Source organism: Clostridium sp. MD294, from assembly GCF_000364165.2.
GTDB lineage: Bacteria > Bacillota > Clostridia > Lachnospirales > Anaerotignaceae > Coprocola.
Genome location: NZ_CP097810.1, coordinates 1095757 through 1557129, shown reverse-complemented (window position 1 = coordinate 1557129; position 461373 = coordinate 1095757). Strand labels below are relative to the sequence as shown.

The 461373-nt window shown below is 31.2% G+C and carries 440 protein-coding genes, 29 tRNA genes, 11 rRNA genes, 1 other RNA gene, 1 pseudogene, 2 riboswitches and 3 other annotated features (2 of these 487 cut by a window edge); of the genes and pseudogenes, 174 read left to right on the top strand and 308 right to left on the bottom strand.

Features of this window, described 5'->3' with window-relative positions; all coding sequences use genetic code 11:
* The 4 genes from galT (C820_RS07730) to C820_RS07715 form a co-directional block, all read left to right on the top strand.
* On the top strand, window positions 1-886 hold the 3' portion of the coding sequence (galT, locus tag C820_RS07730) for a galactose-1-phosphate uridylyltransferase (RefSeq protein ID WP_083863677.1). Its footprint begins 140 nt before the window's first position; only the last 886 of its 1026 coding nucleotides appear in the window; the start codon falls outside the window, past its left edge; it ends in the stop codon at window positions 884-886.
* A 137-nt stretch (window positions 887-1023) separates the two neighbouring features.
* Window positions 1024-2541 (top strand): putative polysaccharide biosynthesis protein, encoded by a 1518-nt coding sequence (locus C820_RS07725; protein WP_004035127.1) that lies wholly within the window; start codon window positions 1024-1026, stop codon window positions 2539-2541.
* Window positions 2542-2772: 231 nt separating this feature from the next.
* The gene (locus C820_RS07720) at window positions 2773-2979 is read left to right on the top strand and encodes a ribbon-helix-helix domain-containing protein (protein ID WP_004035128.1); all 207 of its coding nucleotides are present in this window, start codon (window positions 2773-2775) and stop codon (window positions 2977-2979) included.
* 16 nt (window positions 2980-2995) lie between these two features.
* Window positions 2996-3271: a DUF6809 family protein gene (locus C820_RS07715; RefSeq protein WP_004035129.1), complete on the top strand. Its 276-nt coding sequence runs from the start codon at window positions 2996-2998 to the stop codon at window positions 3269-3271.
* Window positions 3272-3310: 39 nt separating this feature from the next.
* On the opposite strand, the gene C820_RS07710 is transcribed toward C820_RS07715, so the two are convergent.
* Window positions 3311-4870, bottom strand: coding sequence for a Na+/H+ antiporter NhaC family protein (locus C820_RS07710; protein WP_004035130.1), 1560 nt, complete (start codon window positions 4868-4870; stop codon window positions 3311-3313).
* 352 nt (window positions 4871-5222) lie between these two features.
* On the opposite strand from C820_RS07710, the gene galT (C820_RS07705) reads away from it, so the two are divergent.
* The 3 genes from galT (C820_RS07705) to C820_RS07695 all read left to right on the top strand — a co-directional run bounded on the left by galT (C820_RS07705) (window position 5223) and on the right by C820_RS07695 (window position 8574).
* A complete protein-coding gene (gene galT / locus C820_RS07705) occupies window positions 5223-6725 on the top strand; it encodes a UDP-glucose--hexose-1-phosphate uridylyltransferase (protein ID WP_004035131.1) in 1503 nt (500 codons plus the stop codon).
* A 73-nt stretch (window positions 6726-6798) separates the two neighbouring features.
* Window positions 6799-7497: a hypothetical protein gene (locus C820_RS07700; RefSeq protein WP_004035132.1), complete on the top strand. Its 699-nt coding sequence runs from the start codon at window positions 6799-6801 to the stop codon at window positions 7495-7497.
* Between the two features lie 297 nt (window positions 7498-7794).
* Window positions 7795-8574, top strand: coding sequence for a copper amine oxidase N-terminal domain-containing protein (locus C820_RS07695; protein ID WP_004035133.1), 780 nt, complete (start codon window positions 7795-7797; stop codon window positions 8572-8574).
* A 122-nt stretch (window positions 8575-8696) separates the two neighbouring features.
* Here the strand turns inward: C820_RS07695 and C820_RS07690 are convergent.
* The 27 genes from C820_RS07690 to C820_RS07560 form a co-directional block, all read right to left on the bottom strand.
* Window positions 8697-8769 (bottom strand) — tRNA-Thr (locus C820_RS07690).
* Window positions 8770-8911: 142 nt separating this feature from the next.
* Window positions 8912-9538 carry an RNA polymerase sporulation sigma factor SigH gene (sigH, locus tag C820_RS07685; RefSeq protein ID WP_004035134.1) on the bottom strand — a complete coding sequence of 209 codons (627 nt, stop codon included), beginning with the start codon at window positions 9536-9538 and terminating at the stop codon, window positions 8912-8914.
* 32 nt (window positions 9539-9570) lie between these two features.
* Complete coding sequence (locus C820_RS07680) at window positions 9571-10086, bottom strand: NYN domain-containing protein (RefSeq protein WP_004035135.1); 516 nt, start codon at window positions 10084-10086, stop codon at window positions 9571-9573.
* An 89-nt stretch (window positions 10087-10175) separates the two neighbouring features.
* Complete coding sequence (rlmB, locus tag C820_RS07675) at window positions 10176-10916, bottom strand: 23S rRNA (guanosine(2251)-2'-O)-methyltransferase RlmB (RefSeq protein WP_004035138.1); 741 nt, start codon at window positions 10914-10916, stop codon at window positions 10176-10178.
* Between the two features lie 32 nt (window positions 10917-10948).
* Window positions 10949-11371, bottom strand: coding sequence for a Mini-ribonuclease 3 (locus C820_RS07670; RefSeq protein WP_004035139.1), 423 nt, complete (start codon window positions 11369-11371; stop codon window positions 10949-10951).
* Window positions 11372-11376: 5 nt separating this feature from the next.
* On the bottom strand, window positions 11377-12777 hold the full coding sequence (gene cysS, locus C820_RS07665; protein WP_004035140.1) for a cysteine--tRNA ligase: 1401 nt from the start codon (window positions 12775-12777) through the stop codon (window positions 11377-11379).
* A 90-nt stretch (window positions 12778-12867) separates the two neighbouring features.
* A complete protein-coding gene (epsC, locus tag C820_RS07660; protein WP_004035142.1) occupies window positions 12868-13515 on the bottom strand; it encodes a serine O-acetyltransferase EpsC in 648 nt (215 codons plus the stop codon).
* A gap of 402 nt (window positions 13516-13917) precedes the next feature.
* Window positions 13918-14397 (bottom strand): 2-C-methyl-D-erythritol 2,4-cyclodiphosphate synthase, encoded by a 480-nt coding sequence (ispF, locus tag C820_RS07655; protein WP_004035144.1) that lies wholly within the window; start codon window positions 14395-14397, stop codon window positions 13918-13920.
* Entirely contained in the window at window positions 14394-14669 is a 276-nt protein-coding gene (locus C820_RS07650) for a hypothetical protein (protein WP_004035146.1), read from the bottom strand. Before C820_RS07650 ends, ispF begins: the two co-directional genes overlap by 4 nt.
* An 8-nt stretch (window positions 14670-14677) precedes the next feature.
* Window positions 14678-14896, bottom strand: a complete 219-nt coding sequence (locus tag C820_RS07645) for a hypothetical protein (RefSeq protein ID WP_035295624.1) — start codon at window positions 14894-14896, stop codon at window positions 14678-14680.
* Between the two features lie 134 nt (window positions 14897-15030).
* Window positions 15031-15104, bottom strand: a tRNA-Met gene (locus C820_RS07640).
* Between the two features lie 34 nt (window positions 15105-15138).
* Window positions 15139-15211, bottom strand: a tRNA-Val gene (locus C820_RS07635).
* A 7-nt stretch (window positions 15212-15218) separates the two neighbouring features.
* Window positions 15219-15292 (bottom strand) — tRNA-Asp (locus C820_RS07630).
* 23 nt (window positions 15293-15315) lie between these two features.
* A tRNA-Ile gene (locus C820_RS07625) sits at window positions 15316-15389 on the bottom strand.
* Between the two features lie 33 nt (window positions 15390-15422).
* Window positions 15423-15495 (bottom strand) — tRNA-Thr (locus tag C820_RS07620).
* A 4-nt stretch (window positions 15496-15499) separates the two neighbouring features.
* Window positions 15500-15617, bottom strand: a 5S ribosomal RNA gene (gene rrf / locus C820_RS07615).
* A 12-nt stretch (window positions 15618-15629) separates the two neighbouring features.
* Window positions 15630-15701 (bottom strand) — tRNA-Glu (locus C820_RS07610).
* A 7-nt stretch (window positions 15702-15708) separates the two neighbouring features.
* Window positions 15709-15780: transfer RNA gene (locus C820_RS07605), tRNA-Asn, on the bottom strand.
* Window positions 15781-15785: 5 nt separating this feature from the next.
* A 5S ribosomal RNA gene (gene rrf / locus C820_RS07600) occupies window positions 15786-15903 on the bottom strand.
* Window positions 15904-16030: 127 nt separating this feature from the next.
* Window positions 16031-18930, bottom strand: a 23S ribosomal RNA gene (locus tag C820_RS07595).
* Window positions 18931-19067: 137 nt separating this feature from the next.
* Window positions 19068-19140 (bottom strand) — tRNA-Ala (locus tag C820_RS07590).
* A gap of 40 nt (window positions 19141-19180) precedes the next feature.
* Window positions 19181-19254, bottom strand: a tRNA-Ile gene (locus C820_RS07585).
* Between the two features lie 5 nt (window positions 19255-19259).
* Window positions 19260-19377, bottom strand: a 5S ribosomal RNA gene (rrf, locus tag C820_RS07580).
* Between the two features lie 81 nt (window positions 19378-19458).
* Window positions 19459-20982, bottom strand: a 16S ribosomal RNA gene (locus tag C820_RS07575).
* The 16S, 23S and 5S rRNA genes sit together here with 11 tRNA genes alongside, the layout of an rRNA operon.
* 327 nt (window positions 20983-21309) lie before the next feature.
* Window positions 21310-21398 (bottom strand) — tRNA-Ser (locus C820_RS07570).
* A 23-nt stretch (window positions 21399-21421) separates the two neighbouring features.
* Window positions 21422-21510: transfer RNA gene (locus tag C820_RS07565), tRNA-Ser, on the bottom strand.
* Between the two features lie 256 nt (window positions 21511-21766).
* A complete protein-coding gene (locus C820_RS07560) occupies window positions 21767-22222 on the bottom strand; it encodes a hypothetical protein (RefSeq protein ID WP_004038395.1) in 456 nt (151 codons plus the stop codon).
* 388 nt (window positions 22223-22610) lie between these two features.
* Between C820_RS07560 and pepT the strand changes: the two genes are divergently transcribed.
* Window positions 22611-23831: a peptidase T gene (pepT, locus tag C820_RS07555; RefSeq protein ID WP_004038397.1), complete on the top strand. Its 1221-nt coding sequence runs from the start codon at window positions 22611-22613 to the stop codon at window positions 23829-23831.
* A 120-nt stretch (window positions 23832-23951) separates the two neighbouring features.
* Here the strand turns inward: pepT and C820_RS07550 are convergent, their stop codons facing one another.
* Entirely contained in the window at window positions 23952-24509 is a 558-nt protein-coding gene (locus C820_RS07550; protein ID WP_004038399.1) for a hypothetical protein, read from the bottom strand.
* A gap of 658 nt (window positions 24510-25167) precedes the next feature.
* Here C820_RS07550 and tyrS point away from each other — a divergent pair.
* The gene (tyrS, locus tag C820_RS07545; RefSeq protein WP_004038400.1) at window positions 25168-26403 is read left to right on the top strand and encodes a tyrosine--tRNA ligase; all 1236 of its coding nucleotides are present in this window, start codon (window positions 25168-25170) and stop codon (window positions 26401-26403) included.
* A 43-nt stretch (window positions 26404-26446) separates the two neighbouring features.
* Window positions 26447-27109: an SMI1/KNR4 family protein gene (locus C820_RS07540; RefSeq protein ID WP_004038401.1), complete on the top strand. Its 663-nt coding sequence runs from the start codon at window positions 26447-26449 to the stop codon at window positions 27107-27109.
* 95 nt (window positions 27110-27204) lie between these two features.
* Here the strand turns inward: C820_RS07540 and C820_RS07535 are convergent, their stop codons facing one another.
* From C820_RS07535 to C820_RS07480, 12 genes are all read right to left on the bottom strand, one after another.
* The gene (locus C820_RS07535) at window positions 27205-27381 is read right to left on the bottom strand and encodes a chorion class high-cysteine HCB protein 13 (RefSeq protein WP_156801469.1); all 177 of its coding nucleotides are present in this window, start codon (window positions 27379-27381) and stop codon (window positions 27205-27207) included.
* A 109-nt stretch (window positions 27382-27490) separates the two neighbouring features.
* Window positions 27491-27820 carry a phosphoribosyl-ATP diphosphatase gene (gene hisE / locus C820_RS07530; protein ID WP_004038404.1) on the bottom strand — a complete coding sequence of 110 codons (330 nt, stop codon included), beginning with the start codon at window positions 27818-27820 and terminating at the stop codon, window positions 27491-27493.
* A complete protein-coding gene (hisI, locus tag C820_RS07525) occupies window positions 27820-28155 on the bottom strand; it encodes a phosphoribosyl-AMP cyclohydrolase (protein ID WP_004038406.1) in 336 nt (111 codons plus the stop codon). The genes hisE and hisI overlap by 1 nt, the downstream gene beginning before the upstream one ends.
* Window positions 28156-28165: 10 nt before the next feature.
* The gene (gene hisF, locus C820_RS07520; RefSeq protein ID WP_004038408.1) at window positions 28166-28924 is read right to left on the bottom strand and encodes an imidazole glycerol phosphate synthase subunit HisF; all 759 of its coding nucleotides are present in this window, start codon (window positions 28922-28924) and stop codon (window positions 28166-28168) included.
* Between the two features lie 291 nt (window positions 28925-29215).
* Window positions 29216-29932, bottom strand: coding sequence for a 1-(5-phosphoribosyl)-5-[(5-phosphoribosylamino)methylideneamino]imidazole-4-carboxamide isomerase (gene hisA, locus C820_RS07515; protein WP_004038410.1), 717 nt, complete (start codon window positions 29930-29932; stop codon window positions 29216-29218).
* A 3-nt stretch (window positions 29933-29935) separates the two neighbouring features.
* On the bottom strand, window positions 29936-30532 hold the full coding sequence (gene hisH / locus C820_RS07510; RefSeq protein ID WP_004038412.1) for an imidazole glycerol phosphate synthase subunit HisH: 597 nt from the start codon (window positions 30530-30532) through the stop codon (window positions 29936-29938).
* Between the two features lie 3 nt (window positions 30533-30535).
* The gene (hisB, locus tag C820_RS07505) at window positions 30536-31126 is read right to left on the bottom strand and encodes an imidazoleglycerol-phosphate dehydratase HisB (RefSeq protein WP_004038414.1); all 591 of its coding nucleotides are present in this window, start codon (window positions 31124-31126) and stop codon (window positions 30536-30538) included.
* A complete protein-coding gene (gene hisD, locus C820_RS07500) occupies window positions 31123-32418 on the bottom strand; it encodes a histidinol dehydrogenase (protein ID WP_004038416.1) in 1296 nt (431 codons plus the stop codon). Before hisD ends, hisB begins: the two co-directional genes overlap by 4 nt.
* A gap of 14 nt (window positions 32419-32432) precedes the next feature.
* Window positions 32433-33062, bottom strand: coding sequence for an ATP phosphoribosyltransferase (gene hisG / locus C820_RS07495; protein WP_004038418.1), 630 nt, complete (start codon window positions 33060-33062; stop codon window positions 32433-32435).
* Window positions 33059-34351 (bottom strand): ATP phosphoribosyltransferase regulatory subunit, encoded by a 1293-nt coding sequence (gene hisZ, locus C820_RS07490; RefSeq protein WP_004038430.1) that lies wholly within the window; start codon window positions 34349-34351, stop codon window positions 33059-33061. The genes hisG and hisZ overlap by 4 nt, the downstream gene beginning before the upstream one ends.
* Window positions 34352-34486: 135 nt before the next feature.
* Complete coding sequence (gene nrdR, locus C820_RS07485) at window positions 34487-34951, bottom strand: transcriptional regulator NrdR (RefSeq protein ID WP_004038431.1); 465 nt, start codon at window positions 34949-34951, stop codon at window positions 34487-34489.
* 114 nt (window positions 34952-35065) lie between these two features.
* Window positions 35066-35329, bottom strand: coding sequence for a PRC-barrel domain-containing protein (locus C820_RS07480; protein ID WP_004038433.1), 264 nt, complete (start codon window positions 35327-35329; stop codon window positions 35066-35068).
* Window positions 35330-35624: 295 nt separating this feature from the next.
* Here C820_RS07480 and C820_RS07475 point away from each other — a divergent pair, with 295 nt between their 5' ends.
* The 10 genes from C820_RS07475 to C820_RS07430 all read left to right on the top strand — a co-directional run bounded on the left by C820_RS07475 (window position 35625) and on the right by C820_RS07430 (window position 43841).
* Complete coding sequence (locus C820_RS07475) at window positions 35625-37946, top strand: anaerobic ribonucleoside triphosphate reductase (RefSeq protein WP_004038435.1); 2322 nt, start codon at window positions 35625-35627, stop codon at window positions 37944-37946.
* Window positions 37947-38459: an anaerobic ribonucleoside-triphosphate reductase activating protein gene (gene nrdG / locus C820_RS07470; protein WP_004038438.1), complete on the top strand. Its 513-nt coding sequence runs from the start codon at window positions 37947-37949 to the stop codon at window positions 38457-38459. It abuts the gene before it with no gap.
* 28 nt (window positions 38460-38487) lie between these two features.
* Complete coding sequence (locus tag C820_RS07465; protein ID WP_004038439.1) at window positions 38488-38742, top strand: hypothetical protein; 255 nt, start codon at window positions 38488-38490, stop codon at window positions 38740-38742.
* A 183-nt stretch (window positions 38743-38925) separates the two neighbouring features.
* Window positions 38926-38998 (top strand) — tRNA-Lys (locus C820_RS07460).
* A 147-nt stretch (window positions 38999-39145) separates the two neighbouring features.
* A complete protein-coding gene (locus C820_RS07455) occupies window positions 39146-39697 on the top strand; it encodes a hypothetical protein (RefSeq protein WP_004038441.1) in 552 nt (183 codons plus the stop codon).
* A gap of 476 nt (window positions 39698-40173) precedes the next feature.
* A complete protein-coding gene (locus C820_RS07450; RefSeq protein WP_004038448.1) occupies window positions 40174-40773 on the top strand; it encodes a putative periplasmic lipoprotein in 600 nt (199 codons plus the stop codon).
* A gap of 115 nt (window positions 40774-40888) precedes the next feature.
* A riboswitch (cobalamin riboswitch) is annotated at window positions 40889-41083 on the top strand.
* A gap of 98 nt (window positions 41084-41181) precedes the next feature.
* A complete protein-coding gene (gene cbiQ, locus C820_RS07445) occupies window positions 41182-41946 on the top strand; it encodes a cobalt ECF transporter T component CbiQ (protein WP_004038450.1) in 765 nt (254 codons plus the stop codon).
* Complete coding sequence (locus C820_RS07440) at window positions 41943-42764, top strand: energy-coupling factor ABC transporter ATP-binding protein (RefSeq protein ID WP_004038452.1); 822 nt, start codon at window positions 41943-41945, stop codon at window positions 42762-42764. The genes cbiQ and C820_RS07440 overlap by 4 nt, the downstream gene beginning before the upstream one ends.
* A gap of 25 nt (window positions 42765-42789) precedes the next feature.
* Window positions 42790-43524, top strand: a complete 735-nt coding sequence (locus tag C820_RS07435; RefSeq protein ID WP_004038454.1) for an energy-coupling factor ABC transporter permease — start codon at window positions 42790-42792, stop codon at window positions 43522-43524.
* A 5-nt stretch (window positions 43525-43529) separates the two neighbouring features.
* Window positions 43530-43841, top strand: a complete 312-nt coding sequence (locus C820_RS07430; RefSeq protein ID WP_004038456.1) for an energy-coupling factor ABC transporter substrate-binding protein — start codon at window positions 43530-43532, stop codon at window positions 43839-43841.
* Window positions 43842-43884: 43 nt separating this feature from the next.
* Here C820_RS07430 and C820_RS07425 read toward each other — a convergent pair whose 3' ends face one another.
* Window positions 43885-44784 carry a radical SAM protein gene (locus C820_RS07425; RefSeq protein ID WP_004038457.1) on the bottom strand — a complete coding sequence of 300 codons (900 nt, stop codon included), beginning with the start codon at window positions 44782-44784 and terminating at the stop codon, window positions 43885-43887.
* 173 nt (window positions 44785-44957) lie between these two features.
* On the opposite strand from C820_RS07425, the gene C820_RS07420 reads away from it, so the two are divergent.
* The 5 genes from C820_RS07420 to C820_RS07400 all read left to right on the top strand — a co-directional run bounded on the left by C820_RS07420 (window position 44958) and on the right by C820_RS07400 (window position 48937).
* Window positions 44958-45332: a winged helix-turn-helix transcriptional regulator gene (locus C820_RS07420; RefSeq protein ID WP_004038459.1), complete on the top strand. Its 375-nt coding sequence runs from the start codon at window positions 44958-44960 to the stop codon at window positions 45330-45332.
* A gap of 69 nt (window positions 45333-45401) precedes the next feature.
* A complete protein-coding gene (locus C820_RS07415; protein WP_004038461.1) occupies window positions 45402-46214 on the top strand; it encodes a DNA-3-methyladenine glycosylase family protein in 813 nt (270 codons plus the stop codon).
* Between the two features lie 5 nt (window positions 46215-46219).
* Window positions 46220-46927 carry a LytR/AlgR family response regulator transcription factor gene (locus tag C820_RS07410; RefSeq protein ID WP_004038463.1) on the top strand — a complete coding sequence of 236 codons (708 nt, stop codon included), beginning with the start codon at window positions 46220-46222 and terminating at the stop codon, window positions 46925-46927.
* A complete protein-coding gene (locus C820_RS07405) occupies window positions 46927-48216 on the top strand; it encodes a sensor histidine kinase (RefSeq protein ID WP_004038465.1) in 1290 nt (429 codons plus the stop codon). Before C820_RS07410 ends, C820_RS07405 begins: the two co-directional genes overlap by 1 nt.
* 70 nt (window positions 48217-48286) lie before the next feature.
* Complete coding sequence (locus C820_RS07400; protein WP_004038467.1) at window positions 48287-48937, top strand: hypothetical protein; 651 nt, start codon at window positions 48287-48289, stop codon at window positions 48935-48937.
* A gap of 58 nt (window positions 48938-48995) precedes the next feature.
* Here C820_RS07400 and C820_RS07395 read toward each other — a convergent pair whose 3' ends face one another.
* The gene (locus tag C820_RS07395; RefSeq protein ID WP_035297038.1) at window positions 48996-49187 is read right to left on the bottom strand and encodes a hypothetical protein; all 192 of its coding nucleotides are present in this window, start codon (window positions 49185-49187) and stop codon (window positions 48996-48998) included.
* Between the two features lie 165 nt (window positions 49188-49352).
* Between C820_RS07395 and C820_RS07390 the strand changes: the two genes are divergently transcribed.
* From C820_RS07390 to queA, 7 genes are all read left to right on the top strand, one after another.
* On the top strand, window positions 49353-49811 hold the full coding sequence (locus C820_RS07390; protein ID WP_004038468.1) for a MarR family winged helix-turn-helix transcriptional regulator: 459 nt from the start codon (window positions 49353-49355) through the stop codon (window positions 49809-49811).
* Window positions 49808-51136, top strand: coding sequence for an MATE family efflux transporter (locus C820_RS07385; RefSeq protein WP_004038470.1), 1329 nt, complete (start codon window positions 49808-49810; stop codon window positions 51134-51136). The genes C820_RS07390 and C820_RS07385 overlap by 4 nt, the downstream gene beginning before the upstream one ends.
* Window positions 51137-51316: 180 nt before the next feature.
* Window positions 51317-52291, top strand: a complete 975-nt coding sequence (locus C820_RS07380; RefSeq protein WP_004038472.1) for a Gfo/Idh/MocA family protein — start codon at window positions 51317-51319, stop codon at window positions 52289-52291.
* Between the two features lie 324 nt (window positions 52292-52615).
* Window positions 52616-52990 (top strand): RidA family protein, encoded by a 375-nt coding sequence (locus C820_RS07375; protein ID WP_004038474.1) that lies wholly within the window; start codon window positions 52616-52618, stop codon window positions 52988-52990.
* A 43-nt stretch (window positions 52991-53033) separates the two neighbouring features.
* Window positions 53034-54230: a threonine ammonia-lyase gene (gene ilvA / locus C820_RS07370; RefSeq protein ID WP_004038476.1), complete on the top strand. Its 1197-nt coding sequence runs from the start codon at window positions 53034-53036 to the stop codon at window positions 54228-54230.
* Window positions 54231-54492: 262 nt separating this feature from the next.
* Window positions 54493-56148 carry a SpoIID/LytB domain-containing protein gene (locus C820_RS07365; RefSeq protein ID WP_004038478.1) on the top strand — a complete coding sequence of 552 codons (1656 nt, stop codon included), beginning with the start codon at window positions 54493-54495 and terminating at the stop codon, window positions 56146-56148.
* Window positions 56149-56218: 70 nt separating this feature from the next.
* Window positions 56219-57244, top strand: a complete 1026-nt coding sequence (queA, locus tag C820_RS07360) for a tRNA preQ1(34) S-adenosylmethionine ribosyltransferase-isomerase QueA (RefSeq protein ID WP_004038480.1) — start codon at window positions 56219-56221, stop codon at window positions 57242-57244.
* Window positions 57245-57533: 289 nt separating this feature from the next.
* Here the strand turns inward: queA and pheT are convergent, their stop codons facing one another.
* Window positions 57534-59933, bottom strand: coding sequence for a phenylalanine--tRNA ligase subunit beta (pheT, locus tag C820_RS07355; RefSeq protein ID WP_004038487.1), 2400 nt, complete (start codon window positions 59931-59933; stop codon window positions 57534-57536).
* 77 nt (window positions 59934-60010) lie between these two features.
* Window positions 60011-61030: a phenylalanine--tRNA ligase subunit alpha gene (gene pheS, locus C820_RS07350; RefSeq protein ID WP_004038489.1), complete on the bottom strand. Its 1020-nt coding sequence runs from the start codon at window positions 61028-61030 to the stop codon at window positions 60011-60013.
* A gap of 44 nt (window positions 61031-61074) precedes the next feature.
* Window positions 61075-61313: a binding site (T-box leader), on the bottom strand.
* A 165-nt stretch (window positions 61314-61478) separates the two neighbouring features.
* On the opposite strand from pheS, the gene C820_RS07345 reads away from it, so the two are divergent.
* Window positions 61479-61826, top strand: a complete 348-nt coding sequence (locus C820_RS07345; RefSeq protein ID WP_004038491.1) for a hypothetical protein — start codon at window positions 61479-61481, stop codon at window positions 61824-61826.
* Window positions 61827-61964: 138 nt separating this feature from the next.
* Window positions 61965-62294 (top strand): zinc ribbon domain-containing protein, encoded by a 330-nt coding sequence (locus C820_RS07340; RefSeq protein ID WP_004038500.1) that lies wholly within the window; start codon window positions 61965-61967, stop codon window positions 62292-62294.
* Window positions 62295-62574: 280 nt separating this feature from the next.
* On the opposite strand, the gene C820_RS07335 is transcribed toward C820_RS07340, so the two are convergent.
* Window positions 62575-63867: a S41 family peptidase gene (locus C820_RS07335; RefSeq protein WP_004038502.1), complete on the bottom strand. Its 1293-nt coding sequence runs from the start codon at window positions 63865-63867 to the stop codon at window positions 62575-62577.
* A 224-nt stretch (window positions 63868-64091) separates the two neighbouring features.
* On the opposite strand from C820_RS07335, the gene C820_RS07330 reads away from it, so the two are divergent.
* Entirely contained in the window at window positions 64092-65705 is a 1614-nt protein-coding gene (locus tag C820_RS07330; RefSeq protein WP_004038505.1) for a DEAD/DEAH box helicase, read from the top strand.
* 41 nt (window positions 65706-65746) lie between these two features.
* Here the strand turns inward: C820_RS07330 and C820_RS07325 are convergent, their stop codons facing one another.
* The 6 genes from C820_RS07325 to C820_RS07300 all read right to left on the bottom strand — a co-directional run bounded on the left by C820_RS07325 (window position 65747) and on the right by C820_RS07300 (window position 70532).
* Window positions 65747-66652: an RpnC/YadD family protein gene (locus C820_RS07325; RefSeq protein ID WP_004038508.1), complete on the bottom strand. Its 906-nt coding sequence runs from the start codon at window positions 66650-66652 to the stop codon at window positions 65747-65749.
* A 40-nt stretch (window positions 66653-66692) separates the two neighbouring features.
* Entirely contained in the window at window positions 66693-67235 is a 543-nt protein-coding gene (locus C820_RS07320; RefSeq protein ID WP_004038510.1) for an RNA 2'-phosphotransferase, read from the bottom strand.
* Window positions 67236-67297: 62 nt separating this feature from the next.
* Window positions 67298-67813 carry a QueT transporter family protein gene (locus C820_RS07315; protein ID WP_004038511.1) on the bottom strand — a complete coding sequence of 172 codons (516 nt, stop codon included), beginning with the start codon at window positions 67811-67813 and terminating at the stop codon, window positions 67298-67300.
* A gap of 121 nt (window positions 67814-67934) precedes the next feature.
* A complete protein-coding gene (locus tag C820_RS07310) occupies window positions 67935-68477 on the bottom strand; it encodes a dihydrofolate reductase family protein (RefSeq protein WP_004038512.1) in 543 nt (180 codons plus the stop codon).
* A gap of 20 nt (window positions 68478-68497) precedes the next feature.
* Window positions 68498-69301 (bottom strand): hypothetical protein, encoded by an 804-nt coding sequence (locus C820_RS07305; RefSeq protein ID WP_004038513.1) that lies wholly within the window; start codon window positions 69299-69301, stop codon window positions 68498-68500.
* 34 nt (window positions 69302-69335) lie between these two features.
* Window positions 69336-70532 (bottom strand): RtcB family protein, encoded by a 1197-nt coding sequence (locus C820_RS07300; protein WP_004038520.1) that lies wholly within the window; start codon window positions 70530-70532, stop codon window positions 69336-69338.
* A gap of 244 nt (window positions 70533-70776) precedes the next feature.
* Between C820_RS07300 and C820_RS07295 the strand changes: the two genes are divergently transcribed.
* Window positions 70777-71649, top strand: coding sequence for a TdeIII family type II restriction endonuclease (locus C820_RS07295; protein ID WP_004038522.1), 873 nt, complete (start codon window positions 70777-70779; stop codon window positions 71647-71649).
* Window positions 71650-71677: 28 nt separating this feature from the next.
* Here C820_RS07295 and C820_RS07290 read toward each other — a convergent pair whose 3' ends face one another.
* Both C820_RS07290 and trpS read right to left on the bottom strand, forming a co-directional pair.
* On the bottom strand, window positions 71678-72757 hold the full coding sequence (locus C820_RS07290) for a DNA adenine methylase (protein WP_004038524.1): 1080 nt from the start codon (window positions 72755-72757) through the stop codon (window positions 71678-71680).
* A 143-nt stretch (window positions 72758-72900) separates the two neighbouring features.
* Complete coding sequence (gene trpS / locus C820_RS07285; protein ID WP_004038526.1) at window positions 72901-73911, bottom strand: tryptophan--tRNA ligase; 1011 nt, start codon at window positions 73909-73911, stop codon at window positions 72901-72903.
* A gap of 67 nt (window positions 73912-73978) precedes the next feature.
* Window positions 73979-74223, bottom strand: a binding site (T-box leader).
* A 159-nt stretch (window positions 74224-74382) separates the two neighbouring features.
* Here trpS and C820_RS07280 point away from each other — a divergent pair.
* Entirely contained in the window at window positions 74383-75411 is a 1029-nt protein-coding gene (locus tag C820_RS07280; RefSeq protein WP_004038528.1) for a 3-deoxy-7-phosphoheptulonate synthase, read from the top strand.
* 91 nt (window positions 75412-75502) lie between these two features.
* Here the strand turns inward: C820_RS07280 and C820_RS07275 are convergent, their stop codons facing one another.
* The 3 genes from C820_RS07275 to C820_RS07265 all read right to left on the bottom strand — a co-directional run bounded on the left by C820_RS07275 (window position 75503) and on the right by C820_RS07265 (window position 79123).
* A complete protein-coding gene (locus C820_RS07275) occupies window positions 75503-76003 on the bottom strand; it encodes an SMI1/KNR4 family protein (protein ID WP_004038530.1) in 501 nt (166 codons plus the stop codon).
* Window positions 76004-76067: 64 nt separating this feature from the next.
* Window positions 76068-77315, bottom strand: coding sequence for an AAA family ATPase (locus C820_RS07270; protein ID WP_004038531.1), 1248 nt, complete (start codon window positions 77313-77315; stop codon window positions 76068-76070).
* A gap of 14 nt (window positions 77316-77329) precedes the next feature.
* Window positions 77330-79123: a family 10 glycosylhydrolase gene (locus C820_RS07265; RefSeq protein ID WP_004038533.1), complete on the bottom strand. Its 1794-nt coding sequence runs from the start codon at window positions 79121-79123 to the stop codon at window positions 77330-77332.
* A gap of 155 nt (window positions 79124-79278) precedes the next feature.
* Between C820_RS07265 and C820_RS07260 the strand changes: the two genes are divergently transcribed.
* Window positions 79279-80526, top strand: a complete 1248-nt coding sequence (locus C820_RS07260; protein WP_004038535.1) for a shikimate kinase — start codon at window positions 79279-79281, stop codon at window positions 80524-80526.
* A gap of 114 nt (window positions 80527-80640) precedes the next feature.
* Here the strand turns inward: C820_RS07260 and brnQ are convergent, their stop codons facing one another.
* From brnQ to aspS, 4 genes are all read right to left on the bottom strand, one after another.
* Window positions 80641-81966 carry a branched-chain amino acid transport system II carrier protein gene (gene brnQ, locus C820_RS07255; protein WP_004038537.1) on the bottom strand — a complete coding sequence of 442 codons (1326 nt, stop codon included), beginning with the start codon at window positions 81964-81966 and terminating at the stop codon, window positions 80641-80643.
* Window positions 81967-82512: 546 nt separating this feature from the next.
* Window positions 82513-86049: a pyruvate:ferredoxin (flavodoxin) oxidoreductase gene (nifJ, locus tag C820_RS07250; protein WP_004038539.1), complete on the bottom strand. Its 3537-nt coding sequence runs from the start codon at window positions 86047-86049 to the stop codon at window positions 82513-82515.
* A gap of 418 nt (window positions 86050-86467) precedes the next feature.
* Window positions 86468-87526: a stalk domain-containing protein gene (locus C820_RS07245; protein WP_004038541.1), complete on the bottom strand. Its 1059-nt coding sequence runs from the start codon at window positions 87524-87526 to the stop codon at window positions 86468-86470.
* Between the two features lie 309 nt (window positions 87527-87835).
* Window positions 87836-89623 (bottom strand): aspartate--tRNA ligase, encoded by a 1788-nt coding sequence (aspS, locus tag C820_RS07240; RefSeq protein WP_004038543.1) that lies wholly within the window; start codon window positions 89621-89623, stop codon window positions 87836-87838.
* 280 nt (window positions 89624-89903) lie between these two features.
* Between aspS and C820_RS07235 the strand changes: the two genes are divergently transcribed.
* The 7 genes from C820_RS07235 to C820_RS07205 all read left to right on the top strand — a co-directional run bounded on the left by C820_RS07235 (window position 89904) and on the right by C820_RS07205 (window position 98807).
* On the top strand, window positions 89904-90524 hold the full coding sequence (locus C820_RS07235) for a cytidylate kinase-like family protein (protein ID WP_004038545.1): 621 nt from the start codon (window positions 89904-89906) through the stop codon (window positions 90522-90524).
* Between the two features lie 125 nt (window positions 90525-90649).
* A complete protein-coding gene (trkA, locus tag C820_RS07230; protein ID WP_004038547.1) occupies window positions 90650-92017 on the top strand; it encodes a Trk system potassium transporter TrkA in 1368 nt (455 codons plus the stop codon).
* A gap of 5 nt (window positions 92018-92022) precedes the next feature.
* Window positions 92023-93474: a TrkH family potassium uptake protein gene (locus C820_RS07225; protein WP_004038549.1), complete on the top strand. Its 1452-nt coding sequence runs from the start codon at window positions 92023-92025 to the stop codon at window positions 93472-93474.
* Between the two features lie 171 nt (window positions 93475-93645).
* On the top strand, window positions 93646-95160 hold the full coding sequence (locus tag C820_RS07220; RefSeq protein ID WP_004038552.1) for an efflux RND transporter periplasmic adaptor subunit: 1515 nt from the start codon (window positions 93646-93648) through the stop codon (window positions 95158-95160).
* Between the two features lie 13 nt (window positions 95161-95173).
* The gene (locus C820_RS07215; RefSeq protein ID WP_004038554.1) at window positions 95174-95869 is read left to right on the top strand and encodes an ABC transporter ATP-binding protein; all 696 of its coding nucleotides are present in this window, start codon (window positions 95174-95176) and stop codon (window positions 95867-95869) included.
* Entirely contained in the window at window positions 95869-97098 is a 1230-nt protein-coding gene (locus C820_RS07210) for an ABC transporter permease (RefSeq protein WP_004038556.1), read from the top strand. The genes C820_RS07215 and C820_RS07210 overlap by 1 nt, the downstream gene beginning before the upstream one ends.
* A 329-nt stretch (window positions 97099-97427) precedes the next feature.
* Window positions 97428-98807, top strand: coding sequence for a diguanylate cyclase domain-containing protein (locus C820_RS07205; RefSeq protein ID WP_004038557.1), 1380 nt, complete (start codon window positions 97428-97430; stop codon window positions 98805-98807).
* 278 nt (window positions 98808-99085) lie between these two features.
* Here the strand turns inward: C820_RS07205 and C820_RS07200 are convergent, their stop codons facing one another.
* From C820_RS07200 to C820_RS07140, 13 genes are all read right to left on the bottom strand, one after another.
* A complete protein-coding gene (locus tag C820_RS07200) occupies window positions 99086-99763 on the bottom strand; it encodes a V-type ATP synthase subunit D (protein WP_004038559.1) in 678 nt (225 codons plus the stop codon).
* A 6-nt stretch (window positions 99764-99769) separates the two neighbouring features.
* Window positions 99770-101146, bottom strand: a complete 1377-nt coding sequence (locus tag C820_RS07195) for a V-type ATP synthase subunit B (protein WP_004038561.1) — start codon at window positions 101144-101146, stop codon at window positions 99770-99772.
* Window positions 101143-102918: a V-type ATP synthase subunit A gene (locus tag C820_RS07190; RefSeq protein ID WP_004038566.1), complete on the bottom strand. Its 1776-nt coding sequence runs from the start codon at window positions 102916-102918 to the stop codon at window positions 101143-101145. Before C820_RS07190 ends, C820_RS07195 begins: the two co-directional genes overlap by 4 nt.
* Window positions 102919-102961: 43 nt before the next feature.
* A complete protein-coding gene (locus C820_RS07185; RefSeq protein WP_004038567.1) occupies window positions 102962-103279 on the bottom strand; it encodes a V-type ATP synthase subunit F in 318 nt (105 codons plus the stop codon).
* Window positions 103272-104249 (bottom strand): V-type ATP synthase subunit C, encoded by a 978-nt coding sequence (locus C820_RS07180; protein WP_004038568.1) that lies wholly within the window; start codon window positions 104247-104249, stop codon window positions 103272-103274. Before C820_RS07180 ends, C820_RS07185 begins: the two co-directional genes overlap by 8 nt.
* Before the next feature lie 12 nt (window positions 104250-104261).
* Entirely contained in the window at window positions 104262-104825 is a 564-nt protein-coding gene (locus C820_RS07175; RefSeq protein ID WP_004038569.1) for a V-type ATP synthase subunit E, read from the bottom strand.
* A 39-nt stretch (window positions 104826-104864) separates the two neighbouring features.
* Window positions 104865-105356, bottom strand: a complete 492-nt coding sequence (locus C820_RS07170; RefSeq protein WP_004038571.1) for a V-type ATP synthase subunit K — start codon at window positions 105354-105356, stop codon at window positions 104865-104867.
* Window positions 105357-105400: 44 nt separating this feature from the next.
* A complete protein-coding gene (locus tag C820_RS07165) occupies window positions 105401-107326 on the bottom strand; it encodes a V-type ATP synthase subunit I (protein WP_004038573.1) in 1926 nt (641 codons plus the stop codon).
* A gap of 3 nt (window positions 107327-107329) precedes the next feature.
* A complete protein-coding gene (locus C820_RS07160; protein WP_004038575.1) occupies window positions 107330-107641 on the bottom strand; it encodes a hypothetical protein in 312 nt (103 codons plus the stop codon).
* 568 nt (window positions 107642-108209) lie between these two features.
* Window positions 108210-108635, bottom strand: a complete 426-nt coding sequence (locus C820_RS07155) for an NUDIX domain-containing protein (RefSeq protein WP_004038576.1) — start codon at window positions 108633-108635, stop codon at window positions 108210-108212.
* 26 nt (window positions 108636-108661) lie between these two features.
* Window positions 108662-109540: an Hsp33 family molecular chaperone HslO gene (gene hslO / locus C820_RS07150; RefSeq protein ID WP_004038577.1), complete on the bottom strand. Its 879-nt coding sequence runs from the start codon at window positions 109538-109540 to the stop codon at window positions 108662-108664.
* Window positions 109541-109553: 13 nt separating this feature from the next.
* Window positions 109554-110327 carry a class I SAM-dependent DNA methyltransferase gene (locus tag C820_RS07145; protein ID WP_004038579.1) on the bottom strand — a complete coding sequence of 258 codons (774 nt, stop codon included), beginning with the start codon at window positions 110325-110327 and terminating at the stop codon, window positions 109554-109556.
* Window positions 110328-110504: 177 nt separating this feature from the next.
* Window positions 110505-110708: an alpha/beta-type small acid-soluble spore protein gene (locus C820_RS07140; protein ID WP_004038581.1), complete on the bottom strand. Its 204-nt coding sequence runs from the start codon at window positions 110706-110708 to the stop codon at window positions 110505-110507.
* A 130-nt stretch (window positions 110709-110838) separates the two neighbouring features.
* Window positions 110839-111015, top strand: a riboswitch (Lysine riboswitch).
* 94 nt (window positions 111016-111109) lie between these two features.
* Between C820_RS07140 and C820_RS07135 the strand changes: the two genes are divergently transcribed.
* From C820_RS07135 to dapB, 3 genes are all read left to right on the top strand, one after another.
* Window positions 111110-112105 carry an aspartate-semialdehyde dehydrogenase gene (locus C820_RS07135; protein ID WP_004038583.1) on the top strand — a complete coding sequence of 332 codons (996 nt, stop codon included), beginning with the start codon at window positions 111110-111112 and terminating at the stop codon, window positions 112103-112105.
* Between the two features lie 30 nt (window positions 112106-112135).
* Window positions 112136-113020 (top strand): 4-hydroxy-tetrahydrodipicolinate synthase, encoded by an 885-nt coding sequence (dapA, locus tag C820_RS07130; protein WP_004038585.1) that lies wholly within the window; start codon window positions 112136-112138, stop codon window positions 113018-113020.
* A gap of 73 nt (window positions 113021-113093) precedes the next feature.
* Window positions 113094-113849 (top strand): 4-hydroxy-tetrahydrodipicolinate reductase, encoded by a 756-nt coding sequence (dapB, locus tag C820_RS07125; protein ID WP_004038587.1) that lies wholly within the window; start codon window positions 113094-113096, stop codon window positions 113847-113849.
* Window positions 113850-113882: 33 nt separating this feature from the next.
* On the opposite strand, the gene C820_RS07120 is transcribed toward dapB, so the two are convergent.
* Window positions 113883-114386, bottom strand: coding sequence for a hypothetical protein (locus tag C820_RS07120; RefSeq protein ID WP_004038589.1), 504 nt, complete (start codon window positions 114384-114386; stop codon window positions 113883-113885).
* Window positions 114387-114621: 235 nt separating this feature from the next.
* Between C820_RS07120 and C820_RS07115 the strand changes: the two genes are divergently transcribed.
* Window positions 114622-115032, top strand: a complete 411-nt coding sequence (locus C820_RS07115; RefSeq protein WP_004038591.1) for a BlaI/MecI/CopY family transcriptional regulator — start codon at window positions 114622-114624, stop codon at window positions 115030-115032.
* 45 nt (window positions 115033-115077) lie between these two features.
* On the opposite strand, the gene C820_RS07110 is transcribed toward C820_RS07115, so the two are convergent.
* From C820_RS07110 to C820_RS07070, 9 genes are all read right to left on the bottom strand, one after another.
* Window positions 115078-115881 carry a site-2 protease family protein gene (locus tag C820_RS07110; protein ID WP_004038598.1) on the bottom strand — a complete coding sequence of 268 codons (804 nt, stop codon included), beginning with the start codon at window positions 115879-115881 and terminating at the stop codon, window positions 115078-115080.
* Complete coding sequence (locus C820_RS07105) at window positions 115878-116378, bottom strand: M23 family metallopeptidase (RefSeq protein ID WP_004038601.1); 501 nt, start codon at window positions 116376-116378, stop codon at window positions 115878-115880. The genes C820_RS07110 and C820_RS07105 overlap by 4 nt, the downstream gene beginning before the upstream one ends.
* Complete coding sequence (locus C820_RS07100) at window positions 116362-116820, bottom strand: hypothetical protein (protein ID WP_004038603.1); 459 nt, start codon at window positions 116818-116820, stop codon at window positions 116362-116364. Before C820_RS07100 ends, C820_RS07105 begins: the two co-directional genes overlap by 17 nt.
* A 141-nt stretch (window positions 116821-116961) precedes the next feature.
* Window positions 116962-118071: a TolC family protein gene (locus tag C820_RS07095; protein ID WP_004038605.1), complete on the bottom strand. Its 1110-nt coding sequence runs from the start codon at window positions 118069-118071 to the stop codon at window positions 116962-116964.
* Between the two features lie 6 nt (window positions 118072-118077).
* The gene (locus C820_RS07090) at window positions 118078-119583 is read right to left on the bottom strand and encodes a sensor histidine kinase (RefSeq protein ID WP_004038607.1); all 1506 of its coding nucleotides are present in this window, start codon (window positions 119581-119583) and stop codon (window positions 118078-118080) included.
* Entirely contained in the window at window positions 119567-120256 is a 690-nt protein-coding gene (locus C820_RS07085; protein ID WP_004038608.1) for a response regulator transcription factor, read from the bottom strand. Before C820_RS07085 ends, C820_RS07090 begins: the two co-directional genes overlap by 17 nt.
* A 22-nt stretch (window positions 120257-120278) precedes the next feature.
* Window positions 120279-121496, bottom strand: a complete 1218-nt coding sequence (locus C820_RS07080) for an ABC transporter permease (protein WP_004038609.1) — start codon at window positions 121494-121496, stop codon at window positions 120279-120281.
* Window positions 121493-122206, bottom strand: a complete 714-nt coding sequence (locus tag C820_RS07075; RefSeq protein WP_004038610.1) for an ABC transporter ATP-binding protein — start codon at window positions 122204-122206, stop codon at window positions 121493-121495. Before C820_RS07075 ends, C820_RS07080 begins: the two co-directional genes overlap by 4 nt.
* A 13-nt stretch (window positions 122207-122219) precedes the next feature.
* Window positions 122220-123806, bottom strand: coding sequence for an efflux RND transporter periplasmic adaptor subunit (locus tag C820_RS07070; protein ID WP_004038611.1), 1587 nt, complete (start codon window positions 123804-123806; stop codon window positions 122220-122222).
* 223 nt (window positions 123807-124029) lie between these two features.
* Between C820_RS07070 and C820_RS07065 the strand changes: the two genes are divergently transcribed.
* Both C820_RS07065 and C820_RS07060 read left to right on the top strand, forming a co-directional pair.
* Window positions 124030-125073 carry a TlpA family protein disulfide reductase gene (locus C820_RS07065; protein ID WP_004038613.1) on the top strand — a complete coding sequence of 348 codons (1044 nt, stop codon included), beginning with the start codon at window positions 124030-124032 and terminating at the stop codon, window positions 125071-125073.
* A 39-nt stretch (window positions 125074-125112) separates the two neighbouring features.
* Window positions 125113-125721 (top strand): DUF6891 domain-containing protein, encoded by a 609-nt coding sequence (locus C820_RS07060; protein WP_004038615.1) that lies wholly within the window; start codon window positions 125113-125115, stop codon window positions 125719-125721.
* Window positions 125722-125824: 103 nt separating this feature from the next.
* Here C820_RS07060 and alr read toward each other — a convergent pair whose 3' ends face one another.
* Complete coding sequence (gene alr, locus C820_RS07055; protein WP_004038617.1) at window positions 125825-127018, bottom strand: alanine racemase; 1194 nt, start codon at window positions 127016-127018, stop codon at window positions 125825-125827.
* A 133-nt stretch (window positions 127019-127151) separates the two neighbouring features.
* Window positions 127152-127658 carry a GNAT family N-acetyltransferase gene (locus C820_RS07050; RefSeq protein ID WP_004038619.1) on the bottom strand — a complete coding sequence of 169 codons (507 nt, stop codon included), beginning with the start codon at window positions 127656-127658 and terminating at the stop codon, window positions 127152-127154.
* 131 nt (window positions 127659-127789) lie between these two features.
* Between C820_RS07050 and C820_RS07045 the strand changes: the two genes are divergently transcribed.
* Window positions 127790-128677 (top strand): LysR family transcriptional regulator, encoded by an 888-nt coding sequence (locus C820_RS07045; RefSeq protein ID WP_004038621.1) that lies wholly within the window; start codon window positions 127790-127792, stop codon window positions 128675-128677.
* Here C820_RS07045 and C820_RS07040 read toward each other — a convergent pair whose 3' ends face one another.
* From C820_RS07040 to C820_RS07015, 6 genes are all read right to left on the bottom strand, one after another.
* Window positions 128678-128842, bottom strand: a complete 165-nt coding sequence (locus C820_RS07040; protein ID WP_004038623.1) for a hypothetical protein — start codon at window positions 128840-128842, stop codon at window positions 128678-128680.
* 75 nt (window positions 128843-128917) lie between these two features.
* On the bottom strand, window positions 128918-130480 hold the full coding sequence (locus C820_RS07035) for an acyl CoA:acetate/3-ketoacid CoA transferase (protein ID WP_004038625.1): 1563 nt from the start codon (window positions 130478-130480) through the stop codon (window positions 128918-128920).
* A gap of 70 nt (window positions 130481-130550) precedes the next feature.
* Window positions 130551-131672, bottom strand: coding sequence for a 2-hydroxyacyl-CoA dehydratase subunit D (locus tag C820_RS07030; RefSeq protein WP_004038627.1), 1122 nt, complete (start codon window positions 131670-131672; stop codon window positions 130551-130553).
* Window positions 131673-131686: 14 nt separating this feature from the next.
* Window positions 131687-132958: a 2-hydroxyacyl-CoA dehydratase subunit D gene (locus C820_RS07025; RefSeq protein WP_004038629.1), complete on the bottom strand. Its 1272-nt coding sequence runs from the start codon at window positions 132956-132958 to the stop codon at window positions 131687-131689.
* 16 nt (window positions 132959-132974) lie between these two features.
* A complete protein-coding gene (locus C820_RS07020) occupies window positions 132975-133760 on the bottom strand; it encodes an acyl-CoA dehydratase activase (RefSeq protein WP_004038632.1) in 786 nt (261 codons plus the stop codon).
* Window positions 133761-134336: 576 nt separating this feature from the next.
* Complete coding sequence (locus tag C820_RS07015) at window positions 134337-135206, bottom strand: methionyl aminopeptidase (protein ID WP_004038634.1); 870 nt, start codon at window positions 135204-135206, stop codon at window positions 134337-134339.
* A gap of 171 nt (window positions 135207-135377) precedes the next feature.
* On the opposite strand from C820_RS07015, the gene C820_RS07010 reads away from it, so the two are divergent.
* Window positions 135378-135998, top strand: a complete 621-nt coding sequence (locus C820_RS07010) for a cytidylate kinase-like family protein (RefSeq protein ID WP_004038635.1) — start codon at window positions 135378-135380, stop codon at window positions 135996-135998.
* 109 nt (window positions 135999-136107) lie between these two features.
* Here C820_RS07010 and C820_RS07005 read toward each other — a convergent pair whose 3' ends face one another.
* The 11 genes from C820_RS07005 to C820_RS06955 form a co-directional block, all read right to left on the bottom strand.
* Complete coding sequence (locus tag C820_RS07005; RefSeq protein ID WP_004038636.1) at window positions 136108-137160, bottom strand: electron transfer flavoprotein subunit alpha/FixB family protein; 1053 nt, start codon at window positions 137158-137160, stop codon at window positions 136108-136110.
* A 46-nt stretch (window positions 137161-137206) separates the two neighbouring features.
* Window positions 137207-138001 carry an electron transfer flavoprotein subunit beta/FixA family protein gene (locus C820_RS07000; protein WP_004038637.1) on the bottom strand — a complete coding sequence of 265 codons (795 nt, stop codon included), beginning with the start codon at window positions 137999-138001 and terminating at the stop codon, window positions 137207-137209.
* A 54-nt stretch (window positions 138002-138055) separates the two neighbouring features.
* Complete coding sequence (locus C820_RS06995; RefSeq protein WP_004038638.1) at window positions 138056-139195, bottom strand: acyl-CoA dehydrogenase family protein; 1140 nt, start codon at window positions 139193-139195, stop codon at window positions 138056-138058.
* A 751-nt stretch (window positions 139196-139946) separates the two neighbouring features.
* Window positions 139947-141221 carry an ATP-dependent Clp protease ATP-binding subunit ClpX gene (clpX, locus tag C820_RS06990; protein ID WP_004038639.1) on the bottom strand — a complete coding sequence of 425 codons (1275 nt, stop codon included), beginning with the start codon at window positions 141219-141221 and terminating at the stop codon, window positions 139947-139949.
* 63 nt (window positions 141222-141284) lie between these two features.
* Entirely contained in the window at window positions 141285-141872 is a 588-nt protein-coding gene (gene clpP / locus C820_RS06985) for an ATP-dependent Clp endopeptidase proteolytic subunit ClpP (RefSeq protein ID WP_004038642.1), read from the bottom strand.
* Between the two features lie 189 nt (window positions 141873-142061).
* Window positions 142062-143360 carry a trigger factor gene (gene tig, locus C820_RS06980; RefSeq protein WP_004038644.1) on the bottom strand — a complete coding sequence of 433 codons (1299 nt, stop codon included), beginning with the start codon at window positions 143358-143360 and terminating at the stop codon, window positions 142062-142064.
* Window positions 143361-143558: 198 nt separating this feature from the next.
* A complete protein-coding gene (locus C820_RS06975) occupies window positions 143559-145103 on the bottom strand; it encodes a trypsin-like peptidase domain-containing protein (protein WP_004038647.1) in 1545 nt (514 codons plus the stop codon).
* 300 nt (window positions 145104-145403) lie between these two features.
* A tRNA-Gly gene (locus tag C820_RS06970) sits at window positions 145404-145475 on the bottom strand.
* A gap of 4 nt (window positions 145476-145479) precedes the next feature.
* Window positions 145480-145552: transfer RNA gene (locus tag C820_RS06965), tRNA-Phe, on the bottom strand.
* A 17-nt stretch (window positions 145553-145569) separates the two neighbouring features.
* Window positions 145570-145653, bottom strand: a tRNA-Leu gene (locus tag C820_RS06960).
* A 149-nt stretch (window positions 145654-145802) separates the two neighbouring features.
* Window positions 145803-146726, bottom strand: a complete 924-nt coding sequence (locus C820_RS06955; protein WP_004038649.1) for a CPBP family intramembrane glutamic endopeptidase — start codon at window positions 146724-146726, stop codon at window positions 145803-145805.
* Window positions 146727-146831: 105 nt separating this feature from the next.
* Here C820_RS06955 and C820_RS06950 point away from each other — a divergent pair, with 105 nt between their 5' ends.
* Entirely contained in the window at window positions 146832-147461 is a 630-nt protein-coding gene (locus C820_RS06950; protein ID WP_004038651.1) for a hypothetical protein, read from the top strand.
* 147 nt (window positions 147462-147608) lie between these two features.
* Here the strand turns inward: C820_RS06950 and C820_RS06945 are convergent, their stop codons facing one another.
* The 7 genes from C820_RS06945 to C820_RS06915 form a co-directional block, all read right to left on the bottom strand.
* Window positions 147609-148124, bottom strand: coding sequence for an adenine phosphoribosyltransferase (locus C820_RS06945; RefSeq protein WP_004038653.1), 516 nt, complete (start codon window positions 148122-148124; stop codon window positions 147609-147611).
* 18 nt (window positions 148125-148142) lie between these two features.
* A complete protein-coding gene (gene recJ / locus C820_RS06940; protein ID WP_004038654.1) occupies window positions 148143-149924 on the bottom strand; it encodes a single-stranded-DNA-specific exonuclease RecJ in 1782 nt (593 codons plus the stop codon).
* 232 nt (window positions 149925-150156) lie between these two features.
* Window positions 150157-151032 carry a protein translocase subunit SecF gene (gene secF, locus C820_RS06935; RefSeq protein WP_004038655.1) on the bottom strand — a complete coding sequence of 292 codons (876 nt, stop codon included), beginning with the start codon at window positions 151030-151032 and terminating at the stop codon, window positions 150157-150159.
* Window positions 151033-151047: 15 nt separating this feature from the next.
* On the bottom strand, window positions 151048-152286 hold the full coding sequence (secD, locus tag C820_RS06930) for a protein translocase subunit SecD (RefSeq protein WP_004038657.1): 1239 nt from the start codon (window positions 152284-152286) through the stop codon (window positions 151048-151050).
* A gap of 88 nt (window positions 152287-152374) precedes the next feature.
* On the bottom strand, window positions 152375-153730 hold the full coding sequence (gene scfB / locus C820_RS06925) for a thioether cross-link-forming SCIFF peptide maturase (RefSeq protein ID WP_004038659.1): 1356 nt from the start codon (window positions 153728-153730) through the stop codon (window positions 152375-152377).
* A 92-nt stretch (window positions 153731-153822) separates the two neighbouring features.
* Window positions 153823-153963, bottom strand: a complete 141-nt coding sequence (scfA, locus tag C820_RS06920) for a six-cysteine ranthipeptide SCIFF (RefSeq protein WP_004038662.1) — start codon at window positions 153961-153963, stop codon at window positions 153823-153825.
* A gap of 80 nt (window positions 153964-154043) precedes the next feature.
* Entirely contained in the window at window positions 154044-154481 is a 438-nt protein-coding gene (locus tag C820_RS06915; protein WP_004038663.1) for a TIGR04086 family membrane protein, read from the bottom strand.
* Window positions 154482-154607: 126 nt separating this feature from the next.
* On the opposite strand from C820_RS06915, the gene C820_RS06910 reads away from it, so the two are divergent.
* The 3 genes from C820_RS06910 (at window position 154608) to C820_RS06900 (ending at window position 156573) form a co-directional block, all read left to right on the top strand.
* Entirely contained in the window at window positions 154608-155453 is an 846-nt protein-coding gene (locus C820_RS06910) for a PHP domain-containing protein (RefSeq protein WP_004038666.1), read from the top strand.
* 37 nt (window positions 155454-155490) lie between these two features.
* Window positions 155491-155970, top strand: a complete 480-nt coding sequence (locus C820_RS06905; protein ID WP_004038667.1) for a YbaK/EbsC family protein — start codon at window positions 155491-155493, stop codon at window positions 155968-155970.
* Window positions 155971-156135: 165 nt separating this feature from the next.
* Complete coding sequence (locus C820_RS06900) at window positions 156136-156573, top strand: RrF2 family transcriptional regulator (RefSeq protein ID WP_004038679.1); 438 nt, start codon at window positions 156136-156138, stop codon at window positions 156571-156573.
* Window positions 156574-156617: 44 nt separating this feature from the next.
* Here C820_RS06900 and C820_RS06895 read toward each other — a convergent pair whose 3' ends face one another.
* Window positions 156618-158042, bottom strand: a complete 1425-nt coding sequence (locus tag C820_RS06895) for a sensor histidine kinase (protein WP_004038681.1) — start codon at window positions 158040-158042, stop codon at window positions 156618-156620.
* Between the two features lie 145 nt (window positions 158043-158187).
* Here C820_RS06895 and C820_RS06890 point away from each other — a divergent pair, with 145 nt between their 5' ends.
* Window positions 158188-158448 carry a hypothetical protein gene (locus C820_RS06890; protein ID WP_004038682.1) on the top strand — a complete coding sequence of 87 codons (261 nt, stop codon included), beginning with the start codon at window positions 158188-158190 and terminating at the stop codon, window positions 158446-158448.
* A gap of 40 nt (window positions 158449-158488) precedes the next feature.
* On the opposite strand, the gene C820_RS06885 is transcribed toward C820_RS06890, so the two are convergent.
* The 7 genes from C820_RS06885 to rplS all read right to left on the bottom strand — a co-directional run bounded on the left by C820_RS06885 (window position 158489) and on the right by rplS (window position 167010).
* Window positions 158489-159187: a response regulator gene (locus C820_RS06885; protein ID WP_004038684.1), complete on the bottom strand. Its 699-nt coding sequence runs from the start codon at window positions 159185-159187 to the stop codon at window positions 158489-158491.
* 42 nt (window positions 159188-159229) lie between these two features.
* Window positions 159230-161605 carry an endonuclease MutS2 gene (locus tag C820_RS06880; RefSeq protein ID WP_004038686.1) on the bottom strand — a complete coding sequence of 792 codons (2376 nt, stop codon included), beginning with the start codon at window positions 161603-161605 and terminating at the stop codon, window positions 159230-159232.
* 164 nt (window positions 161606-161769) lie between these two features.
* Window positions 161770-163716 carry a fructose-bisphosphatase class III gene (locus tag C820_RS06875; RefSeq protein WP_051057777.1) on the bottom strand — a complete coding sequence of 649 codons (1947 nt, stop codon included), beginning with the start codon at window positions 163714-163716 and terminating at the stop codon, window positions 161770-161772.
* 193 nt (window positions 163717-163909) lie between these two features.
* Window positions 163910-164974, bottom strand: a complete 1065-nt coding sequence (locus tag C820_RS06870; protein ID WP_004038690.1) for a hypothetical protein — start codon at window positions 164972-164974, stop codon at window positions 163910-163912.
* 171 nt (window positions 164975-165145) lie between these two features.
* Window positions 165146-166012: a ribosome biogenesis GTPase YlqF gene (gene ylqF / locus C820_RS06865; RefSeq protein WP_004038693.1), complete on the bottom strand. Its 867-nt coding sequence runs from the start codon at window positions 166010-166012 to the stop codon at window positions 165146-165148.
* A gap of 7 nt (window positions 166013-166019) precedes the next feature.
* Window positions 166020-166586 (bottom strand): signal peptidase I, encoded by a 567-nt coding sequence (lepB, locus tag C820_RS06860; RefSeq protein ID WP_004038704.1) that lies wholly within the window; start codon window positions 166584-166586, stop codon window positions 166020-166022.
* A 79-nt stretch (window positions 166587-166665) separates the two neighbouring features.
* Window positions 166666-167010, bottom strand: coding sequence for a 50S ribosomal protein L19 (rplS, locus tag C820_RS06855; protein WP_004038706.1), 345 nt, complete (start codon window positions 167008-167010; stop codon window positions 166666-166668).
* A 391-nt stretch (window positions 167011-167401) separates the two neighbouring features.
* Between rplS and C820_RS06850 the strand changes: the two genes are divergently transcribed.
* From C820_RS06850 to ssrA, 3 genes are all read left to right on the top strand, one after another.
* A complete protein-coding gene (locus C820_RS06850; RefSeq protein ID WP_004038709.1) occupies window positions 167402-167629 on the top strand; it encodes a hypothetical protein in 228 nt (75 codons plus the stop codon).
* 180 nt (window positions 167630-167809) lie between these two features.
* Window positions 167810-168283: an SsrA-binding protein SmpB gene (gene smpB / locus C820_RS06845; protein ID WP_004038711.1), complete on the top strand. Its 474-nt coding sequence runs from the start codon at window positions 167810-167812 to the stop codon at window positions 168281-168283.
* 41 nt (window positions 168284-168324) lie between these two features.
* Window positions 168325-168675, top strand: a transfer-messenger RNA (tmRNA) gene (gene ssrA, locus C820_RS06840).
* 386 nt (window positions 168676-169061) lie between these two features.
* Here the strand turns inward: ssrA and C820_RS06835 are convergent.
* The 6 genes from C820_RS06835 to C820_RS06810 all read right to left on the bottom strand — a co-directional run bounded on the left by C820_RS06835 (window position 169062) and on the right by C820_RS06810 (window position 174433).
* Window positions 169062-169856 (bottom strand): nucleotidyltransferase domain-containing protein, encoded by a 795-nt coding sequence (locus tag C820_RS06835; protein ID WP_004038713.1) that lies wholly within the window; start codon window positions 169854-169856, stop codon window positions 169062-169064.
* A 70-nt stretch (window positions 169857-169926) separates the two neighbouring features.
* Entirely contained in the window at window positions 169927-171153 is a 1227-nt protein-coding gene (locus tag C820_RS06830; protein WP_004038716.1) for an aspartate kinase, read from the bottom strand.
* Between the two features lie 16 nt (window positions 171154-171169).
* Window positions 171170-172072 carry a homoserine kinase gene (gene thrB, locus C820_RS06825; protein ID WP_004038718.1) on the bottom strand — a complete coding sequence of 301 codons (903 nt, stop codon included), beginning with the start codon at window positions 172070-172072 and terminating at the stop codon, window positions 171170-171172.
* A 2-nt stretch (window positions 172073-172074) separates the two neighbouring features.
* Entirely contained in the window at window positions 172075-173310 is a 1236-nt protein-coding gene (locus C820_RS06820; protein ID WP_004038719.1) for a homoserine dehydrogenase, read from the bottom strand.
* Between the two features lie 119 nt (window positions 173311-173429).
* Window positions 173430-173870 carry a hypothetical protein gene (locus C820_RS06815; RefSeq protein ID WP_004038720.1) on the bottom strand — a complete coding sequence of 147 codons (441 nt, stop codon included), beginning with the start codon at window positions 173868-173870 and terminating at the stop codon, window positions 173430-173432.
* A gap of 116 nt (window positions 173871-173986) precedes the next feature.
* Window positions 173987-174433 (bottom strand): ACT domain-containing protein, encoded by a 447-nt coding sequence (locus C820_RS06810; RefSeq protein WP_004038722.1) that lies wholly within the window; start codon window positions 174431-174433, stop codon window positions 173987-173989.
* 221 nt (window positions 174434-174654) lie between these two features.
* Between C820_RS06810 and acpS the strand changes: the two genes are divergently transcribed.
* Window positions 174655-175032 carry a holo-ACP synthase gene (gene acpS / locus C820_RS06805; RefSeq protein WP_004038724.1) on the top strand — a complete coding sequence of 126 codons (378 nt, stop codon included), beginning with the start codon at window positions 174655-174657 and terminating at the stop codon, window positions 175030-175032.
* 8 nt (window positions 175033-175040) lie between these two features.
* Here the strand turns inward: acpS and C820_RS06800 are convergent, their stop codons facing one another.
* The 14 genes from C820_RS06800 to C820_RS06735 all read right to left on the bottom strand — a co-directional run bounded on the left by C820_RS06800 (window position 175041) and on the right by C820_RS06735 (window position 191543).
* On the bottom strand, window positions 175041-175895 hold the full coding sequence (locus C820_RS06800; RefSeq protein ID WP_004038726.1) for a YitT family protein: 855 nt from the start codon (window positions 175893-175895) through the stop codon (window positions 175041-175043).
* A 73-nt stretch (window positions 175896-175968) separates the two neighbouring features.
* On the bottom strand, window positions 175969-176694 hold the full coding sequence (locus tag C820_RS06795) for a WecB/TagA/CpsF family glycosyltransferase (RefSeq protein ID WP_004038728.1): 726 nt from the start codon (window positions 176692-176694) through the stop codon (window positions 175969-175971).
* Between the two features lie 7 nt (window positions 176695-176701).
* A complete protein-coding gene (csaB, locus tag C820_RS06790) occupies window positions 176702-178948 on the bottom strand; it encodes a polysaccharide pyruvyl transferase CsaB (RefSeq protein ID WP_004038730.1) in 2247 nt (748 codons plus the stop codon).
* Between the two features lie 16 nt (window positions 178949-178964).
* On the bottom strand, window positions 178965-179459 hold the full coding sequence (locus C820_RS06785) for a DUF4330 domain-containing protein (protein WP_004038732.1): 495 nt from the start codon (window positions 179457-179459) through the stop codon (window positions 178965-178967).
* Window positions 179460-179477: 18 nt separating this feature from the next.
* Window positions 179478-179960: a DUF4330 family protein gene (locus C820_RS06780; RefSeq protein WP_004038734.1), complete on the bottom strand. Its 483-nt coding sequence runs from the start codon at window positions 179958-179960 to the stop codon at window positions 179478-179480.
* A 1-nt stretch (window position 179961) separates the two neighbouring features.
* The gene (locus C820_RS06775; protein WP_004038736.1) at window positions 179962-181086 is read right to left on the bottom strand and encodes a glycosyltransferase family 4 protein; all 1125 of its coding nucleotides are present in this window, start codon (window positions 181084-181086) and stop codon (window positions 179962-179964) included.
* Window positions 181087-181091: 5 nt separating this feature from the next.
* On the bottom strand, window positions 181092-182504 hold the full coding sequence (locus C820_RS06770; RefSeq protein ID WP_004038738.1) for an O-antigen ligase family protein: 1413 nt from the start codon (window positions 182502-182504) through the stop codon (window positions 181092-181094).
* A 35-nt stretch (window positions 182505-182539) separates the two neighbouring features.
* Window positions 182540-184111 (bottom strand): murein biosynthesis integral membrane protein MurJ, encoded by a 1572-nt coding sequence (gene murJ / locus C820_RS06765; protein ID WP_004038740.1) that lies wholly within the window; start codon window positions 184109-184111, stop codon window positions 182540-182542.
* A 120-nt stretch (window positions 184112-184231) separates the two neighbouring features.
* Window positions 184232-186589: a phosphodiester glycosidase family protein gene (locus C820_RS06760; protein WP_004038742.1), complete on the bottom strand. Its 2358-nt coding sequence runs from the start codon at window positions 186587-186589 to the stop codon at window positions 184232-184234.
* Window positions 186590-186753: 164 nt separating this feature from the next.
* The gene (locus C820_RS06755; protein ID WP_004038744.1) at window positions 186754-187296 is read right to left on the bottom strand and encodes a DUF4364 family protein; all 543 of its coding nucleotides are present in this window, start codon (window positions 187294-187296) and stop codon (window positions 186754-186756) included.
* A gap of 109 nt (window positions 187297-187405) precedes the next feature.
* Window positions 187406-188329, bottom strand: a complete 924-nt coding sequence (gene mnmL, locus C820_RS06750) for a tRNA modification radical SAM protein MnmL/YtqA (protein ID WP_004038746.1) — start codon at window positions 188327-188329, stop codon at window positions 187406-187408.
* The gene (locus C820_RS06745; protein WP_004038748.1) at window positions 188326-188754 is read right to left on the bottom strand and encodes a hypothetical protein; all 429 of its coding nucleotides are present in this window, start codon (window positions 188752-188754) and stop codon (window positions 188326-188328) included. The genes mnmL (C820_RS06750) and C820_RS06745 overlap by 4 nt, the downstream gene beginning before the upstream one ends.
* Window positions 188755-188866: 112 nt before the next feature.
* Entirely contained in the window at window positions 188867-189961 is a 1095-nt protein-coding gene (locus tag C820_RS06740) for a pyridoxal phosphate-dependent aminotransferase (RefSeq protein ID WP_004038750.1), read from the bottom strand.
* Between the two features lie 25 nt (window positions 189962-189986).
* Entirely contained in the window at window positions 189987-191543 is a 1557-nt protein-coding gene (locus tag C820_RS06735; RefSeq protein WP_004038752.1) for a hypothetical protein, read from the bottom strand.
* 263 nt (window positions 191544-191806) lie between these two features.
* Here C820_RS06735 and C820_RS06730 point away from each other — a divergent pair, with 263 nt between their 5' ends.
* From C820_RS06730 to C820_RS06685, 10 genes are all read left to right on the top strand, one after another.
* On the top strand, window positions 191807-192442 hold the full coding sequence (locus tag C820_RS06730) for a LolA family protein (protein ID WP_004038754.1): 636 nt from the start codon (window positions 191807-191809) through the stop codon (window positions 192440-192442).
* 174 nt (window positions 192443-192616) lie between these two features.
* The gene (locus C820_RS06725; protein ID WP_004038756.1) at window positions 192617-192961 is read left to right on the top strand and encodes a type II toxin-antitoxin system PemK/MazF family toxin; all 345 of its coding nucleotides are present in this window, start codon (window positions 192617-192619) and stop codon (window positions 192959-192961) included.
* A 221-nt stretch (window positions 192962-193182) separates the two neighbouring features.
* On the top strand, window positions 193183-194343 hold the full coding sequence (locus tag C820_RS06720; RefSeq protein ID WP_004038758.1) for a BMP family lipoprotein: 1161 nt from the start codon (window positions 193183-193185) through the stop codon (window positions 194341-194343).
* A 124-nt stretch (window positions 194344-194467) separates the two neighbouring features.
* Window positions 194468-195997 (top strand): ABC transporter ATP-binding protein, encoded by a 1530-nt coding sequence (locus tag C820_RS06715; RefSeq protein WP_004038760.1) that lies wholly within the window; start codon window positions 194468-194470, stop codon window positions 195995-195997.
* Window positions 195994-197166, top strand: coding sequence for an ABC transporter permease (locus C820_RS06710; protein ID WP_004038762.1), 1173 nt, complete (start codon window positions 195994-195996; stop codon window positions 197164-197166). The genes C820_RS06715 and C820_RS06710 overlap by 4 nt, the downstream gene beginning before the upstream one ends.
* Window positions 197163-198122 carry an ABC transporter permease gene (locus C820_RS06705; protein WP_004038764.1) on the top strand — a complete coding sequence of 320 codons (960 nt, stop codon included), beginning with the start codon at window positions 197163-197165 and terminating at the stop codon, window positions 198120-198122. The genes C820_RS06710 and C820_RS06705 overlap by 4 nt, the downstream gene beginning before the upstream one ends.
* A gap of 177 nt (window positions 198123-198299) precedes the next feature.
* On the top strand, window positions 198300-199865 hold the full coding sequence (locus tag C820_RS06700; protein ID WP_004038766.1) for a stalk domain-containing protein: 1566 nt from the start codon (window positions 198300-198302) through the stop codon (window positions 199863-199865).
* 152 nt (window positions 199866-200017) lie between these two features.
* Window positions 200018-200320: a spore coat associated protein CotJA gene (locus C820_RS06695; protein WP_004038768.1), complete on the top strand. Its 303-nt coding sequence runs from the start codon at window positions 200018-200020 to the stop codon at window positions 200318-200320.
* Window positions 200321-200332: 12 nt separating this feature from the next.
* On the top strand, window positions 200333-200617 hold the full coding sequence (locus tag C820_RS06690; RefSeq protein ID WP_004038770.1) for a spore coat protein CotJB: 285 nt from the start codon (window positions 200333-200335) through the stop codon (window positions 200615-200617).
* Window positions 200618-201226, top strand: coding sequence for a manganese catalase family protein (locus C820_RS06685; RefSeq protein WP_004038772.1), 609 nt, complete (start codon window positions 200618-200620; stop codon window positions 201224-201226).
* A gap of 41 nt (window positions 201227-201267) precedes the next feature.
* Here the strand turns inward: C820_RS06685 and C820_RS06680 are convergent, their stop codons facing one another.
* The 8 genes from C820_RS06680 to trmL form a co-directional block, all read right to left on the bottom strand.
* On the bottom strand, window positions 201268-203658 hold the full coding sequence (locus C820_RS06680) for an N-acetylmuramoyl-L-alanine amidase family protein (protein ID WP_004038774.1): 2391 nt from the start codon (window positions 203656-203658) through the stop codon (window positions 201268-201270).
* A 168-nt stretch (window positions 203659-203826) separates the two neighbouring features.
* Entirely contained in the window at window positions 203827-205851 is a 2025-nt protein-coding gene (locus tag C820_RS06675) for an N-acetylmuramoyl-L-alanine amidase (protein ID WP_004038776.1), read from the bottom strand.
* A 268-nt stretch (window positions 205852-206119) separates the two neighbouring features.
* Window positions 206120-208534 carry a Lon protease family protein gene (locus C820_RS06670; protein WP_004038778.1) on the bottom strand — a complete coding sequence of 805 codons (2415 nt, stop codon included), beginning with the start codon at window positions 208532-208534 and terminating at the stop codon, window positions 206120-206122.
* Window positions 208535-208566: 32 nt separating this feature from the next.
* Window positions 208567-209034, bottom strand: a complete 468-nt coding sequence (gene rimI, locus C820_RS06665; protein WP_004038780.1) for a ribosomal protein S18-alanine N-acetyltransferase — start codon at window positions 209032-209034, stop codon at window positions 208567-208569.
* Window positions 209028-209738 (bottom strand): tRNA (adenosine(37)-N6)-threonylcarbamoyltransferase complex dimerization subunit type 1 TsaB, encoded by a 711-nt coding sequence (gene tsaB / locus C820_RS06660; protein ID WP_004038782.1) that lies wholly within the window; start codon window positions 209736-209738, stop codon window positions 209028-209030. The genes rimI and tsaB overlap by 7 nt, the downstream gene beginning before the upstream one ends.
* Entirely contained in the window at window positions 209735-210169 is a 435-nt protein-coding gene (gene tsaE, locus C820_RS06655) for a tRNA (adenosine(37)-N6)-threonylcarbamoyltransferase complex ATPase subunit type 1 TsaE (RefSeq protein ID WP_004038784.1), read from the bottom strand. The genes tsaB and tsaE overlap by 4 nt, the downstream gene beginning before the upstream one ends.
* 3 nt (window positions 210170-210172) lie before the next feature.
* Window positions 210173-210412, bottom strand: a complete 240-nt coding sequence (locus C820_RS06650; RefSeq protein ID WP_004038786.1) for a hypothetical protein — start codon at window positions 210410-210412, stop codon at window positions 210173-210175.
* Window positions 210413-210484: 72 nt separating this feature from the next.
* Window positions 210485-210973 carry a tRNA (uridine(34)/cytosine(34)/5-carboxymethylaminomethyluridine(34)-2'-O)-methyltransferase TrmL gene (gene trmL / locus C820_RS06645; protein ID WP_004038788.1) on the bottom strand — a complete coding sequence of 163 codons (489 nt, stop codon included), beginning with the start codon at window positions 210971-210973 and terminating at the stop codon, window positions 210485-210487.
* Between the two features lie 136 nt (window positions 210974-211109).
* Between trmL and C820_RS06640 the strand changes: the two genes are divergently transcribed.
* The gene (locus tag C820_RS06640; protein ID WP_004038791.1) at window positions 211110-211517 is read left to right on the top strand and encodes a Fur family transcriptional regulator; all 408 of its coding nucleotides are present in this window, start codon (window positions 211110-211112) and stop codon (window positions 211515-211517) included.
* A 52-nt stretch (window positions 211518-211569) separates the two neighbouring features.
* Here the strand turns inward: C820_RS06640 and C820_RS06635 are convergent, their stop codons facing one another.
* The 3 genes from C820_RS06635 to C820_RS06625 all read right to left on the bottom strand — a co-directional run bounded on the left by C820_RS06635 (window position 211570) and on the right by C820_RS06625 (window position 216265).
* Window positions 211570-212283, bottom strand: a complete 714-nt coding sequence (locus C820_RS06635) for a DUF2161 family putative PD-(D/E)XK-type phosphodiesterase (RefSeq protein ID WP_004038794.1) — start codon at window positions 212281-212283, stop codon at window positions 211570-211572.
* 3 nt (window positions 212284-212286) lie between these two features.
* The gene (locus C820_RS06630; RefSeq protein WP_004038796.1) at window positions 212287-213528 is read right to left on the bottom strand and encodes an aminopeptidase P family protein; all 1242 of its coding nucleotides are present in this window, start codon (window positions 213526-213528) and stop codon (window positions 212287-212289) included.
* Between the two features lie 88 nt (window positions 213529-213616).
* Window positions 213617-216265: a calcium-translocating P-type ATPase, PMCA-type gene (locus C820_RS06625; RefSeq protein WP_004038797.1), complete on the bottom strand. Its 2649-nt coding sequence runs from the start codon at window positions 216263-216265 to the stop codon at window positions 213617-213619.
* A gap of 112 nt (window positions 216266-216377) precedes the next feature.
* Between C820_RS06625 and C820_RS06620 the strand changes: the two genes are divergently transcribed.
* From C820_RS06620 to C820_RS06610, 3 genes are all read left to right on the top strand, one after another.
* Window positions 216378-216962, top strand: coding sequence for a manganese efflux pump (locus C820_RS06620; protein ID WP_004038798.1), 585 nt, complete (start codon window positions 216378-216380; stop codon window positions 216960-216962).
* Window positions 216963-217201: 239 nt separating this feature from the next.
* The gene (locus tag C820_RS06615) at window positions 217202-217432 is read left to right on the top strand and encodes a glycosyltransferase family protein (RefSeq protein WP_004038800.1); all 231 of its coding nucleotides are present in this window, start codon (window positions 217202-217204) and stop codon (window positions 217430-217432) included.
* Window positions 217433-217565: 133 nt separating this feature from the next.
* Window positions 217566-218339, top strand: coding sequence for an SMI1/KNR4 family protein (locus tag C820_RS06610; protein ID WP_004038802.1), 774 nt, complete (start codon window positions 217566-217568; stop codon window positions 218337-218339).
* A 47-nt stretch (window positions 218340-218386) separates the two neighbouring features.
* Here the strand turns inward: C820_RS06610 and C820_RS06605 are convergent, their stop codons facing one another.
* The 27 genes from C820_RS06605 to C820_RS06475 form a co-directional block, all read right to left on the bottom strand.
* The gene (locus tag C820_RS06605; RefSeq protein ID WP_004038804.1) at window positions 218387-218920 is read right to left on the bottom strand and encodes a hypothetical protein; all 534 of its coding nucleotides are present in this window, start codon (window positions 218918-218920) and stop codon (window positions 218387-218389) included.
* A gap of 145 nt (window positions 218921-219065) precedes the next feature.
* A complete protein-coding gene (locus tag C820_RS06600; protein ID WP_004038806.1) occupies window positions 219066-219293 on the bottom strand; it encodes a hypothetical protein in 228 nt (75 codons plus the stop codon).
* Between the two features lie 64 nt (window positions 219294-219357).
* Window positions 219358-219438, bottom strand: a tRNA-Tyr gene (locus C820_RS06595).
* Between the two features lie 63 nt (window positions 219439-219501).
* A 16S ribosomal RNA gene (locus C820_RS06590) occupies window positions 219502-221025 on the bottom strand.
* Window positions 221026-221075: 50 nt separating this feature from the next.
* Window positions 221076-221225 (bottom strand): hypothetical protein, encoded by a 150-nt coding sequence (locus C820_RS06585; RefSeq protein WP_004038807.1) that lies wholly within the window; start codon window positions 221223-221225, stop codon window positions 221076-221078.
* Between the two features lie 211 nt (window positions 221226-221436).
* Entirely contained in the window at window positions 221437-222177 is a 741-nt protein-coding gene (locus tag C820_RS06580; protein WP_004038808.1) for an NAD-dependent protein deacylase, read from the bottom strand.
* A 13-nt stretch (window positions 222178-222190) separates the two neighbouring features.
* Window positions 222191-222679, bottom strand: a complete 489-nt coding sequence (locus tag C820_RS06575; protein ID WP_004038809.1) for a hypothetical protein — start codon at window positions 222677-222679, stop codon at window positions 222191-222193.
* A 3-nt stretch (window positions 222680-222682) separates the two neighbouring features.
* Entirely contained in the window at window positions 222683-223069 is a 387-nt protein-coding gene (locus tag C820_RS06570; protein WP_004038810.1) for a hypothetical protein, read from the bottom strand.
* 239 nt (window positions 223070-223308) lie between these two features.
* A complete protein-coding gene (locus C820_RS06565) occupies window positions 223309-223791 on the bottom strand; it encodes a GNAT family N-acetyltransferase (RefSeq protein ID WP_004038811.1) in 483 nt (160 codons plus the stop codon).
* Window positions 223792-223861: 70 nt separating this feature from the next.
* Window positions 223862-223933, bottom strand: a tRNA-Gln gene (locus tag C820_RS06560).
* A gap of 41 nt (window positions 223934-223974) precedes the next feature.
* Window positions 223975-224046: transfer RNA gene (locus C820_RS06555), tRNA-Gln, on the bottom strand.
* 10 nt (window positions 224047-224056) lie between these two features.
* Window positions 224057-224128: transfer RNA gene (locus C820_RS06550), tRNA-Gly, on the bottom strand.
* A gap of 14 nt (window positions 224129-224142) precedes the next feature.
* Window positions 224143-224226: transfer RNA gene (locus C820_RS06545), tRNA-Leu, on the bottom strand.
* Window positions 224227-224236: 10 nt separating this feature from the next.
* A tRNA-Lys gene (locus C820_RS06540) sits at window positions 224237-224309 on the bottom strand.
* 13 nt (window positions 224310-224322) lie between these two features.
* Window positions 224323-224396: transfer RNA gene (locus C820_RS06535), tRNA-His, on the bottom strand.
* Between the two features lie 34 nt (window positions 224397-224430).
* Window positions 224431-224505 (bottom strand) — tRNA-Pro (locus C820_RS06530).
* Between the two features lie 7 nt (window positions 224506-224512).
* Window positions 224513-224630, bottom strand: a 5S ribosomal RNA gene (gene rrf, locus C820_RS06525).
* A gap of 123 nt (window positions 224631-224753) precedes the next feature.
* Window positions 224754-227653: ribosomal RNA gene (locus tag C820_RS06520) — 23S ribosomal RNA — on the bottom strand.
* A gap of 180 nt (window positions 227654-227833) precedes the next feature.
* Window positions 227834-229357 (bottom strand): 16S ribosomal RNA (locus C820_RS06515).
* A gap of 551 nt (window positions 229358-229908) precedes the next feature.
* Complete coding sequence (locus C820_RS06510; RefSeq protein ID WP_004038968.1) at window positions 229909-230079, bottom strand: hypothetical protein; 171 nt, start codon at window positions 230077-230079, stop codon at window positions 229909-229911.
* Between the two features lie 93 nt (window positions 230080-230172).
* Window positions 230173-230964, bottom strand: coding sequence for an EcsC family protein (locus C820_RS06505; protein ID WP_004038970.1), 792 nt, complete (start codon window positions 230962-230964; stop codon window positions 230173-230175).
* 78 nt (window positions 230965-231042) lie between these two features.
* On the bottom strand, window positions 231043-232035 hold the full coding sequence (gene floA / locus C820_RS06500) for a flotillin-like protein FloA (RefSeq protein ID WP_004038971.1): 993 nt from the start codon (window positions 232033-232035) through the stop codon (window positions 231043-231045).
* A gap of 31 nt (window positions 232036-232066) precedes the next feature.
* Window positions 232067-232558 carry an NfeD family protein gene (locus C820_RS06495; protein ID WP_004038972.1) on the bottom strand — a complete coding sequence of 164 codons (492 nt, stop codon included), beginning with the start codon at window positions 232556-232558 and terminating at the stop codon, window positions 232067-232069.
* Between the two features lie 88 nt (window positions 232559-232646).
* Complete coding sequence (gene hemB / locus C820_RS06490; protein WP_004038973.1) at window positions 232647-233624, bottom strand: porphobilinogen synthase; 978 nt, start codon at window positions 233622-233624, stop codon at window positions 232647-232649.
* Between the two features lie 103 nt (window positions 233625-233727).
* The gene (cobA, locus tag C820_RS06485) at window positions 233728-235215 is read right to left on the bottom strand and encodes a uroporphyrinogen-III C-methyltransferase (RefSeq protein WP_004038974.1); all 1488 of its coding nucleotides are present in this window, start codon (window positions 235213-235215) and stop codon (window positions 233728-233730) included.
* On the bottom strand, window positions 235212-236102 hold the full coding sequence (hemC, locus tag C820_RS06480; RefSeq protein ID WP_004038975.1) for a hydroxymethylbilane synthase: 891 nt from the start codon (window positions 236100-236102) through the stop codon (window positions 235212-235214). The genes cobA and hemC overlap by 4 nt, the downstream gene beginning before the upstream one ends.
* Window positions 236086-236646, bottom strand: a complete 561-nt coding sequence (locus tag C820_RS06475; RefSeq protein WP_004038980.1) for a precorrin-2 dehydrogenase/sirohydrochlorin ferrochelatase family protein — start codon at window positions 236644-236646, stop codon at window positions 236086-236088. Before C820_RS06475 ends, hemC begins: the two co-directional genes overlap by 17 nt.
* Window positions 236647-236803: 157 nt before the next feature.
* Here C820_RS06475 and lexA point away from each other — a divergent pair, with 157 nt between their 5' ends.
* From lexA to C820_RS06460, 3 genes are read left to right on the top strand one after another with little or no spacing between them, the layout of a single operon-like run.
* Window positions 236804-237427, top strand: a complete 624-nt coding sequence (gene lexA, locus C820_RS06470; protein WP_004038982.1) for a transcriptional repressor LexA — start codon at window positions 236804-236806, stop codon at window positions 237425-237427.
* 26 nt (window positions 237428-237453) lie between these two features.
* Window positions 237454-239385, top strand: a complete 1932-nt coding sequence (locus C820_RS06465) for an NAD(+) synthase (protein ID WP_004038989.1) — start codon at window positions 237454-237456, stop codon at window positions 239383-239385.
* A gap of 23 nt (window positions 239386-239408) precedes the next feature.
* Entirely contained in the window at window positions 239409-239666 is a 258-nt protein-coding gene (locus C820_RS06460; protein WP_004038990.1) for a hypothetical protein, read from the top strand.
* A gap of 41 nt (window positions 239667-239707) precedes the next feature.
* Here C820_RS06460 and C820_RS06455 read toward each other — a convergent pair whose 3' ends face one another.
* Entirely contained in the window at window positions 239708-240076 is a 369-nt protein-coding gene (locus tag C820_RS06455; RefSeq protein ID WP_004038991.1) for a MerR family transcriptional regulator, read from the bottom strand.
* A gap of 106 nt (window positions 240077-240182) precedes the next feature.
* Here C820_RS06455 and C820_RS06450 point away from each other — a divergent pair, with 106 nt between their 5' ends.
* On the top strand, window positions 240183-240545 hold the full coding sequence (locus C820_RS06450) for a carboxymuconolactone decarboxylase family protein (protein WP_004038993.1): 363 nt from the start codon (window positions 240183-240185) through the stop codon (window positions 240543-240545).
* Window positions 240546-240586: 41 nt separating this feature from the next.
* Here C820_RS06450 and pyk read toward each other — a convergent pair whose 3' ends face one another.
* The 4 genes from pyk to C820_RS06430 all read right to left on the bottom strand — a co-directional run bounded on the left by pyk (window position 240587) and on the right by C820_RS06430 (window position 247779).
* Window positions 240587-242347: a pyruvate kinase gene (gene pyk / locus C820_RS06445; RefSeq protein WP_162213094.1), complete on the bottom strand. Its 1761-nt coding sequence runs from the start codon at window positions 242345-242347 to the stop codon at window positions 240587-240589.
* 116 nt (window positions 242348-242463) lie between these two features.
* Entirely contained in the window at window positions 242464-243435 is a 972-nt protein-coding gene (gene pfkA, locus C820_RS06440; RefSeq protein WP_353477521.1) for a 6-phosphofructokinase, read from the bottom strand.
* 254 nt (window positions 243436-243689) lie between these two features.
* Window positions 243690-247175: a DNA polymerase III subunit alpha gene (locus tag C820_RS06435; RefSeq protein WP_083863997.1), complete on the bottom strand. Its 3486-nt coding sequence runs from the start codon at window positions 247173-247175 to the stop codon at window positions 243690-243692.
* A gap of 247 nt (window positions 247176-247422) precedes the next feature.
* On the bottom strand, window positions 247423-247779 hold the full coding sequence (locus tag C820_RS06430) for a winged helix-turn-helix transcriptional regulator (RefSeq protein ID WP_004039007.1): 357 nt from the start codon (window positions 247777-247779) through the stop codon (window positions 247423-247425).
* A gap of 132 nt (window positions 247780-247911) precedes the next feature.
* Between C820_RS06430 and C820_RS06425 the strand changes: the two genes are divergently transcribed.
* On the top strand, window positions 247912-248439 hold the full coding sequence (locus tag C820_RS06425; RefSeq protein WP_004039008.1) for a nitroreductase family protein: 528 nt from the start codon (window positions 247912-247914) through the stop codon (window positions 248437-248439).
* Entirely contained in the window at window positions 248436-248723 is a 288-nt protein-coding gene (locus C820_RS06420) for a putative quinol monooxygenase (RefSeq protein ID WP_004039009.1), read from the top strand. Before C820_RS06425 ends, C820_RS06420 begins: the two co-directional genes overlap by 4 nt.
* Window positions 248724-248783: 60 nt before the next feature.
* Here C820_RS06420 and C820_RS06415 read toward each other — a convergent pair whose 3' ends face one another.
* The gene (locus C820_RS06415) at window positions 248784-249197 is read right to left on the bottom strand and encodes a hypothetical protein (protein WP_004039010.1); all 414 of its coding nucleotides are present in this window, start codon (window positions 249195-249197) and stop codon (window positions 248784-248786) included.
* 137 nt (window positions 249198-249334) lie between these two features.
* Between C820_RS06415 and C820_RS06410 the strand changes: the two genes are divergently transcribed.
* Window positions 249335-250099, top strand: coding sequence for an EFR1 family ferrodoxin (locus C820_RS06410; RefSeq protein WP_004039011.1), 765 nt, complete (start codon window positions 249335-249337; stop codon window positions 250097-250099).
* A gap of 50 nt (window positions 250100-250149) precedes the next feature.
* Here the strand turns inward: C820_RS06410 and C820_RS06405 are convergent, their stop codons facing one another.
* From C820_RS06405 to C820_RS06385, 5 genes are all read right to left on the bottom strand, one after another.
* Window positions 250150-250503 (bottom strand): BlaI/MecI/CopY family transcriptional regulator, encoded by a 354-nt coding sequence (locus C820_RS06405; protein WP_004039013.1) that lies wholly within the window; start codon window positions 250501-250503, stop codon window positions 250150-250152.
* A 478-nt stretch (window positions 250504-250981) separates the two neighbouring features.
* A complete protein-coding gene (locus tag C820_RS06400) occupies window positions 250982-251821 on the bottom strand; it encodes a TIGR02452 family protein (protein ID WP_004039014.1) in 840 nt (279 codons plus the stop codon).
* Between the two features lie 82 nt (window positions 251822-251903).
* The gene (locus tag C820_RS06395; protein WP_004039015.1) at window positions 251904-252293 is read right to left on the bottom strand and encodes a hypothetical protein; all 390 of its coding nucleotides are present in this window, start codon (window positions 252291-252293) and stop codon (window positions 251904-251906) included.
* A gap of 58 nt (window positions 252294-252351) precedes the next feature.
* Window positions 252352-252948 (bottom strand): hypothetical protein, encoded by a 597-nt coding sequence (locus tag C820_RS06390; protein ID WP_004039016.1) that lies wholly within the window; start codon window positions 252946-252948, stop codon window positions 252352-252354.
* 36 nt (window positions 252949-252984) lie between these two features.
* Complete coding sequence (locus C820_RS06385) at window positions 252985-253713, bottom strand: hypothetical protein (protein ID WP_004039017.1); 729 nt, start codon at window positions 253711-253713, stop codon at window positions 252985-252987.
* Between the two features lie 236 nt (window positions 253714-253949).
* Here C820_RS06385 and C820_RS06380 point away from each other — a divergent pair, with 236 nt between their 5' ends.
* From C820_RS06380 to C820_RS06360, 5 genes are all read left to right on the top strand, one after another.
* Entirely contained in the window at window positions 253950-254504 is a 555-nt protein-coding gene (locus C820_RS06380; protein ID WP_004039018.1) for a helix-turn-helix domain-containing protein, read from the top strand.
* Window positions 254505-254523: 19 nt separating this feature from the next.
* Window positions 254524-256896 (top strand): glycyl radical protein, encoded by a 2373-nt coding sequence (locus C820_RS06375; RefSeq protein WP_004039019.1) that lies wholly within the window; start codon window positions 254524-254526, stop codon window positions 256894-256896.
* Window positions 256897-256960: 64 nt separating this feature from the next.
* A complete protein-coding gene (locus C820_RS06370) occupies window positions 256961-257857 on the top strand; it encodes a glycyl-radical enzyme activating protein (RefSeq protein WP_004039020.1) in 897 nt (298 codons plus the stop codon).
* A gap of 219 nt (window positions 257858-258076) precedes the next feature.
* Window positions 258077-258445 (top strand): BlaI/MecI/CopY family transcriptional regulator, encoded by a 369-nt coding sequence (locus tag C820_RS06365; protein WP_004039021.1) that lies wholly within the window; start codon window positions 258077-258079, stop codon window positions 258443-258445.
* Window positions 258446-260368 (top strand): M56 family metallopeptidase, encoded by a 1923-nt coding sequence (locus C820_RS06360; protein WP_004039022.1) that lies wholly within the window; start codon window positions 258446-258448, stop codon window positions 260366-260368.
* 697 nt (window positions 260369-261065) lie between these two features.
* Here C820_RS06360 and C820_RS06355 read toward each other — a convergent pair.
* From C820_RS06355 to C820_RS06310, 10 genes are all read right to left on the bottom strand, one after another.
* On the bottom strand, window positions 261066-262853 hold the full coding sequence (locus C820_RS06355) for a methyl-accepting chemotaxis protein (RefSeq protein ID WP_004039023.1): 1788 nt from the start codon (window positions 262851-262853) through the stop codon (window positions 261066-261068).
* 592 nt (window positions 262854-263445) lie between these two features.
* Window positions 263446-263847: a hypothetical protein gene (locus C820_RS06350; protein WP_251855624.1), complete on the bottom strand. Its 402-nt coding sequence runs from the start codon at window positions 263845-263847 to the stop codon at window positions 263446-263448.
* Window positions 263848-263892: 45 nt separating this feature from the next.
* Window positions 263893-264330: a MarR family winged helix-turn-helix transcriptional regulator gene (locus C820_RS06345; RefSeq protein ID WP_004039025.1), complete on the bottom strand. Its 438-nt coding sequence runs from the start codon at window positions 264328-264330 to the stop codon at window positions 263893-263895.
* A 1141-nt stretch (window positions 264331-265471) separates the two neighbouring features.
* Window positions 265472-266299, bottom strand: a complete 828-nt coding sequence (locus C820_RS06340) for a hypothetical protein (protein ID WP_004039026.1) — start codon at window positions 266297-266299, stop codon at window positions 265472-265474.
* A gap of 119 nt (window positions 266300-266418) precedes the next feature.
* Window positions 266419-267831: a sensor histidine kinase gene (locus C820_RS06335; RefSeq protein WP_004039027.1), complete on the bottom strand. Its 1413-nt coding sequence runs from the start codon at window positions 267829-267831 to the stop codon at window positions 266419-266421.
* A gap of 23 nt (window positions 267832-267854) precedes the next feature.
* Window positions 267855-268502, bottom strand: coding sequence for a response regulator transcription factor (locus C820_RS06330; protein WP_004039037.1), 648 nt, complete (start codon window positions 268500-268502; stop codon window positions 267855-267857).
* A gap of 192 nt (window positions 268503-268694) precedes the next feature.
* Entirely contained in the window at window positions 268695-270185 is a 1491-nt protein-coding gene (locus tag C820_RS06325; RefSeq protein WP_004039039.1) for a MobA/MobL family protein, read from the bottom strand.
* A gap of 275 nt (window positions 270186-270460) precedes the next feature.
* Window positions 270461-271774: a DNA primase family protein gene (locus tag C820_RS06320; RefSeq protein WP_004039040.1), complete on the bottom strand. Its 1314-nt coding sequence runs from the start codon at window positions 271772-271774 to the stop codon at window positions 270461-270463.
* Entirely contained in the window at window positions 271767-272405 is a 639-nt protein-coding gene (locus C820_RS06315) for a CHC2 zinc finger domain-containing protein (protein WP_004039041.1), read from the bottom strand. Before C820_RS06315 ends, C820_RS06320 begins: the two co-directional genes overlap by 8 nt.
* 152 nt (window positions 272406-272557) lie before the next feature.
* Window positions 272558-272695 carry a hypothetical protein gene (locus tag C820_RS06310; protein WP_502799867.1) on the bottom strand — a complete coding sequence of 46 codons (138 nt, stop codon included), beginning with the start codon at window positions 272693-272695 and terminating at the stop codon, window positions 272558-272560.
* A gap of 214 nt (window positions 272696-272909) precedes the next feature.
* Between C820_RS06310 and C820_RS06305 the strand changes: the two genes are divergently transcribed.
* From C820_RS06305 to C820_RS06275, 6 genes are all read left to right on the top strand, one after another.
* Window positions 272910-273698, top strand: a complete 789-nt coding sequence (locus C820_RS06305) for a ParA family protein (protein ID WP_004039042.1) — start codon at window positions 272910-272912, stop codon at window positions 273696-273698.
* Window positions 273699-273778: 80 nt separating this feature from the next.
* Complete coding sequence (locus C820_RS06300; protein WP_035297166.1) at window positions 273779-274702, top strand: ParB/RepB/Spo0J family partition protein; 924 nt, start codon at window positions 273779-273781, stop codon at window positions 274700-274702.
* 67 nt (window positions 274703-274769) lie between these two features.
* On the top strand, window positions 274770-276071 hold the full coding sequence (locus C820_RS06295; protein ID WP_004039044.1) for a replication initiator protein A: 1302 nt from the start codon (window positions 274770-274772) through the stop codon (window positions 276069-276071).
* A gap of 71 nt (window positions 276072-276142) precedes the next feature.
* Window positions 276143-277369, top strand: a complete 1227-nt coding sequence (locus C820_RS06290; RefSeq protein ID WP_004039045.1) for a hypothetical protein — start codon at window positions 276143-276145, stop codon at window positions 277367-277369.
* Window positions 277359-278315, top strand: a complete 957-nt coding sequence (locus C820_RS06285) for a class D sortase (protein WP_004039046.1) — start codon at window positions 277359-277361, stop codon at window positions 278313-278315. Before C820_RS06290 ends, C820_RS06285 begins: the two co-directional genes overlap by 11 nt.
* Window positions 278316-278575: 260 nt before the next feature.
* The gene (locus C820_RS06275; protein WP_004039054.1) at window positions 278576-279841 is read left to right on the top strand and encodes a Cys-Gln thioester bond-forming surface protein; all 1266 of its coding nucleotides are present in this window, start codon (window positions 278576-278578) and stop codon (window positions 279839-279841) included.
* 86 nt (window positions 279842-279927) lie between these two features.
* Here C820_RS06275 and C820_RS06270 read toward each other — a convergent pair whose 3' ends face one another.
* Window positions 279928-280131: a helix-turn-helix domain-containing protein gene (locus C820_RS06270; protein ID WP_004039055.1), complete on the bottom strand. Its 204-nt coding sequence runs from the start codon at window positions 280129-280131 to the stop codon at window positions 279928-279930.
* A gap of 244 nt (window positions 280132-280375) precedes the next feature.
* Here C820_RS06270 and C820_RS06265 point away from each other — a divergent pair, with 244 nt between their 5' ends.
* The 23 genes from C820_RS06265 (at window position 280376) to C820_RS14655 (ending at window position 312465) form a co-directional block, all read left to right on the top strand.
* Window positions 280376-280735, top strand: a complete 360-nt coding sequence (locus C820_RS06265) for a hypothetical protein (RefSeq protein ID WP_004039057.1) — start codon at window positions 280376-280378, stop codon at window positions 280733-280735.
* Window positions 280736-280753: 18 nt separating this feature from the next.
* Entirely contained in the window at window positions 280754-285826 is a 5073-nt protein-coding gene (locus C820_RS06260; protein ID WP_353477520.1) for a SpaA isopeptide-forming pilin-related protein, read from the top strand.
* 124 nt (window positions 285827-285950) lie between these two features.
* Window positions 285951-286775: a DNA-methyltransferase gene (locus tag C820_RS06255; protein WP_004039065.1), complete on the top strand. Its 825-nt coding sequence runs from the start codon at window positions 285951-285953 to the stop codon at window positions 286773-286775.
* Window positions 286760-287230, top strand: a complete 471-nt coding sequence (locus tag C820_RS06250; RefSeq protein WP_004039067.1) for a PcfB family protein — start codon at window positions 286760-286762, stop codon at window positions 287228-287230. Before C820_RS06255 ends, C820_RS06250 begins: the two co-directional genes overlap by 16 nt.
* Before the next feature lie 90 nt (window positions 287231-287320).
* Window positions 287321-289072, top strand: a complete 1752-nt coding sequence (locus tag C820_RS06245) for a VirD4-like conjugal transfer protein, CD1115 family (protein WP_180313417.1) — start codon at window positions 287321-287323, stop codon at window positions 289070-289072.
* Between the two features lie 99 nt (window positions 289073-289171).
* Window positions 289172-289390, top strand: coding sequence for a Maff2 family mobile element protein (locus C820_RS06240; protein WP_004039075.1), 219 nt, complete (start codon window positions 289172-289174; stop codon window positions 289388-289390).
* Window positions 289391-289407: 17 nt separating this feature from the next.
* Window positions 289408-290280: a VirB6/TrbL-like conjugal transfer protein, CD1112 family gene (locus tag C820_RS06235; protein WP_004039077.1), complete on the top strand. Its 873-nt coding sequence runs from the start codon at window positions 289408-289410 to the stop codon at window positions 290278-290280.
* 23 nt (window positions 290281-290303) lie between these two features.
* Entirely contained in the window at window positions 290304-291062 is a 759-nt protein-coding gene (locus C820_RS06230) for a DUF1708 domain-containing protein (protein WP_004039079.1), read from the top strand.
* Window positions 291063-291064: 2 nt separating this feature from the next.
* A complete protein-coding gene (locus C820_RS06225; RefSeq protein ID WP_035297146.1) occupies window positions 291065-291508 on the top strand; it encodes a PrgI family protein in 444 nt (147 codons plus the stop codon).
* The gene (locus C820_RS06220; protein ID WP_004039084.1) at window positions 291396-293858 is read left to right on the top strand and encodes a VirB4-like conjugal transfer ATPase, CD1110 family; all 2463 of its coding nucleotides are present in this window, start codon (window positions 291396-291398) and stop codon (window positions 293856-293858) included. The genes C820_RS06225 and C820_RS06220 overlap by 113 nt, the downstream gene beginning before the upstream one ends.
* A gap of 4 nt (window positions 293859-293862) precedes the next feature.
* A complete protein-coding gene (locus C820_RS06215; RefSeq protein ID WP_004039086.1) occupies window positions 293863-296826 on the top strand; it encodes a CD1108 family mobile element protein in 2964 nt (987 codons plus the stop codon).
* 17 nt (window positions 296827-296843) lie between these two features.
* Window positions 296844-297737, top strand: coding sequence for a radical SAM protein (locus C820_RS06210; RefSeq protein ID WP_004039088.1), 894 nt, complete (start codon window positions 296844-296846; stop codon window positions 297735-297737).
* Window positions 297738-297783: 46 nt separating this feature from the next.
* Window positions 297784-298035, top strand: coding sequence for a DUF4315 family protein (locus tag C820_RS06205; RefSeq protein ID WP_004039090.1), 252 nt, complete (start codon window positions 297784-297786; stop codon window positions 298033-298035).
* On the top strand, window positions 298022-298816 hold the full coding sequence (locus C820_RS06200) for a DUF4366 domain-containing protein (RefSeq protein WP_004039092.1): 795 nt from the start codon (window positions 298022-298024) through the stop codon (window positions 298814-298816). The genes C820_RS06205 and C820_RS06200 overlap by 14 nt, the downstream gene beginning before the upstream one ends.
* 17 nt (window positions 298817-298833) lie before the next feature.
* Window positions 298834-300930 (top strand): DNA topoisomerase 3, encoded by a 2097-nt coding sequence (locus C820_RS06195; protein WP_004039093.1) that lies wholly within the window; start codon window positions 298834-298836, stop codon window positions 300928-300930.
* A gap of 48 nt (window positions 300931-300978) precedes the next feature.
* A complete protein-coding gene (locus C820_RS06190) occupies window positions 300979-301293 on the top strand; it encodes a TIGR04076 family protein (protein ID WP_004039094.1) in 315 nt (104 codons plus the stop codon).
* A 112-nt stretch (window positions 301294-301405) separates the two neighbouring features.
* A complete protein-coding gene (locus C820_RS06185) occupies window positions 301406-302128 on the top strand; it encodes a DUF169 domain-containing protein (RefSeq protein ID WP_004039095.1) in 723 nt (240 codons plus the stop codon).
* 102 nt (window positions 302129-302230) lie between these two features.
* Window positions 302231-302503: a hypothetical protein gene (locus C820_RS06180; RefSeq protein ID WP_004039096.1), complete on the top strand. Its 273-nt coding sequence runs from the start codon at window positions 302231-302233 to the stop codon at window positions 302501-302503.
* A 944-nt stretch (window positions 302504-303447) separates the two neighbouring features.
* Entirely contained in the window at window positions 303448-303804 is a 357-nt protein-coding gene (locus C820_RS06175; protein ID WP_083863562.1) for a TnpV protein, read from the top strand.
* Window positions 303732-310130 (top strand): helicase-like domain-containing protein, encoded by a 6399-nt coding sequence (locus tag C820_RS14575; protein ID WP_353477519.1) that lies wholly within the window; start codon window positions 303732-303734, stop codon window positions 310128-310130. Before C820_RS06175 ends, C820_RS14575 begins: the two co-directional genes overlap by 73 nt.
* Window positions 310130-310453 carry a plasmid mobilization protein gene (locus tag C820_RS06165; RefSeq protein ID WP_004037174.1) on the top strand — a complete coding sequence of 108 codons (324 nt, stop codon included), beginning with the start codon at window positions 310130-310132 and terminating at the stop codon, window positions 310451-310453. The genes C820_RS14575 and C820_RS06165 overlap by 1 nt, the downstream gene beginning before the upstream one ends.
* Before the next feature lie 15 nt (window positions 310454-310468).
* The gene (locus C820_RS06160; RefSeq protein WP_004037175.1) at window positions 310469-311851 is read left to right on the top strand and encodes a relaxase/mobilization nuclease domain-containing protein; all 1383 of its coding nucleotides are present in this window, start codon (window positions 310469-310471) and stop codon (window positions 311849-311851) included.
* A gap of 500 nt (window positions 311852-312351) precedes the next feature.
* On the top strand, window positions 312352-312465 hold the full coding sequence (locus C820_RS14655; RefSeq protein WP_502799866.1) for a putative holin-like toxin: 114 nt from the start codon (window positions 312352-312354) through the stop codon (window positions 312463-312465).
* 150 nt (window positions 312466-312615) lie between these two features.
* Here C820_RS14655 and C820_RS06155 read toward each other — a convergent pair whose 3' ends face one another.
* Window positions 312616-312990 carry a helix-turn-helix domain-containing protein gene (locus C820_RS06155; RefSeq protein ID WP_004037180.1) on the bottom strand — a complete coding sequence of 125 codons (375 nt, stop codon included), beginning with the start codon at window positions 312988-312990 and terminating at the stop codon, window positions 312616-312618.
* Between the two features lies 1 nt (window position 312991).
* On the bottom strand, window positions 312992-313333 hold the full coding sequence (locus C820_RS06150) for a helix-turn-helix domain-containing protein (protein ID WP_004037186.1): 342 nt from the start codon (window positions 313331-313333) through the stop codon (window positions 312992-312994).
* 235 nt (window positions 313334-313568) lie between these two features.
* Between C820_RS06150 and C820_RS06145 the strand changes: the two genes are divergently transcribed.
* Window positions 313569-313928: a hypothetical protein gene (locus C820_RS06145; protein ID WP_004037188.1), complete on the top strand. Its 360-nt coding sequence runs from the start codon at window positions 313569-313571 to the stop codon at window positions 313926-313928.
* A gap of 110 nt (window positions 313929-314038) precedes the next feature.
* Here the strand turns inward: C820_RS06145 and C820_RS06140 are convergent, their stop codons facing one another.
* Together C820_RS06140 and C820_RS06135 are read right to left on the bottom strand one after the other, a co-directional pair.
* Window positions 314039-314380 (bottom strand): helix-turn-helix domain-containing protein, encoded by a 342-nt coding sequence (locus C820_RS06140; protein ID WP_004037190.1) that lies wholly within the window; start codon window positions 314378-314380, stop codon window positions 314039-314041.
* A 2-nt stretch (window positions 314381-314382) separates the two neighbouring features.
* Window positions 314383-314715, bottom strand: a complete 333-nt coding sequence (locus C820_RS06135; protein WP_004037193.1) for a helix-turn-helix domain-containing protein — start codon at window positions 314713-314715, stop codon at window positions 314383-314385.
* A 309-nt stretch (window positions 314716-315024) separates the two neighbouring features.
* Here C820_RS06135 and C820_RS06130 point away from each other — a divergent pair, with 309 nt between their 5' ends.
* The 11 genes from C820_RS06130 (at window position 315025) to C820_RS06080 (ending at window position 324961) form a co-directional block, all read left to right on the top strand.
* The gene (locus C820_RS06130; protein WP_004037195.1) at window positions 315025-315531 is read left to right on the top strand and encodes a helix-turn-helix domain-containing protein; all 507 of its coding nucleotides are present in this window, start codon (window positions 315025-315027) and stop codon (window positions 315529-315531) included.
* Entirely contained in the window at window positions 315531-316253 is a 723-nt protein-coding gene (locus C820_RS06125) for a LytR/AlgR family response regulator transcription factor (protein ID WP_004037197.1), read from the top strand. Before C820_RS06130 ends, C820_RS06125 begins: the two co-directional genes overlap by 1 nt.
* Window positions 316232-317479 (top strand): GHKL domain-containing protein, encoded by a 1248-nt coding sequence (locus C820_RS06120; protein WP_004037199.1) that lies wholly within the window; start codon window positions 316232-316234, stop codon window positions 317477-317479. Before C820_RS06125 ends, C820_RS06120 begins: the two co-directional genes overlap by 22 nt.
* Entirely contained in the window at window positions 317460-318059 is a 600-nt protein-coding gene (locus C820_RS06115) for an accessory gene regulator ArgB-like protein (protein ID WP_004037200.1), read from the top strand. Before C820_RS06120 ends, C820_RS06115 begins: the two co-directional genes overlap by 20 nt.
* A complete protein-coding gene (locus C820_RS06110; protein ID WP_004037201.1) occupies window positions 318044-318274 on the top strand; it encodes a hypothetical protein in 231 nt (76 codons plus the stop codon). The genes C820_RS06115 and C820_RS06110 overlap by 16 nt, the downstream gene beginning before the upstream one ends.
* 28 nt (window positions 318275-318302) lie before the next feature.
* Window positions 318303-318518, top strand: a complete 216-nt coding sequence (locus C820_RS06105) for a sporulation initiation factor Spo0A C-terminal domain-containing protein (protein ID WP_004037202.1) — start codon at window positions 318303-318305, stop codon at window positions 318516-318518.
* Window positions 318519-318932: 414 nt separating this feature from the next.
* Entirely contained in the window at window positions 318933-319322 is a 390-nt protein-coding gene (locus C820_RS06100) for a sigma-70 RNA polymerase sigma factor region 4 domain-containing protein (protein ID WP_004037203.1), read from the top strand.
* 552 nt (window positions 319323-319874) lie between these two features.
* The gene (locus C820_RS06095; RefSeq protein ID WP_004037204.1) at window positions 319875-320090 is read left to right on the top strand and encodes a DUF6870 family protein; all 216 of its coding nucleotides are present in this window, start codon (window positions 319875-319877) and stop codon (window positions 320088-320090) included.
* Between the two features lie 135 nt (window positions 320091-320225).
* Window positions 320226-321827, top strand: a complete 1602-nt coding sequence (locus tag C820_RS06090; RefSeq protein WP_004037205.1) for a recombinase family protein — start codon at window positions 320226-320228, stop codon at window positions 321825-321827.
* A gap of 1 nt (window position 321828) precedes the next feature.
* The gene (locus C820_RS06085; RefSeq protein WP_004037206.1) at window positions 321829-323460 is read left to right on the top strand and encodes a recombinase family protein; all 1632 of its coding nucleotides are present in this window, start codon (window positions 321829-321831) and stop codon (window positions 323458-323460) included.
* Window positions 323453-324961 (top strand): recombinase family protein, encoded by a 1509-nt coding sequence (locus C820_RS06080; RefSeq protein ID WP_004037208.1) that lies wholly within the window; start codon window positions 323453-323455, stop codon window positions 324959-324961. The genes C820_RS06085 and C820_RS06080 overlap by 8 nt, the downstream gene beginning before the upstream one ends.
* Here the strand turns inward: C820_RS06080 and C820_RS06075 are convergent.
* Both C820_RS06075 and C820_RS14650 read right to left on the bottom strand, forming a co-directional pair.
* A complete protein-coding gene (locus C820_RS06075; RefSeq protein ID WP_004037212.1) occupies window positions 324947-325729 on the bottom strand; it encodes a tyrosine-type recombinase/integrase in 783 nt (260 codons plus the stop codon). The genes C820_RS06080 and C820_RS06075 overlap by 15 nt on opposite strands.
* A gap of 17 nt (window positions 325730-325746) precedes the next feature.
* A complete protein-coding gene (locus tag C820_RS14650; protein WP_004037214.1) occupies window positions 325747-325887 on the bottom strand; it encodes an Arm DNA-binding domain-containing protein in 141 nt (46 codons plus the stop codon).
* Window positions 325888-326063: 176 nt separating this feature from the next.
* Between C820_RS14650 and C820_RS06070 the strand changes: the two genes are divergently transcribed.
* Window positions 326064-326675, top strand: a complete 612-nt coding sequence (locus tag C820_RS06070) for a helix-turn-helix domain-containing protein (RefSeq protein WP_004037217.1) — start codon at window positions 326064-326066, stop codon at window positions 326673-326675.
* A gap of 392 nt (window positions 326676-327067) precedes the next feature.
* Here the strand turns inward: C820_RS06070 and C820_RS06065 are convergent, their stop codons facing one another.
* The 8 genes from C820_RS06065 to C820_RS06030 form a co-directional block, all read right to left on the bottom strand.
* Window positions 327068-327430, bottom strand: coding sequence for a type II toxin-antitoxin system HicB family antitoxin (locus C820_RS06065; RefSeq protein WP_004037218.1), 363 nt, complete (start codon window positions 327428-327430; stop codon window positions 327068-327070).
* Complete coding sequence (locus C820_RS06060) at window positions 327414-327671, bottom strand: type II toxin-antitoxin system HicA family toxin (RefSeq protein WP_004037219.1); 258 nt, start codon at window positions 327669-327671, stop codon at window positions 327414-327416. The genes C820_RS06065 and C820_RS06060 overlap by 17 nt, the downstream gene beginning before the upstream one ends.
* Before the next feature lie 77 nt (window positions 327672-327748).
* On the bottom strand, window positions 327749-328528 hold the full coding sequence (locus C820_RS06055; RefSeq protein ID WP_004037221.1) for a DUF4393 domain-containing protein: 780 nt from the start codon (window positions 328526-328528) through the stop codon (window positions 327749-327751).
* A 26-nt stretch (window positions 328529-328554) separates the two neighbouring features.
* Window positions 328555-331341, bottom strand: coding sequence for a DNA methyltransferase (locus tag C820_RS06050; protein ID WP_004037223.1), 2787 nt, complete (start codon window positions 331339-331341; stop codon window positions 328555-328557).
* An 875-nt stretch (window positions 331342-332216) separates the two neighbouring features.
* The gene (locus tag C820_RS06045) at window positions 332217-332450 is read right to left on the bottom strand and encodes a hypothetical protein (RefSeq protein WP_004037228.1); all 234 of its coding nucleotides are present in this window, start codon (window positions 332448-332450) and stop codon (window positions 332217-332219) included.
* A gap of 575 nt (window positions 332451-333025) precedes the next feature.
* Entirely contained in the window at window positions 333026-333988 is a 963-nt protein-coding gene (locus C820_RS06040) for an AAA family ATPase (RefSeq protein WP_004037231.1), read from the bottom strand.
* 122 nt (window positions 333989-334110) lie between these two features.
* Window positions 334111-335169 carry a tyrosine-type recombinase/integrase gene (locus C820_RS06035; RefSeq protein ID WP_004037233.1) on the bottom strand — a complete coding sequence of 353 codons (1059 nt, stop codon included), beginning with the start codon at window positions 335167-335169 and terminating at the stop codon, window positions 334111-334113.
* Between the two features lie 15 nt (window positions 335170-335184).
* Window positions 335185-335379: a hypothetical protein gene (locus tag C820_RS06030; RefSeq protein WP_004037236.1), complete on the bottom strand. Its 195-nt coding sequence runs from the start codon at window positions 335377-335379 to the stop codon at window positions 335185-335187.
* Window positions 335380-335623: 244 nt separating this feature from the next.
* Between C820_RS06030 and C820_RS06025 the strand changes: the two genes are divergently transcribed.
* The gene (locus tag C820_RS06025; protein WP_004037239.1) at window positions 335624-336106 is read left to right on the top strand and encodes a helix-turn-helix domain-containing protein; all 483 of its coding nucleotides are present in this window, start codon (window positions 335624-335626) and stop codon (window positions 336104-336106) included.
* 108 nt (window positions 336107-336214) lie between these two features.
* Here the strand turns inward: C820_RS06025 and tuf are convergent, their stop codons facing one another.
* From tuf to C820_RS06000, 5 genes are all read right to left on the bottom strand, one after another.
* The gene (tuf, locus tag C820_RS06020) at window positions 336215-337408 is read right to left on the bottom strand and encodes an elongation factor Tu (RefSeq protein ID WP_004037241.1); all 1194 of its coding nucleotides are present in this window, start codon (window positions 337406-337408) and stop codon (window positions 336215-336217) included.
* 125 nt (window positions 337409-337533) lie between these two features.
* Window positions 337534-339624, bottom strand: coding sequence for an elongation factor G (fusA, locus tag C820_RS06015; protein WP_004037243.1), 2091 nt, complete (start codon window positions 339622-339624; stop codon window positions 337534-337536).
* A gap of 68 nt (window positions 339625-339692) precedes the next feature.
* On the bottom strand, window positions 339693-340163 hold the full coding sequence (gene rpsG, locus C820_RS06010; RefSeq protein WP_004037245.1) for a 30S ribosomal protein S7: 471 nt from the start codon (window positions 340161-340163) through the stop codon (window positions 339693-339695).
* 159 nt (window positions 340164-340322) lie between these two features.
* Window positions 340323-340742, bottom strand: a complete 420-nt coding sequence (rpsL, locus tag C820_RS06005) for a 30S ribosomal protein S12 (RefSeq protein WP_004037248.1) — start codon at window positions 340740-340742, stop codon at window positions 340323-340325.
* Window positions 340743-341155: 413 nt separating this feature from the next.
* The gene (locus C820_RS06000) at window positions 341156-341377 is read right to left on the bottom strand and encodes a sporulation initiation factor Spo0A C-terminal domain-containing protein (RefSeq protein WP_004037250.1); all 222 of its coding nucleotides are present in this window, start codon (window positions 341375-341377) and stop codon (window positions 341156-341158) included.
* A 144-nt stretch (window positions 341378-341521) separates the two neighbouring features.
* Between C820_RS06000 and C820_RS05995 the strand changes: the two genes are divergently transcribed.
* The 3 genes from C820_RS05995 to C820_RS05985 all read left to right on the top strand — a co-directional run bounded on the left by C820_RS05995 (window position 341522) and on the right by C820_RS05985 (window position 342618).
* The gene (locus tag C820_RS05995) at window positions 341522-341872 is read left to right on the top strand and encodes a helix-turn-helix domain-containing protein (protein ID WP_004037252.1); all 351 of its coding nucleotides are present in this window, start codon (window positions 341522-341524) and stop codon (window positions 341870-341872) included.
* Between the two features lie 77 nt (window positions 341873-341949).
* Entirely contained in the window at window positions 341950-342201 is a 252-nt protein-coding gene (locus tag C820_RS05990) for a helix-turn-helix domain-containing protein (protein WP_004037254.1), read from the top strand.
* A gap of 81 nt (window positions 342202-342282) precedes the next feature.
* Window positions 342283-342618, top strand: a complete 336-nt coding sequence (locus C820_RS05985) for a helix-turn-helix domain-containing protein (RefSeq protein ID WP_004037256.1) — start codon at window positions 342283-342285, stop codon at window positions 342616-342618.
* A gap of 60 nt (window positions 342619-342678) precedes the next feature.
* Here the strand turns inward: C820_RS05985 and rpoC are convergent, their stop codons facing one another.
* Window positions 342679-346254 (bottom strand): DNA-directed RNA polymerase subunit beta', encoded by a 3576-nt coding sequence (rpoC, locus tag C820_RS05980; protein ID WP_004037258.1) that lies wholly within the window; start codon window positions 346252-346254, stop codon window positions 342679-342681.
* Window positions 346255-346273: 19 nt separating this feature from the next.
* Window positions 346274-350203 carry a DNA-directed RNA polymerase subunit beta gene (rpoB, locus tag C820_RS05975; RefSeq protein ID WP_004037260.1) on the bottom strand — a complete coding sequence of 1310 codons (3930 nt, stop codon included), beginning with the start codon at window positions 350201-350203 and terminating at the stop codon, window positions 346274-346276.
* A gap of 480 nt (window positions 350204-350683) precedes the next feature.
* Here rpoB and C820_RS05970 point away from each other — a divergent pair, with 480 nt between their 5' ends.
* Together C820_RS05970 and C820_RS05965 are read left to right on the top strand one after the other, a co-directional pair.
* Window positions 350684-351220 carry a hypothetical protein gene (locus C820_RS05970; protein ID WP_035296738.1) on the top strand — a complete coding sequence of 179 codons (537 nt, stop codon included), beginning with the start codon at window positions 350684-350686 and terminating at the stop codon, window positions 351218-351220.
* Window positions 351221-351259: 39 nt separating this feature from the next.
* Complete coding sequence (locus tag C820_RS05965; protein ID WP_004037264.1) at window positions 351260-351667, top strand: hypothetical protein; 408 nt, start codon at window positions 351260-351262, stop codon at window positions 351665-351667.
* A gap of 36 nt (window positions 351668-351703) precedes the next feature.
* On the opposite strand, the gene C820_RS05960 is transcribed toward C820_RS05965, so the two are convergent.
* A complete protein-coding gene (locus C820_RS05960; protein ID WP_004037265.1) occupies window positions 351704-352096 on the bottom strand; it encodes a hypothetical protein in 393 nt (130 codons plus the stop codon).
* 154 nt (window positions 352097-352250) lie between these two features.
* On the opposite strand from C820_RS05960, the gene C820_RS05955 reads away from it, so the two are divergent.
* Window positions 352251-352847 (top strand): GNAT family N-acetyltransferase, encoded by a 597-nt coding sequence (locus C820_RS05955; protein WP_004037266.1) that lies wholly within the window; start codon window positions 352251-352253, stop codon window positions 352845-352847.
* Window positions 352844-353302, top strand: a complete 459-nt coding sequence (locus tag C820_RS05950; RefSeq protein WP_004037267.1) for a hypothetical protein — start codon at window positions 352844-352846, stop codon at window positions 353300-353302. The genes C820_RS05955 and C820_RS05950 overlap by 4 nt, the downstream gene beginning before the upstream one ends.
* A gap of 197 nt (window positions 353303-353499) precedes the next feature.
* Here the strand turns inward: C820_RS05950 and C820_RS05945 are convergent, their stop codons facing one another.
* The 11 genes from C820_RS05945 to rplJ form a co-directional block, all read right to left on the bottom strand.
* Complete coding sequence (locus C820_RS05945) at window positions 353500-354153, bottom strand: hypothetical protein (RefSeq protein WP_004037268.1); 654 nt, start codon at window positions 354151-354153, stop codon at window positions 353500-353502.
* Window positions 354143-354925 (bottom strand): PhzF family phenazine biosynthesis protein, encoded by a 783-nt coding sequence (locus tag C820_RS05940; protein WP_004037269.1) that lies wholly within the window; start codon window positions 354923-354925, stop codon window positions 354143-354145. Before C820_RS05940 ends, C820_RS05945 begins: the two co-directional genes overlap by 11 nt.
* 59 nt (window positions 354926-354984) lie before the next feature.
* Window positions 354985-355443 (bottom strand): deoxycytidylate deaminase, encoded by a 459-nt coding sequence (locus C820_RS05935; RefSeq protein ID WP_004037270.1) that lies wholly within the window; start codon window positions 355441-355443, stop codon window positions 354985-354987.
* Window positions 355444-355521: 78 nt separating this feature from the next.
* Window positions 355522-356835: an acetyl-CoA hydrolase/transferase family protein gene (locus C820_RS05930; RefSeq protein WP_004037271.1), complete on the bottom strand. Its 1314-nt coding sequence runs from the start codon at window positions 356833-356835 to the stop codon at window positions 355522-355524.
* Window positions 356836-356993: 158 nt separating this feature from the next.
* Complete coding sequence (locus C820_RS05925) at window positions 356994-357629, bottom strand: hypothetical protein (RefSeq protein WP_004037274.1); 636 nt, start codon at window positions 357627-357629, stop codon at window positions 356994-356996.
* A gap of 16 nt (window positions 357630-357645) precedes the next feature.
* Window positions 357646-358590: a tRNA modification radical SAM protein MnmL/YtqA gene (gene mnmL / locus C820_RS05920; protein ID WP_004037276.1), complete on the bottom strand. Its 945-nt coding sequence runs from the start codon at window positions 358588-358590 to the stop codon at window positions 357646-357648.
* 4 nt (window positions 358591-358594) lie between these two features.
* Entirely contained in the window at window positions 358595-359011 is a 417-nt protein-coding gene (locus C820_RS05915; RefSeq protein WP_004037277.1) for a hypothetical protein, read from the bottom strand.
* Window positions 359012-359210: 199 nt separating this feature from the next.
* Window positions 359211-359903, bottom strand: coding sequence for a GNAT family N-acetyltransferase (locus C820_RS05910; protein ID WP_004037279.1), 693 nt, complete (start codon window positions 359901-359903; stop codon window positions 359211-359213).
* A 12-nt stretch (window positions 359904-359915) separates the two neighbouring features.
* Window positions 359916-360737 carry a thermonuclease family protein gene (locus tag C820_RS05905; protein WP_004037281.1) on the bottom strand — a complete coding sequence of 274 codons (822 nt, stop codon included), beginning with the start codon at window positions 360735-360737 and terminating at the stop codon, window positions 359916-359918.
* A 67-nt stretch (window positions 360738-360804) separates the two neighbouring features.
* Window positions 360805-361182 carry a 50S ribosomal protein L7/L12 gene (rplL, locus tag C820_RS05900; RefSeq protein WP_004037283.1) on the bottom strand — a complete coding sequence of 126 codons (378 nt, stop codon included), beginning with the start codon at window positions 361180-361182 and terminating at the stop codon, window positions 360805-360807.
* Between the two features lie 51 nt (window positions 361183-361233).
* Entirely contained in the window at window positions 361234-361734 is a 501-nt protein-coding gene (rplJ, locus tag C820_RS05895; RefSeq protein ID WP_004037286.1) for a 50S ribosomal protein L10, read from the bottom strand.
* Between the two features lie 52 nt (window positions 361735-361786).
* Window positions 361787-361900 (bottom strand) — a sequence feature (ribosomal protein L10 leader region).
* Window positions 361901-362392: 492 nt separating this feature from the next.
* Here rplJ and C820_RS05890 point away from each other — a divergent pair.
* Window positions 362393-363568 carry a YkvI family membrane protein gene (locus C820_RS05890; RefSeq protein WP_004037288.1) on the top strand — a complete coding sequence of 392 codons (1176 nt, stop codon included), beginning with the start codon at window positions 362393-362395 and terminating at the stop codon, window positions 363566-363568.
* Window positions 363569-363570: 2 nt separating this feature from the next.
* Window positions 363571-363768, top strand: a complete 198-nt coding sequence (locus tag C820_RS05885; protein ID WP_004037290.1) for a hypothetical protein — start codon at window positions 363571-363573, stop codon at window positions 363766-363768.
* A 420-nt stretch (window positions 363769-364188) separates the two neighbouring features.
* Here the strand turns inward: C820_RS05885 and rplA are convergent, their stop codons facing one another.
* From rplA to C820_RS05855, 6 genes are all read right to left on the bottom strand, one after another.
* Window positions 364189-364884 carry a 50S ribosomal protein L1 gene (gene rplA / locus C820_RS05880; RefSeq protein ID WP_004037292.1) on the bottom strand — a complete coding sequence of 232 codons (696 nt, stop codon included), beginning with the start codon at window positions 364882-364884 and terminating at the stop codon, window positions 364189-364191.
* Between the two features lie 79 nt (window positions 364885-364963).
* Window positions 364964-365389, bottom strand: coding sequence for a 50S ribosomal protein L11 (rplK, locus tag C820_RS05875; protein WP_004037294.1), 426 nt, complete (start codon window positions 365387-365389; stop codon window positions 364964-364966).
* Window positions 365390-365480: 91 nt separating this feature from the next.
* Entirely contained in the window at window positions 365481-366035 is a 555-nt protein-coding gene (gene nusG / locus C820_RS05870; protein ID WP_004037296.1) for a transcription termination/antitermination protein NusG, read from the bottom strand.
* A 34-nt stretch (window positions 366036-366069) separates the two neighbouring features.
* Window positions 366070-366339, bottom strand: coding sequence for a preprotein translocase subunit SecE (gene secE / locus C820_RS05865; protein ID WP_004037298.1), 270 nt, complete (start codon window positions 366337-366339; stop codon window positions 366070-366072).
* A gap of 37 nt (window positions 366340-366376) precedes the next feature.
* Window positions 366377-366541, bottom strand: coding sequence for a 50S ribosomal protein L33 (gene rpmG, locus C820_RS05860; protein WP_279282654.1), 165 nt, complete (start codon window positions 366539-366541; stop codon window positions 366377-366379).
* A gap of 483 nt (window positions 366542-367024) precedes the next feature.
* On the bottom strand, window positions 367025-367237 hold the full coding sequence (locus C820_RS05855; RefSeq protein ID WP_004037300.1) for a helix-turn-helix domain-containing protein: 213 nt from the start codon (window positions 367235-367237) through the stop codon (window positions 367025-367027).
* Between the two features lie 221 nt (window positions 367238-367458).
* Between C820_RS05855 and C820_RS05850 the strand changes: the two genes are divergently transcribed.
* Window positions 367459-367746 (top strand): DUF6809 family protein, encoded by a 288-nt coding sequence (locus C820_RS05850; RefSeq protein ID WP_004037302.1) that lies wholly within the window; start codon window positions 367459-367461, stop codon window positions 367744-367746.
* A gap of 61 nt (window positions 367747-367807) precedes the next feature.
* Here the strand turns inward: C820_RS05850 and C820_RS05845 are convergent, their stop codons facing one another.
* The gene (locus tag C820_RS05845) at window positions 367808-368173 is read right to left on the bottom strand and encodes a metal-dependent transcriptional regulator (RefSeq protein WP_004037304.1); all 366 of its coding nucleotides are present in this window, start codon (window positions 368171-368173) and stop codon (window positions 367808-367810) included.
* 195 nt (window positions 368174-368368) lie between these two features.
* On the opposite strand from C820_RS05845, the gene C820_RS05840 reads away from it, so the two are divergent.
* Window positions 368369-368650 carry a DUF2325 domain-containing protein gene (locus tag C820_RS05840; RefSeq protein ID WP_004037306.1) on the top strand — a complete coding sequence of 94 codons (282 nt, stop codon included), beginning with the start codon at window positions 368369-368371 and terminating at the stop codon, window positions 368648-368650.
* Window positions 368651-368743: 93 nt separating this feature from the next.
* Here C820_RS05840 and C820_RS05835 read toward each other — a convergent pair whose 3' ends face one another.
* The 5 genes from C820_RS05835 to C820_RS05815 form a co-directional block, all read right to left on the bottom strand.
* Window positions 368744-369055 carry a hypothetical protein gene (locus C820_RS05835; RefSeq protein ID WP_004037308.1) on the bottom strand — a complete coding sequence of 104 codons (312 nt, stop codon included), beginning with the start codon at window positions 369053-369055 and terminating at the stop codon, window positions 368744-368746.
* A gap of 19 nt (window positions 369056-369074) precedes the next feature.
* Entirely contained in the window at window positions 369075-369326 is a 252-nt protein-coding gene (locus C820_RS05830; RefSeq protein ID WP_004037310.1) for a TIGR03905 family TSCPD domain-containing protein, read from the bottom strand.
* A 101-nt stretch (window positions 369327-369427) separates the two neighbouring features.
* On the bottom strand, window positions 369428-370258 hold the full coding sequence (locus tag C820_RS05825; protein WP_004037312.1) for a metal ABC transporter permease: 831 nt from the start codon (window positions 370256-370258) through the stop codon (window positions 369428-369430).
* Entirely contained in the window at window positions 370249-371004 is a 756-nt protein-coding gene (locus C820_RS05820; protein WP_004037314.1) for a metal ABC transporter ATP-binding protein, read from the bottom strand. The genes C820_RS05825 and C820_RS05820 overlap by 10 nt, the downstream gene beginning before the upstream one ends.
* On the bottom strand, window positions 371001-371909 hold the full coding sequence (locus C820_RS05815; RefSeq protein ID WP_004037316.1) for a metal ABC transporter substrate-binding protein: 909 nt from the start codon (window positions 371907-371909) through the stop codon (window positions 371001-371003). The genes C820_RS05820 and C820_RS05815 overlap by 4 nt, the downstream gene beginning before the upstream one ends.
* Before the next feature lie 122 nt (window positions 371910-372031).
* Here C820_RS05815 and C820_RS05810 point away from each other — a divergent pair, with 122 nt between their 5' ends.
* The 3 genes from C820_RS05810 to C820_RS05800 are packed head-to-tail and all read left to right on the top strand — an operon-like array spanning window position 372032 to window position 373801.
* Window positions 372032-372658 carry a DUF3879 family protein gene (locus tag C820_RS05810; protein WP_004037318.1) on the top strand — a complete coding sequence of 209 codons (627 nt, stop codon included), beginning with the start codon at window positions 372032-372034 and terminating at the stop codon, window positions 372656-372658.
* A gap of 18 nt (window positions 372659-372676) precedes the next feature.
* Window positions 372677-373276 carry a DNA-3-methyladenine glycosylase gene (locus C820_RS05805; RefSeq protein WP_502799879.1) on the top strand — a complete coding sequence of 200 codons (600 nt, stop codon included), beginning with the start codon at window positions 372677-372679 and terminating at the stop codon, window positions 373274-373276.
* Window positions 373277-373315: 39 nt separating this feature from the next.
* On the top strand, window positions 373316-373801 hold the full coding sequence (locus C820_RS05800) for a pyridoxamine 5'-phosphate oxidase family protein (RefSeq protein WP_004037321.1): 486 nt from the start codon (window positions 373316-373318) through the stop codon (window positions 373799-373801).
* A gap of 50 nt (window positions 373802-373851) precedes the next feature.
* On the opposite strand, the gene glmS is transcribed toward C820_RS05800, so the two are convergent.
* Window positions 373852-375678 (bottom strand): glutamine--fructose-6-phosphate transaminase (isomerizing), encoded by a 1827-nt coding sequence (gene glmS / locus C820_RS05795; protein ID WP_035296822.1) that lies wholly within the window; start codon window positions 375676-375678, stop codon window positions 373852-373854.
* A gap of 434 nt (window positions 375679-376112) precedes the next feature.
* Between glmS and lon the strand changes: the two genes are divergently transcribed.
* The 5 genes from lon (at window position 376113) to C820_RS05775 (ending at window position 379635) form a co-directional block, all read left to right on the top strand.
* The gene (gene lon, locus C820_RS05790; protein WP_004037326.1) at window positions 376113-378347 is read left to right on the top strand and encodes an endopeptidase La; all 2235 of its coding nucleotides are present in this window, start codon (window positions 376113-376115) and stop codon (window positions 378345-378347) included.
* A complete protein-coding gene (locus C820_RS14570) occupies window positions 378265-378465 on the top strand; it encodes a S16 family serine protease (RefSeq protein WP_347562977.1) in 201 nt (66 codons plus the stop codon). The genes lon and C820_RS14570 overlap by 83 nt, the downstream gene beginning before the upstream one ends.
* On the top strand, window positions 378456-379040 hold the full coding sequence (gene yihA / locus C820_RS05785; protein ID WP_004037328.1) for a ribosome biogenesis GTP-binding protein YihA/YsxC: 585 nt from the start codon (window positions 378456-378458) through the stop codon (window positions 379038-379040). The genes C820_RS14570 and yihA overlap by 10 nt, the downstream gene beginning before the upstream one ends.
* A gap of 85 nt (window positions 379041-379125) precedes the next feature.
* Window positions 379126-379311: a PspC domain-containing protein gene (locus C820_RS05780; RefSeq protein ID WP_004037330.1), complete on the top strand. Its 186-nt coding sequence runs from the start codon at window positions 379126-379128 to the stop codon at window positions 379309-379311.
* Window positions 379312-379410: 99 nt separating this feature from the next.
* Window positions 379411-379635: an alpha/beta-type small acid-soluble spore protein gene (locus C820_RS05775; RefSeq protein WP_004037332.1), complete on the top strand. Its 225-nt coding sequence runs from the start codon at window positions 379411-379413 to the stop codon at window positions 379633-379635.
* A 210-nt stretch (window positions 379636-379845) separates the two neighbouring features.
* Here the strand turns inward: C820_RS05775 and fdxA are convergent, their stop codons facing one another.
* Window positions 379846-380016 carry a 4Fe-4S ferredoxin gene (fdxA, locus tag C820_RS05770; RefSeq protein ID WP_004037334.1) on the bottom strand — a complete coding sequence of 57 codons (171 nt, stop codon included), beginning with the start codon at window positions 380014-380016 and terminating at the stop codon, window positions 379846-379848.
* 261 nt (window positions 380017-380277) lie between these two features.
* Between fdxA and fliD the strand changes: the two genes are divergently transcribed.
* Window positions 380278-381588, top strand: a complete 1311-nt coding sequence (fliD, locus tag C820_RS05765; protein ID WP_004037336.1) for a flagellar filament capping protein FliD — start codon at window positions 380278-380280, stop codon at window positions 381586-381588.
* Between the two features lie 79 nt (window positions 381589-381667).
* On the opposite strand, the gene lonB is transcribed toward fliD, so the two are convergent.
* The 15 genes from lonB to glgA form a co-directional block, all read right to left on the bottom strand.
* Window positions 381668-383359 carry an ATP-dependent protease LonB gene (gene lonB / locus C820_RS05760; RefSeq protein WP_004037338.1) on the bottom strand — a complete coding sequence of 564 codons (1692 nt, stop codon included), beginning with the start codon at window positions 383357-383359 and terminating at the stop codon, window positions 381668-381670.
* A 141-nt stretch (window positions 383360-383500) separates the two neighbouring features.
* Complete coding sequence (locus C820_RS05755) at window positions 383501-383854, bottom strand: hypothetical protein (RefSeq protein ID WP_004037340.1); 354 nt, start codon at window positions 383852-383854, stop codon at window positions 383501-383503.
* Between the two features lie 2 nt (window positions 383855-383856).
* Window positions 383857-384366 carry a GNAT family N-acetyltransferase gene (locus C820_RS05750; protein ID WP_004037342.1) on the bottom strand — a complete coding sequence of 170 codons (510 nt, stop codon included), beginning with the start codon at window positions 384364-384366 and terminating at the stop codon, window positions 383857-383859.
* A gap of 2 nt (window positions 384367-384368) precedes the next feature.
* The gene (locus C820_RS05745) at window positions 384369-384647 is read right to left on the bottom strand and encodes a hypothetical protein (RefSeq protein ID WP_004037344.1); all 279 of its coding nucleotides are present in this window, start codon (window positions 384645-384647) and stop codon (window positions 384369-384371) included.
* 331 nt (window positions 384648-384978) lie between these two features.
* Window positions 384979-385617 (bottom strand): hypothetical protein, encoded by a 639-nt coding sequence (locus C820_RS05740; RefSeq protein WP_035296751.1) that lies wholly within the window; start codon window positions 385615-385617, stop codon window positions 384979-384981.
* Window positions 385547-385927: a hypothetical protein gene (locus tag C820_RS05735; protein ID WP_004037346.1), complete on the bottom strand. Its 381-nt coding sequence runs from the start codon at window positions 385925-385927 to the stop codon at window positions 385547-385549. Before C820_RS05735 ends, C820_RS05740 begins: the two co-directional genes overlap by 71 nt.
* Before the next feature lie 145 nt (window positions 385928-386072).
* Window positions 386073-386144: transfer RNA gene (locus C820_RS05730), tRNA-Cys, on the bottom strand.
* A 13-nt stretch (window positions 386145-386157) separates the two neighbouring features.
* A tRNA-Glu gene (locus tag C820_RS05725) sits at window positions 386158-386229 on the bottom strand.
* A 6-nt stretch (window positions 386230-386235) separates the two neighbouring features.
* A tRNA-Asn gene (locus C820_RS05720) sits at window positions 386236-386307 on the bottom strand.
* A 5-nt stretch (window positions 386308-386312) separates the two neighbouring features.
* A 5S ribosomal RNA gene (gene rrf / locus C820_RS05715) occupies window positions 386313-386430 on the bottom strand.
* 127 nt (window positions 386431-386557) lie between these two features.
* A 23S ribosomal RNA gene (locus C820_RS05710) occupies window positions 386558-389457 on the bottom strand.
* 137 nt (window positions 389458-389594) lie between these two features.
* Window positions 389595-389667: transfer RNA gene (locus C820_RS05705), tRNA-Ala, on the bottom strand.
* A gap of 168 nt (window positions 389668-389835) precedes the next feature.
* Entirely contained in the window at window positions 389836-390543 is a 708-nt protein-coding gene (locus C820_RS05700; RefSeq protein ID WP_004037347.1) for a CvpA family protein, read from the bottom strand.
* A gap of 178 nt (window positions 390544-390721) precedes the next feature.
* Complete coding sequence (locus C820_RS05695; protein ID WP_004037348.1) at window positions 390722-392335, bottom strand: DUF5711 family protein; 1614 nt, start codon at window positions 392333-392335, stop codon at window positions 390722-390724.
* 161 nt (window positions 392336-392496) lie between these two features.
* Window positions 392497-393942, bottom strand: coding sequence for a glycogen synthase GlgA (gene glgA / locus C820_RS05690; protein WP_004037350.1), 1446 nt, complete (start codon window positions 393940-393942; stop codon window positions 392497-392499).
* 229 nt (window positions 393943-394171) lie between these two features.
* Between glgA and pepF the strand changes: the two genes are divergently transcribed.
* Entirely contained in the window at window positions 394172-395965 is a 1794-nt protein-coding gene (gene pepF, locus C820_RS05685) for an oligoendopeptidase F (RefSeq protein ID WP_004037352.1), read from the top strand.
* 650 nt (window positions 395966-396615) lie between these two features.
* On the opposite strand, the gene C820_RS05680 is transcribed toward pepF, so the two are convergent.
* From C820_RS05680 to C820_RS05670, 3 genes are read right to left on the bottom strand one after another with little or no spacing between them, the layout of a single operon-like run.
* Window positions 396616-397269 (bottom strand): ABC-2 transporter permease, encoded by a 654-nt coding sequence (locus tag C820_RS05680; RefSeq protein WP_004037354.1) that lies wholly within the window; start codon window positions 397267-397269, stop codon window positions 396616-396618.
* A gap of 11 nt (window positions 397270-397280) precedes the next feature.
* Entirely contained in the window at window positions 397281-398132 is an 852-nt protein-coding gene (locus C820_RS05675) for an ABC transporter ATP-binding protein (protein ID WP_004037357.1), read from the bottom strand.
* Complete coding sequence (locus C820_RS05670) at window positions 398122-398508, bottom strand: GntR family transcriptional regulator (protein WP_004037358.1); 387 nt, start codon at window positions 398506-398508, stop codon at window positions 398122-398124. Before C820_RS05670 ends, C820_RS05675 begins: the two co-directional genes overlap by 11 nt.
* Before the next feature lie 170 nt (window positions 398509-398678).
* Here C820_RS05670 and C820_RS05665 point away from each other — a divergent pair, with 170 nt between their 5' ends.
* A complete protein-coding gene (locus C820_RS05665; RefSeq protein ID WP_004037360.1) occupies window positions 398679-399221 on the top strand; it encodes a biotin transporter BioY in 543 nt (180 codons plus the stop codon).
* A 77-nt stretch (window positions 399222-399298) separates the two neighbouring features.
* Here C820_RS05665 and C820_RS05660 read toward each other — a convergent pair whose 3' ends face one another.
* Window positions 399299-399640: an SLOG family protein gene (locus C820_RS05660; RefSeq protein WP_004037362.1), complete on the bottom strand. Its 342-nt coding sequence runs from the start codon at window positions 399638-399640 to the stop codon at window positions 399299-399301.
* 376 nt (window positions 399641-400016) lie between these two features.
* Between C820_RS05660 and C820_RS05655 the strand changes: the two genes are divergently transcribed.
* Window positions 400017-400367, top strand: a complete 351-nt coding sequence (locus C820_RS05655; RefSeq protein WP_004037364.1) for a hypothetical protein — start codon at window positions 400017-400019, stop codon at window positions 400365-400367.
* A 53-nt stretch (window positions 400368-400420) separates the two neighbouring features.
* Here C820_RS05655 and mgtE read toward each other — a convergent pair whose 3' ends face one another.
* Window positions 400421-401773, bottom strand: coding sequence for a magnesium transporter (gene mgtE / locus C820_RS05650; RefSeq protein WP_004037366.1), 1353 nt, complete (start codon window positions 401771-401773; stop codon window positions 400421-400423).
* A 370-nt stretch (window positions 401774-402143) separates the two neighbouring features.
* Here mgtE and C820_RS05645 point away from each other — a divergent pair, with 370 nt between their 5' ends.
* Window positions 402144-403781: a hypothetical protein gene (locus C820_RS05645; protein ID WP_162213082.1), complete on the top strand. Its 1638-nt coding sequence runs from the start codon at window positions 402144-402146 to the stop codon at window positions 403779-403781.
* 78 nt (window positions 403782-403859) lie between these two features.
* On the opposite strand, the gene C820_RS05640 is transcribed toward C820_RS05645, so the two are convergent.
* From C820_RS05640 to C820_RS05570, 15 genes are all read right to left on the bottom strand, one after another.
* Window positions 403860-404384, bottom strand: a complete 525-nt coding sequence (locus tag C820_RS05640) for a flavodoxin domain-containing protein (RefSeq protein ID WP_004037371.1) — start codon at window positions 404382-404384, stop codon at window positions 403860-403862.
* Between the two features lie 287 nt (window positions 404385-404671).
* Window positions 404672-405034, bottom strand: coding sequence for a C-GCAxxG-C-C family (seleno)protein (locus tag C820_RS05635; protein ID WP_004037373.1), 363 nt, complete (start codon window positions 405032-405034; stop codon window positions 404672-404674).
* A gap of 66 nt (window positions 405035-405100) precedes the next feature.
* The gene (locus C820_RS05630; protein ID WP_004037376.1) at window positions 405101-405526 is read right to left on the bottom strand and encodes a SoxR reducing system RseC family protein; all 426 of its coding nucleotides are present in this window, start codon (window positions 405524-405526) and stop codon (window positions 405101-405103) included.
* An 84-nt stretch (window positions 405527-405610) separates the two neighbouring features.
* The gene (locus tag C820_RS05625) at window positions 405611-406141 is read right to left on the bottom strand and encodes a hypothetical protein (RefSeq protein WP_004037378.1); all 531 of its coding nucleotides are present in this window, start codon (window positions 406139-406141) and stop codon (window positions 405611-405613) included.
* A 17-nt stretch (window positions 406142-406158) separates the two neighbouring features.
* Window positions 406159-407319, bottom strand: coding sequence for an AI-2E family transporter (locus tag C820_RS05620; RefSeq protein WP_004037380.1), 1161 nt, complete (start codon window positions 407317-407319; stop codon window positions 406159-406161).
* A gap of 18 nt (window positions 407320-407337) precedes the next feature.
* Window positions 407338-408789, bottom strand: coding sequence for an aminoacyl-histidine dipeptidase (locus C820_RS05615; RefSeq protein ID WP_004037382.1), 1452 nt, complete (start codon window positions 408787-408789; stop codon window positions 407338-407340).
* Window positions 408790-408885: 96 nt separating this feature from the next.
* Window positions 408886-409119: a hypothetical protein gene (locus tag C820_RS05610; RefSeq protein WP_004037384.1), complete on the bottom strand. Its 234-nt coding sequence runs from the start codon at window positions 409117-409119 to the stop codon at window positions 408886-408888.
* Between the two features lie 122 nt (window positions 409120-409241).
* Window positions 409242-410591, bottom strand: coding sequence for an NADP-specific glutamate dehydrogenase (gdhA, locus tag C820_RS05605; RefSeq protein WP_004037385.1), 1350 nt, complete (start codon window positions 410589-410591; stop codon window positions 409242-409244).
* Window positions 410592-411141: 550 nt separating this feature from the next.
* Complete coding sequence (gene mreB, locus C820_RS05600) at window positions 411142-412167, bottom strand: rod shape-determining protein MreB (RefSeq protein ID WP_035296835.1); 1026 nt, start codon at window positions 412165-412167, stop codon at window positions 411142-411144.
* Between the two features lie 360 nt (window positions 412168-412527).
* A complete protein-coding gene (locus tag C820_RS05595) occupies window positions 412528-413709 on the bottom strand; it encodes a S41 family peptidase (RefSeq protein ID WP_004037387.1) in 1182 nt (393 codons plus the stop codon).
* Between the two features lie 109 nt (window positions 413710-413818).
* Entirely contained in the window at window positions 413819-415069 is a 1251-nt protein-coding gene (locus C820_RS05590; protein ID WP_004037388.1) for a murein hydrolase activator EnvC family protein, read from the bottom strand.
* 23 nt (window positions 415070-415092) lie between these two features.
* On the bottom strand, window positions 415093-416001 hold the full coding sequence (gene ftsX, locus C820_RS05585) for a permease-like cell division protein FtsX (protein WP_004037389.1): 909 nt from the start codon (window positions 415999-416001) through the stop codon (window positions 415093-415095).
* Window positions 415982-416677, bottom strand: a complete 696-nt coding sequence (gene ftsE, locus C820_RS05580) for a cell division ATP-binding protein FtsE (protein WP_004037390.1) — start codon at window positions 416675-416677, stop codon at window positions 415982-415984. The genes ftsX and ftsE overlap by 20 nt, the downstream gene beginning before the upstream one ends.
* A gap of 269 nt (window positions 416678-416946) precedes the next feature.
* On the bottom strand, window positions 416947-418038 hold the full coding sequence (locus C820_RS05575; protein WP_004037391.1) for a PucR family transcriptional regulator: 1092 nt from the start codon (window positions 418036-418038) through the stop codon (window positions 416947-416949).
* A gap of 890 nt (window positions 418039-418928) precedes the next feature.
* Window positions 418929-419255, bottom strand: a complete 327-nt coding sequence (locus tag C820_RS05570; RefSeq protein WP_004037392.1) for a hypothetical protein — start codon at window positions 419253-419255, stop codon at window positions 418929-418931.
* A gap of 150 nt (window positions 419256-419405) precedes the next feature.
* Between C820_RS05570 and C820_RS05565 the strand changes: the two genes are divergently transcribed.
* Window positions 419406-420314 carry a DMT family transporter gene (locus tag C820_RS05565; protein ID WP_004037394.1) on the top strand — a complete coding sequence of 303 codons (909 nt, stop codon included), beginning with the start codon at window positions 419406-419408 and terminating at the stop codon, window positions 420312-420314.
* Window positions 420315-420658: 344 nt separating this feature from the next.
* Here the strand turns inward: C820_RS05565 and C820_RS05560 are convergent, their stop codons facing one another.
* The 4 genes from C820_RS05560 to prpE form a co-directional block, all read right to left on the bottom strand.
* Complete coding sequence (locus C820_RS05560) at window positions 420659-421108, bottom strand: hypothetical protein (RefSeq protein WP_004037396.1); 450 nt, start codon at window positions 421106-421108, stop codon at window positions 420659-420661.
* Window positions 421109-421112: 4 nt separating this feature from the next.
* Window positions 421113-422273, bottom strand: coding sequence for an isocitrate/isopropylmalate family dehydrogenase (locus C820_RS05555; RefSeq protein WP_004037397.1), 1161 nt, complete (start codon window positions 422271-422273; stop codon window positions 421113-421115).
* Complete coding sequence (locus C820_RS05550; RefSeq protein ID WP_004037398.1) at window positions 422270-423691, bottom strand: hydroxymethylglutaryl-CoA lyase-like TIM-barrel protein; 1422 nt, start codon at window positions 423689-423691, stop codon at window positions 422270-422272. The genes C820_RS05555 and C820_RS05550 overlap by 4 nt, the downstream gene beginning before the upstream one ends.
* Window positions 423692-423940: 249 nt before the next feature.
* Window positions 423941-424735 (bottom strand): bis(5'-nucleosyl)-tetraphosphatase PrpE, encoded by a 795-nt coding sequence (prpE, locus tag C820_RS05545; RefSeq protein WP_004037399.1) that lies wholly within the window; start codon window positions 424733-424735, stop codon window positions 423941-423943.
* Between the two features lie 119 nt (window positions 424736-424854).
* Here prpE and C820_RS05540 point away from each other — a divergent pair, with 119 nt between their 5' ends.
* The gene (locus tag C820_RS05540; RefSeq protein ID WP_004037400.1) at window positions 424855-425028 is read left to right on the top strand and encodes a hypothetical protein; all 174 of its coding nucleotides are present in this window, start codon (window positions 424855-424857) and stop codon (window positions 425026-425028) included.
* A gap of 416 nt (window positions 425029-425444) precedes the next feature.
* On the opposite strand, the gene C820_RS05535 is transcribed toward C820_RS05540, so the two are convergent.
* Together C820_RS05535 and C820_RS05530 are read right to left on the bottom strand one after the other, a co-directional pair.
* Window positions 425445-425720: a hypothetical protein gene (locus C820_RS05535; RefSeq protein ID WP_004037401.1), complete on the bottom strand. Its 276-nt coding sequence runs from the start codon at window positions 425718-425720 to the stop codon at window positions 425445-425447.
* Window positions 425717-426235: a hypothetical protein gene (locus C820_RS05530; protein WP_156801447.1), complete on the bottom strand. Its 519-nt coding sequence runs from the start codon at window positions 426233-426235 to the stop codon at window positions 425717-425719. Before C820_RS05530 ends, C820_RS05535 begins: the two co-directional genes overlap by 4 nt.
* 130 nt (window positions 426236-426365) lie before the next feature.
* Between C820_RS05530 and C820_RS05525 the strand changes: the two genes are divergently transcribed.
* Window positions 426366-426644 carry a hypothetical protein gene (locus C820_RS05525; RefSeq protein WP_004037403.1) on the top strand — a complete coding sequence of 93 codons (279 nt, stop codon included), beginning with the start codon at window positions 426366-426368 and terminating at the stop codon, window positions 426642-426644.
* Here the strand turns inward: C820_RS05525 and C820_RS05520 are convergent.
* Window positions 426632-427570, bottom strand: coding sequence for a recombinase family protein (locus tag C820_RS05520; RefSeq protein WP_004037405.1), 939 nt, complete (start codon window positions 427568-427570; stop codon window positions 426632-426634). The two genes, C820_RS05525 and C820_RS05520, sit on opposite strands and share 13 nt — an antisense overlap.
* A 185-nt stretch (window positions 427571-427755) precedes the next feature.
* Between C820_RS05520 and C820_RS05515 the strand changes: the two genes are divergently transcribed.
* From C820_RS05515 to C820_RS05500, 4 genes are all read left to right on the top strand, one after another.
* On the top strand, window positions 427756-428994 hold the full coding sequence (locus tag C820_RS05515; RefSeq protein ID WP_004037406.1) for a hypothetical protein: 1239 nt from the start codon (window positions 427756-427758) through the stop codon (window positions 428992-428994).
* Window positions 428995-429289: 295 nt separating this feature from the next.
* Window positions 429290-429967 (top strand): GntR family transcriptional regulator, encoded by a 678-nt coding sequence (locus C820_RS05510; protein WP_004037408.1) that lies wholly within the window; start codon window positions 429290-429292, stop codon window positions 429965-429967.
* A 31-nt stretch (window positions 429968-429998) separates the two neighbouring features.
* Window positions 429999-430730, top strand: coding sequence for a S8 family serine peptidase (locus C820_RS05505; protein WP_004037415.1), 732 nt, complete (start codon window positions 429999-430001; stop codon window positions 430728-430730).
* Between the two features lie 25 nt (window positions 430731-430755).
* Window positions 430756-431187, top strand: coding sequence for a hypothetical protein (locus C820_RS05500; RefSeq protein WP_004037416.1), 432 nt, complete (start codon window positions 430756-430758; stop codon window positions 431185-431187).
* 50 nt (window positions 431188-431237) lie between these two features.
* Here C820_RS05500 and C820_RS05495 read toward each other — a convergent pair whose 3' ends face one another.
* A complete protein-coding gene (locus C820_RS05495; RefSeq protein WP_004037417.1) occupies window positions 431238-431585 on the bottom strand; it encodes a winged helix-turn-helix transcriptional regulator in 348 nt (115 codons plus the stop codon).
* A gap of 103 nt (window positions 431586-431688) precedes the next feature.
* Between C820_RS05495 and C820_RS05490 the strand changes: the two genes are divergently transcribed.
* The 4 genes from C820_RS05490 to C820_RS05475 all read left to right on the top strand — a co-directional run bounded on the left by C820_RS05490 (window position 431689) and on the right by C820_RS05475 (window position 434436).
* On the top strand, window positions 431689-432249 hold the full coding sequence (locus tag C820_RS05490) for a flavodoxin family protein (protein WP_004037418.1): 561 nt from the start codon (window positions 431689-431691) through the stop codon (window positions 432247-432249).
* A gap of 162 nt (window positions 432250-432411) precedes the next feature.
* The gene (locus tag C820_RS05485) at window positions 432412-433251 is read left to right on the top strand and encodes a 4Fe-4S binding protein (protein ID WP_004037420.1); all 840 of its coding nucleotides are present in this window, start codon (window positions 432412-432414) and stop codon (window positions 433249-433251) included.
* A gap of 312 nt (window positions 433252-433563) precedes the next feature.
* Window positions 433564-434118: a hypothetical protein gene (locus C820_RS05480; RefSeq protein ID WP_004037422.1), complete on the top strand. Its 555-nt coding sequence runs from the start codon at window positions 433564-433566 to the stop codon at window positions 434116-434118.
* 165 nt (window positions 434119-434283) lie between these two features.
* Entirely contained in the window at window positions 434284-434436 is a 153-nt protein-coding gene (locus C820_RS05475; protein ID WP_004037423.1) for a hypothetical protein, read from the top strand.
* A 72-nt stretch (window positions 434437-434508) separates the two neighbouring features.
* Here C820_RS05475 and C820_RS05470 read toward each other — a convergent pair whose 3' ends face one another.
* From C820_RS05470 to C820_RS05450, 6 genes and pseudogenes are all read right to left on the bottom strand, one after another.
* On the bottom strand, window positions 434509-435891 hold the full coding sequence (locus C820_RS05470) for an NAD(P)/FAD-dependent oxidoreductase (protein WP_004037425.1): 1383 nt from the start codon (window positions 435889-435891) through the stop codon (window positions 434509-434511).
* 76 nt (window positions 435892-435967) lie between these two features.
* Entirely contained in the window at window positions 435968-436171 is a 204-nt protein-coding gene (locus C820_RS05465; RefSeq protein WP_004037427.1) for a DUF1858 domain-containing protein, read from the bottom strand.
* Window positions 436172-436411: 240 nt separating this feature from the next.
* Window positions 436412-436951 carry a signal peptidase I gene (lepB, locus tag C820_RS05460; RefSeq protein ID WP_004037428.1) on the bottom strand — a complete coding sequence of 180 codons (540 nt, stop codon included), beginning with the start codon at window positions 436949-436951 and terminating at the stop codon, window positions 436412-436414.
* 28 nt (window positions 436952-436979) lie between these two features.
* Window positions 436980-437795: an SHOCT-like domain-containing protein gene (locus tag C820_RS14645; RefSeq protein ID WP_502799878.1), complete on the bottom strand. Its 816-nt coding sequence runs from the start codon at window positions 437793-437795 to the stop codon at window positions 436980-436982.
* Between the two features lie 39 nt (window positions 437796-437834).
* A pseudogene (gene wecB / locus C820_RS05455) lies at window positions 437835-438989 on the bottom strand (non-hydrolyzing UDP-N-acetylglucosamine 2-epimerase); the annotation flags it as partial.
* Window positions 438990-439000: 11 nt separating this feature from the next.
* On the bottom strand, window positions 439001-439864 hold the full coding sequence (locus tag C820_RS05450) for a fumarylacetoacetate hydrolase family protein (protein ID WP_004037437.1): 864 nt from the start codon (window positions 439862-439864) through the stop codon (window positions 439001-439003).
* Window positions 439865-440193: 329 nt separating this feature from the next.
* Between C820_RS05450 and C820_RS05445 the strand changes: the two genes are divergently transcribed.
* The 3 genes from C820_RS05445 (at window position 440194) to C820_RS05435 (ending at window position 444054) form a co-directional block, all read left to right on the top strand.
* Complete coding sequence (locus C820_RS05445) at window positions 440194-441414, top strand: argininosuccinate synthase (RefSeq protein ID WP_004037439.1); 1221 nt, start codon at window positions 440194-440196, stop codon at window positions 441412-441414.
* Between the two features lie 96 nt (window positions 441415-441510).
* Window positions 441511-442887 carry an argininosuccinate lyase gene (gene argH, locus C820_RS05440; protein WP_004037440.1) on the top strand — a complete coding sequence of 459 codons (1377 nt, stop codon included), beginning with the start codon at window positions 441511-441513 and terminating at the stop codon, window positions 442885-442887.
* Window positions 442888-443079: 192 nt separating this feature from the next.
* Window positions 443080-444054: a hypothetical protein gene (locus tag C820_RS05435; RefSeq protein ID WP_004037441.1), complete on the top strand. Its 975-nt coding sequence runs from the start codon at window positions 443080-443082 to the stop codon at window positions 444052-444054.
* A gap of 66 nt (window positions 444055-444120) precedes the next feature.
* On the opposite strand, the gene C820_RS05430 is transcribed toward C820_RS05435, so the two are convergent.
* From C820_RS05430 to C820_RS05415, 4 genes are all read right to left on the bottom strand, one after another.
* Complete coding sequence (locus C820_RS05430) at window positions 444121-444381, bottom strand: HNH endonuclease (protein ID WP_004037442.1); 261 nt, start codon at window positions 444379-444381, stop codon at window positions 444121-444123.
* A gap of 119 nt (window positions 444382-444500) precedes the next feature.
* Window positions 444501-445490: a YutH/CotS family kinase-like spore coat protein gene (locus C820_RS05425; RefSeq protein ID WP_004037444.1), complete on the bottom strand. Its 990-nt coding sequence runs from the start codon at window positions 445488-445490 to the stop codon at window positions 444501-444503.
* 99 nt (window positions 445491-445589) lie between these two features.
* On the bottom strand, window positions 445590-446786 hold the full coding sequence (locus C820_RS05420) for a CCA tRNA nucleotidyltransferase (RefSeq protein WP_004037446.1): 1197 nt from the start codon (window positions 446784-446786) through the stop codon (window positions 445590-445592).
* A gap of 85 nt (window positions 446787-446871) precedes the next feature.
* Window positions 446872-447276 carry a bacteriohemerythrin gene (locus tag C820_RS05415; protein ID WP_004037447.1) on the bottom strand — a complete coding sequence of 135 codons (405 nt, stop codon included), beginning with the start codon at window positions 447274-447276 and terminating at the stop codon, window positions 446872-446874.
* 198 nt (window positions 447277-447474) lie between these two features.
* On the opposite strand from C820_RS05415, the gene C820_RS05410 reads away from it, so the two are divergent.
* Window positions 447475-447547 (top strand) — tRNA-Lys (locus tag C820_RS05410).
* Between the two features lie 229 nt (window positions 447548-447776).
* Entirely contained in the window at window positions 447777-447929 is a 153-nt protein-coding gene (locus C820_RS05405) for a hypothetical protein (protein ID WP_004037449.1), read from the top strand.
* 93 nt (window positions 447930-448022) lie between these two features.
* Here the strand turns inward: C820_RS05405 and C820_RS05400 are convergent, their stop codons facing one another.
* From C820_RS05400 to C820_RS05365, 8 genes are all read right to left on the bottom strand, one after another.
* On the bottom strand, window positions 448023-448274 hold the full coding sequence (locus C820_RS05400; RefSeq protein ID WP_083863930.1) for a tyrosine-type recombinase/integrase: 252 nt from the start codon (window positions 448272-448274) through the stop codon (window positions 448023-448025).
* Window positions 448204-448446 carry a hypothetical protein gene (locus tag C820_RS05395; protein ID WP_162213084.1) on the bottom strand — a complete coding sequence of 81 codons (243 nt, stop codon included), beginning with the start codon at window positions 448444-448446 and terminating at the stop codon, window positions 448204-448206. The genes C820_RS05400 and C820_RS05395 overlap by 71 nt, the downstream gene beginning before the upstream one ends.
* A 129-nt stretch (window positions 448447-448575) precedes the next feature.
* A complete protein-coding gene (locus tag C820_RS05390; protein WP_004037450.1) occupies window positions 448576-449253 on the bottom strand; it encodes a site-specific integrase in 678 nt (225 codons plus the stop codon).
* A gap of 4 nt (window positions 449254-449257) precedes the next feature.
* Window positions 449258-449440, bottom strand: a complete 183-nt coding sequence (locus tag C820_RS05385; protein WP_004037452.1) for a helix-turn-helix domain-containing protein — start codon at window positions 449438-449440, stop codon at window positions 449258-449260.
* A 196-nt stretch (window positions 449441-449636) separates the two neighbouring features.
* Window positions 449637-450701: an amidoligase family protein gene (locus tag C820_RS05380; RefSeq protein WP_004037455.1), complete on the bottom strand. Its 1065-nt coding sequence runs from the start codon at window positions 450699-450701 to the stop codon at window positions 449637-449639.
* Window positions 450702-450835: 134 nt separating this feature from the next.
* Window positions 450836-451816 carry a class II glutamine amidotransferase gene (locus C820_RS05375; RefSeq protein WP_004037456.1) on the bottom strand — a complete coding sequence of 327 codons (981 nt, stop codon included), beginning with the start codon at window positions 451814-451816 and terminating at the stop codon, window positions 450836-450838.
* A 110-nt stretch (window positions 451817-451926) separates the two neighbouring features.
* Complete coding sequence (locus C820_RS05370; protein ID WP_004037458.1) at window positions 451927-452910, bottom strand: LIM domain-containing protein; 984 nt, start codon at window positions 452908-452910, stop codon at window positions 451927-451929.
* Window positions 452911-453196: 286 nt separating this feature from the next.
* A complete protein-coding gene (locus C820_RS05365) occupies window positions 453197-453535 on the bottom strand; it encodes a helix-turn-helix domain-containing protein (RefSeq protein ID WP_004037461.1) in 339 nt (112 codons plus the stop codon).
* A 650-nt stretch (window positions 453536-454185) separates the two neighbouring features.
* Here C820_RS05365 and C820_RS05360 point away from each other — a divergent pair.
* A complete protein-coding gene (locus tag C820_RS05360; RefSeq protein WP_156801449.1) occupies window positions 454186-456501 on the top strand; it encodes a YeeR family protein in 2316 nt (771 codons plus the stop codon).
* A gap of 533 nt (window positions 456502-457034) precedes the next feature.
* Here the strand turns inward: C820_RS05360 and C820_RS05355 are convergent.
* Window positions 457035-458126, bottom strand: coding sequence for a hypothetical protein (locus C820_RS05355; protein WP_004037467.1), 1092 nt, complete (start codon window positions 458124-458126; stop codon window positions 457035-457037).
* Window positions 458127-458326: 200 nt separating this feature from the next.
* Here C820_RS05355 and C820_RS05350 point away from each other — a divergent pair, with 200 nt between their 5' ends.
* Together C820_RS05350 and C820_RS05345 are read left to right on the top strand one after the other, a co-directional pair.
* A complete protein-coding gene (locus C820_RS05350; protein ID WP_004037469.1) occupies window positions 458327-459979 on the top strand; it encodes a hypothetical protein in 1653 nt (550 codons plus the stop codon).
* 9 nt (window positions 459980-459988) lie between these two features.
* The gene (locus C820_RS05345) at window positions 459989-461023 is read left to right on the top strand and encodes an FtsK/SpoIIIE domain-containing protein (RefSeq protein WP_004037471.1); all 1035 of its coding nucleotides are present in this window, start codon (window positions 459989-459991) and stop codon (window positions 461021-461023) included.
* Window positions 461024-461120: 97 nt separating this feature from the next.
* On the opposite strand, the gene C820_RS05340 is transcribed toward C820_RS05345, so the two are convergent.
* A protein-coding gene (locus tag C820_RS05340; protein WP_083863933.1) for an Rpn family recombination-promoting nuclease/putative transposase crosses the window boundary here: on the bottom strand, window positions 461121-461373 show its final stretch. The gene runs 353 nt beyond the window's last position; the window shows 253 of its 606 coding nt (coding positions 354-606); its start codon lies beyond the right edge, outside the window — the gene reads right to left on this strand; its stop codon occupies window positions 461121-461123.

Genomic DNA, 461373 nt, shown 5'->3' with positions numbered 1-461373 from the left:
AAAAGAAAAAAGAAATACACCTTGTCCTTTTTGTAGAGGAAATGAATGTCAAACAACACCAGCACTTTATCAAGACAGAGAACAAAACTGGAGTATTAGAGTATTTCCTAATCGCTTTCCAGCGGTACAATATGACAAAAATCAGAAAGTAGAAAAAGAAACATTTTATGAAGCAATACCTGCTTTTGGTAGGCATGAGGTTGTTGTGGATACCCCTCACCACGAGCAGACAATAGAACAGTTTTCACTAGAACATTTACAAAATGTAATTTCTGTATTACAAAAACGTTTTATAGACATCAAAAACACCAAAAATATACAACAAGTACAAATATTTAAAAATGCAGGTGTTGATGCAGGTATGTCTATAAAGCACTCTCACTGGCAATTAGTAGGTTTACCTACTGTTTCCAAAAGACAGCAAACTTATCAAACTGCTTCTTTAGACTATTATAAAAAACATAATCACTGTATATTATGTGATATGATTGCATGGGAAAAACAACAAAAAGTTAGAATTTGCGGTGAAACAGAACATTTTATTGCATTTGCTCCTTATGCTTCTCGATTTAGTTATGAAGTGTGGATATTACCCAAAAAACACATTTCTTCTTTTGCTTTACTAGAGCAAAAAGAAATAAATGATTTTGCTTTTATACTTCAAAAAATGTTAAAACGTATTACACAATTAAGGGAGGACATCAGTTATAACATCTGCTTTGTAGAAGGCGGTACAGAACAAACACAAAAACATGATAATTGTTTACATTGGTCAGTGCAAATATTACCTAGAATAGGTGGTTTTGCAGCATTAGAATTTGCTACAGAAAGCTATATCAATTCTGTACTTCCTGAAACTGCTTCAAAATGGTATCGTTCAGAATAAGTATATATTTCATATGTAGATGGGAAAACTTCGTTTTCCCATCTTTATTTATTTTTTATTCGTTTAATGACAGACTGGAATATTCCCCTTTTTTCGAGCATATGTTAAACAAACTATTCAAAAAGAGGGATTTTTTAATGAGCAAAAAAACAGTCATTGCAGGTACGCTAATATTGACTTCAGCCAGTTTAATTACAAAAGTGATAGGTTTTTTTTATAGGGTATATATGGTCAATTTAATTGGCTCTGAAGGAATGGGATTATATCAGTTAATTATGCCTATTTATATGTTGACGTGGAGCATCACATCATCAGGATTTACTACAACCATATCGAAATTAACGGCACAAGAGAAGGCAAAAAATCAAACGGGAAATATGGGGCGTATACTCAAACAATCTCTTTTTATGACAATCACAGCAAGTATCATAATAAGTAGTTTTTTGTTTTTTTGTGCAGATTGGTTTTCAGCGACAATATTAAAAGAGCCCCGTACAGCATTTGCATTTAGAGTGCTTGCATTTGCCATACCATTTATGTCAAGTGGTTCTTGTATTAGAGGGTATTTTTTGGGATTACAGCACGCAATCATACCTGCAATATCTCAAGTATTGGAACAAATTGTTAGAATTGTAGCAATTTATATGACAGCCTCTTTTTTTGTACCAAAAGGATTAAATTATGCTTGTGTATGTGCCGTAATAGGCATTGTAAGCGGTGAAGTGCTTTCTTTTTTATTTGTATTTTGTAATTACATACGATTTAAAAGAAAAAAGAAATATATCAAAAAACCAAGTATTACAGTAACAAAAGCATTTTATATGATATGTAGCATGGCAATACCTTTAACAGCAAGTAGAGTGGTAAGTTCTTTTTTGTCCACAGCAGAAAATATTTTAATTCCTCAAAGATTACAACTATTCGGACAGTCTGCAACGGAAGCAATGAGTACATACGGAGAATTAACAGGTATGGCAATGCCTTTAATACTGTTACCTTCTGCATTTTTGACATCTGTTTCTGTTTCGCTTGTGCCAGAAATATCAGAAGCTTCTGCAATAAATAAAAGAAATAAAATCAGTACAACAGTTTATACAGCATTGCTTTTTTCCTCTATATTGAGTATAGGTGCGGGTGTTGTGTTTGCAGTATTTCCAAAAGAAGTATGCTATATTGTATATGGTCATAGTGAGTTAGGTAATTTGCTATTTTTATTAGCATTTATATGCCCGTTTTTGTATATGCAAATGACAATAAATGGCTTACTAAATGGACTAGGAGAGCATACATTTATATTTCAAACAAATGTCATTTCTTCTATTATTAACATTGCTTTTATTTATTTTTTAATACCTATGTATGGTGTAAATGCGTATTTAGTGGGGTGGTTTGTAAGTTTGATGTTAACAATGTTGCTTTCCCTTTATAAAATTTATTGCTGTACACAGGTAAAGGTGCAGTTTGGAAATTGCTTTTTGAAACCGCTTTTGGCAGGTTTGGCAGCAGGGCTTGTGATAAGATATGTTATACAAATAGGTACACCTTCTAAAATGTTCTTTTTGTTGTGTATTAGTGCTGTGATGTTGTTGTATATACTGTTTTTGATGTTGTTGGGTTGCTTAAAAAAAGAATTGCTTCAAACATTAAAATATTAAAATAAATAGTAAAACGAAGTTTTTTGAAAAAGCGGACAAAGCAAGGGGAGAACTTTTCACTTGTGAAAAGTTCCCCCCTATTTTTATATCTCTTTATCACTATTTTTATATTATATTACAATTTATAATATAATTATATTATAAATTTATTATAAATTATAATGTATAAATGTCAATATTTAACTGATATAATTGTTATAAAAGTATAAATATGGAGGGGGATATACTATTATGTCAAAAGAATTTATTGTAACACCTAAAAATATAGATGACGAAGAAAATACTTATATAAATATGACATTAAGAATGAAAATAAAAACACAAAAAGAGTTTGATGAATTGGCAAAAAGAAGTAAACGCTCCAGAAATGAATTGATGTGTATGGCATTAGAGTATGCTTTAGAAAACTTAAAATTTACTACTAAAATTGAAATATAGAAAACGGGTGATAATTATGGATAAAATATTACAAGATTTATACGAGGGTAGAATATATCCTTCAGAGCAATACAGTCCTACAACAGAGCATTACAAAAAAACACGAGAGGAATACCAAAAGCATTACGATGATTTTAAATCAAAATTAGATGATACTCTTGCTAAAGAATTTGAGAATATACTAAGAGAAAAATGCGATGTTATTGATATAGAACTATCAGAAATGTTTACATATGGTTTTAAAATTGGTGCAAAAATGATGATAGAGATATTACAAGAAAATAATGAGTAACGAAAAAGGAACTTTTCATTTATGAAAAGTTCCTTTTTTTTATTTATTTTCAGCAAGCTGTTCTTTTTTTACAGCGATATTATGAAGTACAAACAATATTATAACAAGGCAAGCAATAGAAATGCCCAATGTCAACAAAAGATTTTTTGTTAATCCCGCTATAATATATCCCACCATACAACAACTTGCTACACAGAGTGCATAAGGTATTTGTGTAGAAACGTGGTCAATGTGGTTACAGCCTGCACCTGTTGAAGAAAGTATAGTAGTGTCTGATATTGGCGAACAGTGGTCACCAAATACAGAACCTGCTAATGTTGCAGAAAGTGATATAATTGTTAAATCTGGTGCAACTTTTGTACATACTGTTGCTATAATTGGTATCAATATACCAAATGTACCCCATGATGTTCCCATAGAAAATGACAAAAATCCTGCTACTATAAATACAATCGCTGGTATAAGCATAGCGGGCATATTAGAATTTGCTACCAAATCTCCTACATATTCCCCTGTGCTCAACAAATCACGGCACACACCGCTAATTGTCCAAGCCAATGTCAATATAATAATTGCTCCTACCATAGATTTTACACCTTGCCCAACGCCGTCCATAAACTCCCTAAAGTTTAATACTTTTCTTGGTACAAAAAGCAAAAATGCTACAATTAAAGAGGCAAAGCTACTGATTGCCAATGCTGGGCCTGCATCTGTATTTCCAAAACCATCTGCAATACTCATGCCACCCTCAAAATATCCCCCTATATAAAGCATAGAAAGTATAGAAAATACTATCAATGCAGCAATAGGAATAAGCAAGTCAAATACACGGCCTTTTTCAGAAATACGAAGCTGATTTAATTCTTCTGCTCCTGTACTACTAGAAGTACCATCTGCATCTAATTTGCCATATTTTTTAGCATCATGTTCGTATTTTTCCATTGTGCCAAAATCTAACTGCAAACAAGATATAATAATAATCATTAAAATAGTTAATATTGCATATAAATTATATGGTATTGACTTTATAAATGACTCCATACCATTCAAACCTGTATCTCCCATTTGAGAAATTACAGATGCTGCCCAAGAAGAAACTGGTGCAATAATACACACTGGTGCTGCTGTGGCATCAATGAGATATGCCAGTTTTGCATGAGATATTCTCTGTTTATCTGTAACTGGTTTCATAACAGTACCTACTGTCAAACAGTTAAAATAGTCATCAATAAATATCAATGCTCCTAATGCACAAGTGGCAAGTGACGCCCCTGTACGAGATGTGATTTTACTGCTTGCCCAATTTCCATAGGCACGTGAGCCTCCTGCTTTTGTAATTACTACTACCAACGCTCCTAGCATGGCAAGAAACAATACAATAGCAGTATTTCCTGCTAATTTGCTCGCCATAAGTGTCATTGTAGTATCCACTGTTTTTACAATAACGCCTAATCCACTGGCAAAATGACAAGCATAAATTAATGTACCTGATAGTATACCAATAATTAAAGATGAAATGACTTCTTTTGTAACAAGTGCCAGACCAATGGCTATAATTGGAGGCAATACAGACAAGAAGCCTACATTGATTGGTTCCAAAATAATCCCCCTTTTCTATCAAAATTTTATTTTTTGGAACAAAATTTAACAGTTATCATAATAACATATATTTTATAAATATTCAATTCTATATTCTGTTTTGTGTTGCTTTTGTTTATATTGTATTTACTACAATATAATTATTTCAGCGTGTCTAACAAGTAATTACAGCATTACAGCACAACTATTGTTACATTTTTTATTTTTTATTACTATTTTTTATTATTTGTATTTCTTTCAAAATAATACAATATAGTATCTTTTTGATATTCATTTTATACAATATGCTTTTTTGCATTGCATACGTCTGTTTTTTGATGTATCATAGTATCAGAAAGGGGCGTTATTTCACATGATTACACAACAAATTTGCAAATTAGTAACATACGCATTACAAAAAAATTTGATACAAAAAGACGACATTATATTCACTACAAATCAATTGATGGCATTATTTGAGCTAGAAGAATTTGACGGCAATATTGATGCACAAAGCACAGAACAAATTTGTTTAGAAGAAGTGCTTCAAAATATGCTTGATTATGCCTGTCAAAAGGGTTTGATAGAAGATAGTATTGTATACAAAGATTTATTTGATACCAAAATTATGGGGCTTTTAGTACCTCGTCCTAGTGAAGTTAGTCAAAAATTTTGGCAGTTATATCAAAATTCTGCTGAAGCTGCTACAGACTGGTATTACGATTTTAGCCAAAATACAGACTACATACGCCGTTATCGTATTATAAAAGACCAAAGGTGGAAAACACATACACAATATGGTGACTTAGACATTACCATCAATTTAAGCAAACCAGAAAAAGACCCTAAAGCAATTGCTGCTGCCAAAAATGCAAAACAAAGCAGTTACCCAAAATGTCAACTTTGTGCCGAAAATGTAGGTTATTCTGGTCGTGTCAATCACCCTGCCAGACAAAATCACAGAATTATCACTATCACTATGGCAGGCGGTGAATGGGGATTTCAATATTCCCCTTATGTATATTACAACGAGCACTGCATTGCCTTTAACAAAAAACACATTCCTATGGCAATTAACAAAGAGGCATTTATAAAATTATTTGATTTTATAAAATTATTCCCTCATTATTTTATAGGCTCTAATGCAGATTTGCCTATTGTAGGGGGTTCTATACTTTCTCATGACCATTTTCAAGGAGGACATTATCAGTTTCCTATGGCAAGTGCTACTATAGAAAAAAATTATACTATAAAAGGTTTTGAAGATGTAGAAGTAGGTCGTGTAAAATGGCCTATGTCTGTTATTCGTATTCGTCATAAAGATACACAAACACTAATAGAATTAGGTGATAGGATACTTCAAAAATGGCGTAATTATACAGATGAGCAAGCATTTATATTCTCTCATACAGATGGTGAGCCTCATTCTACCATTACCCCTATTGCTAGAAAAGTGGGAGATACATTTGAATTAGATTTAGTACTTAGAAACAATATCACAACAGAACAGTATCCTCTTGGTGTATATCACCCTCACCAGGAATTACACCACATTAAAAAAGAAAATATCGGTTTGATTGAAGTAATGGGACTTGCTGTACTTCCTGCTCGTTTAAAAGAAGAATTGGAAGTGCTAAAAGATTTTATTTTGAATAAAAAAGATTTCTATAGTGACAAAAGAACAGCAAAGCATGCTCAATGGGCAGAAGAATTTATTCAGAAATATGATGTCATTACAGCAGAAAATATTACTGAAATTGTACAAAAAGAAGTTGGTATTGTATTTGAAAAAGTACTTCATCACGCTGGTGTTTTTAAAAGAAATGAACAGGGCTATATTTATTTTGATAGATTTATGGACTCACTCAATTTATAATATTTTCCCCAAGAGAGCATACTCTTGGGGTTTTTACTATATCAATTTATTTTTAAAATGATAGGTGATAGTTATGCAAAAAAAACGCTTTTCTATTTCAATGATATTATATACTATTGTTGCAATTTTTATAATGCTAACACTTCCTACTGGTTGGTTATATGATTTAAAAGCTGGTACAGGAACAGAACAAGGACAAAAAACAACACAAAATGTTCAGCAAATTTATACGCAACAAGATATATCGTATTTTTTTGATACAAATACCCCTGTAACAATTACTGGCAATGATTTAGTAGCTTGTCCATTAGCACGACTTCGTGATGTGGAACAAAAAGGAATACACTATCAAAGAGTTCGTCACACAACAAGAACTGTTTATATTTCAGAATATATTACTACACACTACCCTATGAAATACTGGGAAAAAATACTTCAAAATATAATTGCTGGTGGCACATATAATCGCTATTATTTAATACAACTATCAGACAATTATTGGCTTTGTGTATACTTTGACGACTATTTAGCACTTATAAAATCAAAACATTACCCCACTGGATACATTCGCCATACTACCACTACAGAACGTACTATGTTAAACAAAATGGCACAGCACTACAATGTAGATACTGTTTATATATTAGATATGTACCGCTACGGAAAAGTAAATAGCGTATTTGACATTATATTAAGATTTATAGTATTAGTTGTTGTGCTTGTTATTATAATAACTATACAAGATTTATTTAAAAAACAAAAAACATCATAAACTCTAAAATACAAAAATACCCCTTGAAAACACAAGGGGTATTACAATTTATACATTCCCAAAAGTATACGCTGCTATTTGAATATCTGTTAAATCTGTATTATTTCTGTTTTTATTAAAATCATCAAATATTTCTATTGCATTAAGCGTAAATTTTAATTTCATTAGTAAAAGAGTGAAACAAAATATTATAAAAGTTTTTCTACTTTTATTTTTTCACATATCATTGCAAAATATTGCATAATATGTTATATTTGGTTAAGTGTACATTAAAATTGCATTAGAGGAGGAAATTTTATGAACAGGAGAAAAAGAATACTAGCATTTTTATTAACATTTATTATGTGTTTGCAAACAATGGCATTTACTGTTTTTGCAGGCTCTAAAATTTCTATCAATGACATTATGTTATGTATAGAAACAGTAGCAGTAGACGATGTTGCAATGGTTTCACTAAGGGATATTTATGAATGTTTTGGTGCAAATATTACATGGCAAGCAGATACACAGGAAATCGTTGTTGTAAACACAGACAAGACAATTAAATTCAAAGTAAATTCTGCAACAGCTACTGTAAATAATGTTCCTGTAACATTATCTCATGCTGTAATACAACAATATGGTGTTACATACATACCTGTTAATTTTGTTGCTACTTCTTTAGATGCACCAATTAACTGGAATATAACAGACGGTATTATAGAATTTAAAACAAATCCAGAAAAAACACAGTCAATTAAAGAAAGAAATGATGTACTTGCAGCACAAAAGGCAGAACAGCAAAGACAAGCCGAAATCGCTAGACAACAAGAGGAACAACAAAGACAAGCTGAAATCGCTAGACAACAAGAGGAACAGCAAAGACAAGCCGAAATCGCTAGACAGCAAGAAGAACAACAAAGAGCTAGACAGGCATCACAAGCTACATCTGCACCTCAAAGTGATACAATATATATAACAAGAACTGGTAAAAGATACCATTATGATAACTCTTGTAATGGTGGTACTTATTATCCTTCCACATTAGAACAAGCAAAAGCCATAGGATTAACACCTTGCAATAAATGTGCTAAGTAATAACAATAATTTCTTTATTTCATATACTAAAGTTTTTTGTTTCACCCTAGTAGAACTAGGGGATTTTGTTACGCTAAAGCACCAACACAAAAATACCCCTTGAAAACACAAGGGGTATTACAAGCTGCTAACGGGATTTGAACCCGTGACCTCCGCCTTACCAAGGCGACGCTCTACCTACTGAGCCATAGCAGCACAGAAAAGAGAGTACTCTCTTTCCCACATCAACCATTATATGGTATCATATCACAACAGTTACGTCAAGTTTTTTATTGAAAAAACACAGTTACTACAGTTTTAAATGACACAGCAAACACACATTATTCTACAAAAAATATCAATTCTTTTTTTCATTTAGATATTTTTCTACTTTCTTTTTTACTCTTTGCAATGCGTTATCAATTGATTTTTCTGATTTTTCTACTATACACGATATTTCATAATATGTTTTTCCTCTCAAATACAAAAGCAATATTCTTTTTTCAAAATCACTCAGCATTTTTATAATTTGTGTTTCCATGAAATGCTTATCTTCTCTACCTATCAGCAATGCTTCAGGATTGAGTATTTCTCCTCCCATAAGCATATCCATATAAGTTTCTTCTGACTCTTGTTCAAACACAGGCCTATTTAAAGAAACATAAGAATTTAATGGTATATGTTTTTGTCTTGTTGCCATTTTAATGGCTGTAATCATTTGCCTATTGATACAAAGTTCCGCAAATGCTCTAAAAGAAGCATTTTTATTTTTTTGAAAATCTCTCATTGCTTTATACAGTCCTATCATACCCTCTTGTATAATATCCTCTGTATCTGCCCCAATTAAAAAATATGTTCTTGCTCTTGTTTTTACAAGAGGTTTATATTTATTGAATAAGTGTTCTTGTGCCCTTTTATCTCCTTGCTGTACTAATTTTACTAATTCTTCATCTTTTTGCCCACTATAAACGCTTTGTTGTTCCATATATTACACCCTCACACTACATTACATTTTTTTCATTTTTGTCTACGCAATGCTTCAATCCAATCCAAAGCATCTTTATCTATATTATCTGCTAAAAGGTTATTTTTAGGCGGTTTATTTTCTATGTATTTTTTACGTAGTTGTTTTTGCTCTATCAGAACCCTTTGACGCAATTGTTGTGCTGAAATTCTTTCTGCTCCATTTCCCAATATAATAATCTGTTCTAATCTATCTGATGTTGCTACGCTTACTTTATAATGGCGTGGCATATGATTGACTGTTCTTTCAATAAAATGGTCAGCAGTTTCTGCTTCTTTAGTATATACTACAGAAATATTATGATATTGAAATATACTTCCTACATTTCCTTTCACTAAATATGCGTCAAACACTACAATAATATTCATCTTTTGACTTCCCTTATAATTAGAAAGCATATCAAGGAGTTTTTGTCTAGCACTTTCTAGACTAACATTCACCAGCTCTTTTAACTCCTGCCATGCGTGTATCATATTATAGCCATCTACTAGCAAAAATTCTATTGACAATATACAATAATTCCTCCTTTCTTTTTTATAATCATAAAAATTATGATAAAACGCTTTTTATACAAAAAGTTTTTATCACATCATTATAATTAAAATTTTCTTTGTCTTACTACTTCATACAACAAAAGTCCCGCCGCTACAGAAGCATTTAGTGATGCTATTTTTCCATACATAGGTATTGCTACTGTAAAGTCACAATTTTCTTTTACCAATCTACTTACGCCATCGCCTTCACTTCCTATTACAATGCCTATTGCACCCTTCATATCAGTGTCAAAGTAATCCAAGCCTTTCATATCTGCACAGGCAAACCACAATCCTTCTTTTTTTAACTGCTCCATTGTTTTTACAATATTTGTTACTCTTGCTACTGGCATATATTCTATTGCTCCCGCTGATGTTTTGCCTACTGTAGCATTTAATCCTACAGAGCGATGCTTTGGTATAATAACACCATGTGCACCAGCACATTCTGCACTTCTTATTATTGCCCCCAAATTATGAGGGTCTGTAATACCATCTAATACCACAACAAAAGGAGGTTCTGCTTTACTTTTTGCATTTTCAAGTATATCTTCTATTGTAGCATAATTATGTGCTGATACAATGGCAATTACTCCCTGATGGTTTTTTGTTTGAGAAAGCTCGTCCAATTTTTGGCGACTCACTTCTTGTATCACCACGCCTTTTTTAGACGCCTGTGCTATTATTCTTTTTATTGTTCCTTCTGCACTCCCTTTTATTACAAGCAGTTTTTCCATATCTCTACCATTACGCAATGCTTCTAATATGGCATTTCTTCCTTCTAGCTGGTTATCATTTTTTTCCATATTTTCACCTCTTTTCATTTTTTTTATTTTTATTACAATGCACTAACACCTTTTTCAAACAATTCTATTGCTCTTTTCATATCTCCCTTCAAATACAAATAGCCAAACAGTGCCTCTAATCCTGTGGCATGGCGATAATCTGCTATATCCATATTTTTAGGTGTAGTATAAGATTTTGCATTTCTTCCCCTTCTAAATACTGCTTTTTCTTCTTCTGTAAAACATTCTGCTATCACTTTATACATTTCAGCTTGTCCTTTTGCATTGACATATTCTTTTGACTGTTTATGCAATTTATTTACTGGTGCATTTCCTTTTGAAAGCACAAGTGTTCTAACAAATATTTCATATATTGCATCACCTATATAAGCAAGTGCAAGGGAGGAAACCTCATTCGGTTTTATCCCCCCTTGCACACCTTCTATAAGCAATGCTTTGACATTTTGTATCTCCATTGCTTTTATCCCCTAAACCATTGTACCCCTTGACGAGTATCTTTTATTGTTATACCCATTTCTGAAAGCTGTGCTCTTATAGCATCTGCTGTTTCAAAATCTTTATTCTTTTTTGCTTCTGTTCTTTTTGCTATCAATGCCTCAATTTCTTCTGTATCTTGTTGTGTTTGTTGTTGCATTACCGCTATGCCCAGCACATCACACAAATGATTTAACATTTCTTGTGTTTTTTGAGCAAACTCTTTTGACATATTTTCTTTTATTGCTTTATTTGTAAAACGCACCAATTCATATATTGCTGTAATAGCATTTGCTGTATTGAAATCATCGTCCATTGCTATTTCAAACTGTGTTTTGAATTTTTCCAGTTCTTCTATGCTCTCATTTTGTTTTAATGCACTTTGTTCGCAATTTTCTACATAATACGCCAAATCTTTTTTACAGTTTTTAATTCTTTCTAATCCATTTTGTGCATCTTTCATAAGCTCATCACTAAAGTTAATAGGGCCTCTATAATGTCCCCCTAATATGAAAAATCTTATGACTTCATATGGAAAATGGGAAGCAATATCTCTTACTGTAAAAAAGTTTCCCAATGATTTTGACATTTTTTCATTATCTACTGTGATAAAGCCATTGTGTAGCCAATATTTTGAAAATTGTTTCCCATTTGCTGCTTCACTTTGTGCAATTTCATTTTCGTGATGAGGGAATATCAAATCCTCTCCTCCTGCGTGTATATCAATGGTATCTCCTAAATATCTTTTTGCCATAACAGAGCATTCTATATGCCAGCCGGGTCTACCTGCTCCCCATGGTGCTTCCCATTTTGGTTCACCTGGTTTATGTGGTTTCCAAAGCACAAAGTCAGTAGAGTTCTTTTTAGCATCATCTACTGAAACCCTTTCACTTGCTCCTGCTATGAGTTCCTCCAAATTCTTTTTAGAAAGTTTTCCATACTCTGGAAATTTCTTAGTGTCATAATACACTGTGCCTTTGTCTTCATAAGCATAGCCTTTATCCAACAACACCTGTATCATTTCTATAATATGTGGCATTTCTTCTGTTACTCTTGGGTGCACTGTTGCCCTTTTGACATTTAATCCATCTGCATCTTTAAATGCTTCTTCTATATATCTATTTGATATATCCTGCATAGTGCTATTTTCTTTATTTGCTCTATTTATAATTTTATCATCTACATCTGTAAAGTTTTGTACATATGTTACATCGTACCCTTTATATTCCAAATATCTTCTTACAGTATCAAATACGACATAAGGTCTTGCATTTCCTATATGAATATAATCATAAACAGTAGGCCCACAAACATACATTTTTACTTTTCCCTGTTGTTGTGGCACAAATTCCTCTTTTTGTCTTGTCAGTGTATTATATACTTTCATATACTCGTATCTCCCTTTCTATTATTTATTCTATTTCATAATGTAAAAACATTTTATACATACTAAAATAATTGTTTTGTATTTACTTTTCTATTGTACATTGTTTTTGTCACTTTGTAAAAGTATTTTTTCAATTACTTTTATTCTTTCTGAAATATCCCTTAAATCTCTTGACACAGGGTCACTTAATTTCAGTTGGTCAAGAACATCTGATGTTTTTTGCTTTTTTTCTTCTTCTTCTTGTGCTGTACATCTTGCAGGAACGCCCACTGCTGTCATATATTCTGGAACATCTTTTACTACAACAGAGCCCCCTCCTATTTTTGCATTATCTCCTATATTTACAGGGCCAAGCACTTTAGCACCTGCTCCTACCATAACATTATTTCCTAATGTTGGGTGGCGTTTACCGCTTCCTTTTCCTGTTCCTCCCAATGTTACCCCTTGATACAAAAGTACATTATCTCCTATTTCACAGGTTTCTCCTATTACAACTCCCATACCATGGTCTATAAAAAAGCCTTTGCCTATTTTTGCTCCAGGGTGAATTTCAATACCTGTTAAAAAACGAGAAATTTGTGAAATCAATCTTGCTATAAAATAATGTTTCCTTTTATAAAAATGATGTGCTATTCTATGTGATATTGTTGCCCAAAAACTCGGATACAACAGCACCTCCATATTCCCTTTTATTGCTGGGTCTTTCTCTTTTACTACTTTTACTAATTCTTTTAACATTTCTTTTTTCCTCCTGTTTTTATAGTATTGTCCTTTTTTTAATATACTCTATTTTTATACTATTGTTTCCATATTTTATATCATTTTTATACAACCTCCAAACAAAGACAATAAAAAAGCTCCATCTTTACTTTTTTTGTAAAGACGAAGCTATTACTTCGCGGTTCCACTCCACTTAGACGGACTGACACAGCAATCCCTCTCTCTCTTTTACTATAACGTTGTAACCGGCTACAAGCTAATCAAAATACTTTTTTCGCCTGTGCAGTTCAGGAATGCACTTCATTTTTATTTTTTCTGTTCAGGAGTTTCACCCGATTATATGCACCACACATATAACGCTCCTTTTTCTCTGTCAGACGTCCTAAAAATTACTCTTTCCATCAATACTTTTTACTATTTTTATTTTTCTATTTTTTCAATCAGACACACCGCTTTTGCTGCTATGCCTAACCCTTCTCCCGTAAATCCAAGTCCTTCTTCTGTTGTTGCTTTAATATTTATACTATCTTTTGCTATTTCTAATGTATCTGCTATATTTTGTTCCATTGCCTGCATATAATTTGCTAATTTCGGTTTCTGTGCAATTACAGTTGCGTCGATGTTTATTATACTATACTTTTCTTTTTTTAGCAAGCATAAAACTTCATACAACAATTTCATACTAGATACATCTTTATATCTAGCATCGCTATCCGGAAAATGCCTCCCTATATCTCCCATTGCTGCCGCCCCTAAAAGTGCGTCCATAACAGCGTGTGTTAGCACATCTGCATCAGAATGACCCAGCAATCCCTTTTCAAAAGGAATTTCTATACCTCCTAGTATCAGCTTTCTTCCTTCTACCAATTTATGCACATCATACCCTGAACCTATTCTCATTTTCTTTTTCCTTCCGCAGCATTTCCTTTTTTAAATTTATCTGAAAGTATGATTATACTCAAGCATTTTTCTTCACTATAAAATTTATATTCTACAAAATACGGCAATTTTTGCAGTACTAAATTATCTTTTTGATTTACCTCTACAAATGTAATATATTCTTTAGATTTATCTGATATAATTAAATTTTTTTCATCACAAACAAAATCATACTGTTCATTACTTCTATTTTCTATTTGTATTTTCCAATCTTTTAACTGATATGTTCTCATACTATTTTTTACACCACCTCTAACAATATTCTTCTATATTTATGGTCTATTTCACATTGGCAACCTGTACAACACTTTTCTATAATAATATTGTGGTCTTCATCTACACTAAAAAGTACCACAAAATTTCTTTGTTGGTCTAACACTATCATTATATTACCCTGCTGCACTGTTCTATATTGCTTTTCTACGCAAATTGTCCATTTTGATAATTTTAACACATTCATAATTTACACCATTCACCTCCTTATTTTTTATACAAATAAACTATACATTATTTTTTTTACATTCGCAATACTTTATATTTTATTTTTTTACAACAAAAAACACAGCATTTTTAATACTGTGTTTCTTTTTATCATAGCGGAGAAGGGATTTGAACCCCTGACACCGCGGGTATGAACCGCGTGCTCTAGCCAACTGAGCTACTCCGCCATAGTATTTATTTTTTTAACATTTTAAAAAAATATGGGAGTTACAGGGCTCGAACCTGTGACCCTCTGCTTGTAAGGCAGATGCTCTCCCAGCTGAGCTAAACTCCCATAATAACGACTCAGAAGGGGCTCGAACCCTCGACCTCCGGCGTGACAGGCCGGCGCTCTAACCAACTGAGCTACTGAGCCATATGCTATTTTTAAAAATAAAGTGGGTCTTCAGGGACTCGAACCCGGGACCGTCCGGTTATGAGCCGGATGCTCTAACCAACTGAGCTAAAGACCCATATGATATTTTACTTCCTTTTTTTAGGAAATAAGCCGATGAACGGACTCGAACCGTTAACCTGCTGATTACAAGTCAGCTGCTCTGCCAATTGAGCCACATCGGCATAATTCTAGCAATCACTTACTTTCCCAGGCGGTCCCCCACCAAGTATCATCAGCCGTTTATGTCTTAACCGTCGTGTTCGGAATGGGTACGGGTGTTTCCCATAAACGCATCATCACTAGAAATTTTTAAAAATGACCCGACCGGGAATCGAACCCGGGTTACAGCCGTGAAAGGGCCGTGTCTTAACCGCTTGACCATCGGGCCTTATTAACTCCCCGAGTAGGATTCGAACCTACGACCCTCCGGTTAACAGCCGGATGCTCTACCGCTGAGCTATCGAGGATTATTCTCCAGCCACCACTTACTTTCCCAGGCGGTCCCCCACCAAGTATCATCAGCCGTTTGCGTCTTAACCGTCGTGTTCGGAATGGGTACGGGTGTTCCCCACAAACGTATCGTCACTGGAAATATCTTTGGGCTTTACACCCTCAAAACTGAACACAAGATATATTATAGCCTCTCTCTCGCTTTTTGTCAATACCTTTTTTTACTTTCCTTCTATTTTTTATCTCTTCCTTTGCTTTCCCTTTTACTAGGTCAAGCCCTCGGTCTATTAGTATTGGTCAGCTTAATACATTGCTGCACTTACACCTCCAACCTATCTACCTTGTTGTCTTCAAGGGACCTTACTCACTTGCGTTTTGGGATATCTTATCTTGAGGGTGGCTTCACGCTTAGATGCCTTCAGCGTTTATCCAGTCCATACTTAGCTACCCAGCTATGCATTTGGTATGCAACTGGTACACCATTGGTATGTCCATTCCGGTCCTCTCGTACTAAGAACAGCTCCTCTCAAATATCCTTCGCCCACAACGGATAGGGACCGAACTGTCTCACGACGTTCTGAACCCAGCTCGCGTACCGCTTTAATGGGCGAACAGCCCAACCCTTGGGACCTACTTCAGCCCCAGGATGCGATGAGCCGACATCGAGGTGCCAAACCTCCCCGTCGATGTGAACTCTTGGGGGAGATAAGCCTGTTATCCCCAGGGTAGCTTTTATCCGTTGAGCGATGGCATTCCCACTTATTACCACCGGATCACTAAGTCCTACTTTCGTACCTGCTCGAACCGTCGCTCTCGCAGTTAAGCCACCTTTTGCCTTTACACTCTTTGAATGGTTTCCAATCATTCTGAGGTGACCTTCGAGCGCCTCCGTTACTCTTTTGGAGGCGACCGCCCCAGTCAAACTGCCCGCCTGACATTGTCCTTCATCTGGTTCACAGATGCAAGTTAGAAATCCAATGATATAAGAGAGGTATCCCACCAGCGGCTCCACGAATACTAGCGTACTCGCTTCCTAGCCTCCCTCCTATCCTGTACATATATCATCGAATCCCAGTATCAGGCTGCAGTAAAGCTCCATGGGGTCTTTCCGTCCTGTTGCGGGTAACCAGTATCTTCACTGGTTCTTCAATTTCACCGGGCGTGTTGTTGAGACAGTGCTCAAATCGTTACACCTTTCGTGCGGGTCAGAACTTACCTGACAAGGAATTTCGCTACCTTAGGACCGTTATAGTTACGGCCGCCGTTTACTGGGGCTTGAATTCAAAGCTTCAGCTTACGCCTTACCTCTCCTTTTAACCTTCCAGCACCGGGCAGGTGTCAGCCCCTATACTTCACCTCTCGGTTTCGCAGAGACCTGTGTTTTTGCTAAACAGTCGCTTGAGCCTCTTTTCTGCGGCCAGCTCTCACTGGCTCCCCTTCTCCCTAAGTTACGGGGTCTTTTTGCCGAGTTCCTTAACAACACTTCTCCCGTCAGCCTGTGGATTTTCTCCTCATCTACCTGTGTCGGTTTACGGTACGGGTACAAATAATGCTATAGCGGCTTTTCTTGACAGTGTGGATTTAGTAACTTCCTTACTCTTTTTCAGTCCTCATCACATTTCAGCTCAGTCTGACGGTTTTTCCTATCTGACATACCTTTATGCTTGACCGGGTTTTTCCTTTCCCCGGTTTACCTATCCTCCTGCGTCCCCACAGTTCTGATTATTTGTAGTACTGGAATTTCTACCAGTTATCCATCGACTACGACCTTCGTCCTCGCCTTAGGCCCCGACTTACCCTGGGAAGTTTAGCTTTACCCAGGAACCCTTAGATATTCGGCCTAGAAGTTTCTTTCTTCTATCTCGCTACTCATTCCGGCATTCTCTCTACTGCTTCGTCCATCATTGCTCTCGCTTTGACTTCTTCCTTTTGCACTATGCTCCTCTACCACTCCCTACATCCGTAGGAAATCCGTAGCTTCGGTGGTATGTTTTAGCCCCGTTTATTTTCGGCGCAGGTTCTCTCGACTAGTGAGCTGTTACGCACTCTTTTAATGTATGGCTGCTTCTAAGCCAACATCCTAGTTGTCTTTGAAATCCCACATCCTTTCCCACTTAACATACACTTCGGGACCTTAGCTGTCGGTCTGGGCTCTTTCCCTTTTGACCACGAGACTTATCTCACGTAGTCTGACTCCTGAGGATATCTTGACGGCATTCTTAGTTTGATATGAGTTGGTATCCTTTTTGGGACCCGCGTCAGTTCAGTGCTTTACCTCCGTTAGACTTCTCTCAAGGCTAGCCCTAAAGCTATTTCGAGGAGAACCAGCTATCTCCGAGTTCGATTGGAATTTCTCCGCTATCCACACCTCATCACCACCTTTTTCAACAGATGTGTGTTCGGTCCTCCAAAACCTTTTACGGTTCCTTCAACCTGGACATGGATAGGTCACCCGGTTTCGGGTCTACTATCACTAACTATATCGCCCTCTTCAGACTTGGTTTCCCTTCGGCTTCCTGCCTTATTAACAGTTAACCTCGCTAGTAATTGTAACTCGCCGGACCGTTCTACAAAAAGTACGCCATCAGTTTCCCTCTGGCTGTTTGTAAGCACGGGGTTTCAGGTTCTCTTTCACTCCCCTCCCGGGGTCCTTTTCACCTTTCCTTCACAGTACTGCTTCTCTATCGGTCACTGGGGAGTATTTAGGCTTGGGGGGTGGTCCCCCCGGCTTCCTACAGGGTTTCTCGTGTCCCGTAGTACTCTGGATACTGTCGGCTGAATTTCAATTTCGTTTACCGGACTTTCACCTTCTTTGGTGTGCTTTCCCAAAACACTTCAACTATCTCCATTCAATACCTTACACAGTCCTCAACCCCAGAAAACTTTGTCTCCTGGTTTGGCCTCTTTCCCTTTCGCTCGCCGCTACTTAGGAAATCGATTTTTCTTTCTCCTCCTACTGCTACTTAGATGTTTCAGTTCACAGCGTTCCCTTCTGTATGCTATGGATTTACATACAGATACCTAAGGTTTTCTTAGGCAGGTTCCCCCATTCGGATATCTCCGGCTCATTGGCTATGTGCGCCTCCCCGAAGCTTTTCGCAGCTTATCACGTCCTTCATCGGCTCCCAGTGCCAAGGCATTCACCTCGTGCTCTTTCTTGCTTGACCTTTAAATGTAGTAGCGTTACTACTTTTTTACTTTATTTATAGAAGTTTGTTTCAAAAATTTATTATTGCTCGATTTTTGACTCTTTTTTCTTGTATTCAGTTTTCAAGGTGCATACAGACTTCTTTTCGTCTGTTACTGGAGATTGCGAGATTCGAACTCGCGACCCCCTGCTTGCAAGGCAGGTGCTCTCCCAACTGAGCTAAACCCCCATTTATTTCTATATTGTTTTTTTATTTTTACATTAAAAAATGGGCTCAAGTGGACTCGAACCACCGACCTCGCGCTTATCAGGCGCGCGCTCTAACCGGCTGAGCTATGAGCCCATAAATTCTGGCAATCATCTACTTTCCCAGGCGGTCCCCCACCAAGTATCATCAACCGTTTACGTCTTAACCGTCGTGTTCGGAATGGGTACGGGTGTTTCCCATAAACGCATCATCACCAGAAATTTCCATTTTTTTATTTAGAACTTTTATCAGTCCTTCAAAACTGAACAGTTAATCTATTTCACAACTTTGTCTCCTTAGAAAGGAGGTGATCCAGCCGCACCTTCCGATACGGCTACCTTGTTACGACTTCACCCCAGTCACTGGCTTCACCTTCGGCGACTCCTCCCTCGCGGTTAGGTCATCGACTTCGGGCGCTTCCAACTCCCATGGTGTGACGGGCGGTGTGTACAAGGCCCGGGAACGTATTCACCGCAACATTCTGATTTGCGATTACTAGCGATTCCAGCTTCATGTACTCGAGTTGCAGACTACAATCCGAACTGGGACTAGGTTTTTGTGCTTTGCTTAACGTCACCGTCTCGCTTCACTTTGTTTCTAGCCATTGTAGCACGTGTGTTGCCCAAGACATAAGGGGCATGATGATTTGACGTCATCCCCACCTTCCTCCGTGTTATCCACGGCAGTCTCTCCAGAGTGCCCAGCTCTACCTGCTGGCTACTGAAGATAAGGGTTGCGCTCGTTGCGGGACTTAACCCAACATCTCACGACACGAGCTGACGACAACCATGCACCACCTGTCTCCCTTGTTCCGAAGAAAAAATGTATCTCTACATTCGTCAAGAGGATGTCAAGCCTTGGTAAGGTTCTTCGCGTTGCTTCGAATTAAACCACATGCTCCACCGCTTGTGCGGGCCCCCGTCAATTCCTTTGAGTTTCAACCTTGCGGTCGTACTCCCCAGGTGGAGTGCTTATTGCGTTTGCTCCGGCACCGGGAATTCCTCCCCGACACCTAGCACTCATCGTTTACAGCGTGGACTACCAGGGTATCTAATCCTGTTCGCTCCCCACGCTTTCGAGCCTCAGCGTCAGTTTCAGTCCAGAAAGCCGCCTTCGCCACTGGTGTTCTTCCTAATATCTACGCATTTCACCGCTACACTAGGAATTCCGCTTTCCTCTCCTGTACTCTAGCTAGATAGTTCGTTATGCTATCCTTAAGTTAAGCTTAAGGCTTTCACATATCGCTTACCTTGCCGCCTACTCTCCCTTTACACCCAGTAATTCCGGATAACGCTTGCCCCCTACGTATTACCGCGGCTGCTGGCACGTAGTTAGCCGGGGCTTCTTATTTAGGTACCGTCATTTCTTTCTTCCCTATTGATAGAAGTTTACAATCCGAAAACCGTCTTCCTTCACGCGGCGTTGCTGCATCAGGCTTTCGCCCATTGTGCAATATTCCCCACTGCTGCCTCCCGTAGGAGTTTGGGCCGTGTCTCAGTCCCAATGTGGCCGGTCACCCTCTCAGGTCGGCTACTGATCGTTGCCTTGGTGGGCTATTATCTCACCAACTAGCTAATCAGATGCGGGCCCATCTTTTACCGAATAAATCCTTTCTTTCTTAGAAGATGCCTCCTAAGAACCGTATGCGGTATTAGTCACCGTTTCCAGTGATTATTCCACAGTAAAAGGCAGGTTGCCCACACGTTACTCACCCGTCCGCCGCTAAAATAATTAAAAGCAAGCTCTCAATTATTTTCGCTCGACTTGCATGTGTTAAGCACGCCGCCAGCGTTCATCCTGAGCCAGGATCAAACTCTTATATTAAAATCCTTTTACTCAGATTACTCTGACTTTTTATATTAGATTTTTTTAACTAAAAATCTACAAAAACTTTGAATAGACTTGGGTTGTGTTTTATTTCTTAACTGTTCAGTTTTCAAGGACCAATTTGTTTTTTGTTTCGACTTTTTTCGAATTCGGCGTGGTATATATTACCATCACTTTTTTATTTTGTCAAGCACTTTTTTACTTTTTTTAAAATATTTTTTAGTGCTTTTCATTATTGCCTTTTTGGCAGTCACGAATATTTATTATACACTCTTTTTTTCATTTGTCAACAACTTTTTTAAAAAATTTTATTTTTTTTAAAAACGGAGAAGGTGGGATTTGAACCCACGCGCCGCTACTAACGACCTACCCGCTTTCCAGGCGAGCCCCTTCAACCACTTGGGTACTTCTCCAAACGCTCTCAACAAAATTGATATGGCGGAGAGGGTGGGATTCGAACCCACGGCCCCTTGCGGAGTCACTGGTTTTCAAGACCAGCTCCTTAAACCACTCGGACACCTCTCCACATTTTTTAAGCCATTACTTTTCAGTAATGAACTTCTACATATTACATTATTTTTTTTCATTTGTCAACACTTTTTTTACTATTTTTTCTTCTTTTTCCAAATTCTATAGCAACGAAATGTTAACAGCTCAATTACTATACTCTATTTTTATTCCCATGTCAAGTATTTTTTATACAATTATTTTTAAAGAAAAAATATATAATGTAAATAGCTTGTTATCTTCAAAAATAACAGCTATCCACTAAAAATAAAATTTAATTTTGGGAAAACAACGCCTTACGTTTTGTAACTAAACAATGTGCTTGAATTTCAATAGCATCCATATAAATATCAAAAGCACGTTCTCCTTTTTCTTGAAAGCATTGTTTTGCTGGACAACTTAATTTTACTAAATTTGTTTGATTAAAAAAATCTAAGCAAATTGGACATTCCATTAATTTACTAATACCACATACTCTTAAAATGCCATATTCTTGTTTCATTACACTACAATTTGCAAGTACATTTTCACAAGCTATTACTTCTTGTGTCCTTTCTATATATTTTGCCCCTATAACTTCTGCTGTAAAAATTTGCATTGAATTTTCTTGTAAATCTGCTTCAATGATTATTTGAACTATAGCTAGCATAAAATCATACCCATATTTCCAAATGGTATTATATTCAGCCATTGTCCAACCATTATTTTCAATAAGCCCTTTAAAAGTCATTTTTTCTCCCCTATTCTTCATAAATAATATAAAAATTACCATATTTATTATTATTTTATACTGTTTTTTATTATTGTCAATACAATTTAGCTAAAACATACTATTTTATTAGAATATACAATTTTATTTTGAAAATTGTCAAGTAAATCAAATCTTTTTCAAATAAATATATCTTTCTTCCCCTTTTTTCAATATTGCACCTATTATCATTGTAAATTTTTCCCCTTAAAATTACTATTTACAATGACTATTATGCCATATTTTCTATTTTCTACACTAAAATCTATTAAAAATGCTATTTTCCCCTTTTTATTCTGGTTAAAAATAAAATATCGTGTTAAAATAGCATTATTTCAACAATAAAATGTAAATACAAGGAGATGGTTTTTTGAAAACTGTTACAGACAGATTTTTAGAATATGTAACATATCACACTACTTCAGATGAGGCTATAAAAACTTGCCCTAGTACAGAAAAACAGTCTATATTTGCCTCTTTTTTAGCAGAAGAATGTAAACAAATTGGTTTAAGCAACATTACTGTAGACCAAAACAGCTATGTAACTGCCTTTTTACCTTCCAATACGCAAAAGCAAATTCCTACAATAGGATTTATTGCTCATATGGATACTAGTCCTGATGCTTCTGGTGAACACGTTTGCCCTCATATTACTGAAAATTATGACGGAAAAGATATTGTTTTAAAATCAAATACAGTACTTTCTCCTTCAGAATTTCCTTCTTTACTTCAGCACAAAGGACAAACAATTATTACTTCTGATGGTACTACATTACTTGGTGCAGATGACAAAGCTGGTATTGCTGAAATATTAACTGCTATGCAATATCTTAAAGAGCATACAGAAATAGAGCATGGCAATATTGCCATTTGTTTTACTCCTGATGAAGAAATTGGCAGAGGTGCTGACCTTTTTAATGTTTCTGCTTTTGGTGCAGATTTTGCTTATACTGTTGACGGCGGTGCTGTTGGGGAATTAGAATACGAAAATTTTAACGCCGCTCGTGCTAACATTACTATACAAGGTAAAAGCGTTCACACTGGAACAGCCAAAAATACTATGATAAATGCTGCAATAATTGCTGCGGAAATTATATCTTCTTTTCCTCCAGAACAAACACCTTCTCACACAGAAGGCTATGAAGGTTTTTATCATTTATGCTATTGCAACAGTAATGTAGGCTCTGCTACACTTTCTTACATTATAAGAGATTTTGACCAGCAATGTTTTATAAAAAGAAAAGAATTTATTGAAAATATGATTGCAGAAAAAAACGAAAAGTATTATGACAGAATTTACTTAACAATATATGACGAATATCAAAACATGATAACACAAATACAAGACAAGCCTCACATTATAGAACTTGCAAAGTCTTCTATGCAACAATGTGGTATTACTCCTATTATACAGCCTATACGTGGTGGCACAGATGGTGCAAGACTTTCTTTTAAAGGTCTTCCTTGTCCCAATTTATTTACGGGTGGTTACAATTTTCACGGGCCTTATGAATATATTTCTGTTTCTTCTATGGAAAAAGCAGTTTCTGTTATAGTAGCTATTTGCAAAAATGCTGTAACACTTTTATAAAATACAAAAAAGAAGCCATATTTATAATCAATATGGCTTCTTTTTATTATACTGCTTTATTTCTTACTTCATAATAATTGTTTAAAACTGTTTTAGACTACTTAATTTATAACATTATCATTAAAAAGTTGGTGCAATACCACCTGACAAAACAGTAACTAATTCATCTGTTGATTTTACTTTCCATTTGTCTTCTACTTGTGTCAATTCTATATCTACTGTTTTTGTAATGGTATTGTCTTTGTTGTCTTCAATGGCTTGTTTGAGCATTTCCATAGATTTCTCTTCGTCCATTGCTTCAATATCTCCACTTTCTGTCATTGCTGCTGTCATCAAGCTTTGCATTACTGCTGTCATATCTATATTTGTAATATCTGTTGTTACAATTGCTACGCCTTCTGTATCTGTATTTACAGATTTTATTTCATATGTAATATTTCCAAATACAATTTGTGCTTCTGAAATGTCTTCTTCTGTATCTTCTGAATACATCATATCATCTTCTGCTACATATTCATTTATTTTTGCTTGGTCAACTGCTTTAAACGCATCTAAATAACCTGCTACTGCTGCTTCTGGTGTGTTTGTATCTTGTTTTTCTTCACCGCCGCCACCGCCGCAGGCTGCCATACCCAATACCATCATTACTGATGTCAACAACAACAAAATTTTTCTCATAATTTAAAAACTCCCTTCATTATTCATACTATTATTATACAATACTATTATTCGTCAAAAACTTGTTTTAAACATACTTCATTATTATAAAACACTTTTAATAATATTGCTATACTATTTTCTTTAAAAATTCTTTAATATATTTTTACACATACAAAATCAATACAATATTTTACAAGTAGTATTTCAAAAAAATAAATTGAAATATAACTTTATATTCACACTTATCATTTATAAAAATAAATTTTTTATAAATGTTTTGTTTTATTTTTTTTAAAGTGTCAACAATTATTTTAACACACTCTTTTTTTTATTTTACTTGACTTTCACTCTATGGTATGTTACCATCTTAAAAAATAAAATATATTAACGCTATGATTGAGATATGGGCAAAGCTGGTTACAATAACAGAGAGCAGTTTGTTTGCTGAAAAAACTGCAGCACAGTATTTGTAAATTACGCCTCAGGAGCTTTTTGAAAGAGTAACAATATTTGTTACAAAGTCAAAACGGTCGTCGCTCGTTATTGCGGCAATTAAGGTATTTTTATAATATGAATTAAGGTGGTACCACGGGTTTCCTCGTCCTTTTGGACGAAGAAGCCCTTTTTTATTACTTCCTTAAAAAAACAATATTTATAATAAAGGAGTTTTTAAATTATGGAAAAAACAAATGCTTATGACGTATTAAAAGAAAGAGGATTTATTGAACAAATGACTCATGAAGATGAAATCAGAGAACTGTTTTCCAAAAATGAACCTGTTACATTTTACATTGGTTTTGACCCTACAGCCGACAGTCTTCATGTAGGACATTTTTTAACAGTTATGGCTATGGCTCATATGCAAAGATGTGGTCACAGACCTATCTGTCTTATGGGTGGAGGCACTGGCATGATAGGCGACCCTACTGGTAAAACAGACATGCGTCGTATGATGACAACAGAAGAAATTGACTACAATGTAAATTGTTTTAAAAAACAGCTTTCTCATTTTATTGATTTTAATGAAGACAAAGCTATTATTGTAAATAATGCAGACTGGTTAAGACATCTTAATTATATTGAATTTTTAAGAGAAATCGGTGTCAGTTTTTCTGTAAACAAAATGCTTACTGCGGAATGTTTTAAAACTAGAATGGAAAAAGGACTTTCTTTTTTAGAATTTAATTATATGATTATGCAGGCATACGACTTTTTAGAATTAAACAAACGTTACAACTGTGTTATGCAGTTAGGTGGTAATGACCAATGGTCAAATATTATTGCTGGTGTAGATTTAATTAGAAGAAAAGAAAGTAAACCAGCTTATGGTATGACATTCTCACTTTTGACAAACAGCGAAGGCAAAAAAATGGGCAAAACAGAAAACGGTGCTGTTTGGTTAGATGCTTCTAAAACATCACCTTATGAATTTTATCAATACTGGAGAAATATCGATGACAAAGATGTAAAAAAATGTCTTAGTCTTTTGACATTTTTACCTATGGAAGAAGTAAATCGTCTTTCTGCTTTAGAAGGCAGCGAAATCAATAAAGCAAAAGAAGTACTTGCTTTTGAATTGACTAAAATTGTACACAATGAGCAAGAAGCTACAAAAGCACAACAAGCTGCAAAATCTTTATTTGAAAAAGGTGCTGCTGGTGGTTCTGTTCCTACTACAGAAATGTCTACAGCAGAATTTGTTGATGGTATTGATATTATTACACTTTTGACAACTGCTGGCATTGTACCTTCTCGTTCTGAAGCTCGCAGGCTGGTACAGCAGGGCGGCATTAAAGTAGCTGATAAAAAAATCACTTCTATAGAACATAAAGTAACCATTGCTGATTTTACAAACAACGAGGTTTTAGTACAAAAAGGAAAAAAAGGCTTCCATAACATTGTTATTTTTTAATAAAATGCTATATACTATTTTAAAATTTTATCTGGAGGTTATTATGTTTCATAGAAAGAAAGTAAATAATATACTTCGTAAAGCTAGACGTATTGATAAAAAATATGAAATATTTGGTGTTTCACGCCACCATTACAAACTGAATTACCCTGTTAATAAAGAGTTTGTTCATAAAGTAGAAGAAAAATACCATTTTATACTTCCAAAAGATTATGCTCAATTTATTACAGAAGTTGGTGACGGAGGAGCAGGGCCAGAGTATGGAATATATCCCTTCGGAAAAATTTTAACAAAAGGAAAAACTCCCAGAATACAAAAGCACTATGAAGAATATAGATACAGTCTTGGAAGGGAATTTTTACCTCAACCTTTGATATTGAAAGAATATGAGCTAGAATTGCTTGAGCTAAATTTCGAGTTTGACAAACAATGCTATAAACAAAATCCTCAAATCTATTTTATTTATGAAAATGATAGTGATTTGTGTGATACAGATGGATTTCTTGAACTTGGAACAAATAGTATATGGTGGTTTGGTTTAATTACTTGTGGTAAAAGATATGGGCAAATATTTGAAACAGACAAAGGTGGTATCTATAGATTTGTCGCCTATAGTTTTACTGAATTTTATCAAAATTGGCTCAATAGTATTTCAAATACACAAAAATTTCAGAAAACACTAAATTTTTGGAAAAGAACAATTTAATTACCAATACAAAAGACCCTTCAGAATACTCTGAAAGGTCTTTTTGCTTTTTAAATCATATGAAAAACAAATACGACTTCCCTCATTTTTTATTATTAGCAGCCGCAGTTATTTCCCAACTGATTGTTGTTGTTGCCACAGCAGCATAAAAGCAATATTATCCACAGCCAGGAGTTATCTCCAAAACCGCCATTGTTGCCATTACCACAGCAGCACAAAAGTAATATAATCCAAATCCAGCTTTCTCCACAACCACAACCAAATCCATTCATACTATAATACCTCCTTAAATTTAAGAAATGTTTATTGTTACATCTCTATACTATGAGGCATTTTGTAAAATATTGCCTGTCTAACAAAAAATTTTTTTGTCGTACAAGCTCAAATTTGTGTTCTAGTATGAAATTGTTTTAAATTTCCTTGTTTTAATTCTCTTTTTTGGAGTTCTTCAAATACTTCTTGCCATGTAATTCCTTTTTCTGCAAGCAATACAGAAATATGATACAATAAATCAGACAATTCATATATCACTTCTTTATTATCTTCATTTTTTGCTGCAATAATGGTTTCTGTTGCTTCTTCTCCTACTTTTTTTAATATTTTATCTAATCCTTTGTCAAACAAATAATTGGTATAAGAACCTTCTTTTACATTACTTTTTCTATCTAATATAATATCATACAGTTCAAAAAGTACTTCACTGTTTTTCATTATAGTATTTCCTCCCCTTTTTCATTTCTATAAAAACAAGAACGTTTTCCCGTATGACAGGCTGCTCCTATCTGTTCCACTTTTATCAATACAGCATCTGCATCACAGTCATACAATATTTGTTTTACGTGTTGAAAATGTCCAGATGTTTCTCCTTTGTGCCACAGCTGTTTTCTACTTCTGCTGTAATAATGTACTGTTCCTTTTTGTAATGTCAATTCCATAGCCTCTTTATTGGCATAGCCCAACATAAGTACCTGCCCATTTTGATAGTCTTGTGTTATTACAGGTATCAAACCCTTTTCATCAAATTTTAACTGTTTTATAAAACACATTTTTTTCTCCTTATAATCTAACTGCAATTTGTTTTTCATTCAAATATTGTTTTAACTCTTTTATTTCCAATTCTTTAAAATGAAACAATGACGCAGCAAGTGCAGCATCTGCTTCTCCCTGTGTCAGCACATCATAAAAATGCTGTTTTTTTCCTGCTCCTCCTGAAGCAATAACAGGTATATTGACTTTAGAAGCAATGGCTTTTGTCAATGCTATATCATATCCATTTTTAACACCATCACAGTCCATACTTGTCAAAAGTATTTCTCCTGCTCCTAAATCTTCTGCTTCTAATGCCCATTCTACTGCATCTCTACCAGTATTTACTCTCCCCCCATTTAAGTACACATCAAAACCGCCTTCTGGTCTAGCTTTGGCATCTATAGCAACTACAACACATTGATTTCCAAATTTTTCTGCAGCTTGTTTTATCATTTCTGGTCTTTTTAATGCGGCACTGTTTACTGAAATTTTATCTGCTCCTGCACTCAATATTTTTCTAAAATCTTCTATTGTTCTAATGCCTCCCCCTACTGTAAGAGGTATAAATACCTGCTCTGCTGTTCTTTTTACCACATCTAGCATAATCTCTCTTGCATCAGAAGATGCTGTAATATCCAAAAATACTAACTCATCTGCCATAGATTGATTATAATAACGGGCAATTTCTACAGGGTCACCAGCATCTTTTAAATTTACAAAATTGACTCCTTTTACTACTCTGCCATTTTTTACATCTAAACAAGGTATAATTCTTTTTGTATGCACAGTGTTGCCTCCTTTCTTTTTTTCAAAACAGTGGGCGTGTCCAAAAAGAGTAGATTTAAAAATAATTTTTATTTAGAAAAAAATAAAATAAAAGTTTTTAGTCAAGCTTTTTTCAAAAAGCTTGCGGTGTTTGAGTTGCAAAACGTTCAGTGGACATTTGTTCTGCGACGACCGAAGCAAAGCGTAGACAGCGGACTTTGTTCGCTGGAGGGAACTTTTTACAAGTAAAAAAAGTTCTTCCTCTTAAAAAATATTTGTTTGGACACTCCCAAAACAGTTTTATGATTGACATCATTCAAATTTTTTTACAATTTCTGTTAAATCTAATACACCCTGATACAATGCTTTTCCTACGATAACACCTTGCACATTTATATTTTTTACATTTTCCAAATCCTGCATACTAGAAATGCCTCCTGATGCTATAATATCCATACCTGTTTTGTCCACAAGTTCTTTTGTTGCCTCTACATTTCCTCCAGACATCATACCATCTTTTGCAATATCAGTATATATCACTGTTTTTACACCATATTCTTTCATTTGCAAGCACAATTCCAATGCAGAAACATTGCTGACTTCTTCCCAGCCCGCTACTGCAACATTACCATTTTTTGCATCAATGCCTACCACAATGCTATCTGCTCCAAATTTTTCTACCGCTTGTTTTACAAGTAAAGGCTGTTTTACAGCAACTGTTCCCAATATTACACGTGATACGCCTTTTAACAGTTTTCTTTGTATATCCTCTAGAGAGCGTACGCCTCCCCCTGTTTGCACTGGTACATCACTCAATTTTACAATTTCTTCTAATATTTGCTCGTTTTGTGATATACCTTGTTTTGCACCGTCCAAATCTACTATGTGCAAATAGCTTGCCCCTTTTTGTATCCAATTTTGTGCTGCTTTTACAGGATTTTGTTCATATACTGTTACATCATCAAATTTTCCTTGTTTTAATCTGACACATTTGCCATTTTTTATATCTACTGCTGCATAAATTTGCATTTATTATAACCTCCCAAAATTTTGTAATATATTTAAACCCACATCGCCACTTTTTTCAGGGTGAAACTGCAACGCAAATACATTTTCTTTTTGTGCTGCTACTTGTATTTCTTTGCCGTAATATGTTGTTGCACTCACAATATCTGCTTCTGTTTGTAAATGATAAGAATGTACAAAATAAACATATGGTTCCTCTGAAAGTCCTTCAAACAAAGGACTTTTCTTTTTAATATTCAAAGAATTCCAACCCATATGAGGAATTTTAACACTTTCTGGCAATTTTATAATTTCTCCTTGCAATATACCTAATCCTTTTTGTTCTCCATATTCATAGCTTTTTTCAAAAAACATTTGCATACCCAAACAAATACCTAAAAGAGGTTTTTTTTGTTCTACCACTTCATAAAGCACTCTATCAATACCTTTTTGTTTTATTGTTTGCATAGCATCTCTAAAAGCACCTACACCAGGTAGCACCACTTTATCCGCTTTTTGTATTTCACTTGTTTGTTGTGTTATGACTGCTTTATTGCCCAAATATTCAAATGCTTTTTGAACACTTCTCAAATTACCCATACCATAATCAATAATTGCAATCATTTGTTATCCCTCCAACATTCCTTTTGTAGAAAGTACCCCTTCTATTCTTTCGTCATAGCTTGTTGCTATGTCTAGTGCTTTACCAAATGCTTTAAACATTGCCTCTGCAATATGATGGTCATTTTTTCCCGCAAACACTTTGATATGTAAATTTAATCCTGCATGAAGGCACACCGCTCTAAAAAATTCTTCTATCATTTGTGTATCCATAGTGCCTATTTTTTCTGTTTGAAATGTAGCATCATATCCCAAATAGGGCCTTCCAGAAATATCTAATGCGCATAACACAAGTGCTTCTTCCATAGGCAATATAAAACTACCATATCTTTTAATACCCTTTTTATCTCCTAATGCTTGTGCTATTGCTTTCCCCAGTACAATACCTACATCTTCTACAGTATGGTGACAATCTACATATAAATCTCCCTCTGCTTTTAATTGCATATCTATAAAACCATGTTTTGAAATATGTGTTAACATATGGTCAAAAAAACCTACTCCTGTATCAATACTATTTTCTCCTTTGCCATCTATATTAATATTTAATGCAATATTTGTTTCATAAGTATTTCTTTTAATTACTGCTGTTCTCATATATTTTTATACTCCTTTCTTATTGCAACTGCATTTGCGTGTGCTGTCAGACCTTCTCCTTTTGCAAATGTTATAACATCATCAGACAGTTCTAAAAATGCCTCTTTGCTAAATGACAATATACTTGATTTTTTTATAAAATCGTCTATAGAAAGAGGAGAAAAAAATCTTGCTGTACCTGCTGTAGGCAATACATGATTGGGCCCTGCCATATAATCCCCTAAAGGTTCTGGTGTATAGTGTCCCAAAAATATCGCACCTGCATTTTTAATATAAGGCAACAATTCAAAAGGTGCTTTTGTACAAATTTCCATATGTTCTGGTGCGATGTGATTTGACAGTTCACAAGCCTGCCTCATATCTTTTACAACAACTATCAAACCATAATTTTCAAGTGATTTTTGTATGATTTCTTTTCTTTCTAATTTTTCTGTTTGTATATACAATTCCTTTTTTACTTTCTCTGCCAATATTTCACTGTCTGTTACAAGCATTGCTGCTGCCATTTCGTCATGTTCTGCTTGTGAAAGCATATCTGCTGCTACATAAGCTGCATTGGCACTTTCATCTGCTATGACAAGTATTTCGCTAGGCCCTGCTACAGAGTCAATATTGACTTGTCCATAAACGCTTTTTTTTGCCAATGCTACATAAATATTACCTGGCCCACATATTTTATATACTTTTGGTATACAGGTTGTACCATAGGCAAGTGCTGCAATGGCTTGTGCTCCCCCTACTTTATATACTTCATTTACACCTGACTCTTTTGCTGCTACCAATGTTGTAGCTGCTACTCTACCATCTTTTTGTGCAGGTGTTGTCATAATAATATGTGGTACGCCTGCCACAGAAGCCGTTACTGCATTCATAAGCACACTAGAAGGATAAGCAGCTTTTCCACCTGGAACATAAATACCTACTTTTTCAATAGGACGTATCAGTTGCCCCAACATTTCGCCATTTTCAGAAGGTTCTAACCAACTATTTAATTTTTGTTTTTGATGAAAATTTCTAATTCTTTGAGATGCTTTTTGTATGACTTTTATTAATTCTTTTGATACTTGTTTATAAGCATACTCAAATTCCTGTTGTGTCACTTTTATATTTTGCTCTGTTATTTCAACGCCATCAAACTGTTTTGTATATTCAAAAAGTGCTTGATTTCCTTTTGTTTTTACAGTATATAATATTTCATCTACTGCTTTTTGTGCTTCTTTTTTTTCTGTATTATTTCTATATAATATTTGCTGTAATTTTTCATTGTCACTATTTTTTAATACAGTTATCACTTTTTACTCTCTCCTTATCGTACTGCTCTCATATTGTCTATGATATTCATAATTCTTTTGTGTTCCATTTTCATACTACCTCTATTAACAATCACTCTTGCAGAAAGCGGACAAATTTGTTCCAACACTTCCAAACCATTCGCTTTTAATGTTGAGCCTGTTTCTACAATATCCACTATGACATCTGAAAGCCCTACAATAGGTGCTAATTCCACAGAGCCATTTAATTTTATAATTTCTACTGTAATTTGTTGTTTATCAAAATAATCTTTTGCAATATGAGGGTATTTTGATGCTACACGAATATTGTTCATTGTTTTTAATTTTTGTTTCATTTCTGGTTTTCCTGCTACTGCCATAAAGCACTTTCCTAAATACAAATCTAATATTTCATATAAATTTCTTTCTTCTTCTAATATAGTATCTTTTCCTACAATACCTACATCTGCTGCTCCATGTTCTACATAAGTAGGCACATCGCTTGCTTTAGAAAGAAAAAATTTTAATTTTAATGCCTCATTCACAAATATCAATTTTCTTGTTTTTTGTTTCATTTCTTCACAAGGCATATTTATTTCTTCAAACAATTTCATTGTCTGTTCTGCCAGTCTTCCTTTTGCTAATGCAAATGTTAAATATTTCATTGTTGCTCCTCCTTTACATTAGGCAATATTAGCTCTGATACAGCAATTTCTACTGTAAACCCTCCTATTTCGTCCGCCAAACTAATCACTTTAACAATATCACTGTCTACAAAATACAACACATGGCTCATTTGTTTTGACTGTGCATAAGCCATATTTTTAGCAACATCTTCTCCCAAAAGGCTCATTTCTACATACATACCACTTCTACGATAAGTATTTGCTATTTGTATGGCTGTTTGTCTGCCTTGTTCTGAAAATGCTACAAGTGTTTTCGCTTTTTTCTCCTCTATTACAACACATTGTTTTTGCATAGCAAAAAGTATTTCATTTAATTTTAGCACCATACCCACCGCAGGCATATCTGTGCCATACTGTGCTACTAAATTGTCATAGCGACCTCCACTCAATATACTATAGCCACTATTGTCAACATATCCTCTAAATATAATACCTGTATAATAATTTAGTTGTCCTACCATACCTAAATCAAATGTTACATACTCTTCCATATTATAATAACGCAATATATGATACAATTCTTGTAAACGAGATATTGCTCTTTTTGCCATTTTATTTTTAGTAAGTCTTTTGGCATAAGCAAGCACTTCTAGCGTTCCCACCAATTTAGGCAATTCTATAAAAAGTTGTCTGCTATTTTCTGGCATATCATATTTCGTTACAATTTCTTCTACAGAAACATAATCTCTATAAGCTACACGCATTTGTAATTCTTTGCAAATTTGTTCTGATAACAATGTTTCTTGTAATATTCCTTTAAAAAATGCTACATTTCCTACTATAATTCTAAAATCAGAAAGTCCTGCTTCTAACAAGCTGTTTATTGCCACTGCAAGCACTTCTCCATCTGCATCAGCATTATCTATACCTAAAAGTTCTACACCTGCCTGATAAAATTCTCTCTGTTTTCCCTGATACTGCTCATTATAGCGAAATGTGTTTCCAAAATAGCTAAATCGCATTGCTTCCTCTTTTTTATCTGCAAAATTAGTAGAAGCAATACGGGCAATAGGAGGTGTCATATCTGTACGCAATGCCAGTGTAGAGCCATCTCTATCAAAAAAACGAAACATTTCTTTGGGTTTTGTGCCACCTAATTTTTCATCAGAAAATACTTCCATATATTCAAATGTAGGTGTTTCTACTTGCTCATATCCAAAACGTCTAAAAATTTCTCCTATTTTATGTGTAACATTTCTTTTTATATCACATTCTTTGAAAAGCATATCTTTTACACCCACAGGTGTATAAAGTTTATTATCTCTCATAGCTATATTTTCCTTTCTTTTTACTTTATTACTCTACTTAAATAAAGTATATCGGCTATTATAATACTGTTTTTTCCATTTGTCAAATTTATATACAACAAAACCCCGACAACATTTCTGTCGGGGTTTTATTTGTTATTCATTTGATTTTTCTTTTGCCATTTTATCCAGTTCTTCACGGAATTTATCAATATCTGTAAATTGGCGATACACAGATGCAAAACGCACATAAGAAACCTCATCTAAGTCTTTTAATCTTTCTATTACCATATCACCTATTTTTTGGCTTTCGATTTCTCTTTCTCCTGAGCCAACTAATGTCGTTTCAATATCCTCCACCAAAAGCTCCATTTGATGTACTGAAACAGGTCTTTTATAGCAGGATTTCATAATGCCATTTAACAATTTTATTTTATCAAACAATTCTCTCGTGCTATCTTTTTTGATTACTGTAACGGGAATGGCATCAATTCTTTCATATGTTGTAAAACGTTTTCCACATTTGTCACACAGTCTTCTTCGACGTATTACAGAATTTTCTTCTTGACTTCTTGAATCAATTACTTTTGTATCTTCATGATTACAAAATGGACATTTCACAATATACACCCTCCCTTCCATTATTGTTTTTTTATATATTTATACATTGTATAGTATATACAAAAAACCTTTATTGGTCAACATTTTTTGCCATATTTTACTATGGTTTTACTTTTAACATTCTTGAAGCAATTCTTCTAAACTAGACTCTATCAATATAATGTCATCTCCTATTTTTTTAATACATTTCCAAGGAATATAATATTGTCTATTTCCCCCTCCAAATATATTCCACATTTTCCCATTTTCTACTGGTATAATTAGTGCTAGTATTTTTCCATTACAACTATCAAATTCTAAATCTGTCACATATCCTAGTCTACAGCCATCACAAACATTAATAACCTCTTTTTGTTTTAATTCACAAAAACGTTCCATGCTATTTTTCTCCTTACAAAAATTTTTTATTTTTACAGTATATGCTTATATATCGCCTTTCCTACCATTATTACTACCATAATTTCACAAATGTCATATTGACGGATTTCTTTTTCTATACTACAATATATATACGCTTATTATAAATAGATTGCTATATATTGTGTTTATCGACAAATATCGCCACAACACAGCGATGGCTTATTGTACTTTTTTGTAAGAACATATGTTCTTAATTCCCCAAACACTACATATAGTACAGACAATTACAAAAAGAAGGAAGGGAATTTTTTTTATGATTACAACCATTCAAAAAAGAGATGGAAGACTAGCTCATTTTGACATTAACAAAATCGCAAATGCTATACAAAAAGCATTTTCTTCTACAATAGGAAAAAAAGAGGATATTGTTTGTTTACAGTTGGCACAAAAAGTTTGCGAGCATCTACAAATGGAGTCTCCCTCTGTAGAACAAATACAAGATACTGTAGAAAAAGTTTTAATCGAAAATGGTCACATTAACACGGCAAAAGCGTATATACTTTATAGAGCAGAAAGAACTCGTATACGTAATATGAATAGCCGTTTGATGAAAACATTTGAAGATATTACATATAAAGATGTAAATGATAGTGACATAAAAAGAGAAAACGCTAATATTGACGGTAATACTGCTATGGGTTCTATGTTAAAATACGGCTCAGAAGGTGCAAAACATTTTTACGAATGTTATGTATTAAATACTGCTCATTCACAAGCACACCAAAATGGTGACATACATATACATGATTTAGATTTTTATACACTTACTACTACTTGCTGTCAAATTGATTTATTAAAATTATTTCATAATGGTTTTTCTACAGGGCATGGTGTTGTCAGAGAGCCTAATGACATTGCCAGCTATGCCGCACTTGCCTGCATTGCTATACAGTCCAATCAAAACGACCAACATGGCGGACAGGCTATTGTTAATTTAGACTATGGTTTAGCACCAGGTGTCAAAAAAACCTATTTAAAAAGATACCACTCTAATATGGTATCCTCTATTGAATTGATGGCAGATATACAAAAAGCAGAAGAAGTAAAAAATGGCTTAATATCTTTATCAGAACAAGGATATTGTGCTACTATTGATGAAAATGAAATTTATACACAAAAAGAAACGGATTTACTTTGTTCATTAGGTTTGTCAAATGAAATCATACAAAAAGCACAATGTTTTTCTAAAAAGAAATCTCTATCAGAAACAGATAAAGCCACATACCAAGCTATGGAGTCTTTGATACACAATTTAAACACTATGCACTCCAGAGCAGGAGCACAAACACCTTTTTCTTCTGTCAACTATGGTATGGATACCTCCACAGAGGGCAGAATGGTAGTAAAAAATTTATTGCTTGTTACAGAAGTAGGACTTGGCAATGGTGAAACACCTATATTTCCTATACAAATATTTAGAGTAAAAGAAGGCATCAATTTTAATCCGGGAGAACCAAATTACGATTTATTTCGTTTAAGTTGCCGTGTAAGTGCTAAAAGGCTTTTCCCTAATTTTTCATTTCAAGATGCTCCTTTCAATTTACAATATTATAAAGGTACTCCAGAAACAGAAATTGCTTATATGGGCTGTCGTACCAGAGTAATAGGAAATGTCTATGACAAAAATAAAGAAGTTTCTCCAGGTAGAGGAAATTTAAGTTTTACCACTATCAATTTACCTCGTATTGCTATATTATCTAATGGTAATATTGACTGGTTTTACAAAGAATTAGATAGCAAAATTGATTTAGTAATAGAGCAACTTTTAGAACGTTTTGAAATACAAGCAAAGAAAAAAGTACACAACTACCCTTTTCTCATGGGAGAAGGTGTTTGGATTGACAGCGAAAAATTAAATCGTGATGATGAAGTAAGAGAAGTGTTAAAACATGGTACACTTTCTGTAGGTTTTATAGGCTTAGCAGAATGTTTAAAATCTCTTATAGGTATGCACCATGGCGAAAGTGAAGTTGCACAAAATTTAGGTTTAGACATTATAAGCCATATGAGGCGTCGTATGGACGAAGCTTCTGAAAAAATGAAGCTAAATTTTACATTACTTGCTACACCAGCAGAAGGACTTTCTGGCAGATTTTTAAAATTAGACCAAAAACGTTTTGGTATACTAGAAGGCATTACAGATAAACAATATTATACAAATAGTTTTCATGTGCCTGTTTATTATAACACAAGTGCCTTTAAAAAAATACAAATAGAAGCACCTTACCATGCTCTTACCAATGCAGGACACATTACTTATATTGAATTAGATGGTGACCCTACTCAAAATGTAGATGCTTTTGAAAAAATCATTCGTTATATGAAATCTCAAAATATAGGTTATGGTTCTATCAATCACCCCGTTGACAGAGACCCTGTATGTGGTTATAACGGTATTATAGGCGACACCTGCCCAAAATGTGGCAGAAGTGAAAAAGATGGTATTCCTTTTCAAAGAATACGTCGTATTACTGGTTATTTAGTAGGCACACTTGACCGCTTTAACAATGCTAAAAGAGCAGAAGAACATGACAGAGTAAAACATACAATTTCTGAAAACGGAGAACAAAAATAAATGAATATTAGAATTAATGGTGTTGTAAACGACTCTATAGTAGATGGAGAAAGTATTCGTTTTACTATTTTTACACAAGGCTGCCCTCATCATTGTCCTCATTGCCACAACCCCCAAACACACGACCCCAACGGTGGCTATGAAGAAAATACAGAAAATTTAATTGCTATGATAGCACAAAATCCTTTATTAGATGGCATAACACTTTCTGGTGGCGAACCTATGGAGCAACCCCTCCCCTGCTCCATACTCGCCCAAGAAGCGAAAAAAATGGGCTTAACAGTTTGGCTATATACTGGCTACACTTGGGAAGAATTACTTGCTAAAAATGACAAAGCAATACAAAAATTGCTTCATTTTACAGATGTGCTTATTGATGGTACTTTTATATATGAACTGCGTTCTTTAGAATTGTATTTTAAAGGTAGTTCTAACCAAAGAACAATAGATGTGCAAAAAAGTCTTTTACAACATTCCGTTGTGCTTTGGCAAAAAAATATAATAACTTTTTAAACAAATAAAATAGATAGGAGATGATAAAATGAGTTGTTACTCAGAAGGAGAAATTAGACCAGTTGTTTTACAGATTATTAGAAATGAACCTAGTATAAGAACAAATAAAATAATTGATGAAGCAAGACAAATTATGAAACCATCAGGAGATGATTTGGAAATTTTAGATAAGAGAAATGATGATAAGTTTTCTCAAAAAGTACGTAATATTAGAAGTCACAAGTCATTAGATAAATTTGTTACACATACAAATGAAAATAATTGTCAGTGGTTTCCAAAATAATAATTTGAAAAAACTTAAAAAATAAACTATAAAATAGAAATAAATAATCCCTCTATCTATTATAAATAGAGGGATTATTTACAATTTTTTGATATTATTATAATATCCCCCCAAAATTTTTATATTTTTTTGAAAAAAAGTGTTGACATTTTAAATATTATATATTACAATAATATCCGTTGTGGGTCACTAGCTCAGCAGGTAGAGCACTGGACTTTTAATCCAGGTGTCTCGGGTTCGAGCCCCGAGTGACTCATGTCAAGCTATCATTGTATTTTCAATGATGGCTTTTTTTATTTTCACATAAAATTATTTTATTTTTGACATATCATTGCAAAATATGACCTTATATGTTATATTTTAACAAGCATAATAAATTTATGATAATAATAAGGTGAATAAATTGGGAATTTTCAAAAAGATAACACAAGCGTTTCAAAAAGAAGTAAATAATCAAAAAGAAGAAATTAAGGTATCTATACCAGAAGAATTACCTAATGATATTATATTTAGATATGATATAGCTAATATGAAAAATGATAAAGGATATTATATTTTGACAGAAGAAGGAAAAAAAATAGCAGAACAAGATATATTATTGTCATTGAATGATATTTTTAAAAATGGATATTACAAAACATTAAAAGTACAATTTGAAAAAGAACAAATACATTTTGAGCCAATAGGAAATGAAGATATAAGTGACATTTGTAGTATAATATATAATCCATATACAAAAACAGGAAAAGAAGCAAAATATCCTTATTACTTACGCTTTGTAGTAAAAGATATAATTAACAATAAAGGAAGAAATGGAACATTATCTGGAGAAATACATTACTTAAAAAATGGTAATATAGGAAAAGTAGATGTGGCTTTTTATAACGATAGTTTTATTATTAAAATAAATAAAAGTGATAAAAGTGTCGTTATAAGGAAAATTAAAAAAAGCTAGCGTTTTGCTAGTCTCAGCGTGTCTATAAAATCGACTTGTTCAAACGTATAAACAGCTTGTTCCATCAGCTTAAAAAACTTGAAACAATATCAAGCACTTTTCCTTCGGAAAAGTCAGCCAGAGATTGACCGCCTATATTGGCGATGTGATACTGTTTTCCTCAGGCGAGCAAAGCTCGCCTTGTGGATTAGAATGGAGAGTTGCACTCCCTATACCCTTTGCTTTTTATGGCAGAATGAGTTTTTTTGGCAGACTGAGCTATCATTGCATTTTCAATGATAGCTTTTTTTATTTTATAATAAAAAGTAATACTGTTTTTTTATTATATTGTTATATTACAACATATGACTATTTTTAGTATAAAATTGGTCAAATAGTTAAATTTATTTTACTACTCTATATTGCAAAAATATTTTTAAAATGTTACACTATTTCAGTAACGAAATATATTATTTTTATTAGGGAGGATTATTATTATGAAAAAGTATATCACAATGATTTTAGCAGCATCTATGTTATTGGGAACAGCAGGCTGCGGCTCAACACCAGAAGAAACCACTCCACAACAATCACAACAACACAGTGATGACAGTGAAAAAGAACAATCAGACGATACCACAGACAATAAACAGTCAGAAATTGCTGAATTTAATGTATCCAATGATGATTTTACTACTTTATATCATAATTCATTATCAGATGGAGGATTTGATGATTTAAATTCATTTGATTTTGAAATGCAGCAAAATGAAAACGGTATTATTACATATACTGCTACTACAGAACACAATATTGTTTTAAGTTATACTGTAAACGAGAATACAAACAATATTACATCATTTACTTCAAAAATAGATGTTGCTAATCAAAATAAAACAAATAGTTTATATAATACTATTTATTACACTACAGCAACTACTGTTTTCCTTTTGAGAACAAGTATGTCAGATTTTGAACAAAATCTAAATATGAGTGATTATACAACACCATGCGATTTATCTTTTGAAAATGATGGTGCAAAGTACACTAAACAAATTACATCTGAAAGTTATACACTTTGTGTAGAAGCTATTTAATACTACAATATTATTCAAAACTGACATAACAAATGCTATGTCAGTTTTATTTTTTAATGGATATTAAAAAGTATTGCAATATGGAAAATACTGTATTATAATACAGTAAAATAGAATAAAATATCAATAAAAAGGTGCTGAAAGCATTTGCATTTCAGAGAATAGGGAAATGAGTGTAATTCTCATACGGTCCCGCCGCTGTATTGGCTGAGATTGTGTTTTATAATTGTCACTGTATTATTTTGCGGGAAGGCAAAACACAAATCTATGACGCCTAAGTCAGAAGACCTGCCTTTTTATGTATAAAAATATATCAATTACGAGCGATAATTGGCATAGGTATAGTGTTATTTGTGTGTCTTTTTTGCCCTGTGTGAAAAAAGGCACTTTTTTATTTAGGAGGAAATTATGAAAAAACATTTGAAACAAATAGATGATATTGCTTATCATTCTCCTTTCATAAAATATACTGCCATATTAAAATTTATTTTTACAATTACAATAGTATCACTATGTCTATATTATAACAACATAGTAATTTCCTGTTATATCATTATTACTATGCTTTTTATAAATGTGTTAAAAAACAAAATCAATATACATGACTACATCACTATGCTTTCTATTCCTTTTGTATTTATATTTTTAGGCTGTATTGCCATTGCAATAGAAATACATTTTGAACAGCACATTACACTATATGTCACAAAACAAACCATATTCAAAAGTATTTGTATTATGGCAAGAACATTTGCTGCAGTCAGTGCATTATATTTTTTAACATTATCTACACCTATTTATCAAATAGTATCTGTATTTCAAAAACTTCATGTACCTAAAATACTAACAGAGTTAATGTATATCACATATCGCTATTTATTTATACTAGCAGAAATACAACATCAGCTTAAAATTGCCTCTATGGCAAGACTAGGTTATTGTGACTTTAAAACATCAATCAAAACATTTTCAAGCTGCATTACCAATTTATTATTACTATCACTTCAAAAAGCACAACAGCATTATAAAGCTATGGAAGCAAGATGTTATACAGGTGAATTACTTTTTTTACAGCAAGAGCAATGCCATAACAATGCCATAACAATAAAAGGAGTTATTTATATTTTAAGCATAGTATTATTAAATATTGTTTTGAAGGGAAAAGCATTATGAAACAATTACAATTACAACTCAAACAACTATACTACAGCTATGACGGAAAAAATCAAACACTGAAAAATATCAATATAGATATTTTTAAAGGAGAAAAAATAGCGATATTAGGAGCAAATGGTGCAGGAAAATCTACATTATTTATTTGCATGAATGGAGTAATAACACCTGATAGAGGCGAAATATTTCTAGAAGGAAAAAAAATCACCAAAAAAAATAAAATAGAATTGACAAAAAATGTTGCATTTGTATTTCAGCAGCCAGATAATCAAATCATTGCTCCTACTGTATTATCAGAAATTTCATTTGGTGCAATGAATTTAAAGCTTACACAACAGCAGGTATTAAAAAGGACACATCAAGCAATGGAATATATGAATTTAAAATCACTTCAAAACAGAGCCACACATACATTAAGCGGAGGAGAAAAAAAAAGAGTAACCATTGCAGACAGTATTGTAATGCAGCCAAGTATCTATTTATTTGATGAACCTACTACTGCACTAGATGCACTTCATCAAAAAATGTTAGAAGATGTGCTTGAAAAACTTTCTAAACAGCAAAAAACAATATTACTTTCTACTCATGATGTAGATTTTGCCTACCGTTTTGCACAAAGAGTTATTTTATTTTACAAAGGAGAAATTATAGCAGATGATACAGCAGAAAATGTATTTTGCAACAATGATGTGCTTTCAAAATCCCATTTAAAACAGCCTACACTTTTGCAAATACAGCATATGTTGTTACAAAAAGGAATACTAAAAAAATGTGATACATTTGCAAAAAATATACAGCAACTTGAAAAATTGCTATAACTACATACAGAAAGAGAGGAATATTATGAAAAAAATACTGTTTTTTATTATTACATTTTCAGCAATATTTGGTATTTTGTCAACTACCCATGCTATGCACATTATGGAAGGCTATTTAGCACCTTCTCACTGTATTGCATGGGGTATTGTATCACTTCCTTTTTTGTTTTTAGGATTTTATCGCATACAAAAAATACTAGAGCATGACAGAAAAAATGTCACACTACTTGCTATGGCAGCTGCATTTATATTTGTGATTTCTTCTTTAAAAATACCCTCTGTAACAGGAAGCTGTTCTCACATGACAGGCACAGCACTAGGAGCAATACTGTTTGGTGCATCTCCTGTTTCAGTATTAGGCATTATAGTGCTTTTATTTCAAGCGATACTTTTGGCACATGGCGGACTAACTACACTAGGAGCAAATATATTTTCTATGGCAATCGCAGGGCCATTTTTGTCCTATGCAGCATACAAAATAGCCCAAAAGTGTCATTTTAATGTAAAAGTTAGTGTATTTATTGCAGCATTTTTAGGTGACTTTTTTACTTACTGTGTTACAAGTATACAGCTCGGTATTGCTTATCCTTCTGTGGAAGGTGGCATTGCAGCATCTATACTCAAATTTTTAGGTGTTTTTGCCCCTACACAGCTCCCTCTTGCTATAATAGAAGGCATACTTACTGTAATGATTATTATTGTATTACAAACATATGCTTTACCAGAAATGAAATTAATTGGTTTTGAAAAGGAGGTGTAATACTTATGACTTCCAAAAACAAAAAAATGATAGCAATATTATCACTTATTGTAATACTAATGGCATTTTTACCCTTTTTAACATTAAAACAATCAGAATTTGGAGGTTCTGACGACGCAGGCAGTGCTATGATAGAACAAATAGCAGTAGAATATGAGCCTTGGTTTACTCCTGTATTAGAAAAATGGCTTGGAAAAGAAATACCTGGCGAAATAGAAAGTCTTTTATTTTGTTTGCAAACAGCTATAGGCGTAGGTATTATTGCATTTTATATAGGGCGTTTTGTAGAAAGAAAAAAATGGCAAAATAACAAATAGTATTGCATAAAAAGTGTGCCAAATGCTGGCACACTTTATTCTATTACAAATGTTTTAAATTTTTTCTATATTCTTTTAATTCTTTTTCACTTACATTTTTTATAATTTGTTCTAGCAATGTAATGACTTTTTGTTTCTCTTTTGGCAGTGTACTTTGTATAGGTATGGCATTAGAAGCCCCCAAAGCTGCAAAACAAACATCAATATGTATATTTTCTACAAGTGTTTTTAGCTCATTATATTTTTCTATTTCCGTTTGTTCTTTCCAATTTCCTTTTTTTATTTCTTTATAAAGTTCTGAATTACTATAAACAGTAAGCATATTTGCAACAATTATTTTAGGAGAAAGCTGATTACATATTTGAGCAGTTGCTTTTGCATTTTGTTGTCCTTTTCCCTCACCAGCTATGCCTGCCAAATAAAAAAAGTGATAGCTAATATTTGCTTTTTCTAATCTTTTACACTGTTCAACAATATCATTTGAAACATAGCCTTTATTCATAAATGTCAATGCTTCATCATAGCCTGTTTCAATGCCTATTGTAATGCCATCATATCCTACAGAACGCAGTTTTAAAAGTTCTTGTTCTGTTTTTAGAGCAATATCTGTTATTCTTGAAAAACAGCCTATTGTTTCATTTGTAGCAATATGTTTTTTTATACTATTTGCAATTTCTATTAGTTTTGAAGCTTTTAATGCAAAAGGATTTGCTCCTGTTAAAAAAGTCCTTTTTATAGTACTATTTTTGTAAAGTTGCAACTGTTGTTTTACTTCTTCTAAATCCTGTTGTATATTTTCAATAGGCGACATTTTAAATAAAAATGGTAAATCATTATAAAGTGTACAAAATTTGCATTTGTGGTGTGTACAACCTGCTGTTACTTCTAAAAGTAGTGAATTTGCTTCATAAGGTGGTCGCCATATTGTTCCAGTATAGTGCATAACTATCTCTCCTTTACTGATTTTGTTATTACTAAAATAGAACAATATTTTATATTATTCAAGTACTGTCTTTTTTTAGTATTAGTATCTTTTTTCATACCAAATACTATAAAAAACACTATATTGTGTTTTAAAGCAGTTTGGAATATACTTTTAAAAAAGGAGGCTATTTTATGTCAGAAAACAAATTTAGCAATCAAAACGGCACCACAATATGTATCCCTATGAGCAAACTACAATCTGTAATAGGAGGAAAATGGAAAATTTTAATACTATGGTATATTTCTTATTATAAAGTACAACGTTTTGGACAACTACTTCATAGGCTGGAAGGCATTACACAATCTACACTTACAAAACAATTAAGAGAACTAGAACATGACGGATTTATTCACAGAGAAATTTACAAACAAATTCCTCCCAAAGTAGAATATTCTCTTACTCCTTTTGGAGAAAAATTTATACCCGTTTTACAAACAATGTTAAAATGGAGTGAGCAATATTTATGCCCTTATGACAGCAATGTAGAAACAGAACAACTATTTTAACACATTTTTATACTATATTTTAATACTATTTTGTTGTAAAATATATGCTGTTAGGAGGTTAAAAACACTATGATAAAAATGATGTTAGAAAATTTTTCACTAGAAAAAATAAGTCTGTCTGGTCAGTGCTTTCGTTTTAAAAAATTAGCTGAAAACAAATATTGTGTTATAGCATTTGGACACTATTTAGAAATGGAACAATATGGCAATGAAGTAATATTTCATTGTTCTGAAAAACAGTATAAACAAATATGGCATAATTATTTTGACTTAGATAATGACTATTCTAAATATATGTCATCTATACCAGCCACAGACAGCTATTTAACAAAAGCTATGTCATTTGGTAAAGGCATTGTAATATTAAATCAGGATATTTGGGAAACTATACTTTCTTTTGTAATTTCTCAGCAAAACAACATCAAAAGAATACAACACATTATAGAATTGTTATGTCAAAAATATGGTGAGAAAAAAACAGCACAAAACGGTACAATATATTATACATTTCCCACAGTACAGTCTTTACAATATGTCACAGAACAACAATTTAAAAACTGTAATTTAGGGTATAGAAGTAAATTTGTTGTCAAAATTGTAAATGACATATTACAAAAAAAATGTGATATAGCATATTTAAAAAGCTGTGATTATACACAGTGCAAAACAGAATTGATGAAATTATATGGCATAGGAGAAAAAGTAGCAGATTGTATTTGTCTTTTTGGACTACATCATCTCAATGCCTTTCCTATAGATACCCATATTAAAAAAGTGCTTCAAAACCATTATGCACAAGGTTTTCCCTTTTCACAATATAAAGGTTATGAGGGAGTAATACAACAATATTTATTTTATTATGACTTATACAACAAGGACTGAATAATATGATACGTATTGCAATTTGTGATGACGAAAAAATAATGTGTGACACATTACAAAAAAATATAGCAGAAATACTTCAAAATACCTCCACAACATACTCCATTGACTGCTACACAAATGCAGAACAATTTTACGCAGTATGTCAACAATATCATTTGCTTTTTTTAGATATAGATATGCCAAATTGTAATGGTGTCACACTAGCAAAAAATATCAGAAAAAATCAAATACATTGTGAAATTATATTTGTTACAATATTAAAAGAATATGTATTAAATGCTTTTGAAGTAGAAGCACTAGACTATATTTATAAACCCATAGATACGCAAAGGCTTCAAAATGCCCTAAAAAGAGCTATCAAAAAATTACAAAAACAGCAACAAAAATTTCTTTTGATACAAACAAAATACATCACACAAAATATCAATATTTCACAAATATACTATATAGAAGTCATAAATAGAAAAATATATGTACATACACAACACGACACCATAGAATACTATAGCAAACTAGAGCAAGTACAAAAACAACTTGATGAACGTTTTATAAAATGCCACAGAAGTTATATTGTAAATATGGACTATTTTTATCAATATCAAAACAATATGATTACACTTCAAAATGGTCAAACAGTTCCTGTATCTCGCCTTAGACAAAAAGAACTGCTTTATGCTATGCTGCAATATATGAAAGGAGAACAACAATAATGTATGCTTTATTGTCTAATACTTTGTATTATATTGTAACACCTGTATTATTTTATTTCTTTTTTTGTCTGTACTGTGGTATTCGTTTTGATTACAAACATTGCTTTTGTTATGTACTCTGTTGTGCTTTGCTTTTTCACATAGAATTACAATATTACAATTCTTTTTTTACTATGCTACTGGAATTATTGCTTTTAGCACTTTATGGTAATATTGTTTCAAAATGTCCTTTTTACAAATCAATACTCATTTCAGTACTGATACATTCTATACATAGTATATGCAATGGACTAATGCAGATGGCTTTTTTTTGGTTGCTCTCAAAAAATCCTATCACTCAGCTTATGCAATATGGTGATGTGATTTCTATATTAATGACATCATTTTTAGCTGTTTTACTATTGCTAGTATTTTTAAAATACTTTGACCAGAATATGACAGTAAACAGTTTCTCGTTTTTGATTATGATATTGCCTGTATTTTTTATATCTTTTGTAGAAAGAATTATCAGCAACAATATATACGGTAATACTATAGTATGGAATAGCAATAAGGGTATTGTATTTCCTGTAGTCAATCATACCACAATATTATTATTGCAGTTATTTGCATTGGTATGTCTTTTTACATCACTTATTGCTTATCAAAATATCAAAAAATCTATTTATTCACAACAAACAATACAGCTATTAAAACAGCAATATCATTTTCAACAAAATTATATACAAGAGGCTCAAATGCGATATGAAAAAACACGTTCTTTTCGACATGACATCAAAAATCATATCACAGTACTTTCGGAACTGCTCAAACAAAATTTATCTGAACAGGCATATCAATATTTATACCATATGGAAGAACTTTCACAAAATTTATCATTTACAGTACAGACAGGAAATGTTGTAGTAAATGCCCTTTTAAGTAGTAAATTTTCTTTAGCAAAACAACATCATATTACTATAGAATGTGATTTAAAAATACCTGATGACATAAAAGAAATTGATTGTTGTATTGTACTTTCAAATGCTATTGACAATGCCATTACAGAAAGTACCACTATACCACAAACACAACACAGATTTATTACTGTCAAAAGCAATCAAAAAGGGAATATTTATATGTTATCTATTCAAAATAAATGTCATAAAGGTATGACAGCTATACCAGATATGGGTATAGGACTTAAAAATATAAAATCTATTTGCGAAAAATATAATGGAACAATGCAAATAGAATTACACAATGAAATTTATCATATCAGTATGCTTTTTATCATTTCACAACAGTAAAACGACATTACACAGCAAAAATATTGTAATATCAAACAAATACTCTATACTAAATATAGAGGTGATGTTTGTGAATATAAATAATATAAGTCCATCTATGCCTAGTGTAGGCGGAGATAGTAGCGACAAATTAAAATCATTAGAACAAAAATTGCAGCAATTAGAAACAGAAAAACAAAAAGCAATACAATCTAAAGACAAAGAAAAAGAAGAAAAAATCAAAAAACAAATAGAGAAAATACAAAAACAAATACAGGAAATCAAACAAACACAGCAAAAAGGGCAAGAAAGCCGCAATACTTCTTCTGATGACATAAAAAAAAGAGTTGATACCTATGAAGCACAACCGCCGCAACAATCGGCGGGAGTGTATCAAGTTACTCACGATGAAAATGGTCAGAAAATTATTCAAGTAGATAAGAGTTGTGAAACTGCACAGGGACAACCTAAAGCCAAGCCCCAGGACGAGAGCGAAAAACCTAATATTGTAAAGACTACTGTAAACACAGATAAAGTAGATAAGGAGATTGAGAAGTTAAAGCAAACACAAACACAGCTTGAACAGAAAGTTGCGGCGGCAAAGGAACCAAAGGAAAAAGAGAAATTAGAGGCACAGCTTGTACAAGTAAATGCTGAACTCAAAGCGAAAGACAATGACACATACCGTCAGCAACACATGGAAATAACGGAACAAAAAGTGGTTTCAAAAGTTGGCGAATAAATTTCTCATTTATCGGGCTAATTCAAAACTCAAAACAGGGCGGCGGGACAGATATTGACTATCCCGCCGCCCTGTCAGTTATCGCTCCATATCCTGCTTTCTGTGGGTCTGTTGTTTCCGCTGTTCCTGCCGCAATATACTGTAAACGCTCTTTCTGATTTTCTCCGCTTCTTTCACTTCCTCTTTCAATGCAAATATGTATAATATAAAAACAAATAGTATAAAAACTATATTGGAAAAGTATTTTCAATTATGAAAGCGTTTTTCCGAAAATCCCTTTATCCCTTTTATGAAAAACTTATATTGTATTAAGTCGAAAAAAAGTAATTTTTTTTGGCTTTTTTTATTGACAAAAGTCCGATTTCAGACTAAAATAGCAAGTACGAAATCAGACTAATTGTATTGGAGAGATAAAATGATGGAAAATGATACCAGACACAAATTAAAAGAATACAACGACATTCACAGACAAATGAGCGATACTTATCACGAAATTGCAGTAAAACTAAAATTATCAGTAAGTGCATTTACTGTATTTTACACCATTTGTTATATGGGAGGTACTTGTTCTCAAAAAGACATTTGCGATTTATTTTATACTAGCAAACAAACGATTAACTCTTGCATTAAAAAATTAGAAAAAGAAAACTATATTTATTTAAAACAGGGAAAAGGAAAAGACAAAAGCATATATTTGACTCAAAAAGGACAACAACTTGTAACACAAAAAATTGCTCCTATATTAGAAATAGAACAAAATATATTTTTGGATATGACAGAACAAGAATGTGATATGTTATTACAACTATCTAGAAAATATTTACAATGTTTTAAAAACAAAATAAAAACGATTATACAGGAGGAAATTACATGAAAATACAATTATCAGACCACTTTAACTACAACAAATTATTAAAATTTGTATTACCATCTATACTTATGATGATATGTACCTCTATATATGGTGTTGTTGATGGTTTATTTGTTTCCAATTTTGTAGGAAAAACACATTTTGCTGCAGTAAATTTAATTATGCCTTTTTTTATGGGCATTGTAACAGTAGGATTTATGATAGGTACAGGAGGCAGTGCTATTATAGCCAAAACATTAGGAGAAGGCAAAAAAGACAAAGCAAATGAATACTTTACTATGCTTATTTGTTTGACAGTAATATTAGGTATTGTTGTCACATCACTAGGATTATTATTTTTACGCAATATTGTTATAATACTTGGTGCAAAAGGTATACTAGTAGAATATTGTGTAACATATGGCAGAATTATACTAATTTCTATGACAGCATTTATGTTACAAACCACTTTTCAAAGTTTTTTTATTGTTGCCGAAAAACCTACACTTAGTTTAAAAATTTCTATTGCTTCAGGAATTACAAATATGATATTAGATTTTATTTTCATTGCTGTATTTCATTGGGGGCTTGTAGGTGCAGCAGTTGCCACAATGATGGGTCAAATTGTAGGTGGTGTAGTACCTTTATTTTATTTTGCCAAAAAAAACAGCAGTTTACTTCATTTTACAACATTCAAATGGAATTTTAATATCATATTGAAAACTTGTACAAATGGTTCTTCTGAAATGATGACAAATCTTTCTTCTTCTGTAGTAAATATATTATACAATTATCAACTTATGAAATTGGCAGGAGAAAACGGTATTTCTGCTTATGGTGTGATTATGTATGTCAATTTTATATTTGCAGCACTTTTTATAGGTTATTCTATAGGCAGTGCTCCCATTATAGGCTATCACTATGGTGCACAAAATCATACGGAATTACGCAATCTATTTCAAAAAAGTATACTATTAACAGCAATATTTAGCATACTACTAACTGCTTGTGCGGAATTACTTTCTCTACCTCTTGCCCGCATATTTGTGGGATATGACAAAGTATTACTTGATATGACTTGCAATGGTTTCCGATTATATGCCATTTCTTTTATTATAAGTGGATTTAATATATTTAGTTCTGGATTTTTTACGGCATTAAATAATGGTGTGATTTCTGCTGTAATTTCATTTGCTAGAACACTAATATTTCAATTAGGTGCTGTACTAATACTCCCCTTATTTATTGGACTCAATGGCATATGGCTTGCTATTGTAGTAGCAGAATTATTAGCATTGTTTGTTAGTATTTACTTCTTTCTCTCTAAAAGAAAAGTATATCATTATTAAAAAATTATGTTTTATACTGTGGCATAACTATAAACAAATAAAAAAGGGGAAACTTTTTACAATCAAAAAAGCTTCTCCTTTTTCACACTCTTTAATAAAATATTTTATTGCTTATTTTGAAATACAATTATACAATATATAAAAAGGAAGTATTTCAATTACAGTATGGGAGGAAATCACATGAAAGAATATCGTTGGGCATCATTAGGCTGTGGTGTTATTGCAAATCAACTCGCACAAGCATTATCTCAGCAAGGCAGAACATTATATGCAGTAGCAAACAGAACACATCAAAAAGCAGTTGCTTTTGCTCAAAAATACAACATAGAAAAAGTATATTCTGTAATAGAAGATGTTTTTACAGATGACAATGTAGATATTATATACATTTCAACGCCCCACAACACACACATTTCTTACATCATACAGGCACTTAAAAATGGAAAACACGTATTGTGTGAAAAATCTATTACATTAAATGAACAGGAACTCAATCAAGCGGTAGAATTAGCAAAACAAAATAATTTAATATTAGCGGAAGCAATGACTATATATCATATGCCATTATATCAAAAACTCAATGAAATCATAAAAAGCGATGTATTAGGGTCACTTCGTTTTGTACAGGTGAATTTTGGTAGTTACAAAGAATATGACATGAACAACAGATTTTTTAATAAAAATTTAGCAGGTGGGGCATTATTAGATATTGGAGTATATGCTCTTTCTTTTACAAGATGGTTTTTTACACAAAACCCCCACAATATTTTATCACAAGTGAAATTCGCTCCCACTGGTGTAGACGAACAAGCTGGTATATTACTTATGAACCAAAATCAAGAAATGGCTACTATATCACTTTCATTACATGCTAAACAGCCCAAAAGAGGAATTGTAGCATATGAAAAAGGATATATTGAAATTTATGACTACCCTAGAGCACAGCATGCGACTATATATTACACAGAACAGGACAAAAAAGAAGTCATTGAAATAGGAAAAACAGAATATGCTTTATTATATGAAGTAATGGACATGGAAAAAGCAATTTCTGGTGAAAAAGATGTCATGTGTTTACAATATAGTATAGATGTTATGGAGCAAATGACAGCACTTAGAAAACAATGGGGATTGAAATACCCTGAAGAAGAATAAAATTCAAAACAAAATATTATAAATATTACCGAAATTTCTGGGTATATTATAAAAAATATTGTATAATTTGATTTTAAATGATTGCGTTATATAGTGTAATGTATTTGGTATATGGACACAAAAAATATCGTATAAAAAAAATGCTATATTACAACAAAATACTATATAAATTGAGCAAAAAATACAAAAACTGTATATATTGCATAAACAACTATACTATTCTATTCAAAAACAAAACATATTGACGAAATATAAAAGTATTATTATAATAAATTATAGTGATAATTATTATTTTAAAAATTTATAATATTGGAGGAGATAACAATGTTTAAAGTAACAAACACAACAAAAGCACCAGCAGCAATAGGCCCTTATTCTCAGGCAGTAGAATACAATGGATTTTTATTTGCTTCAGGACAAATCCCTATTGACCCAGCAGTAGGCGATGTAGTAGCAACTGATATTGTAGGACAGGCAGAGCAAGTGATGAAAAACGTTTCTGCTATATTAGAAGAAAACGGCATAGGATTTGAAAATGTTGTAAAAACAACTTGCTTTTTAGCAGATATGGCTGATTTCCAAACATTCAATGAAGTATATGCAAAATACTTTGTAAGCAAACCAGCTCGTTCTTGTGTTGCAGTGAAAGAACTTCCTAAAAAAGTATTATGTGAAGTAGAAATTATTGCAGCAAAATAATCATACATTGTAAACTGTTCAGTCAAATTTGGAGGAGAAAAAAATGGTTACATTAGAAATGATTAAACAAGCACAACAAAATTTAAAAGGTGTTGCACGTATGACACCATTGATTTCAGCACCTAAAATTGGTGAAAATGTTTCTATCAAAGCTGAAAATTTACAACTAACAGGCTCTTTTAAATTAAGAGGAGCATATAATAAAATTTCTTCTCTCACACCAGAAGAAAAACAAAAAGGTGTTATTGCTTGTTCCGCAGGAAACCATGCACAAGGTGTTGCATTATCTGCTACAAAAAATGGTATTCATTCCACTATTTGTATTCCAGCGGGAGCTCCTCTTTCTAAAGTAGAAGCTACAAGAAATTTCGGCGGTGATGTGGTACTTGTACCTGGTGTATATGATGATGCTTATGCCAAAGCAGTAGAATTGACAAATGAAAAAGGTTATACATTTGTACACCCTTTTAATGATGAAAAAGTAATTGCAGGACAAGGCACTATAGGACTTGAAATATTAGAGCAAGAGCCTCATGTTGATGCCGTATTTGTTGCTATAGGTGGCGGCGGTTTAGCAAGTGGTGTGGCTTGTGCTATAAAATCTGTGAAGCCAGACTGTAAAGTATATGGCGTACAGGCAGCAGGTGCTCCTAGTATGTATGACTCTATAAACAAAGGTGAAATTATAGAATTACAAAGTGTATCCACTATTGCAGATGGTATTGCAGTAAAAAAACCAGGTGATTTAACATTTGAAATGTGTCAAAAATATTTAGATGGTGTTGTCACAGTATCAGAAGATGAAATTGCCACTGCAATATTAACACTTATGGAAACACAAAAAACAGTAGCAGAAGGTGCAGGAGCAACAAGTGTTGCCGCAGTAATGTTTGATAAAGTACCTGAACTCAAAGGCAAAAATATTGTTTGTGTGATTTCTGGAGGTAACATTGATGTAAGCATACTTTCAAGAGTTATTACAAAAGGTTTAACAAAAACAGGAAGAATTACAGAAATCAAAACAAAAGTAATCGACAAACCAGGCCAGTTAATCAATTTACTTCAGTTAATATCAAATGCTGGTTCAAATATTATTACAATAGACCACCAGAGAGAAGCAAAACAATCAGAAGTAAATTCTTGTATTGTTTCTATGGTATTAGAAACAAGAAATGTAGCACATTCTCAAGAAATTTGCAATACATTACAACAAAATGGCTATGAAATATTTGAGTCTTAATACATATACACAGCAATATAATGGAATATGTTTACATATTCCATTATTTTTTTATGTCCTATTTCTATATCAACAAATACTATAATATGTTATTTCATTTTTTTCAAATTTAATACAAAGCATCATATTAAAGCAGTATTTTTATAATCATTTTTTAATACTTTTATAATATTTTAGTGTAATAATTTTTATTGTTTTTTTCAATTTGTTACTTTATAATAAATATTGTCAAATAATACATATGAGGAGGATATAACAAAATATGAACACGTTTCATAAAAAAATGATAAAGGTATTTACAACAGCATTGTTATGCAGTAGCATATGGAGTATTACAGCATATGCTTACAATGCTGTACAGACAGTACATGTTGGACTTTCTGGTATAGGAAGCAGTATCACACTTTCTAACAAAATTATTACAATAGGGGCAGAAGAAAACGGAAATTTCATCAGTGCAGGCACATTAAAATCTGAAAAAGGATTTACATTTGCTTCTGGAAGTGGTACATATGCCGCAGTATCTCTTTACTATGACAGTTACGACGCTGCAAAACAAAAAGCAGATACTATTTCAAATGCTTTACCTGCGTATACAGGAGGGGGAAAATGGCAATTATATGTTTCTGGTACAACAGGCGACCAACTCAGACAAAAAACAGGACTAGCTTGTGAAAATGTTTCTTCTACAGCAAATATGATACTCATACAGTCAAATGGCAAAACAATTGCTTTGACAAACATCATTACACCTCAATTTGGTGCAGCAGATAATGATGATGAAACAATTACCATAAACAACAAACAATACAGAGGAAAAATACAACCTACTCGTGTAAATGGTGGTAGTATTGTACCTGTCAATGCTGTAAATATAGAACACTATCTCTATGGTGTTTTGCCCGGAGAAATGTCACCTAGTTTTGCTACAGAAGCACTTAAAGCACAAGCAGTAGCTTCTCGAACATATGCCTTAAAAAAAATAGATATGCAAGCACATACCAAAAGTGGTTATGACATTTGTGACGGTACACACTGTCAGTCTTACAAAGGCAAATCTTCAGAATTTGATGCTACAAATGCTGCTGTTGATGCTACAAAAGGTTTAGTAATGTATTATCAAGGAGAGCCTATAGAGTCTGTATTTTTTGCCAGCAGCGGAGGATATACAGAAAACAGTGAAGATATTTGGACTGCTCCCCTTCCCTATTTAAAAGCAGTAGCTGATGTATATGAAGTAGAACCAAACACTTGGACAAAAAAATTTACTGCTTCACAACTTACCAATTTAACAAGCTCAAAAGGAGATAATATTGGACAAGTTACCGATTTAGTATTATCTAAAATTGCACAGGGCGGTCGTGTACAAGAATTAAAAATAGTAGGTACAAGTGGCACAAAAGTACTGACAAAAGACCAAGTTAGAACATACTTTTCTTCTTTAAATGGTACTTTCCCTAGCAAAATGTTTACTATAAACGGCAGAGGAAGTGGCTCTAAAACAAGTATTACTATAAATGCTCCTTCTTCTTCTCCACAAAATTTAGCAAATTCAACTGCATTGCCAAACAATACAAATATATCTGCTGAAGAAAGCATTGCAGACAGCTATGTAATAGGTAGCGACAGTGTTGTTACAACACCAGTACAAACACAAAATTATTCTAATACAACAGTTGATACAACAAATATAATAAGTACCTCACCTACAAATGCACAACAACGTACTGTAACAGTAACGGCTGCATCTTCTGGTGGTATCAGTACAAATAACGGTTCTGGTACATTTGTTATAGAAGGAAAAGGAAACGGTCACGGTGCAGGTATGAGCCAAAAAGGAGCTCAAGGTATGGCATTACAAGGCTATGACTTTTTAGGCATATTGCACCATTATTATACAGATGTTACAATACAATAATACTATAAACATTCAATATCCCCACCTATTAAAGTGGGGTTTTGTTTACAATTATAATAGGAGAAATGATATGGATAAAAAAGATTTTTATTACGAATTACCATCAGAACTCATTGCACAACAGCCTTTAAAAGATAGAACTTCTTCTCGTCTTTTAGTGCTAAACAAAAATACAGGTGAAATAGAACATAAAATATTTAAAGATATATTAAATTATTTAAACAAAGGTGACTGTTTAGTACTCAATGATACCAAAGTGTTGCCTGCTCGACTGATAGGACAAAAAAAACAAACTGGTGCAAATATAGAGCTACTACTTTTACACAGAAAAGATTTGGACAAATGGGAAACACTTGTCAAACCAGGCAAAAAAGCAAAAGTTGGTGACAGTATTATATTTGGCGGTGGCAAATTAGAGGCGAAAATACTAGAAATTGTAGAAGGCGGTAATCGTATTGTACAATTTTATTACAATGGCGTATTTGAGCAAATATTAGACGAATTAGGACAAATGCCTCTCCCTCCTTATATCACACAACAATTACAAGATAAAAACAGATACCAAACTGTTTATGCCAAACAGCAAGGTTCTGCTGCTGCTCCTACTGCTGGGCTACATTTTACACCGGAATTACTGGAACAAATCAAACAAAAAGGTGTTCATATTGCTTTTGTAACACTTCATGTAGGTTTAGGTACTTTTCGCCCTGTAAAAGAACAAAATATATTAGACCATCAAATGCACTCTGAATATTATGTTGTAGAAAAACAACAGGCAGATATTATAAACAATGCTAAAAAAGCAGGAGGCAGAATTATTGCAGTAGGCACAACAAGCACTAGAACACTAGAAACGATAGCAGATGAAAATGGTTTTATAAAACATTGTAGTGGCTGGACAAATATATTTTTATATCCTCCTTATCATTTTAAAGTAATAGATTGCTTAATTACAAACTTTCATCTGCCTGAGTCTACACTAATTATGCTTGTGTCATCACTTGCAGGTAGAGAAAATGTACTAAATGCTTATGCTACTGCTGTAGCTAAAAAATATCGCTTTTTTAGTTTTGGTGATGCTATGTTTATACAATAGATGAAAAAGTAAAAGCCGTAAACAGATATGTTTACGGCTTTTTATAGTGAGTGTTCTAAAAGAGCAAATTTAAAAAATAATTTTTATTACTATAAAAGTTTAGTTTAAGCCTTTTCAAAAGCTTGTGGAGCTTGAGGCAGAAGCTCAATATATTGCTTTTTCATCGCTCCAATGGTATTTTGAAAAGGAAAGCAAATTTTTTTCGCTAGGAAACTTTTCACAAGCGAGAAAAGTTCTCTTATTTAAAAAATACTTGTTTTGTCACTCCCTTTTATATTTTATTACAATATTATTTATCTCTCAGTTGTGCCTGCAACTCACTTGACAAATGTTCTACTATTTGTTTCATTGCTTCTGTGACATCTTGTTCTACTAATGTTTTATCTGACGCTCTAAATGTAATAGAATATGCTACAGATTTTAATCCTTTTTCGATTTGTTTCCCTTGATATACGTCAAAGAGTTTTACACTTTCTAAATACTGCCCTGCATTTTGTTTAATCACTGTTTCAATTTGTTTTACTGTAATATCTTCTGAAACTAGCATAGCAATATCTCTTGTTACTGCTGGGAATTTTGGCAATGCTTTATATTCTTTTACCAAATCTGCATATGTGATTACTTCTGGCATATTGATAACAGCAATATATACTTTTGTACCTATACCATAGTTAGAAGCTATTTGTGGGTGCAATTCTCCTACATAACCAAATGACTTCCCTTCTACACAAATAGAAGCTGTTCTTCCTGTGTGCATATGAGCAATATTTTTTTCTGTAATATATTCTACTTTTTCATTCATGCCCAATGTTTCAAACATTTTTTCTACAATACCTTTTATATCATAAAAATCCATATTGCCATACATACCTATTGTAAGTGTACTAATTTCATCAGGCAATTCTACTATTGGTACTGCTTTTGGTAAATACACTTTTGCAATTTCAAATAAACCAGCACTTTCATTTCTTCTATTATAGTTTGTAGCAAGTGAAGTCAGCATAGCATTGAGTGTTGTAGTTCTCATAATGCTATAATCTTCTCCCAAAGGATTGTATATTGTAACGGTTTTTCTCAAATTACTATCTTTTGCAATATTAAGTTTATCAAACACTTTAGGACTTTCAAAACTAAATGTCATTGCTTCACACAATCCGCTAGAAAGCATGCTTTGTTTTACCATTGCTGTAATAATTTGACTGCGACTTTTCTTTCCTACGGTTGGTGTTCCTGCTGCTAATGTTGGTTCAATTTTATCATAGCCATAAAATCTAGCTACTTCTTCTGCTAAATCTGCTTGTGCTTCTAAATCTGGGCGGAATGTTGGTACAACAACAGTATGATTTTGTGTATCTACTTTTAACTCTATACTTTCAAATATTTCTTTCATATGCTGCTCTGATACATTTGTACCTAACAATTTATTTATTTTTTCTGGAGAATAAGAAAGTGTCCAGCTTTCTCTTTTATTAGGATAACAATCTACTACACCCTTTACAACTTCCCCTGCTCCTAGCATTTCTACTAACTGTGCTGCTCTATTTACTGCTTCTAATGCGATATTAGGGTCAAGTCCTTTTTCATATTTACTAGAAGCATCTGTTCTCAATCCCAATTTTTTGGCTGTTACTCTAATATTAGAGCCATGAAATGTAGCAGACTCAAATAATATCGCTTCTGCATTTTCACTAATTTTAGAATTTTCACCGCCCATAACACCAGCTACTGCTACTGCTTTTTGCGGGTCTGATATTACAAGCATAGAACTATCTAAATTTCTTACATTGCCGTCTAATGTTGTAATTTGTTCTCCATCATGGGCATTTCTTACAATGATTTTTCTTTCTGCAATGCAGTCAATATCAAATGCGTGCATAGGCTGTCCCATTTCTATCATAACATAATTTGTAATATCTACAATGTTGTTGATAGGACGCACACCTGCTGCTCTCAATCTTTTTCTTAGCCATTTTGGAGATGGTTCAATTTTTACATTTTTTACTACTCTTGCGGCATATCTTGGGCAAAGTTCTGGATTTTTAATTTCTACTGAAATATAATCAGAAGCATTCCCTCCTGCTTTTTGTTGCACTTCAATTTTTGGATATTTAAAAGGTATTTTATATGTTGCTGCAGCTTCTCTAGCAATACCCAATATACTAAAGCAATCTGGTCTGTTTGATGTGATTTCAAATTCTACTACATCATCTTTTATATCCAATACTTCTACCACATCTTTACCTAATTCTACTGCTTCTGGAAATACATAAATACCATTTTCACAAGCCTCTGGAAAATCATGCAAATCAAATCCCAATTCTTGTATAGAGCAAAGCATACCCTCTGAAAGTACTCCTCTTAAATCACCTGAATGAATTTCTACACCATTCGCTATTTTAGAATTATCTAATGCTACTGGTACATAATCCCCTTCTTTTAAATTCGTTGCACCTGTTACAATTTGTAATTCTTTTTGTTTACCAATATCTACTGTTGTAATTACTAATTTATCTGCATCTGGGTGTTTTACTATTTTTTTAATCTGTCCTGTTACAACATTTTCAATATCACCGGCTATAGTAGTATAGCCCTCCACTTTTGAACCTGTTAGTGTAATATCTTCTATAAATTGTTTTATGTCTGCTGTGACATTTGTATATTCTTTCAACCATAACATTGGTACGTCCATGTTTTTATCTCCTTTACTTCATACTATTCCAAATTTTATATCAAAAAGATTTATTTACTTTTTTTGAATAAATTAATTTAAAATTGTTTTAAAAATTTTACATCATTTTCAAATAATAATCTTAAATCTGTAATACCATATCTTTGCATAGCTACTCTTTCTAATCCCATACCAAAAGCAAAACCACTATATTCTTCTGGGTCAATACCAGACATTTTCAATACTTTAGGGTGTACCATACCACAGCCTAAAAGCTCTATATAGCCCTCTCCTTTACAAACACGACAACCCTTTCCCCCACAAGCAAAACAAGTTACATCCATTTCTGCACTTGGTTCTGTAAATGGGAAATGATGCGGTCTAAAACGTACTTTTACATTTTCTCCAAACAATTCTTTTGCAAATACTGCCAATGCTCCTTTTAAATCTCCCATAGTAATGCCTTTATCTACTACCAGCCCTTCCAACTGATGGAATACTGGAGAGTGTGTTGCATCTACTTCATCAGAACGGTATACTGTACCTGGACAAATTACTCTAATAGGCAATTTTCCCTTTTCCATTACTCTTACTTGAACAGGTGATGTTTGTGTTCTCAAAAGTATATCTCCATTGATATAAAATGTATCTTGTTCATCTTTTGCTGGGTGGTCTTTTGGTATATTTAATGCTTCAAAATTATAATAGTCTTTTTCTACATCTGGGCCTTCTGCAATTTCATATCCCATACCTATAAAAATATCTGAAATTTCATCAATTACAATGCTCATAGGGTGTTTATGACCACATTCACATTTTCTACCTGGCATAGTAACATCTATTTTTTCCGCTTCCAATTTTAACTGCTGTTCTACTGCTAAAATATATTTTTTGGCTTCTTCTAATTTTTTCTCAATATCCTGTCTTACCTCATTAGCAAGCTGTCCTATTACAGGCCTTTCTTCTTTTGAAAGCTTTCCCATTTCTTTCAATACTGCTGTAAGTTCTCCCTTTTTACCCAGCAGTTTTATTTTTGCTTCTTCCAATTCTTTCATCTGTTTTACTTCTTTTAATGTGGCTAAAGCTTTTTCATGAATTTCTTTTAACTTTTGTTTCATATATTTATACACTCCTTCTAAAAATAAAAAAAACATTCTTCCCCAAAAGGGACGAATGTTATTGTTTTCCGTGGTACCACCCAAATTCCTGCATACAAAATATACAGGCACTTTTTACTGCATAACGCACAGCACACGGATTTTCCTACTGAATTTTACATTGTTCAAAAAATCAGCTCCAGCGGGAACTTCAACAATCTGTTTTATCAAAAATGCTTTCAGCCGGTGACATTTTCTCTCTGTGATAACAGCACTGTTTACTTTTCGCTTTCTTAGCTTTTGTGTTATTGATAATGAAATTATTTTATCACATTTTTAACACTTGTCAATATTGTTTTTCAAAAATATACAATTGTTCAAAATATTTTAGACAATTTTAACAGTTTATGTTATAGTATTATTAATTATTTTATTTAAAGAAATTATTTTTCAGGAGGAATACTATATTATGGCAAAAAGATGTCCCCATTGCAGTTATGCTATTGAAGATGAAGAAAAATTATTTTGTCCCAGCTGTGGAGAACTCGTTGACAGAAAAATAAGTGACAATTTAAAATTACTTAATCAAATTGATAAAACACTTGACGATTATAAACAATCACAATCAGCAAATACTAACAAATCAAAAAATCAGCAAACACAACATATAAATAATGTTTCTCGTAGAAGAAGTGACGATGATGATGATTACATACCTGTCAGAAAATCAGCTCCCCCTAAAAAAAGCAATCATTCTATACTGATATTAATTATTATTATTATTGTTGTTGTAATATTAAAATTTTTACTATTTTAATATTTATTTTTATATTCAAAAAGTTTTGGACAATTTTAACTAATTATGATATAGTATTACTATACAAATGATAGTATAGTATCACTATGATTTGACTTTTTGTAAATACCCATTTTGCTAATTTTTTAGGAGGATACTATGGCAAAAAAATGTTCTCATTGCGGCTGTTCTATAGAAGATAATGAAAAAGTATTTTGTCCCAACTGTGGAGAATTTATCGACAAAGAATTAAATTTAATCAAAAAACTTGACAAAACATTAGACAATTACGAAAAAAATGAAACAAAAACAGTAAAAGAAAAACCGAAACAAACAGAAGTAAAACAAGTAACTCATCACAAATACGATGATGACGATAGTGAAATAACAAAATTGAAAAAGACATCTTCTGGTGGTATCAATAGTATATTCATTATTATTATTGTCATTATTATTATTGCAGTGATACTAAAAATTGCACTATTTTAATTAGTAAAAAGCACCTACTTTTTATATAGGTGCTTCAGCGTGTCGATAAAGTCGACACGCTAAGTCGAAAACAGGTTTTCGACTTATTTAAATAGAAGTATAAACAGCTTGTTCCATCGGCTTAAAAGCCTTGAAACTCGCTGTTTTCCTCAGGCGAGTAAAGCTCGCCTTGCGGATTAGAATGGGGAGTTGCACTCCCCATACCCTTTGCTTTTCACGGCAAAATGAGGTTTTTTAACAGACAAAAGCACCTACTTTTTATATAGGTGCTTTTTTTATATTATTTTTGTTTTTTAATTTCATCTATACAGGTCTGTAAATATGTTTTTCCTTTTTCTACCCAAATATCTGGTTCTGTACCAAATTCTTGGCTATTTGTACCATCTGCTGTGATACCATAAATAGGACTATATCTTACTATAATGCCACTATTAGGAAGTAATATAGGCAAAGGGTCACTTCCTATACCATCTCCTCCTGTTCTCTCTCCTACCAATGTAGCAAAACCTGTTGCTTTTGAAAACATTGCAGCATATTCAGAAGAAGAAAAAACATTTTGATTTACCAATATCCACAATTTCCCTTTTAACATTTTTTGTTTTTGACTTGGCTGTATAAAATAAGCACTTTCTAACATCAAATCTAATTCTTTTATATCATCTTGATTGATTTTAGGTAATTTAGGCAATTTTTCTATACTTTCAAAACCATCTTGTCCAAAAAACTGCATATTATATTTTCCTGACTGCATCAATTCATATACTTTGGTATACAGTATATTATCTATATTTGGTGCTGCAATCAAGTCATTAAAATAAAACATACCCCCTCCACTATTTTCTGTAAAATCAAATATTACATTATCATAATTTTCTATCTGTTTATAAAAATCAAACAGTTTCTTTTTATCCTCTTCATAATATCCCATGTCAAAGCTATCTACATAAATATAAGCAATTTTTCCTTTTTCTATTATTTTTGTTTCTACATTGCTTTTTTTATTTTGATATTGCTGCAAAGCAGTATTTTTTTGAACAAGAGGTAACATTTTATTTTTTAATGCAGTATATGCCTTTTTTGCTTTTTCATCTGCATATACTTTTTTTATTTTTTCCATTTGTCCCCAATAAAATTCTGGCACACCTGTAGTGTCACTATAGCTTTTTACAAACCAGTCATAATCAAAAGGGGAAATTGTAGACAAATGTCCCACCATATTAGATTGATTTGTAAAATGGTTTACTATAGCATAAAATTCAAAATCTGTTTTACTATTTTCAATTTCTTTTATAGCCTTTTGATATTCCTTTTCCAAATCTACGTTATACATTCTTTTTAACATTTTAATATAAGGATAGTTTTGCTGTAATGTTTGATACAAATATTCCATGTCCTGCAATTTTTGCTCTTTTGTCAAACCAAACCAATTATCATAGCTATATTGTGTATAAGCACTTTCTACAGCATATTGTTGTATGTATTGTGTTTGTGTACTATTTGTAAACTGCTGTGCTGATACTGTAGTCGTTGTAAACATCATAGACAATGCTACTATAATAGAAAAAAGTTTCATAATATTTTACTCCTTTATTGTTTTTATAACAGTATAACACTTTTTTTAATCAAATGTTATAAAATTTTATTTTTTGAAACATTGCTTTTTAAGGTATTTCATGCTATATTATTAACTGGTGTTTTTTTAGTATATGCCACTTATAAATAAGCTGAATGGAAATTTTTTGTAGTCATTCCCTTTTCCATTCAGCTTTTTAGAAATATAGAAAGGAAAATTAACACATGGAAAATTTAAAATTTGAAGATATGCAACTATCTTCTGAAATTTGTCGTGCAGTATTGGATATGGGTTTTGAAGAAGCGACTCCTATACAATCTCAGGCAATTTCTATTATTATGCAGGGCAAAGATGTCATAGGACAATCTCAAACAGGTACAGGAAAAACTGCTGCTTTTGGCATACCTTGTTTAGAACAAATTGATGCAGAAGATAAAAGATTACAAGCGGTAATACTTTGCCCTACTCGTGAACTTGCTATACAAGTAAGTGAAGAATTTAGAAAATTACTCAAATATACTGAAAATATTCGTGTATTACCTATTTATGGTGGTCAGCCTATTGACAGACAAATCGCTGCACTCAAAAAAGGGGCTCAGGTGATTATAGGCACACCAGGCCGTGTTATGGACCATATGCGTCGTCGTACGTTAAAAATGGAAACGGTAAAAATGATGATATTAGATGAAGCAGATGAAATGCTAGATATGGGATTTAGAGAAGATATTGAAACCATTTTAATAAAAGTACCTGAACAACATCAAACAATTATGTTTTCTGCTACGCTCTCTCCTGAAATACTTTCTTTAAGCAAACGCTTTTTAAACGAACCAGAATTTATAAAAGTCGTAAGAAAAGAACTCACTGTTCCCAATATTGAACAAATTTATTTTGATGTCAAAGAAAGAACAAAATTAGATGCCCTTTCTCGTATCATTGATGTATATGACCCCAAATTAGCACTTGTATTTTGTAATACAAAAAAACGTGTAGATGAAGTAGTAGAACTTTTGCAAGGTAGAGGTTATTTTGCAGAAGGATTACATGGTGATTTAAAACAATCTCAAAGAGATAAAGTTATGCAAAAATTTAGAAATGGCACAATAGAAATATTAGTTGCTACGGACGTCGCTGCAAGAGGTATTGACATTGACGATATTGATGTAGTATTCAATTATGATGTACCTCAAGATGAAGAATACTATGTTCATCGTATAGGAAGAACAGGTCGTGCTGGTAGAACAGGAAAAGCATTTACATTTTGTGTAGGAAAAGAAATTTATAAACTTCGTGACATTATGAGATATACCAAAACAAAAATTATACAGCAAAAACTTCCTACACTTAGTGATGTAGAAGAAATGAAAACAAATATTTTTATAGAAAAAACAAAATCTATTATAGAAGAAGGACATTTGACAAAATATATTAATTTGGTAGAAAAACTAATTGCAGAAGATTATGCTGCTATAGACATCGCTGCGGCACTTCTCAAACATAATTTAGCAGATGTCAGTGTAGACAGCATTGATGCTATAGATGATATTAATTTAGGTGGTACTGAAATTTATGGTGGTTCTTCTGAAAAAATGGTACGATTGTTTTTAAATGCTGGCAAAAAAAATAAAGTCAGAGTAAAAGATATTGTTGGTGCAATTGCTGGTGAAACAGGCGTTTCTGGTAAAATATTAGGCTCTATTGATTTGTTTGATGATTACGCTTTTATTGATGTTCCTGCGGAATATGCCAAAGATATTATTCATGGTATGAAAAATACTAAAATTAAAAATAAAAAAGTAAATATTGAAATTGCTAAAAAAACAAAAAACAAAAAATAATAATAAGCAGCCATACTATTTATTGTATGGCTGCTTATTTGCTACAATAGTTTTTTTACTTGCTCTACTGACATTCCTGTTTTTTCTGCTATTACTTCTATATCCAATATTCCTATCAGTTTTTTTGCTATTTCTTGCTGTTTTTTTAATTCTCCTCTTTGTTCTCCTATTTTTATTCCTTTTTGTTCTCCTATTTTTATTCCTTTTTGTTCTCCTATTTTTATTCCTCTTTGTTCTCCTTCTTCAAGCCACGCTTCTCTTGCCACATCAATATCAAATTCTGTCATCAACATATTCAGCACCTCGCTTCCATTTACTTGCAAAAACTTTGCCATAATATTTTGTTTCACACAGCTTTTTATTGCACTTTTTACAGCACATTCAAAACTCATACCCTTTTTTTGATTTTGTTTTACTTCAAATATAAAATAGCTATATTCCTGTAGTCTATGACATTGCTGCAAAAAAGGGTGATTTTGTTCATAATTAATATTTATTACTTTTACTTCTAATTCTAGTTTTATGTCATGTGTATTTGTTACAAAAGCCTCTGACAATTTTAATATTTTTTCATTAGGATATTTTCTTACACCATTGTACAATACATAAAATTCTGGTGTTGGTATTTTTATCAATGTTGTTTTATACAATGCTTTGTTATCTATTAATTTCTCATATTCTCTCGCAACATAAATTAAAAACCGCAAAGGCATATTTTCATTTATAGTACTTTGATGCTCCAACAACACTACAAGCTGATTATCAATTTTAAAACAAATATCGTTCTTTCTTCCCATAAAAAGTACATCATCTAATGTTATTACTTCTATTTTTGTATCTGTACCATAATTTGCACCTTTTAAAACATTATAAAGCTGTCTAAGTTGTTCTTCTTCCGAAAATAATCTTGTAAACAAAGAGTCTTTATATTTTTTATTTACTTTCATAAAATCCCCCTCTATTTATTATACAAAATAATGCTCTTGTTTACAACTCTACACTCAAATACTGACAAGGTACTTTTTCACAAAGCCACACACCATTATCAGACAAATAAAACTGATAGCCATGTTTTACCATTTTTTCAGCGTTTACATTTAATACTACAACTTTTCCATGTCTTTGTCCTACTTTTACTGCTGTTTGTATATCTTTTGACAAGTGCACATACTGTCTTGACATTTTTAGCAATCCCTTTTTTTGTATGCTTTCTAAAAATATTGTTGCTGTTCCATGATATAATATTTTAGGAGGTATTTTCGGTTTTAGCTGTAAATCTACAGCAACAGAATGTCCTTGATTTGCTCTAATTTTGGTATGGTCTTTATTAAAAGAATATCTCTTTTTATCATTTTCTGCTACAATTCTTTCTAACATTGCCATATCAATATATTTTCCTTTTTCATTCATTGCTTTGAGCAATTCTTTGACATCTGTATAGCCATATTCATCTAACACAATACCAATACTTTCTGGTTTATGCCTTAACACCATGCTAATAAAACGTCCTAATTTTTCATCGTTTTTCATTGCTTTCACCTTCTTTTATTTCATTATATCAAAAAAGAGCAGAAAATACTGCTCTTTTATCACTATCTATTTATTTTCAGTTGTTCTACTAATTTTTGATTATTCAATATGTATCGGAACAAAGGATAACCTATACAAGTTACTACTGCAAATTCTCCCAGTGCAACCGTTGCCATAGAAAAAAACAAAGGCAATCCCAACACAATATATAATTCTACTCCTATAAATGCGTTACATATTGTTGGCCACAATGTTGCTACAAAAAGATTTTTTGATTTTGTAATGCCTATCAATGCCGCTGTAGTACAAGCTGTACCAAATACCACATCTACTATCCCCATAGGACTAAAAGCATTTGCTATCACACAGCCTAATATGAGTCCAGGTGCAAATCCTGCATCAATAAATGCCAACAACACAAGCACTTCCGAAAATCGAAGCTGTATCGCTCCAAAACTTAAAGGTGCTATAGCTAGTGTTGTAACAGCATATACTGCTGCAACAATACCTGTAAATGCTACTGCTTTTGTGGTGATTTTTCTTTTTGACTGTTTTGTTAAATCTACTGTTTGTTTCATAATAAAAATTCCTCCCTGTTTTTTATTTTCGAGATGGTTATGCAAGGAACATCTCTTTTTTTTATTGTTACAAACAATTTTTAATTATACAGCATTACTACAATATTTTCAATATATATTTTTAATTATTACATTCCCTTTTTTTATAAACCAATTCTGTAATGCCATTATGATATTGTGTTTGTACTAATTTTAATTTTATTTCACATTGTAATTGTCCAAAAAGTCTAATACCTGAACCTAATATAGTTGGTACAATAGAAATAATATATTCATCAATCAATTCATTTTGAATAAGTGGTTGAATGATATTACTACCGCCACAAATCCATATTTTTTCTCCTTTTTGCTGTTTTAACTGCTTCACTAAATCACATGGTGCAGTTTGTGTAAATACAATATTGTCTGTAGAATTTAATGTTCTATGTGTAATGACATAGCTCATCATATCATTATAAACCCATTCATTTGGAGATAGTTCTGTTACAATTTGATAATAAGTATTCCAGCCCATTACAACAGTATCTACCTCTTTTATAAAATTATCATAACTATCTCCATTTTGTTCTGTATCATTTTGCCCTTTTAAAAAATCTACTTTACCATTTTTATCTGCAATATATCCATCAACACTCATAGCAATATACAAAGCAACTTCTCTCATGTGATACCTCCCTATTTATACTATATTTCGCTTTTTAAATCAAATTTTACTACAAAATCTTCTTCACACACAAATTCTTTTGCTCCTATCTGTTTTACAAAATAATACTCATTTTTAGAATAAATTTGTGAAGTAATAGCTTTTAATATAGGTATTCCATATTCCTCTATACCACAGCCATCTTCTTTTAAAAGTTCTAGCTGACAAATGATTTCTTTAAACAATTCATAGCCACAAATTGCTTTATTTTCTGCTAAATACTTTGACAATGTGTTATTTCCTCTTAAAAGACACTCCAATTTATAGTACTGTTTTCTATCTAGCACTACATGATATATTCTTCTATCTTTTCCTATACTTTTTCTACAGTCAATTATTTCTGAAATCACTTCTACATCATTTATAATTTCCAAACCAATTAGCTTATTATTTTGTTCTTTTACTTCTATACAAATAAACAAATCTGGTGATATACTATAGTGGTATCGGAACATATCTGTAAAATCATAATCTATTGCAACAGGAGCACCACATATTTTTTCTATTTCTTTTATATCAATTTTCTCTCCAAATTTTAGCCCTATTCCTATCTCTTTTAATATTACATTTCCTACTCGCCTTTCTTTACTATTTTCTATTTCACTTAAACTCATTGCAGCCACTTCTTTATTGTTCCCTTTTTTAAAACATAAAAATTTATGGCAAAAATAGTTAACAATCATTTCTCCTTGTCCTGGCACTCCACCATATTCAATTTCTTGTTCATATATGTCATAATGCTTAAAAATTTCTTTGAATGTTAACATATTTAATTTTAAATTCAAAATATACTACCTCCTTTTTTTACTTTTATATAAACTATTCTGCTTTAAAATTATACATTGGTTTCATTACTTCTACAACATCTACTGTTTGTTGTACTGCATTTATAATATCTTCCAATTTTTTATAAGCCATAGGGGACTCGTCAAGTGTTTTTTCAGTTACACAAGTAGTATAAATGCCTTCCATTTCTTTTTGATATTGTTCTAATGTAAAACACTCTTTTGCTTGGCTTCTGCTAAACAGCCTTCCTGCACCATGCGGAGCGGAATAATTCCATTCTTCATTTCCTTTTCCTATTGCCAATATACTGCCCTCTTTCATATTGATAGGAATAAGTACTTTTTCTCCTTTTTTTGCAGAAATTGCCCCTTTTCTAACAATATTTTCTTCTACATCAATATAGTTATGTATGGTATGAAATGCTTCTTCTACTTTCCAATTCATACCTTCTATTATTTTTTGTGCAATCAATTCTCTATTTTGTACTGCAAATTGTTGACATATTTCAATATCTTGTAAATATTGCTGCATATATTTCCCATACAAAAAACATAAATCTTCTGGCATTTCCAACTCCTTTGGTATCCATGTAATTTCTTTCAATGCTTTTTGTAATTCTTTTCTTCTGCCTTCTGCTTTATATTGTGCTATCATTTGTTCCTTTTTTTGAAAATATTCTTCTTTTCCTTTTTGCAAGTCTATTGCCATGTCCTGATAATAATTTGCTACTTGTTTTCCTAGATTACGGCTTCCTGTATGTATTACCATATATTTTACATTATCTTTTGTTTTTTCAATTTCAATAAAATGATTGCCTCCTCCTAATGTGCCTATACTTCTCATTATTCTTTTAGTGTCTTTTAAACTTCTATAACAGTTTAACACTGTCAAATCAAATTGCTTTTGTTTGCCTTCCCAAACATTTTTACCAGAAGGAATAGTGTGTACTACAGCATCTAATTTTTCAAAATCAATTTCTATTTTTCCTAGACAAACTGTATACATACCACAGCCTATATCTACTCCCACAATATTAGGTACTACTTTGTCACTTATTGTCATAGTCATACCTATAGTACAGCCTGCCCCTGTATGCACATCTGGCATTATTCTTATTTTACTATGTTTTATAAACACTTGGTCACATAACATCTGTATTTGTTCTATTGCACTATCTTCTATAGTATTGCCATACACAATCGCTTCATTTTGTTTTCCAATAATTTTCATAGTATTTTCCTCCTTTTTGCAAAAAAAAGGGCTTACAGAATAAAAGCACATTTGTACTCTATTCCATAAGCCCGATGTCACACTATTTATTTTTGTTATTACTATTATCGGCTGATATTTTAAAAACTTAATACTAATACAATTAACTATAATATTTATTGAAAAAATTTAAAATATATAATAATATTGATAAAAACAGCATTTGCTTATTTTTATGAAAACTACTGAACATAGGAGGATTTTTATGATGAAAGAAAAAATAAAAGCAATTGTAATTGATGAATTTTCAAAACTAATAAATATTATTGAAGCAGATTTTTCAGCAAATTATGCAAAAAAAGTGAATAATTTTCTACTTAGCCAAATGGACGAACGTATTACTGCAAATATGGTTTTTGTAAGTAGTTTTGAATCCAAAAGTGGATTTGCAATTGAAACGTGTGCAAAAAGAATAGCAAGATTACGTTTTGGTAATAACAATGTTCCAACAATAGTTAATCCACGTAACATTACTATACCTCCAAATGTTAATGCCTCTTCTATTTCTGGCCAGATTGTAATAACAGATGTTGATACTACAAATGGAGATTTAAGAGGTGAAATTGCTGCATTTAGAGCGAATAATGAGGCACAAGGTAAAGGAAAAAGCAGAATAGAAAGCCGTGTCACAATGCCAAATATTAAAAGTACTTTGTTACCATTATCAAATAAATACAAATCAAATACCATACAAACAAAACCTGTAGATTTAGCTTTTTTTGATGGTGAAATGTGGAATATTATGGAATTAAAAGCTGGCGGAGATTTAGACAGCTCTAATGCACCAGCAAATGTTGAAAAACTTCTTACAATATATGTTGATATGGGTATTGAAAATTGTAATGTATATTTTTCAACACTTTATAACAAAGATGGTGAAGGAAATACATGGAAAGGTGCTGTTAAAAAACATTTGCATTATCCTTCTATGTTTCTAATTGGAAAAGACTTTTGGAACAAAATTTTGCCTAATGGAATTACATATGAAGAGTTTACTCAAATTTATCAAAAAGCCCTTGAAGAAATAAATTTGAATAAACGCATCAATAACATGATAAGCGATTGTATAGGAGAATAAATTAAAATAATAGAATACTTTCTCAGTTTCATTCTGAGAAGGTATTCTTTTTATAATTTGTTATGACAAGGTGTTTTACATTTTTTTCATTTCTATTCATAAAACTTACTAAATAAGTTTTATCAAAGCTTGCAATATTAAAATCATTTTTATATAAATTATAGATATATTCTGTATTTTTTATTATAAGCATTATTTTAGCCTGTGTTTTTTTTAAACATTCACATAAACGAATATGGTCTTGTTTGTCAAATTTATTTTGGGCATAGGTAGAAAAATCACTGTCATATGGAGGGTCTAAAAACAGAAAATCATCTTTTGTAAGAAATAAACTGTTTATAAAATCTTCAAAATCCATATTACATATATTTGTTTGACAAAGTTTTTTATATATAGCATCTGATAAAACATAATTTATTTTCTTTTGAAAATCTTTTCTATTATAAGATATACCGCCATATGGTACATTAAATTCTCCTTTGCTATTATATCTAAACATAGAAGAATAACAATACTCTCTTATAAAAAAAAATATCGCTGCCCTTCTTCCTAATGTAAATTTATGTGAAATATTGTGCAAATATCTCATGTACATATAATATGCAGATTTTAAAGCAGACTCTATATTATCAATTCTATCACTATTTGTAATTTCTCCTTTTTGAATTTCTAATTTTTTGCAACGACTAATTTTATTTTTCAAATTTTTATGAAGTTCTTCTATAAATATATCATGATGTTGTTCAGCCATTTCTGAAAACACATTTTTATATTTCATAATAAAATCAGCAACAGAAATTTCACAATGATATAAAAGTATTACATCATTTGGATTTTTATCTACAATACTATCTATACTTCTAAATTCATTATATTCTAACTGAATGTATTTCACAAAATCATCATCTCGTATTTTAATACAATGATATAGATTTATCAAATCAAATGATTTATCATTAATATAACAATGAGATTGATTTATACCAAAAAAAACTGCTCCTCCACCAACAAATGGCTCTATATATCGTCCCGAATATTCAGGCATATTTCTTTTTATAACTGGAAGTTCTTTTTCTTTTCCTCCAGGCCATTTTAATATAGCTTGCATAGTCATTCCTTTCTTCATAATTTTAAAATAGTATTATTCAAAAATAAAAAATCGTCACAACATATAGCAAATCAGTAAAACTTTTTACAAATAAAAAAGTTTTACTGATTTATAAATATTTTTATATACAGTATAAAAAACACTTATAATATTCTTTGAGGAAATCCTATTTTTTTGTGTACTTTTCGCAATGTTTTTTGTGCTAACGCAGAAGCTTTTTCTGCTCCTTGTTTTATAATATCATCAACATAATCTTGATTTTTTTCTAATTCTTTTACTTTTTGCTGTATTGGTTCTAAATTCGCTACAACAGCTTCTCCTACTGCTTTTTTAAATGTACCATATCCCACATTTACAAATTCTTTTTCTGCTTGTGCTATTGTTTGTCCTGTTACAGCACAATAAATATCAAGTAAATTTCTAATACCAGCTTTTTCTTCACTATAACGCACTTCATTTTCAGAGTCTGTCATTGCTCTTTTAATTTTATTCATAATCACAGCAGGCTCATCTAACAATGCTATAGTATTATTTTTATTTTCATCAGATTTTGACATTTTTTTAGTAGGTTCTTGCAATGCCATAATTCTCGCACCCACTTTGCCAATATATGCTTCTGGTATTTTAAATACATCACCATATATACCATTAAAACGCCCTGCTATATCTCTTGTAATTTCCAAATGTTGTCTTTGGTCTTCTCCTACTGGTACTAAATCTGTTTGATATAATAATATATCTGCTGCCATAAGCACAGGATAAGTAAACAATCCTGCATTGATATTATCTGCATGAGAAAGTGATTTTTCTTTGAACTGTGTCATTCTATTGAGTTCTCCCATATAAGTATAGCAATTTAATATCCAACCTAATTCTGCGTGTTGAGGCACGTGGGACTGATAATATAATATACTTTTTTGAGGGTCTAATCCTACAGCCAAATATTGCAAAAGTAATTCTTTTGCTTGTTTTCTTAATTTAGAAGGGTCTTGACGTACTGTAATTGCGTGCATATCTACAATACAATATAAACAGTTATACTCATCTTGTAATTTTCTCCAGTTATTCAGTGCTCCTAAATAATTCCCCAATGTAATCAGCCCAGAAGGCTGCATACCACTAAATATAATTTTTTTTTGTTGTTCTGACATCATTTTTCTCTCCTTTTTTTGCTCAAAATAGTATAAAAATAAAAAAATCCCCTGTATATTTCAAAAATACACAGAGGACATAATATTTTTATGCGGTGCCACCTCTATTGGTTATATCTATAACCCTCTTATTGTTGTACAGAAAATACAACATTCTCTATAACGGGAGAATACCGAGTTACATACTATTCTAATAAGAAATTCTGTTTCTACTCACAAGTCCATTCCAACAATAAAACTGTATTGGTTTGCATCAAACACCAACTTTCTAAAATCAGTTTTTATTGTGTACTTACTCTTGGTCAACGCTTTCACATTATATCACTAATATTATTTTAATCTTTTTTTATTATTTGTCAACAACATTGTTATAAATATTTATCGTGCATTGTGCATTACTATAAAATTACTTGCAAAATACAACAATTTTTACTATGATATAATGTAAATTAAAATCGAAAGGATTTGTATAATATGAGTTTCAAAGTAATACAAAACATTCCCTCTCCTGAGGAAATGCTCGAAAAAGTGGCTATGTCATCAAAATTACAAGCCATAAAAAAACAACGTGATGAAGAAATGAAAGAAATATTAGAGGGAAAAAAAGACAAATTTATTGTTGTAGTTGGCCCTTGCTCTGCCAGTGATGAATATGCTGTATGTGATTACGTTTCTCGTTTAGCAAAACTAAATGACGAAGTAAAACAAAAATTATTTATTATACCTCGCATTTATACAAACAAACCTAGAACAACAGGAGAAGGTTACAAAGGTATGCTTCATCAGCCTGACCCTGAAAAAGGTGCAAATATATTAAAAGGCATTGTAGCACTTAGAAAAATGCACATCAGAGCAATAGAAGAGTCCCATTTGACAGCAGCAGATGAAATGCTTTATCCTGAAAATTTACCCTATGTCAATGATATGCTTTCCTATATTGCTATAGGTGCTCGTTCTGTTGAAAATCAACAGCATAGATTAGTTTCTAGTGGTATTGATGTGCCTGTAGGTATGAAAAATCCTACAAGTGGTGATTATAGTGTTATGCTTAATTCTATACACGCAGCACAATCTGGTCATACATTTATGTATCGTGACCATGAAGTTTCTACTACAGGTAATCCTTATGCTCACGCTATATTACGTGGCTCTATTAACAAACATGGTCAAAACATACCAAATTATCACTATGAAGATATGATATTAGTACATGAACTTTATCAAAAACACGGCCTTGTAAATCCTTGTGTTATGGTAGATGCAAACCATGCCAATTCTAAAAAAATATATTATGAACAGCCAAGAATTGTAGCAGAAGTATTGCACAACAGAAAAATAAACAAAGACATACACAATATGGTAAAAGGCGTCATGATTGAAAGCTTTATTGAAGAAGGTAATCAAAAAACAGATGGTCATGTTTATGGAAAATCTATTACAGATGCTTGTATAGGTTGGGATACTACAAAAGAACTGCTTCTTTATATGGCAGATAATGTTTGATAAAAAAGCACTCACTATAAAAAAGTGAGTGCTTCTTTCATACTAAAACTACTGTTACATTATATTATATGGAAACAAACCTAACATTCACTTATTCTTCCAATTCTTCTAAGTCTACAAAGTCTACAAGTCCTCTAACGAAATCTTCAAAATTATCCGCTAAAAGAGTAATTTCATAATCTAATTCTTGGTCAATATGTACTACTTTAGGTTCTCCTTGCCTACCACACTCACGATAATCTAAAAAAATCATTTCATGTCCAGCAGAAGGCGTATCACAAATTGCTACACCAATATCAGGGTATCCCCACTCATTTTTCCTATATTCACTTTCATCACAAATATCATTGATTTTTATAAAATCAATGATACCTATTATCTTCCAATCGTTTGATACAGTTACTAGAAACTCTGTTTTGTTAACCAAACCTCCATTATGCTGTTTCATTAACCAAATGTAAGAAGCAGGCAATTTGTAACCAAGCTCTTTTTCGATTTCTGCAATTAACTCATCAGATGGAGGCTCTCCAATCAAATCCATATTTTTAACATCATCGTTCCAAAAATTAGTAAAATCAAAGTTCTCAAACATATTTCATTCTCCTTTTCATATTTTAAATTTTTATATGCTCAGTTTGTCAAAGAATTTATTTTTACTATCCTCTTATAAATTCCTGTATTGCTGTATTCAAATCTTCACAAGTCAGAAGCGACAACAGTTGTCTTTCTTCTTTTTCTTTTGCAATTTGAGAAGAAAACACTGCACTTTGTTGCCACTGTACAAATCTTTCTGCTGCTACTGCCATAGTATGCTCCAACAATCTTCTTGCTTCTCTACCATTACCAAAATTTTCATCTTTTACTCTTTTTTCAAAAAATGGTAAAAGTATATCTTCCCAACCTTTTTCTAAATGAAATGTAGCATTATTGGCAAGTGCCTCAAATATATCAAGCATTTCTTTTGCAGTATAAGGTGAAAAATGAACTGTAAATGTTATTCTACTTGATATACCAGGATTTTCGTCTAAAAAACGTTTCATTTTATTATTTTTTTCATGTATATCTCCGCCATATCCTGCAAATATAATCAATTTATCATCACTATGTTCTTCTACTTCTATACAAAGCTGTGCTAATGCTTCTTGTGAAAAATTATCTGTTCTTTCTGTTTCATTATAATTTACTAAAGAATAAGCTTCATCTATTATAATAATATCATTTGTTTCAAATATTTGATGTACTCTGTCAGAAGTTTGCCCCACATATTTCGCTTTTAATTGTGTACCTGTAACATAAGCAATACTCCCTCCTGAAAGCAATTCTTGCTCTGTCATCATTTCTGCAAAATATCTAGCTGATGTTGTTTTTGCTGTGCCAGGAGGGCCTATAAATGCCAACACTTTATGTATAGGCGGTGTTGGCAGATGGTACTCCTCTCTTTTTCTAGCAAACTGATACACTGCACCTAATTTACACAATGTATGTTTCATTTCTTGCTGTCCTATGACATTTTGACAAAGTCTTTGATATGCTGCTGTTTCTTTAGGAGATACGTCCATTACTTTCGTTTTTTGTCTTTCGGGTGTTTGATGCTGCAAGTGATATTTTCCATATTCTATATATGCCTTTAAAAATTCATATTCTTGTACAGAAAGCCTTTTTTCAAATTTATTTCCCACTTCTGATATATCTGCATTTGCTATCAATTCCAAAAATTTCATTCTGTCTTGATTAAATTTCATCACACCACTGTCATTTATAATAGCAAAATCAAAACCTTGATTTTTATATACTGCATATATTTTTTGTATTGTCAAAGCAGCTTCTTCTATTGGTGTTTTAGAAACATAAACTGCATTTTCAAAAGAACGCTGCTCTAATTCTTTTAGCTTCTTTTCTTCCATACTACGGTAACTCCTTATTCTGTATAGCTATTATCGCTTTGTATTGCAATACTTTGTGACTGTTCATTCCATGCTACACCAAAATCAATTTCTTTTGCTAAATCTCTCAATTTAAAATAAGTATTTCCATCTATATTATAGGCAAGCAATGCTTTTTGTACTCCATCAAAATACAATGTGCCATCAGAATAGAATGCTTTTTTATTTTTTGCTTCTCCTTTTTGCAATTCTCCTCCTGCCACACTATAAGCTGTATTTGTTACAACATTGATTGCTTTTTCTTTTTCATTCCAAAGTGTATCAAACTGCTTTTGTGTACCATTTAATGCCATTGCTACATCTCTCAATTTAAAATAAGTAAAATCATTTATAATATAAGCATCAAATGATATTTCTTTGCCATCTACTAATACTTTTGTAGCAGAAGCAATAGCGTATTGGTCTTGTTTTGATACAGTAGGTGTTTCTACTGTTGTTGGTGGTGTTGGCGTTGGTTCTATTGGTTCTGGTATAGGCTCTATTGGGTCAAATACCACTGGTGCATTATTTTCTTTGTCTTGTTCAGGTGGTATTACAACTGATGGTGTTTCTGTTTGTTCTGGCGTTTCTGTTTGCTCTGGTGGTGTAGGTATTTGTTGTGCTGTGCCATCTTTTTTAGCATAATAATTCATCACTGCTACTTTACAATTTTGTCTGTTATCAAGCAAATCTCTCAAACTAAAATAAAAGCTACCTTTTACGCCATATTTTTCATTGAGTAAAAGTTCCTCTCCTATTTCTGCTGCAACATCATCTTTATATATACCCTGTCCTATGTATAAATCTACATTTGTATTTTTGACTTCTTCTGTCCACCATTTTATAAGTGTTTCATAGTCTGCTGCTGCTGTGCCTCTTGCCCAATAAATTTGAGGTACTATATAATCTACATATCCATTTTTTATCCATGTTCTCACATCGCCATAAACAGCATAATATCCTTCTGCTCCTTTTGTATCAGAGCCTGTAGCATCAGAGCCTTTATTTTTCCATATTCCCATAGGACTTACACCAAATGCTACATTTGATTTAATAGATTTTATGGTGTCATGTACCCTTCTAATCATATCATTTACATTTGCTCTTCTTTGATTTGCCTGCTGTCCGTCTTGTGTTTCTCCTTCATTTAAAGGATAACCATTAGGATAAAAATAGTCATCAAAATGTATAGCATCTACATCATAATTTGTTACAATTTCTGCAACAGTATCACAAATATGCTGTTTTACTGCTTCATTTGCAGGGTCATAATATAAACCATTGTTATAACTAATTACCCAATCTGTATGAAGTCTTGCAGGGTGATTTTCTGCTAACACGCTCATATCTGTACCACTTGTTGTAATTCTATAGGGATTGAGCCAAGCGTGAAATTCCATATCTCTTTTATGTGCTTCTTCTATCATAAACGCCATAGGGTCATATCCCGGATTTTTTCCTTGTGTACCTGTCAATATTTCTGACCATGGATTGATATTTGACTGGTAAAAAGCATCTGCTTTAGGACGCATTTGCACTACAACAGTATTTAATCCCATATTTTTGATTTCATCTAATTTTGTAATAAATTCTTGTTTTTGTTTTTGTTCATCATTTTGCACAGAAGGATAATCTGCACTATATACTGTGGAAATCCACACTGCCCTCATATCATTTGTATTACTATTACTTGACTGCTCCAATGCTTCTGCCTCTTGTGGTATCAATGCACAGGCACTCAACAAACAAATGCTCAATAATGCAGATACATATTTTTTTAAACTTTTCATAGTTTCCGTCCTTTCTTTATTCATTGCTTTAAAATACTATTTTTTTATTATAACATTATTTACAACAACTGTCTTTACTATTTTATTACAATATTGTGTTGAAAAATCATTTCTATTCTTGTATGATATACAAAAAACAAACGAGGTGAACAATTATGCAATATGGACTGATAGGAGAAAAATTAGGACACAGTTTTTCTAAAATAATACATGAAAAATTAGCAAACTACACTTATGATTTACACCCTTTATCTAAACAGGAACTTTCTTCTTTTTTAGAAAAAAAAGAATTTCGTGCTATCAATGTCACAATACCCTACAAAATAGATGTCATACCTTATTTATATGAAATCGACCAAAGAGCAAAAGCAGTAGGCTCTGTTAACACTATTGTAAACAGAGAAGGTAATTTATACGGATATAATACAGATTTTGGTGGTTTTTTATATTTGCTCAAACACAACAATATTGATGTCAAAAACAAAAAAGTAATTGTATTAGGCAAAGGTGGTGCTTCCAAAGCGATTATTGCTGTGCTAAATTATTTACAAGCAAAACAAATTATTACTGTTTATTACAAACAAAGCAATGATGCTATTACATATGAACAATGTCAAAAACTACACAGTGATGCAGATGTCATTATTAACACCACTCCTGTAGGTATGTACCCCCATTTAGACGGTTGTCCTATTGATTTACAACATTATACAAAATGTACTGCTGTTGTAGATATTATATACAATCCTATTAAAACAAAATTAGTATTAGAAGCACAAAAGCGTAATATCATTGCGGTAGGCGGTTTGGAAATGCTTATTGCACAGGCAAAATATGCTGTTGAAATATTTTTAAACACTTCTATACCAGAATACAAAATTGATGATATATACAAAGAAATGCTTTTTGAGAAAAAAAATGTTGTATTGATAGGTATGCCTAGCAGCGGTAAAACTACTATAGCTGCACAAATTGCTAAATTACTTCATAAAGATTTTGTGGATATTGATGCTGAAATTGTTTCAAAAATTGGTATGTCTATTTCAGACTATTTTAAACAATATGGTGAAAATGCTTTTAGAGAAATCGAAACAGAAGTAATAAAAGAATTTTCAGGTAAAAACAATATTGTTATCTCTACCGGAGGCGGCTGTATCAAAAAACCTGAAAATATGTTATATTTATATATGAATGGCGTAATACTTTTGATACAAAGAGATTTAAAAAAATTAGTTGTAGGAGAAGGTCGTCCTCTTTCCAGCAGTGTTAACGCATTAGAAAAAATGTATCAAGAGCGTTTGCCTCTTTATATGCGTTACAGTCAAAAAACTATAGAAAACAACACTACTATAGAATATGCTGTAAAACAAACATATCATGCTTATATGGAACTAATGAAATAATATAAATGAAAAAAGCGGCTTATATAAGCCGCTTTTTTCTCTTTCCGATTAAGATGAGATTAAGAAAGAAATACTATTATTGAGAATTAGGGATTTTTCTCTTGTTTTTTATTTTTAAACACTTTCTTTATCATCTGCAACATTTGATGCTGCATTTTTATCTTTTATAAACGCACCAATTACGCCACAGATAATTGTTGGAATAAGCCAGTTAAAGCCATATGTTGCAAATGGCAATGATTTTACAAAATCAACTGCTGTTACACCATAGTTAGATGCTGTTGTTAATACACTCATTATAAATGCACCTAATGCTGCTGCTTTATAAATATTATCATTTTTAATATTATTTGCAAATAATGCCAACACAATAACTGCTAACGCTGCTGGATAAACTAAGTCCAATATAGGAGCGGATATAGAAACGATAGTATCCAAACCTACATTTGCTAATACAGCACTTACTACGCAAGTAATAATAACAACTTGTTTATAACTTACTTTTCCATTTGTTAATTCTTCAAAGAAAGAACCACAAGATGATGCTAAACCTACTGATGTTGTAAGGCAGGCAAATGAAACTACTACACCTAAGAATATAACGCCACCTTGGCCTAACAATGATTGCACAATTTCTACAATTAAATTCGCTCTTGTAATGCTATCTCCTGTATGCAATGTAGACATTGTTGCTCCTAAATATGTTAAACCACCATAAATAATTAAAAGACCTATACCTGCAACGATCGCTGCACCACCTGTTACTAAATTCTTTTCTCCTATAGAAGTATATCCTTTATCTTTTACCGTTTTTAATATAATAACACCAAAACAAAGTGCTGCCAAAACGTCTAATGTTTGGTAACCAGAAAGAACACCTGTCTGTACTACAGACTCAAGCTGTGTTGTATCAGATATTGGGGCAATTGGGGAAATAAAGCCCTTTATAATCATTATCAACAAACCAACAAACAATACTGGTGTTAAAAATTTACCTATAATATCCAAAACAGAAGACTCATTTAATGAAAGTACAATTGTAATTGCAAAGAATACAACACTTGTAATTGCTGTTACTGCTACGTTTCCTGCTTCTAAACCAAATATTGGCATTACACCCATTTCATACGTTGTAGCTGCTGTTCTTGGTATCGCAATACCAGGCCCTATACAAAGTACTGTAGCACAGGATAATATTACAGCGGGTATTTTACCTATATGACTCATCATACCAGCAAAATCTGTATTTGCTCTAAGCATAGCAAATATCGCAACCAATGCTAAACCAATATCTGCTATATAATAACTGACAAATCCCAGCACCCAAGAGTCACCTGCTTGCATACCCAAAAATGGAGGAAAAATAATATTACCAGCACCAAAGAACATTGAAAATAGTGCCAAACCTATAACAAACATATCTACCTTTTGATTTTTCATTCAAATCACATTCCTTTCACTCACTTTCACCCATTACATTATAAACAATTTACAGTTTTTTTGCTTTTTCTATTTTCTTTCTTATTACATTGTCAACACCTCTCATCTTTCCCTTATACATATTTTACTATAAAATTGCTAAATAGTATAGAGAAATTTTGCATTTTTTTAAATTTTTTTTTGGAAATTATTAAAATATTATATGTTGTCTGTCAAATTTATATATTATTGTTATAATTTTGCTTTTTTTTACTACATTTATTACAAAATATTTCCTTTTATAATTGTATTTTTTATTTTATTTTCATACAATAATGTTATATATATACAAAGAAATAGATTTTTTATTTTTATAATAGGCTATATTATATTTTATTATTATTATTTATACACCATATTCAGAAACTTTACTATTCTATTTTCTTTTTTAGTCAAAAATAACACTGTTGTCATACAAATATAATATTTTTTAACGTTTTATTTCTATTATTCATAAACATAAAAAAGTGCAGGCTTTCGCCTACACTTTTCATTTCTATTATAATATTATTTTACTTCTGCTGCTTTTTTCTGATAAGTTTCTAATCTAGCTTTTGCGTCTTCTTCACATCTCTGGAACAATTCCTCTGCAATTTCTGGGAATGTTCTTTGCAATGCACTATAACGTACTTCGCTTAACAAGAAATCTCTGAAACTAGCTGTTGGCTCTTTAGAGTCTAATATAAATGGGTTTTTACCCTCTGCTTTCAATTCTGGATTGAAACGATACATATGCCAGTAGCCTGCTTCTACAGCACGTTTGATTTCATTTTGTGCTCCAGACATACCGCCTTTTAATCCATGATTGATACATGGAGCATATGCAATAATCAATGATGGTCCATGATATTTTTCAGCTTCTACCAATGCTTTTACGAGTTGGTTTTTATCTGCTCCCATTGCAACCTGTGCAACGTATACATAGCCATAGCTCATTGCCATCATACCTAAGTCTTTTTTCTTTATTCTCTTACCAGATGCTGCAAACTGTGCTACTGCTCCAGTTGGTGTCGCTTTAGAAGACTGTCCACCTGTATTAGAGTAAACTTCTGTATCAAATACTAATACATTTACATCTTCTCCAGATGCTAATACGTGGTCAAGTCCGCCGTAACCAATGTCATAAGCCCAACCATCTCCACCAAATATCCATTGTGATTTTTTAACAAGTTGGTCTTTATTTTCTAATACATAAGAAACAATATTTTTTGCTTCTGCATCGCTGCCTGAATAGTTTGTCAATGCTTCTACTACTGCATCAGATGCTGCTCTGGAGTTTTCTCCATCTTCCATTGTTTCTATCCATTTATCAACAACACCTGCAACAGATGCGTCAATTGCTTTTAATGCTTCCAATTTATCTTTTAAGCCATTTCTCATCTGTTTTACAGCGGAGAACATACCAAGACCAAATTCTGCATTATCTTCAAATAATGAGTTTGCCCATGCTGGACCTCTGCCTTTACTATTTACTGTATATGGCATAGATGGTGCAGAACCACCCCAAATAGAAGAACAGCCTGTTGCATTTGCAACATACATTCTATCACCAAATAATTGTGTTACCAATTTTGCATATGGTGTTTCGCCACAGCCTGCACAAGCTCCAGAGAACTCAAGCAATGGTTGTTCAAATTGACTACCTTTTACAGTACCTTTATTTGCAAGGTTTGCTTTAGGTGCAACTTTATCTACTGCATAATCCCAGTTTGCAATTTCTGCTTCTTGTGTTGCAAGTGATTTCATAACCAATGCTTTTCCTGGTGCTGGACATACTTCTGCACAGCTTCCGCAGCCCAAACAGTCAAGTACAGACACCTGCATTCTAAATTTCAAACCATCTGCACCTTTTAATCCTTTTGGTGCTACTGTTGTAAATGCTTCTGGTGCTGCTTTTACTTCTTCTTCTGTCAACAAGAATGGACGGATAGAAGCATGAGGACATACATAAGAACATTGATTACATTGTATACATTTATCTGCTTGCCATTCTGGCACATCTACTGCAACACCACGTTTTTCATATGCTGCTGTACCACATGGGAATGTACCATCTTCTCTACCATTAAATGCACTTACTGGTAATTTATCTCCTTCTTGTGCATTCATTGGGTCTACAATGTTTTTAACAAATTCTGTTTTTGGTCTTTCTGTTTTTACTTCTGTATCAACAGCATTTGCCCATGCTGCTGGAATATCAATTTTAACAGCTCCATCTACACCTTTATCTACAGCGGCATAGTTCATATTTAATATAGTATCGCCTTTTTTGCCATAGGATTTTGTGATAGCTGCTTTCATATATTCTACTGCTTTTTCAATAGGAATGATATTTGCTAATTTAAAGAAAGCTGCTTGTAATACTGTGTTAATTCTATTTCCTAAGCCGATTTCTTTAGCAATGTCTGTACCATTGATAGTATAGAAATTGATTTTCTTTTCTGCTAATTGTTTTTTAATGCTTGCTGGCAACTGTTTATCCAATTCTTCAGGTGTCCAAACTGTATTTAATAAGAATGTACCACCTGGCTGTAAATCAGAAACCATATCATACAAATGTACATATTCTTGTTTATGGCAAGCTACAAAGTTTGCTGTTTTTACAAGGTATGTTGAACGAATTGGTTTTTTACCAAAACGTAAATGAGATTGTGTAATACCACCGGATTTTTTGGAGTCATAGCTAAAATAAGCTTGTGCATACATATCTGTATGGTCACCAATAATTTTAATGGAGTTTTTATTCGCACCTACTGTACCATCTGCACCTAATCCCCAGAATTTACAGCTGATTGTACCATCATTTCCAGTAACATCAACTTCTTCTCCTACTGTCAAAGAATGATTTGTTACATCGTCCACAATACCCATTGTAAAGTGATTTTGTGGTTTATCTAATTTTAAGTTTTCATATACTGCTATAAATTGAGCAGGTGTAACATCTTTAGAACCTAAGCCATAACGTCCTGCTACTATAACAGGATTGTTGCCTGCTTCATATACTGCTGTACATACATCTTGATACAATGGTTCACCCAATGCACCTGGTTCTTTTGTTCTATCCAATACTGCAATTTTATTTGCTGTTTTTGGAATAGCAGCTAACAATTTTTCAGCTACAAATGGTCTAAACAAATGTACTTTTACAAGACCAACTTTTTCGCCTTTTGCTGTTAAATAATCAATTGTTTCTTCTATTGCTTCACAAGCAGAACCCATTGCAATAATAACACGTTCTGCATCAGCAGCACCATAGTAGTTAAACAAATCATAATTTCTGCCCGTAATTCTACTGATTTCTTTCATATATTGTTCTACTACTGCTGGCAAAGCATCATAGAATTTATTGGATGCTTCTCTTGCTTGGAAATAAATGTCAGGATTTTGTGCTGTACCTCTAATAACAGGGTGTTCTGGATTTAAAGCATTTCTTTTGAATGTATTTAATGCATCCCAATCAAGTACTTTTGCTAATTCATCATAATCAATACATTCTATTTTTTGAATTTCGTGGCTTGTTCTAAAACCATCAAAGAAATGTACAAATGGCACTCTACCTTTAATTGCAGAAAGATGTGCTACAGATGCTAAATCCATTACTTCTTGTACACTATTTGAAACAAGCATAGCAAAACCTGTTTGACGACAAGCCATAACGTCAGAATGGTCACCAAAAATAGATAATGCCTGTGCTGTTAATGCACGAGCACTCACGTGAAATACACCCGGCAACAATTCACCAGCAATTTTATACATATTAGGTATCATTAACAACAAACCTTGTGATGCTGTATATGTTGTTGTTAATGCCCCAGCGGCAAGAGAACCGTGCACTGTTCCTGCTGCACCTGCTTCAGACTGCATTTCTACTACTTTTACTGTTTGACCAAAAAGATTTTTCTTTCCATTTGCAGCCCAGTCATCTGTTTTTTCAGCCATTGGGGAAGATGGAGTGATTGGAAAAATACCTGCTACTTCTGTAAAAGCATAGGAAGCGTAAGCAGCAGCTTCATTTCCGTCCATAGTTTTCATTACTTTAGACATAAATTGTTTCCTCCTTAAATAAATAAATTACATTAACAGCTTACTTTTTTATTCATATTTATTGCATAAAAGTAGTATAACCATAAACCAATTTTTAAACAATAGTAACAATATGAAAACAATTCAATAAAATATTTTACTTTATATTATATTGTTTTTATATTACTTGATATTTATTCAAAAATTTTATCATTTTATATATTTTTTCTAATAGATTAATATACAAAATTTTGACATTGATAGTATCGTTATACTGCTAATAATTGAATTATACATTCTTTTTTACAATATTTCAATGGTAAAGCTGTAAAAATATACTAAGTTCTTTATTTTGTACAGTACAAATACAACAATATCATTATTATCAAAAATACTTTTCTTTTTTTTGTGTATATTATACAGATACTATATACTATTATTAGGGCTGATTTTGTACTAATAAATACTCATAATTATCTTTGAGCATTTTTTTCATCTCTGAAAAAGGTATTGCATACTCCTGTTTTACACCATATTCATTCTCCCAAAATACAATCAAGCCTCTATCTTTATCAAAATAAAATTGTTGTTCTGTTTGCTCTGGCAATTCTTTCAACTGAATATGAAGTTGTTTTGCTAATTTTTGTTTATAGTCTTTTTTACGAAACAAATCACCTAATGTTATAATTTTTTGTGTTTGAAAATCTATATTGATTGTTTGTTGTATTTGTCTTTTTTGTTGTTCATTTTCTATTTCTGCTAAAAATACAATACTAAGCATTTCTTTACTTCTATAAGGTACTGTATAATCTGCTTTTAAATTTGATTTTAAATGTTGTTTTTGATTTTTTGTTATAAAATACTGTACTTTATCTGTAATATCATTAGACAATTTATGATTTAAATTTTTTTCATAATTATTATCATTCAAACCTACAATTACAGGCACTGCTACACTATAATAACGATTTTCTCTTTTATAAACCATTTCATTTTTATATACAATAGGTCTTTGTATTGCTTCTGTTCTTAATGTAATTTGTTTCTGTTTTCCGTCCCATATAATATTTGTATCAAAATTTTCTCCCATAAAATCTGCTGTAACATAAGTACAACCATTTTTCATTATTGGCGGGTCTTTTAATACTACACTATAACCATTTACAGCTGCTTTTTGTTTATCTGTTTCTATTCTAATATTTTTTCCTTGATATTGTATTACTGTTGCATTATTTTGTTTTTCCCACACAATATTTCCTTTTAATTCCTCTATTACCCACCTAAGCGGTATTAAAAGTTTTTGGCTTTTTTCATCAATAATAGGCAAATTTTTTACATTTTCATCAAATATTTTTGTACTTCCATTTATAGTATATTCTTCTTTTCCTATAGCAAATTCCATTTCATCATCTGTATTCAAATACATTCCTACATAAACAGAAGAACATATCATAACACCTGCGGCAACAGCAATCACCGTCAACTTTTTCAGTGTCATTGTATTTCCGCCTTTCCTTTTATTGTCTAGCATTACTATAATACAGTAACGCTAAGTCAAAAGCAGTTTTTGGACTTGTGAAAGCATAAGAAGAAACAGCTTTAAAAATTGCTGTTTTTATTCGTTCGTCAAAGCCCTACTTACTAAATTAAAATGGAGTGCTGAACATATAGCATATGTTCAGCTAGCACCAAACAAAGCAAATAAAATTGCACTTCTTTATTACATTACATACTACAATATCATTATTTGACAGCTTATTTTTATAGTTGTCATTTTAAATAAAAATACAATAAGAGTTATTTATTCTTATTGCTTTATAATAGCAATTCCTAATTCCTCTAACTGTTTTTTTTCTACTACATTTGGTGCGTCTGTCATAGGACAGGAAGCATCTTTTACTTTTGGAAATGCTATGACATCTCTTATACTTGTTGCTCCAGACATCAACATAATAATTCTATCTAATCCAAATGCAAGACCACCATGAGGAGGTACACCATATTTAAAAGCATCTAACAAAAATCCAAATCTTTCTTGTGCATCTTCTGGTGCAAATCCTAACAATTCAAACATTTTTTGTTGTATTTCTCTACGATGTATTCTAATACTACCTCCACCTAATTCATAACCATTTAGCACAATATCATATGCTTTTGCTCTTACTGCACCAGGGTCTTTTTCTAGCAATTCTAAATCTTGCTCCATAGGTGCCGTAAATGGATGATGTACTGCAACATATCTCTTTTCTTCTTCGTCCCATTCTAACATAGGGAATTCTGTTATCCACAAAAATGCAAAATCATCTGCTTTAGTCAATTCTAATCTTTTAGAAAGTTCTAATCTCAATGCTCCCAATGCGTCAAACACAACTTTATTCTTATCTGCACATATCAATATCAAATCTCCTGCTTTTGCTTCCATAGCATCTACAATTTCTTGTAATTTTTCAGGTGAAAAGAATTTTGCAATTTGAGATTTTAATGTGCCATCTGCATTTACTACTATCCAAGCCAATCCTTTTGCTTGATATGTTTTTACAAATTCTACAAGGCTATCAATTTGTTTTCTTGGAAAATTGCCACAGCCCTTAGCATTGATTGCTCTTACACTTCCGCCATTTTCTAAAGCATTTTTAAATACAACAAATTCTGTTCCTTTTACAATATCTGAAATATTTTTTAATTCCATACCAAAACGCACATCTGGTTTATCAGAGCCATATCTTTCCATAGCTTCTTGATATGTCATTCTTTGCAAAGGTAATTTGATTTCTACATCAAGTAATTCTTTAAATACTTTTTGCATCATTCTTTCATTGATGTCTATAATATCATTTTCATCTACAAATGAAAGTTCCATATCTACCTGTGTAAACTCTGGCTGTCTATCTGCCCTCAAATCCTCATCTCTAAAACATTTTGCAATTTGATAATATCTATCCATACCAGATACCATAAGCAACTGTTTATATAGCTGTGGTGACTGTGGCAAACCATAAAAATTACCAGTGTGTACACGGCTTGGTACTAAATAATCTCTTGCTCCCTCTGGTGTACTTTTTCCTAATATAGGTGTTTCAATTTCCAAAAATCCCTCTTCATCCAAAAAAGAATGTATCACTTGCACTACTTTATGTCTTAACATAATATTTTTTAACTGGCTTGGTCTTCTTAAATCAAGGTATCTGTGTTTTAATCGCAAATCATCTTTTACTGTGATACTATCTTCTATTTGAAATGGCAATGTATCACTTTCAGATAATATTCTAAATTCTTCTGCAATGATTTCAATTTTGCCTGTTTTCATATTTTCATTGATATTTTGTTCTGTTCTTGCACTTACTTTTCCCTTTACTGCTAATACAAATTCACTACGCACGGTTTCTGCTTTTTCAAACAGTGTTTTCTCTGCTGTATTGCCATCTACCACAATTTGTACAATACCTGTTCTATCTCTTAATGTAATAAAAAGAAGTTGTCCAAAATCTCGGCGTCTTTGTACCCACCCCATTACTGTTACATTTTCGCCAATCATTTTTTCATTTACTTCTGTACACATATGGCTTCTTTTTAAGCCTGTCATATATTCTCCCATAATATTCTAATCTCCTTACACTATAATAATGAACTACATCTTACTATACTCATTTTTGTTTAAAATGTAAATATCAGAAATCAAAAATACTTCAAAAACTTATATTTATTTTATATATTATTTACTGTATTGACAGATACTTTATTAACATTACTATTTACATCTAAATTCTACAAATGATATTTATTACAATAGAATTTTTGACTTTACTATTAAAATACGCTATACTAATACAAAACAATTATTACAAATATTTCTTCAAAAGGGGGAACATTACTTTATGGAAAAATCAATTATTACCATCAGTCGAGAATACGGCAGCGGTGGACGTTTAGTAGGTAAAACACTTTCAAAAATATTAGACATTCCTTTTTATGACAACGAACTGATTACATTATCTGCTCAAAAAACTGGACTTTCACAACATTATTTCAAAGAAGCAGAGTCTGCTTCTGTAGGAAATATTCTTTTTTCATTGTCCAATCTTTTGCCCAATAATTCCCCTCATGAAGTGTATGGCTTACCTTTAACAGAAAAAATATTTCTGGCACAATCACAAGTTATTCGTGATTTAGCTGAAAAAGGTTCTTGTGTTATTATAGGTAGATGTGCTGACTATATTTTAAAGGGAAATGAATGTTGTACGAATGTTTTTATACACGCGAATATCAAAGATAGAATACGTCGTGTAGTGGATACCTATGGTTTGCCCGAAAAACATATTGAACATACTATTGTGAAAACAGATAAACGTCGTTCTAATTATTATAGCTATTTCAGTAACCAAAAATGGGGACAAGCTGACAATTATGATTTAGTACTCAACACTTCAAAAATTAGCATAGAAAATGCTGCTGAAGTCATTAAAACATACATTTTATTAAAACAACTAAATAAATAGTTGTTATATTACAAAAAAGCAGATGAAAATGCTGCTTTTTTATTTTGCAGCTATTTTCTTTTTTTGTAGTTATTTTTACAGTTTGTGTTATAATAAATTTATTTAAGTAAGGTGGTGTATAATAAATGAGAGTTATTGTAGTAGGTGAAGGGAAAGTTGGCAGTACCATTGTAAAACAGCTATCTATGGAAGGACATGATGTTGTAATTATTGACAATGACCCTGTTATATTAAAAAATGCAAGTAACACTATGGATGTATTTTGTGTAGAGGGAAACGGAGCAAGCTATGCCGTACAGCAAAGGGCAGAAGTAGGACGTGCCGATTTACTCATTGCAGCAACTTCTGCTGACGAAGTAAATATGTTATGTTGTTTAATAGGCAAAAAGCAAGGTGTAAAGCATACTATTGCACGTGTAAGAAATCCAGAATATTTTTTTCAAATGGACGTTATAAAAGAAGAATTAGGTCTTAGCATGACTGTAAATCCAGAATTATTAGCAGCAGACGAGATTGCTCGTCTTTTAAAATTTCCTTCTGCCCTAAAAATAGAAACATTTGCAAAAGGTCGTGTGGAACTGATTGAATACAAAATAGCAGAAAACAGCCCTCTTGCAGGTATGCCCCTTTTTGCACTTTACAAAGAATATCAAGTAAAAGTTTTAATTTGTGCAGTACAAAGAGGTAACGAAGTACACATTCCAGCAGGTGATTTTGTATTACAATCTGGTGATAAAATCAATTTGACTGCTTCCAGAGAGGAAATTGTCAGATTTTTTAAAGCAATAGGTGTTTTCAGCAACAAAATCAAAAGAGTACTTTTAATTGGTGGAGGACGCATTGCTTATTATTTAGCGAACCATTTAATTTCTACAGCTCACATGAAAATTAAAATTATTGAAAAAGATTTAAAAAGATGTGAGTATCTTTGTGAACACATACCAGAAGCTGTCATTATACACGGTGACGGCACAGACAGAGAACTTTTGACAGAAGAAGGACTTGAAAAAACAGATGCTGTTGTAATGTTAACAGGCATGGACGAAGAAAACATTGTTGTTTCTATGCTTGCAAAAGCCTGCAAAGTATCCAAAGTTATCGCAAAAGTAAACAGAATTTCTTTTCCAGAAATATTAAATTCATTAGAAGTAGACAGTTTTATTTCACCAAAAAGCATCGCCGCTAACAGCATTGTACGCTATGTCAGAGCAATGCAAAATTCTATGGGCAGTAATGTAGAAACACTACATATGCTTATAAATGACCAAGTTGAAGCACTAGAATTTCGTGCCAGAAAAGGCGGAGAGTTTATAGGTATTCCTCTCAAAGATTTAAAAACAAAAAAAGGCATACTCATTGCCACTATTGTTAGACAGGGAAAAATTATTATTCCAGGAGGAAATGACACCATAGAAGTAGGTGACGGTGTCATTGTTGTTACAACAAATCAACATCTATCTGATTTAAAAGATATATTACAACATACGAGGTAACTATTATGAATTATAACATGATTATATATATATTAGGAAATCTTATGAAAGTAGAAGGCTGTCTTATGATTGTACCTTTGTTTATTGCTATTGCAAAAACAGAAAATGCCCCTATGAAAGCATTTATTATTACCATAGTAATACTTTTAGGACTTGGCACAATACTAACAAGTATCAAATTCAAAAACAAAGATATTTATGCCAGAGAAGGCTTTGTTATTACAGCACTTTCTTGGATTGTATTATCTTTTTTTGGTGCAATGCCTTTTTATTTTTCTAAAACAATACCCTCTTTTATAGACAGCTTTTTTGAAACAGTATCCGGTTTTACTACCACTGGTGCAAGTATACTCACTGTAATAGAAGGCTTGCCCCTTTCTATACTATTTTGGAGAAGTTTTACACACTGGATAGGAGGCATGGGTGTATTAGTATTTTTACTTGCTATTATTCCTATGGGGGGCGACCGTTCTATGTATATCATGAAAGCAGAAGCTCCTGGCCCTTTAGTAGGAAAATTAGTCCCTAAAGTAAAATCTACTGCAAAATTACTATATTTAATATATATTTTTTTAACCATTGCTGAAATGATATTTCTAATTGCTGGAGGTATGCCCCTTTTTGACAGCATTGTTTCTGCTTTTTCTACAGCAGGCACAGGAGGTTACAGCATTAAAAATGCAAGTATTGCCGCTTACAACAGTGCTTATATAGAATACATTATCGCTATATTTATGATGATATTTGGCATCAATTTTAATTTATTTTATTTATTACTTATGAAAGACTTTATCAATATTTTGAAAAATGAAGAATTAAAATATTATTTAGGTATTATCATTACTGCAACAGTGTTAATTACACTAAACATTGCCTCTATGTATGACAGCATAGAACAAGCATTTCGCAATGCTCTTTTTCAAGTAATTTCACTGATTACTACAACTGGTTTTATTACAGCTAATTTTGAATTATGGCCCGAATTTTCAAAAACAATTTTAATTGTTATTGTTATGATAGGTGCTTGTGGCGGTTCTACAGGAGGCGGTTTAAAAGTTTCCCGTCTTGTTATTGTATTAAAAATGATTACACAAGAACTCAAAAGAATGGTACACCCTCGTTCTATCAACATTATAAAATTAGACGGTATGAAAATAGAACAGGAAACTGTAGACAGTGTTACCAGTTTTTTCGTTATATATGTTTTTTTAATATTTGGTAGTTTTATAATTATTTCTATAGACAATTTTGATTTTACAACTTCTTTAACTGCTGTTATGACTTGTGTTGGAAATGTTGGACCAGGTTTAGGCGGTGTTGGTCCAGTAGAAAATTTTTCTATATTTTCGCCTTTTGTAAAAATGGTATTATGTATGGATATGCTTCTAGGTAGACTAGAAATATTTCCTCTTGTTATGTTATTTTCTCCTGCTGTTTGGAAAAAAGGCTTCATGTAATTTTTTAAAACATAATTTGTTTAGAAAATGTAAGATTTTTCTTTTAAAAAATTAATATTTTTATTGTATACTATATAATATATAAAAAATATGATTTTTTTGAAGTGATTTTTAAAATCATATCGTATTAATTTCAGCGTTATAACATACTAGAAAGGTGAGGAATGTAACATGAAACAAAAAATAACAGCACACAAAAAAGGAATTGCTATTGCAATCGTAATTTGTTTAATTGCAGGAATTGTATATTATAAAAAATCAAATACCAATCATACAGAAATGCCCACTATAGTAAATACTGCCTCTGTACTAAAAGGCGATATAAAAGAAAGTATTTCATTAAGGGCAGCATTAGAAGGCACAGAAAGTGCAGAAATTGTTTCCAGATTACACTATGAAGTATTACAACTCAATGTCAAAGAAGGCGACAGAGTAAAAAGAGGGCAAGTACTTGCTGTATTAGAGTCTGACACATTAAAAGAAGAAATCAAAAGAGCAGAAGACCAATTAGCACTAGCAAAAGTGGAAAGCAGTGAAGCAAGTTCTCGCAGTGCCCAAAATGTAGAATTAGCTAAGGCACAATTAGAAGACAAACTCAAAGACCAACAAACAGCATATGAAAAAGCAGTATTAGACAGAGATGAAATCAAAAGAAAATATGACAACATAAAAACATTAGTAGATGCAGGCATAGAAACAGAAGAAGCACTCAAAGAAATACAAAATACATATGACGCTGCACAACAAGCTGTAGACAGTTATACTGTAGAAGATGGCAAAGTTGTTGCAACTGCAGCAGATTTAAAAAGTATAGAAAATTCTGCAGACAATTCCGCCGGCTCTCGTGCAAAAAACATTGCTATGCTCCAAACAGAATTAAATAACAAAAGAAAGGATTTGGAAGAATGTCAAATTGTAAGCCCTATTGATGGCACAATTACAAGAGTAAATATTAAACTAGGCAGATTTGCAGATGATACAGATGACGACAAACCTATGTTTGTAGTAGAAAATATTGACCAATTAGAAATGGATATTCTTGTAAGCGAATATGACATAGGCAAAATTGAAATAGGACAAACTGCTACTATTACAGCAGATATATTAAAAGGTGAAACAGTAGAGGGTATTGTAGACAGAATTTCCCCTACTGGAGAAGAAAAAGCTGGTTCTACAGAAAGAGTAATCCCTACTACTGTACGCATCACTGGAGATACCAAAGGACTTATTGCAGGTATCAATGCCAAAGCAGAAATATTAATTTCACAAAGCAATGACACACTCATACTACCTTTAGAATGTTTACAACAAAATGAAGATGGTACTATATCCGTATTACGTGTAAACAGCGAAAATAAAATTGAAGTAATACCCATTACAACAGGTGTAGAAAACGATTTGAATGTAGAAGTATTTAGCGATATGCTTCAAGAAGGTGACAACATTGTTGTAACACCAACACCTGACTTAGTAGAAGGAACACTTGTTACAACTCCAGAAATGATGCAACAAATGGATACAAAAGCCGATGTTGAAAATCCTCAAGGCAATATTGAAAGTACTGACGAAAATACAGAAAATGATACAGAAAACAATCAAGAACAAAATACACAAGACGACACAGAAAACAACGAACAAGACAATGCCGAAAATGCAGACAATACCCCATCAGACAGCATAGAATAGGCAGGTGTATGATATGAATGAAATTATCAAAATACAGGATTTAGATAAAATTTACGATACAGGTTCTATACAAGTACACGCACTTAAAAAAATCAATTTATCTATTACACAGGGAGAATATGTTGCCATTATGGGACAATCAGGTTCTGGAAAATCTACACTAATGAATATATTAGGCTGTTTAGACAGGCCTACAGATGGGCATTATTATTTAGACGGCATTGAAGTAGGAAAATTATCCGAAAATAAATTATCACTTGTCAGAAACAAAAAAATCGGTTTTGTGTTTCAATCTTTCCATTTAATTCCTAGAACTTCTGCTATGAAAAATGTAGAATTACCTATGATATATGGCAAAGTAGCAAACAGAAAAAGACATCAAAGAGCCAAAGAACTTTTATGCAAAGTAGGACTTGAAAAAAGACTAAACCATTTACCACAAGAACTTTCTGGAGGACAAAGACAAAGAGTTGCGATTGCAAGAGCACTCGCCAATGACCCCCCTATTATACTCGCTGACGAACCTACAGGAAATTTAGACACTGCTTCCTCTGTTGAAATTATGGAATTATTTACAGAATTAAACAAAGAAGGTGTCACTGTAATTATTGTTACACATGAAGATGACATTGCAGAATTTACAAACAGAGTCATACGTTTTAAAGACGGACAAATTATGAGTGATGTCAGAAAGGGGGAAAATACATAATGCTTTTATGGGAAAATATGAAACTTGCTTTAACCGCAATTAGAGTAAACAAAATGCGTTCTTTTTTGACTATGTTAGGCATGATTATAGGTATCAGTTCCGTTATAGCTATTGTTTCTATTGGTGATACTATGAGAAGTATGTTCGCTAAAGAATATGAAGAAATTGGACTAAACAGAGTACGCTGTTATGTTATGAAATTTGACGGCTATTATTATTACAGTGAAAATTTTACTGCTGACCAATTCAATGAAATTACTTCTGTATTTGCTGACAGTATTGAATATATTTCAGCAGGAGAAGGCGGAACAGCTACAGCTATCAATGGTAGAAAAAACTATGATATGGTATGCACAGGTGTAAGAGGCGGTTATGAAAAAGTGCAAAAAGTAGATATTATAGCAGGAAGAATGTTAAATGACAAAGATTATGAAGGCAAAAAAAATAATATTGTATTAGAAGAAGCTACTGCTATAGAATTATTTGGTACGGCAGATGTTGTTGGCAAAACAATGAAAGTAAAATACACACAAGGCGGTAATGGTACATTTGTAGATGATTTTAATATTGTAGGCATTTACAGAAACAGTCAGTCTGTACTTATGAAATTATTGGGAGGTACAGACAACACCAGAGGTCTTGCCTATGTGCCTGAAAGCATTATATTTGATATTAATATCAATGGTGTTTGGGTGATTGATATGTTTGTATCTGAAAATGCCCCTGCTACATTTCAAAGCACATTTACAAATTATGTAGCAAGAATGACAAATGCTCAACCAGAAGATGTCAGATATTCTTCTGCTAGGGAAGCTATGGGAGAAGCAGATAGTATACTAGGAACACTTTCTATAGCAGTAGGAGCCATTGCAGCAATTTCACTTGTAGTAGGTGGTATAGGTATTATGAATATTATGCTTGTTTCTGTTACAGAAAGAACAAGAGAAATCGGTATCAGAAAAGCACTCGGTGCCAGAACAGGAGATGTTTTAACACAATTTTTAATTGAGTCCGCTGTAATATCTTTAGTAGGCGGCATTATAGGTGCGAGTTTAGGTGCTGGTATTGTCATTGCAGGCGGCACTGCACTAGGCGTTGATGTTGTTGTAAAACCTTCTGTTATGCTTATGGCTTTTGCATTTTCTGCATTGGTGGGTATTTTCTTTGGATTATATCCTGCTAGAAAAGCTGCAAAATCTGACCCCATTACTGCATTACGTTATGAATAACACAATATGAACAATAACGATATGCTATAAGCATATCGTTTTTATTTTGTGCCTTGAAATGATTTTTTACAGATGTATTATTTTATTTCAAAATATTGACTTTTTGTTTAAAATAAACTATAATTATTCAGTTATATTTTGTAATTATTCAAAATAATGTCAAAAAAATTGTAATATTATGTCATAAAATGATATAACTTGATAAATGATTGCCAAATTTTATAACAGTTTAGCTGTTATTTTTCATAGAGTTATTTTTTTGTTATAATTTCTATGAATACAAATACAATAACATAAAACCATAATTGATATTTGGAAAGAGGTATATTATGAACACAATAAAAAAGTCATGGAGTATTTCTTATTTTGACCGTTATTTTTTTTACTTTCTAATTGCGATGGAACTTCTCATGTCATTTACTTTTTTAGGATATATTCATATAGCACCCATTTCTATTACAATAGCATATCTTCCTATTTTGATAACAGGCTGTCTTTTAGGTACTACACAATCTATCATTATGGGATTTTTATTCGGACTTTCTAGTATGTACAAAGCATCAGCTTCTTATGTTATGCCTTCTGATGCAATATTTTCTCCTTTTTTAAGTAATTCTCCTATTAGTAGCTTTTTTTTAAGTATTGGAACAAGGGTACTTTTTGGACTTTTCGTAGGAATTGCTTTTGCATTTGCAAGAAAAAGAAAACATTATTGTATATGGATAGGTGTGATTTCTGCTATTGCACCTAAAGTACACTCTTTATTTGTCTACACCACAATGGGAATATTATTTCCAGAATTTGGTTATGATTACAGTTCTACATTTCATTTGAATTTAAACACTATAATTTTTATAATCATTTGTATTGTTGTGGTTGAATTATTTTGGGCAATTTATCAAAGTGATACCATACAAAGTATTAAATCATATATCAATCAATCTGTTCAAAATCCTTACGCCTCTAAAAAAATGAATTTACTTTTTGTGTTATTTGAATTTTCTATGTTATGTATGGCAATTTTTTCAGCAATCTATTTTTCTCAAAGAGAATACTATATGCTGAAATGGCATGGTATAGAAGTATCTGATGTTATTTCTGCTGATTTATTGCTTTTGCAAATACAGTTTTTAATTTCTTTGTTTTCATTAAACATTATTTCAGTTGTTTTATTGATTTCTATTTACAAATATATGTCATACAAAGAATATAAGGGAGAAATAGATGAATTGACTGGTATAATGGGAAGAAGAATGTTTCTTTATCATTGTGAAAAAGCACAAAAAACAAATCATACAGATTTAAAAAAAATGGGTTGGTTTTTGTTTGTAGATGCCGATTATTTTAAATCAATTAACGACACTTTTGGACATTCTACAGGTGACAAAGTTTTAAAAACAATCGCAACAAATTTACAAAATACATTTAGTGAATATGGAAAAGTAGGCAGAATTGGCGGTGACGAATTTGCTGTTATTATTGAAAGTCCACTTTCAGAACAACAACTAAAACAGCAATTAGATCAATTTCTTTATGCTATTTCTGATACACTACCTAATAGAAAAATTAGTTGCAGTATAGGTGCATATCAATTTGTTTTTCCTCAAGATGTCAAATATTTATTATCACAAACAGATGATGTTTTATACAAAGCAAAAGAAAACGGTAGAGCCTGTTATGTAACAAAACCTTATACTCCTAACGAATAATCAACAGTATATTCTATTGAATAAATTGATATAATCATTTTAATTATATTAGTAAATGGAGAAATAAATAAAAAACAAGTAATTAAAGTACTTATAATAGACTATTTAGAATAGGGTTATTCTAAATAAAAAATTTTACAAAAACTACAAAAAAGATTTAATTTAACACAACAACAATCAGAACAATATTTTCAAAAATTTAAAAACGAATAAATATAAAAACAGCAATACTGTTTTCAATTACATCAGTATTGCTGTTTTTTTTCATGTATTATTTATTATGCTTGCTGCAAAACTTTATCTTTCTGTCTTCTTTCTTCAATAGCCTTTTTCGCAATCATATCTTTTACTTTCATCAATCTTGTAGTACTTGCTCTGTCATTTTCTTCTAATTTCATAGAAATATATTTTATGGTTTCTTCATAATTTGGTATCATGACATTTTCAAGTGCATTTACTCTTCTTCTTGTTTTTTCAATTTCTTGTGCCAAAAGCTGTGCTGTTTTTTCACTTTCTGCCAGACGCAGCAATGGTTGCATAGCATCAGAGAATGACTCCATAGCACTATCTAATTCACCAGAAGTAAAAGCAAGACCATAAGGGTATATATCTGATTGATTATCCTCTGTTTTAAAATCAAACACAGGTACATTGACACTCATAATATTTTTTACAGAAACATCCACAGCAACAGACTGTTTTGGCATCATCAAAGCCTCTCCCAAAAATTCCTGACTGAGCACTGCTCTTGCGATAATAAAGTTTTTATAAGCACTATCTAATGCTTTTTCAGCTTCTTCTCTCAATCGTTTATTTTCTTTGACAATATCCAAAAACTGCTTCATCAGTTCGTCCAATTTGTCTTTTAACAATTTATGACCTCTTATAGCTGTTTTTAACTGCTTTTTTAATCGTGTCATTTCCATACGGGTTGGATTTACATTTAATTTTGCCACAGTTTATCACTCTCCCTCTGGCAAATATTTCTCCAAGTATTCATCACGAATACGTTTTAATTCACTCTTAGGAAGCATACGCAACAATTTCCAGCCTACTTCTAATGTCTGCTCTATTGTTCTATCTGTTTTAAATCCTTGTGAAACATATTCATTTTCAAATTCTGTAGCAAATTTTGCATAAATCAAATCGATTTCTGAAAGTGCAGACTCACCAAGTATCGCCATCAATTCTTTGGCATCTTTTCCTCTAGAATATGCTGCAAACAACTGGTTCATAGTATCTGCATGGTCTTCTCTTGTTTTACCTTTACCAATACCTTTATCTTTCAAACGGGAAAGTGATGGCATAACATCAACAGGAGGTTCTACACCTTTTTTATACAAATCTCTTGTCAGTATTATCTGACCTTCTGTAATATATCCTGTTAAGTCAGGTATAGGGTGTGTTTTATCTTCTTCTGGCATTGTTAGTATAGGTATCATTGTAATAGAGCCTTCTTTTCCTTTCATTCTTCCAGCTCTTTCATACATTGTTGCCAAGTCTGTATACAAATATCCAGGATAACCTCTACGACCAGGAACTTCTTTTTTCGCCGCAGAAATTTCACGCAATGCCTCTGCATAGTTTGTAATATCTGTAATAATAACCAATACGTGCATACCTTGTTCAAATGCTAAATATTCTGCTGCTGTCAATGCCATTTTTGGCGTAGAAATACGTTCAACAGCAGGGTCATTTGCCAAATTTACAAACACTACAGAACGGTCAATGGCACCTGTTGCTTTAAAGTCATTGATAAAGAATTCTGCGTCTTCAAATGTAATACCTACAGCCGCAAATACAACGGCGAATTTTGAGTCTGTACCTCTAACTTTTGCTTGTCTTGCTATCTGTACTGCTAAATTTGCATGAGGCAAACCAGCTGCAGAGAATATAGGCAATTTTTGACCTCTAACCAATGTATTCAAACCATCAATAGCAGATACACCTGTTTGTATAAATTCTGCTGGATACTCTCTAGCCGCAGGGTTAATAGGTGCACCATTTACATCAAGACGTTTTTCTGGAATAATTTCAGGGCCACCATCAATAGGTTTTCCCATACCACTAAATACACGTCCTAATATGTCAGGAGAAACACCAAAGTCAAGGCTTTTTCCCAAAAAGCGTACTTTACTTTCAGAAAGGTTAATACCTGTAGATGCCTCAAAAAGCTGCACCAGAGCATTATCTCCATTGACTTCCAACACTTTACATCTTCTGATTTCACCATTAGAAAGTTCTATTTCGCCAAGCTCATCATATTTTACATTTTCAACGCCAGTAACTACCATAAGAGGGCCTGCTACTTCTTGAATACTTTTATATTCTTTTATCATAATTCTTCAGCCCCTTTCTTAATTAAGTCGTCTACTTCTGTTTGTATATCTTTTTCTATTTCATCATATGCTTTATCAACATTTTCTTCTTCAACATATTTTGCACGGCCTATTCTTTCTATTACTGACATTTTTGAAATTTTTATAATAGAAACGCCCTGTGCAATAGCTTCTCCTGCAATTCTATAAAATTCCAATATCAATCTTAACATTCTATATTGTTTATGCAGTGAAGTATATGTGTCTACTTCATGGAAAGAGTTTTGATGCAAAAAGTCCTCACGAATAGAACGTGATGTTTCCAATATCAATCTATCACTATGAGAAAGTGAGTCTACACCAACCAATTGCACGATTTCTTGCAATTCTGCCTCTGTTTGCAAAAGTTTCATAGCTTCCTGTCTTTGTTTTGCAAAGTTTTCATCAACATTTCTTTCTGACCAATCATCTACTTTATCTTGATACAATGAATAACTTGTCAGCCAGTTAATTGCAGGGAAATGACGTTTATATGCTAATGAAGCGTCCAATCCCCAGAATACTTTTACAATTCTCAGTGTTGCCTGTGAAACAGGTTCAGATGTGTCACCACCAGGAGGGGATACCGCACCAATGGCTGTCAATGTTCCCATTCTGCCCTCATTTCCCAAACAGATTACTCTGCCGGCTCTTTCATAGAACTGTGCTAAACGGCTTCCCAAATAAGCTGGGTAACCTTCTTCACCAGGCATTTCTTCCAAACGTCCAGACATTTCACGCAATGCCTCTGCCCAACGTGATGTGGAGTCTGCCATAAGTGCTACACTATAGCCCATATCTCTAAAGAACTCTGCTATTGTAATACCTGTATAAATAGATGCTTCACGAGCCGCAACAGGCATATCTGATGTATTTGCAATCAGCACTGTTCTCTGCATCAATGACTCCCCAGTACGAGGGTCTTTCAATTCTGGAAACTCATTCAAAACGTCTGTCATTTCATTTCCACGTTCTCCACAACCAATATATACAACAATATCTGCATCTGCCCATTTTGCAAGCTGATGCTGTGTTACTGTTTTACCACTTCCGAATGGTCCTGGAATAGCTGCAACACCGCCCTTTGTAATAGGGAAAAATGTGTCAATAACTCTCTGTCCTGTTACAAGTAAAGAGTCTGGTGATTGTTTTTCTTTGTATGGTCTTTCTTTACGTACAGGCCATTTTTGCATCATTGTCAAAGGCACATCTTCACCTTTTTCATTTGTAATAATACAAACAGTTTCCTCTACTGTAAAATCTCCCATAAATATCTCTTTGATTTTACCTGAAACACCATAAGGTACCATGATTTTACAACTTACTACTGCTGTTTCTTGTACTGCACCAATAATATCGCCTGCAACAACTTCATCGCCAATATTTTTTACTGGCTCAAATTTCCATTTCTTTTCTCTATTTAAAGAGTCTACTTCTACACCTCTTTGTATATTTGTTCCAGATACTTCATACAATTTTTCTAATGGTCTTTGTATACCATCATAAATCGTTGAAATCAAACCAGGTCCAAGTTCAACGCTCATTGGCATACCCAGTGACACAACTTCTTCTCCTGGTCCAAGTCCTGATGTTTCTTCATATACCTGTATAGAAGCATTCTCTCCGTGCATTTCAATAATTTCGCCAATCAAATGTTTTTCAGAAACACGAACAACGTCAAACATATTGGCTTCTCTCATGCCCTCTGCTACAACAAGAGGACCTGACACTTTTATGACTGTGCCTGTTTTCATATTTATACTCACCCACATTCTATTTTTTTCATATACTGTCCCTTTATTCACTGAACAATATATCTGCACCTATGGCACGTTTTGCTGACTCTCTTACTTCATTCATACCTATTCCCATACTTCCTCCTATACCAGGAATGATTATTATGGCTGGTAATCTATTGTCTTTATATCGTGCAATATATTCCTGTACCAAAAGACTCGCTTGCTCTGTGATGTATATAATAGCATATTCTTTTTCTACCAAATTTCTTATATTTTTTTTAATATCATCTGCTTCATAAGCTGGAAAAATATCAATGCCAAGTGCAAGAAAGCCCATAATACTATCTTTGTCGCCTATGATACCTACTTTATACATACGCCTCTCGCACCCTTTCTTTAATAATTTCACTGCTAATTTGGTTGAGTTTACTTGTTAATATAATACGCACTGTTTTTATTTCTGACTCTTTTGCATACAAATACGCAATCAATGGCTCTAATGTTAAAGCAATATATTTTGCTGATTTTACATAATCCATAATAAAGTCATCACACATTTTTTCAAATTCTGTAAATCCTTTCTCTACACCAATTTCAAATATTTGGTCATATCTTGTACCTTTAAACTGGTCTACTGGATTATCTGTACCATATGCATTAAAAAATACAGATGATGAAATATCTCCACCCTCTACAAATACATTCATAAATGCACCAAAGTCTTTATTCATATGCCTCATTCTTAAAAAACTTTTCAGATTTGTCAAATCGCACACTCTTGCTGTATAGCCCATTACAAAAGTATTTTCAGACTCTTTTGCTGACTGTGCCATCTGGCGGAATGCACCTCTATCTAATGCAATATCTATCATTTGTCCACTTTGTGTTTTACTATAAAGCTCTAATGCTTCCTCTATAGCTTCCCCCATTATTTTAGGCAAATCTGTATAGTTTCTATCCAGTATGGACTGTTTTAATTTTTCTACGGGTTCTGTGCCACCCTTTACAATATATTGTGCTCCATCAATACCAGAAACTTCCTGTTTTAAAAGAACTTTCAAGTTTTGATAGTCATTTTTATATAGAAAAATATTTATAAATTTTTCCTCTGGCACCAACTCACGTATTACTGCATATGTTTTACTCAATTCAGCAGAAAGCACTTGCTCAAACTCTCTCGCATTGCCTTCTGGCACACTATCATAGCCATATTCTGTTAATGTTCTCAAACAGCTCTCTATCTCTCTCTCATCTGCCATTTGATTTAACGTCTGTTTGCTCAGAAGGTTTTTTTCCAGCACACGTATTCGTGCTACAGCATAAGGATATATTTTTTCTTCTGCCATTTTACACCCTCCTTACGCAAATAATATTTCTGCTGCAATTTGTTCAATATTCTCTTTTTCTACTGTCAATATTGCTTCAAAAGAATAGTTATATTCAATTTCGCCTTTTTTTACAATAAAACCACCTTCTAAAGGTCTTGTTTCATCAGCTACTACAATATTCTTTTCTGCCATTTTTGACATCAATGCCTCATTTTGTTTATCTTTTTGAGAAAGTATAATTTCCTCTCCCTTTTCTGCTGTTTCTATCATAGCACCAATCATTGCAACATATTCTTGCTCTGAAAGCTCTGAAAGTTTTTGTTTTACTCTATCTAATGCCATTTTTACACATTGCTGTTTTGTGGCAAGCACCATTTTCTTTGCTTCCATTTCTGCACCAGAAATTTCTTTTCCTCTTGCCTTTTCTGCTTCGGCATCAGAAAGAACATCTTCATTTTCCATTATTTTAGCAGACTGTTCTTGTGCTTTACTGATTACAGCATCTGCCTCTTTTTTTGATTTTTCTAATATTTTCGCTTTTTCTGCTACAGCATCTGCTACAATTTTATCTATTATCTTTTTTTCACTACTCATAGGAGTGCTTCCTCCTTCTACAATTTTTATTTTCTCTCATTAGCCTATTGTAATACCATTGTATGCCAAGAAAGATACCAGCAAGCCCAAAAGTGCATATGTTTCAACGATAGCTGCAAATGTAATTGCTTTACCAAGTTCTTCTGGTTTTTTTGCTACAATGCCTACACCTGCTGCTGCTGCTTTTCCTTGATAAATACCAGAAACATATCCAACCAAACCAATAGGTAAACCTGCTGCTAAAAGTTGGAAGCCTTGTGCTGCTGTTGGTACTGCTGCTCCACCTATAATACCTGCTTTTGAAAGTATCAAGAATGCAATAATAAATCCATACAAACCTTGTGTACCTGGAAGCAACTGTAATACTAACAACTGTCCAAATTTACCTGGGTCTTCTGTTACAACACCTGCTGCTGCCTGACCTGCGATTGATGTTCCTTTTGCTGAACCCATACCTGCAAATAATGCTGCAATAGCTGCACCTGCGATTGCTAAAAATTGTCCATCAGAAATAGCACTTAAAAATTCCATAACTTACATCTCCTTTTTTGTTTTTTTGTATCATTAAAATTATTTTAATTTTGTTCTGTACGAATTGCAGTATATTTTGTTTTTCTTTTAAATGGTGTAAACGGAATACCGCCACCTTCAAAGAATTTTCCAAAAAATTCAACATACTGCAATCTACTTGTATGCACATACGCACCCAAAGCATTGATTAACAAGTTTGCTGTATGACCTATTACACCTATAAATATTGCTGGTATAGGCCCCGCTATATCTCCCAACAAATTGATAACCTGACCAATAACTCCTGTTGATAAACAAAGTGCCATCAAACGAGAATAAGAAAGTATATCTGCAAAATAGCTTGTAATGCCATATAAACTAGCTACGCCTTTATATCCTTTCATGACAATGCCTTTGAAGCTTCTTCCCTGTGTTAATACCAATCCTACTGCACCTATTATTGCAAGGTATTTTCCTATTTCTCCAAATATACCTATAGGTCCAGCCACAACAGGTATTACAAGAAGACAAATTCCAGTAATAAATAAATACCAAAGTCCTACATCAAAAAGAGCATCTAATGCCTTGCCATCTCTTATTAACATATATCCTTTTATACCAAGACCCACATAAATATGCACAATACCAAATGCTAATGACATTCCCATAAGTATCATAACATCATCTAAAGGACTTATCAGAGCTGGAATTTTAATTAAATCTCCAAACACACCACCAAATATTAATCCCCAAACTACAGTAGAAATGCCACACCAACCAAGCAATTTAAATAAATTGCCCTCGCCTTTTCCCATCTTCCCTTTTTTTACAATGAGGAAACATACAAGTGCAATAATAATACCATAGCCTGCGTCACTGAGCATCATACCAAAAAATATAATATAGAATATAGACATAATACTATTGGGGTCAATATCTTTTGTACTTGGACAGCTATACATATTTGTAACACTTTCAAATGGTGTTACAATACTATTATTTTCCAACAATATTGGGTATCCTTCTTCTGCATTTCCTTTTTCTGTTTCTACACAACAATGAAATTTACCCTCTAATTCTTGTTTTAAGCCTTGTGCTTTTTCATATGGAAGCCAGCCACTTAAACAAAATGTGTTTTGTGTTGTTACTAGTTTTTCGTGTACCTTTCTTTCTTCTCTTTGTATTGTGTAATAGTCGTAAAGATTTTCCAATTCTGGTATGGTATTTGCATAACGCTTAATGCTTTCTGCAAGCTGTGCCTGTTCTTTTTTACGCTGTTCAATTTGATTTTCAAGTTCTTTAATACCTTGTTGTGGTGTTCCTTCCACTTTTGGCAGCGTTGCTGGCACAAATCCAAATTCTTTGAGTAATTCCATTGTTTTCTCATAAGCTTCCTTATGTGCAACAACATAACAATAGTCAAACTGCTTATCGGATTTTACTACATTCACAATGCTTTCTAGTGCTACCTCTTCCAATTTTGGTAGAACTTGCACTAATTTCATTGTTGTTGGAAATGTTCCTAATATCATTTTGCTATACTTTGTTTCCATTTGATGCAGAGGAACATCTAATGAAGCCCATGGTAAAAGTATTTCTTTTTTCATCATTGCTACATTTTCTTCATTTTTAGCAGCTTCCAAATCTCTATGAAGCATATTGATTTTTACTGCTGTTTCAAATATTTTGTCCTCTTCTATTTCACTTTGTATTGCATGATATTCTGTTTTTGGTGCAAACATTGGCTTTTTTATTGTGACATACTTTTTAATGCTTTCTAAGCACTGTGTCAAAAGTGATATTTTTTGGTCAAGCTGTATCACCTCAGACTCTGCACTATCTCTTTGCAATGTTTCACCATATTCTTCTTCCAACAGGTAAGAACTATCATCAATCTGCACCAAACCATTTTCTATCAGCAAACGCAATATAGCACGCTTGTCTGCATTTAGACCAATAATGGAAAGCTTACTCATTTCTACGATTGCCATATCTTACCCCACTACCTTTCTAATCACTGCATCTGCGGCTTGTTCTAGCCTCGTTTGTGCAGTTTGTTTAATTTCTTCGCAATGCTGCGTTGCTTCTGCCAAAATTTTCTCTTTTTTTGGCTGGCTGTCTGTAATGGCTTTTTCAATTTTTTGCTGACTTGCTTGTTTTGCCATTTTTTTGGCTTCCGCAATCATATTACTACTTTTTTCTATTGCTTCTGCCTTCATTGTTTCCTTTTCTACAGAGGCCTGTTTTAATATTTCTTCTGCTTGCTTTTCTGCTTGTAGAATTTCTTTCATAACTTCAAATGCCATACGTTTTCCCCCCTTAATTTTCATTTTTTTATATAATAAACTAAACAATAAAAATGTTCAGATATTTTTATTACCATAAAATACCTGATAGAAATTTAGTATATTTTAATAACAATTCTTAACATTTTACATATAATATAATAAAATACCACTAAACATTTGTCAATATCTACTTGTTTCTAATATAGAGCATTCCATATACCCCCTTTTTATTTTTTTTATTGTGAAATATTCGTCAAATTATGTTTTATTTTACTCTTGAACTACTTTATCTTTTGTAAAATGATATTGCTTTTTTCTATTTTCTTTATTGAAAACTACTATTTTTTTATAAAAAAGTTTATGCAATATATATGCAATATCAAAAAAGTTATTCTTAAATTTTTGTATAAAAATAATCACTTTTTTATATTCTATACTTTTGTATAGTATAGTATAATCACAAATGTAATAAATTATATCTTTTTTCTGTATTCACTTTATATATACTATAAATTACTTTCATTATAGTAATTATAAAAAAGCAGATAACAAAAAATTATCTGCCAAATCTCACAATATCATAGTATTATTTTCTTTCTATTTCTGTAAGCACATTTACAAAGTCCCTTTTTAACCATTTTGGCAAATCCCATTGTTGTACTTGTTTCAATGTTAACCAAAAATAACTATCATGTTCTGCACTTAATACTACTTCTCCATACTCATAATCACAAACATATGTAAATATACAAAGATGTATATGCGGTTTTATAATATCAAACAACTTAAACGGTTTTTTAATTTTTACTGATAAGCTTGTTTCTTCTTTTATTTCTCTTAAAAGTCCCTCCTCAGAACGTTCAAAATAATGTATGCCTCCTCCAGGCAAATCCCATTTTTCTTTTCTATCTACATAACTACGTTTTACTTCTTCTTCAGAACGACGAAGAACAAGCACTTTATTTTCTCTTACAATAATTGCTTTTACTGCTACTACAAAATCCCTTTTCATAACCTCCTCCTTTTTATAATATCACTTTACTTTGCACTTTCTAAAAGTTTTATCAATTCCTGTTGTTCAAAATGATACTCTTTTGCACAAAAATGACAATGCAATGTTGCCTGTTTATCTTCTGTAATAATTTTTTCTAATTCTTGTTTACCTATACTAATCAACACTCTTTCAACTCTTTCTTTTGTACAATTACAATAAAAACTAGGCTGTATACTATCTGTTATTTTAGGTTCTAATCCTTCTAACAATATTTGCAATATTTCCTCTGGTGTTTTTCCCATATCATACAAATCTGTGATATATGGCATTTTTGATATATTTTTTTCTAATTGTGCAATTACTTCTTCTTCTGTATCTGGCATAAGCTGCACAATAAATCCTCCTGCCTGTTTTACAGAAGTATCTTTATCTATCAACACACCTAATCCCACTGCAGAAGGTGTTTGTTCTGACTGTGCAAAATAATATGTCAAATCTTCTGCAATTTCTCCTATCACAAGTTCTATTTCTCCAGAATAAGGCTCTTTCATGCCTATATCTTTTATCACTCTCAATACGCCATTACCAATAGCACCACTTACATTTAATTTTCCTTTATATTTATCTGCAATTTCTACATTTGGTTGAAAAACATATCCTTTTGCTCTTGCTTTACTATCCGCTGTCACTACAATGCCCTGTAATGCTCCATCGCCTTTTATTTGCAATGTAATAACATCTTTTTCTCCTTTTAATGTAGAACCCATTATTGCCCCTGCTGTCAACAATCTTCCTAATGCTGCTGTTGCAACAGGCGATGTATTATGCAATACTCTTGCTTGTTGTATCATATCTTTTGTATAGGCAACAAATGCTCTTACTGCACCATCTGCACCTATAGCTCTAATTAATTTATCTTCCATTATTTCATTCCTCCTATAATACATCACATTGCTCTTTTTTTTGTACTTCTTTTGCTACAAAATATACTCTTTGACTATCTGGCTTAGGTGGCTCAAATGTAAACGCATCGTATACTGCACACAGTTTTAAACCACTTTGTTCCAAAAGTTTTTTTACAGTAGCAATATCATATGCTTTTTCATAATGATATTCTTGTTTTCTTTCATAACTTCCATTTTTTTGTTTTATAAAAAAATTCATATAAAATTCATTTATTTTTTCTTGTTCATCATAATAGTTTTCCCATATGTATGCCGAATTTTGTTTTGTTTCTCCAAAAGAATTTTGTGCTAATATTTCTTTGAATTTATATTCTGTATTCATATCAAATATAAACAGCCCTTTAGGGTGCAGATAATTATTCACTAAACGAAATACTTTTAAAAGTTCCTGCTCCTCTAATATATAATTTAAACTGTCATACAGACTAATAATACAATTTACTGTGCCATATAATTCAAATTCTCTCATATCCTGCAAAATATACAATATGTCTAAATTTTCTATTTCTGCCTTTTTTTTTGCTTCTGACAACATATCCTCTGACACATCAATGCCTATCACATCATATCCCTGTTTTGCTAATATTTGTGTGATATTTCCTGTGCCACAGCCTAAATCTGCTATCAATTTTGGCTGGCAATTTTCTTTTTGCCAAATTTGATGCAAATAATTCACCCACATAGTATAGTCTGTTTCTTCCATAAATGTATCATATACTGACGCAAATCCTTCATATGCCTCCATATTTCTACTCCTTTATACATTGCCTTTTTAAATTTCATATGATATATATTATCACTTTATATAATTGAATTGCAATATATATTATTTTTAGAGCAGTATAGAAACAAATATTTTTAATAACGAGGGGAATTTTTCACAAATGAAAGTGCTTCCCCTCATACTTCTCACAGCACAACATCAATTTTTACATTGTTGTTTTTGGTCTTTTTGTTTTTCTCTTTTTCTCTTTCCCATAATCCCCCCTATTTTTCCACTTTCTTTACTACTTAATCCTTTCCAACCTACTTTTTTGACTTTTTCTAAAAGTCCTAACTCCCCTGCAATTTCATATTTCATTTCTATAGCCTGTTTTTGTTCTTCTGTTATTTTTTTATTATTCATATTTTCACTCCTTAAACTACTTTATATTCATTATTGTTTTCTTGTTTTTATTTTCTATACTGTAAATTTATTTTTTTGTCAAAAACATTTGACATAACATTCTTTTCATGCTAAAATGTTTAATAATTCCACATGAGGTAGAGGTGCATATTTCAATAGTACACAGACAAATGCTATAAGGAGCAAAAGAAGTTTGTGAAAAGGGAAATTTGCCGAAGAAAGAGCTAGCCTTATATTTCTCTTTCTGGTTGTGCAGTTAATAGCTGTACGACTGTCATCTTTTTAAAGATGGAGCGCTACAAATTATCAGTTTTACAAATGTATTGCTGATTTTTTCCGGCGTAAGTCGGCTTTTTTTTTACAAAAATACGTATTATTAATAATCAGGAGTGAATAACAATATGAAAAAAGTAAATTTAGCAGTAGTTGGTGCAACAGGCATGGTTGGCAGAACGTTTTTAAAAGTATTAGAAGAAAGACAACTTCCTATAGATAATTTTTATGTTATGGCTTCTAGTCGTTCCGCTGGTTCTACACTAACATTTAATGGAAAAGACTATATTGTAGAAGAATTAAATGAACATTCTTTTGATAAACCTATTGACATTGCTCTTTTTTCTGCTGGAGGCAGTATAAGTGCAAAATATGCTCCTATTGCAGCAGAACATGGTTGTATTGTAATAGACAACAGTTCTCAGTGGAGAATGGATCCTAATGTACCTTTGATTGTTCCAGAAGTAAATCCAGAAGACATTAGTTGGCACAAAAATATTATTGCTAATCCAAACTGCTCCACTATTCAAGCAATGGTAGCATTAAAACCTTTGGACGATAAATTTAAAATCAAACGTGTGGTATATTCTACATATCAAGCAGTATCTGGTGCAGGTGTTGCTGGCTGGAAAGACTTGGAAAATGGTTTAAAGGGAGAAGCTCCTCAAAAATTCCCTCACCCTATTGCAAACAACTGTTTACCTCATATTGATGTTTTCTTAGAAAATGGATATACCAAAGAAGAAGAAAAAATGATTAACGAAACCAGAAAAATATTACATCACCCTGACTTAAAAGTAACAGCAACTACAGTGCGTGTTCCTGTTTTTGATAGCCACAGTGAGTCTATTAACATTGAATTTGAAAATGCTTTTGATATGAAAGAAGTATTTGAAACATTAAAAAATGCACCTGGTATTATATTAGAAGATGACCCACAAAACAATGTATATCCTCTTGCTATCAATGCTGCTGGTCACGATGAAGTTTATATTGGAAGAATTCGTCGTGATGAAAGCGTTGATAATGGTATTAATATTTGGGTTGTTGCAGACAACATTAGAAAAGGTGCTGCAACAAATGCAGTTCAAATTGCTCAAGTAATTATTGAAAATATGCAATAAACTTTTTTAATTATTTTTGGAGGTGTTTTTATGTCTTTATTTACAGGTTCTGGTGTTGCCATTATAACACCTATGCAACAAGATGGTAGTGTAAACTTTCCCGTATTAAAAGAATTACTCGAATTTCAAATTGAAAATGGTACAGATGCTATTATCATTTGTGGTACTACTGGTGAAGCATCTACTATGACAGATGAAGAACAAATCGAAACTGTTCGCTTTACTGTTGAAACAGTAAATAAACGTATTCCTGTTATTGCAGGTGCAGGCAGTAACGACACCGCTCACGCTATTGAATTAGCAAAAGGCTGTGAAGCTGCTGGTGCAGATGGACTTCTTCTTGTAACACCATATTACAACAAAACAACTCAAAAAGGCTTAATTCAACATTATACAGCTATTGCAAACAGTGTAAATGTACCTATTATTCTTTACAATGTACCTAGTCGTACTGGTTTAAACATTGCACCACAAACTTGCTATGAACTTTCTAAAGTAAAAAATATTGTAGGTATCAAAGAAGCAAGTAGTAATTTTGGAAATATTACACAAATTGCGGCACTTTGTGGTACAGATTTTGATTTATATTCTGGAAATGATGACCAAAACATTCCTATTATGTCATTAGGCGGAAAAGGCATTATTTCTGTACTTGCTAACGTTGCTCCAAAAGATGCTCACGATATGGCAGCAAAATTCCTTGCTGGTGACACAAAAGGTGCAGCTGAATTACAATTAAAATCTATAGAACTCATTAATGCTTTATTCTGTGAAGTAAATCCTATACCAGTTAAAAAAGCACTCAATTTAATGGGCTTCAATGTAGGTTCTTGTAAAGCTCCTCTTTGCGAAATGGAAGAGGCAAATGTAGAAAGATTAAAAAATGCTATGAAAAATTATGGTTTAATTCAATAATTTTTAGCAGTAACAGTTTAAAGGTGCAGTTTTTACTGCACCTTTTTACAAAAAGAAAGGAGTTTCATATATTATGGTAAACATTATTATGCACGGTTGTGGCGGTCATATGGGGCAAGTAGTTGCTTCTGTAGTAGAAAAAGACCCCTCTTGTCAAATAGTTGCTGGTATAGACCCTAGACAAGTGCAATCAAATTTCAAAACATTTCAAAATATTTTTGACTGTGATGTTGCAGCAGATGTTATAATTGACTTTTCTACTGCTTCCGCTATTCCATCACTTTTAGAATTTGCTAAACAAAAACAAATACCTGCTGTAATATGTACAACAGGCATTTCTGAAGAAGTGTTAAAACAAATTGACCAAACAAGCAAATCTGTTGCGATATTAAAATCAGCTAATATGTCTGTTGGTGTCAATCTTTTAATCAACATTGTAGAAAAAGTTGCTCAAACATTATCAGAAGCTGGTTTTGACATTGAAATATTAGAAAAACACCACAATCAAAAAATTGATGCTCCAAGTGGTACAGCACTTGCTATTGCTGATGCTATCAAATCATCTCTTTCAGAACAACATCACTATATTTTTGACCGTTCTCAAAAAAGAGAAAAAAGAGAAAAAACAGAAATCGGTATTCATGCTGTAAGAGGTGGCACGATTGTAGGAGAACATGACATTATATTTGCTGGACGTGACGAAGTAATAGAATTCAACCACAAAGCAATGTCAAAAGATATTTTTGCAGTAGGTGCAGTAAAAGCAGCAAAATTTTTAGCTGGTCAAAAAGCTGGTTTATACACTATGAAAAATGTTATGGACGAGTAATAAAAAAACAGTAGGTTTTACCTACTGTCTTTTTTATTCTAACAAATTTTGTTTTCTTCTTTCTATAATACTAATTACTATTTTAACAATAGCCAAAAACGGTATACACCACTTATTTAGCAAATCAGTTAAGCTCATACTTCCCCTAAATGTTGCAGGATTGATTGCAATTTTACCATATTTATCTATTTCACACTCAAATTCTTCAAATCTATTTCTTATCAAAATTATTCTGTCATCTACATTCTCAAAGACATTACAATGATAGCGTAATGTAAAATATCCTCTTTCGAAATGATATAATTTTGTCGTATTATTTTTCATTTTTGCCAAAAGCATTACAGAGCCCTTTGTTATCTGTTTATCTTTTATTTCAACAATATTTTCATCTATATTTTTTTGTACATCTGAAGCAATTTTTGAATAGGGAATAGTATAATAATTCTTTGTAGTATAATATTCTAGCACACCATTTATCAAAGCAACAACAAATATTGTAATAAAAAAAGCATATATTTTTTCTTTGGCTATTGTCATATTATAATGTTCCCCCTTTAGTATGTCACTTGTCTACTGAATTCGTTATACTAATACTATATACTATTTTTTTTCAAAATGCAAGTTGTTTTTCCATTTTTTTCATAGTATTTTAAAATATACTATTTACTTCTAGTATACATTATGATATGATATTACTAACATAAAAATATACTCTTTCATAATTTTTGATTTTATAAAAAGTATTTTACAATAACTAAGAGGTGATAACAATATGTCAAATAAAAGCAAAAGTAAATATAATTTATCTGCTACAGAAATAGAAATTATGGAATATATCTGGAGTACAGATAAAAAACTAATTGCGGCAGAAATATTAAACTATTTTAACGAAAACAAATCAAAAAATTGGAAAAAGCAAACATTAAACACTTTTTTAGTAAAACTAATTGAAAAAGGTACATTACAATATGATGTATCCAAAAACAAAAAATATTACTATCCAACTCCTCAATCCCAAACAAAAACCGAACACATTAAACACTGGACACAAAATTTTATACAAAATACATTTGATGGTTCTTTATATCATTTTTTATATGCTTTTACAGGAGGCAGTACTTTAAGTAAAAATCATGCTGATGAATTAAAAAAATATTTAGAAGAAGAAAACAATATCTCATAATATTGTATACAAAAAACCCAACCTATTTTTAGTAGGTTGAGTTTTTTATTGCCAGACATATCCTTCTACTCCTTTTTTTAAAAGCAATTCCATAATTTCTTTTTGACTTTTCCATTCTATTTTTCCATTTACCATACAACAATAAAAAAAGTATTTATCAAAGTGCATTGCTGCAACCAGCTCTCCTAATTTTATATCTTTTTTTGTATAAATTTGCTGTACTTGTTTTATTGTAGCACTATCTGAAAGCAATGCCTGATAAGTTTGATATGTAATTTGTAAATATTCTCTTTGATTACTATAAACAATATAACAACCTATTAGCAATATAGAAATATTAAAAGGATACAATATCACTTGCAACGTGCCTATTATCATTAAAAAATATCCAAATCCTTTACTTATTTTTACCATAACACTTGCAGTTTTTAATATACCATACTTTCTACCCGCAATATGCAGCATGGCATTTCCTCCATCTAATGGCAAAAAAGGCATAATATTAAATATTGCCAAAATAACATTAAATACTGCCAATATTGTACTATGACATAACAAGCACACTATTGCCATAATAATACTTACTAAAGGCCCTGAAAAAAATACAATTTGTCTTTTCATAAAAGAAAGTTTTTCCAATCCCTTTATAATTGCCCTTTCTCCTATTGGTGTAAACCAAATTTGTTTTATTTTTGCTCCAAAACAATATGCTGTGATACAATGCCCCATTTCATGAAGTGTTACAAAAAAAAGCATAGCTAAAAACAGCATAATATTGCCCTGAAATAAATAAAACAACAACAACGGTAAAATCAAAATATGTATTTTAATTTTAAACTTTTTTTTCACGGTAAATTCACACCTCTCGCCAAATATTCTGCTTTGACATCTTCTGTATATTTTAAATTCACAAACTGCATAGGGTTAATAAGCATATCCCCTCTCCAAACACTATAATGAATATGAGGACCTGTAGACAAACCTGTATTTCCTGTCATTGCCACGATTTGGCCTTGTTTTATATTTTCTCCCTTTTTTACTAAAACATCATTTAAATGAGCATACATTACAGTATAGCCGTCTTCTGTTTGATATTTTAACACTTTTCCTAATGTTTCTGAATTTCTTACTTCTGTTACAACACCACTTTTTACTGCAACTGCTTGTGTATTTTCTGCTACAGCAATATCTAATCCATTGTGATATTCCATTTTTTGCAGTATAGGATTTTCTCTTTCTCCACAAGAAGAAGTAATAATGCCATTTACAGGTTCTATCCATTGCTCTGTTTGATATTGCTTTGTAATATCATTTTTTGTTACCAATTCTCTAGGGTATTTTTCCACTATTTTCGCTCAAATCTGGCTGAAATGTATTGGTATTACTTTTTTGTGTTGTTTGTTGTTGTGTTTGAGCATTATTTTGTGTCTGTTGTTGTATTTGCGTATTATCCTGTATCTGCATATTGTCCTGTATCTGTGTATTATCTTGTATCTGTGTTGTTTTTTGTTCAAATACAGTCATTGCTTTTTGTTTCCACTCTTGTATTGTTCCTAAAGGCATTTCATAGGCAATAGCTTCTTTTAAACTTTCTGTAATGGTTTTTGCTGTATTTGTATCAAAAAAAGAAAGCACAACCGCTGCTGCTACAAGCATCATAGTAACATAAATACGAAATAAAAAAAATTGTTTGTTTGCTGTTGGAGGATTTTTTTTTCTATTGATTGCCCTTCCCTGTTTTGCTTTTTGTATCAGTTCTCTCCTCATACGAATTTTTTCTTCTTCCATAGTTCGTCCTCCTTTCTTACAATAATATATGCTCAAAATAAATATATAGAACAAAAAAAGTGCCGAATAAATCGACACTTTATATTTATATTTATTTGTAATAAGTGAGAGTTTAAAATAAAATGATTAACACATTTCGTATTATAACAAATAAGAATTTTCAAATTGTTCTATCAAAAGCATATGTTCATACACTTGTGCTATTATTTCACTTTCTTTTTCTGCTATACTTTGTTCTGCTTTTAGCACATCTAATTCTGTATTTTGTTGTAACTCATATTTTTTTTGTGCAATGGTCAACTGTTGTTTTAATGTTTCCAATTCTAATAAATTATTTTGATAGCTTGTTTCTAATTTTACAATACTATCATAGCAATTTTCTATTTTTGTTTTCAAATTTGCTTTTTCATCAGATAGTGATAGTTCTGCTTTTGCCACACTATTATCTGCTTCTTCGTCTGCTGTTACAGTTTCTGGCACACTACTATGTGTAAATTTTGCCTCTGCTGTTACAGTTTCTAAACTAATTTGTTTTTGTTTAATATTAGGGTCTGTATTGATTTTACTTTTGATATAAGTTTCTAAAGATAACTCCATTTCTAAAGGCTCATATACTGGCTCTAATGTAATTTGATAATTTTTATCAATATCTACATCTATCAATTTCGCTAATGATTGATAGGCAGTTTGTACATTCATTTGCTGTTGTTGCACATTTTCTAGTGCTTTTTGATAATTTAACAATTGATTTTGCAATTCCTGTTCTGAAATCAATCCTAATTTTGATTTTGTTTTTGTAATAAGCAACTCTTTTTCTGTATTTTTAATACTTTTTTCTAATAATATAATTTCTCTTTCTTTATTTATAATATCAATATAAACTTGTTTTAATGAAAATTTTACATTTTCTTCTGTGACTTCTCTATTAAGTTTAGAAGAAGCATATTCTGCATTTTGTCTGATATACTGCAAAAGTTGCTGAAATGTATGGCCATTTGCAATATCATTTTGTTCATCTTCTAATTTTTGCTCACTGATATTCAAATCCATATTACTATTTTTTAATGTTGTACTACGTGTCAATGCTTTTTGTGTTGCCTCCTCTAATGTTAATACTACAGCATTTTGTTTTTCAGGTATTTCCAACACAGTTACAAAATCTAATGTATTTATTTGCTGTGCAAAAGCAGTTAGTGTATTTATTGTTAAAGCAAAAATCAATGTCATAGCAATATACTTTTTATGTATCATATTTTTTCATTCCTTTCCTTTTTCACATTTCTTTTTTTGCAAAGGAAAAGCATTATAAAATATAGTACCTTTTCCTAATTCACTTTTTACTGAAATTTTACCATCATTTCTTTCTGCTATCCATTTCGCTATAGAAAGTCCTAGACCTGTTCCAGGTATTTCTTTATTTCTGGATTTATCTGCTCTATAAAAACGGTCAAATATTCTTGTTACGTCTTCTTCTGCCATACCTACGCCATTATCCTCTACGTCTATACAGCCATAATCACCTTTTTTATAAATATGAAATATAATGGTATTATTTTGTTTTGTATATTTTAAAGCATTTTCACAATGTATCCACAACAGTTGCTTTATCATACTACTATCTGCATAAATTTCGACTATTTCTTTTTCTTCTATTACAACATTTCTTTTTTCTTCTGTTGTAATAGCAATCTCTTTTACAATCTCTTTTGCCAATTCATTTAAACTAAATGCTTCTTTTTGCACTGTAATTTTATTTTGTTCACTTTTTGCTAAAAAAAGTAATTTTTTAATAAGCTGACTCATATGTTCTGTTTCTGCTAATATAGATTGTATAGACTCCTCCAATACTGTAGGGTCACTTTTTCCCCAACGGTTAATTAAATTGGCATAGCCTTGTATTACTGAAATAGGTGTTCTTAATTCATGAGAAGCATCTGATATAAACTGATTTTGTTTTTGAAAAGAATTTTCCAGTCGTGAAATCATAGAATTAAATGTTTCTGCCAACTCTTTCATTTCATCTTCTGGCCCACTGGTATCTATTCTTTGGCTTAAATCTTCTATACTAATAAGCTCTGCTGTTTTTTGTATTTCCTCTACTGGTTTTAACATTCTTCTACTAATATATCTTCCTATCAAAAAAGATAAAAATATACCTAATATATCTATCAAAAGCAATCTTAATTCAAATGTATGAAAATAATAATTATCATTAGAAAGCATTTTAAATGCTTGCACTAAATAGTTATTTTCTCCAAATTTGATTTCTTTTTCTACTAATACAAATTCTTTACCATCTCTATCTGTAATAAAATACTCTTTACCTCCTACATGAAATCCTTTTGTAATACTTACTTTAAATCCTTTTTGTTCCCATTCCTTTGGCCGAGAATACTGTGGTTTTTCCCATTCTCCCATTTGTTGTGACGGTATTTGTCTTATAAAAAGAGGGGCTTCTCCTACAGAATTTTTATATACTTTATGATTTTTTATATCAATAACATTCACTTCTACATATTTATTTTTTAATATACTATCTAGTGACTGTTGCGATAAAGCACCATTTTTTTCAACATAATCATTTATATTTTGCACTATTTTTACAATTTCTTCTCTTGCATTGTTTTGTTCAATAACATTAACATTTAATAATACAAAAAAACTAATAATTAACAATGACAACGAAAATATTCCTCCATACATCATTGTTATTTTATGTGTTATAGTTAAACTAGAAAAAAAAGCTTTACTCCTCTTTGACATAGTATCCTACTCCTCGTATGGTGTGTATAAACTTTTCTCCAAATGCTTCATCTATTTTAGAACGCAAATAACGAATATACACATCAACAACATTCGTTTCTCCTATATAGCTATATCCCCACACTTGATTTAATATTTGTTCTCTTGTTAATACAATGTTTTTGTTTTGCACCAAATACAACAGTAAATCAAATTCTTTTTTTGTCAATTCTACTTCTACATCTTGTATTGTAACCATACGTTTCTCTACATTAATACAGAGGTGATTGACTACTAATATTTTATTTGACATATCATTTTGATTGTGATTACAATGTTTAAATGCCACTCTCATTCTTGCCAGTAGTTCCTCTATAGCAAAAGGTTTTGTCAAATAATCATCTGCTCCACTATCCAATCCTGCCACTTTATCCATTACTTCATCTTTTGCCGTAAGCATAATAATAGGAACAGAAGATGTTTTTCTTATTCTTCTGCAAATTTCAATGCCACTCAATCCTGGAAGCATTAAATCCAGCAATATCATATCATATTCGCCATTTGTAAATATCTCCAATCCTTCTCTGCCATCATGCACTACTGTAATATCGTAGCCTTCATATTTTAATTCTAATTCTACAAATCTTGCTAGTTTTACCTCATCTTCTATTAACAATATACGTTTCCCTTCCATATACTAATACACCCCTTTATTATTATTCAAATCTTAGTGCCTCTATTGGGTCTAATTTTGCAGCTTTATTTGCTGGTGTAACACCAAATATAATACCTATTGCCATAGAAATACCTACAGCCATAACAACTGCACTTACAGACAACACTGGTGTAATACCTGCAAAATGTCCTATTACAAATGCAAATGCAACACCTAGCACCAATCCTGCTATACCACCCATACCAGTCAATATTACAGCCTCTGTAATAAACTGTATTTTAATATCTTTATTTTTTGCTCCTATTGATTTTCGAATACCAATTTCTTTTGTTCTTTCTGTTACAGTTACCATCATAATATTCATAACACCTATTCCTCCTACCAAAAGAGAAATTCCTGCCACAAAACTAATAAACAATGTAACATATGACAATATAGAATTGATAGACTCCACCATTTCAGAAGCATCTTGTATATAATATTTATCTTCATTATTGTGGAATTGTTCCAATGCTGTCATAATTTTTTGTTTCATCATTTCTGTTTGTTCTAAATCTTCTATTAAAACGGAAAAACCATTTAGATTTTTATTGTTGTACAATCTCATTGCTGTAGAAATAGGTAATATTACTGTTTCTGGAAACTCATCACTATATGCGTTCTCTGTAGAGGCATTTGTATTTTCCATAATGCCTATTACAGTATATTTTCCTGTACCTTTCCAAGTTTTTAATTTAATTTTTTCTCCTAAGACACTCTCATCACAATGTCCAAACACTTTTAATGCTGTAGTATCATTTATTACTGCAACATTTGTTCTCATATCTACGTCATTTTTTGAAATATATCTTCCATACAGCATTGTAGGATTATCAATATACAAAGCGTCCGCTGTAACACCTGTTACAGAAGCGGATTTTGTTTCCTGAGGGTCTAGCAATTTAATATAGGTATTTCTTCCGCTATATGTTGTATTGACATAACTAACGCCCTCTACTTCTTTCAGCATATCATAATCGTCCATAGTAAGCAAATCTCTTGTTTCAATATCATTAGAACCGCTTAAACTAATTGTTAAACTACCTGTACCGAAAGACTCAAATTCTTTTTCTATTGCTGCCTGACTTCCATTTCCTATAGAAACAATAGCAATTACTGAGCTGATACCTATAATAATGCCCAGCATTGTCAAAAGCGTTCTCATTTTATTCGAAAAAACATTTCGGAAAGCTGATTTTGCACATTCTCCAAAATTCACATTTTTACACCTCCTGCTAATGTTCTATTTTCTACTAATTCATCTTTTATAATACAACCATCTTTAAAAAGTGCTATTCTTTTTGTATACTGTGCTACATCTGGTTCATGTGTTACCATAACAATAGTTGTACCATCATCATTTAACCCCTGAAATATTTCCATAATTTCTACAGTAGAACGGCTATCTAAATTTCCTGTAGGCTCATCTGCCATTAGTATCGTTGGCTCATTTACTAATGCTCTTGCTATAGCAACTCTTTGTCTTTGTCCTCCTGATAATTCATTTGGTTTATGTTTGACACGTTTTTCAAGTCCTACCTTTTCTAATGCTATCATTGCTTTTTCATATCTTACTTTTTTAGATACTCCTGCATATACCATAGGCAGCTCTACATTTTCCAAAGAAGAAAGTTTTGGAAGCAAATTAAATGACTGAAATACAAACCCTATTTTTTTATTTCTAATTTCTGCTAATTTTTCATCTTTAAATTTCGCTACATCTTCTCCATCTAAATAATAACTACCACTTGTAGGACTATCCAAGCACCCTAATATATTTAACATAGTAGATTTACCAGAACCGCTAGTTCCCATAATAGAAAGAAATTCTCCTTCCTTTACACTCAAATTAATGTCATTTAATGCAGTAACTGACAATTCATTTTGATTATATTTTTTTACTAAATGTTCTAATTTCAATATCTCCATAGTTTTGTCCTCCTTATTTTGGAGTAGTGCCGCCACGATTACCACTGCCACGATTACCGCCACCGCTTGGAGGCATACCACCACCGCTTGGAGGCATACCGCTGCCACCATTTGGCATATTTCCACCCATATTATTCAATATAGAACTATCTTGTTCTATTTTTTTCTGTTCTACTGTTGTAGCAAAATCTGACAAATTTGCACCATCTGTCATATCTTCTGTAGGACTTGTTACAATTCTTTCTCCTATCGTTACACCACTTTCTATTACTGCACTCGTATCATTTGTACTACCTAATACTACATCTGTTTTTTGCAGTACATCATTTTCATCTACTTTATATATATAATAACTATCATCTTTATTCTTTCCTACTGCAGAAAGTGGTACATAAACCACTTCAGACAAATCTTGCACTATAATTTCTAAATCCAATGAAAAACCAGGTTTCATTAATTCATCTGGATTATCCATATGTACTACAATAGGCACTACAGTTTCACTTCCGCTCATAGTAGACTGTGTAGATGCTATAGGTTCAATTTTTGTTACTGTACCTGTATACACTTTTCCTTCTATACCATCACTTGTCATTTCTACTTTTTGTCCTATTTCAATTTGTGCAATGTCATATTCTGAAACATATGCTTCTACATCTAAATTACTTAAATCTGCTATTTTCATCATTACGGTACTATCTGTAAGCATTTGCCCCTCTACTGCATTAGACTCTATTACAGTACCACTAATAGGGCTATATGTTGCTGCAGTTAATTTATTAATATCATATTGTATACTAGATACATTTCTTTGTGCAGTTTCTAATGTATTCTGTTGCTTTTTTATAGAATTTTGTGTTGCAGTACTATTTGTTTTATTTTGGCTTTCTTCTAAATTTAATTGTGCTTTTTGCAATGACAATTCTGCTGTCTGCAATGACAACTCTGTTGTTTGTTTATCATTTTGTGTCTGTGTTAATGTATCCAATGCTTTTTGATATGTCTGTTCCGCAGTATCATATTCTTGTTGACTAATGCCTCCTACTGTAAGCAATTCTGCATTATATTCCATTGTCTTTTTTGCATTATCTACTTCTGTTTGTGCCTGTGCAATTTTAATATCATAGCTATCTATTTGACTTTGTGTATCTTTTATATTTTTTTCTGCATTTACTACTTGATTTTGCAATTCCAATAATTCCGCTCCTTCTACTGGTGCAGACAATTCACTCAATGATATTTTAGCATTTTCTACTGTAGCATTTGCTTCTGCCAATTTATCTTTTAATTCCCTTTGTGTATCTTCTATATCATACGTTACCAATAAATCCCCTTCATTTACTTTATCTCCTACTTCTGCAAATACTTCTTCTACTTCTTGAGAAAGTTCAATAAATATAGAAACTGGGTCAGCTGCTATCGTTGTACCAGAAGCAGTTACTCTTTTAGACAAATCTCCTTTTTCTACTATAGAAATATCGGGTAATTTTGTTTGTGTTTTATTTGTTGTATGAAAAAGTCCTTTAGCATACACACCACTTGCTCCTGCTATCAAAACTACTGCTATACCTAATGCAATTACTTTTTTTGTTGCAGTCATATATTCTCCCTCCATTATATTGCCGTTTTCTCTCTACTTTAAAATATAGTATAAAAAATACCAATTAAAAGGAAATTTACACCCCATTAGAAAAACATTAAAATTAGATAAAGTAAAAAATATTCAAAATACTATTGTTATCTATTAAAAATATATTGTAGTATATTTTCTTTTTCGCTATAATAATATTTGCAATATTATCAATTAGAACAGGAGGTATTTTATGAAAAAATTATTATTCCCTTTATCTATTGCTGTATTACTAGTAATGTCAATTACTCTTTCCGCCTGCAATACAGAAAAAACACAGCAGCAATCTATCTCACAAAATGAAATATCTGACCGCACTGTACAGTTAGACAAATGTGGTTTACAATATGAAGCACCTCAGCAATGGATTGCTTACGAACAAACAAATATGCTCCCTATTACAAACACCACAACAGAAGGAGATATTTATACACAAATACAATACAACTATGTAACAGACAAAGAAATGGAAGCTCTTTCTACACTTTCTAATGAAACATCAGTACAACAGCTTTTACACCCTTTTGGAGAAATACTTGTTTTTAAACAAAATAAATTAGAAAGTGAAGCTGTTCAAAAAGAATTTGCATTGTATCAAAAACAGCAAAAAGTCGCCTCTCAAAAAGATTATGTATATTATATGCTTTCAGAATATACAGGAGATATTTCTTCATTACAGGGACAAGACTTAAAAGCATATCAAACACTTTCTGAAAGTATGCAAACATTAAAACAAACAATTACAGTTTATCCTTTTGACGAAACCATAGTTGCAGAAACAATAAACCAAATCAGAAGAACAATTTCATTTGTTTCTACTACATTAGAAGGAGAAGCAATAGATAGTTCTATATTTGCTAATGCTGATATTACAGTTGTCAATTTTTGGGCTTCTTATTGTTATCCTAATATTAACGAAACAGCTACACTACAGCAATTAAAAACAGAATTAGAAAAAAAATATAACAATGTGCAGTTTATACAAGTAGTCATTGATACACCTCAGCCAGAAGCAGAACAAATTGCAAAACAAGCAAAACAAGAAGCAAATGCAGATTTTATAAGCATTATGACAGACGATACATTAGCAAACTGGATTGTACAAAATTTAGAAGGACTTCCTACTACTATTTTAGTAAATAATCAAGCACAAGTGATAGGAGAGCAAATACAAGGCATACAGTCACTTGAAAAATATATCAATATCATAGAAAATGCTTTAGCAGAACAGAAGTAATCACAATATACTATGTTTATGGAAGGAGTAAAAACTTTTATGGAATGGAAAAGTAAAATAAAAAATAAATGTTGTGCAGATGAATTAGAAGAAATGATAGTCAACTATATTAAAGCTGGTTTTTTGTCAAATGATAACATTTTAAAAGAATGTGAATACTACATTAAAGATTTTTATCGCAATGAATGTGATAATATAACAAAAGATGATTTAATTGAAATCATAGAAGCATTTTGCAAAGAATTTCAAAATACAGGTAATCAAGAAAATTTTCTAAAATTAGATTTCACTTTTCATTCCCTCATGAAACACGGAATTGTTGCATTACATTATGCTGGATATACACAATCAGATGGATTTACAGACTGTAACGAAGTAGCGAATTGGTTAGAGGAAAAAGGAGAAAATATTGTTGGTTGCTGTTTTTATACACAACAAGATTTAGAACATATATTACATGAAGATACTACTTCACTTTATATTTCTTTTGGCAATTACTTTGAAAATCCAACTGCAGAACAAATTGGGCAAATAATTGTTGATGAATTAAGTACTATTGGATTTTGTATTCAATGGGACAAAACTGCTAATACAAAAATTGCAATTAAAAATTTTAAATGGGATAAATATTATACTGACAACAAATAAATTACATATATTTTAATTTTTATACAATGAAAGCATTTTTATAAAAAGAAATAAAAAATCCGCTTATTTTATTATTATAAGCGGATTTTTATATTACAATATATTATTCATATCTGTGCATTACATGATTTACTACACCAATTAATTTACCATTTTCATAATATACTCTTGGCACTCTTTTAGTAATTACACAAGGTATTTCATAGTTAATTGTATTTAACATATTTGCCAATTCTTCTATAGGTAATACAGCATTTCCTTGTTTACCAAATACCACTACCTCATCACCCATTTTTACATCTGGAATATCTGTAACATCTATCATTGTTTGGTCCATACAAACACGTCCTACAACAGGAGCTTTTTTTCCATTTACAAGCATATACGCCTTATTAGAAAGATTTCTGTTATATCCATCTGCATATCCTATAGGTACTGTAGCTATTATTCTTTCTTTGTCTGCTGTGTATGTTCTTCCATAGCTAATTTGTGCACCAGCTTCTACTTTTTTTACCAATGCAATAGATGTTTTTAATGTCATAAGTGGTTTTAAATCAATTCTACCTTCACATTCATCAGATGGAAGCATACCATATGTAATAATACCAGAACGTACCATATCAAGCTGTTTTTCTGGATAACTAATTGTTGTAGCACTATTTGCACAATGGCAAATGCCCATATTCAAACCCTTTTGCTGGCAAGCTTTTATCATTTTTTGGAAACGGTCAAACTGCATTTCTGTAAATTGTGGGCAATCTCCGCTATAAGTATCTGCTACTGCATGATGTGTAAATGTTCCTGCAATATGAATGTTTTTGAGTGAAAACACTTCTATAATATTATCTAATGATTTTTGGAAATTATCATCATCGCACTGGAAGCCCACTCTCGTCATACCTGTATCCAATTTGATATGGCCTTCTACTACAACACCTGCTTTTTCTGCTTCTGCATTGAGTGCTTTTGCATAATCCAATGATATAATTGCTTGTGTTATTTTTTCATCAGAAAGCATTTTTGCACATTCTACAGGAGTATAACCTAATATCAATATAGGTTGTGTAATATTTTGTTTTCGCAGACTGATGCCTTCTTCTACATTAGATACACCAAACCAATCAAATCCATTTTCTGCTAATTTTTTGGCAATGATACCATCGCCATGTCCATAGGCATCTGCCTTTACAATACCCATTAACAAATGTTTTCCTTTTAAAGAAGCTTTTATGTTATCAATGTTATACTTTAATGCGTTTAAATCAATTTCTGCCCACGTTCTTTTTACAAATTCCATATTTGCCGCTTCCTTTCTTATCTATATTGCACAATATTTTATATTTTTTCCACTTTTTTTAGTATACCACGACTAAAAACACATTGCAATATTTCATTAAAATAAATATTGTACATTATAAAATAAATTTATATTATGTTAATATTTTTTCAAAGGCAATTTTATCACTATCCACAAACCAAACAGTACCACAATATACAAAACCATTTTTTTGAAGTACGTGCTGCATAATTTTATTTTTATTATCTGTATCTACTTTAATACTATTGATACCTTTTTGTTTACACAGTTTTTCTACCAATTGAATAATAATATCTGATAATCCCTTTCCTACTTTTTGTTTTGAAGCAACTAAACGATGAATTACTGCATAATCTTCATTACTTTTCCATTGTCCTTTTATATTTTTATAAGCAGGTTCTCCTTCAAAATCAACACACATATAAGCTAACTCATTTACACCATCTGTTACAAAATATCCTCTATTACACATAATATCTTCTTTTACAATTTCTATATCAGGATAGCCTGTTTGCCACTGGTCAATGCCTTGTTGTCTTAAATATTTCTTTCCATCATCAATCATATTCATTGCTATTTCAATATCTTCTATATTAGCTTGTTTTAAAAAATATTCCATAACTTATTCTCCTTTTTTTATATTATTGTGTTATCTCTTTCTATCTGATAGAATAACACTATAAAATACTTTTGTAAAATGAAAATATTAAAAGTAATACTTCAATATTTTTAAAGTAAGGAGAGTTATTTATGGAAATAAAATATTTAAAAACATTTCTCACAATTATAGAACAAGGTAGTTTTTCAAAAGCTGCACAAAAATTAAACTACACACAATCTACTATTACATTTCAAATCAATCAGCTAGAACAAGAATTTTCTATTACTCTTTTTGAAAAAATAGGTAGAAATATGTTATTAACAAAAGCTGGAAAACAGTTTATTCCTTATGTCAAAAATGTTTTAAATGAAATGGATAAATTATATTATTTCGAAAAGGATTTAGCAGAATACCAAGGAGATTTACATATTGGTATAGGTGAAACATTACTATGTTACAAACTTCCCAATGTCATAAAGCAGTTTCGTGCTATTGCTCCAAAAACAAAATTATTTCTTCGTTCCATGAATTGTTATGACATACGAAACAGTATTTTAAATGGTACACTTGATTTAGGTGTTCTTTATGAAGACATAGGTGGATTAAATTCTAATATTATATCTCATATGATTGGTCATTATGATGTTACTTTAGTTGCTTCTCCAGATATGAAAAAAAAATATTATGACTTTATTACTCCAAATCAAAATATACCTGTAGCATTTATTATAAATGAAAAAAATTGTATATTTAGACAAATATTTGAGAGATATTTACAACAAAAATCAATTACATTAAGTCATACTATAGAATTATGGAGTATACCTACTATTAAAAATTTAGTAAAAAGTAATACAGGATTATCTTATCTTCCAAAATTTACTGTACAATCCGAATTAAAAAATGGAGAATTAGTAGAAATTCCCACAGATATTACACATTCAAATATTACTGCTATATGTGCTTATCATAAAAATAAATGGCTAAGTCCTGCAATGAAACTATTTATAGACACTCTAAAAAAAGCAGAATTATAACTACTTTTTAATTTTTTTATAATATGTAATACTTATCAATGCAAACAACATCGGTATTACAGCATATCCCGCATTTACAGCACCATTATAATAAAGCACATACCCAGCACCTAAAAATGTTAATATCACAAATACTACGCTCAATAACCATACTAATTTTTTCATATTTTTGTCACTCTCTTTCAAACACTAATTTATAATAAAAAAGAGGCCAACAAAAGCCAGCCTCTTTATTATATATTAGTCTTGTTTTAATCCCATGAGAGCATCTGCAAACAAACGTGCGTCCATTAATTTTGGTTCGCCCTCTATAACTGGTTTAAATTCCATTTGGTCGAGTATATCTTTTTGAAGGTCAATACCAGGTGCAATTTCTGTTAAATGCAATCCATCAGCTTTCAATTCAAATACACATCTTTCTGTAATATACATTACTTGTTGTTTATTTTGTAATGCAATATCGCCATTAAATGTTACTTGACCAACTTGTTTAATGAATTTTTTCTGTTTTCCTTCTTGTTCAATAACAACTTTGCCATCTACTACTTTTACTTTTAATCCACCTGCTGTAAATGTTCCACAGAAGAATACTTTTGGTGAATTTTGAGTAATATTGATGAAACCACCACAACCTGCAATTTTAGGGCCAAATCTAGAAACGTTAATATTTCCTTTTTCATCACATTCAGCCAATCCTAAATATGCACAGTCAAGTCCACCACCATCATAGAAGTCAAATTGATAAGCATGTTCAATCAATGCGTCTGCATTTCTTGTAGAACCAAATTGTGGACCACCTTGAGGAACACCACCAATAGCACCACTTTCTGCTGTCAATGTCATATAGTCGCCTATACCTTCTTCACTTGCTACAGATGCTACATATTCAGGAGCACCTACACCTAAGTTTACAACAACATCTTTTTCTAATTCTAATACACCACGTCTACCTATAATTTTCTTTGCACTTAATGGCAATGGAGCAGGTGCAACATCTGGTGCTTTCTTTTCGCCAGAAAGAGTTGGGTCATATTCACAACCAATAGATTGTTCATGGTCTGCTGGGTCTGCTACTACTACATAGTCAACATAAATTCCAGGTATTCTTACATTACGTGGGTCTAATGTTCCGGATTTTACTACTCTTTCTACTTGAACAACTACAATACCTTTTCCTTCGGAATTTTTTGTAGCTTGTGCAACAGAAGTAGCTTCCAATGGAGCAACTTCTTTTTCTAATGTAATATTTCCATTTTCATCAGCATAAGTACCTCTAATAAATGCTACATTGATTGGGAATGATGGATAGAAAAGATAATCTTCTCCTTCAAAATTTACTAATTTTACAATATCTTCTTTTGTAATATCATTTACTTTACCGCCACCATTTCTTGGGTCGATAAATGTTCCCATACCAATTTTTGTTAATATACCAGGTCTATGTCCAGCAATTTCTCTAAATAATTGCACTAATGCACCTTGAGAAACATTATATGCTTCCATTTCATTATTTAAAGCCATTTTTCCAAGTGCAGGAACTGTTGCCCAATGTCCAGCGATAAATCTTTTTAAAAGACCTTTATGAGCATAACGTTCACCGCCACAGCCATCTCTATTTCCTTGAGAACCTGCATAAATATATGTAATATTACTTGGGTGTCCTGTTTCAAGAAATCTCTTTTCTACTGCTTTATTTAATGCTTCTGGTATAGAACTGCCGACAAAACCACTAGTGGTTAATGTATCGCCATCTTCAATTAAATTTGCTGCTTCTGCTGCTGTGATAATTTTCACTTTTCTCATAATACAAAAAGCCTCCTATATTTTTTAATAGTAAAGGGACAACTCCAAGAGCTGTCCCCTATATAAAATATTACATATTTTCTACAAAGCTCTGTACTCTTGTTCTAACTTGTTCAAATGCAGTCGCTTCTTGGTCAACTTCAATCATGAGGCTCTTAATGCCTTTTTCTTCAAATTGTCTGTAGTATACTGGGTAATCCCATTCTTCTGGGTCACAGAATTTCATCATGCAAACGATAACTGCATCTGCTCCTGTTTGAGCAACCATATCCATAAGCATTTTGCCACGGATTTTCTTTGTATCTGTTGCTACTGAACAGCCATAAAATTGCTGCCATTGTTTTGCCAATCTATAAAGAGGACCTTCTTCTCCATCAATAACATCTGTACGAATTTGTCTGGACTCTTGTGCCAAGTCATCAGCTACTACTGCAACACCAAATTCTTTGAATATATCAAGTAATTCATTTGGTTCTGCCATAATACCTGTAAGAATAACTTTTTTGCCGTCCCAAGGTTTTACTTCAGATGCTTTGATTTCATCAATCAATTCTCTTACTAATGCTGTATGTTTGGATTTTTCCATAAACATTCTGGATTTGAATACAGCATGACGTGCAACTGGGTCAATTACTTGTGGGTAATCTGCTGCTACTTTTACAAATTCTCTCATAACTGCTCTATTTTCATTATAAACTTTAATAGATGCTTCGATAGCAGAGTTTGTAATTGTTTCACCAACAATTTTTTCTAATTTTGTTTTGATTAATTTGTATTCTTCTACCAAGAATTTATTTGCAGCTTCAAGAGGTCTATTCTGTGGGTGTGTGAATACGATTGTTGGTGATGTGCCTTTCCATTTCTGGCTTAAGCATTTTAATGTATCACATGGTACAGAAATTAATACTGCTGCTAAATCATCATATGCACCTTCACATTGTAATTCCATAATTTGTTGCATAATGGAACAAGCAAATGGTGGCAAATATGTACGTGCTTTTGCTATTTGTTTTTGTCCGCCCCAAATACCCATTGGAAGGTATCCTGTTGCATGAACTAATTCTTCTGGTGCATACAATGGCATAATACCAATCGCACCTTTTCCTGTTTCTGCTTTATAGTCGTCCATTGCTTTTTTTGGATTTGCTGCAACGTCTGCTAATTGTTTTAATATAGCTTCTACTTTACTCATTATTCTTCTCCCCCTTATTCTGCTGCTGCTAAATTAGCTTCCATCATTTCAGCCAGAGCTTGAACACGTGTATCGAACTGTGCTGGTGCAAAGTTACGAGGGTCTGTCTGGTCGCCGTCAAAGCTTACATATGGCAGACCTGTTCTCTCTTTAATAATCTCTGCTGTTTCTACATTCAAAAAGCTCATTAATTTACAGCTTCTATTTAAGTGGTAAACAATACCATCACATTTTCCGCCATTTACGATATTAAGCAGAACATTAACTTTGTTTTCAAGGCAAGTATTGATATAAATTCTTGTATATGCTTCTGCCATAGAATGAAGAGAATCATCATGTGCATCATAATGCAAATCCCAAAGTCCTGGATATGCAGAACCTGTCATAATGCTGCCAAGGGATTTCAATGATTTGAATGTGTGTCCCAAATATGGCCATACAGCAATACCTTCCCATGTTACACGTGTTTTTTCTGCACCTTTAAATGCGTAAATGCCAGCTGCAAGATTTGCTTCTAATTCATCAGCAAATTTCTTAAATGTGATTTCAGCATAATCCAAACTTCTACAAGCAACAATCAATGCCATGTAGTTGAACAAGTCAAAGCAGTTCAATGGAGATGGTTTATAAGAAGACATTTTCGCAATTCTGTTCCATTGATATACAGAACGTTGTGTTTGGTCTTTTACTTCTTGGAATTTTTTGTAATCAAATGGTCTACCACAAATTACTTCCAACTGAGAAATTGCATTTCTAAACTGGTCAGCAATATATGCTTTTGCATATTCTGGAATTGGCATTGTATGGTTAAATGGTACGTCGATTACAATACATGGAATATCTAATTCTACTGCAAGGTTTTCATACCATTTCAAAAGTGTATTACAGATATTATTACATGTGATTACTAAGTCAGGCAGTGGCACTTTTGCTGCTGGAGAATTAGCGAGTACCTCAGGTGTTTTGCCTGTCATTGCTTGTTCTTTCAACAGTTCCATATAGCCCATATTTACACGACCATAAGAACAGCAGTCTATAGAGTAACCTTTTCTATCTGCAACTTCTAACATATCCAATGCACCTTTTTTTGCACCGATACCAGCTGCGTGTGTTTCAGGATAAATCATAGCAATACCCATTGTTACACAGAATTCTGGTGGAGCTACAGAAGCAGACCAACAAACTAAGTCGCCCCTTGCTTTTGCATCTCTTGCATCCTGATCAGCTTTTGCCTGATAGTATGCCAACAATTCTTTTGCTTTCATGCCTTCTGTTGTTATACTCATTCTAATCCCTCTTTCTTTAATTTTTTTGCTTTTTTGCTTCTTCGTATGCGAACAATGCCGCACCGAGAGCTCCCGTTGTTTGTGGATTTGGTGCCACAATAACTTCTTTTTTTAATTCTCTCGCAACTGCACGTACTACACCAGCGTTTTTGGCAACACCGCCAGTCATTACTACTGCATCTTCTAATCCTCCTCTGTATGCAAGACCACACGCCTTACTTGCTACAGATTGATGCACACCTTTAATAATACTATTTTTATCAACGCCTTTTGATAACTGAGAAATTACCTCAGATTCTGCAAATACTGTGCAGGTGCTACTGATAGAAGCTGCTTGCTCTGCTTTTGCATCACATTCAGCCATATCGTCTATTGTTGTTTCCAGAACTCTTGCCATAACGTCAAGAAATCTGCCTGTGCCTGCTGCACATTTATCATTCATAAAAAACTGCTTTACACCACCCCTATTATCTAAGCGAATTGCTTTGGCATCTTGTCCGCCAATGTCAATAATGGTGCGTGCAGTAGGTACCAAATGAAATATTCCTTTTGCATGGCAACTGATTTCACTAATTTGTTTATCAGCATCTTCAAATGCAAAACGTCCATAGCCTGTTGCTACTAATTTTGTAATATCTGCTCTTGTCAAGCCACTTTTTTCATAAGCTTGTTCCAAAGCTCTTTGTGGGCCAGAAGAGCCTGTTCCTACTTGAACTACTTCTGCGGCAACAATGCGTTCTCCATCTTCCAATATAACAACTTTTGAAGAGGCAGAACCAACATCAACTCCCATTGTATACATGAAATAACCTCCTTAAAAACTGTTGTGTTTTCAGTTTTTATTACTTATCTGTTTTTTTGCTTTTGTAAGAATTGTTTTATTATATTTTAGCAAAATGCAATAGAAAATACTTATATTTTTCAATATAAGCACTACAAAATAGTCAATGATAAAATCACAATTTGTATTTCTTTTATCATTTTTGTCTATTATACCATCTTTATTTATTGATTGCAACTAATATTGTTAAAAATTTATTTTATTTTTATTAATTCTTTTCTAGTTCAAATCATATTATACTACTCTACATTGTTTTTTATACTTAATTTCTTTTAAAAATATAACTTCCTTTTTTTGCTATTTTATTTATTATTTGTTCATATTGTATTTTTATAAAAAAAATTATGCGTTTTTTTTAGCCATTATGTAGTTTCCTTTTTTTTGAAATTGCTTGTTTTGTTTTCTATTTTAACAAATATCTTTTTTTACTTCCACAAAACATTTTTTCACTCCCTTTGTTAATAAATTTTCAATAATACAAAAAGACAAAATCAATATTATGACTTTGCCCTTTATTACTTTTTCTATTAATTCATTTTATTTTGTCAATATTTCAACACCATCTTCTGTAATTGCAACAGTATATTCCCACTGTGCTGACAATGTACCATCTTGTGTATATATTGTCCAACCATTATCTGCATCTTGATACACTTCTCTTTTTCCTGCATTTATCATAGGTTCTATTGTGAATACCATTCCTGGCACTAACACCATTCCTGTATTTTTTCTCCCTACATGGCATACATATGGTTCTTCATGAAATCCTAATCCTACTCCATGCCCTCCAATTTCTTCTACTACTGCATAGCCATTCTTTTTGGCAATGTTATTTACTGCATATCCTACATCTCCCAAATATCCCCATGCTTTTACTGCTTCCAACCCTGCATCTAAACATTGTTTTGTGACTTCTACTAATCTTTTCGCTTCCTCAGACACTTCTCCTATACAAAACATTCTTGAAGCATCTGCATAATATCCGTTTAATATTGTTGTTACATCTACGTTAACAATATCACCATTTTTTAATATTCTATTTTTATCTGGAATACCATGACACACCTCATTATTCACAGATGTACATACGCTCTTTGGAAATCCTTTATAATTTAGTGGTGCAGGTATTCCTCCATTTTTTACAGTATATTCATGCACCAATGTATTGATTTCTTCCGTTGTCATACCTTCTTTAATATGCTGCTCTACCAAATCTAATACTTTTGTATTTAATTTTCCACTTTCTCTTATTCCTTCTATTTGTTCAGCTGTTTTTATAATTTTATGTGGTGGTACTAATATACCTTCTTTTTTCATCGCCTCTAATTTTTCATCAAATGCCAAATGACAAGATTTATATTTTTTATGACTTCCACACCAGCATGGGTCATTTCTTCCTAATTTCATTATGATTTCTCCCTTCTTTTCCATTTCACTTTATCATACCACAAGCATACAAAACTTGCTAATAAAATCAAAAAATTTTTTACAAAAATACGAAAAATATGTTATACTATATATATCAAATATCATTGTGCATTTTTGATAAATCTTTCCCCAATAAAGGAGTGAACATATATGGATAAAAAATTTATTATTACTATAGGAAGACAATACGGAAGTGGCGGAAGAATAATAGGACAAAAAATTGCCAAAGATTTAAACATACCTTGTTATGACAAAGAATTATTAACTATTGCAGCAAAAGAAAGCGGTTTTTCAGAAGAAATATTCAAAACTATGGACGAAAAACCTACAGGCAGTTTTTTATATTCTCTTGTTGCTGGTACTTACGGAACTAACTATGTCAATAATCATTTACCACTTAATCACAAGCTTTTTTTAGCTCAATTTGATGCCATTCGCAGCATCGCTGACAAGGGTTCTTGTGTCATTGTGGGTCGTTGTGCTGATTATGCCTTAGCTGATTACAATGTAAATTGCATTAATGTATTTATTCATGCTGACCTACAACATAGAGTAGAACGTGCCATAAATGAATATGGTATTTCTTCAGAAAAAGCTGAGGAAACTGTACAAAAAAATGATAAGCAACGTGCTAGTTATTACAATTTCTATTCTGACAAAAAATGGGGTGCTGTAGACCATTATGACATCACACTTGACAGTGGCAAATTAGGCATAGACAACACTGTAGAAATGATAAAACACTTTATCTCTTTATATCAAAATAATTAACTTTTTTATTACATCAATTATAAAACCCCCTTGCAATTACTGCAAGGGGGTATATTTGTTACACCGCGTGGACACAATTTCTATTTTTTATATATTTATCAGTATCAGATTACTGAGCAGCTTTTTCAGCTTTTGCTTTTCTGATAGCTTCAGCTAATTTAGGAAGAATAACTTTTACGTCACCAACAATACCTAAATCGGAAACATCAAATATTGCTGCTGTGTCATTCTTGTTAATGGAGATAACAAGTTCAGAACCTTCCATACCAGCAACGTGCTGAATTGCTCCAGAAATACCACAAGCAAGATACAAGTCAGGTCTAACTGTTTTACCTGTTTGACCAACTTGACGGTCTTTTTCAATCCAACCAGCGTCAACACAAGCTCTAGAAGAGCCAACTTCTGCACCAAGTGCATCTGCTACATCTCTTACTAAATTGAAGCCTTCTGGACCGCCAATACCACGACCACCAGATACAATCAATTTTGCTTCTGTTAAGTCGATAGATTTCTTTTCTGCTTTTACAACTTCCATGATTTCAACATTCATGTCAGCATCTGTAAATGCAACATCTAATTTAATTACTTCGCCTTTTCTACTTTCATCTTTTGCTATTCTTTTCATAACGCCAGGACGTACAGTAGCCATTTGTGGTTTTGTTCTTGGGCACATCAATGTTGCCATCAAGTTACCGCCAAATGCAGGACGTGTCATGAGCAATGCTCTTGTACCATCTGTACAACCCATAGACTCTTCTTTAGCAATTTCTTCTTCAGTTTTAGCCATTCTTAAACCTGTACAGTCAGCAACAAGACCTGTTTTTACACGGCTTGCTAATCTAGGAGCAACGTCACGACCTATAGAAGAAGCACCAAAAAGCATAATTTCTGGGTCATATTCTTTTACAACTTGTGTTAATGCTTTTGTATATGGTTCTGTAACATATTCTTTCAAATATGGGTGTTGAATTAACACAACTTTATCTGCACCATAGTGGAATAATTTATCAACTTCGCCTTCTACGCCATCGCCAAGTAATACAGCAACTACGTCATCTTTTAAATCTTCTTTTAATCTTGTAGCCTCACCAATCAGCTCAAGTCCAACGTTTTGTACTTTACCGCTTCTTTGTTCAACTACTACATATATACCTTTACTCATTGTAGGGTTCTCCTCCTTTAATAATTCTAACGTTTTCGTTTGTTAATTAGATAATGAATTTTTCTTCCAATTTGTCAACAATAGCTTTAACAGCTTGTTCAGCAGACAAATCTTTGAGGATTGTACCAGCACCTTTTACTTCTTTTGTGAAGGACTGATATACGTTTGTTGGTGAACCCTTCAAGCCAATCATATCAAGCTCAAGGTTATCTTTTAAATCTTCGAAACCAAGTACTTTGATTTCTTTTTCATATGCTTCCACAACGCCTCTAACATTCATGTATCTTGGTTGTGCTAATTCAGCAATTGCTGTCAAAAGGCAAGGTGTTTTGATTTTGATGATGTGGTATCCATCTTCAAATTGTCTTCTTACAACAAGGTGGTCAGCTGCTACTTCTTGAATATCTTCTACATAAGAAACTTGTGGTAAAGAAAGTTTTTCACCAATCTGTGGTCCAACCTGTGCTGTGTCACCATCGATAGCTTGACGGCCTGTAATAATTACATCATATTCTAATGTTTTTAATGCAGCTGCCAAAATACCAGATGTCGCATATGTGTCAGAACCACCAAATTCTCTAGCAGAAACAAGTATTGCTTCGTCACAACCCATAGCCAACGCTTCTCTTAATGCAACGTCTGCCTGTGGAGGTCCCATTGATACTACTGTAACTGTGCTACCAGCCATTTTTTCTTTTAACTGTAATGCAGCTTCAATACCTGTTTTATCATCTGGGTTGATGATACTAGGAACGCCATCTCTTATCAGAGTGCCTGTTTTTGGGTCAATTTTAACTTCAACTGTATCTGGTACTTGTTTAATACATACAACGATTTTCATTATAGTTCTCCTTCCGAAATTTTCATATTTAGTTTTCTGGCTAACGATTGTTTATCAAACCTTCATAGAACCGGAGATGATCATCTTCATAGCTTCAGAAGTACCTTCATAGATTTCTGTAATTTTCGCATCTCTCATTGCTCTTTCAACTGGATATTCACGGCAATAGCCATAACCACCAAGAAGTTGTACGCAAATTCTTGTTACTTCATTTGCTACGTCAGAAGCAAACAATTTACACATAGCTGCTAATGGAGCATAGTTTTCATGGTTATCTTTTGCTGTTGCTGCTCTCCAAACCATCAATCTAGCTGCATCTACTTTTGTTTGACATTCAGCTAATTTGAATTGTGTGTTCTGATATTTATTAATTGTTCTTCCGCCTTGTTTTCTTTCTTTTACATATTTCATAGCTTCATCAATAGCACCCTGTGCAATACCTACAGATTGTGCACCAATACCAATACGTCCGCCACCCAATGCTGTCATAGCAATTTTGTAGCCCTGTCCTTCTTTGCCAAGCATTCTGCTTGCAGGTACTCTTACGTTTTCATATGTAACAGCACAGTTAGAAGCTGCTCTAATACCCATACGTTCTATGTTTTCACTTACAGAAATACCAGGCATTGTTCTATCAAGTACGAATGCAGACATTCCTCTAGGTCCTTTGGATTTATCTGTTAATGCAAATACTACAAATGTATCAGCAAATCCAGAGTTTGTTGTAAACATTTTAGAACCATTGATGATATAGTCATCTCCATCTTTATCAGCTGTTGTTTGTACACCAGCAGCATCTGTACCAGCATTTGGCTCTGTTAAACCATAGCAACCAACTTTATGTCCATCTACTAATGGTCTTAAAAATTCTTGTTTTTGTTCCTCTGTACCAAATTCATTGATACATGCACAGCAAAGAGATGTGTGTACAGAAAGTGTAATACCTGTAGAAGCATCTACTTTAGACATCTCTTCCATAGCTAATGTATATGTTAATACATCAGCACCCTGTCCGCCATACTCTCTGGAGTAAGGAATACCGAAAGCACCGATTTTCTGAAGCTTAGCAACTAATTCTTGAGAATATTCCTCAGCTTCGTCCATATCTTTTGCGATTGGTTTAATTTCTGTTTCAGCGAAGTTTCTAAATAATTCTTGCTGTAACAACTGTGCTTTTGTTAATTTGAAATCCATTTAATATTCCTCCTATATGTTTAATAAATTTTAAACAACTGATTTCCTGTCCACCAGCCATTTAACTAAAACCGACCTTATTACTTTAGCTTATGCCTAAAAAGAGGTCATTGACAGCCGCTTTCTATACAAAAAAAAGAAATACAGTGTCCTTACAAGAACTACTATACCATGTTTGTCTAAATTTTGTCAAGATGTTTATAGTAAAATGTTCTATAAAAAGTCACAAATTTTTATTAATATAGAGACATATTGCTAATATTTTCTATAAACAGTTTTTGTTTGCACTTTTTACAGTAAAATCCCTTTTTTTAGACTTTGTATTGCCTCTGTTCACAAATTCATTTTGAAAAATACATTTTTTTTCATCTGTTTTCACAAAAAAATTTGTCGTGTTGTTATAAAAATAATTTTGTGTTGTATCTCATTACTATATTTTTAAAATACAAAACACCTTCTATAACAAACACTAAAATACAAAAACAATACATAATTTATATTATTTTTATATCTATATGTTGTTTTTTCTTACACTCATACTTTACACCATTGTCTTTTATATGTCAATATATTTATCAAAAATTCCTAAATTTTGTGTGATTTCTATTTCTCATTGTGTCAATTTGTATACCTTTTTTATCCAATTATACTACTCTTTCTATGAAATAATTGTTTTTTATATTCTTTACTTATATACAACAAAAAACAGCAATATATCACTATCGCTGTTTTTTATTTCTTTCACTATATTTTAAATACTCCTTTGCTTTCTTTGGCGTATTCTTTGTATAGGTTGTCTATCATAATTATATATATACTCTGGTTGTTTATGGTGCAATACTACGTCCTCTGTAATAATACATTTCTCTACATTCTTTTCTGTTGGAATTTCATACATAATACTATTTATAAATTCCTCCATAATAGAACGCAATCCTCTTGCACCCGTTTCTCTTTCTACCGCTTGTTTCGCTACCGCTTTTAATGCTTCTTCTTTAAATTCTAAATAAACATTATCCAATTCAAACAAATATTCATACTGCTTTGTTAATGCGTTTTTTGGTTCTGTCAATATTTTTATCAATGCTTGTTCGTCCAAATTATCTAATGTTACTACAACAGGTAATCTTCCTATAAATTCTGGTATCAATCCATATTTTAGTAAATCTTGTGGCATTAAATGTTTTAGTAATTCCCCTGTCTTTTTCTCTGTTTTACTTTGTATATTTGCCCCAAATCCAATCGTTTTTTCATTTAATCTACTTTGTAATATTTTCTCAATACCTCCAAAAGCACCTCCACATATAAACAATATATTTGTGGTATCTATTTGTATAAATTCTTGATGTGGGTGCTTTCTTCCTCCCTGAGGTGGAACACTTGCTACTGTTCCTTCTAATATTTTCAGCAATGCCTGCTGAACACCTTCTCCACTAACATCTCTTGTAATAGAAGGATTTTCAGATTTTCTTGTGATTTTATCAATTTCGTCAATATAAATAATGCCTCTTTCGGCTCTCTCTATATCATAATCTGCTGCTTGTATTAATTTTAAAAGTATATTTTCAACATCTTCTCCTACATAACCTGCTTCTGTTAAAGAAGTTGCATCTGCTATTGCAAATGGTACATTAAGCAATTTCGCCAACGTTTGTGCTAACAATGTTTTTCCTGTTCCTGTAGGCCCTACCATGAGAACATTACTTTTTTGTAATTCTACATCATCTGCTTTTTCATCTACCAATATCCTTTTATAATGATTATATACTGCTACAGAAAGCACCCTTTTGGCATCTTCCTGTCCTATTACATATTGGTCCAGTATTTCTTTTATTTCTTTTGGTTTTGGCATATCCATTCGTTCTTCATGATTTGCAAGAACATCATATTCTTCCTCTACTATATCTGTACATAAACCTACACATTCATCACAAATATATACATTTGGCCCTGCAATCAGTTTACGCACCTGTTCCTGTGATTTTCCACAGAAGGAGCATCTCAGTTGTTTCTTTTCGTCTGACATTGCTTCATCTCCCTTATTTCTGAGGCTTATTATTTATTGATACTGAATTGTTATATATCTCATTTATTTTTGTGGTTTTGTAATGACTTCATCTATCAATCCATAAGCCTTTGCTTCTTCAGCAGACATGAAATTATCACGTTCTGTATCTCGTTCAATTTCTTCTACGCTTTTTCCTGTATTCGCTGCCAATATTTCATTCAGTTTTCTTTTTGTTTTTAATATATTTTCCGCATGAATACGGATTTCTGTTGCCTGTCCCCTTGCTCCACCAGAAGGCTGATGTATCATAACCTCTGCATTTGGTAATGCAAATCTTTTTCCTTTTGTTCCTCCTGCTAAAAGAAACGCTCCCATACTTGCTGCCATACCTATACAGATTGTAGAAACATCTGCATGAATATACTGCATTGTATCATAAATAGCCATACCTGCCGTAATTACACCGCCCGGACTGTTTATGTAAAGATTAATATCTTTATCTGGGTCCTCTGCATCTAAAAATAAAAGCTGTGCCACAACTAAACTCGCTGTTGTATCATTTACTTCTTCTCCCAAAAATATAATTCTGTCTTTTAACAATCTAGAATAAATATCATAAGAACGTTCTCCTCTACTAGACTGTTCTATTACCATTGGAACTAAACTCATTTTCAAGACCTCCAATAATTAAATTTTATACAAAAATATCAAAGGCATGGAGTGCTAAATTCTCACCCCACACCCTCAATTATTTTTATAGCTATCCTTTTTTCGTACAAAAACAGAAATAAAATGTGATAAATCAACAAGCTTATGTCCAATTAATTGATATTAAATACAAGTTTGTTCCATTTTTTATTATTCTGCTTTTTCTACTTCATTTGCACTATCTTCAATCAATTTTAATGCTGCTCTTACCAGCATATCTTCCTCTAATGCTTTTTTATCTCCTTCTTGGAACATTTCAATCATTTTTTCTGCTGCAACACCATAGCTTTCTCCAAATCTTCCGATTTCTTCTTTTAATTCTTCTTCAGAAATTTTCAGATTTTCTTCTTTTGCTATTTTTTCCAACATCAATCTTGCTCTAACACTCTTTTCAGATGTTTCTCTAAAGTTTTCTCTCAAATCTTCTTTTGTTGTTCCCATGTATTTGCAATAAATATCCAATGTTAAGCCTTGTCTACTTACATTTTCCTCAAATTCTCTCATCATTTGATTGATTTTATTATCATACATTACTTGAGGTACTTCCATAGTACAATTTGCAATCGCTGCATCAAGAAGTTTATCACTTTGTATTTGTTTTGCTCTTTGTTCTTTCTCTTTTTTCAGTTTATCCTGAATACTTGCCTTATATTCACTCAATGTAGAAAATTCTGAAACATCTTCTGCAAATTCATCATTCAATTCTGGTAATTCTTTTTTACTTAATCCTTTTAACTCTACTGCAAATACTGCGTCTTTACCAGAAAGTTCTGGAGCATGATATGCTTCTGGGAATGTTACATTTACATCAAATTTATCCCCTACATTATGTCCTACTATTTGCTCTTCAAATCCTTCTATAAAAGCATGAGAACCTAATGTCAAATCATGGCTATCTGCTTGTCCTCCATCAAATGCAACACCATCTACTGTACCCAAATAACTTATTTTTGCAACATCGCCATCTTCTGCTGCTCTATCTGTAACCTCTATCAGTCTGGCATTTTTTCCTTGTATGGATTTTAATTCTGCTTCCACTTCTTCTTCTGTTATTTCTACTTTTTCTTTTTCTACTTCAAGACCTTTATATTGTCCTAATGTAATTTCTGGTTTTACTGTTACATTTACAATAAATTTTATACCTGTTTCTTTATCAATTTTTTCTACATCTATTGTAGGCTGACTTACAACATCTAATTTTAATTCTTCAATTGCTTCTTCATATACATCTGGGAAAATATGGTTAATTGCTTCTTCATAAAAGAAGTTTGCTCCATACTGTGCCTCTATCAATTTTCTTGGTGCTTTTCCTTTTCGAAATCCTGGTAATGTAATTTTATTTTTGTTTTGATTATAAGCATAAGCAAGTCCTTTTTCAAATGTTGCACCGTCTACCTCTACTGTAAATTTTACTACATTATTTGCTTTTTCCACAAATGTTGCATTCATGTTGCTCTTTCCTCCTTAAAATTTTCAAGTATGTCGTGAAAAGCTCTTTTTATACTTCTCATACATTCCATATATTGCTATGCAAAAACATTTTCTGCACAATTACCGATTATTATACCATACTAAAATTATAAAATCTACTATAAATTACACAGAATTTACAGTTTTTTCTTTCTTTTACAATATATAAGGAATTTTTTACCATTCTGCTCCTTCTGGAGTAAATTGATAATAAAATAAATAATCCATTTTTGTATCCTCTGGTACAATTTCTTGTAATCCTAGCATAAAATGATAATATCCAGGTTCTAATATTGGCATGAGCAAATAAATACCTGTTTTTCCGTCTTCCATTTCTGCAAATTCTCCTAGCATTTCTATTTCTCCATACATATCTTCTGCCAAAAGTGCTACTTTATCAAAGTCTTCTGCATCAGAATAACAATATATTTCTAAAACACCTGAAGAACCACAAAATACAGCATAATTATCTAAATCTGTAGGACTTGATATTTCTCCCATTATACTATCTCCACTCTCTATTATTTGAGAAAATTCAAGCAAATCATTTGGTTCTTCTTCTAAAACTATTTTCTCTAATGGTTTACTTCTTTCATTATACTGTTTTATTGTATATTCTTCTACCAATTCCGCAAATGTATAAAGTGAATTAGTATCTAATGTAAACACTGCATTGATAGGTATGGCAAAATTAAGATTTTGTCCTGTTGCAATTTCTGCTGAAGTAACTCCTATTACTTGCCCTTTTTCATTCAATAATGCTCCTCCACTACTACCATGAGATATTGCTGCTGTAATTTGTATATATGGTATATTTTTTATTGTTCTATTTATTCCAGACACAATACCCTCTGATATTGTATTTGACAATCCCAAAGGACTTCCTATAGCATATATTTTTTCGCCACTTGTCACTTCATCAGAGTCTCCTGCTGACAAAAAAGGAAAATTATTACCATCTACTTGCAGTATTGCCAAATCTCCCTGCATATCATACCCCAATACGCCTTTTACATTATATTCTATACCATCTGCCATAGTAATAACAGCAGTATACGCATTTTCTAATACATGAAAGTTTGTTACTGCCTTTCCATTTTTATCTATAAAGAAACCACTTCCACTACTCAGTGCATCTCCATCTATGTCATATGTTTTAATATAAAATATTGCACTATTACATCTATTATAAATTTCTTTTGCTGTTAAATTTCTTTCATTTGCTTTTCTTTGTCCTGTTTCTATATTGATGGTATTATTTTTATCATTCCATATCACTGAAATACCAAAAATATTCGTAATATCTCTCAATTTAAAATATACACTATTGTCAATATTATATCCTTGCACATTTATTGTTTGTCCATCTACTATAATATTAGAAGATGTAATATTAGCTGAACGAATTTCATTTTTAACTGCTTCCATTTCTCCCCCAACAGGCTGGTATCTTTGTCCTGATGTCAGTATAACAACGTGTCTTTGTTCGTCCCATTCTACAGAAAATTCTTGTGATGTACCATTTAAAGCATACGCCAAATCCCTTAATTTAAAATAATTATTGCCATTGATATAATAGGCTGCACATGATTGTTGTTCTCCATTTACATATATTTTAGAAGTAGTTGGTTTTGCATCTACCGCTGCCTGTACAAACGAAATATTAGAAACTATAAAAGCAAAAGCGATTGCAAAAGCGATACATTTATTTTTAATTTTCACTATTTTTTCCTCCTCGAAAAATAGTTTATCAGATATTTTACTAACAATATTTTATACAAAATACTATTTCTTTTTAATTAGCAAAATATTATCAAACACATTTCATATAAGTAAATTGATATTACCAAATAACTTATATTTTTTATATGTATTTTTTCTGATTTTCACTATCTTTTTATTTTTATTGTACCTTGTTTCTAAAACAAAATCAAATTTTTTAGCAATTCTTAATGAAATTTTCAAAATTTATTTTTTTCATATGCAAAAAAACCATGTGTTTTTTACACATGGTTTTTTTAAAGCGCGAAACGAGATTCGAACTCGCGGCCCTCGCCTTGGCAAGGCGATGCTCTACCACTGAGCCATTCGCGCAGAGTGCCCAGAACCGGAATCGAACCAGTGACACGAGGATTTTCAGTCCTCTGCTCTACCAACTGAGCTATCTGGGCAAGGAAATAATATAAAGTGCCCGAGACCGGAATCGAACCGGTACGGGTGTTACCCCGCAGGATTTTAAGTCCTGTGCGTCTGCCAGTTCCGCCACTCGGGCTTACACTTTATTTCCTTATTTTTTTTGCAATCAACCGACTGCTTGTTTATAATAACAAAACTTTAATAGAATGTCAACACTTTTTTTCAAATTTTTTTATTTTTTTTTAAAAATCTCTTTTATTATTGTTATTACAAGCTTTTCACGCTTTAAAATGGCGTTACACTTGCTATTGTAAATAGAATAAAATAAAAAATTACCACTAACATCAATGGTGTTGTAAAAAACCATTTCACAACAGGCTTATCACTTTTTTCTTCTTTAAAAAATGCAGAAATACTTTTTCTTTTTTTCCACAATATTACAACACTTTCTAATGTACAAAAAACTAAAAATGCTGTATTCAATGTCCACACAATATCATACTTTTCTGCTAACATTCCCACTAATTCCACAGAAAGATTATTTAACACATGAAGCACTATTGCTGCCATAAGAGAATATTTTTGTGCCAAATATCCAAACAATATACCTATCATTGTTGTAATAAAAAATTGTACAATATTTTGATGCAGCAGTCCAAAAAGCATTGCTGTAATTAATACTGCAAAAGCTTTTCCATATTTTTCTAAGTATTTCATTATGATGCCCCTGCAAAGTATTTCTTCTGCTACAGGTGCTATTATCACACTATATACAAATGCAGAAAAAAGCACAGAACTGTCACTTGCTACACTAATTGCTTCATCAAAATTATATCCCATTTGATATGCTATAAAATTTACAGGCAACAATATATAATTTCCCAATAACTGCAATCCTTGCATTAATATATAAAAAATTACCATCGTTTTCATAGTACATTTTTGTTTTTTATCAAAACAAGGTTTTTGTCTTAATATTAATCCTGTTACAATTGTTGCCACTACAGAACTAATAGACAAAGCTATACCACTATAATATACAATCTCTGTTGCTTGCTCCCATTGCACGTCATTAAATAAAAAAAGTAATGCTCCTATTTCTATCATATCTATGCCAAATACTACAAATTGAAATACTAATTCATACACTATAAGAGCAATTGCCAATATAAAAAATGCCTTTTTTGCTTGCTTCTTTTCTATACACAATATTTTCACCTTCTTTATTTTATTAAAATATTTAAAAAAAAATGTATCTTATACGAGCCCTTTTGCATACATATAACTAAACAAATTTAATAGGAGTTTTTTTATATGTATTATAACAATAAATCAAGCAAAATTTCTGCTAATGAAATGTCAAACCATACAAACCATATTATGACAGGTACAACAGGTTGTTCTTGTGGAAATGTTGAAATCATTACACCTTCTACACCTTCAACACCATCTACTCCAACTTCTCGCTTTTTAGGACTGCAAGGTACTGTTACAAATATTTCTAATTTAAACGATGATGGCTGTACGAAACTTTTTGAAGTACGTGACCAAAATGGTCGCATTACAAATTTCGTCATTACTCCTTGTACCTATTTTATCAATCAAGCCAATATTACAAGAGGTATGTCTATTACTGTATTTTATGATGCAGATGCTCCTGCTGTATTAATTTATCCTCCTCGTTTACAGGCTAGTGTCGTTGCTTCAAATAACCTAAACAAAAATGTAAAAGTAGATTATTTTGACTCTAATCTGCTCAGTCAAGACAAAGCACTTCAACTCAATATTACAGACAATACAGAAATATTATTAGAAAATGGTCAAACATTTACAGGAAATTTAGGAAATCATTATCTTGTTGTTATTTATACTACATCTACAAGAAGCATACCTGCTCAAACCACTCCAGAAAAAATTATTGTACTTTGTCAAAGCATATCTTAATTCTTTTTTTGAAACAAAGGACAATATCAGTCTATTTTACAATCAGATATAGAAAATAACATTAATAAGTGCCCTTCATATAAAAATATGAGGGGCTTATTAATATCTGATAAACTGGTATTGTCCCTTTATTATATTTTTAATATTTTAATATTTTAACACAGACTCTACACGATACCCTTTTAATACTTCTCTACCTTTTAAACCTTCTAATTCTATCAAAAAGTCCAACGCTACAACTTCTGCTCCTATTTCTTCTATCATTTCTACAATCGCTTTTGCTGTTCCCCCTGTTGCTAGTAAGTCATCTACTATTACTACTTTTTGTCCTTTTTTCAAAGCATCTGCGTGCATTTCTATTATTGCTGTACCATATTCTAATTCATACTCTTTACTGATTGTTTTTGCAGGTAATTTTCCTTTTTTTCTCACAGGAACAAATCCTTTTTCTGCATTATATGCAATAGGCATACCAAACAAAAAGCCTCTAGACTCTGCCCCTAATATCACATCGTATTCCAAATCTATTATTTTTTGGTGCATTTGTGCAATCGCTTGCTGCAAACCTTCTGCATCTTTGAGCAATGTTGTAATATCTCTAAATATAACCCCTTTTTGTGGAAAATCTGGTATAGAACGTATTTTACTTTTTAAATCTACCACTTCAATAACCTCCTCATTTTATTGCTGACTTACTCTAAAATCTTTTATTTGCAGTTGTACACTGTTTTCCCCTCTAAACGTATTGATATTAACACTATATACAAAATCCATATTTTGCTCAATATATCCATTCGCTAACATTTTATCACAATTTTCTTGTCCATACAATTGTTTTATCATTTCTAAAAATTTATCGTATCCATCAAATGATATTCCATTTAATTGTATTCCTGTTTTTTGTTCCTCCAATATCATTTTTATAATATTTTTTTCTTTCCCTATCAAAAAATATTTTACAATTTTAATATTTTTGCTACCAAATAAAGGTACATGATTACCTTTTCCAAAAGGTGCTAAATTTCTTAATTCCTCTGCTAGTGTTATATCAATTTCTTCAAAATTCAATTGTTTTTCAATTTTTAATACAGGCAAAAGCTGTTGTTGTGTCAATTTACAATTACATTCTAATCTTTTTTGAAGTTGTTGTATATTTTCATAAGGTAGTGAAAGTCCTGCCGCCATAGTGTGACCTCCAAATTTTACAAATAATTCTTTACAAGCATACAATTCTTCAAACATATTATAGCCTTCAATACTTCTACCTGAACCCTTTGCCATATTTTCTGATTGTGTAATCAATATAGTAGGTCTGTAAAACTTCTCTTTTATTCTACCTGCTACAATACCTGCAATACTTTCATGTACATTTTTCTGATATATTACAAGTACTTTTTCATTTTGTCTATTTTTTTGTTCTATTTCTTTTATCACTTGTTCTGTTGCTTTTTGTGTCATATCTTTTCTACTATTGTTTTGCTCTATTAAATACTGTGCATATTCTTTTGCTTTTTTTTCATCATTTTCACAAAACAATGCTACTGCCGTTTTTGCTGTTTCTAGTCTTCCTGCTGCATTGACACAAGGCCCTATCATAAAACCAATGTGATATTCTGTTAATTCTTTACCATACAAATTCGTCTGTTCCAAAAGTGATTTTAATCCTATATTTGTTGTTTGTGGCATTGTTTTTAACCCTTTTTTTACTATTATTCTATTTTCTTCCATTAAATCTACAATATCACAAACTGTTGCTAATGTTGCCAAATGAAGACATTCTCTTTCTAGTATTTCATTACTGATTTGCAATCTTTTTAAAAAAAGCAATGCCAATTTATAGCAAAGTCCTCCAGCACAGAGCATTTTAAAAGGATATTGACATTGTTTTTGTTTTGGGTCAACTATAGCGTCTGCTTTAGGTAATATATCATTTCCACATTCATCAAATGCCGCTTCATGGTGGTCTATTATCACAACAGTCATATCAAATTCTTTTGCCTTTTCAATTTCTTCTATTGCTGCAATACCATTGTCACAAGTTAACAACAACTGTATTCCTTTTTTATGTAATTCTTCTATTGCTTCTAAATTTAAACCATATCCTTCTTTTTGTCTATGAGGAATATAATATATCACATCTGCTCCACAATAGCATAATACTTTATACCATATTGCTGTACTTGTTACACCATCTACATCATAATCACCATATATTGCAATTTTATAGTGTTGTGTTACTGCCTCTTCTAGCAACTCCATTGCCTTTTGAGCATCTTTCATAGCATTTTGTTCTAAAACATCATAGAGTGCTGCATTTTCTGCTTTTAAAAATGCTACCGCCTGTCTTTTTGTTTTAATTTCTCTATTTGCCAATACACAAGCTGTTGCTTGTCTAATATCAAGTACTTCTGACATTTTATTTATATCTGCTTTTGTTCTTTTTAGTATCCATCTATTTTCCAAAAAAGTTCCCCCCTCACCCAAAACATTATTACAGTATTTTAATCTGTTTTGTCATGTATATTAAAAAAAATATCACACATTTCAAATAATAAGTTAAAACATTTTTGTTTTGCTTTACATACACTCTTTATATATCCAATTAGTTTTTTATATTTATATCCATATTTTTGTTTCTTTTTTATTTTTATGCTAAATGAAATAAACAGACGCTATAAAACGTCTGTTTTTACACTTATTTTTCATTTTTTGGTAAAAGAATATACCAAACACTAGCAGAAATAAATATAGAAGAATACGCTCCTGCTATAATACCCACTATCATAGGCAAAGAAAAATCTTTAATCGTTTGTACGCCCAAAATATATATTGCACCAATAGTAAACAACGTAGTCAATGTAGTATTTATAGAACGGCCTAATGTTTGGCTAATGCTTTTATTGATTTTTTCTGTTGTTTGATTTTTTCTATATTTTGGTGTATTTTCTCTAATTCTATCAAATATAACAATAGTAGAGTTTATAGAATATCCTAGTATTGTCAAAAGCACTGCTATAAAAGCATTATCTACTGGTATGCGAAATATTGCATAACAAGTCATAACAATCAAAACGTCATGCACCAATGCCACAATAGCACTACCTCCTGCACGTACATCTTTAAATCGAATAGAAATATATATCAACATACAAATACAGGCAATTAAAACCGCCTTTATTGCTGTCATCTGCATTTCTTTGCTCACTGTTGCAGAAACATCTACTATAGAGTCTATTACTGCATTTTGATATTTTTGTTTGATACTATCTGAAAGTTTTGTTCTAGTATCTCCATCTATAGACTGCATTTTAATAGAAACGCTATCTGTACCAATTACTTTTTGCACTTGAGGACTTTTTTGCCCTGTAACATCTTCTATTATTTTTGTAATATCATCATTTGAAAATTCTTCTCCTACTGTTACACTCATAGAAGTACCACCAGTAAATTCAATGCCAAAATTAAATATACCTTTTCCTGCACTTCCATTTACTATCATTGCAACGATGCCGGCTAAAATAATTACTATCGACACCGCAAAAAATTTTAATCTGTTTTCTACGATTTTCATTATTTTTCGCCTCCCTTATTTCATACGTAATCCATAATATTTTGGATTATTTACACCAATATATATCATACCTTGTAATATCATTCTTGTAATAAATATTGCTGTAAACATAGAAAGTATAATACCAATCATCAATGTTTGAGCAAATCCTTTTACTGTACCTGTTCCCAGCCAAAACAATACCCCTGCTGCTATTAATGTTGTTACATTACCATCAATAATAGCAGGTAATGCTCTTGAAAAACCATTGTGTACTGCCACTCTCAAAGAATGTCCTGCTATGAGTTCTTCTTTCATTCTTTCAAATATTACAACATTAGCATCTACTGCCATACCTACAGAAAGCACAATACCTGCAATACCAGGCAATGTCAATGTTACGTGCAGCATACTTAATGCTACCAATTCTAATCCTACATAAATAATCAATGCCCAATCTGCTGCAAATCCTAATGCCCTATATATTATCAGCATAAACAATAATACAATACAAATGCCTATTGCTCCTGCTTTTAATCCTGTAGAAAGTGCATCTGTGCCTAATCTAGCACCTACATTTTCCATTTTTAATATATTCAAATTAAAAGGCAATGAACCTGCCCTTATCAAAGAAGCGGTTTTTTCTGCTTCTTCTGGTGTAAAATGTCCTGTAATCATAGCATTTCCATCTGTAATTTCTGTATTTACCACTGGTGCACTTACAATTTCATCATCTAATACTATAGCAATCTGTTTACCTATATTATTTTTAGTAGCCTCTGCAAAAAGCTGTTTTCCTTCTTCTGTAAATTCTAATGAAACATAAGGCTCAGAAACGCCTTGCTGTGATACTTGTCCCACTTGTTTTCTAGCATCTGCTACCATATCCCCCGTTAAAAGTACCTTTCCTGTTTCATCTGTAAATGACAACTGTGCTGTTTGACCAATTTCCTTGATTGCTTCTTCTGCATTTTCTACACCTGGTATATCTACCCTTAGACGCTTTTCTCCCTCTCTTGCGACTTCTGCCTCTGTCCAGTTGTTCCAATCTAATCTTCCTTGTATCAATGAAATTGTTGCTGCCATTTCTTCCTCTGTTACTTCTTGTTTATCTGCTTCATACAATATTTGCACACCACCGCTTAAATCTAAGCCTTGTTTAATATTCCAAATACTGCCTTGCTTGTTCTCTCCTATGCCTTGATAAGACAAAAATGCCAAAGCACCCGCTAATATCAACATTACAAAGAGCATCAAGCCACCTTTTCCTTTCATTCCAAAACCTCCTTGGTTCATATGAAATTTTTATGATAATGCCTTTTGACAAATAATTATATTACTACTCATTATTTCCGTCAATATTTTATTCCTCAAGTAATTCTTTTGCTTTTATCATAATAGCACATTCTATTCTCTTTTTTTGCATTTTACAGCCAATTTCATAAGGTTTTAATATATCTCCATTTTGCTGATAAGCATTTGCTGCACAACCTCCACTACAATAAAATTTTGCCCAGCATTTTTTACAATCTTCTTTAGCATATACATTACATTTTGAAAAAATTTCTCTTTTTTCTATATTTGTAACACCTTCATACACTGTACCTATTTTAAATTCTGGCATACCCACAAACTGATGACAAGGATACAATTCACCCGTTGGTGTTACTGCTAAATATTCTGTACCAGAGCCACAGCCTACTAATCTTTTCATAACACAAGGGCCACCACTTAAGTCAATATTAAAGTGAAAGAAATTAAAATCATTTCCTTTTTTTCTTCTTTCATATATTTCTTTTGCCAGTTTTTCATATTCTTCATATATCATAGGCAATTCTTTTTCTGTAATAGCATATGGCATACCTTCTTCTGCTACTACAGGTTCTACTGAAATTTGTTGAAATCCTAAATCTGCCATATGTATTACATCTTTACAAAAATCAATATTATATTTTGTAAATGTTCCTCTAATATAATAATCTGTTTGATTTCTACTTTCTGCTATTTTTTGGAATTTAGGCACAATGACATCATAGCTACCTTGTCCTCCTGCCCTTGGACGCATTCTATCATTGACTTCTTTTCTACCATCTAAGCTTAACACTAAATTATACATATTTTCATTTATAAATTGCTGTTTTTCTTCATCTAGCAAAACACCATTTGTTGTAAGAGTAAAACGAAATTTTTTATTATATTTATTTTCTATTTCTCTACCATATTTTACAATTTCTTTTACTACTTCAAAATTCATTAATGGCTCTCCTCCAAAAAAGTCTATTTCCAAATTTTTACGAGAACCAGAATTTTCTATTAAAAAATCAAGTGCTTTTTTCCCTATTTCTGCACTCATCAATTCCCTTTTCCCATGATATTCTCCCTCCTCTGCAAAACAATATTCACATTTTAAATTGCAGTCATGTGCTACATGGAGGCAAAGTGCTTTTATTACAGCATTTCTATTTTCCATCATTGGCAATACTTGCTCATAGTCATCTTCTGTGTAAAGCATACCTTCTTTTTCTAATATAGATAATTCTTCTACTGCTTCCTCTATTTGTTCCATATCATACTGCGGAAATTTCAACTGTAATGCGTTTTTTGGTACTTCTTTCCACATATCTGCTAAATCATACACCACATCGTCTACTACATGTATTGCTCCACTATTTACGTCCATTACAATATTGACACCATTTTGACAAAATTTATGTATCATATTTTTTTCCTCCTACTATATTCATAACACAAAAAGAAAGGCTATTTTCTATCATGGAAAACAGCCTTCTTGTGTCCTTTTTTTACTCTTACTTATTTTTGCTCACAGGACTGATTTGCTATGGTACAAGATGTTTTACAAGCGGACTGACAAGATGTTTGACATTCTCCACAGCCTCCAGTTGCTACTGTCTTTTTTAACATTTTTGTATTTAATGTCTTTATATGTTTCATTCTGTATAAACCCTCCTTAAAAACAAAATTTGTAAACACTATGCTATTATAGCATGAAATATTATTTTTGAAAATAGTTTTTAACCCTTTTTCATATTAATTCCTAAAATACCTCCTACGCCTCCTCCTGCTGCTGCCAAAAGTATCATAAGCCCTTTTGACCCTACTACACTAAATCCACTTCCTGCAATGCCATCTAACACAAACAATATTATTCCATAAGTAAGTCCTGCCAATATGCCCCATAATATTCCTCTCGCTTTAGCACATCTTGCCCAATCAAATCCCGCAATACCTGCTGACACTACAGTACAACATAGTGCTATCAAAGGCAATTTTTCCTCCGTTACATCTGTATAAGTTAAAACAATACCATATGTAATAAATATAATACAGGTAACTGCATATGCTATTACAATACCCTTCAGCATACATAAAATTTGACTATTTCCCATTTCTTTTTTTGTTTTTACATTTTCCCTCTTTTTTATACTCTGTTTTTTTTCTTTTTTCTCCACAGCTTTTCCTCCCGTTTTTATTTTATTTTATGATATACAAAAATATATTATGCTATGTTGAAAAAGTAATTAAAAAATGTTACACTATTTTGAATTGATACGAAATATTAGAAAGAAGTGTTTTTTATGATAGACCTCCATTGCCATTCTTATTTTTCTGATGGTACTTTTTCTCCAGAAGAAATTGTAATAAAAGCAAAAAAAAGAGGACTTCGTGCTATCGCTTTAACTGACCACGATACTATAGATGGTTTAGAAGCATTTCAGAATTCTGGACAAAAGTATCACATAGAAACGATTACTGGTATTGAATTTGCAACACAATACAACCATTTTAGCGAACAAGAAATTCACATTGTAGGATTAGGTTTTTCTCCTACAGCAAAAGTATTGATAAAACGAATGAAAGATATTGTAGAAGCTCGTCAAATTCGCAATGAAAAAATGATTTATGCTCTTAATCAACTAGGATTTGACATATCTTATGAACAAATACAGCAAAATGCAGCAGGAAATATTATTACTAGAGCACATTTTGCCAATGTTTTAGTACAAAAAAATATTGTTAAAAATACAAAAGAAGCATTTGAAAAATATCTTTCTACAAACAGACCTGCTTATGTACAAAGACAAACGCTTTCTCCTGCACTTTGTATACAAACAATACAAAATTCTGGTGGTGTAGCAGTATTAGCTCACCCCACTTTATATCATATGGATTATAATGAAATAGAATTTCTTGTAAAAGAATTAAAAAGTTATGGCTTAAACGCTATAGAAACACAATATTCTTCTTATTCTTTAGAGCAAAGCCAAAAAATAACTGCATTAGCAGACAAGCTTGGTTTACTTTATAGTGGTGGTAGCGACTTTCATGGCAAAAACAGACCTAATATACACATTGGTGTAGGAAAAAATAATTTACACATTCCCTATTCTTATTGGGAAGCACTCAAAAAACATTGTATTTAAAAAATTTTTTATATATGACGAAAGGAGCATTTTTATTATGTCTATTGAAAAAGTAAAATCATATTTTAAACAATTTGGAAGGGAAAACGATATACTAGAATTTGAAACTTCTTCTGCTACAGTGGAATTAGCTGCAGAAGCAGCTCATGTAATACCTGCTCGTATTACAAAAACACTTGCTTTTCAGTCTGGTGATAGTTGTATACTTATTGCTGCTGCTGGAGATGCTAAAATTGATAACAAAAAATTTAAAGCAGAATTTTCTATGAAAGCAAAAATGCTTTCTCCAGAAGAAACATTTTCTCTTACTGGTCATGCTATAGGTGGTGTTTGTCCCTTTGCTGTACCTGATACTGTAAAAACTTATACAGACATTTCTCTAAAGCGTTTTGATACAGTATTTCCTGCTGCAGGAAGCAGTAATTCTGCCATTGAACTAACTTGTGATGAACTATTTCAATATGGAAACTGTCAAAAATGGATTGATGTTTGCAAAGGTTGGGAAGAAACTATATAAATTGTTTAATATATTGTTTCTATACTAATGCTATGTTATTTTTCAGAATTCCCATATTTTTAGCATGATTTTTATTGCAATATGGAAAAATATGTGATATACTGTAGTAGTCAATTATATCTCATCTACAAAATTGATACTATTAATATGAAATGGAGAAACAGTATGAAAATATCTACAAAAGGACGTTATGGTATTCGTCTTATGCTTTGTTTAGCACTGCAATATGAAAAATCAGGGCATATGCCTCTAAAAATGATTGCTCAACAGCAAGAAGTATCTGAAAAATATTTAGAACAAATTATTAATCCTCTTACAAAAGCTGGCTTAGTACAAAGTTTTAGAGGAGCACAGGGAGGATATGCTTTAATACAAAATCCTTCTGAAATTACTGTAGGTACTATTCTTCGTATATTAGAAGGCTCTCTTTCTCCTGTGGACTGTTTAGAACACTCAAATTGTAAACGTGCTGATTTTTGTGCCTCTCTTTTATTATGGCAAAAAATGAAAACAGCAATTGATGATATTGTAGACAATACTACACTAGCAGATTTAGTAGCTGAATATCATTCCAAAAATGATAACTCTAATATCATATCATAATATAAAAAAGACATTGAACACAAAAATTTCAATGTCTTTTTTAATTATTTATTTTCTTTCTCTGCTAATTTTAAGGTAAACAAAAATGTAGTGCCTTTTCCTTCTTCACTTTTTACAGCTATATTTTCTCCATGTGCTAACAAAAATTCTCTTACAATAGAAAGCCCTAAACCACTCCCTGTTTTATCTTTTCCTCGTGAACTATCTACTTTATAAAATCGGTCGAAAACATATTTTACATCTTCTTTATTAATTCCTTTTCCATAGTCTTTTACACTCACCAACAATTTTTTATTTTCTTTTAATGCTGTTTCTATTTCTATTTGTTCCCCTTCATTTGAAAATTTAATTGCATTATCTACCAAATTATAAATTACTCTTGCTATTTTATCTCTATCTGCACATACAAATGTTTCTTTCTCTGCAAACATAGCACTGATTTTAATATCTTTTTGTTTTAGTCTTGGCTCCAAACGTTCTATATCTTCTCTTATCAAATCATTAATATTAAAACGCTTTTTTTCTAATGTAATTGTACTTGTTTGTGCTCTACTTAATTCTACAATATCATTTGTTAATTTTGTCAGCCTTTTTGTTTCTTCTAACACAATATTCAAATAATGTTCTTGTTTTTCTTTTGGTATTGTTCCATCTAATATCGCTCCCAAAAATCCCTGTATAGATGTCAGAGGAGAACGCAAATCATGTGAAACATTTGCTATAAAATCTCTTCTCACTTTTTCATATTTATCCAGACTTTCTGCCATATGATTAAAACTTTCCGCTAGTTGTCCAACTTCATCTTCACTACTAATTTCTACTCTTTGCTCAAAATTTCCTCCTGCAATCACTTTTGCAGCTTCATTCATTTGCAAAAGAGGACTTGTTATTTTTTTGCTTGACACATATACCAATATCATACCTATTCCCATAACAGCCGCCAATATATAAAATCCCATTTTATACATTCCTTGCAATGAACGCTCTATTTCTGGCATAGATGTACACATAAATATTCCTGCAATTTGTTCTGTCTGCAAAGGATAGCCTACTGTTAATACTGCTTCATCAAACATACCGTTAATTTTTCCTTCTAATGTTACAATATTTCCCTCTAATACACTCTCAATTACTTTTTGATTTGTAATTGCTTGCCCTATCCATTCATCATTAATACCAGGAGAAGTCAGTACAACAACACCTTTTTTATCTATAAAAAATATACTTGCTGCCATATATCCCTCTAACACTTGCAATTCATAGTCTAATTTACTTAAATCTCCCGTAAAAAATGCTTTTTTATATTCTTTTGATATTTTCATTCCCTGATGAATTAACTCTTCTTTTCTTTCGTCCATATAATGCTGTGTATATACCAATGAAAGTATAATTCCCACTAGCATAAACGTCGCAATCAATGTTCCGACATAAAGTAAAAGCTGTTTTGTAAATATCGACTTTATTTTCATATTTAAAATGCCTCCAAAAAAAACTACATTTGCTTTTATGCAAAAAAATAGTATACTAAAATTAGTTTATCCATAAACAAAGCAAACCATTATTTTTTAAGAAAGGAGAAAAGAAACAATATTATCAGTTTCTTTATAAAATGTTATGAAAAAAATAGAAAGGAAAAATTTTATTGATGTCATATTATTTGCCTTTGCTGTCTATTTAGCTTTTACTACAAATTGGTCAAACATAGACAAATTTTCACAGCTTCTTTTATTGATGTATGCCCTCTGCATTACACTTCGCATAGGCAATATCATGAAAATAAAACAAAATGAAATGATACAAAGACAAAAACAAAACGAACAAAATCAACAAAATCAAAATGAAAACACTATTACAGAAAATAAGCCAAAACAATAATAATACTGCCCTATGATTTTTCCATAGGGCAAATTTTTGACTATTTTACTTCAAATTTATATCCTACTCCCCAAACTGTTTTGACACTCCAATTTTGTTCTTTTTTATTTAACTTCTCACGTATCCTTTTAATGTGCACATCTACTGTTCGAGTATCTCCAATATACTCATATCCCCATATTCTATCAAGTAATTGCTCTCTTGTAAATACTTGGTTACGATGTTGTGCCAAATAATGTAGTAATTCAAACTCTTTTGGAGGAAAATCTACATTTTCACCATAATACTCTACAGTATAATTTGAAATGTTAATTTCCAAATTAGGAAATACTAACTTTTTGTTGTTTTCTTCTTTTTTTTCACTACCTTGTTCATATCTTCTCAATACCGCTTTTACACGTGCTACTAATTCTTTAGAGTCAAATGGTTTTACAATATAATCATCTGCACCTAATTCTAATCCCAACACCTTATCAAATGTTTCTCCCTTTGCAGTTAACATAATAATAGGAATATCGCTCTTTTTTCGTATTTCTGTACAAACTTTATAGCCGTCCATACTTGGTAGCATTAAATCTAAAAGCATCATATCAGGCTGAAAATTATCCACTTTTTCTAATGCTTCTCGACCATCATATATCTCCATTGTTTCATATCCTTCTTTTATTAAATACAATGAAATTAATTCTGCTATATGCTGGTCATCATCTACTACCATTATTTTTTTCTTTTCTGCCATACTTCCTACCTCCCTATTATTCTTTTTCACCCAAAAAACTTTTTATTTTAATTCTACTACTGTAACACCCATTTCCCCTTCTCCATAAACGCCAGCTCTATAACTTTTGACATGAGTGTTTGTTTTTAAATATACTTGTACTGCACTTCTTAATGCTCCTGTACCTTTGCCATGTATTATCATCACTTGTTTTAATCCAGATAAATACGCATCATCTAAATATTTATCTATATTTCCAAGTGCTTCTTCCACCAGCTGTCCACGACAATCAATTTCTGCTGAAATATACTGACTTTTTCCTGCCTTTACTTTTGTAGAAATATTTTTTTGTTTTGTTTGTGTTTTTGGTTTTGGTGTATCATCAAGCATTAATTCTGACAAAGGCACTTTTATTTTCATACTTCCCATTTGTACCATAACCTCTTTATTTTTATCTGGTGCAGTTAATGCTGTACCATTTTGGTCAAATGATATAACATAAACACTATCCCCCATTTCCAAATGTTCTGGTGCTTTATGGGTATTTTTCTTTTTAGGCGATTTTAAAAACGCTTCTTGCATACTAGACAATTTTGCTTTTAATTGTGAACGTTGTTCTGTAAGTTTTTGCCTATTAGAAGCATTTTTAGCTTCTTTATTCATTTCTTTTATAATATGGTCTGCTTCTTCTTTTGCTTGCTGATAAATTTGTTTTGCTTCTTCTCTTGCTTTCATTATAATTTTTTCTTTTTGTTCTCTTGTTTTATTTTTTTGATACTCCACTTCCTCTTTTAATCTTTCTGCTTCTTTTCTATACTGTTCTGCTCTTTCTTGTTCATACACTACTGTTTTTTTACTAATTTCCAAATCTGTAATCACATCTTCAAATCTTGCTTCGTCATGGCTAATAAATTCTTTTGCTCCTTCAATAATTTCGTCAGAAAGTCCCAAACGTTTTGATATTGCAAAAGCATTACTTTTACCAGGTATTCCTATTAATAAACGATAAGTTGGTCTTAAAGTTTCAATGTCAAATTCACAACAAGCATTTTCTATGCCCTCTGTAGACAAAGCATACACTTTCAATTCACTATAATGTGTTGTTACTGCTGTTCTGATTTTTCTTTTATGAAGTGACTCTATTATAGCCATAGCAAGAGCCGCCCCCTCTGTAGGGTCAGTACCTGCCCCTAATTCATCAAACAATACTAGAGAATAATGTGTTACCTCTTTTAATATTGTAACAATATTACTCATATGTGCTGAAAATGTACTTAAACTTTGCTCTATACTTTGTTCATCTCCAATATCTGCAAATACATTATCAAATACAGCTAACTGAGAATGGTCAAATGCAGGTATATGCAATCCAGACTGTCCCATAAGTGTAAACAATCCCAATGTTTTCAATGCAACTGTTTTTCCTCCTGTATTTGGCCCTGTAATGAGCAATGTACTAAAATCTTTTCCCAAATAAATACTAATTGGTACTACTGTTTTACTATCCAACAAAGGGTGCCTTGCCTTTTGTATATTGATATATCCTTTTAAATTAAACAATGGTTGTGTACCATTCATAGAAAGAGATAAATTTGCTTTTGCAAATACAAAATCTAAATGTATCATAATTTCCATATTGGCTTCCAGTAATTCTTTTTGTTCTGTCACCATTGTAGAAAGTTCTGCTAATATTTTGTCTATTTCCTTTTTTTCTTCTATTTGTAGTTGTTTTATTTTATTATTGATTTGTACAACACTTAAAGGCTCTATAAATACTGTAGAACCTGTATTTGACTGGTCATGTACCATACCTTGAAATGTAGTACGATATTCACTTTTTACAGGAACACAATATCTATCATTTCGTATAGTAATTACAGGGTCTTGCAACATATTTCTATAAGCAGAAGATGAAATGATAGTATTTAACTGGTCTTTTACTTTTTCATTTGACAGTTTAATTTCTCTTCTGATTTTATTCAAATCACTACTTGCTGTATCTGACATTTCATTTTCAGACAATATACATCTTGTAATTTCATTCTCCAAATGTGGTATTGTAACAATCAATTCAAACAAAGCATCTAATTTTTCATAACTTTCTGCTTTATTTTCATTTTTAGCATAGTCTTTTGCCCTCCTACAAACATACAAAAAACTTGCTACATTCATCAATTCCTCCATAGACAATATGCCACCCATTGCTGCTCTTTTCATTTGTGGCCTGATTTCTCGAAATCCTCCTAATGTCAATGTTCCCTTTCTCAATATCATAGAAACTGCTTCTGTTGTTTCCTGTTGTGCTGCTGTAATATCTATCATTGCAGTATAAGGACGCATATTTTCTATTCTTTCTTTTGCCATAGGTGACACAGCAAAAGAAGCTAATTTTTTTATTATTTTATCATATTCTAATTTTTTTAATGCTTTCTCATTCATAATTTACTACCTCATTTTTTTATAGTACTTAATTCTTTTGAAGTGTATGATAACAAATTTGTTTTTATAGTATACCATAAATATCCTATTTCTAATTTTAAATTTTTGTAACACTGTAAAAAAGACATTGAAGCAATAAATTACTTCAATGTCTTTTGATTTTATTACATTTCTCTTTCTTTTATCATACCACTTCTATAAGCAAAAAGCAATTTTTGCAAATCGCCAATTCTTTTTTGTATATTCTTTCCATTATCTGTATCTCTTACACGTATCCTTTCTTTAGAATATTGTAATGCTACTTTTGATGAAAAAATATCTCTTTCCTGCAATATAGCATTTTCTGTAGACTCAAATGGTTCATGTGAAACAAGTAAAAGCCCATGTGAATTATATATTAAAGTATATCCTGCAATACCTGTTTCTTTTTGATATGCTTTTGCAAAACCTCCATCAATCACTATCAGTCTTCCATTTGCTTTGATAGGACTTTCTCCTTTTTTTACTTTTACAGGTACGTGTCCATTTATAATATGGGAGTCTTTTGGCACTAATCCAAAATCAGCTAATATTGTTTCACAAACACTTTCATCATTTCTTAAATTATAATAAGGATTTTTTACTTCTGTATGTGCTTGTTTATCATCTATAAAATAGCGTTCAAATGTTGTCATTTTCTTCTTGCCAAAAAGAGGAGAGTCTTCTCCACACCACAAATACCACGTCAAATCAATACAAGCTCTTTTTGACTCTGTATGTGCTTCATTAAAATAGCCTTCTCTTACAGAACGTTCTACTGCATCTAAATAACTTTTTCCTACATAACGCCTTCCTTGAAATGTTACCTTTTTCAAAGAACCATCTTCATTCATAGGAATACAGCCATGAAACAAAAGATTAGAATTAAATACTTTATACATACTTCCTTTTGAAAATAAAAATCTAGTATGTTTTTGTAATTTTTCACTATTTACAAATGAAGATTTTATTTTTGCCATTACTTCCTCTTCCTCTTTTGTAAAAGCATAAGGGTCTTGAGGGTCTATTGTAGGAAAGTTAGTATCATTCATTTTATATACTACACCATCTATTTCAACAGTTCCTTTTTCAAAGTCAATTTTATCTAACAAAAGTCTATTTTCCATATGAAACTCTGGGTGTCTTTTTATTATTTTTGCTTCTGATTTAAACTGCATTATAGCAATAGCTTTGTGCATTTTTGCAATCATATTAAAATCTTTATCAGAAAGAACACCTTCTATACTTTTGGGTTCAAAATGGGTACAAGGGTCATTTGCATACTGTTCCATAGCAAACGTTGCTAGTGGTATCAAGTTAATACCATAGTCTTCTTCTATCGTATCTAAATTAGCATATCTTGCCTGTATACGCAATACATTACAAATCAATGCTTGACAGCCTGCTGCTGCTCCCATCCATGATATATCATGATTTCCCCACTGTATATCTACAGAATGATACCCTGACAATATATCCATTATTTTAGCTGCATTAGGTCCTCTGTCATAAATATCTCCTATAACATGAAGCTGGTCAATAGACAATCTTTGTATTAAATGTGCCATAGCTATGATAAATCTATCTGCTTGATACAATTCTATAATTGTATTAATAATTTCTGAATAATACATTTGTTTATCACTACCAATACTATCCTCATGAAGCAATTCTTCTATAATATAAGCAAAATCTTGAGGTAGTGCTTTTCTTACTTTAGAACGGGTATATTTAGAAGACACTACTTTACATATATGTATTAATCTATGTAATGTAATTTTATACCAATCTTTCATATCTGTTTCTACTTTTGCTACTTGTTCCAATTTTTGCTCAGGATAATATATTAATGTTGCCAATGATTTTTTTTCTGCTTCTCTCAATGTTGCCCCAAAAATATCTTCAATATGATTTTTTATAACGCCTGAAGCATTTTTTAACACATGACGAAATGACTCCAATTCTCCATGAATATCAGAAACAAAATGTTCTGTACCTTTTGGCAAATTTAATATTGCTTTTAAATTTACAATTTCAGAACTTGCTCTATTAATATTACTATAACTTTGAGAAAGAAGTTGTAAATACTTCATTTCATCATTTGTAAATGTTTTTCCATTAGAATACAATACGGTTTCCCCCTTAAACTGTTATCTATACAAATATTATACAAAAAAGCAGAGTGATATTTATTTATTATATCAAAATCTGCTCTTTTTTAATAGTATGTTTTTGCACAAAATTTAGTAAATATTTTTGAAAAAACCATTCTTTTTGATTTTATTTTTAGTGCTTTTCTATATTACTTTTTTCATCTTGTTGTTGTTCTGATTTTTGTTCTGACGTTTTTTCTAAATCAATGGTATGTTGTTGTTCCATTTTTGGTATTTTTTCCAAATCACTCTTATTTTGTTGTTCTGTTACTATTTCTTTTTTTAAATCAACTGTATTTTTTTGTTCTATTTGTGACAACATTTCTTTTTTTACTTCATTGATATAAGTTGTATTTTCTGTATTGTACCAAATGCGATTTAAAAATAACACTACCAAAATCATTATAAAAAATCCATCAAGCAATATATATTTTAAAAAGCTCCAAATCATACAACATAGCATATAAACACTATCAGACATAAATGTTGATACCTTTTCTAAAATTCCTGTTGTATACAATTCTAAAAAAAATATTGTCATACTGCATATTATAACATACAAAAGTGTTTCTAAAAAACGGATTTGAGATGCTCTTTTACTTGCTGCTAATGCTCTTAAACCACTTATATTTTGTATCATAACAACACAATCCGAAAATATCCAAATTGTACTAAAATAAGCAATTACTAAAACACAAGCAGCAATAAAGATAATAAATAATATTTTGCTGAAAATACTACTTAATGCAATAATTAAAAAAGGAAATATTATCAAAAATAAAAAAATAACCTGCAAAAAAGTTGTCCAAATAGCTGCTGGTGCTTTTGAAAAACTATATAAAAAATTGTTTTTTGCACTGCTTTTTTGTTCTTTTACAACATTAACTGCTCCCCATATTATAGTAACACTTGCCAAAGGTTGTACTACCATTTGCACCAATGATATTACCATATTATAAAGTGATACACTTTTTATAACATTTACTTGTGCTGCCATATCTATATCCATTACATTATCATACAAATAACTTAAATTAACGATTGTTTTAGACACTATCCACTGATTGAATAAAAACAATGGTACAATAATGAAAAAGCCAACAAATGTAATTGTTTTTATATTTTTTTTATAAATATTTGCTGCAATAGATAATACTTCAGCTATTGTCAATTGTTTTGATTTGATATGTTCCAACATAATACATCTTCTCCTCATTTATAATTTTTATTATACTTTTTTATAGCTTGCAATGAAATATTTTTTTACAGCATAAATTATTAATATTCTATTGCTTTTTTTACAATAAGTATTTTTTTGATACCAACAAGCATTTCTAATAATTTCATAAACATTTCTATACTATTCCTATTATGAAATTGCTTCTAAATCTTCTGGTAATTCTAATGTAATATTACCTAATTTTCCTCCTCTATATTCATCTAAAAGTATTTTAGAAGCTCTATCAATATCAGGCTCTCCTCCCTTTTGTTTAAAACCTCTTGCAATGGCTATTTTTTCTAATATGATATGGGGTTCTTCTATAGTATCAAATAAAATTTGATAACGATTTTGAAGCAATTCACTATGTCTTATCAAAAGATGATTGATTAATTCTGTTGCTAATGTTATCAAATCTAATATGTCATCATTTACTGCTCCTGTAAAAGCTAATTTTAATCCAACTTCTTTATCATCAAATTTAGGCCATAATATTCCTGGTGTATCTAAAAGTTCAAAGTCTTTTTTCAATTTTATCCACTGTTTTCCTCTTGTAACACCAGGCTTATCTCCTGTTTTTGCTGTAGTTTTTCCTACATATTTATTGATAAATGTAGATTTTCCTACATTAGGTATTCCTACTATCATACTACGTATAGGTACAAAAAGTCTACCTCTTGCTTTTTGTCTTTCTATTTTTTCTCTCATTAATGCTCTTGCTGCATTTGTAACTTCTGTCATTCCTATTCCTTTTATAGAATTGACTTGTATTACTTCAAATCCTTTTTGTTTATAATATTGCTCCCATAGTGCTGTAGCTTTTTGTTCTGCTAAATCACATTTATTTAACAATATTATTCTATATTTATTTTTTGCTAAATCGTCTATATCTGGATTTTTACTACTATATGGAATTCTTGCATCTACCAATTCTATTACAATATCCACTAATGATATATTTTCCATCATCATTCTTTTTGTTTTTGTCATATGTCCTGGATACCATTGTATATTCATATTATTATCACCTTTCTTTCATTTCTTTTATTGTTCCTACATTATCAAAAGGATATATTCTAAAAATAACTTTACCTTTTATATTTTCTTTTGGAATTGCTCCAACTGTTGCTTCTCTACTATCTGTACTTGCATTTCTATTATCTCCCATAACAAAATAACAGCCTTCCTCTACTACAAAAGGATACTTTATTGTACCTGCCTGCTGCATTGCTTCTGCTATATACTTCTCTTTTTGTTCTTCTCCATTGATATACAAAACATACTCCCACTCCCAACCTTTTTCTCTTATTTGCATATCTATTTCATCTCCTGGTACTCCTATCACTCTTTTTATAATATTTTCTCTCCTATTGCCAGAATCCAACCAGCATATTGCAATATCTCCTTTTTGCGGTTCTCCTACATGATATGCCAATTTATTCACTATTACAAAATCTCCATGATGAAAATTAGGTTCCATAGAAGAACCTTTCACTGTAATTGTTCCAAATATAAATGTTCTCAATATAAAAACAAACACAACAACCATTATTAATTGTATTGTCCAATGAATTTCTTTTTTCTCTGTCATACTATTTTTTTCTCCTTACACATACAATAGATACGAAAAAAAGCCTTGATGTTTTCCCCATCAAGGCTCTTATTTTTGATTATCTCAATACTTCTTTTACTTTTGCAGCTTTTCCAACTTTATCTCTCAAGTAGAACAGTTTTGCACGTCTTACAATACCACGTCTTACTACTTCAATACGGTCAATTCTTGGGGAGTGTAAAGGCCATGTTCTTTCTACACCTACACCAGAAGCAATCCTTCTTACTGTAAATGTTTCTCTAATACCGCCGTTTTGTCTTTTAATCACAACGCCTTCGAACATCTGCAATCTTTCTCTTGTACCTTCTACAACTTTCGCATAAACACGAATAGTATCTCCTACATTAAAAGGTGTAATATTACTTTTAAGTTGTTCTTTTTCTAATTCTTTTATCATATCCATTTTTGTTTCCTCCCTTCCTCATAGACATTCTTATGATACCCCTTGTATCACAGCGGACTGCCTGTACTCACGGTAATATATTATATCACCTCATTTTAAAAAAAGCAATCCCTTTTTTATTTTTCTATAATTTTTTATTTCTATATTTATTTTATTTAATATATATTTCTATAGTTAAATTACTACATATACATAAAGCAATAGCAAACTTTACTATTCTATCTTTTCATTTTAATTATTTTATGATATACTTTCTATATAAATTTTATTTTCTATTCATAAAATTTTCTCGTTTCGTATTGGTACATTTTATCTTTTTGTAAATTTATATTTTTCTAAATTTATATCTTAATTTACAAAAACAATAAAATTATTTTTAAAGGAGGTTTTTATGACGTCAAACAAAGAAAGCATTATACATCAAGATACCCACGTCGATGAAGAAACAATGGAAAAAGTACGTCAACTATGGAGTGTAGCACAGTCTATACAAAATATCAAAATAAATCTATATCAAGAAGAGTTCAACGAAGTAGAACATACTCCAGAAGAAGCACAAATCTCTTATGAAAAAATAAATACTATTCCGATTGTTAATCGTGTCGATGTAAACGCTTAATACCTTAATATAAAACATTATTAAGATTTAAAAAAGCACTTTTTTATTTTTACAAAGTGCTTTTTTATTTTTTGCAAAATATTATACTTTTTGTAATATTTTTGTTACTTGCTTTTTTTTATAACTATGATATAATAAAAAACGATTATAATTGATTTGTATGCAGAAAAAGGTGTTATTATGGCAAAAGAAAAAACAAAAAGGCTTATCGCTCAAAATAAAAAAGCATACCATGATTATTTTATTGAAGAAACTTTTCAGGCTGGTATTGCCCTCACTGGAACAGAAGTGAAATCCCTTCGTCAAGGCAAATGCAGTTTAAAAGAAAGTTTTATTCGTATTGAAAATATGGAAGCTCTTCTTTATAGTATGCACATAAGTCCTTACGAACAAGGTAATGTTTTTAATAAAAATCCTTTGCGTACCAGAAAGTTGCTTTTGCACAAAAGCCAAATCAGAAAAATTTTTAGTGCTATACAGGCTACAGGATATACTGTTGTACCTTTAAAAGTATATTTTGATAGAGGTCTTGTAAAAGTAGATATTGGTGTCGCAAAAGGTAAAAAACTTTATGACAAAAGGCAAACTATAGCCAAAAATGACCAACGCCGCCAAGCAGAAAAAGATTTTAAAATTAGAAATTTAACTCTATAATTTTTTAACATCAAATTGATTATAATATATTTTTAGTATAAGGGGATGTAATGGTTTCGACGGGAATTTTGAAAGTAGGGATAGCCATCTGCAGTCTCGGTAACTGCATATCAAACCGAAAACTTTAAAAAGAAAAGACAAAGATTATACTTTAATGGCAGCCTAAGTGCTGCTCGTCAGCCTCTAGTCTATCACCGCTAGAGGGTCTGGCGTCGACAGGTGATGCACTTTCTGTTGTAAGCTTTGCCAACAGAAAAGATTTATGAAGCTACTGAAGAATATAGCCTGCTCTTCGGCGATATTCTGAAGGAATGTCAAAAGAAAAGCTGTGATGGGAGAAGTCCTTATGGAGAGGTTTTCGGACAGGGGTTCAATTCCCCTCATCTCCATAAATTGGTAATATTGTATAATATTGTAAACCTTCAATTTTAAAACATTTTAACGTTATAACAGCAATAGAAAGTAACAAAAGAGCCTTTTCATTTTTTTGAAAAAAGGCTCTTTTTATATATCATTTTACTAAAATACAAAGTAAATGCTCTTAAATTATTCCTTTTTATTCAATAATATCTTATTATTAAAAAATTTTTTAAAATATGTATTAAATATTATTTTAGTTTTTTTGATGTAATTATTACAAAAAAAGAATTATTTCTTCTACTAATTTATAGAAACAAACAACCAATTAATATCATCAACAGCATTGTAAAAACATGATTTTATAAAGTTTTAGAAAAAATAAAAGAACATATTACAAAATATGCTCTTTTTTATATTATTATTTTTCTATTTCAACATCAATTACTTTTTTAATACATTCTATTATTCTATTGACATCATCTATTACAATATTTTCATTTTCACAATACATACTGTGAAACAATCTATTTATATTTTTTTCAAAGTCCTCTGGCAGTATCATGCAATTATTTTTACACCATTCTACAAGACGTTTTTCTCCTATATGTGTTTTTTCATTTAATGCAAATAGTACATCAAAATAGGAAGCTAAAAATTCTGTTACTCTATGATTTATACTTACAAAATCTTTTCTTTTTACCGCTTTTGCTATTTGTACTTTATATGCTGGCATAGCACTATCCATTAATTGTATTTGTCTTTTTATAATTGCTTTTTTGAGTTTTTTAGGATATGGTACATTAAATCTTTTCTTTGCTGCTTCTAGTCTGCTATTTTTATCATACAATATCACACAATTTATTAAATTATGCCACATACAAGTAGTATAAGCATTTGCAGCTTGACAATGTACTACTACATTTTCTATTTTTTCACAAAAATCATCTAAATTACGATACAAAATATCAATATCAATTCCATTATTTAATACACAATTATCTTCATATTCCCAAAAATGATTTCCAATTTCAATATAACTACAATATTTAGACAATACTTCTTTTCGTATTGTTTCATCAATATTATCTGTTATATAAACATATACATCATAATCAGAATTTTCATCATACACTTCTGATGCTCTTGAGCCTCCTAATGCAATAGCTTCTACACAATCTAGTTTTTTTAATTCTTCAAATATACCATTTGGCATAAAAATCCCCCTTCTCTTTATAAAAATACAAAAAACGGAACAAAGCAGTTCCGTCTTTTATAATGTATTATTAATGTTTTCTCATACTTGCTGTTGCTGTTTTAAATTTATCATGTACAGAATTCATAGCAACATCTACTTCACTCTCATCAATCAATACAGATATTTTAATCTCAGAAGTAGAAATCATACTAATATTTACATCAGCATCATACAATGCCTCAAAAAACAATGAAGCTACGCCTGGATTTGTTGCCATACCTGCACCAACTACAGACAGTTTTGCAATTTTATCATCATGCACAATTTTTTGTGCTGTTAATCTTTGCTGATTTTGTTCTAATACTTTTAATGTCTGTTCCAAATCGCTTTTTGCTACTGTAAATGATATATCTTTTGTATCATCACGTCCTATAGACTGCAATATAATATCTACACTAATTTTTTCTCTTGCCATTAATGAAAATACTTCAAAAGCTATTCCAGGTTTATCTTTTACACCAACCAGTGAAATCCTTGATACATCTTTATCTGCCGCCACACCGCTGATAAGCATTTTTTCCACTTTACATTCCTCCTTAACTACTGTACCTTCTGCATCTGACATACTAGAGCGTACTACTAATTTGACATTATATTTCTTTGCCATTTCTACAGAACGATTATGCAGTACTTTTGCTCCCAGTGATGCCAACTCCAGCATTTCATCATAGCTAATTTCATTCAGCTTTTTTGCATCTTTTACCACTCTTGGGTCTGCTGTATATACACCATCTACATCTGTGTAAATTTCACATAAATCCGCATGCAGTCTTGCTGCTAACGCAACTGCTGATGTATCAGAGCCACCTCTACCCAATGTTGTTATATCTTCATATTTATTTACTCCCTGAAATCCTGTGATAATTACAATATTTTTTCTATCCAGTTCATGCTCAATTCTTCCTCTACTAATGGTTTTAATACGAGCATTTCCATATGTAGAGGTTGTATCAATACCTACCTGCATAGCATTTAATGAAATTGCTCTTGCTCCTAAGCTATTAATTGCCATTGCCATCAATGCTACAGATTGTTGTTCTCCTGTAGAAAGAAGCATATCCATTTCTCTTTTAGAAGCCTTTGGATTGATTTCATGTGCTTTTTCAATCAATTCATCTGTAGTATCTCCCTGTGCAGAAAGTACTACAACAACATCATTTCCTGCGTTATGAGTATCAATAATTCTTTTTGCTACATTAAATATACGCTCTTTATTGGCAACAGAGCTGCCACCGAATTTTTGTACAATTAACAATTTATTTAACCTCCTGTCATTCTGCAACAAGCTGAGCACCTTTTTCATCTGGCTTCAGCAATGTCAGTTGCCATTCATTTGGAATTGCTTTTAAATATGCTGCCATTTTATACTGAAATGTTTCTGCTTGTTTGTCTGTCAATACTGCCATAAGTGTAGAACCTGCTCCACTTAAATAAGCACCTAATGCACCATAATTTTTTGCTGCTTTAAATATTCTTTCCATATCTGGTATGAGTTGGCTTCTATAAGGCTGATGAATACTATCTTGCATTGCCATAGACAAATTTTCATAATTTCCAGAATATATAGACGCTACTAAAAGTGCTGCCCTTGAAGCATTAAATACTGCATCACTTCTATCATAAGTAGAAGGTAAAACACGCCTTGCATCGTGTGTAGAAACAGGGAAATTTGGTACCATAATAGCAAATACCAAATCACTTGGTAAATCTAATCTTACATGACGCATTTCATTATAATCTGTTGCTCCTACTACCATTCCTCCAAATAATGCAGGATTAGAATTATCTGGGTGTCCTTCTATTTTTGCTGCAATCTGTGACAGTTCCTCTTTACTATAGTGACAACCTGACAAATGATTTGCTGCCAAAAGTCCTGCCACTATACAAGCTGCACTACTTCCCAGTCCTCTTACCATAGGAATATAGTCTTCTTGTATCAGTCTTACTGGTGGCATTACATTTCCTGTTTCTGCAAAAAAGTCTACCATTGTTTTATATATCAAATTGTTTTTATCAGTAGGAATTTCAATTTCGTGTTTTCTTTTCACAATAATTTCTAATCCTTCCTCAATTTGTTCAAACCACAAATGATTATACAACTGTAATGCAACGCCTATACTATCAAAGCCAGGACCCATATTTGCAGATGTCGCTGGTACTTTTATGTGTATCATTTTTACATCTCCATTCTAATTCTATTTCGTACTTGCATCTCTTTAGAAAGTCGTTCTATTTTTTCTGCTAAAGATTTCTCAGTTTCAATACCTGTAATGACTGCAAATTCGTCTTTTGCTTCTTCTATTGTAACAATACTACAGCCTCTGCCTCCTTCAAAAAAAACATCAAGTGCTTTTTTCTGTTCTGCTTCTCCTCCTGCAATTCTCACCAATGCTTTTACTTTCATATGGTCATTAGACAATATTTCCATTTTTTCTGTTGTCCAATCTACATCAACGTGCAAATGTTTATGTCTTACTGCTGCTACAACATCAGATACTACTGCACTCGCTGTAGGCAAACTTCCTGCTCCTCTACCATAAAACATTACATCTCCTACCATATTTCCTTTTACAAATATGGCATTAAATGAACCATTTACATTAGAAAGTGGGTGTTCTTTTGGTAAAAGCATAGGAGCAACAAATGCAGAAATACCTTCTGGAGTATTTTTACTGACACCTACTAATTTTATCACAGATTTGCACTTTTTGGCATAAGAAATATCTATTTTAGTAATTTTAGTAATACCTTCTGTTAATATTTCTTCAAAATTCGCTGTTTTGCCATAAGCTAATGAAGAAAGTATTGCTATTTTTCGACAAGCATCATAACCTTCTACATCTGCTGTAGGGTCTTTTTCGGCATATCCTAATTCCTGTGCTGTCTTTAATACATCATCAAATGCTAAACCATTTTCTGTCATCTCTGTTAATATATAATTTGTTGTACCATTTAATATACCCATTACTTCCAATATAACATCTGCTGTCAGAGAGCGGTTCATAGAACGCAATATTGGTATACCTCCGCCAACACTTGCCTCAAAAAGGAAATTTACATTTTTTTCTTTCGCAATGTGAAGCAATTCAGGACCTTTTGCTGCAACCAATGCCTTATTTGATGTTACTACGTGTTTTCCTTTCTCCAATGCTCCTTTTACAAATTTATATGGCACATCAACGCCGCCCATTACTTCTACAACTACCTGAACACTTTCATCATTCAATATATCATTTATATCATGTGTTAATACTTTATTCACTTCATGGTCTGGAAATTCTCTCAAATCTAATACATATTTTATATTGATTTCCATGCCTGCTTTTCTTGTAATGACTTCTCTATTTTTTGTTGCTACTTCATATACTCCTGAGCCTACTGTTCCAAAACCTAATATTGCTATATTCACCATTTTTTTCACCTTATTACCACATTTATGTGGTTTTATCCTTTCTTTTATTTTTTATTATTTTTTATATCCCAATTCGACTTTGTGTTCCCAAAGTCCCCAGGCTTAAAACAAATGAGTATTTATAAATTACTTTCAACTATAATAATAGATGTATGCTTAAGTGCCTTTTTTATCCATGCAATAAAATCTGTGAGTAATCCTTTTTTATCGTTACTAACGCAGTTCAAATCTCGCTCTATTTCATCAATAATGCTATGCCAATCACTTTTTCCAATCCAATTACAAAAACACACATCAAAAACCGCTTCTAATGTTCCATCAAAGGCATCTTTGATAGGATATATTTTATTGAAGTAGTTAAGCAAAAGCTCATAATCCTGTTTATAAATTCTTAACGGAGAAATATAACAGTGCCATTCTTCCCACATTGGATTCCAGTCAGGCTCACAAGACATTTTTAGAGGATGAAATTCCAGACATATTTTTTCGCTTTTTGGTGCATTTAACCTTAATTCCACATATTCTTGATTTTTGTAATCATCTGTATTCAGCCATACCATATTTCTGATATTTACCTCCACTATACTAAACAGTAATTTACATAATCTAACAGTAATATTTATTCATTACATTCATCTGGAAGCATAAAACCGAATTGGGAGCTTTTTATTACTATTTAAGACTCTCTTGCTACAATTTTAAGAGATTGTATTCCTTCTGTTGTTTCTATTGTTTTCATTAACCCTGCCAAATCCCCTATCAAAGCATTTGTTTCAATGGTTAATGTTACATTTGCTATACCATTGATAGGGATTGTTTGATTTATTGTTAATATATTTGCTCCATATGTTGCTGCTTTATTTAGCACAGAAGAAAGTAATCCTGGTGTGTGGTCTAAATTCATAGATATTGTTACTGTTTTCCCTCTTGTGTTTTCATAAAGCGGAAAAACAGCATCTCTATATTTATAAAAAGCACTTCTACTAATGCCTATTTTTGCTGTTGCATCTTGTACTGTACGCTCTTTTCCACTCTCCAGCAATTTTTTGACTTCCATTACTTTTAAAAATACTTCAGGTAGAACACTTTTATCTATAATATAAAAATTTTGTTCTTCCTTCATAAAAGTCCCCCTTTGTTTTTCTAACAAACACATTTGTCTATGCAACAAAGAATATACCACATATTTGCTCTCATTTCAAGTATTTATTTGACAAATTTTTCACTTTTATATGTTTGTACTATATCTTTTACAAAATATAAAATATTTTTATGGAAAAACGCTTTTTTTATTGATAAAATGAATATAATTTTATATTTTTTAACATAGAAAGGAATACTATTATGATATACGGTATAGGCACAGATATTATAGAAATACAACGTATACAAAAAGCAATACAAAAAAATTCCTTTTTACAGAAAATATTCACTCAGCAAGAAATACAATATTTTCATAAAAAAGGAAATCATTCCGAAACACTTGCAGGCATTTTTTCAGCAAAAGAAGCCGTTGCCAAAGCTATAGGTATTGGTTTTAGAGGTTTTTCTCCTATTGACATTGAAATTTATCACAACGAGCAGAACAAACCTTTTATTAAATTATCTCCAAAATTGCAATTAATACTACATCAAATGGACATTCAAAACGAACAATTTTTTGTTTCTATTTCTCATTGTCATCAGTATGCTACTGCATTTGTATTATTAAATACATTATAAAAAGGCTTTCAAATTTCATGAAAGCCTTCTCCTAATACTTCTGCCATATCTGTAACAAGCACAAAAGCACTTCTATCAATTTCTGAAACAATTTCTTTTATTTTTACTAATTCATTTGCTGTAAAAACACAAAGTAATATTTCTTTTTCCTCATTTGTATATAGTCCTCTACCATAAAAGGCAGTTACTCCTCTATCCGCTTGCTCCAGAAGTACATTAGCAATTTCTTTCCACTTTTTAGAAATAATAAATGCTCCTTTTGAAAAAGAACCTCCTTGCAATATGGTATTTACCCACCTGCTTGTTAAATACACTGATGCTATAGCATACATACCTTGCTCTATACCAAAAACAGCCATACCCAGCAATATAATGATACTATCCAATAAAAATATACATTGTGATACCGATATTTTAGGCATCACTTCATGAATTAATGCCGCTGCCAAGTCTGTACCACCTGTTGCTCCCATACTACGAAGCACAAGCCCTGCACCAATACCTACAAATGTTCCTCCAAAAAGACACACTAATATCAAATCACCTTTATACTCTGGCAAATATTCTGCTATAAAAAGTGCTACAGAAAAACCTATACACCCTAGTAATGTACGTCTAAAAAATACTTTACCTATTTTTTTACGTCCCAATACAAGCAATGGCAAATCCCAAAGTATATTAACAAGCCACAAAGGTACAGAAAAACCAAAATTTTGATTTGCAATTTCATTTAATACAATACCTAATCCCGTTGCTCCTCCTGCTACAAATCCTGAAGGTGCAAAAAACATTTCTACTCCTGCCGCCATAATCATAACACCTAACAATATATAAACAATCGCTGTGTCATACTGCTTTTGCAATATTACACTCCCTTTCAAATGTTTTTTATTTGTTTCATCTATTTTTTGTGTAAAAGCTTATGGCTAAAAATTATCATTTTCTATTTTTTAATACTGTAAATGCAAATTTTGGTAATTTCATCATTCTTACAATACGGGAAGGCTGTGTTATAAGGCGGTAAAACCATTCCAATCCCATTTTACAAAATATATCTGGTGCTCTTTTTATTTTACCAGACATTACATCAAAACTACCTCCTACTCCTATGGCGACTTTTACATTTGTCAAACGAATATTTTCATATATCCATTTTTCTTGCTTGGGTGAGCCAAGCCCTACCAATAGTATTGACGGAGATAATTTTTTTATGTCATTCAATATTCTTTTTTCTTCTTTTTCATCAAAATAGCCGTTATGTCCTCCTACAATTTTTAAATTAGCATATTTTTGTTCCATTTTTTTAGCGGCTGCCAATGAAACACCTGGTGCTCCTCCAAAAAAATATACAGTATGTTCTGTATCTTTTATTTCATCAAACAATTTCTGCACTAAGTCATATCCTGCTACTCTTTCTGTTAATTTCTTTTCGCTATATTTAGACGCCCATACTACACCAATACCATCAGGCACTACCAAATCCGCTGCTTTTAATATATTCATCAATTTATCATCATTTTGTGCTTCCATAACAATCTCTGGATTAGGTGTACAAACAATATGCTGTCCTTTTTCACACAAAAATCCTTTTATTTTTTCTGCTGCTTGCTCCATTGTTACAACATCAAAAGGCACTCCTAATATATTTATAATTTCTCTCATATCACACCTACTTTCTATTTTTTTCTAAAAGTTTTATTAAATATTTTTCATTGTAATGTGCTTTTTTTTCTAACTGCTCTGCTTCTCTATTTAATATATCAACATATTTTTGTCTATTTTGTACCATATCCTCTACCATATGCAACGTTTTTTCTATATCAAATTTACCTATTGCTCCTCCAGAAGGCATATTTAATTTTTCAAGATAATATTCAATTTTAGGGTCATACACAAAGCCAATCAAAGGTACTCTTTGCCTTGCAGCAAATATCAATGTATGCAAACGCATACTTAATATAAAATCCATACATTTTATAATGCCCATAATTTCATATGGAGAATAGTTATTTTTTAGCAAATAAGATTTTGTTTTCATACGTTTTTGCACTTTTTGGCTTATTTTAATATCATGAGGTACTTGCATTACTATAAACACAATCGTTTTATTATATTTTTGCTGTATGGTATCGCAAAGCTGTGCAAATTCGTCTACAAATCCGTCCATATCTTTCCAATTTCTTACGGATACTCCTACAAAATTTTTGTCTGTAGCAACACCTGCTTTTTTTAGCAATTCCATTCCTTGTTGTTTTGTAATACTATCCATTGTAAATACAGGGTCGGCTGTTACAAAACATTTTTTTTCATCTACACCCATCGCTTTCAATTCTGCATAAGAATTTGCTTCTCTTAATGTAATCAAATCTGCTTTGTTCACAACCATTTTTACAATGCGTCTGTTTTTTTCTCTGGACACTGGGCCAATGCCATTAGCATAAAGCATTACTTTTTTACCCATAATACGTGCCGCCAATATTATAGACAAATAATACATAAGTGAACGTGTGCTTGTACTATCTTGCAAAAGAGAACCTCCTCCACTTAAAAGCACATCACATTTTTTAATTGCTTTTAATACTTCTTTTATACTAAAGCGATATACTACGTCCATATGATATTTTGCTTTTGTTTCTTCTGGCTTATTTGACAACACTGTAATATGGTAATTTTCTCCTAATGCTTGTATATTTTTATGCATAGACAAAAGTATAGCTTCATCTCCTGCATTATTAAAGCCATAATAGCCTGAAAGTATTACATTATACTGTTTTTGATGATTTGCCTTCCAAGCTGCATTATATGCTTCTATACAGTGCATTGCCATAGTTGTAACAGAATAATAATCAAATATTACATTTCTTCCATAAAGTCCTATCTGTTGCCTTTGTTCTGATGTCATTTGATTAAAAGTATATACTACATCTTTGTAAAGTCTTTCTTCTGTAGAATATTCACAGCCTCTACAACAGAAATTATTTTCTCTTGCTACTTCTAATTTATTTTGTTCAAATATGCCAATATAGCCTTCATTTCCTGCTACAATAACCGTTTTTCCTCCAGCCATTGCCTCCAATGCTGCACGACTTACCCCTACAAACACTGTTGCTACAGAAATCAATTCATTAATGTCTGTTCTTGCCCCTGTCATTATAATACATTTTCTATTGCCGCCTATTTTATTATTTTGCTCTTGTGCCTTTTGATTTAATTCCTCAAAAACATCTCCACCACCCACAATCAATATTCTTATGCCTTTTACAGCCTGTGCAATACGTGGTGCAATTTCAATAAGCTGCCTTGCAACCAATGCCCTACTTTCGTCCATTCTGCTAACATATACTAATGTAGGTTCATTTTCTGCTATGTCAAATTCTTTTCTGATATTTTTTCCATCTGTTTCTGGTGAAAATTTATTTGTATCAATGCCATTGATTGTAACAAATATATTTTCATAAGGTACTTTATAATTTTGAATGAGATACTGTCTAATATCATCACTAACTGCTATTACTTTTTGTCCCCAATTAGTAAGATATTTTAATCCCATACCTGTATAAAATACCCAATGAGCTGATGTTACAAATGTAGTTTTATATTTTTTATGCAAAAAACCACATATAAATCCAGGTATTCTAGCATGAGAATGTATAATATCCACTTGTTCCTTTTTTATAATGCGGCGAAGCAAAAAATAAGATTTTATCATTTTATATACATTTCTTTGGTTCATAGGTACTCTATAATGTACTATGCCATATTCTTTTAATTCTTTTTCATATACACCACCATTTGATGCTACTATAATTTTATAACCTAATTTTTTTAACTCTTTTGAAAGTTCTACTACATGGGTTTCTGCACCGCCTATTTCCAGCCCCATCAGTGTCATCAGTATTGTATATTTCTTTGCCATAGTTTTCCCTACCCTTTTATACTAAAAAGTCTTTTATTCTGCCCTCTGCTTCAAAATATTTTGTCATAAATTTTCTGTCAGACTCTCTCACTAATTCATACGTTTTATTGATAAAACAACCTTTTTCTGTTACTGTACCTTCTCCCATTACAGTTATAATTAAATTAATTCTATTTTGTACTGTACCTGTTCTATATACACCATCATTACATAATATAGGTTCTGTTGCTTGTTCACTCTCTACTTTTACAATTTTGCCTATACTATTGCCTGATGTTTTATCATACAGTTCATCGCCTTCTTTTACATTTTGTAAAGCATATTCTCTCACTCTTTTGATTTCTACTGTATAAGTCACTGGTTGTAATTCTGCTGTCCCGCTTGCTTTATTTAATACACCAAATTTATAATATGCACCTGCTGCTATCACTAACACAATAATAATGACACAAAAATCAATAAAATTAATTTTATGAAATACTTTTGATTTCTTATTTTTATTTTCTTTCAAAAAAATACCTCCTTTACATTATCTACCTATTGTCAATATATATCCCCTACCAGCATATCCATTTCCTTTTACAGAAACATCTTTACCTGCTTTAACAATATAGCCACCATCTACTTTAAAATTTGCACCATCTTCTACTACATTGGCTTCTACTACGAGTATTACTGTTTCTTTTCCTTCTAATGTACTCTCTATAATACTGCCATTTATTTTATCTTCTCCCAATCTAATACTTGGTCTTGTTTCTACTGATGTAATCACTCCCATATTATAATTTTTTACATTATCTGTAATACTATCTCCTACTTTAATATGTTGTGAAAATCCCTCTGGACATTCATTTAATTCCAAAGAATATCGTAATAGCTGTGTTTCCATTGCTTTTGCTCTATGTGTAAAAGCGTATATTCCTCCTGCTATTGCTATTACTACAACTACAATCACAATATCAAAAACATTAAATTTTCTCTTTTTTTCCGTTCTTTCTGTTCTTTCTGCCATATCAATTACACCCTTTCTTTTCAAAAAGTCCTTCATACACTTTTTCTATATTTCTGGCATATGTTTTTGCTGTAAATTTTTGCTGAAATATTTCTTTTGATTTTTTTTGCATATATTTGTATGTTTCTTTCTCATCTATTATCTTTTTTAAATATTTTACAAAATCATTTGTGTTTTGGCTTTCAAACAAATAACCATTTTCACCTTGTATAATTACACCAGGATTTCCTCCATAATTACTTACTACAGCAGGAATACCCAAACTCATACCCTCCAAAAGTGCTAGGCTAGTCGCTTCTGTACCATAAGAAGCATTTACTTGCAAATCTAATACACTCAAAAATGGTTTAACATCTGTTATAAATCCTACAAATATTACAACATCTTCTAATTTTTTTTGTTGTACACTCTTTTTTAATTCTTGCAACATATCTCCTGTACCAGCAATCAGTACTTTAATATTTCTACCTTCCTTTTTCAGTTGTTCTGCTGCTTCTATCAAATATTTATGTCCTTTTACAGCATCTAATCTTGCTAATATCCCTATTACAAAATCATTTTCTAATATACCATATTCTTTTTTAGTTTGTGTAATTTGTTCTGATGATGCTTTTTCTACTTGCTCTACTCCATTTAATATGACCTTTATTTTATGAGGAGAAATGCCTCCATCTGTTAAATTTTGTTTTGCAGCTTCTGCTACTGCAATAATATCATCTGCTAAAAATTCATTGATATATTTATTTGCTATTCTACCTATACCTTTTTTTATACGAGGGCTAACTGGAAATACAGAATGTCTTGTATACACTACTTTTTTTCCACACATTCTACCACATATTCTACCTGTAATTGTACCATGTGTGTGTACAACATCTGGCTTTTCTCTTTTTACAATTTTATTTAATTTCTTAATTGCTTTATAATCAAATGACTTATCTGCAATACCATCTACTTCTATCACTTTTGTTTTTAATTTTTCAATTTCTGCTTTTAAAAGGCTTCCTTTTGGTACTACTACTTTTACTGCAAATTTTTTTCTGTCATAATATTTCAAAAAATTTAAAAGACATCTGCCTGCACCGCCTATGTTACTATCACTAATGATATTTAATATTTTTATCATAGACATTATTCCTCCTTCAATCTTGTCATTTTTGTTAATATCATGCCAAATGCTATACATATCCAAAATAACAACATTACTCTATAATTATAAAATGTATAATCTGACATACTTTGTACTAAAAATCCTGTTACTGCGGATATTGCTGCAATCAAAAGTATTTTATTTTCTTTTTTTGTTTCTCGTGACAATGCACCGCAAGTCATTCTATAATACTGTACTATCAATATCACAAATATTATCAATTCTACAATACCTGCATCACATACTATTTGCAAAAATAAATTATGAGAATGAGGAGCACTAATGCTATTATAAGCATAAAGAGGATACACTTGATTAAATGCTTCTGTTCCTGGTCCTATACCACAAAGCCAATAATCTTTTAACATAGCAATACTACCCAGCCATATATACACTCTATAACTTGTAGAGGAGTCTGCCATGTTACCTATACTCAAAAATCTATTGATTATTGTTTCTGGCAGCACAAAAGGCAGCATCAAAAGTACCACAATGCCTAAAAATATAAATCTTCTATCCCAAAGCACCAAAAACACTGCTATCGCTGCCATAATACCTATATAACAGCCTCTGGAATATGTCAATACAAGACAAAGCATCATAATACCTGCACACACTGCAAAAAATACTCTATTAAACCAAGATTTACTATTGATGCAAAAAGCAGCCGCAAATGGCAACACTATCAAAAAATATTCTCCTAATACATTTGGATTTTCTAATGTAGAATATACACGAAAACTAATGCTTTCAAACATATCTACATCATGCCAAACACCACTAAATTTACTTGGAAACAGATATTGATAAAATCCATAAAATGAAACCAACACCCCTACACAAATAAAAAAGAATAATATCACATTTAATTGCTTTTTCGTTTCAATGGCATTAGAAAACACTATTGAAAACAGTATAAAACAAACTGTCAATATTCCTCCTAAAAGGCTCGCTCGTCTTGCCAAAGATGTCATTGTTGCAAATAAATACACAAAAGCATAATAATAAATATAGCGATTTACTGCAAAATATTCCATTTTTCTCTTTCTTTCATACAAAAAAGATAAAAACAATGAGCCATATCCTGCTAATACAAATGCAAGTACAATCATAGTAGGCAATATTGGTGCAAGCAGCACCACTGCACCACACCACAAATATGACATTTTAAATATGCTGTTTACAAATAGCTTATTCAAATGTAGTTTATAAAATATTTTGCTTAATGCTCTACGTATCCCCCAAAATATTCTAAAAAGAATACTATTTCTTACTACAATTTTTTTATCATCTTTTTTTAAAAACCATTGCACAATATAGCTATTCTGAAACTGCTTAGAACACCAATTTGATATAATCCATATTGCATTTAAAAAATGACTTCCTTCTATCATTTCACTTCTCCTTTCTTTTTTTACATTGAAATTATTTAATGTACTATTCTTTTTTTCAGCATTTCTGCTGCTTGTCTACTTTCTGTAACACCTAAAATATAACAAATACCAGCATATACTACAACACCTGCTATTACAGGCACAGCAACAATAATAATATTTGCTATCAATCCTTTTATAGGTAAGTATATGATACCATTTTTACACAATATTGTAACAACTGTCATAATAACAGCAGCACAACCCATTTTTAACAAATCTACTATCATTTCTTTTGATATTAAATTTTGATATTCTTTTTGTAATGGCACAAACAAAAATATTGCAGAAACAGTAGAAGAAATTGCTGATGCTAACGCCAATCCCCCTACATTCATTTTTTCAACAAGCAATATACAAAATATAATATTGACTATAATAGACACTAATCCAGAATAAAAAGGTGTTTTTCCATCTTGTCTTGCATAAAATACTCTACTTAATATATTTTGTATGCCAAAACCTAACATACCTAATGAAAAGAAAAATAATGCTTGTGCTGTTTTTTGTGTTGCAAAGCTATCAAAATTTCCTCTCTCATACATCAATTTTACAATAGGTTCGCTTAATGCCATAAGTCCCATCATCATAGGTATTAGCAAAAAAAGCATACTTCTCAATGTAACACAAATAGTTTCTCCTAAATCTTTTTGAGCATTATTTGTTGTCAGTCTTGCCATTTTAGGAAATATTACATTTGATATAGAAAGCACAAAAACACCTACAATAATAGTATATAATGTATTTGCATACTCTATAGTAGTAATTGCTGCATCTTCATATCCTTCAAAATGAATATGTGATGCAAATTTTGTATTTATTACTATGTTAATAGGCTGTATCCATGTACTTACCATAACCGGCAGCATAAGAAGCATTATTTTTTTCATACCCTCTTTTTTAAAATGAATATCAAATTGATAGCGATATCCTTTTCGATACAAAGCAGGTATTTGTATTACTGCCTGCATTGCCCAACCTATTAAAAAAGCAATTGTTAAACCTTCTATACCAAATTTATCATTTAAAAATAAATAATACAATATAATTACCGCATTAGAAACAATACTCATTGCAGCAGGTATTGTAAATTCTTCTAGCGATTGCAATATTCCTACAAATGAAAATGCTACTCCTGTAAATATTACTGTAGGAAACAATATTCTTAAAAAATGTACACAAATTTGTGCTGTCTGTGTTGACATACCATCTGCAAAAAGCCATGTAATAGGCTCTGCAAATACAATTCCTAATACTGTCATAATACAAGTTACTAATACTATCATTGTAATAAAAGTATTTGACAAATAAAATGCTTGTTGTTTTCCCTTTTTTTCCAAATATTCATTAAATATTGGTATAAAGCTGGCAGAAATAGCTGAGGCAAACACAGCATCAAAAAATGTTCTAGGTATTCTACTTGCTGTCATAAATGCTGCTGCTTGTGCTGTAACAGAATAATTTGCTGCTAAAAGCTGTTCTCTTACCAGTCCTAGCACTTTCCCCACCAATGTAATTATCATCATATAACTGACAGCTTTTACGGTACTATTTTCTGTTTGCTCCATTTTTTTCTCCTTATTCTTTTTGTTTATAACGTACAATATGGGCTGAGAATATCTCCGCCCATATTATACTACCCCAAAAATATCCATATTACAACAGAAATCATAAACTTTACTGCTTGTTTATGCTATTTTTGACATTTCGTATGTAATTTCTTCTCCTACAATACGCAATTTTAATATACTAAAATCTGTATTTACACTACCATCTTCTAAAAACAAATCTGGTAAATTAATATAATGAATACCATCTTTTATACTAGACCAACATTTTTGACCTGAAGCAGATACAACAAATATTGTTTTTGACTGTTGTTCTAACTCTGACAAAACACTACTAAATAACATTGTTTCCAGAGCGTCCTCAAATACAGAAGGTGTTTTGTCCATTACTATCACAACCGCTTGATTTCCAGCTTGTACAATATCATTTTGGAATGAAATCCATTGTGCTGGGTTTGTTACTCGAAATCCTCCTTGTGCTGCTGTCATCATTACAACACTTACACCATTTTTATTTTGGAACTGATATTCTCCATTCCACTGTATTGTGTCAATACTTGGTGTAATATCTGTTTTGCCTCCATAAACAGCAAAATTAGCATTACTTTCTACTGCATTTTTTACTTTTGATTGTTCTGCTGTATAAATTTCTGGTTCTGCTGTGGCTGATGTTACTTTCCCTACAATATTAACATAAATTGCACCATCTTCTGCATATTGTATCTGTTGCTGGTGACTATCATATAATTTTGTTGGTTCTGGTGTCCAAGGTAGTTCTATATTTTCTTCTGGTTGCTGCCATACTATTACAGGCACAGCACAGCTTATATTTTCTCCAACACTTGCTGTAATATATCCTTTTGATGGTACAGCACTTGCTGTAAAAATACCATTTTCATCTACATTACCTATTTCACCAGAAACTGTATATTGCACATCATTCGAAACATCTGCTGTATATCCATTTGTGCTTATTCCTTTTATTTGTAATGGTGTATTTTCATTTGGCAATAAATAAATTTCATTTGGTGTTATTTCAATAGAAGCTATTTTCATTGCTTTGATTGTTGCTGTAGCGGTTTTATCTTGATATGCCATATTTATTTGTATATCACCCTCTACTGTTGGTATAAAACTATTTCCATGAAATACGCCTTCTCCTTGCTCTAAAGAATACATAATTTGACTTTCATCTAATGCAATCTCATGAAAATATTCATCATATCCTTTAGGAGATAATGTTATACTATTATTTATAAACGCTCTATCATTTTCTACTTTTAATTCAATCTGTGATAATTCACTTATAGGTGCATTATTAAATACTCCCAAACCATTTATAATTTTTCTCTGTGTTCCTTCAGAAACAGTATTTTTGACTTCTGTTGCTTGTTGTTCTATTGTTTTTGCTACCATAGTAGAAGAACCACCACCATCAAAGTGCATAGCATTATAAGCACCATATTCTCTCATAAGCCAAACCATTTCTTCATTTGTTGCACCGATACTATCTCCTCTACCATCTACTACCATCAATATCAATGTAGAACTATCTTGTGTAATACCCAATGCTGTTCTTGGTTGTCTACCTTTTATAAGCAGTCCTGCATCTTCTGGTTTTTCTCCATCAACCAATATTCTCCCTATGCCACTTATTGCTGTCTGTATTGTATTTAAGTCCAATGTTGCTCTAATATCTAATCTTGTAGTTTGTCCTTCTACAAAATATTCCCACAAATCATTATAGTATTCTCCACTTATAATAATTAAATAACCATCTTCTGGTGTATTAACAGTTTCTCCTTTTTGAGAAATTGCAGTAATGGTATCATTTTGTACTGTAAATTTTACTAAATCTGCAAAACGTGCATCTAAATCTGCTGTAGATGCTGCTGCATTTTTATCAAAATAGATAGGATATTTCATTTCTGTAATTTTATTAAAAGAAGCAAGTTCTAAATGACCATATTCTCCTGCATAAAAATCAGCTTGTATTCTAAAAAAATCTATAAAAGGATTGCCTTCTTTATCTATAAAAAAAGTAGAATATTCATTTTTATCTAAATTTCTATCCGTTCCTGCTGAAATGATATTTCCATCTCTTACTACTGGGCCAAATGATGCAGAATATTCTCCTTTCATACCAAAAAAGTCCCCATTTACTGCTGCTACTGCTCCTGTATCTTCTACCATTTTTAAAAGTGTTTCTTTTAAACCATATTCTGTTTGGGACTCCAATGGTTGAAATACTAAATTAGGGTCATTCAAATCTATTTTTAATACATGAATATCTTGCCAGCCTTCTGTTGTAAATCTATGATTTTTTTCATATGTAACCCCTTTTGTAACGATTTCTGTACTTATTTGGTCATGCAATATTTCTGCTGCAAATGCTTGTACATTCCATGCAGAACATAACATACTACCTGCTAACACAAGCCCTATTATTTTTTTCATGAAAAAATGCCTTTTTCTCATGTGATTATTCCTCCTCGTTGTCATTTCTTTCTACAAAATTTATCTGGCAGTCATTGTAACATAATTTTTACATTTTTTCATCTATATTCATAAAACTTTAATAAAATTGTAATAATTACCAATCAAAAAAGCATTCAGAATAAGTATTCTCAATGCTTTTACATTTATTTTTCATCGCCTATTAATATATTTAATATACTGCCATATAAACGACCTGCATTTTCTTTCCAATTATTACAAATAATTTTTGCTTGTTGTTGTGTCGCTACAGGTACACTAATTTCCATAATATTGGTACCATCGCTATCACTTAAACCACATTTTACAACATAATCATAATCGCTATTATGTTCTGTATAATATTTTGCTGTTACTTCTGACTCTGTATGTATTCTTTTTTTATTTTGTTGTACATAAGTATCTATTTCATTTTTCACTTTTTCTGGAATGTGAGATACAAAATAGTTTATCATTCCTTTTCCTTCTTTTGTTAAAGTATAACGGGTATGATTTTTATTTTTATTTTTTTCCAACAAATGTGCTTCTACTAATTCTGAAAGATACTGTTGCACAGAAAAGTAATCCATATAATTTTTTTCTAATGAAAATTGACAAATTTCACTATTAGAAAGAGGAAAACCTATTTTTTCAATCAAATACAACAATATTAATTTACTTTCAGCTAAGCGACTGATAGAATAATCCATTTGTTGCCACCACCTTTTAATATTAAAATCATACCATTAGTATATACTAAAAAGCAAATAGAAACAACTATTTTATCATCTCACTACCTACATGAAAGATATTTTTTTATTATTTTATATATTTCTTACCTTGAAAAGCATTTCTTTGTTTGAGTGTTTTATGTATAGTATTGAGTACAAGTCTTTTATTTTTACTCCATAAAGGAGCAATTAAATTTTTTCCATTTCCATCTCCTGTCAATCTATGTATTACAATATCAGGACGTATATGCTCTATACAATCACAAACAATATCTACATAACTCTCCATACAAAGCGTTTCAAAATTCCCCTCTCTATAATATTGTGCTAAATCACTATCACACAGCACATGAAGCAACTGCAATTTTATTCCCTTTATAGGAAACTGGTTAATATATTGTATAGTATCCATAATATCTTTTTTTGTTTCATGAGGTAATCCTAATATAATATGTACTACAATTTCTATATTTCTTTTACTCAGTTCTAATACTGCCCTTTCAAAAACATCATTTTGATATCCTCTTCTTATCAATTCTATAGAACTTTTTTTTATTGTCTGCAATCCTAATTCTACACAAACATCTGTTTTTTCATTTATTTCACTTAAAACACACAATACATCTTCTTCTAAACAATCTGGACGTGTTGCAATAGAAATTCCTACTACATCATCACAATAAATTGCTTGCTCATAAAGCTGTTTTAGTACTGTGGCAGGTGCATAAGTATTTGTAAATGCTTGAAAATAAGCAATATAGCAGGGAGATTGTCCCTGCCATTTTTTTTGCTTTTTACCATATGCTATTTGTTCTGCTATACTACTACCTTTTGCTGCAAAATCTCCAGAACCTTTTTCACTACAAAATATACAGCCTCTTGTATCTAATGTTCCATCTCTATTAGGACAGGTAAAACCTGCATTTAGTGAAATTTTAACTGCTTTTTTACCAAATTTTTGCCTATAAGCATTATTTAAACTATAATACGGTTTTCCATCATTATAAATCATAATTGCTCCATTCTTTTCTCTTCCATAATAGTATAATTTTTTCTGCGAAGCATTTCACAATTTTCTACAATATTATCCCATTGCTCTTTATCTGATATGGTATATAATAATAGCAAAAAATCATTTTTACAGCTTTTTATAAAATCTTTTCTGAAATTTTCCATTTTTTCAGCATCTTCTGAATGACATGAAGACATAAAAAGTGAAAAACTTTCCTCTGTTAATGCAAAAGGAATACAATGTTCTAATTTATTTAATACTTCAGAAACAGTTTCGTTATTAGTACAATGTAATTCATTTAAAAAACCAAAAAATGCTTCATTATTTATAAAAACAATATTTTTTATTGTTTGTTTTACTTCATCTAATGTTTTTTTTATAATACAAAGATTTTGTATCATTTCCGCTTCTGTAATAATACACACTGTTTTGACTCCTTTCATAGTATAAGTCAAAAGGTACTTTGTAATTTCATTTCATGATGATTAATATGTGACATTTTTAAAAAATTATGAAAAAAATTTTTTCCAAATAAATTTATTTTTTCTGTTCTACTAATTCCCTCAACTGCTCAAGCAATGCAGTATTATGTTCTGGCATACGAATACAAAAACGTAAAAATGTATCATCTAAAAATGTAAATGAAGACGCATCTCTTACCAATAATTTTTTTTGTATCAGTTTTTCAAACAATTCATGAGAATTAATTACATTTGTTTTCAATTTCAGTAATATAAAATTAGAACTAGAATGATAAACAGTAATATTTTGAAACTGTTTTAACTGTTCTATACAACGTTTTCTTTCTGCAGAAATCAACATTTTTGTTTGTTGTATAAACTCTTTATCTGAAAAAAGCAATTCTCCTGCAAAAGCAGCAATACTATTTACACTCCAAGGGTCCTGATTTTTTTTGAGTGTTTCCAGAAATACAGCATTACTTGAAATGCCATAGCCTAAGCGAATGCCAGGAGAAGCAAAAAATTTTGATGTTCCTCTAATCACAAACAAATTATCAAATTTCTCAACAAGTGGAATAGCACAACATTCTTCTAAATTCTCACAAAATTCCATATATGTTTCATCTATCATTACAGAAATATGATTTTGTTTACAATGTTGCAATATTTGTTCTAATTGTATTTTTGTAGCAACTGTTCCTGTTGGGTTATTTGGATTACACAATATCAAAAGACCAATTTCTGATGTCAATTCTGAAATTAATCTTGATACATTTAAACAAAATGCTTCTTCCTCTTTCAATGCAAAATAGCAATAACTACTACCACAGAGTGTTACTTCTCTTTCATATTCTGAATAAGCAGGTGCTACTATTAATGTTTGTTTTGCCTGTGCAATTTTAATAAATGTAGAAATCAATTCTGTAGAACCATTTCCTACTACAATATGTCCTATATCTGCTCCTGTATAATTACTGATTGCCTTGCGAAGTGCTGTATAATTTTTATCAGGATAAACACAAATAATATCTAAGTTATTTACCAATTGTTGCTTTACACTTTTTGGAAATCCCAAAGGATTGATATTTCCACTAAAGTCTATAATTTCATTTTTAGGTATATGATATTTATTTTGTATGGCGTCTAAATCTCCACCGTGTTGGTGCATCATATTCTATCACTTCTTTCTAATAAAATTAATCAATGTCAAATGGATTTACTTTCATAACACTACTCTGTTTTCTTAAACGAGGATATAGTATAAAAGGAATTTGTTTCTGTTTTGGTAAAAACTCTAATTTTAATTGTTTGCTTTTATCTTTGTCTGGTGTAAAATAGAGGACATCTCCTGCAGAAAATGAAACAGGCAAAAAAGGAGAAGGTTCTTGACTTTTATGTTTTAAAGGGCTGCCCTGAAAGAGAGGAAAGCTATTTTTATGCTGTGCTGTAATACTGTAAGTAAAAACATCTACTAAATCAAATATAGAACAAATTTCACTACATATTTCATACAAAGAAGTAGTATCTAACACCTCCATTATTTTCCAATAATCTGGATGTTTTACAATAGTAATTTTAATTGGACATACAAGTGTACTAATATTGATACCTTGCTGTTGTATTGTTCTTTCAAATAAATTTAATTCTGAATGTTGAATAATGGCATCTACTATTTGATAAAAATCTATATGAACTGGCAAAGGTTGTTTCTTCCCTTTTTTTCCTAGAATTGCCTCTCCTATTGGTGTCAAGTCATATACAGAGCAAGGAGAATATAGCTCTGATTGTAAAGGACATTTTGCTATTGTTAAATTTGAGATGCGATTAAATGCAGGAATAAAATAAAAAGGTAAATAATAAGTTGGTTGTATTATTTGTAAATAATTTCCTAAAGGAGTCAAAAACCATTTATCCAATAAAATACCTATGTAGAAAAAAGAAGAAGCAATTGCAGACTGTTCCTCTGAAAATTCCTCTAAAGAAGGCACTTCCCATATTTGAGAAATATCAATATCAATACACTCATAAAGTTTTATAAAAATATCCTCTGTATCCATATTATTTTGCAAAAAATTATAAAACATATCATAGTGGAAACAGCCCTGCTCTGCACCTACAGCTTCTGTTATTTCATAACATGCCATTCTAATTACAAAATGAACAATATAATCTAATATTTGGTCTGTTGTTTTTTTAAATACCCACTTTGCCCTCTCATCAGTTTGCACACGTATGGTATGTATAGATGGTAAAGGTTTTAAAAATTCCATAGTATGCAAAAGTTTTGTTAAATAATGTAAATATTCTGTTTCCTTTTTTGAAATTTTTTGTAATAAATTGATTTCATCTTTTTCTAAAAAATTGCCGTCTTCTGTCATTTCACAATCAGGTTCACAATAGTTTAATATAATTTTTAAATCCTCAATAAAAGGGTGTTTTTGTAAAGAATACTCTAATAGTTTATATTCAAACTTAGGCATATCTTTTTGTGTTTTATCTAAAATTATTGTGTAAGTATATATATTGTCTTTTGAAAATTCTTTTGAAAAATCTATACGAAAAGCCACAGAAGGAGATAAATTTGTTTCTGGAATAAGTGCAGAAACATACCATCTATGGAAGAAGTTTGGTGCAAATTCTAATAAAGTTGACTGCACTTCTTTATCCATTCGATTATATACTTCAAAAAAACTCTTACTAAAAAATTCTAAAAGCTTTTTATGCTTTTTTTCAAAATCTGAACAATTTGTCATAATAATTCTCCTGTTCTGTTAATGAAGCGTGACAATTATAATTTATAATTCCTTATTTGTAGTATTATAACAAAAAAATAGTCTTTTTAAAAGAAAAGAGTGAAAAAAATATAAATTTGTGAAATTTTGTAAATTATTATACAAAAACCATACTACTTTTGACATCACACAATAACGTAATAAAGCATATAAGTCTTTTTTGTTCTATATTGTTATATCCTTCCATATAAGTAATAAAGAATGAACAAAAAGGAGAGAGGACAATGAAAAAAGCAATTTGTGCTTTATGTATCGCTTGTTTGTCTATTACATTTGCAGGCTGCAATAAACTGACACAACAATCTCAAATGACAGAAATGGAAAAAATACAAAAGCAACTCAATGAAATGCAAAACTATCAATGTACTGCTACAATGGAGCGTTATTCTAACAAAGGCAACAATACATATGAAACAACTCAATATTTTAAATCAACAGGGCAATATCGTCTAGAAATTACTGCACCAGAAACAGTAGCAGGAAATTATACCATATTTGATGGCGAAAAAATATGTCAGTTTAATCCAAGGGTATCTTCCAAAATTATAAAAGAAATACCACAAAATCAACAAAGAAATGAATTATTTTTAGGACAGTTTTTAAAAAACTATATGCAGTCTGAAGGAGTAAGTGTAGAAGCAGCTGCATTAGACGAAAGTCGTTGCACTGTTTTAGAAGCCGTTATTCCTGGAGGAAATAAATATACTGCAACAGAAAAATTATGGGTAGACAATGAAACACTAAAGCCTATACAGTTTATAATATATGATGACGAAGGAAATGAAACATATCATTTAAGTTATCATACATTTGAATATGATGTTGCATTAGATGACAATTTATTTAAAATTACAGAATAATATGTCATACTATAAAAAGCCTTTTTTACACAAAAGGTATAATATCATCGTCTGCTGGAAATACTTCTATTAAACCGAAAAGCAGGCGGTGAAGTACATATTAAAAAAGTAAATATTGTGAGAACGCCTGACGGCTCGGTAATCCAAGCCAGAAATAGCGGAGAGTGAGCCAAATTGATTGTAAGAAGAGGAGATATTTATTATGCAGATTTAAGCCCAGTAGTAGGCAGCGAACAAGGGGGTATCAGACCTGTATTGATTGTACAAAATGATACAGGCAACAAATACAGTCCTACTGTAATCTGTTCTGCTATTACATCGCAAATTAATAAGGCAAAATTGCCTACACACATAGAATTATCAGCTCAAGATTATGCTTTAGCAAAAGACTCTGTTATACTTTTAGAGCAAATTAGAACGATTGACAAAAAAAGATTACGTGAGAAAGTTTGTCATTTAGATGGTATGGTTATGCAGAGAATAAACAGAGCATTATTAATCAGCTTAGGATTGTGCTAATTATTTTTAACAAAATAAAAAAGACTGTTCTAGTAAAATATCACATTTCTAGTACAGTCTTTTTTATTATACATATTCTCTATCAAAGTTTATTTTTATTACAATACTTTCATTTACAGCACAAAATATTTGTGGTATATTTTATTTATAGTGTGATTACCAATATTAACACACAAAATAGTTACTAAATTTTATCATTTTTTTAAGGGAGGAATTTAAAAATGAAAAAAAGAGTGCTTGGCTTACTGCTTTGCAGTGTTATGGCCTTTTCTATGTTTGCCGCAGGTTGTGGAGGTAGCAATAATGCTCCTGCTCCAGAACAAACTGAAAATGGTCAAAACACTTCTACATCAGAAGGTGGTTTAAAAATTGCTATTGTAAGTAGTCCATCTGGTGTAGATGATGGTTCTTTCAATCAAAACAATTACGAAGGCATACAGAGTTTTATTGCAAACCACCCAGATGCTAGTGTTACACCTGTAAAAGAAGAGTCTGGTGACACAGCAGCCGCAGTACAAGCTGTTGCAGACATTGTTGCAGACTATAATGTTATTGTTTGTTGTGGTTTCCAATTTGCAGGAATTGGTGCAATTACACAGGACAACCCTAATGTTAACTTTATATTAGTAGACAGCAATCCAACAGATGCACAAGGACAAGAAATTAATACTGAAAATATATATGCTATGACATTCGCAGAGCAAGAAAGCGGTTTTTATGCAGGCGTTGCTGCTGCACTAGAAACACAATCTAACAAAGTAGCTGTTGTAAATGGCATTGCATATCCTTCTAATGTAAATTATCAATATGGTTTTGAGTCTGGTGTAAACTATGCAAATAAAAATTTAGGCACAAGTGCAGAAGTAGTAGAAATTGCTTCTTATGCAGGTACAGACGTAACAGGTGCTAATGTAGGTGGTAATTATGTTGGTACATTTGCTGATGAAGCAACAGGAAAAGTAGTAGGTAATGCTCTTATTAATGAAGGCTGTGATATATTATTTGTAGCTGCAGGTGGTTCTGGAAATGGTGTTTTCACAGCTGCAAAAGAAGCAAGTAATGTAAAAGTAATAGGCTGTGATGTTGACCAATATGATGATGGTGCAAACGGTGATAGCAATATTGTATTGACATCTGTATTAAAAGTAATGGACAAAAATGTAGAAAAACAACTGAATGCAGTAATAGACGGTACATTCACAGGTAAAAATGATTTACTTGGTGCTGACACAGACTCAACAGGCTATGTTAAACAAGAAGGCAGAAATCAACTTTCTGCTGACACAATTACAAAATTAGATGAAGTTTATGAATTGGTAAAAAATGGTACAGTTGTTCCAGCAGCTAATTTTAACGGCATATTGCCAGAAGATTTAGGCTGATACATTTTTGAAATAGCTACCGCAAAAAATTTGCCGTCTGCCCAAACAGCGGACGGCTTTTTTCGTTTGATAAAACAATTTTGTACTACTAATATGTTTTGTTGTTTTTGGAGGAGGGGAGAAAATGTCAGATTATATTGTAGAAATGAAACACATTACAAAACGTTTTCCGGGTATTATTGCAAATGACGATGTGACATTACAAATCAAAAAAGGGGAAATATTTGCATTACTTGGAGAAAATGGTGCAGGAAAATCAACATTAATGAGTATGCTTTTTGGTATGTATGAGCCAGATGAAGGAGAAATTTATATTCGTGGCAAAAAAGAACGCATTACTTCTCCTAATTATGCTACAAAATTAAACATCGGCATGGTGCATCAACATTTTAAATTAGTTGAAAATTATACTATTACAGAAAATATTATTATGGGTATAGAGCCTATAAAAAAAGCACTTGGTATTTTTCCTTATGTAGATTTAAAAACAGCTAACAAAAATATTGCAGAAATTTCAAAACATTATGGTTTAGAAGTAGACCCTACACAAAAAATAGAAGATATTAACGTTTCTATACAACAGCGTGTAGAAATACTTAAAATGCTTTATAGAGAGGCTGAAATACTGATATTCGACGAACCTACTGCCGTTTTAACACCTCAAGAAATTGAGTTTTTACTTGAAATTATAAAAAGTTTAAGAGATAGTGGAAAAACAATTATACTTATTACACACAAATTAGAAGAAATCAAAAAAGTAGCTGACAGATGTGCTATACTTTGTAGAGGAAAATTAATTGATATATTAGATGTAGCAACTGCTTCTACCAAACAAATGGCTAATCTTATGGTAGGACGTGAAGTATCTTTTCAAACAGAAAAAAAAGAACCTGTATTTCAACAGGAAATATTAAAAGTTGAAAACATGACAGTAAAAAACAGCAATGGATTTGATGTTGTTAAAAATGTTTCTTTTTCTATTAGAGGAGGAGAAATATTTGCTATTGCAGGTGTTTCAGGAAATGGTCAAGTAGAAGTTGCTGATGCTATTGCAGGACTTGCTAAAATACATAGTGGAAAAGTGATACTAAATGGAAAAGATATTACAAATTTATCTATTAGAAAAAGAACATTAGAAGGTATCTCTTATATACCAGAAGACAGACACCATTATGGTTTGGTTATGGATTTTACACTAGATAATAATATTGCTTTAAAAGATTATTTTAGACAACCTTTTTCTAAAAAAGGAATATTACAACAAAAAGAATTTGAAAATTATGGTCAAAAACTGATTTCAAAATATGATGTCAGAAGTGGACAAGGCGGCAAAACAATTGTGCGTTCTATGAGTGGAGGTAATCAGCAAAAAGCTATTATAGCTCGAGAAATTGAATTACAGTCCTCTCTTATGATATTTGTGCAACCTACACGCGGTTTAGACATTGGTGCAATAGAAAACATACACAAACAAATTATAGGTGAGCGTGATAAAGGACACGCTATACTACTTATATCATTAGAACTAGAAGAAATTATGAATTGTGCAGATACTATAGGTGTTATTTATAATGGTCAAATGCAAAAAATTGCACCTGCAAAAGAATTAACTACAAATGAAGTTGGTCAGTTTATGATGGGGGTGAAATCATGAAAAATAAAAAAGGTGGTATAAAACAACTCTTTGTAAACTGTTTTGGTAATGAAAAATATCAATCTATTACCATACCTCTTTTTGCTATATTTATTAGTTTAATTGTGGGGGCAGCGATTATAGCATCATTAGGAAAAAACCCTTTTATGGCTTATCAAAATCTTTTGCAAGGTTCTGGAATTTTACCGAAACCTTCTTATGCAGGCTATAAAAGTATTTTAACAGATTTTACAAGTTTTTTAAACGCTTGGACACCTATGCTTTTTGCTTCTCTTGCTGTAGCAGTTGCATTAAAAGCAGGATTATTCAATATTGGTGTTTCAGGACAGATGTTAACTGCTGGTTTTTTTGCTAGCATATTAGTAGGATATAGTGAACTTCCCTCTCCTGTCGCAAAACCCCTTGTCATTATAGTGGGTATTATAGCAGGTGCTTGCATAGGCGGTTTAATAGGTTTTTTAAAATATCGTTTTAATATCAATGAAGTAGTTTCTTCTATTATGCTCAATTACATAGCACAATATGTTTTCAGCTTTTTTATAAATACCTATTTTGTAGACCCTGTTTCTCGTCAATCAGCTTCTGTAAGTGCAGCCTCTCGTTTGACACTTATGGATACATTAGTAGGTAATTTAAAAATGGATATTCCTCTTGGTATTGTTTTAGCTATTATTACTGCATTTTTTATGAAATTTTTAATTGATAGAACGACATTGGGCTATGAATTGAAAGCAGCAGGAGCAAGTCCTACCGCAGCAGAATATGCTGGTATACATGTAGGTAAAAATATGGTATTAACAATGGTAATTTCTGGTGCTTTGGCTGGTCTTGCAGGTGTAACATATTATTTAGGTTATTTTGGTTCTATACAACCTAAAGTATTGGTTAGTACAGGTTTTGATGCAATTGCAGTTTCTCTTTTGGGTAATAGCAATCCTATAGGTATATTGTTTTCTTCTTTTCTCATTACTGTAATAAGCAAGGGTAGCACATATATGAGCTCTGCCTCTGGCATACAAGCAGAAATCGCTTCTGTTATTACAGGTATACTACTTTTATTTAGTGCTTGTGGTGCTTATATGAAATATAAAATTAAAACATTAGAATATGACATTACTTCACAACAAAAAACCACAGTTCAAAAGCAAAGAGAGGAGGCAGAAAAATGAATACAGTAATTATAGATGGTTTATCTTTTACATTGCCACTTTTTATTATGGCAATAGGTGGTATCTACAGTGAAAAAAGCGGCATTACTAATTTAGCATTAGAAGGTCTACAAGGCTTTGGTGCTTTTGTAGGAGCATTAGCAGCGGTACTATTAGCAAGTCATTTTTCTGCAAACTCTCAAATTCCTTACTATATTGCTATTGTTTTTGCAGTGTTAGGTGGTATGGCTTATGCTTGTATACATGCACTACTTTGTATTAAATTTAAAGCAAATCAAGTTATTAGTGGTGTAGTAATAAACATTTTAGCTATGGCACTTACTGCATTTTTGACAAAACAAGTCAATAAAGTTGTATTTGGTGCACCTTCTGATAAATTTGTACTAGGGGTTTCTTCTCGCTGGACAATTCCTGTATTATCTGACATACCTTTATTAGGTGCTGTATTTACAAATATATATCCTTTTGAAATTATTATTGTTATTATTGCAGTAATTGCTTGGTATTTACTTTACCAAACAAAATATGGTTTATATTTAAGGGCCTGTGGTGATAATCCTCATGCAGTAGATGCCGCTGGTATTGATGTGGCTAAAATACGTTTTATAGCTGTACTTGCTTCAGGGGCATTATCTGGGCTTGCAGGCATTAGTTTTGCTTATTCTATATCCGCTAATTTTTCTTCTGCTATTTATGTAGGATATGGCTATTTGGCTATTGCTGCATTGATATTTGGAAACTGGAAAATATTTCCTACATTAGGAGCGTGTTTGCTTTTTGGCTTTGCTCGTTCTGGAGGTTATCGTATTGTACAAATATTACAAATGCCAAGTAGTTATTCTGATTTGGTTATGATATTGCCTTATGCTCTTACATTACTTTTGTTGATATTCTTTTCTAAACATAATCGTTCTCCTCGTGCTTTGGGAGAAATTTATGATAAGGGAAAAAGATAAATAATACTTGACAAGCGTTCTCAATATGGGAACGCTTTATTACATTCCATTTTTTTCTTAAAATTATATTAAAAAATATTACAATATTACTAAAATTAAACTATTATAATATTGTTAATGCTATAATAAAATATATTCCAATAGTATTATTATTAAAAAGTTAGGGGAGTGTTAATTATGAATAAAAAAACATTGTTATTGACTTTTGTATTACTTTTATCAAACACTGTAAATTGTTTTGCTAGTAGAGATGGTTGGGACACTGTACTGAATAGGCTCAGCGATAGTATGTATGGTGGGGCATATGTCAAAGAGGACGTATTGCATATAAAACCTATTGACACAAAACAAGTACAAGATATTATTTTAGATGTCGCACCTAATGCAGATATTGTATTAGACTCTCCTGCAAAATATACCATGGCACAGCTGATAGATGGACAAAATAAAGCAGACAAAATATGGGACGAGTTAAAACTAGATTATGTAGCAATTAGTGAACAAAATAACGGTTTAAGTGCAGGCAGTACATCAGTATGGACAGAGCAAAACAAAGCACTTTTTATTAAAACGACAGGTATTGAAAATGTAACATTTGAAACAACACCACATTCTCAAACGCAACAAAATATAGCACAACAAATCTATAGAAAGATATTACCTTATAGCTTTTATATTGCAACATTACAAAAAGATGGTAGTATTTCCTTAAAACAGACAATTCGCATTTATGGTTCTACTCCTTTAGATGATACTGCTTATGGAGGAGAGGAAGATATTGATATTACATTTGAACATATGCCTTATGCTAAAAATGATTACATTATGATACCTTTTAGGGAAGCAGTTGGCAGAGAAATAGAATACAGAGAATTTATAAAAAATAACTACAGTGATATTTCAGAGGAAACAATGAAAAAATTGATGCAAAATGAATTTAAACAAATTGCACAGCACGATTATTCTAATTATACCGAAAAAGTACTCTTTCTAAAAGATGAAGAAGCAAACAATGTAACGATTTCATTTGAAGGAAATAATTTTACATTCTATCAAGATAGCAGAGATTTTTATATTAATGGTGTCAATGGTATCAAAAGAGGACTTTATATGCCCCCAGATATTACAGACGATGAAATATATTTATGCGACAAAGATTTTGCTATGCTATTTAATAGCAGTTCCAAATATCTAGAAAATGGAGAAAAAGAATTATTTTGGTATTTTCGTAGTGTAATGGGTTTTCCCCTTGAAATAGAAGACAAACTTTTTGTCAATGTATTCACTGCTGCCAAAAATCAAGAAACATTCAGGGTATCTACACAATATGACGGCACTGTATTTTATCGCAACAGCCATAACGACAAAGAAAACGAAAAAAGTATTGCTGTTTATGAAAAAAATGGTCATATGATGATAGCATTACAATCTATACCACGTTTTAGAGGTACATCAGAATTTTTAGAAACTGCTTGGGATAATCAAGCTTCTACTGCAACACTCAAATTTTGGGGAGAAACTGCAAAAGATATTTCATTTACAAATGGTAGCAACAAAATGTTTATAAATGGTACAGTGCAAGAAATGGAAGAAGCTGCTGAAATAAAAGACAACAGAATGTACATTACTATCAATACATTGTTTGAAATATTAGAAATTCCAGAACAAAATATTGAATGGATAGAACCAGGTAAAAATGTAAAAATAACCTGTGGTCGCTATACAAAATGGGCAAATATATAATAAATAAAAATATTTTTTTAAAGCGTGTCATAGTATTGACACGTTTTTTATTTATTTTGTTTTTCATTTCTTTGTCATAGTAGATAAGCACACATTTTTTATTAACGCATATTTTAGTTAATGTAAAAACAATAAAAAAAGGAGGGCTTATTGTGAAAGAAATGTGTGACGATTTTATAATGGAACAAAATGCTGTTTCTGCTATGGAAGCAAGAAGATGCCCTTGCCAGAACATACCAGGTAATATAACAGGAACTACAACAGGCTCTGACACAATAATACAAATGGATTGTAATGCTTGGCTTATAAACAAAATTGGTTTAGCACAGGCTTATGTTGCTCCTCAGCCTAATGCAAATACTATGACACAAGAACAAAGTTTAGTTTGTGGTACTGCTTTTGGCGATTTAGTACAGCCTTATATTCAGGGCAGTAATTTAACAAAATTTTTGTAAAGGAGGGTTATTATGAACAGAGAAGAACTTTTAAATAGTTTAACTCAATTGGATTTTATGGCAGTTGATTTAGGATTATATTTGAATACACACCCTGAAGATACAGAAGCAATAGAAGCTTATAATCAAGTAATTGTAGCAGCTGATACTGTAAGAGCAAAATATGAAGATGCTTTTGGTCCTTTGTGTTCTTTTAGAAGCTATGCCTCAGATGTTCAAAATTGGCAGTGGAAAAATAATCCTTGGCCTTGGCAGTCCCAATTTAATTATTCCCTTGCAGGAAAGGAGTGTAAATAAATGTGGATTTATGAGAAAAAATTAGAATTTCCTATTAAAATTACAACACCAGATGCAAGATTAGCAAAAATTATGATAGAACAATATGGCGGCCCCGATGGTGAACTTGGTGCATCATTACGCTATCTTAGTCAAAAATTTACTATGGTAACTCCAGAAGCAAAAGCTACATTAAATGATATTGCTACAGAAGAATTTGCTCATGTAGAAATGATGGGAACAATTGTAGCACAACTTACAAGGGGACTTACAAAACAACAAATTATAGACAGTGGTTTAGACAGTTATTATGTTAATCATGGCTTAGGAGTATATCCTTCTGCTGCATCTGGAGTACCTTTTTCTGCACTCGCTTTACAATCCAAAGGTGACCCTATTACAGATTTATACGAAGATATGGCAGCAGAACAAAAAGCAAGAAGCACTTATGAATATTTAATTGATTTAACAGACGACCCAGAAGTATTAGCACCTTTACGCTTTTTAAGAGAAAGAGAAATTGTACATTTTCAAAGATTTGGCGAAGCATTAGATATTGCAAGAGATTATTTAAAACAAGAAAAAGTATTTGATATGGGAAACACAAGTAACATCATGTGGAAAGCATAAAAGTAAAGCGTTCCGAATTTTATCGGAACGCTTTTTTAATGTTATCTCCATGTATATTTATCAGCCAATTCTATAATACTGTCATATATTGCTTGTGCCATTTTATCATGGTTTGCAGTATTTGAAATTTTCAGAGCATCTCCAGGATTAGATAAAAACAGCGTTTCTACTATAACAGCAGGTACTGTTGTAGAATTTAATAATATCAAATTCTTTTGATGTTGTGTATCATATTTTAATCCTCTATTATTGGTAGAAAGAGCATTGACTGTTCTTTGAAGCAATGTTGTAGCTACAATTTGGCTTGTTAGCCTTCCTTGCACATCATTGGTATGTGTTACAAAAAGTACTTCTGTTCCATTTGGTGATGGATTGGGACTTGCAGAATTCATATGTATTGAAATCAGAACATCAGCAATATCATTTGCTGTATTTGCTCTATGTCTATTTTCTGGTCTACTATCATCATTTCTTGTTAAATACACTTTTACTTTATCTGTATTTTGAAGCAAGGCATATGCCTTATTCACAATAGACAATGTAATATCTTTTTCATTCATTCCATTTCCGCTTGTTCCTGGGTCATTCCCTCCATGTCCTGCATCTAACAGCACTACTTTAGAATAAACTTCTTTAGGATTTTTAATATTGATATAATAATTATTACTATCTTCTGTTATAGTATAGGCTCTAATATTGCTTTCTGAAAATGAAAATGTTGTTCTTCCGCCTTCATTCGCTACAGTTACACTTGATACACCTTCATAAGGCAATTTCATTGTACCATAGCCGTATACACTTGTAAAATCAGAAGGTAATGTTACTTTATATTGATTTTTTAAATAATTGTCTGTATGTATTACACCATTCACATCAAAAGGCATTACTTTTTTCAATACCAACGCTTTTTTAGAAGCATCATAAGAAATATTTTCTAATGTAGATTTCTTTACTGTTACAATAATATGATTTCCATTTTGTGACATATCATATTCTGCTGTATCTTTTATTTCCAATACCACACGAGCAACTTTTTCTTCATACATACTTGTACGGATTGCCAAAATTTGACTTAATCCCTCTACAGATGGATTTGGCTCTAAATTTGATGTTGCATAAGGTATATCAATAATTACTCTATTTGGACTAGAAAGTGTACTAACATTTGCTGTAAGTGGTGCACTTCCTGTAATTTGTATGGTATCTATTGTACCATTACTTGTTTTTGTCAAACTTTGTACAACACTTTCTTGAAATGAAACAATCAAGTTCTTTTTATCTTCACTTTGTGTTAATTGATATTTTATAGGTGCTTTTAAATCCAATACCACTCTTGTTACTGTAACACCTTCCATATCATGTTGTGCAGAACGTATTGCTGACACAAATGGGCTTGTTGTAACAGTAATATTATCACTTGGTAAATTTTTTTCAGCATAATAAATATCTAACACTATTCTAGTATCATCTACATACACATTTTGATATTTTGCAATTTGTGCTGATGTTGTAATAGTAAATATTTGTGGTGCACTAGCAGAAGCAGGCACAATCACATTTGTTACTTTACTATTTTGTGTTGGCACATTTGTTGCATTATTTTCTGTGTTTGTATTTGTATTGTTGTTTGTATTTGTATTGTTGTTTGTGTTTGTATTGTTGTTTGTATTTGTATTGTTGTTTGTGTTTGTATTATTGTTTGTATTTGTATTGTTGTTTGTATTATCGTTTGTATTTGTATTATCGTTTGTATTTGTATTATTGTTTGTGTTTGTATTATTGTTTGTGTTTGTATTGTTATTTGTGTTTGTATTGTTATTTGTATTTGTATTGTTATTTGTGTTTGTGTTATTATTTACATCTGTATTTGCATCTAAACTAATATCTATATTTTCATTTATATCTACGTCAACAATTTCATCTTCAACGGTATTTTCTATTTCTTGTTGTTTTTGTTCTATTGTTACTATTCTTTTTTTTGCGTCCCAGCCTACTTCACAACCCAATGCTTCCGAAACTACTCTTACTGGTATTACTGTTCTATCATTTATAATTTTTGCTGGAACGTCCATTGTAAAAGCAATACCATTTTTTGTACCAATTTCATCATCAATTTTTAATATTACAACATCACTTTCTTTTTTTACATAAACTTCTTTTGTCTGTGCATTCCAAGCCACTTCTGCCCCCATTGTTTCAAAAACATCTCTTGCTGGTACAAGTGTTCTATCTTCCAATATTACAGGTGGCATATCTGTTACAATCATTTCTTCTCCATTAATTACAATATTTACTTCTTCTGCTTTATAATGATGTGTTTTTCCATCATAATACAAATTCATATCCAGCTCAGCAGCATACGCACATACATTACTTAAAAGCATAGAACATATTGCTGTTATAGCAAAAAAACGTTTTCTTTTTTGATACATTTTTTAATTCCTCCTATTTTTTGCTGTCTTTATTAGTATATCAAAAAAGTCGAAATTTGTAAAAAAATATATCAAAAGCAATTCTTAAAATTCTCTTAAAATATAAACAGAATGTTATTCCATAAACTAAGAAATAACATTCCGTTGCAATAAATTTACAAAATTATTTTATCTCCATTTATAATTATCAGCCAATTCTATAATACTATCATAAATTGCTTGTGCTACTTCTTCTTGATATAATTCATTTGAAATTTTTAAAGCATCTCCTGGATTAGACAAAAATAATGTTTCTACTATAACAGCAGGCACTACTGTTCTATTTAATACAATAAGATTTTTTTGCTCTGCTGTATCATATTTTAATCCTCTATTATTTGTCCCCAAAGCATTTACCACATTTTTTAGCAATGTTGTTGCTACTGCTTTACTTGTCAATTTTCCATCTTTATCTGTTTCATGTGTAATAAATAGTACTTCTGTTCCATTTGGTGTTGGATTTGGACTTGCAGAATTCATATGTATTGAAACAAAAACATCTCCTATATCATTTGCCATAGTTGCCCTAGAAATATTTTCAGGATAAGTATCTCCAATACGTGTGACATACGTTTTTACTTTATCTGTTTTTTGTAGCCTACTATATGTTTTTTGTAATATTGCTAATGTAATATCTTTTTCTTTTAAATTGTTTCCGCTTGTTCCTGGGTCTTGTCCTCCATGCCCTGCGTCTAATACTAATATTTTATTATAAACCTCTTTAGGGTTTTTAATATTAATATAATAATAATTCGCATCTTCTGTTATAGTATAGGCATATATTCCATTTTGTTCAAATGTAATTGCTGTTTTACCACCTTCTTGACTTATTGTAGCAGAAACTAACTCTGTAGTGTTTAATGCCATTGTTCCGCTTCCATAAATACTACTATAATCTCCTGGAAGTATAATTTGATACTTCTTATTTAAATAGTCATCTATATGTTCTGCATTGTTTATTGCAAATAATTCCGTTTTTGACAATGCAATCGCTTTTCTTGTTGTTTCATAATGAACATTTTTTAACTGATTTGGTTTGTTTGTACTTGTATCAATGGTTGGTATATTCACATCTGTATTTGTATCTGGTATTACACTCTCATCTGGTATTACGCTTGCATCTGGCATTGTATTTATATCTGTATCTGCTTCGTCATTGCTTCCTTCTCCAAATGATACTATGATACTATCTTCATATTCCTCTTCTAACGCAATATCATATTTACATTGTTTTGTCAATTCAAATACTACTTTTGTTACTGTAACATCATCATCTGTATGTTGTGATGAAATAATACCACTCACTGCATTACTTGTTTCTACTTTAATGTGGTCTGTCAATATCTCTTTTTGTGCATAATAAATATTGATTACAATTTCATTTTCTTTTCCTTCTATTTGTTCAAATTTCGCAATTTCATCAGACGCTTTTATAATAAATGTTTGCTGTTGCTGTTTTGTTTCTGGTATTACAATATCTATTACTCCAATATCTTGTTTAGGAATATCTCCTGTACCACCTTTTATATACTCTTTTTTTTCTACTGTATCCACTTTTACGTCATCATCATCATTGTTATTATTATTGTTGTTATTATCATTATTGTCATCATCACTATTATTTTCAATGCTATCATCATTACTTTCTGGAGGGATTTGTTCTTGTTTTATTTCCTCTTGTATACTTACCATTCTTGTATTTTCGTCCCAATCTACTGTACAACCTAATGCTTCTGAAACTGCTCTTACTGGTATCATTGTTCTTTCATTTATAACTTTTGCTGGCACATCCATAGTAAACACAACGCCATTTTTTGTTGCTGATTTATCATCTGCTTTTAATATCACTACATCATTTTCTCTCCTAACATACACTTCTTGTGTTGCTTCATTCCATACTACTTCTGCTCCTAATGCCTCAAAAACTGCTCTTGCTGGTACTAATGTTCTATCGTAAAGTACAATAGGAGGCATATCACCCTCTGGTAGTTCTGTACCATTGACAGAAATATGAATACTTTCTGCTTCATAATTGTGCATTTTTTGGTCATATAGCAATCGCATTTTTATAACACTTCCATAAACCTGCATATTACCCAAAAATAAAACACTTGCCACAGTAGTGCAAAGCAGTCTGTTCCATTTTTTATTCATTGGTGTTTTTCATTACTGAAAATTTATAAAAAACATTATATCTTTTATAATATTGCACATTTTACAGTAATTTTCTCCTTTCCTAATTTCTTCTTTTTTTGCGCTGCAATCTGCGTTTTATAGTCATATATTACTTCCATTATTTTATACCAAATTAGTATACCAAAAAACTGTACTATTGTCGAAAGTTCTTGTATTAATTTTTGTTTAAAAATAGAAAAAGAATGTTACTCTCTTACGATTTCACATTCTTTTTTTTAAATATTTATTATTTTTCTATTTTTTCCCCTGATGCTCCTTTATAATAAGCTTTCAATTTTTTCATTACTTTACCATGTACACTATTAGCAGGATATTTTCCATTTTTATTTTTTTGTCCTGCTTCCATATCCATAAGCAACGCAATGCCTTCTTCCAATGTAGATATCGCATAAATATGAAATGCACCCTGTTTTACTGCTTCTATTACTTCATCTTTCAACACAAGGTCTTTAATATTAGTTTCTGGTATAATTACCCCTTGTGTACCTGTCAATCCTCTTTTTTTACACAAGTCAAAAAAACCTTCAATTTTATATGTTACGCCACCTATTGCTTGTATCTCTCCTCTTTGGTTGATAGAACCTGTTACTGCCAAGTCCTGTCTAATAGGCACTTCTGCCAAGCTAGATAGTATACAATACAATTCTGTACTAGAAGCACTATCTCCATCTATACCATTATAATTTTGTTCAAAACACACTCTACAAGAAAGAGAAAGCGGAAACTCTTGTGCATAAGTCTGCCCCAAAAATCCAGTTAATATCTGTATTCCTTTATCATGTGTTTGGCCACTGAGCTGTGCTTCTTTTTCAATATTAATAATACCAGACTCTCCCATATATGTCGTTGCTGTAATACGACAAGGATTTCCAAAAGCATAGCTTCCCATATCCAAAACAGCAAGGCCATTTATCTGTCCTATTTTACTGCCTTCTGTATCTATCATAATGACCTTTTCATCAAGCATTTCTCCAAGTTTTTCTTCATACATTTTCAATCTTTGCTCTTTTTGTTCTATTGCTTTTTTAATATGTTTTGCTGTAATAAGAGTATCTCCTGACAATTTCGCCCATGCTGCTGCTTCTCCCATTACTTCCGTTAAGCGATTAAATCGTGTGCTTAATTTATCTTGTCTTTCCGCTGTTCTTGAAGAATATTCTATTACAGCACAAACTGCATCTGCTGTAAAATGTGCGGTATGTTCTTTTTCTGAAAATTTTTTTATAAATTGTGCCAATTTAACAATATTTTCATCATTTCTTTTCATTTCATAATCAAATTCTGCTTTTATTTTGAAAAATTTGTCAAATTCATCATCAAATTCACTTAGCACATCATAATAATATTCACTGCCTATCAATATAATTTTAAAATCTGCTGGAACAGGTTCAGGCTTTAACACTGGTGCAACAATTGCTCCCATTTGTTCTCTTAAATTATCCATAGCAATCTCTTTTGTTTTAATTACTCTACGTATTGCCTCCCAAGACTGTGGATTTGACAATATATCTTGTGCCTGCAATATCAAATAGCCTCCATTTGCTTTATGAAACAATCCTGCTTTTATTTTCATAAAATCTGTAGTTAAATTACCAAATTCACTATCATATTCTACTTCTCCTACTAAATTATAATAAGTTGGATTAAAATGTACTACAACTGGTGCTCCTTCTGTTTCAGAATGGTCTACTATTAAATTTACTTTATATTTTTGTGTAATATCTTCTGAACTTTTTTTTGAAAACAAAGGCAATAATGATGCAATACTTTCATCAACTTCTTCTTCTTCTTCAAAAAATTGGCTGATATTTTCTAATACATCTTCTTTGACATCATTGATATAGGAAATAACTCTCGTATATTCTTTGTATTTTTCTTGAACAGAATTGACATGATGCCCTATTGCAAACATACCTACTTTATAATCTAAATCATCTGTTTGCTTTTTACATTCTTTTTCCAGCTCTCTTAAATCTCTCATAATTGTGCCTGCTTTTTCCTGCACTACATTAGAAGCTTTATCTATTGCTTCTTGTTGTTCTTCTTCCAATTTATCATATTCTTCTTCATTGATTGTTTTACCATCTATAATAGGCATAAAATAAATACCAGAATTAGAGGAACGAAGCTGAAAACCATTCTCTTTTGCCATATCAGACATTTCTTTCATATAAATGTCCTTTTTTTCATCAAATTTTTTTAATATAACACTTTTTTCTTTTTCATAATCTTCAGAACGAAATACTTTTTGTATCTCTGTTTTAAATATTTGTACTAATTCACTCATATCCTCTTTAAACTGTTTTCCCATGCCTGCTTTAAAACGCAATGCCAAAGGTGTTCTAGGATTTTGAAAATGATATACATAACACCAATCATAAGGTACAGGTTCTGTTGCCGCAATTTTTTTAGTACTGATTTTTGCATAAGTTGTTTTTCCTGTACCTGAAGGTCCTGTCATAAATATGTTATATCCCTGCATTTTTACTGTTAATCCAAAATCGAAGGCTTTCACTGCCCTTTCTTGACCAATTACTCCACCATCTAATGATGAAATTTCTTCTGTCGTCTGAAATGAAAAATCAGAAGGAGAACAGATATTTTTTAATTGTTTATAGTTCAATTCTTTTGTCTGTGGCATAAAAACAAGCCTCCTTTTCTATTTCAATCAATCTATTCTGGTTGATAGTTTTCATAATTAGGAAAATATTTCCACATAATTACAGCATCTTCTTTAGTATCTTCATAATAGTTTTTACGAAATCCTTCTGGACGAAATCCATATTTTATATATAATTTTTGTGCTGCTATATTACTGATACGAACTTCTAATGTAATTCCTATCATTTCATATTCTTCTGCTATACGAATAATTTGTTCTATTAAAGCATTACCTATGCCTTGTTTACGGTATTCTGGTAACACAGCAACATTTGTAATATGTCCTTCTGTCACAACGTGCCACATTCCTGCATATCCTACTATTTTACCATCTAATACTGCAATAATATACATAGCTAATTTATTTTCTTTTATTTCTCTTTCAAAAGCTTGCTTTGTCCATGGAATTGCAAAACACGCTTCTTCTATTTGAAGTACGTCTTGAATATGCTCTTGTGTCATTTGCTGTATTTCTAGCACAACGCTTCCCCCTTCAGTTTTTGCTCTCTTTCTCTTTCTGCCTGAGGTTTTCTTAAATAAATTAATTCTAATTCATTCCCTTTTATGATTTCTCCTTTTTCTATCAGTTTTACTGCCAGTGCTGCAACACTTGCCCCTCTTTGCAAATTGCAATGAGAAGGAGCAAAACAAAAATTCTTTTCTTTTAAAAGTAATTGTTTATGCACAGCAACACCATCTCCCAAAAATATTATTTTATTTTGATAGTTTTTTGCTTGTTGCATTACTTCCTCTATAGGTAATGCACTATATTCTGTTAATCTACAAAATTCATTCTCTCTCCATTGATAAAATGCAGTATACACTTGTTGTCTTCTTGCGTCCATAATAGGACAAATTATTGCATCTGTATCAAATATATTATATGCTAAAGCATCTAATGTCGGAACGGCAACAACTTTAATATTACCGCCTAACGCAAGTCCTTTTACTGTTGCTGCACCAATACGCAAACCTGTAAAAGAACCAGGTCCACAAGAACAAGCTATATAATCTACTGTAGACAAATCTAGTTCTATTTTTTGACTAATTTCATCTATCATAGGTAGTATCGTTTGAGAATGTGTCATTTTATAGTTAATACTATATTCTGCTATTATTACATCATTTTCTAATATTGCTGCTGATGCTGTTTGTCCTGTGGTATCAATTGCCAATACTTTCAAGCTTGTCCCTCCTCTATTACAATTTTACGATAACATTCGCTTTTGGTATAATCTTTTTGTATAGTGATATGAAAAACCTCTTTAGGAAGCAATTCTTTTATCATTTCTGCCCATTCTACCATACAAACCCCTTTTCCAAAAAAGTATTCTTCATATCCTGTATATTCCATTTCTTCTAATGAACCTATACGATATACATCAAAATGATAAAAAGGTAATTTTCCCTCATATTCATTCACAATAGTAAAAGTAGGACTTGTAACATCTTCTTCTTTTATACCAAGTCCTTTTGCAAATCCTTTTGTAAATATTGTCTTTCCTACTCCCAAATCGCCATTTAAACAATAGATTTCTCCTGCTTTAGACTGTTCTCCTAATAAAAAACCTATTTTTTTTGTTTCTTCCTCTGAAAAAGTTTCATATATTTTCATTATTTATCTCTCTTTCAATATCACAAATATTCTTTTCATATAGTAACAATACTCTTTTATTATACTAAATCCTTTTTTAATATTACGAAAAATAGCTTTTATATTACTTTTTTTCACTTTTTTGATTTTCTTTTTCTTTTTAGGCAGAAATCGTTTTGTTATGCTGAATATACTTTTTGCTTTTGGAACATATGCGATGCCCATTTGTCCCCATTTTAAAAATTTTGTTGCTTTTTGCAGCATATTACAATCACCTTCCTTTTTATGATACCATACACTGTTTATTTCCAAAAGACTTTTTTATTTTTTAGTATATTACCATGTGTGTCTATGAAGTTGTCCTTCTTTTAGCAATCCTTTAAAATTTTGCTGTCGTAATGCCTCATACAATACAACTGCTACTGCATTTGACAAATTTAAACTTCTTGCTTGCTCAAACATAGGAATTCTTATTGCTGTTTGCTGATACTGAAGTAATATTTCCTCTGGTATTCCTGCACTCTCTTTTCCAAACATAATATAATCATTTTCACTGTATGTTACATCAGTATATAACTTTTTCGATTTTGTTGTTGCCATAAATATTTTAGCATTTCCATTTTTTTGTAAAAAATCGTCAAAATTATCATAATAATATATATCAAGCAAATTCCAATAGTCCAAACCTGCTCTTTTTAAATATTTATCTTCTGTAGAAAATCCTAATGGTTTTATGAAATGTAATGCAGTATGTGTTGCTGCACAGCTTCTAGCTATATTTCCTGCGTTCTGTGGAATTTCTGGTTCTAATAATACAATATTCATATTTTTTCCTCTATTCTAACATTATTTTACTTTTTTCAACATTATATACTTTTCTTTTCCATAAAATTCTATTGACATAATACTTATCATGTATTATTATTAAATAACAATAATTATTATTTAAGGAGCATTTTTTATGAAAGACATTACTAAAATTTTAAGAGCAAAAGGATTAAAGGTTACCCCTCAAAGGATTGCCATATATGCCATGCTTTCCCATACAAAAGAGCATCCAAATGCTGAAATGATTTATCAAGCACTAGAACCTACTAATCCTACATTAAGTTTAGCCACTGTTTACAAAACATTATGTCTTTTTAAATCCTGCGGATTAGTACAGGAGTTAAGTGTGGGTGAGCCTAGTGCTAGATATGATGCTATTATACAATCTCATCCTCATGCAGTTTGTACTTGTTGCGGAAAAGTAACTGACATTGCTTATGACATTCTGGAACAGCTTCATCAGCAGGCCTGTCATTATACAGATTTTTCATTAGAGTCAGAGCAGCTTATATTTTATGGTAAATGCCCTAGCTGTAAATAGTGACACACTGTACTTACAAAAAAGGCAGGAATTCCCCAGCCTTTTTTGATTTTTATTTCACTGATTTCCATTTTTTTTGGTAATATGTTATCACTTCTTTATATTCTTTTTGCTCTAGTATCTCTTTTCCCTTCTCTGACAAACGATATACTCCTCTACTTACTCTTTCATACCATTGATATACATTTGTATTAAGCATTTTAATATGATTTTCTTTTATATTATTTTTACGCAAAAAAGCACAAGACACTTCTTCTTTTTGCTGCAATATACAGCATAATTCTAGTGCCTTTTCTTTATATGCTGTTATAATTTTTTTTCGTGTCATTCCTCCTACATTATAATCTCCTGTACGCTGCTGCATTTCCAAAAGTAATTTTTTACTTTTTTTATTATTTTTAGAAATGTTATTATCATTTGGCTGCAATAGCACATCTACTGTTTTTATAGGACTATCTACTGCTACTGTTAAAAGCCCTATTCCTAAACGTTTGAGCAATTTTAGCATATTTTGAAACTGTTTTGTATTTTGGGACTTTATTGGTCTTGGTATTGCTACAAAAACATTTTCACACATTGTTTGTCTATCTATTGCTTGATACACCAATTTTAGCTGAAATGTTTTTTTAAGCTCCACAATGACAATATCATTTTCTTTTTGTGCTACAACATCACAACCATTTACTTCACTTTTTACACTATAATTTTGTTTTGTAAAAAATTCGCATACAGGAGCATATAAATCCATTTCTCTATACGATTTCATTTATTACTCCTTTGACATAAATGCCTCTATTTCTTCTACTGTTTTTATCATTTTTTCAGAAAGTACTTTACAACCATTTTCTGTTACTACAACATCATCTTCTATTCTAATGCCTATTTCCCACTGCTCTATATAAAGTCCAGGCTCTACTGTAAGTACCATATTAGGTTTTAAAAGTTTTTCTTGATACCTACCTATATCATGTGTTTCTGCTCCCAAATAATGGCTTACACCATGATAATAATAGTTTGAAACATCTTCCATTGTTTTTACAATACCTAATTTTTTTAATTCTTCAAAATAATGTTCTTTCAATATTTCATTTAAACGATAAAAAGGCACATTAGGTTTGATTGCTTCTATTACCTTTTTTTGTCCTTCTAATACAATATTATAAACTACTTTCTGTCTTTCTGTAAATTTTCCGTTTACTGGAAATGTTCTTGTAATATCTCCATTATACCAATTTTTTTGAGCTCCTACATCAAATAATATTAAATCTCCTTCTTTTGTTTTACTATTGTTTTCCATATAGTGCAATATTGTGCCATTTTTTCCTGCTGCTGCAATACTTTGAAATGCTTTTTGTTTTACACCATTCTGCTTTAACACAAAATCAAAATAAGCTTCCATTTCATATTCCATCATACCTACTTTGGCATTTTTCATAATACTTTCTATACCTTTTATGGTAATATCTATTGCTTTTTGTATCAAATCAATTTCATATTGTTCTTTAATTTCTCTCATTTCTGCAAACACTGTATAACTATTTTTTTGTGTTATTGCTGGAAAATATTCTCTTACTTTTTTAGCAAATGCTAATGCAGGTGTTATATTATTTTCAAATTCTCTACACTCCATATCAATATAACATATCTCTACATTATTTTTAAAAATATATTCTGCAAAATCTTTCTCAAACTGGTCTATATAGCTTATATTTTCAATTCCAGAACATTCCTTTGCCTCTTCTACTGTCATATTTGCTCCTACCCATTTCGCCATATCTCCATTATCTCTTTGTATATACAATGTAACTTGTTTTTGTTTTTTAGCAAAAAACAATATACAATTTTGTTCTGCTACGCCACTCACGTAATAAAAATTTCTGTCTGGTGAAAAAGGGTATTTTTCATCTCCTCTTTTTGTAGGAGCATTTCCTGCAAAAAGTACTGCTACACTATTATCTTCTAATTTTGAAAATAATTTTTCTCTATTTTTTATAAAAAATGGTTCTGCCATAATTTTATTCCTCCTTTTTTGCTTATTATAATACAAAACAATGAAAAAGCAATCCTATTTTTATCAATAGAATTGCCTTTATTACATATTAATCTATTTCTTTTTGATTTTTTATACTTATTCTATCTTTCCATTTTTCCAATTCTACCACAACGATAGGTACAAATGCCAATAACGCTACAATTCCCCACTGCACTGCTTCTAACTGTTTTACTTTAAATATAGTAGACAATACTGGAACCATTATTACACCTACTTGCAATATTGTTCCTATCAAAAAAGCTCCTACTAAATAAACATTACTAAAAAGCGAAATAGTAAATATAGAATGTTCTGTTCTCATATTAAATGCGTGTATTAACTGTGAAATACTTAGCACAGCAAATGCCATTGTTCTACCTATAATATGCTGTTCTGCTTCATCAAAATAAATATGACCGATAGCAAAAGCCAAAAGTGCCAACATACCAATCATACAGCCTTCCAATGCAATTCTTACTCCCATACCATCAGAAAACATACTTTTACTACTATTTTCTGGCTTCCTTTCCATAATATCTTTGTCGCTAGGGTCTAATCCCAATGCTATAGCTGGAAGAGAGTCTGTCACTAAATTTACCCACAAAAGCTGTATAGGTAAAAGAGGTGTTGACCAACCAAAACACATCGCAACAAATATAGTAATAATTTCTCCTATATTACTAGAAAGCAAAAAATGTACTGCCTTTTTAATATTATCATAAATGCCTCGCCCTTGTTTTACTGCTTCTACTATTGTGGCAAAATTGTCATCTGTCAATATCATATCTGCCGCACCTTTTGCTACTTCTGTACCATTTTTTCCCATAGCACAGCCTATATCTGCTGTTTTAAGTGCAGGAGCATCATTTACACCATCTCCTGTCATAGCAACTACATTGCCTTGACTTTGAAATGCTTTTACAATTCTAACTTTATGTTCTGGCGAAACTCTTGCAAATACAGAATATTGACTGATTTGTTCTGACAATATTTCATCTGATATTTTTTGTAATTCTTCTCCTGTCATACATTTATCATTTTTTTCATAAATGCCCAATTCTTTAGCAATTGCTTTTGCCGTTAAAACATGGTCACCTGTAATCATAACTGCTTTAATACCTGCTTTTTTACAGATTTCTACTGCTTTTTTGGCTTCTGGTCTTGGTGGGTCTATCATTCCTATCATTCCCACAAATGTCAAATTATTTTCTAATTTTTTTTGTTCTGATATATTTGGTTTTTTCTCCCACTTTTTATAAGCAACTGCAATGACTCTCAATGCCTGCTCTGCAAGTTGTCCATTCATTTTTTTTGCTTGTCCTTTTTTTGTGTTTGAAAATGTTACAACAGTACTATGCTCTATACAATGACTGCATCTATCTAAAAGCACATCAGGTGCTCCTTTTGTAATAGACAAAAAGCTACCATCTTCCATTTTATGTACTGTTGTCATTAATTTCCTTTCTGATGAAAATGGTATTTCTCCTACTCTTTTATGTTCTTTTTTCAAACGTATAAAATTTTCTCCAGACTGCTCTAATGCCTCTACTAATGCACTTTCTGTAGGCTCTCCTACAATAATACTGCCTTCTTTTCTACAATCATTACACAGACATGCTAATGACAATACATTGATATTATATTCCCCTTGCTGTTCTGTTCTAAAATCACTGACTTTTACCACTTTCATTTTATTTTGTGTTAATGTACCTGTTTTATCAGAACATATTACACTTGCTCCCCCTAACGTTTCTACTGCGGGCAGCCTTCTTATAATAGTATTCTTTTTAGACATTCTTTGCATACCTATTGCAAGTACTATTGTTACAATAGCAGGCAGTCCCTCTGGTATTGCCGCTACAGCTAGACTCACTGATGTCATAAACATTTCAAACGGGTCTGCTTTTGTAAGTAATCCCATACAAAATATCACAAGACAAATTACTAAAGCTCCTATACCTAATATTTTTCCTGTTTGTCCCAATTTTTTTTGAAGTGGTGTTTGATTTTCTTTTTCTTGTGCTATCATTTTAGCAATATGTCCTACTTCTGTTTCTAGTGCTGTTGCTGTTACAATGGCTTTTGCTCTACCATATGTAATATAAGAAGAACACAATACCATATTACTTCTATCTCCTAGCAAAGTGTGTTCTTTACAAATCATATTCGCATTTTTTTCTACTGCTACAGACTCTCCTGTAATAGCACTCTCTTCTGCTTTTAAACTTTCTGTTTCTATTAGTCTACCATCTGCACAAACATAATCCCCTGCTTCTAATACAAGTATATCTCCAACAACAACATCTTCTCCTTCTATTTCTTTTACAACACCCTCTCTTAACACTTTCGCTTTTGGTGCAGACAGTTTTTTCAATGCTTCTAATGCTTTTTCTGCTCTACTTTGTTGCACCATTCCCAACACTGCATTTACTCCTACTATTAACAATATAATAGCTGAGTCCACAAAATCTTTTTCTCCATTGATATAAGATACTGCAAAAGATACTACAGAGGCAGAAATTAACACAATTACCATAAAATCATTTAGCTGCTCTAAAAAACGATAAAAAAGCCCTTTTTTATTTCCTTCATAATGTAATGTATTTTTTCCTTGTTCTTGTAATCTCTTTTGTGCTGTTTCTGTAGAAAGTCCTTTTTTTATGCTTGTCCCTAACAGTTTTTCTATTTCCTGAGGACTTTTTTCCCAGCAATTCATAATAACCACCCTTTCTTTTGTTTCTTTGTTATCTTATGTTTTTCTTTTACTATATGAAACAACTTTCCAAAATATGCTAACTGCATATTATGAACAATAGGAGGTGTATAATATGTTGTTAGTAACATTACTGGCAATTTCTTTGAGTATAGATGCACTTGGTATAGGACTATCTTATGGTATCAGAAATATTTCTATACCATTTTTTACAAAATTAATATTGCTTTTAGAAAATATTTTTTTTATGGCTATTTTTATATTATTAGGAAATCACATAAAACTATTTTTTAATGTAGAAATTGCAAACACATTAGGCATTATATTATTGTTTTTTATGGGAATATGGTTCTGTTATCAAAGTGTTCAAAAAAAACAATGTCAAAATTCTATAGAAATGCTTCGCAATCCTTCTCACTGTGATAAAGATAATTCTTCTCACATTGACGCAAAAGAAGGACTTTGTTTAGGATTTATACTTTCTATTGACTCTATGGGTGCTGGTATTGCAGCGGGTGCTGCAGAAATTTGTATTGTACTTCTTCCTTTTTTTACAGCAATATTTCAAATAGTATTTTTGAGTACAGGTATTTACTGCGGAAAACATTTAAAAAATTGTTATACTATAAAAGAAACACTATGGACAGCTTTTTCTGGTTGTATACTAATTATTATTGCTTTGATACGTATTTTATTTTGACAGAATCAATATTTAATTTGTACATCACGCACATATATTTACAGATATACGCAATTTGTACAATAACAACACTGTTATTTCTACATTATTATAAAATAGTGCTATCGTTTTTTTTACAAAGGTAATCTCGCACAAAAACCTTTCTTAATTTTTTCTATTATTTTTGGAAAATAATGATATTGTTTTTCCTATTAACATGATATACTAAAAACAAAAAGAGCTCTCAGAGGAGGGATAGTATGCTAACAATATTGAACCGAAAAGAACTCTGCATTACGTTTTCATTACAACAACAGTCAAATATAAGAGCATCTCTTACAAAAAATCATATCCCTTATACTGTAAATGAGATTACTCCATCTGCTCCTGGTTTAGGAGTGGTTGACTTAGAAAAAGAATGTATTAGTCAATACATTATTTATGTACACAAAGATGACTTTGAAAAGGCAAAATTTTTAACGGATTTATAATTTTATTGATTTAGTAAGTAACTTTTTTTATATAATAAAGAGTTGCTTACTTTATTTTTATAAACAGCACTACTTTATACATCATCATACTAAAATTTTGTCTTTTGCATATTAAATTTAAGGAGTGGTATTTATGCCTAATAAGAAATATCATATTAGTGCTGAAGACTTAATTACTATATTATACCGTAATTCGCCAAGCTGTTTAGGATTTTCAGAAAATGCTATTAGAAATTCTGAACAATACTTAGGTATCAAAATACCCGAAGTTTATAGAAATTTTTTACTTCATAGTGGTAATGCTGAAATAAATGATTTTTTAAACCATATTTTATTTCCAGATGAAATTTCTTTCTCTTATGACATTATTGCAGAAAATATACAATATAAAAAGCAATACTGGAAAAAATACGATTTATCAGAAAAAGAGAAAAAAAATCCTTATTACATTCTTTCTCAATTACCAGAAGATACTTGGCACACTATTACTAAAAATTATTTAGTAATATGGTATGAAAATCAAGGAGTTTTTCATGCTGGTATATTATATGATGATTTAAAATTACCAGATCCACCTGTATACATAACAGTTGATGACGACTTTTTTCAATGGTGCTGTTGCTCGAATTCTACTAATTCTTTTTTACTTTCTATGATTATAGAAGCTTTATTAAATGGTGGAAAAAATATTATAAAATATAACACTTTCACTACTTACGAAACAAAACAAGACATCAATGAGTGTTTATATACTCATCATATTGATTTAGAAGCATTTTTTCCTCAAAACTATTTTCCTTATTTTTGCAAAAATATTCGCACTTGCTGGGACGAAAAAAATAAGGAACTTTTTATATGTCTTTTAAAAGAAAATATTCCCAACACACTTTTATTTTTAAAACTATAAAAAAAGTCCCTTGTAGTATTTTCTACAAGGGACTTTTCATTTTAATTTTATTCTTTTTGTTCTTTTATAAAAATACCTTTTACAGTTTCACCATCTTCAGCATAATCAATCATAATTATATCATCTGGTTGAATGTCTTCTATACTTCCTTGTTCTCCACCTTCTATATGAATTTCAATATCTTCATTTAATGTAATTTCTATCTCCTCTTCACTAAAATTCAACTCTTTTTCTAATTTATCATGTCTTGGTCTTTCTTCTTCGCCTTCTGGTACTGGTGGTCTTTCTGGTCTTTCTCCTTCTTCTCCTTCTTGCATTGGTGGCCTTTCTGGTCTTTCTCCCTCTTCACCCTCTGGCAGTTCTGGTTTTTCTGCTAATGTTACTACTATTGCATTTTCATTTACTGTTACCACTTTTGCTATGTTAAATTGTTTTTCTGATTTTTCTTTTCTTACTTCTATCCTTCTATCATATTCTTGTTTTGCCTCTTCTGTACCATTTTCTGCACCAAATACAGTACAACCTATTGTTAAGCTCAATGTTATACACGTTGCAAATATCATAGCCAATTTCTTTTTCATATTAATTCCTTCTTTCTATTTTTTTATTTATTTTCTATGACATATATCATACAAAATAAAAATGAGAAAAAAAGGAAAAGAGTATTAAAAATATCGAAAAAATTATTAAGAAATAATCAAAAACAGATGAAATATTTTTGATGTTTTATACTATTCCATATTGTTTTAATACTTCTTTTACTATTTTTGCATATTCCTCTTTTACTAAAATTTTATAATAATTTTTTGACTTTCTATTTTGAAAACGATTAAATGATATTGGAATTCTAAGTGTATTATTTATTGTTTTTATTTGATAAGGAATACCTCTTTCATATAATTTTTGTTTAATTGTTATTATTTTACATTCATCAGCCATTACAAAAAATTCCATTAAAACACCTCTTTTTCACAATAAAAAAACTGTCGACATTATCGACAGTTAAAAATGCTAAAAATGGATGGGGAAGGATTCGAACCTTCGAAGCTATCGCAACAGATTTACAGTCTGCCCCCTTTGGCCACTCGGGAACCCATCCAAAACACTGTATATTACTGAAAACAAAATAACGTTTTTATAAATCACAACTTTGTCTCCTTAGAAAGGAGGTGATCCAGCCGCACCTTCCGATACGGCTACCTTGTTACGACTTCACCCCAGTCACTGGCTTCACCTTCGGCGACTCCTCCCTCGCGGTTAGGTCATCGACTTCGGGCGCTTCCAACTCCCATGGTGTGACGGGCGGTGTGTACAAGGCCCGGGAACGTATTCACCGCAACATTCTGATTTGCGATTACTAGCGATTCCAGCTTCATGTACTCGAGTTGCAGACTACAATCCGAACTGGGACTAGGTTTTTGTGCTTTGCTTAACGTCACCGTCTCGCTTCACTTTGTTTCTAGCCATTGTAGCACGTGTGTTGCCCAAGACATAAGGGGCATGATGATTTGACGTCATCCCCACCTTCCTCCGTGTTATCCACGGCAGTCTCTCCAGAGTGCCCAGCTCTACCTGCTGGCTACTGAAGATAAGGGTTGCGCTCGTTGCGGGACTTAACCCAACATCTCACGACACGAGCTGACGACAACCATGCACCACCTGTCTCCCTTGTTCCGAAGAAAAAATGTATCTCTACATTCGTCAAGAGGATGTCAAGCCTTGGTAAGGTTCTTCGCGTTGCTTCGAATTAAACCACATGCTCCACCGCTTGTGCGGGCCCCCGTCAATTCCTTTGAGTTTCAACCTTGCGGTCGTACTCCCCAGGTGGAGTGCTTATTGCGTTTGCTCCGGCACCGGGAATTCCTCCCCGACACCTAGCACTCATCGTTTACAGCGTGGACTACCAGGGTATCTAATCCTGTTCGCTCCCCACGCTTTCGAGCCTCAGCGTCAGTTTCAGTCCAGAAAGCCGCCTTCGCCACTGGTGTTCTTCCTAATATCTACGCATTTCACCGCTACACTAGGAATTCCGCTTTCCTCTCCTGTACTCTAGCTAGATAGTTCGTTATGCTATCCTTAAGTTAAGCTTAAGGCTTTCACATATCGCTTACCTTGCCGCCTACTCTCCCTTTACACCCAGTAATTCCGGATAACGCTTGCCCCCTACGTATTACCGCGGCTGCTGGCACGTAGTTAGCCGGGGCTTCTTATTTAGGTACCGTCATTTCTTTCTTCCCTATTGATAGAAGTTTACAATCCGAAAACCGTCTTCCTTCACGCGGCGTTGCTGCATCAGGCTTTCGCCCATTGTGCAATATTCCCCACTGCTGCCTCCCGTAGGAGTTTGGGCCGTGTCTCAGTCCCAATGTGGCCGGTCACCCTCTCAGGTCGGCTACTGATCGTTGCCTTGGTGGGCTATTATCTCACCAACTAGCTAATCAGATGCGGGCCCATCTTTTACCGAATAAATCCTTTCTTTCTTAGAAGATGCCTCCTAAGAACCGTATGCGGTATTAGTCACCGTTTCCAGTGATTATTCCACAGTAAAAGGCAGGTTGCCCACACGTTACTCACCCGTCCGCCGCTAAAATAATTAAAAGCAAGCTCCTAATTATTTTCGCTCGACTTGCATGTGTTAAGCACGCCGCCAGCGTTCATCCTGAGCCAGGATCAAACTCTTATATTAAAATCCTACCTCATCAGATTATACTGACTTTTGGTTTTGACCTACAAATATTATAGGTCTTTTATACTGATATGAGGCTTATTAACCTCTGTCAAAGCATCTGGCACAAGTTCTTTCACTTGTGATTGTAAATACTCTTGGTCTACATCAAATAAATCCACAAGTATTTCCTTTACTTCATCTTTAATATCAGCAAACATTTTAAAACCTTCTTTTCTTTTTTTATTTCATAATAAAATCTTTTTATTAAATTTTATAGATTATTATTAACCTATAAAAACATTGAATAGACTTGGGTTGTGTTTTATTTCTACGTTATTTTATTTTCAAAGTTCACAGTGCAGTATTTATTTTAACAAACATAAACTGTTTTGTCAACACTATTTTTTCTTTTTTTTCAAAATTTTTATATTATTCTGATATTCCTATTATAGTTCCCAAAACGTTCCCTATTGCATCAGAAATAATCAAATCTGCACTTTTATCATACTGTGTTGCTGATTTATTTATCAAAACCAATTTATTCCCATTATAATATCTTATCAATCCTGCTGCAGGATATACATTTAATGATGTGCCTCCTACTATAAGCATATCTGCTTTTGCAATTTCATCAACTGCTTCCATAATTGTATTGTCGTCTAATCCTTCCTCATAAAGCACTACGTCAGGACGTACTATTCCACCACAAGCATCGCATTTTGTAATGCCTTCCTGATTTGTTACATATTCTAAATCAAATTTTTTATGACATTTTGTACAATAATTTTGATACAATGTTCCATGTAATTCTAAAACTTTTTTACTTCCTGCTCTTTGATGCAAATCATCTATATTTTGTGTGATTACACAGCGAAGTTTTCCCTCTTTTTCCAGTTTAGCTAGTGCTTTATGTGCTTTATTTGGTTTTGCATCTGGATAAAGCAAATTTTTTTTATAATACTGAAAAAATATTTCTGGATTTGACAAAAAAAAGGAGTGGCTCAATATTCTTTCTGGTGAAAAACCATATTCATTCATTGTCATAAAAATACCGTTTTCACTTCTAAAATCAGGAATACCGCTTTCTGTAGAAACGCCTGCTCCTCCAAAAAATACTATTCTATTACTTTGTTCTATCCATTGTTTTAGCTTCTGCCACTTTTCGTCCATATCAGCACCCCTTTTATTCTCTTACAATCCTCAAACACATTGGTTCTTTAAAACCATTTCCAAATATTTTTTTTATTTTTTTATTATCTAATTCACACAATTTACAACATTCTATATTAGGCTTTTCTTTTTCTCCTAGCCAAATTTTCCAAAGTTCTATTTCTTTTGTTTTTTCTAAATGATGTGTAATATAATTTATCAACTCTTTTGCTCTTTGTTCTGTATAGTCCCAACTTAGGTTACAACGATATTTTTTATTTGTATAATCATCAGAATATATTTTCATATCTTCCATTTCTAATGATATACTAATTTCTCCCAAGTCTTCCTTTTTTTTAAAATACATTATTACATCTTTTTTATTTTCATCTATATTCGCAATTAGTTTTTTATTTAATGTAATACCTTTTTCGAGTGCCTCTTTTACAGAAAAGAACATTATTTTCTCATTTTTTACATTTTCTAATAATACATCACTTGCCAAAAACTCATATACGCTCATATATTACACCTTTCTTTTTTCTGCCTCTAATACTTCTATACCTCTACAATAAAAAGAAATGGCATTACTTTCATAATCTATTATCATAAACTTTTTTTCTATGTCAAATTCATAATCTGGATTTTTATCAATATCAAATCCTCCTACAGGGTCTAGCCCTGCCATATAAAACAATGAAACTCCTTCAAACAAAATTTTTGCTCTCATAGTATGGTCCATATTCTCTAATTCTAATATAACAGTCTTTTCTAATTTTCCAGTATTTTCATCTGATTTTACCTTTGCCTCCAAAAAAATAATATGATAAAATATTCCCCAAAACGAAAATTCTGGTTCTGCTGCGTACATCTTTTCCATTCCTTTTATTTCTGTATATCTCTCTTTTTCCATAAAATCACATTTCCCTCTCTTTAATATAAAAAATGCAAAAAATTTTTATCATTATTTAAAGTGGTTTTTATGTTTTTTATTACTAAAATCTAGTTTACGCCCTCTGCCGTATTCTGTCAATTTGCTTGCAAAAATTATATATTAAATTTATATTTCATCTTTTTTCCCTCTACTAAAGATTATATCATAATTTTGTTTTTCTTTATACACAAAATTTATAGTATATTATGTACTCTTTTTTATACAAGAAACAACTCCACTTCATCACTTAAACCATATATTTCTTCTTCATCATAAGCATAAGAATCTTCAAAGCCTAATTTATGAAGTCGTTCACGATTGTTCTTCACATAAGTTTTTATTACAATACAATTTCTTTTTCTCGCTTCTTCTACAACCTTATCAAACAAATGTTGAAATATACCATTTCCCCTAAATTCAGGCAGAATATAAACATCAGACAATGTAGCTTCTCCCTTTGCAATATCTTCTCTCCAAATATATATTTTTGCCATTCCTACAAACATGCCCTTTTGATAAGCAATATACGATATTAATGTTTCCTCTTTCATTAATCTAGGAATAGCCTCTTTATAATGTTCTTCAAACTTTTTTTGCATAGCAATATCACAATGAAAATCTTCAAGCAATTCTTTCATACTTATTTCTACTAATGTAGGTATATCTGACAATTCTGATTTTTTATACCAAAATGCTTCCATACAAATTAAACTCTCCTTTATACAAAAAAAGAACAATGAATTAGCTTCATTGCTCCTCTCTTAATTAAAACTAGGGTAGCAGGATTTGAACCTGCGAATGACGGAATCAGAATCCGTTGCCTTACCGCTTGGCGATACCCCAATAATATTTAAACATTTTTAAATAATTTTCAAATAAAAAAACTGGGCTAGCTGGATTCGAACCAGCGAATGCAGGAGTCAAAGTCCTGTGCCTTACCGCTTGGCGATAGCCCATTAAATAAAAAGCGCGAAACGAGATTCGAACTCGCGGCCCTCGCCTTGGCAAGGCGATGCTCTACCACTGAGCCATTCGCGCATATGTAATATGTATGCAGTCGAGGGGACTTGAACCCCTACCCAGAAACCCGGACTAGATCCTTAGTCTAGCGCGTATGCCAATTCCGCCACGACTGCTTAAATAAAATGAGTCACTCGGGGCTCGAACCCGAGACACCTGGATTAAAAGTCCAGTGCTCTACCTACTGAGCTAGTGACCCATATTATAATAAGGGTGGATAGTGGGATTCGAACCCACGGCCTCCAGAGCCACAATCTGGCGCGCTAACCAACTGCGCCATACCCACCATAGGTTTCCTCAACCACATTTTTTTAAAAAAGTCGGGGTGACAGGATTTGAACCTGCGACCTCCTGATCCCAAATCAGGCGCGCTAGCCAAACTACGCTACACCCCGTTACATTCTCCAGCCACCACTTACTTTCCCAAGCGGTCCCCCACCAAGTATCATCAGCCGTTTGCGTCTTAACCGTCGTGTTCGGAATGGGTACGGGTGTTCCCCACAAACGTATCGTCACTGGAATTCTTTTCTTCGGGCTTCTTACACCCTCAAAACTGAACACAAGATGTATTATAGTCTTTTTCTCTCGCTTTGTCAATACCTTTTTTTCACTTTTTTCTACTTTCTTTGCTTTCCCTCTTTATTAGGTCAAGCCCTCGGTCTATTAGTATTGGTCAGCTCAATACATTGCTGCACTTACACCTCCAACCTATCTACCTTGTTGTCTTCAAGGGACCTTACTCACTTGCGTTTTGGGATATCTTATCTTGAGGGTGGCTTCACGCTTAGATGCCTTCAGCGTTTATCCAGTCCATACTTAGCTACCCAGCTATGCATTTGGTATGCAACTGGTACACCATTGGTATGTCCATTCCGGTCCTCTCGTACTAAGAACAGCTCCTCTCAAATATCCTTCGCCCACAACGGATAGGGACCGAACTGTCTCACGACGTTCTGAACCCAGCTCGCGTACCGCTTTAATGGGCGAACAGCCCAACCCTTGGGACCTACTTCAGCCCCAGGATGCGATGAGCCGACATCGAGGTGCCAAACCTCCCCGTCGATGTGAACTCTTGGGGGAGATAAGCCTGTTATCCCCAGGGTAGCTTTTATCCGTTGAGCGATGGCATTCCCACTTATTACCACCGGATCACTAAGTCCTACTTTCGTACCTGCTCGAACCGTCGCTCTCGCAGTTAAGCCACCTTTTGCCTTTACACTCTTTGAATGGTTTCCAATCATTCTGAGGTGACCTTCGAGCGCCTCCGTTACTCTTTTGGAGGCGACCGCCCCAGTCAAACTGCCCGCCTGACATTGTCCTTCATCTGGTTCACAGATGCAAGTTAGAAATCCAATGATATAAGAGAGGTATCCCACCAGCGGCTCCACGAATACTAGCGTACTCGCTTCCTAGCCTCCCTCCTATCCTGTACATATATCATCGAATCCCAGTATCAGGCTGCAGTAAAGCTCCATGGGGTCTTTCCGTCCTGTTGCGGGTAACCAGTATCTTCACTGGTTCTTCAATTTCACCGGGCGTGTTGTTGAGACAGTGCTCAAATCGTTACACCTTTCGTGCGGGTCAGAACTTACCTGACAAGGAATTTCGCTACCTTAGGACCGTTATAGTTACGGCCGCCGTTTACTGGGGCTTGAATTCAAAGCTTCAGCTTACGCCTTACCTCTCCTTTTAACCTTCCAGCACCGGGCAGGTGTCAGCCCCTATACTTCACCTCTCGGTTTCGCAGAGACCTGTGTTTTTGCTAAACAGTCGCTTGAGCCTCTTTTCTGCGGCCAGCTCTCACTGGCTCCCCTTCTCCCTAAGTTACGGGGTCTTTTTGCCGAGTTCCTTAACAACACTTCTCCCGTCAGCCTGTGGATTTTCTCCTCATCTACCTGTGTCGGTTTACGGTACGGGTACAAATAATGCTATAGCGGCTTTTCTTGACAGTGTGGATTTAGTAACTTCCTTACTCTTTTTCAGTCCTCATCACATTTCAGCTCAGTCTGACGGTTTTTCCTATCTGACATACCTTTATGCTTGACCGGGTTTTTCCTTTCCCCGGTTTACCTATCCTCCTGCGTCCCCACAGTTCTGATTATTTGTAGTACTGGAATTTCTACCAGTTATCCATCGACTACGACCTTCGTCCTCGCCTTAGGCCCCGACTTACCCTGGGAAGTTTAGCTTTACCCAGGAACCCTTAGATATTCGGCCTAGAAGTTTCTTTCTTCTATCTCGCTACTCATTCCGGCATTCTCTCTACTGCTTCGTCCATCATTGCTCTCGCTTTGACTTCTTCCTTTTGCACTATGCTCCTCTACCACTCCCTACATCCGTAGGAAATCCGTAGCTTCGGTGGTATGTTTTAGCCCCGTTTATTTTCGGCGCAGGTTCTCTCGACTAGTGAGCTGTTACGCACTCTTTTAATGTATGGCTGCTTCTAAGCCAACATCCTAGTTGTCTTTGAAATCCCACATCCTTTCCCACTTAACATACACTTCGGGACCTTAGCTGTCGGTCTGGGCTCTTTCCCTTTTGACCACGAGACTTATCTCACGTAGTCTGACTCCTGAGGATATCTTGACGGCATTCTTAGTTTGATATGAGTTGGTATCCTTTTTGGGACCCGCGTCAGTTCAGTGCTTTACCTCCGTTAGACTTCTCTCAAGGCTAGCCCTAAAGCTATTTCGAGGAGAACCAGCTATCTCCGAGTTCGATTGGAATTTCTCCGCTATCCACACCTCATCACCACCTTTTTCAACAGATGTGTGTTCGGTCCTCCAAAACCTTTTACGGTTCCTTCAACCTGGACATGGATAGGTCACCCGGTTTCGGGTCTACTATCACTAACTATATCGCCCTCTTCAGACTTGGTTTCCCTTCGGCTTCCTGCCTTATTAACAGTTAACCTCGCTAGTAATTGTAACTCGCCGGACCGTTCTACAAAAAGTACGCCATCAGTTTCCCTCTGGCTGTTTGTAAGCACGGGGTTTCAGGTTCTCTTTCACTCCCCTCCCGGGGTCCTTTTCACCTTTCCTTCACAGTACTGCTTCTCTATCGGTCACTGGGGAGTATTTAGGCTTGGGGGGTGGTCCCCCCGGCTTCCTACAGGGTTTCTCGTGTCCCGTAGTACTCTGGATACTGTCGGCTGAATTTCAATTTCGTTTACCGGACTTTCACCTTCTTTGGTGTGCTTTCCCAAAACACTTCAACTATCTCTATTCAATACCTTACACAGTCCTCAACCCCAGAAAACTATGTCTTCTGGTTTGGCCTCTTTCCCTTTCGCTCGCCGCTACTTAGGAAATCGATTTTTCTTTCTCCTCCTACTGCTACTTAGATGTTTCAGTTCGCAGCGTTCCCTTCTGTATGCTATGGATTTACATACAGATACCTAAGGTTTTCTTAGGCAGGTTCCCCCATTCGGACATCTTCGGCTCAATGGCTATGTGCGCCTCCCCGAAGCTTTTCGCAGCTTATCACGTCCTTCATCGGCTCCCAGTGCCAAGGCATTCACCTCGTGCTCTTTCTTGCTTGACCTTAAATGTAATAGCGTTATTACTTTATTTCTTTAAATAGAAGTTTGTTTCAAAAATTTATTATTGCTCGATTTTTGACTCTTTTTTCTTGTATTCAGTTTTCAAGGTGCATTATTTTGAAAGATTTTATCAATCCTTCAAAACTGAACAGTTAATCTATTTCACAACTTTGTCTCCTTAGAAAGGAGGTGATCCAGCCGCACCTTCCGATACGGCTACCTTGTTACGACTTCACCCCAGTCACTGGCTTCACCTTCGGCGACTCCTCCCTCGCGGTTAGGTCATCGACTTCGGGCGCTTCCAACTCCCATGGTGTGACGGGCGGTGTGTACAAGGCCCGGGAACGTATTCACCGCAACATTCTGATTTGCGATTACTAGCGATTCCAGCTTCATGTACTCGAGTTGCAGACTACAATCCGAACTGGGACTAGGTTTTTGTGCTTTGCTTAACGTCACCGTCTCGCTTCACTTTGTTTCTAGCCATTGTAGCACGTGTGTTGCCCAAGACATAAGGGGCATGATGATTTGACGTCATCCCCACCTTCCTCCGTGTTATCCACGGCAGTCTCTCCAGAGTGCCCAGCTCTACCTGCTGGCTACTGAAGATAAGGGTTGCGCTCGTTGCGGGACTTAACCCAACATCTCACGACACGAGCTGACGACAACCATGCACCACCTGTCTCCCTTGTTCCGAAGAAAAAATGTATCTCTACATTCGTCAAGAGGATGTCAAGCCTTGGTAAGGTTCTTCGCGTTGCTTCGAATTAAACCACATGCTCCACCGCTTGTGCGGGCCCCCGTCAATTCCTTTGAGTTTCAACCTTGCGGTCGTACTCCCCAGGTGGAGTGCTTATTGCGTTTGCTCCGGCACCGGGAATTCCTCCCCGACACCTAGCACTCATCGTTTACAGCGTGGACTACCAGGGTATCTAATCCTGTTCGCTCCCCACGCTTTCGAGCCTCAGCGTCAGTTTCAGTCCAGAAAGCCGCCTTCGCCACTGGTGTTCTTCCTAATATCTACGCATTTCACCGCTACACTAGGAATTCCGCTTTCCTCTCCTGTACTCTAGCTAGATAGTTCGTTATGCTATCCTTAAGTTAAGCTTAAGGCTTTCACATATCGCTTACCTTGCCGCCTACTCTCCCTTTACACCCAGTAATTCCGGATAACGCTTGCCCCCTACGTATTACCGCGGCTGCTGGCACGTAGTTAGCCGGGGCTTCTTATTTAGGTACCGTCATTTCTTTCTTCCCTATTGATAGAAGTTTACAATCCGAAAACCGTCTTCCTTCACGCGGCGTTGCTGCATCAGGCTTTCGCCCATTGTGCAATATTCCCCACTGCTGCCTCCCGTAGGAGTTTGGGCCGTGTCTCAGTCCCAATGTGGCCGGTCACCCTCTCAGGTCGGCTACTGATCGTTGCCTTGGTGGGCTATTATCTCACCAACTAGCTAATCAGATGCGGGCCCATCTTTTACCGAATAAATCCTTTCTTTCTTAGAAGATGCCTCCTAAGAACCGTATGCGGTATTAGTCACCGTTTCCAGTGATTATTCCACAGTAAAAGGCAGGTTGCCCACACGTTACTCACCCGTCCGCCGCTAAAATAATTAAAAGCAAGCTCCTAATTATTTTCGCTCGACTTGCATGTGTTAAGCACGCCGCCAGCGTTCATCCTGAGCCAGGATCAAACTCTTATATTAAAATCCTTTTACTCAGATTACTCTGACTTTTTATATTAGATTTTTTTAACTAAAAATCTACAAAAACTTTGAATAGACTTGGGTTGTGTTTATTTCTTAACTGTTCAGTTTTCAAGGATCAATTCTTTCCTTTTTTTTACTTTGTTTTTTATTTCCTTTTTTCGACTTCTTTCGAAATCGACATTAAACATTTTATCATTGATGTTTTGTTTTGTCAAGCACTTTTTTTATTTTTTTTAAATATTTTTCAGTGCTTTTTTACTGCTTTTGTGGCAGTCACGAGTATTTATTATACACTCTTTTTCTTACTTGTCAAGCATTTTTTTACTTTATTTTTAAAATATTTTTTTACTCTCTCAGCAAGAACATTTTATACTATACCATATCTTTTTTTATTTTGCAACACTTTTTTTCATTTTTTTTATTTTTTTTAAATTTCTTACTATTTTCTACATTATCAGTAAAACAAAAGTAACTTCTTTTTGAATAATTTCAAAAAGAAGTTACCTTATAATGTGTTAAAATATTACTTCGTAATATTTATAATACTATTAGTTACTGCTGCTTCCACTACTGCTACCGCTTTTGTTACAATTTTTTTCTGTTTTATTTGTTTTATTTGTTCTCTTACTTGTGTCAATGCTGTATTCCTGTGCAAATTCTGTTCTGTTCATATTTTTTTGTGTGTCTTTCTGAGCATTTTTATTTGTGTTTTTTTCCATTTTGTTTTTCCTCCTTCATAAGTTAAACAATAAAAATGAATATCGATATGCAAATCACTTTTGCAATACTTAATATAACCCTTTTTCTTTTTTTTATTCTTTGTTTTTTTTCTGTAAATATCTTTTTTTATATTTTATATTACAATATTTCAATATCGTATGATACACTACTGCATTATATCCACTTCCTGCAACACCTATTACAGGTACACCTTGTATCATTTTAGCTGTAAGCATAGCATGAGAAAGTAGTTGAGAAGTTTGTTTTACTTCTTCCTCAAAGTTATATGGTACAGCAATTTCTTTTTCAATACACATTGCGGTTTCTTCTACTAATATATTTAATGCTACTTTTTGTTTTTGTTCTATCATAGCAGCACGAATAAGTCTTAATATATAAATTTGTTCTCTTTTATCGTTATAATCAAAGCCATATTGTAATGCTGTTTGATAAATTCCTTTTAATATGATTGCCAAAAATAACGGAATATCTGGTAAGCCAATACCCAATACACCCAATACGCCACCCTCTACTGCTGTTATTGCAATGTTTATTCTATTACATTGATTAGCATTTTTTACTATTTTTTGAAATTGTCTGTTTTTTCTATTTTGTTCAAAACGATTTTCATAAAATTGATGTTGCCACAATATTTTTTCTTTATCATATGTTTTTTCAATGACAGAAGTGCCCTTTTCCAAAAGCACTAAAAATCCCTTAAAAAACGCTTTTTCTATTGCCTGTTTTACTTTCTCAGGTACTTTTTGTTCTATCATTTCTTCTACTGCTTTCTTTTTACAGTATAATCTATTTTCTTTTTTACTTAAGTATTTTTTTTCTTTTTTTTCTATTTTTTCTAATTGTTTTTTTACTACATCATTCATATATTTTCCCCTTTCTTTTTCATTTTATTTTAAAAAAAGATACTGAAACAACATTGTTTTCAGTATCTTTTTTCCATTTTATCTTTTTTCTTTATTTAATACTTTTGTCAAATCTGTTTTCCCTATATTATCCCTCATAGTAGTATCTGCCTGCACATTTTGCAGTTTATAATAATCCATTACACCCAGATTTCCACTTCTTAAAGCTTCTGCCAATGCCATAGGCACTTCTGCCTCTGCTTCTATTACTTTCGCTTTCATTCTTTCTACTTCTGCTTTCATTTCTTCTGCTTTTGCTACTGCCGCTGCACGTCTTTCTTCTGCTTTTGCCTGTGCAATCTGTTTATCTGCTTCTGCCTGTTGTATTTGCAAATTTGCTCCTATATTTCTTCCAATATCCACATCTGCTATATCAATAGACAATATTTCAAATGCTGTACCATTATCAAGACCTTTTCCCAATACTGTTCTAGATATAGAATCTGGATTTTCCAACACACTACTATGATGCTGTGAAGAACCTACTGTTGTAACAATACCCTCTCCTACTCTAGCGATAATTGTTTCCTCTCCTGCACCACCTACTAATCTACCCAAATTTGCTCTTACTGTTACTTTTGCAATAACTTTTACTTCTATACCATCTATTGCAACTGCTGAAATCCAAGGAGTTTCTATGATTTTAGGTGTAACACTCATTCTTACTGCTTCAAAAACATCTCTACCTGCCAAGTCAATCGCTGCTGCTCTTTCAAATGACAAATCCAAATTTGCTCTATGTGCTGCTATCAGTGCATCTACTACATTATCTACATGACCACCAGAAAGTAAATGACTTTCTAACTGATTAGCATTGACGTCCATACCTGCTTTTTGTGCTTTGATTAAAGGACGTATAATCCTTGCTGCACTGACTCTTCTCATTCTCATACCTATCAATGATGCAATACTTACTTTTACGCCTGCGGATATTGCAGAAATCCAAAGTCCTAAGGGTACAAAACTTAAAAAAATACTAATGATAATAATAATTGCAAATATGGTAACTCCTAAACCAATTCCAACAAACATAATTAAAACCTCCTTTTTAAAACACAATTTTCTACGACACAACTTCTTTTACAATTACTGTTTTTCCTTTTACTTGTACGATTTCAACAGATTTATTTTTCTCAATATACCCTCCCTCAGAACACACATCAATTTGCTTTCCTTCTATTTCTATTTTACCATAAGGCTGTATTGTTGTAACAGTAATCCCTTTTTTTCCTTCCATGCCTTGTAATATACTTTCATCAAAATCTTTCGTATCTAAAACTTCATTTAACACAAATTTATCATATACTCCTTTTGTTTGAGCAACACGTACAAATATTAAAGCCAATATTATCAAAGCTGCTACTAATATTAAAAATACACCAAAACCATATTTCATACCAGCCATTACTGTAGAACCCAATACACATACCGTTCCTAATATACCAAATATTCCAAATCCTGGCATCAATGCCTCTGCTATCAAAAGTATCAATCCTATAATACCTACTATTATAATCCACAGCAACATATTATCTATTACAATTCCTGATAACATACATTTCTCTCCTTTCTGTATAGTATTCTATCACAATTTTTTTGTTTCATACTGCAAAGGCTTTTTTGTATTGTATATTTATACTATATTATGTAATACTATCACTATCTTTTAAAAGTCCTTTTGCAAAATCTTTTGCAAAATAAGTAATTATCATATCTGCTCCTGCTCTTTTCAATGCTATCAAACTTTCCATAGCTACCTTTTTGCCATCTATCCAATTCATTTTTTCTGCTGCTTTTATCATGGCATATTCTCCACTAACTTGATAACTACACACTGGCACATTGACCTGCTGTTTTACTTGCCACAATATATCTAAATAAGGCAAAGCTGGTTTTACAATAACTATGTCTGCACCTTCTTGTATATCTTGTTGCACTTCTTTGAGTGCTTCTTTTCTATTTGCAGGGTCCATTTGATAACTTTTTCTATCTCCAAACTGTGGTGCAGAATGAGCTGCTTCTCTAAAAGGTCCATAAAAAGCGGAGCAATATTTTGCACTATATGCCATAATCGCAACATCATTACAATTATTTTCATTCAATGCTTTTCTAATATATGCTACTCTATTGTCCATCATATCAGAAGGTGCAATGCAATCTGCTCCCGCTTTGGCATAAGATACTGCTGCTTTTGCCAAAAGTGGAAGCGTTTTTTCATTATCCACTTTCTCATCACATATTACACCACAATGGCCATGACTAGTATATTCACAAAGACATACATCTGCAATAATATATAATTCTGGTACTGCTTGTTTTAATGCTTTAATTGCTTTTTGTATTATATTTCCTTCACAGTATGCTGTTGTACCAAATTCATCTTTATTGTCAGGAATACCAAAAAGTAATATTCCTTGTATACCCAATTTTGAAATTTCTTTTGCTTCTTCCACCAATTTATCTACTGAAAACCTATAATTTTGAGGCATAGCACTAATTTCTTGTTTTTTATTTTCTCCTTCTACTACAAACAAAGGATATATTAAATCCTCCAAACAAACTCTTGTTTCTTTTACATAATTTCGAATAGCTTTATTTTTCCTCAGTCTTCTATAATCCACACTATCACCTTCATATTATCATTGTATCACTTTTATTATTCTCACTCAATGTATTTTACGTATTTGTAAGAAATATTTAACTTATTCATTTCGGAAAACAGTTTCATACATTTTTTAATACTTCTATTATTTTTTTTGCTACTCCTTTTCCTGTAGAAATTTCTGCTGTTGCTGTTACTTCTGCCCCCATTTGTAGTATAGTTTGCTGTGTTTGTTGCCCTATAGCAAAAAGCTGACATTTTTTTATATCCTCTCCCAAAAGTAAATACAAATTTTTAAATTGAGAAGAACTAAAAAATGCCATTGCATCAATATTTCCTTTTTTTAAATCACTTTTTATTCTTTCTATACCATTTGTATTAACATGATTTTGATATGCTGTTACCCTTACCATAGTAACGCCTAATTCTTGAGCTTTTTGTTCTAATACTGTGGAAGCTAATTCTGATGCTGGAAATAATATACTATCTCCTTTTTTTAAAAATTGTTCCATATCTTTCGAAGCACTTTCACTATTATACTGTTGTGGCACTCTATCCACAAATATGCCTCTTTTTTCTACTGCTTGCTTTGTCTTCTCTCCTATACAAAATATACCTATTCCCTGCAATTGTCTAATATCTTTTTTTTGTTTTTGCATTGCGTCAAAAAAACATTCCACACTGTTTACACTTGTAAAAAATATCCATGTATACTTCTTCAAATGTTGTATTTCTTTTGAGAGTTCCTTTACATTTTCTTTGATTTCAATACCAGAATATACTGTTATTTCTGCACCTTCTTCTTGTAACATTTTTTTTGCTTCACAAGCAGTTTCTCCGCTTGCTGCTAATACAATATGTTTTCCGAAAAGTGGTCTATATTTTTGCCAATCCATTCTTTGTTTTACCACATCTCCCATTATTACAACGGAAGGGTGTCCAATATTTTTCTGCTTTGCCTTTTTTGCTATGTCTTTTAATATTGCTGTAACACTTTTTTGTTTACTTGTTGTACCCCATTGTATAACACATACAGGTGTATTTTCATCTTTTCCTTGTTGTATCAATTTCTCACTTATAATATGCAGATTTTTCATACTCATCAAAAATACAAGTGTTCCTTCCATATGTGCTATACTACTATAATCTAATTCTCCGTTATTCACTCTATGTCCTGTAAAAACATGAAAAGAAGAGGAACATTCTCTATGTGTCACTGGAATACCTGCATAGGCACATACAGAATAAAAAGAAGATATTCCTGGCACTACTTCAAATGGAATACCTGCTTTTTCCAATTCTTCACATTCTTCTCCTCCTCTACCAAATACAAAAGGGTCGCCTCCTTTTAATCTTACTATACTTTTACCTTCTTTTGCCTTTTGTATTAATATTTCATTGATTTGTGATTGATTTAATCTATGATTTTGAGGTTGTTTTCCCGCATTAATTTTTTCACACTCTTTTTTACTATATATCAAAAATCTTTCTGCACTTAATCTATCATATACTATCACATCTGCTTGTTTTATCAATTCCAATGCTCTAACACTTATCAATTTCTCCTCTCCAGGCCCTGCCCCTGTAATATAAACTCGTCCTATTTTCATATAATATGCTCCTTTCTTTTTATTTCCATCGCTAGCATTTTTCCTAAATGTTCTGCATTTTCAATACTATCGTATCCTTCCGACTGCAATATTCTATCTGTATAAAACATTGCTTTCATATACAATTTTCCATTTTGTATTTTTGCCAAAGCTCCTGCAGGTGCATGACAATCTGCACCAATTTGTTCTAAAAAAGCCCTTTCTGCTTTTTGACATACAAAAGCATTCTCATTATTTATTTTTTGCATAGCCTGTTTTAAGTACAAATCATTTTCTCTTATTTGCAATGCCAATATTCCTTGACAAGCTGCAGGTATCATTTCTTGCAATGTAAACACATGAGAAATTTTTTGATGCTGTTCTGTTCTTACCAGTCCTGCTACTGCCAACACAACAGCATCAAATCCTTGTTCCAATTTTTGAAGTCTTGTAACAATATTTCCTCTTATAGGTACTACATTAAAATCACTTCTCAATGCTAAAAGTTGTGTTTTTCTTCTTAAACTTCCTGTACCTATTGTTGCTCCTTTGGGCAATTTTTCCCATGTCATATTATTTGCACATACAACTGCGTCCATAGCATTTTCTCTTTTCAGTACAGCTCCTAATGTCAATCCTTTTGGCATTTCGTCAGGCATATCTTTCATACTGTGTACTGCTACATCAATATCTCTTTGCAATAATGCTCTTTCTATTTCTTTTACAAAAAGCCCTTTTCCTCCTATTTTATCTAGGGTTTTATGTAATATTTTATCCCCTTTTGTTTTAATTTTTACTATTTCAATATCTACTTGTTTTAATATACTTTTTATTTCTTTTGCAGCTAGTTCTGCCTGTTTTATAGCTAATAAGCTATCCCTTGTTCCAATTTTAATACTTTTTTTCATTTGTCTGATACTCCTTCAGCAACTGTTCTAATGCCTTTTTTCTTTCCTTTTTATCATGAATACACTCTATTATTTTTTTTCTTTTTTCTCCTAAATAATATAATTCTTTTCCTATAGACAAATCTATTGTTTCACATATTTTTTTTCCTAATAAAGGAAATAACCCGTCTGTACTTACTGCAACAGTTAATTTTCCTTCTCTTTTATGATAAGGTAGTATAAAATCTCCTTTACCATCTGCTTTACAACACAATACGTTTAATTCTTTTGCCCACTTTGCAACACTATCATTTACATTTTTTTCTGCCGCTGCAAACACTATAAATACATCTTTTATATCCTCTTTTTTAATTTCTTTTTTTTGATAGTTTACAACATTTTCTTTTAATATTTTTTCTGTTTGTTGAGCATACTCTTTTGAAATTACTTTAAAATCTGATTGTATGTCTAACAATGTTTTTATTTTTATCAATGCTGCTGTACCGCCACCTACTACCAATACTTTTCTTCCTTCTAGAGAAAGAAATACAGCAAGCTTTTCCATATTTTACTCTCCTTTCTATATTCGTTTTAGTATACTATTTTTGCACTTTTATGGCAATATACTATACAAACTTAGCGAACATATATTTGATTTTAAATACAATTTATGTTATAGTTACTATGTTATAGCATACTAATTTTATGTATCTACAAATGAGGTGATTTTTATACGTGAAACAGCATTAAAACAAAAACAAAAGCAAAAACAAATACTACAATATTTAAAATCAGAAGTACAAAAAAAGGGCTATCCTCCTTCTGTTCGTGAAATCAGTATCGCACTTGGCATAAAATCTACTTCTACAGTACATTTTCATCTTTCTAAATTAGAACAGCAAGGCTATATTCGCCGTGACCCATCTAAACCAAGAGCTATAGAAATTTTAGATAGCCAAGAGCAAAAAGAAAACATTGAAATTCCTATTGTAGGCACAATTACTGCAGGTACACCTATATTAGCAGTAGAAAATATAGAAGACACATTCCCTTTACCTACAAGCTTTTTTAATGACAATGACGATTTATTTATGTTAAGAGTAAAAGGAGAAAGCATGATTGAGGCTGGTATTTTTCATAGAGATTTAATATTAGTTCGTCAGCAGTCTTATGCTGAAAATGGTGACATTGTCGTAGCATTATTAGGTGAACTGGCTACTGTAAAAACTTATTACAAAGGAAAGTCAAAAATACGACTTCAACCTGAAAATTCTTCTATGGCACCTATTTTTGTAACAGATGTCAAAATATTAGGAAAAGTAGTAGGACTATTTCGCAAATTTTAAATATACAAAAGGAGTGATGATTATTTATGTATGGTTTTATAAGAGTTGGTTCCGCAATACCAGAATGCAAATTAGCAGACTGTATTTATAATAAAGAGAAAATAATAAATATACTACAGCAGGCTTGCGAAAAACAAATACAAGTACTTGTTTTTCCAGAATTATCTATTACCACATACACCTGTGGAGATTTATTTTTTCAGTCTTCTTTATTACATTCTGCCAAAAGTAGCCTTTATGACATTGTAAAGGCTTCACAAAACATTGATATTTTTGCAGTAGTAGGTTTACCTCTTTCTATAGACAACCAGTTATTTAACTGTGCTGTAGCTATTTACAAAGGTACAATATTAGGTGTTGTACCCAAAAGTTGTCTACCAAATTACGGAGAATTTTATGAAAAGCGTTGGTTTTCTCCTGCGAAACAGCTTCTATCAAAAGAAATATTACTTTTTGATCAAAAAGTACCTGTTGGAACAGATTTAATATTCTCAGCAGAGCAAATTCCTTATTGTAAAATTGGTATTGAAATTTGTGAAGATTTATGGAGTGCTATTCCTCCTAGTTCTTATCAATCACTTTATGGTGCTACAATATTATTAAATCCTTCTGCAAGCAATGAATTAGCTACAAAATACGATTACAGAAAACAATTGATTTCTCAGCAATCCTCTCGTTGTATTGCCTCTTATGTATATTCTTCTTCTGGTATAGGAGAATCTACGCAAGATATGGTATTTAGTGGTCATGGCCTAATATACGAAAATGGTACACTTTTAAAGCAATCTCAACGTTTTATAAGAGAAACACAGTTAATTTATGCAGACATTGATTTAGAACTTTTAGCAAATGACAGAAGAAAAAATGTTACATTTATGGATACACAATGTGAAATGCCTTCTTTTAGAGAAATTACTTTTTCTATGAAACCACAAAATATTAATAAATTAGAACGTATTATAAAACCACAGCCTTTTATACCAGAAAATAATGAATTTTTAGATAAAAGATGTCGTGACATATTTAACATACAAGTGGTAGGACTTGCTAGAAGAATAGAGCATACTCATGCGAAAACGGTTGTAGTGGGTATTTCTGGAGGATTAGACTCTACTCTTGCACTTTTAGTCTGTGCAAAAGCCTGCGACTATTTAGGCATTTCCAGAAATCACATTATTGGTATTACTATGCCCGGTTTTGGTACAACAGACAGAACTTACCAAAATGCACTTGCTCTCATGGCTGCATTAGGTACACAAATACGTGAAATTTCTATACAAAAAGCAGCACTACAACATTTTGAAGACATTGGACATGATATTTCTATACATGATGTCACATACGAAAACACCCAGGCAAGAGAGCGTACTCAAATTTTAATGGACATTGCAAACAAAGAAAGCGGTTTTGTTGTAGGTACAGGCGACCTTTCTGAATTGGCACTTGGCTGGGCAACTTACAACGGTGACCATATGTCTATGTATGGCGTAAATGCTGGTGTCCCTAAAACACTCATTCGTGTACTTGTTCGCTGGATAGCAGAATATGGTTCTCTTTCTCAAAAAGCAAATGAAATACTATTTGATGTTTTAGATACTCCTGTCAGTCCTGAATTATTACCTCCAGATGAAGCTGGTAATATCAATCAAAAAACAGAGGAAATTGTTGGCCCTTATGAATTACACGACTTTTTCCTTTATTATGTAGTACGTTTTGGGTTCTCTCCTGCTAAAATATTATTTTTAGCAGAACAGGCATTTAACGGAGAATATGAAAAAGCAACATTATTAAAATGGCTCAAAAACTTTTATCATCGTTTCTTTACGCAGCAGTTTAAACGCTCTTGTTTACCAGACGGGCCAAAAGTAGGTACAATATCTCTTTCTCCTCGAGGCGACTGGAGAATGCCTTCTGACGCTTTTAATACTATATGGTTAGAAGAAGTTGAAAAATTATAAATATATTTAAGGGGGAGTTGATTATGATTAATTTATATTTTAAAGATAAATGTCCTTACTGTAGTGAATTTATTTCAGAACACTGTGAGGATTATGTCATTGATACTTCTTACTACGACAGAGAAATGGGAACTGAAATAGAATATACTATTGAATGTGACGAATATATTTGTCCAAATTGTGAAAAAAAATTCTCATTTCATGGGTCAATCTGGGAATATCCAGAAGGAGCATTAAATCTAAATGATATAGTTATTGAACCTATTGATAGCATTGAATAGAAATAAAAAGTTCTTTTTTATAAATATTGAGGGCATTGCCCTCAATATTTCTTTTCACCCTTTTTAATTTCTTTTTCATACCACAATATTTTTTGTCCTAAATTTTGTAAATACATTTCCCATTTTTTTTGCTGCTCTACTACAGTATCATAATGCCTTTTGAGTAATTTTAATCTTTGTGGCATTGTTTTTTCTCCTTCATAGCGGAGAGAGGCATATTTTTGTATCTCTTGTAATTTCATTCCTGTATCTTTCAGTCTTTTTATAAATTGTACCCATTCTATTTCTTTTTCTGTATAAATCCTCCTTCCTTTTTCATCTCTTGCTACAATAATCAATTTTTTATCTTCATAATATCTCAATGTATAAACACTCATGCCTGTTTTTTTTGAAAATTCTCCTATTGTCATAAAATTATCTCCTTTTTTTATTTTTTCTATTGACCTCTAGTATACTCTAGCTTGTACACTATCATTGTAAAACAATATAACTATTATATAAGGAGGTTTTTTATATATGACACGCTATGAAAAAGGATTACAGCAATTAAAAATGATAGACGGAAAAGCAGGTGAAGATGTAATTGCTTGTTTAGAAAACATTGCACCAGATTTAGCAAAATATATTATAGAATTTGCTTTTGGTGACATATATACTCGCAAACAACTTTCTTTAGCAGAAAGAGAAATCATTACACTTTCTAGTTTACTAACTGCTGGTAGCTGTGAAGCACAACTAAAAGTACACATACAAGCTGCACTTCATATAGGTATTTCTCCTCAAAAAATAATAGAAATTTTTATACAGTGTATTCCTTATACTGGTTTTGCTAAAGTATTAAATGCTGTATTTACAGCACAACAACTATTTTATAATTAATTAAAAAATCCTCTATCTGAAAAACAGACAGAGGATTTTTTTTATTCTTGTTCTGGAATACCTGTATAAATATAACCTCTTTTTGGGTCTACTGTAATCAAGCCATCATTTGGCATAAAGTCAATTACTTTCATATTGCAGGCAATCATAGGAATATTTAGTGCTCTACATACGTGTTCTGCATGGCAACTACCAATATGGTCTGGGTCTATTGGGCCAACAATTACAGCAGATGCCTTTTTAATATATGGAAGCCAATCACTATCTGTTGTTGTAGTAACTAATATATCTCCTTTTCTGAAATGAATTTCTGCTTCATTGAGTACTTTTATTACTCTTGCTGTTCCAGAAACTCTTTCTTTACCAAATCCTACTCCCTTTGCTAATACATCGCCTATAACATCTACTCTTAATGTATTTGTAGAACCTGTTACACCAAGTGGCACGCCTACTGCAATTACAATAGTATCTCCATTTTTAGCTAATCCACTTTTTACTGCTGCTTCTATAGCAACATCAAATATTTCATTATCTTTTGGTCTTTCATGATATAATGATTTACAACCCCAAACTAAATTCATTTGACGCCATGCTCTTTCGTCCATAGTACAGCCTACAATAGGGCAGGTTGGTCTATGTTTTGCTATCATTCTTGCTGTAAATCCAGATGTTGTTACAGTACAAATACAAGCTGTTTTTAATTCTGCTGCGGTTGTACATGCTGCATAACTAATTGCATTTGTAATATTTTTAGCAGTACCAAATGTTCTTGTTAAATTATGAGAATAGTTAATACTATGTTCTGTTTTTTCTGCAATTTTTGCCATCATCGCAACTGCTTCTACAGGATAATCTCCTTTTGCAGTTTCTCCTGAAAGCATAATAGCATCAGAACCATCAAATATAGTATTTGCTACGTCATTTGCTTCTGCTCTTGTTGGTCTTGGATTAGCTATCATACTTTCTAACATCTGTGTTGCTGTAATAACTGGTTTACTTGCAGCATTTGCTTTTTCTATCAATGATTTTTGTACAAGAGGCACTTCTTCAGATGGTATTTCAACACCCAAGTCACCACGTGCAACCATAATACTATCTGCTACTTCTAATATTTCATCAATATTGATAACGCCTTCTCTAGACTCTATTTTAGCAATAATATGAATATCATTTCCGCCATTTTCTTCCAATACTTTTCTAATATTGATAACATCTTTTGCAGAGCGTATAAATGATGCAGCAATATAGTCAAATCCCATTTCAATACCAAATTTAATATCTTCTATATCTCTCTCTGTTAAAGAAGGCAAATGCACATAAACATCAGGTAAATTCATACCTTTATTAGAACTTACCAAACCGCCATTTATAACAGTACAATTAATATCATTTCCTTTTATACTATCTACACGAAGCTCTATCAAGCCATCATCAATAAGCACTCTAGAACCAACTTCTAAATCATTTGGCAAATCTTGATATGTTACAGCAACCCTTTCTTTATTTCCCACAATATCCTCTGTTGTTAATGTGAATTTCTCATTTTTTTCTAAACGATACTCTGGTGCATCAAATGTCTTTAATCGAATTTCTGGCCCTTTTGTATCCAATATCAAAGGAATAGGAGCGTTTAACTCTTCTCTTGCCTGTTTTAATTTGTTTATAATTTCTGTATGAGACTCATATGTACCATGTGAAAAATTAATACGTGCACCGTCTAAGCCACTTCGTATTAAATCTTTCATGATTTCTACATCATCTGTTGCTGGTCCTAATGTACAAACAATTTTCGTTCTTCTCAAAACTATATTCCTCCTTTAATATTATTATTTCATACTATAGCACAAAAAGAACCGTAACAGGCAAACTACTTTATTAGAGTATTTGCCTTTTATTTACGGTACTTTTTACTTCTTTTTTATTTTGAAATTGCCAATGTTTTTACAATATCATAAAGTTCAGCGTCATATCTCTTTTCCATAGTTAATGCTTCTTCTATATCCATTGTTCCATATTTTCCTTGATTATATACTACTACTCTTGTTCTTTCTCCTGCCATAAGTGCTTGTACTGCTTTATATCCCATTATAGATGCGTGCATACGGTCAAGTGCTGTTGGATTACCTCCTCTTTGCAAATGTCCCAATATTGTAGCTCTCGTTTGTATTCCTGTTATTTCTTGAATTTCTTTTGCTAATTTTTGAGAACCTCCAACGCCTTCTGCTACTACAATTAAATTGTGGCGTTTTCCTAAACTTCTGTTCTCTAAAATTTGTTTAATTACTGTTTCTGGACTAATCATATCTTTTTCTTCTGGAAGTAATACTTCCTCTGCTCCACCTGCCATAGCACACCATAAAGCAATATAACCAGCATCTCTACCCATTACTTCTACCACAGAACATCTTTCATGAGAACTTGATGTATCTCTTAATTTATTAATTGCATCTGCTCCTGTATTTACAGCAGTATCAAATCCTATAGTATATTCTGTACAATTCATATCTAAATCAATTGTTGCAGGAACACCAATACAATTTACACCATGTTTTGCTAATGCTTGACATCCTCTAAAAGAACCATCTCCACCAATTACAATTAAACCATCTAATCCTAAAACTTTATAAATTTTGGCTGCTTTTTCTTGTCCTTCTTCTGTTAACATTTCTAGGCAGCGTGCTGTATGCAATATTGTACCGCCTCTATTGATAATGTCAGAAACATTTTTTCCCTCCAATGTCTTAATGTCAGCATTGAGCAAACCATCATATCCTTTACGAATACCTACTACTTCAATACCATTATTAATACCTGTTCTAACAACAGCTCTTATCGCTGCATTCATACCTGGAGCATCTCCTCCACTTGTTAAGACACCGATTTTTTTCAGATTATGTTCCATGCTTCCATTCCTCCCAATCTTCATCATTTCTCTTTTTGATTTATAACTATAAGCAGTGCGGAACAAAAATGGTAAAGCAATCTATTTACTTTTTATTTCTATTCCCCAAATCCCTAAAAATAAAACATTTTTAAGACTTTCACTGCAATTTACCATTTTTATCAATTTATACTTTTGTTAATATTGTAAACGTTATAACCTACATTGTAAATAATAAATTTGTTTCTTTTTTATTGATTATGCTATATATTTTTATTTTTTATAATTACATTACCATTACCTAAAAGTAGCTCCAATTCCTGTATTGCTAAAGCACTTTGTTCAAACCAATAACGACTATCTGCCTTCAACATTTGTCCTGTTTTTCTATTGTCAATATATACAGGCATACTACCATGATATTTTAAAAGTACTTTTATAATATCTTGTAAATTTATTTTACTTTCCTTTTCAAGCACCAAACCTAACACAGAATATTGCTCTCCTTCTGTATTCAAAAAATCTATTTGTGAAGCAATTAATTTTGTTTCTCCTTCTGCTGAAATACTTGCTCTACCTTTTACTATCACAACAGCATCTTCTTGTATTTTATGAGATACTTTTTCATACACATTTGAAAACACAACTACTTCTATTGTACCGCTTAAATCCTCCAATGTCAAAAACGCCATTTTAGTGCCTGTTCTTGTATGTTTTACACTTTTATGTATTATCATACCACCTATTATTACTCTTTGCCCATCAAATATTTTTGTATTTTGTTCTTCATCTGGTAAAAAATTTTTACTAACACAATTTATTTTTTGTTTTAATACTGCTTCATATTCTGCCAGAGGGTGGCCACTTACATAAATTCCCAGAACTTCTTTTTCTAATGCAAGTTTTTCTTTTATAGGATATTCTTCTTTGATAGGCAATTCTTCTATAACATATGTTTGTTTTTGTTCTTCCATATCAAATAAAGACATTTGTCCTTCTAAATTATTTTTACGAGATTGTCCAATACCATCTAATATACTTTTATATATTGTCATATACTGAGAACGAAATCCTCCCAAAGAGTCAAAAGCACCTGCTTTTACAAGACTTTCTAAACTTCTTCTGTTAAGTTCTCCCGTTTCCATACGATTACAAAAATCTGTAAGAGAAGTATATGCTCCATTTTTTTCTCTTTCTGATACCAATGCCTTTATAGTATTTTTTCCTACATTCTTTATTGCCGACAAACTAAATCGTATTTTACCATCAGATACTGAAAAATGTCCAAATCCTTCATTAATATCTGGAGGTAATAATGCAATATTCATTTTTTTACATTCATCTATATATCCAGACAATTTATCGGAATTATCCATAACACTAGTCATTAATGCTGCCATAAATTCTACAGGGTAATGCGTTTTCAGCCATGCTGTCTGGTAGCCTACTACAGCATAACAAACGGCATGACTTTTATTAAAAGCATATTTTGCAAAGTCTGTCATTTCATCAAATATTTTTGCTGCAGTATCTTCATCAATGCCATTTTTAATACAGCCTGCTACTTCTTCCCCTATACCATATATAAAGTTTTTTCTTTCCTGTGCCATAACATCTGCTTTTTTCTTGCTCATTGCTCTACGTACTAAATCGCTTCGCCCTAAGCTATATCCAGCCAAATCACGCACTATTTGCATAACTTGCTCTTGATACACAATACAGCCATATGTTGTTTTTAATATTGGCTCTAGTGAAATATGTGTATATTGTATATTATCTTTTTCCCTTTTTCCTTTGATATATTTAGGTATAAAATCCATAGGGCCAGGGCGATAAAGAGAAATGCCTGCAATCAAATCTTCTAAATTACTTGGTTGTAATTCTCTTAAAAATTGTTTCATACCGCCGCTTTCTAACTGAAATATTCCTTCTGTTTTTCCTTGTGCTATCAGTTGATATACTTCTGGTTCTTTTTGGTCAATATGGTCAATATCTATTTTAATATCATGTATTCTTTCAATTTCTTTTACTGCATTTTGTATTACTGTCAATGTTCTTAATCCTAAAAAGTCCATTTTTAGTATGCCTAATTCTTCCAATGTATTCATAGTATACTGTGTGGTAATTGCTCCATCATTAGAATTTAAAGGCACATATTCCATTACAGCATCTCTACATATTACCACCCCTGCGGCATGAGTAGATGCGTGTCTTGGTAATCCTTCCAATCTCATTGACATATCTATTAAATAACGTGTACTTTCTTCTGTATCATATGCTCGTTTTAATTCTAAATTCGTTTTCAATGCCTTTTCTATTGTTATACCCAATTCTGTAGGTATCATTTTTGAAACTCTATCTACATCTGCATAAGGCATTGCCAAAGCACGTCCTACATCTTTTATTGCTGCTCTTGCTGCCATTGTTCCAAATGTAATAATTTGTGCAACGTGGTCTTCTCCATATTTTTGAATTACATAGTCAATCACTTCTTGTCTTCTTTCATAACAAAAATCAACATCTATATCTGGCATACTAATTCTTTCTGGATTTAAAAATCTTTCAAATATTAAATCGTATGCGATAGGGTCTATTGTTGTAATGGACAGACAATAAGATACAATACTTCCTGCTGCTGAGCCTCTACCTGGCCCTACAATAATACCATTATCTTTTGAAAATTTAATAAAATCCCAAACAATCAAAAAATAATCTACATATCCCATTGTTTCAATGGTATTTAATTCATAATCTAATCTTTTTTTTAACTGCTCTGATGCGTTAGGATATTTTTGAGCAAAACCTGTATAACACAATTCTCTCAAATACTGCTTTGCTGTTTTTCCTTCTGGAACATCAAAACGAGGTAATTTTAAATCATGAAATACAAATTCTACATTACACCTATCTGCTATAGCTTGTGTATTTTCCAGTGCTTCTACATCTTCTGTAAAAAGTGAATACATTTCTTCTACGCTTTTTACATAAAACTGACCACCTTCATATCTCATTCTATTTTCATCATTGACTGTTTTTCCTGTTTGTATACATAATAATATATCATGTGATACATTATCCTCTTTATAAATATAATGGCTGTCATTTGAGCAAATCATAGGAATACCTGTTTCATTATGTATTTTTCTCAATGCTTCATTCACTATTTTTTGTTCTCTCATGCCATGGTCTTGCAATTCTAAAAAATAATTCCCTTTTCCAAATATTTGTTCATATTCTAAAGCTGTTTGTTTTGCTTTTTCATACGAAACTGTTAATATATCTCTTGCTACTGCACCTGCAAGGCAAGCACTGGAAGCAATAATTCCTTTATGATATTTTTTCAATAATTGTTTATCTACTCTTGGCTTATAATAAAATCCATCAATAAAGCCATATGACACCAATTTAATTAAGTTTTGATAGCCTTCATTATTTTCTGCCAAAAGTACTAAATGCGTATATTGATAACCATTTTTATTTTCTTTTTCCAGTCGAGAGCCATTTGCAACATAAACTTCACAGCCTATAATTGGTTTTATTCCTTTTTCTTTTGCAGCTTTATAAAATTCAACAGCTCCATACATTGCACCATGATCTGTTATAGCAATGCTATTCATGCCTAATTCTTTTGTTCTTTCCACTAATTCCTTTATTTTTGCAGAGCCGTCTAAAAGACTATATTCTGTATGAACGTGTAAATGAGTAAAAGGTCTTTTTTCTATATTATATTGTTGTTTTTCTAATTCCATATATTCACCGACCTTTACACACTTTTTATTTTTTTTCTGTAACATTGTATCATAAAAAAGCTCAAAATAATTCAAATTTGAAATAATTCCCCAAAAACTGCCATTTTTTTATAATTTAAAATTATACTATAATTTTTTATGACAATATTTTAAATTTTTATATTTTATTTTTTGCAAAATTTATACAATATATACAAGCAACTTTTATTGATTTCTTTTATAAATTGTATTCTTTTTTTAAACAAATTTATAATGCCTCTTTTTGGCACTTTATTACAATATTATTTTTTTCTATATACTCATTACCCCAATTACACATAACATCTAATATTGGTATCAAACTTTTTCCAAACTCTGTAAGAGAATATTCTACTTTTGGTGGTACTACTGGATATACTTTTCTTTCTATCAGACCATCTTTTTCTAAATCTCTAAGCTGTTGTGTAAGCATTTTAGGTGTTACTTGAGGCACTAATGCCCTTAATTCATGAAAGCGAAGTGTTCCTCCCATTAAATGCCACAAAAGCAATGCCTTCCACTTTCCCCCAATCAATTCTAGCGTAACTTCCATAGGGCAATGATAGCCTTGTTTACATTGTTTCATACTATCCTCCTTTATAGTATCTTTTTGTATACTATTGCACTTTAAAGTGCGTACTTGTGTTTTATAAAATAACTGATACAATTATATCACAAATAAAATTTTATTTGCAACATACAGAAAGGAGATTTTAATATGGATTTTTTAGAACTTGCTAAAAAAAGATACAGCACAAGACAATTTCAGTCTAAACCAGTAGAAAAACAAAAAATAGAAGCTATTATAAATGCTGCTCATGTGGCACCTACTGCTGCAAATTTACAGCCTCAAAAACTTCTGATGTTAGATGACTCTGGACAACTATCAAAACTTGCTCCCTTTGCTAACTTTTACAATGCACCTGTTGTCATGATTGTTTTAGCAGATACTTCTTGCTCTTGGAAAAGACATTATGACAAAAAATATTTTGCTGATATTGACTGTGCTATTGTAACAGACCATATGATGTTAGAAGCAACTTCTCTCGGTTTAGGCAGTGTATGGATAGGAAATTTTTCACCTGAAGATGTCAAAAAAGCATTTTCAATTCCTCAAGATTTAGATGTAGTTACTATGCTTGCTATAGGCTATGCAGAAGAAAACACTGCACTTTCTCCACAAAGGCACAACCAAACCAGAAAACCAATTTCGGAACTTATTTACAACACGGAGGATTTTTTATGATTAACATTATTGCAGAGGGTACACTTCCTCAAAAAAACAAAAATGCTTTTTTAGAATTAGCAAAACCACTTATAGAAGCTTCTCAAAAAGAAACAGGAAATATATTTTATCATTTACATGAATGTTTAGACAATACAGAAAAAATTGCTTTTATAGAATGTTGGGCTGACCAATCTGCTATAGATAGCCACAATGCCAGCAAACATTTTACAACAATATGCCCTCAATTAAATGAATTACTTTCACAGCCTTTAAAAATTACATTATACAAAACATTGTTATAATCCCTCACTATAACATATAAAAAAGTATTCAGTACATTTACAACAATGTACTGAATACTTTTACTTTTCCAACATTTCTTTTGCTTTTTTATATTTTTCTACTCTTTGTATATCCTTTTGTGTTACATTTTGTATTCTTTTTAAATTCATATTATCCTCTAAATCAGCCAATTTTACTACACGTGCTACATCATTTTGTTTTACTCTTTGTATATAATTGAAATAACATTCTCCTTCTTTTTTCGTTAGACAGACTACAGCTTCTATTATTTGCTGAGAAAAACCAGCTTTTTTTAAATCCTGTTCTGTCATTTCGCTATCCTCCAGAACATCATGAAGTACTGCTACAATTTGTTGTTGTTCTTTTTCAAAGCAGAGCATTACTCTTAATGTATGTAATATATAATTTTTTCCTGCTTTGTCTTTTTGCCCACTATGTGCTTTTAACGCAAATAGTATTGCTTTTTCTAACATTATTATTCTTCCTTTCAATATCACAATACTTTTTAAAATACTATATCATTCTTTTTTAAAAAAGTGTATAATAAAAAATAACAAATTTACAATATTTTTATACATAAACACATTATAATCAAAGAAAGGATAGTATTATGATATTTTATTTTTCAGGAACTGGAAATTCTTTCTATACGGCACAGCAACTTTCTGCTTCTTTACAAGAACCTATTTGTAACATAACAGATATTATACACAGCAATAATTACAGTTACATTATTTCACAAGGAGAACATTTAGGATTTGTTTTTCCTGTATATGCTTGGGGACTTCCTAAACCTGTTATTACTTTTATTGAAAATTTAGATATTTCTTCTATTGCTCCCTATTACACTTTTGCTATTATTACCTGTGGTGAAAGTATAGGCAATACTATGGAAGAATTAAAAAAAATATTAAAAAAGAAAAATATTTATTTAAACAGTGGTTTTTCTATTGCTATGCCTGATAACTACGTTGTTTTATTTGATGTTCTAAGCAAAGAACAACAAACAGAAAAATTAAATAAAGCTGAAAAAACAATTTATAAAATTGCTAAAATGATAGCACTACAAAAAGATAATTTTTTCCGTATAGAAAAAGGAAAATTTCCTTTATTAAAAAGCACATTATTTCATTATTTATTCCATCGCTTTTACACTAATACAAAACATTTTTATACCACTGGTGACTGTATTGGTTGTGGCAAATGTGAAACTCTTTGTCCTGCTCGCATGATACACATGAAATCAGAAAAGCCTCATTGGGACAAGGGACATTGTTATATGTGTCTTGCTTGTCTTAATCATTGTCCCAAAGAAGCAATACAATATACCAAAAAAACAGAAAAACATGGTCGTTATCACAATACTCGCTTATAACATTTTATTATAAAAAAACTCCTTAAAATATAAGGAGTTTTTTTGATTACTTAATTCCATTCATTTATCATTTTCTTTAATTCATCTTTTTCTTGTTGTGTAAATGTTTGTTTTTCTAAAAATGTTTTCATAAATTCAGACTTTGAACCATCAAAAAATTTCTCTACCAAATTTGATACACTTTGTTTTTGTACTTCCTCTTTAGAAAGTAATATTTTACAAATAAAGTGTGGTTCTGTTCTTTCTATATATCCCTTTTCTATACATTTTTTAATCACTGTATAAGTTGTATTTCTATTCCAACCTATTTTTTCCTCTAATATTTTGCAAACTTGACTCGCTCTAATCTCCTGTTCTTCCCATAATACATTTAACACTCTTAATTCTGAATCAAATATCTTCATAGATGTCATCTCCTTCTAAATATTAATTATGATTGAACTACCAAAAAAGCCTATTTTTAACATTATGTTTATTATTCTTTAATACATCAAGAACTATCTTGATAGTTTTTAATTTATTATAATTTATAATGAGTATATTAGTCAATATATTTTTTTTGTTTTTTCTATCAAATTTATACTGTGTTTACTAAAATATTTTCTTTTATTACCTTTTTTTACAAAAATATTCTATTTTGTACAAATAATACTTTTTTATATCTACATTCACAACTTTTAATTTAAAAAAACAGTTTTTTTTAATGCTTTATGATATAAATTTTATTAAAAAAAGTGCTATGACTTACATAGCACTAAAATACAAAACTATTTTCGTAAAAATATTGTTTTAAAATGAACTCCAATTTATTCCATATACTCTTTTTAACACACTTATATATTCTTTCTTACTTTTACTAGTTATTTTACCATAATATAGCAATCATTCCAAAAATGCCTTTATACAGCGTTGCTCTTTCGATTGGTCTAAAACGGCATGAAATACAGAAACAAAATACTGCCCCATTTCTTCTTCTAGAAGCTCTTTCCACCAAGCTGCTACTTCTTTTGGGTCATTTCGAAATACACCACACCCATAAGCACCAAGCACTATATGCTTTGCTTTCTGTTCTGCAAATATACTCAATGCTAACTTCATTCTTCTACGCATAACTCTTTTGGCTTGTTGTACATTTTCTCCCTTTAAAATCACTTGTCCCATATTGACTGCTGGTAATGTTAACACAGAAGCTTTTACAGGTACTTCTGCTAATTGAAATCGTTCATCACGGAAAAATACTACTTCTGGAGAATAAATTGCATAATCCAAATACATCATTGATTTATTGGCTCTATTTTGTTTGTAATATTGTTCATGTAATGTTAATGTAGTATAGAGTGTACTAGATACTGTTATGCTCTCCTCTTGAGCTTTAGCCCCATTTAAAAAGCCACCTCCAGGATTTTTCGCACTTGCAAAGTTCAATACAGCAATATCTTTTTTTCCTTCTTTTGTCAGTACACGCACAGCCTCTACTGTAGAAATATTTTCCACTCTTATCTCTGGTTTACTACAGCTTTTACATACATGATATTTTTCGATAATTTTCTCTGCCTCCATAGGAGAAATCAATTTACTTTTTTCAATAGATTGTTTTATATCATCTTTTATACTAATCTGTTGTTTTTCTAATTCTTGATTAGCTTCATTTTTAACTATTCGTTCATAGTATCCCTGTTCTAAAATTTCCAATGTTTCTTTCGCCATTGCTTTTCTATTCATATTTTCCCTCCTGACAAATTTTAGAAATATGATACAATACTATTTTAATTTATATTTATTTTATACCACACAATAATCAAACTCATATTTCAAATTTTTGACCTTCTATTTCTATCGCTTCTATTTTTTTTAAAGGAATTGTTTCAGCAAACAATATATATGTAACTGCCTCATCTGTCTGCTCATTATAAGAAACTGTTTTATCTTCACAGTCATACCATAAATTATAAACTTTTCCATTTTTCATATGAATAGAAATTTCTTTTACTCCTGAAAAAGTAACATTTTCTGACCGATGGTATCTTTGGAAAATGGCAATTGCTCCAGAAGAAAGAAAGGCTTTTTCAACATAAACTCCTATAAGTACATTATCTCCAGTATACATAGACTGTCCTGACAATATATAGCCTTTTTTTACTGTCACTTCAATAGATAGTTCATATTCTTGTACATTCATTTTATTTTTTTGCATAATTACTATAGAACATACTAATGCTACAACTATTAAAGTAACAGTTAGTACTTTTTTCTCATTTTATTCTCTCCTTATTATCAGAATGTGAAACTATTTTTCTTTGCTCGGCTATTTTATCAAATATATCTGCTATTTTTAAATATACATCTCTTATATTTTCTATACCTTGTGCTCTATTAACATCTTGCAAATTATCTAATAATTCATCACAATATTCTGCAATGGCATCATATTTTTCCAGCCAATTTTTTTGGTCGAAATTCCATTTTTTATCTTCTCCTATTACAATACGATTTACAGAACATTTTTCTACAGGTATAAATACAAATTTTGTTATTCGATATTCCTGCTCATTTATGACACCTTTGTCTTTTAATTCTGTAAGTAATTCTTTTCTTTGTTCCTTATCTAAATTTTCTACATCATATTTACTTGCCAATTCTTCCCACTCTTTTTCACTCAGTCCATAATACATCTCTTTTTCTGTTTCTTTTGTTTGTTCCATCTGATTATTTTTTGCAATCACATCAGAAGCAACATATACATCTGATTTATATTGTGGATTATATTGCTTTTCTGACACATCTGTATTTTGTTTTATTATAGGTTTTGTAATATATTTTTGTTGTGTTCTATTAATTGCATTTACCATATTATTCCCTTTCCTTTCATTACTTTAAATATATATCTATTTTATTTTAAAATGAGAAAGTATACTTTCCACATTTATATTTTTTTCAGCATTTTCTAGTATAGAAATATCAAAAAGTTCTTTTCCATTTATAAAAATATAATGGTTTTTACTCCATTTTTTTTCTTTTCCTTCTCTTATCCAAATAGCAATATCACAATGTACCCCACTACTTGCCATATATTCTATTTCTCTTTGCTTTTCATCAATATATCCTAATGTATTGAAACAAATATCAACTACTTTTCCAAAATCTCCATTTTTTAGTTCTTCATATAAATTAACATCATCATAAATGGTATAACACTTTATTTCTCCTATATAATTACCATCATAATAAAGTTCTACATCATTGCCATTTATTTTATATGTCATATTATCAAGTAATGCAACAGTATATTTTTCTGTAGCAATATTATTTTTTTGTATTGCCGATTGACTTTCTGTATTATCTGAAATTTCTTTTTCTATAATTCCATTTTCTTGTTGTTGTAATTGTTCTTTTGTTTTAACATATATTTTTGCTCCCACAGCACCTTTTGGAATACTTCCTGTATTTTCATACACTTGTTTTAATACCTCATATACTTCTTCATCACTCTGTTCTGAAAGCTGAATATCAGCAGTATTATATGTAATATCTCCTATTGTTTTTGTAGTATTTTCTCCAGCATCTAAAGAATTAGATAACATAAACGTACTCAATAATAAAAATAATCCTTTCAAAAAAACCTCTCCTTTCACATAAAAAACAGTATAGAACCAACATATACTATTTTAATAATACAAATATACTATAGTTATACAACAACAGACAATATTTGTCAACTACTTTCATCTGCTAAAAACACAATACAATACTTTTTGAACGTAAAAACGGTCAAAATAATTGACAACTTCTTATTAAAATGCTATATTAAAATTATAAATACGTTATAACGTACTATATTAAGGAGAATATAATGGATATTATGAGCAGCAGAATTTCTGCAAATTTAAAACAAATTCGCAATGAAAAAAAATTGAGTTTAGACAGTGTTGCTAATATGACAGGTGTAAGTAAAAGTATGTTAGGACAAATTGAAAGAGGAGAATCTAGTCCTACTGTGGCAACACTTTGGAAAATTGCCACAGGTCTTCACATTTCTTTTACCGCTTTATTAGAAGGCGATACTATGGAAACAGAAATTATACATAAAAAAGACATTCGTGCTCTTTTAAGTGATGAAGGACAGTTTCGATTGTTTCCATTTTTTCCTTATGACGATAACAGACGTTTTGAAATACTTCAAATTGAAATGGACAAAGACAGTTGTTCTTCTTCTTCTCCTCATGAATATGGCACAGAAGAACTTATCATTGTTTCACAAGGTACAGTTCTCATTACAGTAGGTGAAAAACAATACACAGTAGAAGCTGAAAACGGTATTCATTATATGGCAAATCAAAATCATATTTATAAAAATATAGGTGATTGTACTGCAATAATGTATATGGTTATATTTTATAGAAAATAACAGAAAGGTGGTAAATCATATGAGTATTACTCCTAGAGTAGAAAAAATCCGTCAAAATTATATCAACACAAAACCTTCTATATCCTATGAAAGAGCAAATATTTGGACACAATCATTCCAACGCACAGAAGGATTACCTATGGCTATTCGTACTGCACAAGCATTTTATGATACTTGTAATGAACTTTGCGTCAACATTTTTGAAGGAGAATTGATTGTTGGAGCAAGCGGCGAATTTCGCAAATGTGGTATATTAACACCTGAATTTGCTTGGAAATGGGTAGATGATGAAATGGACAATTTTCCTCAACGTCCTCAAGACCCCTATGAAATGACAGAAGAGCAGAGAAAATTTGTACGCGAAAACATTTTTCCTTATTGGAAAGGAAAATCTGTAGAAGATGCTTTTTTAGCACGCACTTCTGAAGAAACTAAAAAAATTGGTGTGGACACAGGTTTTTTAGACACTGACTCCAAATGGCGTAATGGAATTGGCGAGATTTCTCCAGACTATATTGACCAATTATTTCCAAAAGGCTTTTCTGGCATCAAAAAAGAAGCTCAAGAACATATTTCACAACTGAATGAAGCTATTGCTGAAGAAAAAGACAAAATTACATTTTATCATTCTATCATATTAGTTTGTGATGGTATCATTCGTTTAGCAAACCGCTATGCTGAAAAAGCAGTAGAAATGGCACAAGAAGAAAAAGACACTATCAGAAAATTAGAACTATTAGAAATTGCAGAAGTTTGCGAAAGAGTTCCAGAAAATCCTCCTACATCTTTTCGTGAAGCATTGCAATTTGTATGGTTTGTTCAATTAGGTGGTATTATTTCTGAAAATCCTTTAGCACTCAATCCAGGACGTTTTGACCAATATATGTATCCTTATTACAAAGCAGATGAAGAAGCTGGTAAAATTGATTATAATACAGCACTAGAATTAGTAGAATGTTTATGGTTAAAATATAGTGAATGGGCATGGACAATTTCAGCAAATACAGCTGACTTTTTTGCAGGTTATACTAATTTTGAAAATTTAACAGTAGGTGGTACTACAGTAGACGGAAAAGATGGTACAAACACTATTTCTTACATGGCAATACAAGCTACAAAAGAAACAAAATGTCATCAGCCTACATTAAGCTGTCGTATTCATCCTGATTGTCCCTCTGAATTTATGGAAGCTGTTACAGAATTAGTATCTACTGGCTGCGGTTTTCCTGCTATTCACAGTGACCGCACTGGTTACCAAATGTTGAGCAATTTAGGTTATTCTCCTGAAGATGCCAAAGACTGGAACAACTGCGGCTGTGTTGTACCTCACTCCAGAAAAACATTTGAATGGACTTCTTCCTGTAACATCAGTTTTGCTGCTGCACTTGAATTTGCATTAAATGAAGGTAAAAGTCGTTTGAGCGGAGAACTAGTTGCATTATCTGAAAAAGACCCTAAAACATTTCAGAATTATGAAGAAGTAGAACAAGCAGTATTACGTCAATTTTCATTTATGGTAAAACATGGTGTTATTAGTTTACTTACTGCTCAAAAAATACATAAAGAACAAGCTCCTAGACCTTTTCTTTCTGCCTGCAATGAATATTGTTTAAAAAATGGCAAAGATTTAGTTGATGGTGGTGCAAAATATAATATAGGTCCTGTATTTACAGGCGTTGGTCTATCTGTTACAGCTAATTCTTTGGCAGTTATCAAAAAATTAGTATTTGAAGACAATATTGCTACTATGTCTGATATTATTGATGCTCTTAATCACAACTGGGAAGGCTATGAAACATTGCGTGCCAAAGCACAAGCTGTACCTAAATATGGTAACGATGACGATTATGTAGACAGCATTGCCAAAAAATTAGCAGATTATTTTTATAAAGATGTTACATCTTACAATGATATTTATGGACATCATTTTGTAACGGCATTTATGGGTATTTCAAATTATTTGCCTACAGGAAAAGTATTAGGTGCAACACCTGACGGCAGAAAAGCAAAAGACCCTATTAATGAAGGAGTATCTCCTTATACTGGAACAGACACTTCTACTTGTTTGGCAGCTTTACGTTCTTCTGCAAAATTGAGCCATGATATTCATAGTGGAGGCACATTATTGAATTTACGTTTAAATCATGATTTAGTTGCAACAAAGCGTGGTCGTGCAAATCTTGGTGCGATGCTTCAGTCTTATTTTGCATTAGGTGCATTTCATGTGCAATTTAACACAATTTCTAATGAAGTACTAAAAGATGCTCAAGCACATCCTGAAAATTATAAAGATTTGCTTGTACGTGTAGCTGGATACAGCACACAGTTCGTCAATCTCTCAAAATCTATGCAAGACTCTATTATGGCAAGAAATGCACATGAAAGCTTTTAATACAAATCACAGTAAGAACTTATTTTTACAGTTCTTACTGTATTTTATATATAGGAGGCAATTTATGAAAGGATATTTTATGCAGCTTCAACCTTTTTCTGTAAATGATGGTGATGGTATACGTACCACAATTTTTTTTGCAGGCTGTCCTTTGCACTGCAAATGGTGTTCTAATCCAGAGGGTATTACACAGCAATACAAAATAGGATTTTATGAAAAACTTTGTATTGTTTGTGGCGAATGTAAAAGAGTTTGCCCTCAAGACATCAATATAGCACTTAATCAGCCAGAAAATAGAAAAAAATGCACAGCCTGCGGTTATTGTGCTACTGTTTGTCCAAAACAAGCACGTAAAAATATGGTAGTACAAAAAAGTGTAGAGGAAATTATTGAAGAGGTAGAAAAACATAGTTTGTTTTATAGAAAAAGTGGTGGAGGAATTACATTTTCTGGTGGTGAGGCTACTCTACAAAAGCAATTTCTTGATGAACTTTCTTCAAAATTATATGACTTAGGTTATAGCTTAGATATAGAAACCAGTGGATATTTTGATTTTGATGAAATGTTGCCTATATTAAAACGCATGGATTTAATTTTTATGGATTTAAAACATATGAATTCTACACAGCATAAAAAGTTTACTGGTGTATCTAATGAAAAAATACTAAAAAATATGAAACGATTAGGGGAAACAGGTGCAGAAATTGTAATACGTATTCCTGTAATTGAAGGAGTGAATGCTTATCAAGAAAATATTTTTGAAAGTGGAAAATTTGTAAAAAAGTATTTACCACATGCACGCATAGAATTACTTCCTTATCATCAATTAGGTTTTGCAAAATATCAAGCACTTGCTTTAGAACTGCCATCATCAGATTTTCAAACACCAACAAAGCAAAAAATGGATTATTTCAAAAATATTTTAACAAAAATAGGTATAGAATTAGCAGATTTTACATAATAAGTCCCTTGAAAGTATAAAGCTTTCAAGGGCTTTTCTATTTTTACACAAATTATCTATTTATAATATAAATATTATTCAACAGACATTTTTATTTTAGTAGGTATTTTTATTATTCATATTCATTTGAAAATCATTTCATTTTTTTATTGACAATTAAAACTACATATTGTAGAATAAAATAAAACTACATATTGTAGAATAAAAGGAGAATGATTTATGCCAAAAATATCAGATGCAGAAATGGAAATTATGAAAATTATTTGGAACAACAATAATCCTTTAACAAGCAAACAAATTATAGAATTAATTCCAAATAATCAATGGAAAACAACAACTGTTTTAACATTGCTCTCTAGACTTGTTGACAAAGGATTTTTAAAAGCAGAAAGGAAGGGAAGAAACCACTTATATAGCTATATACTTTCTTATAAAGAATATAGTAAATTATGTTCTAAAAAACTTATTAACAAGTTTTATCAAGGCTCTTTTAAAAATTTTTTTGCTGCTCTTTATGCAGATAATGAAATTAGTCAGGAGGATTTATATGAGTTAAGAGAAATGCTCAACAAAAGGGAGGATAAATAAGTGACAAATTTATTTTATTTGACAATATTAGGAAGCTTATTTACAGTATGTCTTATTATGTTAAAAAATATATTTATTAAAAAATATGGTGGTGTTTGGTATTACTATATTTGGACATTTGTATTATTTTGTTATTGCTTTCCCTATAAAATTGATATATTTCAATACTTCCATAAAACAATACAATATCAACAACAAAATATAAATCATGAAACAATATTAAATGATATTCCATTACATTTAGAAAATACTACTTTATTAGAATTAAAACAAAATAGTGAATACTCTATATATCATGTAATTTCAGCAAAACAAATCATTTATTGTATTTATATCATAGGTTTTTTCGCTTGTTTTTCATATTATATATGTCACTATATTCGTTTCCAAAGAGTATTAAAAAATACAACAGAAGTGACAAGTCAACAATATATTCATTGTATTAAAACTGTTTGTTCCAAAATGAATATAAATAAAACTGTTATATTGAAAAAAAGCACATTACCTATTTCTCCTATCTCTGTTGGAATATGGAAACCCATTATAATACTACCTGATATAGATTTTACTATGGAAGACTTTACTATGATACTAAAACACGAACTAACTCACTATAAAAGAAAAGATATATTATATAGATGGTTTGCATTATTTATTCATATCATACATTGGTTTAATCCTATATCCTATTTCGCACTCTGTACCATACAAGAAGCTTGTGAATATTCTTGTGATGAAACAGTAACAAAAAATATGGATATAGATAGTAAAATAAAATATGGAAATATGCTTTTAAATCAAATTCAACACAGTAAAAAAAGAAGTTTATTTTTTTCTAGTTTTTCAGAAAACTGCAAAAATAAAAATATATTAAGGAGGAGAATTGATGTGATTAAAAACGAAAAAAAATATAAAAGAGTTATGATTACATTATTTTGTATGTTTGCAGTTATTTTGTGTTCTAATTTTTTTGATTTTTACACTATTAACGCAAATCAAAAAAATAATACTACAAATGAAAACAAACAACAATATCAAAATAACTCAATACATACCATTAACCAGCATTTTGCTAAAACATTAACAGAGCATCAATTAAAAGTAATTTACAAATTTGTAGACGATTTCAATACAAATGTTGATATTACAACAAGAGATTTGACAGATTTTGAACAGCAAAGACTAAAATTGCTTAGAGAGCAATATATATATTATGGAATAAGACCACAAAAGGAATTACCTCTTGAAGAAGGAACACAAGAATTTTATATTGATTTTAATAATAAAATATATCATTATCCAGAACGTGAATTGACAGAGGAAGAATTATTACAATTAGTTGAGTGGAGATTAAAAGTAAATTATGCTTTGTCATTACGTTATAAAGAGTCTATACCAGCATTCGCTATTACTAGCAGCAATGATATAACACAACAAAAAGCAATTGATATAGCAAAACAAAATATTGAAAATTTATTTGATATAGATACATCAGAATTGCAAATTAACGCAACTTTTTATCAAAATAGTGATATACAGCCTGATGGTTGGTTTATCAGACTGTACCCAAAAGGAGATATGCCACATGAATTAAATTGGAATTATGCTGTTTGGATATCCCAAACAGATAATATAGAAATAAGTCGTTCCAGTCAAAATTATCAATTACAACAAACAAAAATTATAAATACTGAAAATAAACAACAGATATTGCAAGATAAAATTTGGATAAATAAAGCAAAATCTATTGTAGAACAAAAGCAAGATAAAATAAATATAGTATCGGCCAATTTTATAAATATTGATGATAGTAAAAAAACAACAGTTGATATTAAAGTTGCTATAGCTGATGGCTCTTATTATATCGTTTCTCTCTATTATCCTGACCAATCATTGAAAGGAATTACATATATTGTTTCATGATTTTACTGTTAATACTATGAGAAAAGTAATTAATGTTTTGATGATAATAAATTATTTAGCAAAACATTAAAGTTTAGAAAGATACTCATTTGCTAAACTTAAAAAAAATCACAATTAAAAAATATATATACTAAAAAGTTACCAAAAAATTGGTAGCTTTTTTTATATGAAATAATAATCTTTTATATTATACATCATACTTTTTATTATTTAGTATAATGTTTTATATATTTTTCTTTTTTATGTTTCTTTCATATGTCCATATAATTTTAGTTTAAAACTATTTTATTTTTCATTATAATAGTGCTAAATGTTCAGTGAACATTCACTTAACACTGACCAAAGTATAAATTATACAAACAAGCATACAATAATATATTTCAATTTTCTACTTGTAATCAATACAAAACCATACTTATATACTAATTTTTTGTGATATCTATTTATTTGTTAATCACTTGCTTCACTCAAAAAAATGCTTTAAAAATTTTTGTTATATTGCTAAAAATATATATTAAAATGACAAAAAAATTGAATGTCTATAATATTTTTTGAAAAAAAATTTTTTAATAGACACTCAAAATTTAAAAATAAAAAGTTACAAAATAAAAGAACAAGAAATACAAAATAATAGCATTTCTTGTTCCAATATCTCATTTAAAATTTCTTTCTATTTAAACAATTTCGATTTATTTTTTTAGTATTTATCTGTACTTATATCATCAGTAACAACATCTTTACTATAAGCAACGGACTCTGTTGAATGGATATTACCATCTGTACGACGAAGATTAAAACGTCTAACCAGACTTTTCATAGCAGTAGCTTGACTAGCAAGTTCCTCACTTGCCGCCGCAGACTCTTCACTTGTAGCAGAGTTTGTTTGAACCACAGAAGCAAGCTGGTCAATACTTTGTGTCACTTGTTTAATAGAACTTGTTTGAACTTCAACACCATCAGTAACCACATCTACACGACTTACAACATCGTCAGTCAATCTCTTACATTCAATTAAAGCCTGTGTAACCTGCTCAACAATATCACTTCCATCTTGAACTGAGCTAATAGCACTATCAATCAAATCCTTAGTTGCTTTGGCTGATTCGTCTGATTTTGCTGCCAAGTTACGTACCTCATCTGCTACTACTGCAAAACCCTTTCCAGCATCACCAGCACGAGCAGCTTCAACTGCGGCATTCAGTGCCAAGATATTCGTCTGGAACGCAATATCTTCTATAGTCTTGATAATTTTGCCCATTTCCTGAGAAGAAAGTGCAATTTTGTTCATTGCCTGATTTAAAACATCTACCTGTTCATTCATTTTTTGTACCTGTGTACCTGCTGCTTGAACACTAGTTTTTGCATCTTTAGCAGCAATATCAGTCTGCTGTGATGCTTCTGAAATTTCTGTAATAGTTGCTGTCAATTCCTGAAGTGTGCTGGCCTGCTCGGTAGCCCCCTGAGCTAATGACTGAGCACCAGTTGACACTTGATCTGCACCAGCAGAAACTTGGTCTGTACCTTGAGCAATTTGTAAAAGTGTATCACTGAGTTGATGATTAATGCCTCTAATAGATTTGATGACGGTTTCCAGTGCACCAACATACATAGATCTGTCCTTGCTATACACATCAAAATTTCCTTCTGCCATCTCTTCTAGCAGATATGCTTCATCCTGAATAACATCAGAGAGAATTACTTGGCTACGGCGTAGGGCATTACACATTATTCCTAATTCGTTCTTACTTTGATAGTCAACAGTAATATCTAGATTACCCTGTGAAAATCCAACTAGAGCATTTTGAACTTGAGCAACAGGAATAGTGATTGTCTTAATAATACTAAGTGCTAGTGCAATCACTGCAATAGCGGCGACAACTGCAGCTACAGCTACAATAGCAATAATAACGGTGATTTCAAATTCAATACGTTCTCGTTTGTCAGCCATAGCCTGAACTAAATAATTGTCTAGTTCTGTTGCAGCTGCAGCCATTTTCTCTTGATCAAATGTATCTGTTTCATAGATAAACTGAATACCCTTCTGGAGATACGATTCATCTCCAGTTCTATCATACTGACGATGCCATTCAATAAGTTGCGGATTTGTACTAGCCCAATTAGTTGCTATCTCAACATAGTTATCCAATATACTACGTTCCAGCTCAGATGGAAAATGCTCCTTCAGCAATTCTATATTAGTAAATAGGTTATCATGTGCTTTTTCTGCAGATTGAAGCAATCCTTCATTTGCATCAGAGTCTGGGACAAGATAGGAATCACGAATGTTTCGTCCAGTCAACAGTGCATTGACACGACAGTATAAAATATATTGATTTGCCTGAGCATCTTCATCAAGCAACACATCATAGTTGTTTTTAATATTGAGCATCATAAATAGGCTAGTAACAATCAGTAGCACAGAAACTCCAATAGTAATACCATAGCCAAGCAACAAACTTTTTTTCACTTTTATGTTTTTTAACATGATATTCTTCCTCCATATATTCACGAATTAAATATTTAATTTTGTTGTTATAATTAATTGTCGAACAATAGCTACTCATCAATTAAAGAGTCAGCTACTGTATAAATCCTACCTTTTCAAACAGAGGTATACATTTATCAGTCTGAATAAAACCTATGTTTGCATATTTCTAATGCACCAATGCTTCAGTATTGACAATCTTGCCAGTAGAAATATCTACTTTTGACTGTAAAGCAATCACCTGCAACCAATTCAAGAATTATCAGTGTTCTTTGAAATCTTCCTTGAAAGATGTTGTATGTATATAATTGGGGGTAATTTAGAGATATAATAGTTTATGTTGAATTTGATGGTTTGGTGTATCTCACATAACAATATAGTGTTAGTGCTAATTATAACACAAGTTACTACTATCAAAATAAAATAGACTACTCTAATAAAAATTTTCTGATATTAGTATGATACATGGATTTTTATTCCTTATTATGTTTGCCATTGTAGTATCCCTATAAAGTTATAATGAAATAATTTTTTATAGAAAGATAAAAAGACATATCTTTCCCATCATAATATAATGTGGGAGGTATGTCTTTTATTTTTGGGCAGCACAAATGGACAGACTTTGTCTGTTTGTCTGTTTGTCTGTTTGTCTGTTTGTCTGTTTGTCTGTTTGTCTGTTTGTCTGTTTGTCTGTTTGTCTGTTTGTCTGTTTGTCTGTTTGTCTGTTTGTCTGTTTGTCTGTTTGTCTGTTTGTCTGTTTGTCTGTTTGTCTGTTTGTCTGTTTGTCTGTTTGTCTGTTTGTCTGTTTGTCTGTTTGTCTGTTTGTCTGTTTGTCTGTTTGTCTGTTTGTCTGTTTGTCTGTTTGTCTGTTTGTCTGTTTGTCTGTTTGTCTGTTTGTCTGTTTGTCTGTTTGTCTGTTTGTCTGTTTGTCTGTTTGTCTGTTTGTCTGTTTGTCTGTTTGTCTGTTTGTCTTGAGTATATCGTGCTGAATCATTTTTGTCAAGTCCTCCTTGTACTTTAACTGCGTAATTATATCATACTAGTGATTCGGCTTATTTTTTCTAATTTCAAGTTTTAATTGTAACATTTCTAAACTTTCATATATCAAGTTATATTGTTCATCTGTCCATTCATTTGTTAACTGTTGATTATATTTTCCTAACGCTTCGGATAAAGAAATATATACCTTTTTTGCTTTTTCAGTAAAGTATAGCTTTTTATTTCTCCTATCAAAAGGATCTATTTCACGTTCAATATACCCTTTGGCTTCTAATGACTTTACTGCACGAGCTGTTGCAGATTTGTCTACATTAACTCGACTGCTTAACTCATCTTGAGTCAAACCATCTTCATGTGCAAGTGCTATAAAATAAGACTCCTCACCAACTGTTAAACCAAAAGGTTCTATAACATACCTTACATCATTACAAATGCTTCTTGATAATAGCATTACAATTCTACCAATACTTTTTTTCATTTTGAAATCCCCTTTAAACTTAACAGTTTATACAATATGATGTATGGCAAATCAAAGAAAATTTTTTGCAATTTTTGTACCTGCTACTCCAGCCGAAAATACTAAAGAGGTTATACGGCTATACTTACAACAATAGCCTATAATAACATCATAAAAGGAATTATAGTAAAGATAATCTTTTCTATATTTACCAATGACATAATATTGCTTATTGTTGCACCCATCAATATAGGAAAAATGTAGCATTTGTACTTTATTTCATTTACTTCATGTTTTAACAATTAAATAGTATAGCAGAAAACAGTTTATGCGTCAACTGTTTTTTGCTTCACTGATTGGTCAATATTTACTCATATCCACTTTCTATCAGAAATTATATTACATTTTTAATAAAAATAGATTTCTGATAAATCTCAAGCAATACCAGTGTTAATATACACCAGCCATAAAACAGAAAATTCTTATTAGTACTTTGTGGAGATGCTTATTTTCAAATATCACTTAATAAAAAAAGTGTATCCAAAACTAGATTCTATGACTAGAACAAAATTAAGAAATGAATATTTAGAAAAACAGTTTAAAAATAATAAAAAATAGAGCTAAATTAGAGCCATACTCCATTTTTTGTGACAATATTTTTCTATTTCATTCTTTACTTTTTTTACTATTACCATAAATTATAAAAAATAAAACCCCTGAAAGCCTCATACTTTCAAGGGTTTTTCCGTTTTTACATAAACTATCTATTGACTAGATAAATATTACTCAATGATTTCAGTAACAGAACCAGCACCTACTGTTCTATCACCTTCACGTTTTCTTTTTTACAAAATTATTTCTATTTTTGTTGATTTTTCGTCATTTTTATAACCTAAAATGCTTTATTTTATACATATTATACCATATCTCCAAAATTTTTAGAGCCAAATTAAAGCCAATAACTATAAATAGTATAGTAATCTTTTTAATTATCTTTATAATATATCAGCTTATATCTTAAACTTTAACTATCTTTTAACATCACACTAAATTACTTTGCAAATTGTAGTGTATAAAACTATAAAAAGCTATCACAATTTTATATAACAGCTTTTTACAATATTTTTAATTTGTTTTCATACAGGATTTGAATTAATGTTGTTTATTGAACACGAAACTCTACTTTTTCTTCATTTGTATTAGAAGACTCATCTTCATTATTCATTTTTTCTTCCAAAAGATAAACATTTTTTACCCAATTATCATAGCAAACCTGAAGTAGTTTTTTATCATATCTTGAAAATGAGAGCTGCGTTTCATTGCCATCAATGTCTTTAGCTTTAATCTGAATGTCAGGATTATCATTCGCATAACCTTGTCCCTCATATTCAATTGATTTTATGTCACTAGAAAGAATTTTATACTGTTTTATTACTTTTTCTGCAAGTTCCTTATATTCTTCACAATTATTAGGCAAACTTCCATCAAATCCCTTATTGACATTTTTATTTAATAGAATATCTCTGCATGTAGCACTGATTTTGCCAGTAACAGCATCAACAGTAAAGTAATATGCTACATTATTGTCAAAATCAATATTGCCTATCCATTCAGAGCTAACACAAGTTTCTCCTACAGGGCAATACCACATATTTACAGTTTTGTCTTTAGCATCAAAATTGAATATCCTAATTAAATCTTTGACACCTACTTTTGCAGCTTCTTCCATTGAGATAACATTTTTATCTGGCAAGGGAGAGCCTTCTTCCATAACAGTTTTATAGTTGACTTCAAAATTGTCATTAAAATTTTCATTGGCTGTATACTGAGCATTTTGAGCAAATGAATATTGCGTATCAACATACTCAACTTTTGAAAGCTCGGCAGCTTTAACAGATGGAACTGCTACACAAAATACTGCTAAAAATGACATGATAGTAGCGGCAGCTCCAAAAACTTCTTTTTTAAAATCAGAAACATTAAATTTCATACTCATTACCTCCATTATTTATTGACCTAATCATTTTACAGTTAAAATTTCTCCGGATATATTTTTAACTTAAAATGATAATAATACCATTTTATAATAAAGTTATAATCATTTTGTTATCATTTTGTAAAAATTAGTTTGACTGTTGTACCTGTGCTATCTGAACTAAAATGAAGCATAGCATTATGTTTTAATACGATTTCGTTGCATAATGTCAAACCAATTCCAGCACCACCATCCTCTCTGTTCCTGCTTTTGTCTACTCTGTAAAACGCTTCTGTTAAGTGCTTAATAGCATCTTTTGGTATTTCCTTTCCGTTATCATAAATTGTCACATTTATATATTCATTATTGTCTTTAAATGATTTAATGATTATCTTTCCGTTTTTATCACAGGCTTTTACTGCATTATCAATAATATTTGAAAATAAACATTCTATAAGTGCTTCATCACCTTTTATAATAAAATTCTCTGATTCCAATATAACCTGAATATTTTTTTCATTCAGCCTTATTTTAAAAGAGGTTAAAATTTTTTTAATTATATCAATTAAATTGATACAATTAAATTCCATATCTTGCTCTCTATATAGAGCTAATTTCAATAATCTTTGAGAAATATCCTGTAATCTTTTACTTTCTGACATTATAATATTTGTTGACTCAAACTTATCTTCTTCTGTTAATTTTGCTTTCTGTATATATTCTGCATATCCATAAATATTCGTAAGAGGAGTACGAAGTTCATGAGCCAGATTATCAATAAAGTTTTGTTTTTGTTTTGCAATTTCTATATATTTGTTGATATTCTTTTTAATCTCATCAGCCATATAATTAAAGCTGACGGCAACCTTTTTTATTTCTCCCTTCCCTTTTACACTTATACTACTATAATCTCCTTTTGCTATTTTTTCGGCAGCAGCAGTTATTTCAGTTAATGGTTTAAATATATAATAAATAACAATATACAATACTATTGCTAAAATTACAGACAAAATGAAAGAAAATGAAAAAAATAATTTGCACATATCATTCCAATTTTCAATTTCTGCACTTAAATCATAACAGTATATAACTGTTAAATAATGAAATGGTTTTGGTAAATTACCTAAAATAAATAAATAGTTCTTATTATTTTCTGTGTTATAAAAAACTCTTCTTTTATTCATATCCAAATTTGTATTAAAATCACTGCTTATATTGGGAAGTGTGGATTTTATTACAATATCATTTTCTAAAAGACCCAGATAAACTGGCTGTTTTTGATAATAAATAAAATAGGAATCAAATAAAAGTTTTTCTTCAATATCTATCCCTTTATTTGTTTTATCATCTATTTCACTTTTTTTTCGATATTCTACATGACTTAAGTCATTATAGTAGGAAGATATAATAAAATAATGTTCTCCCAAAGCTCTTTCTTTTATGTTTGAAATATTATCTCTTAAACTGAAAGTTAATATAAATAATATTCCTCCATATAAAAATATTAAAAAGATTAAAAGTGTTACTAAATAAGTTTTTAGCCTCATAAATGATACGAAACCTTTCTATTTTATATTTCTAATCTGTATCCCAGTTTATATACTGTTTTAATTTGCTCGGTTAAATCAAACTTTTTTCTTAATTTTTGAATGTGAACATCAACTGTTCTTGTATCACCCTCAAAATCAAACCCCCATGCAAGTTCTAATAACTTTTCTCTTGACATAGCAATATTTCTATTTTTCACAAGCACCTCAAATAATTCAAATTCTTTTGGGGTACATTCAATGATGTTACCATTTTTATAAATTAAATGTTTGCTAAAATCAATTTTTATATTTTTAAATTCAAAAAAATTATCATCTTTTTTGACTCTCCTTAACACAGCTTCAACTCTTGCTATCAATTCAACCATTTCAAAAGGTTTTACGATATAGTCATCAGCCCCTAATGTCAATCCTTTTACTTTATCTTGAAGGCTATCCTTTGCAGTCAAAAAAATTACAGGAATAAAATTTATATTTTCATATACATGATAACCATCAATTTTAGGAAGCATTATATCTAATATCACTAAATCAATGTTTTTTTCTCGTACAATTTTATCTGCATCTATGCCATCAAACATAGAATAACACTGATGTCCAACAAGATGTAAATTTTTTTGAATTAAATTGTTTATTGATTTTTCATCTTCAATAATCAGTATATTAGCCATATTACCACCCTTAAATTACCTAAAAAATATTTTCATATATTATCCTAAAATATAATATCATAATAATGTTATCAAGTTGTAAAAAATTAATTATTTTTTACAATATATCATTTTTTCGATTAATTTTGCAATTAATAGAGTCATTAAAAATACAAAATTCATCAATAATTGCTTCAATTTATTTATCAAAAATTATCTTTCTCTACTTTTATATTGTTTTATATTTTGTTTATATAAACTTGCTTCTTTTTTTAATTCCTTCAATTTTTCTATAATACTTTCTTTTTCAGTATGTTTTTCTTTTTTCCATTGTTCTACAATCTTTTTACTTTTAGAATATGCTTTTAAAAATGTTTGTACATCTTTATAACCTTGTTGGTGAACCATTTCTTGTAAATTTTCTTTGCTAACATTAATATTCTCTTTGCAATCTTCTATTTTCTGCTGAAGTATTCTTTTTTGTTTTCCTTTAAAAAATCCTCTTATATTTTTCAGTTCTTTTTCTAATTTTGGTAATTCTACATTTTCTAATTTTTGTATTTCTTCCACTTGTCTATGTAATTTTAAACTTAAAGCTTCCATTTTCTTAAATTGTTCAATGTCAACATTTAAAGTAGGTTTTAACTGCATTTTATGTTTTTGAATGACATCTTTTAAAATACCATTTGCATTTACCATAATCTGATAAAATAGTTCAGGTTTCCAGCCTTCCATTTTCATAGACCGTTGTATTTTTTCGGTTATTTCATTTCTCTTTATCATCTTTATTCTTTTATCGCTAATACCAACTACAAGAGCCATATCAGCTATTTTATTCCATTCTTGCCTTATATTATTATCCTTTTTTATTTGTTCTGCTTTGGGATTATTTTTACCTATTTTTTTCGTTGCAATATAAACGCTATCTCTGTCAAACACAGTTAATTTTTCAGTAGGATTTTTGACATAGTAATTTATCATATTCGTATAATACTTCTTTATTTCTGGTAAAAATTCTACATCTTTAAAACACACTCTTTTATTTCCAAAAGAGTGCTTTTCATATATTTCTCCTTTGGGAATGATGGTGCAGCCCTTTCTTATTTCTCCAAGTTCATTTTGAATTTCTTTTTTTGTTCTTACTCTTTTTCCATTTTCATTATAAAATAAATTTCTTGATGCAGTTTTAAATTCTTCTTTTTCAAGCAATTCTCTTTCGCTAAAAATCAAATGAATGTGGTAGTTTGTTTTCTTTTTATTGTGATGGAGTGCTGACACACATTCCACACCATATTTTTGTTTAAATTTTTCTGTAAATATTTTCAATAATTTTTCAGGTTGATATTTTATGAAACTTTCAGGCAAGGCTATTATCAACTCTCTTGCTTCAATACACTTTCCAGCAGAACCACTTTTTTGAAAGTCCTGTTGATTTTCTATAGCAAGAGATTTCCAAAAATTTCTTTGTACGGTTTCATAAGTTGCATATAAATTTTCTTGTCTTTCTGGATTGGTAATATAATCTATTCTACCTTTTACGTTGCTTAATTTCGATAATTGTATAAATGAATTTCTTGCTATACTTTTTTCTTCCTCTCTAAAATAATTGACAAAATCTCTCTTTTGTACTATTCTAATGTTAGTGATAAAAAGCTCAACGCAGTTGCGAAATAGACCAAGTGTATAAACCAAGGGTTTGTGCAATGGGTGTATTTCGCTCTCAATCGCCGAGAGCTTATTTTTGTTTTATCAGTTTTCATATTAAATTATATAAAAAAGAATAAACTTCAAATTTATGCGTATATGCGTATACTTTATTATTTCATTGTTAAAAAACATTGATTTTATCAGCTTTTCAAGAAATACGCATTACTACTGATATGCGTATCAAATACGTATGTAAATACGCTTTGTCACACGCTTTTTATGCTTTGAAAATGTTGATTTTACAGCATTGATACGCATATACGCTTCTTTTGCTACATTCTTATTTTTATATAAATCCCTCTAAAACCTCTTGACTTTTTACCTGTTTCTGAAAGAATATTTGTAGAATATTGTATGTTATATTCTTTTTCAGACTGTTTTAAATAACTAATAAAGCTTTTTGCAGATATAGGTTTTTCTACATTTTCATCACACCAATGACAATAGCAACCATACAATTTTTTAGATGTTGTCATAGTAGCTGACTCCAATTTTACAAAATCATCAGCTTTCATAAAACTGATAATATTGTTACCATCTTCCATAGCGTGATACAGATTTTGACTTGCCTTTTCACTTATAGTAAATTCATAATCATTTTTTAAAAGCCTTTTCAATCCCTCCAAACACCATAAAAAAATACCCTCTTTTTCTGCTCTTAATTTTTCAATCAAAAATGGATTATCTTTTCTATTCTTATCTTTTTCCTTTGTCGTCAATACAATCTGTCTCCTAAAAAATCCATAGGAGCGGTCATATAATGAGTTTAAATTGCCATTTCCAAAGCATAAAAATCTGACATACAATGTACCTTGTATACTCTGCTTTGATTTTCTTTCTAAATCAATTTTATCCTCCAAAGTGACGATAGACTTGATGTAATTTGTCTGAGGAAGTGCCTCCATTTTCATATCATCATCTACCATAAGTAGTTTGTACTCTAAATCTGCTCTAGCAAATTTATTTGTTTCCACTTTTTGTATACTGCTTGTGTTCATATTATTTCCTAATATACTCCTTAAAACCAATCCCACTCTTGATTTTCCTTCTCCACCTTTACCAATTAGCAACATCATTTTTTGTCCTTTTGTAGAAGGGATTAAACAGTAACCCATATATTCCTGCAATGTTATAATGTCCTCTTTTTCCAACAATTCCTCTAAAAAAGCAAGCCATACTTTTGGCTGTTCTGATTGTGGATTGTACTTGATGGGCAAGCGATTTAAGCAAAATTCTTTTTTGCCCGAAAACATTCCATTTAAAAATATTGTCCCATTTTTTACATGAATTCTATCATTTTGTATGGGTAATTCCTCTGAATAGCTCTCAAACCTCAACACTTCCAAAAGCTGTTTTACTTTTTTAGAAACATTTCTTGCAACATGATTTTTGATGATGTTGTAAATATTTTTTTCAATCTCTCCATCAGATACAAAGCCATCTATGCTAAAAAAAGAGCCATTGATACATTTTAAATCATATTCCTGTAAGTATGATTCACAAAATTTCACTTCATCAATGTGATTTTCTTCATCTAGCCAAGTAATACCTTGATTTTCATAATCTATATTATTTAATTCAGTCATTACCTTGTCCAATTCCTGCAATGAATTCTCGTTGATATTCTCCCATTCTTTTTTCAATCTGTATCACCTCTTTTCCATGTTGTACTAAGAAGTAAATTTTTTCCTCTAATATGCTATTTTCCAAAATGTCCTGATACCATTTTATTTTTTCGATATTATTTACTGCCTCTAAAAATTCCTCATAAATCATATCATTTGGAGCTTTTGGTGCATAAAACTCTTTCCAAAATGTTAACCAACTGCTGTAATCAGACAATATTTTCTGACATCTTTGTTCCCATTTTTCAAAATTCTTTTGTATTTGATACTTATTTCTAATGTCTTTTTCTTTTGGAACTACTTTTTTATTTTTATTCTGATAAGTGTTTTTCTCTATCTGCAAACCAAAATCCAAAGCCAATTTTTTTGCTGCTTCATACTGTGACAAATTATGTAACTTTGCTACAAAATTAATTACATCTCCTTTTTCACCACAACCAAAACAATAATATCTTTCTGCTACTTTCATACTTGGGTGTCTGTCATTATGAAATGGACAACATACCATATCATTTTGATTTACATTTATACCATAATATATCGCTGCTTGTTTCGTTGTAATACTTTCTTTTACCTGTTCAAAAATATTCATAAAGTACATCCTTTCTTTAATAAAAGTCCCTGAACAGATGTTAATTAAAAAAGATTCTTAAAAAATTTGTCTTTTTTATCATTTTATGATATACTGAATTTGCGGATTCGGTATATCAGAACATCTGATTATCAGGGACTTGTCCAAGTAATTTAACTTGGGCATTTTTCATTTGTCTTTTTTTGATTTAACAGTTCTGCAACCGCTTTTTGTTGGCTAGGATACAAATGTCCATATGTATTTAATGTGATTTTAATATCTCTATGTCCCAGCCTTTCTTTTATAATCAATGGTTGTACCCCTTGATAAATAAGATATGCAGTGTGACTGTGTCCATACGATATAATTAAGACAAATCAGAAAACCCAGTAAAATCAAGGGTTTGAACGGTTTGTCTTTTCTTTTTATACCCTTTTTCCAATAGATTTTATGTTCAAAAAATGCACTAAAAAGTGAAATTGTCATAAACACGACAAAAATAAACAAGTGAAAGGAATGGTAAGTATGGCAAAAATAATTGCAGTTTGTAATCAAAAAGGTGGTGTTGGAAAAACAGTGACCACTGTAAATTTAGGAATTGGTTTAGCACAATCAGAAAAAAAGGTATTGCTAGTAGATATGGACGCACAGGCGTCATTAACATTAAGTTTAGGATACCAACCAGAACAAATAGAAATGACTATTGCTAATATTATGGGGCAATACATGAGTGATAATGACATCAAAAGTAATGTATCAAAAAGCATTTTACATCACAAAGAAAAAGTAGATTTATTACCTTCTAATATCGAATTATCTGGATTAGAAGCAGCACTTGTTAACACTATGAGCAGAGAAACTGTATTGAGAAATTCTTTAAAAGTATTAAGAGATAAATATGATTATATTATAGTGGATTGTTCTCCATCACTGGGAATGTTGACAATTAACTCTCTTGCTTTTGCAGATACTGTATTGATACCAGTACAAGCACAATATTTATCTATAAAAGGTTTGGAGCAGTTAATCAAAACGATTTCCAGAGTGAAAATACACATCAACAGAAAATTAGACATTAGCGGAATACTTATAACAATGGCGAATATGAGAACGAATTATTCTAAAGAACTGGTAACTCTTTTACATCAAAATTACGATGGAAAACTACATATATTTAAAGAATATATTCCTATGTCTATTAAAGCAGCAGAAATCAGTGCAGAAGGGACAAGTATTTATATTCATGATAAAAATGGAAAAGTAGCAAAAGCATATGAATCGTTAGTACAGGAGGTATTGACATGGCAAAAATGAAAGAAAATGCAGAAAAAGTGAATTTTAATGCAGAAGAAACAGATTTTGATGAAACTGAAACAGAGGAAAAGAAAACAAATTTGAAAAGCAGTGCCAAAAATGTGACATTAACATCTTATGATGAATTATTGCTTGGTTCAGATACTATGGAATTTGTACAAAAAATACAAATTGACAAATTAATTCACTTTCAAAACCACCCATTTAAAATAAACGATGATGAGGAAATGGAAAAGTTAGTACAAAGTATAGCAGAAAAAGGTGTTGTAGTGCCTGCTATTGCCCGTGCTACAGATGGTGGATATTATGAGTTAATTTCAGGACATCGCAGAAAATATGCGTGTATAAAATTAGGAATAAATACTATGCCTGTTATTGTTAGACAATTAGATGATGATGAAGCGGTAATAGCAATGGTTGACTCCAATGTCCAAAGAGAACATATATTGCCTAGTGAAAGAGCATTTTCTTATAAAATGAAGTTAGAAGCTATGAAAAGACAAGCAGGTAGACCATCTAAAAATAGTTCCCAAGTTGGGAACCATTTTGAAAACAAAAAATCTATTGAAATTATTGCAGAAGAAAATGATGTAAGTAAAAATCAAATTCATAGATATATCCGTTTAACAAAACTCATACCCAAACTACTACAAATGGTAGACAACAACAGATTAAAACTTAACACTGGTGTAGAATTATCCTATTTAGAACCAGAAGAACAGATAAATTTGCACAAATTTATGGAAACATTAAATGTCATTCCCTCTTTAGAACAGGCAAGTAAACTAAAAAAATACAGTCAAGAGAAAAATTTTAACGATGCTATAATAAAAATTATATTAACAGAAGAAAAAGAAAAAAGTAATAACAACATTACACTCAAAAAAAAGGATTTAAAACAATATTTTCCAAAGTCCTATAACAAAAAAGATATGGAAAATGTAATATTTGAGCTTTTAAAACTGTGGCAGCAACAGCAAAGTTTTAAAGAAAAAGAAGAATAAAATGATTGAAATGTGATTTTCACAAATTTGTATTTTTGAAAGTAAAACAGCGAAAGGAGCGTTAAAAATGAGTACATTATCATTCGATTATTATTATGGGCAAGAATCAGAGCAATTTATATTTTACAGAATACCAAAATTGCTTTTTACAGATGATAAATTTTCAGAATTATCCATAGAAGCAAAGGTTTTGTATGGTATTATGTTGGATAGAATGGGATTATCACTTAAAAACAAATGGCTTGATGAACAAAAAAGAGTTTATATTGTGTTTACCATTGATAAAATTATGAATTTTTTGCATTGCAGAGAGCAAAAAGCAAACAAAATACTCAAAGATTTAGAAGAAATCGGCTTAATTGAGAGAAAAAGAAACGGTTTAGGCAAGCCAAACTTTATTTATGTCAAAAATTTTTTAGGTTTTCATAAAAATGAGAACGATGGAGCAAAAAAGGCAGAAGAAATAGAAGAAAAAATGCAAAAATCTGATGATTTTTCAGTACAAAAACCGCCAAATGAGGAAAGTTTATGGCAATCACAACACCAAAATAATGAAAAAGACAATTCCAGAAATGTGATTTCTGCAACACAGGATTTTCCAAAATCACAAAGTATTAATACTCCTTTGATTAATGATACTGATTTTAGTGATACTGGTTTTAATGATACTAAAAAAACAAATGAAACTGTTTTTATAAATAATAATAAACATAATCCATCTTATCCATCTTATCTATCTAGTAAAGAGAAGCAGTCAGAACAACAAACAGATAAGATAGATGAGATAGATAATATTTTTTATTTTAATACAGAGAAAAAAGAAGAAGAAAAAGAAAAACAGGAATGTAATATTGACAAAGAAGAAGAAAAAGAAAAACAGGAATGTAATATTGACAAAGAATTAGAGGAAATACCCTATTCTTATCCAAAATGCTTACTCAATTTAGAAAGGGAGTTAGCACAAGAGAAACAGAAAGAACAACAAAATCATTTTACTGACAAAGGCTTAGAGGAACAAATGTGCAGAGCTACTATACTCAGAAATATTGAATATGATTTCTTAAAACAAAAACCAAGTATAAGATTTCGTATGAATTTAGTTAACAACATTGTAGACATTATGGTGAGTGTGATTACCAGTCATAAAAGCACAATACGAATTGGCGGAGAGGAAATTCCGCAGCAAATGGTAAAAGAGAGATTTTTAAAATTAGATTCAGAACACATAGAGTATATAGTGAACTGTTTAGAAAATACCAAAAGCAAAATACATAACATAAGAGCATATTATATTTCCACACTATACAACGCTTATGAAACGATGGAAGCCTATTCTTTTGCAGAAGTCAATCATAAGATGTATGGATAAAATAAAAAGGACAGCAACATTGTTTGCTGTCTTTTTTTGTTGAAAAAAAGGAAAGAAAGGAGTGTGACAACATGAAAAAGAAACTATTTTTGTTACTGTTGCTTTTGACAATGAGTTGTCCTATAAAAACAACATTTGCAGAGCAAACAGAAAGTATTCCCTTTTTGATTTCTTCAGACCAAAAACAAATAGAGGGCAGTATTTTTTTAACAAAGGTTTATGAAGTTGCGGAAGATTTCGACCCATCTGCATTAGTAGAAAATGGTTATAAAAAAGATGGCTATTTGTTTGCTTATCATAAAACAGATAAAAAAGTGAATGAAAACAAACAGACAAAAGAATTATCAGAAAGTATTGCCATAGAAACCGCAACAGATAACAAACAAGGCATATTAAACCGACTACCCCAAACAATAGAGTACAACAAAGAAGATTTTACAGGTGTTTTGTCATTGAAACAGGACAGCATTGCAACAGAAGTAGCAGCATACAAAACCCAAAATACAACACTATCTACAGTAAAAGAATATACAGAGCTTATGGCGACAGATAATTCTTATATTCCTCAAACAGCGGAAAAAGAGGGACAAACATTGCAATTAACTGATGTCAACTGGGCTGTGATGGGAACGGGATTATCAGGAGATACCCTTGTACCCACAGAGTACAAAGCAACTGCAACTTATTCCAAAACCATAAGCGATAAAGTACCTTCTAGCTATGTCACAACAGCGATATATACAGGAACAGTGTCAAAACCAGAACCAACCACAATTACATATACATTGACCTATGTTGGTACACCTATCAAAGAAAACAGCACCATTATGGAAAGAGCAGAAAAACAAGCAGAGGAGGAAATCAAAAAGCAAAAACAGGAAGAAAAACCAGAAGTCAAAGAAATCAAACAAAACAATTCCATTTTGATAAAAATAATACTTGGTGCTTTCATAGGTGTTTTGTTTTCTAGTGGTATGGTTTTGTTATTTTATAAAAAATCACAGAGAGGAGTGAAAATATATAACTTACAAGACGAAGAATATATTTGTATTGGATACCAGAAAATGAATAAAAGTGATTTTATAATAGACCTCAATCCATTACATGAACGAATACAAAGCCCCTTTTTCTATTTTGTCATAGATAAATATACAGCAAAAAAACTCTATGATAAAACAATATCCATTACATTGCATGATGAAACAAAAGAACAAATGATAATTCCAAACAGTATTAGCGAATATGGACAGCCGTATTGCTTTATGCTGGAGATAGGAGGGACAGAACATGAGGAATAGATACATCAAAATTCCTTTGTTGTTTTTGATGACAGTAAACTTTTGTACTTGTTGCAATATCAATGCTTTTGCAGTAACAAGTGATTTAGATTATCAATTCAAAACAGAAAACAAAGAAGAATTTTATATTACTGGAGAAAGTCACATTCATTTTGATGGAGCTGTACCAGACTATTTACTGGACATATACGATTTAGCACCACAAAAAAGACATGACTCTGAATATGGTGCAACAATTATTACACCATCAGAACAAAAACCGAATGTAACAACATATGCACCAGCAAATGCACCATCGGGAAAATTTACACAAAGTCCGAATGTTTTTTTAACAGGTGCAACACAAGGTACACAGCAAGCAGGCAGTACAACAAATTTAGCGAATACAGCAAAAACACAAGGAGTAACACAGCAAAACAATCAAAATAATATAACAGGTAATTTTTACCCTTCCACATCAACAAATTTGCCAAATGGAAATACAAACAATGTTGTATATTATGCCAATAATGAAGAACAAAAACTGCAATACCCCCTTACCACAATAGAACAAGTCAGAAAGTCAGACGGTAGTATAGGAGTTTTAAAAATACCATCGGTTAAATTGACTGTAACAGCATATGATGGTGATACTTATGCAGCAATGAAAAAAGGTATTGGACATATTTCTTCTACTTCTACATGGAATGGCAATGCTGGCTTTGTGGGACACAACAGAGGTTCAAGCGGTTATTTTCAGAAATTGAAAAATGTTTCTGAAGGCGATGAAATCACATACACTACCATACTTGGCACAAGAAACTATGTAGTGCAGTCTATCAGTAGAATATCTGAAACGGATTGGTCAAAATTAGAATACACCAATGACAACCGTTTGTCACTAATAACTTGTGTGGAAGATGTACCAAATCAAAGACTTTGTGTACAGGCAGTAGAAAAAAGATAACCTGAAATAAAAAAAGATAGGAGTGAAATATATGGAGAAATTAAAAATAATACAGCAACAACAAATATTAGGAAAAATGATAAAGGATACATTCATTCTGAAACATTTTGTTTTGAATAGTCTAATGGCAAAAAAGATAGCAAAATGCTCACGAAATGGACACAAAAAGGCAGATTGTTTTTATATGACTTGTTAAAACAACAAGAAATATTGCCTTTGATAGAACAACAAGAAAATATATTATGAGAGGAGATAGGAGTATGAATGAAAAATTCAATAACAGTATCATAAAAAGGCTATTGTCATTATGCTTAGCATTATTGTTTTTGCTGTCCTCATTTGTAGAAGCATTTGCAGGTACTTCACTAGAAAATGCTTTAAACAAAGTCCATCTTTATGTTAAAGAAGGCAAAGGACAGCAATTATTGACTTGGAAAGGTGTGATTGACGCAGATAACTTTGCACCAGCAATAATTGTATATCGTTCGGAAGATGGAAACGAATATCCAGCGTATTGTGCCAATCCCAACAGACCAGGTGTAGAAGATTTAATAGCAAAAAGCTATGACGTAGATGTGGATAAACTGGACACCGACCCTCATGTATGGGGCGTCATTACAAACGGTTATCCTTATAAAACACCTCAAGAGTTAGGACTTTCCACAGAATATCAGGCTTATTACGCTACAAAAATGGCAGTTTGGGCAACAGTTCATGCCAATTACAGCAACTTAAATGACTGGAAAGCAAACGGCTCACACAATCAGCCTGTAGAAGCAGCCATGAAAAATTTAGTAGCAAAAGGCAAAGCAAATGATGTTGTATATGCTACATGGCTTGCAGTCAATCCCAAAACACAAAAAGCAGAAGTGGATAGTATTGATAGCAGTTACTATTCACAGGAATTTGAAATCAAATCCAATGTAAAAATAGACAGTTTTAAAATTGTATTTGATGGAAATGTGCCAGAAGGTGTAAAAGCAACAAATTTGCAAAATGAAGAACAAGAAACATTCAGCGGTGACACAAATGCAATAAAAGTGTTAATTCCTAAAAAAGATGATGGAGAACAAAAAGGTACATTCAATGTCATTGCAAAAGGGAAATTAGAAAATAAAGCTGTTATGTTTGGAATATCTCACAGTGGTAAAAAACAAGATTATTATGTTGCACCCATACCATTTTATAATGGGGATTCCATTGGAAAAGTGACTTATTATGCAGATGGCACAACTCCCCCACCAGATGAACCCAAAGAGCCAGATAATCCAGACCAACCTGACACACCAAACACACCCGATATACCAGAACCAGGAAAAGGCTTACAGATAGTAAAAGTCAAAGCAGGTACAACACAAGGACTTTCTGGTGCAGTATTTCGATTGACAGACGCTGATGGTGGTATTATTGGGGATTATGTAACAAATGAACAAGGAGAAATTTCTATACCAGATTTAGTGGTTGGTGCTTATTATGTAGAAAAAATAATTTCCAATAATATAGATTTTATAGCTATAAGTATGTGACCCACTCTGATATGTCAGAGTGGGTACTACTATAGGATTTTAAACTAAAACAAAATACTATTTTATAGTTATCTTTTTTCTATTTATTAATTATCCGCCCTACCAATTAAATAATCAACGGATACTTCAAAATAATCTGCAAGTTTTATTACAGTATCTAAACTAGGCTTTCCACCATATTCTAATCTTTGTATTGTAGTTTCTTCAATACTACAAATATTAGCTAATTCTTTTTGCGTAAGTTGTTTTTCTTTTCGTAAATACTTTAATTTATCCGCAATATTCACCATAAAAATAATTCCTCCTTAATTTTTTTAAAAAAGTGTTGACACCGCATACAATAGGTGTTAATATAATCACATAGCACCGCATATATTAGGTGTTAATGTAATTATGCTTTGCACATACTATAAGAAATTTTATTTTCGTTTAAAAATAGGTATACATAATTAATTATATCTATATACGCTTTATGTGTCAAAGACATGTAATGAAGTTTTTTTATTATGCAAAGAAAGGTGTTGATATTTTCTGATGAAATTTTCACAAAAAAGAAAAAAAGATTGTATGAGGCTTCAACTATGGGCTGAAACTAATATGACTGATTGGCTTACAATTTGTGGTGTATACAAAAAAATTGATAAAGCAGAATATTATCGACTGGAACAACTTTTATACGAAAATAAATTTGACTATATCGTTTTAGTTTTATTTACTATACATGGTTATGCACTTAACGAAGAATATGGCGATTTCCGTATGGTTATGATGGATATGCTTATACAAATTTGTAAAAATAGGGGTATAAAATTAAGTAAATATCCATCATTTGAGGAAATAATCCAAAAAATGAAAATGTCAGAGGAAACAAAAGACAAAGTTTTAGAGGAATGAACTCTTTAGCACCAAAAGATAAAAATAAAAAAAGTTAAAATATATCGGGTAGGTGCAAAATTTAAAGTCACAAGCACAAAAGGCAATACTACATCAGAATATATTACAGATGACACTGGTAAAATATTGATTGAAAACCTCAATGCTGAAATCTATACCATAGAAGAAATCGTTGCTCCTGATGGTTATTTGCTGGAAGAACAGCACAAAGATGTAGAATTAGAATGGGGCAAAACAAAACAAGTGGTATTTACAAACAAAAAACGTCCTGTTCTTACTATCAAAAAAATAGACAGTAAAACAAAAGAACCATTAGCAGGGGCAAAATTCAAAGTCACAAAAACAGAAGATAAAACAGTAAGTGAATATATAACAGACAAAACTGGTACAGTAACAATAGAAAAGTTAGATGAAAGTATCTATACAGTAGAAGAAATCACTGCACCAGAAGGTTATATTTTAGAACCACAACATAAGGAAATTGCTTTAGAATGGGGCAAAAACAAAACACTTGTGTATGAAGATACCAGAAAACCAACACTCATTATTACTAAAACAAATGCTTTAACATATAAACCAATCCCAAACACAACATATAAAATTGAGTATGAAGGGCAAAACGGCGGTATTACAACACTTGGTACATACAGAACAGACAAAAATGGTCAAATTATATTGCCTAAAGTAGAACCAGGTTGGTATATCATTACAGAAATTCGCCCAGCACAAGGATTTAGTAAGCCATCTAACATTATAACAAGAAAATATCTTGCACCAGGTGAAAATGCTTACACTGTAATAAATAAGGAAGAAAATACACAACAAAATGAGAATACTATTACTCCCCCACCAACAAATGCAAACAATTCAAATAATGCTACTCCCCCACCAGTAAATAAAGATGATGTAGCAAATAAAGATGTCAAAATCACATCAGGAAGTGATTACAACTTAGGTGAGGAAATTATCAATTATCCTTTAAACAGCATTGTCATTAAAAAAGTAGACGCAAATACTTCTGAATTGCTTGATGGTGCAGCATTTGAAGTGCGAAAAGTGACAGAAGATATTTCTGGAAATTCTGGCACAATTATAGGCAGATATACTACAGATAATTCAGGTGTTATTGTGATTACTGGTTTAGAACCTGGAGGCTATATCATTAAAGAAGTAAAACCACCTACAAACTATCTACTTTCTGAAAATAGCCAGCAACAGGCATGGTTAAAAGCAGATGGTACTTCTATTGTGGAAGTCACCTTTGCCAATTATCCTTATGGCAGTTTATTGGTATCCAAAACAGACGCACTCACAGTAAAACCACTTGCAAATGCTCGATTTAAAGTGACAACTGGTGCAGGAACAGCAGCAGGTAGTAGCAATGGGGAATTTTTGACAAATGAAAACGGAGAGTTTTTAGTATCCAATTTAAAACCGGGAAGTTATATTGTAACAGAGCTGGAAGCCCCTCAAAATTATGTATTAGACACTACACCACAAACCGTTGATATTGGTACAGATGGTAAAGTATACAAGCTCAGTTTTAAAAACCAGCCAGTTAGCACTTTGGTAATATTAAAAATGGATTACAACAGCAAAAAGCCATTAGCAAATGCAGAATTTAAAGTCACTACAAGTAAAGGCGATGTAGTGGGCAAAGGTAACGGCATATTTAAAACAGATGAAACAGGTACAATTACTATACCTAACTTACCAAAAGGTAGCTATATTGTAGAAGAAATCAAATCACCTGATGGTTATTTATTAGAAAATCAATCTAAAACCATTTCTATAGACTATGGTAAAACGTATACACTTGAATTTTTCAATAAGCCTTTAGCCTCTGTCATCATCAAGAAATTTGATTCAGAAAATAAAGAGCCTTTAATTGGTGCAAAATTTAAAATTTCTAAAAAAAGCGGTAACGTCATAGGAGAATATATCACTGATAAAAATGGTATGATACAAATAGATGAATTACAGCCAGGATGGTACTCTGCTGTAGAAGTGAAAGCACCAGACGGTTATTTATTAAATGATACTGTAAAAGATTTTGAAATCAAAACAGGTAAAACAGTCACTGTAGAGTTTTCTAATCAAAAATTAACATCGCTTATCATCAAAAAGACAGATGAAAAATCAGGACAACCTTTGAGTGGTGCGAAATTTTATGTAGAAAAGCAAAATGGAGAACACGTAGGAGAATATACTACTGACCAAGATGGCACAATCAATATTGCAACACTTTCCCCTGATTGGTACGTAATTAGAGAAAAACTGTCACCAGACGGTTATTTGCTAGATGAAACACCTAAAACAGTGGAAGTAAAAACAAATGTACCTACTGTTGTTACTTTTACCAATAAAAAATTAACTGCTCTACAAATTAAAAAGATGGATGAAAATTCTGGAGAACCTTTGAGCGGTGCGAAATTTATTATAGAAAGACAAAACGGTGAAAAAATGGGAGAATATACTACTGATAAAGCTGGTAGTATTAATATTCCGGAACTTTCTCCAGATTGGTACATGGTAAAAGAGATAAAATCACCAAATGGTTACTTGTTAGATGAAACTCCTAAAACAGTGGAAGTAAAAACAAATGTTCCTACTGTTGTTACTTTTACAAACAAAAAATTAACTGCTTTACAAATTAAAAAAGTGGATGAAAATTCTGGAAAACCTTTGAGCGGTGCTAAATTTATTGTAGAAAGACAAAACGGTGAAAAAATGGGAGAATATACTACGGATAAAGCTGGTAGTATTAATATTCCAGAGCTTTCTCCAGATTGGTACGTGGTAAAAGAGATAAAATCACCAAACGGTTACTTGTTAGATGAAACGCCTAAAACGGTGGAAGTAAAAACAAATACACCTACTGTTGTTACTTTTACAAACAAAAAATTAACTGCATTAGAAATCAAAAAAGTAAGTGACACCACAGGTGAGCCATTAAGCGGTGCAAAATTTGTAGTAGAAAAACAAAATGGAGAACAAATAGGAGAATATACCACTGATAAATCTGGTAGTATCAGTATTTCTGAACTTTCTCCAGATTGGTACGTGGTAAAAGAGATAAAATCACCAAACGGTTACTTGTTAGATGAAACGCCTAAAACGGTGGAAGTGAAAACAAATACACCTACTGTTGTAACATTTGTAAATAAACCATTAGCAGCATTACAAATCAAAAAAGTGGATGCACAAAACAATGCTCCATTAGCAGGTGCAGTATTTAAAATAACAAAACACAATGGAGAATTGATAGGAGAATACAAAACAGAAACAGACGGTTTTATAAACATTCCAACATTGCAACCTGGTTATTACACCATATCAGAAATGAAATCACCAGATGGTTACCTATTAGACGAAACGCCAAAAACGGTTGAAATAAAAACAAATACACCTACACTTGTAACATTTACAAACAAACCACTTTCTGGTTTAAAAATTATAAAATTGGATTCTGTAACAAGAGAGCCATTAAAAGGTGTAGAATTTACCATTGCTAAAATGAATGGTGAAAAAGTAGGCAGTTACAAAACAGACGCAACAGGTATGATTGCTGTCACAAATTTAGAAGATGGTTATTATACTGTAACAGAAACAAAAGCATTAGAAGGTTATATTTCTGATAAAGAGCCTAAAACAGTTGAAATCAAATCTGGAAAACCTACTATATTAGAAGTAATGAATGAGCCTTATCCATCATTAGTAATATATAAAAAGGCAGGAAATACAGGAAAACCATTAGCAGGTGTCAGCTTTTTAGTAACAAAATTCAATGGAGAACAGATAGACACTTACAAAACAGACAAAAGTGGTATGATTGTTATAGAAGGATTGGAGGAAGGAAAATATTTAGTCAAAGAAACAGAAACAGTAAAAGGCTATGAGTTGGATACAGAAGCAAAAGAAGTGAATATAAAATATGGAAAAAGAACCACATTAGAAGTGATAAACAATCCATTATCTTCTGTTATCATAAGAAAAATTGATTCTGTCACAAAAGAAGGTATTTATGGTGTTACATTTTTACTTTATGATGAACATGATAATCCACTTGGACAGTTTGTAAGTGATAATGAAGGTTATGTTTGGTTAGATAGAGAACTGGAAGAAGGCAAATATAAATTAAGAGAACTCCAACCAGCAGATGGTTATTTACCTGATGATGTGCCAAGAACAATTTATGTCAAAGCAGGACAAACCACAGAAATCACTTGGGAAAATACACCACAAAAAGGACAAATCGTCATTACAAAACGTTCTGCTGATTATAATGCCTTAACAGGATTGCCAGCAGGCAGCCCATTAGCAGGAGCAAGTTTTGAAGTCTACAACATGACAGGTAATTTAATGGACAAAATGGTATCTGCTGAAAACGGTGTTGCAGCCTCCAAACCATTACCTACAGGTGTTTATATGGTTAAAGAAGTATCTGCACCAAGATATTATGCTGTCAATACCAAAGAATTGTATGCAGAAATCAGACACAATGGCGATATTGTAAAATTTGAGTTTTTAGACAGTAGCATTGACCTAAATCTAACTATAGATAAAAAAGGTGCTAATCAAATTTCACCGGGACAAACCATTGCTTACGAGTTATACAATATCAAAAATCAATCTTCTGCTGTACTGGAAAATTTCTATATTCATGACAGAATACCAACAGATGCAGCAAGAGTAACTAAAATTGTAACAGGTACTTATTCTGAAAGATTGTATTACAACATTACATACAAAACAAACTACAAGGATTACAGAACATTAGCTGAAAACTTACTTACTAAAAACAGTTATGAATATAGTCTACACACTAATGCACTTGGTTTAGCAGCAGGAGAATATGTTACAGATGTACGATTAGAGTTTACAAAAGCAAGTCCAGGATTTCAGTCATTAGAAAATATGACAGTATTTTGTGAAGTTATGCCAACCATACCAAAAGACTACAAAGTCGTAAACAGAGCAGATTGCGGAGGAAGATATGGTAATGAGTGGGAGTCTGCTAATACAAGCTGGACAACAATCGTATGGAAACAAGATACTCCAAAAACACCATTACCAAAAACAGGTTGGTAATTTATAAAGTAGTTTAAAAGTGATTTAAAACAAGTTTTATATTATTTGACGACTTTACGCCCAAGTGATACTTGGGCGTTTTTCTATTTAAAAGAGAAATTCAAATAAAACAAGGAGTGAAACTATGAATAAAAATATCATTATTAATGGAAATTGCCTTGATGAAATGAAAGCAATACCATCAAACAGTATTGATTTGATATTTGCCGACCCACCTTATTATATGAGAACAACAGGAAAGCTACTTCGCCCAAATGGAACAGTATTTCAAGGCTGTAATGACGATTGGGACAAATTTGAAACATTAGAAGAATATAAGAAATTTACTTTTGATTGGTTAAATGATTGTTATCGTATATTAAAACCAAATGGCTCTATGTGGGTCATAGGCGGAATGCAATGTATTTATACCATAGGCTATATCATGCAGAAAGTTGGCTTTTATTTGATTAATAATATTGTGTGGCACAAAAACAATCCTACTCCTAATTTTATGGGAACACGACTTTGCAACAGTCATGAAACTTTATTATGGGCAGTAAAAGACAAAAATACTAAATTTACATTTCATTATCATGTAGCAAAAGAATTGAATACAGATACCGTAAAAGAACAAGATTATAAAAATGGTGTTCGTAAACAAATGGGAACTGTATGGCATTTTTCAGTCTGTTCTGGAAAAGAAAGACTCAAAGAGGAAAATGGAAAAAAGTTGCACAATACACAGAAACCACAAAAACTTTTAGAAAGAATTATTTTAATTTCTTCTTGTGTAGGAGATACCATACTTGACCCTTTTGCTGGAACAATGACTACGGCGGCAGCTGCAAAAAAGTTAGGACGAAACTATATTATGATAGAACAGAATAAAAAATATTGTCAGTTTGGTGAAAAAAGACTTTCTCAAATTTCTTATAAGGAGGATATAGATAGATGCAGGAGGAAGTAAGAGAGAAATCGATTGCTTTTGTTATCAACATGAGTAAAAAAGGAGAAAAAATAACTGCTGATATGCTGAAATGGGCAATACAACAATATTTTAAAAAATCAACTGTAAAACATGGCAAACAAAGTATCAAAGATATTGTAAAACAAAATGCAAGTATACAAAATATTGAAATTACAGACAAAAACATCAAACCATTTGAATCTGTAGCAAGGAAATATGGTGTAGATTATGCACTCAAAAAAGATACTTTTTCTCAGCCTCCCAAATATATTATATTTTTTAAGGCAAGGGACGCTGATGTATTAATGTGTGCATTAAAAGAGTTTTCTAATAAAACACTGACAAAAGAGAAAAAACCTTCTATATTAAAACAGATGGTACAATATCAACAAAAAATTAAAACTATGGCAAAAGATAAAGTGAAAAACAGAAACAAAGGAGGACATGAGCTGTAATGAGCAAAAGTAAAAATGTTGAAGAAAAAGAAACAAAACAAAAATGAAAATAGAAAACAAAATAAAAAGAGAAAAAGATTGAAATTTAATATTAAAACAATAGATTTCAAAAAACAATTACAAAAAAATTTTCCTTATGCTTTTGTTTTTTGGATTTCAAACAGATTAGGAGAATATTTTAGGCTTTCCTATCAAACAGATATTTTTTTAAAAGTGATTGATTCTCTAAATGGTTTAGCAAACTTAGGAAGTGAGCCTTTTCCTAGCCTGCACCCTTTTGATATACTCATTGGTATTTGTGGTGCAATTAGTATAAAAGGTATTGTCTATTTCAAAGGGAAAAATGCAAAAAAATATAGAAAAGGTGTAGAATATGGTTCTGCAAGATGGGGAACTTCTGAGGACATCAAACCTTTTATTGACCCAAAATTTCAAAACAACATTTTATTAACACAAACAGAAAGAATTATGATGGGTAGAAACAAAATACCCAAATATAATATCAATAAAAATGTACTTGTAATAGGTGGTTCAGGAAGTGGCAAAACTAGATTTCACGTTAAGCCAAATTTAATGCAAATGAACTCATCATATGTAATAACAGACCCAAAAGGTACAGTAGTAATAGAGTGTGGTAAAATGTTAGAAGAAAACGGATACAAAATAAAAATATTAAACACTATTGATTTTAAACAATCTATGAAATATAACTCTTTTCAATATATTCGCTGTGAAAATGATATATTAAAATTAGTGAATTGTATTATGGAAAACACCAAAGGGGAGGATACCAAAGGTGGTGAGGATTTTTGGCAGAAGGCTGAAGCATTATATTATCAAGCGTTGATTGCTTACATATGGTATGAAGCACCAGAAGAAGAAAAAAACATGACAACACTTTTAGAAATGTTAAATGCGTCAGAAGTAAGAGAAGATGACGAAAACTTTCAAAATGCTGTAGATATGTTATTTTTAGCATTAGAACAGAAAAATCCTCACCATTTTGCAGTAAGACAATACAAAAAATATAAACTTGCAGCAGGAAAAACAGCAAAATCAATATTGATTTCATGCGGTGCTAGACTTTCTTGTTTTGATATGGAAGAAGTTAGAAATTTAATGACAACAGATGAATTGGAAATTGATAAATTAGGAGAAGAAAAAACAGCACTGTTTGTTATTGTTTCTGATACAGATGTCACATTCAATTTTATAGCAGCTATGATGTACACACAAATGTTTAATACATTATGTGATAAAGCACTAGAGCATGGTGGTGCATTGCCTATTCATGTAACTTGTTTGTTGGACGAGTTCGCAAACCAAAAAATCCCTAACTTTCAACATCTAATATCTGTGATAAGAAGTAGAGAAATTTCAGCACATATTATTGTGCAGACACAAAGCCAGCTCAAAGCAATCTACAAAGACCATGCTGAAACTATTATAGGAAACTGTTCTTGTGTACTGTTTTTAGGAGGAAAAGAAAGAAGTACATTAAAAGAAATTTCTGAAACACTAGGAAAAGAAACCATTGATATATGCAATGAAAGTGAAACAAGGAGCAATCAAAAAAGCTATGGTTTAAACTATCAAAAATTAGGAAAAGAATTGATGACTACAGATGAACTTGCAGTCATGGACGGCGGAAAATGTATTTTACAAGTACAAGGTGTTCGCCCTTTCTTTTCCAATAAATATGATATTACAAAACACCCACAGTATAAAAAACTGTCTGACTATGACGAAAAAAATAAATTTTATGTACAAAAGTATCTCAAGCATCAATTAAAAGTAAAATCAGATGATGTATTTGAAGTGTATGAAACAAATATCGTGTAGTATAGAAAAGACTACTGTCAAATGACAGTGGTCTTTTTATATATACAAAACTTTTTAATATGTAATAGTCGCATAAGCGACAGAAAGCGAGGTAGTAGTATGGAATTTTTTACACAGGCAATCGAAACATTGAAAGTATTAGTAATGGCGTTAGGTGCAGGGCTTGGCGTATGGGGAATTATTAACTTACTGGAAGGATATGGTAATGACAATCCTGGAGCAAAATCACAGGGTATGAAACAGTTAATGGCAGGTGGAGGGGTTGTGTTAATTGGTATGAATTTAATCCCTTTACTTGCGAATTTATTTAATGTATGACAGAAAGGAGTTAATTTATGCAGAACATTCTGGAACAGATTGAACAATGGATAAAAGAGTTTTTAATCGACTGTATTACAGGAAATCTGACTGGAATGTTTGACGAAGTCAATTCAAAAGTAGGAGAGATAGCAGCAGAAGTCGGTAAGACACCACAGTCATGGAACAGTGGTGTCTTTTCCATGATACAAAATTTATCAGAAGCGGTTATCATTCCTATTGCTGGATTGATAGTAACATTCGTTTTGTGTTATGAGTTAATCAGCATGATAATTGAAAAAAACAATCTACATGGTGACTTTGACACATTCCAGTTATTCAAATGGATATTCAAAACATTTGTTGCAACATACATTGTTACTCATACATTTGATATTGTCATAGCAATATTTGAATTATCACAAAATATAGTTAATCAAAGTGCTGGTGTTATCAATGGTAATACAGCAATAGATTTTAATACCATCATAGGCGATTTAACAGAACAGTTAGAAAGTATGGAAGTGGGAGAACTATTTTTACTTTTGATTGAAACATCATTAGTAGGACTGACAATGAATGCTGTTTCTATTTGTGTTACACTTGTACTATTAGGAAGAATGATAGAAATTTATGTTTATTGTTCTATTGGAGCAATTCCCTTTTCTACTATGACAAACAGAGAATGGGGAAGTATGGGAAACAACTATTTAAAAGGTCTTGTAGCATTGGGATTACAAGGCTTTTTTATTATGGTATGTGTTGCAATATACACTGTTTTGGTGCAAAGCATAGCAACAGCGGAAAACCTACATATAGCTATATGGACTTGTGCAGGCTATACGGTTTTGTTATGTTATTCTCTTTTCAAAACAGGAAGTGTATCCAAATCAATACTCAATGCTCATTAAAAAAAGAAAGGGATTGAAAATAGATGAGTCATTTTTATTTACAAGGATTTCATGACGTAGATATTATGAAATCTTTACAGGAAATTGCAGAAAAAAATACTGCTTTTTATCAAACAGATTTTTTAGTAGATAAAGAAATATTAAAACAAGCAGAGGAAAGTACATCACTTGACGACAAAAATTTGATATGGATTTCAAGAGAAAAAGGAACGCATTGTTTTAATGAAAGAAATTCTTTCATTGCAGATACTCCTGAATACAACAAATTTATGTTTTACAAAAATAACACAGATGTACTTGCTTTTTCAGTAGAAATAAAAGAAATGCAAGACAATGTAATAAAAGGAAATATTTATGAAATAAATTATCTGCCACAAAGCCTATTCAGACAAAAAAACTGCTCTTTATTAGAAAGTGTTGCAGTTACATTTGAAAATGGGAATAAAGAAGTGTTTTCAAGTGAGGAATATTTTCAAAATATAGCACAGTTACAACAGAAATATGGACAAATCAAGGAGGTACACTATGAAGCAACAAAAAGAGTATTGGAAACATTACAAAAACAAAAAGAAGCTACTCAAAGAGGGGACATCAAACAATACATACAAAAATTGGAAAATAAAAGCGTTAGTTTTGAAAAAGAAACAGTATCGCCCTCGTTCCAGAACATAAAAAAACCTTCTATTCAACAACAGTTACAAAAAAACAGACAACAAAAACAAAAAAATGTAGAACAAAAAACACAATATAAAAATAATATCAAAAGAGAGGAAGCGAGATAACTATGCCTTTTGTATCTGTACCAAAAGATTTAGACAAAGTAAAAACAAAAGTAGCATTCAATTTAACCAAAAGACAATTAGCGTGTTTTAGTATTGCCGCAGTAATTGGTATACCGTTATATTTTTGTTCCAAAAAAGCAATAGGCAATGAAACAGCAGTATTGTGTATGGTAGCGGTAATGTTACCATTTTTCTTTATTGCCATGTATGAAAAAGATGGTTTGCCTATGGAAAAAATACTATGGAATATCATTCGCTCGCAAATACTTTACCCTCGAACCCGTCCATACAGTACAAATAATCTGTATTCTGTTCTTTCAAAGGAGGGAATTTATGAGAACAAAAAAACAAATACGACAAGAAATGAAATTACAAAATATAAAACAAAAACAAAAAAGAATAAAAAGAGAACTAAAAAACGAAAAAAGCAAAACACACAAGAATAGTGCTTTTTCTTTTTTAGATATATTCCGTAAAAAACCAGTACCAACAACTGCTCAGCAAACAATTCCCTATCAAGAATTATTTTCTGATGGTATATGTAAGTTGGAAAATGGAAGATACAGCAAAACAATACAGTTTTATGACATTAACTATCAGTTAGCACAGAATGAGGACAAAACGCTGATATTTGAAAACTACTGTGATTTTTTAAATTATTTTGATTCTTCTATACAGTTTCAGCTTTCTTTTTTAAATCAAAGTATTGATATTTCAGAATATCAAAAATCCATTGAAATACCTGAACAACAAGACGATTTTAATAACATACGAAAAGAATATGTTGCTATGTTAAAAAATCAGCTTTCCAAAGGCAACAATGGTTTGATAAAAACAAAATATATCACATTCAGCATTGAAGCAGAAACATTAAAAGCAGCAAAGCCACGACTGGAAAGAATAGAAGCAGATATTCTTTCTAATTTTAAAGTATTAGGCGTAAAAGCACAACCATTAAATGGCAAAGAAAGACTTCATGTATTACATAGCTTGTTTCATGCCCAAGATGAGCAAAAATTTATATTCAGTTGGAAAGATATTGTAGAAACAGGTATGACTACAAAAGATTTTATTGCACCAGACAGTTTTAACTTTCAATACAAAAATAAATTTCAAATTGGTAAAAACTATGGTACAGTATCTTTTTTTCACATCACTGCTTCAGAACTGACAGACAGAATGTTAGCGGATTTTTTAGATTTGGACAGTAACATTGTGGTGAGTATTCATATACAATCCGTTGACCAAGCCGTAGCGATTAAAAGAATAAAAAGAAAACTTTCTGACATCAACAAAATGAAATTGGAAGAACAGAAAAAAGCAGTAATGAGCGGTTACGACATGGATATATTATCACCAGATATTGTGACATATGGTGAACAGGCTCAATCATTATTAGAAGATTTACAAAACAGAAATGAAAGAATGTTTCTTGTGACAGTACTTGTAATGAACACGGCAGAAACCAAACAAAAACTGTCTACAGATTTATTGCAAGCACAAGGGATTGCACAAAAATATAACTGTTCTTTGCGTCCACTTGATTATCAGCAGGAACGAGCGTTAATGAGTAGTTTACCACTTGCACAAAATCAAATTGAAATACAAAGAGTGTTGACAACGAGCAGTACAGCAATATTTGTGCCATTCACTACACAAGAATTGTTTCAAGAAGGTGAAGCATTATATTATGGCTTAAATGCTTTATCAAACAATCTGATTATGGCTGACAGAAAACGTTTAAAAAATCCGAATGGCTTGATATTGGGAACACCAGGAAGTGGTAAAAGTTTTTCAGCAAAAAGAGAAATTACAAATGCTTTTTTATTGACAAATGATGATATTGCTATAGTTGACCCAGAAAGCGAATATTTTCCTCTTGTATCAAGATTAGGTGGACAAGTGGTAAAAATATCTCCTTCCAGTAACCATTACATCAATCCTATGGATATTAACTTGAATTATAGTGAAGATGATAACCCTTTATCATTGAAATCTGATTTTATACTTTCTCTTTGTGAGCTGATAGTAGGAGGAAAAGAAGGGCTACAACCTGTAGAAAAAACAATTATTGATAGATGTGTGAGAATGATTTATCAAAATTATATGATTGAACCAATACAATCTAATATGCCTATATTGGGAGATTTGTATAACAGTATGAGAGAGCAGAAAGAACCAGAAGCACAACATTTGGCAACAGCTCTCGAAATTTATGTCAATGGTTCACTGAACATATTTAATCATAGAACAAATGTAGATATTCGCAACAGATTGGTTTGTTATGACATAAAAGAATTAGGAAAACAGTTGAAAAAAATAGGAATGTTAGTAGTGCAAGACCAAGTTTGGGGACGTGTAACAGAAAATAGAGCCTTACACAAATCTACACGCTTTTACATTGATGAAATGCACCTTCTTTTGAAAGAAGAACAAACTTCTGCTTATACTGTTGAGATATGGAAAAGATTTAGAAAATGGGGCGGTATACCGACAGGTTTAACGCAAAATGTTAAGGATTTATTAGCGTCAAGGGAAATTGCTAATATATTTGAAAATTCAGATTTCATTTATATGCTCAATCAAGCACAAGGCGATAGACAAATACTTGCAAAACAGCTCAATATCAGTCCTCACCAACTTTCTTATGTGACAAATACCAATGCTGGAGAAGGGCTTATTTTTTATGGAAATGTTATCATACCTTTTGTTGACCATTTCCCAAAAGATACTGAACTTTACAGTATTATGACCACAAAATTAGAAGATTTGGCACAACAAGACAGAAAGGTGTGAAGTTATGGCAAGGCAAAAGCTAAAAGCAAAAGACAAAAAGACACAGAAAATAACCAAAAATGGTTTAGTAGAAAACAATCAAGAAACGGGAAAACAGAACAATATCAGCAATAAAGTTTCTGATTTTTCATTAGATAAAAAACAAAGTAAAAAACAAAATACAGAAAAAATAAAAGAAGAAAAACAAGGCGGGCGTACAGCTCGCCTTACTTCACTAAAAAAGAAACAACAAAGAAAAATGATTCAAAAAGCACAGTTAGAGAATGAAATCAAAAACGATATTCCACTTTATGAGCAACATTTTTCAGAATTAGAAAATAATGATTCATTGTATATGTCGTTATCAAATGAAGAAAAGCAACAGGAACAACAATGTCAACCAGCAAAGAGCAATGTAAAATCAGATTATAAAAAAAGAATTGTAAAAAAAATAATTGCAAAAAATAAAAATGAAAAGTTGCATGATGTTCCCATAAAAGAATTAGAAACACCAGAAAATAAAAATTTTCATACTGAAAAAAAGAATGGTATGAAAAAGCAAAAACAGAAAGTACAACAAAGAAAATCAGCAGAAAGAATAAAAAAGAATGATTTTTCATTGCAACAGGCAAAACAGGAAAATAGCTATTCTGAATTTCAAACTGTTAAAAAGGAACAAAACAAAAACCATTTAGAGTTTGAGCATAAAAAGCAACAACAAAAAACACAAAAGAATACAAAAATTCAGTTTTCTACAAAAGAACAACAAAATTTGAATGAAGTATCAGAAAATGATTTTAGCAAAAATAAAAAAATACAATATCAATCTTTTTATAAAAACTCTAATGAAGAACAAAAAGCAAAAAAATTACAATATTATGCTACTGAAAAACAAGAACAAAATCAATATACTAATGAAAAACAAATTTTACTGAATAAAGAAACAAAAAAAGAAATTTCTACAAATGATAAATTAAAATTAGAAAAATTGGAGAACAAAGTACAAAATGCACAACAGAAATTAGAAAAGGTAGAAAAAAAGCTACCTAAAAAAACAAAAATCAAATTTGAAAAAAGTTTTGATGAAAAAACAAACACAAATAAAAAAGCGACAAAAGCAACAAAAATGAAATTTCACATAGAAAAAGAGGCAAAACCACAATATGAACAAAAACCATTTAGAAGTGCTGTCAAAAAGGCTGTTGTTACTCCCCCACTCTCTTTATGGTACAAGGGACATCAAAAAATATCAGAAACAGAAAAAGAAAATACTGCTGTAGAAGCAGCTCACAAAAATGAGCAAAGAGCAGAGTTTTTATTAAAAAATGGCTACAGAAAGTGGAGTTATAATAGAAAAAACAAACCTTATCGTATTGTAACAAAAATGGAAAAACGATTACAAAAGACAAATACAAAATATCATATGACAAAATTTTCTGTTGAAAACCAAAAATCAAAACCAGATAAAACAAATAAAAAATGGCTTCAAAAACACAATATCAAAAAGAAATATGCTCAAATGGTAAGACAAAAACAAAATCAAGAAACCATTAGAACGGCAAAAGATGTTTTTGTACAGGTAGTTAGAGCAATTTCTCATGTTGCAGGCACACACAAAACAGTTATCGGTATTGTTGCTGTGATGGGTGTGCTTTTTATATTGTCAAGTTCTGTACTTGGTTCTTGTTCTGCTATGTTTTCAGGTGCAGTAACATCTACATTTGCAGCAGCTTATACAGCAAATGATGAAGAAATCAATGCAGCAGATTTATATTATACAGAATTAGAAACCAATTTACAATATACCATAAATCATATAGAACAAACTTATACAGGTTATGACGAATATCGCTACAACATTGGTGAAATTGGACACAATCCTTATAAACTTATGGCGTATTTGTCAGCGATGTATGACTTTTTTACATTTGAGGAAATCAAAACAGATATAGAAAATTTATTTCATAAACAATACAATTTACAGATTGTTTCCAAAACAGAAATTCGCTATGATAGTGATGGCAATGCTTATGACTGGCACGTTTTAGAAGTAACACTTTCTGTAAAACCTATGGAACAGACCACAATACCACTTATGAACCAATGTAATTGCAAATATAAATATGATGTTTATATGGAAACATACGGAAATCGTCAAAATTTTGGAAATCCCTTTTCTTTTTCTTGGTTAAGTTATGTTTCAGGACAATATGGCTATCGTTTGAATGAACAAGGGGAAAAAGAATTACATAGAGGAATTGACTTGGATATACCACAAAACACAAGCATTTTAGCAATACAAGATGGTGTAATTTCAGAAATCAGTAGTGATAGGATGTTAGGAAATTATATTGTGATGGAAGATAGTAAGGCATATCAAAGTAAATACGCTGGCTGGGCAATGTGTAATGTTTCTGTAGGGCAAGAAGTAAAAAAAGGAGAAGAAATTGCTTTTACAAGTGATAAAACTTTTCATTTAGAAGTCACTCATAATGGGCAATACCTAAATCCTATGTATTTTGTAGAGAATGGCGATGATGGCAAAGGTGCATTACCTGGAACAGAAGGCGGTATTGTGATACCAGAATATCCAGGAAGTGCTATGGGCGATGGCAGTTTTGGAGCACTGATTACAGAAGCAGAAAAATATCTTGGTTATCCTTATGTTTGGGGAGGCAGTAATCCCAATACTTCATTTGATTGTAGTGGTTTTATATGTTGGGTATATACACAATCGGGAGTTCACAACTTACCACGAACAACCGCACAAGGCATTTATAATCAATGTACCCCTGTTTCTACAGAAAACGCAAAACCTGGCGATTTAATATTTTTTACAGGTACTTATGATAGTGCAAACCCCGTAAGTCATATTGGAATTTATGTAGGTAACGGACAAATGTTGCACGCCGGAGATCCGATTTCCTATGCAAATATCAACAGTAATTATTGGCAAAAACATCTATATGGTTTTGGTAGACTTTCATGATAAGGAGATATAAAAAAATGAAAATTGGATTGATAGATGTAGATAGTCACCACTTTCCTAATTTATGTTTGATGAAATTATCGACATATCACAAGACAAAAGGAGATATTGTAGAATGGTATCATCATTCAAAACAGTATGACATTGTATATAAAAGTAAAGTATTTACGGAAGAATATACTACAGAAGAAAATACAGTTGTCCATGCTGATAAAGTGATAGAAGGTGGTACAGGTTATGATTTAGAAAACAAATTGCCTTATGAAATAGAACATTGTTATCCAGATTATAGCTTGTATCCAGAACGAACTAAAAATATAGCATATGGATTTTTAACAAGGGGCTGTCCAAGAGATTGCCCTTTTTGTATTGTTTCTCAAAAAGAAGAAAAACAATCTATAAAAGTAGCTGATTTATCGGAATTTTGGAGAGGACAAAAGACAATCAAACTGTTAGACCCTAATTTATTAGCTTGCAAAGACCATGTAGAACTTCTACAGCAGTTAATAGACAGTAAATCGTATGTAGATTTTACACAGGGACTTGACGCTAGATGTATCAATGAGGAAAATGCAGAGCTATTAGCAAAAATAAAAGTAAAAATAATACATTTTGCTTTTGACGACATCAAACAAGAAAAAAGCATTATAGAAGGTTTAAAACTTTATAAAAAAATATCAAATATTCCAGAATATAAAACAGGTATTTATCTATTAACGAACTTCAGTACCACTCATGAACAAGATTTATATAGAGTGAAAGTAGTGCAGGAACTAGGTTATCGCCCTTACATTATGATATACAATAAAAAGTCTGCACCTAAAATCACAAAAGATTTACAGAGATGGGCAAACAACAGAATGATTTATTATGCCAGCGGTCAGAAATGGGAAAATTATAATTCAAATTGAGGAACAAAATAGGCACAATAATTGAAATATAAGGAGGAAAAATTCCATGATGAAATCAGAAAAATTGAAAAAAAGTATTGAAAAATTAAAAGAAAAAATGCTCGAATTACAAATACAGCTTGAAGATTTAGAAAAGCAAAAAACACAAGCTGAAAATGATGAAATCGTGCAGGCAGTCAGAAGTATAAAAGTGCAGCCGGAAGAATTGAAATATGTTTTAAAAGCAATTCAAGACATGAATATAAAGGCAATCATTGAGAAAATGAAAAAGGAGGTCATTAGCGATGAAAAAGAATAGCATAAAATATTTTACGGTAATGTTTTTGTATATTTTTATAATGCTTTTACCTATACAGGCGATTGCTATGGTACAGACACAAACAACAACTCCTGCATCAGCAAGTATGGACAGCGAAAACAAGCCGGATACTACTCCCAGAGGATTTACACCCAAAGGAAATGCGACTGTAGTAGATGATGTCAAAACAGAAAATGAAAAAGAGTTTTTTACAATATCCACACCCAATGAAAATATATTTTATTTGATTGTAGATAGAGCAAGAGAAAGTGAAAATGTTTACTTTTTAAATGAGGTAACAGAACAAGATTTGTTTTCATTGACAAGTGCAGAAAAACCAAAAGAAACAGCACTTCCAGAACAAAAAGAAACTATTTGTAATTGTACACAAAAGTGTGCTGTAGGTATGGTAAATACACAGTGTGAATTATGTAGTGTCAATTTAAAAAAGTGTATTGGAATAGATGTTAATGAACAAAATGCAGAAGAAACAGCTAAAAAAGAACAGTCAAATACACAAAATGAAAAAGGAACAGTGATATTTTCAATAGTAGGCATTGTAATTGCAGTCACCACTGGTTACTATTTTAAAGTTTACAGACCAAAACAGGAATATATTGATGATGATGACGAAGAAACAGAAGAAAATATTGTCAATGAATATGAGCAGGAAAACAAAGAAGAAATTTTTGTAAATGAAGATGATATTGAAGAAGAAAAAAATAAAACTTCTGGTGTGGAATATTATGATGATGTTCCAGATGAATACATAGATAATTAGAAAAAAGGAGGGATAATATGAGATTGATTATTGCAGAAAAACCAAGTGTTGCAGAAAGTATTGCAAAAGTGTTAGGCGTTACAAACAATAAAAACGGTTATATCATAGCAAAGGATTACATTGTATCATGGTGTGTAGGACATTTGGTGTCGCTTGCGTCAGCAGATACCTACCATGCAAAATATTCTAAATGGAATTATCAGGATTTACCCATCATTCCACAAGAGTGGCAATATATTGTAAATGTTAGTACAAAAAAACAGTTTGAAATATTAAAAGAGCTTATGGCAAAAAAAGAAGTCACAGAATTGATTTGTGCTACAGACGCAGGTAGAGAAGGAGAATTGATATTTAGATTAGTATATCAAAAATGCAACTGTAAAAAGCCTGTCAAAAGACTTTGGATTTCATCACTAGAGGACAGTGCCATAGTAAAAGGTATGGCAGAATTAGAAAATAGTCAAAAATATGATAGTTTATATCATGCTGCATTGTGCAGAGCAAAAGCCGACTGGTTAATTGGTATTAACGCAAGTCGACTTTTTTCATGTCTTTATCACAAAACTTTAAATGTTGGTAGAGTCATGACCCCTACTCTCGCCTTTTTAACAGAAAGAGAAAAAGAAATCAGTAGCTTTCAAAAACAAAAATTTTATCAAGTAGAAATTGACTGTGTTGATTTTTGTGCTATCAGCGAAAAAATAGAAAGTAAAACAGACGCTGAAAAAGTAAAACAAAAGTGTCTGGGAAAAACTGCTGTTGTACAGTCTATAGAACAAAAACAAAAAACAGAAAACCCGCCTAAATTATATGATTTGACAACATTGCAAAGAGAAGCAAATAAAATTTATGGTTATACCGCACAGCAAACACTCGAATATTTGCAAGCATTATATGAAAAAAAATTAGCAACATACCCTCGTACAGACAGCAATTACATCACAGAGGACATGAAGGAAAGTATTACAGAATTAATTACTGTAATTTCTCAAAAAATAGGTATTGAAATAACAGCACAAAATATAGAAAATATTGTTGATAGTAGTAAAGTAAGTGACCATCATGCTTTATTGCCTACAAAATCAATAGAAACAGCCAATTTATCAGAATTGCCTGCTGGTGAGAGAAATATAGTAAAACTTTTGCTATATCGTTTGTTGATTGCTGTAGGAGAAACATATTGTTATGCGGAAACAAGTATTTTATTGGAATGTGAAAAAACAATTTTTAAAGCAAATGCAAAAAATATTTTACAAAAAGGCTGGAAAGAGATTTTAGAGGTATTTCAAAAAACATTAAGAGAAAAAAACAAAAAAGAAAGTGAAATCCTATTGCCAAATTTGGAAAAAGGACAGCAAATAAAAGGTGTAAAATCCAGCATTAAAGAAGGTATGACTGCACCACCTAAACATTTTACAGAAGATACGCTTTTACTTGCTATGGAAAATGCAAGTGCAGAGGAGTTCAAACAAATAGAAAATGCAAAGAAAAAAGGCTTAGGCACACCTGCTACTCGTGCTGGTATTATTGAAAAGCTGATAAAATGTGGATTTGCAGAAAGAAATCAAAAACAAATATTGCCTACTCAAAAAGGATTTGATTTGATAGAAGTCGTTCCACAAACCATAAAATCAGCAAAATTAACAGCAGAGTGGGAAAGTAAATTAAAAGAAATTGAAAAGAACAATATTTTGTCACAAAACTTTATGCAAGAAATTGAAACAATGCTTGCAGAATTAGTAAAAAGTTATGAGAATAGTGATTTACTTAAAAGCATTTCTACAGAAAAAGAAATCATAGGAAAATGTCCTCGTTGTGGCAGAGCTGTATACGAAGGACAAAAAAATTATTATTGTTCAGGTTACAAAGACAATCCCCCTTGTCATTTTACATTATGGAAAGACAATTTATTTTTCACTTCAAAAAGAAAAACATTTACAAAACAGCTTGCAGTAGAATTTTTAAATAAAGGCAGAGTAAAAATGACAGAATTGTATTCAGAGAAAAAAGACAGATATTATAATGCAACTGTGGTCATGCAATATACTGGAGAAAAGTGTGTTGTCTTTAAATTGGAGTTTCCAGCTAAAAATGTAATAGAAAAAGAAACATAATTGTAGTATGATATTGGCAATAGAAATTTGATTTATGGAGGGAATAAATTGAAAAAGGTAAAAATCACCGTTATGAAAATAGCACATTATACAGATTTGATAGAAAAGTATGAAAATCCAATTTCTCATGCTTGTGATATGAAAGAGGGACAAGTATTTATTGCAAATGGCTGGCAAAAACCAGAAGGATTTTGTGAAAGTGCATGGGAGAGTATGTCAGCATTTGTAATGACACTTGCTCATGGCGGTGAAAATCTGTATAATGGTTGGATGAAAAATAAAAAATCTGCTATGATTTCTTGCAATGATGGATTTCGTCCTGTAAGTTTTTTAATCGAAACATTGAATGTTGATGCAGAATAAAAATCGTTATTTCTTAGTTTGTTTAGATGATGTAATAAAAATAGAGCTGAAAAAGAAACGTAATTGTGAATGCTATTAGCAATATAAATCAAAAGTTTTGGGGGAAATATCAATGACTAGCAAAATTGCAGAATTATTAAAATGTAGTAGAATGCCTGTTGCTTTGATTAGAACAAATCAAAAACCAGAACAAGCATTGATGTTTAAAGAAGGAAATAAAGGTTGTGTTATAGCTCTTTTAAATGTAGCATCTCAAGGAAAAATATCTGCTTTATCAGAAGAAACAATTGGATGCCCAGGTGGCAAATCTGGAACTGGATTTAAACCATTTCAACTTGGAAAAATAGAATACTTTCTTTCGACTGGTGGAAAAGAAAATAAAGAAGGAGAATATTATAAGGAATCTCCAGAACTTGCTCGTACATTTATAAATGGGCTACCTTCTATTGAATCTAAAAAGTTTATTGTATTAAAACCTTACAATCTGCTGAATGAATATGAAATTCCTCATGCTGTTATCTTTCTTGTAAACGCAGATGAATTATCAGCACTTGTTACATTAGCAAATTATGATAAACCAACACAAGATAATGTTGAAATAAAATTTGGTGCAGGATGTGCTCAAACATTTTTATATTCCTTAGCAAATCAAGACAATGGAAAAGATATTTGTACCATAGGATTAACTGACCCATCAGCCAGAAAATGTATTGATAAAGATTTACTATCTTTTAGTATTCCATATAGAAGATTTTGTATTATGGAGGAAAAAGCAAAAAGCAGTTTTCTAACACATGATACATGGAAAACACTTTTAAAAAGGAAAGGTGACTAAAAGTTAATTTATTAGGATAATTAAAAAATAGTGATAGAGCATATAGAAAATCAATCTATATGTTCTATTTTTTTGTAAAAATAAAGAAAGGTAGGTATGCTTATGGCAAAATTAAGCCTTTTGGAGCAAGAAACGATATTTATTATGAATGAAAAAGAAAAAAATGCAACAATATTTACTTATAATAGAGCTTATCAAAAAAAATTGGAGGAACTTTGTAAAAATTATCCGAACAAAGTAATATATGAAAAAGAAAACAATGATGGTGCTGTTACCTACACACTTCCTAAAAAGTGGCTGAAAATTACTCCACCAAGACAACCATCGGAAAAAAGAAAACAAATATTAGAAAAAATGAGAGAAAGAAAAAATTAAAACAGTAAGCGAATGAATTCACTATATTTATTTATTGAAGTAATTCATTCGCTTTTTTTATTGTATGTAGATTTAAGAAAGGAGCATAACTATGTGGGAAAAATTCAACAAAACCAAAAAAATGATAGAGCTGTCGCAAGAAACAAGTGACACTGTAACAAGTAATATTGAAAATTGGAAAAGCTATTTAAACACAGCAAGTCAATTTTATAAATACTCTTTTGACGACCAGATTATGATACACGCTCAAAGACCAGACTGCACTGCTTGTGCTACCATACCGATATGGAACAAAAAAATGTTAAGATGGGTAAAATCTGGTTCAAAAGGCATTGCACTCATTCGAGAAAAAAATCAAAAACCTTATTTAACTTACGTTTTTGCATTAGAAGATACGATAACCACTAAAATCAGTAAAACACCTTATTTATGGAAAATGGAGCAAAGACATCATGAAAATGTACTTGCTATGTTGGAACAATATGAAGGCAATACAGAACAAAAAGACATAGCAAAAAGGCTTATGGAAATAGCAGTTTCTATGGTAGACACTCATGATAACCAATATTTTAAAAATATGCTACCAAATTTAGAAGATACCTATTTAGGAGAATTAGGCGAACAGCAGGCACAAAATATTTTTAGAGAGGTTTGTATAGCAAGTGTGCAATATATATTGTTGCATAGATGTGGCATTGATACAAGCAAATATATTTCTGATAAAGATTTGCAAAATATTATGATGTTTACCACACCTGAAATGTTGCACCATTTGGGAACGGCTGTGAATGAAATTTCAAATGATGTATTAAGAAATATAGAAAAAACAATCAAAACAGTCGAAAAATCTATTGCAATATCTCAAAAAAAAGAATATAATCAATATAAAGAACAATTTAACACTTTAAAGCGTGAAACTGAAATAAAAGAAGGGAGTTTTGAAAATGGCAGAACTGAATTATATCAAAGTGGGAGATTACCTCATACCAGATTTGGAGATGGACAACGAGGAGGACGACAGGGAGCTGGGCAAATACGGCTTGATGAGGGGAGAATATCTCAAAAAGACAAACAGGGGCAAATACAACTCCATGCTTCTAATGGACAAACTTTGGAATTACCTTCTGGAAGTAGACGAAACAGCACAACAGTACGAGGACAATCTGATAGAAGAAATGATGAAAACAGAGGGCGTAACAGAGAAATTGAAAGCCGAAAATCAAATGGAATGGGTACAGAAAATGAACAACATTCGTCAGAGAGCAGAGGAAATCGTCAGACAGGAAATGATATACATTTAGAGCAAACGAATAAAATTAAAAAACTTCCCCAATTTGTACATAGTTATACCAAAGAATTTGTATTAGGCTGTTTAGAACAGAGTGTGTTTTTAAAAAAGGATTGGCAAGAAATTGTAGATTATTTTCAATATCATATAGACGAAAGCGAAAGAGCGGAATTTTTAAAAACAGCATACAAAAATGAAACATTACAAACAGACATCAATGGTGTACAGATTGGTTTTGAATATCATCAAAATGGGCTATTCTATTGGAGTGAAAACAAAAACAATAAAATTTCTCAATCTCTTTTGCCATGGGATTTTATACAAAGAGCAGTTGCACTACTATTAAAAATACAGAAAAAAGTTCATAATATTCCTACTATAAAACAACAAACGGAAAATATAGAAAAAGCAGAACAACAACAAAGTTCTGCTTTTTTTGTTGCAGAAAAAAATGTAGAACAACTTTCACTTGATTTACAGCAATCACAAGAACATAAAATACCTCATGAAGAAACAGAACAATCACAAACATTGTATATACAACCGCAGGAAGAAAAAAACGAGCCTTTACAACAATCTAATACAGAAGAAAACAATAAAAATAATGATATTTTACAACCACAACAATCACAAGAGTATAAAATATCCACTGAAGAAAATGAACAATCGCAAGCATTATATATACAGCAGCAGAAAGAAGAAAACGAGCCTTTACAACAGTCTAATACAGAAGAAAACAATAAAAATAATGATATTTTAGAGCCACAACAATCACAACAATCACAAGAGTATAACATATCCACTGAAGAAACAGAGCAATCGCAAGAGTATAACATATCCATTGAAGAAACAGAGCAATCACAAACGTTGTATATACAACCTCTACAGCAAAAGTCGGAGGAGTTATTGCGATATGATGACTTAAAGCAAAAATATACTGATTATTTCATTGGTGTGGATATAGAAGGATTTTATCAATTTTATGGAAAAGATGCTGAAAGTATTGCTGAACAGCTAGGCAGAGAAACCATTCAAAATATGGAAGAAAGTATTGCTTTAAAAACACCTTTATCATTAGATGAAATAAAAATAATATTACAAAAACAAAAAATACTTTTGACAGATAAAAAAGAATATATTCCTTTGATAAATGAAATTGAAATTGATAATCAATTATTCAAATTGGATAGCATTGATTTTAAAAGCGGAACAATTAGTTTGCTTGATACACAAGTAAAAGGCTGGTTTCCTCTATTCAGAAATGAGAAAATTTCTTTTGTTAGGGAGCACATAGAAAAACAACAAAAAGAAATTGAAATAAAACAAATTCAAAAAATGGCAGAAAAACAAACTGTTAATAGTACAGAAACACAACAAAAACAAAAAACAGAAAAGATAAATTTTCATATTACTGATGATTTTAGCATTTCAGGAGGTAAAAAAACAAAATATCAGCAAAATGTAGCAGCAATTCGTTTATTGAAAGAATTAGAAACAGAAAATAAACTTGCAAATACAGAACAGCAACAAATTCTCTCTAAGTATGTTGGCTGGGGAGGACTTGTTGAAGCATTTGACAGTCAAAATGGAAAATGGGCAAAAGAATATGCAGAATTAAAAGAGTTACTTTCACCAGAAGAATATAAACTAGCAAAAGCAAGTACATTAAATGCCCATTATACCAATACTGTTGTAATAAAAGCAATGTATCAAGCCATTGAAAATATGGATTTACCATTCAAAAATGTGTTAGAGCCTTCTTGTGGTATTGGTAACTTTTTTGGGCTTGCTCCTCAAAGTTTGAAAGATGTTTCTATGTATGGTGTAGAGTTGGACAGTATAACAGGCAGAATTGCAAAACAACTTTATCAAAAGGCAAATATTACAATAAATGGTTTTGAAAAAACAAATTTTGAAGATAACTTTTTTGATATAGCAATAGGTAATGTACCTTTTGGCAGTTATAAAGTCATGGATAAAAAGTATGATAAACACAACTTTTTGATACATGACTATTTTTTTGCCAAAACATTAGATAAGGTAAAAACAGGTGGTATTATTGCATTTATCACAAGTAAAGGAACATTAGACAAAGAAAATGATAGTGTACGAAAGTATTTATCAGAAAGAGCAGATTTGTTAGGGGCAATTAGATTGCCTAACAATGCTTTTTTTGAAAATGCAGGTACAGAAGTGACAACAGACATATTATTTTTGCAAAAAAGAGAAACACCGCTAGAAAAACAACCAAGTTGGGTACAGATAGGAACATTGGAAAATGGTATTACAGTAAACAATTATTTTGTAGAAAATCCACATATGATATTGGGGCAAATGGTTTATTGGAATAATATGTATGGCAATGAAAAAGAAACTGCTTGTATTCCTATTGATGGTGCAATATTAGAACAACAATTAAAACAAGCAATGACACATATTTCTTTGCCTAACAAAACATTATTTCAAACAGTTGAAATAGAAGAATTAGAAGAAGAAATTGAAACATTACCTGCTGATGAAAGTGTTAGAAATTTTAGTTATACAATCGTGGAAGGAAAAGAAGATATTTTTTTCAGAGAAAATCACTTGATGTATGCTGTTCCATTAAAAGATACTGAAAAAGAAAGAGTAAAAGGGCTTTTAGAAATCAGAGATAGTACAAGAAAATTGATTGACTTGCAATTAAATGGAGAAAATGAGCAAGAAATTCAATCAGAACAACAGCATTTAAACCATATTTACGATATTTTTTATAAAAAATATGGTGTTATCAATGGCAAGGTAAATAAAAAATTATTTCAAAAAGACTCCTCTTATCCCCTACTCTGTTCTTTGGAAATCATTGACGAATATGGAAAACTGGAAAGAAAAGCAGATATGTTTACCAAAAGAACTATACAAAAATATGAGCCAATTACTCATGTAGATACTGCCATAGACGCACTTGCAGTATCTATATCAGAAAAGGCTTGTATAGATATTGGTTTCATGGCGAGTTTGATGGGTGGAAGTGAAAAAATAGAACAAGTAATAAACGATTTAAAGGGAATTATATTTAAAACACCTCAAAGTGGTACAATATCAGAAAATAAATATGTTGGCTGGCAAACAGCAGATGAATATTTGTCTGGCAATGTCAGAAGGAAATTAAAGCAGGCACAAAAAATGGCTGAATTATATCCCGAATTTGAAAGCAATGTGACAGCATTGGAAAAAGTACAACCAAAAGATTTAGAAGTGTCAGAAATTGAAGTGCGTATTGCTACATCATGGATAGAGCCAGAATATTATAAACAGTTCTTATTTGAATTGCTTGAAACACCCATGTACAAAACGTTTGATATTGATGTAATGTATTCCAGTGTTACAAATACGTGGAATATCAAAGGAAAAAGCGTAGATTCTAACAATACTCATGCTACTGTAACATATGGTACAACTAGAATAAGTGCCTATACCATATTTGAAAAAACACTCAATCAACAAGACATTAAAATATATGACACAATAAGAGAGAATGATGGAGAGAAAAAAGTATTAAATACCAAAGAAACTACCATTGCCCAACAAAAACAGGAAGCAATGGAGCAGGCATTTCAAGAATGGATATGGAATGACCCTGAAAGACGAAGAACACTTTGCGAAAAATATAATAGAATATTCAATTCTACTGTACCACGAGAATATGATGGCAGTCATATTACTTTTGTAGGAATGAACCCTGAAATTACATTGCAGCCACACCAAAAAAATGGTGTGGCTCGTGTACTTTATGGACAAAATACACTACTCGCCTACTGTGTAGGAGCAGGGAAAACGTACACGATGGCAGCGGCAGCAATGGAAAGCAAAAGATTGGGGCTTTGTCAAAAAAGTATGTTTGTTGTACCTAATCATTTAACAGAACAATGGGGCAGAGAATTTTTACAACTCTATACAGGTGCAAATATATTAGTTGCAACAAAAAAAGATTTTGAACCGCTCAACAGAAAAAAGTTTTGTTCTCGTATTGCTACCGGAGAATATGACGCTGTTATTATAGGACATACACAGTTTGAAAAAATTCCTCTATCAAAACAAAGGCAAAAGCAAAATATACAACAGCAATTAGACGATATAGAAAACGGTATAAAAGAATTAACAGCTGAAAGAGCAGAACGCTTTCAAATAAAACAGTTAGAAAAAACCAAAAAAAATTTAGAAGCAAAATTAGAAAAATTAAATGATGATACTAAAAAAGATGATGTGATTACATTTGAAGAATTGGGCATTGACAGGTTATTTGTTGATGAAAGTCATAACTATAAGAACCTTTTTTTATATACAAAAATGAGAAATGTAGCAGGAATTTCTCAAACAGAGGCACAAAAATCAAGTGATATGTATGCGAAATGTCACTATTTAGATGAAATAACAGAAGGCAAAGGCATTACATTTGCAACAGGAACGCCTATATCGAATTCCATAACGGAATTATACACTATGATGAAATATTTGCAATATGATATGTTAGAACAGAATAACATGACATTTTTTGATTGCTGGGCAGCAGACTTTGGAGAAAAAGTAACTGCACTGGAAATTGCTCCAGAAGGAACAGGATTTCGTTTCAAAACCCGTTTTGCAAGATTTTATAACCTTCCTGAATTGATGAATTTGTGGAAAGAAGCGACAGACATACAAACAGCGGATATGCTAAAACTTCCTGTTCCAGAAGTGGAATATATTACAGTGCAGACAGAGCCAAGTCAAATACAAAAAGATATGGTAAAAAAGTTGGGAGAAAGGGCAGACAAAGTTAGAAAGCGACAAGTAGATGTCAAAATAGATAATTTACTTTCTATAACAAATGATGGTAGAAAATTAGCACTTGACCAAAGACTCATGAACACCCTTTTACCTGATGACCCCAACAGTAAAGTAAATGCTTGTGTCAAAAATGTATTTGAAGTATGGCAGAAAAGTAATGAAGTAAAAGGAACACAAATCGTGTTTTGTGACCAGTCCACGCCTCACTATGATGGTAATTTTAATGTATATGATGATATGAAAAAGAAATTGATAGCAAAAGGCATACCAGAAAAAGAGATTGCTTTTATTCATGATGCGAAAACAGAAATACAAAAAGAAGAACTCTTTTCAAAAGTAAGAAAGGGAAAAGTACGTGTGTTATTTGGTAGCACTTCTAAATTAGGTGTAGGTACAAATATACAAAAAAAGTTGATTGCTTCGCACGATTTAGATTGTCCGTGGCGACCCGCTGACCTGGAGCAACGCATGGGTAGAATTTCTAGAAAAGGAAATGAAAACCAAAAAGTAAATATATTTCGATATGTAACAAAAGATACATTTGATTCGTACAACTGGACACTAATTGAAAACAAACAGCGTTTTATAGGACAGGTTATGACTTCTAAAAATCCTGCTCGTTCCGCAGAAGATATTGACAGTACCACTCTTTCGTATGCAGAAATTAAATCTCTTACAACTGGTGATAAACGAATCAAAGAGAAAATGGACTTAGATGTACAGGTCAATAAGCTAAAACTTTTAAAAGCAAACCATACTTCACAACTATATTATTTACAAGATAAAATTGCAATACATTATCCTGAAATGATAAAAAATACTGAACAAACAATAGAACGATTAGAACAAGCTACTACAATATTGCAACAATATCCCAGACAGGAAAATGATTTTTCTATGACATTGCAACAAAGAAATTTTATAGAAAAAAAAGAAGCTGGAGAAAAAATTCTTTCTCTTTGTAAAACAATTACAACTACAGAGCAATCACTTTCTATAGGGAATTACAAAGGTTTTGACATGAAATTAAGTTTTCAGGGAAAGCATTTTGAAATCACTCTGGAACAAGCAAACAACTACAGAATAGAGTTAGGCGAAGACGCTCTTGGAAATATTACAAGGATAAACAATGCTATAGATAATATTCCTCGTTTGTTAGAAAAGCAAAAAGAAAAGCTACAACAAATACATTCCGAAGTGGAAAAAACAAAAATAGAAATAGAAAAGCCTTTTTTACAGGAGGAAGAATTAAAACAAAAAAGTAAAAGATTAGCAGAGTTAAATGCAGAATTGGATATGGAACAGCCAAGAAATTCTACATCACAAAGTCAACAAAATGCAGAAAAAGCAGAAAGCAAAGCAGAAGAAAAACAAGAAAATCAGAAAAATTTTGACACAATAGCAGAACCAAAACAGCAAAATGAAATACAGTCAGAAGTAAAAAAGCCATCTATATTAACTGCACTAAACAGTTTTAAACCAAAAGAAAATACAACAGAAATCAAAAAACAAAAAGAGGTGATGTTATAATGCAAAAAAGAACTATAGGACTTTATACTAAAGTTTCTGAACAAGAAAAAAATATCATTCATGAAAAAATGAAATCAGCTAACACAAACAATATGAGAGGATATTTAAGAAAAATGGCAACAGAAGGCTATATCATTTCTGTAGATATGAATAGCATACAAGAACTTGTCATTTTGCTTCGTTCCATATCCAACAATATCAATCAGATTGCAAAAAGAACAAATGAAACAGGCAATTTTTATGCAGAAGAAATGAAAGAATTACAACAACACTATCAAAAAATTTGGTGTTCTGTAGAACAAATATTAAATCAATTTTCATAAAAAAGAGGTGAACATATGGCAGTAGTTCACTTTAGCAACAGACATATTTCTAAAAATCAAACATTGAAAGAATGTATTCAATTTCATATTGATTATGCTAAAAATCCAGAAAAAACACAAAATGGATTGCTTGTGAGTGCTTACGAGTGCAACCCAGAAACAGCAACAGAAGAATTTTTAATCAGCAAAAAAATGTATGAAATGATAACAAAAAGAAGTCAGCCAAAAGATAAAGACAATATCAGTTATATGCTTATGCAGTCATTTAAACCAGAAGAAATTACACCACAAAAAGCACATGAAATTGGTTATCAATTTGCCTATGAATTTACAAAAGGAGAACATCAATTTGTGATTTCTACACACACAAATAAAAATCATATTCATAATCATATAGAAATTAATAGCACTTCATTGGATTGTACACATAAGTTTAATGCTTATAAGCGATGGGGAATATCAGCACAAAAATTAAGTGATAAAATTTGTAAGAAACATTGTCTATCTACTATAAAAGAACCGCAACAAAAAGGCAAACAATATGCAGAATGGAAAGCAAAAAAAGAAAATAAAAGTTGGAAACAAACATTAAAAAGTACCATAGATGAAATGATTCCACAAAGCAAAAATTTTGAAGATTTTATTGAAAATATAAGGAAACAAGGTTATGAAGTGAAACAAGGAAAACAAATTTCATTCAGAGCAGTCGGACAAAATCGCTTTACAAGAATGAAAACTTTGGGTGCAGAATATACTGAAACTGCCATTGCAGAAAAAATAAAATTACAGCAGTCAAAAGAAAAAACTGAAAAAACAAATAAAAAAAGTATCACTTCCTTTATTGATATAGAGCAAAAAAAGAAAGATGGAAAAGGTGCAGCTTATGAACAATGGGCAAAAATATTTAATGTAAAACAAGCAGCAAATACCGTAAATTTTTTAACAGAAAATAATGTAGATTATCAAAAATTAGAGCAACAAGTACAGAATAGCACAAAGCAATTTAATGAAATATCTAATCAATTAAAACAAAAAGAAAAGCAAATAAAAGAGGTTTTGGAGTTAAAGACAAATATCATTTATTACGCTAGAACCATTGATATTTATAAGCAATATCAGAAAACAAAAGACAAACAAAATTTCAAAAAAGAGCATAACGAGGACATCATAAAGCACGAAAAAGCAAAAGCATTTTTTGAAAAAACCAATCAAAAAAAGCTGCCAAAAGCAAAGGAATTACAGCAACAATATCAAAATTTATTAGCAGAAAAACAACAGCTTTATCAACAATATACAACAGCAAAAAAGGAAATGCTGGAGTATCAAACAGCAAAGCAAAACATGGATAAACTGCTCCAAACCAAACAAAAAAGCTCAGAAAAAGACCAAGAAATATAAAAAGAGGGAAAACAATTTGATGTTGTTTTCCCTCTTTTTTTATTTGCGTTTTTTGTTCTTAGCCACGCCGAAGGCGTTCTACAAATTTTAAAAAAATTTGTACTAGGGGTTTGGGGCATTCCCCAACAAGCGTGGAAAGGGATATCCCTTTCCCCTGCTTGCAATCGGTGCAGAACTATATTTGTATGCAGATTTTTAGTGATACCAATTATTACTAGTTTATTTTATTGTCTTGAAAAATAGATAAAAAAATTTTAATTATCTTTTTAAAAAATAGATTCTGATTATTTCAAAAAAATGATATATTTATATTATTTTTTAAAAATAAAATTTGTGAATAACAACATAATATGAAAAATAAAAAATGAAAAAAATGTTGAAAGAAAGAAGTGAAAATGATATAGTATTAACATGGCGAAAGCCATAGAAAAGTACCCATGACAGGGTGGCTGCCTCCTACTTCTTTGTTTTACAATTACATAGGAGAGGGGGTGACGTGTATGACTGCTTTTGAAATTATTTCAACGTTTATAGGTATATTAACTTTGTTATTTACCTTTGGCGGTTTTGTCATTGCGTTTCTTGCCTTTCTCGACAAGAGAAATAAGCATTAAAAATGCCTATCCTGTCTGCAAACAGGATAGGCGGTGTCCGTAAGGACAGTTATTCTATCTAGAGGCATCCACTTTTGGAGTGGGTGCTTTTCTTTTTTTATTGTAGCATATATTTTTTTAAAAAGCAATTAAAAATTTTTTCTATATTTCTTATTGAGGTGGTTCTTGTTCTTGAGAATTAAATTGTGGAGAATCATAAATTTTTTGTATTAATTTTCTTGTCATCTTTAAATCTTCAAATTTCATTACACTTAAATTACTTTTAAGTGTAGTATGAAATAAATCATCTGCTTCTGAGTTTTGCAGAGCAATTAAAACATCTTTAAATAAATAGTCGAATGAAATATTAAAAACTTCTAATATTTTATAAACCTTATCCATACTTATAAATTTTCGACCTTTTTCTATTGTTGCAACATTACTTTGTTTCATACCAATTTTCAAACCTAAATCTTCTTGTGTCCAACCCTTGCTTTCTCTTAAAAGTCGTATTTTATTTCCAATTAATTTTTTATCTATTTCCATTTTAATACCTACCTTCATTAATAATATCAATAATATCCAGTAAAAAATTTTTTTGATATTCAGTTAAATTAAGAGAGTCAACATAGGAAAGTATTTTTTGTATTTCTATATTTTTAGAAATAGTTTCATTTTTCAAATCTCTGCTTAGATATTCTTCTAATGTTAAATGAAAACCATTTAATATATTAATTACAGTTGAAACAGAAGGTTTTGAAATACCTCTTTCAATTTCACTTAAATATTTGTATGCAATTCCAATTTTTTCAGCAAACATTTCTTGAGAATAACCTAATTCTTGTCTATAGAATTTAATATTTTTTGAAAAATTTGCATAATCAAACATAAAAAACACCTCATCAAAAAAATTTTCAAAAATTCCCTTGTAAGAATTTTAATTTAGGTTTATAATGGTTAAAACTTGTTTTTGTATATATAAATTCAAGTTAAAATATATATTAAATTTAGATTTGCCTTTTTGAGAGAAATTAATACAAAATAAATTATGTAAAAAAGTTTTAAAAATATTAAATAAGAAATTGAACATTTTTTAAAATATATTACAAAATAAGGAGAATAAAGTGTTTAAAGAAAAGACAAAAGAGAAGATTAAAGAGAAGATTGAAGATAGAAAAAAAAAGGCACGAATCAGAAAAAGAGCTGAAGAACTATGGGAATGGGTTTTCTCTCCAGAATTTGATGAAGATGTGAAAACTGCTTCCGAAGAATTTACTCAAGATGAATTGAAAAAAATAGAAGAACGCAAATATTTGACAAAAGACGAAGTATCCGATAATTATAAAACAGTATTATGGGAAGAATTTAAAAAGTATTATTTGCCAATAGCAGAAGATTATAAAAAGAAAATTTCTAAAGAACAACAAAAGAAATTAAAGAAATTTCAAAAACAAATTAAAAAACTACAGAAAAGAAAATACTAGAAAAAATTTTTGAAATAATATTCATTAAAAAATATAAAAAAATAAAAAATACTTATACTTATTTTTATGGTTTTACAAATAAGTACAAGTATTTTATATTAAAAAATTTCTTATTTAACAATAATAGAAATGAGCTTATCATATAATTCTAATTGTCCTGGCGTTAAAGATGGTAGTTCATTTAAAATAGCATTTGCTATAGGAAATTTACTACCTGGATATTCTATATTTGTATCAGCTAACACATCAAGAGGAACTTCCAACACTTTAGCAATATTACAAATGTTTTTCATACTAATAGAACTATTTTCAGACCCACTACCACACTCTATTTCACTTAAATAGCTAACAGACATTCCTACAGCCTCTGCTAGTTGTTTTTGTGTCAAATGTTTTTGTTGGCGATAAAATGCAATTTGTCTTCCTACTACAACTTTGTTATAATCAATCATAATTATTGCACATCCTTATTTTTTATTAAAACTAATATTTCATAACATATATTTGCTAAATATAAATTGTCTATTTTTTTAATATTTGATGTGATATTTAACAGACTAATATCTTCATTATAGTCTTTTGTATTTGAAAGTAATTCACTTAAATTAACATGAAGTGCATTAGCAATATAAATCACAGATTTAAAATTAGGAATTGCTTTTCCTTTTTCAATTCTACAATAATACTCATACTGAATATTTGCTTGAATAGACATTTGCAATCTATTATATCCTTTTAATTTTCTTATAGTTTTCACTTTTTTACAAAATAATTCATAGTCAAACATTGTAAATTTCTCCTTTGTCATAAATATTACTTTTATGCTTAAAAAAAGTGTGATTTATGGCTGTATAAAAACGAACTATTTCCGTAAAAAATACTATATTATACATTACATAGAAAAGATATTTGAATAAATCTATTAGTTAATATGCTTATATATAATTATTTTTACACTAACTATAAAAATATTTTAATAATTTGCTTATAACCATATTTAATTGATATATAACAGTTGACAAATGAATTTTATCCAATATAATAATATATATATTGTGACAAAATAATTGATTTTTATAAATGGAGGTAGCTTTTATTGAAGTTTAAAACAAGATTGAAGGAACTAAGAAAAGAGAGAAAAATCACACAAGCAAAATTGGCTTCTAAGCTAAATTATGGATATACTGCCATCGCAAATTATGAAAGTGGAAAAAATCAGCCTAATATAAGTGATTTAATGAAATTAGCAAACTTTTTACAAGTATCAGTTGATTATTTAATCGGAAATTCTAATGTACGATATAAAGCAGAAAAAAACATATGGAAAGAAGCAATCAAAGAAAATCTAAAACAATATGATATTTTTTTAGATTATTCTGATATGATATTTTTGGAAATGCTATATTATAAAACAAATGAATTTATGATTTGTAAAAAGCTAACAGTAGACAGTATAACAGCAGACAATATGGATGAAGTTCTTAAAAAAATATTAGAAAATTGTCTACAGTCTTTTTCTACTTCACTTTTTCTTTTGATAAACAATAAGCCATATTATGAAATCAGTAAAAAAATTATAGCAAAGGAACTTAGCATAATGTAATGAATATCGTTATATTTGAGGATAATCACAAAATGCAAATGCTTTGTAAAAGGCTAATTGATGAATTTAACAAAATTTATGCTACGGATTTTTTTATAAAATTGGTATCAGATGACCCATTTTTAATAAAAAATTTTATATTGCAAAAAAGCAGTTCCGCTATTTTTCTGTTAGACATTTTAATTGATAATGAAACAGAGGGTATTTCATTAGCAAAGACAATTCATGAAAAAAACCCAAGAGATAAAATCATATTTATGACAATGTATACTGAATATATAAAGTACAACACAGAATTGAAACTTATCGCATATAACGTTATTTATAAATCTAAAAAACATTTTAAAACAGAATTGTTTCAAACATTACAATCTATTATGATGGATTTTTCTAAAAATTCTTTTTATTGCTACAATCATATGTTAGGGCATAATCGCATTTTATATCAAGACATTTACTTTTTTGAAAGATTAAAGAATAGTAAAAAGATATGTTTAGAGTATAGTAATGGCATGATTACATTTATGGGTAGTTTAGTTAAAGTGATGAAAACATTAGATGATAGATTTTTACGTTGTCATGCAAGTTATATTGTAAACAAGCATAAAATCAAACGAATTGATATTCAAACAAAACAGATATTTTTAGAAAATAACAGAGTTTGCTACTATTCCTACTTACACAAAAAGGAGTTAGAACAATGGATAAAACCACAGCAATAAATTGTTTCGTGCAAGCGGTTGTTCTAAGTATATTTTTTTCTCATTATGACATTAAAAAAAGAGCTGTTTTTATTTCCTGTTTTGGCATAGACCTATTTCTTAATTTCTTTTTCTATCATTATGCCTTTTTATCATTATACTGCATGATACCTATTATGGTTTTATTGATGTATCAAAAAAGAAAGGAACTTCAAAAAAGTATTTTATCTGTATTATTTATTTTCAATTTATTTGTTATAGATATATTATTTTTTGGTAGCATATTATTTTTGTGCTTTCATAAAGTAACAGAATATTATCATTCTATTGCTTATAATACATACTACATATGTGTACTATTACTATCAAGTGTATTCCTGATAAAACATCAAAATGGTCGTATTTTACAGACAGAATTAAAAAGTAGAAAAGGAATTATTATAATCAATATTTTTCTAATGTGTTTTTTCATTTTTACTACATTGTTATTGCCTATATTACTATATGATATAAAACAAGAAAACTATGCTGTTATTTGCATTTTCTTTGTTATTTGTATTGTTGGCTTATATATTGCAGTATGTTATATTAAAAAACTAGAAACGATATGCTATGACTATGAACTAAAAAATCAATTTTATAAAATAGAAAAAAATCGTTTTGATGAAATTATAAGATTAAAACATTATTTTGTTAGACTGTTAAAATATTGTAATAAATATTTAGAAACAAATGATATAGAAAGTTTTAAATCAGCATTAGAAAAAAATATACTTCCTGTTCAAAAATCTCTTTCAGAACAAAAAACAAAAGAAATGATTCGTTTTGTTAGCAACCCCTTATTAAAAGATTTACTTTTGCAATGTGCTTCTGATGCAGAACAATATCACATTGATTTTAAATTAGAGTTAGACCAACCTATATTAAATATAGGTATGAATGAGATAGATTTATTTAAAATATTAAATATTTATATAGAAAATGCTTTAGAAGAAACCGCAAATCAAAAAAATGGATTGATTCATATACTCATTACAAAAATGCAGGACAAATTGATTTTTAAAATTAGTAATTCGCTTCATTCAAATCATGTAAAGATACAAAAACAATCTTTTGGGAAAGGATTACACATTGCTAAAGAAATCGTAGGGAAATATCCCAATGTAAATATTGCAACAAATATAATTGATGAAGTGTATATTCAAATGGTAGAAATTGGAGGTGTTTATGATAAAAATAATCATTGATAAAATATCTAATTTTTTTATAGAAGGATTAGAAAATAAAACACCTCAGCAATGTATTGCAGTGAAAAATGGTGTAGAAATATTGCTTTTGAATTTACCTAAAACAGTTTTATTATTTTTAATTGCTTATTGGATGAATATGTTATTTCCAGTTATTGTTTGTATGTGTGCTTATGGTGCACTAAGAATGTATTCTTTTGGTATTCACCTTTCTCATGATATAAGTTGTGCAGCATGGGGTTTTCTAATTTATATAGGAGGTACTTATTTCGCATTACATATCAATATATATCATGTTGTAAGAATAGCCACATATATAATATGTTTTTTGTTGTTATTGAAATATGCACCAGCAGGTATGAAGCCAAGACCAATTGGAGCAAAACAATATATTCCATTAAAAGCAATGACTATATTGATATTGATGATATTAATTGCTGTTTCTACTGTATTACAAATATTTCATAAAACAGTATATGCTAATATTATTTTAATTGCAATCATATCTCAAACAATCAATATATTACCATTTACTTATAAAATTTTTGAAAAGGAGTGGTTAGAATGTTTAAAAGATTAAAAGAAAAAATGCAGCAAAAAAACATTATGCTGCACATAAAAACCGCAGTACAAATATATGGCGTTATGTTCTTAATATATTTGTCTACTAATTTAGCTATAACAAGAAGTGTTCGCCCTTTTTGGCATAGGGATTGTGATGAAATATCAGATATTGCACTGGAAAAAATTAAATCAAATAATGGGACTTTTTTATTTCGATTTTTAAACAAATGATAAAAATAAAAGGAGATATGATATAAATATGTCAAAAAGAAAATTTGATATTGTTTGTAAAGAACTAGCATTAGAGTACAACACTTCTGATAGAAAAGTAAAACAAGAAATGAAAATAGCTATTGAAACCGCTTTTAAAAATCCTACAACAGAACAAAAAGCGTTTCAAGATACTATTCCAAGAAAAGGAGAAATGCCAACTTATGAAGAAGTTATAGATTTTATCATTCAAAATATAAAATAATTTAAGTAAAGTAAAAAATAATATTATGAAAAAATTAAGTAGAATAGTATAAATTACTATTCTATTTTTTTGTATTTTATTGTCACAAATTATAAAAAAATTATATTCTTTCACAATATATGGTATATTATATAAAATAAATCGAAATTATTAAAAATAATTGTTTTTTTATATTAAAAATAAATTGTTTTTTATAATATTAACGCAATTTTATGGATTATAAAATATATATTATATCAAAATGTGTCAAATAAAAAGAATAAACTATATTTACTTTAATAAAAACAGAAGTAAAAACAAAAGACAAGTAAATTTTATGCTTTACCTGTCTTTTTTTTTATTAAAAAAACACTGTCGTTCTCCACCTATACAAATTTGAGTTCAGAAAAAATTCAAAATTTGGAGGGTACGAGAATGAAAATTGAAATCAAAGATGGTAATGGAAAAATAATTACTGTTGAAGTATCAGAAGAAGTGTATGCAGTTTTGCAGGAAGAAAGCAAAGAACAAGAACACCAAAGATACGAAAGAAGAAAACATATTGATGATAGAGAATTGAGTGATTACATAGTACATCAGAAAAGAGTAGCTGAAAATTTGGAGGACTACTGCGTCAATAGAGAACGATTAAAAGAAATCCAAAAAATTGTAAGCACTTGCACACAAACACAACAAAGAAGATTTTACTTAAACCGCATTTGTGGTTACAGCTATACGGAAATTGCAAAAATGGAAAAGTGCGGAGTTAGCCGTGTTATCAATTCCGTTGTAAGTGTTGAAAAAAAGTTAAAAAAATTTTTTTAAAATGGGGGTAAAAAAAGGCAAGAAGTTACCTATATAGTAAGAGGGTTTCAAGTGATACCTTTTTACTGTACCTTGAAAAACAATAGAGAACTATTCATATCAGTATACAAATGATTTCTAGTATGAATGCAAACTTGCCATGATAATACAATAAAAAGGAAAGGATAAAAAGTATTGGAGCGATTTCATAAATTTTAGAAAGTCACTGTTATGTACCTTACATCGTAAATGAGGGATACTGCGAATATCGTGTGCAGACTTGTCAACTGTGTTATATACGTATCGGTGGTATTTGTGACAGCTTTTAGAAGCAATTTGTATATTCCGTACTGGGGAGTGGGCAAGCAATATAATCCTGTTATATTAGAATACAGTACAAAAGAAAAAATTTTTAAAATACATTAAAGCATATTTCTGTCAGACTGTAGTGTTGCAGTCTGACAGAAATTTTAATAGAAAGGATAGGACATTTTTTAATTTAAGTGGGCATTTTTTAAGTGTTTTATCTTTTCTATTAAAAAAATATAAAAATAATGGAGGAGCGATTTAATTATGAAAAGTAAGCAAAAAATAATTGACAGAGATAAATTAGTAGATATTAGAGATGTTGTTATCAACAAAAATTTACCTAAAGAGGAAAGAATAAAAGATTATGTACGACAAATTAAAAATCCTTATTGTTTTAAATGTGGGAAATATGTTGTCATATCTAAATTTTCAGAGAATGGCTTATCATTGGAGGATTGTTTGAAAGGAATATTATTGTAATCAATTTTGTAGTAGACTTCTTTTAAAAAGTGTGATATACTAGCATTGGAAAAAGGTATAAACTGAATAAAGAGAAATGGTATCACTCTTGAATTTACGGGAGAAGTCTGTAAATTTTTAAGGAGTGATTTTTTTATGTCAAAATATAAAGCAATCAGCTATACAAGACTTTCCTACACCAATGAAAAAGACAACGAAAGCAACAGCATTTCTAATCAAAAGGCTCTCATTAGAGATTTTGTAAAAAGACATTCGGATATTGAAATTGTTTCTGAGAAAGTGGACGATGGTTATACAGGTGTTTTGTTCGACAGACCAGCATTTCAGGAAATGATGGAGGACATCAGAGCGGAAAAAGTAAATTGCATTATTGTAAAAGATTTATCAAGATTTGGCAGAGATTACATACAAACAGGAAAATATTTGCGACAAATATTACCCTCACTTGGTGTCAGATTTATTGCCATCAATGACAATATTGATACTTTAAAAGAAAACTGTACTGGTTTAGATGTTTCATTAAAAACGATTATCAATGACGCTTACAGTCAAGATATTTCTAAAAAAATCAGAAGTGTTTTGGAGCAAAAAAGAAAAGAAGGGCTGTATGTAGCTTCTTTTACGCCTTATGGCTATCAAAAGTCAAAAGAAAATAAAAATCAACTTGTAGTTGATGAACAAACAGCACCAATTATCAAAGATATTTTTAAAATGAAATTAGATGGCATGAGTGCAGCAAAAATCGCCGATATTCTCAATGAAAAAGGTGTCCTTTCTCCTGTGATGTATAAAAAACAAAACGGATATGCTTATGCAAAAGGCGGATATGCTGCAACAGAAAATGCAAAATGGTCGGCAAAAGCGGTATTAAGAATATTAAAAAATGAAATTTATACAGGAACAATGGTACAAGGCAAAAAAACAACATACAATTACAAATTAAAAAACATTATTCAAAAGCCAAAAGAAGAATGGATTTATGTAAAAAATACCCACGAAGCAATCATTTCAAAACAGGAGTTTGATTTAGTACAAAGTATTCTTCTTTTGGATACCAAAACAGCACCTCATAAAGAAAGCGTATATTTGTTTTCAGGTTTACTGATTTGTGCCGATTGTGGAAATCGCATGACAAGAAAAAGTGTTACTTACAAAGATAAAAAATATTTTTATTATTATTGTCCAACGGGTAAAAAAGGCTGCACTTCTTCTCATATGATAAAAGAGGACAACTTGATTGCTTGTGTTTTAGAAAGTGTCAAAAAGCATATCAGTAGTGTGATTTCATTGGAGAAATTACTCAACAACATAGAAAAAGAAAGAATGAACCAAAAAATTGCACAAAAATATGGAAATGAAATTGTACAAAAAGAGCAAGTAGCAGAAGAATTAAAAACGTTTCAGTCTTCCTTATATGAAAACTACATTAAGGGAATTTTACCAAAACAAGATTACAGAATGTTAAAGGAGGAATATACAACAAAGTTAGAAACAGTAAAAAAAGAAATTTCTGCTTTAAATGAAAAATTAGAAAAGGAGCTGTGGCACAACCGAAAAGAATGGATAGAACATTTTAAGAAATTTTCAAATATTACAGAATTAGATAGAAATGCAGTGATTCAGCTCATACAATCTGTAAAAATTTTTGAAAAAAAACAAATTGAAATTACGTTCCGTTATCAATCGGAATATGAAGAAACAATAAAAATGTTCCATTCTCAAAAGGAGGTTATTTGACATGGCTAGAAAAAGCAGAAAAAATGATACTTTAAATAAAATTACTGTTTCAAAATCAAATTTTACAATTAATACTGCTTTTTATATTCGATTGTCTGTTGAGGATAACAAAAATAGAGGAAATTCCATTGAACATCAACAAATGCTGCTAAGAAATTTTGTAGCAGTCAATCCAGAATTTCAAGTAGTAAAGACATATATTGACAACGGAAAAACAGGTACAAACTTTGAACGTCCTGCATTTCAAGAAATGCTACAAAATATAGAAGCAGGTAAAATAAAATGTGTCATTGTAAAAGACCTTTCCCGTTTGGGAAGAAATTATATTGATACAGGCTATTACATACAAAGTTATTTTCCAGCTTATCATGTACGTTTTATCGCATTAAATGAAAATTTTGATACAGAAAAAGAAGACAGTGGTAATATATTACTTCCAGTGCTGAATATGATAAATGAGTCTTATGCACTAGATACCAGCAAAAAAATAAGAGAACAAGCTGCAAGAGATATGAGAGCAGGCAAATTTATAGGAGATAAAGCACCTTATGGTTATAAAAAATCTCCTAATGATTGTCACAAACTAATTGTTGATGAAGAAGCAGCAAATGTTGTAAAACAAATTTTTCAGTGGGTATTGGAAGGAATTTCTTATGATAAGATAGCTATTTTATTAAATGAAGCAAATATTTTAACACCTGGTTTTTATGGTAAAGAGAAAGGGTTGATTTCAAGCAAAAAGTTAATTGGGCAAGGTTACTGGAATACATTTACGATTGCTAAAATTATAAAAAGTGAAATTTATACAGGCGATATGGTACAGGGAAAATCAACTAAAATTGGAAATAAACAAGTAAGAACAGATAAAAAAGATTGGATTGTTGTAAAAAATACGCATGAAGCAATTATATCAAAAGAAACTTTTGAAAAAGCACAGCAATGTCGTGCTGAAATAGCGAAAAAAAGTAAATTTCAAAATAAAGTTCCTTATGAAGAAAATATTTTAAAAGGAAAGGTTTTTTGTCAATGCTGCGAAAGAAACTTACATTATTATAGAAATTCCAAAAAAGAATATCTTTTTCGTTGTATTACAAATTATCGTATTAAAAAAGGTAGTTGTGAGGGTGTTTTCATAAAACAAAAAGATTTGTTTGAAAAAATCATTTTTCTATTTCATAAAAAAAGAAATTGGTTTTTAGAACAAGAACATTCCTTACAACAGCAAATACAATTTATGCAGAAAAAAATAAATTTATGGAAACAACAACAAGCTGAATTAGAAATGCAAATGAATGAAAAAAGATTGTATTTACAAACATTATATGAAAGTCTTGTTGATGGAGTAATCACACAATCAGAATATAAGGAGATGAGAGAAAATTATCAAAGTGAAATTGAAAATTTGTTGTCTGAAACCACTTGTTTAGAAGAAATACAACAATATAACAACCAAAAAATAGAAAATATTTTGAAATTAAAAGAAGTCTTTCAATCAGAACAAATTTCAGAAATCACAAAACAGTTTGCCGATAAATTCATTAAAAGAGTGGAAGTTTCTCCAAATGGTGCTGTAGATGTCATATTTTATTTTGATGAATTATTAAATGAAATAGAGGTGAATAACATTGAGTGATTATACAATTGCCCTTTATATTCGCCTTTCTGTAAATGACAAAAGGGTAGAAAGTAACAGCATTGAACATCAAAGGCTGTTACTGACAAAATATGCAGAAAATATGGAAATACAAAACAGCGAAATATTGGAGTTTGTAGATAATGGTTATAGTGGTACAAATTTTGAACGTCCTGCAATGCAAGAACTTTTGGAACTTGTTAGAGCATATCAAATAAATTGTATTATCGTAAAAGATTTCTCAAGATTTGGCAGAAATCTCATTCAAACAGGTTATTTTTTAGAACAAGTTTTTCCTTTGTATCATGTTCGATTTATTTCCATCAACGAAAATTACGACAGTGATAAAACAAAAAATAGCACCGGAGGCATACCAGTTACTATACAATTTTTAAAAAATGAATATTACAGCAGAGATTTATCACAAAAATCAAAAAGTGCAAAATATTCTAAAATGCAGAAAGGAGAATATATTCAAAAAAACTGCTGTTATGGCTATAAAAAAGAAGATAATACATTGAAAATTGATGAACCAGCAGCAAATACCGTAAAATTGATATTTCAATTAGCATTACAAGGTTATAACTATACACAAATCATAAAAGAATTATATAACAGAAAAATAGTAACACCTGAAAGATACAAAAAGGAAAAAAGAAGGCAGAAAATAGCATTGTATAGTCATTATATTTGGTCTGCAACAACAATAAAAAACATACTTTCAAATGAACAATATATTGGAACATATGTCATGAGAAAAACTGTTATAAAAGAATTAGGCGAAAAAAGCACTAAAAGAGAAGAAAAAGATTGGATAAAAATTCCGAATCATCATGAAGCAATTATCGAAAAAGAAGTTTTTAAACAAATACAAAAACAGTTATTTCATTTTAAAATAAAAGATACAAAACAAAGAGAATATTTTCTAAAAGGAAAGATATATTGTGGGTATTGTTCTCATGCTATGCAAAGAAGCAGACATAAATATCCTATTCTTTTTTGTAGACATTCTGAAGTAGATACTTCTTTTCCTTGTTATCATCTAAAAATAGAAGAAAAAGAAGTAGAAGAAATTGTGTTTCAAATGATTTTAAAACAAATTGAAATTATAAAAGATACAAAGCAAATAAATAATATTGATATACAAACAACTCAAAAATTAGAACTGCAAAAACAAATAAGTCTGCATCACAAAAAAAAGAAAATTCTTTATGAACAATATATAGAAGGAAAACTAACAGAAGAACAGTTTATAAATACAAACTTTGAATTTACAAAAGAAATAGAACCAATGCAAAACAAATTGAAAGAAATAGATTTTCAATTGCAACATTCTCAAAATAGAAATACTTTGAAAAATCAAATAGAAGAAATAACAAAAAATGTACCATTTCTTTTAACCAAAGAGCTAGTGGACTTCTTCATTGATACAATATATGTTTTTCAAGATAATCGTATAGAAGTGAAATGGAAAATAGAAGATTTCTTACAAAAAAAATAGTAAAATTTTTGCCTTGCTATTGACTTTTTGTTGCCTTAAACTATGCAATCTAATTCTTTTCACGCCTGCTTTTACACAATGTCTTTTTAATTTATGTTGTATTGCTTCTGCTACAATAGGGAACATCCTTTCATTTTCTGGAAGTTTATAAAATTTATCTGCATAACTTTTTATTTCTTCTGCCAAAAATGCTGGAATATCTATTGTTCTGATGGACTGTTCTGTTTTTGGTGTTGTAATAACATCTTTTCTATTGATTCTGTAATAAGTCTTTCTAATATTTATTTGATTGCTTTTAAAATCAATATCTTGTAATGTTAAAGCAAGTAGTTCTCCTATTCTGCAACCTGTCCAGAACAAAATTTCAAATATAACATAATATCTGCTGTCTTTTTCGATTGTAGCAATAAATTTGTCATATTCTTCTTTTGTCCAAAAATCCAATCTATCTGCATCAGACTTTCCCATTTTCTTTACTTTTTTGCAAGGATTGCTTACTAAATTGTAAATATTACACGCATGGGTAAATAATGCTGTCATCTGATTTTGAATCATTCTCAAATAAGTTTGAGAATATCCTTTTTCTCTCATCGTATTTTGCCATTGTATCAAATCTGCTGGAGTAATACTATTCATTGCCTTATTTCCGAAGTATGGAACAATATGTGCTTTTATCATGTACTTTTTATTTCTGATGCTTCTTTCTTTTAGCTCACTCTTTTTATCTTCAAAATAAATATCTATAAAATCAGATACTTTCATATTCATATCAGTATGAGCTTTATTTAAAAATCTCCTTTCCCATTCCTGCCCCTCTTTTTTTGTGGCAAATCCTCTTTTTTTTTATGCTTTTTTTCTCCCGTCCAATCAGTGTAATAAAACTGTACTGTCCAAGTATGTGTTTTGTTATCTTTCGTTATCGACATTCACATCTCTCCTTTTACAATTATTATTTTTATAACAATTATTTATTTGTTATATCAATATAATAGCAAACAAAATTGTCTTTGTCAATGATTATACTAATATTTTCTATATTATTATTTATATTGTCAATAATTATTTAAAATGTTATACTATATTATAGTAAAGGAGGGCTATTATGGACATTGCAATCATGGGACAACGTATTAAATTATTACGTAGTGGTTTAAAACTCAATCAAACTACATTCGCTGAATCCATTGGTATCACACAGTCGACATTATCCAGTTATGAGAATGGAAATGTTGCACCTTCAACCGATGTGCTATTAACAATAGCAACAAAATATCACATTTCTTTAGATTGGCTTTTTGGTTTGTCTACAGAAAAAAGTAACATCTCTACAATGGGAGATGTTGCTACAATATTATTCCAATTAGATGAAATCAAAGAATTACGCTTTGAATTAGAAATCAATGACCATTTACCAAATGATATGGAAGATGATAAAAATCGTTGGTATACTGCTATTAAATTTTATGGTAATGATAAAGAACATACAGGAAATGCTGATATGTGTGAACTTCTTAGTTCATTTGAAGAAAATCGTAATGGCTTTGAATCTTATTTTACAAGTAAGGAAATGTATGATATATGGAAAAGAGAAAAAATAGATACTTATTCTCAAATTTCTCTTAATAAAAAAGTGTATCCAAAGTTAGATTCTATGACTAGAACAAAATTGAGAAATGAATATTTAGAAAAACAATTTAAAAATAATAAAAAATAGAGCCAAATTAGAGCCACACACCATTTTTCGTGATAATCATTTTACATCTTATTTTCTGTCTTTATTGCAATATTTAAAAATCACAAAAAAATAAAAACCCTGAAAGCCTAAACTTTCAAGGGTTTTTCCGTTTTTACACAAATTATCTATTGACTACTCAATTACTTCTGTAACAGAACCAGCACCTACTGTTCTACCACCTTCACGATATCCGAATAACGTTTTTTATGATATTTTCAATGTTTTCTATTATCAAAAACATTGAAAAATCGTTATTTTAGCATAGCATATTTTCATTTGCAATATTTTTTGGCACCGTTTTGGCACCACTAAAATCAACTCTCCTTTTTATTGTTAATCTCCCTTATTACTTAAAAATCAAATACAATCATTTATTTCATATGCATAGCATCATTGCGAGAAAGCAAATATACACAATATTGATTCATGCTAATTCCCTCTTTTTTAGAATGTTCTGCAAGGGATTTATGCAGGCTGCGAGGAATACGCAGTTTAAATTGTCCTGAGTATTCCTTTAAATTATCTGGTTGTTGTATTTCAATGCCTTGTTCTAATGCTGCCTCTAGCCATGCTTTTTTTGCATCCATTGCATTTGCTATAGCAGATTCTATTGTTTCACCACAAGTAATACAGCCTGGAAGTTCTGGAAAAGAAACTACAAAACCACCTTCTTGTTTATCTTCTACTATCTCCATACGATAAGATATTTGCATATAATCATCTAGTGTTTTCATGATTTCTCTCCTCACTTTCTACAACTTGTTTTACCATTTCTACATAAACTTTTTTAATTGGTTCATGTTTTGGTATAGTAATCGGCTGACAACCTGCTTTTCTAAATGTGTAATGACTGCTGCCACCTTTTGGAGCATTCATTTGATATCCATAACTTTCTAACACTTTACACAATTCTTCAAAGCGAAAATCTTTTGATAACGAATAAATTCGTTTTAAAAGTTTATCCCATTTTGACATCTCAAACACTCCTTGTTTCTATTATATATGGTATTTTATTTGGTGTCAACATATTTTTATATCAATTCAAATAATTTTTATCCCAAACAAACAGCACAAAATTTTTCTCCAAATTCACTTAAACCATACATTCCCTTTTTTTCAATAAGAATATCTTCTTCATCAAATAAAAAATGTGGAAAAGCTTTATGTTCTTTTAATTTTATATAAAATTCTTCATTTATAAGAAATCTATCATAAAATACTTCAACCAATCCAAGTCTATGTAAATTATCTAAATATACTGGAAATTTTTTAGGATATTGACAACCAGTAATATAGCATATATCACTGAAATAGGGCATAAGGTCTACCCCTCCATCATTTATTTTCTGTCTAATTTTTAACATAGGTACATACTGTCTTGGAATAGAGGAAATTTCATGTAGATATTTTATCATTTTACATTCATCAGAAGACAGTTGCTTAATAATTTCAACAAAAGCAGGATGTTCATCCACAACGTCACTATTCATTGAGGCACCAAGTAAATTCGTAAACATTTCTCTTAATTCTTCTTTATGAGAAGTATATCTCATAGCTTCAATTAAAGGAACTGCAATTGCTGGATCTGGTGATTTTATTTTTTCTTTTGCAATTTTTCTTTCCTCAAAATATTGTGGAAGGGCAACACTTAAATATCCTGCAATTTTATCATGTGCCCAAACCATTGCAAAAATTGGTGATAGTGCAACTCTGGTTGCTCCTTGCAATGCTTGTCCTACTGTACTTAATGCTGGATGAGCTAAATCATCATAAATATCTTCAATTGGTAATTGTTTTGCAATTTCTGCAACAAAAATTTCCTTTTCGTCCATATACATTTTTCTCCTTTTCTTTGTATTTATAACTTATTTTGTTGAACAAGTGACTGATATAATTTCATCAATTCAGCAACACATTTGCTTTCTGTCATATCCTTTACGGAAAACCCATATGCTTGCATAACTGCCCTATCGTTTTGCTGGTGAGCCTTACGAAGCTCGGGAGGCATAGTTAATTCATCATATAAATCTGCTAAACTGCTATCAGGATATAATGCACGTGCGTTAAGTATTGCTTGTGCAGTTTTTTCAATTTTTGCTTTTTGTTCTGGTGTTGGATTGCACCAAGGGAAATTATTGTATACAATAGTGTTAGAATAACTATAATCACTTTTTAATCTTCCACATACTGTCCTCATCCAAGCCATATGAACATTAGAAATTAATACTCCAAAATGATATATTTTAGCTCTAGGAATGAACAAAGATTTATTATTTACTATAACATCAGGATTACAGAAACCAATAGGTATATACTTTCGATTTTCTGATGATACCATAGGCATAAAAATACTTATTGATGGTACATATCTATCTTCTGCAAATCTTGTGGGAATTTCTGCTCTTTTTCGTGTTTGTTCTTTTTTACTTTTTAGCCTAAATTCTCTTACAGCTTGAACTCTTTTTAAAACCATAGGCATATTTGATAATTCATTAGGTGGACAATCTTTCAACCATAAACAATATCTTACTTTATTATTGATAAATTCATCTGAACCAATATATTTTTTTATATACTTTTCTGATTTTGGTTCACATTTAATAAATTCTTTATATTCTTCAGATGTTAAAATAAAACCTCCTCCATCTGTTGGACAAGAACCTACTATCATTTCTGGTACATCATTAAGAGGTTTTAATCTATTCTCAATTATAATGTTAGACGAATCTAACAAATAAGCATTGATATTTTTTGCTTGTATAGTCTGAGAGTTATTTAAAAATATTACCTTTTCAGTTTTTTCAAAATGACTAAATCCAATAATTATGCAATGTACAGCTGCCTTTTCACTTGATTCACTACTCCATTTAAAAGTACGATAAGCAAAATTTATTTTTATGCCTTGTTCAAAAAGATATTTCCAAAGTGGCGGAACAGCTATACCTTGGCAAATTGAATTTGTTGAAACAAAAGCACATTCAATATTTGTATTTTTCATGAAATCGCAAGCCCTTTTATACCAACAAGTAACAAAATCTAAATTTCCATAACCTTTTATTTTATCAAAAACAATAGACATATCATCTTTCTGAGTTTTTGACTGATAACTTTTCCCTACAAATGGTGGATTACCCATAATATAATTTAATTCCTTTTTAGGTACAACACTTTCCCAGTCAATTCGCAATGCGTTGCCCTCTGTGATATTAGCATAGCTTTTTAAGGGCAGAAAATCAAGCGACATATGAACAATATCTTCCGTTTCTTTCATCATTTGGCTTTCTGCTATCCACAATGCAGTTTTTGCAACTGTCACCGCAAAATCATTTATTTCTATGCCATAAAACTGGCTAATAGATACTTTAATTGGGTTTGTACTACCTAATATAATCTGCCCCTCTGCAATTCCTTTTTGGCAGTCTATCAAAAGGCTTATTGTTTCATTTTCAAGTCGCCTCATTGAAATATAGGTTTCTGTCAAAAAGTTTCCACTTCCACAAGCAGGGTCAAGAAATTTCAACTCTGACAGCTTTGTTTGAAACTCTCTTAGCTTTTTCTCTCTTGTTTTGATAGTCTGAATTTCTTTGATTTTTTGTAGTTCTTCTTTTAGTTCGTCCAAAAAAAGTGGGTCTATTACTTTGTGTATATTTTCTATGGAGGTGTAGTGCATACCGCCTTTTCGCCTTGTTTCAGGATTTAATGTACTTTCAAATACTGCACCAAAAATAGTAGGGCTGATTGCTGACCAGTCAAAGTTTTCACTTGCTTTATGTAAAATCAAATCAATAATGGTTTCATTTAATCTTGGTATAACAATATTTTCGTCTGCAAACAATCCACCATTTACATAAGGAAAGGCAAGCAAATCTTCATCTAAATAAGGGTCTCTGTTATCTGTTTCTGTATCTAAAATTTTAAATAAATTGATAAGAGATTGTCGTGCTTCTTTTTCATGAGCCTGTAAATAATTGTGAAACATTTTATGACTGCCAAAAATTCCAGCGTCTTCTGCATACAAACAAAATACCAACCTAACACAAAGGGCATTTAAATTTTTAAGCGTTTCAGGGTCGTCAGGGTCTTTATATTCTTTCAATAAAGCATCATAAAGTGCTCCAACAATTTCTCCAGCCTGTAATGAAATTTCCATTTCTTTTTTAATATTTTCATCACCTGTATCTACTAAAAATTGCAGTCTATAATATTCTGTACCCAAATTTTCCAAAAGTACAATTTCTGGCTCTCCTGTCGGACGCTCCATATCATAGATATAAAATTCCTTAAAATTACAAGTCACAATCCAACGAGGACGTTCAGAATAAGGCAGCTCAGCAGAATATCTCTTTGCTTGTTGAAATGGTGTCAAAGATGTTCCATCTGATTGTTTGATAGGTTTGTTCAAATTTTTTCCTAAGCCTTTTTGCTCAATTAAAACATGAGTTGCTGAAATAAAGCCATCAATAAAACTGGTATGGTCAAGATGTACTTGTTCTTCAAAAGTAATGAACTTTTCAGGCTGCTCTACACCATATACATTTCTTAATAAAGCAATCCAAAACGGTTGGCTTTCTCCTTTTTCATAACCTTTGCCACTCCAATCTTTGACAAATTGTTTTGCCGCTGCTCTCTGTTCTGCATCTGTCATATGCAATTCCCTCCATTAAAAATTACTAAATAATAGTATATCATATTTTGTCATTAATCAGAATATTTTTATACAAAAATTATTAACTGAAATACTTTTAAAAACAAAAAATAAAAATAATTTTTTTAATGTTAATTTCAAAATTAGAAATAATTGTAAATCTCAAAAATCTGTACAAAAAAGGGAGACTGTACCGAGTGCAAGCAGGGGAAAGGGATATCCCTTTCCACGCTTGTTGGTGTTCCCCCAAACCCCAAATGTAAATTTTTTTGAAATTTACAAAACGCCTTCGGTGTGGCTTTTCCTTTTTTTAGAATGTTGCTTTTATTGTACTACATATAACTTTTACTATCAAAAATAAAACCAGTTTTGATAAAATTTTTGACTGAAAAATTTCTTACATTCTTAAAATTCTACAAAAAAAATTCCTTATATTAGTAGCTTAAAATAGAAAATTTTTTTGAAATCTTTTTTGTACTATAAAATAATAGTGATATTAAAAAATAAAATTATTTTCGTATAAATTTTGTAAAAAAATTCTTTCTCAATAGCTGAAAAGAAAAAACTTCTGTTTCTTTTTTTGCCATCAAGAAAGAAAATTATTGATAAAAAATACTATATATCCCCTATATTAATAATATATACAACTATATCCCCCTATAATTTATAAAATAATCTGAATACCCTTATTTGCTTTCAGAGCATTGTACATACAACATTTCTAAAAGCTATTTTTATTTTGTTGACATTTGATACCTCTTTTTAGGTCTAGCTTTAGAATGACTGCTTTTTGTACTTAAAAAGGCAATTTCTCCTTGTTAACCAAAAAACAGAAACGTGTCACGTTTCTGTCATTGGTTATCAAAGGAAAGGCATTACCAGCGAAAACTGGAGTATATTCCCTTTTTATTCAAATATTCCTGTCTTGCTTTTTCTTTTTCTTCTTCAGTAGGTGCTGTTTTATATTTTGTGTACAATTCTCTTGCTACTAAAGTATCCAACTTTTGTTCTAATTCTCTTTGTATTTCCGAAAATAAATTTTCTCGTTCAAAAAAGAAATATTTTATAAGTGTCATAAAAAGTTCATGTGAAATCTGTACGTTTTTCATATTAATTTATTCCTTTCTTTCATCAAGTCCGCAATGCAAGACTGTAAAATTTTATAGTAATTTTGCGGTCTTCCCCTTATAGTAATTTTTTAATAATTTGTGAAATACTAATAAAAAATATTTGTAAAATATATATACTTTTGACATCTATCTATCAAATTTATTATCAATAATAATTAAAAACACTTATAAAATATGTACATTCTTGACATTTGTTTATCCGTCTTTTTATCAAGACCGCAAGCCTGCAATATTTTTATATTTGCAATCTTACATTTTTCATCTCTGCAATTTCAAGACCGCAAAATCCTATATCTTGCAATTTTGCGGTCTTCCTTTTTGGAACATAATACTTTATAAATATTAGTAAAAAAATTTTATATAATCTGTATATTTTTTATATCAACAATTCTAAACTCTTGTTAATAACAATAAAAAATATTTTAAAAATATACAATTTTTATACCTATTTACTATTTTCTTGTTAAAATAGCAAGACCGCAAAATTCTTATATTTTTTGCAATTTTGCAATATTCAACACCGCAAAATCTTATATTTTGCAATGCTATGGTCTTCATTTACTAAATTCCCAATACCACAAATTATTAATTTTTTTTGCCTTTATTTTTAATTCTTTTTTTGCAGTTTCCAATGTCCTCTTAGAAATACCTTTTTCATCAGCCATACTAAAAATTTCATTGCTTTGTATCATGTTTGAACTTTCTGAAAGTTTTCGTAACATTTGTTTTGCCTGTTCTAGCTTATTTATTTTAGGGACAATGCCACCTAATACTTCATCAGCAGTAATTTCATAATCCCCTAGCCATTCAAATCCTTTTTCAGATAATCGAAATGCTTTGGAATGTCCAAAAGCTGCAATATTATTTTTTATTTGAACCACAGCTCTAATATCAGGTTCTCCTTTTACCCTGCCAACTAATAACACACTTCTCGCTACTGCAAAAAAGTCAATAGAACCCATGCCTCTATATACCGCTTTATTTCCTGCTGCTTTATTCATATGCCCAATTAAAAGAATAGCACATTGATACTTTTCTGCTAACATTCCCAACTGTTTTGTTATATTTCTTGCCTCATTTGCTCTATTCATATCCATCCCACCGCCTAAATAGGCTTGTATTGGGTCTAATATAAGCACTTTTGCGTTTGTTTGTATCAAAGCCTTTTCCAGTCTTTCATCTGTCATAGATAACAATTTGCTGCTTTCATCAATCACCAATATTTTACTGCAATCTGCTTCTGCATTTTCTAGTCTTGGTTTTACTGTATCTGCAAGACCATCTTCTGCCGTTTGATATATAATTGTTATAGGTTCTTGTGTCATTGTTTCATTTTCTAATACTTCCCCTTTTGACAGCTTTGCTGCTATGTTTAACGCAAGCGTCGTTTTGCCATCACCAGGGTCACCTTGAATAATAGTCAATTTTCCATAAGGGATAAAAGGATACCAAAGCCATTCTATAGGCTGTGTTTGAACATCTGACATTTTAATCATTTTCACATCTGCTTCTTTCATAAAAAGTCCTCCATTTTTTTATAAAATTCTATTGATACAATGAAGAACCTCTGTTATACTTATATTATATTGGTAGATAACAGAAGTCCTTCAGTTATCACAAGTCTTAGCAGGTGGTGCTGTTAAGGCTTATTTTTTTCACTGTCAATTAAATCTGCTATCTTTCTTTGTTGATTTGGATATAAATGTCCATAAGTATTTAATGTAATTCGTATATCTTTGTGTCCTACTCTTTCTTTTATCAAAATAGGGTCAACCCCTTTATTAATCAAGTACGCAACGTGTGAATGACGGGTATCATGGACACGTATATACTTTACACCAGACTTTTCAATATGACGTTTCATTTTGTGTTGTACTGCTTCCTGCACGATTGGAAAAAGTCTTTCATTATCGGGCATACCATAATGTCTATCAATAAAGCATTTGATTTCCTGTTTCAAAAATTCTGGTATTTCCACTATTCTGATGGATTGTTTTGTTTTTGGTTCTGTAATAATATCCTGTCTATTTGTTCGATAATATGTTTTGTTAATATTGATTTGATTTTTTTCAAAATCAATGTCTTTTTTTGTTAGTGCTAATAGCTCCCCTATTCTACAACCTGTCCAAAAAAGAATTTCAAAAATAATATAATATTTTGTTCCTTGCTCTATTGTTTGAATAAATTTCTGATATTCTTCTAATGTCCAAAAGTTTAAACTTCTAACATCAAAGCTGCCCATGCGTTTTACTTTTTTACATGGATTTGTAGTTAAATCATATATGCGAGAAGCATGAGAAAACAAACAAGTTAATTGATTTTGAATCATTCTCAAATATGCCTCTGAAAATCCTTTTGTCTGCATTTCATTCTGCCATTGTATAATTTGGGAAGCTGTAATTTCATTTATTTTTTGACTTCCAAAATAAGGAATAATATGTTGTTCCATCATATATCTTTTATTTTTTATGGTGCGGTCTTTTAATTCATTTTGTTTGTCATCAAAATAGATATCTACAAAATCACTCAATTTCATATTCATATTTCTGTTGTTGTTTAACTTCTTTTGTCGCTCATATTCTAAAGCCTCTCGTTTTGTTTCAAAACCCCTTTTTCTTCTTTTTTTCTTTTCCCCCTTTACATTTGTTTCAAACCATTGAGCTGTCCATTTTTTGGTGTCTTTTTCTTTGTAAGCCATAGTAATCTCCTTTGTTTAACTTTTTAATAACTCATATCCATACATCTTTTTTGCCAAATATGTTTTTGGAATTTTACCTGCTATTGTGATATACCCTTGTGTAGCAAGCTCTTGATTTAATTTTTTTACCAGCTTGTAGGCATAAGATTTGGAGCAACTTAATTCTCGTGCTACATCATCAGCACTCATCATATATTGATAATTTGCCATATATTCGACCTCCTTTTTTCAATCAAAATTTATTACAATATTTATATTTATTTGTTATACGAATTTCGTATATCCATAGTAGCACTTTATTTTTATTGTGTCAATATTTCATAAAAATATTTTTTATGTTTTTCGTATATTATTTATAAAAAGTTTATCTTTTTTATTTCTATAATATATGATATGATAAAAATTAGATTTATGGAATTCGTAATAAATTTTTATATGAAAGTAGGAGATTTTTATGGGAGATGGAAAAAAACTAAAAACAATACTTGATAGCAAAGGTACTAATGTCCGCAAAATTGCAAAAGCCACAGGAATCAGTGCCACGACACTTTATTCTATTATTCAAAAAGATTCCAATATTCGTTTTGATTTTGCATTGCGTTTAGCAAATGAATTAGAAATTGATGTAAATGAAATATGCTCTGCCAGTCCATTTTCTGGTGCCATCACAGAAGAAGAAATATATCCAACACTACCAGATGGCTTACATGGTGCTTTAGACGGAAGTCGAGTAAAAACTTATTTAAAAAATTCTATGTATCCTCTTATGTATCTATTTGGAAAAAATAGTATGCCTGACGTAGATAATCTTTTGACTTCATTTTATCAGTTAGATGATGAAGCAAGGCAAGAAATCGTACAAACAATACAATTTAAACTGCAATATCACAAAGACCCACAAAGAGCAGAACAAGTAAAACAAATAAAAGGCTGGTAAGTATTTTGGCACCGATTTGGCACCATTTTCAAAAAAATATTATATTATACATTAAAAAAGGACTTTCCGAAATACTCGGAAAGCCCTTAAAATCACCGTTTTTACAAATTACTCAATGATTTCAGTAACAGAACCAGCACCTACTGTTCTACCACCTTCACGGATAGCAAAACGGAGACCAGGAGCCATAGCTACTTTTGTAATCAATTCGATTGTCATTTCAACGTTATCGCCAGGCATACACATTTCTGTGCCATCTGGAAGAGAGATAATACCTGTAACGTCTGTTGTTCTAAAATAGAACTGTGGTCTATAGTTATTGAAGAAAGGAGTATGACGTCCACCTTCTTCTTTACTTAATACATAAACCTGTGCTTTAAATTTGTGGTGAGGTGTAATAGAACCTGGTTTTGCAAGAACTTGTCCTCTTTCGATTTCATTTCTTTGCACACCACGAAGAAGAACACCAATATTATCGCCAGCTTCTGCTTGGTCAAGAAGTTTTCTAAACATTTCAACGCCTGTTACAACAACTTTTCTAATTTCTTCTGTTAAACCAACGATTTCAACTTCATCTTGTACTTTAACAACACCACTTTCAACTCTACCTGTAGCAACTGTACCACGTCCTGTAATGGAGAATACGTCTTCTACTGGCATCAAGAAAGGTTTATCTGTATCACGTTCTGGTTCAGGAATATATCCTTCAATTTCGTTCATTAATTCAACGATTTTGTCGCCCCATTCACCTGTAGAATCTTGCAATGCTTGATAAGCAGAACCTCTAATGATAGGAATATCATCACCAGGGAATTCATACTCGGAAAGAAGTTCTCTAATTTCCATTTCAACTAAATCAAGAAGTTCTTCATCATCTACCATATCACATTTGTTCATAAATACAACAATATAAGGAACGCCTACCTGACGAGAAAGCAAAATGTGCTCTCTTGTTTGAGCCATAGGACCATCTGTTGCAGCAACAACAAGTATAGCACCGTCCATTTGAGCAGCACCTGTAATCATATTTTTAACATAGTCAGCATGTCCTGGGCAGTCAACGTGTGCATAGTGTCTTGTTGGTGTTTCATATTCAACGTGTGCTGTAGAAATTGTGATACCACGTTCTCTTTCTTCTGGAGCTTTATCAATGTTTTCAAATGCAACTGCTTCACCGATTTGATATCTTTCATGAAGTGTTTTTGTAATAGCAGCTGTTAAAGTTGTTTTACCATGGTCAACGTGACCAATAGTACCAATATTCATATGTGGTTTGGTTCTTTCAAATTTTTGTTTAGCCATTTTTAAATATCCTCCTTTAAATTGTTTAAGAGTACAATTCATTTACTGTATTGTTTTCATTATATAGAATATTGCCAGTATTTGCAAGCAATTATTCCATTTTTATAGTACTTTATACAAAAAACTTATGCGTTAGCTTTTTTACCTTCTAAAACTTTTTCTTGTACTGATTTTGGACATGGTTCATAATGGTCAACTTCCATTACATAAGTTCCACGTCCCTGTGATTTTGAACGAAGGTCTGTGGAATATCCAAACATTTCAGCCAATGGTACATAAGAATGAATTACTTGTACACCACTTCTTGCTTCCATACCTTCAATTCTACCACGACGAGAGTTAATATCTCCTATAACATCGCCCATATAGTCCTCTGGTACGGATACTGTTACTTTCATAATAGGCTCAAGCAATACTGCATCGCCTTTTCTCATAGCTTCTTTAAAAGCCATAGCACCTGCTATCTGATAAGCCATTTCAGAGGAGTCTACATCGTGGTAAGAACCATCATATACTTCTGCTTTTACGCCAAGTACTGGGTATCCACCCAATATACCACTCTGCATTGCCTCTTGTATACCTTTATCAATCGCTGGTATATATTCTTTTGGTATAGAACCACCAACAGTACTATTGACAAATTCATAATTGTGTTCTGCATCTGTACCAATAGGATAGAATTTTACTTTACAGTGTCCATACTGTCCTCTACCACCAGACTGACGAACAAATTTTCCTTCTACATCAACAGCTTTTCTAAATGTTTCTTTATAAGAAACCTGTGGTGCTCCAACATTTGCTTCTACTTTAAACTCTCTCAACAGACGGTCAACTATGATTTCTAAGTGAAGTTCACCCATACCTGCTATAATGGTATCACCTGTATCTTGATTTGTATATGTTTTAAATGTTGGGTCTTCTTCTGCTAATTTTGCCAAAGCAATACCCATTTTATCTCTACCTGCTTTTGTTTTTGGTTCAATAGCAACTTCAATAACTGGTTCTGGGAATACCATAGACTCTAATATTACTTCATGGTCTTCATCACAAATAGTATCTCCAGTTGTTGTTAATTTAAAACCTACTGCTGCTGCAATATCTCCAGAGTATACTTTATCAATTTCTTCTCTATGATTTGCGTGCATCTGTAATATACGTCCAACACGTTCTTTTTTACCTTTTGTGGAATTATAAACATATGTGCCAGAATTTAATGTACCAGAGTACACACGGAAAAATGCTAATTTTCCTACAAATGGGTCATTCATAATTTTAAATGCCAATGCAGAAAATGGTTCTTCATCAGAAGAGTGTCTTTCAATTTCTTCTCCAGTATCTGGGTCAATACCTTTAATAGCTGCAATATCAATAGGTGCTGGCATATATTCAATAACACCATCTAATAATTTTTGAACACCTTTATTTCTATATGCAGAACCACAGAATACAGGAATTAATTCACAGTTAATACAAGCTTTTCTCATAGCTGTTTTTAATTCTTGTTCTGTAATTTCTTCCTCTGCAAGATATTTATCCATCAAATCTTCATCTGTTTCTGCAATTGCTTCTACCATAAGCTGACGATATTCTTCTGCTTTTTCTTTCATATCATCAGGAATTTCTTCTTCATCTACTTCTTTGCCTAAGTCGTCCTCATAAATAAATGCTTTCATTTTTACTAAGTCGATAACTCCTACAAAGTCGCTTTCTGCTCCTATTGGTAAAAACATTGCAACGGGATTACAGCCTAATCTATCTTTCATCATTTGAAGCACATTATAAAAATCTGCTCCCATAATGTCCATTTTATTGACAAATGCCATTCTTGGTACATTATAATTATCTGCTTGACGCCATACTGTTTCAGACTGTGGTTCTACACCACCCTTTGCACAGAATACGCACACTGCACCATCTAATACACGCAATGAACGCTCAACTTCTACTGTAAAGTCAACATGTCCTGGTGTATCAATGATATTTACTCTATTTTCATTCCACTGACAAGTTGTTGCAGCAGATGTGATTGTAATACCTCTTTCTTGTTCTTGTTCCATCCAGTCCATAGTAGCAGTACCTTCATGGGTATCACCAATTTTATAATTACGTCCTGTATAAAACAAAATACGCTCTGTAAGAGTTGTTTTACCAGCATCAATATGTGCCATGATACCGATATTTCTAGTCTTAGCAAGTGGAAACGCTCTGTTTGCCACGCTGAACTCCTCCTTTATCGTATATACGAATAAACTCTTTTATTATTTTTTTTGCCAACTTTACATACTTACCATTTGTAATGGGAGAATGCTTTATTTGCTTCTGCCATTTTATGGGTTTCGTCTTTTTTCTTTACAGCTCCGCCTGCATTATTTAATGCGTCCATGATTTCTCCCGCTAAACGGTCAATCATTGTTTTTTCTCCACGTTTTCTGCTGTAAAGTGTTAACCAACGAAGTCCCAATGTTCTTCTTCTTTCTGGTCTAATGTCCATTGGTACTTGGTAAGTTGCACCACCTACACGACGTGCTTTTACCTCTAATACTGGCATAATATTGTTGAGAGCTTCTTCAAAAGCTTCTAATGGTTCTTTCCCTGTTTTTTCTGCTACTTTTTCGAATGCACCATAAACAATTTTTTCAGCAACGCCTTTTTTGCCGTCTAACATAACACTATTTATTAATTTTGTTACCAGCTTACTATTATACAAAGGGTCTGCTAAAACTTCTCTCTTTGCAACATGTCCTTTTCTTGGCACGATTCTTCCCTCCTTAATGAATAATGATATTCTCGGTACTTCACGAGCTTTTTTCTCGTGTTGTCATGCCTTCATACGTAAATCTTTTATCTCTAAGCAATTTGCAGATGGTATTGATTTTGTATAAGGCATTTCCTTTTCATACGATTTATAATTTGATTACTTTTTCGCTTTTGGACGTTTTGCACCATATTTAGAACGAGCCTGCATTCTATTTGCAACGCCTGCTGTATCCAATGTTCCTCTAACAATATGATAACGCACACCAGGTAAGTCTTTTACCCTTCCGCCTCTAATAAGAACAACGCTATGCTCCTGAAGATTATGACCTTCACCTGGAATGTAAGCTGTTACTTCAATACCATTAGAAAGACGAACTCTGGCAATTTTTCTAAGTGCTGAGTTAGGTTTCTTTGGTGTAGAAGTTTTTACTGCTGTACAAACGCCACGTCTTTGAGGAGAAGAAATGTCTGTTGTTTTCTTCTTTAAAGAGTTCAAACCTTTTTGCAAAGCTGGAGCAGTAGATTTCTTTTCTACTGTCTTTCTTCCTTTTCTTACTAACTGATTAAATGTTGGCATTTATTGCACCTCCTTACAAAATAAATACGTTCTGCCATTGCATTAACATCTTCTGTCATATGAAAACAAGCATGAAAAAAAGTCTTATTTTCAAGACACTGCAATATTTTATCATTTCATATTATAAAAGTCAATAATTTTATTTTAATTTTTCCCAATTTTTCAAAACAAAAATATTATTTTATATTTATTCTGTTAATAGATTTCTGTTTGTAGTTGGGAAAACAAAGTTTTCCATAAAAGTTTTGTCCAACTTTTTCAAAAGTTGGTGGAATTTGAGGTAACACTTCAAAGTTTTAAGGTTTTTTATGCTTTCAAGCATGTTTTTGAGGAGAAAATGTCTGAAAGGCGTTTGGGGAACTTTTCACAAGTGAAAAAAGTTTCCCTTAATCGCCTTTTTGATAAATTCAATATTATTTTATATTTTTACAAACAAAATTTAACAGTTCTTCAGGAGTTGGTATTTCTCCTTTTTTCGTAATGTTACTTTGAAATAATTTTTGTTCTTGTGTAACATTTTCAAAAGCATAGTTAATTGCTGACTGCATTTCCTTTTTGACTTCCTTCATAGAAACACCATTTTTTAATACGATTGCTTTGCAAATTTTATCAAATTTTTTATTTTTTTTATTCACAATAAATCATAACCTTTCTTGCTTTATTTGTTGTTTTAACACAAATATAACATAAAAAATTAAAATACACAATATAAATGCAATCATTATAAATGAATTGTTGTTTTTATTAATTCAATTATTATAATGTTGGGGGTGAAAATATTGAAGAAATCTTATTTATATAATAGTATGATAGAAAGAATTAAACAAAAACGAAAAGAAAAAGGATATACACAAGAAAAAATGGCAGAATTATTGAATATTTCTTATAGCAATTATTCTAAAATAGAAAATGCTATTGTCACTCCAACATTAGAAAGATTAATCGATATTTCCCAAATTTTAGAAGTATCTCTTGATTATTTAGTTTATGGACAACAAAATAATGATGAAGTTAAATATTATTCTAGTAATAGACAAAAAGAGGCTATAGTATCATTAATAAAAAATTGTGACAAAGAAAATTTACAATACATAATACATTTTCTTGAAAAAATATATTCTTTATTATAACAAAACAATTAATAAAACAAGGTGTTTTGATCGCAGGCAGAAGTTAATTATAAACAATTAGGAATAAAAATAAAAAAATGCGTCAGTCTGAAGGATTAACACAATATAAACTTGCAGAAATTGTTGGTTGTAATACTTCTCATATTTCTAATATTGAAAATAATTATACAACAGTTAGTTTAAATTTATTACTTGCTATTGCAAATGCTCTCAACACCTCAATAGATTATCTTTTATCTGAACAATATGATAATTCAGCTTTTGCATTAGACCATGAAATATTAAGAGCTATAGAAAATTTAGATATTGAAAAAAAGAAAAAATACTAAAAATCATTAAAATTTTATAAATTCATTTGATAGCTCCAATATAAAAATATTTTTATATTTTACTTTTATAAGGTGATATTATTGACAAAAAAACAACTAAAAAATATAGGCGATAGAATGAAATCAAAAAGGTTACAATTAGGATATACTCAAGAAAGAATTGCAGAATTAACAAATATTTCTTTTAGTACTTACTCCAAAATAGAAAATGCAATACAAAGTCCTTCTTTAGATACTCTGATACGTATTTCTATTGTACTGGATATTTCAATGGATTATCTAATATTCGGAAATGAAAATACCAAAAAAAATACTGATAATTTTTCCGACATGATAACACTTTTGCAAAATGCTGATTTCAAACAAGTGCAATACGTTTATGAATTATTATCTCAACTACTCTCAAAAGCCAAATAAGCACAAAAAAACAGAGATACTATAAAAGTATCTCTGTTTTCTATTTTTACTATTTTCTAATTACATATCATATCCACTATAATAATAAATATCTTCTTCTTCCTCTTCCTCTTTTACTATTTCAATATCTATATTACGGTATCTTTGCATACCAGTACCTGCTGGTATCAGTTTACCTATAATTACATTTTCTTTTAATCCAATCAATGGGTCAATTTTTCCTTTGATTGCTGCTTCTGTCAGCACTCTTGTCGTTTCTTGGAAAGATGCCGCAGACAGGAATGAGTCTGTTGCAAGTGATGCTTTTGTAATACCCAAAAGCACTCTATACCCTTTTGCTGGTTCTTTTCCTTCTTCTTCCATTTGTGCATTTCTATTTTCAAATGCAAGCCAATCTACAAGACTTCCAGGCAAAAATTCTGTATCGCCGTTTTCTTCAATTTTTACACGTTTGAGCATCTGTCTAACAATAACTTCAATATGTTTATCATTGATTTCAACACCTTGCAAACGATACACTCTTTGAACTTCTTGTATCATATAGTCTTGCACGCCTCTAATGCCTTTAATTTTTAAAATGTCATGTGGATTTACACTACCTTCTGTGATTTCATCACCTGCTTCTATAGTGTCACCATCATACACTTTAATACGTGAACCATATGGTATCAAATAGTCTTTTGTTTCTCCTGTATCTGCATTTGTAATAATGACTTCTCTTTTCTTCTTTGTATCACTGATAGTTACTTTTCCACCAAATTCTGCTATAATTGCAAGTCCTTTTGGTTTTCTTGCTTCAAAAAGTTCCTCAACACGTGGAAGACCTTGTGTAATGTCATCTCCTGCAATACCGCCTGTATGGAATGTTCTCATTGTCAACTGTGTACCAGGTTCTCCTATAGACTGTGCTGCAATAATACCAACAGACTCACCTATTCTTACAAAACGACCACTCGCCATATTTGCACCATAACATTTTGAGCAAATACCTATTTCAGAACGACAAGTTAGTACTGTTCTAATCAATACTTTTTTTACACCTGCTTTTTCTACTTTTTCTGCTTGGTCGTGTGTTATCATAGTGTCTTTTGGTACTAATATTTCTCTGGTTTCTGGGTGCACAATATCTAATATAGACCAACGACCTCTAATTCTATCTTGCAAGCTTTCAATCACTTCGTTGCCGTCCATAAATGCAGATACCCACAATCCTGGTGTATCTTCTCCTTGGTCTTCACAACATTGCCATTCTCTTATAATAATGTCTTGTGAAACGTCAACTAATCTTCTTGTCAAATATCCAGAGTCTGCTGTTCTTAATGCTGTATCTGTCAAACCTTTTCTTGCACCATGTGCAGAAATAAAGTATTCCAAAACAGAAAGACCTTCACGGAAATTTGATTTAATAGGCAATTCTATAATACCACCTGATGGATTTGCCATAAGTCCCCTCATACCTGCAAGCTGTTTAATCTGGCTATTAGAACCACGGGCTCCAGAGTCTGCCATCATAAATATATTATTATATTTTCCTAATCCTGCAAGCAAAGCATCTGTTATTTTATCATTGGCAATATTCCATGCTTCTATTACTTTGTTATGTCTTTCTTCATCTGTCATTAAGCCACGTCTGAATTTTTTTGTAATATCTTCTACTTTACCTTCTGCTTCTTCTAAATAGCTCTTTTTCTTTTCTGGTATTACCATATCTGATACAGATACTGTCAATGCTGCTCTTGTTGAAAATTTATAACCTAACGCTTTTATTTGGTCTAACACGATTGCTGTTTGTGTAGAACCACAACGACTAATACATCTATTTATTATTTTTCCTATATCTTTCTTTTTCACCAAAGAATGAATTTCATACTGGAATTTTTCTTTTTCATTTGTTCTATCTACATAGCCCAAATTTTGAGGAATGGCTTCATTAAATATAATACGCCCTACTGTCGTATCTACCATTCTTGACTCCTCTACACCATTAAATTCCAATGTTCTTCTTACTCTAATTTTAGCATGAAGTGTTATGACATGATTGTCATAGGCAAGTATAGCTTCTTTTTCATCTTTAAATGCTTTTCCTTCTCCCTTTTCGCCCTCTTTTTCTAATGTTAAATAATACATACCTAATATCATATCCTGAGAAGGTACTGTAACAGGGCCACCATCAGATGGTTTCAGCAAGTTATTAGGAGAAAGCAACAAAAAGCGACATTCTGCTTGTGCTTCTACAGAAAGAGGCACGTGCACAGCCATTTGGTCACCGTCAAAGTCTGCATTATATGCTGTACATACCAATGGGTGCAATTTAATTGCTCTACCTTCTACTAATACAGGCTCAAATGCTTGTATACCCAATCTATGAAGTGTTGGGGCTCTATTAAGCATAACAGGGTGTTCTTTTATGACATCTTCCAGTATATCCCAAACCTCTGTTTGCATACGCTCTACCATTCTTTTAGCAGATTTGATATTATGTGCTAATCCGTCTTCTACTAATTTTTTCATAACAAATGGCTTAAATAATTCAATAGCCATTTCTTTTGGCAAACCGCACTGATATATTTTTAATTCAGGGCCTACTACAATAACAGAACGTCCAGAATAGTCAACACGCTTTCCTAATAGATTTTGACGGAAACGTCCTTGTTTTCCTTTAAGCATATCAGAAAGAGATTTTAATGGTCTATTTCCGGGACCTGTAACAGGTCTTCCTCTTCTTCCATTATCTATTAAAGCGTCTACTGCTTCCTGCAACATTCTTTTTTCATTTCTTACTATAATATCTGGTGCTCCTAAATCAAGTAATCTTTTTAAACGATTATTTCTATTAATTACCCTTCTATAAAGGTCATTCAAATCGCTTGTTGCAAAACGACCACCATCTAGCTGTACCATAGGTCTAATTTCTGGAGGAATAACAGGAATAGCATCTAATATCATCCACTCTGGCTTATTATTAGAAAGTCTAAAAGACTCCAGCACTTCTAATCTTTTTATAATTCTAATTCTTTTTTGCCCTGTAGTATCTACAAGCTGCTTTTTCAATTCTTCTGCATCTTTTTCTAGGTCAATGTCCATAAGAAGCTGTTTAATTGCTTCTGCTCCCATTGCTGCTTTAAAAGCATTGCCATATCTATCATATGCTTCTCTAAAATCTTTTTCAGTTAAAAGCTGTTTATACTGTAATTCTGTATCACCTGGGTCTAATACTACATAAGATGCAAAATACAGCACTTTTTCTAAAGCCCTTGGTGACATAGAAAGTATCAATCCCATACGGGAAGGTATTCCTTTAAAATACCATATGTGAGATACTGGGGCAGCCAGTTCAATATGCCCCATTCTCTCTCTTCTTACTTTTGCCTTTGTAACTTCTACGCCACACCTATCACATACTACGCCTTTATATCTTATTCTTTTATACTTTCCACAATGACATTCCCAGTCTTTTGTTGGTCCAAATATTCTTTCACAAAAAAGACCATCTCTTTCTGGTTTTAATGTCCTATAATTAATGGTTTCTGGTTTTTTTACTTCCCCTCTTGACCATTCGTGTATTTTTTCAGGAGATGCTAAACCGATTTTGATAGAATCAAAAACGATACCTTGTTCCGCATTTTGTGCTGTCATGAACTATCATGCTCCTTTCTTATTCCTCGTCTTCCTCATCTAAATCTATATCGTCTAAATCGTCATCTAATTCTTCCTCATCTATTAAATCATCATCTATATAATCATCTAATAGGTCATCATCGTCTGTTTCTGTACTTTCATCATCGTCATCATCAAATAAAAAGTCAATTAAGTTTTCTTCTTCTGTCATAGCTTCATTTGGTTGTCCCATATAAACATTTTTACTGCTGTCATCATCTCTTTCATATCCATCTATATTTACATTCAAATCATCTACATCATCAATAGACTCTTTAATTTCTACTTCTGTTTGGTCTTCTCTCAATACTCTAATATCCAAAGCCAATGACTGCAATTCTTTTAAAAGTACTTTGAAAGACTCTGGCACACCAGGTTCTGGTATATTTTCTCCTTTTACAATTGCTTCATATGTCTTTACACGTCCAACAATATCATCAGATTTTACTGTCAATATTTCTTGCAAAGTATATGCTGCACCATAAGCCTCTAATGCCCAAACTTCCATCTCTCCAAATCTTTGACCACCAAACTGTGCCTTTCCTCCTAATGGTTGCTGTGTTACAAGAGAATAAGGGCCCGTGGAACGTGCATGAATTTTGTCATCTACCAAGTGATGCAATTTCAAATAGTGCATAAAGCCTATTGTAACCCTATTATCAAATACTTCTCCTGTTCTACCATCACGAAGTTCCACTTTACCATCTCTGCTAAGCTTAACACCTTTCCATTCTTCTCTATGCTCTCTATTAGCATAAAGTTCATCATAAATATCTCCTTGTAGCAAGTCTTTCCATTTTTCAGAAAATTCTTCCCAACTTGTATTTACATAATCATTTGCCATTTCTAATGTATCCATAATGCTAACTTCATCAGCACCATCAAATACAGGCGTTGCTACTTTCCAGCCTAATGCTTTCGCTGCAAGGCTCAAATGTGTTTCTAATACCTGACCAATATTCATACGGGAAGGTATACCCAAAGGATTTAATACAATATCCAAAGACCTACCATTTGGCAAAAATGGCATATCTTCCACTGGCAATACTCTAGACACAACACCTTTATTACCATGTCTACCTGCCATTTTATCGCCTACAGAAATTTTTCTTTTCTGTGCAATATATACTCTAACAAGTTGATTAACTCCAGGCCCTATATCATCGCCATTTTCTCTTGTAAATATTTTGACATCTACAATAATACCTGTTTCGCCATGAGGTACTCTCAATGATGTATCTCTTACTTCTCTTGCTTTTTCACCAAATATTGCTCTCAGTAATCTTTCCTCTGCTGTCAGTTCTGTTTCTCCCTTTGGTGTTACTTTTCCAACCAATATATCATTAGGACGCACTTCTGCACCAATACGCACAATACCTCTTGCGTCCAAATCTCTTAAAGCGTCCTCTCCCACATTAGGAATATCTCTTGTAATTTCTTCTGGCCCTAATTTGGTATCTCTTGCTTCAGACTCAAATTCATTTACGTGTACAGAAGTATATACATCTTCTTGTACCAATTTTTCACTCAGCAAAACAGCATCTTCATAATTATAGCCCTCCCATGTCATAAAGCCTATGAGAGGATTTTTGCCAAGTGCTAATTCTCCATTTGATGTGGAAGCACCATCTGCTATAATTTGTCCTTGTCTTATTTTATCTCCTTGATTAATAATAGGTCTTTGATTTAAACAAGTACTTTGATTGCTTCTTTGATATTTTATCAAATGATAAGTATCACGTTTTCCTTCCTCTGTTTTTATTACAATTTCATTTGCTGCAACTTTTTCTGCTACACCGGTATGTTTTGCAATAACACAAATACCAGAGTCTTTTGCTGTTTTATACTCCATACCTGTCCCAACAATAGGAGAGTCTGTTACTAACAAAGGTACTGCCTGACGCTGCATATTAGAACCCATCAATGCCCTATTTGCGTCATCATTTTCCAAAAATGGTATTAATGCTGTTGCCACAGAAACCATTTGTTTAGGAGAAACGTCCATCAAATGAATTTCTTTTCTATCTACTTCTATAATTTCCTCTCTATGTCGGCCCGAAACTTTTCTATTCATAAAATGTCCTTGTTCGTCCAAAGGTTCATTTGCTTGTGCTACATTATAATTTTCTTCTTCATCTGCTGTAACATACACAAATTCATCTGTAACTCTTGGTTCTTCTCCACTTTGGTCTACTTTTCTATAAGGTGCTTCTATAAACCCATACTCATTAATTCTTGCAAATGTTGCTAAAGAGTTTATCAAACCAATATTAGGTCCTTCAGGTGTTTCAATAGGACACATTCTACCATAATGTGAGTGGTGAACGTCACGCACTTCAAATCCTGCTCTCTCTCTAGATAAACCACCAGGACCTAATGCAGACAAACGGCGTTTATGTGTCAATTCAGAAAGAGGATTATTTTGGTCCATAAACTGCGATAACTGTGAACTTCCAAAAAATTCTTTTATTGCTGCTGTAACAGGACGCACATTGATAAGTGCTTGAGGTGTCACAACTGCTATATCTTGTGTTGTCATTCTTTCTCTAACTACTCTTTCCATTCTGGAAAGACCAATACGAAATTGATTTTGAAGCAATTCTCCCACAGAACGAATACGTCTATTACCTAAATGGTCAATGTCATCTACATTGCCATATCCATAATCTAACTGCATAACATAATTAATAGAAGCCATAATATCTTCTAATGTAATATGTTTTGGCAATAGTTCATGTATATTTTCTTTAATTGCTGCTTTGATTTCTTCTGCTGTGTCATAGCTTTCTAATATTTTCATTAAAACAGGATAATATACTTTTTCTTTAATACCTAATTCTATACCTGTTAAATCAAACTCTGCTAAATAAGTATCAATGTCAACTACCTGATTTGTTAATATTTTTACTTTTCTATCTTCTTGTTCTTCTGCTTCAATATAAATAAAAGGAACTCCTGTATTTTGTATTTCATCACAAAGTTCTAATGTTAATTTCATACCTGCTTCTGCAACAACTTCACCTGTCATAGCATCTACAACCGTTTCTGCTAATTTTGCTCCTTTTATTCTATTACGAAGTGCAAGTTTTTTATTGAATTTATATCTTCCTACTTTTGCTAAGTCATATCTTTTTGCATCAAAAAACATTCCTCTAAGCAATGTTTCTGAGCTTTCTACTGTAGGAGGTTCGCCTGGACGCAATTTTTTATACAATTCCACTAAACCCTCTTCATATGATTTTGAAACGTCTTTTTCTATAGTAGCCAGTATTTTTGGCTCTTCACCAAATAGTTCTAATATTTCTGCATCACTACCAATACCCAACGCTCTAATCAATACTGTTACAGGTACTTTTCTAGTACGATCTACTCTAACATAAAAAACATCATTAGAGTCTGTTTCATATTCCAGCCAAGCACCCCTATTTGGTATTACAGTAGCAGAAAGTAATTTTTTTCCCAATTTATCAAAATCAGAAGCATAATAAATACCTGGAGAACGCACAAGCTGACTTACAATAACACGCTCTGCACCATTGATAATAAATGTGCCTGTTTCTGTCATCAAAGGAAAATCTCCCATAAAAATTTCCTGTTCTTTAATTTCATCTAATTCTTTATTATACAATCTAGCTTTTACTTTCAATGCCGCTGCATATGTTGCATCTCTTTCTTTACATTCTTCAATGGAATATTTAGGTTCAGAATCTAAAGTAAAATCTGTCAGTTTCAATTCTAAATTGCCGCTGAAATCCATAATGGGAGAAATATCCTCAAAAACTTCTTTCAAACCTTCTTTCAAAAACCAGTCATAGCTGTCTTTTTGAACTTCAATTAAATTCGGCATTTCAAGAACTTCATTGATTCTTGAGTAACTCATTCTTACACTGTCACCTAAAGGGAGTGCGTGAATTCTGTTCTTTTCCATCTATGTCACCTCTCGAAAATATTTATTACGCTGCGGAAATAAATTTTTTACACAAAAAATTTAGAACCAAACAAAGCTAGACCTTTGCTTGTACCACCTTTTCATAGCAGTTGTCACAAAAGTCTTTCCATGAAGATTCTAATGTTATAAAATTAGGGTGTTTCTGCATATTCACAAACCCCCTTTGCGTAAAATTGCACAACACTTACATACTCTATACTTCTTTTCGACAAGTTCTATAATAATATAATATGGATTTCCTACAAATTTTCATAAAAATTTGTTGAAATTTATTTGCTAATATGCTATACTATTTTAAAGAAAACATATTTAGCGTTAACTTAGTCGATATACCCAATATATTACCATATCATGGTCTTGTTGTCAAGGTCTTTTTTTTATGCTTCTTTTTATTTCAGTATTATAAAATGTATCCTAATTTATGAAGTGATTTCATATTATCAAGGAAGTGTAGTCATTATGAAAAAACTATTACCAGTATCTTTTATTATACTTTTTCCTTATTCTATTGTATTATTAATATATAGTCTTTTTCATACAACACTAATGAAATATCTTTTTCATAACAACATTTATACAGGCTTTTTTTATATTTGTATTTTTTGGCTTATCTCATTTATAAATGCTATTTGCATTTTCATCAAAAACATCACACACAAAAGGAACGCATTACAATTAGCAAAAATAAATATGATAATAAAACTTATTCAAATACCAGCTTATATAGTTCTTTTTATAGTAGGCATTGCTTGTATGTTTACTATATTTACATTTGGAATTTCTTTTGTATTATTAGCTTTAGATTGTGCTTCTATATTTTTAAGTGGATTAATAGGGCTATCTGCTGTAAAACAAAATTATACAGAAGGTATTTTTTCTATAAAAGAACTATTTCTTCATAGTATATTACAATTTATTTTTTGTGCTGATGTTATCAGTGCCATTATATTATTTAGAAAGTCCAAATCAGTAGCTATTTCAAAAAATACTTTATAAATAAATACAAAAAAATTACATACAGGAGAAAAACATAATATGGAAATCAAACGTATTTTTTTAACAAAACCTAATACAAACAATGAGTATTGTTCTTTTGAAAATCAGCTTCAAACAAGAGTAATATTTGGCAACAACAAATTTAAAATGTTATTTGAAGCAAACAAAAAAAATATTATGGAAACAGTAGAAAGAGAAATAAAATATTATGTGAATTGCGATAATCTATGTAATGAAAATTACTTCCCTAGACCTTCTATGCTTACTGGTGAATGGTATCTCAGTGAAATAAATTTTGAAGATATTGATTTTTTAAGTATTCGTACTGCTTTTATTGGTATTGATTTAGGATATAAAGATGACTATTTAGGCTTAGAAGTTACTTTTTGTTATGACAAAAATCTAAAATTATTTTTATTAACTGGTGTAAATAGTGAAAGTATTTAATAATAAAAGCAGTTACTTCTCTTTTAAAGTAACTGCTTATTTTTTATTACTACATCGATAATACAATCCATTTATAAAACCTACTGTTCCAAAAAGTATATGTACAAAAAATTTTAACAATGATGAATAATGAATGAAATTACTTGTTACTGCTATATAAAATAATATATACACCAATAACAATATCATATTTAACTTTTTTAGCATTTCACTCCTTTTTATACAAACTTTTTTTTGAAACATACTTCCTAATGGTTTCACAACACAAAACCAAAATAAAGGAAATGCTATAAATTGATAAATTATCATAAATAAATCTACAAAATAGTATTTATAATACAAAAATTTTTCATACCACATAATATAGCATTGACAAATAATTGCTGTATATAAACAAAAAGTATCTGATAAAACATACTTTTTCATCATATCATTCCCCTATTTATTGACTATTTTCATAATATTATATCTACATTTTACAACATTTTTTTATTATAGTCAACAATATACTACTATTTATAATTGATTTACTTTTCATTTTATGCTATATTTCTACTATCAAAATACAGAGGAATGATATTTTATGGAAATTACAATTCGTACTGCAACATCACAAGACGCAAAAGCATTACTTGACATTTATGCCCCTTATATACAAAACACTGCTATCACATTTGAGTACGAAGTACCTTCTTTACAAGAGTTTACAGACAGAATTACTCAAACATTGCAAAAATATCCTTATATTGTAGCAGTATCAGATAATAAAATAGTAGGTTATGCCTATGCAGGTGCTTTTGGCAAAAGAACTGCATACACTTGGACAGCAGAAGTATCTATTTACATAGCACAAAATTTTAGAAAAATGGGTATAGGAAAAAAACTTTATGAAACATTAGAAAGGTTACTAAAAGCTCAAAACATTATAAATATTATTGCTTGTGTTGCTTATACTGAGCAACAAGACGAACACCTTAATAAAAACAGTTTACAATTTCACAAACATATGGGTTATGAAGTAGTCGGAAAATTAAATCAATGTGGCTATAAATTTCATAAATGGTATGACATTATACATCTTGAAAAATACATCGGTTCTCACAGTATAGAACCTTTCCCTTTAAAAAATTTTGATGATGTCAAATTTATGCTTTACAGTAAAGGAAACAATACATTATGAATAAAATAGAAGCTATATACCAAAAAGCATTATATACTATATTTCAAAGTCAATTTCGTATCATACATAACACCGATAATACTACTAGTATTATATTAGACGGTGAACAACAAGAATTTTATTTTACTCTTTATGGAAATAATTGTGTTTATTTATATTGGTGCAATGAATGTTTTATATTTGACTATTACAGAAATAATTTAGTATCTTCTGATACATATGGAGAAATTGTATTTGAAGGTAATATTGATATAGAACAACTTCCTAAAATAATAATAGAGATTATTTTACAATTAAAAGACTGCATATTTTTAAATAAACAAGAAATTATAAAAGCAAAAACTCCTTCAGGTTACGACAATATAAAAGATTATATCATTAAAGCAAAAACGTCTAAACTTTCTCAAAAAACATATAGGCTAAATAATATCATTATTGAATATTTATTATTTTAAATACTGCTGTTTTTTGTTTAACATACTACAAATACAATATAAACAATAATATAATATTACTTTGTATTTCTTTTCATTTAGCAATTTCAAAAATAGTATATTTCACTTTATACCATTTGACTTCTTTAGTATAACCATGAAATATACCATTTTTAAATAAAAAAATCTATTCTCATATACAACAATAGATTACTACTCTATTTTAAATGCCATTTTTCTCCATTTGGCATAACAAAAATATACCCTGAAAATCTCTCTACTATATTTCCTTCAGGAAGCAATCTAACAACCGTTTCCTCTCTATATTCTGGCTGTTCATACCACACATTAAAATATAATTTATTTTCTTCTCTAAAACAAAAGCTTTCTCTGTTCTCTATAGAAAATTTTACTTTTTCAGGCCATACAATTTCAAAATAATTATCACTTGACTGTATTGTTAACATTAAAGGACTTTTATGTAAACATAAATTATAACAATCTTTTATAGCACAAAGAGGCAATTCTATTATTTTTACTGCTTTATTATATACTGCTTCAAAGCGAAAAAGAAATATCATTTTTTTTATAAAATCTACTTGCAATATTATTACAAAGCCATTATTATAAATCGGTTTTCCAAAATAACACCCTTTTGCTGTCAATGCTTCATTATTGTATACTTTACCATCAGGATAATGTATCAAATACAAATGATTACATAATATTTCTCCTTTTTGAAACAACTGTTGTGCTTCATATAAATCTCCTCCTGTAATGTCTATACTCCAATACCATTCTTGTGTACCACCTGCTACTATTTCTAAATTTGTCAATCCATTTAATTCAATTTCTTTTATATTAGTATTCAATATTGATTTCTCCCATCATATACAACACAGCAGTGCCACTTACTTTTACTCTCTGCCCTTTATTTTTACAATACAATATTCCTCCTCTTTCAGAAATCTGTTTTGCTACCATATCATTTTTTTGAAGTCTTTTCGCCCAAAAAGGTATTAAACTACTATGAGAAGAACCAGTTACAGCATCTTCTTTATTTTCTAATTCTGGTGTAAAATAGCGTGAAACAAAATCTACTTCTTTTCCTTTTGCTGTTACTACAACGCCTAAACCTATATTTAATTTTTCCATTTTATCAAAATCTGGTTTTATATTTTTTACTTGATTTTCATTTTCCAAAAGTATTATCAAATCTCTTGAAATATAAGTTTCTACAGGTTTTATACCTATTACATCTGTCACTTTTTCTATAACATCTATTTTTTCAGGCATATAACAAGGTAAATCCATTTCAAACAAATTTCCCTTTTTTTCTACTATCAATATTCCACTTTTGGTATGAAATGTTACAACAGAAGTCATTTTTTCTATGAAATTCATAATAACATAAGCAGCAGCCATAGTTGCGTGACCACATAAATCAATTTCTGATATTGGTGTAAACCATTTTAAAAAGTATTGTTCTTTTTCTTTATAAACAAAAGCAGTTTCTGACAAATTATTCTCTTTTGCGATATTTTGCATTATTCTTTGTTTTAACGGCTTTTCTAATATACAGACACCTGCTGGATTTCCTTGAAATACTTTTTCTGCAAAAGCATCTATTACAAAATATTTCATTATGTTATTTTCTCCTTTTTGTTTTTTACTAATTCTATGTAATATAAAATGAAACAGTTTTATACTTCATTTATATTTTCCATTTTTACCAGTTCAATATTTGCCTCTTCCAACATTGCTTTTGACATTTCATCAGGATAATCTCCTTTATAAACCACTTTTATAATACCTGCGTTAATTAGCATTTTAGCACAAATGACACAAGGTTGTACATTAACATATAATGTTGCACCTTCTGTAGTATTTCCTAATTTTGCTGCCTGTATAATTGCATTTTGCTCTGCGTGCAATGCTCTACAAAGTTCGTGACGCTGTCCTGATGGTATACCCATTTTTTCCCTTTCACAGCCTCCCAATTCTGTACAATGTTTTAAATGAGAAGGAGCTCCATTATATCCTGTAGTAATAATTCTATTATCTTTTACAATGACTGCTCCTACCTGTCTTCTTAAACAAGTAGACCTCGTTTTTACTACCTCTACAATCTGCATGAAATATTCGTCCCAACTTGAACGCATTACTCTCCATCTCCTTTTTTTATTTTTTAAAATAATATGGGAAATCTTCTATAAACAAAGAAGATTTCCCATTATTGATTATACCATCAAATACATTTTTTTTGCTTCAAATGTCAATTCTTCTCTAAACTGTGGTGCAGCCAATGAAATTAAAAGTTTTGCTCTTTCTCCTGCTGTCAATCCTTTTAATCTTGCTACGCCATTTTCTGTTACAATATAATCTACATCATTTTTACCTGTTGTTACAATAGAACCAGGTGTTAATACAGGTTTGATTTTTGAAATTGTACCATCTTTTGCTGTAGACTGCATTGCAATAAAGCCTTTTCCACCTCTGGACAGATTAGCACCTCTTACATAATCCAACTGTCCGCCACTTCCGCTATAATGTTTTGTACCTATACTTTCTGCACAAACTTGTCCAAATAAGTCAATTTCTACTGCAGCATTTACAGAAATAAAATTATCATGCTGTCCTATAATATAAGGGTCATTTGTATAGCTTACTGGGTGCATTTCAAATGAAGGATTATCATCTACATAATCATACATTTTTTGTGTTCCCCATGCCAATGTTGCAATCGTTTTGCCTTTATTAAGTGGTTTCTTTTTATTTGTAACAGCACCACATTCCAGCAAATCTACCATACTATCTGTAAACATTTCTGTATGAATACCTAAATCTTGTTTATCTTTTAATAATATTCCTACTGCATTAGGTATACCACCTATACCTAACTGTAATGTTGCTCCATCTGGTACTAGCTCTGCTATCATACCACCTATTTTTTTATCATTTTCTGACAATGGTGGATTTTGCAATTCTGAAAGTGGTCTATCACTTTCACATACTGCTGTTACTTGTGAAATGTGTATTAAATTATTACCAAATGTTCTTGGCATTTTTTTGTTTACTTCCAAAAGTATAATGCTTGCTCTTTCTGGCATAGCTGGTATTTCTGCTCCTGACATTCCAAAAGAAAAATATCCATGTTTATCCATAGGAGAAACTTCAGCATAAAATACATCTAATCTTGGCATTACTTCTGTCCAATATAGTGGCATTGTACTATAGTGGTTAGGTATATAATCATATAATCCTTGCTGTATTCCTTTTCTTCCTGGGCCACTTGTAAACCAAGAAACATAATCATATCTTCCTCTTAATTCTGGGTCTAAAAAAGCAGAACCAGGTTTTACTGACAATATAGCATGATGATATACATTTTCAATTTCACCTTTTTTTGCTCTTTCTCCTACTGCTTTTATAATAGATGATGGTTCACCTAATGCTGTAGGGCAAGCACAAATATTACCTGACTTTACATATGTTGCTACTTCTTCTGGGCTTGCTAATTTTTGTTTATACATTTCTTCAAAACGATTTCCCATTGGTAACGCCTCCTTTAAAATATTTCATTTACAGTTTTTTTCTATTAAAATAAATTACTAAAAGCCTTAACATTTGGGGAAATATAAAAAGGCTTTTACTATTCATTTTCTTTATTTTATCAAATTTTACATTAAAATTCCAGTATTTAAAAAAATACTCAACACTCCAAATCAAATATTTCTTGTAATACTTGTTTTACATCGCATTTTGGATTGAATGCAACAATGTCATTTATTGTTATTTGTTCATTTCTATATACTTTTTCTACCACTTCACAATTTATATCCATATCAAAATAATACTTTGCCCATTCTATCCATTGTTGTGCATTTATACAAATATAAGAAAGCAAAAAATCTTTTCCATTATCATATTCTTTTAAACTTTCTAAAATATTTTGTTTCCAACATTGCATTTTATTATCATACCACATACAGAATGTCATATAATATAATTCTTCTTTATTTTCATAGATATAAAAAAAACTATGTGGTATATTTGCATAAGTATCTCTAAAAAAATTTTCATTCCATTCATCAGCACCAAACTGATTTAATTTGCTTTCATGGTCAAATCCCTTTATCAACACACCTATATCTTCAAATAAAATATCAACTGTATCACCAGCACCATTATTAATAAAATAGGCTTTTTTGGATGGATATTTCTTTACTACACGTAAAAAAGACTTTTGTTGTGGTATTAGTATAATTTCTAATATTGCCATAGCTTTTAAACTACAATATAATTGTTGTGGTGATAAATAATTAGGAGTAATTAAAATAATATTCATAAAAAACCTTCTTTCATTAAAAAAATTCTTTTACTCCTTTTCCACCTAAATAATGAAATTTCTTACTTTGGTATCTGTTTTCTGCTATCATCTCTTGTTCAATTTCATCTCTTATTTTCCACCAACTTTGCCCCCAATTTGCAAAAAAGGTATCTTGCTCTGGTGCTCTACCTAACAATCTTTGTATCCATATATTGGGTGAAATATATTCTAAAAACAGTTTTACTCTTTCTTTATATTCTTCTATACTACAAATTTCAAACATTCCTTTTGCATATTCTTCTGCCATTTTTGTGCCTTTTTCAATATACAAACTATGCAGCTTTACATAGTCATTTTTCATTACAGAAACCAGTTTTGCACTTTCTATTACATCAATTTTTTCATCATAAGGCAAATTCAATATTACATGAGTGCATAAATGAAATCCATATTGTTTTATTAGCATACAAGCCTCAATATATTCTGCTAATGTATGTCCCCTATTTATTTTTTCAAGACTATGATAATTTGCTGTCTGTAGTCCTAATTCTACTGTGATTTCTATATCATTTTTTTCAGCTAGTTGTTTTAATACTTTTAAGTACTCCTCTCTAATGCAGTCTGGTCTTGTGGAAACAGCAATTTCTACTATATTTTTTTGCACTGCTTGTTCCATATATTTTTGAAATTCCTCTAAAATCAAATAGGTATTTGTAAAGCTTTGAAAATAAGCTATAAATTTTTCTGCCTTATACCTCTTTGAAATATATGCCATATTTCCTTTTAACTGTTCTTCAACAGAAAAAGCGTCGGATTTCTGTTCCAATCCGCCGCCCTTTTGACCGCAATAGGTACAACCACATCTGCCATTTTTTCGATTTGGACACGAAACAGGAATATGCACAGGCAATTTATAAATTTTCTGTCCATAATGCTCTTTTAAATAAACAGCATATCGGTTATAAATATATTGTTCCATATTTTTAAGAAATCAGATAACTTTTTAATGCTTCTGGTATTGTTTCTTTATCACGACTAATTGTCATAATAAAATCAACATTTGCTTTTTCAGATACTTTTTCTAATTCATTAATAAAAGCAAACAAATCATCATCTGTCATATATTTTACAATATTATTTAATCCATCAATATAAATTTTTTCAATATCTCCATCTTGAGATAATATACCACATATAAATCCAAAGAATATCCTTTGATCTTCCATTCTAAATCCTGTTGTATCTACAAAACGAATATTGTAATGTAAATCATACATATGTCTATTATCATCATCAATAAATACTATATGTCCATCAGACAATTTTCCTGCTTCATTTGACATATCTATTAAACGTTTTGTTTTTCCTTCGCCTTTTTCACCTATTAAAATTTGTATCATTGCAATCTCCCCCTTAACGTGGTTTATTTTATATATTCGTTGTGTACATCGACTTTTTCATAGTATTTTCATTATAATTTTAAATATTCTATAAAAAATAAAAAATTCCTTCTTTTTTTATGACTTTTTTTTCAAATACCATTATTTTATACTTTCTATACAAAATACTACTAAAATTATTGTATACTTTTATAAAATATTATTCTACAAAAGAATGACTATAAATATAAAATTCTTCTTGGCTTTTCTGATATTTTTTTTCCATTTTTTCTAAATTTTCATCAAATTTTTGTGCTTCTTTTTCATCAACATTCATAATATCACTATAATAGTATGTCCATTTTTTCCCTTCTAAGGCATTTTGTTTTAATTCCTTTATCATCATTGCTGTTGGATATTTTCCATTTTCATCACAAATATGATATTTTTTACAGCTTTGAAATCCTAAGCTAACATAATTACTTGGACTTCCGAATATTACAATGGTATCATATCCCATTTCTATAGCCTTATCAAAAGAATGTTCTATCAGCATTTTTCCGTAACCCATTCTTTGATACTCTGGCAATATACAAACAGGGCCAAATGTCAATATTTGTTTTTCTTCTCCACTTTTATCTATCAATTTTGATTTTGTATACATGATGTTTCCAATAATTTCATTTTCTTTTTCTAATACAAAATCTAATTCTGGTACAAAGTCATTATGGTTTCTCATAATATGCACTAAATAATGTTCTACACAACCTGGAACATACAAATTATAAAATGCTTTTCTTGTAATTTCTTCTACTTTAGCATAATCTGTTTCTTTTTCATTTCTAATTGTAACCATTTTTATCTCCTTTTTATAATCGTTTTCCAAAATAAAAATAAACTTTTCAAATTCCATACAAAACTTCCTTTATTTTATACATCTACTATCTACTTCATAGCCTTGTTCTATTGCTTCCTCTTTACTATCAAAATAAATTCTATTTTTTTCTTGTGGTAAATCAGTACAATAAGAACTATGCAGTTTTTTGCTATTTTTATTTCCTATAAAAATATCCTCTTCTGCTTCTTTTTGTGCCTCTGCTCTCTCTATATTTTCTGTATTTAGTCCATTTTCTGCCCAAAGCCCTCTATTATTTTGTTCTGCTTCTGCCTCAAATGACAAAAACAAATCATACAATGTATTATTTGGTGCATATTCATATACATTTGCATAACCATCTAATACTACTTTTGCATTATACATTTTTTCTCTAATTTCATTTTCATCATTAACATCAACTGGTTTTTCCAGCCAAACATATCGCAATAATCTATCATATTTATCTCTATCTGAAACATCTTTACTTAAATATACTATTTGTCCTTTTTCAATAGTTTGTTTTGCGTAATCACTTGCTTTTTGTCCATATATTGTATTTTTTGTTTCATCAGGGTGTACACTTTCAGGAGTATCTATTCCTATCATTCGAATAGTATATCTTTCTCCTTCTAAATAAACTTTTATAGTATCCCCATCTACTACACTCGCTACTTCTACTGTTTCTATCTCCTCATTATTTGCATCAGCATACTCTATTGTTTCATCTTCTACTATTATATCTTGTGTTTCTACATCTTCTATAGCAATATCTTCTATATTAATATCATTTATATCATCACAGCCTGTTAAAATACCAAAACAAAACAATACTGTACTCAACAATACAGCTATTGTATTTTTCCATTTCATAATATTATCCTCCTTATAATACCAAAAAACGGTATGCCATACAGCATACCGTTTTATTTTTTATACATTATTTCAATGTTACTGTTGCACCAACTTCAGAAAGTTTTGTTTTGATTTCTTCAGCTTCTTCTTTAGAAACTTGTTCTTTCAATATTTTAGGAGCACCATCAACTACTTCTTTTGCTTCTTTTAATCCAAGTCCTGTTACTTCTCTAACAGCTTTGATTACTTTAATTTTTTCAGAACCAACTTCTGTCAATTCTACATCAAATTCTGTTTTTTCATCTGCTGCTGCACCACCTGCTGCTGGGCCTGCTGCTACCATAACACCTGCTGCTGCGGATACACCAAATTTTTCTTCTGCTGCTTTTACTAAGTCATTAAGTTCCAATACAGTCAATTCTTCTACTGCTGCAATGATTTCTTCAATTGATAATTTTGCCATTTTAAAGCACCTCCATAATTTTTTATACGATATTTTCAAATGATTTTTGTATTATTCTGCTGCCTTTTCTCCATCTTTTTCTGCAATTTGTTTGATAACACGTGCAAAGGAAGATATTGGAGATTTGAAGCTGCCCAAAAGTTTGGAAAGTAATACTTCTCTGGAAGGGATTTCAGCAATTGCTTTCATACCTTCTGCATCATATGTGATACCTTCTATTACACCAGCTTTAAATTCTAATACTTTGACATCTTTTGCTGTTTTGCTCAATATAGCTGCTGCTGCTGTAGCATCTTCATAGCTAAACGCAAATGTACTTGGGCCTTCCAAGTATGGCTCTAAACCTTCAAACTGTGTATCTTTAATTGCAAAACGTACCATTGTATTTTTATATACCTTATAGTCAACGCCAGCTTCTCTCAAACTTTTTCTTAATATTGTATCTTGTTCTACTGTCAAGCCTCTTGCATTTACTACAACAACAGAAGACGCTTTTTCCAGTTTTTGTTTGATTTCATCAACGATAACCTTTTTTTGTTCTACTTTTGCCATTTCTTTACACCTCCTTAAATCATATAGAAAAGAAAACTTTTTTTACAAATAAAAAACATAAAAAAAATCTCTTTGACGCAGACAAAGAGAGAATGATTTTAACAATTTTCCTCGGCAGGATTTCCGCTTATGCACCTGCTGTCTACGGCAATATTTTTTTCAACTGTTACACTATATCATGTCCTATACTAAATGTCAATATTTTTCTGTATTTCTTTTTATTATTTTTTATATATCATTCTCATTATAAATAAATCGTCACAATATTATAGTGCATATTTATACAAATTAAACAAAAAATATATTATTTTTAATCAAATTCTATACAATCATACAATATTTCATACAAAACACTATAAAACATTAAAATTACTGCACTTTTTTATTCATAATATGACTTAATATCAAACAACAGAACTATTTTTTCTATTAAAATCAATAAAAATAGTAGAATTTTTTACAATAATATTGTTCTGTTACTGCTAAAAATTTCGGAAATTATACTATTGACAAACAATATGAAATACAGTAACATTTCATATCATTTTGAGAAAATTGACAATCATATTAATTATATTATTATTGTTATTTTTATTTCTCTAATAATGAAAATTTGGTGTAATATTGTTTTCTTTATAAATGAAAGTGGGGAATGATTATGGAAAACAAAAAAAACTTTTTTGATGGTGCTTTTGGTAAATTGATACTGCCAGGTATTGTCTTACAATCTGTTTTAATTGGTGGTGGCTATGCTACTGGACGTGAAATTGTAGAATATGGTGCAAAATTTGGTGCTATGGGTTGGTTAGCTGGTGTAGGCACTTTTTTAGGATTTGCTATTATTGCAGCACTGTCATTTGAACTTATTCGTTTATACAAAGTTTATGACTACAAATCTTTTATAAAAGAAATCGGAGGCCCTCTTTGGATTGTTTTCGATATAGTCTATTTTTTATTTATGATTGTTATTATTGCTGTTATGGCTTCTGCAACAGGCTCTATTGTAGAACAGACACTTGGTCTTAATTATTGGGTAGGCGTTGCTGCTATTACAATTATTGTAGGTATATTAAATTTCTTTGGTGAACGTCTAATTGAACGTTTTGAAACTTATGGTACTATTGCACTTTATGTAGGATACATTATTTTTGCAGTAATTGTTATTAGTAATAATCATGAAAATATGTCACAGGTTTTTGCAACAAATGATACAAGCTTTGTACCTAATGCAACAGCTCCTGCTATATTATGGAGTGGCATATTATATTGTGCTTACAATTTAGTTGTAGTACCTTCTTCTTTCTTTACTATCAAAAGACAGACCAAAACAAGCGAGTCCATTATCAGCGGTATTATAGGTGGTATTTTAATGACAATTCCTTGGTTTTTAACTTATTTCGCTGTAATGTGTTTTTATCCTAATGAAGATGTATTAGCTGCTTCTGTACCTTGGTTATCTATGATGCAAGGTGTTGCTGGCCCTGTTGTGATAGGTATATTTGGTATTGTTATGGGTTGGACACTTATTGAAACATCTACAGGTATTATTCACGCTTGTATTGAACGTGTAAACAATGGCTTAGGAGAATTGCATAAAAATAAAATGACACGCCCTCAGCAAGCTATACTCACATTAGTAATACTTATTGGTGCTATGATACTTTCCAGAATTGGTATTATTGATTTAATTGCTACTGTTTACAATGGTCTTGCTTACGCATTTTTAATTATATATGTTGTTCCATTATTAACAGTAGGTGTCTATAAAATTATAAAAAAACATAAAGAACAAAATGGAAAGCAATATCAATATCAAGTAAAAAGAGAGGGATAACAATGAAAGTCGAACAATTTGTTATGGCGTATGAAGTGGGGCAGGACAGGCTTCGTGCACTTTTACCCAATGACTTTCATTCTCTCAGGCCTGTTTTACGAATTAACGCAGAAATTAGGGCAGACAACACAACATATATGGAATTAAACACAGCTGTAGAAGGTTATGGAAAACGCGGTTGGCTAAATATAGCACATTAGGATAGTACAGTTTTTAATATTTCTTACCAAAAAAGGAAATACAATAACATTTATTGCTTCATTCTTAACAATTACTTTTACCTGAAAGAATTATTGCAAATAAAGAATTTTGTAATTGTGAATTTGCGTGGAATTTTTCTGAAGCCGATGCTAACGGCATCAGCACTGACAAAACATTGCCTGCATTTTCTACAGAACCTAAAATTCAGTACCAAAAACAAAAATTTTCTGTACAAAATGCTGCTGCTATACCCTGTGAACAGGTTTTAGACTGTTATGTTGTGGTATTTGAACGTTAATAAAAACTCCCTTTCGTATAATGTGAAAGGGAGTTTTTTTAAAGTTATCTAGTAAAAAGGCTTATAAGTTTACATATAAGCCTTTTTTTGATGTTCAATAGAAAAACTATTTTCTATTTTATTATTCTGTTATTTTAGCAGGGTTAATTTTTACACCAGGTCCCATTGTTGTTGAAATAACAACACTCTTCATATACTGACCTTTTGCTGCTGCTGGTTTTGCTTTTATCAATGCACTCATAAGAGTTTGGAAGTTCTCACTTAATTTTTCAGAACCAAAAGATACCTTACCTACAGGAACATGAACAATATTTGTTTTATCCAAACGATACTCAATTTTACCTGCTTTAATGTCTTTTACAGCTTTTGTTACGTCCATTGTAACAGTACCAGCTTTTGGATTAGGCATCAAGCCTTTAGGGCCTAACACACGTCCTAAACGACCTACAACACCCATCATATCAGGCGTTGCAACTGCAACATCAAATCCAAACCAGTTATCATTTTGTATTTTTGGAATTAAGTCCTCTGCTCCTACAAAGTCTGCTCCAGCTGCTAAAGCTTCCTCTGCTTTATCACCTTTTGCAAATACTAATACACGAACTGTTTTACCTGTACCGTGTGGAAGAACAACGGCACCACGTACTTGTTGGTCAGCATGTCTGCTGTCAACACCCAAACGAATATGTGCTTCTACAGTTTCATCAAATTTTGCAGATGCTGTTTTTTGTACCAAATCAATCGCTTCTGCTGTATCATAAAGCATTGTTTTATCTACTAACTTTGCTTTTTCAATATATTTTTTTCCTCTTTTCACTCTTGTGACCTCCTTATGTGGTAATATCGGGAGAATTCCCTCCCACTATTTGGGCATTTTTTACCCTTTTTATTATTTATTATTCTTCTACTGTAATGCCCATGCTTCTTGCTGTACCGCAAATCATGCTATATGCAGCTTCAATAGATGCAGCATTCAAATCTGGCATTTTTGTTTCTGCAATTTTCATTACTTCTGCTTTTGAAATTTTTGCAACTTTTGTTTTGTTTGGCACACCAGAGCCAGACTCAATACCGCAAGCCTTTTTCAACAATACTGCTGCTGGTGGAGTTTTTGTAATAAAAGTGAAACTTCTGTCTTGATATACTGTGATAACAACAGGAATAATAAGTCCTGCTTGAGAAGCTGTTTTCTCATTAAATTCTTTACAGAAGCCCATAATATTTACACCATGCTGACCTAATGCAGGACCAACAGGTGGGGCTGGTGTTGCTTTTGCTGCTGGAATTTGTAATTTGATATAACCTGTAACTTTTTTTGCCATTTCGGCACCTCCTATATATGTGGTAATTAACGGGGATTTTTTCCCTCCCACGCACAAGCCCTATTTTTATTTGCCTGTGCAGAAACGAATATCATACTTTTTCAATTTGTCCAAAATCAAGTTCAACAGGTGTTTCTCTGCCAAATATAGACAGTTTTACAACCACTATTCTTTTATTGGTATTAATCTCTTTTATAATGCCTACAGAATTTGCAAAAGGTCCTGCTATCACTTTTACAGCATCGCCCAGTTCTACATCTATATTTTCTACAGAGCTACCTATGCCCATAGCAAATACTTCTTCATCTGTCAGCGGAACAGGCTTTGAACCAGGGCCGACAAAACTTGTCACTCCTCTTGTATTTCTTACAACATACCATGTATCATCATTCATAATCATTTTTAACAACACATAGCCAGGAAATACTTTTCTCTGCACTGTCTTTTTTTGACCATTTTTGATTTCAACAACATCTTGCAAAGGCACACTAACCTCTAATATTTGGTCTTGCATACCTCTATTTTCAATGATTTTTTCAATGTTGGCTTTTACTTTATTTTCATATCCAGAATAAGTATGCACAACATACCATCTCATTTCATTTGATGCTTTTACTTCCTCTGGTCTTATTGTTTCATCAGACATAATACCATATCATTCCTTTTTCTACTTGATTTTATTATCCTAACAAATTCAGTATACAATCATATCCTGCTGAATACACCATATCCATACAGGAAACAATAACTCCGACTAATAAAGAAGTAAGAATTACTGTCACTGTTTTTTTTGCCAATTCTTGTCTTGTAGGCCACACAATTTTTTTAAACTCTGCTTTATAATCTGCTACTGTTTCAGAAAATGTAGGCTTACTGTTTTTATTTGGCTGTTTTTTTTGCTTTTTTAATTCGTCTTTTCCGCTTGGGTTTGTGGTGTTATTTTCTGCCATACTGTTCACTTCCTTAAAAACAAGTAATTTTCCCTCATTACTTTGTTTCTTTGTGTAATGTATGGGATTTACAGAACTTACAATACTTTTTCAGTTCCATTCTGTCAGGCATTGTTTTTTTGTCCTTTGTTGTGCTGTAGTTTCTTTGTTTGCATTCTGTGCAAGCTAAGGTAATCCTTGTTCTCAAGACTTCCACCTCCATTAGTCAATTTTCTGCATAAAAAAAAGACTTGCGTCTTTCTGCCTAAAAGAATATCATAACTCCTTTTTGTTGTCAATACTGTTCCAAAATATTTTTTAATTTTGTAACTTTTTTGTGTAAAAAAATAAAAATTTGGGCTCAAGCCCTTTAAAAAGAGCTTGAGGGTGTGTTGAGGGTAGAGCCCTCAAGGTCTTTCCTGCTATAAGCGTGTTTTTGAAGGGGAGTGTCCGACGGACATGGGGGAACTTTTCACAAGTGAAAAAAGTTTCTCCTCTTTAATTTTGTTTTTTATTTCGTTTGAAATAGAGAAAACGAAGTTTTCTCATTAAAGTTTTTGTCAAACTTTTTTCAAAAAGTTTGTGGGTTGTAGGGCAACGCCCTACGGTCTTCTACGCTTTCAAGCGTGTTTTTGAAGGGGAGTGTCCAACGGACACGGGGAAACTTTTCACAAGTGAAAAAAGTTTCCCCCTCTAAAAAATTCTATTAAATTTGTTTTCCTGTATCTCTAAAAGTAAAAACTCCATCATAATCACAATCCAAAACATCAGCAATTCTGTGTAATTCTTTTTCAGTCAAATTATCCTTTTTTAATTTATTATAAAAATTTGCTCCTTTGTAACCTAATCTATCACTTAACTCTTTAATCGTCATATTTCTTTCTAATAGAATTGTTCGTATTTTCAACGACATTCCCATATTTTGCACCTCTTTCTTTTTTAGTAATAATACACTTTTTTGTACAAAAAATCAAATATACGTGTAAACTTATACTTTAAATAACAAATTTATATATTGACTTATTATATTTATTAATATAGAATATATACTATAAAATATAATATTATATTTATTAGTATATTAAAAAGTCAAAAAAATTTTTCATGTAAAAAATAAAAATACCAGAAAGGAAGAAGTTTATGGGAAAAATTTTACAAGCATTTGCAGACGGCGAACTCTATGTAACAGAAATTGTTCAAAAAAGAACTCCTGAGCGTCAAAAACTAATAGAAAAAAATTTACAACTTTACAATGAATTAAACGAAAAATTAAATGATGATGAACAAAAACTACTTCAAAATTTATTAGACGTTATTTCTGATGAAAATTATTACGATACACAAAACAATTTTATCAGAGGTTATTGTCTAGGTGCATTGATGACAATGGAAATACTTTCAGAACAAAGTTCCTTTTTACAACCTTAAAGCCTAAAAAACAAAAGTCCATACCTACATTTTATTTAATATTTTGCAGGTATGGACAATATTATTTTTTATCCATATGTTTTAATATACATTTCAGTGTTTGCTCACTAATTACGTGTTCCATACGGCAGGCATCTTTTGCTGCTATTTCTTCTTCTACTCCTATCTGCATTAAAAATTCTTTTAGCACACAATGTTTTTGATATACTTTTTCAGCTACTTCTTTTCCTTTTTCTGTTAAAAGAAGCTGATTGATTTGTCCAACTTTTACATACCCCGCTTCTTTCAACACAGACATTGCTCTACTTACACTAGGCTTTGAAAATCCCAATTCATTCGCTACATCAACAGAACGTGCAATACCATTTCTTTTTTCTAAAATCAATATTGTTTCTAAATAATTCTCTCCAGACTCTTGTAATTTCATTACTTTTCACACCACACTTTTTTTCAAAAAAATATTATTTCTATAGATATTATCATACCATATTCCACATTAATAAGCAATAAAACCATTGTCATTACTAAAATAGCATATTGACAAAATCAACAGTTAGTGATACTATAATAACAAAAGTTAGCTTTAACTAATAACTACTTTAAGAAAGGAGTTACTATATTTATGAGTGTTGTTATTATAGGAGGCCATGACCGCATGGTTTGTCAATATAAAGAAATTTGTAAAAATTATAAGTGTAAAGCAAAAGTATTTACTCATTTACCTAGCAATTTTAAGTCAAAAATTGGTAACCCCGATTTATTAGTACTTTTTACAAGTACCGTTTCTCATAGTATGGTAAGTGGTGCTTTACAAGAAGCAAATAAAAATAACATAGCAATAGCACGTTCTCACAGCAGCAGTTGCTGTGCTTTAAAAAAAATATTAGACTGTCACTGTTGTTAATATTATTTTTTATAATGTAGTTAGCTTTAACTAACCAATTACACCTCCCAAATAAAAAAGGCATATTGTCTAAAAATAACAATATGCCTTTTTTTACTTATTCATATGATATTGCAATACAAAAAAAAGCATTACCAATATCATCATTTCCATTCTAATCAATGAACGTTTTTGTTTCATATACTGCTCATAAAATTTATCTTTTTGAAAATATTTCCCTAAACGCTTTTTCTCTGCTTCTCTTTCTTCTAAATAGCAATAATATCTATTAAATATTAAAAATATGCCATACATTACCGCTACAACAGAAAAAGTATATGGTCTATTCCAACAATAAATAATTGTGGCAATCAACACCCACAACACAAATGTTCTAAATCTTTTATAATGTGTTTTTTCTTTCATAAAAAAACTTCTTTATTTTTTATTTTTTTAAATATTGTTCCAGTGCTTGTGCCAACTGGTCAGGGCAGCTTGATGTTCTAGGGCCACAAGTAACGCCTTTTAATCTTTTTGCTACTTCTTCTGCTGGCATACCTTCCACCAATTTCGCCAATCCTTTATGATTGCCATCACAACCATTGTGAAATTTTAAGTTATATACCTTTCCATCATCTAAGTCAAAATCAATTTTTACAGCACAGATGCCTTTTGTATCATATGTGATATGTTGCATAGTATTTCCCTCCTATATTTATTTTGTTATATATTATAATAAAACTATATTTATTATAATACAAAATTTTTTAAAATACCAGTTTATAATACTTTTATTTATTATTTTTTTCTAAAAAAAAGTGTTATAAAAAATATTACTGCTGCTACCAACACTATAGATGCTCCTGCCGATGTGCCCCATTCATAAGAAAGTACCAATCCTACTGTAGCAGATATACAACCTATTATTGTTGTAACACAATGATACTGTTTTACATTAACAGAAATATTTCTTGCTGCTGCTGCTGGCAATATCAAAAGAGAATTGATTGTCAATATTCCTATCCATTTTATTGAAATCATAACAGTTATTGCTACCAATATCACAAAAGCATTTTCTGTAAATGCTACATTCACTCCTCTACTTACTGCAAAAGAACGATTGATACTTACAAGAAGCAAATCATTATACAATACTATCCACACAACATAACAAACTATCAATGTTACTATTATCAATATCAAATCACTTTGTGTAATAGTCAATATATCTCCTATCAAATAATAAGAATATTTTGCAAATCCTCCTTCTTGTGACAATATTACAATACCCAATGCCATAGCAGCAGAAGAAAATACACTAATAATACTATCTGAAGAAAGTATGTCAGCTCCTTTTACTTTTGTAATGGCAATACTAAGCAATATTCCAAATGCAATCATACACAAAAGAGGCTGTTTTAATCCTAATACCATTCCTATACCTATTCCTGTTAAAGCACTATGTCCTAGTGCATCAGAAAAAAATGCCATATTATTATTTACTGCCATAGTGCCCAGCAGTGCAAACAGTGGTGCTAAAAAAAGTACTGCTAAAAATGCGTTTTTCATAAAATCATACTGCAAAAATGCAAAAGGAAGCCTTTCCAATATTTCATATATCAATTCCATATTTTTTCCTCCCCTGCAAAATATCCAAATGTTTGCTGAAATGCTTTTGTTTGAAAAACGTCTTTTGCTTCTCCTTGTTCTGTCACCGTTTTATCCAAAAGTACTACTTTATCTGCATAATGTCTTATCAATGCCAAATCATGAGAAACTAAAAGTACTGCTATATGATACGTATTTCTCAAATAAGTTACTTTTTTATAAAACAAATCTAATCCAGTCGCATCTACTCCCGAAACAGGTTCATCTAATATTAGCAAATCTGGCATGGGGTCTATTGCCATTGTTAAAAGTACTCTTTGTAATTCTCCCCCAGAAAGCGACCCCAATTTTTTATTTAAAACATCAGCACAATCCATTTCTTGCAATCTTTTGAACAAATTTTGTTTTTGTTGTTTTTTATACCCAGACCACACAGGTCTTTTTGTAGTCGTTGTCATCATAAAATCTGCTACACTTACAGGCATACTTTTATCAAATATTAATTGTTGTGGCACATATCCTATTACAGGATTTTTCATTTCTTCACCATTATGTTTTTCATAATAAATTTTACCTGTATAATTTCTCTCTCCTAATATTGCTTTTAATAATGTAGTTTTGCCTGCACCATTTCTTCCTATGAGTGCTGTAAGCTGCCCACAATGAAATTCTAAATTGACATCGTCTAATAGTACATCTTGTCCGCTTTTAACAGAAACATTTTCTATTTCTACACGGCACAAACCACAATTATTATGAACACTCATAAACCTATAGCCTCCTGTATGACATTTTTATTTTGTTCCATTGCCTTCAAATAAGCATCTTTTTGCAATTCTCCTGTTGTAATGGGATTTAATAGATACACTTTTGCTCCTGTTTCTTTTGCAATGAGTTGTGCATATTTTTTTCCTTCATCTTCTGCTGCAAAAAACACTGTAATATTTTGCTGTTTTACCAAATCTATTACTTGTGTTAATTCTTTTGCAGAAGGTGTTTTTTCTTCTTCTACTAATACCTCTGCACAAATTGTAAAGCCATATTCTTCTGCTACATAATCAAATGCTTCATGAAATGATATGATTTTTATTTGTGTTTTTTGTGATTTTTGTTGTTTTTGAAAATTTTGTATTTTTTGTTGAAACACTTCTAAATTTTTAACATACTGCTGTTTATGCTTACTGTCTTTTTGACACAGTACATTACAAATATTTTCTGCTTGTTTTAAAGCATTTTCACTATATAGCCATATATGTCCATTATACACTTCTTCTTCCTCGCCATGTTCCTGTTTATTATCATGGTGGTGATGATGGTGTGTATCAAGCAGTTTTACACCTATAGAAGTATCTAAAACAGGCAATTGTATATATTGTTTTTTTACACCTTCTAAAAAAGCCTCCATTCCTGCACCATTTATCAAAAATAAATCTGCTTTTTCCAGTGCTTTTCTATCTTTTGTTGTAAGTTGGTAGTCATGTAAACAACCTGTTTTAGGTTGTGCCATATTTTCTAATGTTACCCCTTCTACACCATCTGTTATATTTTTTGCTAAAACATAAACAGGATAAAAAGAAGCTACAACAGTAACTGTTTGTTGTTCTATTTTTTGACTGCTGCACCCTGAAAATAGCATCAAAATGCAAAGCAATACTATACTACACTTTTTCATAACTTCCTCCATAGCAAATCAAAATATTTTGCGTTTTATTTTATACTTTCGCTATTTTATTGTCAATGCCATTATGATATAATGTATATAAATTTACTATATAATGCAAGGAGGTATTCGTTATGTCACTAAACATTACAGGAAATTTTTTCGGACAAATAAAAAATAGCAAACAATATCAAGCAGCAGCAAAAGATTTTCTTTCTCTTCATCGTCAAGAAGTAGCTGCAATGTCACCAGAGCAAAAAATGATGTACGAATTGCTTGGCGGAGAAAAGGGATATATGAATAATGTAATGAAAAACTATAATTCAGACGGAGATTTTACCGCAGGTGGCATTGTTGTACCTGGAATGCTTGCAACAGGTATCCCCGAGTCTGAAAGACATCAAATTATCAATATCTCAGAAGATGCACGTCAAATGATGTTTGATAACGTCAAAAGAGAATTTATAAAAGAAAATGGTATTTCTAACGGAAATACTACAAAAAGGTCAGAGGTTTTTAGAAAATTTCAGCTTAGTATTCCCAAAGAGGACAGACTAAAAGGAACATGGACATTACAACAATATGAAGGAAACTACCGCTCTGCATTATATCACGCTGTAAAAGCAGCAGACCCAAATTGGGAAGCTGGTCAGCCTTTTGACCCTGCAATATTAGACAATATTACAAGAGAAGATATTGAAAAAAATCTAGTACAAAGTGGAAACAGGCTAGTGAAAAAAAGCATTAATTGCTATGCTTAATAACATAATAAGGAGAGAATTTTTCTGAAAAAATTAACACAATATTTTTACATGAGAGATACTGTCACTGTTGCAAGGGATTTAATAGGAAAATATATTTGTCATACTGTAAATGAACAACAACTTATATGTCGTATTACAGAAACAGAAGCTTACACTGGCGTATTAGACAAAGCGTGTCACGCTTATGGAAATCGTCGTACTAATCGCACAGAGGCACTTTATTTATCTGGTGGTCATGCCTATGTATTTTTAATTTATGGTATGTATTATTGCATGAATATTGTAACAGAACCACAAAATACGCCTTGTGCTGTGTTATTAAGGGGTTGTGAGCCTATTTCTCCATTAGAAACACTTTCCCAAAATAGATATAAAAAGTCCTACAATGAATTAAATTCTTATCAAAAAAAGAATTTTTCCAATGGACCTGGAAAATTAGCAAAAGCACTTGCCATTACCAAAAATCAAAATAAAATGAGTTTACTTCAAAATGATTTCTTTTTATTTGAAAAAGAAAATGACACTCCCCCTCACATTTGTGTGAGTGCTCGCATCAATATTGATTATGCTGAAGAATATGCCCTAAAACCTTGGCGCTTTTTTGAAGCACAATAAATATACAAATAATTTACTTTTATTAAGGAGGCAATAATTATGTTTAGAGAAATGCGTCGTAAAAACCAAATATTATCACAAGAAGAAAGTATTGCAATATTACAAAATGGTACTACTGGCACTCTCGCAGTATTAGGTGATGATGACTACCCTTATGCTATACCTATCAACTACTTCTATCAAGACAACAAAATTTATTTTCACGGTGCTAAAGCAGGTCATAAAATAGACGCTATTAAAAAACACAACAAAGTATCTTTTAGCGTCATTGCACAAGATGACATCGTTTCAGAAAAACTTACAACTTATTTTAAAAGTGTTGTTGCTTTTGGAACCGCTCGCATGATAGAAGATGATGCAGAAAAAAGAAGTGTTATGGAAAAATTAACAGCAAAATTTGCACCAGACCAACCAGAACAAAAACGTTCTGAAGAAATTACAACACAATTTGCTGCACTTGGTATCATAGAAATGACCATTGAACATATCACAGGAAAACAAGCATTAGAACTCACAAAAAAATAATTGTATTTATCAAAAAAGGCTGTCATTTCGACAGCCCTTTTTTTGTTTTTTTATTCTACTGTAACAGATTTTGCTAAATTTCTTGGTTTATCTACATCACAGCCTCTTTCTACTGCAATATAATATGATAATAACTGCAAAGGCACTACTGTAGCAGAAGCAGTAAACATTTCATTTGTTTTTGGTATATAAAATACTTCATCTGCTACTTTTTCTATGCTTGTGCTACCTTCTGTTGCAATGGCAATAACATCTGCACCTCTTGCTTTTACTTCTTTAATATTACTAATCAGTTTTTCAAATAATGCCTCTTGTGTTGCAACTGCAATTACAAGTGTACCATCTTCTACTAATGATATTGTACCATGTTTTAACTCTCCAGCAGCATAAGCTTCACTATGAATATAAGAAATTTCTTTTAATTTTAAAGAGCCTTCTAATGCCGCCGCATAGTCAATTCCTCTACCTATTACAAAAACATCTTTTGAATGAGCATACTGTTTTGCTAATTCTTTCATTCTTTGTTCTACTTTTAAAAGTTGTTCTACATCATCAGGTACTTTTTTCAGTTTTTCAATATATTCCATCATATCTTTTGATGTAATATTTTCTTTTGCTGCTCCAAAATACAATGCCAACAAATACATTACTGACAACTGTGTACTATAGCCTTTTGTAGTAGCAACAGCAATTTCTGGTCCTGCCCAAGTATATATCACATCGTCACTTTCTCTTGCTATAGAGCTTCCTACTACATTTACTATAGATAGCACTCTAACACCATGTTTTTTCGCTTCTCTTAATGCCGCTAATGTATCTGCTGTTTCTCCAGACTGGCTTACTATAATACACAAGTCATTTTTTTGAAGTATAGGCTGGCGGTATCTAAATTCAGAAGCTAAATCTACTTCCACAGGTATTCTTGATATTCTTTCTATAACATATTTACCTACAATAGAAGCGTGCCAAGCACTTCCACAAGCTACTATGTGTATTCTATTGATATTTTTTACTTGCTCTGCTGTCAATGCAATTTGGTCTAGCTGTATTGTATTATCTTTTATTCTTGGCAATATTGTTTTTCTTAATCCTTCTGGCTGTTCCATGATTTCTTTCATCATAAAATAGTCATAGCCATCTTTTTCTGCTGCTGAAACGTCCCATGTTACAGGGAATATTTCTTTTTTGATTTCTTTTTTATTCAAATCAAATATTTGTACACCATCTTTTTTAAGTAATACAATTTCGTTATCTTCTAATAAATAATACTCTCTAGTATATTCCAAAAGTGCTGGAATATCAGAAGCAATATAATTTTCATTTTTTCCTAATCCTACCAACAATGGGCTATCTTTTCTGACTGCAACAATTTCATCAGGGTGTTCACTACAAAGTACTCCTAAAGCATAAGCACCTCTAATTTTTTCAATGACTTTTATCATAGTATCTACTAAATCACCTTGATAATAATAGTCAAACAGTTGTGCTACAATTTCTGTATCTGTTTCAGAAACAAATTTTTTGCCTTGTTGTTGTAAAAACGCTTTTAATTCCATATAGTTCTCAATAATACCATTATGTACTACTGAAATTCTGCCGTTTTCACTGTTGTGAGGGTGACTGTTTACATCGCTTGGAGCTCCATGTGTTGCCCATCTTGTATGACCGATGCCTACTGTTCCCTGCACATTACTGCCTGTTTTTTCTATTTTTTCTTTTAAATCAGACAGTCTTCCTTTTGTTTTAATTGTAAAAATATTGTTTTGATACACAGCAATGCCTGCAGAGTCATATCCTCTATATTCCAGTTTTTCAAGTCCCTGCAAAAGCACAGGTGCTGCCTGTTCTGTTCCAACATATCCTACGATACCACACATATTTTTTTCCTCCAGTTTTTTTATTTGTACGTTGCTTTCTTTTTGTATAAAAAGTTTCCCTTTTATTTTTGTAGAAAACCTGCGTCCCTGTACAAATGGGCGAGAAGTATCCGCCGAATATTTTCGATACGCTTCTTCCTCGTCAACTACCCCTACATGAGTTCTGGCGCTTATATTCTTTCCTCCTTTTATTTGCAAAGCACTTTGTAGGAAGTGCATAGTAAATGTTATTTACTATTTATTCGCAATATTGTACCATACTTTATCATAATGGTAAAGATAAAATTATTTTTTTATTATTATATTCTTTATAAAAGTTATCCTATTACACAAATATAACAATATGAGAATAAAATTGACCATAAGGCCGTTTTTCGTTATAATCTATTATAAAACTGGAGTAAAAACTTAAATTACAAAAGGAGTATAAACACATGGAAGAAAAAATTACAATAAAATTGCCTTTAATTCCATTAAGAGGTTTAACTGTATTTCCAGATATGACTACAAGTTTACCTATAGGTCGTGAAAAATCTTTAGAAGCTTTAGACTATGCCACAGAACACAAACTTCCTGTATTTTTAGTATCTCAAAAAGATGCTTCTATACAAGACCCTCAAAGACAAGATTTATGTGATATAGGTACTATTGCAAAAATAAAACAAGTATTAAAATTACCTGGAAATTTAAACCACGTTATTGTAGAAGGAAAAAAAAGAGCAAAGTTAATACAATGTCTACCATATGAACAATGTGAATATGGCGATGTCATTGAAATTGAACAAGATTTTGAAGGAGAACTTTCTTCTGAAGAAGATGCCCTTATGCGTATTGCTATAGACTGTTTTGGAGAATATACTACCATTATCAAAAACAGAAATTCTGCTGAAATGCTTTTTGCTGCTACGGAAGCTGCTTCTGCAAAATATCCCGGAAAATTAGCTGACATTATTGCAGGAGTATTAGAAGCAAGTGAAGAAAAAAAACAATCTTTATTAGAATTAGTTACTCCAATACAAAGATTACAAATGGTAATAAAAATTATAAATCATGAAATTGAAGTATTAAAAATTAAAAAGCAAATTGAAAAAGATGTTCGCAAAAAAATGGACAAAGCACAAAGAGATTATTTTTTAAGAGAAGAAATGAAAATATTACAAAAAGAATTAGGAGATAAAGATGGTGTCAGTGCAGATGCTGAAAACTTTCGTCAAGTATTACAACAAAAAAATCCTCCTGAAGAAGTCAAACAAAATATTGAAAAAGAAATTGAACGTATGACAAAAATTCCTATTTCTTCTCCAGAATACAATGTATCCAGAACTTACATTGAAACAGTGCTTTCACTGCCTTGGAAAGAAAAAACTAAAGCAAAGTTTGACTTTAACAGAGCAGAAAAAATACTAGAACAAGACCATTATGGTCTAAAAAAAGTAAAACAAAGAATATTAGAACACTTAGCAGTACGAAAATTAGCCCCAAAAGGCAACAGTACTATACTTTGTTTAGTAGGCCCTCCAGGTGTGGGAAAAACTTCTATTGCTAAATCTATCGCAAGAGCTTTAAATTTAAAATATGTCAGAATGTCATTAGGCGGTATCAGAGATGAAGCGGAAATCAGAGGACACCGCAAAACATATGTGGGTGCTATGCCAGGACGCATACTCTATAGTATGAAACAAGCAGGTACAACAAATCCTCTTATGCTTTTAGATGAAGTGGACAAACTCAACAAATCCTACAATGGTGACCCTGCTGCTGCACTTTTAGAAGTATTAGATAGCGAACAAAATAATACCTTTCGTGACCATTATTTAGAACTACCTTATGATTTATCACAAGTATTTTTTATATGCACAGCAAACACTACTGACACAATACCTTCTGCTTTACTTGACAGAATGGAAATTATACAGCTTTCTAGTTACACAGCACAAGAAAAAAAGCATATTGCAGAAGAACATTTAGTACAAAAACAAATGAAAAAACATGGCTTAAAACCATATCAGTTTAATATTTCTGATGGTGTAATAGATGAAATTATAGACAATTACACCAAAGAAGCTGGTGTTCGTCAATTAGAGCGTACCATTGGAAGCCTTTGCAGAAAAGCTGTTAAAATGATAGTATCCAAACAACAAAAATATGTTACAATATTGCCAGAACAATTAGAAGATTACATTGGTACTAAAAAATATCATACCGATAAAATATATACACAACCTCAAATTGGTATTGTAAGAGGACTTGCTTGGACAAAATTTGGAGGAGAAACACTTTCTATTGAAGTGAACACTATGGAAGGCACTGGAAAATTTGAACTTACTGGCAACATGGGAAAAGTCATGCAAGAGTCCGCAAAAGCTGCTATGAGTTATATTCGTTCTCAATGCAGCCGTATTAATGCAGAAGATACTTTTTACAAAGACAAAGACATTCACATACACATACCAGAAGGTGCTATTCCAAAAGATGGCCCTTCTGCGGGTATTACTATGGCTCTGGCTATGCTTTCTGCACTCACAAATGCCAATATTAGAAATGACGTCGCTATGACTGGTAGAAATTACACTTCGAGGCAGAGTATTGCCTATAGGAGGACTAAAAGAAAAAATACTTGCTGGAAAAAAAGCAGGCATTGTCAAAATTATATTACCGAAACAAAATGAAAGAGATTTAAAAGAAATTGAAGAAGAAATCAAACAAGATTTAGAATTTGTATTAGCGGAAACAATGGAAGATGTTATCACAAATGCTTTAGCAGAAGGAGAAAAAATATGGAAGTAAAAAAATCCTCTTTAGAGGCAGTTGGTGTAAAATTTGAACAATATCCTACTGACAACAAAACTGAAATTGCTTTTGCTGGAAAATCAAATGTTGGAAAATCTACACTTATTAATGCTATGTTAAATAGAAAAGCATTGGCTAGAACAAGCTCACAGCCTGGAAAAACAAGAACAATAAATTTTTATAATGTCAATGACGAAATTTATGTTGTAGATTTACCTGGTTATGGTTATGCCAAAGCATCTAAAACAGAAATACAAAAATGGGGAGCTATGATTGAAAGCTATTTACAAAAAAGGCAATGTCTTGCTGGTATTATATTACTTATAGACATTCGTCACGAACCTGGCAAAAACGACATTATGATGTACAACTGGCTAAAACACTATGGTTATGATATTATTATTGCTGCTACAAAATCAGACAAATTAAACAGAAGTCAAATACCAAAACATTTAAGTATTATCAGAAAAACATTAGGCTTATCTGAACAAGATAAATTGATTGCTTTTTCTGGTACGGCTAAAACAGGTATTTCAGAACTTTGGCAAGAAATTGACAAATTATTACTATAAACAGACTAAAACAGACAAACAAATACCATAAAACGTATATTAATATATTAGTCTGTGCATTTCAAATGATTTAAGGGGTGTTTTTATGAAATTTCATATTTGTTTGTCTGAAACAAATAAAAAATTAGGTGGTGTCTGTGGGGGTATTGCACAATGTTTTCATTTTGAGCCTTCTATTGTCAGAATAGTATTTGTGCTTTTGGTATTGCTTTTTAGACTCTATCCTATTGCGATTTATATGGTGCTTTGGGCAATACTTCCTAAAGAATGATTACTATTATTGGTAATATGTTCCTACATAAAATAATATGATATTGCCATACTAAAAATGTACTACAAATAAATTGCATTTGAAGGAGGACATTATATTATGTCAGGAACAAATAATTCATCTAGTAATAAAATTAATGTGCCAGAAGCAAAGGCAGCTTTAGAACAATATAAGTTTGAAATAGCAAATGAAATTGGTGTACCTTTAAAAAAAGGCTACAATGGTGATTTGACTTCTGCTCAAAATGGTTATGTAGGTGGTTACATGGTCAAAAAAATGATTGAAGCACAAGAGAAAGAAATGGCAAATAAAACACAAAGTTAATTGATAAATTTTATTTATAAAATATTTGTGTTTGATATTTCACTTTATAAAACAAAATTTTATTTTTTATAGCTTATATATAAGCTTTTTCAAAAAATGGCTGAACTTTTACAATAAAAGACATCAGCCATTTTTTAATATACTATGAAAAAGGCTGTCGAAATACTCGACAGCCTCTAACAGACAACTTGTCTGCTTTTTTCTCCAGAATTATTCAGGTTTTGGAGCATTTACTGGACAAACACCAGCGCAAGAACCACAGTCAATACATTCTGCTTCTTTGATAGCATAAACACCACCATCTTCATAAATGCAGTTTGTTGGACATTCGCTCATGCAAGCACCACAACCGATACATTCAGAACCAATTTTATGAGCCATTGGAAATACACCTCCTATCAAAATATACAATGCTATTTTATATCAAAAATAAATAATTAGCAAGTTATTTTTTAAATTTATACATAGATTTTGTCAAAAATATCATATTTGACTTTTTTAGATACAATTATCACACAAATATCGTAACAATTATCAAAATATGCTATTAATCATTTTATAAATAAGACGATATTAATTAATGAAACAGTGTATGCTGTTTTCCATACTGTAATAAAAATATATAGGAAAGGAGACGATTGTATGATGAACGGAATTAGTAACTATTACGGCAATTACAACAATTTTAGTAATTCTTATTTCAATTCTACAAATGCACTCAATCAGTTAAAATTACAGCAAGCATTAGATAAATTAGACAAAAAGACAAATAGCAGTTCCAGCAATACTGCTACTGGTTCTTTGAGCAGCAATGCTTCTACATTTTTACGTAACTATGACAGTGCTATGTCAGATTTAATGTCCGCAGCAAATTCTCTGCGTGATGTAAATTCTTCTGGAGTAAGCAATTCTTTAACTGTAAATAGTTCTGACAGTGATGTTTTAACAGCTACCAAAAATTATACTCTTAGAAAACCAGAAAGTTTTGATGTTTCTGTACAACAATTAGCAGCAGCACAACAAAATGTTTCTACTGCTGTAACAAGTAATGCAAAAGCAACAGAAGATGCTGATTTTTCTATTGTAACAAATAAAGGTACTGCAAACATTAATGTAAGTTCTGTAAATGAATACGGTGTACAAAAAACAAACCGTCAAATGCTCAATGATGTAGCCAAAGAAATTAACCGTCAAAATATTGGCGTAAAAGCATCTGTTGAAACATCAAAAGACGGCAAAAGCGTATTAAAATTAACATCAAAAGAAACTGGCACCGACAATTCTTTCATTGTAAATGGAGAGTTTGCTGAAAATAACGGTCTTAGTGAAGCAGCTACTGCTGCACAAAATGCACAATACTCTGTTACTGACAGCAATGGTTTTACAGAGGAATTTACATCTAGTTCTAACAATGTTAGTCTGGATTATGGTAAAGCTAGTATGACATTAAAAAGCGTTGGCGATGCAACAGTAAAAGTTGGTGTAGATAACAAAAATATTGCAGATGCTGTAGAAAATCTTGTTGATAAATATAACAAGGCTTTATCTGTTGTTTCTTCTAATGCAGATAGAGGTTCTGGTGTAAAAAATCAATTATCTCAAATGTTAAATGGCCCTGCTCCAGAAAAATCTTTGAAATTAATTGGTATTACTAAAAATGCAAATGGTTCTCTATCTTTAGACAAAGATACACTTCTTAAAAAATTAGATGAAGATCCAGAATTAATCAAAGATATTATCAGTGGTAGTCACGGACTTGCACAAGGTGCTTATAGGTCTGCTGAGAGTGGTATGTCCCGTTCTGCTAATTCTTTAATTAGCAGAGATTTAAAACAAATGCAGCAAGACACTAGTACAGATGCACTGAATTTAATGAGCCGTTTTGCAAATTCAGGTGCTTATAACTTAAGCAACTACTATACTGCAGGTCTTCTAATGAATATGTTAGTATAATTGTTTTATAACTTTTATATCAAAGCTATTACGTTAAATGTTTTACCCCTGCAAAAACAATTTTTGCAGGGGGTTTTATTTATGCTTTTTCCGCTGTCAATATACCATTTGCTGCAACATACTCTCTTTGAGGCAATTCGTTTTTTTGTTCTTTTAACACATCAAATAATTCCTCTAACACTTCATTCACTGTATGCACTGGTTTTACTATAATATCCATATCTGCATATTTTTCCTGCCAATTATCAGCAGGTATCAATACTTTTTTTGCTCCTGCTTCTTTTGCTCCTTCTATTTTAGCACAAACACCTCCTACTGGTAATACATCTCCGTAAATACTGATTTCTCCTGTCATAGCAACAGTATTATCTACTTTTATACGAAACAATGCAGAATACACAGCACAAAATATTGCAATACCTGCAGAAGGGCCATCTACTGGCATACCTCCTGCAAAATTGATATGCACATCATATTCTTTTCTACTAATTCCTGTAAACTGTTCTAATGCCGTAATCACATTTTCAACAGATGCTTTTGCATTGCTTTTTCTTTTGACTTCTCCCTGTCTACTTTTGAGCAGTTCTTGTTCTACAATACCCGTTACAGTGAGCATACCTTTTTCACTTTTTGACTTCTGTACATATGCCTCTAGTGTCAAAAGCATTCCCCTGTTATCATTTCCATATACTGCCAAACCATTTACTACACCAACTCTTTGCTTTTTAGGAATTGTTTTTATAGGTAATGCTTGGTATCTTCCTGCTTCTAATACCCAATCTAAATCTTTTTGTTGAATATAATGTCTACCTTCTAATATTGCTAATGACACTGCAGATTGTATAATATTTACAGTTTGTCTACCATTTGAAGCATATTTTGATATTTTTTTACATAATGCAGGTGCTTTTTCAAATCCTGCATTTTGTATTGTATTTTCTGCAATTTTTACAATAGAATTTTCTTTCAGTCCATCAAAATAAATTTCCATACATCTAGAACGCAATGCTGGAGGTATTTCTTCTGGAGTTCTTGTAGTTGCCCCTACAAGCCTAAAATCTGCTGGTATACCATTACAAAATATATCATGTATATGAGGAGGTATATTTTTATTGTTTTCACTATAATAAGCACTTTGAAAACGTGCTATTCTATCTTCTAATACTTTTAGTAGCTTATTCATTTGCATAGGGTGTAGCTCTCCTATTTCATCTATAAACAGTATTCCTCCATGTGCCTCTGAAACAGCACCTGCTTTTGGTTGAGGTATACCTGCTGCACCATATGCTCCTGCCCCTTGATAAATTGGGTCATGTACAGAACCTATAAGAGGGTCAGCAATACTTCTTTCATCAAAACGTAATGTTGTAGCATCTAATTCTACAAATTTTGATTTACTTCCAAAAGGAGAAAGTATATTTTTTTTTGCTTCCTCCAATATCAATCTTGCAGCCGCAGTTTTACCTACTCCTGGAGGGCCATATATTAAAACGTGTTGGGGATTAGGGCCACAAAGTGCTGTTCTTAATGCTTTTATGCCTTCTTTTTGCCCTACAATATCATTTAATGTCTTTGGTCTTGTCTGTTCTGATAAAGGTGTTGTTAAATGAATTGTTCTCATTTTTTTGAGCTGTTCTTGTTCTTTTCTAAATTCTAATTGATGAAATGATTTTGTGCCACTTTTTTCTTTTAAGCTTCTATAAAAATAAATTGCTGCAATACAAGAAAAAAGTATCTGTATAATAGTAAGTAATAAATAAAGATGGTTCATGTGTTTTTCTCTCCTCCATAAATATTTACTATTTTTATTGTATTTTTCTCCATTTCAGCAATTTTATACCACAAAAAAAATCTCTTATATAAAATATAAGAGATTTTTTAAATTTAATTTAGTATATATTTTTTTATTTTCTCACCAAATTTTTATAGTCTGTGTAAATCTTGTTTTACCTGTTACCGCAATATGTAATGCACTTGGCACAAAGCTTTTTCCCTTATATTCTGGTGTACAAATATATCTCGTACCGCTTTCTAAAAGCATTTTTTCTGCTACAATATCATATCTTTGCTTTAATTCTACTACTTCAGGTGGGACATACAATATATTATTACTTTCCTCCTCTCCTCCAAAACGTAATGGCACAATATATAACATTGCCAGTTCTTTTTTCTCACACAATTCTTTTGCCATTTCATTCGTTTTTACAGCAGAAAAGTCAATCCCTTCTACTTCTTTTTTTCCTAGCAGTTTTTTTAAAAATCCCACTTTTACACCCCTTTTTTATTTTCCATTTCTATGCAATTCCAAATTTCCCCCATACATTCATAACTTTCTATTACATCTGTTTTTATTTCTTGAAATCCACAGCTTTTATAACATTTTATGGCATTACTATTATTTTCAAAAACACCTAATGATATTTTATTTACTCCAATATTATCAAAAGCATACTTTACAGCTAAATCAACCATTTGTTTGCCATAACCTTTTTTACGCTTTTTATGGTCTATTATGACAAAACCTAATCGAACTGTTTTTGTATCATATCCAACAAAACGCAATGTAAAATGTCCTATGATATCGCTTTTATCATATGCTGTCATAATATACATTTGATAATTGTTTTTCTCTTTATTATAATAATCATTTATGTCACTTGCTGTAATAGGATATTTTTCATATCTATCTGCACTCCACTGTCTAAAAATATATTCATTCTCTATCCATTTTGTAATTATTTCTGCATCAAACACATTATATTCTCTCAGTTTTAACATCATTATACTCCTTTAATATATTCACATACTACATCATGCAATTCTATATACGGATTTTGTTTTAATGTTTGTTTTGTATCACAACATATTACATCAAATTTTTCCATATCACCATACCCATCTATATTTTCTAATATCGCAATAATTACATCAGCAGTTACATCATAAAGTACCGCTTCTAGACGCTGTTGTTTTTGACATAATGCCTTTTGTACACAGCAATTTTGAATATTCGCTAAACTTTCCATAAATTTTTTTTGAAACGGATTTAATTCTTTCATATCACAAAACCTCTCTATTATTTCTGTATTTTTTTTATTACTTATACTAAAAAATACAATAAACAATCTTACAACATTTTTTCTACCACAAAATTCCAAAATTATTCTATATATTTCGATTTTTTCAAATCTCTATACTTTACAATGCTTTTACATCAATATTATCAAAAAATCGACATTTTAGCAATTTTATATTTCTACATAAAAAAGTCTTGCTATTTAGTATTCATCTAAATAGCAAGACTTTTTTTAAAATATGATATTTTATTTGTTTTCTATAAAACTTGCTATAATTTTGCCTCATAAATAATTATTATAACTATTGCTATTTTTATCTAGGACAATCCTCTCTAATACAACCATTAGAACACATTTCTATTTCATATATCTTATTTATAGTATTATAATAATCTATATAAATTTTTTTCTCATTACTTACTTTTAATTGATATATACAATATAAAATAAATATATATATAATGGTATATACTATAAGCAAAGCAAACCCATTTATTGTAAATAATGCTTTTTCTTGAAAACACTTTTCATACAAATTAGATATTAACAGTGTTAAACATAAATATATTATATATGGAATAAAACTTTTTATTTCCCAAAAATTTTTTTTGTCTTTCATACTTTTTATAAATTCTTTAGAAATATCAATCATTTTTATTTGTGTATAAAATATAATAAAATTTATAACAGCTAAATAGCCTGCAAATACCACTGAAAAAACAAAAATCAAGTCATTAAATTGACTTATATCAATACAATTTATATCAATTTTAAATAACACATTATAACAAAATATTACACCAACAAAAAACAATACATTAACAATAGCATCTAACATAATAGTATAATTTCCAAGTACTTCTCCTTTTGAGCGTTCCCAATCATGTTTTAATAAACAAGATAAATATTCTATTAGTATTTTTTTTGCCTTTTTTATTTTCTCTTTCAGCAATGTTTGAACCTTGAGGATCTTCTAAAGTCCCAATTATTTTCCATATATGTGCATCTTGAAAAACATTATCTTGATTTGCAATACCATATGTATTAATTTTTACTTTTAATTCACATAGTATTTTATCAATTTCATATTCTCCTGCACTTTGAAGTCTTTGAGCAATTTCTCTAATTTCTTCTCTCCATTTAGCACGTTCACTTGTAATATATTGTAGTTTGTTATCTGCCTTATTTTTAAGCACTCCTATAATTGCTGTCAAAATCCCTAATATCAGTGAACCTTCTAATAAAGTTTTCCAGGTTTCCATAAAATTCCCTTCCTTATTTTTATTACAACAATATTTACACTTCTTATTTAATATTCTACACATCTTGCCAAAATTTGCAACATTTTTTTTATAAAACAAAAAAGCCCTAATATTTAGATAAACTAAACATCAAGACTTTTTATAAAGGCGCTGATCGGATTTGAACCGATGCATAGAGGTGTTGCAGACCTTTGCCTTACCGCTTGGCTACAGCGCCATATAAAATTTAATGACCCGACCGGGAATCGAACCCGGGTTACAGCCGTGAAAGGGCCGTGTCTTAACCGCTTGACCATCGGGCCTTATTACTCCCCGAGTAGGATTCGAACCTACGACCCTCCGGTTAACAGCCGGATGCTCTACCGCTGAGCTATCGAGGATTATTCTCCAGCCACCACTTACTTTCCCAGGCGGTCCCCCACCAAGTATCATCAGCCGTTTGCGTCTTAACCGTCGTGTTCGGAATGGGTACGGGTGTTCCCCACAAACGTATCGTCACTGGAAATATCTTTGGGCTTTACACCCTCAAAACTGAACACAAGATATATTATAGCCTCTCTCTCGCTTTTTGTCAATACCTTTTTTTACTTTCCTTCTATTTTTTATCTCTTCCTTTGCTTTCCCTTTTACTAGGTCAAGCCCTCGGTCTATTAGTATTGGTCAGCTTAATACATTACTGCACTTACACCTCCAACCTATCTACCTTGTTGTCTTCAAGGGACCTTACTCACTTGCGTTTTGGGATATCTTATCTTGAGGGTGGCTTCACGCTTAGATGCCTTCAGCGTTTATCCAGTCCATACTTAGCTACCCAGCTATGCATTTGGTATGCAACTGGTACACCATTGGTATGTCCATTCCGGTCCTCTCGTACTAAGAACAGCTCCTCTCAAATATCCTTCGCCCACAACGGATAGGGACCGAACTGTCTCACGACGTTCTGAACCCAGCTCGCGTACCGCTTTAATGGGCGAACAGCCCAACCCTTGGGACCTACTTCAGCCCCAGGATGCGATGAGCCGACATCGAGGTGCCAAACCTCCCCGTCGATGTGAACTCTTGGGGGAGATAAGCCTGTTATCCCCAGGGTAGCTTTTATCCGTTGAGCGATGGCATTCCCACTTATTACCACCGGATCACTAAGTCCTACTTTCGTACCTGCTCGAACCGTCGCTCTCGCAGTTAAGCCACCTTTTGCCTTTACACTCTTTGAATGGTTTCCAATCATTCTGAGGTGACCTTCGAGCGCCTCCGTTACTCTTTTGGAGGCGACCGCCCCAGTCAAACTGCCCGCCTGACATTGTCCTTCATCTGGTTCACAGATGCAAGTTAGAAATCCAATGATATAAGAGAGGTATCCCACCAGCGGCTCCACGAATACTAGCGTACTCGCTTCCTAGCCTCCCTCCTATCCTGTACATATATCATCGAATCCCAGTATCAGGCTGCAGTAAAGCTCCATGGGGTCTTTCCGTCCTGTTGCGGGTAACCAGTATCTTCACTGGTTCTTCAATTTCACCGGGCGTGTTGTTGAGACAGTGCTCAAATCGTTACACCTTTCGTGCGGGTCAGAACTTACCTGACAAGGAATTTCGCTACCTTAGGACCGTTATAGTTACGGCCGCCGTTTACTGGGGCTTGAATTCAAAGCTTCAGCTTACGCCTTACCTCTCCTTTTAACCTTCCAGCACCGGGCAGGTGTCAGCCCCTATACTTCACCTCTCGGTTTCGCAGAGACCTGTGTTTTTGCTAAACAGTCGCTTGAGCCTCTTTTCTGCGGCCAGCTCTCACTGGCTCCCCTTCTCCCTAAGTTACGGGGTCTTTTTGCCGAGTTCCTTAACAACACTTCTCCCGTCAGCCTGTGGATTTTCTCCTCATCTACCTGTGTCGGTTTACGGTACGGGTACAAATAATGCTATAGCGGCTTTTCTTGACAGTGTGGATTTAGTAACTTCCTTACTCTTTTTCAGTCCTCATCACATTTCAGCTCAGTCTGACGGTTTTTCCTATCTGACATACCTTTATGCTTGACCGGGTTTTTCCTTTCCCCGGTTTACCTATCCTCCTGCGTCCCCACAGTTCTGATTATTTGTAGTACTGGAATTTCTACCAGTTATCCATCGACTACGACCTTCGTCCTCGCCTTAGGCCCCGACTTACCCTGGGAAGTTTAGCTTTACCCAGGAACCCTTAGATATTCGGCCTAGAAGTTTCTTTCTTCTATCTCGCTACTCATTCCGGCATTCTCTCTACTGCTTCGTCCATCATTGCTCTCGCTTTGACTTCTTCCTTTTGCACTATGCTCCTCTACCACTCCCTACATCCGTAGGAAATCCGTAGCTTCGGTGGTATGTTTTAGCCCCGTTTATTTTCGGCGCAGGTTCTCTCGACTAGTGAGCTGTTACGCACTCTTTTAATGTATGGCTGCTTCTAAGCCAACATCCTAGTTGTCTTTGAAATCCCACATCCTTTCCCACTTAACATACACTTCGGGACCTTAGCTGTCGGTCTGGGCTCTTTCCCTTTTGACCACGAGACTTATCTCACGTAGTCTGACTCCTGAGGATATCTTGACGGCATTCTTAGTTTGATATGAGTTGGTATCCTTTTTGGGACCCGCGTCAGTTCAGTGCTTTACCTCCGTTAGACTTCTCTCAAGGCTAGCCCTAAAGCTATTTCGAGGAGAACCAGCTATCTCCGAGTTCGATTGGAATTTCTCCGCTATCCACACCTCATCACCACCTTTTTCAACAGATGTGTGTTCGGTCCTCCAAAACCTTTTACGGTTCCTTCAACCTGGACATGGATAGGTCACCCGGTTTCGGGTCTACTATCACTAACTATATCGCCCTCTTCAGACTTGGTTTCCCTTCGGCTTCCTGCCTTATTAACAGTTAACCTCGCTAGTAATTGTAACTCGCCGGACCGTTCTACAAAAAGTACGCCATCAGTTTCCCTCTGGCTGTTTGTAAGCACGGGGTTTCAGGTTCTCTTTCACTCCCCTCCCGGGGTCCTTTTCACCTTTCCTTCACAGTACTGCTTCTCTATCGGTCACTGGGGAGTATTTAGGCTTGGGGGGTGGTCCCCCCGGCTTCCTACAGGGTTTCTCGTGTCCCGTAGTACTCTGGATACTGTCGGCTGAATTTCAATTTCGTTTACCGGACTTTCACCTTCTTTGGTGTGCTTTCCCAAAACACTTCAACTATCTCCATTCAATACCTTACACAGTCCTCAACCCCAGAAAACTTTGTCTCCTGGTTTGGCCTCTTTCCCTTTCGCTCGCCGCTACTTAGGAAATCGATTTTTCTTTCTCCTCCTACTGCTACTTAGATGTTTCAGTTCACAGCGTTCCCTTCTGTATGCTATGGATTTACATACAGATACCTAAGGTTTTCTTAGGCAGGTTCCCCCATTCGGATATCTCCGGCTCATTGGCTATGTGCGCCTCCCCGAAGCTTTTCGCAGCTTATCACGTCCTTCATCGGCTCCCAGTGCCAAGGCATTCACCTCGTGCTCTTTCTTGCTTGACCTTTAAATGTAGTAGCGTTACTACTTTTTTACTTTATTTATAGAAGTTTGTTTCAAAAATTTATCATTGCTCGATTTTTGACTCTTTTTTCTTGTATTCAGTTTTCAAGGTGCATACAGACTTCTTTTCGTCTGTTACTGGAGATTGCGAGATTCGAACTCGCGACCCCCTGCTTGCAAGGCAGGTGCTCTCCCAACTGAGCTAAACCCCCATTTACATTACATAAACAATATGCAATGATATATTTCGATATTATATCAGAAAATATTATAAAAATCAACTATTTTCCAACTTATTATTTTGCTTTATTCTGTCTTTTCAGACACTGCTTGAATATATTAACACGCAACAAATATTTTGTCAACACTTTTTTTATTTTTTATGCAAATATTTTTAATACCATAAACAAAAGCAAATTATTATGATACAAAAATGCTGTAATATAACTCTTTTCTAATAATATAAAAAACGCTTGCAGTACCTCATGATAATAAAAAAATGTCAGTATAATGCCAATAAACCACACTAAAAATATTCCTTTTGCTCCACCAATCGCAAAACCACACAATCTATTAATAGTACTAATTACAGGTAATTTTGAAACAATATTTAATGCACCTAAAAACAATTTCATTATAATGTATAAAGCTACTGCCACCAAAACAACACTAATAACATTTAAACAAATATTTGCGAAATAACTTGCTACATAATCTTGTAATTTTTCTGTTTCAAAAAGAGAATGTACTACAGAATTATTATTTTCAAGTAAAGCACTTTTTAAAAATTCTGGTATATTCATATCATTTATTATAATCGTTTGAGATTGCTCTGCTTTTTCTTCTAATAGATTGCCTAAATTTAATCCTTCATATACATTTTTTTTAAAAAAATCAAATAAAGCTGTTGTTCTAAGAAATTTACTACAAACAGGAGATAGTATTTTACAACCAAAAAATGAAACAATAACAGGTAAAAAACCTAAGCAAGCATATAAAAAGCCTTTATAATAACCTATTAGTGCAGGTACTAAAATTATCAATAATACAATAATATCCAACAACCATACTATATTACTGTTTTCCATATTATTTCTCACTCCTTCATTATAGTATGCTCTATTGTATGAAATGGTGCAAAATATTGTTTTATTTTGCACCATAACACTATTATCTTTGCGTACTATATTATCTTATTTCACTTTGCTGATTTATTAACTTTTGTTATTTTCATTACTTTATATTATTTTGTTATGTAGTATTATTTTATTGTTGTTTTACATTTTGTTTTATATCATTTTTCTGCTCTATATTTGTGTTTTCTTCTTCTGTATTATTTTCTTCTGTATCTTCTTTTTTATTTTTTTCTTCCTCTCCTTGTTGTTTATCTTCTTTCTCTTTTTTATCATCTTCTTTATTTTCTTGTTGTTTATTTTCTTCCTCTTTGTTATCTTCTTTTTCATTTCCTTGTTCTTCTTTGTTATCTTCTTCTTCATTTCCTTGTTGTTTATCTTCTTCTTTGTTATCTTCTTCTTTATTTTCTTCGTCATCTTGCTGTTTTTTAATGACTTTTTCTGTACTTTGTACATTTTCTTTTTGTTCTTTTACAGTAGTATCTTGACTTACTGTATCCATATTCAATATCATTGCACTATCATTTGTAACAAAAAGCACATTATTGACATTTTCCATAAGTAAAACATCTATCATATCCTTTGTTGCAGTGTATTCCCAAAAAGCTCTGCCTCCTATTTTAAAACCATAATATGTTTTATTACACCCTATTATTGTACCTGTATTATCACAGTTTAAATAAGTTACAGCATCTTTTGCTTGAAAAGAAGCAATTTCTTTACCATCGCCATTAATCCAACTAACATAGCCTTGTTTTTTACTATCTCTACCTGATATTGCTCCACCATATGCTGCTACAATATATTTCTTTTTTTCTATTCCTATGTAACTAATATGATTTGTCAGTTCTATTGCCCAGCATTCTTCTCCATTACTTGCTATGCCATATAACGCTCTATCAGACACCATAGCAAGGCTTCCATTATCCAAATAAAACACTTTTGCTATCAGTTCATTATTTTTAATGACTCCTGAAAACATACTTTCTGTAAAATTTTTTCCTTCTGACTCATTTACAAAGAAAAAATTTACTTTTCCTACAGGCTCTACATCTGTTGTATCCAAATAGCTTATTGCAAATACTCTATTATCATCTGATATATCCATAGAAAGAGGATAAACACCTTTTTCTCCTTCTTGTCTTCCTGTGAGTTGTGTACCTTCTTTATCATAAACCATTACTGTATAAATTTCTTTTTCTTTTGTAATTACTCCCAAATATCCATTGCGATTTAATGCAAAATACAAAACATTTCCTGTACTTTGTGCTGTATAAAGTAAACCTGTTTCATCATAAACTTTTACACTTTTTCCTGATAAATCCCCTATAGCATAATAATCGCCTTCTTCTATTAGTTCTGGTGCTGTCATAGTAAAAGTATCATTCCATTTTTGGTCACCCATACCATTCATATATCTCGCACCATCTTTTGTACACATCAAAAATTTTTTACCTTTTGTAGCAAACAAAGCTCCTCCTGAAGACAAACGAATAGTATTTTTTTCATCAACTTGTTCCATAATATCTATTTGTTCTGTTTCTTCTGTTTCTTCTGTTTCTGTCGAATTTGTTGTTTTTTTCTGCTGTAAAGAAGAAAGTATTGTATTGATTTTTCCTTGTCCATAGAAAGTATCTATATAATACAGTCCACAACTTCCTCCTACTATCAAAGCAAATAAAAACAATACTACAATATATTTTTTACTTCCTTTTTTTCTTTTTTCTATTTTGTTTGTTTCTTCCAAATAATACTTCCCCTTTCTGAGTATTCCCCCTCAATCTAAATTATTATACTCCTCAGCATAACTTTCGTACAGATATTTTTTTGCAAAAAAAGAAAAGGGCGAACAATTTGTTCTGCCCCTTTTTTTATTTATCGTTCTAAACCCCAATTCTTATTTTTTTATCAGCCTTTTATCAGTTTATCATACAAAGCAATATATTTTCCTGCAGAATTTGCCCAAGAATAATTACAATCCATAGCGTTTCTTACTACATTTGCCCATTCTTCTGCTCCCATATGATATACTTTTAAAGCTTCACGGAATGCCCAAAGCAATCCATTGCCATCATAGCTTTCAAATACAAAGCCATTCCCTTGTTTTGTCTCTGTATCATAATGTGCAATGGTATCTGCTAAACCGCCCGTTTTTCTTACAATAGGTACTGTACCATATCTCAAACTAAACATTTGTCCCAATCCACATGGCTCAAAGAAAGATGGCATCATAAATAAATCACTTGAAGCATATATTCTTTGTGCTAATGTATCATCAAACAAAATATTTGCACTCATTTTTCCAGGATATTGCTGTGCCATGCTTTTGAAAATATACTCATATCTATTTTCTCCTGTACCTAATAGCACAAATTGTATATCTTCTCTCATCATTTCACTAAACACTTGTGTCAAAATGTCTAATCCTTTTTGGTCTGCTAATCTTGTAATCATACCAATCATTGGTACATCTTTTTGTTCTAATCCTAGATACTTTTGCAATTCCCTTTTATTTTCTTTCTTTAATTCAATACTATTTCTGTCAAAATTCCTTACTAAGCGTTTATCTGTTGCTGGGTCATTTGCTTGATAATCAATACCATTTATAATACCACTTAAATGCTCTTTTCTACTTCTCAATACACCATCCATACCATAGCCATACTGTGGTGTTTGTATTTCTTCTGCATAGGTATTACTTACAGTACTAATATGGTCAGCATACATCAAGCCCATTTTCATATAGCTGACATTACCATAAAATTCTGCATTTCCATTATCAAAACACCAATTTGGTACACCTAATAAATCCATTGTTTCACGACCGAAAACGCCTTGATACTGTAGATTATGTATGGTGTAAAGTGTCTTAATTCTGGAATAAAATATCATTTTACTATAAGACTCTTTTAACAACATACAAATAGGCCCTGTTTGCCAGTCATTGCAATGTATAATGTCTGGATAGTAGTCTATTGTAGACAACATATGCAACACTGCCTTACAGAAAAATGCAAAACGCTCGTTGTCGTCCCCATAACCATAAAGTCCTTCTCTGCCAAAATAAAAATCGTTTTCTATAAAGTACACAGGAAATGTGTCAGTATTTTTTCTTAATATTTTTGCTTCCTGTGTTCTCCAGGCAAGATTTATAAAGAAAGAACCTAAGTATTCGACATCTTGCATATGCTCTTCTTTTATCGTTGCATATTTAGGAAGTACCACTCTCACGTCAACATCTGCTTCTTTTAATGCCTTTGGCAATGACCCTACAACGTCCCCCAATCCACCACTTTTTGCATAAGGTGCTGCTTCAGAAGAAACTAGCAATATTTTACGTCTTTCACTTGCCACCAATAACCACCCTTTCTTCATGATTGACACATTTGTTTGTATTAATTTTACTACAAACTATTGCTTGTTATCAAGTCATAATATTAACAAAATTTTATAATTTCACACAAAATTTCTTTTTTTGGCTTATACTATGTAAAATTAGTGATATAATAACTGTTATAATATGGCTGAAATACAGCTTATAATACAATATATTATACTATTTTTTTAAGAAAGGACGATTTTTATGGACAAATTACCCAAAAGAACGGAAATAAACACAAATTATGCGTGGCGTTTAGAACATATTTACAGTGATATTGAAAAATGGGAAAAAGATTTTGATACTTCTCAAAAATCTATTGCATATTTAAGCGATTTTTCTGGAAAAATTAGCACATCTGCACAAACATTATTAGACTGTCTTAATCAAAGCAATACTATTTCTCTTATGATAGAACAGTTATATGTTTATGCCTTTATGCACTTCCATGAAGACAGCACAAATGCCACATATCAAACACTTTCTTCTAGAGCAGAAAATCTTATTATACAATATTCTTCTGCTACTGCCTTTATTGTGCCTGAAATACTTACGATACCAGAACAAACACTTACAAGCTTTAGAAAACAATTACCCGAATTTGAAGTATACAATCACTTTTTTGAAAATATACTTCGTCAAAAAGAACATACATTATCTGCGGAACAAGAACAATTTCTTGCTCAAACAGCAGAAATTGCCAACGCTCCCCAAAACATATTTACTATGTTAAATGATGCAGACATGAAATTTGCTACTATTCACGATGAAAAAGGCAATGAAGTAGAATTGACAAAAGGTCGTTATACTTCTTTTTTAGAAAATAGTTCTCGTGCTGTTCGTAAAGAAGCATTTTTTGCACTCTATGACAGTTACATGAAACAAAAAAATACCATTGCTGCTACTTACAGTGCTAGTGTAAAAAGTGATGTCTTTTTTGCCAAAGCAAGAAAATATACTTCTTCTATTTGTGCTGCACTAGAAGACGACAACATACCTATTTGTGTATACGACAATCTTATACAAACTGTACACAAATTTTTGCCTCTTATGCACCGCTATGTTTCATTACGCAAAAAAATGTTAGCACTTGATGAAATTCATATGTATGATTTATATGCTCCTCTTGTTGCAGAAGCAGACAAAAAAATATCTTATCATGAAGCAAAACAAACTGTATTAAAAGCACTTTCTATACTAGGCGAAAACTACATCAATGCACTTCAAAAAGGTTTTGATGGTGGTTGGATAGATGTATATGAAAATGAAGGCAAAAGAAGCGGTGCATACTCTTGGGGCGTATATGGTGTACACCCTTATGTACTTTTAAACCACAATGACAACATAAACAGTATGTTTACACTTGCTCACGAAATGGGGCACGCTTTACACAGTTATTTTACTTGGCAAAAACAGCCTTATTTATACAGCGGACACAAAATATTTGTGGCAGAAGTCGCTTCTACTTGCAATGAAGCACTTCTTATGCACTACCTTCTGGAAAACACACAAGATATTACTATGAAAAAATATCTTATCAACTATTTTATGGAGCAATTTAGAGGCACACTTTTCAGACAGACAATGTTTGCTGAATTTGAAAAAATCACTCACAACATGACAGAAAAAGGAGAACCTCTTACTTGCGAAAATATGAGCCAAATTTATTATGATTTAAACAAAAAATATTTTGGCAATGACATTGTTATTGATGAGCAAATTGCTATAGAATGGGCAAGAATACCTCATTTTTACAATGCCTTTTATGTTTATCAATATGCTACTGGTTACAGTGCTGCTATCGCTTTATCTCAAAATATTATAAAACAAGGTCAGCCTGCTATTGACCGCTATATTGATTTTCTTTCCAAAGGCAACAGTGAATACTCTATTGATTTGCTCAAGGGGGCAGGTGTAGATATGACAACTGCTGAACCTATTGAAAATGCTATGAAAGTATTCGAAAGTTTATTAAATCAAATGGAAAGTTTGTTATAACACTTTCTTTATTACACGAGGGGACTTTTACAGTTCCCTCTTTTTATATAAACAAAATCTAACAAATACACTCTCTTTTCACACCATATTATTTTAGAGTGTTTTAGATTTTATTTTTTTCAAAAAAGCACTAACACTCTTTTGTCAAAAAAGAGCATATTTATTTACTTTACTTTTCTTTTCTTTACTTTACTTTGTAACTTTCTGTATACATTTTTTGCATTTCTGTATACATTTTTTGTTTACAAATATTATTTACCACGTCTAATCAATATTATCCTTGTAACACGGATTAGAAATAGCCTTTGTTACAACCACGTCTAATCAATATTACCCTTGTAACACGGATTAGAAATAGCCTTTGTTACAACCACGTCTAACCAATATTACTCTTGCAACACGGATTAGAAATAGCCTTTGTTACAACCACGTCTAATCAATATTACTCTTGTAACACGGATTAGAAATAGTTTTTGTTACAACCACGTCTAACCAATATTACTCTTGTAACACGGATTAGAAATAGTTTTTATTACAACCACGTCTAATCAATATTACCCTTGTAACACGGATTAGAAATAGTTTTTGTTTTTAAAATATATATTTTATATAGTATATATAATACATAAAAAGTATCAAAAAGTATCAAATCACAATGATTGCATTTTTTTCTGTTCTATAAAAATAGACAGCAACATAGAAAACACATACATCACCGCTGCTACACCTACCAAAATTATCAAAACATTGCTATATGTTCTATAAGAGCTAATTTCTCCTCTCCATATTTTCAGCATGGACATCACTATTGCTATAATTACAGCAATCGCACAAATGACATACAATCTGCCTTTTTCTGCTCCAAAGCGGTACATAATAGGAAAAGAAATCGCTTGCATAATAGGTATAAAAAATGCTGGCAATATTTCAGCACTAATAGTCTGCACATCAAACGTTATATAAGGTACTATAGTAAAAAGCAGTATTATTCTTATCAGTAAAAATCCCACAATATTCAAAAGCAAACAACTGCCAAACAACAGCAATCCAAACAAATATCTACTACACACTACTGTTTTTTTACTCACAGGAAAAGCATATTGATATTCATTCCATTTACTATAGTTATCATAGCTAAAAGGTAACATTGAAAAGTTTCCTCCTATCATAATGGATATAAACGACATAGCTGAAATGGTACTTGACTGCACACAACTAAACACTATAAAAAATACCGCAAACAATAACACTGTTTTCCACATCTTTTTCATATAAATTACATCTTTATACAATAATCCTATCATTATTTTCTCTCCTATCTCTCGTGATAAAACACCATAATATCTTCCAAACTTGCATTATCCATTACTGCACCATCATATTTTCTCAAAAACATCTTTTTATTTTTTACAAGCACTTTACAACCAAAAGCATACTGTTTTACGCTGACATAATCTTTTACATCTATTTCTTTCAAATCCTCTTTCGAAAAGTTAGCAACTCCATAATTTTCTAATAATTCATCTTTATTTTCACTCAATATTACATTTCCTTTTTCTATCAATGTAATATAATCTGCTATTTTTTCTAAATCTTCTGTAATATGAGAGGAAAGCAACACAGAATGACTTTCTATTTCCACAAACTCCTGCAATATATCTCTCATTTGCTGTCTTGCCACAGGGTCAAGCCCATTCATAGGCTCATCTAAAAGCAACAATTCCGCTTTATGGCTCAATGCACAAGCGATTGCCAATTTCTTTTTCATTCCCATAGAAAAACTTTTTATATTTTTAGCAAAAGGAATTTCAAATTTTTGCAAATATTCAAAAAACGCTTTTTCATTCCAATTTACATACAATTTTGATGTAATTTTATTTACTTCTTTTGGTGTGAACATTTCATAAAATATATTTTCATCTGGCACAAATGCAATTTTTTGTTTAATTTCATATTCTTGTGAAACGCTATCCATTCCCAACACTTCAATACTTCCTCCACTCAGAGAAATCAAATTCAATACCAATTTCATTAATGTTGTTTTTCCTGAACCATTTTCCCCTATCAATCCCATAATACTACCCTGTTCTAAATTCATTGTAACAGGCTGCAAATGAAACAAATCAAATTTTTTTTCTGCATTATTCCATACAATACTATTTTTCATTATTATCCTCTCCATACAGTATTTTTACTATCTCTATCAGTTCCTCTAATGCTATATCATTCATTTGTGCCTGCTCTACTGCACATTTGATATATTGTTCTATTTGTTTTAGCTGCTCCTCTTTTATCAATTCCAAATTCTTTTTTGCTACAAAGCTTCCCTTTCCCATTACTGTTACAATAAATCCAGCATTTTCTAATTCTTCATATGCTCTTTTTGTTGTAATAACGCTAATTTTGAGTTCTTTGGCGAGTGTTCTCATAGAAGGCAGTGCTTCTCCCTCTTTCAAATTACCATTGATAATATTTTTTTTAATCTGTGCTATAATCTGCTCATATATAGGAACAGATGATGTATTACTTATAATAATATCCACATTTTCCCTCCTGTTATAAGTGTATATATTGTATATATACACTATATCACTACATATACAATCTGTCAATATATTATTCTATTGTAAACTAATATAAAATATATAGTTGACAATTGACTCTCATTTCTTTATACTGTTATCATATTATTTTTTATATTAGGAGGTTATTTATGAAAACAAAATCAATTACATTTATAGGTTTATTTACAGCACTACTTTGTATTGCTGCACCGCTTTCTATTCCCATACCAGTAAGTCCTGTTCCTCTTTCACTAGCTACATTTATTATTTATTTATTTTCTAATTTATTAGGCTATAAAAAAGCATTACTTTGTTGTTTGATTTATTTTTTAATTGGTTTAGCTGGTATACCTGTTTTTTCTGGTTTTTCTTCTGGTGTTTCAAAATTGTTAGGCCCTACAGGAGGCTATTTAATAGGTTATTTTTTTCTTGCTTTTTTTACGGGATTTTTTGCAGACAAATTTCCCCACAGTATAAAATTACAATTATTAGGTATGATAATAGGTAGTGCTTTTTTACAATGTTTAGGTACTTTATGGCTCTCTATACTTACACACACTACTTTTTTACAAGCTTCACTTTCTGGTGTTATTCCCTTTTTACCAAATGATATATTAAAAATTGTTATTGTGATTATTATTGCTCCTCTCATTAAAAAATATATGGCAAAAGCACAGCTTTCTTTTGAATAATAAAAAAATAAAAAGTATGACAATACTATATTTCGTATGCTCATACTTTTTTTAATGCTCTAAAATATTTTATCATTCTATTCATTATATTGAGAACAATCTATTACAATAACAGGAATTTGCTTTTTTAATGCAAATACAAGCGTCATATTTGTACCACTACGAACTCTTATTTTTCTTTTATCAAACACTGCAAGCAAACAATCTGCCTTATCTACCATATATTGATTTCTTTTTCTGTATGCCTGCTGTTTTGCCTCTCCACTATCGCTTACAATAACAACTTCTTCACTATGTTTTATAATTGTTTTCAGTCTTTCTGAACTTCTATTTGTCCAGCTTTCATTATGTCCTTCAAACGGTATTGCAAGCATTATTTTAACATCACAATACGCTCCATAGCTTTTTAGTTGTATCAATAGCTCTGCTGCTCACATATCAACGCCTTATGCCCCACCAATCCAAAATGTATGCACTCCTCTTTTATATAAATCTTTTAATTCTTTTTTTATTTTCTTTTTTAATCTCTTGCACATTATATCATGTTCATTGTTTTTAAATGAAAACCTTTATGGCCTATGTCCTGTAATTGCACACACTTCCATAAGTAATTTCCTCCTTGTTTATATGGCTTATTTTCTTGTATTGATGATATCAAAATTAGTTTTAAGTATTTAATCCTTATATTTAAGTATTATATCATTTATTTTTAAAACATTAACAAATAAATCAAGTAAATAATATTTAATACTCCTTTTTAAATAAGGATAAAATAATTTAAAAGGAGATAGAGAAATGAATAATACTTTAAAAGATGATGACTTAGAATTACTATTACAATATGAAACGTTCTTACGACAACGCATTATAAAATTAAGTATAGAAAAAAATATAACAGAACACGCTTTAAGTTTACAGCTTGGTAAAAATGGTTCTTATATTAGAGCAATTACAAATAAAATCGCATTGCCTTCTGTAAGAGAACTATTTAATATTATGATATTTTTTGAAATTACACCATTTGAATTTTTTATAAATTTAGGTAGTGAAAATGAACTGCGTACAAAACTATATGAAAAAATAAGAAAATTACCTAATGAAGATTTAGAAAAGTTATCTCTTTTTTTATCTTGGATTGAAAAATAAAACAACAAAAAAGAGAACTTTTATAAATGAAAAAGTTCTCTTTTTTTTTTACATTATAGTACAAACATTTTTGCAATATTAAAAAACACCATCAATGCAATACTATCCACCAATGTAGAAATCAAAGGCCCTGCCATAATTGCGGGGTCAAATTTCATTATTTTAGCAAATATAGGCAGCAAACAGCCTACACATTTTGCTACCACAACTACTAAGCACATACTTACAGAAACTGTCAAATCTACCCAAAATGTAGTGCCTCTACTAAACAATGTCAATCTCAGCATATTGATACTGCCTAGCAATATACCACAAATTACACCAACTCTCAATTCTTTCCATATGACACGAAGTATATCTTTTGTTTCTATTTCTCCTACTGCCATACCCCTTATAATAATGGTAGAAGCCTGTGAACCTGCATTTCCTCCTGTTCCTGTCAATGTGGGTATAAAACTAGAAAGCACTACTGCTGCACTCAAAAGTCCCTCATATCCATTTATAATTACTGCTGAAATTGTTCCCGAAAGCATAAGCACACACAGCCACACAATTCTATTTTTTGCTAACTCAAACACACTCGTTTTTAAATATTCTTCATCAGAAGGCAACAACGCTGCCATTTTTTCAAAGTCTTCTGTAGTTTCTTGTTCTATAACATCCACAATATCGTCTACTGTAATAATACCTACCATACGGTTCTCTTTATCTACTACTGGCAATGAAATCCAATTATATTTTTTAAATATATTTGCGATATCTTCTTGGTCATCTAATGTATGCACTGAAACAACATCATCTTCCATTAAATCTTTTATCAAAACATCATCTTCTGCTAATATCAATCTTCTTAAAGGCACTACTCCTAAAAGCACCTTTCTATCATCTAATACATAGCAAGTATATATCGTTTCTTTATCTAATCCTGTTTTTCTCAAATATCGCATTGCTCTATCTACTGTCATGCTCTCTCTCAACTGTACAAATTCTATTGTCATAATACTTCCAGCAGAATTATCTGGATAGTTTAAAAATTGATTGATGAGTTTTCTTGTTGCTGTATCTGTATTACGCAACACCTTATTTACCAAATTAGCAGGTGCTTCTGACAAAAAGTCTACAGTATCATCTAAAAACATTTCATCTACTATATTACGTACTTCATTATCTGTAATAGACTGTACAATATGTTCCTGCATATCTGAGTCCATATAAGAAAATGCTTCTGCTGCTGCATCTTTTGTAAGTAGTCGAAACAAAAATAGCTGCTTTTCTCCAGAAAGTTCTTCAAACAATTCTGCTATATTTGCAGGATTTTCTTCATTTAATTCCTCTTTTAATGTAACATAATCTCCCATTTCCATAAATTCTATCAGTCTTTGCTGATTTTCTTTTAATTCTTCCATAATTATCCCCTACCTTTTACTGTTTTTTGCACAAAAACAAACCTTTGTCACAACGCCAAAGGCATTAGGGTTTTGGAAATGAAATTTTTAATATGATATTTCTGTGACCAAATACCCGACAGTATTGTTTTGTGTGCTTTTGTTATATTTTTGTTGTATTGTACTAACATAGTTACACTTCGGACTACTGCCGCTATCTTCCATATTTAGTCACTCCTTTATTACTTTTTTATATTTAGTATATGCCTTCAAAAAAATTCCGTCAAGTTTTTTTTATTTCCTTATTTTCTCTACAAAATGATTTACTATATTGTCTGTTCTTTTTTTTACTCTTACTGCATAAACTAGCTAAAAACACAGGAGGATACTTATGCAGATACCATATGTTAAATATCTAAAAACTAAAAATCAAGACACATTACTTGTGTATTTTGAAAGAAATACACTATTTTTTAAAATTGGTACACAGTCTGGTTGGTCACACCCTCAAATTATAGCAGACCAAGTCAATCCTTCTTTTGCTCTTAATCAATATCAACAGGAAATTTTTGTACTCTATAGCACTCATTTAGGAGAACTTTACATTATTAGAACAAAAGATTTTATAAAATGGGACAGAAAACAAATTTCTATAGAAAAAAGAGATTTAAGTCAAACAAAATTTTTTATGATACCAGAGCAAAATGCTTTACATCTTTTTTATCATATCCCTACAGAAACAACAAATGTACACGCACTAATTTATACTGTATTTCGTAATGGAAAATGGGAAAAGCCTTGTCAAATTGACCGTTTTTTGCCCTTTGGACAAACACCCTTTTTTACAGGAAAAAGACATCAAAAACATATTTTACTTTACTATCGCACTGCAAAAAACATTATTACTGCCAGAGAAATGCTCCTTTCTCCTTCTACCATAGGCAGTATGTATCCTGTGATACAAACGCCTTACACTTGTTCGGATTTATCTATTATACAAGACAGAGAAAGAATACATTTACTTTACATTATAAAAGGTCTTTTTCGCAGTCAAGTAATTTATCAATACAGACAATCTGCTTCTATCAGTGCCCCTCGCATACTATGGGAAAGCAGTTACTGTGAACAGTGCCTTATATTTCAGCAAAACAACAAATTAAATGCTATATGGATTTCAAACGGTCAGGCTTACTGTTGTCAATCTATTAACAACGGAAACAGTTTTAGTCCTATAGAGCAATACACTGCTAGATTTCCTTATCACTGCATAAAAGGAGAATTTTTAGCAGACGAAAATAGTACTCTTAATGCTTCTGAAGCATTTGGAGATGCTCAAAATGGTTTTCAGTTAGCTATATTTCATTCATCAGCTCCTGCCATAACACTTTTAACAAACGATATTATAGCAGCTTCTCGTACATCATTAGAAAATATTTCTGATTTTACTTCAGAACAAAATACTAAAAGTCATCAGATAGAGGAGCTAACAAAATTACTTGTACATAGAGGGGAAGAAATTGCAAAATTAAATATGCGTTGGAGAGAAAAACACAATCAAACAGAAACAGAAAAACAAAATCTTTCATTACAAGTTGCTTCATTAGAATTAGAAAATCAAGCACTCAAACAACGTATTATAGATTTAGAAGCTTTACAATCACAAATAGAAATACATACTCAAAAAACTACACAACAAAACAGTTCTTTTACAGAACAAGATACTTCACAGCAAAACAGTTCTTTTATGGAACAAGATACTTCACAACAAAACAGTTCTTTTATGGAACAAGATATTTCACAGCAAAACAGTTCTTTTATGGAACAAGATGTTTCACAACAAAACAGTTCTTTTACAGAACAAGATACTTCACAACAAAACAATTTCTTTATGGAACAAGATATTTCACAACAAAACAGTTCTTTTATGGAACAAGATGTTTCACAACAAAACAGTTCTTTTATGGAACAAGATGTTTCACAGCAAAATGCTTCCCCCTTTACTCAAAAACAACAACAATCACTTGAATGACAAAAAATACATAAAAAAACGCCAAGAAAATAAAGTTCTTGGTGTTTTTCTATTGCAGTAAATGCTTTACAAAACACATTACAATATACTATTCATTTTATTCGCAAATGCTTGTATTTTATATTCTTCTATAGTAGAAAAATTTGTTTTTCCATCTAGCTGTATCAATTCTCCTTTTTTATAAGCTTGGTTTTTTGTTGCTATTTTTAACAGTTTTCTTTCCATAGCTGTCATTTTATCATATTGAAAATATCCTCCTATTGATGCAATACAAGCAGCATGATTTACTAAATCTCTTGAAAAACTATTTAGAGCATATCCTTTTATTTGATTATAAATTTCTGTCATACAGCAAAAACAAATGCCAAAATGTCTTTGAAGTAATTCCATATGATATTTTTTACCAAACTTCTTTACGTATTTCGGCACATCTCCTGCATAAATTGCACTAAATAATATTACTTTATGATATTGTGAAAAGTCTATTTGTTTTATTTCTTTTAAATCTACAATATCAATTTCTCCCTCTAACATATCTGCTAAAACAGGGGCATACTGTTTTGTTGCACCATATTTTGAAGCATATCCCAACAATGTTTTCAACTCTACACTCTCCTTTTGTTTTTTAAATAGAAATAGAGAAATCATTTCGATTTCTCACAGTATGTCAAAAAACCTCATTTTGCCGTAAAAAGCAAGGGGTATAGGGAGTGCAACTCCCCATTCTAATCCGCAAGGCGAGCTTTGCCCGCCTGAGGAAAACAGCGAGTTTCAAGGCTTTTAAGCCTATGAAACAAGCTGTTTAGACTTCTATTTAAACAAGTCGAAAACCTGTTTTCGACTTAGCGTGTCGACTTTATCGACACGCTGAGAGAAATTATTTCGATTTCTCATTTTTCCTGTTCAATCAAATTTTCAGTTATTTCTGCAATATCTGCAATGACTTCTACACAATCTTGTCTTTGTGCAGAAATAGCACAACAATTTAATGTTTCATATTTATCATGAAAAAGCACAAACAACTGCATACGCAATAATTTTGCTTTTTCTTCTGAAAACAAAAGCCCAAACAACAGCACTGCTCCTACCAAAGCACAACAAATACTACCCACACCAAAGCCACTACTTACTGCACAACAACCTTGTTCTACTTCTTCTGGCAATGTTACACCATATTTTTCTGCTCCTGCTTTTAATATCACAAAAGAACAATTATACCCTTTTTCGTGATAATACAATGCCTTTTCTTTCATAAAAATTCCCTCCTGTATTTGTCCTTTATTTATCATATGGACAAATACCACTAGAGGTTACATTTTTTATTTTTCTGTTGTTACTTTTGCTGCTACAGGGCGTATTTTCTTTTTATCCCATGTGCTTTCTTTGCTACGTATCCACAAAAATGCCAATGCTGTAAAAATCAGTCCCACACCAAACGACAGCACTTCTCTATTTATAGCAATATATGGATACAACACATAATATCCCAGCACAATGCCTATTACAAGTGCTATCAAAGGAATACCATACATTATAAGCACTGCCTTCATAAAGCTATTATTACGCAATTCCATAATCACCCAATCCCCTATTTTAGCATTACATTCATTATCTGCTTCTATTATCATCTCTTCTTTTTTCATTCCAGCAAGACAAGCTCGACACTGTCCACAAGCTTCTGTTCTTGTCATCTGTATTACAGCTAAATTCCCTTTTGTATTGATTACTAAACCCTTTTCTTCCATTTTTTCGCCTTCCTACCTTTCTATCAAAAAAGCAATTTACATTGTATACTATTTTAACATAAATCCTAGTAAAAAAAAAGGATTTTATCTATATAAAAAGGCAAGTATCACAGCAAATACTGTCAACGCTTCTAACCATATTTTGTATATTGTTTTTTTTCTTTTTTTTATATTACTAGAAGTATACCACACCATTGCTAAACACAATAACAGCAATATACAAATATTTTCTTTAAAAAAAGGCAAATATACCGTTAAACCAAATATGCCAAAAGAAATACCAAAACACCCCCCTGTGACATAACTTTCCCAATCTGTTTTGGCATACTGATACAATAAAAAACACCCTCCCAGCAATACAAGCACTGTTCCAAAAATATGTTTATTAATAAAAGGCAATGTGGTATGTACTCCCCAATAGAAAAGCAGCACAAAACAACACCAAAATGCCCACCATTTCCTTTTTTTATAAAAAAGCAAAAACAATGCTCCTTCTAATATTACTATGGCAATCATATCTTTTTGTATATATTTCATGTAATGTAATATTACAAAACAAATTAAAAAAAGCAGTATAGCACATATTAAAAAATATTTATTTGTTCTTTTTATCATATTTCTCCCCGCTTTTATTACTCTATTTCAGAAATTTTATTCTTTTTCCATTTATAAAGTCTTATCATAAATATTTTTATTAACGCTCCAAATGGTACTGCTACTATCATACCTAATATGCCAAAAAGTCCCCCAAATATTGCCAAAGAAATAATTACAAATGCTGGGTGCATTTCTACACTTTTTCCTACTACCTTTGGTACTATCAATATACTATCTACTTGTTGAAGTACCAGCACTATTATCACTGCATACAATGCTCTAATAGGTTCGCCACTTAAAAGTCCCATAGCTACAGAAAGCAAAAAAGCAATTACTGCCCCTACATATGGTATCAAATTAGAAAATCCTGATATAATGCCTATCATAACAGCATAAGGTATTTTTGCTATAAAAAAACTAACACTTATCAACACTGCCATAATAAAAGCATCTGTTACTTGCCCTGTAATATAATTGGAAAATGTACTTGTTACTAAACGACAAAACTCTTTTATAGCATTTGCTGCTCTTTTATGAAAAAACACATCTACTATGTTTTTACAATAATACAATATTTTATTTTTTTCTACCAATATATAAAATGCGATTGTCAGACCTAGCACAATATTAATTGCCCAGCCTCCTGCTTTTGAAATAGAATTTGCTACACTCATAATACTTGCCTGAAGCAATTCTGATATATTTGTTGTCCAGCCTGCTAATATACCCTCTACATTTTGAAACATACCATATTCTGCTAATTTCACACTTATCAATACAAATACATCACTAAAATCTTGTATATACGCATTTATTTTATCTGCTAATGCTGTAATATCTGTTGTACCTATTTTTATTACAATATACTGCACAATAGCATAAAACAGCAACAGCCAAAGCACATAAACTGTTGCTGTTCCTTTTTTTCTTGTGGGAAATGTTTGCTCTTTTTTATTTGGAATATACTTTTCCCATTTTTTTTGAAAAAAGTTTACTGCAGGGTTCATCAAAAAAGAAAACAACAGTGCTATAATAACTGGTGCAAATACTGAAATTGTTTTTGCTGTTACAGAAAATAAAAATAGCTTTATATTTCCTATATTTCCTATAACATATGCTAGCAAATAAATCAGCAATACTGTAAATATAACATGAAATGATATTTTTAAATATTGTTTATCCCAAGGTAATTTCATACATTTTCCCTTTCTTATTTACATTTTATAGCCTATTACAGCTAACAAAAATTCCCATACTCTTTTAACAGAAGCAATATCTACTTCTTCATCTGGAGAATGTGCTCCACTAATATTAGGGCCAAATGAAATCATATCAATTTCTTCTCCCATTCTTTTACTAAATATACCACATTCTAATCCTGCATGAATTGCTTTGATTTCTGCTTGTTTTCCATACATTGTATAATATATTTGTTTACATATTTTTTCTATATCAGAGTTTCTTTTAATAGGCCATTCTGGATATTCTCCTTTTACATTGATTTCTGCTTCTGTTAATTTCGCAATCATTTTTATTTTTTGAAGTATCAATTCTTTTCTACTTTCTACAGAACTCCTTATTGCATTACAAAATACAACACATTCTTTTTCTGTTTTTACTGTACCAATATTACTAGAGCTTTCTACCAAATTATTATGGTACAAATCCATTGTTTCTACACCATAAGGCAACAAAACCAATATTGCAATTATCTTTTCCGTTGTCTGTTTTGAAAAGCACTGTCCAACATTTTCCTTCATAGGCAACAATGAAAATACAATATTATCTTCTATTTCTTTATATTCTTTTACACAAATTTCATTGAAATAGTTTATATTTTCTTTTATCTGTTGCACTTGTTCCTCTTTTAGCAAAAGCACTGCTTCTGCTTCTCTTGTGATAGCGTTATCTTTTTCTCCTCCCATAACACTAGCTACACTAATATCATATACGTTAAAAATTTCAAAAAGTATTCTTCCAATTAGTTTATTTGCATTTGCTCTTTGCAAATGTATATCTGAACCAGAGTGTCCTCCCTTTAATCCTGTAATTTTTAACAAATATGGTACGCTATTTTGTAGAGTATCCTCCCATATAACAGGCAGCAAAACATCTGTTTTATTTCCTCCACAGCAGCCTATCACAAACTCTCCTTCTTCTTCTGAGTCCAAATTAATAAATACCTTTCCCTCTAATTTACTGACATCAAATACTTTTGCACCGCCCATACCAATTTCTTCTTCTGTTGTAAAAACAGCCTCCAATGCAGGGTGGTCAATATATTGTGCATCTAACACTGCCAACATATAAGCTACTCCAATGCCATTATCAGCTCCTAATGTCGTGTCTTTTGCTTTTATCTTTCCCTGCTCTATACTGAGTTTTAAGCCATCTGTTTCAAAATCATGTGAAACATTTCCATTTTTTTCACACACCATATCAATATGAGATTGTAATATTATTGTTGGTTGTGTTTCATATCCCTTTGTTGCCGCCTTTTTCACAAGCACATTATTTGCCTTATCTTGTTTACAATAAAGTCCCCTCTTTTCTGCAAAATGTACAATATAATCACTGATTTTTTTTTCATTTTTACTTCCATGAGGAATATTACATATCTCCTCAAAAAATTGAAATACTGATTTTGGTTCTAACTGTTCTAACAATATTTTCACCTTCCTACTTTTTTTAGTATAACCTTTTCCATTTTATCACATACCTATCTATTTTACTGCAATTTTTTTACAAAAAAATACTATCTATTACATCAAATCTTTTTTTGTTACTGCTATAGAAGGATAATGCTCTAATGTTGCTAAATCTGTATCTAATGGAACACAATACAACATATAAATACTTTCTGTATCATTTTTTATATATTCTTGCAATTTTTGTTTTGATATATCAGCATCGTAACTAATAAATACTACAGACACTACACCTACCTTTTCATTTTCCATACTTTCTATACTTCCCTTACATATTAAATTTATCAAAATATATTCTCCTTTTATCACAATGAAATTATTTTATTATTATATTACAAAAACCTCTATGGATTTTTCCATAGAGGTTTTTTGAAGTCTGTGAACGCTGTACTTCCTTTTTGAATAATAAATTATACTAATCCTTGAGCCATCATAGCAGCTGCAACTTTTTTGAAGCCTGCAATGTTAGCACCTGCAACTAAGTCATAGCCTAAGCCATATTCTTCAGCTGCTTCTGCAGATACTTTGTGGATATTTTTCATAATGCCTTTTAATTTTTCGTCAACTTCTTCAGCTTCCCAGCTATATCTCATAGAGTTTTGGCACATTTCAAGTGCAGAAACTGCAACACCACCAGCATTAACTGCTTTAGAAGGTGCAACAATTACGCCAGGTTGATTTTGTGCATATTCAAGAGCTTCATTTGTTGTAGGCATATTAGCAACTTCAATATAGTATTTTGTACCATTACCAAGGATTTTTTTGATTTCTTCCATAGTAATTTCGTTTTGTGTTGCACAAGGCATAGCAATGTCAACTTTTTCGCCCCAAGGTTTTGTTTTTGCAACAAATTTGCAGCCAAATTTATCAGCATAATCTTGTGCTCTATCACGTCCAGAAGTTCTCATTTCTACCAAATAATCAATTTTTTCTTTTGTTACAACACCATCTGGGTCATAAACATATCCGTCTGGGCCAGAAATTGTAACAACTTTACCACCCAATTCAGCAACTTTTTGGCAAACACCCCAAGCAACGTTACCAAATCCAGAAACAGCAACTGTTTTGCCTTCGAATGTATCGCCTTCATGTTTTAATACTTCATTTACATAGTATGTTGCACCAAATCCTGTAGCTTCTGGTCTGATTAAAGAACCACCAAATTCGAAGTTTTTACCTGTTAACACACCATTTTCCCAGCAGCCTTTAATTCTTTTGTATTGTCCATACAAATAACCAATTTCTCTACCGCCAACACCAATATCACCAGCAGGAACGTCTACATCTGGTCCAATATGTCTATAAAGTTCTGTCATGAATGCTTGGCAAAATCTCATGATTTCTGCATCGCTCTTTCCACGTGGGTCAAAGTCAGAACCACCTTTACCACCACCGATAGGTAAACCTGTTAAGCTGTTTTTGAAAATTTGTTCAAATCCAAGGAATTTTATAATACCTATGTATACAGATGGGTGGAAACGAAGACCACCTTTGTAAGGTCCTATTGCACTACTAAATTGTACTCTAAATCCACGGTTTACATTTACTTTACCTGCATCATCTACCCATGTTACTCTGAAGGAAACTGCTCTTTCTGGTTCAACTAATCTTTCTAACAAACCACTTTTTTCATATTCTGGGTGTTTGTCAATTACTTGTTCCAAAGATTTAAAAACTTCTTCTACTGTCTGAATAAATTCAGGCTCTCCATTATTTCTTACTTTTACTTGTTCAATAACTCTTTCCATATAAGCGTTCATGTAATATCTGACCTCCTAAGTCTAAATGAATGTTAAAAAATTTGGGGTTAATTGTTTTAACGAACTACCTATAGCATAAAAATAGGCTTCCTGTTTTTACAGGCATAAACTCGGACTGTTCTTTTATCCTACTTTTTTCCAAAAAGGAAGGGGGTTTTGTCGTTCCTTCAGGCAAATGATGAACAGAAAATACAATAGCTAATTACTACATTGTTGTGCATAGCATACGATTTCCTGTTTTCTGTTTTTTATTATATCACATATTTTAGGAAAGTGCATTATTTTTTTGCAGATTTTCATTTATTTTTGTACAATAATTCAAGCTATTTTTTATACAAAATGACGTTTTATATTTTTTTTGTTTGTATTTTTTATTTTTTACACTTTTCTTTTTTTAAATAGTATATTTAATTTCCATTATTTTACATATTAGTGCTTATTTGTGCCTAAAAAAGAAAAAAAAGAGGAAACTTCTTTCCTCTCTTTGTATGTATTGCTTATACAATTGTAACAGCAATATCTTGTCATACAAGTTTAGTATTGTATTATTTTATTCAAATACCTTTTTAGAAGCCAATTCTGCACCTCTTTTGCCTTCTGTCAAAAATTCAATATACTGTCCTGTACCAATTGCTACACAAGAAACGGAGTCCTCTGCTACTATAGTGTTAATTCCTGTTGTACTTGTAATAAGCTTGTCCAATCCATACAAAAGACTTCCTCCTCCTGTCATTACAATTCCTCTATCTGCAATATCAGAAGCTAACTCTGGAGGCGTTTTTTCTAAAACAGTATGCACAGACTCACAAATTGCTGTTACAGACTCTTTTAGAGCATCGTGCATTTCATCTGATGTTACTGTAATATTTTTTGGTAGTCCTGTAATTAAATTCCTTCCTCTTACGTCAAGACTTACTGGCACACTTCTTTCATATGCTGTACCAATTTTAATTTTTAAATCTTCTGCTGTTCTTTCTCCTATAAGCACATTATGTTTTTTTCTCATATACTTTATAATGGCATCATCAAAATTATCTCCTGCTATTTTTAATGATTTACTAATCACAGTGCCTCCCAATGATATTACAGCAATATCTGTCGTTCCTCCTCCAATATCTACCACCATACTACCATGTGCTTTTGAAATATCTATTCCTGAACCTATTGCAGCAGCAATAGGTTCTTCAATAATATGCACTCGTCTTGCTCCTGCTTGTCTTGTAGCATCTTCTACTGCTCTCTTTTCTACTTCTGTCACACTACTTGGCACACACACTGCAATAGTTGGTTTTACAAAAGAACGTTTTCCTATCGCCTTTTGTATAAAATATTTTAGCATTTTTTCTGTAATTTCATAGTTCGATATTACACCCTCTCTTAAAGGGCGTATTGCAACAATATTTCCCGGTGTTCTACCTAGCATACGCCTTGCTTCTTCTCCTACAGATAATATTGTATTGGTATCTCTATCAATTGCCACAACTGAAGGTTCTCTAATGACAATACCTTGTCCCTTAATATACACAAGAACAGTAGCTGTTCCTAAATCAATTCCTATATTTTCACCAAACCCCATAAAATTTAGCACGGTCATTCTCCTTTTAATATTCTCTTTTTTTCCTTTCTTTTATTATTATAACCAATGCACTAACAGAATGAAAGTAATTTCTGATTTTTTCTTTTTCTTTTTATTGACAAATTCAGATAGTACTATACTAAAAATAATAATATATTTATCAAATTTATATCATAATAATCAATTTGTTTATTCAGCACAAACACCAAAAATATTATATATATTGACATAGTCATTATATTATAATATTTAGTATACTTTTTATATTAGAAATCAAAATTATCTATTCAAAATATCATTTTACTAATGAAAAAACAAAAAGTAATTTCACAAATTAGGAAATTACTTTTTATATTTCTATTATTTTATTTGTTGCTTTACAACATCAAGTGCTTTTTGAAGTTGTGTATCTTGTTCTTCTGGTACTGTATTAACATACAAATATTGCTCTGGAAGCTCTATTTCATAATCTGGTGTAATACCTGTTCCCTGTATACATACTCCTTTTGGTGTATAATATTTTTGTATTGTAATTTTAAGTGCAGAGCCATCTTTCAAAAAATACAGTCCTTGCACAAGACCCTTTCCAAATGTCTGTGTACCTACCAATTTTCCTACTCCCATATCTTGCACTGCTCCTGCCAATATTTCAGAAGAACTTGCACTATATTCATTTACAAGTAACACCAATGGTACCTCAATACAATTTGCATCTGAAACAGTATCTTCTCTATTACCCTGTTTATCCACTGTATACACAAGTGTACCTTCAGGCACTAATTCATCTGCAATTTCAGAAACTACATTAACAAGGCCACCTAAATTATTCCTTAAATCAATTACAAGCCCTTTTATATTTTGTTTTTTCATATCCTTATATACTTTCATAAATTGGTCATATGTTTTTTCTTTAAAACTTGTAATTTTAATATAGCCAATATTATTCTCAAACATTTTACTTTTTACTGTAATTGTTTCAATTTCTGCTCTCACTAATGACATTTCTAATGTTTCTGATGTACTTTGTCTAAATACGGTAACATTTACTGTAGTCCCTTTTTCTCCTTTGATTTTATTTTGTATTTCCTGTGTATCCATAGGAGATACACTTTCTCCTTCTATTTTTACAATTTTATCATTTGGCCTCATTCCCGCTTTTTCAGCAGGAGAACCCTCCATAACAGTTGCTACAAGTACATTACCATCTGAAATATCTTTAGTATACTCAATACCAATTCCTACAAATTCTCCTTTTGTATCATCTATAAAATTTTGCAAATCATCTGCTGGTATATAAGAAGTATACGGGTCACCCAATCCTGTTACCAATCCTGTATACATCATTTCTTCCATATCTTTTTTATTATAGTCCTCTACATAATGCTTATCTATATATTTTTGAATGGTTTTTATTTTTGTTTCTGTTGACATATTTGAGCTAAATATTCCCTGTACTACAGAAAGGCTTTTTCCCCCTGTTACAAGCAACACAACAGCCAATGCACCAGATAAAAACCCCTTCGCAAAGTCTTTTTTCTCCACACAGTTCGCCTCACTTTTATACTTCATTTACTCCCTTTTGTATATTATGGTCAAACACAGTATATTATGCTATAAATATTTACAAAAAAGAAATGATATACCCTTATTTTTATACACCAAGATAAGGTGCTGGGCTAGTATGTTTGCCATTTTTTCTTACTTCAAAATGGCAATGAGGTCCTGTAGAATTTCCTGTGCTACCACATTTTGCTATAGCTTGCCCTTTTGAAACTTGGTCACCTACAGAAACTAATAATTTAGAATTATGACCATACAATGTAACAAGTCCTCCACCATGATTTATCATTACAGTATATCCAAATCCATTTACATAGCCTGCTGTGATAACAGTACCACCCGCTGCTGCAACGATATTTGTACCTGTAGGTCCTGGTATATCATATCCTGTATGGAACTCTCTACCACTTCCAATAGGTCTATTTCTATAGCCATATCCGCTACTTATGTAAGAACGTCCAGGCACTGGCCATGCAAACTGCCCTCCTGTATATGTTACATTACCCATAGCTGCACCGCCTCCAGAGCTACTACTAGCACTTGCATTGCTTCTGCTGCTTTGTTGTGCAGCAGCTGCAGCGGCAGCTGCTTTTCTTTTGGCTTCTTCTGCTGCTTTTTTATTTGCTTCATTTATCAATCTTTCTACTTCTGCACTTGCTTGTTCCCAAGATTTTAATTCTTCTTCATATTTTTGAGCGTCCTGGCGATACTGTTCTGACACTTTTTGTTTTTCTGCTAATTTCTGTTCCAATTCATCGCTTTTTTGTTTTTGCTGTGCTACCAAAACAGAAATTTCATCACGTTCTATTGTAATCTCTTTTTCTTTTGCCTCTATAATACTCTGATTTCTTTTTAATTCTTCTAATGTATTTTTATCATAATCCATAATTTGATGGATATATTCTGCTCTACTAATCATATCTGTAATACTATCTGCCTGCATAATTGCTTTTAAATATCCTACAGAACCATTTTCATGTATAAATTTTACTCTTTCTCGAAATGTTGCCATTTGACTTTCTTTTTTCTGTGTTGCTTCTTCTAAATCTTTTTGTGCTTGTTCTAAATTTTTTTGTGTTTGTTCCAGTTGTGTATTTACTCTTTCTAATTCTTCTCTTGCTGCTGTTGCACTTTTATCTAATTGTGAAATTTCTTCTGTAATTGTTTTTTGTTTTTGTTGTGTTTGTTGCAAGGCGTCCTGTGCATTTTTTTTATTTTGTTGATATTGATTTTTTTCTTGTTGAAGCTGATTGATTGTCTTTGCTCCAAGCACATGATATTGTGGCTGTAAAAGACAAACAACAAGCATACAACTCATAATACCTTTTATTCTTTTTTTCATAAAAACGCCATCCTTTTATACTGTTATACCTTTAAATGTTTTCTTATTGATGTAACACTTCCTATTACGCCTAGCAATATACCAAATATTAATGAAAATGGTAATAATATAGAAAAAATTTCACTACTTTCTCGAAATGTTACCATATTTTTAATAACTGGGAAAAAGTCATATATCATACTAATGGACTTCGCATAGGCTGGCCATGCAATTAGCATAGGTATTAATGCACCTAACAATCCTATTAGTACTCCTTCAATGATAAATGGCCAACGTATAAACCAATCTGTTGCCCCTACATACTTCATAATGTTAATTTCTGTTTTTCTTGTGAATACTGAAATTTTAATTGTATTCACTATAATCACTACTGATATAGTAACTAATATAGCAATCACTACAATGCCAATTACTGTAATAATGGTATTGATTTTAATTAGCACTTCTGTTTCAGAATGAGCATCTTTAATATTTTCTAAATCGCCCCTCTGTTTGATTTCATTTAAATTTTGAAGAACAATTTCCTGATTTTTAATGTCATCAATAGAAATATTAAAAGAATTAGAAAGAGGGTTATTTTCTCCTTCTAAACCTGCTAATATATCATCAGCATCTAATTCTTTTTTTAAATCTTCTAATGCTGCATCGGGTGAAACATATTCTACTTCTGCAACATGTTCTATACCTTCAATTTCTTTTTTTACATTCTCTACTTGTTCTGCTGTAGCATTACTTGGCATAAATGCTGCAATACCAATATCATCTTCTAACTGTGTCAGCATATACTGCAAATTATTTACCATACAATACGAAAAAGACATGATTAATATACAAGCTGCTACAGTCGCCATTGACGCAACTGTCATTAGTCTGTTTTTTAATAAACCTGTAAAACTTTCTTTAAAGTAATATTTAATTGAACTCGGTTTCATCTCCATAACCACCTTTTTGAATATCTCTTATGACTTGCCCTCGTCTTAATGTTACAACCCTTTTCTGCATCATGTCCACAATATCTTTTGCATGAGTTGCCATAACAACGGTTGTTCCTCTTCTATTGATGTCTTCCAGCAAATCCATAATGTCCCATGCTGTACTTGGGTCTAAATTTCCTGTTGGTTCGTCACAGATTAATATAGGTGGATTATTTACAATCGCTCTTGCCAATGCTGTTCTTTGCTGTTCTCCTCCAGAAAGCTGATTAGGGTAGCTTCTTGATTTCTTTGCTAACCCTACAAGAGAAAGTACTGCTGGTACATTACGCCTAATTTGTTTAGAAGGTGCTTCTATAACCTGCATAGCGAATGCTACATTCTCATACACTGTCTTATTAGGCAGCAAGCGGAAGTCTTGAAACACTACTCCCAAACTTCTTCTTAAATAAGGCACTTTTTCTCTTGGTAAATCATTTGTTACAACATTATTAATTGTAATTTTTCCTTCTGTTGGGTCTAATTCCTTCAAAAGTAACTTTATTAGTGTAGATTTGCCAGAACCACTAGAACCAACAAAAAATACAAACTCACCTTTTTCGATGTGTATTGAAATATCTCTTACACCTGCCGAACCATTTGGATATACTTTTGATACGTGTTCTATATTGATCAAAAAAATCTTCCTCTCTTGTTTCTTAGGCAAAAACAAACTATAAATGTTAAACCAAACTGCTTTTATATTACTTTATACACCAGCTTGTCCTTTGATTTTCTTTTAAAGGAGTGTGATTACTGATTTTCGCCATTTTTTATTTCTTTGCATTTCTCGCTTAAAAATTATAGCATAGATAAAGGGTAGGTTGCAATCCCTACCCTCAGTATTTTTTAAAGTTTTTCAAAATAACCAAAAATTTCAAATTCTTTTTTTATTTTTTATTATAATTAATAAGACATTTTGTCCATATAAATCATGTATTTACTTACCATTAGTGTAATTTTAAATATAATAGCATCATCAAAATTACGCAAATCCAGCCCTGTCATTTTTTGCAGTTTATCTAAACGATATACTAATGTATTTCTATGGATATAAAGCTGTCTGGAAGTTTCTGAAACATTCAAATTATTTTCAAAAAATTTATTCACTGTTGCTAATGTTTCATCATCAAAGTCATCTATTGTTAAACCATGAAGCACTTCTTTTATAAACATTCTACACAACGGCAAAGGCAGCTGATAAATCAAACGTCCTATTCCTAATTTTTCATAATTGACAATATGTTTTTCTGTTTCAAAAATCTTTCCTACTTCCAGAGCCATTTTTGCCTCTTTATAAGAACGAGAAACATCTTTTAAATCGCTCACAACAGTACCAATAGAAATAAATACTTTACTATTCATTTCTATATTTAACATATCTGCTATTGTTTTCGCTATTTTTTCTATGTCTTCCATATTTTCTTTTTCTCTCAGCTCTTTTACCAGTATAATGCTTTTTTCATCTACTGCTGTTACAAAATCTTTCGTTTTTGCTGGAAAAATGCTTCTTACAATTTCTACTACATTCATTTCTTTGTCAATATTTGTTTCTACCAAATAAACAATTCTACGAATGTTATTTTCAATATGAAGTTTTTTAGCTCTACTATATATGTCTACTAAAAGGAGATTATCCAAAAGAAGATTTTTAATAAAATTATCTTTATCATATCTTTCTTTATACGCTACTAAAAGGCTTTGTATTTGAAAAGCTGCTATTTTTCCAATTTTATAGCCTTCTTCATCTTCTCCTTTTACTTGAATAACATATTCTGGCACACCATTGTCATAAATTTTAAAATATTGGTATCCCAATATCAACTGACTTTCTGCTTGAGAACTAACAAAATTTTCTACTGTTTCAATTTGTCTGCCAATCATATTTTCTTCCGTTGTTGCAATTACTTTGCCTTCTTTTTCTACAACACTTAGTTCTTTTCTTGTAATGTTCTTTAACCCGTCAATGGTATTCTGCAAAATCTGATTTGAAATCATTATCCTCACCTCGAAATTGTATGTGTTCTGTCCTTTACGTGTCATTTTGTTTTTGTTTATGAAACGTACGCCGAATCCTTTTAATACGAGTCTCTTTTGTTCATTTCATTCAATAACAAAAATACTATTCTTTTCTTTATTCTATACTAAAATACCAAAAAAATAAAGAGAAAATTAAAAAAATATACAAATTTTTTCTATTGCAATATATTTGCAAAGTATTGCTTATTTTATCTATTCTTTTTTGCAAAAACTTCTATAAATCAAATAAAAAAATACTTTTTTTCATAAAAAAATAGCACTTTTTTATAAATAATAAAATTCCATTATTATTTTTATTGATTTATTACAATTTTTCATTTTAAAATACAGTATTATTTTTGTAGAATAACTATAAAATTATTTTTATAAAAATCTATTGCAATGTATTACAATAGTATATTTTCTCTTTTTTACTCCTATTATTTGTTTTGACACATTTCTAAAATTTTAATAACATAACACAAATGATATATTTTATTTATTACTTTCCGTTTTTACTCCTTTATTGTTTAAAATGCTACTACTTATTTTGCAAATTTTACATCATTTTCACATAAATATAATAACAAATTTTGTCATTTTGTCAATATTTTTTATCGTAATTTATGAATAATATTATGTTTTTTGTAATAATAAAAAAAATATCTCTACTATTTTTGTCATTTTTTATATTTATTAGTGATAAATTATAATAGTATAATATTAGCATATTAAAAGATTATTTTAATTTTTATACAAAAAAATAGCGTTATAATAAATAACGCTATTATATTATGAAATATTTTTTACATTATTTTTTAGTAAAAACTAATTTACTTTTACTATCTATTTTACTATCATCAAATTTTTTACCATGTTTTTTCCATATCTTCCATTTTTTTTAAACAAAATTCAAATGTTTTTATTTTTTCATTTAATGTTATTTTTTGTTCTTCTGTTGCACTATTATCTTGTTTTACCATTTTTGTCAAATCTAAAGAACGTTTTAACCATTTTTTATATGTTTCCCAGTTTTCTTTACCATCATCTACAATAGTTACATTTACAAAGCCCTTTTTATTCATTTCTTCTGTTATCATTTCTGCTTCTTCCATTGATTTTACATTTTGGTATACATAATAATTACCTTGTTCATCTTTATTGCCATTTTTATCTAAATATCTTATTTCTATCACAGTTTTTTCCTCCTTTACTCTATTATCATAGCTAATCAAAACCAATTTTGCAACAGTGAAATAAATATTTTTTTAATCTATTGCTTTTTTACAGTCGTTATTGTATCATAAGCAAAATATAGATGCTTTTTTCACAAGGGGAACGATACTATGAAATTAAAAGGAATTATTTTTACAATAATATCCGCTACATTATTTGGCTGTGCACCTGCTATTATACAAAAAATATATTACTATGGTGCAACTCCAGAAACAACAACTTTTTTTCGTAATCTTTTTGCTATACCTATTACTTTTATTATTATTCTTTTTCAAAAAGGACATTTAAAACAATTTTATGTAACTAAAAAACAACTTTTTTCTATTGCTATAATTTCTTGTGGAGGTCTTGCCTGTGCAACACTAACATTAGTTTCTGCTTATCCTTTTATTGGCACAAGCATGGCAACAACATTACATTTTTTATATCCTGTTTTTGTAGCACTCATTTGTTTCTTATTCTTTAAAGAAAAACTTGGTAAGTTTAAAGTAATTGCATTAATACTATCTTTTATAGGCATACTATTTTTCTTTGAAAAAGGCGACAATAGTAATCATATTTATTTAGGTATTTTCTTAAGTGTAATATCAGGTTTAGCAAATGCTTTTTATATAGTAGGTTTAGATAAATTTAATTTAAGAGAAATTCCTTCTATGGTATTGACATTTTTTATATCATTGTTTGCAGCAATCGGTTCACTACTTTTTGGCCTCTGTACAAATCGCATTCATATCGCTTTGCCTCATCAAGCATACTTCTTTATGTTTTTAAACAGTGTTCTAATTGCCTTTGTAGCTATTGCTTTACTTCAAATTGGTATAAAATACCTTAATGCTACTATGGCAGCAATGTTGAGCCTTTTTGAACCTGTTACAAGTAATGTTATAGGTGTACTTTTTATGAACGAAGATATGACATTCAAAAAAATGATAGGCAGCATTATTATATTAGCTTCTGCTATGGTAATTATATTGCTTGACCATTCCAAAGCAGAAACACAAAATAAACAAATATGTTAATACAAATTCCCCTTATTTTTTGTAAATAAGGGGAAAACTTTTGTTAATCATTTATATTCTTTTGTCAATATCCAATTATCATCTATTTTTGTAAATTCTAACGTTGTTGTATATTCTAATTCATCAAAAAGTCTACTGTTACATAATATTTTCCATATTTCTCTCCAGTAAATTTCATACTATGAGCTTCACAAATTAATGCTCCATATCCTCTAGCACCCCCTTTTATTTCAAAAAAACAGAAGGGAACTTTTCACAAGTGAAAAAAGTTCCCTCTTTTTAAATATCTACTCTCAATTTTTTATAGAAATATAGTGTGCTGCATCACAACACTTTTTCCATTATTATTTTATATCATTTTTATATTCTGTTACTTGATAATAGTTTAGCACACTTTCATAAATAGAACGACTTTGTTCTATATCTCCCCATGATAATGGGTCATCTGCATAACTGAGCATATAAAATGGCTGTTTATGCTGTATAGTAGTAGGAAGGGCTTTCCATAGCGAATACATTTTCTTTGCAAATTGTTTTATATCAGTACAATATTCATAATATCTTTTTAATAATTTTACAATAGATTTTCCAAACTTTTCATAATTTATATTTTGATATTTTATATGTGTGCGAATATATAATATTGCTTCATCAATATCTGTTTCCCATTCTAATTTTAAAAGTATTTCATTCTCTGAATTTTTTAAAAATAATTCATTTAATTTTTTTTGATACATTTCTTCTGTTACAATATTTTCATAAAGTAATATAGCATAAGCAAATAATTCTTCCACAATATTACAACTTTTCTATTGTTTCCATAATATAATTTGCAACTTCTTCAGAAGTAGCACCATTAGAACGACCTGTTGTATATACTTTTCTTTCTGTCTGTGTACAAATATCAAGTGCTTTATCTAATTTATCTGCTTCTGTCTGATAACCAATATGAGATAGCAGCATTACAACTGCTCTAATAACGCTACAAGGGTCAGCATAAATATCTCTACCTTCTGCTACCATTCTTGGAGCAGAACCGTGTATTGCTTCAAACATAGCATATTTTTTACCTATGTTAGCACTTCCTGCTGTACCAACGCCTCCCTGAAATTCTGCAGCTTCATCTGTAATAATATCGCCATACAAATTAGGTAATACCACCACTTGGAACTGTTGACGGCGTTTTTCATCTACTAATTTCGCAGTCATAATATCCACATACCAATCATCTACTTGTATATTAGGATATTCTTTTGCTATATTATAAAATACTTCCAAAAATTTACCATCTGTTGCTTTTATAATGTTTGCCTTTGTTACAGCAGTCACTTTTGTTTTATTATTTTTTTTAGCATATTCAAATGCTGCTCTGATAATTCTCTCTGTACCGTCTTGTGTTGCTACAGTAAAGTCAATATTAATATCTTCATTTACTGCAAAGCCTTTGCTGCCTAATGTATATGCTCCTTCTGTATTTTCTCTGTAAAATACCCAGTCAATACCCTGCTCTGGTACTTTTACAGGTCTTACATTGGCAAATAAGTCCAATTCTTTTCTCATCGCTACATTAGCACTTTCAATATTAGGCCATGGGTCACCTGCTCTTGGTGTAGTAGTAGGCCCTTTTAATATGACATCACATTGTTTTAATTCTTCTACTACATTATCTGGAATAGCTTTCATTGCTTCTACTCTTTTTTCTATTGTCAAATCATTTATCATTTTAAAAACGACTTTACCGCTTTGTATCGCATCTTTTAACAAAAATTCCATAATTCTTTTTGCTTGTGCTGTAATGGCTGGGCCAATACCATCTCCTCCTGCAATACCAATCACAATCTGTTCTTTTGCTTGATAATCCACAAAATCTTTTTGTTGTTTCATTTTTTCCACTCTTGTCATTTGTTCTTCCAAAAGTTGTCCAAAACGTTGTTTTGCCTTTTCAATTTGTTCATTCATTTCTTTTTTTCCTCCTCAGCGTTTTTATTTTGTCTATCAGCATTTTCTTCCATAATACTCAGTGTAACACGTTCTAATTCTTCGTCAGTAATTACAGTTACTCTACCTTCATTATATTGTTCATTTACCCACTGATATACTAAATTTACTATATCATCTGTTTTAGAAACAGCATCTTCTCCTCTTAAATGGAAATATGTATTTATCCAATGGGCAATACCACTTGTACCTGATGTATTTGAAATTGCAATTCTAACCGGTCTATCTAACAATTTATCTGTATCAAATATATTATAAATTTCTTCATTTTTCAATAAACCATCTGCATGAATACCTGCTCTTGTCACATTAAAATTTTTACCTACAAAAGGCGTCATAGGTGGTATGACATAGCCTAATTCTTTCTCATAATATTCTGCAATTTCTGTAATCACTCTTGTATCCATACCGTTTAATGTTCCTCTAATTTGAGCATATTCCATTACCATAGCTTCTAAAGGAGTATTACCTGTTCTTTCACCTATCCCTAGCAAAGAACAATTTACTGTACTTGCTCCATAAAGCCAAGCATAAGAGGCATTATTTACTGCTCTATAAAAATCATTATGACCATGCCACTCTAACAGTTCTGCAGGTACGCCTGCGTGGTGTCTTAAACCATATATAATACCTGGTACACTTCTTGGCAATACTGCACCTGGATAAGTAATACCATATCCCATAGTATCACAAGCTCTAATTTTGACAGGTACTCCTGTTTCTTCCATCAAATTCATAAGCTCCATAGCAAAAGGAACAACAAATCCATAAAAATCTGCTCTTGTAATGTCTTCAAAATGACATCTTGGACGTACACCTGTTTCAATACATTCTCTCACAATACCAATATAATGTCCCACTGCCTGATGACGTGTCATGTGCATTTTATGAAAAATATGATAGTCCGAACAGCTTACCAACACTCCCGTTTCTTTTAATCCTAACTCTTTTACTAATTGGAAATCTTTTTTGGAAGCTCTTATCCAGCTTGTAATCTCTGGAAATTCATATCCCTTTTCCAAACATTTATATACTGCTTCTTGGTCTTTTCTAGTATATAAAAAAAATTCGCTCATACGAATAACACCATTTTCGCCTGACAATTTATGTATCATATCAAAGAGTTCTATAATCTGTTTTACAGTATAAGGTTCTCTTGATTGCTGACCATCTCGAAATGTCGTATCTGTAATCCAAAGTTCATTTGGAACGTCCATAGGAACAATTCTATAGTTAAATACTACTTTAGGTACTTCTGTATAAGGAAAATATTCTCGAAATAAATTAGGGTCTTTTACGTCCTGAAGGGGATAGGACTGAAAAGCACTCTCTAATAAATTTGTTTTATCACTGTATTTAAAATTATTAAATTTAATCATACTTACCTCCTATATTTTTGCTGTTATTGTTTTTTATTACGTATAAATATTCATTATTTATACCACACTAATAACAAACAAAACCACATTTTTTTATTTTACACTACATTATATATTTCGTCAACACAGCCAATCAAAAAATTTTAACTGTATACAGCATCATTATCATAATAAAAAAAACTATTACATTACCTTTTTTATTATTACAACAAATCATTTTTTTGCATATTTTTTAAAATATTCAAATAATTATTCAAATACTATATTCCCTTGTCCTGTATATTTAGTATAAATTTTACGGCTTTTTACTTGCACAAATTCCATCTCTGGATACCTTAATGCTGTTAAAAATCCTCCATAAACACAGCCTTGGTCAATATCAACAGTATTATTTATAATTTCAGGTTTTTTAGTAACAGTATGTCCATACACAACAAACATATTTCCCTTATATTGTAATGCCCAATCTAGTCTTTCTGGTTTTCCATTATCAAATGTACGACCTGTAGTTTCTCCATACAAACATACTTTTTTTACACCATTACTACATTTTCCTAAAAATTCCTCTCTCCAGCCTCCATGCGTTACAAGCAATTTCCTTTTATCTAATATCAAATAATAACATTGACTTTCATAACACTCCAAATACTCTCTTTTTAAACATTCTCTTTCTTCTGAAGAAAGCATAGTCAACTCTTTTACTGTATTTTCTAATCCATGAGAAATATGCACTTTATTTCCTAAAAAATAACGATAAAGTTTATTACAATGATTACCATGTATCCAATATCCGCCCCCATATTTCACTTGATTTATCCAAAATTTTAAACATTCTACATTATAGTATCCTTTATCTGCTACATCTCCTACAGAAATTAGTTTCCTTCCATTAGGGTGGATATAAGCATTTTTTCTCTTTTCATATCCTAATTTTTTTAAAAGTATCATTAACTCTTTATAGCAACCATGAACATCTCCCACAATGTCAAATTGATTATTTTTAAATTCTAATATTTTAAAACTTCTTTGCTCTTTTTGTTTCATATTTTACATTGTACACTCCTATCTTTTTTGTCAATTAGAAAAGGAATTGAATATCATATCTCTTTTGTGCATATATTGAAATATATCCAAAATCTTTCACCAAATTAAGGAGGAATATTATGTATTCTATATATAACCGTTCTATTCCTATCTCTTTTCAAAATGCACTGTACTGTGGAACAGAAGCAAAACAAAACGATACAAAACAATCAGAACAAACTCCTGTTTGCCAAAATCACAGCAATTTTTATACTGCAATTATTTTACTACTTTTATTAGAGTACAATGCTTGATACTGCTAAATACATTAAAGTGGAAAAATATTTTTGAAATTAGTATGTACTATATTTATCAGTTATTCGTAATGCCCTTCTTTTTATTTACGGGTGATTACGAATACTGTTTTCATATAAAGTACAAGTTCCCACAATACAACAAAATATTTTTAAATATACTTGATTGGATACTAAAATTTTGTAAAATAAAAAGGCACTTATATTGGTGTAAACAATATCCATACCACATAGTGTCTTTGATTGATGTGACAATAATTTATACTAATATGAAATGAATTACTTATACATTACTATAGAAATAAAAATACTCTAATATTTTGTTATTATATCATTATTCTATCTTTTTGAAAAGCAAAAAAGGGGGAAATTCCCCCTTAATTTTTAAAAAATCAAAAATAATATGCTACATCTTTTTATAATTTTCCCATTATTTTTAGCATTTGTACTGCTTTTTGAAATTGTGCCTTTTCTTCACATTCTAAGCTCTCCTCCATTGCGGCAAGCAATGCACTTCTTTCTGCTGGTGCAATAGCATTTCCTCCTGTTAATTTTGCACTATATGTCTTTAAAAGTTCCAAAAGTTCTGCTGGTTCTTTTCCTTTTGCTTTTTCTGACAGTTCTTTCAATACTGCAATTTTTTGTTCTCCTAATTTTTGAAATTCTGCTCTTTGTAATAATGTTTCATTCATAGCATTTCTTCCTTCCATTCCATAATGTTTTTCATATCAATTGCTTTTACTACAAAATCTATATTTTGTTTTTCTTCTTTTGTTAAATAAGGTCTAAGGGCTTGTAACAAATTTCTTCTCCTTACTTTTATATTATCTTTTGTACGACTTCTTATTTCTAATGTTTCTCCCCATTGCTCCTGAAGCACTCTTTTCATCTCCAACAGTCTAACAACAACATACAAATATTTTTGATATTCTCTGTCCAAAAAAGGAATAGAAGCATATATTATACTTTCTTCTTTTGTTCTTGCAAAAATCATACCTTCTTCTTTTTGTGTTAATGTCGTTTTCGCTTTTGCAAAATTTTCTTTTTTGTCTGTATTATGTACTATTTCCTCTGTACCCAAAAACTGCTGCATTTTTTTTGCCATTTCCATCATCTTTAACACTTCTGCTTCTTTAGGCATTTCTTGCCCCATAAGCTGAGAAATCAATTTAATCTTCTCCATGTTTTCCTCTTCTTTTTTTTCCATAGTATCCCCCTTTTCTCCTACTCCCTTTTTCATACTATGCCATCTCTTTTAAAAAAATAACTCAAAAACAATTCCCAAAAAAACTTATATTTCATATTCTATATAGAAAGAAAGAAAAGGAGTTTTTTATATGCACTCTCTTACAGATAAACAAGCTATTAATGATAAAGAAACTATCGCTCTTTCTGCGTGTATGGATACAGCCAAACATAACATTCATAAAAAAGACAACATAGCATATAAAGGAAAAAATATAGGCATTGCTATATTAGATACTGGTATTTCTCCTGTAGAAGATTTTATTTTGCCTTATAACAGAATTGTCGCTTTTCGTGATTTTGTGGGAAATAAAATGACTCCCTATGACGACAATGGTCACGGAACACACCCTTCGTATTATTTATTATGACTTCTATTATCTAATATTTTTTGTACTTTATAAAATATATCTTTTTGTATAATTGCTTTATGGCTTCCTTCTATTACAACACATTCTTTTTTAGGTACAAGTACTCTTTTTTTCTGTTTATAATTTATTTTTCTTTCTTTTCCTTGTATCAAATTACCAATATAACATTCATTTCTCAATATCTTTTTTACAGTATTATAAGACCATTTTGCATCATTTTCACATGACTTTACATTTGGATTTTGAAATGCAATACCCTTCTGTCTTTTATACATTGTTGGTGTCACAATACCTTGTTCTGTCAAATTTTCTGCTATTTTTCTACAGCTATACCCTTTTATACACAGCTCAAATATTTGTTTTACTACTTCTGCTGCTTTTTCATCTACTATCAATTTATGTTTATCTTTTGTTGATTTTTGATAACCATAACAAGCAAATGCTCCTACAAATTGCCCCTCTGCCATTTTTCTTTTCAGTACCATTTTGATATTTTCTGACAAGTCTTCACAATACCATTCATTTATCAGTGCATTTATTTGTCTTGCTTTTTTATTTCCTTTTTGGCTAGTATCTATATTATCAACTACGCTAATAAATCGAATACCCCACAAAGGAAAAAGTTCATGCACATATTTTTCAAAAACTTCTATATCTCTTGTAAATCGTGACTGTGTTTTACACAGCACAATATCAAATGCTTTCTTTTGTGCACATTGTATCATTTCACAAAAAGCAGGTCTATTTTTATACAATCCTGAATAATTTTCATCAATATATATTTTATAAATTTCATAATTATGTTTTGCAGCATAATCTGTCAAAAGCAATTTTTGATTTTGTATACTTTCACTTTCTTCATAATAATATATTTTATTACTATCTTCTTCAGACAATCTACAATAAATTGCTACTTTTTCATTCATATCCATTCCCCATTTTTTTCATTATATCAATAGATATATCTACAACATTTTTATTTATGACAATTTGACAGCTTTTTATATTTTATTGCTATATTTTTGTATTGTTTTTGAAACTATTTTGACAAACAAAAAAAAATTATGTATGATATTTATATTAAAATTGAAAAATATTAAGGGGGATTATTATGAAATATTATTTCAAAAAAGCCATTACTGCTTTTGTATTAGCTGGTGCAATGTTATTCAATTCTATACCTGCCTTTGCTGCACCTGCATCTACTTCTGTAGCAGAAAATATGCAGTATCTCAATTCTTATTTCCAAATAGGAAGTATTTCTGATACTGTTACAGTAGATGAATTTTGTTCTTTACTTAAAAAAATAAGCAATACAGAATTGACTTACAGTACAGATTACACAGGTATGGTACAGCTTTTACAGCCTATATTGCAGGCTTCTGGTATGGAAGAATTAGCACTTACTTTCCCAGAAGAAAAATATTCTAAAATATTATCTCAATACAATGTAAAACTTTCTTTAGATGACACTACAGCAAAATATGCTGCCTGTGCTCTCACTACTGGCATTGTACAATCAAATGATTTAACAAGTACAAGCATATCCAGAGCACAAGCATTACGTGTATTATCTGCTGTTGCTGATGCTACAGGACAAGGCAGAAACTTTTTGGGTTATTCTAATGATGCTGACATTTACGGTAAATTAAATAATACTTGGAATTCTTTTGAAATTTTCAGTGATGAAGTATTAGATGAAATAGGCAGTCAAGCTGTACAAAATAAAATTACTACTGGCTACAATCTTAAAAAAGAAAGCTATGATGCTCGTTTTATACCAGAACTGACATTACGTTATGGTCATGATGACATCAAACACGCTAATCAAATTATTGGTTTGCTTCAAAGCGAAGGCATTGTTGCAAAAGTACAATTAGAACCAAAAATATCAATATACGAATATCTCCTTGACTGGGGTCCTGTGCCTGAACCAGAACCAAGATATGAAGTAAAACAATTCAGTGATGATTTATATTTAGTTTATGCTGTGGAATATGATTTAGCATTAGAATTTAACTCTACAGCAGACAAATCAAAATTTGATGGATTGATATTGAAATATGCTAAAAAGAATGGGGAAAATGCAGATGCTGAAGGCCTACTTTATGGTTCTTGGTGGCAACCTCTTTATACCTCTACCACACCTATGACAGGCAATTACAGAAAAATTATAGACAACGTTATAACAAATGGCGAATACAGTATTCACCCTTTCTGTTTAGATACAGATGCAGCAAATGTAAAACAACAATTAAATGCTTTAAATACTTCTATTACTGTGACACAAAAAGCATTATGGTGTGATGAACCATTCTATCGCTATTTAGCTGGAAATGATTATCAATAAAATAAATTTTATTCTCTTAATTATTAGTAAAGTGCTTTTTCTAAAAGAAGAAGCACTTTATTATTATTATAAAAGTTTTATCATACCATCATAATACATCATTTTGTACAAATTTTTTTTTAAATTCTAAAAAATTCTGTTGATTTTTTATTCAAGATATTGACAACTCTTCATTGACGTGTTACGCTTTTAACAGAAATATAATTTTCTATTTTTTTAAAATAGAAAATTACAAAAAAATTTTACATAAAATTCCTGTTTTGCCACCAAAGAACAACAGTTAAGGAGCGTTTATATGAGTAAAAAAATTACACTTGTGGATCAAATTTATTTAAACATTAAAGAAGATATTGGCAATAAGGTACTTTTCCCAGGACAAAAGATTAACGTAAAAGAATTAAGCAGAAAATATGAAGTAAGTGATACCCCAGTCAAACAAGCTTTAAATCGCTTAATTTCTGACCACATGGTAATCAGTGTACCTAACAAAGGCATGAGTGTACGTCATGTTTCTATTGAAGAATTAGACGAAGTTTTTGATATGCGTTTAATGATGGATTTATACTTTATGAAAGATATTCTCTCCACGTTTAGCTATAACAAAATACTGCAAGAACAAATGCATAAGAATATACAGCAACATAGTGCCTTTGTTGAAAAAATCACAACAGACAATCATCAAAGCAGCACTTTTTACAACTATGACAGTGCTTTTCATGAATTATATTTAACCGGTAGTGGTAATCAAAAAGTCATTGAAACATTTCGTAATCTTAATCCATTCATGTATTCCAGCTATGCTTATATGCAACAGCCTCAGCTACGCAATATAGAGTGTATACAAGAACATCAAGCCATATTTGATGCGATATTAAGACAAAATCAAGAGGAATTAAAAACAGCTATAGAAAACCATATATTAAATACCAAAAAAACAATGCACTTAATATTTAAAGTTAATCAAATATTATAATATTATTTTTTAGTATACAATATACTACTTTATGCCCGTGACACACGTCACGGGCATTGTTTGTGGCAATGGTTATGCTTCTAATGGAAAATATAAAGGTATTGCTCCTGAAAGTAATATCATAGCAATTAAAATATTAGACAAATATGGTCAAGGAAATTCTGCTCAAGCAATCGCTGGTTTAAGATGGATAATGGACAATGCAGTGAAATATAATATAAGAGTGGTAAATCTTTCCATAGGTACAAATGACAGAAAAATCAATATCCCCCTTATGGAAGCTGTCAATAAACTATGGTTTCAAGGTATCACTGTTGTAGCAGCCGCTGGCAATCCAGATAGCAGAAGACATTTTCAGCCTTCTCCTGCTATAAGTCCTCGTATTATTACAGTGGGTGCTTGGGAAGACCGTCGTTTTTTTTATCAGGCACAATCTCAAGTGATTTCTCCCTTTTTTCGCCGTAATACTGTGCCTTTGCCAGATATTTGGGCACCTGGAGAAAATATTGTTTCTACATTATCTCCTAACTACGATTTTGATTTACAAAATAGAGATACTACAAAAATCGTAGAAAAATATTACATTAAAATGAGCGGCACTTCTATGGCAACCCCTATGGTCAGCGGTACTGCTGCATTACTTTTAGAAAAATACCCTCATATCACTCCCGACCAAATTAAACGCCGTATTATACTGTCAGCACAGTATGGTAATGTATCATTGGAAAAAGGCTTACTCAATGTCACAGCCTGCCTTGTATAATATTTTACAGAAAAGAGGTTATGCTATGGAAAATAACGATATTTATGAATTAAGTCAGCTTTTAGGAAATCAAAACGGTTTAGAAAATGATTTTTCTCAAATTTTTACAACATTGCGTGAAACACTTCAAAAAAAATATATTCAAAAATTACACGCTACTGCTTCCGCTAGACACAATGATGTCATAGAACACCCTTCAAGAGAAGTAACATTATTACGTGCCATGAAAGCTTTTACAAACGACAACGGCAAACAGCAAATGGACAATATGATACAAGCTTTACTCTTTTTACAGTCTATACAAAATGTAGGGCAAGATGTTTCCTCTCTTTTGGCAAACAAAGAACAAACACTTCAAGCTATGGGAGCAGACCAAGCTACTGCTCCTATACAGTTCGACAGTACTACACGCATGACAGGGCTACTGATTACATTGGCACTTGCTAATGTGATTTAATATCATCATAAAATAAAAAGTATGGAAAATTTATCCATACTTTTTTGTTTTTATTCTATTGACAAATTATTTTTATTTTTTTCTCCCCAAATACACAGTTGGTCTAATATTTTCATAAGAGAAACACCTTTTTCTGACAAACTATACTCTACTTTAGGTGGTATTTGAGGATATTCTTTTCTTATAATGAGTTTATCTTTTTCTAATTCCTTTAAACAATGACTTAATGTTTTATGCGAAATTGTGCCAATATATCGCTTTAATTCATTATATCTTACAACTTGAAATTCCATTAAACAATACAATATTACCATTTTATATTTACCACTAATAAGTGATAATGTATAGCTAAATCCAGTATCTTCAAAATTTGAATTTTCAATATAATTTTTAAACATTTTAACTCTCCTTTAGGTTAGTATCTAACAAAAATGTGCGTACTTTATTTTTATATAATAGAATGATATTATTATATCATAATTATTTGGAGGTGTATTACATATGGCAAAGAAAATTATAATATTAAATGGAAGCCCCAGAGAAAACGGAAATACCAAACAATTAATTAAAAGTTTTACAAAAGGTGCTCGAATAGCAGGAAATGAAGTTACTTGTTTTGATTTACAAAAAATGGATATTCACGCTTGTCTAGGCTGTTGTAAAGGCGGAAAAAATCCAGAAAATCCTTGTGTACAAAAAGATGATATGTTGCAAATTTATCCCATATATCAAAAAGCAGATGTTGTTGTACTTGCTTCTCCTATGTATTACTGGGGAATTTCAGGACAATTAAAATGTGCTTTTGATCGTTTATTTGCAGTAGCAGAATTAGACCCTAACTATGCAAATCCTAAAAAAGACTGTATATTACTTATGGCAGCAGAAGGAAATACAGAAAGTAATTTTGCTCCTGTCAGAGCATTTTATGAAGGGCTTACAGCTCATTTAGGTTGGAAAAACTTAGGCATTGTGTATGCAGGCGGAAATATGGAAATAGGTGATATTTTAAATAAACCAGAACAACTTCAGCAAGCAGAAGATTTAGCAAAATCTATTTCATAATTAAAATATTTTAAAAAGTAAAGTATAGAAAAATTCTGTACTTTACTTTTTATATTTATAGATATACTATGAAAATCAAATAACAATTTTTGACATTTATTTTATTGTTGTGCTATAATTTATAAAAATTATTGTTTTTAGTGTTTACGAGGAAATATTATTATGACAAAATTAAGAGAAATAAAAAATTTTATGTTATCTGCTTTTATATGGCTAATTTTTGAAACCATAGCAATTACACTTTATATTACAAAGCAAAATATATTTTATTTATTTAATTTCAGTTATATTGGCACATCTATTGCAATAGGATTTATTTTATTTCAGCTTCAATATCAATATGCACGTAGAGTAACACAGTTTTTAGTGGGAAGCTATATGTTTATCTATTTGGGACTACTTTGTAACGAAAATATGCAAATAGAAGGATTTTGGTATTATCTTTTTACAGGTGTATTTGAAGCTGCAACCATTCATTACGCAGTGGCAAAAATATTCGGCCCTATTCTATTTGGACGAGGTTGGTGTGGTTTTGCCTGCTGGACAGCAATGATATTGGATTTGCTTCCCTATAAAGCACCTCAACAGCCCAGAAAAAAATGGGGCTACATAAAGTATATTACTTTTTTGCTGTCTTTTGTATTTGTGTCTACACTATTTGCTTTCAAAATAAAAAATATGGAAACTATTTTGTTTTGGGCATTTTTGATGGGAAATGCCCTGTATTATATCATTGGAATAATATTAGCTTTTAAACTAAAGGACAATCGTGCTTTTTGTAAATATATTTGTCCTATTACAGTATTTTTAAAACCTATGTCCTATTTTTCTTTAATCCGTATCAAATGTGATAAAAGTAAATGTGTTTCCTGTGGTAAATGTAAAAATGTTTGTCCTATGAATGTTGATATGACTGACAATTCCAGAAAACGTAAAAATGGTACAGAATGTATATTGTGTATGGAATGTACAAAAATATGCCCTAAAAGTGCCTTATACTAATAAATATTTGTATTTTGGGGAAGATTGTATGAAACTATGAAAAATATATATTTTTATTCATTATATCGTTCCTTTTCTTACATTTTTTGCTTTGATATTGCCAAGAAATGACACTTATTTAAAACTTTTACTTGCTATTATTGTAATAGATACAGTGCTTAAACCAAAATAAAAAAGTATGGAAAATTTATACATACTTTTTTTATTTATATTATTAGTTGTTGATATATTTGTCATAATTTGTTATAATATGTTGCAATACATTACATTTTGTAATTATTATACTATTTGTCAAAGGAGGCGATACAATATATGTCAAATTATCTTTACCAGTTTTTCCCAAATGGTTGTTATGATGCTTTATTGTTATATTGGTACAACATTATAGAAAGAGTCATAATGAAAAGAGAAAGATTTTCAACATTTGATATTTCCTCTATTGAAGAAGAATATCATAGCTATTTACCTCAAGAAAAATTTCAATACTATTTAAAAACAGGATTTGAAATGATAAAAGAAGGTTTATCTTCTCCAGAATATGTTAAAGCCGTTTTTGCAGTTTTTTATGCAGAAGTGATAAGAGATTATAATGATAAACTCTGTATTGGTGAACTTATGGTATTGAGGAATTTACTCATTGCTTTAATTCACTTACAATTAGATGCTTATTCATATATTGTTTGCGATTTTTCTTCTTTTGAAACAAACCAAATTATCAGTACTCGTATTATGAATTATAAAAAAAAATCCTCAAAAATAAATTCAACCACTGTTTCTACAAATGATATATATGCTCCCTCTACTCCTGAGGAAAGAGCAAATTTGTCAGATACAGTTGAATTTACAATAGAAATTCCTGTTAAATAAAGAGCAGCAAATGGAGTAACAATTGTACCAGTAAAATGTACTACTCAATTTATTAGTAATTCACTTATATTCGTTACTGTTTTAAACGAGTCACCTACAGTTTCATTGTAAGATATTAAATTAACTGTATGGACATGGGGTCAATATGGAAAGGAAACTGGTGCATTGGACCATAAACCTTTAGATCCTTTAGGCTGCTTATTATCATTTGTGCAACCAGTTCAGGTAGATCCAAGTACTTTTGAAGCTCTTATAAGACTTGATGCTACAACTGTAGATGGTGCTAAGGGTTATGTTCTTGATAAAATTATAAGATAATAGTATTTAAAATATTACATTTTTGAATTTATATAAAAATCCTCTTTTTATTCAAAAAGAGGATTTTATTTATTACTTTTTCAATAACTTATCTGCTACATACAATCCATTTGCTGCTGCTTGTGACAATGAGCGTGTAAATCCTGCTCCATCTCCCACAGCATAAATATCTTTACAACCTTCTAACTCAAAATCATTTGAGTTTGGTCTTGCAGAATAGTATTTACATTCAATACCATAAAGCAATGTATCAAAATTTGCTGTACCTGGTGCTATAGCATCTAATGCATGAAGTGTTTCTATAATATTATCTAACTGTCTTTTTGGTATACAAAGGCTTAAATCTCCTGCTACTGCATTCATAGTAGGGCGTGTAGTAGATTGTGCTATTCTTTTAGCATCAGAACGGCGTCCTCTTTCCAAATCTCCTAGTCTTTGTACTAACACACTACCTCCACTAATCAAATTAGCAAGGCTTGCTACATATCTTGCATATTCTATAGGATTTTTAAAAGGTTCTGTAAATTTAATGGTAGAAAGCAATGCAAAATTAGAATTTTCTGTTTTTCTTTCTAAATCTCTATAAGAATGTCCATTTACTGTCAAAACACCATCTGTATTTTCTGTAACAACATTTCCTCTTTCATTAAAGCAAAACATTCTTGTAATGTCACCATATCTTTTACTTCTATACCAAATTTTAGGCTCATATATTTTTTTAGAAAAGTGTTCCCATATCATAGAGGGCAGTTCTACACGCACGCCAATATCTACCTGATTATTTTTTAATGGTATATTATTTTCTACACACCAGTTAGAAAAGAAACGACTTCCTGCCCTTCCTACTGCAAATACAATCACATTTGCTGTAATTACCGTTTCTTTTCCTTCACATACTGTTGTAATTTTTTTTGTATTTTTATCTATTTTTGATGCAAATGTATCTGTTGCAATATCGCATTTTTGTTTTAATGCTTCTATCATTTTTTTCATAGTATCGAAATTACTATCTGTTCCCAAATGTTTTAGTTGTGCTTGACTCATATGCAAATCGTGTTGCAAACAAATTTTCTTTAATTCATTATCAGGTTGAAAACGTTCTGTTGTTGCACCAAACTCCACAAGCATACTATCTGCTTGCTCAATATAATCAATTACTACAGAAGGTTCTAAAAATTCTGTTAGCCAACCGCCATATTCTGTTGAAATAACATATTTTCCATCAGAAAACGCTCCTGCCCCTGCCATACCTTCCATAATAGCACAAGATTTACATTTAATACATTTATCTGTTTTTTTTGCTACAATAGGACAAATTCTTTTTTCAATAGCATGACCTTTTTCTAATATTACTACATTCAATTCTGGTTTCTTTTCTGTTAATCGGTATGCTGTCATAATGCCACCAATACCGCCACCAATGATTGCTACATCATATTGTTTTTTTAATTCCATATGCACAACCTCCTTTATACTATTACAACAAAAAAGACATAACATTTTACTGCTATGCCCTTTTTTATTTTATTGATTATTTATCTTTTAAATAAGTATTGATGTCTGAAATTAATTTATCTGCATTCATACCATGCACCATACTTGCTTCTGCTAATGACTCTCCTGCAGAAGAAGGGCAGCCTACACAGTGCATACCATTTTGCATTAATATTGCTGCAATTCCCTTATCCATCATCAACGCTTCGCCTATCAATGTATCTTTTGTTACTTCTGCCATTTTTTATTTCCTCCTTAAAACTATCACATTATAAATATTTACAAAACTATTCTTTCTATTTATTATATATCATATACCACAAAAAAGAAAGATATTTTATTCTATAGAAATATCTAAATAAGTATTTTGAAAATGAAACTTTTTTTCACTTACGAAAAGTTTTTCAGTGCTTCAATAGTTGTTAAATAGATATATACTAAACATCAATAAAAATCATTTTTAAATCTACTTTTTTGTATACTATTCTATCAATTTAAAACCTTTATAATAGCGAAATATCACTTTACCTAATATTTCACTTTTTTCTACATAAGTATTCTGCCAAAATCTTGCATCTTGTGAGTCATTTCTATTATCACCCATCATAAAATAGCAGCCTTCTGGCACTTCATAAGGGCCAAAATCACCTATCGCTTTCTCTTTTAAATAAGGCTCTGCCAAAGGTTGTCTGTTACCATTGATATAAACACGACCTTTTTTAATTTCTAATTTTTCTCCTGGCAATCCTATAATTCTCTTAACATACAATGTTTTACCTGTAGGGTCATCTGGAAAATGAAACACTATAACATCTCCTCTATCAGGTTCCCCAAAGAGATAAGACAGGCGAAATGCTACAATACGGTCATTTGTCATAATAGTATTTTCCATAGAACCAGAAGGCACTTCTGCATTGACAATAATAAATGTATTGATACCCGCCGCTAAAAGCAATGCTAATATAATTGTTTTTACCCAGCTAACAATCTCTTTTCCTATTTCTGTTTTATCTATTTTCATATTTTCTCCTTACAGAAAAGATAGACCATTATTCTTCTTTCTTTTCTCCTTCCTGTGTTTCTTCTTCTTCCCAATCTTCATATTCTCCAAAAGCATTTTTTAAAAATGCTTCCATATCATCAAGCTGTTGTAACTGTGATTGCACATTTTCTATACCTTTATCCGCTTTTTTCAAATAATTACTTGCTTCAATTTCTTGTTGTGTTTGTTGTGTATTTTCTTCTGTTACAACTTGTTCTTTTTCTATTTGTTGTGTTTGTTCTGATTGTGTTTCTTCCATTTTTTCTTTTTTCATGTCTTGTCGCAATTCTTTTACTTTTTCTATAAATTCTTTTGTTTCTGATGCTTTTTCTTTGACATGACCTTGTATTTGTCCTGCAGTATCTGTCAAATTTGTAAACAATTTTGTTACAACACCTTTTTTATTTTCTTTTTGTTCTTCTTCTTTTTCTTCTTCTAATTTGATTACTTCTATTTCTTCTTCAAAATCAGCATCGTCTATGTTATCTATATCCTCTATATCTTGCTGTTTTTCTTCTTTTGCTTTTACCCTTTTTTCACGTAGTTTTTCTGCATATGTTTTTGCATCATCTGCAATGACAGATGCTTTTTCAGATACTTTTTCTGCAACATCTTTTACTTTTGGTTCTAATTTTTCAGCCTGCTTTCCTAGTGCTTTGGCAAAAGTATTTATTGCTCCTCCTGCTTTATTAATTGCCTGATTAACCACATCGCTAACGCCTTCTCTTTCTGTCATTTTAGGCGTACCATTTAATGCCAAAAGCAACCTTTCTGCTTCTTCTGCTGTAATAATTCCTTTTTCTAGCATATTTAATATAGACATTCTTTCTTTTTTCACTTCATAACCTCCTACTTCTGGCTCTTTTTCTATACTATAATCCTGTGGTCTATTTTGTGTTTTTCCAAAATAGTATAATATACTTTTTACAATTCTATCAGAAGCATTACCATCTCCAAAAGGATTTTTTGCTTTTGCCATTTTTTCATATTCCTGTTTATTATGCAGCAATGTATAAGCCATGTCATATATTGTCTGTTCCTGTGTGCCTGCTAGTTTTAATGTACCTGCATCAATTCCTTCTGGGCGTTCTGTCACATTTCTTAATACTAAAACGGGTTTACCCATAGAAGGTACTTCTTCTTGCAATCCTCCACTATCTGTCATAACAAAATAACTACGACTCATTAAATTATGCATATCTTTTAAATCTAAAGGCTCTAGCAAATGAATACGAGAATGACCGCCTAATATAGTATGCACTGTTTCGGAAACAGCTGGATTTTTATGCACTGCATAAACTACTTCTACATCTTCATGTTCTTCTACTATTCTTTTTACTGCTCTACAAATATTTTGAAGTGGTTGTCCTATGTTTTCCCTTCTATGTGCTGTAATAGCAATCACTCTTTTATTTTCAAAATCAATTTGATTTAATTTTTCTACTGTAAAATGGTAATTTTGTTCTATAGTTGTTTGAAGTACATCTATTACAGTATTGCCTGTTATAAATATAGCACTTTGTTTTATATTTTCTTTTAAAAGATGCTGTTTTGCCAAAGCAGTAGGAGCAAAATGTAAATCTGTTAACTGGCTAGTTAAACAGCGGTTAATTTCTTCTGGAAATGGCTGATATTTGTCATACGTTCTCAATCCTGCCTCTACATGACCTACTTTAATTTGATTATAATATGCTCCCAAAGCACCCGAAAATGTTGTTGTAGTATCTCCATGTACTAACACTAAATCAGGTTTTACCTGCTGCATTACTTCACTTAAACCATTTAATGCCTTTGTAGTAATGGTTGCTAATGTTTGTCTTGGCTGCATAATATTCAAGTCATATTGTGGGTGTAAATCAAATATTTCAAGCACTTGGTCAAGCATTTCTCTATGCTGTGCTGTAACACACACAATACTTTCTATTCCTTGTGTTTGCTCTAATTTTTTAATAAGAGGTGCCATTTTAATCGCTTCTGGACGTGTACCAAAAACACTCATTACTTTTATATTATCCATAGCATTTCTCCTTATTTTACTACATTTGTTAATGTGCCTATTCCTTCAATTTCACATTTTACTTCATCGCCTATTTTTAAGAAATTAGGAGGGACAAATCCCATACCTACTCCTGCTGGTGTACCCATAGCAATAATAGTGCCCGCTTGTAATGTCATACCTTGAGAAAGTTCACTTACTACATGGGCAATACCAAATATTAATAAATCTGTTGTACTATTTTGTCTTAATTCTCCATTGACATAAGATTTTATGGAAAGTGCTGGAGGGTTTTGAAATTCTTCTTTTGTAACAATACATGGGCCTATTGGTGTAAATCCATCAAGGCTTTTACCAAAATACCATTGTTTATGAGAAGTTTGCAAATTTCTTGCACTGACATCATTTAATATAGTATATCCAAACACATAATCAAAAACATCTTTTTTTGCTACATTTTTTGCATCTTTACCTATTACAACAGCTAGCTCTACTTCATAATCCAGACTTTCTACAATATCAAAATGCCCTTGTATAGGCTCTTTATCTGCTACAGCTTCATTTACTCTTTTTGAAAAATAAATTGCTTTAGGACGTTCTCCTCCAAATGCTTCCTCTTTATATCTGGCAGACTCTTCTGCGTGTGCCATGTAATTTATGCCAAGACAAATAACATCTTGTTTTGGGTGAGGAATAGGTGCCTTTAACTGCACTTGTTCCAAAGCAACACCTTTTTCTGTTTTTAAAAGTACTTCGATTTCTTTTCGTTTTTGTTCTGACCAATTTTCTATTAATGTTTGCATATCTTTTTCAGCTAATGGTATGATATTTTTTCCTTGTTTATCCATCACGCCTACTTTTTGTTGTCCTTCATATACATATGTAAAAAGTTTCACTAACAGAACCTCCTTCTTTTTTGATGCAAAATTGTTCTTTCACTATATTAGCACAAAAATAGAAATTAGAAAAGCTTTTCCTAAAATGAAAGGCATTTTTTGGCATAAAACATTTTTTTAAATTTATTTATAAATATAACAAATAACGCACAAAAATAGTAATATTTTTATTATTATTTTTATAATTATGCACAAATTACGAATAAATACAAATAAATTAATAAAAAGCATTGATTATTTCAAAAGACTTGTGTATAATAACCAAAGTAATCTATTAATTTGTTAAATGTTTACAGTCAAAACTGTAATATAGAGGAGGAACTATTATTATGAAAGAAAAAATTGTACTGGCTTATTCTGGCGGTCTTGATACCACTGTTATCATTCCTTGGTTAAAAGAAAATTACAACGATGCAGAAGTCATTGCTGTTTGCGGTAATGTAGGACAAGGTAAAGAAACAGAAGGTCTTGAAGAAAGAGCATTGAAAACAGGTGCTAGCAAACTTTATATTGAAGATATTACAGAAGAATTTATTACAGATGCTATTTACCCTTGTGTAAAAGCAAATGCAATTTATGAAGGCAAATATCTTTTAGGTACTTCTATGGCACGTCCTATTATTGCCAAAAGATTAGTAGAAATTGCAAAAAAAGAAGGTGCTACTGCTATTTGTCATGGTGCAACAGGAAAAGGCAATGACCAAGTACGTTTTGAGCTTACTGTAAAAGCACTTGCCCCAGAATTAAAAATTATTGCTCCTTGGAGATTAGATACATGGAAAATGAGCAGTCGTGAAGACGAAATTGCTTATTTAGAGCAGAGAGGTATGGAAGTTCCTGTAAAAAAAGATGACAGTTACAGTCGTGATAGAAATATATGGCATTTAAGTCATGAAGGTTTAGAATTAGAAGACCCTGCAAATGAACCAAATTACAAACATATTTTACAATTAGGCGTTTCTCCTGAAGATGCACCAGACCAGCCAGAATATGTTACACTTGATTTTGAAAAAGGTATTTGTACAGCAGTAAATGGTGAAAAACTTTCTCCTGTAGCTCTTTTAACAAAATTAAATGAAATTGGCGGTAAAAATGGTATTGGTATCTCTGATATTTGTGAAAACCGTGTTGTTGGTATGAAATCCCGTGGTGTATATGAAACACCAGGTGGTACAATATTATACTATGCTCACAGAGAATTAGAATATCTTTGCACAGACAAAAAAACACAAGCATTTAATGAAATTGCCAGCAACAAATTTGCAGAATTAGTATATAGTGGAGAATGGTTTACTCCTTTACGTGAAGCACTTTCTGCATATTTTGATAGTGTAAATGAAACTGTAACAGGACAAGTAAAATTAAAATTGTACAAAGGCAATATTATGCCTGCTGGTTCTACTTCTCCTTATTCTCTTTATAACGAGTCTATGGCTAGCTTTACTACAGGAGAATTATATAATCACAAAGATGCTGACGGATTTATCAATCTGTTTGGTTTGCCTTTAAAAGTACGTGCTATGATGATGCAGTCAAACAAAAATAAATAATGAATTGTAAAATAATATAAAGTGTCATAAAAACCTTGAGGTTGTTTTGCTAATATCCTTAAGGTTTTTATTTTAGAAAAAGAAAGGAGTTTTTTTATGAAGCTTTGGGGTGGTAGATTTACAAAATCTACAGACAGTTTTACAGACCATTTTCATTCTTCTATTTCTTTTGACCAACGTCTTTACAAAGAAGATATTACAGGTAGCATTGCCCACGCTGCTATGTTAGGAAAACAAAGCATTATATCAAATGAAGATGCTAATTTAATACAAAAAACATTAAAAGAAATATTAAATGATATTGAAGCTGGTACTATTACATTTGATGAAAAAGCTGAAGATATTCATATGAATATTGAAACAATATTGATTGAACGTATTGGTGATGTAGGAAAACGTCTTCATACAGGCAGAAGCCGTAATGACCAAGTTGCTTTAGATATTCGTATGTATGCCAAAACAGAAATCAAACAAATACAATCTCTTTTAAAAAATACTATGATGGTATTAAATCGCATTGCTTCAGACCATGTTGATACCATTATGCCAGGATATACCCATTTACAAAGAGCACAGCCTATTACATTCGCTCATCATATACTTGCCTATGTGGAAATGTTCAAAAGAGATTATGACCGTCTAACAGACACATACAAACGTACCAACAGTATGCCTCTTGGTTCTGGTGCTTTAGCTTCTACAACATACCCTCTTGACAGAAATTTTGTAGCAGAACAATTAGATTTTGATAGTATTACATTAAATAGTATGGACGGTGTAAGTGATAGAGATTTTTGCATAGAGTTGGCTTCTGCACTTTCTATTATTATGATGCACTTGAGCCGTTTTTGTGAGGAAGTGATACTTTGGAGCAGTCACGAATTTCGCTTTATTGAATTAGACGATGCCTATTCTACAGGCTCTAGCATTATGCCTCAGAAAAAAAATCCTGATATGGCAGAATTGATTAGAGGTAAAACTGGGCGTGTTTATGGCAATTTAATAGGACTTTTGACTACAATGAAGGGACTTCCTCTTGCCTACAACAAAGATATGCAAGAAGACAAAGAAGCTGTATTTTCTGCTGTAGATACTATTAAAATGTGTCTACCTGTATTTACTGCTATGATAGATACTATGACAGTAAATAAACAAAATATGTATGCTGCTACAAAAGGTGGTTTTACAAATGCTACAGATGCTGCAGACTGGCTTGTTAAAAATGGTGTTCCTTTTAGAGATGCTCATGCTATTATTGGTCAGCTTGTACTCTATTGCATCAATCACAACACCAATTTAGACGATTTATCATTACAAGAATACCAAAATATTTCTCCTGTATTTAATGAAACAGTATACGATGCCATTAAAGTAGAAAAATGTGTTGCTGCTAGAAATGTAGAAGGTGGCCCTTCTAAAGAATATATTCAAAAACTAATTTCTATCAATGACAACTACTTCAAAACAATATAATATAAAAAACCTTATTCCTTAAAAAGGTATAAGGTTTTTTTATTTTTTGTGTAGAAATAACTTTTATATTTTCTGTAAACTGCATATTTTTTTATTACATTATTACAAATTTAAAATTAGTATTGTTTACCATTTTATGTTACAATTGATACACACAAATTAAATAACAATATGTCATAGGAGGAAAATAAAATGTGTTCTACTAAAGCAGAAAATGAAATGTGGTTAGCAAGCTTTACAGAATTAGGTATGCTTCATATAGAAAATAAAATAGACCCCAAAAAATCATTTGAAATCAATTTATTTAAAAGTCCACAACATTATCAATATTTGCGTGCAGAATGGTTGCTAGTACCACAAGTGTTTTTAACTCCTAACTCAAAATATATTATTGCAACATATGGTATAGGCTATGTTTATTTTATACTTCTTTCAGAAAAAAGAATTGAAAAATTTTTTCGACTGTTTTCATGTGTTAACTATGAAGATAATTCATTTAAAGAAATAGATACCTTTTGCTACTATGATGAACTAACACAAGTGGATTTTAGCAATACGGGACGTTATGTAGCTATTCGTGTTAGAGGGAATTATGACCCTCAGTCTGCTGGCGGACTAGAAGTAATATTTACTCCAGTGTATTTTAGAAGTATTTTTATCATTGACCTTTTAAATTTGGAACTATGTTTTTATGAAGACTACAACAATGTACAATCAAAGTATAAAAATTTAGCATCTATCGCTTTTAGCCCTAATGACGACTCCATTGCAATGGGAGCATTAGGTACAATCGTAAAAGTATTCTGTATTGCAAGCGGAGAATGTCTTGGAGAATTTTCTTCTCTTGTATGGATTAGTGATTCTTGTGGAATAAGAGATTGTCCTCTCATTTCCTTTTTAGATGAAAATAATTTTGTATATGTCAATAAAGATAGTGACATTATAAAAGTTAGTTTACAACAAAACGGACAATTTATACAATCAGGAATAATAAAAACTGCTGTGCCTTATTCTCATGCAGTTGATGAAGAGCTATATGATAAATGGAAATATATTAAAAAAATAGAAATAAAAGAAAATAAAATACTATGCTATTTTGTTGGCTTTATGAATTATCAACAACAAAAAACATTTAAACTATATTTTGACGACATCAATCAAAACTAAAAAACACTCTAATATAAAAAAGCCATAAAAGCACTACACAAAAGTTACTTTTTGGCTTTTCTTTTTTTATTTTTTTCGAAATATATTTCTAACAATATTTTTTCCTAAGTCTTTTACTGTATCTAATCCCATACTGTTCTGTTTAGAACGATTACACGTTTTACACATACATTGCAAATTTAAAATATTATCACTTCCTCCTCTACTTTGAGGAATAATATGGTCAATATCTACATCAGATTTACGAAGTTTTTTGCCACATCTAACACAAGTATACCAACCATGATTGGATTTATTTTTATCAAAATAAATTTCTCTATATCCCATGTAAATGCCTCTTTTCTCAATATATTTATAAGAAACATTATACTCCATAGGAAATCATCATACAACAAAATTCGCCAATTTTTAATATAAAATCGACGAATTATTACAATACCTATTTATTATGAAATTGTTTGAAGCCATTTTATCATTTTTTCATTTTTTTCTATACCTGCAATACATACTTCCATTCTTTCTAACATAGCAGGTGAAACACAAACACGCCTTTTATTATAATATTCATTACACAATGAAAGAAATTTTTCAGGATATATAAACAATGCTAAAAGCATTTTTTTATCTTGTAATGATAAAGGATTTTCGCTATGATATTCAGAAAACATTTTTTCTACTGTTTCTATATCCCACTGTTGTTTTTTTAAAAAACGTTTAAAATACATCGCTAAATCTACCATATTATTATCATAAGTACATTTTGAAAATCCTGTTATAAACACATTCCCTTTTCCATCTTTTCTAATATTTTCTCCTTTAAAAGCATTATGACATATTGTTTTCTGTTGTTCTACTTTTTTTACTTCTTTTTCATATTCTGCTTCTAAAAATAGTTTATTTGCCTGTTCTATTTTTTCCATATAGTAATCATAATTTTGTTTTACAAGCAAATCTAATGCACTATATCCTCCCTGTTTTTCTATTCTCTTTTTTATCTTTAGTAATTCAATTCTTCTTTTTTCATATATTTTTAAACGATTTTTTATTGTAAAATATCCTGATGTACTATTTAATCCCTTTGCTGCATTATGTAATTTTGCTAGTATTCTTGCTCCTATTATAAATGTTTGTTTTTCTTCTTCTTCAAAAGCTTCTGTTTCTATTGCTTTCTCCACTATATAATCATTTTCTTCCCATGTATAGTAGGGCAATCCTTGTTGACTGATTTCAAATCGATTGATATTGTGAAAACCTTTTTGATATAAATGTTCTTTTATATCATATTCAAACAATATTTGTTTTTTATGAGAAATGTTTTTACGTATCTCCAGCAATCCTTTATCTGTTTTGCAGAGGTAACCTGTACGAACTCTATTTCCGCCATAAAAACGTAATCCATATCCTTCCCATAATATTTTATCATAGTTATATTCCATTTTTCTCCCCCCGCAACAGTGCTATTATTCCTTATTATAAAAATAGTATCCATATCTCTTTTTATAATATGAAGCAAGCTTTTAGAATATAACTTATTTTTATTTTTCTTTTGCACAATATAACAATATTTCTTTTGTATTTTTTTCTGGATTTCTATGCACTATATCTAACAAAAAATACAACATCTCTCCTATTTCTTTTCCCTTCTTCATTCCTTCTTTTATCAAATCTTCTCCTGTAACAGCCAATGTTTTTAATGTAATACAATCTCCTCTTTGTAATATTTTATCAAAATATTGTTGCAACTGTTCTATATTTTGTTTTTGTTGTATGTTATGTATCAAAAGAAGTCTTTTTAATTGTTCTACTGTCATTTCATTTGCCTTTTTTCTTAATTCATACTCTTCTAGTGCAATATCATCTTTCAAATGTTTTAAAAGCATTACAACTGTTTTTATAGTATAATTATCAAATTTTAAATATTTTAAAAAAGTTTCTCCTTGCTTTATTTCTACATATTGTAAAAATATTGTCCATCTTATTATTCTATCAAAAGGAGCTTTTTTCATTTGTTTTATTATTTCTTCTCCATATTGTTCCATATTATTTGATACTATAGGTGATATTTCATTCAAAAGTCCAGACTTCCATAAAAGATTTATTTTTTCTAAATATTCAGACAACAACATTTTTTCTAATTCATCATGTATTCTTTCTACACTAATTTTTTTTATTAATTCCTTTTTCTGCTGTAATGCTTGATAGGTTGATTGTTCTATTTCAAATCCTAGTTGTGCAGAAAAACGTAATGCCCTTAACATTCTTAAAGCATCTTCTTGAAAACGTTCTTCCGCATTTCCCACTCCTTTTATTATTTTTTGTTCTATATGCTTTTGTCCTAAAAAATAATCTTTTATTCCTTGTTGTGGGTGATAAGCAATTGCATTGATTGTAAAATCCCTTCTTTGTAAATCTTCTTTTAAATTTTTTGTAAATATTACAGTATTAGGGTGTCTACAGTCATCATATTTTCCTTCTATACGATATGTTGTTACTTCATAATGTTCTCCCTCCCATGATACTGTTACTGTACCATGCTGTAATCCAGTATCATATGTTCTATTAAAAATTTTTTTAATTTGTTCTGGTTCTGCTGACGTTGTAATGTCCCAATCTTGTGGTTGTCTTTTTAAAAAACAATCTCTTACACACCCTCCTACAATATAAGCCTCATATCCAGCAGAATTGATTTTTTGTAACATTTTTTCTATTTTTTTAGGTATATTCAAATTCATATTTTCATTCCTTTTTTTATGATTTATTCTATATAGTACCATTCATTAAAAAAAGGGCCTGCTATAGACCCTCTTTATGTATTCTTTATTGTTGTGACTTAATATGAGTAGCTACTTTTACATCTTCTCTTTTGATATGATTTAAAAGCCAATCCCCTATACTTGTATTCACTTTTCCTACCAATGCAATGCTAGAACCTTCTCTTTGTAATTGTATAGACAACTCTTTTACTACTTTTTTAAATTCTTCATGATATCTTTTATGATTTGTATAGTCTGGATAACGATATTGTAGTTGTAATTTTTCTTCATCTGAAAAATGTTTTGCGGTATAATCATATAAAAACTTCATTGTTTTTGCAATCTCATCTCTTCCTCTACCTGATGAACAAGCCTGCAATAAATCATTAATTGCTGTAATTAATTGCTTATGCTGTTGGTCTATCATTTCATTCCCTGTTTCTAAATTTTTATCCCACAAAAAAGCCATGATATATCCTCCTTTATCTTTCTATAAGCCTTCTATTTCCTTACTCATTTTATACTTATTTTTATAATAATGCAATATGATTACTTATAAATTGAAAACATAGCATCAAAAAATTATTTCTTTTATCATTTTTTTGTAAATTTTTATTGACAAATATTCCTTTTTACTGTATGATATCTCTTACAGTTAATTGTTCTTGCACCTTTAGCTCAGTTGGTAGAGCAACTGACTCTTAATCAGTGGGTCTAGGGTTCGAGCCCCTAAAGGTGCACTTTAAAAAGCGGAGTTTTGTGATTTATGTCATGGGGTTCCGTTTTTTTATTTTTGGGCTAAAATATGGCGGATTGATAAGATTTTTGGAATTGCTACTAAAAAATAAAGCCATTTCACTAGTATAAGTATATTTTATTACTTTTTGAAATAACACTTAATAAAAATGATTTTTTTACTATATACTGCAATTTTACTGCAATAATATTCTATAAAAGGAGGGGTGTTTTATGTATGATAATCATATTTATTGTAAAGAATATAGACAATTAAAAAACTATATTGTAGATATTCTAAATGGAGATATTGAAGATTATGATGTAGAAGTATTATCTAACCATGTACAACAATTATACGATAATGGCGAAATGCAATCTAGTTAATATGATGACCTTATGAGTTATATTCAAGATATGTAAAATAAAAAAGAAAAAAGATGCTGTATCATTACAACATCTTTTTTCTTTACTTTCCCATTAATTACAAAATACTCTATTCAAACATTCAATTTCATCTTTCTTAACTTGTGGCAAAACATGAGAATAGGTATTTGCAGTCAAATTATAGCTTTTATGTCCTAAATATTCCTGTACTATTTTCATAGAAACTCCTTCTTCCAGTAATCTTGTGGAGAACGTATGTCTTAAACTATGGAAGTTAATAGTATCTATATTTGCTTTTTTTAGATATTGATGAAATTTTCGTATCACAAAACGATAATCCAACATACCACCATATCTTGTAGCAAATACGTAATCTTCTATTTTTGTAACATGAAATATTTTTCATTCTTTCTAATTTTTGTGCATAAGCGTGTGCTTTCATAATAGTAACTAATTCTGAACACATAGGAATTGTACGAGTACTAGAAGCTGTTTTTGTTGCCTTTACAATTCTCATTGTTTTGTCTGTATAATTTATTAAAGAAATATTGTCATAAGTTTTATTTTTTAATTCTTTTAATCTCTTTTTTACTACAGAAACAGAACAATCAATTGTTATTTCATTTTTATTAAAATCAATCTGACTCTATTTTAACGCAAGAATTTCTCCTTCTCTACAACCTGTTAACATAGCAAACACAAACAAAGGAAACAACTTTTCTTGTCTACATTTTTCAAAAAACTGTAATTGTTCTTCTCTTGTCAGCACCTTTCTCTTTAATGTATCATCATTTACTGATTTAGGCAATTTTACTGCATCAGCAGGATTGACAGTTAAATATCCTTCTCTTTTTTCCTGTTCTAAAACTGCCCTTAATACAACATGAATATATCGTATAGAACATCTGGATAATCCTCCTTCTCTACCATCTACTCTTCCAGACACCGCTTTTTCATTATAAAGTTTCTGTATCATCAATGGTTTTAATTCACATAATTCTATTTCTCCTAGTGCTGGTAGGATATGTAGATAAATTTTACTTTCATAATCATCATAAGTAGAAAAAGCTACATTTTGATTATATGTATTTAACCATAATGGAAACCATTCCTTTAATTTCATATGCTTTCCATTTGTCAAAAAGTTCTCTTTTTGACTCAAAAATGTTGTTAGTTTTTCTGCAACTTCTCTTCTTTGTTTTCCATAAAATGTTTTTCGAATCACTTTTCCAGTTATTTCATCAATATCAACTGTAATTTGAGCAGTCCATTTTCCATCTTTTCTTTTGTATATCGTTCCCTCTCCATTTCCTCGTCTTCCCATATTATCACTTCTTTCTTAAATCTATTTTTCCTAATACTATTTGCTCTATCGTTTCAGCTTTAATCAGTTTTCTATTTTCTATTTCTAAAATTGAAATTTTTTCTTGCTTCACTAATTTGTATACAAGAGATTTACTAACTCCTAAAATTGTTGCTACCTCTTTGATAGAATACAATAATTTTTCCATATTTCATTTCTCCTTTACAAAATTATTTAAACATTTTCTTTTTAGTATTTTGTCCTGTTCAAAATAATTTTTTAATGAGAAATACTACTTCTTCTTTCTTCTCTTTCTATTTATAATTATTCTTATAGTTAATTTTTATATAATATAAATATTTATTTTTATAATAGAAGAAGAAATAAGAAGTATATAAAAATATTTATTCTATTTCTAAGAAATTTTTTTCTTTCAAGTAGTCATACAATTCTTTTTTACAACTAAAATCTATCCCTTTTAAAAAACAACTCCATGTTATAATTTTAAACATTTCATTAGACATAGAAATAGCAGCATTACAAATTGTATCTACTAATTGTATTGCTGCTATAACATGTTGATAATTTAAACTTCCTCTAAATATTCTAAATTCTATACTTTCTTCATTTTGTAAGTTCAAACACATATATCGCTTGTTAATATTTTTTGCACACTCTAATATTTTTGATAAGTTTTCTTTATAGTCATATCTTGCTGCCCATCTATTAATTTGCGTTTCTGTTCTTCGGCTAAATTGTAATAAATTATTCCAATGACTTTCCAAAAAGAATAGTATTTCTTCTATCACTTTTTCTTGTTGTCCTAAATCTTTTCCTAATTCTTTTTTTCCTACATGAATATGTAATCCACAAGTATCTGTATCATAAGAAGAATATCCCATATCTATACACTTTTGTAAAATCTCTTTCCAATTCATTTCTCTCATATGATATTGTAATGTCATTGGATATGTAACCAATTCAAATCCACATTTTAAGCTGCTATCCGATTTACAATATAAATGTTTTGCTTTTTCATTTGCGATTTTAAGTAATTGTCTTGCAGTTTCATTCTCATCATATTTTCCATCAATTTCCAATTCCACACCATAGAATATACCTTTTCCATAAAAAATAGGTTTTGGCTTATAAGAATAATCATGAATATACTTTGACGCCAAAGAATTACTATAAGCATTATAATGCAATTTCATTTTATCTTTTTTATTCAAATAACAATTTTCACATAATATAATATTTCCATCATCAAATGCATTTTTTACCCAATGTGTTTGACCGCAAAAACTGCAAATAAAAGTGTGTTCATTATAGCATTCTTCACATAAACAAACTTTATCAAAATATACAGCATTGTATTTATCACATATTTCTCCACAATTTTGACAAACAACAGTTTCTATCTTTTCTGTTTCATTAAATTTTAACTGTTTTTTCACTTTACCATTCATGTCTCTTTTCCTCCTTAATTGAACTTAAAGAAATACATTATTGTATTGAGACATATTAAATTTGTCCCAATAGACTTCTTTTCCTCCTTTATGAAACAGTTCAGAAGGAAATAGAATTCTATTGAGACACTTTTTTATCTTTCTATGTAATACTGCTTTTCTAAAATCTCTGTGATACAACATTGCAACTGTATAGGATTTTCCAATAGCTGCTCTATTTCAAATTCATCAAATCCGTATTCAAACAGCAACAGTACTTCTTCCTCTGAAACTCCTACATTTTCAGCAAAATCAATCAATTCTTCTAAATAAGTTCTGCAATATTCTTTTTCAAAAGGTTCATACATCTTATTTTTAGAAAGATTTTCATAATTGCCATAGTGAAAATAATAAGGAAAAGCATAATCAAAATTTGATTTTGTACGATTTCCTTGTTTATCAAAACAAACAATCTCCTCAGTAGATATATCAATTTTTGTATACTCTTGTTTAAAATTTATTTTCTGTATGGTATTTTTTAATAACTTTTCTGTAGAAGCATACAAATACAAACCAATTTCTTTAAAATGAAATATTGTTATAGGATTATCACCTTTGACAATGTACAGGTTATTTTTTTCATCTAATAATGTAAAACAAAAAGAGCCTTCTACTGTTTCTGCCATATCTTTTATGGTTTTTACAGTAAAGGCTCTTTGTTTTTCTATGAGTTGTACTGCTATGTAGCTATCTGTTTCAATATCTGTTTTAGCAATACCATATTTTTGTCTTAATACTTTGTCATTGTATATCATACCGTTATGTACTAATGCAAAAGTGCTGTTCTCACAATAGCCTAAAAATGGGTGATTATTGTAATTATAACAAGCATTTCCTTGCGTGGTTAATCTGGTATGCCCCATTACAACACTTGTATTTCTAGGCAGTTTAAAACGAAATTTACGTGCAGGAACAGCTTTCTTTTTGATTTGTATTCCATTTTCTGTTACAAAAGCAATGCCTGTTGCATCTGTTCCTCTTTCTTCACAGCAAATAGATAATGTTTTAATGAGTTTTATTTTTTGTGTTTCACTGATTGCTTTTCCATAATCTATCATACCAAACAAACTACACATTACATCTCCTCCTCACATAACACAGGCTCATTACAATACAATCTTCTTTCTTTCAAATATTGTATTAACTCTGGTACTTTTTCATTATCTAGTTGAGAAACAAAGCCATTCTATGACAGCTTATCTAATTCTTCATCAGAAAAAGAAATTGCTACATCACAGATTTCATTTACCATCTGTAATGTAGCAATCAATGTATTGTACTTTAATGTACCTCTAAATAATCGAAATTCTATTGTTTCATAATTGTTTAAATTCACGCAAGTATAACGACCATTTCGGCTGCCCTTTGCATGGTAGAGCGTTTCTTTTGGGGAGTTTTTTCTGCCGTATCTGTTTGCCCACTGTTTCATTTGATTTTCTGTTCTTCTGCTAAAACACAACATTTCATTCCAAAACATTTCTACAAAATATAGCACTCTGGAAATAGGATTTTCTTGTTCTTCTGCATACTCTCCAAAACAATTTCTATTGACATGAATATGTAATCCTGCTGTGCCTGATTGATGGCTGTAATATCCCATACGAAGTGCTTTTTTCATCACTTCCCACCAATTCATATTGTTTTTATGATAATCCAATGTCATAGGATAGCTGACAATTTCAAATCCATCTGATAGACTACCATCTTCTTTGATATAAATATGTTCTTCTACTTCATTCGCTAATTCTAAAATTTTCTTTGCATTATTGTAAATTTTTCCACCATCATCAATCTCCAATTCCACACCAAAGAAGCGATTTCCTTTTCCATAGAAAACGGGATAAGGTTTATAACTATAATCATGAATTGATTTTCTTTCTTGATAACATTCGTTGCAGTAATATGTACCTTGTTCATAATAAGCATTGTCTAACATAATAAGTTCGTCACAATGATTACATCTTGTGTAATAGTGATAATAACACTGAGAACATAGAGGAGTGTCCTCTGTACCTTCGTTTTCACTGATGTAAATTCTTTCTCCACACTCTGCACAAGTATCTGTTAATTCTTCAAAACAATCCAAGCAGTATACTTCATCCTCCATAAAATAAACATTTTCTTCTGTTAACTCTTCTCCACATTGACTGCAATAAAATACTTCTCTCATATGATTTCACTCTCCCTTTTTGTTTTCTTTGTTGTTGATGTGTTCTTGTACTGCTTTTGCCAAAATAGTCATTGCAATTAATACTTTTTCGAGTACTTCTTTAGAAATTTTCATATTGTATTTCCTCCTTTTGCTGTTTTCATAAAATAGTTTTTTGTATTACATTAGTATAATATATCATCGAAATACTTGAAAATACGATTTTTTATACAAAACTATACTATTAAAAAAAGCCTTAAAAACATCATGTTTTTAAGGCTTTTGAAATATAACTATTAAAACAATATTATAGATTTTGTTGCTTATAAATTTGTATCAGTTTTGCAATTTCTAACAATAATTTTTTGTCTATTACATCAAATTCTTTTACAATATCACCTAATTCCTCTAATAAGAAGTTTTCAGACTGTTCCATTGTTCCAGCTATAAAATAAGTAATAGGAACTTCTAATATTGCTGCAATTCTTGAAATCATTTCCAAACTAATTTTTGTAGCTCCTCTTTCCATTCTGCTTTCAAAACTAGAGGATATATCTAACTTTTCTGCTAATTCCTCTTGTGTCATTTTTAGTTGCTTTCTACTACTTTTAATTCTCTTTCCAATCATCTTATAATCCACAGACATATTTAAGTCACCTCTAATTTAAATTAACATTGAAAAATATATAGAAAAAGAAAGTATTAAGTTCTTTTGAACTTATATATGTCAATTTTTATTGTTATTTTGTTCTGTTAATGATATAATAAATATATAAAATTTAGGGAGAGTGAAAAATTATGGCGAAAAAGAATAAAAATATGAAAAAAATAGCAATATTACAAATCTAAATTAGCTCCTCATTTTCATGTTTCAGAAAAAAGTATACAAAGATCTTTGCTTAGTAGGTTTTATTCAAGATATTGATAAAGAAAAATGTTTCAAAAATTCTGATGATATATTTCCTACGATTTATAGAGTTGACAGAATAACAATTACACTATAACAAAAGAAAAATTTATATCAATCTACAAAAATCATTTTGAAGAAAGAGAATTTCGTAAAAAAATAAAGTTTATGTATGGGGGAAAACCTTGCCTTATTAAATTTAAATATACTGGTCCTTAATAGAAGCAATACAAGATAGACTTCTACAGCAGAAATTATACAGTAATGTAAAGATAGTCATATTATTAAAGCGGAAGTACTTGGAAATGGAGTAGACATGCGGTTAAGGAGTCAAGGAAAAATAATAAAAGTTATAAAGTAATACACTAAATAAAAAGGGGGATATTGTGTTGAGTACAATTGGAACATTAATGGTATTATTTTTTATATGGATTCTTAAACCATTAGGATTATTTTTATTCTTTATTTTAAAAATTGCTTTCGTTCTTATGGTTTTAGGAATTATTGGATATATTATTGGATATATCTTAGCTAGATTGCGACTAACTTTTCCAATATTATGTTTATTTTGTTTTTATTTTTATTCACTATTTTTTCACACCAGAAAAGATACAGTTTTAGGTATAATACCATTTTTACCTGAAAAATTGAAAGAAAGTGTTATGCTTTTAAAAATAGTAGATTTCATATCTGTGAATACAGCAGAAACAAAATTTTTTAAAATTATTGCTTTAATTTCACTAATTTGTACTTTGATAGGTATTATTCATTGGTTCCATATTTTATTTATTAAAGCAGTTAAAAAATCAGTTATTTATCAAGAAGCTAAAGTTTTTACAATAACATTTTTAATTGTGCAATTTTTATTAACTATTTTATATCCTTTTGAAATATATCCTAGTTTCAAATCTGCTTGTTATGTTTTAATTGTATTAATAGGGTTTGGACCTGCATATATGTATAATCCTATCTCATATTACAATAAAATAAAAAATATATTATCAAAAAAAGGTACCATTTCTAAACATGACTTAGAGGATATAATAAGACAAGAAGAACAGGAAAAAAATCAAAAAAATGATAGAGAAGAAAGAGAGAAAAAAATAAAGAATTTAAATCAACTATTAAATTGCATCATAAAATATGATAATTCTATATTTATATTTGAAGGAAAAAAAGAAATTTATTACTTAAGTTATCAAAAAGTACAAGATATGATTGACTATATTAACATAAAAATAAATGAAAAATCATGGGTTTTTATAGAAACTTTAGTAAAAGATCCTTCTCTTTTATTTGATAAAATAGATTTAAAAATATTTATTATGGATATGATGCCAAAACTATCTATTGCACATAAAAATAATAAAGAGATTATAGCATTTAACGATTTAGATTCTATTTCTGGGTTATGTGATTGTTGTCACGTTTATAGTGAAATTTTAATACAAGACGAAAATGGTAGATATTGTAGTTATGAATGTCAAAATTTTATGGAAACACTATATGATTCTATGACACCTAACATAAATGCTGTAGCTAGAACGATTGAGCTTAGTGCTATTGTTGCAACTAATCCACATCTCAAAGCTATGCTTAAAGAACAACAATATTACACAAATAAGCCATTAAATACACGTCATGGACAAATGGCAGAAGTCTTAAATACTAAAAAGGATTTAAGTAAAAGCATAAAATCTGAAATTCTTGGTAAAGATAACGCTAAAAATGGTCTAGATAGAATATCTGGTGAAGTCTTTATACAAGATAAATATTATAATGATTATAGAGCCGCAATAAGAAGTACTCTTGATAATAATGGAAATTATAGGTACTCTCCTAATACAGAATTAGAAATGCCAAAAGAGCAGATAGCAGATGCCCAAGAATATATAAAAGAATTAGGCTTAGAAAATCAAATTAAATTAAGAGCTGGTGTTTCACTAAAAGCAGCTAAATTAACTGCAAAGGCTGGAAACATTTATAGTATAACTTATGATGTAAAAAAAAGTGCTATATCTTGTGGAATTCCTGCGTTTAAAACTTCATTTATATTGAATTTAGCATATGGAATATGGAGCGAAGATGACATAGAAATTGCATTCGAAAATGCAGCTATTCAAGGATTAAAATCAAGTACAGCACAAACTGTAATTGCTACAACATCAGCACAAATACAAAAAATTAAAATTATAGATGAATTTATGAAAAGAAATAAAATTGATATTTCTCATACAATTTCTTTTATTGTATATAGTGGAAAAGATTTTTATGACTTTTTTAACAATTATATTTCAAGTAAGCAACTTGTTATAAATTTAGTATCTACAGGTGCAGGTTTTATTGCTGGAAACGCTGCTAGAACTGCTTTAACAGGTTTAACAGGACCTGTCGGTTTTTTAGCTTCTATAGCAACAACTATATTAGTACAAAGCGCTGTAAAAAGTGTATCAGAATCACTTACATCAAGTGATGCAAAGGAAATGCAATCTATTTTTTATAGTCAATTGGAATTATTGTCAAGAGAATATATGTTAACAACAAAAGAAATTCAATTAATTAGTAATGAAATTTCTAATGAAAATCCATCAGAAATGTTAAAATTAATGTATCATGATACAGACCACTATAGATATGCAGCTTTTGTAATATTAACAAAAATAGCAGAAAAATACTCTAATAGAATTCCTATTAAATTTGTTTAATTATTTAATAATCAAGTAAAGAATAAAGAACTTTTTAACTTTATTCTTTTTCTAAACTTATTATAAAATCATATTATAGCAGCAGAGTGTTGTTCAGACTATATCCATGTGTTAATAAAAATTCTACCCAAAGAAAAGGTATCAGATAGAGTAGGATTCTAAAAAGAAAAAGTACGCTAATTATATTTGAAAGACATACAAAGTTGAAATATAATTATCAAGGAAATCAATTTTTAAAAAGAACTTCATATAAAAGATTGTATGGTTGTTGCAGATGTCCTAAACTATCAAAAAAACTTCTAAAATAGTAATAGAAGGAGAATGGGATTACTTGTGAAGTGTAAAGGATAATCAATCAAACTTAAAGAAAAATATAAAAGATTATGTAGAAGATGCAACACTTGTGCCTAAAAATGGTTCTTATATCTTAAAAAACTATGAATTTATATAATATTATTTTTTCTTTACTATAAAAACAGACTATTTTATTCATTACATAATAATAAAACAGTCTTATTCATTTTTTTCTTTTTTTAAGAATTTATATAACTTTCTAAAAGATTTGGTACATAATGTATTTTTCTTCTTTTTGGCAAAACAACAGGATTAATCCCTACTTTTTGCAATTCTTTTAATGCTTTTTCAAACTTTGTCTTTTCTTCTTTTGATAATTTTTCTTTTGCTTTCATAACACCTCTTGACTTTGCAATCATAGTTAAAACATCAATAAGGTATTCTTTTTTCTTTTTACTACAACAACTTGATTGTATTCTTTTTTTTGCTTCTTTCAATGTATAATAATTTCCCAACATAATTGTACTCTTATAGTATTTTTTTATGATATATTGTGCTCGTTCATCAGAAAGCATATCATAAAATATTTGTTCAAACGATTCATATTCTTTATTTTGATATATCATATTGTACACCTTTTTATAACTGCATTGTATTTCAAAACGAATGATATACTTGGACTGCTCTATATTAGGACAAGTAGGAAATTGTTTTTGTAATTGTAAATATTTGCAATAACAATTCACTGTAACAGAATCGCTTTTTAAGTAGAAGCTTTCCATATATCCTTTTTTTCTATGAGAAATAGTATCATATTTCATTTTTTCTTTAAAACAGTTTGGTATATTAGCATGTTGTATTAAACTCATAAAAAAAAGAGGCTCATAATCCCCTAATTCCTCTAAATCAAAGTTAATACAATAATCTATTCTATGAAAACAATATCTCTGCATATCAGCAAGCTGCTTAGAAATTTCCATTGTATTTTTTTGAAATTCAAACAATACTCTATCTAAATCTTTTTCTGTAGTAGCAGTAATATAATCATTTGTACCTATCAATATCTTAGGATTTATTACCGCTCTTATCTGATAACATTTAAACTTTACATCATTATAAAATGGAATATACCAAGTAATTCCTATCTCTTTTTTAATATAACAAATACAGTACTCCTTTACAAAATTTATTTTATTTTTTGATAGAAATATCTTTATATTACCTGTTTTTTGGCTATACTCTTTAAATTGGTTTAATAAGTTATTTGCTTCTATATTTGTTATAGTTTGAAAAATAGTAAATGTATGAAAACCAAGAGATGTATGTAACATAATCATTCCTCCTTAATTAAAATTAATAATATAGAATACGCAATTTAGGGACATCACTCTATATTATATTTTTGTATTAAGGAATATAATTTTTCATAAAAAAATAAAAATTATAATACTTTATGTAGATAATCAAAATAGAATATGATACTATATATATAAATTAATTATTTATTTAAATAATATAGGAGTATACTATTATGAATCATTCTGATTCTGTTAATAAAATTTATATTAAACAATTACGCGACAAATTAAAATATACAAATATTTCTATATCATCTATTGATTTATTACATAAAATAATAGAATATGATAAGAAAATGACGGATGAACAATATGCTGAATTAATGCGAGTTTTAGAAAAAGATTATTCGGTTGGCTGGGAAAATGGTATCTATCAAAATGCAAACCCTTGTATAAAATCTAATAGTAAAACAAATTGTTTATCATCTTTAACAATAGAAAATTTATTAGCTAAAAATTCACTTTATGGGTATCTTGAAAATACTAAGAAATTATTTCAAGATGAAACATATGGCTCTTTTGTAACATTTTTATTTGCATATTGTCTATGTTCTACATTCACAAGTTTTTTAAAGAAAAATGGTATTTATTTCCCTTATTTTTTACAGATTATTACTAACCAAGGTTCTGAATCTAATTTTTTAATAAAACAATTATGTGAAATATGTGATGTAAATATTGGTATTCATTCTTGTTGTACAAATACTAATAGAGCAGGTTGTATTGACAGCATTGCAGAACTGTTATGTACAACTAATTTAGAAAAAAACAAGGAAAATTTAGAAAATTTAAAAGATGTTCCTGTATTAATATCAGAAGGAGTAGATTTTCAGAAAAAAATTTATTTATCTTTACTTGATAACATTTCTTCAACACCTTTAGATAACAGATATCAAAATAAAATAATAAATAATAATTTTAATGTACTGCCTATTTTTATTGCTGAAAAGGAATACATCAAATATAATACAATTAAAAGCATTTATTTCGATGAAATTGTTGCAGAACAAAGTATAGAATATATACAACTTTTTCAAAAACTAAAAAAATTTTTAAGTAGTATAGTATACGATTTTGTAAATTCTTTCTCTATAAAAGAATCAAAAGAAAGAATTGATGGAAATACAAAAAATTACATACAAGAAGAAGTTTACAACTCAGAAGAAATTTTGTATAATCCTAGAATTGGCATAACTTTAAGAAATCCTGTTGAAATAAAAAGTATATCTATATTACTATGGTTACTTAAAGCCTTTTTAACTTATATTTTTGAAAAAATACAAACTATCAAAGAAAATAATAACTTTTTATATAAAAAAATTGAAACATTACTTTCTGAATTGTTTTACTCTTTCACTGAAAATATTGTGGAAATAAAGAAAAGTATCTTTTTAGCTTCTTGTTATCAATTTGTCAAAAACCCTAATTATCCAAATGCTACAAAAGAAGATAAAATAAATCATTTGCAATACTTATTTTCAAATTTAGGTTTATCTGTAAAAGTAACCGATTGTATAGAAAGGAAAAATGCTATAATTTATAAAATAAGTCCATTTTTTTCTACTTCTTTAGAACAGATTTATAAAAAATTAGAAAATATTCGTATGCATATGAAAAGTTCTGATATTCTTTTAAATACATCATATCAAGACGGCGATATGGAATTAATCCATTTACACGAAAAAATTGAGAGTACAAATATAAATCAAGTTTTAAACGATGTAAGAAATCCAATTTTTCTTTTATTGCTAAGAGAAAAAATAAAAATTCCTTATATTGTAGGATATGATTATCATGATACTTTAAAAATAATAGACTTACAGTAAGTTCATCATATGCTGATTGGAGGTACTACAGGTTCAGGGAAAAGTATTGCTGTTCATGCTTTATTATTGAGTGTGATTACTCAAACAAAACCATCTGATGTACGATTTATGCTTATGGATTTTAAACAAGGACAAACATTTGAATATTATGAAAATATTCCTCATCTAGCTACTAAAATTATTACAGACAAAATAGAAGCTATCAATGCATTAGATTGGCTAAATAATGAAATGAATAGACGACATAAATTAAAAAATTTAAACAAAGAGCCTGAAATAATTTGTATTATGGAGGAAGTACTTTCTCTGTTTCATGATGATAAAGAAATAAAAAAAGAAATGATAAACAGATTATCTAATCTATTTGAAAAGGGTAGAAGTGCTAAAATTCATCTCATATTAGTAATACAAAATGCAGATGAAAATATAAAAAAGTCAAGTATTATTAGAAATATCACAGCAAAAGTAGTATTAAAAACAAGTGATGTTTATCATTCTAATAATATTGCAAGATTAAAAGAGATTCCTGCTCATCGCTTAAGAGGAAAGGGAGATATGTATCTTTTAACTGATAATGGAAAATTAAGACTACAAGGGATTAATGTATTGGAAAAAACAATACTATCTATTGTGAGTAAAATAAAAACAAAACCTTCTTATTTGTTTGAAATAAACGATAGTGATATGTTGATAAATAAAGAAGATACTATTGAAAATATTCCAAAGATAAAAAGTAATTCAAATGTTGTTCAGAAATCTTCTTCTAATTTAGACAAAAAAATTTTATCACAAATTATTTTATCGTTATTTGAGTATAAAAAAATTTCTAATAGTAAAATTATGGAAATCTATCATATTTCATTTAGTACAGCAAATCGTTATATAAAAGAATTGATAACTATTGGTATACTATATAAAGGAATTGGAAAGACAGGTTATTTTTGTAGTATTTCTTCTTTTGAAGAAATACCAGAAGAAATTTTAAAACTTGTTACTCAATACCAAAAACAAAGTATAGAAGAAATTAAAAACTATTTTGAGTAGATATTTTATAGCCACAATAAAAAAAGAAGATATTATAAACATCTTCTTTATTTTATACATTGATGTAATTTTTTTACTTTTATAGTAATTTTTCATTTTATATCAAAAGTGCAACTTCTTCTTCAGATAATCCTGTTATTTTAGAAATGAATGTAATCGTCATTCCCTCACTTAAAAGATTTTTCGCTATTTCTATACTTTTTTGTTGTAATCCTTGTTGTAATCCTTGCTCTCTACCTTGTTCTCTACCTTCAGCACGTTCTAATAATCTTTCTTCGTCAGTTAAACGTATCATATATTTATCCTCCTCACTCAGATGGTCTAGCACAGATGGGTTAGCAATTGCTGCT

Coding starts and splice junctions, on each gene's coding strand:
- C820_RS05575 (WP_004037391.1), bottom strand. CDS start 418,038: ATGATTTCAAATCAGATTTTGCAGAATACCATTGACGGGTTAAAGAAC.
- C820_RS06565 (WP_004038811.1), bottom strand. CDS start 223,791: ATGGAAGCATTTTGGTATAAAAAATCAGAATTGTCAGATATACCTACA.
- C820_RS05815 (WP_004037316.1), bottom strand. CDS start 371,909: ATGAAAAAGTGTAGTATAGTATTGCTTTGCATTTTGATGCTATTTTCA.
- rplK (WP_004037294.1), bottom strand. CDS start 365,389: ATGGCAAAAAAAGTTACAGGTTATATCAAATTACAAATTCCAGCAGCA.
- dapA (WP_004038585.1), top strand. CDS start 112,136: ATGTCTTTATTTACAGGTTCTGGTGTTGCCATTATAACACCTATGCAA.
- C820_RS06305 (WP_004039042.1), top strand. CDS start 272,910: ATGGCAAAAATAATTGCAGTTTGTAATCAAAAAGGTGGTGTTGGAAAA.
- C820_RS06465 (WP_004038989.1), top strand. CDS start 237,454: ATGTATGGTTTTATAAGAGTTGGTTCCGCAATACCAGAATGCAAATTA.
- C820_RS06110 (WP_004037201.1), top strand. CDS start 318,044: ATGTTTAAAAGATTAAAAGAAAAAATGCAGCAAAAAAACATTATGCTG.
- C820_RS07145 (WP_004038579.1), bottom strand. CDS start 110,327: ATGGAGGCATATGAAGGATTTGCGTCAGTATATGATACATTTATGGAA.
- C820_RS05550 (WP_004037398.1), bottom strand. CDS start 423,691: ATGATTAAATTTAATAATTTTAAATACAGTGATAAAACAAATTTATTA.
- C820_RS07100 (WP_004038603.1), bottom strand. CDS start 116,820: ATGGAAGAAGAAAAAATTCGTATGAGGAGAGAACTGATACAAAAAGCA.
- C820_RS05420 (WP_004037446.1), bottom strand. CDS start 446,786: ATGAATTTGAATATACCTAAAAAAATAGAAAAAATGTTACAAAAAATC.
- C820_RS06435 (WP_083863997.1), bottom strand. CDS start 247,175: ATGGAATTAGAAAAACAACAATATAATATAGAAAAAAGACCTTTTACT.
- hisB (WP_004038414.1), bottom strand. CDS start 31,126: ATGAGAACAGCAGTAATTAAAAGAAATACTTATGAAACAAATATTGCA.
- C820_RS06185 (WP_004039095.1), top strand. CDS start 301,406: ATGACTAGCAAAATTGCAGAATTATTAAAATGTAGTAGAATGCCTGTT.
- C820_RS06735 (WP_004038752.1), bottom strand. CDS start 191,543: ATGACAAATTGTTCAGATTTTGAAAAAAAGCATAAAAAGCTTTTAGAA.
- C820_RS05415 (WP_004037447.1), bottom strand. CDS start 447,276: ATGGCTTTTTTGTGGGATAAAAATTTAGAAACAGGGAATGAAATGATA.
- C820_RS06685 (WP_004038772.1), top strand. CDS start 200,618: ATGTGGATTTATGAGAAAAAATTAGAATTTCCTATTAAAATTACAACA.
- C820_RS05375 (WP_004037456.1), bottom strand. CDS start 451,816: ATGTGTAGTTTGTTTGGTATGATAGATTATGGAAAAGCAATCAGTGAA.
- C820_RS06900 (WP_004038679.1), top strand. CDS start 156,136: ATGAAAATATCTACAAAAGGACGTTATGGTATTCGTCTTATGCTTTGT.
- C820_RS06720 (WP_004038758.1), top strand. CDS start 193,183: ATGAAAAAAAGAGTGCTTGGCTTACTGCTTTGCAGTGTTATGGCCTTT.
- C820_RS07650 (WP_004035146.1), bottom strand. CDS start 14,669: ATGAGAACATATCAGTTAAAAGATTGGAAAATACAAATAGAAAATAGA.
- C820_RS06650 (WP_004038786.1), bottom strand. CDS start 210,412: ATGCTGCAAAAAGCAACAAAATTTTTAAAATGGGGACAAATGGGCATC.
- C820_RS14575 (WP_353477519.1), top strand. CDS start 303,732: ATGGGTACAGAAAATGAACAACATTCGTCAGAGAGCAGAGGAAATCGT.
- C820_RS06710 (WP_004038762.1), top strand. CDS start 195,994: ATGAAAAATAAAAAAGGTGGTATAAAACAACTCTTTGTAAACTGTTTT.
- C820_RS07160 (WP_004038575.1), bottom strand. CDS start 107,641: ATGGCATTTGAAGTTATGAAAGAAATTCTACAAGCAGAAAAGCAAGCA.
- C820_RS07060 (WP_004038615.1), top strand. CDS start 125,113: ATGGAATGGAAAAGTAAAATAAAAAATAAATGTTGTGCAGATGAATTA.
- C820_RS06995 (WP_004038638.1), bottom strand. CDS start 139,195: ATGGATTTCAAATTAACAAAAGCACAGTTGTTACAGCAAGAATTATTT.
- C820_RS06035 (WP_004037233.1), bottom strand. CDS start 335,169: ATGGCTTACAAAGAAAAAGACACCAAAAAATGGACAGCTCAATGGTTT.
- C820_RS06090 (WP_004037205.1), top strand. CDS start 320,226: ATGTCAAAATATAAAGCAATCAGCTATACAAGACTTTCCTACACCAAT.
- C820_RS05350 (WP_004037469.1), top strand. CDS start 458,327: ATGAATCATTCTGATTCTGTTAATAAAATTTATATTAAACAATTACGC.
- C820_RS07320 (WP_004038510.1), bottom strand. CDS start 67,235: ATGAAAAACGATGAAAAATTAGGACGTTTTATTAGCATGGTGTTAAGG.
- C820_RS06575 (WP_004038809.1), bottom strand. CDS start 222,679: ATGAGCGTATATGAGTTTTTGGCAAGTGATGTATTATTAGAAAATGTA.
- C820_RS05495 (WP_004037417.1), bottom strand. CDS start 431,585: ATGTTTAAAAATTATATTGAAAATTCAAATTTTGAAGATACTGGATTT.
- hemC (WP_004038975.1), bottom strand. CDS start 236,102: ATGAAAAAAAGTATTAAAATTGGAACAAGGGATAGCTTATTAGCTATA.
- C820_RS07310 (WP_004038512.1), bottom strand. CDS start 68,477: ATGAGAGAAGTTGCTTTGTATATTGCTATGAGTGTTGATGGATATATT.
- C820_RS07280 (WP_004038528.1), top strand. CDS start 74,383: ATGAGTTTCAAAGTAATACAAAACATTCCCTCTCCTGAGGAAATGCTC.
- C820_RS07295 (WP_004038522.1), top strand. CDS start 70,777: ATGATGAAAGAAAAAATAAAAGCAATTGTAATTGATGAATTTTCAAAA.
- C820_RS07300 (WP_004038520.1), bottom strand. CDS start 70,532: ATGAAAATTATTGGAAAACAAAATGAAGCGATTGTGTATGGCAATACT.
- C820_RS07045 (WP_004038621.1), top strand. CDS start 127,790: ATGGAAATAAAATATTTAAAAACATTTCTCACAATTATAGAACAAGGT.
- C820_RS06600 (WP_004038806.1), bottom strand. CDS start 219,293: ATGGAATTTTTTGTAATGGCTGATGAATGTAAAATAATAACAATTAAA.
- nrdG (WP_004038438.1), top strand. CDS start 37,947: ATGAATATTAGAATTAATGGTGTTGTAAACGACTCTATAGTAGATGGA.
- hisZ (WP_004038430.1), bottom strand. CDS start 34,351: ATGAGAGATAATAAACTTTATACACCTGTGGGTGTAAAAGATATGCTT.
- C820_RS06105 (WP_004037202.1), top strand. CDS start 318,303: ATGTCAAAAAGAAAATTTGATATTGTTTGTAAAGAACTAGCATTAGAG.
- C820_RS07035 (WP_004038625.1), bottom strand. CDS start 130,480: ATGAGAAAAGTGAAAATTATCACAGCAGCAGAAGCAGCAAATTTAATT.
- C820_RS07030 (WP_004038627.1), bottom strand. CDS start 131,672: ATGAGTAAAGTAGAAGCTATATTAAAACAATTAGCAGACGTTGCAGCA.
- C820_RS05490 (WP_004037418.1), top strand. CDS start 431,689: ATGGCAAAGAAAATTATAATATTAAATGGAAGCCCCAGAGAAAACGGA.
- C820_RS06205 (WP_004039090.1), top strand. CDS start 297,784: ATGATGAAATCAGAAAAATTGAAAAAAAGTATTGAAAAATTAAAAGAA.
- C820_RS06100 (WP_004037203.1), top strand. CDS start 318,933: ATGAAAATTGAAATCAAAGATGGTAATGGAAAAATAATTACTGTTGAA.
- C820_RS05910 (WP_004037279.1), bottom strand. CDS start 359,903: ATGGAATTTGAAAAGTTTATTTTTATTTTGGAAAACGATTATAAAAAG.
- C820_RS06810 (WP_004038722.1), bottom strand. CDS start 174,433: ATGAAGGAAGAACAAAATTTTTATATTATAGATAAAAGTGTTCTACCT.
- C820_RS06095 (WP_004037204.1), top strand. CDS start 319,875: ATGAAAAGTAAGCAAAAAATAATTGACAGAGATAAATTAGTAGATATT.
- C820_RS07020 (WP_004038632.1), bottom strand. CDS start 133,760: ATGTATACAATGGGAGTTGATGTTGGTTCTGCCTCTTCAAAAGTTGTT.
- galT (WP_004035131.1), top strand. CDS start 5,223: ATGATTACACAACAAATTTGCAAATTAGTAACATACGCATTACAAAAA.
- C820_RS05435 (WP_004037441.1), top strand. CDS start 443,080: ATGTGTTCTACTAAAGCAGAAAATGAAATGTGGTTAGCAAGCTTTACA.
- C820_RS06450 (WP_004038993.1), top strand. CDS start 240,183: ATGACACGCTATGAAAAAGGATTACAGCAATTAAAAATGATAGACGGA.
- C820_RS07380 (WP_004038472.1), top strand. CDS start 51,317: ATGAAAGAATATCGTTGGGCATCATTAGGCTGTGGTGTTATTGCAAAT.
- dapB (WP_004038587.1), top strand. CDS start 113,094: ATGGTAAACATTATTATGCACGGTTGTGGCGGTCATATGGGGCAAGTA.
- C820_RS06405 (WP_004039013.1), bottom strand. CDS start 250,503: ATGAAGATATTTGATTCAGAATTAAGAGTGTTAAATGTATTATGGGAA.
- C820_RS07025 (WP_004038629.1), bottom strand. CDS start 132,958: ATGAGTATAACAACAGAAGGCATGAAAGCAAAAGAATTGTTGGCATAC.
- yihA (WP_004037328.1), top strand. CDS start 378,456: ATGGAAGTAAAAAAATCCTCTTTAGAGGCAGTTGGTGTAAAATTTGAA.
- lon (WP_004037326.1), top strand. CDS start 376,113: ATGGAAGAAAAAATTACAATAAAATTGCCTTTAATTCCATTAAGAGGT.
- C820_RS05505 (WP_004037415.1), top strand. CDS start 429,999: ATGCCCGTGACACACGTCACGGGCATTGTTTGTGGCAATGGTTATGCT.
- C820_RS07435 (WP_004038454.1), top strand. CDS start 42,790: ATGAAAAAAATACTGTTTTTTATTATTACATTTTCAGCAATATTTGGT.
- C820_RS06210 (WP_004039088.1), top strand. CDS start 296,844: ATGAAAATTGGATTGATAGATGTAGATAGTCACCACTTTCCTAATTTA.
- thrB (WP_004038718.1), bottom strand. CDS start 172,072: ATGATACACATAAAAGTACCAGCGACATCTGCAAATATGGGTCCTGGC.
- ftsX (WP_004037389.1), bottom strand. CDS start 416,001: ATGAAACCGAGTTCAATTAAATATTACTTTAAAGAAAGTTTTACAGGT.
- C820_RS06115 (WP_004037200.1), top strand. CDS start 317,460: ATGATAAAAATAATCATTGATAAAATATCTAATTTTTTTATAGAAGGA.
- C820_RS06240 (WP_004039075.1), top strand. CDS start 289,172: ATGGAATTTTTTACACAGGCAATCGAAACATTGAAAGTATTAGTAATG.
- C820_RS07275 (WP_004038530.1), bottom strand. CDS start 76,003: ATGTTTGAGAACTTTGATTTTACTAATTTTTGGAACGATGATGTTAAA.
- C820_RS06570 (WP_004038810.1), bottom strand. CDS start 223,069: ATGGAAAAAGAGAGATATACAGAAATAAAAGGAATGGAAAAGATGTAC.
- C820_RS05395 (WP_162213084.1), bottom strand. CDS start 448,446: ATGAGAATTGTAAAGGCAACAAAAACAGCTTCTAGTACTCGTACAATT.
- C820_RS05905 (WP_004037281.1), bottom strand. CDS start 360,737: ATGAAATGGAAAAATACAATAGCTGTATTGTTGAGTACAGTATTGTTT.
- C820_RS07265 (WP_004038533.1), bottom strand. CDS start 79,123: ATGAAAAGTTTAAAAAAATATGTATCTGCATTATTGAGCATTTGTTTG.
- C820_RS06290 (WP_004039045.1), top strand. CDS start 276,143: ATGAAAAAGAAACTATTTTTGTTACTGTTGCTTTTGACAATGAGTTGT.
- C820_RS05855 (WP_004037300.1), bottom strand. CDS start 367,237: ATGGGAATGTCGTTGAAAATACGAACAATTCTATTAGAAAGAAATATG.
- C820_RS06225 (WP_035297146.1), top strand. CDS start 291,065: ATGCCTTTTGTATCTGTACCAAAAGATTTAGACAAAGTAAAAACAAAA.
- mnmL (WP_004038746.1), bottom strand. CDS start 188,329: ATGATTTATAATGATGGAAAACCGTATTATAGTTTAAATAATGCTTAT.
- secF (WP_004038655.1), bottom strand. CDS start 151,032: ATGAAAATCGTAGAAAACAGATTAAAATTTTTTGCGGTGTCGATAGTA.
- C820_RS06950 (WP_004038651.1), top strand. CDS start 146,832: ATGTATTATAACAATAAATCAAGCAAAATTTCTGCTAATGAAATGTCA.
- queA (WP_004038480.1), top strand. CDS start 56,219: ATGGATAAAAAAGATTTTTATTACGAATTACCATCAGAACTCATTGCA.
- C820_RS06620 (WP_004038798.1), top strand. CDS start 216,378: ATGTTGTTAGTAACATTACTGGCAATTTCTTTGAGTATAGATGCACTT.
- C820_RS06050 (WP_004037223.1), bottom strand. CDS start 331,341: ATGACAGATGCAGAACAGAGAGCAGCGGCAAAACAATTTGTCAAAGAT.
- C820_RS05700 (WP_004037347.1), bottom strand. CDS start 390,543: ATGGAAAACAGTAATATAGTATGGTTGTTGGATATTATTGTATTATTG.
- C820_RS05820 (WP_004037314.1), bottom strand. CDS start 371,004: ATGAGTGTTCATAATAATTGTGGTTTGTGCCGTGTAGAAATAGAAAAT.
- C820_RS06675 (WP_004038776.1), bottom strand. CDS start 205,851: ATGAATAAAAAATGGAACAGACTGCTTTGCACTACTGTGGCAAGTGTT.
- C820_RS06820 (WP_004038719.1), bottom strand. CDS start 173,310: ATGGTGAATATAGCAATATTAGGTTTTGGAACAGTAGGCTCAGGAGTA.
- C820_RS06640 (WP_004038791.1), top strand. CDS start 211,110: ATGAAAGACATTACTAAAATTTTAAGAGCAAAAGGATTAAAGGTTACC.
- C820_RS06400 (WP_004039014.1), bottom strand. CDS start 251,821: ATGAATAGAAAAGCAATGGCGAAAGAAACATTGGAAATTTTAGAACAG.
- C820_RS06180 (WP_004039096.1), top strand. CDS start 302,231: ATGGCAAAATTAAGCCTTTTGGAGCAAGAAACGATATTTATTATGAAT.
- C820_RS07235 (WP_004038545.1), top strand. CDS start 89,904: ATGGAAAAATCAATTATTACCATCAGTCGAGAATACGGCAGCGGTGGA.
- C820_RS05590 (WP_004037388.1), bottom strand. CDS start 415,069: ATGAAAAAAAGAATAAAAGGTATTATGAGTTGTATGCTTGTTGTTTGT.
- C820_RS06425 (WP_004039008.1), top strand. CDS start 247,912: ATGGATTTTTTAGAACTTGCTAAAAAAAGATACAGCACAAGACAATTT.
- C820_RS05520 (WP_004037405.1), bottom strand. CDS start 427,570: ATGAATGAAAAAGTAGCAATTTATTGTAGATTGTCTGAAGAAGATAGT.
- mreB (WP_035296835.1), bottom strand. CDS start 412,167: ATGGGGTTTGGTGAAAATATAGGAATTGATTTAGGAACAGCTACTGTT.
- C820_RS06060 (WP_004037219.1), bottom strand. CDS start 327,671: ATGTCAAAATGGGATAAACTTTTAAAACGAATTTATTCGTTATCAAAA.
- C820_RS05500 (WP_004037416.1), top strand. CDS start 430,756: ATGGAAAATAACGATATTTATGAATTAAGTCAGCTTTTAGGAAATCAA.
- C820_RS06330 (WP_004039037.1), bottom strand. CDS start 268,502: ATGGCTAATATACTGATTATTGAAGATGAAAAATCAATAAACAATTTA.
- C820_RS05680 (WP_004037354.1), bottom strand. CDS start 397,269: ATGATAGGATTATTGTATAAAGATGTAATTTATATGAAAAAGATGTGG.
- C820_RS07135 (WP_004038583.1), top strand. CDS start 111,110: ATGAAAAAAGTAAATTTAGCAGTAGTTGGTGCAACAGGCATGGTTGGC.
- lonB (WP_004037338.1), bottom strand. CDS start 383,359: ATGAACCATCTTTATTTATTACTTACTATTATACAGATACTTTTTTCT.
- C820_RS06025 (WP_004037239.1), top strand. CDS start 335,624: ATGGGAGATGGAAAAAAACTAAAAACAATACTTGATAGCAAAGGTACT.
- C820_RS06370 (WP_004039020.1), top strand. CDS start 256,961: ATGAAAGGATATTTTATGCAGCTTCAACCTTTTTCTGTAAATGATGGT.
- pheT (WP_004038487.1), bottom strand. CDS start 59,933: ATGGACGTACCAATGTTATGGTTGAAAGAATATACAAATGTCACAGCA.
- C820_RS05530 (WP_156801447.1), bottom strand. CDS start 426,235: ATGGAAAAAAAAGAAGAGGAAAACATGGAGAAGATTAAATTGATTTCT.
- C820_RS06415 (WP_004039010.1), bottom strand. CDS start 249,197: ATGTTAGAAAAAGCAATACTATTTGCGTTAAAAGCACATAGTGGGCAA.
- C820_RS05800 (WP_004037321.1), top strand. CDS start 373,316: ATGTTTAGAGAAATGCGTCGTAAAAACCAAATATTATCACAAGAAGAA.
- C820_RS07210 (WP_004038556.1), top strand. CDS start 95,869: ATGCTTTTATGGGAAAATATGAAACTTGCTTTAACCGCAATTAGAGTA.
- alr (WP_004038617.1), bottom strand. CDS start 127,018: ATGGAATTTGTAAAAAGAACGTGGGCAGAAATTGATTTAAACGCATTA.
- C820_RS06365 (WP_004039021.1), top strand. CDS start 258,077: ATGCCAAAAATATCAGATGCAGAAATGGAAATTATGAAAATTATTTGG.
- C820_RS07390 (WP_004038468.1), top strand. CDS start 49,353: ATGATGGAAAATGATACCAGACACAAATTAAAAGAATACAACGACATT.
- C820_RS14655 (WP_502799866.1), top strand. CDS start 312,352: ATGACTGCTTTTGAAATTATTTCAACGTTTATAGGTATATTAACTTTG.
- C820_RS07190 (WP_004038566.1), bottom strand. CDS start 102,918: ATGAAAACAGGCACAGTCATAAAAGTGTCAGGTCCTCTTGTTGTAGCA.
- C820_RS06220 (WP_004039084.1), top strand. CDS start 291,396: ATGAGAACAAAAAAACAAATACGACAAGAAATGAAATTACAAAATATA.
- clpP (WP_004038642.1), bottom strand. CDS start 141,872: ATGAGTTTAGTTCCAATGGTAATAGAACAGTCTAGTAGAGGAGAACGT.
- C820_RS06670 (WP_004038778.1), bottom strand. CDS start 208,534: ATGCCACAGACAAAAGAATTGAACTATAAACAATTAAAAAATATCTGT.
- C820_RS06040 (WP_004037231.1), bottom strand. CDS start 333,988: ATGAAAGAAGCAGATGTGAAAATGATTAAAATGTCAGATGTTCAAACA.
- C820_RS07695 (WP_004035133.1), top strand. CDS start 7,795: ATGAACAGGAGAAAAAGAATACTAGCATTTTTATTAACATTTATTATG.
- C820_RS07220 (WP_004038552.1), top strand. CDS start 93,646: ATGAAACAAAAAATAACAGCACACAAAAAAGGAATTGCTATTGCAATC.
- C820_RS06030 (WP_004037236.1), bottom strand. CDS start 335,379: ATGGCAAATTATCAATATATGATGAGTGCTGATGATGTAGCACGAGAA.
- C820_RS06350 (WP_251855624.1), bottom strand. CDS start 263,847: ATGATTCAGCACGATATACTCAAGACAAACAGACAAACAGACAAACAG.
- C820_RS06320 (WP_004039040.1), bottom strand. CDS start 271,774: ATGACTGAATTAAATAATATAGATTATGAAAATCAAGGTATTACTTGG.
- C820_RS07165 (WP_004038573.1), bottom strand. CDS start 107,326: ATGGCAATCGTAGAAATGAGTAAGCTTTCCATTATTGGTCTAAATGCA.
- C820_RS07000 (WP_004038637.1), bottom strand. CDS start 138,001: ATGAAAATCGTTGTATGTATTAAACAAGTACCAGATACAGTTGAAGTT.
- C820_RS05890 (WP_004037288.1), top strand. CDS start 362,393: ATGGAAAACAAAAAAAACTTTTTTGATGGTGCTTTTGGTAAATTGATA.
- pepF (WP_004037352.1), top strand. CDS start 394,172: ATGGACAAATTACCCAAAAGAACGGAAATAAACACAAATTATGCGTGG.
- C820_RS06870 (WP_004038690.1), bottom strand. CDS start 164,974: ATGTTGGAACATATCAAATCAAAACAATTGACAATAGCTGAAGTATTA.
- C820_RS07185 (WP_004038567.1), bottom strand. CDS start 103,279: ATGTATAAAGTAGGTATCATAGGCGACAAAGATAGTATTATGGGCTTT.
- C820_RS06395 (WP_004039015.1), bottom strand. CDS start 252,293: ATGCAAAAAAATAAAATGAATGTACAAGAATATGAACTATCTATTGAA.
- tsaE (WP_004038784.1), bottom strand. CDS start 210,169: ATGAAAATATATGAAACTTTTTCAGAGGAAGAAACAAAAAAAATAGGT.
- C820_RS05510 (WP_004037408.1), top strand. CDS start 429,290: ATGAGTAAAAAAATTACACTTGTGGATCAAATTTATTTAAACATTAAA.
- C820_RS06880 (WP_004038686.1), bottom strand. CDS start 161,605: ATGAATGAGAAAGCATTAAAAAAATTAGAATATGATAAAATAATAAAA.
- C820_RS06585 (WP_004038807.1), bottom strand. CDS start 221,225: ATGTTTGCTGATATTAAAGATGAAGTAAAGGAAATACTTGTGGATTTA.
- C820_RS07205 (WP_004038557.1), top strand. CDS start 97,428: ATGAACACAATAAAAAAGTCATGGAGTATTTCTTATTTTGACCGTTAT.
- rplL (WP_004037283.1), bottom strand. CDS start 361,182: ATGGCAAAATTATCAATTGAAGAAATCATTGCAGCAGTAGAAGAATTG.
- rpoC (WP_004037258.1), bottom strand. CDS start 346,254: ATGACAGCACAAAATGCGGAACAAGGTATCGTTTTTGATTCTATCAAA.
- C820_RS05840 (WP_004037306.1), top strand. CDS start 368,369: ATGAGTGTTGTTATTATAGGAGGCCATGACCGCATGGTTTGTCAATAT.
- C820_RS07440 (WP_004038452.1), top strand. CDS start 41,943: ATGAAACAATTACAATTACAACTCAAACAACTATACTACAGCTATGAC.
- C820_RS06885 (WP_004038684.1), bottom strand. CDS start 159,187: ATGGCAGAAAAGAAAAAAATAATGGTAGTAGATGATGACCAGCATATA.
- C820_RS06475 (WP_004038980.1), bottom strand. CDS start 236,646: ATGGAAAAGCTTGCTGTATTTCTTTCTCTAGAAGGAAGAAAAGTATTG.
- prpE (WP_004037399.1), bottom strand. CDS start 424,735: ATGAAACAAAAAGAGCAAAGAAGTTTTAAAATATTAGAATTTAAAAAT.
- C820_RS05405 (WP_004037449.1), top strand. CDS start 447,777: ATGTATGATAATCATATTTATTGTAAAGAATATAGACAATTAAAAAAC.
- C820_RS05990 (WP_004037254.1), top strand. CDS start 341,950: ATGCGTCAGTCTGAAGGATTAACACAATATAAACTTGCAGAAATTGTT.
- C820_RS06075 (WP_004037212.1), bottom strand. CDS start 325,729: ATGAATATGAAAGTATCTGATTTTATAGATATTTATTTTGAAGATAAA.
- C820_RS05465 (WP_004037427.1), bottom strand. CDS start 436,171: ATGGCAGAAGTAACAAAAGATACATTGATAGGCGAAGCGTTGATGATG.
- C820_RS05355 (WP_004037467.1), bottom strand. CDS start 458,126: ATGTTACATACATCTCTTGGTTTTCATACATTTACTATTTTTCAAACT.
- C820_RS06730 (WP_004038754.1), top strand. CDS start 191,807: ATGAAAAAAGCAATTTGTGCTTTATGTATCGCTTGTTTGTCTATTACA.
- C820_RS06460 (WP_004038990.1), top strand. CDS start 239,409: ATGATTAATTTATATTTTAAAGATAAATGTCCTTACTGTAGTGAATTT.
- cysS (WP_004035140.1), bottom strand. CDS start 12,777: ATGAAAGTATATAATACACTGACAAGACAAAAAGAGGAATTTGTGCCA.
- C820_RS06430 (WP_004039007.1), bottom strand. CDS start 247,779: ATGAAACAATGTAAACAAGGCTATCATTGCCCTATGGAAGTTACGCTA.
- rpoB (WP_004037260.1), bottom strand. CDS start 350,203: ATGGAAAAGAACAGAATTCACGCACTCCCTTTAGGTGACAGTGTAAGA.
- C820_RS07430 (WP_004038456.1), top strand. CDS start 43,530: ATGACTTCCAAAAACAAAAAAATGATAGCAATATTATCACTTATTGTA.
- C820_RS06195 (WP_004039093.1), top strand. CDS start 298,834: ATGAGATTGATTATTGCAGAAAAACCAAGTGTTGCAGAAAGTATTGCA.
- scfA (WP_004038662.1), bottom strand. CDS start 153,963: ATGAAACATATAAAGACATTAAATACAAAAATGTTAAAAAAGACAGTA.
- C820_RS06070 (WP_004037217.1), top strand. CDS start 326,064: ATGGACATTGCAATCATGGGACAACGTATTAAATTATTACGTAGTGGT.
- C820_RS05525 (WP_004037403.1), top strand. CDS start 426,366: ATGCACTCTCTTACAGATAAACAAGCTATTAATGATAAAGAAACTATC.
- C820_RS05935 (WP_004037270.1), bottom strand. CDS start 355,443: ATGCGTTCAAGTTGGGACGAATATTTCATGCAGATTGTAGAGGTAGTA.
- hslO (WP_004038577.1), bottom strand. CDS start 109,540: ATGGAAGATAAATTAATTAGAGCTATAGGTGCAGATGGTGCAGTAAGA.
- C820_RS07480 (WP_004038433.1), bottom strand. CDS start 35,329: ATGGAACGTTTTTGTGAATTAAAACAAAAAGAGGTTATTAATGTTTGT.
- C820_RS14650 (WP_004037214.1), bottom strand. CDS start 325,887: ATGTCGATAACGAAAGATAACAAAACACATACTTGGACAGTACAGTTT.
- C820_RS06760 (WP_004038742.1), bottom strand. CDS start 186,589: ATGAGAAAAAGGCATTTTTTCATGAAAAAAATAATAGGGCTTGTGTTA.
- C820_RS05665 (WP_004037360.1), top strand. CDS start 398,679: ATGAAAACAAAATCAATTACATTTATAGGTTTATTTACAGCACTACTT.
- C820_RS05950 (WP_004037267.1), top strand. CDS start 352,844: ATGAATAAAATAGAAGCTATATACCAAAAAGCATTATATACTATATTT.
- C820_RS07180 (WP_004038568.1), bottom strand. CDS start 104,249: ATGGCAGAAGAAAAAATATATCCTTATGCTGTAGCACGAATACGTGTG.
- C820_RS07040 (WP_004038623.1), bottom strand. CDS start 128,842: ATGAAAAAATTAGTATGGTTATTGAGCGTAGTATTTGTGATATTAACA.
- C820_RS05940 (WP_004037269.1), bottom strand. CDS start 354,925: ATGAAATATTTTGTAATAGATGCTTTTGCAGAAAAAGTATTTCAAGGA.
- rpmG (WP_279282654.1), bottom strand. CDS start 366,541: ATGGAGGTGGAAGTCTTGAGAACAAGGATTACCTTAGCTTGCACAGAA.
- C820_RS06680 (WP_004038774.1), bottom strand. CDS start 203,658: ATGTATCAAAAAAGAAAACGTTTTTTTGCTATAACAGCAATATGTTCT.
- C820_RS05850 (WP_004037302.1), top strand. CDS start 367,459: ATGGGAAAAATTTTACAAGCATTTGCAGACGGCGAACTCTATGTAACA.
- rlmB (WP_004035138.1), bottom strand. CDS start 10,916: ATGGAAAAAAATGATAACCAGCTAGAAGGAAGAAATGCCATATTAGAA.
- C820_RS06355 (WP_004039023.1), bottom strand. CDS start 262,853: ATGTTAAAAAACATAAAAGTGAAAAAAAGTTTGTTGCTTGGCTATGGT.
- C820_RS07225 (WP_004038549.1), top strand. CDS start 92,023: ATGAATTATAACATGATTATATATATATTAGGAAATCTTATGAAAGTA.
- C820_RS06265 (WP_004039057.1), top strand. CDS start 280,376: ATGAAATTTTCACAAAAAAGAAAAAAAGATTGTATGAGGCTTCAACTA.
- C820_RS06505 (WP_004038970.1), bottom strand. CDS start 230,964: ATGAATGATGTAGTAAAAAAACAATTAGAAAAAATAGAAAAAAAAGAA.
- C820_RS06615 (WP_004038800.1), top strand. CDS start 217,202: ATGCTAACAATATTGAACCGAAAAGAACTCTGCATTACGTTTTCATTA.
- C820_RS07420 (WP_004038459.1), top strand. CDS start 44,958: ATGTCAGAAAACAAATTTAGCAATCAAAACGGCACCACAATATGTATC.
- C820_RS05345 (WP_004037471.1), top strand. CDS start 459,989: ATGCTGATTGGAGGTACTACAGGTTCAGGGAAAAGTATTGCTGTTCAT.
- C820_RS05430 (WP_004037442.1), bottom strand. CDS start 444,381: ATGGGATATAGAGAAATTTATTTTGATAAAAATAAATCCAATCATGGT.
- C820_RS07090 (WP_004038607.1), bottom strand. CDS start 119,583: ATGTCAAAGAGGAGTAAAGCTTTTTTTTCTAGTTTAACTATAACACAT.
- C820_RS05470 (WP_004037425.1), bottom strand. CDS start 435,891: ATGGAATTAAAAAAACAATATGATGTAGCAATCATTGGTGGCGGTATT.
- C820_RS05780 (WP_004037330.1), top strand. CDS start 379,126: ATGAAATTTCATATTTGTTTGTCTGAAACAAATAAAAAATTAGGTGGT.
- C820_RS06510 (WP_004038968.1), bottom strand. CDS start 230,079: ATGGAAAAAAACACAAATAAAAATGCTCAGAAAGACACACAAAAAAAT.
- lepB (WP_004037428.1), bottom strand. CDS start 436,951: ATGAAAATAGATAAAACAGAAATAGGAAAAGAGATTGTTAGCTGGGTA.
- C820_RS07365 (WP_004038478.1), top strand. CDS start 54,493: ATGAACACGTTTCATAAAAAAATGATAAAGGTATTTACAACAGCATTG.
- C820_RS06795 (WP_004038728.1), bottom strand. CDS start 176,694: ATGAGAGAAATTATAAATATATTAGGAGTGCCTTTTGATGTTGTAACA.
- acpS (WP_004038724.1), top strand. CDS start 174,655: ATGATATACGGTATAGGCACAGATATTATAGAAATACAACGTATACAA.
- C820_RS06605 (WP_004038804.1), bottom strand. CDS start 218,920: ATGAAAAAGAAATTGGCTATGATATTTGCAACGTGTATAACATTGAGC.
- C820_RS07315 (WP_004038511.1), bottom strand. CDS start 67,813: ATGAAACAAACAGTAGATTTAACAAAACAGTCAAAAAGAAAAATCACC.
- C820_RS06285 (WP_004039046.1), top strand. CDS start 277,359: ATGAGGAATAGATACATCAAAATTCCTTTGTTGTTTTTGATGACAGTA.
- C820_RS05425 (WP_004037444.1), bottom strand. CDS start 445,490: ATGGAATATAACTATGATAAAATATTATGGGAAGGATATGGATTACGT.
- C820_RS05970 (WP_035296738.1), top strand. CDS start 350,684: ATGAAAAAACTATTACCAGTATCTTTTATTATACTTTTTCCTTATTCT.
- argH (WP_004037440.1), top strand. CDS start 441,511: ATGAAGCTTTGGGGTGGTAGATTTACAAAATCTACAGACAGTTTTACA.
- C820_RS07325 (WP_004038508.1), bottom strand. CDS start 66,652: ATGAAAGTAAATAAAAAATATAAAGACTCTTTGTTTACAAGATTATTT.
- C820_RS05655 (WP_004037364.1), top strand. CDS start 400,017: ATGAATAATACTTTAAAAGATGATGACTTAGAATTACTATTACAATAT.
- C820_RS06420 (WP_004039009.1), top strand. CDS start 248,436: ATGATTAACATTATTGCAGAGGGTACACTTCCTCAAAAAAACAAAAAT.
- C820_RS05385 (WP_004037452.1), bottom strand. CDS start 449,440: ATGGAAAAATTATTGTATTCTATCAAAGAGGTAGCAACAATTTTAGGA.
- C820_RS06905 (WP_004038667.1), top strand. CDS start 155,491: ATGTCTATTGAAAAAGTAAAATCATATTTTAAACAATTTGGAAGGGAA.
- C820_RS06895 (WP_004038681.1), bottom strand. CDS start 158,042: ATGAAAATAAAGTCGATATTTACAAAACAGCTTTTACTTTATGTCGGA.
- C820_RS07290 (WP_004038524.1), bottom strand. CDS start 72,757: ATGCAAGCTATATTAAAATGGCCTGGAGGAAAAGAAAAAGAACTTCCA.
- C820_RS07085 (WP_004038608.1), bottom strand. CDS start 120,256: ATGGAAGGGAAACGTATATTGTTAATAGAAGATGAGGTAAAACTAGCA.
- trpS (WP_004038526.1), bottom strand. CDS start 73,911: ATGATGTCAGAACAACAAAAAAAAATTATATTTAGTGGTATGCAGCCT.
- rpsL (WP_004037248.1), bottom strand. CDS start 340,742: ATGCCAACATTTAATCAGTTAGTAAGAAAAGGAAGAAAGACAGTAGAA.
- C820_RS06715 (WP_004038760.1), top strand. CDS start 194,468: ATGTCAGATTATATTGTAGAAATGAAACACATTACAAAACGTTTTCCG.
- C820_RS07170 (WP_004038571.1), bottom strand. CDS start 105,356: ATGGAATTTTTAAGTGCTATTTCTGATGGACAATTTTTAGCAATCGCA.
- C820_RS06085 (WP_004037206.1), top strand. CDS start 321,829: ATGGCTAGAAAAAGCAGAAAAAATGATACTTTAAATAAAATTACTGTT.
- C820_RS06635 (WP_004038794.1), bottom strand. CDS start 212,283: ATGAAATCGTATAGAGAAATGGATTTATATGCTCCTGTATGCGAATTT.
- C820_RS06835 (WP_004038713.1), bottom strand. CDS start 169,856: ATGCCAAATGGTATATTTGAAGAATTAAAAAAACTAGATTGTGTAGAA.
- hisG (WP_004038418.1), bottom strand. CDS start 33,062: ATGAAATATTTAACATTTGCATTAGCAAAAGGAAGACTGGCAGAACAG.
- C820_RS06625 (WP_004038797.1), bottom strand. CDS start 216,265: ATGAATTGCTGGGAAAAAAGTCCTCAGGAAATAGAAAAACTGTTAGGG.
- gdhA (WP_004037385.1), bottom strand. CDS start 410,591: ATGAACGCTTATATGGAAAGAGTTATTGAACAAGTAAAAGTAAGAAAT.
- C820_RS07720 (WP_004035128.1), top strand. CDS start 2,773: ATGTCAAAAGAATTTATTGTAACACCTAAAAATATAGATGACGAAGAA.
- C820_RS07095 (WP_004038605.1), bottom strand. CDS start 118,071: ATGATACATAAAAAGTATATTGCTATGACATTGATTTTTGCTTTAACA.
- C820_RS06150 (WP_004037186.1), bottom strand. CDS start 313,333: ATGTTTGATTATGCAAATTTTTCAAAAAATATTAAATTCTATAGACAA.
- C820_RS06700 (WP_004038766.1), top strand. CDS start 198,300: ATGAATAAAAAAACATTGTTATTGACTTTTGTATTACTTTTATCAAAC.
- C820_RS06850 (WP_004038709.1), top strand. CDS start 167,402: ATGACGTCAAACAAAGAAAGCATTATACATCAAGATACCCACGTCGAT.
- C820_RS05775 (WP_004037332.1), top strand. CDS start 379,411: ATGTCAGGAACAAATAATTCATCTAGTAATAAAATTAATGTGCCAGAA.
- C820_RS05925 (WP_004037274.1), bottom strand. CDS start 357,629: ATGAATATTATTTTAATTACTCCTAATTATTTATCACCACAACAATTA.
- nifJ (WP_004038539.1), bottom strand. CDS start 86,049: ATGTCTAAAGTAATGAAAACTATGGACGGAAATGAAGCTGCTGCTTAC.
- C820_RS07465 (WP_004038439.1), top strand. CDS start 38,488: ATGAGTTGTTACTCAGAAGGAGAAATTAGACCAGTTGTTTTACAGATT.
- C820_RS06780 (WP_004038734.1), bottom strand. CDS start 179,960: ATGGCAGAAAGAACAGAAAGAACGGAAAAAAAGAGAAAATTTAATGTT.
- secE (WP_004037298.1), bottom strand. CDS start 366,339: ATGGCAGAAAATAACACCACAAACCCAAGCGGAAAAGACGAATTAAAA.
- C820_RS07015 (WP_004038634.1), bottom strand. CDS start 135,206: ATGAAATTAGGAAGAAATGACCCATGCTGGTGTGGAAGTCATAAAAAA.
- C820_RS06135 (WP_004037193.1), bottom strand. CDS start 314,715: ATGTTTGACTATGAATTATTTTGTAAAAAAGTGAAAACTATAAGAAAA.
- C820_RS06255 (WP_004039065.1), top strand. CDS start 285,951: ATGAATAAAAATATCATTATTAATGGAAATTGCCTTGATGAAATGAAA.
- rplS (WP_004038706.1), bottom strand. CDS start 167,010: ATGGATATGATAAAAGAATTAGAAAAAGAACAACTTAAAAGTAATATT.
- C820_RS05630 (WP_004037376.1), bottom strand. CDS start 405,526: ATGGAAGAAAAGGGTTTAGTAATCAATACAAAAGGGAATTTAGCTGTA.
- C820_RS06690 (WP_004038770.1), top strand. CDS start 200,333: ATGAACAGAGAAGAACTTTTAAATAGTTTAACTCAATTGGATTTTATG.
- C820_RS05625 (WP_004037378.1), bottom strand. CDS start 406,141: ATGATAAAAAGAACAAATAAATATTTTTTAATATGTGCTATACTGCTT.
- C820_RS07385 (WP_004038470.1), top strand. CDS start 49,808: ATGAAAATACAATTATCAGACCACTTTAACTACAACAAATTATTAAAA.
- C820_RS06410 (WP_004039011.1), top strand. CDS start 249,335: ATGATATTTTATTTTTCAGGAACTGGAAATTCTTTCTATACGGCACAG.
- ilvA (WP_004038476.1), top strand. CDS start 53,034: ATGGTTACATTAGAAATGATTAAACAAGCACAACAAAATTTAAAAGGT.
- secD (WP_004038657.1), bottom strand. CDS start 152,286: ATGAAAGGAAAAGGTGGCTTGATGCTCTTTGTAATGTTGATATTAGCG.
- C820_RS05915 (WP_004037277.1), bottom strand. CDS start 359,011: ATGATACAAATTTTAATAGGTGAAAAAGGCGAAGGAAAAACAAAACGT.
- C820_RS07140 (WP_004038581.1), bottom strand. CDS start 110,708: ATGAATAATAAAAAAATAACAGAAGAACAAAAACAGGCTATAGAAATG.
- epsC (WP_004035142.1), bottom strand. CDS start 13,515: ATGTTAAAAGAATTAGTAAAAGTAGTAAAAGAGAAAGACCCAGCAATA.
- C820_RS07070 (WP_004038611.1), bottom strand. CDS start 123,806: ATGACTGCAACAAAAAAAGTAATTGCATTAGGTATAGCAGTAGTTTTG.
- C820_RS05370 (WP_004037458.1), bottom strand. CDS start 452,910: ATGAGAGAAGTATTTTATTGCAGTCAATGTGGAGAAGAGTTAACAGAA.
- hisI (WP_004038406.1), bottom strand. CDS start 28,155: ATGTGTTTTATAAAACAGTTAAAATTTGATGAAAAGGGTTTGATACCT.
- C820_RS05380 (WP_004037455.1), bottom strand. CDS start 450,701: ATGAATGGTAAAGTGAAAAAACAGTTAAAATTTAATGAAACAGAAAAG.
- floA (WP_004038971.1), bottom strand. CDS start 232,035: ATGTTTGTTGGAATTGGTTTAGGAGTTACCATATTTGCAATTATTATT.
- C820_RS07540 (WP_004038401.1), top strand. CDS start 26,447: ATGTTTCATAGAAAGAAAGTAAATAATATACTTCGTAAAGCTAGACGT.
- C820_RS05955 (WP_004037266.1), top strand. CDS start 352,251: ATGGAAATTACAATTCGTACTGCAACATCACAAGACGCAAAAGCATTA.
- pheS (WP_004038489.1), bottom strand. CDS start 61,030: ATGAAACAAAAGTTAAAAGAAATTCATGAAAAAGCTTTAGCCACATTA.
- C820_RS05825 (WP_004037312.1), bottom strand. CDS start 370,258: ATGGAATTGATATATGAAATATTGGAAAGGCTTCCTTTTGCATTTTTG.
- C820_RS06140 (WP_004037190.1), bottom strand. CDS start 314,380: ATGATTGATTATAACAAAGTTGTAGTAGGAAGACAAATTGCATTTTAT.
- C820_RS07330 (WP_004038505.1), top strand. CDS start 64,092: ATGGAAAATTTAAAATTTGAAGATATGCAACTATCTTCTGAAATTTGT.
- aspS (WP_004038543.1), bottom strand. CDS start 89,623: ATGGGAGAATATATGACAGGCTTAAAAAGAAGCCATATGTGTACAGAA.
- C820_RS05750 (WP_004037342.1), bottom strand. CDS start 384,366: ATGTTAAAACTGAGAGAATATAATGTGTTTGATGCAGAAATAATTACA.
- C820_RS05620 (WP_004037380.1), bottom strand. CDS start 407,319: ATGAAATTACCTTGGGATAAACAATATTTAAAAATATCATTTCATGTT.
- C820_RS06340 (WP_004039026.1), bottom strand. CDS start 266,299: ATGAAATTTAATGTTTCTGATTTTAAAAAAGAAGTTTTTGGAGCTGCC.
- ylqF (WP_004038693.1), bottom strand. CDS start 166,012: ATGAATATACAATGGTATCCAGGACATATGACAAAAACAAAAAGAATG.
- C820_RS06275 (WP_004039054.1), top strand. CDS start 278,576: ATGAATGAAAAATTCAATAACAGTATCATAAAAAGGCTATTGTCATTA.
- C820_RS06165 (WP_004037174.1), top strand. CDS start 310,130: ATGCAAAAAAGAACTATAGGACTTTATACTAAAGTTTCTGAACAAGAA.
- C820_RS05540 (WP_004037400.1), top strand. CDS start 424,855: ATGTATTCTATATATAACCGTTCTATTCCTATCTCTTTTCAAAATGCA.
- C820_RS05960 (WP_004037265.1), bottom strand. CDS start 352,096: ATGATGAAAAAGTATGTTTTATCAGATACTTTTTGTTTATATACAGCA.
- C820_RS07475 (WP_004038435.1), top strand. CDS start 35,625: ATGATTACAACCATTCAAAAAAGAGATGGAAGACTAGCTCATTTTGAC.
- C820_RS06315 (WP_004039041.1), bottom strand. CDS start 272,405: ATGAATATTTTTGAACAGGTAAAAGAAAGTATTACAACGAAACAAGCA.
- C820_RS07670 (WP_004035139.1), bottom strand. CDS start 11,371: ATGGAGATACAAAATGTCAAAGCATTGCTTATAGAAGGTGTGCAAGGG.
- C820_RS07645 (WP_035295624.1), bottom strand. CDS start 14,896: ATGAATGTGTTAAAATTATCAAAATGGACAATTTGCGTAGAAAAGCAA.
- C820_RS07115 (WP_004038591.1), top strand. CDS start 114,622: ATGTCAAATAAAAGCAAAAGTAAATATAATTTATCTGCTACAGAAATA.
- mgtE (WP_004037366.1), bottom strand. CDS start 401,773: ATGGAAGAATTAAAAGAAAATCAGCAAAGACTGATAGAATTTATGGAA.
- hisH (WP_004038412.1), bottom strand. CDS start 30,532: ATGATTGCAATTATTGATTATGGTATGGGTAATTTGAGAAGTGTTCAA.
- C820_RS06910 (WP_004038666.1), top strand. CDS start 154,608: ATGATAGACCTCCATTGCCATTCTTATTTTTCTGATGGTACTTTTTCT.
- brnQ (WP_004038537.1), bottom strand. CDS start 81,966: ATGAAAAATCAAAAGGTAGATATGTTTGTTATAGGTTTGGCACTATTT.
- C820_RS05810 (WP_004037318.1), top strand. CDS start 372,032: ATGTCACTAAACATTACAGGAAATTTTTTCGGACAAATAAAAAATAGC.
- C820_RS05400 (WP_083863930.1), bottom strand. CDS start 448,274: ATGTTGGATTATCGTTTTGTGATACGAAAATTTCATCAATATCTAAAA.
- C820_RS07335 (WP_004038502.1), bottom strand. CDS start 63,867: ATGAAACTTTTTTCTATTATAGTAGCATTGTCTATGATGTTTACAACG.
- C820_RS06755 (WP_004038744.1), bottom strand. CDS start 187,296: ATGGATTATTCTATCAGTCGCTTAGCTGAAAGTAAATTAATATTGTTG.
- C820_RS06175 (WP_083863562.1), top strand. CDS start 303,448: ATGGCAGAACTGAATTATATCAAAGTGGGAGATTACCTCATACCAGAT.
- C820_RS06455 (WP_004038991.1), bottom strand. CDS start 240,076: ATGACAATAGGAGAATTTTCAAAAAAAACAGGCATGAGTGTTTATACA.
- C820_RS05635 (WP_004037373.1), bottom strand. CDS start 405,034: ATGAAAGAAAAGGCATTGTATTATCACGAAAAAGGGTATAATTGTTCT.
- C820_RS05930 (WP_004037271.1), bottom strand. CDS start 356,835: ATGGGAAATCGTTTTGAAGAAATGTATAAACAAAAATTAGCAAGCCCA.
- tig (WP_004038644.1), bottom strand. CDS start 143,360: ATGAATGCAACATTTGTGGAAAAAGCAAATAATGTAGTAAAATTTACA.
- C820_RS06120 (WP_004037199.1), top strand. CDS start 316,232: ATGGATAAAACCACAGCAATAAATTGTTTCGTGCAAGCGGTTGTTCTA.
- C820_RS05555 (WP_004037397.1), bottom strand. CDS start 422,273: ATGAATGAACAAATTGAAAAGGCAAAACAACGTTTTGGACAACTTTTG.
- C820_RS05515 (WP_004037406.1), top strand. CDS start 427,756: ATGAAATATTATTTCAAAAAAGCCATTACTGCTTTTGTATTAGCTGGT.
- tuf (WP_004037241.1), bottom strand. CDS start 337,408: ATGGCTAAACAAAAATTTGAAAGAACCAAACCACATATGAATATTGGT.
- C820_RS07215 (WP_004038554.1), top strand. CDS start 95,174: ATGAATGAAATTATCAAAATACAGGATTTAGATAAAATTTACGATACA.
- C820_RS06580 (WP_004038808.1), bottom strand. CDS start 222,177: ATGGACGAAAAGTGGCAGAAGCTAAAACAATGGATAGAACAAAGTAAT.
- C820_RS07375 (WP_004038474.1), top strand. CDS start 52,616: ATGTTTAAAGTAACAAACACAACAAAAGCACCAGCAGCAATAGGCCCT.
- C820_RS07450 (WP_004038448.1), top strand. CDS start 40,174: ATGAAAAAGTATATCACAATGATTTTAGCAGCATCTATGTTATTGGGA.
- tyrS (WP_004038400.1), top strand. CDS start 25,168: ATGGAAAAAACAAATGCTTATGACGTATTAAAAGAAAGAGGATTTATT.
- C820_RS07405 (WP_004038465.1), top strand. CDS start 46,927: ATGTATGCTTTATTGTCTAATACTTTGTATTATATTGTAACACCTGTA.
- cobA (WP_004038974.1), bottom strand. CDS start 235,215: ATGAAAATAGGACGAGTTTATATTACAGGGGCAGGGCCTGGAGAGGAG.
- C820_RS06380 (WP_004039018.1), top strand. CDS start 253,950: ATGGATATTATGAGCAGCAGAATTTCTGCAAATTTAAAACAAATTCGC.
- C820_RS06055 (WP_004037221.1), bottom strand. CDS start 328,528: ATGGACGAAAAGGAAATTTTTGTTGCAGAAATTGCAAAACAATTACCA.
- clpX (WP_004038639.1), bottom strand. CDS start 141,221: ATGTCAGACGAAAAGAAACAACTGAGATGCTCCTTCTGTGGAAAATCA.
- C820_RS07065 (WP_004038613.1), top strand. CDS start 124,030: ATGAAAAAATTATTATTCCCTTTATCTATTGCTGTATTACTAGTAATG.
- C820_RS05735 (WP_004037346.1), bottom strand. CDS start 385,927: ATGGAAACCTGGAAAACTTTATTAGAAGGTTCACTGATATTAGGGATT.
- trmL (WP_004038788.1), bottom strand. CDS start 210,973: ATGAATATTGTATTATTAGAACCAGAAATTCCACAGAACGCAGGAAAT.
- C820_RS05480 (WP_004037422.1), top strand. CDS start 433,564: ATGTCAAATTATCTTTACCAGTTTTTCCCAAATGGTTGTTATGATGCT.
- mnmL (WP_004037276.1), bottom strand. CDS start 358,590: ATGGAACAATATATTTATAACCGATATGCTGTTTATTTAAAAGAGCAT.
- smpB (WP_004038711.1), top strand. CDS start 167,810: ATGGCAAAAGAAAAAACAAAAAGGCTTATCGCTCAAAATAAAAAAGCA.
- nusG (WP_004037296.1), bottom strand. CDS start 366,035: ATGTCTGATGAAACAATAAGACCAGAGGAAGTAAAAGCATCAAATGAA.
- C820_RS06390 (WP_004039016.1), bottom strand. CDS start 252,948: ATGGTAAATGCAATTAATAGAACACAACAAAAATATATTACAAAACCT.
- C820_RS06345 (WP_004039025.1), bottom strand. CDS start 264,330: ATGAAAAAAAGTATTGGTAGAATTGTAATGCTATTATCAAGAAGCATT.
- C820_RS06705 (WP_004038764.1), top strand. CDS start 197,163: ATGAATACAGTAATTATAGATGGTTTATCTTTTACATTGCCACTTTTT.
- C820_RS07715 (WP_004035129.1), top strand. CDS start 2,996: ATGGATAAAATATTACAAGATTTATACGAGGGTAGAATATATCCTTCA.
- C820_RS06740 (WP_004038750.1), bottom strand. CDS start 189,961: ATGATGCACCAACACGGTGGAGATTTAGACGCCATACAAAATAAATAT.
- C820_RS05835 (WP_004037308.1), bottom strand. CDS start 369,055: ATGAAAGAAAAAACACATTATAAAAGATTTAGAACATTTGTGTTGTGG.
- C820_RS05645 (WP_162213082.1), top strand. CDS start 402,144: ATGCAGATACCATATGTTAAATATCTAAAAACTAAAAATCAAGACACA.
- C820_RS06215 (WP_004039086.1), top strand. CDS start 293,863: ATGGCAAGGCAAAAGCTAAAAGCAAAAGACAAAAAGACACAGAAAATA.
- C820_RS06335 (WP_004039027.1), bottom strand. CDS start 267,831: ATGAGGCTAAAAACTTATTTAGTAACACTTTTAATCTTTTTAATATTT.
- C820_RS06495 (WP_004038972.1), bottom strand. CDS start 232,558: ATGTTATCAGGAATTGTAATAGATAATATGTTGCTGTGGATTATAATA.
- C820_RS06375 (WP_004039019.1), top strand. CDS start 254,524: ATGAGTATTACTCCTAGAGTAGAAAAAATCCGTCAAAATTATATCAAC.
- C820_RS06250 (WP_004039067.1), top strand. CDS start 286,760: ATGCAGGAGGAAGTAAGAGAGAAATCGATTGCTTTTGTTATCAACATG.
- C820_RS07195 (WP_004038561.1), bottom strand. CDS start 101,146: ATGATAAAAGAATATAAAAGTATTCAAGAAGTAGCAGGCCCTCTTATG.
- C820_RS06235 (WP_004039077.1), top strand. CDS start 289,408: ATGCAGAACATTCTGGAACAGATTGAACAATGGATAAAAGAGTTTTTA.
- C820_RS06815 (WP_004038720.1), bottom strand. CDS start 173,870: ATGGTATGGCTGAATACAGATGATTACAAAAATCAAGAATATGTGGAA.
- C820_RS06890 (WP_004038682.1), top strand. CDS start 158,188: ATGAAAAAAATAGAAAGGAAAAATTTTATTGATGTCATATTATTTGCC.
- C820_RS06155 (WP_004037180.1), bottom strand. CDS start 312,990: ATGGAAATAGATAAAAAATTAATTGGAAATAAAATACGACTTTTAAGA.
- C820_RS05485 (WP_004037420.1), top strand. CDS start 432,412: ATGACAAAATTAAGAGAAATAAAAAATTTTATGTTATCTGCTTTTATA.
- C820_RS06875 (WP_051057777.1), bottom strand. CDS start 163,716: ATGAAGTATTTACAACTTCTTTCTCAAAGTTATAGTAATATTAATAGA.
- C820_RS07075 (WP_004038610.1), bottom strand. CDS start 122,206: ATGGAGATATTGAAATTAGAACATTTAGTAAAAAAATATAATCAAAAT.
- csaB (WP_004038730.1), bottom strand. CDS start 178,948: ATGGCAAAGAAATATACAATACTGATGACACTGATGGGGCTGGAAATA.
- lepB (WP_004038704.1), bottom strand. CDS start 166,586: ATGACAGAGAAAAAAGAAATTCATTGGACAATACAATTAATAATGGTT.
- C820_RS07120 (WP_004038589.1), bottom strand. CDS start 114,386: ATGACAATAGCCAAAGAAAAAATATATGCTTTTTTTATTACAATATTT.
- rplJ (WP_004037286.1), bottom strand. CDS start 361,734: ATGGCAAAAGTAGAACAAAAAAAGGTTATCGTTGATGAAATCAAACAA.
- C820_RS07345 (WP_004038491.1), top strand. CDS start 61,479: ATGGCAAAAAGATGTCCCCATTGCAGTTATGCTATTGAAGATGAAGAA.
- C820_RS06200 (WP_004039092.1), top strand. CDS start 298,022: ATGAAAAAGAATAGCATAAAATATTTTACGGTAATGTTTTTGTATATT.
- C820_RS07535 (WP_156801469.1), bottom strand. CDS start 27,381: ATGAATGGATTTGGTTGTGGTTGTGGAGAAAGCTGGATTTGGATTATA.
- C820_RS06630 (WP_004038796.1), bottom strand. CDS start 213,528: ATGGCAGAACCATTTTTTATAAAAAATAGAGAAAAATTATTTTCAAAA.
- C820_RS05675 (WP_004037357.1), bottom strand. CDS start 398,132: ATGAAAAATAGTATTGTATGGAATAATGCAGAAAAAAAATTTGATTTG.
- C820_RS06775 (WP_004038736.1), bottom strand. CDS start 181,086: ATGATAAAAATATTAAATATCATTAGTGATAGTAACATAGGCGGTGCA.
- C820_RS05745 (WP_004037344.1), bottom strand. CDS start 384,647: ATGAAAGAATTAAATCCGTTTCAAAAAAAATTTATGGAAAGTTTAGCG.
- hisA (WP_004038410.1), bottom strand. CDS start 29,932: ATGCAAATTTATGCAGCAGTAGATATAAAAAATGGCAAATGTGTCAGA.
- murJ (WP_004038740.1), bottom strand. CDS start 184,111: ATGGAGCAAACAGAAAATAGTACCGTAAAAGCTGTCAGTTATATGATG.
- C820_RS07005 (WP_004038636.1), bottom strand. CDS start 137,160: ATGAGTAAAGGTATATATGTAGTAGTTGAACAAAGAAGCGGTAAAGTA.
- C820_RS14645 (WP_502799878.1), bottom strand. CDS start 437,795: ATGTCTATATTAAATATGCTAGAAAAAGGAATTATTACAGCAGAAGAA.
- C820_RS07725 (WP_004035127.1), top strand. CDS start 1,024: ATGAGCAAAAAAACAGTCATTGCAGGTACGCTAATATTGACTTCAGCC.
- scfB (WP_004038659.1), bottom strand. CDS start 153,730: ATGATACATAAATTTTGTCAAAATGGTGTCAATATTGTAATGGACGTA.
- C820_RS06160 (WP_004037175.1), top strand. CDS start 310,469: ATGGCAGTAGTTCACTTTAGCAACAGACATATTTCTAAAAATCAAACA.
- sigH (WP_004035134.1), bottom strand. CDS start 9,538: ATGGAACAACAAAGCGTTTATAGTGGGCAAAAAGATGAAGAATTAGTA.
- C820_RS07010 (WP_004038635.1), top strand. CDS start 135,378: ATGGATAAAAAATTTATTATTACTATAGGAAGACAATACGGAAGTGGC.
- glmS (WP_035296822.1), bottom strand. CDS start 375,678: ATGTGTGGTATCGTAGGATATGTTGGAACAGAACAGGCAGCACCTGTG.
- hisE (WP_004038404.1), bottom strand. CDS start 27,820: ATGAAAAACAGTGAAGTACTTTTTGAACTGTATGATATTATATTAGAT.
- C820_RS05830 (WP_004037310.1), bottom strand. CDS start 369,326: ATGCAACATATCACATATGATACAAAAGGCATCTGTGCTGTAAAAATT.
- C820_RS07410 (WP_004038463.1), top strand. CDS start 46,220: ATGATACGTATTGCAATTTGTGATGACGAAAAAATAATGTGTGACACA.
- C820_RS05845 (WP_004037304.1), bottom strand. CDS start 368,173: ATGAAATTACAAGAGTCTGGAGAGAATTATTTAGAAACAATATTGATT.
- cbiQ (WP_004038450.1), top strand. CDS start 41,182: ATGAAAAAACATTTGAAACAAATAGATGATATTGCTTATCATTCTCCT.
- C820_RS07415 (WP_004038461.1), top strand. CDS start 45,402: ATGATAAAAATGATGTTAGAAAATTTTTCACTAGAAAAAATAAGTCTG.
- C820_RS06610 (WP_004038802.1), top strand. CDS start 217,566: ATGCCTAATAAGAAATATCATATTAGTGCTGAAGACTTAATTACTATA.
- C820_RS05445 (WP_004037439.1), top strand. CDS start 440,194: ATGAAAGAAAAAATTGTACTGGCTTATTCTGGCGGTCTTGATACCACT.
- fliD (WP_004037336.1), top strand. CDS start 380,278: ATGATGAACGGAATTAGTAACTATTACGGCAATTACAACAATTTTAGT.
- C820_RS07050 (WP_004038619.1), bottom strand. CDS start 127,658: ATGGAATATTTTTTAAAACAAGCTAATATAGAAGATATTGAAATAGCA.
- C820_RS05365 (WP_004037461.1), bottom strand. CDS start 453,535: ATGTCTGTGGATTATAAGATGATTGGAAAGAGAATTAAAAGTAGTAGA.
- C820_RS07155 (WP_004038576.1), bottom strand. CDS start 108,635: ATGAAAAGGGATTTTGTAGTAGCAGTAAAAGCAATTATTGTAAGAGAA.
- C820_RS06270 (WP_004039055.1), bottom strand. CDS start 280,131: ATGGTGAATATTGCGGATAAATTAAAGTATTTACGAAAAGAAAAACAA.
- C820_RS06230 (WP_004039079.1), top strand. CDS start 290,304: ATGAGTCATTTTTATTTACAAGGATTTCATGACGTAGATATTATGAAA.
- C820_RS06295 (WP_004039044.1), top strand. CDS start 274,770: ATGAGTACATTATCATTCGATTATTATTATGGGCAAGAATCAGAGCAA.
- C820_RS07260 (WP_004038535.1), top strand. CDS start 79,279: ATGCAATATGGACTGATAGGAGAAAAATTAGGACACAGTTTTTCTAAA.
- C820_RS05885 (WP_004037290.1), top strand. CDS start 363,571: ATGAAAGTCGAACAATTTGTTATGGCGTATGAAGTGGGGCAGGACAGG.
- C820_RS05535 (WP_004037401.1), bottom strand. CDS start 425,720: ATGAATGAAACATTATTACAAAGAGCAGAATTTCAAAAATTAGGAGAA.
- C820_RS06045 (WP_004037228.1), bottom strand. CDS start 332,450: ATGAAAAACGTACAGATTTCACATGAACTTTTTATGACACTTATAAAA.
- ispF (WP_004035144.1), bottom strand. CDS start 14,397: ATGAGAATAGGTTCAGGGTATGATGTGCATAAATTGGTAGAAGGAAGA.
- C820_RS07245 (WP_004038541.1), bottom strand. CDS start 87,526: ATGACACTGAAAAAGTTGACGGTGATTGCTGTTGCCGCAGGTGTTATG.
- C820_RS07560 (WP_004038395.1), bottom strand. CDS start 22,222: ATGACTTTTAAAGGGCTTATTGAAAATAATGGTTGGACAATGGCTGAA.
- C820_RS06065 (WP_004037218.1), bottom strand. CDS start 327,430: ATGAAAACACTAGATGATTATATGCAAATATCTTATCGTATGGAGATA.
- C820_RS06770 (WP_004038738.1), bottom strand. CDS start 182,504: ATGATAGAAGGAAGTCATTTTTTAAATGCAATATGGATTATATCAAAT.
- C820_RS05565 (WP_004037394.1), top strand. CDS start 419,406: ATGAAATTAAAAGGAATTATTTTTACAATAATATCCGCTACATTATTT.
- C820_RS07340 (WP_004038500.1), top strand. CDS start 61,965: ATGGCAAAAAAATGTTCTCATTGCGGCTGTTCTATAGAAGATAATGAA.
- C820_RS06125 (WP_004037197.1), top strand. CDS start 315,531: ATGAATATCGTTATATTTGAGGATAATCACAAAATGCAAATGCTTTGT.
- C820_RS07425 (WP_004038457.1), bottom strand. CDS start 44,784: ATGCACTATACTGGAACAATATGGCGACCACCTTATGAAGCAAATTCA.
- C820_RS07270 (WP_004038531.1), bottom strand. CDS start 77,315: ATGGAAGAAAAGAAGCTAAAAGAATTAGAGCAGCGTTCTTTTGAAAAT.
- C820_RS07550 (WP_004038399.1), bottom strand. CDS start 24,509: ATGAGAAAAATTTTGTTGTTGTTGACATCAGTAATGATGGTATTGGGT.
- C820_RS07700 (WP_004035132.1), top strand. CDS start 6,799: ATGCAAAAAAAACGCTTTTCTATTTCAATGATATTATATACTATTGTT.
- fdxA (WP_004037334.1), bottom strand. CDS start 380,016: ATGGCTCATAAAATTGGTTCTGAATGTATCGGTTGTGGTGCTTGCATG.
- C820_RS07175 (WP_004038569.1), bottom strand. CDS start 104,825: ATGAGTAGTGAAAAAAAGATAATAGATAAAATTGTAGCAGATGCTGTA.
- C820_RS05390 (WP_004037450.1), bottom strand. CDS start 449,253: ATGGGAAGACGAGGAAATGGAGAGGGAACGATATACAAAAGAAAAGAT.
- C820_RS05965 (WP_004037264.1), top strand. CDS start 351,260: ATGGAAATCAAACGTATTTTTTTAACAAAACCTAATACAAACAATGAG.
- trkA (WP_004038547.1), top strand. CDS start 90,650: ATGAGAGTTATTGTAGTAGGTGAAGGGAAAGTTGGCAGTACCATTGTA.